Genomic DNA, 461,373 nt, shown 5'->3' with positions numbered 1-461,373 from the left:
CAGCGCACCCAGCTGATCAGCGTGCTCGGCGAGGTCAATTCGCCGGCGCGTTATCCGGCGAGCGCGGCGGGTGCGAAGGATCGCGTACTCGATGCGATCACCCGCGCCGGCGGCATCAAGGGCCAGGGCTTCGAGACCTGGGTCATGCTGGAGCGTGGCGGACGGCGGGCCACCGTGCCGTTCGAGAATCTCGTGATGGCGCCCGAGAACAACGTCTATGTGCGCCCCGACGACAGCATCTACGTCTATCGCGAGCAGCAGAAGTTCATGGCGTTCGGCGCCAGCGGCCAGAGCGGCGAGTTCAACTTCGACGCCTGGCGCATCAACCTCGGCGAAGCCGTCGGCAAGGCCGGCGGTCTCCTGGACGGCCAGGCCGATCCGGCTGCCGTGTATCTCTATCGCCGCGAGCCGCGCGAGGTTGCGGCCCAGCTCGGCATCGACGTGAGCAAGTACACCTCGGAGACGATCCCGGTCATCTTCAACGTGAACTTCCGCGATCCGGGCGGCTTCTTCCTGGCCACCAAGGTCATGATGAAGAACGGCGACATCATCTACGTCTCGAACTCGCGCAACGTCGAAGTTGCCAAGTTCCTGCAGTACATGCGCGTGATCATGGCGACCGGCAGCGATGCCATCAATCTTGGCAACGACGCGCTGATCTTCCGCAACAACATCAAGCTGGCGCCGTAAGACGCCGACTTGACCGACCAAAGACGATGGCACCGGGGCTTTGTCCCGGTGCCATTTTCGTTTAGCGATCCAATCGGTATTGTCGCCGGGCCGGCGGGCAGGTTCGGATGAAGGCGTCACCGAGTAGGACGCGCCCGCCACTGGTCTCCGCGCTGCTGCAAGGGGCTTCATGCGCTTTCGAGGATTTTGCAGTGTTCTGGCTCTCGTCCCGCTCGCCTTCGCCCTCGCACCGGTCGGGCCGGTGCTCGGCGCTGCCGCCGAGATGGGCGTCCGCCATCGCATCGACGTGATGGTTTCCGCCGAGCCTGACGCTCCCGTCCTGTCGCGCCTCAAGGGCGCCAGGGGCGAGCTGTCCTTCACCGTCCGCCTCTCGGCGAACTCCAAGGAGAGCAAGTTCTTCGGCATGCTGCGCCCGTCCTTCCCCGACATCGTCGTGCCCGATGGCGCTGGCAAGCCGCTGGTGCAGCAGACCAAGCTCTGGGAGGAGGACGTCTGCCATCAGCGCCGCGGCCTGCCGAAGGTCACCGTGACCCAGCTCGGCGGGCATTTTGTGCAAGGGGAGGGGCGGATCGAGATTTCCGCCATCAACCGGCACATCGGCGTTCTGGTCCCGCCCGACGAATTAACCCCCGGAATAAAACTCGATCAGGGGAGTGATAGCTTTGGACTATTCTATGCGTTCCGGGCGCAGACCCGGAACAGCCGCCTCAACGTGGATCTGAAGATCTATCCGATCGATTGCTTCCTCTAGGCCCAGCAGCAAAGCTCGCAAGACATAATGATGCGCCTTTGGCTTCCCAAGATTCGCTGGTCATGGAGCTTGCCCGCGGCCTTGATCCTGTTCTTCGTGGCCGCCGCCGCGCCATTTCCGTTCGGCTCGACCAATGATCTGTCGATCGCGTTCTGGTGCCTGTGCCTCGGCATCGCGGTGATCTTCGCGCCGACGCGTGATCTGCGCCGGCCACATCTCTGGCTGCTCGCCGGCATCGGCGTGATCGTGGCCGCCTATGCCTTCGTGCTGCACGAGCAGCTCTCCGACCATCCCTGGATCGCGCCGTTCCAGCCAATTTGGCAGCAGGCCTCGGATCTGCTCGGCGTGCCGATCGCCCCGTCCGCGTCCATCGTCAAGAACGAGGCGTTCTTCGCGCTCGGCGCGCCGCTTGCCAACATCCTCGCCATCGTGCTCGGCATCACCGTCGGCGCCGATCGGATGCGCGCGCGCCGCCTGCTGTGGGTGATCGCGATCTCCGGCGCGGCCTACGCGCTCTATGGCGTAGCCTCGTTCCTGATCGAGCCCACCATGATCCTGTGGCGGGACAAGACGGCCTATCTCGGCAGCGTCACCGGCACCTTCATCAACCGCAACACGGCGGCGGCCTATTTCGGCTCGGCTGCGGTGATCTGGATGCTTTTGATCCTGGAGGACGTCCGCCGCCGCTTGCCGGAGCGGCACATCGAATGGCGGCGTCTGTCGCTCGACCTGCGCGCGATCCGGCCAAAAGAGATCCTGCCGCAGCTCGCATGCCTCTTGATCTGCCTGATGGCGATGTTCATGACGACCTCGCGCGCCGGCGTGGCCCTGTCGCTGCTCGCGATGATCGTCGCGTTCACGCTGTTCCTGCGCAAAGACCTCCCGCCGCGCACCGGCATCTGGATCTCGCTCGGCTCGGGCCTAGCCGTCGCGCTCGGCCTGTTGCAACTGCTCGGCGGACGCGTCTCCAGCCGCTTCGACAGCCAGGGCCTGGTTGACGAGGGCCGCATCGAGGCCTGGAAATCGACGCTTCGGATCATCGCCGACAATCCCTGGTTCGGCACCGGCATGGGCACCTTCCAATGGGCCTTCCCGCCCTACCGCAGCCCCAACATCTCGATTCGCGGTGTCTGGGATGCCGCGCATTCGACGCCGCTGGAGCTTGCCTCCGAGGTAGGCATGCCGATGGCGCTGCTGGTGGCGCTCGGCTGGGCCATCATGTTAGTGGTGCTGGCGCGGGGCGTGTTCGGACGCCGGCGCGACGTCATCATCCCGCTGGCGGCGGCGGCGACCGCAACGCTCTCGCTGCTGCATTCGTGCCTCGACTTCACGCTGCAGGTGCCCGGCTACAGCATTCCGTTCGTTGCGCTTTTCGGCGCGGGCCTGTCGCAGTCCTTCTCAAACCGGGAGGGCCGCCTCGCGCGGGCGCAGCCCAAGCTTCACAAAAGTGTCTAGATTTGAAGCAGTTGCGCGGTTTACGAAGTCTTTAGAATAAATGGACAGTCCTTTTCTCTTCGGTTAGGTTCCTGCACTGCACAGCCATTTGCCCGGGCCGAGCAAGCAATCGGGCTAGCTGATTTTTTTGGAGGTTGATTTATGAGCGTTATCAGAATTGCGCTTCGCATGGCCGCTGCTGCGGCCCTCGCGGCGACGATCAATTCGGCCGCCAGCGCTGCCATTTATCCGCCGCAGCGCCAGCTGCCGGCCACGGTCATTTCCGAGTTCAAGGCCGCTCCCAACAGCCTGTTGCAGCAATATCCGACCGGCGGTCCGCAGTTGATCTCGCGCGTGCGCGACCTCGGCGCCTCCGATCCGACCACGCTGCCGGGCCTGATCGCCTTGTTGAAGGATCCCGCCACCACCAAGGACCAGATGCGCGCGATCGTCGCGGGCCTCGCCCAGGTTGCCCGCATGGCCGCGCAGCAGGACCAAGCCTATGGCAATGAGATCCAGACCGCGATCGCCGGCACCGGCAATCCCGACGCGATTGCCGCCTACCAGGCCGCGACCGGCGATGTCGCGATCGCCGCGACCGGCGGCGCGGGCGGCGGCGGCACCGGCGCCGGCGGGCCGACGGGTAATAGCGGCCTTGCCAACGGAGGCGGTGGCGGGGGGGCCGTCAGGTTTGGCAACAACACCACGAGCAACAACGCGCCCAACGGCGGCAACGCCGGCGTCGGCAGCGCCGGCAACAGCGTCAGCGCGCGCTGACCGAAATCGGCCCTCCGGCCGGGACCATGAGACCTCGCGGCAGCGGCGCCACCAGGCGCCGCTTTGCGTTTGCGCCGTTAAGCTTTCTGCAAAAAGTCGCGCAAGGCGCGCTGTGCACTGCATTCACTGCGTTCAATTGCAGGCGGGTTTGTGTTAGTTTTCAGGACAGCGCGGGTTTTGGCATCGGGTTTGCTCCGGATGCCATTAGGCTTTTGGCCAGCATTGATCCCAAGAACACACAGCGATCCATTTTCAGGAATCTATAGATGTTACAGGTGAACAAGCCGGCCGCGGAGATCAATCGCGAATTCGTTGAGATGCAAGGCTCACAGTCCGAATCGCTCGCCTCGTACCTCAGCATTATCCGCCGGCAGTTCCCGACGATGATCGCAATCCTGTCGGCCTGCATCATCGTTGCGCTGCTATATCTCTTTACCGCCGTTCCACAATACACCTCGACCGCGTCAATGGTGATTGACACGCGGAAGGTGCAGCTTTTTCAGCAACAGTCCATGCTCGGGGACGTTGCGATCGATTCCTCAACCGTGGAGACGCAAGTCGAAATCCTGAAATCCGAAAACATCAGCCTTGCGGTCATCCGCGACCTTCACATGATCGACGATCCCGAATTCACCGGTACTGGTGGCGCCCTGCTTGGGGCCGTTGCTAGGCTGGTTTCCTCGAGCAGCCCAGCTTCCGAATTCGAATTGACCCGAAAGGCGCTGGAGGAGTTCGCTAGGAATCGAGTCATCAAGCGTCTTGGCACCACCTACGTGATGGAGATTGGCTTCACCTCGCGCGATCCCGCGAAAGCGGCGAAGATCGCCAATGCGATCGCGGACGCCTATATCGTGGACCAGCTCGAGGCGAAGTACCAAGCGACCCGCCGCGCCAGTGTCTGGCTGCAAGATCGCATAAAGGAGCTGCGCGCCCAGGCGACCGGTGCGCAGAAGGCGGTGGTCGATTTCAAGATTGCGAACCACATCGTCAATACCGGCGGACGACTGATGAACGAGCAGCAGCTCGCCGAGGTGAACAGTCAACTCGTGCTGGCGCATGCGGCGACCGCAGAAACTAAGGCGCGGCTTGACCGCATGAACAGCATCCTCAAGCAGGAGATCCCGGATGCCTCTGTTGCCGATGCGCTGAAGAACGAGACCATCGTAAAGTTGCGCGCTCAATATGTCGACATGGCCTCCAAAGAGGCCATTTGGGCGTCGAAGTATGGCCACGACCATCTAGCCGCTGTAAACCTTCGGCGGCAGATGGACGAGATCAGAAAGAACATCACCGAGGAGCTCAAGCGCATCCAGGAATCGTACAAGAGCGACTATGATATCGCAGCCACCCGCGAGGAGAGCATCAAGACGAGCCTGAATGCGGCTGTCTCTGAATCGCAGCTCACCAACCAGGCGCAGATCCAGTTACGCGAGCTCGAGAGCACCGCCCAATCCTACCAAGCGATGTACGACAATTTTCTGCAGCGCTATATGGAAAGCGTGCAGCAGCAGTCCTTTCCGATCACTGAAGCGCGTGTTATCAGCGCGGCGACGATGCCGCTGAAGAAGAGCTCTCCGAAGTCTCTGATCGTTTTGGCGGTAGGGCTCTTCAGTGGCCTCATGCTGAGCTTTGGTGTCGCCATGGCTCGCGAGCTCACCGATCGCGTCTTCCGTACGACCCAGCAAGTCGAAGAAATCCTGGGCACTAGCTGCCTCGCGATCCTCCCCGCGGTGGGCAGCTCCGCCGCACGGCCGCTGCCGCTGCTTCCTGGCTCGCTTTCGGACAGGTTTACCGACAAGTCCGGCAACCCCAATCCGGATCTCTTGCGCTATGTCGTCGAAAATCCTCTGTCCCGCTACTCCGAGGCCGTGCGAACCCTGAAGGTGGCCATGGATCTCAATTCAATGGTGCGAGAGAATCGTGTGCTGGCGGTCACTTCTACTCTTCCGAACGAGGGAAAGAGCACGCTTTGCGCCAACCTCGCTCAGCTCATGGCACACGGTGGCGCCCGGGTGATTCTGATCGATGCTGACCTGCGCAACCCCTCACTGTCGCGCGCGCTGGTACCGGACGCGCGCGCCGGCTTGGTCGAGGTTGTCGCGCAGAGTGCGCGGCTGGAGGATACGTTAGTACTCGATCCAGAGACCAAGCTCTCGATACTGCCGGCGACTACGTCCTCGAAACTCCTACACACGAACGAGATCCTTGCGTCTAAAGCGATGCACAATCTTGTGACGTTGTTGCGCTCGAAATTCGAGTACGTTGTGCTGGACATGCCGCCAATGGCGCCTGTGGTCGACGCGCGCGTCACCGTGCCCTTCGTCGATTCTTACTTATTTGTGGTAGAGTGGGGAAAGACAAACACGGACGTGGCGCGCCACAATCTGCGCGGGGCGCCGGAAATCCAAGGCAAGCTGTTGGGAGCCGTCCTGAACAAGGCTGAGACAAGGCTAATTGCACGCTACGAAGCCTATTATGGTCGCCAATACTACGAGAAATATTACGCAAGGTATGGATACGTGGACTAGCTCGCGCAATGCCGAAGGCATTTGTGCGTGTGATGCTGCTGTTTGTGGCGCTATTTGGCACGCTATGGCCGATGGCTGCCGTTCCCTCCTTCTGGTTGACGGCACCTATCCGCGAGGCGTCGCTACGGATCATGGCCGATGGCCTGTTCAGGCCTGGTGTTTTGGCAGACATGCTGATCCGCTTGAATGCGAATTCCCCACGGGGTGTAGTGCAACCTGAATTTCGATTTGCACTGGCAGTGGTAACGCTGCGAACCGCAGAAGAAGCGATGCATCGTAAGAACTCCGACGAGGGCGATCGCGCAATGGAAGCGAGCGAGGGCGAATTGCGGTCGGCGCTCCAGGTCATCCCAACTGACTCATTTCTTTGGCTGATGCTCTATTCGGTTGTGACGAGGCGCAGCGGATTCGACTTTGACAATATCGGCTATCTGGAACGGTCCTATGCCTTAGGACCGAACGAAGGCTGGGTGGTGCTCCGACGCAATCAATTGGCGCTTGCGGTCTTCTCGCTGCTAAGCAAATCTCGTCAAGACGAAGTCGTCGCTGAATTTGCAGCTCTCATCAATAGCGGCTTCATTGAGGAAGCCGCGATCAGTTTGACCGGCGCAGGTTGGGTTGAGCGCGAGCGTTTGTTGGAGAACCTGAAGAAATTGGATGTTGCGTCGCGCGAAATCTTCGCCAAGAGATTGGCGCGCGACGGAGTGAGGGTGAGTATACCTGGGATTGAACAGGACGAGAGATACTGGCGCTAAGGATCAGTACGTTTCGACATTCATTCACGCGCACTTACCGAATGGTCAGTCTGGTCCAGTGCGCCGGCATTAATGATTAAACGAATGCACCTAGGTCGACCTATGGACAACTACCGGCGAGGCGGGATAGGCAACGCCACGAATACTGGAAGCTCAATTGATATCACATGTTTCGTGATCAGAGGGAAGTTCGGGTATTCTCGTCACCCTGAGCGCGCGCTCGACGGTCGGGTAGTGCTTGTAAAATCGTAATTGACCAGCAGATGATTTGCCTAGCGGGTCCTCACGCCTACAGTTTACCGATTTTAACGGGATCAAATGAATAAGCTCCATCCTGAACTCGTTCGGCAAGATCGAAGAGACATCCCGGACGATAGAAGTGAAATCCGCCTCTTCGCGGTGCTGCGCGATGAAATGTTACGCCTGCCCTACTTTCTAAACTATTACCGCCAACTCGGCGTATCCCGTTTCTTTGTAATCGACAATGAATCCAACGATGGGTCGGGGCAGTTTTTGCTCGATCAATCAGATTGTCACGTGTTTTTCACGGAAGGATCGTACGGAAAGAGTCGCGCCGGTGTCAATTGGCTGAACTCGCTGCTGGATGCTTATGGCACATCACACTGGATTCTTCTCGCTGATGCCGACGAATTGTTTGTCTTTCCCGGTTGTGAAAATGTAGAACTGCCGAAATTTTGCAAGTGGCTGGAACAGCTCGGTTATGAGGCGGTGTACGCTCTTCTGCTCGACATGTACAGCTCGCTTCCTATCCGAGAGGTCAACTATCGGCAAGGCGAAGATTTTAGAGCGACATGTCCTTACCATGACAGCAGCTATGTTGTCGTGCGGCGATACGGCCTCCCGTCTGCTTTCCCGCCCTTCGAGCACATTGGTGGGCCGCGTCTGCGGCTTTGTTTTGAAGATCAGAATACGCCTGCGATCTGGCCTCGTCTGAAGCCAAAATTGGCAAGGCGAGCCTTAGCGATCGCGCACAAGGCTGGATTTTTCCGTCAAAAACGAGCTCAGGTCGTCGCAACGCAGGCATATAAGGTTCCGCTGGTCAAATGGCGAAGCGGAAACGCGTTCGTCAACAGCCATCGGCTCAATGCGGTTAGACTGTCGCCGGTCACGGGCGCTCTGCTGCATTTCAAATATTTCCAGGATTTCGGCAAACGCATCGAGGACGCCGTCGCACACGGAGAACACTACGGCGGCTCAATAGAATACCGCCGGTACGGTGAACTCCTTGCAGCAAATCCTAATTTATCGCTCCTAGGCACGGAAAGTGTCCGTTACACCTCAAGTCGCGAGTTGGTCGACAGTGGCTTGATCCGCACAGACAGTCGTTGGATATCGATCGTTTGAGGTTGTTAGCATTCGTGGTTAGCCGAGCGTCCGATAGTGGTCGAAACTCCTTACAAGAGCCGCTTCAGCCCACGCGCGAGAGGTGGTTGCGCAGGAGCAGATGGCTGCTGCAGCTTTTCCTGATGCTCTTTGAGTTAGCGGCGCCGAATCGGGGTGTGATGGCCAACGGCCTCCCCTCGGGGTTGGGTGTTCACGTGCAGGCATGGCAGATTGACACTGCTGACCTGGAACGTATCCGAAACATTGGCTTCAGCTTTGTACGATGGGGTATGTCGTGGGAAGCAATCGAGAAAAATCCAGGAGAATTCGACTGGGCAACGACAGACGCGTTTTTCGAGAAGGTCAGACATTCGGGTCTTTCCTCCATTGTGATTCTGGCGACTGGAAACCATCTTTATAGCCGCTGGCTAGAACTGCCAGCAGATCCGGGCGTGCGAGAGCGGAAAGTTGCGGCACCACCAGAGAGTGAGGCTGCGATGGCGGCCTTCAGTCGCTTCGCTGCCGCAGCCGCGAAGCGGTACGCTGACGAGTCAGTTACCTGGGAGGTCTGGAATGAGCCGGACTTGCCCATATTCTGGCCGCCCAAACCAAAGCCAGATGCCTACGCGCAACTCGCCGCGATGACTTGCAGCGCAATCAAGATGGTTGCTCCAAAGGCAATGGTGCTTGCGCCGGCAACTGCCAGCCTGCCGATCCGGGCGCCCGCACTCTATGGGGCTCTGGCGAAGACCGAGGCAGCAGGATGTCTCGATGGCTTGAGTATGCATAGTTATCGCATAAGCGGCGGGCGACGGCCGGATCCGGAGAGCGTGGAAGCTGAGAACCTGGCCAGTCGCGCACTACTTGAGCGCCTGTCCGGTCGATGGCGTGACGTGCCCATGCTGTGCACTGAATGGGGATATCCCTCTTCGGCCGTTGGCCGTGCAACCCAGCGAGCATATTTGGCTCGCGCCTATCTTGCGAACGTCGCCAGTGGCGTTCAGGCAACCGTATGGTACGAATGGAAGGACTCAAGGGACGAGCCTGCCAATCCCGAGTCTCATTTTGGACTTCAGACGGCGCAGGGTATTTTCAAGGTTGAGCCGGATGACGGATTAGTTCGGCGATTAACGAATATGAGGTTCGTTCGCCGACTGGAAGCCGTGGACCCTCAGGTGCAGCTCCTTTTGTTCGAGGAAGGGAAAACAAGTCAGATCGTTGCCTGGCTAAGGTCCGACTCTGCTCGAACCGCCGTTGCCTACATAGCCGGAAAGGCGGTCGTCCTAAGCAACTACCCTATGATTGTCCCTAGCGACCGGGCTGAAGATGACGGACATGGCCATGCGCGTTAAACTGACTGACTCGATATTCGCGTTGGCCGTGATCGCGATTCCCTTCGACGCGATCGCAGGACTTAAATCCTTCGGAGAACTCGGCAACGAGAGTTCTTTCTATTTCTTTGCGTTGGCCATGGGGCTATATGGGATCAACGCTGCCGGCGCTAGCGTAGCTGGTGAGCTTGTCGAGCGGCCAGGCGGGACCCTTGTCTGGCGAACCGGTGCCGCCATCGTAATCGTTATAGCGATTTCGGCCCTCTGGAATGCGACTGAAATCAGCGCGGCGAGGTTTCATGGTCGCGATGGGCTTGCGAAATTGGTCACCTCCGCGACCGTGGTAATCTACGGCTTAGCGCTCGCATTGTTGACTCGTGCAGTGGTTTTGGGGCGATGGTATGCGCGCCTGATACTGCCCGTTTGTATCAGCGCGGCACTGTGCGTCGGCTTCGGCTTGCTCGAGGCTCTCGATCGAGCTGGGATGAGTCTTCCACTCTATCAGACTGTGAACTCCTTGCTGCACGCGGGCTCGGATCATACTGTTCAATCGTGGGACGGCACCTTGAATTTGAGGCTTATCGAGGGATGGGATAAACGCCTTCGTACCGTTTCGTTCGAGCCTCCATCGTTCGGGAACTTTGCCGGACTTGCATGGCCTTGGCTCTTCGCTGCCATATTCATAACTCGGGGCATTAGGAAGGCCCTCCATATTTTCTTGCTCTTGGCTTTCACGGCCGTGATTGTTGGTTCTCAGGCCCGGACGGGATGGTTGCTCTTGGCAACCAACGTTGTCGCTTTCGGTCTGCTGAAATTTCTGTTCCTGCCCCCGGATGGACGCGTACCGAAGTCGGCGACCTTCATTGGGGCACTACTGCTATTTGTAGTGGTTGCAGTGATCATATTTTCCGCGGCGAGCTTCGACGAGGTCATTCGCGAGGCCGTTGTGGGGACTTCTGTTTCCGATCTGTCGCGTTTGGCCTATCAAGTTACATCGATTAGAATGTTTTCTGAGTACCCAATATTGGGGGTTGGGTTGGGTCAGTTCGCCTTCAAGGCTATCTCATATATGCCGGACTGGGGGTTCTTAAGTTCGGAGGTCAAGGCGTCCCTTCGATTTACCGACGCACCCTGGCCTAACACGTACTCGCTTTACGCCAGGCTTGCCGCTGAACTCGGCTTGATCGGCCTTTTCGGATGGATCTCAATCTGGATCGCGCTTATCGTTTCGGTGCGCAGGGCTGGGTTGATCTACGCGAATTTGGGTCGGAATGTGCCGGTGGTTGCATACCCGATTATCATGAACTGTGCCGATGTTATCGTAACCGGGCTGACCACGGATACCTTTCGAATCCCGATGATCTGGATCACCCTGGGGGCAGGCGCAGCCTTTAGTGCACGGGTGGGACAACTTGCTGGCGGCGCCCTCCAACCATTTACACGTCCAATTCCGAGCCAGACCTATCTCATGTCCTCGCGCAGCTGATCGGGAAAATGGGATGGCACTAGCCTATCACAGTAACCGATTCCGTAGAGGATCTGAGATACATTGGCCGACGCATGGTCTGAACCTGATGCGGATAAGCTGGCTCAGGGCGGTAATCGGATTATGGCCTTGTATTCGGTTGCAGCTCCCGTGAATGAGCGCGCGGAAGTTTGGAGCAGATTGCGATCGAATCCATTGTTTGGCGCCGCGGCTGGGTTGGCAGCGCGCGTCATTCAAATCGGATCCACGCTGGCTCTCGTGCCGATCCTGCTGAGTCATCTGGGCTCCGAGCAATTCGCCGTATGGCTCGCCGCGAGTTCCTTGATGGGCGCTTTTTCCTTCATCGATTTGGGAATTGGATCGGGTCTAGTCAATCACATCGCAGTCTCGAAGGGAGCCTACAATACCGCGCGAACATACCTTTCAAATGCGCTTGTGGCTCTTACGTTGTTCTCAGTCGTCAGTACGACGGTGGTATGTCTGACGTTCTTTTCGAATCGGACGGGTAGTAGCTTCGTTCATTTTCAAGGTACTGGAGCTTGGGAAGCATTCTTTGTGACGTGTCTGACACTTTGTATCGTGTCGCCGCTGAGCCTCGTTTGGAAAATCAGACTTGGCCTAGGTGAAACCGCAATTCAAAGCACTTGGGACGCATTTGCCTCCCTTGCCACGTTTTGCGCGATCGTTGTCAGCCTCCAGTTCAATGCAGGTATCGTCGCCGTAGTGGCTTCTTTCTGCGTGGTGCCTCTAGCCGTTCATTGCCTCAATGGCACTCTATTGCTTCGGCGTCGCCCCGACCTGAAGCCGAGTCTTTCGCTGACCAGTGCGGGGAAGCTGGCAACAGTGCTGAAATCCGGCGCTCCGTTCCTGCTCGTAAACGCGATCAACGCCATCAGCTTTTCCTTCGATTCTGTCTTGGCACTACATCTCTTGGATGCCGAACAGGCGGCGCAATTCGGGGTTGCGCAGAAAATGGCGATCGCGGTCCAGACGTTGCTTTCGATTGGCCTGACTCCGTTTTGGCCTCAGTTCCGAGCTGCAACCGCGGAGCAAAATGCGCGCGGCGCGTGTGGGCTTTTGGTCTCCGCTTTTTCATTGGCCTTGCTTATAGCGGGTTCTGTCTCAACGGTGACTCTCCTGTTTGGAGATGATGTCACGCGTTTTTGGACGCGTGGCAGGATATCGCTTCCAAATGACCTGATCATTGGTGTTGCGATCTGGATTCCGGTTTTCGCCGTTAACGCGGTACTCACGTCACTCATGAGCGTGCCATCGCTGCTGCCTATGCACCTGAAACTGGCGAGTTTGTCTGGAATATGCTGTTTTGTAGCTAAGGTCGCTTTGGCAAAAACGTTGGGGGGAGTTGGGCTGTTCTGGGGAAATAGCTTCGGCCTGTGTGCCTTCTTTATAGTTCCTGCTTCTTTTGTTATCGCGCGCGACCTTCTCAGGATGCAACGGCGTAAAGGCGGTTAAAGTGTCAAAATCAGACAATCTTAACTTGAAGGTCGCGCACTTCACGGAAGCGCCGTTGGGAGGGGTTCTTGCGCATTTGCAGGAATTGATTGCGGAGCAAATCAAAGATTCTGCAATCTCTCAAGTTGTGGTCTTCGGTCCCGATATAAATGACGAGGCTCTATCAAAGCTGGCTCATCCAAAGCTTGTCATCAAGTCGTATCCATACGTTGGGCGATCGATACGGTCCCTGATCAGAGTCCCCTTTGCCGCCGGGGCGCTGATCCAACGCTTTAAGCCCGATGTCGTTCATGTCCACTCTACGTTTGCTGGACTTCTTGTGCGTCCAGTTGCTTTCCTGCCGAAGCGACGTCCAATCATTGTGTATTGTCCTCATGGTTGGGCGTTCCTGCGGGACACAAAGGCGAACCGGCTATATGCGTGGCTTGAGGCGGCATTGTCGCGCTTGTGCGACGGTGTCGTATGCGTATCTTCTTCCGAGCGCGAAGCGGCTGCTTCAGCCGGCATTCCTGTTTCAAAATGTGTTGTGATTCTAAATGGCATCGCGGACGAGGCGATGCCGTCAGCGAACTCGGCGTCAGGCCTTGAGAGGCCGGTCAAAATTCTTTTCGTGGGTCGTTTCGATCGACAAAAGGGATTTGACGTGTTTCTCGACGTCATGTCCGAGCTTGGCGACTTGGCTCAGGGCTTTGCGATCGGTGACTTTGTTACCGATGCCACTACCGCTCTAGAAATTCCCGAGAATGTCGAACTCCTCGGTTGGAGAACTCGGTCACAGGTCGAGGAGAGTTTGGCAACGGCTGACCTGCTCCTGATGCCTTCTCGCTGGGAGGGATTGCCCATGATCGCGATCGAAGCGATGCGAGCGGGCCTTCCGATATTCTCCTCCTCAGTAGGAGGGCTTCCGGAGCTTGTTGAGGATGGAGCGACCGGACGGCTCCTGAAGAGCTTGCGACCGCTGGATATTGCGAATGCGATACGTGCCACTAGCACTGAGGAATTGCGAAGCTTCGCTCAAAACGCTCATCATCGGTTTAGGATGCACTACACGGCCAGATCAATGGCTAGCCGGACAAAGCAACTCTATTTGGATCTCCTGGGAACTCGTGATTTTTACTCGCAAGAAGCCGTCACTACATCTCGAAGTAAGGAAGGCTCGGGAAGCATCCTGCATCGCTCCCTCGATGGGACGGACCGCAACCCGTAGAAAGCTCAAGCTCGCGCGCGCCCAGCTCCGCGCTACTCGTCCGACGCAGACCGAACCTCAAACTGGATTAAGCCCAGAGCAAGGTTAACGAAAAATCCGGGTCCTTACGAGCGCGCAATGCCTTCTGATTTCATTAAGGAGCGAGCCGGCGCGCGCGAGCAGAGCAAATCGAGAAGCCGCGGGCGAATGACTGCGAAACGTCCATTAAGCACATCAGTTAAAGAGCGCTCGGTTTCCTTAAGCTGAAATGCGCATCGGCCATCTACGGTGGGCGCGTCCAGTTTGAGGAGCGCCAGAGATGTCCAGTTCAGCTTCCACTGCGGATTATGCAGTCAATTCCGCAACGAGCGTGACAAGCTTTATCGATTCGATCGGCATCGCCACTCACCTTGCGTCGTACGATCCGACTCACATCCTGAGCGAGTTATCCTATCTTGGCATTTCGAATGTCCGTGACGGCATCCCGCCCGCCACCGCGCTTTCGACGTATATCGCGCTGGCCGAGACCGGAGTCCGTTTTGTTCTTCTCGAGTCAAATTCCTTCTACGCGGATCAGGCGAGCCAGGTGAATGCGGCAGCCGACCTTGTACGCGCAGATGCTCTCGAAATGGCCGTGCCCGGCAGCATCATTGCGCTGGAAGGATCGAATGAATACACGACCAACACTTACTATCTCAACGGAATTTCCTCTCACGGGAATCTGAGCTGGGGCGCGGCCGACGACGCAGCGTTGCAGGCGGCGATGCGAGCAGATCCGCTGATGGCCGGCGTCAGCCTGATCGCCGCCTCCGAGTGCAGCACACTCGCGATCCCTTCCTTTGGGACATTTGCAGACGCCTCCAACGTCCATGTCTATGGAGGCATCGGCCAGCAGTTGCAGGACGGTATCAATGCCTGGGTCGCAGCCGCTCAGGCGTCCAATCCCGGCAAACCCGTCTACATCACTGAAACCGGCGTCTCCAGTTCGGGCTTCAACACATCGACCTGGGGCGGAGGCGTGGCTGATGCCTACACCCAGGGCATCATCGACACCAACGCGCTGCTGGACGGTTACAAGGCGGGAGCCGCCATCACCTTCCTGTATGAGCTAATGGATGAGCCTAGCGCGTCGAGTGACCAAGAGCAGCACTTCGGCCTCTTCAACGCTGACGGGACTCCGAAACCGGCCGCCGTAGACATTAGCAACCTGACGCATATTCTCGAAGACAAAGGTCCGCCGCTCACATCGCCCGGAACTCTCGCCTATAACATCACCGGTTTGCCGAGCACTGCGTCGTCGATGCTGCTGGAAAAGTCGAGCGGTGCTTTCGACATCGTTCTCTGGAATGGCAATGCTACACTTTACAACGGCACCAGCGTCGTGACGCCGCCAACATCGGAAGTAACGATCAGCTTGCCTAGCGCGGTCTCAAGTATCAAGATTTTCGACCCCATTAAAGGGACTACCGCCATTCAGACCGTTTCCAACGTGAGCAGCATAACCGTTGGCTTATCGGCCGATCCGATCATCATCGAGATCGAGCAATCTACCACGGTAGCGCCCGCTCCGCCGGCTGCGCCCGAGGCCCTGAGTGATGCCAGCATCGTTGACGGATACGTCAATGCGGTGCACAACACGGCGCAACAGGCTATTAGCGGGATCGCCGAAGCTGGCGCCGTGGTGACAGTTTACGACAATTCGCTCGCCTTGGGTTCTATCGCTGCGGATGCCAATGGTGCCTGGAGCTTTGTCTTGGGCGCATTGCCGGACGGTTCTCACCAAATGACGGCCGTCGCCTCGAATGGATCTGGCCAAATGAGCGAGGCCAGCGCCGCTCTCAACTTCATAGTTGACACCATTGCACCGGTCCCGGGTATCGTCAACGTTGTGCCGACCGGGTCGAACTCGGTCACGATCAACGGCACCAGCACAACCGACTCGACCATTTCGCTGTACGACAACGGGAAGCTGATAGGGACGACCGTCTCCTCGAACGGCTCATGGAGCTTGACAAGCCAGCTGGCCAAGTCGGCTGTACACAGCTTGACAGAGACCGCGACAGACGCAGCCGGAAACACAGGGATCGCTCTTGGCGTTACTCTTTACTCTAATCAGGCCAACCAGACTCTAACTGGCGGAGCGGGCGCCGACGTGCTAATCGGCCGTGGCGGCGACAAACTGACCGGCGGCGCCGGGGCAGACACTTTCGTCTTCAACCCGGGTTTTGGTAAGCAGGTTATCAACGACTTCACCCCAAGCACCGCCACAATGCAGGGTGACCACATCGACATCAGCCGCGCGATGGTTCCGGATTTCGCCCACTTGTTGGCCGACGCCCAACAGGTGGGAAGCAGCGTGGTCATTACCATCGACAAGTCGGACGTCCTGACCTTGAATCATGTCGCGCTGTCGAACCTTCATGCGTCCGACTTCAGCTTCATCTGACGCTTTCGGTGATCGGCGGTGCGCCAACGGCTAGATCCGGTGGGGCGAACGGAGGCCAAGCCAAGGCAATCTACTCTTCAGAGCTAACGTTTTTGGCTGAGGGACTGCTAAGCTCGTTCAAAGGCGTTTGTTGCTGGGATAAAGGGGCGATCGCCTGATCGGTGCAAGAACCGCAAGTAGAAGCGAAGCAATCGGGCCCGGAAAGCTGCGGGCTATCGATCCTTCGATCCACTCAGATACAACTGTGTTATTCTTGCTTGTGAGGGCCAAGGGCAACTGGTCGAGTCGAAGGCGAGGAGCGATTTCCGAAAACTCACGATGAAACTGGCTGGGTGCGTGGGGGAATGAGCCCATCGCCTCAGCTTCTTTCCGAGTCGGGTGGCTAATGAAGGCACGAAGAACGAGAAAGGAGGCTTCTGTCAGGTCTGAGCCCAATCCCAAGATGTTCTGACCCGCTATGCCCAAATGAGCCAATACTTCGTCTGTGAATGCCTTAATGATATCGTGCTGTAGTCCAACTCCCCAGACGCTCGCCGGATCATTCTCCGCGTACGGAGCACGGACTGGCCGGGCGGTGCCATTTGCTTCTCTCTCATGGGAAATGGTCGTCCCGTGCTGCGCGGCGCAGATCGCTTCGAACAGTGAGGCGCGTATAAAGGGAGCCAGCGATGCTGCGCGCCCCTCTTTGACGTAGGACTCAAGAGTGCCCACGCCGGCGGGGCGGCTGAGCAGCCGGTAATAAAACCCGTGAACGCGGTTGACGAAAGTTGGATCGTGCGACTGTACTGCAGCGTATAGAGACCGCTGTAGACCGCCTTTCCAGCCCAAATCGACGATGCCGATCTTTTCCTCGGTGAAGAATCCTTCTTGCCTTAGATAATCGACGAGCACCGCTCGTTGACGTGTTGCGTTCCTGATCACATGTTCCAGATGGCGGGATCTCAATGTGGATGCAAGATCGGAGATTTGTTGAGCCGTTAGCTTGGCCAACGGGGAGTTGAAACCAGCATCGGCCAGCAGCTTCAGAACAGTAGGATCACCGCTCAGACCAAGCCTCGATAAAATTTCGCCGACGGTTTGATCGGTGTGAAACCCCAGTGACTTGATGTCGTCCTCGGAAAGGTCCTGGATTCCGGGAAGGTGCAAGCTTTGACGAGAAACAAACAAATATCTTGCGTCTAGGTCCAATCCAGAGTGTCTTATGATCTTACGAGCCATCTTCAGTAAGATCTGGCCGTCACGCGCAAGAAAATACAGTTTTTTGACGCCGCTCGCTTGTGCACGCGCTATTATCCAAACCACGTATGCGAGAAGCATCACGGCGCTAACACCCGCGGATACTTCGGCAATAGTACGTTGTTGCGAAGTGACAGGGGCGCTCCTTAATCTGGCTGCGCGCGCACTCTCGGCCAAGGCAGATCGCACGATCTTCGGTTTGATAGAATCTGCCTGGGCAAGCAGACTTTCGAAACGAGTGAGATGCTCGTCGTGGCAACAAACAGATGAGCAGTCCCACCCGCCGGCCTGGACAACGTCCGCAAAAAAACTGTCGTCGATTTGCAAATGCTTACTCGAGTTTTTCGTTCTACAGCAGCCGGAGGAGGCCATCGCTGCGGCTCGCCTCAAACAAGTTGGACCGTGATGAATTCGCTCGTCTGAAAAAAGCTCGTTACTTATGCTTCGTTACTCATGCGAGAAGAGAGGATGCAGTAACCTTCGGTCGATATCAGAGGCGCAACTCACCGTATAATCGGGTTTCGCAGGCTAAGTGTCTTTGCTCTTTGTGTTGCGATGTTCCAAGCATGTGAAGTAGCAGGATGAATGTTTTTGTCCTCGTGAAGCATGGCCTTTCGGCCTATGGATAAGTGAATTCCGGTTCGACCGACCGCATTCATCCATGAATAGCTTGCTCCCGCGCCGCCTTCAAAGTGCCGCTGCGCGTAACGACGAGAGTGCGTCAGCAAGGCTCAAACACCTGCCTCTGTCAAATTACTAGTCGCAAACGTAAACACCGAACGTGCTAAACACAAAAGATGCGCCCCCATCAACCGACCTCTCGATGATCAAAATCTTGACCGGCCTGTTCACCTGTCCGAACAATTCACACAGACCCATGTCGCGGCACTAGGTGAAGCATCCAGACGAATCGTTTCGCCAACGCAACAGGGCTGATTGGAGTTGCCCGAGTGGCGCTTGACCCTTGGATTGCAGCCAACCAGGAACGACATTGGTAGACTTGACGAGCTTCATCACGCGATCAGGATGAATGCCAACGCCGACCGCCGAGAACGGCTTGAGAATCGCCGCTGCAGCTTTCACCGCAGCTTCGGGAAGCAGAAGCTCTCGCGCATTCGGAAAGTGAGTAGTCCGGAATGCCGTAACGATGTCCTCAATCGTATAGCGATCTGGGTAACACGCATTGAACAAGACGAAACGCTCCGGGCACGAACGAGCAAATTCGATCGCATTGATCAGGTCTTCGACATAGAAACAGCCCTTGATCGTGTCGCGTCGCCCTGGATAAACAAAAAAACCCTTTTGCAGCAGAGTAGCGAGTCGAGTAAAATTCCCGTTTTCTCCTACTCCGAAAACGACTGCTGGTCGAGTAATGACTAACTTTCGATCATCGCGTTCTGTCATCCATCCTTGAAACACCTGTTCCGCTAGGAGTTTTGACCTGCCGTAACTGGAGCTCGGTGCAGGGGGGGTGTCTTCCAGCTTGGTATCTTCACCAGGGCCGTACACGGAGATCGAACTTGTGAAGACGATCTGCGGCACGTGATTGCGTCTGGCCAGTGCAGCGATCTCTACAGCTCCGCCGACGTTGGTCTCATAATATTCGTGGTCGGGGTGCCCAGGCGTGCGGTGTATTGCGGCCAGGTTGTAGATGGTTGTTATCTCGCCGGACGCGCCAAAGTTGCTGAGGTCGCGTACATCGCCGATCTTGTACTCGACGCCAGAGACAGGCATCGCAGGCGCTCGCAAGTCGACGCTCACAATTTTGGCTGTAGAGGTCTGTCGTAATCGACGCAGCAGATGGGTTCCGACGAAACCGGAGCCGCCAAAGATCAAAATGCTTTTTTCCATTACTCCCTCAGCCTCGAAATCTCTTGCCTTCAATATGCATTCGGATCGCGCAAACTTGTGGCTACAGTCAGAAGCAGAATCTTAAGATCAAGTCTGACGGTCCAGTTATTGATATACCAGATGTCGAGCTCGACTCTCTTCTGCATAAGCTCGATCGCGCGGATTTCTCCGCGGTAACCATTAACTTGCGCCCAACCGGTGATGCCGGGCTTGACGTGGTGGCGGAAGGCGTAGTTGCCGATGATCTGCTCATATTCGGTGTTGTGGGCGGCGGCGTGCGGGCGGGGACCGACCAGCGACATGTCGCCCTTGAGCACGTTGAAGAGCTGCGGCAGCTCATCGATCGAGGTCTTGCGTAGCCATTTGCCAATCAGCGTGACACGAGGGTCGTTCTTCTGCGCCTGCGTGATCGTTGGGCCGTCCTCGAGCACGCGCATGGTGCGGAATTTGAATATCCTGAACGCGCGCCCACCGAAGCCGTGGCGGGATTGGCGGAAGAACACGGGGCCCTTCGAGGTCAGCTTGATCAAGATCGCGGTCACCAGCATCACCGGCGCGAACACCAGCAACCCAAGGCTCGCGCCGATGACGTCGAGCGTGCGCTTGAGCGCGCGCTCGCTAGGGGCCAGCGGGGCGCGACGCAGTTCAGCGGTGAAGGTGTTGCCGGTGCCGAAAAGCGGGTAGCGCAAAAAGCGCGCCGTGGTCGCGTCCGGCACCAGATGCACCGGGAGCGGCAGGATCTTCAGCGCGTCCAGAATGCTGTCGATCGCATGCTGCCGGCTCCAGTTCATCAGCAGGAAGATGTGCTCGATCCGGTTCTCACGCGCATAGACGATGAGCTCTTCGAAGCGCGGTACGAGCGAGGAGAGCAATAGCGGCGACGCCAGCTGCCTTGCAGGAATTTCCATGATTCGCATCAAGCGATAGCCGTGCTGGCCGAGGTCGTCGATCGCGTTGGACGAGGTGGCAAGGCCGAACTCGGCGATCATAATCGCCCTCCCGTTGGCGAAGGCGCCGGTGCGCAAGGAATTCGCAGTCCACCGCGCCGCCACGGTCTTCCAGGCGACCAGGGTGGCAAGGCCGACCAGGTAGAACGAGATCGTGCTTCCTCGGGAGAACTCTTCGCTGACCTTCATTGTGAAGGCGATCGCTAGCAGCGCACCGAACAGAGCGGTCCACGTCGCGGTTGTCATTCGCAATGTGCGTGGCAGGTCCGTGATGGTTCGGAGTCGATAGCCCTGCTGCACTACGTTCAGAAGAACAAAATTGACTGCAACCAAGACACTAGCCGCCGCATACACGTCTGCTTTGCCGACGAAACCCGCGGTCGACAAGAGATAGCCGACCGCGCAGCCAATCCCACTGACCACGATTAACGCTGCATCAACTACGGCCATTGAGTATTCAACAACCTCAGGGCGTAGCCAGCTTGGCGAAAAGCTTGTAGATGGTGAAGCAGTTTGCTCGGCCACGGGAATTTCCGTCGCAGAATCAGGAACGGGCAGTGGTCGAGTAGTAATAATTGTCATGCTGCGAAATCCATTGACGCGGAATTTATTACCCGAATAAGCCGTGCTATCGGTCAAAAGCGCTGTTAAAACCAGGTAAAGGAAAAATTAACCTTACCCCCAAGGCGGATTGTAGCTCATCTCGCCTCAAGTGATATGTCAAATTTACAGACCGTTAGGAGTTCTTGTTGCCAACCCAGGACCGGAAGCGGACCCGACGGAAAGGGAGGCGGTACCTTGCTATTGGTCTTGGGGCCATCGCTTTGGTGGGTATCCTGCTTCTCCTTCTTCGTCCTGAAGCGACCCCCATACGAACGCCGACAGCTTCTAAAGCTGTGCCAGTCAAGCTCCTCCTTGACGGGCGATATAGTGCTCGATTTGCCGGCGAACTCGCTGCATCGAGGGGGGGCTATTTTTCCTCCCGCGTTGAGGTCTTGGCTCAGCCCGAAGACCCTGACTTCGTCCAAACCATTGCACGCCAAAGTGCCATTGGCGTGACGAGCAGCCAAAACTTCCTGCTGGCAAGCTGGCGCGGCGTGCCCGTAACTGCCTTCGCTGCAAGCTTGCTTGATACCTCGGCCGCGATCTTCACGCTCGAAAGCTCAGGCTTGCGGCGGCCGGGGGATCTGATCGGAAAAAGAATTGGATACCGTAGAGCGAGCGAGGGGGGCGTCGTTTTCGACGCCATGATGGCGCAGCTCGGGCTTTCCCGAAGCCATATAACCGAGGTCCGAGACCGCGATAGCTTCGAAGCACTGCGGGCGGGGGAGGTGGACGCGATAGTTGCTGCTATTGACGAGCAGCCCGATCCCTCGACCTCTGTGAAGCTGAACATCATCAAACCGCAGGACTACGGCATCCATGTCCCCGGCCAAGTCTATTTTGCGAGCAATGATCTCATCCTCGACCAGCCGTCCGTGATTGCCGATGTCCTCCAAGGCCTCATTCGAGGTTGGCAATTCGTTTATGCTGACTATGCAAAGAGCGTGCCCGTTCTCGCTGGCACCGGCCCGGCCGGCCTGAACCCCGAGCGGCTGAGATACGACCTACAGCTGCAGCGCGAGCTGGTGTTGCCGACGGGCGGCCGCATTGGCGATTACGACGAAAGTCGCTGGCGGACGCTGCGGGATATCCTCATTTTTGCGAAGCTCGGCGAGGAAGATGTGCCTATGGCTCAGACGGTCAACTACCGGTTCTTGCGGGATGCGTACCGCCGTTCACCTGACCTAGCCGCCCCCGGCGTCTTGGGCGTTGAGAAATAGGACCGAGAAGCCACACTCCTGCGCCATATTGACTAAGAATGGGCTCCCCCCCCCCGGCATCGGTTGCTTTTCGCCCCGTGGCCTTGGTACATCTGGTTCACTCTTTGGGCCAGTCGCGGGGTGGCTCCGTGACGTTGGCGCTGTAGGATTTGACGACGGCTGAAATCCGCCGAGGCGAGGAGCTTTGGGATGCTTAAGACATCGATGCGAGCTGGACTATTGGCCGCGACCGTTTCTCTATGCGCAATCAGCGGAGCCAGCGCTGCGATGCAAATGCCAGTGCCGGCCGCCCTGCTGACGGGCGAGAGCCTAGCGACGCCTGCTACGTTCTGGGCGCAACCATACCCGTATCGCTACGTGCCCTCGCGCCGTTGCCCGTTGGTGCGGGTCGAGACGCCCTATGGCTGGTACATGGACCGGGTCTGCGCGTCAGTCGGTCCGGTGTTGCGTCGGGCGTATTAGCAACCCGGCCTCCTTACGCGCACACGCTCTTACTTTACCGCCCGCATGATTTGGCCTAGAGAAGTTCCTTTCTCTAGTCGTCAAGCGCAAAGGCTAGTGCGAGAGAGAATTTGTTGAGGGTTGCAGATCTCTGCAGCCTTGGCAGACCAAGGAAGATGTGCGACTGCACAATATCGAAGCGTTCTTCTCCCAATGCCAGAGCACCGCGGCTTGAGGGTGAACTGCTAAGGCTCGATAAGCGAAGCAACGCTTTCGAAGAAAACATCGATTGGTGATTGCGTGCGTGTGCGCGATTCGGCACATTCTGATGACCTCGGACAGCCTATGAGCAAGCCGGTCGCTCTTATCACCGGTGTGACTGGCCAAGATGGTGCCTATCTGGCCGAATATTTGCTGTCGCTCGGCTATGTCGTGCACGGCATCAAGCGACGCTCGTCCTCGTTCAACACGGCCCGCGTTGACCATCTGTACCAGGACCCGCACGTCGGCGAGGTTCCGTTCCTGATGCACTATGGTGATATGACGGACTCGACCAACCTGATCCGTCTGGTACAGAACATCAGGCCGACCGAGATCTACAATCTCGCCGCGCAGAGCCATGTTGCGGTCAGCTTCGAGAGTCCTGAATATACCGCGAACGCGGATGCGATTGGCGTGCTGCGGCTTCTGGAGGCGATCCGTATCCTCGGCATGGAGAAGGAGACGCGGTTCTACCAGGCCTCCACTTCCGAACTCTATGGCTTGGTGCAGGAAATCCCGCAAAAGGAAACTACGCCGTTCTATCCGCGCTCGCCCTACGGCGTAGCCAAGCTCTACGGCTACTGGATCACGGTGAACTACCGCGAAGCCTACGGCATGTTCGCGTCCAACGGCATCCTGTTCAACCACGAGAGCCCGATCCGCGGCGAGACGTTCGTGACCCGCAAGATCACCCGCGGCGTCGCCCGCATCGAGGTCGGTCTCGAGGATACGCTCTATCTCGGTAACCTCTCGGCCAAGCGCGACTGGGGGCACGCGCGCGACTATGTCGAGGGCATGCATATGATCCTTCAAGCCGACAAGCCTGACGATTTCGTGCTCGCCACCGGCGAGACGCGCTCGGTGCGGGAGATGGTCGAACTGGCGTTCGCGCAGGTCGGCCGCCGCATCCAATGGCGGGGCGAGGGAGTCGAGGAGACAGGCGTCGATGCGGCGAGCGGCAAGACCGTCGTCAGGATCGATTCGACCTACTTTCGACCGACCGAGGTCGATCTTCTCATCGGCGACGCCAGTAAGGCGCGTCAGGTGCTCGGCTGGAAGCCGAAGCGGAGCTTCGCTCAACTCGTCGAGGAGATGGTGGCGAGCGACCTTGCCGAGGCGAAACGGGACGCAGCCCCATGGCAAGCGCGCCATTTGAGCTGAAGGGCAGAAGCGTTTACGTCGCCGGCCATCGCGGCATGGTCGGCAGCGCGCTCGTGCGCCGGCTTCAACGGGAGGACGTGAGGCTCGTCACGCTGGACCGGCGCGAGGTCGATCTCCGCAACCAGGCGGCCGTGTTCGGCTGGTTCGCGCAGATGCGGCCGCAGGTGATCTTTATGGCGGCAGCAAAAGTCGGCGGCATCGTCGCCAACAGCACGCTGCGCGCCGAGTTCATCTACGACAATATCGCGATCACGGCGAACGTGATCCAGGCCGCGCACATCAATGGTGCCGAGAAGCTGATGTTCCTCGGCTCGTCCTGCATCTATCCAAAACTGGCGCAGCAGCCCTTGCGCGAGGACTCGATGCTCACCGGTCCGCTGGAGCCGACCAACGAGCCCTATGCGATCGCCAAGATCGCCGGCATCAAGATGGCGGAGGCCTATCGCAGCCAGTATGGATGCGACTTCATCAGCGTGATGCCGACCAATCTCTACGGCCCGGGCGACAATTATCACCCCGAATTGAGCCACGTCGTCGCCGCGCTCATTCGTCGCTTCCACGAGGCGAAACTATCAGGTGCGAAGAACGTCGTGGTCTGGGGCACGGGCACGCCGCGGCGCGAGTTCCTCTATGTCGACGACATGGCGGATGCCTGCGTGCACCTGATGAAGACCTATTCCGGCGCCGAGCTGGTCAACATCGGTACCGGAAAGGACATTGCCATTGCTGAGTTCGCCCAACTCGTCGCAGACATCGTAGGTTACAACGGTGAGATCGCGTTTGACACCTCGAGGCCAGACGGCACGCCGCGCAAGCTACTCGATGTCAGCCGTCTCGAAGAGCTCGGTTGGCGCGCGAAGACCTCCCTCGCGGACGGTCTGAAGCAGGCGTACGCGGCATATCTGTCGCTTGGATGATAGCGCGGTTACTCCTGCTTAAAGCAAGCTGTCCTATTGCACCTTGAAGGCGTGTCACGTCGAAGGCGATCGAGCCTTCGATAGTCGTATTTTCTCGACGGCGTTTGCCGCGTCGGCGCGAGCACGGGCGCCGGCCGCGCTCCCTGCTTCTCTCCCTTCGCGTGAAGATCATAAAGTTGAGTAGCTTCCCAGCTCATCGTCGCCAATTAGTCATAAGCAAAGTTTTCTCTGAATGCGTCTAAAGCGCAAAATGAAAAACACGTGAGATTTAATCGTCCCATGTGCGGTCGCCGCACTCGCATTCAAATGAGCGCAGGGTCTTTTCCCGATCTGGGAAATGCACGACCTTTAGCAGGCGGAGCGTTCTTCCGCAGAATCTACACGTTCTATTTGGCCGGCTTTCGATTTCGCCAACCTTTTCGGCTCTAAACAGCTCCATCCCCTCCCCCAACCCGGCTCTCCTGAGCAAGAATTAGGCAAATACCCTAGATTGTCATCAAGAATCAACTTAGCCCCACTTGCGCAAACTGCGCTGGGCCGAACCGACTCCGATAAGATTGTCGCATCACCCGACAAGGCGGCAACTTCGGAATACGGTTTCTCGAGCACCAGTTAGAATGAGGAGTCTACGTAATGCTTCCTGAAAGCTCGATTATTGCCCTTGTTCGTACATGTTGACGACGCGGCAGCGTAGGCTGGCGCCGTCGCCAAAGAGGTAGGTGGCCACCTTCCAACTTTCGACGCGTTATCAGTCATTATGGCCAGGATTACGTATCATGTTGCCACAGCGCCGATCCAGATCGAGCGATCCGCCTTAAGAGACACCTTGAGAAATTCTTGACCGGAAAATGGGAGGATTTGCCCCCCGTTCAGTCGCTTGACCACGGGCCGTGTCACAGCTGGGCGCGGGCGTCATCCCATCAAGGATGCTCAATTGACCCCCAAACGGCTCCGACATCCGTACCAGCCGGTGCTCGGCATGGCTTCGTTCGTCACTTCAGTACTTAGGCTTGGGCTAAGGCGTCGGCCTGGTGCGCGGCCTCTCAGAGCACCGTCACCATGAGGCAAATTCGTTCAAATATTACTTCGCAAGTGCTTGATCCTCTGCATCACGAGCCTTCAAGCGGTTTCCGTTATAGGTGAGGCGTGTCGCCGATTACACCGAGATTACGCCTGATTGCCGATTTCGAGAACAGCGTCGATGGCGGCCGAAAGCGACCCACAAGCTAACTGTTCACTTTCCGCACGTTCCTCTCAGGGTACCGAACTGGTGACGTCGTGACGTACTACACAGCCTTTGCAAATTGCCAGCTTCGAGTTCAGTCGCCGATCATTGGCTGCGTCAATCTCATCACGCACCGCCCACCATGCTTCAGAGTAAGGTCGCAACGTTGCTAGCACCTTCTCACGTTGGTAGGTTGGGTCTTCAGGGTGCTTGTCTTCGACATGCGTCGGCGCTCGCCTCTGTGTGGTGGGCAGGTTGGGGTCGCGGCCAAGTCCATCCCAGGCAACGGTATGTGTGAGTTGAGTGGGCGCGCTCGCACAGGATGCAGTGACCAACGACAGCGCGATCACTGAAAGGGTGGGATTAAAATGCATGTTCTCGTCTCAATAAGCGGTGACGAGATACATGTTCCGCTTCCGGGAACCTACATCCAGCACGGTTAGCAGATAGTTAATGTCCACTCCCTCAGGGCGGCGGTCCACTCTCGTCAAGGCACCCGGTGTCTCTCTCATAGGTGAGGACGCAGCCCATTTGCTCGGCAGCAGACGGGCCCAGGCGCCCGAAGTAGTACGTGTGGACTGAAGTGCAGGCTCACATTCGGCGCGGCGCTCCGCTTTCGCGACTTGGCCTAGAAGTCTTCAAGTAAACGAGGGCCGTTGGTCTTGGCGCACGTGCGTGGCGCATTTATCGGTGAGTGCGCCGGTTTCGCTGGCTCCGACACCAGTTGCAATTCGGCGAGGACGGTGACTGTGGACGTTACTCATGAAACCCTCCGGCTCGCTTCGCCGTATTATCCTGGCCCGACTGAGGCGAAGCGGTTAGCTGCACCGTTCAAAAGTGATCACGAGCGAGCGAGACCAACGAGAATGCATGCCTACCAGTTGAAAAACGGGGCTGCATGAGGCAATTGCAGCGGTGCAAGCAGCGAAAGAGGTGTCATCGCTGTCGACGAGCAGCGTGGCGCTGTACTGGCAGGGCGAGCCGGGCGACCGACCTGAGCCGGAGGAAGTGCGGGAAGCCGCGCATCGGCTGGAAATGCTGGCAGATGCCCCGGAAACTGCGCAAGCAACAGCCTCATTGATCAGGCGGAGCCGAAGATTGCGGGTGCGATGCTACTGCTGTTGCTTCGCACCTCGCTTCGGACCTCAGCGGTCGCGATGAAGCTATCATTGAGCACATGGCCACATTGAGGGCTCGGCGATCGGATCTTTCACCGCGGCCGGCGTATCGGTCCACTTCCGAGGTGTTGGTTTCTGATCTCGCGGAGGAGCAACATCCGTTTGGTTTGTGCGGCGTTGAGCAAGCCGTCGAACAGGACCAGGACCTCGCGCGCCTGGACGTAGACTTCCGTTGTGACGGCGTCTTGATCGAAGCCATAGGCGGCAAGCCGCGCCTCGATCTCGGTCGCAGCAATCGGGTCAATGCGCCAGCTCAGGGCATTTTGCTGCGTGTAGTATTCCGCCCGGGGTTCGAAGTCGGGATCGATCCCGACCATGTCGATGTGCCGCAGCGCCGCTGCGATCGCCTTTTGGCGATAGGTCTCGAGCAATTTGTGCCGCAGCATGCGGTAGCGCTGGATCTCCCAGGACAGCTCGGCCACATCGATGGCGAGCAGCCACTCGATGGCGGAGCGGGGCGCAAGGTCGGCAAAGACGGCCTGGCGCAGCGCGTGGTAATGGTCGAGATGTTCGCCGGGCAGCAGCAGGGGCGGCGGCGCCAAGGCCGCAAACTCGGCCGGGAGTGCCGTGGCGGTCAGTTCGCATGCGGTTTGGAACGGGCCGTTCATCGGGATGCGGCCTCCGCGCCCAGGTTGGCGAGGACGGCGGCGGCGCCGGCCGCGCTGTCGGCCCCACCGTGCGCCGGGCTCGCCGCCCACAGCTCCTGCGCGAGCGGCAGTGGGGCGATCTGCAGGTTGGCCCACCACGCCCGCTCGTTGCCATGCCGATGCAGCTCCTCGTGATGGACGCGGCACAGCGGCACCGTGAACTCATCGCTGACCTTGCGCCCGAGCGCCCGCGGCTGGGCGAATGTCAGATGATGGGCATCGCATGGCGTTTGCCGGCACACCAGGCAGGGTTGCTCCCGGACAAACAGCAGGTGTGCCTTGCTGCGCTTGCGCGGCGGCTCCTTGGGATGAGCGAGCCCAGCCTCGGCGCGCGCGGGCTGCAGCGCGGCCTCGGTGTCCGCAGCAGACGCCGCCGGCAGGGGTGGGGCGCCATCCAGGACGGCGGGTTGCTCGGCCTGAGTCCGGGCCGCGTCCTCAAGCTTGGCCTGATAGGCTGCCTCGACGCGCCGGGCATCCGGCTCCTGCAGGCTGTTCTTGAGCGGCAGGCTCGCCCTGGCCCAGCCGAGCAGATCGGTGCTGGCGGGCAGCGCCTCGAGCTGGCGCAACAGCTGCTCCCGGAGTGCGGCGGACTCGCCCGGCCGCAGCACCGGCGCACGGTTGAGCGCGCCCTTGCCGGGCGCGGCCCTGAGGTTGGGAGGTGCCGGGGGACCCGCGGCCGTATCCGGGGCGTCCAGATCATCCTCGCCGGCAATCCCAACCAGCGCGAACAGGGCGTAGCGTCGGGCGTAGGTCAACGCCGCCCCCATGCGCTGCGGCGCCTCGATGTCCCGGGCGGCGCAGACCGGCCAGTCCGAGGAGATCCACTCGCCGGAGGAATGGGCGAGCAGGGTGGTGAGGTGGATGTGGCCGCTGGTTTCTTCGACCCGGGTGGTCTGGATGGTGGCGATCTCCTGCTGGCTCAAGGTCTTGCGCACGATGTCGAGGCCGCTCGCCAGCGAGGCGTAGCGAAAGGTGCGGTCGTCATCGCGCAGGAACGGCGAGCGGATTTGAGCGGTCAGGGTCTTTTCCGGGTTGGTCAGCTCGGCTTGGGCGCGGGCCAGCGCCGCCGCGATCGCGCCGATATGCTCACTGGCCTGGTGCATGGACGGCCTCCATCTCAACCGGATCAAAACTGATCGCGCCGGCTTTGGAGCGCTTGGCGCGAACGCCATGGCCAAACGCCTCCTTGGCATCCTCCGGCAGCAGCTTCTTGAGCTCGGCCTTGGCCAGCTCGTGCTCGGCATGGGCCTCGCGGGTGCGCAGGTAGATCGCCGCACATTCGGCCCAGACATTGGACGCGCTCATGTCGACGACCTTGACGGCGGGGAGCCGCGGCCGTGGGGTCTCGATGCCAAACAGCCGCGGCGGCTCGCCGCTCTGCACGCAGCGCCAAAACTTCTTCTCCGCAGTCAGCAACAGGTGCTGGTAGAGCGGGTCGGCATGCACGGTGATTTCGATCCATTTGCCGCCGCCGGTGATGATCGAGAGCACGGCCGCGCGCGCCGCGACCACCCACATGTTGTGCTGCAGCTGCGCCATGTGCTTCTCGGCCGCGGCCTCTTCGGTAAAGCCCCAGGGCAGCATGAACTTGGCCTCGAATACCGCGCCGGTCTGCTCGACGATGCCGTCCAGCGTGGCCGCCATCCAGCCGTGGACGGAATGCCGCACCCGCTTCTGGATGTCGGTGATCGCGTGCCCAGTGGCGGCCTGGTACCAGGCGCGGTTGAGCGCTTCGGTGGCGAGGCCGAGCTGAACCACCAGGTTGCGGGTCAAATCTTGCGGCGCGATCTCGCCGCGCTTTTCCCGCCACAGGCGAAGGAGCGCGTCCTGGTCGTGGCCCATGATGATGCGCGCGTCCGAGCCGCCAATGAAGGCGCGGCGGTCGTGGCGGTTCAACGTGATGACGGAGCGGGGCGCCTCGGCGCCGTCGGTTGCAATCGTGGTCACCGGTCTCTCCTTGGCTGACGCGGCTTGCCGCCGCACCACCAAAACCCCCGCCACTGCGAGGGAGAGACCGGGGCCAAGGGCCGAAAGGCCGGTCCGATGATTAACGCTCCTTTTGCGCGGGAATGCCAGTCCTTTCTGCAGCGAATTTGCTGTTCTTTTGGCCGGAAAAACCTTGATGTGTCAGGAGGTTGGAGCGAGCTTTCGAGGGCCGTAAACCGCCCCGACCAAGGCGCTCGGAGATGACGTCAGTTCGACAAATCGAAGCCAATCGCAGCAACGCCAAGCGCAGCACGGGGCCAAAAACGGCGGGTGGCAAGACGAGGTCCAGCCGCAATGCGCTGCGTCATGGGCTGGCGCGCAGCGCCATCAGCGATCCTGCCGAGGCGGCGAATCTTGCCGTCGCGATTGCTGTGGGGTTCGGGCATCAGGCCGCGCCCGACGCGGTGATGGCGCTGGCGCGGTCCAAGCTCGCGCGGCTGCAAATCCGCAGCTTGCGGCAGGCGATGTTGGCCGCGCTTCTGACCGGCCCACTGCCGGCAGATCTGAAAGGGCTTCAAGGGCTGGAGCGCTACGATCGGGCTGCTTTGGTGCAGCAGAAGCGGACGCTTCGCGTGCTGGGTTCGGCACGCGAGTAAGGCAAGGTCAGTGGCTTCGTTCTGGAAATTGGCCGCACCGCCCGATGGCTGCGGCTCCTCGACCGTGCACCGAAGGTGATGGGCTCAGCGCCTGGGCTACTTCGGTGCCGAGCCCCGGGTCGACAGAAAGTCCCGAAACAGCTTTACGGGATCAACGCCCAGTGCACGGGCGATGGCGACAAATTCCACGACGTCGATCCGCCGTTCACCGCCCTCGTATTTCGCGATGAAGGATTGCGGCCGGCCGAGCTTCTTGGCCAAAGCATGCTGCGAATGCCGGCTTTCCGTCGCGCTGCGACAAGAAGGTCGATCAGGCGGATGGATGCCACCGAGCAGTTCGACCGGTTCTTCTTCATTTGTCATTCGCCGAAGGGGGCGCTGAGCGCCCCCGACGATCTCTGCGACCTTCACGTCGGAACCGGCCGCGAGCTCGGTTCGACTATCACGCGGCTCGGGCTGCACGATTGGGTGATGGAGAGGCTCACTTAGCGGCAACCATCAGAGCCAACTGAATGTGTGGTCGTAGCCATTGGTGTTATCGTAAGCAAGCGCCTGGCTGATGCTGTCGACCTGATCGTCGTGACGGCCTTGCGGGAAGGTCAATAGCTCCATCTCGAGATCGGGCAGGAACGACGCATTCCTGGGAAACCGCACCCGTCCGGCGGCAAACTTGGCCTGCTGCACATAAAGGCGACCGATCTTGTCGTGCTCGACCTTGATCGGGTTGACGAAGCAATCCGTTCGCTCGCCGAGCTCCTGGGCCAAGGCAATTCCAGTGGAGGCCTCCTCGATCAGGATTTCGTGCGGCTTGAAGCGCCTGGCGAGCTCGATCGCGGTGTCGCGCAGCGCCGGATACTCGAACCGGCCGCGCACAAGGTCCAGCAGGTAATAGGTCCCATCTACGACCAGCCAGGTCGTACACACCGACCAGTCATTTTGGGCGCCGTTTTTCGCAGCCGTATCCCAGCTCTGGATGATGCAGCAGCCCAGCCCATCCTGTGATGGGGGCTCGTCGTAATATCGCAGCCAATTGCGCTTGATCAGGGCGCCACCGGCCGGCACCGGCGCTTGCTGGTATTGCGCAGCGAACACATCGGGCCCGAGCGTCTGCTGCAGCTTACGCAACATCTCAATCGATTCATGAGCCGGATGCAGCGCCTCACCGGCCTTCCTGTGATGGAATTGGTTGGGCCCGATCGGGATCACGGCGTCGGTCTCGGCGATCGCGGGCAGACTCAGCACCTCCCACTCATCGGATGAACTGGCCAGAAACCCGGACAGATCGTCGAGATGAACGCGCTGCATCACCAGGACCACCGCGCTAGTCCGCTTGTTGTCGAGTCGCGACATCATCGTATTGGTCACCCACTGGTTTACGGCAATTCGGCGCGACTCCGATTGCGCATCGGCCGGCTTTTGCGGATCATCAATCAGGATCAGGTCACCACCCAGTCCCGTCAGCGTTCCCGAAACCGATGTCGTCCGGCGTGAACCGCGCCGGGTCGTGACCAGCTCGGACTCGGTGCTGCGCGCGATGCGCATCTCGGGAAACGCGCGCCGGTACCAGTCGGCATGCACGATGGACCGGAAGTCGCTGCCATGTTTGGCCGAGAGGTCATCGCCATAGCTGAGGGAAATGATGCGGCGGCCTGGCGCGTGCCCGAGCAAGAACGCCGAAAATGCCACCGATACCGTGATCGATTTGAGGTAGCGCGGTGGCATGTTGATAATCAGACGCGTCAGCTCGCCGCGACGTACGCGCTCGAGCTGAAAAGCAATCGCCTGGATGTGCCAGTTGGGCAGGAATTTAGCGCCGGGGTTGAGGTGAAGAAAGCAGCGATAGACAAAGCCGACGAGGTCAGCGCGCAAGATGGCGTTTAACAATGCGAAGTCGTGGGCAGTCATTTGGGATCTCCTTGCTTTTTGAATTTCTCGTAGAGCTGTGCGTTATAAAAATCCAAGACCTTGCGATCGTCGATGTCGAGCTGCGGCGCTGCCGGCTGTTCGCTTGACTCGACATGCTGCTTGCGGTTGAGAAGGAAGGCGGCCGCTTTGTCCTTGCCCTTCAGCGCATCTTCGGCGGCTTTGGTCAGGATGCCTTCGAGCACGGTGATCTTCCGCGCCTTGCCGTTGTCACGGATGGGGATTTTTCGGTTGAGGATCTCGTTGATGATGGTCGCCTCGTTCTTCGAGCCTTTCGGCCGGCCGTGCTTGTTGCCGGATTGACCCGGCTTGAATTGGTGCTCGGGCGGCGGGCGGCCGTAACCGACGTCGGTTCGTTTTCCGCGCCCCCCGCCCGGTCCGGTTTGCTTGCGGCGACTCATGTGCAGCGCTCCGCTGACGCGGTCGCTCGCTCGGCCGCCACCTCATCGAAGGTCTGGCCGGTCTCGACCAGGATGGCATCGCGCTTGGTGATGTCCTGCCAGCGGCGGATGGCGGCATCGACATACAATGGGTCGATCTCCAACCCGTAAGCCCTGCGGCCGACGCGGTCGGCCGCCAGCAGGGTGGTGCCAGAGCCCAGGAAGGGATCAAGCACGAGATCGCCGCGCCGGGTGCAGTCCTTGATCGCATCCGCGATCAGGGCGACCGGCTTCACTGTGGGATGCACCGTGAGATCATCGAGGCGATCTTTGCGGAAGGTGTTGACGCCGGCATAGGTCCAGACGTTGGATCGGTTGCGGCCGTGGCGGCCCAGCTCGATGTTGTTGAGGTGCGGCGCATCGCCGTTCTTGTAGAGGAAGATCAGCTCGTGCTGAGAGCGGTAGAAGCTGCCTTGGCCGGCATTGGTTTTGTTCCAGACCACCAGGTTCTGCAGCGGACCGTAGACGGCGCAGCCCGCGGCATGCATTTCGCCAAGGTGACGCCAGTCGATGAAGATGTAGTGCAGTGACCCGTCGTGCGAGAATTTGACGGCCAATCGTGTCCAGCTGGTGAGAAAATCGGTAAACTCGGGCGACGACATTTCCCCGGACCCCACCGCAAATTCGCGGTGCTTGATCTTGCCGCGGCCGAGCGTCTTGGAAATTTGTACGTTATAAGGACAATCGGCGATCAGCATGCTACCCCGATCGGATCCCATCAACTTCGCCCAGTCGTTGTGATCGCAGGCATCGCCACACAGCGCGCGATGGTGGCCGAGCTGCCACAGCTCGCCCCGCCGAGTGATGGGCCGCTCGGCGATGACGCACGGGGCGTCGGCCGAATCCTGGTCCAAATTGCCGAAATCGAGCATCAAGCCGTCGATTTCGGCCGGCGCAAACCCGGTGATGTCGAGGCTGAGATTGCATTCCGGCAGCAAGGACGCGAGCTCACCAAGTTCTTCGGCGAGCACTTTGCGATCCCAGCCCGCATTCGCTGGAATCTTGTTGTCGGCGAGAGCCAGTGCGCGTTTTTCTACGTCGCTGAGGCCGTGCATCACCAAGACCGGGACCTCCTTCAGGCCAAGCTGCTTGGCCGCCGCCCAGCGGGCATGGCCGCAGATGATCCGCCGATCTGCGTCCGCCAAAATCGGATAGGTCCAGCTGAACTGCAGGATGGAGTTGGCGACTTGACTGATTTGCTTCTTGGAGTGAGTACGCGCATTCCTTTTCGCGGGCTTCAGCGATAAGATCGGCAGTAGCCGTGTTTCGCCCCAATCGAGCTGATTGGGAAGGTGGCGAGTGTCGGATGGTAACGCTTGATTGGAGGGGCGAGATGTGCGCTTGCCCCGGCGGAGTTTGTGGACGGCCTCCATCGTGGCGCGGTCCAGGGTCATCGGGAGCTCCATCTTTGTTGAATGAAGCCCGTATATTCAGCATTTACATAACGCGCGCATCAACCACGACGCCAATCGAATTGTGGCAACAAAGCGCCTCAAACTGCCGCAGCTGATCCGAGGCGCAGCGCTTGACGCGATGTCTGGCTACAAGATACCGAACTTGTGCAATGTGTCGTCGATCTTTTGCCTGGACGGGGGTTTAAGCGCTGGGTCTTGCTTGGCAATGTACCGCAGTATCTCCTTCCGCGGCGGGACCTTCCCTCTGAGGGCCGGCAGTTTGCTGCAATCGAGCGCATCGCTCGGCTGGGCAAAGTGGATCGAGTACGTGCAGCCCTCCTGCATCGGGTACGTGTAGCACTCCTGCTCAGCCTTCATCATCGCAATGGTATGATGCAGAATACGCCAGTCGAGATCCGTCACGTTATAGGGCAGCAACACGGGGACGACCTCGACGGCGCGAAGCCGCCTGCCATCGACAAGCTCGACGATGCCGCTGCCACAGACGGTCGCCCCGTCGAGTTGAAAGATGTCGAACTCTTCGAGGTCATCGCGGCCGTGACGTCGGGCCCGAACTTTCTTGCAGGCCGGCAGGCTGACAATGAAAGTTGTCTCCCCCACCGCGCTCTCGGCAACGACGGCTGGCAAGCCAACGATATCTTGTGAGGGAAGTCGCAAGCTACCGATCCGGAGTTTTACGGTGTGTCCTCCGTCGAAAGTGGCGGACCGGTGCAGAACGTCCAGGGCATCAGCAATCGAGCGTCGCTTCTCCGGTTCTAGTTCGAGATGGGGCATGTTGTCCTCTGGATGCTAATCGGCCCCCAGATCAACGTGGGGCTCAGCGCTGAACGTTCAATCCGTAGCGCTACGGTGCTCGTTACAATCACTCGCGCCGGTGCTGAGCCAACAGGAAGGACGCGACATTCAATCACCGCCTGTTAATACCGTGCGCGCCGGGTCACCGTAGATTCTCTAGGACTACCCGGTTAGGCCGGGGCGGCAGAGGGTGTGGAGTTCTTGTGCGGCAGTCCGGGCAATTTCGGGTGCCGACTTTGGCGGAAGTGGCGAAGTCGATCCTCTCAACTTCCCATCGAGAGCAGGAACAGATCGTGGCACGAACCGTGAGAGCAGTGCGAGGAAGCGAAGCTTAAGTCCCGTAAACGCACGCTCAAATCCTCATGCCGCCAAGCCTCTGCTTTGGCGCGTTCGGAGATTACGAAATCAAAAAGGCGGCGGCCCCGGGGCGCAATGGGGCGTGAAGCCGTGACCGGACTATATCGTGCGTGGGTCTATCGGGAAAATTTGGAACAGGACCCCCGAACGCTGGTTTGAAGCTTCGGGTGCTTCGGCGTGCTCGAAGGGACATCCGCAAATGGCGCTCCAGACCGAGCCCGAGAATCGGCTTTTGGCGGCATTGCCGCCAGCGGATCTCAACCTGCTTGAGCCTCACGTTCAGAAGATAGCGTTCGAGTCTGACGCTGTACTGGTGCGAACCGGAGATGAGCTCAAACAAGTCTATTTTCCCCTCAGCGGGGTCTTGGCGTTCCTGGTCGAGATGTCGGACGGACACATTGTCGCTTCCACTCTCATGGGCTCGGAAGGAGCGGTCGGGGCTCTCTCCATTCTAAGTCCTTCCCACTCGCCAGTCACAGCAACGGCCTATGTGGCGGGAGCTGCGCTCCAGATTCCTGTTCCACGATTGCAACAAGCCTATGAGCAGAGCGGTGCCATCAAGCGTGTTCTGCGCCTCCATCTCCGCACCCAATTGCTGCAGCTTCAGAACGTGGCTGCCTGCAACGCGGTGCACCCGGTGGAATGTCGCATGGCCCGATGGTTGCTTGAGATTCACGACCGTGTTGCCAACGGCGAGATCAGATTGACCCAAGAGGCGCTCGCACAACTTCTTGGGGTGCGGCGAACGACCGTGTCTCTAACGATGCGCAAACTTCGGGCAATCGGATGCATCATCTCGGAGCGGCGAGGCGCGTTGGAGGTCCACCGAGCGCAACTCGAAAGCGTCGCTTGCGAGTGTTATGACGTGATGCGCCAGCGGATCAAACGAATGGACGAGGAGGAGCTGGGCTCGCCGAATGCTTCGCATCTCCACTATTCCCCGTTCCGATGAATCGAATGTTTGGCACAGAACAGCAGCGTTTGGCGGCTCGTCGAGCGGGGGACTGTTGCGGAAGTCATCCATTGGCTTTTCATGTCCCGCTTCGCGATGTTGCGACGGTCAGCTTAGGGTCACTCAGCCGCAGAGGACTTACCCTCACCCCCTATTACTGCCTGCTCCTGACCTGAGTGGATTGGCGGCTCGCCGTCGCCACCAAACGGCGGTGCAGCGCAATTATTTCAGCGTAAACAGAAAAGCCGCGATGTCGCGCGCGTCCTTCTGCGGGATTCCCATTCGGGGCATGGCGTTCCCCGGCAGCGCCTTCTGCGGATCTTCGATCCAGGCGGCCATGTTGTCCGGCGAGTTCTGGATGTAGCCGGCGATGTAGGTGCGTGTGCCGATCCGATGCAGCGGTGGGCCGACATTACCATTAGCGCCCGCAACGCCGGGAATGTCGTGGCAGGTGCCGCAACGGTAGTTCTTGACGAGATCGGCGCCGCGACGTGCGTCGCCGTTGAAATTGTCTGGGCCTGCAGCCCCCGCGTTGGCAATCATTGCCAGCCCCAGCAGTGACGCCATGATCAATCGTGAGGCAGGATTGTCGCCCATTGGCCATTCCGATCACGGCTTCTGGCCGAAATTGAATTTCTTAGTCGCCGACCAGGGATCGGATGTCGAGACTTGCTCGGTCGGCACCTGTTCGACTTCGGGCGAAAGCGGATTGGCAGCGAAGGTGCGGCCCCATTGGCGGTTCGGCTCGTTGCTGATCCTGCCGATATAGGTGACCAGATCCCAAATCACATTGTCAGGCAGCAGCGCGCCCCAGGCCGGCATTCCGTTCGGCCGTCCCTGGTAGATCGAGAGAAAGATGTTTTCGGGCTGCGATCCGTAGGTAAAGGTGTTGTTGCTCAGCGCCGGCCCCATGCCGCCGCCCCCGTTAGGCGCGTGGCAACCGACGCAGTTGAAGTTGACATAGTAGGTCATCCCGCGTTGCTCCGCATTGGGATCGCCCTGCATGGGGTTCTTGATCTGGGGCGGATCAGGCTGCGCGCCGGGGTGGAGATGACTGACCGGAACCTGCATGAATACACCGGGCCGGCCGTTGCCGACGCTGCCGCCGAAGTTCGGCCGGGGCGCCAGCGTGGGCATTTGTGCCTCCTGCGATTGCGGCAGAGTCTGCTGGGCCAGTACAGAGCTATGCGGTGCCGCCAGCAGCAGTGATATGGCGCTTGCGCGCATCGCTTGAGCTGACATCACTCGTGTCCTCCGGATGCAGTGAGCGGCTGTTCGACCAGAGGCACGCTGTAGCTCCGCAGCAGCGCGGCAATCTCGGATCGGTGCGCGTCGATGAACGCGTTCAGCCGGTCGCGCAAAGCGTGATCGCCCTTGCGCACGCCTATTGCGATGGCGAACTGAAATTGCTGGGGGGCGAAGCCCTCGTAGTCCTGGATCGGCGTCACTGTGAGCGGCACGGGCGAGCCTTGCGCGAAATAGCCGCCCAGTGGACCCCAAACGGCGGCAACGTCGATCTCGCCGTTCTCGACCGCCTCGATCAGGCGCGCCGGCGGATTGGCCTCCCGGTAATCACCGTAAATCGAATAGCCCCGGACGTTGTCGACGATACCCTGTTGGCCGAGCGCCTGTGCCGGCGGCGGATTGTTGCCGTCGTCGCCGATCAAGTTCACGCCGATTGCCAGGTCATGCAACCGCGGGTCGAGCAGCGAGGAGAGGTCGAGCTGCCGGTCTTGCCGGGTGACGAAGACGTAGGTCGAGCGGTAATAGGGCTTCGTGGTCTCCGCCATGCCATACCCTTCAGGCACGCCCATCACCACGTCGCATTGGCCCGCTTTCAGCGTGTTGCGGATGAATCCGCGACGCTGCGCCCACCAGGTGTAGGCGACGTTCCGGCCGAGATGCTGGGCGACCATGACGGCGAGCCTGTTCTCGAATCCCGCCCCGGCACTGTTCGAGAACGGCAGATTGTTCGGATCGGCACAGACCCGAAGCTCGCCGTCCGATGCGGCCCCCGGCGCGGGCGTGAGAGCAACCAGGACGGCGAGGGTGATCGCGCTATTTCGCAGGCGCATGGCTTGGATCCTCGCCGCTTGCGCCGCCGAGCTTGAACACCAGCAACTCGCTTCCGCCGGCAGTATAGAAGGGCAGATCCTGCGTCGCGCCGGTGAAGCCGAGTGCGGCGTTGCGCACACGCTGATCGACCTCGGCATTGGCCACCACGCCGGGCCAGCCACCGACGCCCGACAGGATCGCGATATATTGCTGTCCATCGGAGCCGCGATAGGAAACAGGCTGGCCGATGAAGCCGGAGCCGGCGCGGAATTGCCAGAGCACGCGTCCGTCCTTGGCATCCACCGCCTTGAACAGGCGGTCCATGGTGCCATAGAACGCGACGTCGCCGGCGGTCACCAGCGCGCCGCTCCAGACCGGCAGGTTTTCCTTGATCTCCCAGACCTTCTTGCGCGCGATCGGGTCCCACGCCATGAACTCGCCACGGTGGCCACCGGGCCCGGCATACATGTCGACATCTGCGCCGACATAGGGCGTGCCTGCGATGTAGCCGACCTGCGAGGCCTTGAAGTTCATGCAGAGATGCTGATGCGGCACATAGAGCAATTTCGTGCGCGGCGACCACGCGCTTGGCTGCCAATCTTTCGCACCGGGCGCTGCAGGGCAGATGTTCTCGACGGTCTTGCCGACGAGCGGCGTCTTCTCCTCATTTGGGACGATCTTGCCGGTCTTGAGATCGACTCCGTTATAGGCGTTGACGAACTCATAAGCGTCAGCCGAGATGACTTCGCCGGTGGCGCGATCCATGACGTACATATAGCCGTTGCGTCCGGGATGGATCAGCACCTTGCGTAGCTGGCCGTTGAGCTCGAGATCGACCAGCACGTTCTCGTTGATCTCGTCATGGTCGAACAGATCGTGCGGACTGAATTGATAGGCCCATTTCGCACGACCTGTGTCGGGGTCGCGGGCGAAAATCGACGCGCTCCAGAGATTGTCGCCGCTGCGTTGGTTGGCATTCCAGGGACTCGGATTGGCGGTGCCGTAATAGATCAGGTTCAGATCGGGGTCGTAGGAAATCCATCCCCAGACCGTGCCGCCACCAACCTGCCAGCGATCCGCAGGCCAGCTCTTCACGCCGAGATCGGCACCCCTCAGATTGTCATAGAATGGCTTGAAGTCGTCCCCGATCAGCACATCCTTGTCGGGACCGGTCGAATAGGCGCGCCAGGCGATGGCGCCGGTGTTCTCATCGAGGGCCGTGATCCAGCCGCGCACGCCCAGTTCGCCGCCGCTGTTGCCGACGAGGATCTTGCTCTTCACCACGAGGGGCGCCATCGTGATCGTCTCGCCCTTGTTGATCTCGCCGAGCTTGGTGTGCCAAAGCTCCTTACCAGTCTTGGCGTCGATCGCGACGGTGTGGTTATCGAGCGTATTGAGGAAGACCTTTCCGTCGTCGAAGGCGAGCCCTCGATTGACGACATCGCAGCAGGCGACGCCTGCCGCCGCGGGCTCCGGCTTCGGTGCGTAGGACCATTTCAGCTCGCCCGTCGTCGCATCCAGCGCAAAAACGCGGTTGGGATAGGGGCCCGCATACGGACCGACCACATACATCGTGCCGTCGACCACGAGCGGCGCCGCCTCCTGGCCGCGGTCGGCGCCAAGCGAAAAGGTCCATGCCAGCTGCAGACGCGACGCATTGGTCGTGTTGATCTGGTCGAGCTCGCTGTATCGGGTGTTGGCATAGTCGCGGGCCGCCATCGGCCATTGACCGGGGTCCTTCATGCGGCTCGCCAGATCACTCTGAGCCGCAGCAGACGACAGCAACGCGACGGCCGCGCAAAGCGCGCTCAACAACCGCGCGGAAACACACACCAACATATGTTAAGATCTCCACGGCGACGACGAGGCCGTGCGGCTTTGCAGGCCGGTTTGCGAAGGTACAAACCTTGCGCTTCTGCTTGGTTCCAAAGTGTGATTGCCGGGCTATCTCACCACGTTTCCGGAGACGCCTGCGCCGAGATCGACCGCGATCTGGTCCTCCTTGCCATTGCACTTGGGGTGACCGAAGCCTGAGGCGCTTTTGCCATCCGGCCCAATGTCGTAGATGATTGCGTCCCTCATGTTCGGACTGACGCCGGCGGGCACGTGGTCGAGCCCGAGCAGGTGGCGCACGCGCCAGGCGACGTTGTGATCGGCGCAAGAGCTGTCTCCGCTGACGCCGAGCGCACCGGCGATGCCGTTGCCGTCATAGAGCGCCAAGCCGCCGCCGAAGACGATGACGCCCCCAACGGGCTTGCCCACCATCGGATCATGCGTCGTCCCAAACTCGTCCGGGTTGCCGGCGTACAGGACCTCCGGAGACGGCGGGTTGCTCAGAACAGCACCGAACAGGAATCCGCCCGGCTGCGCCCCAGCGTACAGATTGGCTGTCGCCATCGCCTTGTCCTTGAGGCTGAACGCATTCGCCGTGTTGGCCTTCTCCGCTGCGATCGCCCGGCTGCCCGGCCATTGATCATCAACCTTGCTGCCGCTGTAGGTGACGGCGCAGACAATGCCCTGCCGATTGACGACCGCAGCCCACTCGTTGTTGTCCAGACCACCATTGCTCGGGCCGCCGCCCGGCTTGACGCTCTTCTTGAGGATATCCGCGAGCTGATCATGGTCGACCGGACACGACATTGCAGGCCTGGGCTGGTCCTGCGCTTTCATACTTACGGGCAGCGAGAATACCGCCACCAGGATGGCAGCTGTCGCCGTGACGCATCGTGGGCCCATGTGATCTCCGTTCGGCATCGTATCAGCAGGCGAACGTTCGAACGGAAGTTGCAGTTCCTATGCAGGGGGCTCACCCCGGACTTTGAATGGAAGCGAGCGGCGCGTCGTTGTCATTGACGGTCAGCCACCGATGCGCAAAGAACAGCGCCGCGCCGGTATAGAGGATGCTCGTGGGCACCCACATCAAGATGCCGGCGAGCTGCTGGTCTTCGAGCGGCGAAAGGCCGAATTCGCCGGCGAGGGCGCCTTGGCCGGGGATCCAGACTCGCGGCGAGATGGTGAGCAGAGCGCCGAGCACGCCTGAGTGCACGATCGTGATGAACAGGCAGCCGACGGCGATGCCGTCGCGCATGCGGGTGCTGCGTCCCGCGCCGCGGCCGTGCAGCAGGACCCACCAGAACAACAGGGAAGTTGCGAAGAAACTGATGTGCTGAAAGCGATGGGCCGCAGGGTTCGTGAGCGCCCATGTATAGAGCGGCGGGGCGTGCCAGGCCCAGAGCGCCAGGCCATGCAGCGCCGTTGCGCTCACGGGATGACCAACAAAACCCCACGCGCGCGCCACGGGCAGGGCATTCAGCATGCGCCCGGCTGCGGGGCGGAACGATGCCGGCAGGCTCCACAGCAAGGGACCGTTGAGGCGCGCGTAGGCCATCAGCGGCGCGGCAATCACCATGAGGAGTTCGTGCTCGGCCATATGCGCAGTGAACAGGCGTTCGCCGAGCCAGTGTAGGGGCGATGTCACGGCGAGCGCTGCGATCATCCAGCCGATCCAGAAACCGCCGACCTGGCGGAAACTGACGCCGCGGCCGCCTCCCGCATGTGCCCACAGCCGCTGCGTCCCGACATAAAAGCCGATGCCGACCGCATAGAGCGGGGCCATGAGCCAGGGATCGTAGCTCCAGAGCGATCCCGCATCGACGTCTGAGAGCCCGTGCGCGGCTGCCGGCTGCGCGAGCAGCACTAGCAGCAGTGCTGCAAGTCTCAGCGCAGGCATGGGCTGATCAGGAGCGAGGCGGCCAATTGGTTCGCAATCACGAGCGCAAACAGCGCGCCCATGCCGACGCCAAGCCAGGCCATGAATGATTTCGGGCCGCCGCCTTGTGCATCGACCCATTCTGCGCCAGCGCTGCGGCGAACCGCACGGGCCGATATCGCAGTTCCAGCCAGTGCGACGATGGCCAGCACCACGCTGACGATCGTGCCGCTCACGCGCGTCGTCGCGCACGAGAAATGTGCGAGCACGTAGATGCCTTGCAGGTTCAGTCCCCATGCGATGGGTCCGAGCGCCACACCGGCCCAGTAGAGCAGCTTTGCATTTGCCTCGGTTTCGGTCATAGGCGCGGCATCCAATCGAGCAGGACATAGAGCGGCAGCCAGGCGAGCACGACGAAGTTCCAGTAGAACACGTTGTCGGTCACGTCGCTGAATCGGCGCGGCTTGGCGTGGCGGGTGAACATCAGCACGGCCAAGACGACGGTGTCGCCGACGTCGGTGGCGAGATGAACCGTATGCAATCCGAGAACTAGCCAGACGATGGAGCCATAGGCGGAATTGTCCCAACGGGTGTCGAGATGCGCGAACTCGAAGCCGCGCAGCACCAGAAGCGCGATACCGATCAAAGCCATCCCGATCAGGCAGATGCGGGTCTTTGCGAGATCCTGCCGGTGCGCGACGCGATTGGTGTATTCATTCGGGATAATGCTGAGCAGATAGAGCACGGTCGCGGTCGTACCGGGCCAGAGATCCGGCGGCGGAGCGCCGATCGGCCAGCTCGAGTTGACTGCGTAGAGGTAGAGATAGGCGCCGATGGCGACGGCGAAGCCCATGCCTTCGAGCGCCATAAAGCCCATGGCGCCCCACCAGGGGCCGCTGCGCGGACCGAAGCCGTAGGTCGGCAGCTCCGAGACGTTGCGCACGATTGTCTGTCTCACGCCTCGTCCTCCTTGCTGCCTTTGGGCCAGAACCAGCCGATCAGAGCAATGGCCATTGGCGGCGTGCCCCAGAGCACCGCCCAGGGCGTGAAGATCGAGCCGATGAAGAAGATCGTCGTCCCGATCGCCGTGAGCAACGGCCAGATGCTGGGCTCGGGCGAGGCCTCCCGGACTTGCGGCTCCGCTTCCGCGAGTGACGTCAGCAGAACTTCACGCCTGTCCGTGCTGAGGCCAGCGACCACGGGCAGGCTTTCGCCGTCGGCCCACAGGGGGTCGCGGTGCTTGACGACGGGAATGCGATCGAAATTCTGCGGCGGCGGCGGCGAGGACGTCGCCCATTCCAGCGTCGAGGCACCCCACGGATTGTCGCCCGCGAGCTCGCCCTTGCGCAGGCTGTAGATCACGTTGACGAGAAGCAGAGCGAAGCTGACCGCAAACACAAGCGCGCCGGCACTGGACACCAAGTTCAGGTGAGCCCAATCCATGTCGGCGGTGTAGGTGTAGACCCGCCGCGGCATGCCGATCAGGCCGAGAATGTGCATCGGGAAGAACGCGATATTGAAGCCGATGAAGGCGAGCCAGAAGTTCCAGCGTCCCAGCCGCTCGCTAAGCACGCGGCCCGCGATCTTGGGAAACCAATAATAGACGGCACCGATCAATGGGAAAACGGCGCCACCGATCAGCACGTAATGGAAGTGGGCGACGACAAAGTAGGTGTCATGCACCTGGGTGTCGATCGGTACCGAGGCGACCATGACGCCCGAGAGTCCGCCGAGCACGAAGATCAGGATGAAGCCGATCACGAACAGCAGCGGGGTCCGGTAGACCAGCCGCCCGTCCCACAGCGTCGCCAGCCAGCAGAAGATCTGAAGCCCGCTGGGCACCGCGATCAGCATGCTGGAAGCCGTGAACAGTCCGGCACCCAGCTGCGGCAGGCCGGTGACGAACATGTGGTGGACCCAGAGACCGAACGACAGCAATCCGGTGGCGATCAGCGACAGGATGACGATCGGATAGCCGATCACTGGGCGTCGCGCGAAGGTCGCGAGGATCGCCGAGACCATGCCGGTCCCGGGGATGAAGATGATGTAGACCTCGGGATGTCCGAAGAACCAGAACAGATGCTGCCAGAGCAGGGGGTGTCCGCCGGACGAAGAATCATAGAATCGGGTGTTGACCAGCCGATCCAAGATCAGCGACGTCGATGCGACCATGACCGACGGCATCGCGAACATTACGAGGAATGCAGTGACCAGCATCGCCCACACAAACAGCGGAATGCGGTCGAGCGTCATGCCTGGCGCGCGCAGCTTGAACACCGTGACAATGATCTCGACGGCTACTGCGAGAGCTGCGACTTCGGTGAAGGTGATCATCTGCGCCCAGACGTCGGCGCGCTTGCTCGGCGTGAATTGCAGATTGGAGAGCGGAACGTAGGAAAACCAGCCGACGTCGGGGCCGACATTGAACAGGAACGAGATCCAGAGAAAACCACCGCCGAACAAGAACATCCAGTAGCTGAAGGCATTCAGACGTGGAAATGCGATGTTTCGCGTGCCGACCATCAGCGGCACAAGATAGACGGCGAACGCCTCCATGACCGGCACGGCGAACAGGAACATCATGGTCGAGCCGTGCATCGTGAAGATCTGGTTGTATTTGTCCGCCGAGAGGAAGGTTTTCTCTGGCCCGGCCAGTTGAATGCGCATCAGAACCGCAAGGAGCCCGCCGAGACCCAGAAACGCAAATGCGGTCACGATGTAGCGGCGACCCACGACCTTGTGGTCCACCGACATGAGCGCACCGAGAAGCCCCGGGGGCGTGCGCCAGACCCGCTCTAGCTGTGTGGAGAGCCGAAGGCCGTTCAGGGCGTCGTCCCGCAAGTCCTTCGGTTCAGCGGCCATGCTCACTTGAGCTGCTCCAGATAATGAAGGATCGCGATGAGTTCGTCCGATTGCAGCGGCATCTTCGGCATGAGATTGCCGGGCTTGATGTGCTGGGGATCGGCGATCCAGCCGGCAAGCGTCGCCGGAGTGTTCGGCAGCGTTCCTGCGGCAATTGTGGTGCGGCTGGCGAGATGGGTGAGATCCGGGCCTAGCTGCCCACCGGCCATCGTGCCGCTGATATTGTGGCACAAAGCGCAGCCGCGGCCGCGGAACAGCGCCTCGCCCTGCATGCCGAGTTGATCCGAGGGACTCGCCGCGCTTTGGTTCTCATGATCGCGCCAGCGGCCGAACTCGTCCGGCGGCAGGGCGATCACTGCGAACGCCATGTGAGCATGTTGCAGTCCGCAGAACTCGGCGCACTGGCCGCGATAAACACCAGCGTTCCTCGCCGTGAATTGCAACTCGTTTTTCTGTCCGGTGATCAGGTCCATCTTCCCGGTCAGGCTCGGAACCCAGAAGCTGTGGATCACATCTGCGGACTCCAGCTCGACTTTGACGGGCTGCCCGGTCGGAATGCGGATCTCGTTGGCCGTCACGAAGCTTTGGTGCGGACGATCGGCTTCATAACGAACCTCCCACCACCATTGGTGGCCAATGATCTTGATCGTAAGGACGTGTTCGTCCTTCGCGAAGACGGTGCGCTGCCCCGCATAGCTGACAAAGGAAAGGCCGAGCACGATCGCCGTCGTCGCGATTCCAAGCGCGAGGACCACGCGTCCGGAGCGTTCTTCGAACGCCTGATCAAGGTCCAACGGCTGATCCGTCATGGGCTTTCGACGCAACATACCCACGCCGAGCACGATGACGACGGCGATCCAGACGATCGCCGCGATGACGAGAAAAATGAACAGCGTATGCTGGATCTGCTCTGACTGAAGGCCCTGCGGGTCGAGCGCCGACTGCTGACCGGCGCACGCGGCCAGCGGCCATATCGTGCATAGCACCAGGACCCCTCGTACCCAGACCGACATGGAATCTCTATACTCCGCCTCACAGGCGGAACCGTGCGATCCTACAAAGGTTCCTATTCGTCGTCCGAGCGATTGGCAGAATGGGAGCCGCCCAGCCGTGATAAACGGCGAGTGCGCTGGCACTGGGCCCGAGCGTCCTGGTGACGCTGAAAGTGCCGTCGGCCTCGGGCACGACAGCATCCACATCTTCAACGCGGCCAATACCTTGATGCCGGATCGCCGCGCGGACGTCCGCCTCGGCGACGCGCTGGCGGCGCATCGCATCCTGAAGAAACTTCCCGCGATGGAGCAGCAGTTCCGGTTGCGGATTGGCCACGATCCGCAGTTCGCTCCAATGCGCTACCGGAAAGCGCCATTACGGATCGCAGCGCGATCGGGATGGCGAAGCCTAACAAAGACTACGCCACGCTGATGTTGCCGGACAGAACGCTGTTGGTGAAGGTCGACCCGAGTGCGACGGGTGACGATTAGGTCGAAGGCGTACCACTTTGCAAGGGTTCGCGGACCTGCGAGGCGGAGCAGGACAATCACGGCGATATAGGTGATCGTGGTGCCGATCGCGGTTCGCAGAAGGGGCGCCCAGCCCAGAAAATGATTTGGCTGACGTCGACCATGGCCGGCCAACTAAAATGGCCAGCCCTTGATGGCAATCAGAATGAAAACGTCACCCCCGGCCATCAGCAGCAGGACCATCAGAACAGCGACGATCGCTCCGGGCTGGGCAAGCACGCGCAGGTCTTCGTGCATGGTCGGCTCCGTATCCCGATGTTCTGTGTGCAATATCTTGATGCGCGGGAGGTTCCTAGAAGGATCTGGTGGCGTGAACCCTGCTTCAGGAAGGGCACATCAATCGGCTTTATGAAGATGCGTCGAAGCGTTGCATATTTGCAACCCGCCCTGCCGTGCAGGCTAGTAAGCTCGTCGACCGGAATGACGAAAACATATTTCGCTTTGATATAATCGCGGGGACGAAAAATGTTTGATGTTTATCGCAATGGCAAGCGTGACGTGCTCGTACTAAGCGCAGGCTCCTCAATCCCAGGCGCTTGTTCTACAAATAGGTGGCGCAAGAGCAGAACAAGAATTCTCAAAGTAAGCGAGGAGATTAGGTCAACGGTTCAGCGACAAGGGTATTACGTCCGTAGCTTGCGGGTCACGAAAAAAGCACTGATCTAATTCGGGCGCGGACCCCGGCATCACTACCACCTAGCCGCTATGCTTTCGCTTTTCCGGGTGTCAACCGCTACTTGCCTAAATCCGGCGCCCCGGCCATTTCCGAGCCAACGTTTGCCGACAGCGTTCTCGACGCAACCTGCATACCGCATCGGCTGCTCGCAACCTCCTAACTGCTTGCCAATCGCTTTGGCGTAAAGTTCGGAGTACGGACATTCTACGGGAGGTGCGAGCACGGGCGTGATGGCCAAGCTCGCCCGAGCTGGCCTGTCCAGATTAGGGCGTCGAGATCAATCCGTTGGCTGTGGCAACTATCCAGCGATTCCCCCAGCGCACGATAGAGTCAATTCGCCCTATGCCAGGGACCACGTCACCGCGTGCGGCCATCCGAATTCCGTCGGGCCCTTCGAGCACCGCCGTTCCCCCGCGAACGTCCAGCACGGCCCAACCTGCAATGGTCGTTGGTCTTGTCTCGGCGGCCGACAGGAGCGGCCCCGCAGGCGTGAGCGAGCCAGTCACAGACGCGTCCGCGCCGACAGCCGAAGAAGCTGGGTTCGAAGTTTCCGCGGATTGCGCCCCAGTCGAGGTTGCGGCCAGAGGCTTCGCAGCAACGTTCGCGATGACTGTGGAGGGTTGCGCTAAAGCAGGCGCTGTTCGCGAGGCCGATGCTGCCGCAATCTTTCTGGCGCTTTCGGCCTTACCGCTTGACTTCGGGTCCGGCATGCGGCGCGAAGCTGTTTCTCCCGGGCTGAGAGCGGAGAGAGCTGCAGGACCATACCAAGCACCAACCCAGCCCAATCCGAAGCCCCCAGCCAAAGCGACCACGACGAGCCAAATGGTGGGTTTTGAGGGACCGCTTGGTGCCAATAACGCCAGGACCTCATCTCGCGTAGAGGTCGAGAAATCCGATTGGTCGAAAGTGACGGGCCGTGCCGCGACCGCGCCATTGCCGTGATTGGCGACGGTCACGATCCTGTCCACGGTATTCGCATGGTGCAATTGCATGCTCGGGTCCCTTGCGGTCGCCATGATCGCGCCGGCAGCTAAACCAACCCTTAACAGCCGGCGCACTCAGCACTAGTACGAGAGCCGTGGATCGAAGGGCTACCCAAGCGATACGAGCGTCACCCCTGCTAGCAGCCGTCGCGCGAGTAAAGGGCAGAATGGGACCACCAGCCTGAGAGTGGCGCGCGTGAATGCTGCGGTACCAAGCCTGTAGCTTTGCCGAACAGGCCGAACTTGCAGAACGAAAACGACCCGAAAGACAAGCGAAAGGAATGCGCTGTGACAACGGTGTAGGGACCTTTTCATGGCCCCATTTTAATACGGTCGTCATTTAAGGGTTAATACCGTCGTCATTTATGGGTTGTATGTTCCTACCCTGGATTGCATATTTTCCCGTTATCGACCGCCTATTTCTTTCAACGATCATGGTTTGGGCAGTAATGAGTAATCGAGGTCGGGTTTACAATTGTTCGACTATTCTGGGCGAGCGGGTCGAGGGACTGCTCGCACTGTTTCTAGAACTGCAGACTCTCCGGCGTCGCCTACGAGCCGCTCAGGCGAGAACGATTGCGAGCACCAGCCGTATCCCCAAAGCCCGTCGTAGAAGGCGAGTGCTTCGGCGGAGATAGCTATTGCGAGCTCGTAGAGCCGTTCAGTGCGATGATCGAACTTGCCACTTCCGCTTTCTGGGAGCTCGCGCCAGATCGCTCGACTGCCACCTCACTACCCGGTACGTGCGCAGCACCGAAGCATTGGAGCAACAGTCGCGCAGCTCTTTGGATCGGTGCACGATTGTTAATTTGCGTCGCGTGCGCGATTCAGGCCTGCTCTCTGCTAACCAACCAGACAAATAGATGGGGGCGGGGAGAATGATCGTACGGGCCGGGGCTATTGTTGCTTTGTTGCTGATCCCGCTGGGGTCCGAAGCCTTCGCTTCGCGTCACCACAGGCCGACGGGGCGCATCTCGTGCAGCGAGGTCAGGTACTACGTTGCGAAATATTCGGCACCAGTGGCCGAAATGTACGCGCGCAATCATGGCGCTACTGACGCACAGATCGAACGGGCGCGACGTTGCTTGGCTTCAAACGAGACTGCAGAAACCGAGCGACCACGCGCTTATACCGATTAAGGTCGTAGATCGGCCCCCATGGAAGTGCTCTTGTGTATCGTTTGCGACACAAGGATGTAGAGCTGAGTGCTAGCATTGCCGAATGGATCATGCTGCGCATGCTCAACGGCTCAGAGATCGGCCGAAGAGTGCCGGGTACTCGCCGAGATCATGAAGGGCTAGGTGGCCCGCGACAGCTACTTAAAGCTCGCTGAGGCTTACGAAGTTCTGGCGCAATAAAGCAGGTCGGCACCCCTTTCGCTACTTCCCGCCGGGAAAAGTGGCTCTAATTCTTGTTTCGCGCTAGCCTTGGCGACATGTGAGTCGGGGGATTCATGGAACGGAAGCCTTTCGAGAGCATGGCTCTTGAAGAGCTCTGGCAACTTCACACCGTCGTCAATGATATTCTGGCCAAGAGGCTTTTGGCGAAGAAGGAAGAGCTAGAGCGACGACTGGAGCTTCTCAGGCGAGAAGACAAATCCCGCCATTAAGCTCGCAATCCGCTCGCCGGTTCACGCTGGTGGACTAGCTGCTTAAGGGAACCTTCATTGCCGGCGCGAATCGTTCGGAGAACGTTGCCGCTTTTGCATCCCGTGCCGCGGACAGGGCAGCCGAAATAAACGTGGAACACCCGATAGTTGCCAGTGCCAGGAGGGCCGCACCGAAAATCAGGCTACGCATTGACCCTCCCTCCACAGGCGTTACGATCACAGTATCGGACTGCATTGTTTCAACTTCACTTCGTTGGACGCCTCAAATGGCTTCGTGCACGCGGCCCTGAATGCACCCACGCGCACGCTAAAGCTCCCGATCGATCGCCGGGCGGCCTGATTGTTCATTGATCTATCGCAAGTACCGCACGTGATCCGGTTGCAGCCTGCTTCCAGTGAGGCAACGATGTAGCTTGGATCTTGGATGCGCTGGGGTGGGGGTTCTCCGCCCTAGGCGGGTATCATATGTTCAGTAGGCCGCCCCAACTAATGAATTGCGGAGGCTTGCCTCCAATCCGGGCTGATCTCGGCCCCGCAACTTCCAGATCCGGCGCAGACGAACCGATGTCGGACAAGCGAAATTCGTTCGGCCATTGATCAGCGTCCAAGGGACACACTCAGGCCGCCGGACCTACAGCTGTGCATCCACGAATAACCTCTCAGGCGATCTGGGCGCTCGCCCTTCATCGTCCCGCGGGTTGCCCCTGGCGCGCTCCTGCTGCTCCACAGTCGCGAGAAGGTCGAGCAGGCGGAAAGCAGGTGCCGGCCTTGGATGAACTTCACGCCATTCTGGCTTTCTGCCGGCGCTCGTACACCTTACGCAGCTATCGAGAATACGCGGTTGGCAGGATGCTGCAGTGTTCCCTCGGGGAACAACTCGGCCTGGCTAGGACGCGGTAGTCGTTGTTTAAATTTGTTAACGACTAGGTTCGGGTGCCAACGGCGGCCCCAAAGAAGAACAAGTTGGGGGCGTCCATGAGCACCCGCGGTCGAGCGGTGATTCCTGCTGCTGCAATTCGCGAACGTCTTCAGAGTATCGTTTCTGCACTGGTTGAATTAGAGGAAATCCGAGCTCGAGTTCTCGCGGCTGAACAGAGCAAAAAACGAACAAGGTCTAAGCCGAAGAAGCGCCGCCGCCGAGGCAAGCCCACTGGCAGGAAGCGCTAGCCGCCCCTTGCCCATGGCTTGCGACCGCGCCCGGGCGGCTAGAAGCCATCGTGCCTGCTCTCAGTTCGACTGTCGGTCTTGCGTGACGTCCTTCGCACGACCTGTTGCCAGCTCGTTCCCCCACGGGCTGGAGTATTCCATGGAGTCGGATTCACAAAGTTGAATCCCAAGTGGACGATTTCTTGGGATGAAGCTGTGTTTGCCGACTAGACAGCGGCAGACCTCTCGGTCCCAGCTCCGTTTTTCGATCCGGAAAAACCTCCAAGCTGGGGCCGATGTGGTCTACTCCGGAAGCGAGCCTTTTCCTTCTAGCAGCCCCACACAAGTGCAGCTCGAGCCAACGTCCGGCCCATACAACCCGGCCGATGACGAGGCCTGCTCATTGATCTATCGCAACGGTCTCCTCGGACCGCGAGGGATGGTCGGTTGGGAGCTGGCGGCGGGCATGGATTACATGGTGGAAGCCGCCCGGCATCGGCACGTAGCCGAGGAGTACCGAACCATAGCGTTATGTACGTCAGATGAGGGGCTGCGTGGGATCTACCTTAGACTTGCAGACGATTGCGATCTGCTCGCTGCAGAGAAGATAGGATTGCCAGCAATCGCAAGCTCGTAAACTAGAGGTCGCTCGATTGCGACTTCATGCCGACGTCGGCATTTGACAATCTCGGATTTCTAGGCCCTTATGCTTCGACCAGTGCTCGCGCTCGGGAGATGCCCACACGTCGACTGCTGTTGGAGCTTGAGCGGGACATCAGCCGGCAAGTCGATCGTGAGCAGGCAGGCCCAGTTTTGGGCTATGCGGCGCCTCTGTCTGAGGTCGCGATGATGCACTCAACGCCGGGGCGGGACGCAACCATGGCGCGCCGCCGCCCGCAGCTCACAGGACGCATCCGCACCTAGCCGATTGGGCATAGGCCGACAGGCGCGGGTCGATCCCGGCATGCGCCTCGCAGAAGCGGTCTATGATTTGGGTGACTTTGTCGCTGTAGTCGCGGTGCCAGTGTCCAAGGCCGTGGAGAGCACTTTCCTGACAGGCGATCGATTTAAGCTGAAGGATGCGGTCCATGGTTTGCAGCGCGCAATCGTGCAGCGTTGGCAGGTCGGGATCGCCGGCAAGAGCCAAGCTCGGAAACGTATCCCACCACATATAGCAAACACCGTTGAGTGCTTTTGCTCGCGGCTTGGCTGAGGTGAGACAGGCGACGCTAGCAACGAGGCCCGAATAACTTGGCAAATAGAGCAGCGACAGACGTGACGCAGCGAACACGGTCTTCGACCGGAACATCAGTTGAACAAAGCCATCCGCTATCGCCGCCGGCATTGGTATTGACAAGGTAGGTTAGGCCCTGCGCGATTTGGCTGTCGGCAAATCCCCGCAACGCTGGCTCCGGGTCTTCAAACAGTCGAGTAAGATAAGATACGGCTTCAAGCGCCGGCGGATCCCACCAATCATGCTCGGGATCGAAGTACCACGGTGCTTGCTGAAAGCGAACCTCGCGTCCAAAGGCGTGCTCCAGCCAAGCATCGAAGCTGAGGTGTTGAAGGCGCATCGCAAGTGCCGCGGCTCGAAAAAGCAAGTGGATCGGCCGAACGACGTCGCGGCCGGATAAGCCCTATCGCTATGAAGGGCGCCGGCCGAGGCGTTTCGCCTTGAAACGAACCTAGGCGAGATGCGGGATGAAGCCAAGCCGCAAGACGTTCGGATCGCGACCGCGTGCCGCCTGCAAGGTCATCGCCCGCCTCATCTGCAAAGCGACAGCGAGAACGGATCGTGTTTGCGAACCACAGGAAAAGTGCGGGAGCAATGGACGCTTGCGACCGTTCCCTGTTCGGACGCCGCCCGCTCCCTGATCTTCAGCAAAAATTCCCTGTTCGGTGTTGGCCCGCGACCACCGTGACACGCTTGGATTCGAAGGCGTTTCTGTCGTTTCTTACGTTGCGGCGGCGGCGATTGCGCTGCGGTTTCCCTGTAATATTCCCTGTTACCAGGGAATTGAACGTCGGCGGGCCTTTCCGCGCCCGAACAATGACCCGGTGCTCGTGAGAAGATCGAGTTGAGGTGATCTGCGGAGCCGTTTAGGCACCGAAGTGCCCCATCGGACTGTTGCAAGCAGTGCGCCAGTAGCCGTCGGGACTAGATGGCGCCGCCCCAAATAAAAACCGCCGCGACCGTTTGCTCGGCGCGGCGGTTGATGATTGAGGGCGGTTGGGTTGCTAGCCTGTTGCTCCGGCTGCCTTACCGCACGTACCAATATCCCCACCAGCGCTGCGACACCGGCCGCGCCTGCGCCTTCATGGCCGCGACTTCCTCCACGGGGCGCAGCTGCGGGCCGTAGATTGCCGGCGGGTAGACGTCGTCCCAGAACACAAGTCCGCCTTGGACGGCGGCAGCCCGGTGTGACCGGGCAAGCGCGAGCTCGGCGGCTGAGGTGACGGATGTCGGCAGGGTGAGGCCGAGAGCCGACAGGGCAATGGACGAAACAACGGCGCGGAAGTTCATTGGATTGAATCCCTCATGAAATGCGATGTGCGATAATGCGACGGGTTCCGGATGGTTGCAAGGGTATGGGCTCACCGGCTGACGCCGAATTTCCAGTTGCAGGGGCGCATGGTCTCGCCGGCGCGCGTCGGCTCGACCGCGACGGGCCTGGATGCATCGGCTGCGAGAACGTCTCTTAGGATTGTGGTCGCCATATATAGAGTGTTCGATGATCACCACCGGCCGAGACGAGATCGGGCAGAGGTCGGCCGCTTTGGCACGCGCGCGGCATGCATGCAAAGCAGGCCGAACCTTGAACATTTTTTCGGCGCCCGTGAATCCTCTTGAACCATGATGTCGACACACTGCTCACTCTTCATAGGAGGCGCACGATCCAGGACGCTCCCATGACTTCTACGTTTGTCTCCGCTTTCATTTTCGGCGCTGGCCTCATTTTCGGATACGCGCTGCGCGCGTGGCGCGTCGAACGAAGAGCTGTGAACTCATCCAGCGGCGCCTCGCGCCGGGCGTCGCGGCCCGCTCCGACCTCTACGTTCGGCCATGCCCGGCGAGCCTTCTAGGCATCGTCCCATGCCACGGCTGCATCCAGCGTCACACCGAACCGATGGGACATGAAGACATGAGTGAGCCCAAGAACGATGCGCCGCGACGCTATATCGTTGACGGCGCCGGACAGCGCGTGCTCGTTGGTCTCACGATATCGGAAACGATCGAGTTCGAGGCGCTGGACAAGCCGGACACCCGTCCTGCCGCCGAGCTGCTCGGCGAGGCGGCGCGCGTCCGCGAGGCCAGGCATGGCGAACGTTGGGTGGAGCTTTACGTCAAGCACGAACGCGCTTGGAATGACTGGATGGCCCAGACGCGTGTGCGGCCGGCGCAGTCGCCGCTGCTCAACTAGAAACCGCGGAGCGACCATTCCATCCTTGAGATCGTCTCGCGCGTGGGGGGCAGGAGGCTGAAACTCATCACACCGCGAGCATGCGGCTTCCCTGGATGCTCATCAGGGTGAGGTTGCCGGTCGCATAGGCGCCGGTGTCGATATTGGCGCGGTTGGCCAGCAATTCGGCGCTGCGGACCGGCGTATGACCGTGGACGATATATTTCCCGAACTGCTCCTCGCTGCGCAGGAATTCCTCGCGAATCCAGAGCAGATCGCGCTCGGTCTGCTCGGCCAACGGGACGCCCGGACGTACGCCGGCGTGGACGAAAAAGAAGTCTCCGCAACTGAAGCTCAACCGCAGATTGTCCAGAAATTCCAGATGCTCGGTCGGCATCGCGCGAATCAAGTCACGCAGGATCGATGCCGGCTCGTCGCGCTTGAGATCGGGCGGAGCAAGCCCGTAGGACATCAATGTCTGGGTGCCGCCGAAGGCAATCCAGTCCTCGAACAGTGAAGGGTCTTCGAACACCCTCACCAGAAAGGCCTCGTGGTTGCCCTTGAGGAAGACCGCATTTCCCCGGCGGCTCCGCTCGACCAGGATGTCGAGGGTGGAACGCGTATCCGGGCCGCGATCGATGTAATCGCCCATGAAGACTTCGATAGCATAGCGCGGCCGGCTGCGCGCAACGTCGGCGTCGATCACCCGCAGCATGGGCTCGAGCAAATGCGCGCAGCCGTGAATATCCGAGATCGCATAGATGCGGACGCCGTCAGGCAATTGCGGTTTGGGAAGCGACGGCTGGGATCGCGCGAAAGATTTCATGGCGCTCATCGATCGGGTGGTCGGAAAAACATCCCCAAGTCGCCGGCACCGGAGAGCGTCCATCCAACGCGAACAAGGCGAGTTCCATGGGGGCGCAACCTGTTGTCAGTCCCGATCACGCCAAAAGAAGGGCACGGCATTTTTTGCCGAGTTGTTTTTGATGGTGACAGGAACGAGAGAGGTCCGTAGGAATTGCATCGCTGCCTCGAAGCGTGCGGCAAGTCTGCATGACTCGTGGCAGATTCTCGCATACACCCGCAGATAGAAATCCCTGGAAATTCTCGCAAGTGATCCGATGCTGCGTTCGGCGGCAGCAAAGCAGCGCCTCAAAGTTGAGCGAAGAGCGGTTCGTGCAACGATTGCGTCGCGTCCGATGCGGAACTTGATTCAAAATAGGGCACTCCGTTCGCTCATATGTCAGCACTGTGACGACATTTTCAGCGCGTCGAATTTCGCGACGCATCTCAATGCGACGCATTGTTCGTGCGCCGCAAAAGTTTCGCGTGCAGCGCCACAATGTCGCTGCGATCGAACAACACTTTCGGTGCGGGGGATTGACGAGTCTTCAGCATCACGATGAGCGTCAGGCACTCTCTCGATACGCAGAGGTTCGAATGGCTGTTGCAACTTATGGTTCTGAAAGCGCGCATGCGCTGTCATCTGCGCGCGGCAGTGCGCTTCAGAGGCCCTTTCAGATCGTCGTCATCGCTGCTGACTTTCTGTTGATTCTGCTGAGTTACGTGGCGGGGGCTTCGCTGTATGGTGTGGCGGTCGCATCGCCGACCGACGGTGCATCGGTGGGAGCCGGATTGTTCGTCGGCGTGGTGTTCGTCGGAATCGCCTATTTCCGGGACGTCTATTCCACGCACCGCCTGCTCAATCTGCTTTGGCAGCTTCGAATGGCGGCGTTTATCTGGCTGACGTCGCTCACGATCCTTGCCGTTGCGGCCTTCCTGCTGAAATCGACCGACAATCTGTCGCGCGGCACGGTCATCGTCTTCGCCGTGATCGGCGGACTTGGCTTGATCAGCCTGCGCTTCGTCTGGCAGGCCGTGTTCGGCACGAGCTTTGCGAGAAGCCGCCTGGTCGATCGCAAGGTGATCCTGCTCAGCCTGAAGCCGCTCGACTTCACCTCGAGCCGCTTCAAGGATCTGCGCAGGAACGGCTTCGACGTCATGCGCCATTTCGTGCTCGGAGATGACCGGGATGATGGCCAATGGGAGCGGCAGATTCGCGACGTCATCCGTCAGTCGCGCGCGGCCGATGTCGACGAATATCTGCTCGCGATCGACTGGAACGAATTGCCGATGCTGCGCAAGCTCGGGCCATATTTGCGCGCCGTCCCGCAGCCCATTCGCCTGCTGCCGGACGATTCGGTTGCCGACCTGGTGACCCGTCCCTTTTTGCCGGTCAGCGGCACCGTCGCGGTCGAGATCCAGCGGCCGCCGCTCACCATTCTCGAACGGCTGCAAAAGCGCTGTCTCGATGTCGGCGTCGCTCTGTTCGCGCTCGTGCTGCTGACGCCGCTGCTGCTGACCGTGGCCGTGCTGATCAAGCTGGATTCGCCGGGAACCGTCATATTCCGGCAGTCGCGCCGCGGCTTCAACGGCAAGCCATTCGAGATCTGGAAGTTCCGCACCATGACGGTCTCCGAGAATGGCGAGACGGTAACCCAGGCGACCAAGAAGGATGCTCGCGTCACCAAGATCGGCCGCTTCCTGCGCATGACCAGCATTGACGAGCTGCCGCAGCTCTGGAACGTGCTGCGGGGGGACATGTCGCTGGTGGGACCGCGCCCGCACGCGCTCGCCCATGACAATTACTACGACGAGCTGATCAGCAAGTATGTCTACCGCCATCACATGAAGCCGGGCCTGACCGGCTGGGCTCAGGTGAACGGATTCAGGGGCGAAACGCCCACGATCGATCTGATGGAAAAGCGGGTCGAGTACGACGTCTGGTACGTCAGCAACTGGAGCATCTGGCTCGACCTGAAGATCATGGCCCGCACAGCGTCCGCAGTGATGTTCCAGGAAGCCTATTAGGCGCTCAATCTCTCAATCGCCTGCCTCCGGCCCCCGGGGGCCTCAGGTTTTATTCTGCGGGGGCTTGCCGAGGAGCCGCATGATCGCATCGCGCAGGGCGAGCAGCGGCGGCACGAGCACGAAGAAGGCGCCCATCGCGACGGAGACGATGACGTGGCGGATCGAGAAAGGCTCGTCCTGCTCGATCTGGCGCCGGCTCGGGTCGATGGGCGCGGGTGAGAGCGTCGTCGCCATGGGTTGGCGGAGCGGCTTGCGTGGAGGGACCACGATCAACACGAATAGAATGTTGAGCAGAACCCAAATAGTCAAAATCGTCAGGACGATCAGCATCCGAGCCTACCGGAAAAGAACTGCGAGTATGAGCCGAGATTAGCCTCGGGGAACCGAGAAAGAAAGATGCCTAAAGTTTCGGCATTTTCAGGCATCAAGCTCGGATTGTCTCGTCTTATCGACGGATGATTGTCCCTCGGCGCATTGTTCCGGCGACCACCGTACCCGTCAATCCTTGCTTTTGGCTAGAGCAATAACTGCAAGTTGTGGATTCCGGACGAATACGGACTCGCGCGCAGGTCCGGCGCGCTTGCCGCATCTCCGGTCCGTGCGCGAGGGCGCACGCGATGCCATTCAAGCGACCGCCAAGCACGAATAAGGCCCGCTGCCAGATGGCTGCGGGCCTCAAGATCGCTCAGTTCGGCTGGACCTCGCTCTAGGCGTGCTCGACGTAATAACTGTTGTGGTGCTTGCCCTTGTAGGCCTCGATGCGCTTGAGCATCTTCGGATTGGCGCGGTTGAGCACGGCGCCGAGCAGCTTCTTCTGCAGGACCTCCGACCCGGAAACCGACTCCTGTAGCGCGCTTCGCGTCGTCTGCCCCCATTCGATGACGTAGACCATGGCGTCGATCAGGAGGCTGACGGCCTTGGAGTCCGCCACCGGCATCACCGGGGCGAGATCGATCACGATGTACTCGTAGTGCTCCCTCAGCACCTTGAGCAGCTCGGCCATCGCCTTCGAGCCGATGACGTCGGCGGAATTCACCATGCGGGACGCCACGACGGAGGGGAGGAAATCCAGTCCCGTCTCCTTGCTCCGCTGCACGTGGTAGCCGAGGCTCGCGGGGTCGTTGAGTGCCTCCACGAGCCCGCTCTTGGCGTTGGGCGCGAGCTCCCGCGTCAGCGAGCGCGTGTGCAGGTCGCCGTCGATCAGAACCGTGCGATGGCCCGTGAGCGCGATCAATTGCGCGAAATTCGCGGCGACGGTCGTCTTTCCTTCCTTGGGAAGGGAAGAGACGATGCCGATCACCTTGATCTCGCGGGTCAGGCGCGCGACATCGATCGACACCTTGATATTGCGCAGTGTCTCGGCGAACCGCGAGAACGGATGGTCGACGACGTAGCGAGACACATCGGATGCGCCGGTCTTGGTGGCCGGACCGATATCGGGCAGGACGCCGAGGCACTTCACGCCGAGCTCGTCCTCGACCTCGCCGGGGGTTCGCAGCACGTCGCTCAGCAGCTCGCGTGCAAAGGCGACGCCGAAGCCGAGACAGAGGCCGCCGACGAGGCCCCCCACCAGCGCCAGGACCGTGCGCGGCGAGCTCTTGCGATCGGGCTTGGTGGCGGTGCTGATGAGGCGCGATTCGCTCAGCGGGAAGCTCTGATTCTGCGTCGCGCTCTGCAGCTTCTCGAGGAAATTGTTGTAGAGATTGCGATAAGTGTCGGCGGCGCTTTCGAGATCGCGCAGCTTGACTGCGGCCTGGCCGGTATCGCCGGCCTGGGCGACGAGCTCCTTCACGTTCTTCTCGAGCGAGGCCTCGCGGCTCTTTGCGATCTCATAGTCGCTGCGATAGGCGTCGCCGATCCGATGCAGCTCATCGGCGATGTTCTTGCGCAGCTCCTCCATCTTGTTGGCCAGGTTCACCGCCGCAAGATGGCCCTTGCCGTAGCGCCTGGACCAGTCGGCATATTGGGCCTGGAGGTCGAGATATTGGGCGCGCAGGCGGGTAATGACCGAATTGTTGAGAGCATCGGTCACCGTCGATTGTGCGACGTCCTGGTCCGAAATCGCGGTGATCCGGTCGAGCCGGGCCTTGGCTTCGGCCGTCGACGCCCGCGCTTGAACCAGCTGGGTGTTGAGGTCCGACAATTGTTGTTCGGACATCAGGCCGCGGCTGGTTCCGACGATGTTGTGCTCGGCCTTGAAGGTCTGCACGGCGCGATCGCTGGCCGACGCCTGCTCGCTCAGCTCGATGCTGCGCTGCTGAAGCCACTCGGTGGCCCGCTTGGTGGATTGATATTTGGCCTCGAGAGCGCCGACCAGGTAGGCATTGGCGATGGCGTTGGCGATCTTGGCGGCCTTGTCCGGGCTCCGCGCGCGATAGTTCAGCGACAGAACATAGGTCGTCAGCACGCGCTCCGTCCGCAGGTTCTTCTGAACCTGCTCGACCACGGCATGTTCGATTCGCTCCTGTGACGCCGGCTCGCCGGAGCCGAACAGCGAGGTGATCTTGCCCATGATCAGGGAGAGAAGGCCCGGATTGGAGCCGTTGAACTCCGGATCCTCCGTCAGCTTCAGGCGACGGACGACGGACAGGATCAGATCGTCCGAGTTGATGACTTCGACCTGGCTGTCGACATAACCGGTGTCGATCAGGGCGCTGCTGGCGTTGCTGTCCTTGTCCAGCACCTGCGCCTGGCGCGTGTCCATCATGATGCGGGCGTTCGCCGTATACATGGGTTGCGCCGTGACCAGATACAGCATTACCAGGGCCAGCGAAGCTCCGACACACGCCGCGATGATCGGCCACTGGCGGCGGAGCACATCGGCCACACGCTCGAAGCTGAGGACTGCCCCGCCGAATTCGATGCCGAATCGGTGTCCCGACTGGAAATGTTCTCTAGGCTGGTACATGTGCTAATTCGCTGCCTTTGGTGATCATCGATCAATTCGGAAGGGGGACGGGCTTGAATGGATTGGCCAGCTTGGTCTTCCACTCGCCGTCGAGCAGGCCGCCGCCTCGGGGCGGTTGGGCCGGGCCTTTGATCTGCGATTGCGCCTGGACGCCGGAATTGTCTTCGCCCGCGGCGGCATAACCAGACTGCACGTTGAGATCGCCGATCCGCTGCGCGAAATCCCTGATCTTGCGCGCGGCATCCGGCTTAGTCGTCGTGCACCGCCCTTCGGCGATCCGCAACGCGGCGCCGATGGCCGAACGATCGCTCGAAGCCGATGCCGAAATAAGCGTCTGCACCGACGGCAGCAATGACGGATTGGTGGCAATCAGCGTCGCGAGCCGGTACCGCAACTTTTCCTTGTCATTGCGCAGTCGCTCCAGAAGCGAGGAGGGCGACTTCACGAAGGTGTCGAGTTCCAGTTGCGAGGCGCGGTCCGAAAATTCGACGCACTGAGCGCGGCAAGCATCGGCGCTCGAGACGATCAGCGCAGAACCTATCAAGACAGTCGGTAGCCATCGCGGTTGTGAATGACGACGTGTTAGTCCGCGGCCCATCCGTGTTCCTTGCTTCTGTTGCAATTGGAGAACAGGCGAAACTTGGCAGGTAACTGTGTCATCTTTTTGTGCGGCGCAAAAGCTGGAGCGCGAACGTCCATGCGCACAACGTTGCTCGAATTTGCGCCGGTTGCAAAAGCACGATTTACAATGCCTGCGAGATTGGCATATCGCGCTCACGAATGTTGCAACTTGAAAACATATCAGGCACTCGCAGGCCGCCACGTCGCAAAACCGACACAAGTCGCAGCGCACGACTATTGTTCCCTCGCATAAAAAATTTTTCGTCGCCGCATCCATGCGCAGACGGATCAATCTCATACGCGCCGCTCTTCATCGCATCAGCGCCGAATTTCGCGCACACTTTCCACGCAAATACTCGCAATCATCACGGCTGATGAAATTTGCGCCCGAAGCACGCGGCGTCTCAAACAAAAAGTGGCGTGAAGTTGGCGCTCGCATGTCCGAATGATCTGCGAGCATTGAAAGTATCGTCGGTCGTCATGCATCGCGTGCGAGTCGTGGGATCGCGGCGATTGAACATGCGCGAGACCTGATACACACTGCTGCGGTGCAATAGCTATGGAATGTTGATGTGACGGAGTTGGTTCATCGTGAGAAGGCACATGTCCTGCCGCTCGACAGCATTCGGGGGATCGCCGCGACTTCGGTGGTGATTCACCACCTTCTGCTGATGCCGACATTCCTCGCGGCGTTTCCGCACAATGCGTGGATCAATTGCTCGTTCTTCCGAAGCGCTTGGCTGCTGGTCGACTTGTTCTTCGTTCTCAGCGGGATCGTCATGTCGCTCAGCTACGTCGAGAGCGACTTCGGGCGCTTCTCGCTGCGCGAATTCATGGTGCGGCGCCTGGCGCGGGTCTATCCGCTGCATATCGTCATGCTGGTCGCCAATCTGTTGTTTCGCCTCCTGCGCATCAGCCTGGTCATGGCAGGCGTCGTCGTGGCCGCGCCGGCGGCGTTCGAGGTGAACAACGCCTATTCGTTCGTTCTCAACGTCTTTCTGCTGCACTCGATGGGCTTCATCGACTATCTCAGCTGGAATGCGCCGAGCTGGAGCATCAGCGTCGAGTTCTACACATATCTGGTGTTTGGCCTGATCGTCCTGTTTGCCCAGCGCATGCGCTCCCTGCTGTGGTTCTACGTTCTCTGCGGCCTGGTCGCGGTGGCTAGCCTCGTCGTCATCATCTTCGTGCTCGACAAGAGAAGCCTCGGGCTTCAGACCGATTTCGGCATCCTGCGCTGCTTCGTGAGCTTCTTTCTGGGCGTGTTGACGGTGCGGATCGTCGATCGCCTGCCGGCCAAGCCGGGCCCGGCCGTCCAGGGCCTGGTGCAGCTCGCCGCCATGATCGCCAGCGTTGTCCTGGTGAGCTTGGCGGAGACCAATCCCGCCGCGACCTTCCTCGCGCCGGTGACGTTCGCGATCTTCCTCGGCAGCCTGCTCGCCTTTCCCGATGCGATTCTCGTTCCGCGGATGCTGGTGGCGGGGCCGCTGGTCTGGCTCGGACGTCGCTCCTACTCGATCTACATGGTGCACGCGCTCGTGGTGCTGCTGTCCGAGTATTTCGTGCGGGCGCTCGGGGCTGGGCGGATCGCCGCTCTCGATTCGGTCTGGGTGGGCCTGCCGGCCACGCTGAATCTCGTTGTCTCGCTTGCCGCCGTGCTCGTGGTTTCGCACTTCACCTATCGCTACGTCGAGATTCCCGGCGGCAGGTGGATGCGGAACGCTCTGGGCAGCCGGACCGATTTCTCCGCCTCTCCGGCGCCATCGGCGCGGCCGACCAACTGAGCCGGACATGACCCTCCTCGCGCTGAACCGGCCGAAAATGACGCTGATCAGCCTCAACATCGAGGCGATCGCGCTCGGCGTCTATCTGATCCGCGACGCCTTCGGCGGCGTCATCCGCTACTACACCAGCATCTACCACTTGAATCCGCTGTGGTATCTGCCCGACGCCGTTGCGCTTCTGTGTCTGGCCCAGTTCTTCATCCATTGCATCCTGCGTAATCGTAGCACCCTGGCCCTGCTGGTGCTCGTGCAGATCATGCTGTCGCTCGTGCTCGGCTATTTCATGCTGGGGACGACGAACGCAGCGATCTCGTCCTTCAAGATGATGTTGCCGGTCTTCGTCGGATTTTGTTTCTGCGATTCGAGCCTCGGCTCATACCGCAAGCTGCTTTCGGTGATCGCCGTGACGTTCTACCTGTCCGTGATCGGCGTCTTCCTGACGAAATTCTACCTGATGCCTTGGGTCGGCTACAAATACGAATCCTTCGGCGCCGTCCGCGAAGCCGGCCGGCTGTGGTGGGCCTATGGCGGCGACGACCAGCGCCTGATGGGCTTTGCGGCCGACAATACCATGGCCGCCTTCTTTATCCTGGTGTCGTTCGCGATCACCTCCATTCGCAAGAGCACGACGTGGTGCCTCCTGTTCGGCTCCATCGCGATCTATGCCATCAAGCTGACCACGAGCAAGACGACCATGATCGTCCTGGTGCTCTATTTGCTCTTGCTGGTGTTCGTGCGGATGCTGCCGGAAAAGTCACGCTTCCCCGCCATCCGGTCCATCGCGCAATGGTCTTTCGCCTCGATCTTCGTGCCGTTCTTCATGATCGTGGTCGCGTCCGGCACCGCCGCCGTGCCGCATTCGACCTTGTTCAGCATCCTCGATCGCATCAACAACAGTTGGCAGAAGCCGTTCATCTACCTGAGCCAGCTCATGCCGGTCGGCCTGGTGACCGGCTGCGGCGCGGGCTGCTTCAACTATCCGCAGCAGCTGTTCTCGCCGCTCGCGCCGTTTTGGGTGCCGGTCGACAATTTCTACATCGGGACGTACCTGATGTTCGGTCTTCCCTTCGTCGCATTCATGGTGATGGTGTTCCGGGCAACATTCGGTGCGACTGACGTGTACAAGCTGACGCTGCTCTTCATCGTCAACCTGTTCACGATCACGGTCTTGAACTACGGCCCGGCCTCCGGCCTTCTGATCATCGCGCTGAGCTTCAGCGAAGTGTTCTCGCGGCGTGCGACCTCTGCACGTGGGGCCGACGCCGTGCCAATCGTCATGCGGCCACCGGTGGTGCCGCCACTGGATGGCTTCCGCCCGGATCTACCGGCGGCGAGCGGAAGCAGGTGAGAACGAACGATGCATAGACGGCTCGCATTCATCGACACGCTGCGCGGTATTGCCGTGTTGTCGGTCCTGGTCCAGCACGTATTCGAGGTGATCGTCGAGAAGCACCCGACGGGCGCCTATTACTGGCCCATCCACGACGTGTTCGGCTATTACATGAACTTCGGCCGGTTCGGCGTCGTCTTGTTCTTCTTCGTCAGCGGCTTCGTCATTCCGTTCAGCTTCCCGGACAGCGCCACGCCCGTGCGGGATTTTACCATCAGCCGCTTCTTCCGGCTCTATCCGGCCTACTGGACATCGCTCGTCGTCGGGCTCGTGACGATGCAGCTCTTCGACTCGAAAGTCTATCCGCTGGGGCAGATTGCCGCCAACGTGACGATGTTGCAGACGTTCGTGAACGTCCCGAACCTCTGGGTGTTCTACTGGACGCTGGCGATCGAGCTCTTGTTCTACGTCGGATGCACGATCCTCTTTGCGATGGGGCTGCTGAACCAGCGCTTCACGGCGGTGACGATCGTCATCGCAGCCGCGCTGGTCGGAACCACCGCTGCGCTCCTGGTCGAGAACAGGGCCGTCTCGTCGGTGATGGAGGTCGGGTTGAACCTGTCGGCGATGTTCCTCGGCAAGATCATCCGTGACACCGTCATTGGTGGCAAGCTGCGATGGACCCATGTGGCCGTCTGCACGCTGCTGTATGCGGTCTTCGCCGCCACCCTGTCCGACCGGCGTTTCGGAGGCGTGTACCACGAGAATTTCTTCTACAGCTATTCGATCGGATCGGCCTATGTCTGCGCGGCGCTGGTCTTCATCGCCTTTGCCGTGTTCGGCGAGCGAATGGCGTGGCGTCCGATGGCGTTCGTCGGCGTCATCAGCTATTCGGTCTACCTGATGTCGCCGTTCGTGATCGTCGCCGTCCATCGCCTCGTTTGGTTCGGCGACGGGCCGCTCGGATGGTCGATCTTCATGGGCGTGATCCTGGCGTTGTCGATCCTGGTCAGCTGGATGACCTACGCCTTCGTCGAAAAGCCCTGCATTTCCTTCGGGCAGAGGTTCCGCTCGGCGCGGCGGAAGCCGGTCGTTCTCGAGCCCGCCCTCAGCACCCAGGGTGCCGCGGAGTGATCAAGACACCGCACCAGCCGGGCGCCGCCTATGACGGGTCGTTCGTTCCGTCGGTCCAGGGCCTGCGCGGCATCGCCGCGCTGAGTGTGCTGATGGACCATTTCTACGACATGCCGAAGGGCGGCATGTACGACATCCCCGATCCCGGCTTCCTGCCGCCGCTCTGGGCTTGGCTGCAATCGGTGATCAATGTCGGCGGGCACGGCGTCGAGCTGTTCTTCATGATCAGCGGCTTCCTGATCCCGGCGAGCCTGGTGCGGCACGGGTCGTTGTCGCGGTTCTTCTTCGATCGCGTCCTGCGCATCATGCCGGTGTTCGTCGTGCTGCATCTTGCGCTGTTCGCGATCGGTCCGATCGTGGCCTACAAGTTCTTCCGCGGCATCGACCTGAGCAACTATCTCGCGATCTTCGCGGCCAATCTCTTCTTCGTGCAGGACGCGCTCGGCCTGCCGATCGCCCAGCAGAACGCCTGGACATTGACCTATGAGTGGGCGTTCTACATCTGGTTTGCGCTGACGTTCTCGGTCTGGCGCACCGGCGGCAGATTGCTGGCGGCGCCTCTGCTGCTGCTTGGCATCGCCTGCCTGATGCATTGGCCGATCACCGCCTTCTTCTGCATCGGCATGCTGTTCAGCGCCACTGGATTTCGCATCTCGATTCCGGGGCGGGCCGGCTTGGTCGCCGGCCTTGCTTGCGGAGCTGCGCTATATGCGAGCCTGGTGTTGTTTCACCCCTTCGTCGGGCTCATTCCCGGATTTCTGCTGTTCGGCATGGTGCTTGCTCCGGACTCCGGCCTCGGCAAAGCTCTGAGCGCACCGGCGCTGCAATATGTCGGCAAGATCAGCTACAGCCTCTATCTCGTGCACCCCTTCGTGCTCTTCCCCCTGCAGGTGATCGGCCTGAAGCTGGTCGCCGTCGGCGTCGACCGCTGGCTGCTGTGGGCCGGCTTCATCGGGCTTGGGCTGGTGATGTCGCTGGTGGCAAGCGCGATCAGTTATGAACTGATCGAGGTCAGGCTGAGGCGATTGCTGGATGGCGCGATCCGCGGCATGTTCTTCCGGCCGCAGATCGAGCAATCGGTTTGAGGGCGCCGATCGCGCTCAGCTCACGGTGCGACCGGCGAGCCGGTGATACGATCCAAGGAGCTGCTCGGCGATGCGATCCCAATTGAGAAGGCCGGCCGCGGTCTGCCGTGCGCCTTCGGTTAACGTCGCGGCCAGCGGCTTGGAGGTCAGCACGCGTTCGAGTGCGTCGGCCAAAGCCGTGGCATCGCCGGGCGGAACCAGCAGCCCGTTGACGCCATCCGTCACGACGTCGGGAATGCCGCCGGTGGCGCTGGCAACGACTGGCCGGGAATTGCCATAGGCCGATGCAAGCACGCCGCTCTGCGATGCGTCCTTATAGGGCAGGGCAACCACGGTGGCGGATTGAAACAGTCGGCCGGTATCCGCGGGCGAGATATAGGCGTTGATGGTCTTGACCGTCGGCATCGCCTCCATTCGCGCGCCGAGCCGTGTCATCTCAGGGCCGCGGCCGGCGACGATCGCTTCATGAGCCACACCGCGCTTGGCCAACATGTCGATCGCATCGATGAAGACGTCGAGACCTTTGTAGGCCCACATCCGCCCAAAAAACAGGATGCGTGCAGCCTCAGGCGCGGTGACCGCACCTCCGGCTGGCGGAACCATGAGCACGCCGTGCATGCTGGAGACGGTTTCGCCCTTGAAGTCGGGCGAGGCGCGGCGAAAATCGGCGATGCAGCTCTCGCCATGCGTGGTGACGACCGATGCTGCCGCGCGCATGCGACCCCGCCATGCATCTTCGCGCGGCGACGTACCGGAGCCGCCTTCCGAATGCGGGATCGCATCGTGAACGGTCAACACCAAGGGAATGCCGAGCGGACGGAGAAACTGGATCAGCTTGGACGTGTAGATCTCCGGAACTTCGTGACAATGAATCACGTCGGGGCGAAACGAAATTATGTCCAGGAACGAGGCCGGGATGCCGATCGCGCCGCCGCGCCGAAGGCTCAAGTCACGAATTCTCGTCTCGAACGGAGCCGTCATGGCGATATCGGCCAGTTCCCATTGCTGATTGGCGTCTTTGCGGTTGAGCACCAGCCGGACGTCGCAATGGCGGGCCAATCCCGACGCGAGACGGTAGGAATATTCCGCAAAATGCGGTGCGTAGATGGCCACACGCAAGCGCCTGGAGCTGCGGAGAGAACGCTGGGCGGGCGGGTTCATCAAGGCATCCATTTTGCATCACTCGCAAAGTTGATCGGAGTGTAGTCCACGATTTGAACTCACTTCCACTCTAAATCGGAATCGTGACGGCACTCATCTGATTGCCATCACTCCGTCGTATTGTCGCGAGCATTCAGTGCTCCGCCGTGATCGGAGATGGTGACGTCGCGGCAGCATCGCGTGCCACGCGTCTAGCTTACGATTGTGGTTGGATCTGTCGGAATTGGGTCGAATTGTTGATGAACGTCACGGGCAAACAGCATCAGGTCGTGATTGCCTTGTTCTGGTCGCTTGCCCAGAATTGGGGCGGCCGGGCGCTGTCCTTCGTGCTGTTCCTGGTGCTGGCCCGGCTGCTCAATCCCGCGGATTTCGGCCTTGCCGCGCTCGTCGCCTTCATCCTGCTCCTCTTGAGCTCGGTCGCCGAATTCGGCTTCGGTGATGCGTTGATCCAGCGGCGAACGCTCGAACCTGCCGATGTGACGCTGCCTTTCTTCTGCTCATTTGCAGCGTCGACGATCCTTGCGGTTCTGATTGCTGTCCTGGCGACGGATATCGAGCGCTGGTTCGACGTGAAGGGGCTCGCGCCGCTGCTCACCGCCGCGAGTCTCTCGCTTCCGATCGGCACCGCGACCCTGTTCCAGGAGGCGCTCTACAAGCGCCAGATGGATTTTCGCGTGCTCGCGGTCAGGACCATGGTGGCGACCGCCATCTCCGGCGTCGTGGGAATTGCCTGCGCCTATGCCGGGTTCGGTGCGCTCAGCCTGGTGATCCAGGTGGTGGTTCAGAGCGCGGTCAGCGGCCTGTGGCTCTGGAGCCAGCCGCGTTGGCTGCCGATGCGCGGCTACGATGCCAGAAGCTTCCGCGAGCTCTCCGGCTATAGCGTCCATGTCGTGCTGAACCGGCTGCTGGATTTCGCCATCGTTCGCACCATCGACATGATCATCCTGTCGCTCTATGGCGTCGCCGCCCTCGGCATCTACACGGTCGGTGCGCGGGTCTACATCATCCTGATGCAGCTGCTCACCCAGGCGGTCATGGACGTCGCGCTCAGCGCGCTGTCCAAGATCGCGCATGAGCGCGACCGGATTGCCGGGGCCTACCTGCGCAGCGTCAGTCTCGGCGCGCTGGTCGGATCGCCCATCTTCGTGCTGCTTGCGGCGATCGCGCCGGAAGTGTCCCTGCTGCTGTTCGGCGCGAAGTGGAGCGGCAGTGAAGCGGTGATGCGGCCGCTGATGCTGGTCGGCGCGATCCAGACGGTGCAGTTCGTCAACAGCGCCTATTTCGGCGCGCTGGGCAAGCCGAACTACGTCTTTGCGCTGAACATCATCAAGTTCTGCACGGTCGTGCCTGCGATGTTCCTGCTGCCCTCGCGCGACATCGGCCAGCTGGCGACGATCTTCGCCTTCGCGCAGCTCGTGGTGACCCCCGTGACTTTCGCGCTGTCGCTCCGGCTCTTGGGCCTGAGCTGGAGCCAGTTCCTGCGTCCGATTGCGGGTTGCCTGTGCGCCATTGTCCTCGCCTATGGCGCGGTCGTGTTGTGCCGCGCGGCGACGCCGGACATCAACCCGTATTTGCGGATGGGGTTGCTGTCGTCATGTTTCGGCGCGACCTATCTGATGAGCATTCTGCTGTTCTGGCGGAAGCAGCTCTTCTCCCTGATCGATTTCGTCGTGAAGCGCGGTGCGACCGCCTGAGGAAGACGAGGAGGACCACGTGAAGCAATTGATCCCCGTACCCGTGCGCAGGCAGCTTCGAGGCTGGCTCAACAGCGCGAAGAACACGCCCTTCGCGGTCGATCTCCTCGAATTGCGCAGATGGCAGATCGCCCGGAAGGATGTCGGCGTCAACGCCGCACCGCGCAACAATCCGCGCCGTCTCCTGGTGCTGCCCTCCGATCCCTGGAGCATTCATCAGTCGCGCGGCGACGAGGCCATGATCGAGGCGGCCGCCGGAGAGATGAAGCGGGCCTATCCGGATCTCGAGATCTACATCGTCACCGCCACCGCGGCGGCCAGCGCCGACGTCCGCGTCATGGGCTTCAAGCCGCTCGAGCTCTGGAAGCAGCCGTTTTCCTATGAGACGGTCGCGCAGGAGCTCTCGATCATCCGTCCCGATTTCGGCGTCATCCTGGGCGCCGACGTGCTCGACGGCTATTATTCTCCGGTGGATGCCGCGCGCATGCTGCTCGTCGCCGACCTGATGGCGGCGTTCGGCGCCAAGGTCAGCGTGCTCGGCTTCAGCTTCAATTCCCGTCCCGCGAAGGCGCTGCGCGAGGTGTTCCGGCTGATCGATCCGGGTGTGGTCCTCAATCTGCGCGATGCGATTTCGCTCCGGCGTTTCGACGACTTCGCCCGGAAGCGCGCCCGGCTCGTGGCGGACGCGGCGTTCATGCTGACGCCGCGAGCGGACACCGCCGCAGTCAAGGCAATCGCGGCCACGATCGCGCGACAGCGCGCGCAGGGTCGCAAGGTCTTCGTCTTCAACATCCACCCGATGCTGTTCAAGAAGCCGGAGCCGGCCAAGCTGCGGAAGATGATTGAGCTCGCGGCGAGCGCCATGGAGCGGCTGTCGCGGCAGCACAATGTAAGCTGGGTGCTGCTTGCACATGACTACCGCCCCGAGATCGCCGACGACAATTGCCTGCGGCCGCTGGCCGACCGGCTCAAGCCCACGCTCGGCGAGCACGTGCACCATGTCGAACAGACGCTGTCGGCGGGCGAGATCAAGGCCGTCGTCGGGCTGGTCGACGGCGTGATCACCGGCCGCATGCACCTCGCCATTGCGGCGCTCGGACAGGGAACGCCTGTCGCCGCGATCACCTACCAGGACAAGTTCCAGGGCCTGTTCGCGCATTTCGGCATCAGCGAGCAGCTGCTGCTCTCGCCGGCCCAGTTCCTCAACGGCGACAGCTTCGAGCAGTTTGTGGGGCACTTCCTCGGTGCCTTTGAGGCCGCCGGCGACCAGGTCCGCCAGGCGCTGCCTGATGTCATGGAGCTGTCGCGTGCCAATATCGCACCGTTACTCGGCGATAGCGCGATCCGGATGGCAGCGAAGGCCGACGGCAAGGTGGCCTGAACGCCTCCTAAGCGCGATGCGATTAGGATCAATCGTCATCGCGCTTTAGGCGTCAGTTGACCGCCCGCTCGGTATTGTCGAAGCGCAGGGCCGGTTCGGCTGCCTGAGCCTTGCGCGGCGACGCGACGCCGATATCGGCCCAACGATTGATCAGGCGCCGCGCCGGATTTTCGAAATAGGCGTAGGTACGGTCCGCGATGACGGTGAGGACTACGCAGCATGCCAGGGCGAACAGGCCGAACTGGTCCGGGCGCAGCTCGAGCCAGGTCCATAGCGGCTTGAACACGGCAATGAGGATGGCGTCGTGCAGCATGTAGATCGCGTATGAGGTGTTGCCGAGCCGTCCGAGCAGCCGCGCGCCGGGAAATTCCCTAAAGGCGCTTTCGCCAACCGCGGTGAGCAGGATGGCACAGGAGAACAGCAGGATGGCCAGATCCGGCTTGGCGAAGACGTTGAGCACGAGCACGGAGAGCCCGAACACGGCGATGCCGGCGAACACGACCGGCTTGTGCCGGTAGGGCCCTGACATTCGGAACAGGATGGCGAGCAGGATGCCGTTGAGGAAGCTCGGTAAGGCGCGCAGCATGCCGTAGTCGAAATTGGCGCCGTACATCTGCGACCGCTCCTGCCAGATCGGCAGATGGCCGTGGGCAAGGACCAGATAGAGCGCCGCCACGATGACGCCGAGCACGACCGGCTGGACCTTGCGCGCCAGCAGCATCAGGAGCGGAAAGATCAGATAGCAGAAGAATTCCGCGCTGATCGACCATGACGGCGAGTTGAAGCTGAGATGGTTGGTGACGCCCCAGGCCTGGAGCAGCAGCAGGTTGTAGAGGAAGTCCAGCGGGGTTGATCGCGCCGTGCGCTCGAGGCCGACGCCGATCAGCACCACGAAGACGAGCAGGCTCAACAGGTGCAGCGGATAGATCCGCGCGATGCGTCGGATCATGAACCGGGAATAGGCCCTGACACCACGCGCGTCGGACGGGTAGGAGTAGGAGATCACGAAGCCGGACAGGATGAAGAACATGTCCACGAACAGGCCGAAGGACCCGTTCCAGGCCGGCGAGATGCCCGGGTCGATCATCTTGAGATGAAAGATGAAGACGCCGAGGGCGGCAACGAAGCGATAAAAGTCGAGGACGACGAAACGTCTTGCTTCACTGGCTTCCATCGGGCCTCGGAGTCCTTGCGCGGGTCGTCTGTCTTCTAGAGACGAATTGTGACGCAAGTTCGCAGGACGCGGCGCCGTCGCGGCCATCCGTCCGAATTCATGCGGCCCATCCAATAGCGGATGGCTGCCAGCTCTCTGCTCATCAATGAGGCAGGCGCCCGGCAAACGAACAGGGGGCCGGGACATGGTCCCGGCCCCTTCGATGTCGATGCCCGCTTGGGCAAATGGCGCCCAGCTCAGACGAACAGGAAATCGTGGCTCGTCAGGTTCGAGACATAGACGTTCTTCAGCAGGATCGTGTCGTTGGCCGAGAACGTGATGAGCGCGTTCGTGCCGGACTGCGTCATCTGCAGGTGGCTGTAGTCTGCGGCCAGGAGCTTCGAGATCTGGATCACGTCGTGGCTCGTGCCGTCGCCGGCCTGGAAGTTCAGAACCTGGTCCTGGCCGTGATCGTAGGCGATCGTGGTCGAGCTCGGCGCGGCCGAGAACACGTCGTTGCCGGACCCGCCCTGGATCGTCACGCCGGCAGCGACCGCCGTGACGTTGTGGGTGCCGTCGGTCTTGGTCTGATCGAAGAACTGCAATGCGCTGGCGCTGTTGTAGTTCTCGTGCTGCGTCGTGCCGGTCTGTCCGTTGAAGTTGAACAGGAACACGTCCTTCGTGCCGTCGGCATTGTTGGCGATCTCCTGGGTCTTGACGCCGGCACTGTTGTAGATGTCCGTCAGCTTGCTGCCGTCGTTGTGGATGACCTGGGTATAGTCCAGCGTGCCGTCGGCGTGGGTCCGGGTGAGCTCGACCAGCTTGCCCGAGGCGTCGAGGTGCTGATGCTGGGTGGTGTAGGACTGCCCGGTGACGTTGTAGTTCCAGTTGTCCGACGTGCCGTCGGCATTCTTGATGTAGGCCGCGGTCTTCACGCCGGCGGTGTAGACCGTCGTGGAATTGTAACCGTCGCTCTTGGTCGTCACCTCGCTGGTGATGACGCCGTTGGCATCGTACCAGTCCGAGGTCTTGGTGCCGTCCGCGCTCTGCACCAGCTTAAAGGCCAGGCTGTTGTCGGCGTGGGTGCGCACGATGTTGGTGAGGAAGCCGGTCGTATCGTAGGTGTCGTGCTCGTTGGTGTAGTTCTGGCCGACGACGTTGAACTGGAACACGTCCTTGGATCCGTCGGCGTGATAGTCGGTCTCGGTCTTCTTGACGCCTGATGCATCGTAGTTGGTGACGACGCTGCTGCCGTCGCTGTTCACCACCTGGGTGTAATCGAGCGAGTTGTCGGCATGCCAGCGGATCACCTCCGTCGTCCGGCCGGCCGGATCGAGGTGCTGATACTGCGTCGTATAGGTCTGGCCGGTGATGTTGTAGCTGTAATTGTCGTGGCTCATGTCGGCGTTGGTGATGTAGGCCGCAGTCTTCACGCCGTTGGTGTACACCGTGGTCGAGCTGTAGCCGCTCGGCTTCTCCAGCACCTCGCTGGTGAGCACCCCGTTAGCGTCGTACCAGTCCGTCGTCTTGGTCCCGTCGCTGCTCTGCACCAGCTTGAACGCCATGCTGCCGTCGGCGTGCTTGCGGATCAGCGTGGTGAGGAAACCGCTCGCATCGTAGATGTCGTGCTCGGTCGTGTAGCTCTGGCCTTTGATGTTGAAGAGGAAGACGTCCTTGCTGCCGTCGGCGTGGAGATCGGCTTCCTTGATACGCGTTCCCGCCGCATCGTAATTGGTGACGACGCTGCTGCCGTCGGCGTTGATGACCTGCGTATAGTCGAGCGTGCCGTCGGCATGCTTGCGGGTCACCGCCGTGATCTTGCCCGTGGGATCGACGTGCTGGATCAGCGTGGTGTAGCTCTGGCCGGTGATGCCGAAGGCGTAGTTGTCCTGGCTGCCGTCGGCGTTCTTGACGTAGGTGTTGGTCTTGACGCCGTTGCTGTAGACCGTGGTCGACATGGTGCCGTCGGCTTTCTGCACCACCTCGCTGGTGAGGGTGCCGGCGGCATTGTACCAGTCGGTCGTCTTGGTGCCGTCGGGCGTCTGAACCAGCTTGAAGGCGAGGCTGCCGTCGCTGTGCAGGCGCGTCAAATTGGTGAGGAAGCCGGTCGAGCTATAGACGTCGTGCTCGGTCGTGTAGTTCTGGCCCTTGATGTTGTAGGTCCAGACGTCCTTGCTGTGATCGGCATGATAGGTGGTCTGCACCAACTTGACGCCGGTGGCGCTGTAGGTGGTGATCACGCTGCTGCCGTCGCTGTTGTAGACCTGGGTCGAGTCCAGCGTGCCGTCGGCGTGGCTGCGGGTCACCGAGGTGACCTTTCCGGAGGCATCGAGGTGCTGCACCTGCGTGGTGAAGCTCTTGCCGGTGATGCCGTAGGTGTAGTTGTCCTGCGAGCCGTCGGCATTCTTGACGTAGGCGGCGGTCTTCACACCGTTCGTGTAGAGCGTGGTGGAGTAATAGCCGCCGGACTTCTGCACGACTTCGCTCAGCAGCGTGCCGGCCGTGTTGTAGGTGTCGGTGGTCCGGGTCCCGTCGGTGGCGATGTGGACGAATTTCGTCTGCACGCCCGAGGTGTAGCTGATCAGGTCCTTGGAGCCGTCGGTGTAGGCGACGGTGGTCGAGGTCGGCTGCCCGTTCGAATTCAGGCCGGTGTCCGCCTTCGACACAAGCGTTCCGCTGGCGTTGTAGGTCTTCGTGCTGCTCCAGGTCGCGGCCGAATTCGTCACCGAGAACGAGTAACCGCCCTGGATCTTGGAGAGGGCGCTGCCGTAATGGGAGATGATGTAGTCCATGGTCGCCTTCGAGGCGACCGGCAGGACGTGTGAGTCGGTCAGTGTGATGGTCTGCAGCGCCGTCGACTTGCTGAGGTCGGACAGTTGCGGCACGATCTCGGCCGCGGTGCCGGTGACGCTGGTCCGCGTGTCCGGCGGCGTCGGCGTGGTCGCAGGCGCGTCGATCTCGATGATCAGCGGGTGATCGCTGACCGGGATCGTGATAGAGCTGACGTCGGTATAGCTGGCGATCGCGGTGGTTCCCGTCAGCGTGTCGTACACCTTCACGGTATGATGGACGGCGCCGAGGTTCACCGTGACCGTCTGGGCTGCATTGGGCAGCTCGGTATCGGTGGCGTCGTTCCAGAGCTTGGGCTCGGCCCAGACGACCAGCTCGTAGGCGCCGTTGCTCTTGCCGAGCACCATGCTGTTGCCGGTGGCCGGCATGTTGCTCAGGGTGTAGTTCAGTGGGTCAGTCGGCTGCAGGCCGCCCTTGCCGTCGTCGGCCAGAATGGTCGTCAGATTGTGAATCGCCGTCGCGGCGAGCTTGGGCGTGCCGTCGGAATTGAACAGTCCGAAGTTCGCTTCCGGGTTGGTGTTGGCGGCCGAGGAGTCGCGGTCGAACAGCTCGTAGAGATAAGTCGCGCTGACGCCGGCCTTGTAGGCATCGACCAGCGTGTTCAGGATCGATTTGGCCTGCACCGTCTCGTTGACGCCGAGATATTGGGTGTTGGCCTGCGTGGTATAGCCGGTCTCGGTGATGACGACGGGTTTTCCCGGTGCCGCGGTCATGACGGCGCTGAGCGTTGCCGCGATGGAGCTGTCGGTGGTCAGGCTGGTGCTGACATAGGCGTGGGCGTTGGCATAGTCGACCGAGCCCGACATGTCGCCGAGCTGCTTGTAGCCCTGTGGATCGTTGTAGGCCAATGACAGATTGTAGACGGGGATGCTGGCGAGCGTGGCGTTGGAATTGACGGCCTGATAGAGCGCGCTCTGGAACTGGGCTGCGGCCGAAAGGCTGGAGCTGCCATTGTAGCTGAAGGGCTGGTGATTGGCCTCGTTGAGCCCCTCGATGGCGCTGATGCTGCCCGCATGGCTCGATGCGAATTTCTGCAGCGAGGCGATGTAGTTCTGCAGCCCGACCGTGCCCGTCTGCGGCAAAGCGGACGAAACCAGGAAATCGAACTTGTAACCGGCGGCAGCGAGGCCCTCGACCACCGGTTGCGCAGCCGGGCTGGTTCCCATCGCGTCGCGAAGATGGGTGACGCCGAGATATTTGAGGTCATCGACCATCACCGCGAGATTGTTGTAGCCGGTCCACCCGAACCCGGCATGCGTGTTGACGCCGATGGAGTTGATGAAGCCGCTGGCAGACAGGATTGTTTGATCGGACATTGCCCACTCGAATTTCAGCGCGAACGAAATTGCTCGCAGGGATTTGCGTTCAACCTTCTCTGTCGAGTGTGAATTTCAGATAAAAATGGAAGCTACAAATCGCGAGTGAAACGCGGTTCCTTGCGTAGGAACAGATCGACTCGAGTCGCAGCAGAATGCTTGATGCGATGCCCGTGCAGCGTGGCGTCACGAAGGCGCTTTCAAGATTTTCATGATCTGCGTTGCTGAATATATGCGCATAAGATCCGAGATCGTAGGATTGCACAGCGAGCCGGCAGCCATGCCGCCTTCATGGGCGGGTAAGTTGATGCTTTTTAACGCACTGGTTGTGTCCGTATTTTCCCGGGTATTGGTGCCTCGGCTTCTGGGGAAAGGCTGACGGTCTCGCGAGGGAACTGGATCGGCTCGGCTCAAGCATCGGCTTGACCATCCGCAAGGTCCGGCAAGAAGCGATGCGTGCCGCCGATTAGCCGCGGCGGGCCAGCATCAGAAAGTCTCCGCGCCATCCGACGATCGCCGTTGCGATCGCGGCGATCATGATCTTGCCCGCGAGCCAGGCCGCCGGCTCGGTCGGCATCGCGCCGAGCGATCCGATCAGCGCCGCTGCCGCCAGCGCCTGCACGACCAGGGACCAGCGCGGGAATGCCTCGAACCGCAGCGTCGGGCCGAGCGCGACCAGGATCGTCGCGAGCGTGGCGAGGCAAGCGCAGCCCACTGCCTGTCGCGGCGACAGGCCGGCCCATGTCGCGGCCAGCGCGAGGGCGGCGACGATCGCGAGCTGGCCGGCCGCAACGACCACGAGCCTCGTCGCGCGCTTCTCCAGGTGCGGAACGACCGCGACGGTCGCCTGGAGATGCGTGTGCAGGAAATAGAAGACGGCGACAACAGGTGCCGTCGTCAGGAAGCCATCAAGGCTCTCCCGCGGCACCAGGATACGGGCTGCATCCGGAATGAAGCCGATCAGGCCGCCGAGCAGCACGAGAGTCGTGCAGACCATGAATTCGAACATCCGCCGCGCCGATTGAACCGACTTCATGACGGTTCCGCGTTCGAAGTCCTTCACCACATCGGGATAGCTCACGGTGTGGATCGCTGCATTGAGGACCCAGAACGGGCGTTGCAGCAGGTCGAGCGCGATCGAAAATCCGGCGCCGGCTCCCGTCGCGCCCAGCCGGCCGATGATGATGAAGCGGAGCAGCACCGGCACCGACAGATGGATGACGGACGCACCCGCCGCCAGCATGCCGTAGCGGGAGAAATCCTTCCAGTCGGCCAGCACCCTCCGCAGCGGAACGCGCTCCAGGGGTGTGCGATAGGCCAGCAGCCCGGTGAGCAGGCCGAGCGCGTGGCCCGCGCCGACGCCGAGCAGCGCCGCTTCGGCCGTTCCCCAAATCGCGGCTCCCGCGGCGGCCCCGGTCAGGAGAGTGGTGGCGCGAAACGCCAGAAGAGAGGAGGCGATGCCCAGCCGGTCGGACAGACGGACCGACAGGAAATAGAGGTCGGTCAGGCCCTGAAGCACGGAGATGCCGAGGCCCAGCGCGATGATCCCGGCCGGGAGCACGCTGGCCAGCGATGCGCAGCTGCCGACCACGACGAGCGCGGCCGCGCTCGACAGGCCTGCGGCGAAGAGCGACCACCTCAGCCGCGCCGCCTCGTCCTCCCCGGCTGCTGCCAGAAAACGCAATCCGGCGAGCTGCAGCCACTCGAACATCAGGACGCAGAGCAATTGGCTCGAGGCCAGTGCCAGCGAGAAATTGGTGTAGTCGGCGGCGGGCAACAAGTGACTGATCGCGAAGATCAGGATGATCGCCGCGGCACTCTGATAGAGGTAGCCCGCCATCGCGAAGAGGCGTGTCATCTCGGAATGAGGCGTTCCTTGCCGACGGCCCGCGGCGCTTTGGTTGCCGAGCGCATGCGCGACATCCGCTGCTCGCGCAATTGCTCATACAGAGTCTTGTAGGATGACAGCACGTCGGCAAATATCCATTTGTTGGTATCCGCGATCAGGCGCCGGCTGATCTCGTCGATCTTGTGCGGATCAGACGCGACTGCCAGCATGCTGTCGGCCAGGGATTGCGGATCGGCATCGGTCAGCCAGCCCGTCACGCCGTGCTCGATGACCTCGGGCATGCCGCCAAAGCGCGTTCCGAGCAGCGGCCTGCCGGCCGCCTTGGCATCTGCCACGACGAGTGGACCGGGGTCGTGCCAAATGGATGGCGCGACCACCACGTCGACCTGCTGGTAGAAATCGTCCGGCGCCACGAAGCCCATGAACTCGATACGCGCATGCGGCGCGAGCGCCCTGAGGCGGCGTTGCTCCTCCTCGCTGACCCGGCCGGCGATCATCATCCGGATGCGGTCGGGCGGCAGCATGGCAAGGGCATGCATCAGGTTGTCGATGCCCTTCTCCTCGGTGAGGCGGCCGATGAACCCGAACGTCACTTCCGAGCTGCAGACCGGGCGAGGATAGGGCTCGCGCGGCGGCTCGGTCGAGGCGTTGCGGATCACGGTGCGGATCGGCGTCTCCGCGAACATGCCCATATCGGTATGGATCGACAGCACGCGCTCGCTCACGCCGACCACGGCGCTCAGCCAATGCGTCGCCCGCTTGCGATGAAAGGTCAGGATCCCGCAGCTCGTGCAGGTGTGCTCGCAGGAGCGTCCCTTGTCGAAGCGAGAGCAGCGCGGGCAGGTCAGATAATAGTCGTGAAGCGTATGCAGCACCGGCACGCCGAGCTGGGCGGCGACGCGCCAGATCGCGGTGGTGAGACCCGACAAATTGTTGGAGTGCAGCACGTCCGGCTTGAAGGCCCGGATGCGTTCCGCGATCACCGGCGCCTCAATCTGCCAGTCGTCGACCGCATGCCAGATGCTGCGCAAGACGGTGTTCTTCTGCTCGGTGAAGGGGCGATAGATGTTCTGGACCGGCGCGGAATAGACGTTGATGCCGTTGCAGCTTTCGCGCTCCTGCCCATGGGAGGACGCGGCCCGGATCACCTCGACCTCGTCTCCGCGCTGCGCCAGGCCCTCGGCGAAGCGCCGCGCGAAGATCTCTGCACCGCCGACGATCTTCGGGGCCTGAGGCGTCGGATAAAGCGTGGACGTCAAAAGAACTTTCATGGCGTAACCTCATGTCTTGCAAAATCGCGCTTACCGCGCCGGTCTTATCTCCAGGGAGGGCATGGCACCGTTGCTTGCTGCAATGAGAACCGGCGTGCTCGAAACCGGAATCCAGGCTCCGGACGCAGGTCTTGCGGCCGAGTCGCACGGCAGCGCAAACGTTGCGCCTTCCTGATCGCCCTTGAGCCGGACCTCGTAACGCCGGTCGGGAGCCTCGGACCAGACCGCAACTCTGGCGCCGGACGTCGTCGTTGCGTTGATCGACACGACGCCGCTGGCGAGCTCGCGCTTCTCGGCGCTCAGGCTGGAGCGGATGAAGGCCCAGGCGCCCTGGACCGCGCAGGCGACGGGTTTCGGCGAATTGTCGAAACGGTAGAGCCCGAAATTGTGCTCCAGCTCCGATGGATTCTGTCCGCTGTCCTTGAGCTCGTAGAGCCAGATGCCTTTGAGCCAGCGCGCCGCGGTCGACGCCCACAGGATGAGCTGCGCACTATTGTCGGCCTGGGCCTGCTCGCTGACGCCGCATTTGTTGCTGGCCGTGGTCCAGCCGGTCTCGGTGACATAGACCGGGAAGTCGGGGTTTCCACTCGCCTGGCCGACGAGCCGGTGAAACGCCGTGAGTCGCTCGATGATCTCGGCCGAGGTCCGTTTGCTCGGGCCCATGCAGAAATTATAGAGATGGATCGAAGCGCCGTCGGCATACTGCAGAATGCCGGTTCGCAGCATCTTCTCCGTCCACGCCCAGCCCAGATCGTCACCGAGGGCGCCGACCAGGAATGGCGCATTCGGCGCCGCGCGCTTGACCGCAGGTCGCGCGACTTGCGCCAGCGCCAGATAATTTTCCGGCGAGAATGCGGCATCTTTCTTTGCCGCCAGATTCCACTCGTTCCAGAGCTCGAACAGGGGATGCTGCGCCACGACGGATTGCGCCGCCGCTGCCGCATAGTCGGCGAACCGCTGCCGCGCCTCATCGGTCGTCGGCGGCGAGGAATTCGGAACGAGATGATGGCCGAAGGCGAGAATCAGCAGCGGACGCGCAATGCCGGATCTGACCTGCGCCTCGAGCCGGCCCAGCCTGGGCGTGAAGCCCATCCGGCGTCCCGCCGTTTCGAAATCGGACCAGGGGAAATCGTCGCGGAAGGCGTTGAGGCCGAGTTGCTTGATCTGGGCGATGTTCTCCGCAGGCACGTATCCCCGCGCGCTCACCGGCCCGCCCAACCCCTGATGGGTGCCGACGCCGAGCAGGAATCGGGCGTCGAGCGGTTGAGCGCAGGCGGGGACCGACAGAACAATGACCGAGATGAGGCCCGCGAGGCGAAGGACATTGTCGCGAAGCAACGTGCGTGGGCGTGTCATGGTCTAGATCATGCTCACGCGCGATGCAGGGGCAGTGACATTATTCGAGAGCATCGCCATCGCGATCTCCCGCATCTGCTAGGGCAAGCGTGCATGTTGATCATCAGAAATTCTTGGAGAGGTCCGACTGCAGCCCCGCCTTCGCTTCGACGGGCGTCTGGTCGTCCCGAAGCAGCTCGGCATAGACCTGCTGCAATTGTGCATGCGTCTTCTCGACGTCATAGAGCTGCTTGAAGCGGTCGTAGCCGCGCTGTCCCAGCACCTTGAGGTCGAGATCGAGTGCTCGCCGGAAGCCGTCGACGAGCGGCTGCACCGCGACGGGCTCGCAAAGCACGCCGGTGACGCCGTCGACGACGATTTCGGGCAAGGCGCCGCTGCGGAATGCCAGGATCGGCTTGGCCGCGCGCATCGCTTCCAGGGCGACGAGGCCGAAGGCTTCCCATCGTGACGGAATCACGACGAGATCGGCTGCCTCGAGCTGGGTCTCGATGGTCGGCCGGTCCAGCCAGCCCAGCAGGGACACGTTGGGCGGCACCGCCGGGCCTTCATACTTGTTGACGACGGAGGCGCCGATCATGCGGATGTCGAGGACGTCCTCGAGCGCGCGCGCCGCTTCGATAAGGAGATCGAAGCCCTTCTGCCGATCCAGGCGTCCGATGAACAGCACCTTGACCTTCTTGGAGGTCCAGTCCGCCGAGACGGGCTGCGGCGTGCGGCTCTTCGAGATGCCGTTGTGGACCAGGGTGAGGCGGTCGGCAGGAATTCCCGCGCGCAACGCCTCGCTATGCTCGTCGCCGGAGATGCAGATGATTCGGTCCGACGTGCGCGCAAGCAGGTTCTCCGCCGCCTTGGTCAGCACGTGACTGAAGCGGCCGGTCTCGCGCGAAAATGCCCAGCCGTGCGGACAATAGACGACGCGCGGTCCGCCCGAGCGGGCTGCCAGCGCGGGCCGGAGCACGAGCCCCGCAAAGGAAGAATGCAGGTGCACCACGTCAGGTCTGAAGGCGTCCAGCGCTTGCATGCTTGCACGCAACATCTGGAATAGGCCGGCGACGCTGCGGCCGGATCGCTCGAATGTCGTAATCTGGTTGTCATCGACCGCGCCGAGGTCGTCCCGATGATCCGACGGCACGACATAATGCACGTTCTCGGCCCCGAAGCTGGCCTGCTGCTGAGGATGCAACTCGTTCAGATAGCTCGCGATCCCGCCACGGATCGTTTCGGCGATGTGCAGCACTTTCATCGTTTGCCTTGCATAGGGCCGCGTTGGAGAGCCGGACATCTGTATTCCTGTTCTGTGTTCGCTAGTGCGAAACACAGTTCCTCGAATACGTAGCGATATTGGGGCAGGGATGTGGTCATGTTGCGCCAAGCCGCTCGTGCTTGCGATCGCCGCAAGAACGAAGAAGAAGTTTCATGGAACCGTGCTGAGAGACGCGAGTTGCAAATCGTTTGTGCAAAAACCATTGCGCGCGATAGGCGAACCGCGCCGCGTTTCACGCAGCGCTGGCGACGTTCGCCGGCGCCGCGAGGTGATCGAGCAACGCCTTCGCCGATTTCTTCCACGAATAGAATGCAAGACGATCCTGTTGTCGCCTGCGTTCCTGCTCAGAGATCGCGCCGATTGCCAGTCTTTCGAGCATGAGCTGCTTCAGTGCTTCGGCATCCGTGGCGCCAAAATACGCAGCCGCGTCGCCGCACGTCTCCACGACGGCGTCGGCCGTCGAGGCGATCACCGGGCAGCCGAAGATCATGGCTTCGAGTGGCGGGACACCGAATCCCTCGTAGAGCGACGGAAACACGAAGGCCGATGCGTGCGCATAAAGTGCGGCAATCTCGCTGTCGGTCAGGCGGCCGGCCAGCAGCAGGCCGGAAACCCCTTCGCCGGAATGATCCTGAAAGACCTTGCTGTTGTCGCCGCCGACGATGACCAGGGGAACGTCAGCCCGGTCGAGCAGCTGGATGGCACGGATCGCGACGGACAGATTCTTGTTCTTGGTTTTCGAGCCCACGAACAGGAAGAACTTCTGCGGCCGGACGCCAAGTCGGGCCAGAATGCCGGGATCGGGCTTCGTGGCCGCAAAGTGTTCGGCACTGTTGGGGAAGATCGGAATGCGCGATGCCGAGAGATTCAGCACATCCGCAAGCTCCTTGCGTGAAAATCCCGATACCGTTGCGATGCTTGCGTGCCGGGCGAGCATCCGACCCATCGTGCGATGGACGGTCAGATAGCGCCAATTGAAGAAGTCGGGCCTGCGAAAGACCTGGGCGTCGTGAATCACGACAATGTGGTCGCGATGGAAGACGGGCCCGGAATTGGCCAGGCTGATCAAGCGGCCTCCGGCGGCGGCGCGGGCGAGATCGACTTGATCCCACGCGTGCCCATGCAACCGGCCGACGGCGCGAATCTTGATCCGGTCGAGATGAAGTTCCTCGCTTGCATCCGCAGGCTTCAACAATTGCCAGTCTGCGTTGCGCAGCACGGCCGGAATCTGCTCCGACGCGAGCAGCCCGTCGATCGCCTTGACCATTTCGGCGGCATAGCGCTGCACGCCCGTGAGCTTTTGCGACAGAAAGCGGCCGTTGATGAAGAATTTCAATTGACTACCACGATGGTTCATGGAGTCCCGGCCGGGTTCGCGGGGAGCTCGCGGTGGAGAAGCCGCACGTGAGCAATCGTTAGGTACAGAAATATGACGCAGCCCGGCATGGCTCGGAGGCGCCGCCTGCATGGCCGGCGTCGCCTTGCTGCGTGCCAGGGCGGGGTGTAGAGGTCGGCAATGACCGACGACACCCACTCCTTTCGCAGCGGCTCGCTCACCGCGACCGTCAAGGCGCACGGCGCCGAGCTCTGCTCGCTGAAGGGCGGTGGCACCGAATTCCTTTGGCAGGCGGGGCCGGAATGGCCGCGTCACGCGCCGCTGCTGTTTCCGATCGTCGGGCGCCTTGCCAACGACGAATTGCGGCACCAGGGCAAGACGTATCGGATGACGCAGCACGGCTTTGCCCGCGACAGCCGCTTCGTGTGGGCGGAACGCGGCGAGAGCCGCTGTACTCTTGTGCTCGAGGACAACGAGACGACGCGCGCGCTCTATCCATTCCCGTTCCGGTTCACGGCGGCCTATGCGATCGATGAGTCCGGCCTCGATCTGACGCTCACGATCGCAAATACCGGCAAGGAGACGTTGCCGGCGTCGATCGGCGGTCATCCCGCCTTCAATTGGCCGCTGCAGCCCGGCGCGGCCAAGGAGAGCTATGCACTGACCTTCGCGAGCGCCGAATCGTCTCCGATCCGCCGTCTGGAAGCTGGATTGCTGCGCCCCGTGGCGGAGCCGAGCCCGGTCAAGGGCACGTCGCTTCCCTTGTCGGATTCCCTGTTCGTCGACGACGCCGTCATCTTCGACCGCATCGAGAGCCATTCGGTCCGCTATGCCGCGACGGGCGGTGCATCAACCGGACCTTGGCTGAAAATGTCTTGGCGCGGATTTCGCGAGCTCGGCGTCTGGTCGAAACCGTCAGGTGCGCCGTTCCTCTGCATCGAGCCCTGGCGCGGCTATGCAAGTCCCGCCGGCTTCCAGGGCGACTTCACCGACAAGCCGGGACTGATGCACATCGCGGCCGGCGCGGAAGAGCAATTATCGTTCCGCATCGAGGTCGGATCGTCCTGAGGCCGGCGAGCTGATCGACGATGCCTAGACCTCGATGCGCGTGAGATCCTCGCCGAGCACGACCGGTCCTGCATAGTCCCGCCTGACGTCATCGAGCAATGCGGTCAGCATGGCGTCGTCGGTGCGCGGACGGTGATGGGTCAGCGCGAGCTTCTTGACGCCGGCCTTGGCCGCGATCTTCCCGACGGTGTCGCCGCAGGCGAGCGTGTGTTTCGCAAGCCGGCGGAAGTGCTCGTTGTTGATCTCGGGCGTTGCGAGAAAGCAGACCTGGACCAGCAGGTCGGCGCCTTCGGCCAGGCGCTCCAGCCCCGGGCAAGGGACCGTGTCGCCGGAAATCGCAATGACCTTGCCCTCGGCCTCGAAGCGATAGCCGAGACACATCCAGCGCTCCAGGAAGGCCGGCGACATGTCGAGACCGTCGCCATGCGAGACCAGTTCGGCGCTGATCTTCCAGCGACCGGTATCGAGAACGGGACCCGGCACGATGTCCGTTGCGGCGACAGGCTTCCAGCCGCCGAAGGTCGGCTCGCCCTGGTCGCGCCAGGCGATGTCCTTGTCGTAGACCTGCGTGACCAGCGTGTTGACGAGCCGCTCGGTGTCCGGCGGTCCATAGACGCGCAGCTCGTCCTTGCGCCCGTGCATCCACGAATTCAACATCACGTCGTAGAGATCGCCGATGTGGTCGAAATGGTGATGGGTGAGGAAGACCGTGTTGATGGCGCCGAGCGGCACGCCCGCCTTGTGAAGCTGCACCATGACGCCACGGCCGGCGTCGAACAGGATGTTCTCCTCGCCAAGCCTGATCAGCGTGGTCGTCGCCATGCGACGCGGGTCTGGACGTGGGCCGCCGGTGCCGAGCAGTATGACCTCCATGGGCCACCTCCGAGTGCAGGCTTTTGGACGCACAGTAGATGTGAGCTCACGGGCGGAGCAATCCGCAGCGGGCTACCCGAAGTGTAATCTGATTTTCAGAGAACGGGAGGCTGCCGGCGCGATGGTGCGCGGAATGAGAATTGTGGGCCAATTCATACTAAATACGTTGAGACCATGACCAATATTGTTTGCGCGTCACAACGCGCCTAGTATTGCGGCAGGCAATTTCGGGGGCTCGAACAGGCTGTGAATGTCCGTTCACATGACAGCGCGACGCGCAGCGACTTGAATTCGCAGGTCGGATCATCCAGGACCGTGACGGTTTCCGCACGTCAGGAATCGCGTCCGGCCGGCCGCGAGCGGCTGATCGTCGTCGAGGACGATCCGGTGACACGGACCATGCTGGTCGACTATTTCAGCGACAACAATTTCGATGTGGTCGGCGCCGGCTCCTGCACGGAGTGCCGTCAGGCGCTGCGCGCGCGCACTGATCTCGTCTTCCTCGACGTGCAACTGCCCGACGGCGACGGCTTCGAGCTCGCCAAGGAGATCCAGGCCGCCGGCAACGTGGGCATCATCTTCGTGACGCGGCGCGACACCGACGTCGACCGCATTCTCGGCCTCGAGGTCGCCGGCGACCATTACGTCACCAAGCCGATCAACCTGCGCGATCTGCTCGCGCGTGCGCGCAGCGTGCTGCGGCGGCGCTCGATCGACCGAAAGGCGGCGCGCAACCACAATTCGATCGCCTTCGGCGACTGGATCATCGACCTGACCCGGCGCGAACTGCTCGGCAACGACGGCAAGCCGGTGGCGCTGACGCGCGCCGAATTCGACCTGCTGGCGGCGCTCGTCGGCGCCGACGGCAGGCCGCTCAGCCGCGACTATCTGATCGAGGTCGTCAGCAACCGCCAGGCCGACGTCGACATCCGCACGGTCGATGCGCTGGTGGCACGACTGCGCCGCAAGCTGGTCGGCAGCGGCACGCCCGTGATCGCGACCGTCACCGGCGTTGGCTACAAGCTCGCGCTCAGCGAGCGGCTCTAGAGCATAGGGCATCGCCGTCAGCGCGATGCAACGCGCTTCCAACGTGCTTCGATGCGCGCCTTGATCTGGCTGACCCTCGCCTCGTGAGCGGCCCAATAGGCGCGGCTGGCGGCTGCGGTGCCTTGACGATAGCTGGCATAGACGGCTTTGGGCTGCACCGGCATCTTCGGGCGGCTCGCCGCTTTTGCGGGCGCCGCAGCCGCAGCCGCAACGGCAACTGCAGGCGCCGGATCCGGAGCAGCCGCAGCTTCGGGGCCTGCCGGCATTGCGCTCATCGCGAGAAGCCGGTTGCGGGCCCGGTTGCAATAGACCTGCGACCGCGCGGTCATCTCCTCTTCGCCATGACCCGCCCGGTATTTCATCAGGGCGCGGCAGAGGTCCCCGCCCGAAAGACGCCAGGCCTGGCTGAGATAAAGCACCCCGTAATGGATGTTGACGTCGGGTTCGGCCAGCTCCGCGTTGCTGCCGTGGAAGCCCAGCATCGCCGCCGTCTCGGGGCGCACCTGCATCAGGCCGATTTCGCCCGCGCCGCCGATGATTGCCGGGTTGTAGCCGCTTTCGACGAAGACGATCGCCTCGGCGATGTCGGCCGGCAGATTGGTGCTTTTTATTTCCCGCTCGATGATCTTCCGGATCATCGCGCGCGATGACGGCGTTTCGCCGGCGCCGAGCTCGGTCCCCCCGTCGCCCGCAAGCGCGCCGATCGGAGCCGACACGAGCAGGACGACCGCGACATGCCTCCACGTCGCGCCGAGATTGAAGCGTGCCCGATCCCACAGCATGGGCTTGTCATAGAGCTCCGGAGTTAACAAACCGGCCTCTGGCGCGTCTGTCACTGCCGCGCGCGGGCGCTCTGCTCGGTGGGTCTGGCCTGCGATGGCTCGGCCAGCTGGTCATCGACCGCATAGAGCGTGCAACTGGGCGACCATTTCATGCAGGCCGCCAGCGAGTCGCGCCGGGCCTCTTCAGTTGTCGCACGGCCGGTGCGCCAGCCGTAGCCGCCGTTCGGCGACACCGCAAAGGCCTTGTGCGGCAGCAGGCTGGCGAGATAGCGCGCGAACTCGGCCCGCGCGGCCTCGCTGAGCTGGGGCGGTGGCGGCAGCGGATCGGGCAGGCTCAGGAGTTCACGGCCGAGCCCGCGCTCGCGCAGGAAGGCGTCGAGATACGGTGTCCATTGCGGCCGGCCCGCGACCGAATAGAGATAATGGCCGTCGTCGCCGTAAGCCGGCGCCGCCACGAACCTCGCATTGCCGCCACCGGCGCGAAACCCGTCATGGAGGCGGCGCGCGAGATCGGGACCGAAATAGGAATCGTTGCTCGCATAGACCCACAGCATCGGCACGCGCGAGCTCTTGCCGAAGGTGGCGAAGGTCTGCACCAGCCCCTCCTCGTTGCAGACATCGTCGTCGTCGCGCGAGCCGCGGCCGCCGGCGAAGTTGATCGCGGCGACGAGACCGGGCGGGGCCTGCGCGCTCAGCGCCACCGTGGCAAGGCCGCCGGCGGAATGGCCGGCCGCGATCATGCCCGAAATCGTGACGTCGCCCCGGTGCGCCATCGCATCGATCGCGGCGCGCAGATCGGCAACTGCGACGGCGGCCGCCGGCAGGTACGCCGCCTTTGCGCAACCGCCGACGCTGTCGACGCGCCCGCCGGGCGAGGTGCCATAGCCGCGCCGCATCACGATCAGCGCCGCAAAGCCGCGCCGGGCGTATTCCAGCGCAATGCCGTAATATTTATGCGCCGACATCGCCGCTCGGTCCTCGAACTTGCGCGGCGAGCCGTGGCTGAGCAGCGCCAAGGGATAGCGCTTCGTCCCCGCAGGTCGGACCAGGAAGGCCTCGAGCCCCTGCGGTCCGGCCTCCGCCATCGGGATGCGAAGGTCCTCGGTGTAGAACTCCGCGGCGCGCGCCGGTGCGCCGGCCAGGATGAGGCCGGCGATCAGCACGAGCAGCTTGCGCGAAGGGATCATGAGACGATTCGATGGGTGGTGGTGCCGAGCATAGCACGAACCCGCTGCACCACCTTCGCTACCCCCAAGGAACGCCTTCCCCCTCGCGCGTGTTGTGCCCTTGGCGGGGGCCGGGCCGATGCTATGGTGTCCCGCACTCACGACAGGACGAGGATATTTCAGTGGCAGAAGTCGATCCCGCGGCGGGCAAGCAGGCCTCGCCGGACGTGCTCACCAATATTCCGCGGCTGGTGACGGCCTATTTCGCCAACAGACCGGATGCATCGGATCCGGCGCAGCGCGTGGCGTTCGGCACGTCGGGCCATCGCGGCACCTCGTTCAAGAACACCTTCAACGAAGGCCACATCCTCGCGACCACGCAGGCGATTTGCGATTACCGGAAGGAGAAGGGCCTGACCGGCCCGCTCTTCATCGGCATCGACACCCATGCGCTGGCCGAGCCTGCGCTGGTCAGCGCCGTCGAGGTGTTCGCCGCCAACGGCGTCGAGGTCATGATCGACAAGGACGGCGGCTACACGCCGACGCCGGTCATCTCGCATGCGATCCTCACCTACAACAAGGGCCGCAGCAGCGGCCTCGCCGACGGCGTCGTCATCACACCCTCGCACAATCCGCCCGAGGACGGCGGCTACAAATACAATCCGCCCCATGGCGGGCCTGCCGATACGGACGTGACGGGCGTCGTCGAGAAGCTCGCCAACGCCTATCTTGCAGGCGACCTCGAGGACGTGAAGCGCATCGACTATGCCAAGGCGCGCAAGGCCGCGAATGTCCACGCCTACGACTTCGTCACGCCTTACGTCGCCGATCTCGGCAATGTCGTCGATCTCGACCTCGTCAAATCCGCCGGCGTCAAAATCGGCATCGATCCGCTCGGCGGCGCCGCCGTGCATTACTGGCATCCGATCATCGAGCGCTACGGCCTGAAGGCCACGATCGTGAACGAGGCGATCGACCCGACCTTCCGTTTCATGACGGTGGACTGGGACGGCAAGATCCGCATGGACTGCTCCTCGCCTTACGCGATGGCGAGCCTGATCGGCATGCGCGACCGCTTCGACGTCGCCTTTGCCAACGACACCGACGCCGACCGCCACGGCATCGTCACGCGCACCGGCGGGCTGATGAATCCGAACCATTACCTGGCGACCGCGATCTCCTACCTGTTCGCGCACCGTCCGGACTGGGGCAAGGATGCCGCGATCGGCAAGACCGTGGTGTCGAGCTCGATCATCGACCGCGTCGCCAAGAAGCTCGGCCGCAAGCTGGTGGAGACGCCGGTCGGCTTCAAATGGTTCGTCGACGGCCTCGTCACCGGCGGCTTCGGCTTCGGCGGCGAGGAGAGTGCAGGGGCCTCGTTCCTGCGCCGCGACGGCGCGGTGTGGACCACCGACAAGGACGGAATCATCCTCGGCCTGCTCGCTGCCGAGATCATGGCCAGGACCGGCCGCGATCCCAGCCAGATCTTCAATGAGCTCACCGCCGAGTTCGGCATGCCGCACTACGCGCGCATCGATGTCGCCGCCACCGGGCCGCAAAAGAACATCCTGAAATCCGTCACGCCGGAGCAGCTCGGCCTCAAGGACCTCGCCGGCGATCCCGTCCGCGCGACGCTGAGCAAGGCGCCCGGCAACGGCCAGCCCTTCGGCGGCATCAAGGTCGAAACCGATTTCGGCTGGTTCGCCGCGCGGCCGTCCGGCACCGAGGACGTCTACAAGATCTACGCCGAAAGCTTCCGCAGCCCCGAGCACCTGAAGCGGATTCAGGAAGAAGCTCAGGCGGGGTTGGCGAAGGTGTTCGCGGCGTAGCTCCCCGGCGCAAGCGCCCCTCTTACCCCTCCCTTGGAGTCCCTTGAGGGTGGGCCGCGTGCCCCGCTTGGACCGCAGTCACCGCCGTCATTCCCCGCGAAGGCGGGGAATCCAGTACTCCGCGGCGGTCATTGGTTCAGGCAATTTCCGCTGCGGAGTACTGGATCGCCCGCCTTCGCGGGCGATGACAGCGGGATGAATGATGTATACAGAAACATGAGCAACGGTATTATGTTACGCCGCTTTTAGCCTTGAACAATTCCATCCCTCCGCTATTGTATACATAACGTATTCATAAGCCGTGGGAGCGAGACAATGACAAAACCCTTCCCCATGAACGCCTGGTACGCTGCTGCGTGGGACGCCGACGTCAAGGCGGCGCTGTTGCCGCGGACGATCTGCGGCAAGCATGTCGTGATGTATCGCAAGGCCGACGGCTCGGTGGCCGCGCTGGAGGACGCCTGCTGGCATCGCTTGGTGCCGCTGTCCAAGGGCCGGCTCGAGGGCGACACCGTCGTCTGCGGCTATCATGGCCTGAAGTACAACGCGCAGGGGCGCTGCACCTTCATGCCCTCGCAGGAGACCATCAACCCGTCGGCCTGCGTGCGCGCCTATCCCGTGGTCGAGCGTCACCGCTACATCTGGCTCTGGATGGGCGATCCTGCGCTGGCCGATCCCGCGCTGGTGCCGGATATGCACTGGAATCACGATCCCGCCTGGGCCGGCGACGGCAAGACCATCCACGTCAATTGCGACTACCGCCTCGTGCTCGACAATCTCATGGACCTCACCCACGAGACCTTCGTGCACGGCTCCTCCATCGGCAATGATGCGGTGGCCGAGGCGCCGTTCGACGTCACCCATGGCGAGAAGACGGTCACGGTGACGCGCTGGATGCGCGGCATCGAGCCGCCGCCGTTCTGGGCCAAGCAGCTCGGCAAGCCCGGCCTGGTCGACCGCTGGCAGATCATCCGCTTCGAGGCGCCGTGCACCATCGCGATCGACGTCGGCGTCGCGCCGACAGGGACCGGCGCGCCGGAAGGCGACCGCTCGCAAGGCGTCAACGGCTTCGTGCTCAACACCATCACGCCGGAGACCGAGAAGACCTGCCATTATTTCTGGTCCTTCGTCCGCAATTACCGCCTCGGTGAGCAGCGCCTCACCACCGAGATCCGCGAGGGCGTCTCCGGCATCTTCCGCGAGGACGAGCTGATCCTGGAAGCGCAGCAGCGCGCGATGGACGAGAACCCCGATCGCATCTTCTACAACCTCAACATCGATGCCGGCGCGATGTGGTCGCGCAAGCTGATCGACAAGATGGTGGCGAAGGAAAACGCCCCAAAGCACCTTCAGGCCGCGGAGTAGAACATGGCCGAGCGTGAGGTCGACCGCTCCATCTCGCAGACCGTGAAGGCGCAGCTCGCGCTGCGCGACCAGATCCTGTCGGGCGCCCTGCGTCCCGGCGAGCGCATCTCCGAGCTTCAGGCGGTGGAGACGACCGGCGCCTCGCGCACGCCGGTGCGCATGGCGCTGGTGCGGCTGGAGGAGGAGGGTCTGCTCGAGGCCATCCCCTCCGGCGGCTTCATGGTGAAGGCGTTTTCCGAGCGCGACATCTCCGATTCGATCGAGCTGCGCGGCACGCTGGAAGGTCTGGCGGCGCGCTTTGCCGCCGAGCGCGGCGTCGCCGCGCGCGAGCTCGAGCCGCTGAAGGAGTGCCTCGCTGCAATCGACGAGCTGCTGCGGCAGGTGCCGATCTCGGTCGATGCGTTCTCGTCCTACGTCACGCTGAATGCGCGCTTCCATGCCCAGCTCACGGAACTGTCGCGCAGCCCGCCGCTGATCCGGCAGATCGACCGTGCCTCGGCGCTGCCGTTTGCCTCGCCGAGCGGCTTCGTGATGGCGCAATCGGCACTGCCGGAGGCGCAGCAGATCCTGATCATCGCCCAGGAGCATCATCGCGTCGTGATCGACGCCATCGAGAACCGCGAAGGCGCGCGCGCCGAGGCCGTCATGCGCGAGCATGCGCGGCTCGCGGTGCGAAACCTGCGGCTCGCGCTGCGCAACCGGACCCATCTCGACCTCTTGCCTGCGCTCGCGCTGATCAAGACCGCAACCGATTGAGGGCAGTGACCATGCGCTTCATCGAAACCTGGACCCCCGCAACGCTCGTCGCCACCCGCGATCTCACCCCGAACGTCCGCGAATTCCTGATCAGGCCGGATCAGTTCGAGGCCACGGCCTATCCGGTCGGCAGCCACATCAATGTCAGCGTCACCATCGACGGCCTGCCGGAGACGCGGTCCTATTCGCTGGTCGGCGAGGCCTCGTCGCAGGGCTTGAAGATCGCAGTGCGCCGTGCTGAGGATTCCCGCGGCGGCTCGCGCTACATGTGGTCCTTGCAACCGGGCGCGCGGCTCGACATCACGCAACCCGCCTCGCTGCTCGCGGTCGATTGGAGCCGCAACACTTATTGCCTGATTGCCGGCGGCATCGGCATCACCCCGATCCTCGGCGCCGCGCAGGCGCTGGCCCGGCGCGGAGCGGACGTGACCCTGCATTATGCCGTGCGCTCGCGTGGCGAGGCCGCCTATCTCGACGATCTCGCCGCGATGCTCGGCGATCGTCTCGTGGTTCATGCCAGCGACGAAGGGCACCGGCTCGATCTCGACGCGCTGTTTGCCTCTTTGCCGCAAGGCGCGCTGGCCCTGTTCTGCGGCCCGATGCGCATGCTGGACGCCGCGCGCCATGCCTGGATCGGCGCCGGCCATCCGCTCCCCGATCTCCGCTACGAGACCTTCGGCTCCAGCGGCACGCTGCCGACCGAAACGTTCCGCGTGCGCCTGAAGGACTCCGGTGTCGAGCTCGAAATCCCACGCGAGCGCTCGATGCTCGACGTGCTCAATGCCAGCGGCCACGACGTGATGTACGATTGCAAGCGCGGCGAATGCGGCCTCTGCGCCATCGACGTGGTCGAGGTCGACGGCGAGATCGACCATCGCGACGTCTTCTTCAGCGACCACCAGAAGCAAACCAACCAGAAGATCTGCGCCTGCGTCTCCCGCGCGCGCGGCACCATCACGGTCGACACGCTGCTCCGGGCGGATGCGGTTTGAGCTAGGCCGGAGCGGGACTCTCTTAGGAGGAAGCGGACGGCGCCGCGGGCTCACCTCTCCCGCTTGCGGGAGAGGTCGCGCCGAAGGCGCGGGTGAGGGCTCTCTCCTCTGGGGGAGTCCCGCCGCGGAGACAGCCCTCTCCCCAGCCTCCCCCGCAAGCGGGGGGGAGCGTACCTCCCGAGTCGCCGGACCGAGGCACAATTTTTCTACGCCGCGTAAATCGCCCGGTACTTCTTCGTCTCCAGCAGCGCCATCACCCCGTCCGCGGCCACCGGCCGGCTGATCAGATAGCCCTGCACCTCGTCGCAATTGATCTGCCTGAGATATTCGAGCTGGTCGGCGGTCTCGACGCCCTCCGCCACCACGCCGATCTGCAAATCGCGCGCGAGCGAAATCACCGACTTCACGATCGCCGCGCAGTCCGGCTGCACCAGCATGTCGCGGATGAAGGACTGGTCGATCTTGATGCGGCTGAATGGCAGCTTGCGCAGGTAGGTCAGCGAAGAGAATCCGGTGCCGAAATCGTCGAGCGCCACGGTGACGCCGAGCTCCAGCAGCGCGTTCAGGACCGTCGCGGCCGAGCCGTATTTCGACAGCAGCATCGATTCCGTGATCTCGATCTCGAGCCGATGCGGGGCGATCCTGGCCTCGGCGAGCGCCTCCACGATGGTCTGGAGGATGGCCGTGTTGTGAAACTGCGCGGCCGAGAAATTCACGGCGACCCTGATCTCTTCGGGCCACTCCGCAACCGTCGCGCAGGCGCGGCGGATGACCCATTCGCCGATCTCGTGGATCAGCCCCGTCTCCTCCGCGATGGCGATGAACTCGCTCGGCGGCACCAGCCCGCGCGTGGGATGCTGCCAGCGCAGCAGTGCCTCGAAGCCGGTGATGCGGTTGCTGCCGAGATCCAGGAACGGCTGGAACACCAGGAACAGCTCGTCGCGCGCGATCGCGCCTGTGAGGTCCGATTGCAGCGCCTTGCGTTCGCGGGACGACCTGTCATCGGCTTGCTCGAAGAAGCAGACCGTGCCCGGCCCGGCCTTCTTGGCGCGGTAGAGCGCGGCATCGGCATTCTTCATGAGATCGAGCGGCGTGTTGCCGTCGCGCGGCGCCAGCACGATGCCGACGCTGGTTGCGCCGACGATCTGACGGCCCTCGATCTGGAACGGTTCGGCGAAGGCCGCGACGAAGCGTTCGGCGATCTCGAGCGCATCCTCCGGCCGCGTCAGGTTGGCCATCACCAGCGCGAACTCGTCGCCGCCGATGCGCGCGACGTGCTCGGCGGCGCGCGTGCAGCGTTGCAGGCGGTTTGCCACCTGGACCAGGAATTCGTCGCCGGCAGGATGGCCGAACTGGTCGTTGACCTCCTTGAAGCGGTCGAGATCGAGCAGGAGCACCGCGAATTCCTCACCCGATAGCGCCAGCCGCTTGAGCGCGGCGTCGAGCGTTTCATTGAAGGCGACGCGGTTGGGCAGATGGGTCAGGGGATCCAGCCGCACCGTGCGCTCGGCCTCGATCTCTCGCATCACGCGCCGGGCGAACGAGAACGAATTGACGAACACGCTGCGCAGCAGGACGCTGCCGTAGACCACGACGAGAAAGGCGATCAGGAGAAAGGCGAGATCGCCGTTCCGGCCGAGGCAGATGGCGATACCGAGGAAGATCGGCGCCGTGAAGGCGATCGCCGCGATCGGGATGGTGGCGAAGGCGAGTGCCCCGCCGGCCAACATGCCCGCGCACAGGCAGGTGATGACGAGCTGGCCGCCGGTCGAAGCGCCGGCGAAGAAGGCGACCGGGACGATGCCCCAGGCGGCGCCGAGGATGAAGGCGTTGCGCACCAGCCGGTGCATCGCGCGACGCGAGACGAATTGCGGCTTGGTGATGCGGCGCGCCGCGTGCGATTGCAGGCCGAACGCGATCGCGGCGCCGGCGACGGAAGCCGCCCAGATCAGCGCAGGGATCCTGTCCGGCGATGGCCACAGCGCGATCGCGAGCACAATGGCGTTGCAGGCATTGGCCAGCATGATACCGACCGAATAGCCGAGCACCAGCGACATCTGCTCGGCGCGGATTTGCCCGGCGACGGCCTCGTCGGCTGCGGGACCGCCAAAGGCCGACAGATCGCCGGCGAACAGCCGAGCGACATAGTTGGTCGTTTGAGTCCGCATCCCAGAGCCTAGCAGCAGGGCCTTTCGTCCAGCCGGTTCGGAGACTTTGCCGCAAACCTTTGACGAACTATGAATTATCCACGGCTGCGGGAGGCGCCGTAACCACTTCTGCGTGTTCGTCACGGAATATCGATAACAAATCGATACAAATGCGGCGCTATGCGTCACGCCAATGACAACAAAGACGTGTTTGGTGGCGCCGACGAAGCTGTCTGCCTTCTGGCGTCAAGGCCTGAGCGGCTCCCGGAGAGCGGCTCTTCGATCGGCCTTTTGCCGCACCCGGCCAGATCGAGACGCCCCCCTCGATCGCGTGATAGGTTTCGCGGACCGACAGGCACCGTGCGCCGCGTCGGCACCCGATGCATTCGAAATCCCGAGGGCCTGTCGATGAGCGAGCCTTCAGCTGACGTGTCGGCAACGGTCGAATACACGATGGACAAATGGCGGATGGACCGCCTCCCCTGGGCCATGTGGGCTTGCGTCGCCGGCCTTGCGATCGGGCTTCACGCCGAGAGCCGCGGCCAGAATGGAGCGGTTTTGGCCACGATCTATTTGGCTCTGCTAGGTCTGGCGTTCGCAGGCTATGCACTGACGACCCTGATCGGGCGGTCCGGCCTGCCATTGCTTCTTGAATTGTTGATCGGCGTCCTTGTCCTGATCATCGTCGCCGGCGTGATCGGTGTGATCAGCGTGTTGGTCGGCGGGCCAAGCGGCCGCTCCAGCTATGTCGGGACCGTGCGCAGTCTCTATTGGAGCCATCTCGTGAATCCATCGCTGAATGTTTTCGGCTGGATGATGCTTTACCTGGGATTGGGATGGATCGCGTTCTCGTCCTACCGGCACTTCTATGCGGACCGGGCCGTCGTCTCCATGTCTTCCGCGGGCATCCACTTTCACAGGCCGTGGCTCAAGGGTCTCTTCATTCCCTGGCAGGAGGTGCGTGGGGTGGGCCATCTCGTCGTTCCCGGCATCTCGGGGGTGCCGTACGTCAGTCCATACGCTGCGGCCGTCACGGTCGGTCAGGATTTCTATGAGCAGCATATCGCCGCGAAGCGCAGCTTCTTCTCGCCACCGGGGGCGGAGGCCATGTTCCAGCCGAAAGGCGAGACGATGCAGGTGGTGCTGAGCAGCGCCGACATGGCGGTCAAGCCGGAAGATTTTCTCGGGCCTGCCGAGGCGCGGTGGAAGGCATTTCGGGATCAACCGGCGTCGCCTGCCCAACGCGGTGGCACCGTCTTCTACGGACGCTGGTCGATCGATGGCTCGCGGTGGCAGGCCGTTCAGTTTCTTGCGCCTCTCGTCGGTCTGGCTGTGGTGGTGCTGTACCGATAGGGCATTCCTGCTCAGCGTCCGAGTTGCTTCGGATCGTAGAAGAAGCGCTCCTCGATGATCTCATTGCCTCGCCAGGTCTGCCACGCGATCTCCTCCAGCGTCCGTGTCACGCCCTCGGCGTTGGTGAAGGAGAATTTCCAGCGACTGGCGACAATGTCGCCATCGATCAGGCTCGGGCCGAGGCGCACGGCAGTGACCTCCTTGAACGCCGCCAGCACGCCGCGCTCCTTGTCCGCGAGCTTGTCGCGTCCGACCACGGGCGCGGCGAGGTTCTCATAGGTTGATGCGTCGGGGGTGTAGTAGTCGAGGATCGCGCCGACGAAGTCGCCATCCTCCAGCCGCTTTGCAAAGGCTTCGACGATCTCTCGGCTCGGCATGGGGACCTCACAGGTTAAAACCGACTTGTAGTCGGTAATTACCGACCGATGGTCGAAAAGTCAACTGGCCGCCTGAACTGAATTCGACTAGACGGGAAGGAAGATTGAGTCGATGCGAGCCAAGAACTCGAAACACCTCTCCCGTAGGGAGGGGTCGGATCGCATCGCAAGATGCGATCCGGGTGAGGGGTTGCAGTCTTACCCGACGCTGCAGCAGCCCCTCACCCGGATTGCTGCGCAATCCGACCTCTCCCCGGTGGGGAGAGGTGGAGACAAGACCCATGGCCAAACAGGCGGAACGGCGGGCGGCGACATCGGAGGCGATCCTGACGGCGGCGCGGCGCCTGTTCGGGACGCACGGCTTTGCCGCCACCACCATGGACGACATTGCCGAAGGCGCTTCGGTCGCCAAGGGCGCGGTCTATCATCACTTCAAGACCAAGGAATCGGTGTTCGAGGCCGTGTTCGATCAGGTCTCGCGCGACCTCGTTGCCGAGATCGACCGCACGGCACGCGCCGAGAAGGACGTGCTCGCCGCCATGGTCGCCGGCACCCAGCACTACTTCGCAGCGACCGCCAAGGGGCCGACCGGCCAGATCATCCTGCGCGATGGCCCGGCGGTGCTTGGCTGGGAACGCTGGCGCGAGATCGACGCGCAGCACTTCGGCGGCAAGATCCCGCGCGCGCTCTCCGCCGCGATGGAGGCCGGCCTGATCGCACGGCAGCCTGTCGAGCCGCTCGCGCGGCTGCTGCTCGGGGCGGTCACGGAGGCCGCGGTCGCCTGCGCCGGACGCGCCGATATCGCCAAGGCGGGCGCGGAATATGCCCGTGCGTTCAAGTCGCTGGTGGAAGCGCTGCGCGTCAAGGCATGATCGCCTTAACGCGGAGCCAGCTATGTGGGTGGTGTCGACTCCGAGTTCGCTTCACCTCTCCCGTAGGGAGAGGTCGGATCGCATCGAAGATGCGATCCGGGTGAGGGGTTGCGGTCTCACTTTCCGTTGCGGCCCCTCACCCGGATTGCTACGGACGATGCTGCGCATCGCCGCGCGCAATCCGACCTCTCCCCGCCGGGGAGAGGTGAAGTCGGAAACGCCCACGCCAACAAGAAGAACAGTAGCGCATGAACGCAACTTCCGCCCTCGCACCCACCGATCCCGAATTCGACTACATCATCGTCGGCGCCGGCTCCGCCGGCTGCGTGCTCGCTAACAGGCTCACCGCGAACGGCAAGCACAGCGTGCTGCTGCTCGAGGCCGGTCCGAAGGATTCCAACATCTGGATCCACGTCCCGCTCGGCTACGGCAAGCTGTTCAAGGAGAAGAGCGTCAACTGGATGTACCAGACCGAGCCGGAGCCCGAGCTGAAGGGTCGTCAGGTATTCCAGCCGCGCGGAAAAACGCTGGGCGGATCGAGCTCGATCAATGGCCTGCTCTATGTCCGCGGCCAGCACGAGGATTACGACCGCTGGCGCCAGCTCGGCAACACCGGCTGGGGCTATGACGACGTGCTGCCCTATTTCAAGAAGGCCGAGAACCAGTCGCGGGGCGCCGATCATTATCACGGCACGGGCGGGCCGCTGCCGGTGTCCAACATGATCGTGACCGATCCGTTGTCAAAAGCCTTCATCGATGCCGCAGTCGAGACCGGTCTGCCCTACAATCCTGATTTCAACGGTGCGACGCAGGAAGGCGTCGGCCTGTTCCAGACCACGACGCGCAACGGTCGCCGCGCCTCGACTTCGGTCGCCTATCTCGGTCCCGCGAGGGCGCGCAGCAACCTCAAAATCGAGACCTCCGCACACGCTCAGCGCATCCTGTTCGAAGGGCGCCGGGCGGTCGGCGTCGAATACCGGCAAGGCGCCTCCTTGCGCCGCGCCCGCGCGCGCAAGGAGGTGGTGCTGTCGAGCGGCGCCTACAATTCGCCGCAGCTGCTCCAGCTCTCCGGCGTCGGCCCCGGCGATCTCCTGCGCCGGCACGGCATCGATGTGGTGCTGGACGCACCGGGCGTCGGTCACGATCTGCAGGATCACATGCAGGTCCGCATCGTGATGCGCTGCTCGCAGAAGATCACGCTCAACGACACCATCAATCATCCGCTTCGCCGCACCATGGCCGGCGCGCGTTATGCGCTGTTTCGGAAGGGCTGGCTGACGATCGCAGCCGGCACGGCGGGCGCATTCTTCAAGACCAGTCCGCGCCTCGCCTCGCCCGACATCCAGGTGCACTTCCTGCCGTTCTCGACCGACAAGATGGGCGAGAAGCTGCACGCCTTCTCCGGATTCACGGCGTCGGTGTGCCAGCTCCGGCCCGAGAGCCGCGGCACCTTGCGCATCAAGAGCGCAGACCCGGCCGTGCCGCCGGAGATCCGCATCAACTACATGTCCACCGAGACCGACCGCACCACCAATGTCGAGGGCATCAAGATCCTGCGCAAGATGTTGAACGCACCGGCGCTGAAGCCGTTCGTGGTGGACGAGTACGATCCCGGGGCGAAGGTATCCACGGACGCCGAGATCCTGGACTATTGCCGCGACCGGGGCAGCACCATCTATCATCCGACCTCGACCTGTCGTATGGGCAACGACGCGCTCGCGGTGGTCGATCAGCGGCTGAAGGTGAGGGGACTCGAAGCCTTGCGTGTCGTCGACGGCTCGATCATGCCGGATCTGGTGTCGGGGAACACCAATGCGCCGATCATCATGATCGCCGAAAAGGCCTCCGACATGATATTGGAGGATGCGCGATAAACTTCGCTGCTTGAGAGGGTTTGGACTTGGCTACGCGATTCAAGATCGGCACACGTAAGAGCGCCATGGCGCTGGCACAGACGGAAGAGATTGCGCGCCGCCTGACCGCCGCCGTGCCCGGTCTCGACGTCGAGATCGTCAAGTTCGACACCACGGGCGATCTCGACCAGACCAGCAAGCTGTTGCCGCATGGCGGCAAAGGCGGGGCCTTCGTGGCTCAGATCCGCGCCGCGGTGCTGTCGGGTGAGCTCCAGGCAGCGATGCATTCGCTGAAGGACATGCCGGGCAACGAGGACACGCCCGGCCTTGTCATCGGTGCCACGCTGTCGCGCGATCCGCCCAGCGACGCGCTGGTGCTGCGCCACGGCGTGACGTTGGAAGCGCTACGCCAGTCCCGCGGCAAAGGCTTCAAGATTGGCACCAACGCCGTCCGTCGCGCCGCCTATGCGCGGCGGTTGTTCCCGGAGGTGGAGGTGATCCATTTCCGTGGGGCCGCCGACACAAGGGTGCGGAAACTCGACAATGGCGAGAAGCAGCGCCTTCCGGATGGCGGGGCAGTCGGGCCGGCCGATGCGCTGATCATGGCGCGCTCGGGCCTGGATCGCGTCGGGCTGGCGCATCGCATCGCCTACGAATTCACCGCGGTGGAGATGCTGCCGGCGGCAGGGCAGGGCATCGTCGCGGTCGAATGTGCCGCGCAGGACTGGCAGACGCGACAGATCCTGTCGTCGATCGACGACGCCTCTGCGCACGCTTCCGCCGACGCCGAGCGCGAGGTGCTCTGGGTGCTCAACGGCCACTGCAATTCGCCGGTGGCGGGCTTCTCGACCATCACAGGCGATCAGATGTCGCTCACCGCCTCGGTGCTCGATCTCTCCGGCAACACCATCATCGAAGCCTCGCGCAAAGGGCCGGCCAACCGTCCGCGCGAGCTCGGCCGTGCGGTGGGACTGGACCTGCTGGCGAAGGGTGCGGCGGAGATCATCGAGCGCAGCCGGCCGCGCTAAAACCGTCAGGTCCCGCGCGCGCCGCTCAAATTGATGACAGCCTCCTATCGATGGCCGTCGCGCCGGTGTTTCACGCCGCCGACTTGAAGCGCAAATTGGCGCGCGAGAGTTGGCCGATCGAGGTGCATCCCATCAGCTTCATGTCGCGCTCGAGCTCGGCCCGCAACAGGCCGAGGGCCCGCTCGACGCCGGGCTGGCCGGCCGCCGCCAGCGGATAGAGATAGGAGCGCCCAAGGCCGACGGCCTTGGCACCGAGCGAGAGCGCCTTCAGGATGTGGGTCCCGCGCTGGATGCCGCCATCCATCATCACGTCGATGCGATCGCCGACGGCGTCGACGATTTCGGCGAGTTGGTCGAAGGCGGAGCGAGAACCATCGAGCTGCCGACCACCATGGTTCGACAGGATGATCCCGGCGCAGCCGATCTCGACCGCGCGGCGCGCATCGGCCGGCGACATGATCCCCTTTAGACAGAACGGCCCGTTCCAGCTTCGCACCATCTCGGCGACATCGTCCCAATTCATCGACGGATCCAGCATCTCGGTGAAATACCGGCCGATCGACACCGCGCCACCGCTCATGTCGACATGCTCCTCCAGTTGCGGCAGCCTGAATCTCTCGTGGGTGACATACTGGATGCCCCATTGCGGCTTGATCACGAACTGGAGCATGCCAGCGAGCGTCAGACGGAAGGGGATGCTGAATCCCGTCCTTAAGTCGCGCTCGCGATTTCCACCGGTGATGCTGTCGACCGTCAGCATCATCACCTCGACGCCGGCGTCCTTGGCGCGCTGCATCATCGCACGGTTGAGCCCGCGATCCCTGTGGAAGTAGAACTGATAGACCTGCGGCGTATCATGGGCCTTGCGCAGGTCCTCGAGGCTGACCGTGCCGAGCGAGGAGACGCCGAACATGGTGCCGTAGCGCGCCGCGGCCGCAGCGACGGCACGCTCGCCCCGATGGTGAAACAGACGCTGCAAGGCCGTCGGCGAGCAATAGAACGGCAGCGCAAGCTTCTGTCCCATGACGGTGACCGAGAGGTCGACCTCTTGCACGCCGCGCAGCACATTGGGCACGAGGTCGCATTGCTCGAAGCTCGCCGTATTGCGGCGGTGGGTGACCTCATCGTCCGCCCCACCGTCGATGTAGTCGAAGATCGGCCCGGGCAGCCGGCGATGCGCCAGCCGCCGGAAGTCGTGAAAATTGTGACACTGTGACAATCGCATCGCCAGCCCCCGATCAGGGCACGAGCAGCTTGAGCGGCCAGACATAGGCCTGGCCCAGCACCAGGATGCCGACAAGAACGACGAGCGCGAAGCTGTGGAAGAAGACGAAGCGCAGGATCGTGCCCTCGTGGCCGTACCATTTGGTGGCCGTGGACGCGACCACGATGCTCTGCGCGTCGATCATCTTGCCCATGACGCCACCGGAGCTGTTGGCGGCTGCCATAAGCACCGGACTGACGCCGATCTGTTCGGCGCTGATGCGCTGAAGTCCCCCGAACAGCACGTTCGAGGACGTATCCGACCCCGTCAGCGCGACGCCGAGCCAGCCGATCAGCGCACCGAAGAACGGATAGAGCGCCCCGGTCTTGGCGAAGGCCAGTCCGAGCGTGGCATCCGTGCCGGAGTAGCGGGTGACGAAACCGAGCGCCAGCATGCAGGCGATGGTCGCGAGCGAGTAGCGCGTCAAATAGAGCGTGCGCGCATAAATTCGGATCAGACCGAGCGGCCCGTAGCCGACCAGCAGGCCCGAAATGATCGCCGACAGGAGAATGCCGGTGCCGGCCGCCGAGAGCAGATTGAGCGCATAGACCGCGCCCTCTGCGACAGGCTTGGCCACGACCGGCGGCGCCTTCTGAACGAGGTTGTGCAGCCCGAGCACGGGAAACTTGGCGACCCAGATGCCGTCGAGCCAGCTCTTCACCTGCGGCGTGCCCCAGGCGAAGACGAAGGCCGAGAAGATGAGCCAGGGCGTCCATGCCTTGGCGACAGCCGCCTTGGTGGCCTTGCCGACGGGAGTTTCGTCCGATAGCGGGGCGCCATAGCGCGCCGGCATCTCCTTCATCGCATGCCTGGGCCGCCAGACGCGCAGGAACAGCGCGAGGCTTGCCATGGAGACCACCGCGGCTATCACGTCGACCAGCCACGGGCCATGGAAGTTCGAGACCAGATATTGCGGAACGGCGAACGAGACGCCGGCCACCAGAATGGCGGGCCAGATCTCGAGCGTTCGGCGGAAGCCGACGAAGGCCCAGATCAGCCAGAACGGCACCAGCAGCGAGAAGAACGGCAGCTGCCGCCCGATCATCCCGCTCAGCTCCTGGAGATCCAGTCCGGTCACCGCGCTGAGCGCGATCACGGGCGTTCCGAGCGCGCCATAGGCGACCGGCGCGGTATTGGCGATCAGCGATAGGCCGGAGGCGGCGAGCGGCGAAAAGCCAAGCCCTATCAGCATCGCGGCGGTGACCGCAACCGGCGTGCCGAACCCGGCGGCGCCCTCGAAGAACGCACCCAGCGAAAACGCGATGAAGAGCAGCTGGAGGCGGCGATCGTCACTGATCGAGGAGACCGAGCGTTGCAGCACCGCGAACTCGCCCTTCTCGTTCAGAAGCTGATAGAGGAAGATGATGTTGATGATGATCCAGCCGATCGGCAGGAGCCCGAAGCCCGCGCCGTAGACCGCGGCCATTCCGGCCATGCCCGCCGGCATGCCGAACGCGAACACGGCTACGCCGAGGGCGGTGACGAGGCCAATGGCCGCCGCCCAATGCGCCTTGATCTCGAAGACCGCAATTGCACTCAGCAGCACGATGACCGGCAGCGCCGCCGCGGCGGTCGAGAGCCATGGATTGTTGAAGGGGTCGTAAGCCTGGATCCACGCCACGAAAATCTCCTCGGGTTGTCCTCATCCGCCGCCGCGCTGGTCCACGGTCTTGGGCATCGAAATTTGTCGGATATCTACTTTGGTAAAATCAATTTACCACAACTGTCAATTGGGAAATATTATTCATCGTGTATCGATGGTGGGGATGAGGCTTGACCGACGGCGCGGAAGCGCCATACTCGCAAAGCGAATCTGCACACTGCACCAAAGGGATAGGTGCCATCTTGAGCAACGTCGTCCGGACCCCGAAAATTGCGGAAGCGATGGCCGATCACATCGAGAAGCTGATCCTCGAGGGCGTATTGCGGCCTGGAGAAAAGCTCGCCGCTGAGCGGGATCTCGCCGAGAAGCTGGAGATTTCGCGACCCTCACTGCGCGAGGCGCTGCAGATCCTCGAAAAGCGTGGGCTGCTCGCCACCACCCGCTCGGGGACGTTCGTCGCCCAGTTCCTGTCGCCGCTGCTGCGGCCCCTCGCAACGCTGCTGCAGGACAAGCCGCGTGTCACGGCCGACTATTTCGAATTTCGCAGGATTCAGGAGGCGCACGCCGCCCGCTTCGCCGCGCTACGCGCCACCGAGCTCGACCGTCAGGCGATCCGGGATTGCGCCGATCGGATGCGAAAGGCCCACAAGCTCGAAGATCCGAGCCAGGAGGGTGATGCCGACGTGGAGCTTCATCTCCTGATCTACGAGGCGAGCCACAACGTGGTGTTGCTCCACGTCATGCGCGCGCTTGCCGACCTCTTGCGCAACAACATCTTCTACAGCCGCGCGCAACTCTATTTGCGCGAGGGCGTCCGCGACCAGCTGCTGGAGCAACATCTGGCGCTCGCGGAGGCGGTGATCGCAGGCAAGACCAAGGAGGCTGAAGCGGCTGCGGCCGAGCATATCCGTTTCACCTTCGAGACGGTCGAAGAGATCAGGCGCGACGATCTCCGGCTAGAAACGTCGCTCAGCCGAGTGAATCGCAGCGATTTCCTCGCTTGACGTGGCCTCTCTCCGAGCGCAGCCCGCCTCGGTAAGCCCTGCCGAAATCACGATCTGCGATGATGCCATTCTGCGCCTGTTTTGCCCGACAAGTCAAAACGCACAGGCGAGTCATGCCAGTCCAAGGTTTTCAATGACTTGGCTACTGTGCATGGGGTTGTTTTCGCACTTTTGTTTTGCCGCGCCCAAAAGGGCGAAACAAATCAGCCGCGCACGCGCCGGATCATCTGCTCGACATGGGCGATCGGCGTTTCCGGCTGGATGCCGTGGCCGAGATTGAAGATCAGCCGCCCGGCAGCAAAATTGGCCAGCACGTTGTCAACCGCGCGGTCGAGCGCGGCGCCGCCCGTGATCAGCACCAGCGGATCGAGATTGCCCTGCACCGCGACCTTGCTCTGCACCCGTTCGCGGATGAAGGCCGGCTCCGCGGTCCAGTCGATGCTGACCGCGTTGACCCCGGTGGCCTCGACATAGGCCGGCAGCAGCGCGCCGGCGCCGCGCGGGAAGCCGATGATCTTCGCGTCCGGCACTTTCGCGCGCACGCCCTCCACGATGCGCCGCGTCGGCTCGACCGACCAGCGCGCGAACTCGGTCGGCGGCAGCACGCCGGCCCAGGTGTCGAAGATCTGCAACGCGTCGGCGCCGGCGGCGAGCTGTGCCAGCAGATATTGAATCGAGTTGTCGACCAGCACGTCGATGATCTCAGAGAAAGCTTCGGGATGCCGGTAGGCCATCATCCGGGCCGGCGCCTGGTCCGGCGTGCCGTGGCCCGCGACCATGTAGGTCGCCACCGTCCACGGCGCGCCGCAGAAGCCGATCAGCGCAACCTTGGGATCGAGCGCGCCGCGCACGATCTTCAGCGCCGCGAACACCGGCTCGAGCTTGCCGAAATCGGCGCGCCGCGCCAGCGTCGCCACCTTGGCCGGATCGTCCAGCGGCTCGAGCCGCGGGCCCTCGCCGACCTCGAAGCGCACCTCACGTCCGAGCGCATAGGGGATCACCAGAATGTCGGAGAAGATGATCGCCGCGTCGAAGCCGAACTTTCGGATCGGCTGCAGCGTCACCTCGGCGGCAAGCTCCGGGTTGAAGCAGAGATCGAGGAAGCCGCCCGCCTTGGCGCGCACCTCGCGATATTCCGCCAGGTAGCGTCCGGCCTGGCGCATCATCCACATGGGCGGGACGCTCTGGCGCTGGCCGGAGAGGACGTCGATGAAAGGTTTCGTCGAAGACTGGGGCACGAATGGTCCTGAACAGGGTTGTGCCTCCTGATACACCGCCGCGGCCCTCAGCGGAACAGGGGAACCTGGACGATCGGGCCGCGTTGACCAGCCAATGGAGGAGATCATGGCTGAGACATTCAACCCCGCGCCGCACGACAAGCACGCCGAAGACCTGCGCGAGGCGCTCGCTGCCGATCGGCAGTCCAAGCTCGACAACGGGCTGAGGGACACGTTCCCAGCTTCCGATCCCGTGAGCGCCGCACAGCCGACGCCCTCGAAGGCCGATGCCGACGCCGAGCATCCCTCGCTCTGGGCCAAGGTTAAGGCCATCTTCAGCTAGCGGCGTCGGACGCGCAGGATTCCGCTAGGCCCGCTAATGTCCTGTTAGCGATGCGCCGATCGGCGCGTCCGTAAGACTACTGGAAACGGCGGAAACCGCCGCGTATTCCGGTAGGGATTTCAGGATTAAATAACAGAAGCAGCAGAGGTTTCCGAACGATCGGAGGACCCTGCCGCATGAGTGCTACCCAACGAGCCGGATGGAGCCGCCTGCCGCTGCGCGCGGCGGCTTTCGTCGCGCTGACCTGCGCGACCATCCTCGGCGTCAGCGGTTGGCGTGAATGGGCGGCACGCGATGCGGTGCTCAAGGGCGCCGAGACGGAGATGGCGAACGTTGCGCGTTCGCTGACCCAGCATGCCGAGGACAGCCTCGATCTCTTGGATTCCGGCGTCGTCGGCGTGGTCAGCCGGTTGGAGATGGACGGCACAGCGCCGGCCACGATCGCGAAGCTGCGCACCTTGCTGGACGCGCGCAAGAAGGCGATCGCGCGCATTCACAGCCTCGCCATCATCGACGATCAGGGCAACTGGCTGACCTCGCCCGGTACGACCGGCGCCACCTTCAGCGACGATGCTTTCTTCCGATATCACCAGCTTTCGCCGAAGCGCGAGGCCCATGTCGGCCGTCCCGTGAAGAGCCTGCTGGACGGCGAATGGGTCGTCACCCTGTCACGCCGCTTCAACAAGCAGGACGGCAGCTTCGGCGGCGTGGTGCTCGCGACCATCAGCTCGAAATATCTGTCGCATTTCTACGAGCAGTTCGAGATCGGCCGCAACAGCTCCGTGTCACTGGCGCATGGCGACGGCCTGATCGTCGCGCGCAATCCCAGCAACGGGACATTCGTCGGGCGTAGCGTCGCCGACAAGCCGCTGTTCCGCGAGCCGAGCCTGCAACGGCCGAGCGGCGCCTATCATTTCAAGTCGCCGCTGGACGGCGCCGAACGCGTCAGCTTCTTCAATCGCAGCAGCCGCTTCCCGCTCCTCCTGCTCGCCACCGTCGACAAGGACGAGTTGCTCGCGCCCTGGCGCGCGGCGGCAATCTCCCGCATGCTCTACGTGCTCGCTCTGGTGATGCTGATCGCGGTGATCGGCGGCGTGCTGGTGCGGCAGTTGCAGCGCGGCCAGCGCATGGCCGTCGCGCTGGCCGAGACGGAGGCGCATTTCCGCCTGCTGGCCGAAGGCTCCAGCGACATGGTGACCCGCATCGGCCTCGATGAGCGGCTGCGCTATGTCTCGCCCTCGTCCGTCCGCGTCGTCGGCTGGCGTCCAAATCAGCTGATCGGTTCGCCGGCCCTCGCGGGTGTCAATCCGGAGGATCTGCCGGAGGTCAAGGCGATCGTCGACGCCATGAAGCGCGGCGAGAAGGAGGAGGCGCGTCTCACCTACCGCAACTCGCACCGGCAGAACGGCGAGATCTGGCTGGAATCGACCATGCGGGTGACGCGCAAGGACGATGGCCGCGTCGACGGTGTGGTCGCGATCTCCCGCGACATCACCGAGCACAAGAAGCTGGAAACCAGACTCGAGACGCTGGCGATCGAGGACAGCCTCACCGGCCTTGCCAATCGCCGCCGCTTCGACGAGCGTCTGAAGGAGGAATGGGCGCGTGCCTATCGCGAGCGATCTAGCCTTGCCTTGCTGATGATCGACGTGGACCACTTCAAGGCCTACAACGACGAATACGGCCATCCCGCGGGCGATGCGTGCCTGCGCCAGATTGCAAAGATCATCGCGGCCGAAGCGCAGCGCGCCGGCGATCTGGCCGCGCGTTATGGCGGTGAGGAATTCGCCATGCTGCTGCCGAACATCGACGCCGCCGGCTGCGCCGCGGTCGGCGAACGGATCCGCGGCGCCATTCACGAGGCCGGCCTCGCTCATGGCAGCAACCTGGCCGCCGGATGCGTCACTGCCTCGCTCGGCGGCGCAGCCTGCCGGCCGGCGTTCGAACGAACCGCGGGAGTCGCTGCGCTGGTCGAAGCTGCCGACCGGGCGCTCTATGCCGCCAAGGCCGCAGGCCGCAACCGCCTGGTGACGTCCGGCGAGGTCATGGACCTGCTGCCCAAGGCGTCCGGACAGTAACACCGCTCAATAATGCGGCGGAGGCTCGTTGGCAGGCCCTGGCGCATTTGCCTCGGCCTCCTGCAGCCGAGCATTGAGCTCCGCGATCTGCCGCGTCAGCCTGTCGATCTGCTTCCACTGCGCGGTGATGGTCTGGTTCAACGTCTCGATCGTGTCGTCCTGATAGGCGAGACGCGTCTCCAGCGTGTCGATGCGCTCGCTCAGCGTCTTGATCTCATTCGTCACGCGTTACGTCCTTGTTTCGCTCGCGCAAGCCGTGGCCGAGCGCCACGCGCTCGTCGAAGACGAAGCATTCGCCGCGCCAGCGGCTCTGCGCCTCCGGCACTTCTTCCAGATATTTCAGGATGCCACCCTTGAGGTGATAGACCTCGGCAAAGCCGCGTGCGAGCAGATGCGCGCTCGCCTTCTCGCAGCGAATGCCGCCGGTGCAGAACATCGCGATCCTGCGGTGCCGTGCCGGATCGAGCTGCTCGGCGGCAAAGTCCTTGAACTGCCCAAAGCTCGTGATGCCGGGATCGACCGCGCCCTCGAACGTCCCCATCGCGACCTCGAAGGCGTTGCGGGTGTCGAGCACGAGCGTGTCGGGTGCCGCGATCAGCGCGTTCCAATCGCGCGCATCGACATAGGTGCCGACCTGGCGGGTCGGATCGGCGGCCGCATCGCCCAGCGTGACGATCTCCTTCTTCAGCCGCACCTTCAGCCGTCCGAACGGCATCGCCTCCGCAGCGGAGAATTTCAATTCGAGATTGTTCAGCCTGCCGCCGAACATGTCGCCCTGTGCGAGCTCACGAGCGAAGGCGTCGATCGCCTCCGCTGCGCCGGCGATCGTGCCGTTGATGCCCTCCTGCGCCAGCAGCACGCTGCCTTTCAGCCCAAGTCCGGCGCAGCAAGCGCGCAGCGGCTCGCGCAGCTCGCGGTAATCCGGGAGGGCGACGAATTGATAGAAGGCGCAGACCGTGTAAGCCGTTTTCATGGCCGCTCGTTTAGCAGGCGGCCGGCGCCCGGAAAACCCGCATCGCGAAAGCCGGAAAAAGGTCTATACGCCCAGCGGATGGCTGCCATTTTCCTGGTATGCCAGCATTGCCCCGCCGGGCGGGAATGTGTCATGTAGACGCGGTTTTCGAGATGGCGCGCCCATCGCGCCGACGGCCAAGAGAGCAAGACATTCGATGAGAAACTTCCATTTCCCCGGCAGGTCCACGGTCCACGCCACCAACGCGATGGTGGCGACCTCGCATCCGCAGGCCTCGCTCGCCGCGATCGAGGTGCTGCGCGAGGGCGGCACCGCGGTGGACGCGGCGGTCGCCGGCTCGGCCCTGCTCGGCGTGATCGAGCCGCAATCGACCGGCATCGGCGGGGATTGCTTTGCGCTGATCCAGCCGCGGGGCGAGGGCAAGATCGTCGCCTATAACGGCTCCGGCCGCGCGCCGAATGCGGCGAATGCCGACTGGTATCTCGAGCGCAAGATCAACTCCGTGCCGCTGACCTCGGCGCATGCGGTCTCGATCCCCGGCGTGATCGACGCCTTTGCCACAGTGCTGCGCGATCACGGCAAGTTCGGTTTCGACCGTTTGCTCCAGCCCGCGATCAAGGCGGCCGAGGAAGGCTATGTCGTCGCGCCCCGCATCGCCTTCGACTGGAAGAACCAGTTCGAGAAGCTGAAGAATGGCACCAACACCGTGCGCTATTTGTTGCCGGGCGGCCAGCCGCCGGTCGCAGGCGACGTCATCCGCCAGGCCGAGCTCGGCAAGACGCTGCGCGCGATCGCCAAGAACGGACGCGACGCCTTCTACAAGGGCGAGATCGCGGAGGACATGGTCGAGACCCTCAGGGGCATCGGTGGCCTGCACACGCTCGACGATTTCGCCGTGCACACGACCGAAGTGACCACGCCGATCGGCACCATGTACAAGGGCTACGACGTCTGGCAGTGCCCGCCGAACGGCCCGGGCGTCACCGCGCTCTTGATGCTCAACATCCTGTTGCGCTTCGATCTGACCAAGTATGCGCCAGTGAGCGTCGAGCGCTTCCATCTCGAGGCGGAAGCGGCACGCATCGCCTACATGAACCGCGAGATGCATGTTGCCTCGCCTGCGCACATGAAGATCAACGTCGCCGAGATGCTCGAGAAGGGCTTTGCCGACGAGTACATCAGCAAGATCCGCATGGACGGCATGCTCGACCTGCCGAACGTCGCGCCGCCGATGAATCCCTCGACCATCTACATCACGGTCGTGGACAAGGACCGCAACGTCTGCTCGTTCATCAACTCGGTTGCGCATTCCTTCGGCTCGGCGATCGTCTCGAACAAGACCGGTGTCTTGTTCCAGAATCGCGCCGGCGGCTTCCGCATCCAGCCGGGCCATCCCAACTGCATCGAAGGCGGCAAGCGCCCGCTGCACACGATCATGCCGGGCCTGCTCACCAAGGGCGGCCGTTCCACGATGTCGTTCGCGGTCATGGGCGGCCAGTACCAGCCGACCGGCCAGACTCACCTCCTGACCAACATCCTCGACTACGGCTGCGACGTGCAGGAGGCGATCGACATGCCGCGCGGTCTGCACTACGAGGGCCAGTACCAGCTCGAGGACAGCGTGCCGGCCGCCATCGTCGAGGGCCTGAAGAAGCTCGGCCACAAGACTACCAGCGTGGTCGGCCCGCTCGGCGGCGCCCAGGCGATCTGGATCGATTGGGACAAGGGCACGCTCACCGGCGGCTCCGATCCCCGCAAGGACGGTTGCGCGCTGGGTTATTGATCGGCCGCGCAGTTCCCCACGCGAGATCAGGAAAAGTTGACGAAGGGCGGCGCGGCATTTGCTGTGCCGCCCTTCTCTCATTCGGAACTGCACTCATTGCTTCCGGTTAAGGGGCGATGAGCGGTGCAGGCGTGCGCTGCTTTAGCAGATCAGCGGCGGAGGCCTGCCATGCCCGACAAACCAGGTTCCAGATCATCCGGATTCGACCGACGCGCCTTCATGGCCGGCGCGGCTGGCAGCGCGCTGATTCCGATGACGGCGCGCGCGGCGCCCGACGACGCGCGGGCGACAGCGGCGCAGGATCCGTCGCTTCCCGTCGAGGTCACGCTGCGCGTCAACGGCACGGACAAGCGCCTGAGCATCGATGCGCGCGCCACGGTGCTCGATGCCTTACGCGAACATCTCAAGCTCACCGGCAGCAAGAAGGGCTGCGACCACGGCCAGTGCGGCGCCTGCACGGTGCTGATCGACGATCGCCGCGTGGTGTCGTGCCTGACGCTGGCCCTCGCCGCCGAAGGGCAGGAGATCACGACCATCGAAGGCCTCGCCACCGACGACCGCTTGCACCCGATGCAGCAGGCCTTCATCGACCATGATGCGTTCCAGTGCGGCTATTGCACGCCCGGTCAGATCATGTCGGCGATCGCGTGCGTGAAGGAGGGCCATGCCGGCAGCGAGGCCGACATCCGCGAATACATGAGCGGCAACATCTGCCGCTGCGCCGCCTATCCCAACATCGTCGCCGCCGTGAAGCAGGCCGCGCCCGAGATCATGAAAGGCTAGGCGCATGCGACCGTTTTCGTACCAGAGAGCATCAGACCCCGACATGGCCGTGCGAGCGCTCGGCGCCGCCGCGGCTGCCAACGATCCGCTGACGAAGGCGTCGGCGCAGCCGCTTGCCGGCGGCACCACGCTGATCGATCTGATGAAGCTCGACGTGATGCGGCCCACTGCGATCGTCGACATCAATCCGCTGGCCAACGCCTGGTCGGCGATCGCGCCAGGCGGCGATGGCTTGCGCCTCGGCGCGCTGGCAAGGATGTCCGACGTCGCCGCGCATGCCGAGATCCAGCGCAGCTATCCGGTGATCGCGGATTCGCTGAAGCTCGCCGCCAGCGCCCAGCTGCGCAACATGGCAACGCTCGGCGGCAACGTGATGCAGCGGACGCGCTGCAACTACTTTCGCGATGTCTCTTATGAGAACTGCAACAAGCGCAATCCCGGCTCCGGCTGTGCCGCAATGGATGGTATCAACCGCATGCATGCGGTGCTCGGCGTCTCCGAACATTGCGTCGCGACCTATCCCGGCGATTTCGCGCAGGCGCTGATCGCGCTCGATGCGATGGTCGAGATCACCGGCAAGGCCGGTACGCGCAGCATGCCGTTCGCGCAGCTTCACAAGGCGCCGGGCAGCACGCCTGATCTCGAGACTGCGCTTCAGCCCGGCGAGCTGATCTCGGCATTCTCGATTTCCGGCCGCTGGCCGCGCTCGGTGTATCTCAAGACGCGCGACCGGCAATCCTTCGAATTCGCACTGTCATCAGCTGCGATAGCGCTCGACGTCCGGGATGGCACGATTCGGGACGCACGCGTCGCGCTCGGCGGCGTCGCCACCGTGCCCTGGCGCGCGCGTGAGGCGGAGGCGCTGTTGAAGGGACAGAAGTTCGACGAAGCGCTGGCACAGCGCGTCGCCGAGGCCGCCTTTGCTGACGCCCGCGGCCGCCGGCACAACAGCTTCAAGATCGCGCTCGGCAAGCGTGTGGTGGCACGCGCGCTCCAGCAGGCCGTAACGATGGAGATCTGATCATGACCGCTGCAGCTCCCGGGCCCAAGACGAATATGGGGCAGCCCGTGCCGCGCTATGATGCGGCCGCAAAGGTCACGGGGCGGGCGACCTATGCCTCCGATATGCCGCTGGACAATCCGGCCTACGCGTTCCTGGTCACCAGTGCCATCGCCAAGGGCCGGATCGACCGCTTCGAGTTTGACGATGCCAAGCGCGTCCGCGGCGTGATCGACATCGTCACGCACGAGAACGCCCCGAAGCTGAAGGACTCGAAGCTGTTCAGCAATGGCGGCTATGCCGGCACCACGATCCAGCCGCTGAAATCGGCCGAGATCGCCCATGACGGCCAGATCATAGCCGTGGTGGTCGCGGAGAGTTACGAGGCCGCGCGCGAGGCGGCCAACCGCGTCAAGGTCAGCTACACGGCTGCTGCACCCAGTGCGACCTTCGATTCGCCGGGGACGACGACAGCCGCCGCGAAAGGACAAAACTCGCAGTTCAAGGAAGACCCGAAGATCGGTGATTTCGCCAAGGCGTTCGATGCGGCCGAGGTCAAGCTCATCGCTTCCTACGAGACGCCGACGCAGCATCACAATCCGATGGAGCTGTTCACGACAAGCTGCGCCTGGATGGGCGACCATCTCGTCATCTACGAGGGCAGCCAGTATGTCTATGGCCTGAAGAACGGCGTGGCCGAGCAGCTCGGCATCGACGCCGACAAGGTGCGCGTGGTCAATCCCTATGTCGGCGGCGGATTTGGTTCGCGGGGCTCGATGACACCGCGGACCGCCATCATCGCCGCCATTGCCAAGCGCCTGAACCGCCCCATCAAGCTGGTCCCGACCCGCGACCAGGGCTTTACCATCGCGACCTACCGCGCCGAGACGCGGCATGCGATCAAGCTTGGTGCCAGCCGGGACGGCAAGCTGGTCGCTTTGAGGCATGAGGGGGCTGAAGTCTCCTCGCGCCCCGATGCCTATTGCGTCGGCGGCACCAAGACCACGACACGGCTCTATGCCTGTCCGAACGTGGACAGCCTGGTCTCGATCGTGCGCGCCGATCGCAACACGCCCGGCTTCATGCGGTCGCCCCCGGAGGTACCGTATCTGTTCGCGCTGGAGAGCGCGCTGGACGAGCTCGCCGTCAAACTGAACATGGATCCGGTCGAGCTTCGCCGTATCAACGACGCCACCAGGGATCCCATTGACGGCAAGCCCTACACGTTGCGATCGCTTATGGCGTGCTTCGACGAAGCCGCCAGGGCGTTCGGCTGGTCGCAGCGATCGCCACAACCGAAATCGATGTCCGATGGCGACTGGTTGATCGGCTACGGCTGCGCTGCCACCTGCTATCCGACGGCGATGGCGCCGTCCGCCGCACGCGTGCGACTGCAGCGCGACGGCCGCACTCGCGTCGAGATCGCCGGCCACGAGATCGGCACCGGCGCCTACACCGTCATCGCCCAGACTGCGGCCGAGCGGCTCGGCGTGCCCCTGGAGAAGGTCGCGGTCTTCATGGGCGACAGCGACTTGCCGCCCGCGCCGGTTGCCGGCGGCTCCAACTCGACCGCCAGCACCTGCTCGGCCGTGATGATGGTGTGCGATCAGATCCGACAGCGCCTGCTCAAGGCGGTGATGCCGAGCGACAGCCTCGCCGACAAGGCCAAGGAGACCGTCGGCATCAGCGCGGCACCGTCGACCCAGGCGGCCAAGGGCGATCGTCCGCTCGATATCGAGAAGGCGTTCGATGCGCTCGGCGTCGGCGTGGTCGAAGAATATGGCGAGTGGAAGCCGGAAGGCGCGCCGATGGACTCTTTCCGCGCCATGCACAATGGGCAGGTACGGCTGGTCGGCGGCCACCAAATGAAGGACAAGATCGCCTACGCCTTCGGTGCCGAGTTCGTCGAGGTCCGCGTCAATCGCTTCACGCACGAGATCCGCTGCCCCCGCCTGGTCGGCGCGTTCGCGGCAGGCAGGATCATGAATCCGCGCACCGCACGCAGCCAGCTCATGGGTGGCCTGATCTGGGGCATGTCCTCGGCGTTGCTGGAAGCCACCGAGATCGATGACCGCTATGCGCGCTACGTCAACGACAATCTTGCCGATTACCTCGTGCCCGTGAATGCCGATGTGCCCGGCGTCGAGGTGATCATGCTGTCCGAGCAGGACGATCATATCAATCCGGTGGGCGCAAAGGGCCTCGGCGAGCTCGCCAATGTCGGCACCAATGCGGCGATCTGCAACGCGATCTATCACGCCACCGGCCAGCGCATCCGCAAGCTGCCGGTGCGGCTGGAAAATATCGAGGTCTAAAGGGGTGGAAACGGCGACCGCCTTGGGTTAGACACCTCTCGCCTCAAACGGAAGGTGTTTAATGCAGCGTTTCCAGCGCGCGCTCCTCGCCCTGATGTCGGCACTCGCGATCACCGTGATCGCCAGCGTGTCGCATTTCGTTTCCACCACGGCCTCGGCCCAGACCGCAGGAAAGACCATGACCACAGCTTCAGGCTTGCAGATCATCGACTCCACCGTCGGCACCGGTGCCTCGCCGCAGCCCGGCCAGATCTGCGTGATGCACTACACCGGCTGGCTCTATGAGAACGGCCAGAAGGGCAAGAAATTCGACTCGTCGGTCGACCGCAAGGAGCCGTTCGAGTTTCCGATCGGTAAGGGCCGCGTCATCGCCGGCTGGGACGAGGGCGTCGCCTCGATGAAGGTCGGCGGCAAGCGCACGCTGATCATCCCGCCGCAGCTCGGCTATGGTGCCCGCGGTGCCGGCGGCGTGATCCCGCCGAACGCGACGCTGATGTTCGACGTGGAATTGCTCGCGGTGAAGTGACGGCACAACAAAAAGACCGGCCTTGCGGCCGGTCTTTTCATTTTCAATCTTACGCGCGTCACTCCGCGGCGCGGCGAGCCGCAGCGGCGGCGCGATCGATCGCATCCTTTGCGGCGTCCTTGGCATCGCCCATGGCCTGCTGGCCCTTGCCCTTCACTTCCTGCACGACGCCCTCGCCCTTCATGCGATCGGATCCGGTGGCTTCACCGACGCCCTGCTTGGCCTTGCCGATCGCCTCGTTGGCGGCGCCCTTGATCTTGTCGGTGGTGCTGCCCATGAAAATCTCCTTTCGAGTTGCTTGGAATGACAACGCTGGGCGGCTACGAGGGTTCCGATTTTGGTATGGCTTGCGGCTGCGGCTTTGGGTTAGTTTGCCGCGCACGGAACCAACAGAAAGCAAGTCCCATGACCGGCCATGACCATTCGCATTCCCACCATGACCATGGTCATCATCATGATGACCGCTGGAAACATGACGGCGTTCGCGTCATTCCCGGCAATCAGCTCGATACCAATGTGCCGTCGACAGCGGGCATGGACCGTGCAGCCGCGATCAATTTCGCCCGCGTCGGCGCCCAGAAATTGTGGGCGGGCACCGTCAGCATCAAGCCGGACGCCAAGACCGGCGCGCATCACCACGGCCATCTCGAAAGCGTCATCTACGTCGTGAAGGGCAAGGCGCGCATGCGTTGGGGCGAGAGCCTGCAGTTCACCGCGGAGGCCGGCCCCGGCGATTTCATCTTCGTCCCGCCTTACGTGCCGCATCAGGAGATCAATGCCAGCCCGGACGAGGTGCTGGAATGCGTGCTGGTGCGCAGCGACGGCGAGGCGGTGGCGATCAACCTCGACATCGAGCCGGTCGAGAAGCCCGAGACCGTGCTATGGATCGACCCGGTGCACCGCGATCCCAACGAGAAGAAGTAAGACCCTTCAGGGGGCGGGGGCGGTGCGACAGACCCCGCGGATCGGGGTCAAAAAAATTGTCGGAAGCGGTGTCGGATAGCGGCCTGGCCGTCCGTCCTTGGGCAGAACCCCGCCAAGGAGCTTCCGATGCCCAAGATGATCTTCGTCAACCTGCCGGTGACCGACCTCAAGCGCGCGACCGCCTTCTACGAGGCCGTCGGCGCGGTCAAGAACCCGCAATTCAGCGACGACACTGCGAGCTGCATGGTCTTTTCCGAGACCATCTTCGCCATGCTGCTGACCCACGACAAATTCCGCCAGTTCACGCCGAAGCCGATCGCGGACGCCAGGACCTCGAACCAGGTGCTGTTTTGCCTGTCCGCGGACAGCCGCGGCGATGTCGACGATATCGTCGCCAGGGCCGCAGCGGCGGGCGGGGTGGCCGATCCCGGCCCGAAGGACGAATACAGCTTCATGTACGGCCGCAGCTTCGAGGATCCGGACGGGCACATGTGGGGCGTGAACTGGATGGATCTTGCGGCCGCCCCTCTGCAGCCCGACTTGGCGAACGCCTGAGCAGACACCCATAGACCCCACGAGGAGCATTCATCATGTCCAAGCTCGTGCCCTGCATGTGGTTCAACGGCGATGCCGAGGACGCTGCAAAATTCTACGTCTCGCTGGTCCCGAATTCGGCGATCACGCACGTTCAGCGCAACGTTGCGGATGGCCCGTCCGGCAAGGAAGGCTCCGTGCTCGTCGTCGAGTTCACGGTGGCCGGGCAGCCGCTGGTCGCGCTCAATGGCGGCATGAAGATGGAATACACCCATGCGATCTCGCTGATGATCCATTGCGACGACCAGGCCCAGGTCGACAGCGTCTGGAACGCGTTCCTCGCCCATGGCGGCAAGGCGGAGCAGTGCGGCTGGCTGAGGGATCGCTGGGGCGTGGCCTGGCAGGTCGTGCCGAAGGTGATGTTCGAGTTCCTGTCGAGCCCGGACAAGGCCGCAGCCGCGCGCGCAATGCAGGCGATGATGAAGATGGTGAAGCTGGACGTCGAGGTGTTGCGGCGCGCGTTCGAAGGCAAGTCGGCGGCGTGAGCCTGATTCTCTCGCCATTCGATCGGTGTCATCGCCCGGCTTGACCGGGCGATCCAGTACTCCGAGACGGAGAGGCCGCGGCGTACTGGATGCCCCGGTCAAGCCGGGGCATGACAGCCGGTGTGAGGTGAGACCTCGCCGCTAATAATTGATCCTCAGCCCCACGCCGCCATGGATGGTGTTGCCGACCGGCTGCGGGCCGAGCGTACCGTTGGCGAAGAGGTCCACGATCCAGCCCTTCTGCACGCGGAAGCCGAGCCGGCCGCCATATTCGAACCAGCCCTGGTTGCCCATGGTCGGCACCACAATGCCCTGGCCGGTCACGGTGGCGACGATGCCGCTGTGGCTCGCAAAGGACTGCACCCAGCCGCCATTGATGTTGGTCTCGATGTTGCTGCCGAACAGATGCGTCCACTGGCCGCCGATCTTGACGAGGCTGGTGCGGTCGGTGCCATCAGCGATGCGGGCGCCGAACGGATTGAATGCCACCGCGCCGTCGCTATAGCCGGAAACGCGTTGCCAGAGCTGCCAGACCTCGATCGATGCCGCGACCTCGTCGCGCGGCGAGAGACGGCTCATCCAGCCGGCGCGGCCGTAGACGGCGTAGTTGGACGCGTTGGTCGAGCTCGTCACGCTCACCGGGCCGAGACTGGTGTCGTAGCTGCGCGTGTAGCGCGCCTTCTCCCACGGCGTCAGGACCGCGCCGACGTCGAAGAACGGGCGCGACGAGCCCCAGTCGGTGAAGTCATAGCGCAGCGCGAAGGCGCCGATCGGTGCGCTCGTGATCTTGTAGCCGCCCTCGTTGTAATGCGTGTAGGCGATGCCGGCGAGCAGCGACAGATTGTTGGTCAGCTCCTTGCGGCCGTGGATGCCGGCCGAGAACGAGCCGGCGGAGCCGAACGCGCTGATGCAGTCGCTGCAATTGACCTGCTCGTTGACACCGAGCAGCACCGTGCCGAGCACCCGGTTGGTGATCATCTGGTTGAAGCGCTGATTGGCGAGACCGCCGATCGAATTGCCGCTGGAATCCGCGCCGGTCGGTGTCGGGCTCGGCGACGGATACGGGCTGGGCGTGGGCGACGGATAGGGGCTCGGTGACGGGGAGGGCGAAGGTGAGGGAGAATATGTAGGCGTTGGCGTCGGCTGGGTACACTCGGACTGGCACGACGCTTGGGCTGTAGCCGGACGCGCGTTGAGCGTCGCGAAGGCAAGAACGGCCCCCGTGATCAATGCGCCCGAGAGGATGATTCGTCTGAAGCCGGGGGGCGCCATCGTCACCGCCCGCACAGCATGCCGTCGTCCTGGACGGCGGGCGTGATGGTCGGCGAGGCGCCGGCGTACTGGTTGACCGCGCATAACCCGGCGCTCGCGGCGCAGTTGGCGGCGAAGGTCCAGGGCGGCGTGTTGGTCTTGGTGATGCTCACCTTGCCGCCGGTCGAGGTGATGATGGCAGTGTCGCCGGGCTGCGTGAGTTGCACGCACTGGCCGCTCTTCGTGCAGACGCTGGCCGCGCCGTCCTGAAGCACGACGACGGAGCGCCCGCGCTGCGAGAGAATGTCGAGCGTGGTGCCGCGCACGCCGATGGTAGCGAGCGGCGTCGTGATCTTGTAGGCGGCCTTGTCGGAGCGTCCGGTGACGAAGCGGAAGGCGCCGGTGGTCATGCGGATCGCGACGTCACGATAGCTGTGCTCGTCGTTGAAGACGGTGCGGTCGAGCTTCAGCGTTGCGCTCGGGCCGAGCGACAGGTTGGTGCTGTCGGCCATCACGAAACGCGCCGCGCTGTCGGCGCCGGTCCGCACGGTCTCGTCGCGCAGCATGCTGTCGCCGACATTGATCGGCGTCGTGGTCGCGGCGACGCGCACCACTTCGTTCTGAATCACGACGGCCTCGCCGACGCGCGTCTGCGCCTTTGCGCCGGACGTCGCGCAGATTGCGGCCGTGAGCAGTGCGGGTAATAGCCAAAAACGCAAATTCATTTCGCAACCGATCGATGTGTCCCTGATCGTACCGGATCGCGCGCGCTTCTGATGTGGCGGAATTATCACAAGCGGCGCAGGACGTGCGTCATGCTTAGTGACAGTAGCGGCAGAATGCGTTCAATGACGTGGAGCAGTTTCTTTTTCTCCGCGGTGCAGCCAATTTGCCACGCAAGACAGCCCCACAAAAGACGCGCGAATTGCCTGCGGTTCCGGCGGTGTCGCGGAGCGCAGTGATCGCTGTCGCGATCTTCCTGATCGCGCATCTGGCGCTGCTGATCGGCGTCACCACGCCGGAAAAATTCGTCTTCGACGAGGTGCATTACGTGCCGGCGGCGCGCCAGATGCTGGCGCCTGCGATGTCGCAGCCGATGCTCAATCCGATGCATCCGCCGTTGGCCAAGGAGCTGATCGCGGCATCGATCGCAACCTTCGGCGACAGCGCGCTCGGCTGGCGTTATCCCGCGACCTTGTTCGGTGCGCTCGCGATCGTCGCGATCTATCTGTGCGGACTCGCGCTGTTCGCAGGGCAGTCGCCGGCGATCGCCGCCGCGCTGATCGCGGCCTTCAACCAGATGCTCTACGTGCAAGCGCGCATCGCGATGCTGGACGTCTTCGCGCTCGGCTTCGGTCTGCTCGCGACCGCCGCCTTCATGCATGGGTTTCGCAGGGAGCGGCCGCAAGCGCTGTTCGCGGTGGCAGGCAGCCTGTTCGGCCTTGCGGCCGCGTGTAAATGGAGCGGCCTGTTCCCGCTCGGCGTCTGCATCGTCGTCGTTGCGGTGATCCGCCTGATGCAGGGCTGGCACACGCTGTTCGCCGATGCGAAGCTGGACGACTGGTATCGGCCGGAGCTTTGGCCCGGCCTGAAGCTGCATCATGTCGCGCTCTGCTTCGCCGTCCTGCCGGGCATGACTTATCTTGCCGCCTTCGTTCCGCTCTACGGATTGTCACTGCCGGACTTGATCGAGGCGCAGCGGCGGATCTTTGCCGACAACACCACGACGGCCATCGCCGGCCACACCTATATGAGCGCATGGCCGTCCTGGCCGCTGCTCGCGCGCCCGGTCTGGTTCCTGTTCGACAAGACGGCGGAGGACCACGTCGCTGCGATCGTCTTCCTCGGCAATCCCCTCGTGCTGTGGCCGGCACTGCTCGCACTCGCCATCGTGCTGCGCGACTTCATCCTGGCGCGGCGCTGGGACGCATTCCTGATCGCGGCATTCTACTTCGGCCCCTGGCTCGCCTGGGCGTTGCTGCCGCGCACGCTGGGCTTCATCTACTACTATCTGCCGGCCGCGGCAGCGGCGTCGCTGGCGCTGGTCTATGCAATGCGCCGCGATGGGCTGCCGCGCTGGCTGCTGTGGGTCTATGTCGGCATCGCCGCGGCCGGCTTTGCGGTGATGCTGCCGATTTCCGCAGCCTTCGTCGGCACCTCGATGGGGAGCTTCAACCGGCTGATGCTGTTCCAAAGCTGGATATGATTTCGCCGCCTGCCGGGCTGCGGCAGGCGGCGTGTTTCACCCAGGGGCGGAGAGTTACTTCGCCGCGGTCTTGGTGTCCATGTTCACGACCTGGACCCGGCGGTTGATCGGGTCGGCGCCGTTGGCTGCATCCTTCAGCTTGGTCTCGCCGTAGCCGACGGTGACGAGATCGTTGCCGTTGAGGCCGTAATTCTGCATCAGGTACTTCTTGATGGTGTCGGCGCGCCGTTCGGAGAGACCTTGATTGTATGCTTCGCCACCCGTCGCGTCGGTGTGGCCGGCGACGACGAAGGTCGAGCCCTTCAGCGCCGGATCGGACAGCGCCTTGCCGAGCGCCTGGACCGAGGCCACCGACGTCTTGGCGATGTCGGCCGAGTTGTAGTCGAACTGGATCTCCAGATCGATCTTCGGCTTGGTCGCAGCGAGCTCGGCAATCTGTTCGCGCTCGCCCGTCGAGAGCGACCGGGTCGAGCGGTTCCGCACGGTGTTCAGGAAGGTCGCTTCCTTGGCCTGCACGGTCGTGTCGGCCTGGGGGCCAACGGACAGGCCGCGCGTCGCCGGCTTCGGCTTCAGTGCATCGACGATCTGGTCGGCGGAGAAGTTGTTGTCGCCGGCCAGCGCAAGGCCCGCCGTCATCGACAGGGCTGCGGAGAGGGTTATCGCCTTCAGTCCAAAGAATTTATCAAAACGGGTCATTGTCGTATCCTCGCTGTTACGCCTGATGGCGATTTGATGCTGCGAGCCTAGGGCAGGTTCAACGGCGTCGATGTGATCTTGGTCACATTCGAAACGACGAGCCGAGGGCACTCTGGTCCGGTTCGATCGTTCGCAGTCTGCTTTCGGGCCGGCAGTCGCGGGTTCCGGGAAACCCGAACGTCGCAAAGGCGTCGCCGCACCGCCCGCCCGCGAACAAGAATTCGACCAGATGCCCGCCTAGCACGCTTCAATCATTCGACAATTTGACGCGAAGGGAGGCGAGTTCCGTCCTGTGCCGAGGCCAAGTGACTATCAGCGCGACTATCAGTTCCATCGCAGCGGCCCGCCGGACCGGACAGTGACCCCGAGCACAATGCCCATCTATATCGGCGCGGCGATGATCGCGGTGGCGATCCTGCTGTCGACACTGATCACGGGGCTGACCTCCCGCTATGTCGGCCTGGAAGGGCCGACCGAGGAGAACATCTGGCTGGTCGATCGTCTCACCGGCAGTGTCTATCGGTGCCAGTCGGAGGGGCGCGGCAAGGCGTCGTGTGAACCCGATGTGGCGACCGGCAGCGTCGGGGAGCGCCCAAAAGCCGCACGTTAGGCGCAACGAAAATATCTTCTCTGCGAGCTGTTTGTCCGGGAAAGATGGATGCTGCGTTGGCCGGCATGTAGCCGGCTTCGTTTCCGGAGGAGAAATTGATGAAGACCCTGTTGCTCGCGGCAACGTTCGTTGCACTTGCTCTGTCTCCCGCATCCGCCGCCAAGATGGCATGCACCAGTGCGAACATGGCAAAGCTCGTTGGCGGGCTGGGCGGCGAAGACACGCCGGGCAAGATGGCAGCGAGGAAGTCGATGGCCTCGGCCAATTCCGAGATGAGCAAAGGCAACATGAGCGCCGCCTGCAAGCACTACATGAGCGCCGAAAAATCGATGGCGATGAAGTAAGGTTTCCTGCCGAACTTGCACGTTCTGGCCGCGCTGGCAGCAGATGGCAGCGCGGCTTTTTCTTTTTCGATTCTGCTCAGGTTCTTTCTCCCGGCGAATCTCGCTACATTCCTCCTCGCAATGTCTCGCGCGCCCAAACCACTCCCGCTCACCACGACACAGGCCCGGCAGATCTGGCTGCATGCCCAGCGGCTGGATCAGCGCGCCCCGTTCGGCGAAGGCGCACAGGCCGCCGCGGCCGCTGTCGCCCATCTCGGCTATGTGCAGATCGACACCATCAACGTCATCGAGCGCTGCCATCACCACATCCTGTTCAGCCGGATCCCCTCCTACCACCGCGCCGATCTGCGCCATGCCCAGAGCATCGACAAGACCGTGTTCGAGTACTGGACGCACGCGCTCTCCTACGTGCCGGCGAACGACTTCCGCTTCTTCCTGCCGGCGATGCGCGAGCACCGCCGCGAGGGGCACAAATGGTTCGCCGCGGTGAAGCCGGCCGACACGCGCAAGGTGATGCGGCTGCTGCGCACCGGGCCGCTGACGATCCGTGACATCGACGACGACGTGCTCGTCGAGAAGGAGCATCTGTGGCAGAGCCGCAAGCCGTCGAAGCGGGCGCTGCAGCTCGCCTTCTATACCGGCGCCGTCACCATCAGCGAGCGCCAGGGCATGCTCAAGACCTATGAGCTGACGACGCGTCATTTCGGCTGGGACAGGCTGCCGAAGCCGGCGCCGGCAAGCGAGATCACGGCCTATCTGCTCGATCGCGCGCTGCGCTCGCAGGGCGTGGTCAGCCTCGATTCGGTCTGCCATCTCGATGCGCCGAGCAAGAAGCCGGTCGCGCGCCTGATCGCCTCGCGCGTCCGCCGCGGCGAGCTCGTGCCTGTCGCGATCGAGGGCGCCGGCAAGCAGGAGCACTGGGCCTCGCCCGCAGCGCTCGAGCCGCATGAGGTATCGCCCGATCTCGTCCACATCCTTTCGCCGTTCGATCCCCTGATCATCCAGCGCAAGCGTACCAACCTCATCTTCGGCTACAACCATCTGTTCGAGGCCTATGTGCCGAAGGCCAAGCGCAAGCTCGGCTATTTCGCGCTGCCCGTGCTGGTCGGCGACGAGATCGTCGCCGCGCTCGATCTCAAGACCGACCGGCAGAACAAGAAGCTCTTGATGCAGAAATGGACCTGGGTCGGGCAGGGCAGGAAGACGGCGGGCCGCAAGGAGCTGAAGCGCGTGATCGAGGACGAGCTCGATCGCTTCGAGCGGTTTCAACTGGCGGAGTGAGACCAGGCACCGGTCCCGTAGGGTGGGCAAAGGCGCGTTAGCGCCGTGCCCACCATCTGCTTGTGGTGGGCACGCTGCGCTTTGCCCGCCCTACGAGGGTGTGCATCTTGGCAACTCGATCGATCCAAACGCCGAGCGCAATCCCGGTCACGTAGGCCACGAGATTCCACAGCGAAAAGATGCGCCCCAATAACAGCGCGCCGGCCGTGGTCAGCCGGAACGCATCGAGCCATGGCGTGTGCACCAGCCGGGAGAATTCGACGACGACGGCGATCACAGCCGCGATCGCCGCAATCTGCGTCTGCGTGAGTCTCGGCAGCACGGCTCCGACCAGCAGAAACACCATCGTGGCCCATAACAGCGAGCCGCCATATTTGACCACGAAGGCTGGAAACCCGAGCGGGAATCCATACCAGCGCAAGGACAGCCCGCAGACGATCACCGCGAGTGCGAGGCCGGCGCGGATCAGCGAGATCCGCATCGGCGCCACGGGTTGATCCGGCTGCGCTCCGCGCATTGCTCGCTCCATTGACTCTTTGCCCGCGATGCTCAAAACCGCCTGTTCAGCCCTAGAAAAGCAACAACCCGGGGGAAGCCATGAGCCAGACCACCTATGCCGGTTCTGTCGGCGGTGCCAAGAGCGCCAAGAGCGACATCGAAACCGCGACCATCCGCGCCATTTCCTGGCGCCTGATTCCCTTCCTGGTGCTGGCCTACTTCTTCTCCTATCTCGACCGCGTCAATCTCGGCTTTGCCGCGCTGGCCATGAATGCGGACCTGAAGTTCACGCCGCTGATCTTCTCCTGGGGCGCCGGCATCTTCTTCATCGGCTATTTCATCTTCGAGGTGCCGAGCAATCTGGCGCTGGAGAAATTCGGCGCCAGCCGCTGGATCGCCCGGATCATGGTGACCTGGGGCATCATCTCGGCGCTGATGGCGATGGTCAGCGGCGTCACCAGCTTCTATGTGCTGCGCTTCCTGCTCGGCGTGGCCGAAGCCGGCTTCTTCCCGGGCATCATCCTCTATCTCACCTATTGGTATCCGGCCGAATATCGCGCCCGCTTTCTTGCGGCCTTCGCCATTGCGGTGCCGGTCTCGACCGTGATCGGCGCACCGATCTCGGGCCTGTTGCTCGGGCTCGACGGCATGATGGGGCTGAAAGGCTGGCAATGGCTGTTCATCATCGAGGGCATCCCGTCGGTGCTGCTCGGCATCGTCACCTGGTTCTACCTCACCGACAAGCCGGGGAAGGCGGACTGGCTCTCGGCCGAGCAGAAGGCGTGGCTCAAGGCGAAGCTCGATTCGGAGATTGCGGCCAAGCAGGCGGTGAAGCATTTCTCGCTCGGGGAGGCGCTGTCTTCACCGAAGGTAATCGCGCTCAGCCTGATCTATTTCGGCTTCGTCGGCGCGCTCTACGGCATGCAGTTCTGGCTGCCGCAGATCGTCAAGGCGTTCGGCCTCACCAACGCCCAGACCGGATTCGTCACCGCGATCCCGTATCTGTTCGGCACCATCGCCATGATCCTGTGGGCGCGGCATTCGGATGCGAGCCGCGAGCGCGTCATGCATGTCGGCGCGCCGCTGCTGCTCACGGCGATTGCGCTCGGCACTTCCTCCTATCTCACTGATCCCACGCTGACCATGGTGGTGCTGACGGTCGCCGCGATCGGCGTGTTCTGCTGCTTCGGCGTGTTCTGGACGCTGCCGACCGCCTGGCTCTCCGGCACGGCGGCCGCCGGCGCCATCGCGCTAATCAACTCGATCGGGAACCTCGCCGGATTCGGCGGGCCGTACCTGATTGGCTGGGTCAAGGAAGCGACGGGGCAGACCTCGACCGGTCTGCTTGTGCTCGCCGTGCTGCCGCTGCTCGCGGGCATCCTGGTGTTCGTCGGCGGCCACGACAGCAAGCACGAATTCGGCGAGCGGGGCCAGTGAGAGATCTTCGTAACGGCAAAGGCGCTCTTCGCGCCGGGCCCACCATCTTCCCCGACCGAGCGGTCTGGTGGGCACGCTACGCTTTGCCCACCCTACAATAGCACCTCGCGGCTAGGCTTATTCTTCTCCTTACCACCCCTTAACGATCACGCATTCCTGATGAATGACGATTATTGACTTTTATCAGTGAACAGTCGACATTCCTCTCAATCGAGATGCAGGAGTGTCCTTCGATGTTCGTCCGGTCGGTTTTGTCGAGCTATTCCAAGCTTTTGGTAGGAGCCTCGCTCGCCCTGATGGCCGTTTCGCTGGCGGGGTGCAACGATACCGTCGCCGAGAAGGCCGAGCCGCCGCGGCCGGTTCTGGTGGCAACCGCCCATTACGATGCCGAGACGCCGGAGCGCAGCTTCGTCGGCACCATCCGCCCCAGGATCGAGAGCGATCTCGGCTTCCGGGTCGCCGGCAAAGTCGCCAAGCGCCTCGTCGAAGTCGGCCAGACGGTCGAAGTCGGCCAGCCGCTCGCCACCCTCGACGAGGTTGATTTGAAGCTCCAGGCCGAGCAGGCCGTTGCCGAGCAGGGCGCCGCAACCGGCGTGCTGGCCCAAGCCGCCGCCGCCGAGCAGCGCGCCAAGGACCTCAAGGCCAAGGGCTGGACCACCGACGCGCAGCTCGACCAGAGCCGCGCCGCCGCCGATGAAGCCCGTGCGCGCTTGAACCGGGCCGAGCGCTCGGTCGAGTTGACCAAGAATTCCCTTTCCTACGCGACGCTCAACGCCGACGCCCGCGGCGTCGTCACCGCAACGCTGATCGAGCCCGGCCAGGTGGTCGCCGCGGGCCAAGCCTCGATCCGTGTCGCCCGCTTTGCCGAGAAGGAAGCGGTCGTCGCGATCCCTGAGACGCTGGTTGGACGTGCCAAGTCGGGCGTCGCCAGCGTCACTCTTTGGTCCGAGCCGAACAAGAAATACACGGCCAAGCTGCGCGAGATCGCGCCGGCGGCGGATCCCGCCACGCGCACCTATCTGGCAAAGTTCTCGCTGCCCGAGGCCGACGACAAGGTCGCGCTCGGCATGACCGCGACGCTGACGCTGTCGGATGCCGCCACCGAGCGGGTCGCGCGGCTGCCGTTGTCGGCGCTGTTCAACGAAGGCGGCAAGCCGTCGTTCTACGTCGTCGACGACAACGGTGGCGTCACGCTCAAGCCGGTCACCGTGAAGTCCTACGAGAGCAAGGACGTCGTCATCACCGGCGGGGTGGAGGAGGGCGCCAAGATCGTCGCCCTCGGCGTGCAGAAGCTCGATCCCGGCCAGCGGGTGCGGATCGTGTCGTCGCTGTCTTTCTAAGAAATTCTTACGAGTTGCGTCGTGTGAGGTGAGTTTCGGCCTTTGTCCCTAAGCAAAGGCTGAAGCGGCGAAGCGATCCAGAACCTGCCCAGCCCCCTGGATTGCTTCGCTGCCTCGCGACGACGGTTTGAGCAAAGCGGCTGTCGTTGTTTGCAACTGGATCGTCTTTCGGAGAGTGCGATGAAGCGCTTCAACCTTTCGGCCTGGGCCGTCAGCCATCCGACGCTGGTGCTCTTCCTGATGCTCGTGCTCGGCGTCGCCGGCTTCTTCTCCTACGAGAAGCTCGGCCGCGCCGAGGATCCGTTCTTCACGGTGAAGGTGGTCAACGTCTCGGTGATCTGGCCCGGCGCGACCGCGCAGGAAATGCAGACCCAGGTCGCCGATCCCATCGAGAAGAAGATCCAGGAGCTGCCCTATTTCGAGAAGGTGCAGACCTATTCCAAGCCCGCCTTCACCGCGCTCCAGGTCACCTTCCGCGATTCGACGCCGCCGAAGGACGTGCCGTACCTCTTCTATCTGCTGCGCAAGAAGCTGGTCGACGTGCAGGGCCAGCTGCCCTCCGGCATCCTCGGGCCCGTCGTCAACGACGAGTTCTCCGACGTCGATTCCATCCTCTACATGATGACCGGCGACGGCGCCGACTATGCCCAGCTCAAGAAGGTCTCCGAAGGCTTTCGCCAGCGCCTGCTCAAGGTGCCCGGCGTGACCAAGGTCGACGTCTACGGCAACCAGGATGAGCGCATCTTCGTCGAGTTCAGCCATGCCAAGCTCGCCACGCTCGGCATCACGCCGCAGGCCCTGTTCGATTCGCTCGCCAAGCAGAACAACGTGACCCCGGCCGGCACGGTCGAGACCTCCTCGCAGCGCGTGCCGCTGCGCGTCACCGGCGCGCTCGACGGTGCCAAGGCCGTCGCCGAAACGCCGGTCGAGAGCAACGGCCGCGTGTTCCGTCTCGGCGATATCGCCACCGTCACCCACGGCTATGTCGATCCGCCGAGCTTCGTCGTGCGCCAGGAAGGCAAGCCCGCCATCGGCATCGGCGTCGTCACCGCCAAGGGCGCCAACATCCTCGAGCTCGGCAAGCAGGTCGAGAAGGCGACGGCCGACTTCATGAAGGCGGTGCCGCAGGGCGTCGACGTCAGGCTGATCGCCGACCAGCCCAAGGTGGTCGAGCACGCCGTCGGCGAGTTCGTGCATTCCTTCATGGAAGCGCTCGTCATCGTCCTGTTCGTCTCGTTCCTGGCGCTCGGCTGGCGTACCGGCATCGTGGTCGCGCTGTCGGTGCCTTTGGTGCTCGGCATCGTCTTCGTCGTCATGAACACGATGTCGCTCGACCTGCACCGCATCACGCTCGGCGCGCTGATCATCGCGCTCGGCCTGCTCGTCGACGACGCCATCATCGCGGTCGAGATGATGGTGGTGAAGATGGAGCAGGGCTGGGACCGCATGCGCGCGGCGTCCTTTGCCTGGGAATCTACTGCGTTTCCGATGCTCACGGGAACGCTGGTCACGGCCGCTGGCTTCCTCCCCATCGGCTTTGCCAATTCCGCGGTCGGCGAATATGCCGGCAGCATCTTCTGGATCGTGGCGATCGCGCTGGTCGCCTCCTGGTTCGTGGCGGTGATCTTCACGCCCTATATCGGCGTCAAGCTGCTGCCCGAAATGAAGGCCCACCACAACCATGATCCGCATGCGGTCTACGAGACCCGCATGTATCGGGGCCTGCGCGCCATCGTGCAATGGTGCGTCAACCACCGCATCACCGTGGTGGTCGCGACCGTCGGCGTCTTCGTCGCCTCGATCGTGGGCTTTGGCCATGTCCAGCAGCAGTTCTTCCCGCTGTCGGAGCGGCCCGAGCTGTTCCTGCAGCTGCGCCTGCCCGAGGGCACCGCCTTCAACGTCACCGAGAAGGCGGTGAAGAAGGCCGAGACGCTGCTCAAGGACGACAAGGACATCGAGACCTATACCGCCTATGTCGGCCAGGGCTCGCCGCGCTTCTGGCTCGGCCTCAACCCGCAGCTTCCGAACGAGGCCTTTGCCGAGATCGTCATCGTCGCCAAGGGCGTCGAGGCGCGCGAGCGCATCAAGGCCAAGATCGAGACCGCGGCTGCCGAGGGCTTCCTGACCGAGGCGCGCGTGCGCGTCGACCGCTTCAATTTCGGCCCGCCGGTCGGCTTCCCCGTCCAGTTCCGCGTGATCGGCCCGGATGCCAACAAGGTCCGTGAGATCGCCTACCAGGTCCGCGACGTCATGCGGGAGAACAAGAGCGTCAAGGACGTCCAGCTCGACTGGAACGAGCAGTCGCCTTACCTGAAGCTCGTCGTCGACCAGGACCGCGCCCGCGCCATGGGCCTGACCCCGCAGGACGTCTCGCAGGCGCTGGCGATGCTGATCTCGGGCTCGCAGGTCACCACCGTGCGCGACGGCATCGAGAAGGTCGGCGTGGTCGCCCGTGCGATCCCGTCCGAGCGTCTCGATCTCGGCGGCGTCGGCGATCTCACCATCACCTCGCGCAACGGCGTCGCCGTGCCGCTGCAGCAGATCGCTCGAATCGAATATGCCCACGAGGAGCCGATCATGTGGCGGCGCAACCGCGACATGGCGATCACCGTGCGCTCCGACGTCGTCGACGGCGTGCAGGCGCCCGACGTCACCAACCAGATCACGCCGAAGCTGAAGGCGATCAAGGACCACCTCGAGCCGGCCTACCGGATCGAGCCGGGCGGCGCGTTCGAGGAATCCGCCAAGGGCAACGCCTCGATCTTCATCCTCTTCCCGGTGATGGTCATGGTGATGCTGACGCTGCTGATGATCCAGCTGCAGAGCTTCTCACGCCTGATCCTGGTGTTCCTGACCGCGCCGCTCGGCATCGTCGGTGCCTCGCTCGGCCTCAACGTCGCCAACGCCCCGTTCGGCTTCGTGGCGCTGCTCGGCCTGATCGCGCTCGCCGGCATGATCATGCGCAACGCGGTCATCCTGGTCGACCAGATCGAGACCGACGTCAGCCACGGCCTGACCCGGCGCGAGGCGATCGTTGAGGCGACCGTCCGTCGTGCCCGACCGGTGGTGCTGACGGCGCTCGCCGCCATTCTCGCCATGATACCGCTGTCGCGCTCGGCCTTCTGGGGCCCGATGGCGATCACCATCATGGGCGGCCTGTTCGTCGCGACCTTCCTGACGCTCCTGTACCTGCCGGGCCTCTACGCCCTGTGGTTCCGCAAGAGCCTGGATGAGGCCGGAACGCCCGAGCAGCCTGCCGCGCCGCAGCATGGGAGCGATGACCCGCACGCAATTCCGCTTGCCGAAGCGGCTGAATAGATGAGAAGACTGCTGACCAACGAGTCCTGACTGATGGCCCTTGTTTCGGAACATATCGAAGTCGACACCCGGGATCGCATCCTCGAGGTGGCCGAGCGGCTGTTCCGCCAGATCGGCTACCAGAAGACGACGGTCGGCGACATCGCCAAAGAGCTCAGGATGAGCCCCGCCAACGTGTATCGCTTCTTCGAATCGAAGAAGGCGATCCATCAGGCGGTGGCGCGGGGCCTGATGGGCGAGGTCGAGCTGGAGGCGCAGCGGATCGTGGCAAAGCCCGGTCCGGTCAAGGAGCGCTTCCGCGAGCTGCTCACCACCATCAATCGCATGAACACCGAGCGCTATGTCGGCGACAACAAGCTGCACGAGATGGTCGCGATCGCGATGGAGGAGGACTGGGACGTCTGCGTCGCCCATATGGAGTGCATCGCCGGCGTCATCGGCCAGATGATCGCGCAAGGCGTCGCCTCCGGCGAGTTCGAGGCGCCCGACCTGCAACTGGCCTCGCTGTGCGCCTGCACCGCGATGATTCGCTTCTTCCATCCCCAGATGATCGCCCAGTGCGCCACCAAGCCGGGCCCGACCATCGACCAGATGATCGATTTCGTCATCGCGGGTCTGTCGCCGCGCCACTGACGGGCGGGGGCGTTTGCTCCTATAAGCAGACTGATCGCCCCGGCATGACCGCCGGAGGCGGGCCGGGACGGACCCACAAACTCCGTCATTGCAAGCCATCGGGTCCGCGCGAAGCGCGGCCCGATGACAGGCTCCACGAAGCAATCCAGACTAGTCTCCGCGGAGGGATTCTGGATTGCTTCGCTGCGCTCGCAATGACGGGAAGGAAACAGCGCGTGACCGACAAAGACCTGTACTTCTACGAGCCCTCCAAGGGCCACGGCCTCAAGCACGATCCCTTCAACGCCATCATCGCGCCGCGGCCGATCGGCTGGATCTCCTCGCGCGACGCCAGGGGCCACGTCAACCTCGCGCCCTACAGCTTCTTCAACGCGTTCTGCTACGTGCCGCCGATCATCGGCTTCTCCTCCACCAACTGGAAGGACACGGTGGCGAACATGGAGCAGACCCGCGAGTTCGTCTGGAATCTCACCACGATGGATCTCGCCAAGCACATGAACGCGACCGCGGCGCATCTGGCGCCGGAGGTCGACGAGTTCGAGGTCGCGGGGCTCACGGCCGTGCCCGGCAAGGTCGTCAATGTCCCGCGCGTGGCTGAGAGCCCCGTCGCCTTCGAGTGCAAGGTCTCCGACATCGTCCGCCTCAAGGGCGCCGACGGCAAGGAGGCCGACGCCTGGCTGACGCTCGGCGAAGTCGTCGCCGTCCACATCGACAAGGCCTTGATCAAGGACGGCGTCTACCAGACCGCCGCCGCCCGCCCCATCGTCCGCGCCGGCCGCCGCGGCGATTACTTCGAGATCAAGCCGGAAAACATGTTCGAGATGGTCCGGCCGGATTAGGTCACTCCGTCGTTCCGGGCCCGCGCCAAGAGGCGCGCCCCGGAATGACGCTGAGAGACATTGCTCCCCATTCCCTACCGGAACTGTCCCCACGCCCCGGCCGTTATCGCCTGGACGGCCGCCCGGCCGCGTCAATTCGCTTGTTTTTGCCCGCGAAGTGTTCACGCACCCCGGCCACTTTCCGCTAAAATGCCCGACACCCGCGCCGATGCATGAGGTCCGCCATGAGCTTCCGCCGCGACACCATCACAAAGCCGATCTTCTCCTGGGCGCGCGGCGTGCTGCCGGCGATGTCCGACACCGAGCGGGAGGCGCTGGAGGCGGGCGACGTCTGGTGGGATGCCGATCTCTTCACCGGCAACCCTGATTGGTCGAAGCTGCTGAAGGTCCCGCAGGCGAGGCTGACGGACGAGGAGCTGGCGTTCCTGAGTGGCCCCGTCGACGAGCTCTGCGCCATGCTCGACGAGTGGAAGATTTTCTGGGAAACGCGCGACCTGCCGCAGGACGTCTGGCACTTCGTCAAGCGCGAAAAGTTCTTCGGCATGATCATTCCCAAGGAGTTCGGCGGCCTCGGCTTCTCGCCCTACGCGCATTCGGAAGTCGTACGCAAGATCTCGACCCGCTCGATCGCGGCCGCGGTCACCGTGATGGTGCCGAACTCGCTCGGCCCCGGCGAGCTCCTGATGCGCTTCGGCACGCACGAGCAGCAGCAGCGCTGGCTGCCGCGGCTCGCCGACGGACGCGAGATTCCCTGCTTCGGACTCACCAGCCCGGAAGCCGGCTCCGATGCCGCCTCGATGGTCGACAGCGGCATCATCTGCAAGGGCGAATTCGAGGGGCGCGAGGTCGTCGGCCTCCGCCTCAACTGGCACAAGCGCTACATCACGCTCGGTCCGGTCGCGACGCTGCTCGGCCTTGCCTTCAAGGCCTATGATCCCGATCGTCTCGTCGGGAGCCAGGAAGAGCTCGGCATCACCGTGGCGCTGATCCCCACGAACTTGCCCGGCGTCGAGATCGGGCAGCGCCACCTGCCCTCGATGCAGGTCTTTCAGAACGGCCCGAACTGGGGCCGCGACGTCTTCATTCCGCTCGACTATGTCATCGGCGGAAAGGAGCGCCTGGGGCAGGGCTGGAAGATGCTGATGACCGCGCTCGCCGCCGGCCGCGGCATCTCGATGCCGTCACTGTCGGCGGCCGGCGCCGCCTATGCGGCGCGCACCACCGGCGCCTATGCCCGCATCCGCGAGCAGTTCGGCATCTCGATCTCCAAGTTCGAAGGCGTCGAGGAGCCGCTGGCGCGCATCGTCGCCACCGCCTATCAGCTCGATGCGGCGCGCCGGCTGACCTGCGCGGCGCTGAATGCCGGCGTCCATCCCGCCGTCATCTCCGGCATCATGAAGCTGCACGCGACCGAGCGGATGCGCACCGCGATCGACGACGCCATGGACATCCATGGCGGCAAGGCCGTGATCGACGGTCCGCAAAACTATCTCGGCAATCTCCACCGCGCCGTGCCGGTCGGCATCACCGTGGAGGGAGCCAATATCCTGACCCGCAATCTCATCGTGTTCGGGCAAGGAGCGATCCGTGCCCATCCTTACCTGCTCGACGAGATGAATGCGCTCGCCGATACCGATCGCGAGCGCGGCCTCAGCGCGTTCGACAAGACGTTCTGGAAGCATGTCGCCCACAGCTTCCGGACCCTGTTCCGCGCCTTCGGCCGGAGCTGGACCTTTGGCGCCTTCGCGCCGGCGCCGGATGCGGGCGACGCCACGCCTTTCTACCGCCAGCTCTCGCGCTACTCCGCGGCGTTTGCGTTCTGCGCCGACATGGCGCTGCTGACGCTCGGCGGCGCGCTCAAGCGCAAGGAGATGCTGTCGGCCCGCTTCGGCGACATCCTGTCCGAGCTCTACCTGCTCTCGGCCGCGCTGAAGCGCTGGCAGGACGAGGGGCGGCAGAAGGAGGATTTCGCGGCGCTGGAATGGTGCATGGCGACCGGGCTCAAAACCATCGAGAACCGGCTTGCCGAAATCCTGGCCAATTTGCCGAACCGCTTCGTCGCCGGCCTCCTCAAGCTCGTGGTCCAGCCGTTCGGCGCCCGCGTGCTCGGCCCGTCCGATCGCGTCGTGCACCAATGCGCTGCCATCGTGCTGGACCCGTCGGCGGCACGTGAGCGCCTCACCCCGGATCTCGCTCATGTCGATGACGACGGCGGCTTTGCCCGGCTGGAGCGCGCGTTCAAGCTGGTCGCGGCGACAGATGCGATCGCCAGGCGCATGCGTGCTGCGCATATCCGCGACTGGAAGGAGGCCGTCAGCAAGGGCGTGGTCACCCAGGCTGAGGGCGAGCAGCTTGCTGCAGCTCATGAAGCCGTCACAAAAGTGATAGAGGTCGACGATTTTGCGCCGGAGGCGCTGTCGCCGATTTACAAGAAAACCGTCAATGTGCATCAGTTCTTCCAGGAACTCGGTGAGCAGAGGGCGGCGAGCTGATGGCACGACCGGTATTTATCGTCGACGGCAGCCGGACGCCGTTCCTGAAGGCGCGTTCTGGGCCCGGGCCGTTCACGCCGGTCGATCTCGCCGTGCAGTGCGGGCGGCCGCTGCTGGCGCGCCAGCCGTTCTCGCCCGATAGCTTCGACCAGGTCATCCTCGGCTGCGTCAACGTGATCGCTGACGAGATGAACCCGGCCCGCGTCGCCGCGCTTCGGCTCGGCATGGGTGAGGACATGGTCGCCTTCACCGTGCAGATCAATTGCGGCTCGGGCATGCAGTCGATCGACACCGCCTATCGCTATATCCGCGAAGGCCATGCCGACATGATTTTGGCTGGAGGCACCGAGGCCTTGAGCCACGCGCCGCTGGTCTGGCCGAATTCCGGCGTGCGCTGGTTCGCCGGTCTTGCCACTGCCAAGGGCGTTGCCGCGAAGATCGCCTCAGCGTTCAAGCTGAGGCCGCGCGATCTCAAGCCGATCATCGGCCTCGAGCGAGGCCTGACCGATCCAGTCACCGAGCTGAACATGGGCCAGACCGCCGAGGTCGTCGGCCATCTCTTCGGCATTACGCGCGCGCAGTCGGATGCCTATGCCGCCGAAAGCCATCGCCGGCTCGCGCATGCGCAAAGCGCGGATTATCTGAAGGGTGAGGTCGAGACCGCATTCTCCCGCGACGGCAAGTTCTTCGACCACGACGACGGCGTGCGCCCGGACTCGACGGCCGAGACGCTCGCCAAGCTCCGGCCGGTGTTCGAGCGGCCGTGGGGCCAGGTCACGGCCGGCAATTCCTCCCAGATCACCGACGGTGCGTCTTGGGTGATCCTCGCCTCCGACGCCGCCGTGGCAAAGCACAAGCTGACGCCGAAAGCCGTCATCGTCGACAGCCATTGGGCCGCGCTCGATCCCAGCATCATGGGGCTCGGCCCGGTGATGTCGGTGACGCCGCTGCTCCAGCGCAACGACCTCACCATCAAGGACGTCGAGACCTGGGAGCTGAACGAGGCCTTCGCAACGCAAGTGCTCGGCTGTCTCGCCGCCTGGAACGATGACAAGTTCTGCCGCGAAATATTGCGGCTCGATGGTGCCGCCGGCGAGATCGACCGCGAGAGGCTGAACGTCGACGGCGGCGCGATTTCGCTCGGCCATCCCGTCGGCACCTCCGGCAATCGCATCGTGCTGCATCTCGTCAATGCGATGAAGCGGCTCGGCACGCGGCGCGGAATTGCCACCGAATGCATCGGCGGCGGGCTCGGTGGCGCCATGCTGATCGAGGCGGTGTGACCATGGATTCCAAGATCATGACCGCGCTCGGCGGCCGCGTGCTGGAGATCGGGCCGCGGCCCGCACCGGATGGTCCCTACAAGCACTTCAAGCTGACGCGCCATTCGGATGGTGTCGCCTGGCTGCTGTTCGACCGCGCTGACGCCAGCGCCAACACGCTCTCGTCCGACGTGATGGAGGAGTTCGACGCCGTGCTCGCGGCGATCGAGACCGAGCGCCCCGCCGGTCTCGTCATTCGCTCGGCAAAGCCGTCGGGCTTCATTGCCGGCGCGGATGTCAACGAATTCCGCGGCGCGTCCGATCCTGACATGGTGGAGACGCGCATCCGCGCCGCGCATGCCGTGGTCGATCATCTGGAAGCGCTAAAGCTGCCGACGGTCGCGGTCATTCACGGCTTCTGCCTCGGCGGCGGGCTCGAGGTGGCGCTGGCCTGCCAGGCGCGCATCGCCATCGAGGGGGCGCGTTTCGGCTTCCCGGAGGTGATGCTCGGCCTGCATCCTGGTCTCGGCGGCACCGCCCGGTTCACCGCGCTGGTCAATCCGACCCAGTCGATGGCGCTGATGCTGACCGGCCGCACCATCGACGCGCGCCGCGCCAAGGCGCTCGGCCTCGTCGACACCGTGACGCAGGAGCGCCACGTCCAGGGCGCGGTGAAGGATGCGCTGTTCGGCCGTCTGAAGCGGGCCAAGCCCGGTCTGCTGACGCGCGCCGCCAATCTCGGGCCGGTGCGCGGCCTGCTGGCCAAGCGCATGCGCGCGGAGGCTGCGAAGGCTGCATCGCGCGAGCATTATCCCGCGCCCTATGCGCTGATCGATCTCTGGGAGACCCACGGCGGCAGCAAGTCCGCGATGCTGAAGGCCGAGCAGGCCTCGTTCGCCAAGCTGATGGTGACGCCTACCGCGCAGAACCTGGTCCGCGTCTTCTTCCTGCGCGAGCAGATGAAGAAGACGGCAGGCTCCGCTAGCACGGTGAAGCAGGTCCACGTCATCGGCGCCGGCGCCATGGGCGGCGACATCGCGGCTTGGTGTGCGGGGCAGGGCTTTCGCGTCTCGCTCGCCGACATGAAGCCGGAGCCGATCGCGGGCGCAGTCAAACGCGCGGCCGACCTCTACGGCAAGATCATCCGCAAGCCCACCGACGTGCGCGACGCGCTCGATCGCCTGATCCCCGACATGGACGGCGAGGGCGTCCGCAACGCCGATCTCATCATCGAGGCGGTGCCGGAGAAGCTGGGGCTGAAGCAGAAGGTCTATGCCGGGCTCGAGCCGCGGATGAAGCCCGGCGCGATCCTCGCGACCAACACTTCGAGCATTCCGCTCCAGGACCTGCGCACGACGCTGGCGCGGCCGGAGCGGCTGGTCGGCCTGCATTTCTTCAACCCGGTGTCGCGGCTGCAGCTGGTCGAGGTCGTCAGCCATGACGGCAACGATACACAAGTACTTAAAGAGGCGCTCGCCTTCGTCGGCGCCATCGACCGCCTGCCGCTCGCCGTGAAGAGCTCGCCCGGCTTCCTCGTCAACCGCGCGTTGACGCCCTACATGCTGGAAGCGATGGTGATGCTGGACGAGAAGACGGACCAACGCCTGATCGACGCTGCGGCCGAGCAGTTCGGCATGCCGATGGGACCGATCGAGCTGGCCGATCAGGTCGGGCTCGATATCTGCCTCGACGTCGGCGACATGCTGCGCACCAAGTTCGGCGATCTCCTGCCGCCGACGCCGGCCTGGCTGCGCGAGAAGGTCACCAAGGGCGAGCTCGGCCGCAAGACCGGCAAGGGTTTTTACACCTGGAAGGACGGCAAGGCGGAGAAGACGCCGTTGCCGCAGACCGGTCCGCGCGTCACTGACCAGATGATCGACCGCCTGGTGCTGCCGATGTCCAACGTCTGCGTCGCGGCCCTTCGCGAAGGCATCGTCGACGATGCCGATGCAGTCGACGGCGCCATGATCTTCGGCACCGGTTATGCACCGTTCCGCGGCGGTCCGCTGAACTATGCGCGCACGCGTGGCGTCGAAAACATTGTATCCACTCTTCGCGCGCTGGCTGAACGATTCGGCGCGCGTTTCGCGCCCGATCCGGGCTGGGACAATTTCAAGTGAGCAATCTCGCGTGAGAGGGGCATGAACGAGCAAGCCACGACCGGGCCGAGCGGCGATCTCTGCATCCGCACGCTGGCGATGCCGGCCGACACCAATGCCAACGGCGACATCTTCGGCGGCTGGCTGCTCAGTCAGATGGACGTCGGCGGCGGCGTGTTCGCCTCGAAGGTTGCGCGGTCGCGCACCGTGACGGTCGCGATCGAGGCGATGAATTTTCGCAAAGCGGTCTATGTCGGCGATCTCGTCTCGGTCTATGCCAATCTCGTGCGCGTTGGGCGCACCTCGCTGACCGTGCATCTTGAGGCCTGGGCATTGCGGCGCAAGGAGCTGCATCCGTTCCTCGTCACCGACGGTCATTTCACCTACGTCTCGATCGACGACCACGGCCGTCCGCAGGCGATCCAGCGAAACGATCCGCCGATCGCGACGTAATCGCGCGCGGCGCTCTGCCTCATCTTGCGAGCTTTGCAGCGCCGCAAAACGCGGCACGAGCAAGTCACCTCGTCGCGGCTTCGCCAAGAACCAGTCATAAAACGGATGAGGTCCCGGCGTACTCAATTGCGTGTCGATTCGGGGTGGAAACGGCCGCAAATGCCTAGGGAACCTTTGGGCAGGAGCACCGTTGTTTGCCCGCACTGAGGAATCCACGGACTATGCCGGACAGCTACATCATCGAAGTCGATTCGCAGACCGCAGGTATCGTCGTTCGTTCTTCTGGAGGCTACTGCTTCTTCGCCTCGTCGCACCGCTTCAACCGTCTCGAAGGCCAGCTCTTCCGCAACGCCCGCGAAGCCGAGCGCGCCGCGCGCAGGCTGGTGAACGGCGATGTGAAGGAGGCGGCGTAAGCACCTACCGCCGGTGATTTCGACGCGCGAGGCGTGGTCGGAATTTTTTGCCGAGCGCACCGCTGCCCCTTCTCCCCTTGTGGGAGAAGGTGGCGCAAAGCGCCGGATGAGGGGTTGCTTCAGCAAGCTCACATGTGAAGGGTGGCTCGCGGAGAGAGACCCCTCACCCGTCTCGCCGCTGCGCGGCGAGCCACCCTCTCCCACAAGGGGAGAGGGTAATAAGTCATCACAACTTCGTCGCCGCCCGCGACAACAGCTTCCACTCGTCGCCCTGCTTCTGCCAGTTCATCAGGATGTGAAGGTTGGTCGATACTTTTTTCCCATCGGCCGCCATCTCCTGCTCGCCCAGCCAGTGGAAACGCACGATCGCTGCGGGGCCGACCACCTTGATGGTGGGATCCTTGTATTCGATTGACAGAAACTTGGACTTGCCGTCGGTCGCGTTGGCGATGAATGTCGCCTTGTCCTCGACCTTGCCGCTGGAATGGCTGTAGCTCAGCTCCTCCGCGCACAGCGCGCCGAGCGCCTTGGGATCGGCCGCGATCTGGGCGAGGCGGAAGGCATCGACCCTCTTCGCCACGGCTTCCTCGTCTGCCGAAGCGGCGAGCGCCGGCGTCGCGAACGCAAGCGCGGAGACGGCGAGAGTCGAGAGAGCCAGATCGCGTCGGTTGATCGTCATCGTTTCCTCCTTTTTGATCTTGTGGCCAGTGTTGCAGTCGCGCGCGGCTTTGTCGAGCGTCACCTGCTGGTCATGTGGATGCGTCATTGCGCGATCGAGGCCGTATTGATACGCCTTCCGCATCGATGCGTCGCGCATTTGGGAAAGTACGGAAATGATCGAGACCAAACACGATGGAACGGGCCGGGCGTTGTTGTTCGACATCGACGGCACGCTCGCCGACACCGACCCGTTGCACTTGAAGGCTTTCAACCAGGTGCTCGGCCCGCACGGACACGTCTTCGATCACGCACGTTTCTCCCGCGAGCTGCAGGGCTTCGCCAATGTCGCGATCGGCGATCGCTTTCTGCCCCACGAGGCGCCGGAGCGGCGCGCCCTGATCCTCGAACAGAAGGAGGAGGTCTTCCGCACCCTGGTGGCCGGGCAGATCGCACCGCTGCCGGGCCTGATGGCGCTGCTCGACCGCGCCGATGACGCCGGCATTCCCATGGTCGCCGTGACCAACGCGCCGCGTCTCAACGCCGAGCTGCTGCTCTCCGGCCTTGGCATCACGCATCGTTTCAGGGCACTCGTGATCGGCGCCGAGCTGCCGCATGGCAAGCCGCATCCGCTACCGTACCAGGAAGGGCTGCGTTTCGTCGGCGCGAGGCCGGAAAGCTCGATCGCATTCGAGGACTCCCGCACCGGCGTGCAGTCGGCAACCGCCGCCGGCATTCCGACCGTCGGCATCCGCACCAGCCTCAGCCATGCTGACCTGATTGGAGCAGGCGCGGTCGCCTCCGCCAGCGCGTTCGACGATCCGGACCTGATCGCACGTCTTGCAAGCGTCATGGCGTGGTAAGAAATGGCGTCGTGAGAACCTCCATCCGTTAACCGTGATCGGCGTGTGCATTGACCGCAGGCGCGAACCGCCGCACCATGCATCATCCTGATGTGAGGCCTTTGCCGTGACCGGACTGACCCATCGCCAAGCCGAAATCCTCAACATCGCGCGCGCCTCCGGCCGCGTCATGGTCGAGGAGCTCGCGCGCCGCTTCGAGGTGTCGGCGCAGACCATCCGCAAGGATCTCAACGATCTCTGTGAGCGGCGTTCGCTGACCCGCATCCATGGCGGCGCCATCATCGCCTCGGGCGTGGAAAACCTCGCCTATGAGGCGCGCCGCTTCGTCGCCGCCGACGAGAAGAAGGCGATCGGGGCGGCCGCCGCCTCGCTGATCCCGAACGGCTGCTCGCTGTTCATTAACATCGGCACCACGACGGAGGAGGTCGCGAGCGCGCTGACCTCGCATGAGGACCTGCTCGTCATCACCAACAACCTCAACGTCGCCATGCTGCTCTACCGCCATCCGCGCATCGAGGTGGTGGTCGCCGGCGGCACGGTGCGGCGCGCCGACGGCGCCGTGGTCGGCTCGACCGCGACGCAGCTGATCGGCCAGTTCAAGGTCGACTACGCCATCATCGGCGCGTCCGCGATTGACGAAGAGGGCGCGCTACTCGACTTCGACTATCGCGAGGTGCAGGTGGCGCAGGCCATCATCGCCAATGCCCGCAGCGTCATGTTGGTCGCCGATTCCACAAAACTTCGCCGCAGCGCGCCGGTGCGCATCGCTCACATCACCCAGATCCAGACCTTCGTCACCGACCAGGAGCTGCCCGAGCGCCTCGCCACCATCTGCCACAGCAAGGGCATCGAAGTGGTCGAGGCGATGCCGAAGGGCGCGGATATCGACGATGCGCCGACCGACGGCCAGGACGCCGCACCGGAAGCCGCGCCAGTGGTGCGGCTGAGATAGCGGCTAAGCGTCGTCCCACGGGTTGAGCAGCGCAACGCCCGTCGGTTTGAAATCCTCTACATTGCGCGTAACAACCGTCAAACCATGAACTAGCGCGGTTGCAGCAATGAGCGCGTCGCGTTCGGCGCACGGGTCGGGAACGTGAAGTTGTGCGCAACGCTGCACGACAGCCGTATCGATAGGCAGGATCCGACCCTCGAAGCGAGCCAGAATCTGGCTGTTGATCCAGCTGCGCAAGATGGCACCTTGCGCTGCGTCCCTGCGTTCGATCAGGCGTGCGCCAAGTTCGATCTCGAGAAGCGAAATGACTGAGATGAAGAAGTTTGCTGCCGGAATTGCGCCTGCCCAGGCAACGACGTGCCGATCGGCCTTGTCCGGTCGCCTCAATTCGGAAATGACATTGGTGTCCAGCAGGAACATCAGTCGAGATCAGCAGCCCTGAAGATGCCCTCGTCCACGCGAGGCGGATCGAAATCAAAATCCGCGTTCGTCTGCGCCAGAGCTTCCGCAAGGCTCATGTGTCCGCCGGTCAGGCGCAAGTAGTCCTCGATGGTCAGCAGGACATGGGCTGGACGGCCGCGGTCTGTAATGAAAACGGGTCCTTGCGATGCCGCTTTCTTGGCGCCGCTGGTGTCTTGATTGAATTCTCGGCTGGTCAGGGTGGTTACCATCCTCTGAGCCTCCAAGCCGTGGCCATGCTCCGCTTGGGAAGCTATGTAGGAATGTTGCTACATACAAGTGCAAAGGCGTGCCGGCCCACTGGCCCGTGCCTGGATGCCGTTCGGTCGAGCTACTTGCCCCAAAATCTGTCCGTCCACCTGCCGATTTCGCTGCCTCATTGCCCACCAAAAAGTTCCGCTTTCGCTTCCTTTCGCCTCTCTTTCATCTTGCTTTCGTTTTCCGGTGTGATCTAATCAAAAGCGAAAGTAGCCGCTCGACGAACGGGCGGTCGCCGGGGGATGCGTCTGTTGGAGCGTATTTTCGATCTCGCCATCATTGGAGGCGGTGTTAACGGCTGCGGCATCGCGCGCGACGCGGTGGGCCGCGGTAACACGGTTTTCCTGTGCGAAATGAACGATCTGGCGAGCGGGACATCGTCCTGGTCGACCAAGCTCGTGCATGGCGGCCTGCGCTATCTCGAATATTACGAGTTCCGGCTGGTCCGCGAGGCGCTGATCGAGCGCGAGATCCTCTGGGGCATCGCGCCCCACATCATCCGACCCCTGCGTTTCGTTTTGCCGCATCATGCCGGCCTGCGCCCGGCCTGGCTGCTGCGCCTTGGCCTCTTTCTCTATGATCACATCGGCGGCCGTCACCTGCTGCCGGCGACCCGCTCGGTCGATCTCAAGCGCGATGAGGTCGGTAAGCCACTGATCCCGAATCGCTACAGCCGCGCCTTCGAATATTCGGACTGCTTCGTCGACGACGCCCGCCTCGTCGTGCTCAATGCGCGCGATGCTGCCGACAAGGGGGCCGAGATCCGCACCCGCACCCGCGCTACCGAGATTCGCCAGTCGGACGGCCTCTGGACCGTCAGCATGGTCGACACGCTGACTGGCGCGCGCTCGCAGATCCGGGCCAAGGCGCTGATCAATGCCGGCGGCCCCTGGGTCGAGGACGTGCTCGGCCGCGGCGCCGGCGTGAATGCGAAGGCCAAGGTGCGCCTGGTGCAGGGCTCGCACATCGTCGTGAAGAAGCTCTACGACCACGACCGCGCCTACATGTTCCAGAACGCCGACGGCCGCATCATCTTCGTGATCCCGTACCAGGACGACTTCACGTTGATCGGCACCACCGACCGCGACTATGACGGCGATCCCGCCAAGGTGAAGGCGACGACTGAGGAGATCGAATATCTCTGCAAGGCGGCGAGCGAATATCTGGCCAAGCCGGTCGCGCCCGCCGACGTGGTCTGGACCTATTCCGGCGTGCGCCCGCTCTATGACGACGGCGCCAGCGAGGCCAAGGCCGCCACGCGCGACTACGTGTTCGAGCTCGACACGCCCGGCGGCGTGCCGCTGCTGTCGATCTATGGCGGCAAGATCACGACCTATCGCAGGCTCGCCGAGGAGGCGCTGGAGCGCCTTGCGCCCTATCTGCGCAGCGCGAAGGCGCGCGAGGGCTGGACCGGCAAATGGCCGCTGCCGGGCGGCGACATGAATGTATCCGACATCGACGGCCTGATCGCCGAGCTGCAGCGCGGCTATCCCTTCCTCAGCCATGCGCATGCGCGGCGCCTGGCGCGCGCCTATGGTACCCGCGCCATCAAGCTGCTCGGCGATGCGAAATCGGCAGCGGATCTCGGCCAGGCCTTTGGCGCCACGCTGACCGAGCGCGAGGTCCGCTATCTCATGGCCAACGAATGGGCCGTCTCCGCCGAGGACGTGGTCTGGCGCCGTTCCAAGCTCGGCCTGCGACTATCTGCCGACGAGATCGCGGCCCTCGACGACTGGATCAGGAGCCACGCGGTGGCGCAAAGTCCCCTGCTGGAAGCGGGAGGACGCTCATGACCGTGACACTCGATCACGTGACCCGGACCGTCGAGGGCGTGCCGCACATTCGCGACGTCTCGCTGACGCTCGAGAGCGGCACGCTCAACGTGCTGCTCGGGCCGACGCTGTCGGGCAAGACCTCGATCATGCGGTTGCTCGCCGGCCTCGACAAGCCGACCACGGGCAAGGTGTTCGTCAACGGCAAGGACGTCACCGGCGCCGATGTGCGCCAGCGCTCGGTCGCCATGGTCTATCAGCAGTTCATCAACTACCCCTCGCTGACGGTCTACGAGAACATCGCCTCGCCCCTGCGCGTGCAGGGCAAGCCGCGCGACGAGATCGAGGCGCGCGTGGCGGAGGCGGCAAAGCTGCTGCGGCTCGAGCCGTTCCTGAAGCGCACGCCGCTCCAGCTCTCCGGCGGTCAGCAGCAGCGCACCGCGATCGCGCGCGCGCTGGTCAAGGGCGCCGATCTCGTGCTGCTCGACGAGCCGCTCGCCAATCTCGACTACAAGCTGCGCGAGGAGCTGCGGGCCGAGCTGCCGCGCATCTTCGAGGCCTCGGGCGCGATCTTCGTCTATGCCACCACCGAGCCGACCGAGGCGCTGCTGCTCGGCGGCAACACGGTGTGCATGTGGGAGGGCCAGGCACTGCAGATGGGCGAGACGTCGAACGTCTATCGCCGCCCGCGGACTCTGCGTGTCGCCCAGGTGTTCTCCGATCCGCCGCTCAACCTGGTGGGCCTCGAGAAGGGGGATGGCATGGTTCAATATGCCGGCGGCAGCGCTGCACCGGCGTCCGGACTTTATGCGGGACTTCCCGACGGCTTCTATCGCGTCGGCTTCCGCGCCCATCAGCTCGGGCTTGCCAATGGCGAAGCCGACCGTCACGCCTTCCACGCCACTGTCACGGTGACCGAGATCACCGGTTCGGAGAGCTTCGTGCATTTGACCCGCGACGGATCGAACTGGGTTGCGGTGCTGCACGGCGTGCATGAGTTCGAGCCCGGCCAGATGCTCGATGCCGTGCTCGATCCCAATGATGTCTTCGTCTTCGATGCCGCCGACCGCCTGGTCGCGGCACCGGGCTCTTAACGGGGAGATGCGCCATGGCCCGCATTGACCTCGTCGATCTCGCCCATTCCTACGGCGGCAACGATGCACCGCAGGAAAGCTTTGCGCTCAAGCCTGTCACCATGACCTGGCGGCAGGGCGGCGCCTATGCGCTGCTGGGCCCTTCCGGCTGCGGCAAGACCACGCTGCTCAACGTCATCTCCGGCATCATCACGCCGTCGCGGGGGAAAATCCTGTTCGACGGCAAGGACATCACACCGCTGTCAACCCAGAAGCGCAACATCGCCCAGGTATTCCAGTTTCCGGTGATCTACGACACCATGACGGTCGGACAGAACCTGGCGTTCCCGCTGAAGAACCGCGGCGTGCCGAAGGCCGACATTGACAGGCGCGTCGCCGAGATCGGCCGCCTGCTCGACCTCGAGCCCTATTTGAACCGCAAGGCCACGCGCCTGACCGCCGACGCCAAGCAGAAGATCTCGCTCGGCCGCGGTCTCGTGCGCAACGACGTTGCCGCCGTGCTGTTCGACGAACCGCTGACGGTGATCGATCCCGAGCTGAAATGGCAGCTCCGCTCCAAGCTGAAGGCGCTGCATCGCGAGCTCGATCTCACGATGATCTACGTCACCCACGACCAGACCGAGGCGCTGACCTTCGCCGACACCGTCGTCGTGATGCATGACGGCCGCGTGGTGCAGAGCGGCACGCCGGCCGAGCTGTTCGACAAGCCGGCGCACACCTTCGTCGGCTATTTCATCGGCTCGCCCGGCATGAACATCCTGCCGGCGGAGGTGAGGGGGCGCGAGGCGCGCATTGGCGGTCACGTCATCGCGCTGAACCGCAGCTACGACAACCTGCCTGCGGGAGCGAAGATCGAGATCGGCGTCCGTCCCGAATTTGTCGAGGTGGTCGCGCCCGCGCCCGGCCTGCTCACCGCCAGGATCGAGCGCATCGACGATCTCGGCCGCATCCGCTTCGCGCGCGTGCGCGTCGGCGACGCCAAGCTCGCGGCGCGTGCCCCCGGCAGCTTCACCAGCGCGGACGGCACCGCCGGGCTGAGATTCGATCCGTCGCACGTCCACGTCTATGCCGACAGCCTTCTGGTGGAGGGAGCCGCCTGATGGACAAGACCGTCAACCAAAAAGCCTGGTTCCTGGTGCTGCCGGTGTTCCTGGTCGTCGCCTTCTCGGCGGTGCTGCCGCTGATGACGGTGGTGAACTATTCGATGCAGGACACCTTCGGCAACAACCAGTTCTTCTGGAACGGCGTCGGCTGGTTCAAGGAGCTGCTCGATCCCTCCACCGATCTCGGCGGCCGCTTCCTCGCCTCGCTCGGCCGCAACCTGTTCTTCTCGCTCGTCATCCTCGCCATCGAGGTGCCGCTCGGCATCGTCGTCGCGTTGTCGATGCCGCGCGAGGGCTGGACCGTCGCGGCCTGCCTCGTCATCCTCGCGCTGCCGCTGCTGATCCCCTGGAACGTGGTCGGCACCATCTGGCAGATCTTCGGGCGTCCCGACATCGGCCTGCTCGGCTACGTTCTCAACGCCATGGGCTTCGACTACAATTACGTCTCCAACGACGTCGATGCCTGGGTCACCGTCATCGTGATGGACGTCTGGCACTGGACCAGCCTAGTCGCGCTGCTCTGCTACGCCGGCCTGAAGTCGATCCCCGAAGCCTATTACCAGGCCGCGCAGATCGACGGCGCCTCGCGCTGGGCCGTGTTCAAGGCGATCCAGCTGCCGAAGATGAACCGCGTGCTGTTGATCGCGGTGCTGCTGCGCTTCATGGACAGCTTCATGATTTACACCGAGCCGTTCGTCGTTACCGGCGGCGGGCCCGGCAATTCCACCACCTTCGTCTCGATCGAGCTGGTCAAAATCGCACTCGGCCAGTTCGATCTCGGCAAGGCCGCCGCGCTGTCGCTGGTCTACAACCTCATCATCCTGATCGTCTGCTGGATCTTCTACACCGTCATGACCAACGCCGGTGTGGAACGCAAAGTCCAGGCGGAAAGCGAGCCGGCGGTGGAGCCGAAACCTTCGGCCGCGCTCAAGCCCGTGCCCGCACTCAAGCCTAGGGAAGGAGTGGCCTGATGCATTCGATCCCCGGCCGCCGCCTCATCATGGGGCTGTTCCTGGTCTTCCTGCTGCTGCCGATCTACTGGCTCGTCAACATGAGCTTCAAGACCAACAGCGAGATCGTCTCGACGATGACGCTGTGGCCGCACACCCCGACGCTGCAGCATTACAAGCGCATCTTCACCGACGAGAGCTGGTATTCGGGCTACATCAATTCGCTCGAATACGTCGTCCTCAACACCGTCATCTCGATCGCCGTGGCGCTGCCGGCGGCTTACGCCTTCTCGCGCTACCGTTTCCTCGGCGACAAGCACCTGTTCTTCTGGCTGCTGTCGAACCGCATGGCGCCGGCCGCGGTCTATGCGCTGCCGTTCTTCAATCTCTATTCGGCGATCGGGCTGTTCGACACCCCCTGGGCGGTCGCGCTCGCGCACTGCATCTTCAACGTTCCGCTGGCGGTGTGGATCCTCGAAGGCTTCGTCTCCGGCGTGCCGCGCGAGATCGACGAGACCGCCTTCCTCGACGGCTATTCCTTCCCGCGCTTCTTCATCAAGATCCTGGTGCCGCTGATTGCGAGCGGCATCGGCGTCGCCGCCTTCTTCTGCTTCATGTTCTCCTGGGTCGAGCTGCTGCTGGCGCGCACGCTGACCTCGGTGCACGCGAAGCCCATTGCCGCGATCATGACGCGCACGGTCTCGGCCGCCGGCATGGACTGGGGCCTGCTCGCCGCCGCCGGCGTGCTCACCATCATTCCGGGCGCGCTGGTGATCTGGTTCGTCCGCAACTACATCGCGCGCGGCTTCGCGCTCGGCCGCGTGTAGGAGGCATCAATGGAATCCATCGCATGGATGGCCTGGACGCTGCCGACCGCGATCTTCTTTGCCGCGCTCGCGTGCACGCTGGCGGTGATGACCTGGCTCGCCGCGGTCTATCCCGAGGCCGAGCGTGTCGGCGTGCTGCGCATCCCGACCACGCGCGGCGACCGCCTGTTCATCTCGCTGATCGCGGCCGCCGTCATCCACCTCGCGTGGATCGGCCTCGTCGGCACCGACGCGATCGCCACGCTGCCGGTCGGCGAGGAGGGGTTTGAGATCTCGAGCCTGTGGCTCGCATCAGGAATTTCGCTGGTCACGGCCGCGCTCATTTTCCGCACGGTCTGAAGCTTGCGAAAGGGACGGCCAGATCCGGGACCAACCCGGGCCTGTATAAAAGTTTGTCGCTGCAACGGAGGAAAACATGCGACAGTTTAGGAGAAGGAAAGGTCCATTGACCAAGAATAGCTTTCTGACCATGTCCAGCGCCGCTGCGATCATCGCAGTGTCGCTCGCCGTCTCGGCGCCGGTTCGCGCCGCCGACGACGCCGTGATCCAGAAGTGGATCGCGGAATTCACGCCTTCGACGCTGTCGAAGGAGGACCAGAAGAAGGAGCTGGAGTGGTTCGCCAAGGCGGCCGAACCGTTCAAGGGCATGGAGATCAACGTCGTCTCCGAGACGATCACGACTCATGAATACGAGGCGCAGACGCTCGCCAAGGCATTCTCCGAGCTCACCGGTATCAAGCTCAAGCACGATCTCATCCAGGAAGGTGACGTCGTCGAGAAGCTGCAGACCCAGATGCAGTCGGGCAAGAACGTCTATGACGGCTGGATCAACGACTCCGACCTGATCGGCACGCATTTCCGCTACGGCCAGACCATTGCGCTGTCGGACTACATGACCGGCGAGGGCAAGGACGTCACCAACCCCATGCTCGACGTCAACGACTTCATCGGCAAGTCGTTCGGCACCGGGCCGGACGGCAAGCTCTACCAGCTGCCCGACCAGCAGTTCGCGAACCTCTACTGGTTCCGCTACGACTGGTTCACCAATGCCGACTACAAGGCCAAGTTCAAGGCCAAGTATGGCTACGAGCTCGGCGTGCCCGTGAACTGGTCGGCCTATGAGGACATCGCCGAGTTCTTCACCAACGACATCAAGGAGATCAACGGCGTCAAGGTCTACGGCCATATGGACTATGGCAAGAAGGACCCCTCGCTCGGATGGCGCTTCACCGACGCCTGGCTGTCGATGGCCGGCAACGGTGACAAGGGCATTCCGAACGGTCTGCCGGTCGACGAATGGGGCATCCGCATGGAGGGCTGCCGCCCGGTCGGCTCTTCGGTGGAGCGTGGCGGCGACACCAATGGTCCGGCCGCAGTCTACTCGATCACGAAGTATCTCGAGTGGATGAAGAAGTATGCGCCGCCGCAGGCGCAGGGCATGACCTTCTCCGAGTCCGGCCCCGTGCCGTCGCAGGGTAACATCGCCCAGCAGATGTTCTGGTACACCGCCTTCACCGCCGACATGGTGAAGCCGGGTCTGCCGGTGGTGAATGCGGACGGTACGCCGAAATGGCGTATGGCTCCGTCGCCGCACGGCTCCTACTGGAAGGAAGGCATGAAGCTCGGCTACCAGGACGCCGGCTCCGCCACGCTGCTGAAGTCGACCCCGCCGGATCGCCGCAAGGCAGCCTGGCTCTATCTCCAGTTCATCGTCTCCAAGTCGGTGAGCTTGAAGAAGAGCCATGTCGGTCTCACCTTCATCCGTGAATCCGACATCTGGGACAAGTCGTTCACCGAGCGTGCGCCGAAGCTCGGCGGCCTGATCGAGTTCTACCGCTCGCCCGCGCGCGTGCAGTGGACCCCGACCGGCAACAACGTGCCCGACTATCCGAAGCTCGCGCAGCTGTGGTGGCAGAACATCGGCGATGCGTCGTCCGGTGCGAAGACGCCGCAGCAGGCGATGGATGCTCTCGCGGCGGCCCAGGACTCCGTGTTGGAGCGCTTGGAGAAGTCCGGTGTGCAGGGCGCCTGCGGTCCGAAGCTGCACAAGAAGGAGTCGGCCGAATTCTGGTTCGCCAAGGCCCAGAAGGACGGCACCATCGCGCCGCAGCGCAAGCTCGCCAACGAGAAGCCGAAGGGCGAGACGGTGGACTACGACACCCTGATCAAGTCGTGGCCCGCCACTCCGCCCAAGCGCGCATCGCTGCAGTAAGCGACGTCTCATAACCACGAAAGGCCGGGAGCAATCCCGGCCTTTTTGTTTTGGTGGTGTGTTGCTTCCACACCCGTCACTGCAAGCGCAGTTCCCAACGACGCGTCTGTTGAGGAAGGCGCCCACCACAACCACGGTGTGGTCCTGGCGAAGGCCACGACCCATAACCACCGAACTTTGTTGTGGCGAACAATGCTGGCCTCGTCGCGCCCAGACAACGCCCACCGGGGAAATGGGTCCTGGCTTTCGCCAGGACGACGCGGGGAGACGGCGTAGTCGACCGCGCCTCCGCTTGACTCCCCATCACATCGAATTCATGATCAGCATAATGCGATTGAAGTAATCGTATATCGATTACTCGCGAAAGCCGTTTGGGCCAGCATTGGCCCGTTCCGGAGGCGGGTGGATGGCATTGATCGAGGCGTTCAGGCAGTTGCTGGGCGACACGGCCGTGCTGACGCGCGAGGAGGATCTCGCGGGTCTGACCGAAGATTGGCGCGGCCGGTTTCACGCGCCGGCGCTCTGTGCGGTCCTGCCCTCGACGACGGAGCAGGTCGCGGCGATCGTCCGTCTCTGTGTCGCCCATGACACGCCGGTGCTGCCGCAGGGCGGCAACACCAGCCTGTGCGGCGGCGCGACGCCGTCGGGGCAGGGCAAGCCGCCTGTGATCGTTGCCCTGACGCGCATGCGCCGGATCCGCTCGCTCGATCCCGTCAACAATACCATGGTGGTCGATGCCGGCTGCGTGCTTGCGACCATCCAGGAGAGCGCGGTTGCCGCCGGCCGGCTTTATCCGGTCAGCCTCGGCGCTGAAGGCTCGTGCCAGATTGGCGGTAATATCGGCACCAATGCCGGCGGCACCGGCGTGCTCCGCTATGGCAATACGCGCGACAATGTGCTCGGGCTCGAAGTCGTGCTGCCGGACGGCTCGATCTGGGACGGCCTCTACGCGCTGCGCAAGAACAACACCGGCTACGACCTCAAGCATCTGTTTATCGGTTCGGAAGGCACGCTCGGCATCATCACCGGTGCGGTGCTGAAGCTACATCCGCTGCCGACGGCGGAAGCCGTCGCCTGGCTCACTGTCGACAGTCCGCATCAGGCGCTCGACGTGCTCGGGCTGTTCCAGGCGGCCTGCAACTCGCGGCTCTCCGCCTTCGAGCTGATGAATGCCAAACAGATCCAGCTCGTGCTGGAGCAGGTACCGGGCCGGCGCTGCCCGGTCGCAGAGATCGACACCTGGCACGTGCTCGTTGAACTCTCCGACACCGGCGATGCAGCCGCGCTCGCGGCGACGATGCAGGCGGTGCTCGAGCAGGCGCTTGAAGCGGGCCTCGTCAGCGACGGCGTCGTCGCGTCGAGCGAGGCGCAGCGCAAGGCGATGTGGCTGGTGCGTCACAGCGTGTCGGAAGCCAACAAGAAGGCCGGCGTCGGCCTGACCTCGGATACCGCCGTGCCGGTCTCCACCGTGCCTGCCTTCATCGACCAGGCCATGGCGGCTGTGCGCGCGATCGTACCGGACCTGCCGTTCATCATCGTCGGCCACATGGGCGATGGCAACATCCATCTCATCCCCTTCTTCAGCTTCGCCGAATGGGACGCGCTGCCGGACCGCGACGTGACTGCGCAGAAGATTCGCCGCGCCATGAACGATGTCGCCAGCTCCTTGCGCGGCACCTTCAGCGCCGAGCACGGCGTCGGGCGCACGCTGACCGGCGAGATGAGCCGCTACAAGCCGCCGGTCGAGCTCGCTCTTATGCGGGCGGTGAAACAGGCGTTCGACCCGTCGGGTCTGTTCAATCCCGGCCGCGTTCTGCCGCCGTCATCGGCGCCTGAAGTGGCCCCAATTTCGCCGACCACCGCAACATCGTAGAGAGGGATTGACATGACCAACGCATCGAAGCTCATTACTTCCCGCCGTCGTCTGCTGCTTGGCGCGGGAGCCGGCGCTGTCGCGCTGGCCGCGCCGTCCGTCTGGTCGCCGTCCCGCGCCGCAGGCAAGCGCATCGTCGTGCGCGACGACGGCGGCATCTACACCAAGGCCTATGGCGCGGTGTTCTATCGTCCGTTCACCGCAGCGACCGGCATCGAGGTCGTCGGCGTGCAGGCCAATGCCGAGCCGGTCGCGCAGATCAAGACCATGGTCGACACCAAGAACTACACCTGGGACATGGCCAAGATCTCCTGGCCTGCGATCGAGATACTGACCACCGGCGGCAAGCAATATCTGGAGAAGCACGGTCTCGAATCCGAGCCGGTCGTCAAGTCGATCCCGGCCGAATTTGCTTCGCCCTACGGTGTTGCCACCAACGTCTACACCACCGTGCTGGCCTACCGCACGGACGCCTTCAAAGGACGCAAGGCACCGCAGTCCTGGGCTGATTTCTGGAACGTGGCGGAGTTTCCGGGCCGCCGCGCCGTGCGCAAGCATCCGTTCGACACGATCGAGCAGGCGCTGATGGGTGCGGGCGTGCCGACCGCGCAGGTCTACCCCTGCGATCTCGACAAGGCCTTTGCCTCGCTCGACAAGATCAAGTCGCAGGTCGCCGTGTGGTGGACCAGCGGCGCGCAGGTCGAGCAGATGCTGACCTCGGGCGAGATCGATCTGCTGCCGACCTGGGTGTCGCGTCCCCAGGCAGCCCAAGCAGCCGGCGCGCCGGTCGAGATCGTCTGGAATCAGGGCATCTGGGGCGGCGACAATTGGTCGATCCTATCAGGCACGCCGAACGCCGATGCCTGCCGCGAGTTCATCAAGTTCGCTTCTGATCCGAAGCGCCAGGCGGCGCTCGTCGAATATTTCCCGGCCGGTCTCACGCAGCCGGAGGCCTTCAACTACGTCAAGCCCGAAGTCGCGAAGAACTGCCCGACCTACCCCGACAACATCAAGGCCGGGCTGAAGATCAACGCCAAATACTGGCTCGACAACCAGGCCGCCGTCATCGAGCGCTTCAACAGCTGGATCCTGGCTTGATCGGCAAGGGAGGCGCCAGCGGATCGGAGCGGCTCATGGTCTCCTCGAGCCTGCGCATTCACGCGCTGTGCAAGCGCTATGGCGACTTCGTTGCGCTGGCGCCGACCAGCCTCGACGTCGCAAAGGGCGAATTCCTCACCCTGCTCGGCCCCTCGGGATCGGGTAAGACCACGCTGCTCAGCCTGATCGCCGGACTCGCCCATCCCGACGAAGGGCAGATCCTGATCGACGACACCGACGTCACGCGCAGCCCGGCCTATGCGCGCGACATCGGCGTCGTGTTCCAGAACTACGCGCTGTTTCCTCACATGACGATCGAGGACAACATCGCCTTTCCCCTCAAGATGCGGAAAGTCTCTGATGCGGAGGCGCGCCGGCGTACCGCCGAAGCGCTGGAGACGGTGCGCCTGCCGCACGTCGCAAAGCGCTATCCGCGCGAATTGTCCGGCGGTCAGCAGCAGCGCATCGCGCTGGCGCGCTGCATCGTCTATCGCCCCGCCATCATTCTGATGGACGAGCCGCTGGGGGCGCTCGACAAGAAGCTGCGCGACCAGATGCAGCTCGAGATCAAGCGCATCCATCGCGAGCTCGGCACCACGATCGTCTATGTTACTCACGACCAGGAAGAGGCGATGACCATGTCGGATCGCATCTGCCTGATGAACGCAGGCGCGATCGAGCAGCTCGGCACGCCGCAGGATCTCTACTTCCGGCCGCGCTCGGTATTCGTCGCCGACTTCCTCGGCGAGTCCAACCTGCTCAGCGCCACCGTGCGCGGCGTCGACGGCGAGGGACTCGACATCGTCCTCACCGCGCAGCTTGCGGCCTCGCGCGCGGTCGGCAATGGCTCCCGGTTCGTCGCCGGCGAGCCGGTCAAGGTCATGGTGCGCCCGCAGAACCTCGTGGTCGGCGAGGGCGGCCAGCTGTCCGGCCGGCTTACGGACGTGATGATCAGCGGCAGCCTGACGCGGCTCTACATCGCACCGGAGACCGCGGACCTGCCCCAGCTCGTTGCTGCCCATCCGACCCGCAGCGGAGCGGCGCCTTACGAGATCGGCCAGCGCCTGTCGCTCGGATGGCATGCGGCGGATGCCGTCGCCATCCATGACGGGAAGGGGGGCTGAGCTTGGCTGGCATGCGCGCGAGATCGCAGAGGCTGGCCTGGACGCGGGCCGCAATGGGCGCGCCGCTGGTGCTGCTGCTCGTGCTCTTTCTGGTCTATCCCGTCGGCCAGCTGCTGCTGCTCAGCGTCTACGGCGACAATGGCTTCACGCTTGCGCAATATCGCCAGCTCTTTGCTTCGTCCGTCTATCTCGACGTTCTCCTGATCACGCTCAAGATATCGCTGGCGACCACGCTGGTCTGCGTCGTCACCGGCTATCCGATCGCCTATCTGATCTCGGTCGTCGGCAAGGAGCGTAAGGCGACGCTGCTGTTCTGGGTGCTGCTGTCGTTCTGGACCAGCTTTCTCGTTCGCGCCTTCGCCTGGATCGTGCTGCTCGGCCGCAACGGCGTCATCAACAAGCTCCTGCTCTCGCTCGGCATCATCTCGAGCCCCGCGAGCCTGCTCTACAATTTCGGCAGCGTCCTGGTCGGTATGGTCAATGCGCTGCTGCCGCTCGCCGTGCTGACCATGCTCTCGGTGATGGAGAACATCGACCGCACCCTGCCGCGCGCTGCCGCCACGCTCGGAGCGCGACCGGGCATGGCGTTCTGGAAGATCTATTTTCCGCTGTCGTTGCCCGGCGTTGCCGCTGCCGGAATCATGGTGTTCGTCACGGCGATCGGCTTCTTCATCGTGCCGGCGCTGCTCGGCGGACGCCGCGAGACCATGATCACCCAGCTCATCATCGACCAGGTCCAGCAGACCATGAACTGGGGCTTCGCCGGTGCGATCTCGGTGCTGCTGCTGGTCGTCGTCCTCATCGTCTTTGCCGCCTATGACCGGCTGCTCGGCCTGTCGACCATGACGGGCGCATCGGCACCGAGCAATGCGAAGCCGTCGCGTCTGTCGGGCCCGGTCGTGCGGACAGGCGATGCGCTGCTGACGCTGCTCGGCGCGATTTCCGACCGTATCGTTCTGCTATGGCCGTCACGCCGTCGCGACCGCAATCCCGATCAGGCCGGCATGGGCTTGCAGGCTTTCGTCTGGACCATGCTGCTCATCATCAGCGCCCCGACGATACTGATGATCCCGCTGTCATTCGGCACCGGCGGCCTGAATTGGCCGCCGCAGGGCTTTACCCTGCATTGGTACGAGACGGTGCTGAATTCGCCGGTCTGGACCCAGGCCATGCTGCGCTCGCTGCTGGTTGGCATCGGCACCGGTCTGCTCGCCATGCTGATCGGCACGCCGGCCGCGTTCCTGCTGGTGCGCAGCGATATCCGCGGCAAGGCGGCGTGGCTCGCCTTCATCCTGTCGCCGATCGTGGTGCCGCGCATGATCATCGCGGTCGGCCTGTTCTACGTGTTCGCGCGCATGGGTCTCGTCGGCAGCGCCGTCGGCCTCATTCTCGGCCACACCGTCGTCGCCGTGCCTTACGTGGTCATGACCATGATGGCGGTGCTGCGCAATTACGACACGCGCCTCGATCAGGCTGCGCAGAGCCTCGGGGCGCGCCCGGTCGCGACGCTGCGTTTCGTCACCTTCCCGATCCTCGGCGCCGGGATGATGTCGTCTTTCCTGTTTGCGTTTGCGACCTCGTTCGACGAGCTCACCATCGCGCTGTTTGCCACCGGCGGCCTCAATGCGACGTTGCCCAAGCAGTTCTGGGACGAGGTGACGCTTCAGGTCTCGCCCTCGATCGCCGCCGTCTCGACCTGTCTGTTCGTTTTCATGGGGCTTCTCATCTTCGTGGCCGAACGCCTGCGCCGGCGCGCCGCCGCGAGATAGAAGCGCCACCGTCCAACCAGAGGTTCTCAATTATGCTCACTGCCAATCGTCTCCGCGGCTTGTTCCCGGCCGTTCCGACCCCGGTCAAGGCCGACGACACCATCGATGCCGGCGCGGTCTCTTCCATGTTCACCTGGCTCAACAAGCAGGGTATCGACGGCGTGGTGCCGCTCGGCGGCACAGGCGAATACGGTGCGCTGGCTAGATCCGAGCGGATCAAGATGGCCGGTCTGTCGGCGAAGGCGATGGCCGGCAAGGGACCCGTCATCGCAGGCGTGCTCGACACCGGCTTCCACGATGCCTTGCAGGCGGGCCGTGAATTCGCAGCCGAGGGCGTGGACGGCCTGCTGGTTCTTACGCCATATTATACCAACCCGACTCAGGCGGGCGTTCGCGACTATTTCCTGCGCTATGCCGATGCCTCGCCGGTGCCGATCCTGATCTACGAGATTCCCTATCGCACCCGGATCGCGATCGAGCCCAAGATCCTGCATGAGCTCTCCAGGCATCCCAACATCATCGGCATGAAGGCCTGCAATCTCGACATGTACCATTTCCTTCAGGTCGTGGCCGGCGTCGACGAGAGCTTTGCGGTGCTGAGCGGCGAAGACAGCCTCTTTCCGCTGCATCTCGCCGCGGGCGCCAGGGGCGGCATCATCGTGACCGCGTGCCTGTTGCCGCGCGCCTGGCGTCAGATCTTCGAGACGGCGACCGCAGGCAAGACGGCGGAGGCCCTGAGACTGCATCGCCGCCTGATTCCACTGATGAACATGGCGTTCGCCGAGACCAATCCGGGACCGATGAAGGCCGTGATGGACATGGTCGGCGTCGAAGCACCGCGGATGCTGGCGCCGCTGGTGCAGCCGGCGCCGGCCCTGGTCGCCGCCTTGCGTGCCGAGCTCGGCCGGCAGCTGGCGATCTCGGAGGGCATCGCATGAGAGGATGGCAGCATGGGGCGTAGCAGCCGCGTGAGCGGCGGCCGGCCTGCGAAGGCAAAGGCCGCCAAGGTAGGCGACAAGACAAGCGCGAAGTCCGCGGCGAAGGCGACTGACAAGGCGGACGAGCCGCGCTCGTCTCTGTTCGTCGGCTCGACCGAGAAGGCGTTCCAGGTTCTGCATGCCTTCGACGGGCCACGACGCTTCATGACACTTGCCGATATCGCGCGGGCCGCCAATCTCGATCGCAGCGCCACGCAGCGCCTGGTCTACACGCTGGAATCGCTCGGCTATCTCAAGCGGGTTGAGGGCACGCGCAACTACGGGCTGACGTCGAAGGTGCTGCAGTTCTCCCACAGCTATCTCAAGGCCAACGAGCTCATCGACAAGGCCTCGCCCTATCTTCTCGAGATCAGCCGCAATCTTGGCGAGACCTGTAACCTGCATGAACTGGACGGCCACGAGGTCGTGTTCGTGGCGCGCTTTCCCGGCCAGCACCTGATCCATATCGACTTCGTGATCGGAAGCCGGCTGCCTGCGTACTTCACGGCTTCCGGCATAGCCATCCTGGCGGCTCTTCCTGAGGCAGAGCAACAGGAGCTCTTGAAGCGTACGCGGCTTGAGCCACTCACGCCTTACACGATTACGGATCCGGATAAGCTCATGAAGCAGGTGCACCTCGCCGCCAAGCGCGGCTATTCGATCCAGATCAACCAAAGCGTCATGGGCGATATTTCCGTTGCGGCGCCGATCATCGACGAGCACGGACGGGCCATCGCCGCGGTCAACATCTCCGTCCCCACGACGCGTTGGACCACGGAGCGTGTCGAAGCCGAACTCGTTCAGCATGTTCACGTTGCCGCAACCTCGATCTCGAAGTCCAAGTTCAAGCGCTACGCGGCCTGAACGCCGATGCCGATGCTCCTCAATGCCAGCGACTATCGCCGCCGAGCGCGACGGTTCCTCCCGCGCGGCTTGTTCGAGTACATTGATCGCGGCTCGGAGGACGAAACGGCATTGACGCGCCTGCGGGCCTCGCTTGACGCCATTACCCTGCTGCCCGCGGTACTGACGGGGCGCGACCGGCGCGATCTCGACACGGTGTTGTTCGGCCAAAGGCTCGCCGCGCCCCTCGTTGTCGCGCCAACGGCGCTCGCCGGGCTTGTTTCGCATGATGGGGAGACGAAGCTCGCCCGCGCGGCCTCGCGCGTCGGCATTCCCGTCTGCATCTCGACGCAATCGGTGACAACCGTGGAGACGATCCGGCGCGGGGCGCCGGATGCCTTGCTCTGGTTCCAGCTCTATGTCTGGCGCGATCGCGCCCTGACCGCGCGCCTCGTGGAGCGGGCGAGCGCCTGCGGCTGCGACAACCTGCTCGTCACGGTCGATACGCCGGTCTCGCCGAAGCGGGAGTATAATGAACGCAACGGTTTCGGTATTCCTTTCAAACCGCATCTGCGCAGCATGCTCGACGTGTCACTGCATCCGAGTTGGCTGTTCGGGGTTCTGGCGCGCTATTTGGTGAGCGAGGGCATGCCGACCTACGGCCATTATCCGGAAGCGTTCCGCACCGCCATCACCCGCGCTGACATTGCCGAGTCGGTCCGGATCGAGCCGCGGCTGAGCTGGGACGACATGTGCTGGCTGCGCGAGATCTGGCCGGGCAAGCTCACCATCAAGGGCGTGCTTGCGGTGGAGGACGCCGAAAGGGCAGTCGCGATCGGCGCCGACGGCGTCGTGGTCTCGGCCCATGGCGGCCGCAATCTCGACTGTCTGCCGGCTCCTGCGGATTGCATTCCGGCGATTGTCGGCGCCGTGAAGGGGCGTCTGACGATTCTGGCCGACAGCGGCGTCCGGCGCGGCACCGACGTCCTGAAGTATCTGGCGCTGGGCGCGGAAGCCGTGCTTCTCGGCCGCTTGCCGCTGTGGGGGCTTGCATCCGGGGGAGAGGCGGGCGCCGAAGCGGTCCTGCGCATGGTCCTGCGCGAGATGGATACCGCCATGGCTTTCCTGGGAGCGCATTGCGTTCCGGCCTTGCGGAATGGGCGCGCGAGTGAGCTACGGAACTAAGTTCAACGGCAACATTTGGAAAACCGCCATGTCCGTCAAATCAGCACCGCAGACGCATACCGCCAATGCCGATCTTGCCGGCGAAGTCGACAGGCTTCTCGCCGAGCTCGGCGTCAAGCGCTCCGACTATACGGAGGGCGCCCTCATGGTTCGTACGCCGATTACTGGCGGGATCATTGGCCGTGTCGCGGAGGTCGGCGCAACTGAAGCCGCCGGCGTGATCGATCAGGCCCACGCGGCGTACCTTCGCTGGCGACTGGTGCCGGCACCCAAGCGAGGGGAGCTCGTGCGGCTGTTCGGCGAGGAGCTTCGCGCCCGCAAGGCGGCTTTGGGCCGACTGGTGTCGATCGAGGTCGGCAAGATCGTCTCCGAAGGCCTTGGCGAGGTTCAGGAGATGATCGACATCTGCGATTTCGCGGTCGGCCTGTCGCGGCAGCTCTACGGCCTGACGATCGCAACCGAGCGCGGCGAGCATCGCATGATGGAAAGCTGGCATCCGCTTGGTGTCACCGGCATCATCTCTGCGTTCAATTTTCCGGTCGCTGTGTGGGCCTGGAACGCAGCCCTGGCGCTGGTGTGCGGCAACAGCCTCGTCTGGAAGCCGTCCGAGAAAACACCGCTGACTGCGCTTGCGACCCACGCCCTTTTTGAGCGTGCGGTCAAACGCTTCAACGAGGCTGGCGGGGATGCGCCGCAGGGGCTCGCGGCGGTGCTGTTCGGCGGCCGTGAGATCGGCGAGGTGCTCGTCGACCATGCGAAGGTGCCTCTGGTCTCGGCAACCGGGTCTACAGCAATGGGACGCGCGGTCGGTCCGCGGCTCGCCAGCCGGTTCGCCCGGGCGTTGCTCGAGCTCGGCGGCAACAACGCGGCGATCGTCGCGCCGACGGCCGACCTCGACCTCACGCTGCGTGGCGTTGCCTTTGCCGCGATGGGAACGGCGGGACAGCGCTGCACGACGTTGCGCCGCCTGTTCGTCCACGAGAGCATCTACGACAGCTTTGTGCCGCGCCTGAAGCAGGCCTATGCGTCCGTCACCGTCGGCTCTCCGCTCGAAGGCGGTAACCTGGTTGGTCCGCTGATCGACGGCGCGGCCTATCACGCGATGCAGCGTGCGCTCGAGGCTGCGAGCGCTGCCGGAGGTCAAGTCCAAGGTGGCGAACGCATTGCCGTCGAAGGGGCCGCCGACGCTTACTATGTCCGCCCGGCGCTGGTCGAGATCTCGGCGCAGACCGGACCGGTTGAGCACGAGACCTTCGCGCCGATCCTCTACGTGATGAAATATCGCGATTTCGACGCCGTGCTCGAGTTGCACAACGCCGTTCCGCAGGGGCTGTCGTCATCCATCTTCACCAATGATCTGCGCGAAGCGGAAACATTCTTGTCGGCGCGTGGCTCTGATTGCGGCATCGCCAACGTCAATATCGGCCCATCTGGCGCGGAGATCGGAGGCGCCTTCGGCGGCGAGAAGGAGACCGGCGGCGGCCGCGAGTCCGGATCCGACGCGTGGAAAACCTATATGCGGCGAGCGACCAACACCATCAATTACGGCCGCACGCTCCCGCTGGCTCAAGGCGTCAAGTTCGACGTGGTATGACCGGTCCAAAAGTGCATCTGGCGCGCATACGCATCGCCCTGCGGCTATGCGAGGCCGGCGCGTACTGTCATGCCCCGCGTTCGCGGGGCATGACAGTGATTGCGTGGGCCTACTCCGCCGGCTCGGCCGCCAGCGTCGGGTAATCCGTATACCCCTTGGCGCCGCCGCCGTAGAAAGTATTCTTGTCCCAGTCGTTCAGCGTCGCCCCCTGCTTCAGCCGCTCGACCAGGTCGGGGTTGGAGATGAACGGCTTGCCGAAGGCGATGAGGTCGGCGGCGTTGGCGGCCAGCACCTTGGTCGCGAGGTCGAAATCGTAGCCATTGTTGGCGACGTAGGCGCCACTGAAGCGCTTGCGCAACGACGCATAGTCGAACGGCGCGACGTCGCGCGGCCCACCGGTGGCGCCTTCGACCACATGAAGATAAACCAGCTTCAGCGCGCTGAGGCCGTCGACGATGTGATCGTACAGGGCCTGCGGGTTGGAATCCGAGATGTCGTTGGCCGGCGTCACCGGCGAGATGCGGATGCCGGTGCGCTCGGCGCCGGCCTCGGCGACGACCGCCTTGGAGACCTCCAGCATCAGCTTCGCGCGGTTCTCGATCGAGCCGCCATAGGCATCTAGGCGCTTGTTGGTGCCGTCCTTGGCGAACTGCTCGAGCAGATAGCCGTTGGCGCCGTGGATCTCGACCCCGTCGAAGCCGGCTTCCAGCGCATTCTTCGTGGCGCGCTTGAAGTCGTCGATGATTGCAGGGATTTCGGAGAGCTCGAGCGCGCGCGGTTCGGAGACGTCGGCGAAGCCGCCATTGACGAAGGTCTTGCCCTTGGCGCGGATCGCGCTCGGCGCCACCGGGGCTGCGCCATTCGCCTGCAGGTCGATATGCGAGATGCGGCCGACATGCCAGAGCTGGATGAAGATCTTGCCGCCGCGTTCATGCACTTTGTCGGTGACCTTGCGCCAGCCGGCGACCTGCTCCTTGCTATAGATGCCGGGTGTGTCCTGGTAGCCCTGACCTTGTTGCGAGACCTGGCTCGCCTCGGTGATGAGGAGGCCCGCGGACGCGCGCTGGGCGTAATAATCGGCGGCGAGCGGACCGGGCACGAAGCTGCCGGGTACGGCGCGATTACGCGTCAGCGGCGCCATGACGAGGCGGTTGGCCAGCGTGATCGGGCCGAGCTTGTAGGTCTCAAACAATTTGGTCGAACGGCTCATGGGAATGCTTCCAGGCGGTGAGAGGTCTCGAACACTTGTGCATCGCGACATCAGGCGCAAGGGATGAGCCATACGGAAAGTGCAGGCGAGCTACGCGGCAGCGCCCGCGTAGCATAATTCATGTGCAATTTCGGCGGCGACAGCGGATTTCCGCTGTCGCGGCCGTGCGATTTCACAAATCAGTTCGCGCCCATGAAATCGCGCTTGCCGATCTCGACGCCGTTGTGACGCAAGATGCCGTGGGCGATCGCTGCGTGGAAATAGAGGTTCGGCAGCGAGAACGAGGTCAGGAATTGCTGTCCCGTCATGGTGATGGTCTTGCCGGGGCCGACCGGAAAGGTGACGTCCCTGGCTGCGGCGCCCTCAAACTGCTCAGGCTTGAAGGATTTGACGTAGTCGATCGTCTTCGCCAGCCGCTGCTTCAACTCCGCAAAGCTCGTTTCGGTGTCGGGCGTCGAGGGGACCTCGCTTTGCGTCAGCCGCGCGCAGCCTCTGGTCGGATAGTCGCTGACCAGCTGGATCTGCCGCGACAGCGGCAGCATGTCCGGGAAGAGGCGCGAGCCGAGCAGGACGCTCGGCTCGATCTTCCTGGCCGCGCAATGCGCCTCGGCCTTGGTAAGCAGGCCGATCATGCTGTTCAGCATTTGCAAATAGGCGGGAACGACGGCGTCGTAGAAGGACATGTGATGCTCTCTTCAATGAGGGAAAACTCAGGAGGAAACCTGAGCCACTCACATGGGAGCCTCATGGAATAATACAATCGTGGAAACGGCTTGTGCGGTGCGAAAATTCTACCGCACCGTCGCCTGTGGCTGGGCCTGCACCGTGCCGCCGCGCATGCGCGCGAGCAGCTCGGCGGTCGGCCAGGAATCCGCTGGCAGGCCGTATTTGACCTGCATCGCTTTCACCGCGGCGCGGCTCTGCTGTCCCAGCACACCGTCGACCTTGCCGACGTTGAAGCCGGCGCGCACCAGCAGCTGCTGCAATTCCTTGAGCTCGTTGAATGGCAGTTGCGCGACCGGCGCCGCCGGCTTGCGCATCGGCGCCGCTCCGGCGATGCGCGAGGCGAGATAGCCCGCGGTGGTCGAATAGATCAGCGAGTTGTTCCACTCGGTGTAGGCGGCGAAATTCGGATAGGCCATGAAGGCCGGCCCGAAGCGTCCCATCGGCAGCAGCACGGACGCTGCCAGATTGTCGTTCGGCAAGGGGCGGCCGTCGGGATAAGTGACGCCCAGTTGCGTCCATGTCGAGCGCGGCTCGCGCACGGTGAGATCGGTCTTCTCCCACGGCAGGTTCGGCGGCACCTTGATCTCCTCCAGCCACGGCTCGCCGCGCCGCCATTTCAGTCCGTTTGCGATGTAGTTCGCGGTCGAGCCGATCACGTCGGCTGGCGAGCGCAACAGGTCGCGGCGTCCGTCGCCATCATAGTCGACGGCGTAGTTGACGTAGTGCACGGGCAGGAATTGAGTCTGGCCGAGCTCGCCGGCCCAGGAGCCGATCATCTCCTCGGGATGCAGATCGCCGCGGTCGATGATCTTCAGCGCCGCGATGGTCTCGTTCACGAACATCTCCGAGCGGCGGCAATCATAGGCCAGCGACACCAGCGATTTCAGCGTCGGCAGGTTGCCCATGTTGGCGCCGAAATCGCTCTCGAGGCCCCAGAACGCGGCGATCACGGCGGGCGGCACGCCATATTCCTTCTCCGCGCGTGCGAACGCCGCGGCGTATTGCTTGATGTGCTGCTGCCCGTTCTGCATGCGATAGGGCGCGGCCATCCGGCCGGCGAATTCGGTGAAGAGCTGGCCGAACACGCGCTGGCCGCGGTCGCGGTTGACGATGCCCTGGTCGTAGACGAGATAGGGCGATGTGTCCGCGATCGTCCGCTGCGACACGCCGGCGGCGATGGCCTGCTGCTTCACGTCGGCGAGGAAGCGATCGAAGCTCGCGCCGTTATGGCAGGAGGCCGCGCGCGGCGACGGCGCACTGGCCTTGGGCGCCGCGGGTCTTGCGGGCGGCGGAGCGAACTGGGCAGAGGCGGTGGCGGAGCATGCGAGGAGCGCGACGGCCGCGATCGCGAATCGGGTCTGGAGCATGGGGGTTCCGGCGGGGAGGGCAGGCGTGGATTCGCCCGAAGTCTAAAGCATGATCCGGAAAAGTGCGAAGCGGTTTTCCGAGAAGATCATGCCTATCCAAACAGCCGCATCAGCAGCGCCTTGCCGACCGGGAGCGCTTTGACGCCCTGATAGGCGCGCACATATTCGCCGGCATAAAACGCCCTGATCGCGTGCACGCGCGTGTCCAGGCCCTCCTCGAACCGCACCGCGAATCCGTCCGTCGTCCGCCGCACTACCATCGCCGCGATCGAGCGGCCATAGATCCGGCATTCGATCGTGCTGCCGGGCCTCGGCGGATCGGGATCGATCAGGCGGGCCCCGGTGATGGAGATGTCGGCGAGCCGCGCGAGATGGGACCTGCCATCCTGGCGCAAAAGGACCGGTTCATTGCGATTGAACCGCTCCGCCTTGCGCTTGCGCGGCTGCTCGATGCAGACGAAGCAGACCACGGTGAGAATGAGCGCGTTGTAGAGGCTCCAGGCCAGCGCCAATCCGCCATAGGCGATGTTCTCGCCGCGCAGGTGCAGGATGAAGGCGTAAGCGATGGCCGCAAGCGTGATGAGGAGGGCGGTGCCATAGAGACGCAGCAGCGGCCATTCGACGAAGCGCCTGTCGCGGTCGCCGCCTTTCGCGGTGACCTTGAACTTGTGTCCTTTCGGCTTCAACAGGCCGGTCGCAACCGCCTTGAGCACGGCGGGCGCCGCGATGAGCTGCGAGACATCCGTCATCATGGCGAGCGAACGGCCATGCGACAGCCAGGCCATGGTGAGACTGTTCCAGACATAGAACGGCAGAAAGATGCGCAATAGCTCGGTCAGGTCGGCCCGGACAGCCTTGATGCCGAACAGCAGGAACAGCCAGGGCACCACAAGGCCGGCCACCTTCGAGGTGTAGACCGCGGCCCAGCTCAAGAACGCGTCGACCAGCGAGAGCCGGTCGATGAAGGCAAGCTTCGACTTCCGCGAGAGCGGTCCGCTGCGGCCGCGTACGATCTGCATCAAGCCGAGGCACCAGCGCGCGCGCTGGGTGATGTATTCCTTCAGGCCTTCGGGCGCGAGCCCGATCGTCAGGCGCTCGTTGAGATAGATCGTGTTGAGGCCGCATTCCTTCAGGCGCAGGGTGACGAGGTAGTCTTCGGTCACCGAGTCGGTCGGAAATCCGCCGATCTGCACCAGCCCGGCGTAGCGAATGAGGGATGAGGTGCCGCAGCAAAACGCGACGCTCCACGCATCCTTCGCCGGCATGAGGATGTCAAAGAAGAATCGTTGCTCGTCGGGCCAGACGTCAGTCGCGGCAAGATTGGTCTGGATCGGGTCGGGATTGATGAAGTGCTGCGGCGTCTGCACCACCCCGACCGACGCATCGTCCATGAGCGAGATGGTGCGCGCCAGGAAGTCCGGCCGCGGCACGAAGTCCGCATCGAGAATGGCGACGAACTCCGGCCGCTCCGGCAGCGCGCCGACATGCTTGAGTGCGTGGTTGATATTGCCGGCCTTGGCGTGCCGGTTGTCCGGCCGCGTCAGATAATGGCAGCAGAGCTCGCCCGACAGGCGCCGCAGCCAGGGCCGTCTTCCGTCGTCGAGCACCCAGACGCGATAGTTGCCGTAGTCCATACCGGTCGCGCCGATGATCGTGCGCTCGAGGATCGATCGTTCCTCGTTGTAGGTGCAGATGAAGACATCGATCAATGGTGCGCGCGGGTCGGTGGCGCGGTCGTCGATCCTCGCCGCGCCGGTGCGGTCGCGCGTCCGGCTCAGGAACAACAGCGATAGCGCGACCGCGACCAGCGAGGCCGCCTCCAGCAGCATGAAAGGGTAACCGATCACGGCGTCGATAGTCAGATGCGGTGGCGGGAGCGTCGACGTGGCACGCCAATGAAGATAGCGCAGCAGCAACGCCACCGATACGACGGCCAGGAACGAGCGCGCCATCGTGCTATCGCGCCTGAGCAGCGGCACGATCGCCATGAACGCGCCGAGCGCAATCATGCCGGGCGTCAGCGCCGTCGTCACGGCGTGGTCTCGTGCCGGGCGAACACGACGCGGCCAGTGCGTCCGACGGTGCAGGCGCGGGCGGCGGCATCGCGTGATGCCACGGTCACGCGATAGGGCTCCTTGCTCAGCGCATCCGGATTGATCGCGAGATTGGCGGGCGCGCCGGCGGCGCCGGTCAGATTGACCACGCTGCCGGAGATCGGCTCGCCGCCATCATTCGGCTCGAAGGTGGCGCGATCGCCGAGCTGCAAGCGGTTGTAGACGTTCTCGGTGACATTGGCGGTGATGACGGCGCCGCTGCAGTCGAGCACTTTGAGCAGGGGCTGACCGGCCTGCACGTCCTCGCCCGGCGAGGTCATCATCTCCCAGACCGGTCCTGCGACGGGTGTCGTGATGTTGGCTTCGGACAGATCGGCGAAGCGGACCTCTTCCACGATGATCTCGTTGGCGAGCCAGGCGATCTCAGTGTCGGTGCGTGCAAGATCGGCCTCGAGGTCGCCGGCGCGCTGGCGCATCTCTTCCTCGCGCTGCACCGAGCTTGGCCGGTCGTTGTAGCTGTCGCCGAGGAAGGAGCCGTTCTGTGCCGCGGCAAGCTCGACCTTGGCCGCGTCCAGCCGCTTGCGCGCGCCGAGCTCGGTCTGTTGCGAGACCGAAAGCTCGCGCGTCAGGCGCGCCAGCTCGACCGTCGAGACATTGCCGGATTTCGCCAGCGAGGAGGCGCGCTCGACAGCGGCGCTGGCCTCGTCCCGCCGCGCGGCCGCCGCCTCGATCGAGGTCTGGATCTCCGCAATGCGCGCCTCGAGCTGGAGCACGCGCCCCTCGCGGAATTGGGTGGCCTGCCGCGCAAGATCCTTTTGTGCGGCCTTCGCCGAGGCAAGCTTGGCGGCAAGGCTCGGCCGTTCGTTTTCAAGGCGCGCTTTCTGCCGCCGGAGATCGTCGAGCCGGGTCCGATCGCTGCGCGAGTTCACGACGCGCAGAACCACGGTTCCGGCTTCGAGCTTGGCCTGGTCGCTGAAGCGCTGAGCAGCCGCCACACGGCCGCCGATCGGCGTGCGCAAGGTGACGAGGCGGGAATTCAGCACCGCCTCGACGCTCGAATGCTCCCAGATCGCGCGCAGCGGCAGCCAGCCGAACACGGCGATGATGGCGAGCCCGATGGCAATCTTGGCCCCGCGCCGCAGATACAGCCGGCGGCGTTCTGGTTCCGGCGCAGTCTGCCCATCGGATTGGTGGCCGGCTTCGTCGTGGGCGAACAGCTGCTCGTGCAGTGCCTCCTGCAAGCCCTTCGCGTCAGACTTGCTCTCGTTAGGGGAGGGAGTGGATGTAGGGTCGACGGAAGCGGCGCGTGAGCGGTCCATCATGACGGTCACCTTGCTGACGAGATGCCAACGGAACCGGTCAATGCACAAAACCGTGCGACGTGCCCGGTTACCGCGGATTAAGCCAACCCCGCGCTTTCTAGGTTGCTAAGTCTCCACGTGTGTTTTTGCACAAATCCCCGTCAAGGTTTAGCGGGAGTGGAAAGGCTGGCCGCACCTGCGATGGATCTGCGGCCCGGCGACGCACGAACCTTGCGGTCGTCGGCGGCATTCATACTTCGGGGGAGCCGGCCAGAGGCTCGCGCCCGCGGCCGCTCCAGGAGAGACGGCCATGAACTATCTTCGTACCGCAATGCTGCTCGCAGGCCTGACCGCCCTGTTCATGGGCGTCGGCTATCTGATCGGCGGCGCCTCGGGCGCCATGATCGCGCTCGTCATTGCCGCCGCAACCAATCTCTTCACCTACTGGAACTCCGACCGCATGGTGCTGTCGATGTACGGCGCCCATGAGGTCGATCGTTCGACCGCGCCGGAGCTGGTCGGCCTCGTCGCCGAGCTTGCCGGCCGCGCGGGTCTGCCGATGCCGCGCGTGTTCGTAATGGATGAGGTCCAGCCCAACGCGTTCGCAACCGGCCGTAATCCGGAAAACGCCGCGGTCGCCGTCACCACCGGTCTGATCAACCAGCTCAGCCGCGAGGAGCTCGCCGGCGTCATCGCGCACGAGCTCGCGCACATCAAGCATCACGACACGCTGCTGATGACTATTACCGCGACCATTGCCGGCGCGATCTCGATGCTCGCCCAGTTCGGCATGTTTTTCGGCGGCCACCGCGACAACAACAACGGTCCGGGCATCATCGGCTCGATCCTGTTGATGATCCTCGCTCCGCTCGGCGCCATGCTGGTGCAGATGGCGATCAGCCGTACCCGCGAATATGCCGCCGACAATCTCGGCGCGCGCATCGTCGGACAGCCGATGTGGCTGGCCTCCGCGCTGGTGAAGATCGAGGGTGCCGCGCACCAGGTGCCGAACGTCGAGGCTGAGCGAAACCCTGCGACCGCGCACATGTTCATCATCAATCCGCTGTCGGGTCATGGCGTGGACAATCTGTTCGCCACCCACCCCTCGACGCAGAACCGCGTCGCCGCGCTCCAGCAACTCGCGGCCGAGCTCGGCGCGCGTGCGGCGCCGTCGGTCGGCGCCAACGAGAACTATCCGCCGCGCGGTCCCTGGGGCCGCTCCTCTTCACGCGGATCTTCACGTGGTCCTTGGGGCTGACGGAACCGGCAAGGATTTGCGGCCGGCTTTGTGATCTGGCGCACACAGGGGCGTCCCGACCGGTGTTAACACCTCGGCGTGACCATTTCTTCGAAAGGGGATGCGTGGCCGGCCCGCCGCCTGCCACCGTCGAAGATGACCAGATTTGCCGTACCATTGCTGATCGTCCTTTGCGTGCTCGTCGGCTTGTCCACGCACATGGTCGTCAATTGCGGCGACGAGGACGATCCCGACATCTGCTCGGCCGTGATCGGCTTCTCGCCGTTGCGCGGCTCGCTGATCGCTTTCGCCTATGCGGGGCGCGGGCGGATCGCGCTGCGTCACGGCGACTTCAGGCGGGCGATCGCCGATTTCGACCAGGCCATCCACCTCAATCCCAACCGCGCTTCGCTCTATCGCGACCGGGCGCTGGCGCGCCGGCAGAACGGCGACCTCGAGCTTGCCATTGCCGATTACGACGAGGCGATCGCGCATGATCCCAAGCTCGCCGCACCCTATCACCAGCGCGGTCTCGCGCTTGCCGCCACCGGCGATCTCGACCGCGCCATCCTGAGCTACAGCACGGGCGTCCGCCTCGATCCCTCCGATGCGCAGGCCCGTCTCGATCGCGGCCTTGCGTTCCTCGCCCGCGGCCAGGCCGACGACGCTCGCGCCGATTTCGAGGCCGCGCTGGCGCTGCCCGCCGGCAAGGACGCTCACGCGCGAGAGGCCGCGCGCGCCAAGCTCGCGGAACTCGCCAGCGCCGAGCCGACACAGGTTGCAGCGCCGCGAAGGTGAGGGGAGTCTCTCCGCGACCCCGGAATCGTAGTAGGGTGGGCGAAGGCGCACTTCGCGCCGTGCCCACGATTGTTTCAATACGACAACAGACGCGTGGGCACGCTTCGCTTTGCCCACCCTACGATGCGTCTGTAGGACAGGTGGCTTGCCGTATAGCGGCGCGACAGGTGAGAGATGCGAGAGCACGACTGTCGGCTGCCTGCTGCGCGCATGAACCAACTAGGCTAATATGAGTTGGATCTCTACTGTCCGGGGCCAGAGTGCATCCGTGTCGTACGCGCTTGGAGGAGCTTCCAATGTGCAAATGGGCTTTGACGATTTTGACCGTGGGTATCGCCCTGACAGCGGGAGACGCTCGGGCTCAAAGATATGACCCGGCTTTTCCCGTTTGCTTGAACGTGGTTTCTCGCGGAATGACCCCTTACTACCGATGCAGCTTCACGACGATGGACCAATGCAGGGCATCGGCAAACGGTCAGATGTGCGTCCTCAATCCGTATTACGCCGGTGCGGCAGCCAGAGGGAACTCTCGGCGTCATCATCGCCAGACCTACGCGCCACCGAGGCCGCCGATCCAGTACCGGGCTGCACCATATAATCAGTTCAATGAACCCTATTATGGAGCGTCCCAAGGCTACGCGCCTGGCGAGAAACAGCGATTTCTCGACAGCTTGAGGCGATACATGTGAGGATGTCGCTCGACTGTGTTCGAGCAGCACATGCTAAAGCATGATCCGGAAAAGTGTGCAGCGGTTTTCCGAAAAGATCATGCTCAATCAATAGCCTAAAGCGCGATGACGATTCATCCTAATCGCATCGCGCTTTAGGGCGGGAGGAATCGTTGAGGTCGCGGCCGGCCCGATTGCAGCGGGCACGCGGGAGCGTGTCGCAAACGCGCAACGCGGCGATCCGATCAAGCCAGAGATGATAAGGTAGACAGGCCGGCGAGCCTCCAGATCGCCAATCCCGCGGCGGCGATCGGGGAGGCGCAACGACAACGACTACGTCTTCTTTTTCGCTTTCGCTTTCTTTGCGGCCTTCTTCGCCGGCTTCTCGTCCTTTGCTTTCTTCTCCGCCTTCACAGTAACAGGCGTGCTGGCGGCCAGGCGCATCGATCGCGCGTAGCTGTCGGCGACGTTGTCGGCGGACATCTGCAGGCGCTTGGCGGCCGCATTGGCCTGCTCCATGGTGGCCTTGGCCATCATCTTGAAGCGCTCGCCGGTCTCCTTGCCCTTGGCCTTGGCCGCAAGGCTGTTGAAGCGATCCCGCCGCTCCTTGGCACGGGTCATCAGGCCCGTATGCAGCTGTCTGGCCAGTTGCCGGATCACGACATCCAGGTCGGCGTCCGCCATGTTCTCTCATCCCCTTCGAAAAACGCTATCGATGCGGGCGGGACTATGCAGATCGGACCCCGCCTTGGCAATTCCCGGCGGTGCGTCATCCGCAGCTTCCGGCGTGCGAAACAAAAAAGCCGCGCTGTTCGCGCGGCTCTTTGGCTTGGCTTGGCGCCTTCCGCTCACTTGAGCGAGGCGACCGGGCCGTTCGAGGCTGCCGGCTCGGGGTCGAAACCGAACACGCCGACCAGGTATTTGTAATAGTCCGGCATCTTCTCCTTGAGCGCCTCGCGCGACTTCGGATCGTGGAATTCGCTTTTGCCGGCCAGGAAGATGCTGGCGGTCACCGCAAAGAATTCCATGGGATTCTTCATCGCATAGGATTCCTTGGGCAAGAGATCCTTGGACTTGGCCAGGGCGTAATAGGCGATCACGCCCTTGTTGGCGTAGCCGTCGGGTAGCAGCCGCGCGTGATAGGCATGCAGCAGCTCGTGCAGCAGCACGGCCTCCTTCTCGTAGCGCATCATGTCGGGCCGCAGCATGATCACGCCGAGCCCGGAATCGACCGCGAGGTCGACGGCATTCGGATTGGTCCAGCGCTGCTTGGCAGGATCCCACACCGTCAGCGTCCGCGGCACGCGGCGCTCGACGTTGGGGGCGACGCGGCCGTAGCAGGCGGTTGCGGCGCCCTCATCGAGGCAGGCGAGCTCGCTCGCGATGATCGGCACGGTGCGGAAGAAGCGCAGCACGCGGGGCGACAGGCCGGCCGCTTCGACGGCGTCGATCTGCTGCTTCAGATTGTCGGTGAGCTTGTCGACGTCCTTGCGGTCGGAATTCTCCGACAGGTCGAACATGTAGCCGCGATAGCTCTGGAAGCCCGGCGGCAGCGACTGCGCCGCGTCGGCATCGAGCGACCCGGCACGGGACGGATTGGCGAACAGCGCGCCGACGATGGTTGCGGTCAGCAGCAACGCAATGCGCATGATGAACCCCCTGATGTCACTTCGCCCGGCAGATTAGGCCGCCCTTGTTTGCGAAAAGTGAGTGCGGCGAGACTAAGGCGCTGATGTTGAGGCGTGCTTAACCGTTGGTTGCAGATCGCGGAGATGGATTAGGAGAGGATTAACCAAGCGTGGATCGGCGGCACGGTTCGGCGTAACATCCGCCTCCGGGCAACAGGCCCGGAAGTCCAGACAGCCGGAAGGGGAGGATGCCATGTATGCCGCCATCCGTCAGGCCAAGGCGAAAAGCGGGAGCGCGGAAGAGCTGACGCGCCGCATCAAGGACGGTGCCGTTCCCATCATCAGCGACGTCGAGGGTTTCCGCGCCTATTACGTCGTCTATGCCGGCGACGACACGGTCACCGCGATCTCGATCTTCGACAAGTTCGAGCAGGCCGAGGAGGCGAACAAGCGCGCCATCGCCTGGATCGAGAAGGATCTCGGCCCGCTGCTCGCCGGCGACGCGCGCGCCGTGGCGGGGCCGGTGATCGTGCATACGCTGGCGTGACTTCGCGTCATTGCGAGGAGCCCGCGACAAAATTGCGAAGCAATTTTGCGCAGGCGACGAAGCAATCCAGGCTGTCACGGCGGAGACAGTCTGGATTGCTTCGCTTCGCTCGCAATGACGAGGAGGCATCTGCGTCCCCTCACAACTCCCGCGCATTCGAGAACGCAAAGCTCGACACCCGCCGCGTCGTCTCGTCCAGGATCAACGTGCGCGTGATCGGCGGCTCGGCGCGCTGGGCGCAGTTCTCGCGCTCGCAGAGGCGGCAGTTGACGCCGATCGGGGTGCCCTCGGCCTTCTCCAGGTCCATGCCGGTGGCGTAGGTCAGGCGCGCGGCGTGGCGGATCTCGCAGCCGAGGCCGATGGCGAAGCGCGGCTGCGGCAGCGGATGCGGCGCGACGGGGCGGCGCACCATCTGCGCGATCGAGAAATAGCGCGTGCCGTCGGGCAGCTCGATCACCTGCTTGAGCAGGCGATCCGGCGTGTCGAAGGTCGAGTGCACGTTCCAGAGCGGACATGTGCCGCCGAATTTCGAGAACGGGAACGTGCCGGAGGAGAAACGCTTGGAGACGTTGCCGGCATTGTCGACGCGCAAGAGGAAGAACGGAATGCCGCGCGCGTTCGGCCGCTGCAGCGTGGTGAGGCGGTGGCAGACCTGCTCGAAGCCGGAATTGAAGCGCTGTGCCAGCACGTGGATGTCGTAGTTCAGCGCTTCGGCGGCCGCGAGGAACGCCGGGTAGGGCATCATCACGGCGGCCGCGAAATAATTGCCGAGGGTGATCCGGAACAGCCGGCGCGGCGCGTCGTCCAGCGGGCCGGCACGGCCGATGATTGTCTCCAGGGCCTGCGCGCATTCCCCCAAGCCAAGCTGGAAGGCGAGCTGGAATGCGCGGCCGGGCGGATCGACCAGCTCCGAGATCAGCAGCTGACGGCGGTGACGGTCGAAGCGGCGGAGCGTCTCGCGCATCACGTCGACCGGCATGATGCGGGTCTGGATCGAGTGCTTCTCACGCAAGCGCGCGACCAGCGCGGCGTACAGCCCTTCGGCGGGCACGTTCAGCTCGTCGCGCAGGTTTTCCGCGGCCTGCTCCAGCTCCGGAAAATAGTTGCGGTTGGCCTCGATCAGCTCGCGCACGCGCTCGACCGGATTGGCTTCAAAGCGCGTGCCGACGTCGCGGTCGGCCATCTGCGCCGCCGCCAGCGTCTCGCCCTGGCGCGCCTCGGTATAGGCGGCGTAGAGCCGCTGCAGCGCATGGGTGACGCCCGGGCAGAGCTCGGCGAGGTCGCGCAGCTCCTGCTTGGGCACGTCGATCTGCCGGAACAAGGGATCGGAGAAGATCTCGTTCAGCTCGGCGAAGAAGCGGTCTTCGTCGGCGGTGGCGAGATCGCGCAAGTCGAGGTCGTAGGTCTCGGCCAGCCGCAGCAGGATCTGCGCCGTGACCGGGCGCTGGTTCCGCTCAATCAGGTTGACATAGCTCGGCGAGATCCCGAGCCCCTCGGCGATCTGGGTCTGCGACAGCCCCAATTGCTGCCGGATCCGCCGGAAGCGCGGGCCGACGAAGAGTTTCTTGCCGGACTCGGCGGGCATGTCTCAGATCTCCAGGCTCATCAAGGTCAGAACCGCTGACCTATGTTTTTACAAGATTTACAAAATAACATCTATTACACGTTCAGATGTTACATGACATCACCAATAAAAAACAAGCCATCTATACGAACTTTGTCTTTTCGCGTTTACCTCCTGACACGCATCTCGCAATGCATTGTCAAGAATGTCGATGGCCGTCCTGCCATCGTCAGCGAAAGGATCAGGCACATGAACTACCAGCCCCGCGGCATCAGCACCCTCCAGGGTCCGTCCTCGTATCAGGACGAGGTCAAGGCGGCTCAGGCGCTCCTCGAGACCCAGCCGACCTGGAATGGCGTGTCGGCCGAGGCCGTCGCGCGCATGCGCCTGCAGAACCGTTTCAAGACCGGCCTCGACATCGCCCGCTACACCGCGGCCGTGATGCGTGCCGACATGGCCGCCTATGACAAGGATCCGACCAAGTACACGCAGTCGCTGGGCTGCTGGCACGGCTTCATCGCCCAGCAGAAGCTGATCTCGGTCAAGAAGCACTTCGGCGGCAAGACCGACCGCACCTATCTGTATCTCTCGGGCTGGATGATCGCGGCGCTGCGCTCCGAGTTCGGTCCGCTGCCCGACCAGTCGATGCACGAGAAGACCTCGGTGCCGGCGCTGATCGAGGAGCTCTACACCTTCCTGCGGCAGGCCGATTCGCGCGAGCTCAACGACATCTTCCGTCTGCTCGACAAGGCGCGCAAGGAAGGGGACAAGGCCCGCGAGAAGGAGCTGATCGAGAAGATCGACAACTTCCAGACCCACGTCGTCCCCGTCATCGCCGACATCGATGCCGGCTTCGGCAACGCCGAGGCGACCTATCTGCTTGCCAAGAAGATGATCGAGGCGGGTGCCTGCGCGCTGCAGATCGAGAACCAGGTCTCCGACGAGAAGCAGTGCGGTCACCAGGACGGCAAGGTCACCGTGCCGCATGACGTCTTCCTGGCGAAGATCCGCGCCTGCCGCCACGCCTTCCTCGAGCTCGGCGTCGAAGACGGCATCGTCGTGACCCGCACCGACTCGCTCGGCGCCGGCCTGACGCAGCAGATCGCGGTCAGCCACAAGCCCGGCGACATCGGCGACCAGTACAACAGCTTCCTCGATTGCGAGGAAATCACCGCGGAGAACGCCAAGAACGGCGACGTCATCATCAACCGCAACGGCAAGTTGATGCGCCCGAAGCGGCTGCCCTCCAACCTCTACCAGTTCCGCCCCGGCACCGGTGCAGACCGCTGCGTGCTCGATTGCATCACCTCGCTGCAGAACGGCGCCGACCTGCTCTGGATCGAGACCGAGAAGCCGCATATCGAGCAGATCGCGAGCATGGTCGACCGCATCCGCAAGGTCGTGCCGAATGCCAAGCTCGCCTATAACAACTCGCCGTCGTTCAACTGGACGCTCAACTTCCGTTGGCAGGTCTACGACGCGATGAAGGAAGCGGGCCAGGACGTCAGCAAGTACAACCGTGCCGAGCTGATGAAGGCGGAGTACGACGACACGCCGCTGGCGAAGGAAGCCGACGAGCGCATCCGCACCTTCCAGGCGGATTCGGCCAAGCGCGCCGGCATCTTCCACCACCTGATCACGCTGCCGACCTATCACACGGCGGCGCTCTCGACCGACAATCTCGCCCGCGAGTATTTCGGCGAGCAGGGCATGCTCGGCTACGTCAAGAACGTCCAGCGCGCCGAGATCCGTCAGGGCATCGCCTGCGTGAAGCACCAGAACATGGCTGGCTCCGACATCGGTGACGACCACAAGGAGTACTTCGCGGGCGAAGCTGCCCTGAAGGCGGGCGGCGCCCACAACACGATGAACCAGTTCGGCTAACGGCGGATCGGACCGGTCTGGAAGCCAGCTTGGAGTCCAGGCCGGTCACGCACCTCAACAGGAGACTGACAATGACCAAAGGCAGCAATTTCTGGGTGATCGGCGGCGAGTTCGGCTCGATGAACTTCCACAAGCTCGTCGAAGGCTCGGCCCAGGTCAAAGGTCCGTTCAAGACCCGCAAGGAAGCCGAGGACTGCTGGCGCGAGGTATCGGAAGAGAGCCGCCACAAGGCCGGCGTCCGCTTCTCGATCGTTGAAGAGCCGCAGCGCGCCCCGGCAGCCTGATCGGCAGCTGCCGAGCTGAAACAATCTGAAACAAGAAGACGTCCAAGGACGGATGGTCCCATCCAGGCCTCAAGCCTGGGTGGGATCGTCTGCTTTTGGCACAGGCGAAACGGCTGTGGGCGCCGTAAGTCTCTGGAATTGTGGGCCTTTGCGGAGGGTTTGGTTGCTGATAGGTTAATCGGGATAAAGTCGAGGACGAGGCCGACAATGTCAGAGCCCGAGACCAGCGGGACCCATCCCGGCCAGCCGCGCCCGGTGCGGCTGCGCGATGCGCTGCTGCGCGCGCGGATCGAGGCGGCCGACCGGACCGGCGTCGTCGTCGATCTGCGCGACGCCGAGGTGGCGCGGCTCGAGATCCTCAACGACGCGCTCGATCCCCTGTTCGCGCAGGTGCCCGATCAGATCGACCTGTTCGACCGCGGCATCAGCCAGGGCGATACGCCGCGGCTCTGGATCGACGTCGTCGCCCACATCGTGATGGGCCGCGACAAGCGGATGTACCGATTCGTCCAGGACACCCGCTTCGGCCGCATCGTGCTCGCCGAATCGCACGACACCGCAATGATCGTCGAGGCCGTCACCGACTATGTCGCGCGCCGCATGATCGAGCGCGAGCGTGCGATGGTGATCGCGCCCGAACCGCAGGCCCCGGCCGCCGCGCCGCCGCGCCGCTCGCGCCTCTGGCCGTTCGTGTTCGGCTTCGTGCTCGGCGCTGCCGCGTTGTTCGGGCTCGCAGTGCTCGCGGTCTTGCGGAACTGGTGAGGCTCTCTCCGCCGTCATTCCGGGGCATGCGCAGCATGAGCCCGGAATCCATCGGGCAGCAGCGCATGGCGATGAATGGATTCTGGGCTCGCGCTTCGCGCGCCCCGGAGTGACGGAGACCTCAAATCAACCGCACATGCTTGATCTGCCCGATCTGAAATCCAGCCCCGAGGCTTCGCACCGTCTGCTCGCAGCGCCAGCCGGCATTGTCCTTCTCGATGGTGAACAGATTGTACGCCGCCGCGGGATAGCGTCCGTGCGCGAGCGCGGAGGCCGAGGGCACGCCGAGCGCGGGAATGTTGCCGTTCGGACCCTCGAACCACATCGTCGAATGAATGTGATCGTGCCCGTGCAGGACCAGCTCGACGCCGTGGCGCTTCAACAGCGCCAGCAGCTCCGGCGCGTCGGTCATCCGCTTCGCCCGCGCGCTGGATTTCAGCGGATGATGCACCAGCAGCACGCGGAAGACGTCTTCCGCCGCGAGCCGCTTGAGCACCTCCGCAAGCGCAGCGAGCTGATCGCGCCCGAGCGTGCCGGTCGCCATCAGCGGCAGGGTCGGCACCGCCGTGGACAGGCTGATCAACGCCAGCGGCCCGCGCCGGCGCACCGCGGGGAAGGCTGCACCGCCGGGTGTGTCCGCGGCGATGTAGTGCAGGAACGTCTCGCCGAAGCGATGCCGCGTCGCGCTGACATAGGCGTCGTGATTGCCGGGAATCGCGGTCACGCGGTCGGGCGGGCCGACGCTTTCGAGCCAGGCCAGCGCCGGCGCGAACTCCGCCTCCAGCGCCAGGTTGACGAGATCGCCCGTCACTGCGATGTGGTCGGGCGCCTGCGCCTTCATGTCGGCAACGAGCGCATCGAGCACCTCGCGGCGCTGGTACTTGTGGCGGTTGCGGGTCCAGTTGACATAGCCGAGCGCGCGCTTGCCCGCGAGCTCGATCAGCCGCGGCTTCGGCATAGGCGCCAGATGCGGATCGGACAGATGGGCCAGCGTGAAGGGAGTCATGGCGCGCGAATGCCTCGCTATTGCTCCGCTGTAATGGCAAGGTCGCGCGCGTCGCGCAAGCAGGGCCCGAGCAGGGGCGTCGAGGAAGCCTGATGGGAGAACGTCTGAACCGAGCCCGACGGAAAGCCGAGCCGCTGCTGCGGCGGGTCTTCCACGTCTATTTCCTGCTCGTCCGCGGCATGACGCTGGGCGTGCGCGCCGTGGTGCTGGATGCCGACAATCGCGTCTTCCTGGTCAGGCACAGCTACGTCAGCGGCTGGTATTTGCCTGGCGGCGGCGTCGATTTCGGCGAGACCATGGAAGAGGCGCTGCGGCGCGAGCTCAAGGAGGAGGGCGACATCGACCTGACCGGCGAGGCGATCCTGCACGGCGTCTTCCTCAACAGCCACGTCTCCCGCCGCGACCACGTCGCGGTCTACGTGGTCAGGCAGTTCAGGCAGGATCGCGTCCCTGAGCCCAACCGCGAGATCGTCGAATGCGGGTTCTTCGACAATGCCGCGTTGCCCGAGGGCACCACGCCCGGCACGCGGCTGCGGATCGCCGAGGTGCTCGGTGGCAAGCCGTTGATTGCGACGTGGCGCTGAGGGCGGCCTGTGCTAGTAACCCGCTTGACGCGCGCCACGGAAGACCGGATGAAAATTGCCAAGCTCGCCTTCGGCCTGATCTGTATTGCGATCCTCGCCAGCAACATCGTCACGATGTCACGCTGGAGCGAGGCACGCGGGGTCTATGACGACATCTGCTATCTCCGCCAGGCGCATCTGTTCCAGCGCCTCGGCATCGGTGGGCTCAACACCAATGCCCACCTGGACTACGACCAGTATTTCGAAGGCAAGCTGAAGCAGATCGCGTTCGCCGAATGGCAGGACCCGCTGCGCTGGCCGTGCCACAACCCGATGCCGAGCGGCAAGGTCGTGATGCAATATCCGCCGGGCACCGGCTTCCTGCTGGCGCTGTTTCCCGAAGGCAACCAGGTGGTGCCGCTGTACATCGCCGCGAGCCTGATTGTCTGCGGCCTCGCGCTGACGGGCATTGCCATGGCACGCACGCTGCCTGCCATCGTCGGCGCCGGCCTGTTCGGCGCGCTTGCCGTCTATCTCATGATCAACCCGGCCAAGGCGAGCTATTCGATCGCGCCGACCATGGCGCTCTGCGCGGTCGCGGGATTCCTGACCGCGTTGTGGCTGACCAGGGAGAAACGCAGCGTGCTGCTGATTGCGCTGGTCGGCCTCCTGCTCGGTGCCTCCGTCAATTTCAGATTGCCGAATGCGCTGCTCGCGGCCGGCTATGCCATCTATCTGGCCCTTGCGTTCCTGCGAACACGGACGCTGTCAGGCTTCGCGCAGGGGCTCGGCTTCGGCGTCGCTGTCCTCGCCGGCATGGCCCCGACCCTGGTTGCGCAGGCCATCAATGCCGGCAGCCCGCTGGCCACGACCTATGGCAGCGCCGACGTGGTCGCGCCGGCCTTCGACCTTGCCGTGCTCGGCCATTATCTGCGCGACATGCAATTCGTGCTGATCGTGCTGGCGATCGGCACCACGGCCTTTCTGTTGCGGGTAGGCGAGGGCAGCGTGCGGCAGGTGGCGCTCGTCGCCGCCGCCAATCTCGTCGTCAACCTCGGCTTCTTCCTGAGCCATCCGATCTTCACGCCCTACTACATCGTGCCGATTGCGATGCTCTCGCTGTGGAGTGTCGCGTTCGCATGGCTGATGCAGCCGGAGCAGGCACGGCAGGCCACGCCGCTCGGGCGCGAGCCGACAAGCCTCGGAGTGCCGTCGCGATGACCTCAGCGCAGTTTCGCATCGCCGTGCTGGTGCCCTGCTACAACGAGGAGGCCGCGGTCGCGACCGTCGTGGCCGATTTCCGCAAAGCGCTGCCCTCGGCGCAGATCTACGTCTACGACAACAATTCGCGCGACCGGACCGCCGAGGTCGCGCGCGAAGCCGGCGCGATCGTGCGCAGCGAGCGCCGGCAGGGCAAGGGCCACGTCGTGCGCCGCATGTTCGCGGACGTCGAGGCCGACGTCTATGTGCTGGTCGACGGCGATGCGACCTACGATGCGCCGAGCGCGCCGCGCATGATCGACAGGCTGCTCGACGATCATCTCGACATGGTGGTCGGCCTGCGTGTCGATCAGGTCCAGGCCGCCTATCGGCTCGGCCATCGCACCGGCAACCGCATGCTGACCGGCTTTTTGTCCTCGACCTTCGGCCACGCTTTCAAGGACATCCTGTCCGGCTACCGGGTGTTCTCGCGCCGCTTCGTCAAATCCTTCCCCGTCCTCTCCGACGGTTTCGAGATCGAGACCGAGCTTGCGGTCTATGCGCTGGAATTGTCGCTGCCGGTCGCCGAGGTCGAGACGCCCTATTACGCGCGCCCCGAAGGCTCGTTCTCCAAGCTCAACACCTGGCGCGACGGCTTTCGCATCCTCGGCACCATGCTGAAGCTCTACCGTTCCGAACGGCCGTTGCGCTTCTTCACGGTGATCGGAATCCTGCTGGCGCTGGCCTCGATCATCCTCGCGATCCCGATCGTGATCACTTTCATCGAAACCGGGCTCGTGCCGCGCCTGCCTACCGCGGTGCTGTCGATGGGCCTGATGATCATGGCCCTGCTGTCGGTGTCATCAGGGCTCGTGCTCGACACGGTGACGCGAGGGCGGCGGGAGATGAAGATGCTGACCTATTTGTCCCAGCCGGCGTCGAACCGGGACGCAGGCTGAGGCAGGCCTGCAGCTCGCTCCGCTGGGGAGAGGCCAGGCCCGGCACCGATGGCGCCCATGGACCTCCGCAGGCGCAAGTGCTACTCCGCGAATTGACATGAACGATCTCTCACTGACCATCCTTCCCGAAGCCGCCGGCGACGCCCAGGCCATCGAGCGGCTGCACGAACGCACCTTCGGCCCCGGCCGCTTCGTGCTGAGCGCCTACCGGATCCGCGAGCACGTCGACCATCTGCTCGATCTGTCCTTTACCGCCCGCATCGGCACGCTCCTGGTCGGCTCCGTCCGGCAATTGCCGATCCTGATCGGCGACACGCCGGCGCTGCTGCTCGGGCCGCTCACCGTCGAGCCGCCGTTCCGCGACCGCGGCATCGGCCGTCAGTTGATGGAGCGCGCGGTGAAGGACGCCAAGGCGAAAGGTCACCGCCTGGTGCTGCTGGTCGGCGACGAGGCCTATTACAGCCGCGTCGGCTTCAAGCCGGTGCCGAAGGGCCGCGTCACCATGCCAGGTCCCGTCGATGCCGCCCGCATCCTGGTGTTCGAGCTCGTCGACGGCGCCTTCGAGGGCGTGTCGGGCGCGGTCGGCCCCGACTGGAGCAAGGCGCGGAAGTAGGAGTGGCGCGTAGCCCGGATAAAGCGCAGCGCAATCCGGGAAGGTCTCCCCGCGACGCGAGACCCCGGATTACACAGGCTCAGCGAAGCAATCCAGAATCTTTCTGCGGTGGCAGTCTGGATTGCTTCGTCGCAAGGGCTCCTCGCAATGACGGTGTTTGTCGTCACCTAGAACTTGAAATTCGCGAACGCCCGCACGCCGATGCCGGGCATCAAGACCTCGTCCTTGGTGTAGGACACATGGTTGCGAATGTTCTCGTTGAGGAGATTGTTGCCGACGATGCCGGCCATCATCTCGCGCGCGCCGAACCAGTTGCGGTCGAGCTTGGTCTTGTAGCTGACCTCGGCCTTCAAGAGATTGTAGCCCGCCGTAGGCGTCTCCGCGATCACGGCGACGTTGTTCTGCGCGAAGGCGTGCAACAGGTTGACGCGCATCAGCCAATTGTCGTCGCGCCAGAACACGCCGCCGCCCATGCGCACCGGCGGAATCCGCGGCACGTTGGTGCCGTCGGAGAAGGTGGCGCGGACCACGTCGAGCTGGTTCTCGATGCCCCAGATGCCGCCCTGGAACGCGCCGATGTCCAGCTGCGACTGGAATTCGCCGCCACGGAAGTTCGCATTGCGTTGCGAGTAGACCGCCTGGTTCAGCTCGGCCCCCGGCGTGCCGCAGGACGCAAAATCGTCGTCGCAGCTCACGCCGGTGAGGCGGCGATAGATGAAATTGTCGAAATGCGTGTAGTAGACCGTCGCCTCGAACCGGAACGGCCCCGTCGCCCTGCGGACGCCGAGCTCGATCGATTTCGCGGTCTCGATCGTGAGGTTCGGATTGCCGATGTCGAAAGTCGCGGTCGCATCATGGCCACCGCGGGAGAACAGCTCGGCTGCCTTCGGCGCGCGCTCGACATATTGCGCGGTGATGCTGCCGACCATTCCGCCCGGCAAATCCTGCAGCAGCCCGATGCTGCCGCTCTTCGGCGTGAAGGACGGGTTGCGCGCGATCGCCGCCTGCGGCGTGCCGTCGGGCAGGTAATCCGCCGGGAAGTTCGGCGTCGTGCCGTGCAGCTCGACATGCTCGATCCGGCCGGCGATCTGCGCCCGCGTCGCTTCCGAGAACTTGAACTCGTTGAAGGCGTAAGCCGCGACGCGCGTGTTGGTGTTGGGATCCCACAGCCCGTTGAACAGCGTGCCGGGATTGTCGGGGCTCGGCGCGCTCAATTCCTGGTGCCCGACCTGGAAGCCCAGCGCCGTCGTCACTTCGGCGAAGCGCGCGTTGAACGGCATCAGCTGCACCTCGGTGCGGATCTCCTGCTCCTTGTTGGTGAAGGTTTGCCGGATGCCGTCGCTGTTGAGGTCGGCGGGATCGGCAAGGCCAATCTCGTTGTGCCGGTAGTCGGTCGCGCCGGCCCAGAACCGGATCGTATCGATCGCAGCCGCGTCGGGGCGGTACTCGCCCTTGACGTTGATCTTGGTCTGGTGAGCGTCAATCCGCGTCTTGTGGTCGGCGCCGTCGATGCCGGGGATGTGGTAGAGCGAATCGTTCTGCGTGATCGATGCGCCGATATAGCCGCCCTGGAAGAAGTACGAGCCGCCGATCGATGCGCCGTCCGAGCGCGTCGCCGAGTTCGGCTGGCGGCCGTTCACGGGGCGCGACTGGTCGGTCAGATAGGGATAGCTCGGGATGTAATAGTCCGAGGTGGCGCGGCCATAGGCGTCGGCATGGAAGGCAAAATTGCCGCCGCCGGCGTCGAGCAGCACGCCGCTCTCGATGCCGCGGTCGACCGAAGAGAACGCGGTGCGCGTCTCCGCGGTGACGCAGGGCGACGTCGCAGCGTTCGCGAGCGGGGCCTTAGTCGGCAGGCCGTAGGCCTGGAACGACGGCGCGCAGGAGGGCAGCGCGTCCGGAATCCGGTTGTTGGTGGCGCTGACCACGCCGCCGATCGAGGTCGAGCCGTAGCGCAGCGCCGCCGGCCCGCGCACCACCTCGACCTGGTTGGTCGCGAGCGGATCGATCGGGACGAAATGATCCTCGCCGAGGTCGGAGGCGCCGCCGCCATTGGTGCCGTTCTCGACGATGCCGACGCGGTTGACGTCGAGACCCCTGATGATCGGCCGGCTGGAGGCGCCGGGCGCGAAGCTCGATCCGGTGATCCCGGGCTTGGAGAACAGGAGATCGCCGAGCTGGCCGCCGCCCTCGCGGCGGATCTCCTCGTTCGGCACCACGGTGACGGTGGCGAACTGGTTGGTCACGACAGGTAAAACGCCCTGCTGGGGCGCGGCGGGCACGGGCGCTGCCGGCGCCGCTTCCGCCGTCTGCTCGCGGCTGCGCACCCGCGCGGTCCGCGTGCCGCGGCCTGCGCTGCGCGACGGCACCGCTCGACGCACGATCGGGCTCGGCGCCGTCACGGTGACGGCGGGGATCTCGGTCGACGATTTGTCCTGTGCCGGCTGTTGCGCCGAGTCTTGGGCGAACGCAGCTGTAGCGGCGGCGCCGAGCAGGAGCAGGCTTGCTCCGCCAAGGCGCTGCGCGCGTCGCAATTGAAATGACATGGTCCTGATTCCACCCAGGCGCCGTCCGGATGATGCTCTGCTGATCGGAGGCGGCCTGCCGTCGCTATGCGACGGAATTCGACTTCAACTTCTCCCAGGCACTTGCCGATGCACGGCGAGGCTGGGCGTGATCAAGCGTTGGAGATCAGGAAACAGGAGGGGCGCGCGGCTGGAACGCCGTGCCGGCCGATGTCAGATGAGCGAACTCGGCGTCGAGGGTGCGCTGGAGCAGCTCGATCGCCTGCGGCAGCAACAGCACGGGCGGCGTCGCCGACACGATTGTGCCCGCCATCGCGATGATGGCGCAGATGGCACAATTATCTTCGCCCGAATGCTCGCGGTCAGGGCCGGCCGGCGACTGCTTCTGCACCGCGGCGCGGTCGATCGCAGCAACGCCCTTGGTGCTGTCGGTCTGCTCGGCTGAGGATTGAGCAAGCGGCGCGGCCTGCGCAAACCAATGGCTGTGGCCGAATGTCAGCGCGAGCTGCACCAGCATCGCGAACAACGCGAGCCGGGCGCCGTGCCTGCTATTCGACCGGAACCACTTCATCTGGAAACGCCACCCCCACACCGGAGCGTCAATCCCAGGACGCCGCGATGTTATAGTATAACATCGCCCGATCGGTTCACCGATGTCAACGGCAGCCGGGATCGGCGCATGCAGGCCGCCCAGCCGATGTGTCGTTCGGGCAACTAGCGTCCCTCGCGGACCCACGTCGCCGCAAACGCGCCGAGCAGCAGCAGAAGACCGATCAGGCCGGAGAAGATCGGCAGCACGCCGACGCCCTTGACCACGCTGGCGTCGCGCATCCGCACGCCCATCCAGCCGTCGCCGTGGAACATGCCGACCGAGCGAACCGGCAGGATGCGCGGCAGCTCGACGCTCGAGCCAGCGGCCACACGCACGGCATCGCCGCCCGTCGCCTGTGTCAGCGGCTTCAACGTATCGACCGTGGAGGTGACTTCCGAAAACTCCTTCGGATTGGTCGGGCCGACATTGATCAGCGCCTTCAGCGTGCCGTCGGTGGCCTGCCACAGGCCGAGCTCGTTGGCCGGCAGGCTGGCGCGCCACTCGCCGGGATCGCCGGGCGAGAGCGTCAGATCCTGCGACACGCCCGACGGCGAGGTCACGCTGACAGGCTGGACGCTGTCCGCCATGGTCTGGCGCACCACGACGAGGTCCTTGCCCTGCACCTGGAGGCGCAGCGCTTCTTCGTCGAGATCAGGCTGCTTCATCAGCCAGTGCGACATCCGCCGGAGCAGGTCGAGATGCGGGCCGCCGCCCTCATAGCCGCGCGCCCACAGCCAGATGTGGTCGGACAGCAGGAGCGCGACGCGGCCCTCGCCGAAGCGCGACAGGAACAGCAGCGGCTTGCCGTCGACGCCGGTCATGACGGGCGGGTTGACCGCGTTGCGGGTGTCGACGGTGCGGAAGAACCGGCTCCAGCGCGGCGGCTCGCTGGCGGAGCCTTCCAGCCCGCGCGTGACGGGATGACGTTTGCCGATGTCGGACAGATGCGCATAGAACGGCTTCTCGGTGACGCCGACGGGCTCGGCCGGCAGCACCGAATCCAGCGGCGTGCGCCAGATGCTGCTGTTCGAGGCATAGTCGGGGCCGGCCGAGACCAGCACAGCGCCGCCTGCGCGCACATAACGCGCCATGTTCTCGAAATAAGGGATCGGCAGCACGCCCTGGCGGGCGTAGCGGTCGAAGATGATCAGCTGGAATTCGTTGATCTTCTGCTGGAACAGCTCGCGGGTCGGAAATGCGATCAACGACAATTCGTTGATCGGCGTGCCGTCCTGCTTCTCCGGCGGGCGCAGAATGGTGAAATGGACGAGGTCGACGCTGGCGTCGGACTTGAGCAGATTGCGCCAGGTGCGCTCGCCCGAATGCGGCTCGCCCGAGACTAGGAGCACGCGCAGCTTGTCGCGCACGCCGTCGATGGCCACCACGGCGCGGTTGTTCACCGGCGTCAATTCGCGCTCGAGCGGCGAAGCCTCGATCTCGACGATGTTCGGCCCGGCATGCTTGATGTCGACGTCGACGCTCGCGGCCTGACCGCTCGACAGCGTGCGCTCGTTGATGACCTCGCCGTCGCGGCGGACCGTGACCCTGGCACGCTCGCCGGAAACGCCCTGGTCGTCGAGGCGGTAGGAGATGGTCTGGGTCTGCCCGACGATGCCGAAGCGCGGTGCGGCGGTGATCGCGATGCGGCGGTCGCGCTCGTCCTTCTGGCCGGTGACCAGCGCGTGCACCGGCGCCTGGAAGCCGAGCGCGGCTGTGTTCGCCGGAATATCGTGGACGCGGCCGTCGGTGATCAGGAACGCGCCGGCGACGCGGTCGACCGGGACGTCCGCCAAGGCCGAGGCCAGTGCCCCGAACAGTTTCGTGCCGTCGGTCTCGCCGTCGGCCTGTCCGGCGTCGACGACGCGGACCTCGAGGCCCTTGATCTTCTTCAGGCTGTCGACCAGCGCCTCCTGCGCTTGCGCAGCTTCGCGAGTGCGGTTGCCGAAGTTCTGGCTCGGGCTCTTGTCGACGACGATGGCGGCGACCGAGGTGAGCGGATCACGGTCCTCGCGCGTGAAGGAGGGATTCGCGAGCGCCAGCAGGAACAGCGCCAGCGCGGCCACGCGCACCGCAGCGCCGCGCGCGCGCGCCAGCAGCAGCACAAGCGCAATGACGACGATCGCGGCGAGCGCGAGCCACAGCACGATCGAGGGAACAAGCGGTGTGAACGCGATGCCGTAATTCATGTCGATCCTATTGCCCCAGCCGTTCGATCAGCGCCGGCGCGTGCACCTGGTCGGCCTTGTAGTTGCCGGTCAGCGTGTACATCACGATGTTGGCGCCGGCGCGGTAGGCGAATTCGCGCTGGCGGGGGTCGCCGCCGGTCACCGGCAGCATGGCCTGTCCGTCGGGCCGCACCGCCCAGGCGCCGGCCAGGTCGTTCGAGGTGATGATGATCGGCGAGACGCCGTCGCCGCCGCGCGCCGGCCGCTGCGCGCTCTCATCGTCCTCTTCGCGCGGCAACGTCTCGACCCAGGTCTGGCCGGCCGTGAAGCGGCCCGGGAAGTCGCGCAGCAGGTAGAAGGTCTTGGTCAGCACGTGCTCGCGCGGCACCGGCTCGAGCTCGGGCACATCGAGCGAGGACAGGATCTCGCGCAGCGTCTGCATGGCCGGGGTCTGCGCCGCGCCGTTCGCGCCGGGCGGTGCCTCGATCGCGTCGCGGGTGTCGAACAGCACGGTGCCGCCCTGCTTCATGTAGGCGTCGATCCTGTTGATGGCGTCCTGTGGCGGCTTCGGCGCGCCCGGCACGATCGGCCAGTAGATCAGCGGGAAGAAGGCGAGCTCGTCGCGCGCGGGATCGACGCCGACGGGATCGCCGGCCTCGAGCGCAGTGCGCTGGGCCAGGAACAGCGTCAGCCCGTTCATCCCGGCCTTAACGATGGAATCGACGTCGGCATTGCCTGTCACGACATAGGCGAGGCGAGTCTGCGATACCGACTTCATCGCGAACTCGTCCGTGACGCCGTCGGCGCGCGACGGCGCCGGCGAGAGCGCCGCGAATCCCGCGAGCAGGGCGAGCACGATCGTCGCGGGCGCGGCGCGACGGCGCAGCAGCGCGGCAATCCCGCCGCCGAGCACCGCGACGATGATGGCGTCGATCAGGAACAGCGCGAGCGCCGTCGACAGCAGCCAGCCGCGCAGGTCGCGCGGCTCGGCATTGGTGTAGGTGGCGTGCCGGGCGCGCAGGCTCGCGGTGTTCAGTGCGGCGATGCGGTCGGCGCTGGCAAGCGTGTTCACGGCGAGCGGTCCTTCTGCCGGACCGTAGAAGCCGGGCGGATGATCTGATGTGGCGCGGTCGCGATAGTCCGCGGGCAGCGGCTTGGCAGTCGCGGGCGGCGGACCGAACGCGCCAAATCCGTCGAGGATGTGCAGCGGCGCCACCGTCTCAGTGGTCGCTTCGCTGGCAACGCCGGCGCCGGGCTTCGCCGTATAGCCGGACATGTCGACGACCCGCCGCAGCATTTCGACGAAGGTGCCCGACATCGGCAGATCCGACCAGCGCATGTCGGCGCTGACGTGGAACAGGCTGACGAGGCCCTTGCCGCGATGCTCGCCGGTGACGAGCGGCGTGCCGTCTTCCAGCGAGGCCCAGCTCTTGGTGGCGAGCACGGCGTCGGGCTCGGCCAGCACCTGGCGGCTCACGGTGACGTCCTTGGGGACCGCGACGCCGGCAAACGGGCCGTCGCCCGCGAAAGAGGCGAGATGCTGCGGCTTCTCCCAGGTCAGGCTGCCGCCGAGCGTGCGGCCGCCCTTGCGCAGCTTGACCGGCACGAGGTCGTCCTCCGCCTGTGCCAGCCGGGGCCCAGCGAACCGCACCAGCACGCCGCCCTGGTCGACCCAGGCATTGAGGCGTTCGCGCAGCTCGGGGGCGATGGTGCCGACATCGGCGAGGATGATCATCGGCAGCTTCTGGTCCAGAAACTGCGTGATGCCCTGCTGCGGCGAGCCCTTGTCGGCGAGCCTGACGTCGGCGAACGGGGCCAGCGCGCGGGTGAGATAGAAGGTCGGCGCCAGCAGCGGCTGCGCGGTCTCGCTGGTCGCGCCCGAGACGATGCCGATGGCGCGGCGGCGCCAGCGCTTGTCGAGCAGCTGCACCGCGCCGGCCGAGCGTTCGCCGGAGATCTCGAGCCGCGTGATGTCGTTGCGCAGCTCGACCGGCAGGTCGAACGCCGCTTCGGTTTCCTTGTCCTGCGGACCGAACGAATAACGCGCTTCGCCGATCGGGGATGCCTTCTGGTCCAGCGCGCGCACCGTGCCGACCGCAATCCCGCCATCGGTGCGCAGCACCTTCACCGTCATCTTCGCCGCGGCGTTCTCCGCGGCGACCAGGGCCAGCGGCGAGGAGGCGCCGCCTTCGAACACGGTCAGGCTGCGGTCGCCGATGGTCTTGCCGAGGCCGGCCACGAAGTCCTCGCCGCGGCCGGTGTCGACGCCGTCGGAGAGCCAGGCGATCTCGCAGTCGCCGGTGACCTTGAGGAAACGGTCGACCGCGGCCAGCGTCTCGACGCGGTCGATCGAATAGGGCTTTGGCGCGAGTTGCCGCAGCGCGACGCGCGCCGCCCCTGCCGGCATCAGGGTGATGTCGCGGTTCGGCTCCGAGAGCGGCACCAGCGCGATGCCACGGCCGTCATTGTCGGCATTGGCGATCAGCTCGTCCGCGGTCCTGATCCTGACGTCCCAGTGCGATGCGGCGCTCCAGCCGTCGTCGAACATGATCATCAGCGGCGCCTTGCTGCCGGCGAGGCCCGTTTGCGGATTCCAGATCGGGCCGGCGGCGGCGAAGATCACCAGCGCGGCGGCGAGCAGGCGGAGGGCGGTCAGCCACCACGGCGTCCGCGAGGGCGTCTCTTCCCGCGGCGTGATGTCGAACAACAGCCGCGTCGGTGGAAACTCGATGCGGCGCGGCCGCGGCGGCATCACGCGCAGCAGCCACCACAGCACGGGCAGGCTGATCAGGCCGATCAGGAGCAGCGGTTGCGTGAAGGCGAGCGGCAATCCCATCATGCGGCCGGCCCCGCCTTGATCGTCGTGGTGCGTGCGCCCGACTTGCTCACCTGCATGCCGGCATGCAGGAACAGCAAGAGCTCGGCGGCGGAGCGGTCGGTGGCGTGCGTCGTGAACAGCCAGTCGAGCTTGCCCGTCTCGGCGCGGATCTGGTCGCGGTGCAGCGCGAGGCGCGCGGTGTAGTCCTGCGCCCAGCTCTCGGCGCGGCCGGCGGTGATCACGCCAAAGCCTTCCGGCTCGACGAACTCGACGCGGCCGGAATAGGGAAACGATTCCTCGGCGGGATCGACCACCTGCACCATCGTGCCGTGGGCGCCCGAGCCGGAGAGGCCGGCGAGCGTCGTGCTGATCTCGGAGATCGGCGACCAGAAATCCGACAGCACGATGATCTCGGCCAGCGCGGCCGGAACGAAGGACGGCGGCAGGCTGAGGCGGTCGGCATCGTCATGCAGCATCGCCTGCGCCATCTTGTCGATGACGCTGCGGCTTGCGGTCGGTGGCATCAGTCCGGGAATGCCGACGCGCTCGCCGCCGGCGACGAGCAGCTCGGCCAGCGCGAAGGCAACGATCAGCGTCCGCTCCAGCTTGGACTCGCGCGCGGTCTTGGAGGCGAACGCCATCGAGGGCGAGCGGTCCGGCCAGATCCAGACCGTGTGCGAGGCTTCCCATTCCAGCTCGCGCACATAGAGATGGTCGTCGCGCGCCGAGCGGCGCCAGTCGACGTTCTGTGCCGGTTCACCCGAGACGAAGCGGCGGTACTGCCAGAAATTTTCGCCGGAGCCGGCGCGGCGCCGTCCATGCAGGCCGTGGATGACGTTGGCGGCGATGCGGCGGGCCTCGAGCACCAGGCGCGGCAACGAAGCGGCGAGCGTGCGGCTTTCGCCATCGGCACGTCGGATCGCCAGTATCTCCTTCGCTGCCCGCCCGTTCTCTGCTGCCATCAACCGATCCGTGTCTTCAATTGCCGGATCACGTCCGGAATCGTGCGGCCTTCGGCGCGCGCCTGGAACGTCAGCGCCATGCGGTGCTTCAGCACGGGCTCGGCAAGGTCGAGCACGTCGTCGATCGAGGGCGCGAGGCGCCCGTCGATCAGCGCCCGCGCGCGCACCGCCAGCATCAGCGATTGGCTGGCGCGCGGGCCGGGGCCCCAGGCAATGAACTTGCCGGCTTCGCCGGCGTCCGGACCCGGGCGGGCCGAGCGCACCAGCGACAGGATCGCCTCCACCACGGAATCGCCGACCGGCAGGCGCCGGATCAGGCGCTGCGCGGTGATCAGCGCATCGGGCGTCATCGCGCCCTTGGCCAGCGTCTCCTCCGCGCCCGTGGTTTCGAACAGGATGCGGCGCTCGGCATCGCGGTCGGGATAGTCGACGTCGATCTCCATCAGGAAGCGGTCGAGCTGCGCTTCGGGCAACGGATAGGTGCCTTCCTGTTCCAGCGGGTTTTGCGTCGCGAGCACGTGGAAAGGTTTCGGCAGATCATGGCGCGCACCGGCAACGGTGATGTGCTGCTCCTGCATCGCCTGCAGCAGCGCCGATTGCGTGCGCGGGCTCGCGCGGTTGATCTCGTCGGCCATCAGGAGCTGCGCGAACACGGGACCGGCAATGAAGCGGAAGGCGCGCCTTCCCGCGGTGCTCTCGTCCAGCACTTCGGCGCCGAGAATGTCCGAGGGCATCAGATCGGGCGTGAACTGGATGCGCTTGGCGTCGAGACCGAGCGTGACGCCGAGCGTCTCCACCAGCTTGGTCTTGGCAAGGCCCGGCACGCCGATCAGGAGCGCATGGCCACCGGAGAGGATGGTGACCAGCGTGTTCTCGATCACGCGATCCTGACCGAAGATGACGGAGGCGATCGCGTCCTTGGCCGCGCGAACCTGGCTCGACACCTGCTCGGCCGAACGGACGATCCCGTCCTCGAGTTTCTCGACACTCTCCGCCATTCGCTTGCTCCTTCAGCCTGCCACGCGGCTTGCTTGCATCGTGAGCCTGTCGCGTCAGGTCATCACGCCAGATCATGGGCCCATGCTAGACTTGCAGGAAGGCCATGTATTCGTTGAATTAACCTATCCCCACCTTATCGGCTTCGGGGTATGTACGGCATCACGAAGTGGCGACCTCCACACCGGACTAATCCGGGTGGAACCGAGCGCCAATCGACAACGTAGACCTGCACCAATCGTGCCAAATGACAAAGTCAGGGCAAACCATGGCGAACCAAGGGCAGAGCGCCGATCGCGGTCTTGAAGGGCTGACTGCCGCCGCCAAAAGCGCTGCCAATGCCGAAGGCGCCAAAAAGGGCCTCCCTCCGGTGCATCTGTGGAATCCGCCGTTTTGCGGCGATCTCGACATCCGAATCGCCTCCGATGGTACTTGGTTCTATCTGGGGACGCCAATCGGGCGTCTTGCCTTGGTGCGGCTGTTCTCGACCATTCTCAAGCGCGAGGGCGACAAGCATTTCCTGGTCACGCCAGTGGAGAAGGTCGGCATCCGCGTCGATGATGCGCCATTCATGGCGGTCGAGATGCAGAAGGACGGCGAGGACAGCCATCGCGTGCTGCGCTTCCGCACCAATGTCGACGACTGGGTCACCTGCGATGCCGCGCACAGGCTGCGCTTCGAGCAGGCGGCGGACGGCGGACTGACGCCGTACTTGCATGTTCGCGCCGACCTCTGGGCCAAAGTCACGCGCGCGCTCTATTACGATCTGGTTGACATGGGCGAGGAGCGGATGGTCGATGGCCTGCCGATGTTCGGTGTCGAGTCGGCCGGCGAATTCTTCGCCATGGCCGACGCAGAGCAGGTGAGGGCGGCGCTTTGAACTTGAACAACCTTATCCTGACGAACGAGCCCGTCGCGCTTGGCGCTGCGGATTTCTTCGCCCGCTCCCGGGCGAGGCTCGGCTTCGACGTGCCGCCCGGCCTCTACGATCCCAACATCATCCCCGCCTCGGGCGATCCCGGCACCGACAAGATGCTCGAGATCATCGCGCGCGAGCAGCCGGTGCGCCCGGCAGCGGTCCTGATCGCGGTGGTCGACCATCCCGAGCCGACCATCCTGCTGACGCAGCGCTCGGCGCATCTCAACGACCATGCCGGCCAGATCGCGTTTCCCGGCGGCAAGATCGACGCCACCGATGCCTCGCCGCTGGATGCGGCGCTGCGCGAGGCCGAAGAGGAGGTCGGGCTGTCACGCGACTTCGTCGAGCCGCTCGGCTATCTCGATCTCTACGGCACCGCCTTCGGCTTCCGCATCCTGCCGACGGTCGCGAAGGTCAGGCCGGGCTTTTCGCTCAGCATCAACCATTCCGAGGTTGATGATGCGTTCGAGGTGCCGCTATCCTTCCTGATGAATCCGGTGAACCACCAGGTGCACAGCAAGGAATTCCGCGGCACGCCGCGATCCTATTACGCGATGCCGTTTGCGGAACGCTACATCTGGGGTGCGACGGCCGGAATGCTGCGTGTGCTGTATGAGCGGATCTATTCATCATGATCCGGACGGTTCTGACCGAGATCGGAATCTTCCTCATCCCGTTTGCCGTCTATGCGCTGTTCCTCGCCGCCACGCGCTCCGGCCTGTTCGCGCGCTCGTCCTGGCCGGTCGCGATCGTCGCGCGCCTTGCGCTGGCGGCGATCGTGCTGGTCATCGCCGGCCTGATCGGGCTTGCGCATTTCTCCGGCGCGCCGCCGGATTCGACCTACGTCCCCGCCCATATCGAGAACGGCAAGCTCGTGCCGGGCGTGGAAAAATAGGGGCCGGCCCATGAGCGCGGAGCCTTTACTCGCCGATGCGCCCTGGCTGACCGCAGGCGGGACCGCGCGCGTCCTGGCGCTGCTCGGCACCGATGGCGAGGAGGCGCGGGTGGTCGGCGGCGCCGTGCGCAACGCGCTGCTCGGTCTTGCGCCTGGCGACATCGACATCGCGACCACGGCGCTGCCGGACGAAGTGCTACGGCGTGCCAAGGCTGCCGGCATCAAGAGCGTGCCGACCGGCATCGACCACGGCACCGTCACGCTGGTGATCGACGCCCACCCCTATGAAGTCACGACGCTGCGCGAGGACACCGAGACCTTCGGCCGCAAGGCCAAGGTCGCGTTCGGCCGCGACTGGGTGAAGGATGCCGAGCGGCGCGACTTCACCATGAACGGCCTGTCGGTCGATGCGCGCGGCGTCGTCTACGATTATGTCGGCGGCATCAACGACGCCAAAGCGCGGCGCGTGCGCTTCATCGGCGATCCCGACCAGCGCATCGCCGAGGATTATCTGCGCATTCTGCGCTTCTTCCGCATCCACGCCGCCTTCGGCGCCGGCGAGCCCGACCGCGACGGCTATCTCGCCTGCATCCGGGGACGCGCGGGCCTGGCGAACCTGTCGGCCGAGCGGGTGCGCATGGAGATGCTCAAGCTGCTGCTGGCCGGCGGCGCCTCCGCGGCGGCGCTCGCCATGGCCGAGGGCGGATTGCTGCAAACGCTGATCGGCGGCGTCGTCTATACGGGCCCCCTGGAGGCGATGATCGCGATCGAGCGCGAGCTCGGCCTCAGCCCCAGCAGCACGCGGCGCCTCGCCGCGCTCTCGGTCGCCGTCACCGAAGACGCCAAGCGCCTCGCCTTGCGCCTGCGGCTCTCCAATGCCGAGGCCAAGGCGCTGGATTCGATGGGGCACCGCTGGTGGCGCTTCGCCACCAAGGACGAAGCCAAGGCACGGCGCTTGCTGTACCGGCTCGGGCCCGAGCGCTATCACGATCGCGTATTGCTGGGCTGGGCCCGCGCCGCCGCTGACGTGCAGTCGCCGCGCTGGCGCGCGCTCGCCGAGTTGCCGCAGCGCTGGACTGCGCCGAAATTTCCGCTGAAGGCCGCCGACTTCATTGCGCGCGGTCTCGCCGAAGGACCCGCGCTCGGACATGTGTTGACGCTCGCCGAGGACGCTTGGCTCGCGGCGGATTTCCCATTAGAGCAAGCCGCACTCGCTGCCATCGCCGATCAAGCTGTCGCCCGCGTCACGCGCGACCAGAAAGATTGACCATCGTCTCAGGCTTCGCCGATATCTCGCTTCTGCAGCTTCTGCTGGTCGCAGCAATGGCGTTGTTTGCTTCGATCATCGGCGGTCTCGCCGGCTACGGCACCGGCGCGCTGATGCCCTTGGTGCTGGTGCCGATGGTCGGTGCCGAGCCCGTCGTGCCGATCATCGCGATCTCCGCGATGCTGACCAATGCGAGCCGCGCGCTTGCCTATGTCCGCTATGCCGACCGCCGCCGCGTGCTGATCGTGCTGGCCTGCGCCGCGCTGACCACCGCACTCGGCGCCTATGGCTACACCCGCCTCACCAATGCCGGCGCCGCGCTCGTGATCGGCACCATGCTGATCCTGAGCGTGCCGCTGCGCCGCGTGCTCCGCCGCCGCGCAGTGAAGATCGGCGACGCCGGCCTTGCCGCCGGCTCGGTCGGTTACGGCGTCCTGGTCGGCGGCACCTCGGGCTCCGGCGTGATCCTGCTCTCGCTGTTGATGGCCGCAGGGCTCGAAGGCGCCGCCGTGATCGCGACCGATGCGATGATCTCGCTCGGCACAGGCCTCATCAAGATCTCGGTGTTCGGCCTCGCCGGCGCCGTCACCGCGCAGGTGCTCGCCTTGGCGCTGCTGATCGGCGGCATGGCCGTGCCCGGCGCGTTCCTCGCAAAGGCCTTCGTCGAACGGATGCCGGTGCAGATTCACACGGCGATCCTCGATGCCGCCGTGATCACCGGCGGGCTGGTGATGATCTCGGCAGCGGCGAGGCAGCTCTTGGCGTAGACGACGCCGGCTGAAATGGCGTTCTTGGCGTCTTAGGAGCAATTGACGTCGCGACAATCTGAGCTGCGTCGCGTCAGGCGAACTTCGCGCGCTACGCTGTGTTCCCGATGCTACAGCCGCAATGCAAGATCACCTCTATAACTCGGCTCAAGCGGACGGCCGGTCATCGGCGGTTTGACGAGTGCTCACGCGGCAAGGCGCCGCCTTGTCACGCGCACAACGTTGAGGGAAGTTATGAAGTCCATCGTCTCTGCTGTCCTTCTGGTCTCGGCTCTGTGTCTGTCCCAGGGCGCCGTCGCGGCCGACCTCGGCAGGGCTTACACCAAGGCGCCGCCCGCGCCGGTCGCATTCAGCTGGACCGGTTTTTATGCCGGCGTGCATGGCGGTTATGGCTGGAGCGATCCGACCGCGACCTTCGATCCGGGCGCGCTCGCAACCGGGACGGTCCCCGGCTATGTCGTCACGGGTGGCACGGGGCCGTTCTCCCTGGATGTGAGTCCCAAGGGTGGCTTCGGCGGCGGCCAAATCGGCTATAACTGGCAGTCCGGCACGTTTGTGTACGGTCTGGAGGCGGATGTCAGCGGCGCAGCCATCAAGGAGACGGCGAGCCGCCCCTTCAGCGTCACTGGAACGATCGGCGGCGACAATGGCGCCTTCACCGGCGTATTCAATCTCAAGCAGGAAATCGATGTCTTCGGCACGGTCCGCGGACGTCTCGGATACGCGGCGAACAATCTCTTGATCTACGGTACCGGTGGCTTCGCCTGGGGCCACGTCAAGAACAGCATCTTCACCTCCAATCTCGCCACGCCGAATATTGCCAATTTCAACGGCTTCTTCCCGGCCCTGACGCGAAGCGCGTCCTCGTCGGAAGTCCAGGTGGGTTTCTCCGCGGGTGGCGGCCTTGAATGGGCTTTCGACCCGCGCTGGACGTTCAAGGCCGAGTACATCTACATCAATCTCGGAAAGTCGAACGGCAATGCTCTTGCATTCCCCGGAGCGTCCTTCACGGACACCGAGGTTCAGCTTCATACCGCCAAGGGCGGCATCAACTATCGGTTCTGATCCGGCCGACATCAGCTCGGAGGATGGGTTTCGCCCTTGCGAAACCCATCGCCTCCATCCTGGTCATCATTCACGCACCGCCGGTGCGGCGAGCAGCATCCCTGATGAGTTTCGTAAGGGCTCTCCCATTCTACGCGCGGGTCGCGTAGAACCACATTCCGCCACGTCGCAGTCTCGTGTTCCCAAACAGGGTCGTGCTATCCCTTCCAGGAGGGTAGCCGGTCACCATATTCGGGCTGGAAGTCGTCACCTGAGGAAACGCGATGAAAGCCCCCGCAAATCTCGCCGAGAAGCTCGCAACGTTCACCGATCGCTTCTCCCCGCGAACCGTCGCGACCTATAACGACAACGACATCATGGTGGCCAAGCTCGAGGGGCCATTTCATTGGCACAAGCACGAGGACACGGACGACTTCTTTCTCGTGCTCAGCGGGACGCTCGACATCGAGCTGCGGGATCGCACGGTCACCCTCAACCCCGGCGAGGTCTTTGTCGTGCCGAAGGGCGTCGAGCACCGGCCGGTGGCGCATGGGGAAGTGCACATACTCTTGATCGAACCGACGGGGACACCGAATTCGGGAGACAAAGCCACGGCGGCGCCTCGTATCCTCGTCTGATCAACCCGCGCCCGTCATCAGGGGAAGAGCGCGGCTCTCACGAGAATGCGGTCCGAGAAGTGCCTACTCCTCGTCATCATCTTCGTCTTCGTCGTCCTCGTCGTCCTCTTCCACCTGCACGAGCACGGCGAGCGGCAGCGTCTCGCGGAACAGGTCGCCTTCCATGCCCATCCACAGGCACAGCACCTCGTTGTCCTTCACCTCCGCGACGGTCAGCGGCTGACCGCCGGATTTCAGCATCACGACATCGCCGGCCTTCAGATCCATGGATTGTCCTTTCGGGTTGATCGACAGGGCCGACGCTAACAGGCCGTCATGACAGGCCGATCACGCCGGCTGCCGGTGCCGAAAAGTATCCGCCGGTGTCCTCGCGGTACGCCTCAGCTGCGCTCGCTCGTAGCCGGCTGGTTCGGCAGGCACTGGTTGCTGAAATAGCCGATGGCATCGCGCGCGAAAGGAACATGGCAGAAGAAGCCGGTGGGACGGTATCGCACCCTGATGCGGTCCAGCTGCGCCATGGTCAGCGTCATGAACGCGTCCAGCCGGCGGGCCTGAAGCTGCAGCCTGTGCTCGTTGCTGTCGCGCGGCTTATCGAGCTTGCGATCATTGGGGCCGTCGTTGCCGGAGGCCGGAGCTTGCAACGCATTAGGCCCGCCGCGGAGCACCTCGAAGCAATGGTGCATCACCAGGACGTGGTGCTTGGCGCTCCACCAGTTGATGGTCACGACCTTCTGCAACGCATCGATCTCGCCATCCGCCCGCCTGGCACAGAGGTTGACGTAGGACTTCAGCCCATTGGCCGTCGGGTCGTTGCACAATTCGTCGCTGGGGCGTCCGGGATCGGCGCCATTGTAGATCGCGCCTCTGAACTGGGGGAGATTGGCTTCTGACTCGCAATCGAAATTATACTTGGTGAGCAGCGTTGCCGTCAGGGGATCCTGGTCCAGCGTGTGCTCTGCGGCCGGATCGCGCCCGAGGTCGCTGGGCCAGTCGATGTAGATCTCCGCCTTGCGCGCGAAGATGGCGCCGTTCCGCCGCAGCGACGTGCGCGCCTTCCAATAGTCCGACAGCGAGTCGAATGTTTTGGAGTCCACCGGGATGAAAGCGGGGGTTGCCTGCGCCTTCAGCGAGCCGAACTGCTCGCGCAGCATGGTCTCCTGCTGGATCTGCACGTCGGCGAAGGCATTGGAGATCTCGAGGAAGGTGTCTGTCGCCTTCTGCATGTCCGCCTTGGCCTGCTCGCCGACCTTCTGCTCATAGGAATTCAGATACTGGAAATATCCGCCCAGAAAGCCGGTCAGCAGGGTCACGGCCGTCAGTCCCTTGGTGACCGAGAGGCGGCTGTCCCAGGATTGAATTCTCTGCCAAAAGCCCGGCTCGCTTGCGGCCTGCGTGCGCGCTGCTTGGTCCGGAAGGTCCTGCTTCATTGTCGCCTCCAACTCACCACGCCCCGTGGCACGAGGCTACCGCAATCCCGGATTGCGGCTTGTGAAGCATTTCACTTCAAGTGAGGCAGGCGGGCTGCCGGATGTCGGGCGTCGGCAGCTCGTGGAGCGAGCGAGGAGGGTGTCTGGACCACCTCCCACGCGATGCGTCCGCGCGGAACGTCGCCTTGAATTCGCGGTCGGCATGACCTAGTTTTTCGACGTGCTGCACGGCGTCCTCCACCATCTTCGTCAACTCGCCAGAACGGCCATGTTCGTGGCGATATCTGCGTTCGTGCTTCAGGTCTCCCTGATTTCGGTCTCGCAGGTGAAGGCGGCTGTCGGCGACATGCCGATGCCGTCCGTCATGCTCAGCGGTTCCCTGCATTTCCACGATCAACTGGCAGGCCACGTGCATTCCCACGCCGGTGACGACGCCGAAGGCCACGTCCATGACGGGCCGGATCACGACGACGACGGCGCTCCAGGCGTGGCCTGGGACATGTTTGGCACCTCGATCGCCTCAGCGCAGGTCGTTCACCTGCCCAGCGCCTTCGAAGTGCTCGGCGCCATGGACCTGCCGCTCGCGCGGGCCATTGTCGGGGTGCGCCCCGAGGGACTCGTCCGGCCACCAAGTACCTTCAGCATCGCGTAGTCCCGGCGGCGTTTCGGCCGCCGCCTTTTCGCATGTCTGAAGGATCTTTCGATGTTCATGAATCAGCGCTGCCCGAAAGGGCGGCTCACAAGTCTTGGGCTGGCCGGCGCTGTCTGGTTGGCAAGCCTGTTCTTGGGTGTCTCGGGGGCCTTTGCCCATGAAGGGCACGATCACGGCGACGCCGAGAAGACGCCGGTCGTGTCCTCGGCATATCCAAGAATTGCCGCGCGCTCCGAGCTCTACGAAGTCGTCGGCATCCTGAAGGACGGCAAGCTGTCGATCTTCGTTGATGATGCAGTGACGAACGAGCCGGTTTCGGACGCCGCCTTGCAAGTCACGATCGGCGATTCCGACCCGATCGACGCATCAAGCCGGGAGGATGGCGTTTACACCGCCCCGATTCCGAACGGCATACCGCCCGGATCGGTCGAGGTGATCTTCTCGATCAGCGCCGGCAGGGGAAATGATCTGCTGGTCGACTCGTTCACGCCGCGTGCAGAGGTTCGGCCCGCGGCGCAGAAGCACGAGCACGGCTGGCTGCTCTCGAACCGAGCGGCCATCGCGGCCTCCATGCTCGCCGCCTTGGGGTTCGGCCTTCTCTTCGCCTATTGGAAGCGGCGTGGCCGCGGCATGGCCGCCTCCATGTCCGCCGTGATGGCAGGGGCCTTCGTCATTCTCGCGGCCATCATGTTCGGCGAGGGCCGGACGAATGCAACGCAACCAAATCCGCCGGATGCTCCCGCATTGAGCGACTCCCCGCGGCGCCTGCAAGACGGCACCGTCTTCGCGGCCAAGCCGACGCAGCGTCTGCTCGAGGTACGGACCGCTGCAGCCGAGCCGCAGACGATTCATCCCGCCGTCACCCTGATCGGCCGTGTCATGGCCGACCCCAACCGCAGCAGCATCGTGCAGAGCATCTACGGGGGCCGCGTGGTTCCGGGCGATGACGGCATCCCTCGCATCGGGCAAACCGTCCGCAAGGGCGATCTGCTCATTCGGATCGAGCCGCATCTGCCAATCGCCGATCGCACGACGATCCTCGAGAAGGTCGGCGAAATCGAGCAGCTGATGGCAATCACGGAGAACAAGCTGCGGCGTCTCCGGCCGCTGGCCGAACGCGGCGCGGTGCCGCAAGGCCAGGTGAATGACCTCGAAAGCGAATTAGAGGGCCTGCGGGCGCGCCGCGAAGCCGTTCGCAATTCCCGCACCGGGTTCGAGGAGCTGCGGGCATCGACCGACGGCATCATCACGTCATCCAGGGTCGCGCCGGGCCAGGTCATACAGCCGCAAGACGTCCTGTTTCAGATCGCAGACCCTCGCAGCCTTTGGGTCGAGGCACTCGCCTATGACGAAATAGGCTTGAAGCAGCCCGAAGCCGCAACGGCAATGGCCGCAAACGGGCAGCAGATCGCGCTGAGCTTCGTCGGAACGAGCCGGGCGCTGCGCCAGCATGCGTCCGTGGTTCAGTTCGCCATTCCGGAGCCACCAGCAGGTCTCAACATCGGTCAGCCGTTGAATGTGATGGTCCAGACCGGAGCGCCCGCGTCCGGCCTGATCGTGCCGCGCAATGCCGTCGTTCGAAGCGGCAACGGCGAGAATATCGTCTGGCTGCACACCGGGCCCGAGCGCTTCGAGCCCCGGCCGGTTCGCGTGGTGCCGGTGGACGCAGCCCGCGTCATCGTGGCCGCCGGTGTCAACGAAGGCGAACACATCGTCGTTCGCGGCACCGACCTCGTCAACCAGATCCGGTAGCCGACCATGTTCAAGCTCATCGTCCAGACAAGCTTGCGCAATCGCCTGTTCGTGCTGGCGGTCGCCGCCGCGCTGGTCGGCTACGGCCTGGTCGTCCTGCCGAGCGTTTCGGTCGACGTCCTGCCGGACATCAACCGTCCGACCGTCAACATCTTGACCGAGGCAGAGGGATTGGCGCCCCAGGAGGTCGAGCAGCTGGTGACGTTCCCGATCGAGACGTCGATGAACGGCATGCCCGGCGTCATCCGCGTGCGCTCGGTCTCGGGCGTTGGTCTGTCGGTCGTCTATGTCGAGTTCGACTGGGGCGTCGAAATCTACCGCGCCCGGCAATTCGTCTCGGAGCGGCTGGCGCTGATCCGCGAGCAATTGCCGGCTCCGGCCAATCCCCAGATGGGCCCGGTGACCTCGATCATGGGCGAGATCATGCTGATCGCGCTGACGAGCGATGGCACGGCTTCACCCATGGATGTGCGCGAGATCGCTGACTTCGTCGTCCGGCCGCAACTCCTCGCCATTCCCGGCGTCGCCCAGGTGATACCCATCGGCGGCGAGGTCCGCCAATACCGCGTGACGCCGAACGTCGCCACCATGCAGGCGCTCGGGGTCACCCACGATCAGATCGAGCAGGCGGTCGCAAGGTTCGGCACCAATAGCGGCGGCGGCTTCGTCGACCAGCATGGCCGCGAATATCTGATCCGCAATGTCGGTCTCACCAGGCGTATCGAGGACCTCCGCAACACCGTCGTCGTCACCCGCGGAGAGCAGCCGATCCTGCTGAAGCAGGTTGCCTCGGTTGATTTTGCCGCGCGGACCAAGCGCGGTGACGCCGGATATGACGGCAAGCCCGCCGTCATCGTCAGCGTCATGAAGCAGCCGGCTGCGGATACTGTGGCCTTGACGCGCAATGTCGAGTCCACGCTGAAGGACCTGCAACGCACAATGCGCGGCGGGATCAACGTCGCCAACGTGCAGTTCCGGCAGGCCACCTTCATCGAAACGTCGATCGGCAATGTCGAGCGCGCCCTGGCCGAGGCCGCAATCGTCGTAGCAATGGTCCTGTTCGTCTTCCTGATGAACGGTCGCGCCGCGTTCGTCTCGCTGACCGCCATTCCAATATCGATCCTGGTGACGGTCCTGGTGTTTCGCGCCTTCGGCCTCACGATCAACACCATGACGCTGGGCGGCCTCGCCATCGCGATCGGCGAGCTGGTCGACGATGCCGTGGTGGACGTCGAAAACATCCTGCGGCGCTTGCGCGAGAACGCTGCGTCGGGCACGCCGCGTCCTGTCCTCGACGTGATCTCCGGCGCGAGCCAGGAGGTTCGTTCCAGTATCGTCTATGCAACGATGATCATCGTTCTCGTCTTCGTGCCGCTGTTCGCCCTTCCGGGAATCGAAGGGCGGCTGTTCACGCCGCTTGGCGTGGCCTATGTGGTCTCGATCCTCGCTTCGCTCTTGACCTCGATCACGGTGACGCCGGTGCTGTCCTACTATCTGCTTTCGGGACGAGCTGATTCAGGTGACCGCGAGAGCTTTGTCGTCACGAAGCTGAAGCAGGCCAATCGGCGGGTGCTCGGCTGGGCCTTCGAGCGGCAGGGCCTGGTGCTGGTCTTCGTTGCCGCTGCGGTCGCGGTGGCGGGCTATGCCGCGAGCCAGATGCCGCGCAGCTTTCTTCCTCCCTTCAACGAGGGGACGCTGGTCCTGTCGCTGCAGTACAATCCAGGCATTTCGCTCGCGGAATCGAACCGTCTTGGCCTATTGGCGGAACAGTTGCTCGCAAAGGTGCCCGAGGTGAAATCGGTCGGGCGCCGCACCGGCCGCGCCGAGCTCGATGAGCACGCCGAAGGCGTGCACTACAGCGAGATCGATGTCGATCTCACACCGTCCAAGCGCCTGAAGGCGGACATCTATGCGAGCATCCGGGAAGTGCTGTCCGCGCTGCCGGCGTCGGTGGCCATCGGACAGCCGATCAGCCATCGCCTCGATCATCTCCAGTCGGGTATTCGTGCCCAGATCGTGCTCAAGATCTTCGGGCAGGACATCGAGATGTTGCGGCGGCTGTCCGAAACGGTGCGCCAGCGTCTGTCGACGATCCCGGGTCTGGTCGATCTCCAGGTCGAGAAGCAGGTGCTGATTCCGCAAGTGCGGGTCCAAATCGATCATGCCCGCGCCGCTCTTCACGGCCTGACGCCGGCTGCGGTCACACAGGCACTCGACGCGCTGTCCAATGGCCGGAAGGTCTCCCAGATCGTCGACGGCAATCGCCGTTTCGATGTCGTGATGCGCCTGTCGGAGCAAGACCGTTCGACAACGGGACTGCACAATTTGCTCATCCCGACCGGCTCGGAGTTCGTCCCGCTGAGCGCTTTGGCCGACATCGTCGAGACAGACGGGCCGAACCAGATTCAGCGTGAGGGGACCCAGCGCAGGATCGTCGTCTACGGCAACGGGGACGGACGCCGCGACATCGCCGATATCGCTGCCGACATTCAGAGGTCGGTTCGCGAACTCGATTTCCCGCAAGGCTACACGACCAGCCTCGAAGGCGCGTTCCAGGCCCAGCAGGAGGCGTCCTGGCGCATCGGCATTCTGTCGCTGGCGTCGATGGCGATGATCTTCGTCGTCCTCTACAGCCGCTACCGGTCGATCGCACTGGCGCTGATCATCATGGGCGGTATTCCGCTCGCCCTGATCGGCAGCGTCGCCGCGCTAGAGATCTCCGGGCAGCCCTTGTCGGTGGCCTCGATGATCGGCTTCATCACCCTGGCCGGCATCTCGGCGCGCAACGGCATCTTGAAGATCTCGCACTACATCAATCTCGCCATCCACGAAGGCGAGCGTTTCGGGGCCGGGCTGGTCATTCGAGGCAGCATGGAGCGCCTCAGTCCGGTTCTGATGACGGCGCTTTGCGCCGGATTGGCGCTCACGCCGCTCTTGATCGGCGCGGACGAGCCGGGCCGGGAAATCCTGCACCCCGTGGCCGTGACGATCTTCGGCGGCCTGCTCAGCGCCACGGTTCTCGACACAATCGTGACCCCGATTCTGTTTCTGATGTTCGGCCAGCAGCCGCTGCAGCGGCTGGTGGCCGGACACGCCGCAACGTTCACCCCCGCGGAAGCCTATTGATACGCGCGGAAAACCAAAGAGGAGCCCGCAATGAGAACGTATATCGGCCTCGCCATGACCGCTGTGATGATCGCGACGCTGGATGTTGCCGCGGCGCAGACCAAGGGCAGCAACGGCGGCCCCGTGGTCAAATCGCAAGGGCATCCGATCGAATTCGTCAGCAAGGGGACGGACATCGTCTTTTACGTTGGCGACGACGATGGATCGCCGCTTTCGACGAAGGATATGCGCGGACGCGCAACGATTCAGGATGGCGGCAAGACGGTCACCGTTGCGCTTGCGCCGGCCAATCCCAACATGATGACGGGAAAGCTGCAGGCCGAGTTGTCGCCGAAGGCGATCGTGGTGTTCTCCGGCAGCTTGCACGGTCATTCGCTGACCGCGAGATACGCTGCGCAATGATTGTTGCGCGAATGGCGTGCCACCCGCAAGCGCACCGCCGCGGAGGTCGCGACCATGACATAATACCCCTGTTTTGCCCGACGGATCAAACAGATTTCGTAAAATCCGTAAGACCTTGATTTTGCAGCAGCCGGCTACTGTGCATGGGGTTGTTTTCGCAGTTCTTGTTTTGGGTCCGGATCATGCCCGGTCGGGCAGCAGCTCACCGAGCGAGCGGATGATGCGGTCGGGCTTGACCGTCGAGCCCTCCGGCAGGCCCTCGCCATGCACGTCCATCCAGATCGCATAGATGCCGAGACGCTGCGGCGTGACGACCTCCCATTCCAGATTGTCGCCGATCATCCAGGTATCTCCGGCGGTGACGCCGAGCGCCTGCATCGCGTGCAGATAGGCGCGCTCCTCGGGCTTGCCGAAGCCGTGCTCGCCTTCGATCTGGATGTGGTCGAAGCGATGCGTCAGCTCGAAGCGCTCGACCTTGGCGCGCTGCATGTCGGCGGCGCCGTTGGTGACCAGCGCGAGCTTGATGCCGAGCGCCTTGAAGTGGTCGATCGCCTCATGCGCGCCGGGAAAGACGAACATCTCCTCCTCGCGGTAGGCGGTGAAGCGGTCGGCGAGGCGAATGGCGAGGTCGTCGGGCAAAGCGCGGTGGCCTGCGGCCGCGAGCGCGGCGAAGCCGCCCTTCACCGTCAGGTGCCGCGCCTCGGCGAGCTTCATCCGCCACGCTGCTTCCGCATTGGCCCAGAAGTTTCGCGCGAAGGCCAGCACCGCGGTTGCGACCATCGGCGGCGGCAGCGGGGCGAGTTCTTCGGCGAATTCGGCCGTGATCGTGTTCCAGGCGATCTCGGGCCGGCCATAGGCCGACAGGATGGTGTCGTCCATGTCGATCAGCATCGCGCGCGGAAGCGGCGGCAGCACGGCGTTCATGGCCACTTCACCTCCGGCGGCAGCGACGACAGGATCGAGTCCACATTGCCGCCGGTCTTCAGTCCGAAGATGGTGCCGCGGTCGTAGAGCAGGTTGAACTCGACATAGCGGCCGCGGCGGATCAGTTGCTCCTCGCGGTCCGCAGCCGTCCAGGCGCTCGCGAAATTGCGCCGCACGATCTCGGGATAGATCTTCAGGAAGGCGCGGCCGACATCCTGGGTGAAGGCGAGGTCGGCGTCCCAGTCGCCGCTGTCGTGCCAGTCGTAGAAGATGCCGCCGATGCCGCGCGCCTCTTTCCGATGCGGCAGGTAGAAATACTCGTCGCACCACGTCTTGTACTTGTCGTGATCGGCAACGCCGCTCGGCTGCGCGCAGGCCAGTTTCATCGCGGCGTGGAAGGCGATGCTGTCGGGATCGTCCTGCGTCCGCCTTCGCTCCAGCACCGGCGTCAGGTCGGCGCCGCCGCCGAACCAGGCCTTCGTGGTGACGACGAAGCGCGTGTTCATGTGCACGGCGGGGACGTTCGGATTGCGCATGTGCGCGATCAGCGAGATGCCGGAAGCCCAGAATTTGGGATCCTCCGCAGCGCCGGGGATCTGGGCCCGGAATTCGGGTGCGAACTCGCCGTGCACCGTCGAGCAATGCACGCCGACCTTCTCGAACAGCCGGCCGTGCATCATCGACATCACGCCGCCGCCGCCGGCCGCGCCAGAGTGGTCGGTGCGCTGCCAGGGCGTGCGCTTGAAGCGGCCGGCTTCGCCCGGATGGAGGCTTTGCGGCGCGTCGTCCTCGAGCCGCTCGAAGCTCGCGCAGATGTCGTCGCGCAGGGCTTCGAACCAGGCGCGGGCGCGGGCCTTGCGGTCTTCGATCGTCGTGTCGTCCATCTGCATTCCCGGTCGCTTACCACGTGGAGTGTGCCGTAGGGTGGGCAAAGGCGCCCTTGCGCCGTGCCCACGTCTCTTACCGTCATCTTGAATCGTGGGCACGCTCCGCTTTGCCCACCCTACCAAATCATTTCCTATCTGATGCCGAGCGATTTGTGCGTCTGCACGCTGAGCCGCCATTGCGGATGGTGCAGGCAATAGTCGATCGCGCGCGCGGTGTTCTCGATGACTTCGGGCCCGTCCATCGGCTGCAGCGAGAAGCGTTCGAAGGCGAGATCCTCGAATGCTTCGGGCATCGCCAGCGCCTGCGGATAGACCAGCTTCAGCTCGTGGCCGCGCCGCAGCACCAGCTCGCTGCCGCCCTTGGGGCTGACACAGATCCAGTCGAGCCCATCAGGGGCTGCGATCGTGCCGTTGGTCTCGACGCCGATCTCGAAGCCTCTTGCGTGCAGCGCGTCGATCAGCGCAGCGTCGACCTGGAGCAGCGGCTCGCCGCCGGTCAGCACCACGTAGCGGTTGGCGGCCGCCGCTGTCCATTGCGCGGCGATGGTATCGGCGAGTTCCGCGGCCGAGCCGTAGCGCCCGCCGAGCGTGCCGTCGGTGCCGACGAAATCGGTGTCGCAGAACTTGCAAGTTGCCTCGCTGCGGTCGGCCTCGCGGCCGCTCCAGAGGTTGCAGCCGGCAAAGCGGCAGAACACCGACGCGCGTCCGGCATGGGCGCCTTCGCCTTGCAGGGTCAGGAAGATTTCCTTGACCGCGTAACTCAAGCCTCTCTCCTCAATCTCTCAAACTTGCGGGTTCCGGGTTTGCCGCAGCGCCTCGCCGGCGGCCATGGCCACGCTCATGGCCACATTGAGCGACCGCAGCCCCGCGTTGATCGGGATCACCAGGCGCGCATCGGCGGCCTCGACGACCGCGTCGGTGACGCCGGCGCTCTCGCGCCCGAATAGCAGGATGTCCGAGCTCTGGTAATGAAAATCGCGGTAATCGGTGGCAGCCTTGGTGGTGAACAGCAGCAGCCGCTGGCCCTGGCCTGCGCGCCAGTCCTCGAATGTCGCCCAGGAGACGTGGCGGGTCAGCCTGACATGGTCGAGGTAGTCCATTCCCGCCCGGCGGAACAGACGGTCGGACACGGGGAAGCCCGCGGGTTCGATGATATGGGCATCGAGCCCCAAGCAGGCACAGAGGCGAAGAATCGTGCCGGTGTTCTGGGGGATGTCAGGCTGGAAAAGCGCGATCTGCATGGGCGGCGGCGAGTTGGCTTGCGGGCGCAAAATGTCTCAATAAAACATCGCCCGCCCGGGAATTCGTGCATTGCACGCTCCCACGCCGTTAGCGGGCTTGCGCTCGCCCGGCAAGGGTGCCAATAGAACGATTCTGGACTGCTGTTTCACCCGTTTAGAGGTGAACAAGCCAAGTTCTGCCGCCGCGGGGGGCCGCGGGCGCCGGCAGCCTTTCCGGGGACCTCTTGGGCGCCCCTCGGAGCGGTTCCACCGGTAGCACAAGAAGAAAGGGTTGGAATCGTGACGACAGCGTCTTCGGCGGACCATCCGACACGCCGTGATTTCTTATTCGTTGCAACGGGGGCAGCTGCAGCAGTAGGGGGCGCGGCCGCGCTCTGGCCCTTCATCTCCCAAATGAATCCGGATGCCTCGACCATCGCCGCCGGTGCGCCGATCGAGGTCGATCTCAGCCCGATCGCGGAAGGTCAGGACATCAAGGTGTTCTGGCGCGGCAAGCCGATCTACATCAGCCACCGTACCAAGAAGCAGATCGACGAAGCGCGCGCCGTCAACGTGGCGAGCCTGCCCGATCCGCAGTCAGACGAGGCCCGCGTCAAGTCTGGTCACGAGCAGTGGCTGGTCGTGATCGGCATCTGCACCCACCTCGGCTGTATCCCGATCGCTCATGAAGGCAGCTACGACGGGTTCTTCTGCCCCTGCCATGGTTCGCAGTACGACTCGTCCGGCCGCATCCGCCAGGGGCCTGCGCCCTCGAACCTGCCGGTGCCGCCGTACCAGTTCGTTTCCGACACCAAAATCCAGATCGGCTGAGCTTCGGATCTTCGTCCGAAGCTTCGCGCCGTCTCGTCGTACTATTTCCTCAGGATCGCATCATGAGCGGACCATCCGACTACCAGCCGAGCAATCCGGCCCTGCAATGGATCGAGCGGCGTCTGCCGATCTTTGGTCTCATCCACTCCTCCTTCGTCGCCTATCCCACCCCGCGCAACCTGAACTATTGGTGGACCTTCGGCGCCATCCTCTCCTTCATGCTCGGGATGCAGATCCTGACCGGCGTGATCCTGGCGATGCACTACACGCCGAACGCCGATCTCGCCTTCAAGTCGGTCGAGCTGATCGTCCGTGACGTGAACTACGGCTGGCTGCTGCGCAACATGCACGCGGTCGGCGCCTCGATGTTCTTCGTCGCCGTCTACGTCCACATGTTCCGCGGCCTGTACTACGGGTCGTACAAGGAGCCGCGCGAGGTGCTGTGGATCCTCGGCGTCATCATCTACCTCCTGATGATGGCGACCGGTTTCATGGGCTACGTGCTGCCGTGGGGCCAGATGAGCTTCTGGGGCGCCACCGTCATCACCAACCTGTTCTCCGCCATTCCCTATGTCGGCGAGAGCATCGTGACGCTGCTGTGGGGCGGCTATGCGGTCGGCAACCCGACGCTGAACCGCTTCTTCTCGCTGCACTATCTCTTGCCGTTCGTGATCGCGGGCGTCGTCGTGCTGCACGTCTGGGCGCTGCACGTGGCCGGCCAGAACAACCCTGATGGCGTCGAGCCGAAGACGGAAAAGGACACGGTGCCGTTCACGCCGCATGCCACCATCAAGGACATGTTCGGCGTCACCTGCTTCATGCTGCTGTACGCCTGGTTCATCTTCTACATGCCGAACTATCTCGGCGACGCCGACAACTACATTCCGGCGAACCCGGGCGTGACGCCGCCGCACATCGTGCCGGAATGGTATTACCTGCCGTTCTACGCGATCCTGCGCTCGATTCCGAACAAGCTCGCGGGCGTCATCGCGATGTTCGGAGCGATCATCATCCTGTGCTTCCTGCCCTGGCTCGATGCCGCCAAGACGAAGTCGTCGAAGTACCGTCCGCTCGCCAAGCAGTTCTTCTGGATCTTCGTCGTGGTCTGCATTCTGCTCGGCTATCTCGGTGCGCAGCCGCCGGAGGGCATCTACGTGGTCGCCGGCCGCGTCCTGACGGTCTGCTACTTCGCCTACTTCCTGATCGTGCTGCCGCTGCTCTCGCGCATCGAGAAGCCGCGGCCGGTGCCGAACTCGATCTCGGATGCCGTGCTGGCCAAGACCGGCAGCCGGTCGACGCCGATGGTCTCGACCGCGATCGTGCTGGCGCTCGCCGGTTCGCTGTTCGCGGGCTCGATCGACAGCGCGAAGGCGTCCGAAGGCAGCGACACGCCCCCCGGCAACAAATGGTCGTTCTCGGGCCCTTTCGGTAAGTTCGATCGCGGCGCGCTGCAGCGCGGCCTGAAGGTCTACAAGGAGGTCTGCGCCAGCTGCCACGGCCTGTCCTACATCGCCTTCCGCAACCTCGCCGAGCCCGGCGGGCCCAGCTATTCCGTGGCGCAGGCGGCGGCCTTCGCCTCCGAGTATAAGGTCAAGGACGGTCCGAACGATGCCGGCGACATGTTCGAGCGGCCGGGCCGGCCGGCGGACTATTTCCCCTCGCCGTTCCCGAACGAGCAGGCCGCGCGAGCGGCGAACGGCGGCGCGGCGCCGCCCGACCTGTCCCTGATTACCAAGGCGCGCTCCTATAAGCGCGGCTTCCCCTGGTTCATCTTCGACGTCTTCACCCAGTACCAGGAGCAGGGGCCCGACTATGTCGCCGCGGTGCTCCAGGGCTATGAGGAGAAGGTGCCGGAGGGCGTCACCATCCCGGAGGGCTCGTACTACAACAAGTACTTCCCCGGCCACGCCATCAAGATGCCGAAGCCGCTCAGCGACGGCCAGGTGACCTTTGACGACGGCGCGCCGGCCACGGTCGCGCAGTACGCCAAGGACGTCACCACCTTCCTGATGTGGACCGCCGAGCCGCACATGGAAGCGCGCAAGCGCCTCGGCTTCCAGGTGTTCGTGTTCCTGATCATCTTCGCGGGCCTGATGTACTTCACCAAGAAGAAGGTCTGGGCCGACTCGCACTGAGCGGCTTGGCGCGAAACGAGAATGAAGAAGCCCCCGCAAGGGGGCTTTTTGTTGAGCCGTCATTCCGGGGCGATGCGTAGCATCGAACCCGGAATCCATTCATCCACCAGCTCCGCGGCCCAATGGATTCCGGGCTCGCGCTATCGCGCGCCCCGGAATGACGAGAGTGTGGATTGCGTCACACCCCCGCACCCGCCAAAATACCGCCAACCGATCCCCCAGAAACTTACCGGAGGACACCATGGGAACCAGCATCACCTTCAAGCGCCCGGACGGCAAGGACGCCTCGGGCTATCTCGCCAACGCCGCGCGCGGCAATGCGCCGGGCGTGGTCGTGATCCAGGAATGGTGGGGCCTGTCCGACCAGATCAAGGGGCTGTGCGACCGCTTCGCGCTGGCCGGTTTCGACGCGCTGGCGCCCGATCTCTACAAGGGCAAGGTGGTGCCGTATCACGATACGGACAGCGCCAACAAGGAGATGAACTCGCTCGACTTCATGGACGCCACTACGCAGACCGTCCGCGGTGCCGCGCAATATCTGTCGCGCAACGGCGCCAAGGTCGGGCTGACCGGCTTCTGCCTCGGCGGCGCCGTCACCATCATCGGCGCGACCAAGATCCCGGAGCTCGCGGCCGGCGTCGTGTTCTACGGCATCCCGCCCGAGCAGGCCGCCAAGCCCGCCGACGTCAAGATCCCGCTCCAGGCCCATTTCGCCAACAAGGACGATTGGTGCACGCCGGAGCTGGTCAACGGCTTCGAGAAGGCCATGAAGGCGGCCGGCAAGTCGCTGGAGCTGTTCCGCTATGACGCCGAGCACGCCTTCGTCAACGAGCAGCGCCAGGCCGTGCACGACCGCGAAGCCGCCGAGCTCGCCTGGGGCCGGGCGACGGAGTTTTTCCGGAAGCATCTGGGGTAGCAGCAGCAGTGGTGCGGGTCGATCTGCGCACGTGTTGCATCGCTATTGATAACAGCTCGCTGCAATCATAGGCTGCAGCCGTGTAGCCCTTCGCTACGCGACTGTGGAGGGGGTGATGATTGTGGATGGTCGGTTGACGACGGTTGTTTTGCCTCGCGAGCGGCTGGAGGCGCCCGAGGACCCTGAGAAGGCCGAATATCTAACCCACGCGGTGGTCGACTACGTCAACCAAATGCAACGCATCGGCGTGTACTCCGGACGTGAACTGCCCGCTGTGGCCATGCAGGCCTATCACGCAGACTACTATCTCGCTCAGGTCAACAACGGCGGTCACAGCCAGTTCATCGGTAACACGGGCGTTTCGATGCTTCCCACGACGTCTGGCGATGCGCTCGCCGGACTCGAGGCGATGGGAGCGAGCGCGCAACATCGTATATTGCAGGAAATGATCGCCTGGGTAGGGGATAATCCCCAAGTGAGCGCGCAGCAGAACGGCTTCGAGAACCGGGCCTCGGCGCTCGATGCGCTTGATCGTCGCTTCTATGAAGCAGAACGACAGCAACCAATGACACAACTTGCAGCCCGATGGATCGCAAGCTGGCCCGAATTGCATGCTGTCGCGCAGGAACAGTATGCCTCCGAAATCGAACGGCTTGCGCAACTTAACCCACATCTGTCGCAACGTCGGATCTGGCTGAGCGTTCGCCACATCAGCTCTCAGATCACCGACCGCCTGCAGCTCACGATCGCCGCCGCGTGCGGGGCGGTGAGGCCTGACCCGGAGCTCAAGGTTCAGGCGTTCGCGGGAAGCAATATGGATGCTGAAGGGGTGCAGGGCATTGCCATTGGCGTCAAGACTGACAAGGGTTCGCGCCTGTGCGTTTACGAGGAGGCGGGTGGAGAACTTTACGAATTCGGCCCAGGCAGCCAGAGCCCGAAGCCGTCGGACATGCATGAAGTATTGAAGAGCTTTCCGCCCACACTGGTGGGCGCGCGGTTGTCGACGGTAGGCGCTGACACGATCCGGAATTTCTTGAGAGTTGCCGAGCAAAATCTGGCGGCCGAGGCCATCGACCTGCTGTTGCGAAAGTTGGATCTGGATCCGGCCGCGATGATCACGGCGCTACGCGTGAGCGACGATCATGCCACATGGTGTGCGGTCACAGGAAAGACAGGTGTTATGGTTGAAACCTTGGCTGACCGTAGCAATGTCGTCGAACCCGACGGTGAACTTCTGCTCACGGTAACGCGAGCCGAGATCGAGCGTCATGCTTCGGACGCGGCCATAGGGCGCGACAGCCTGCAGATGCGGGCTTGAAGCGGCTGAGACCTGGCCGTCGCCATTTTGGCGATTGAAGCCGCCCCAGCCACCCTTGACGCCGCCCTCGCGCCATGGTGAGTATCCGCCCATGAGCACCGCCGTCCGCCCAGCCCGTCTTTGGTGGCGCACCTCCTAAAGAGGTGGCCGGTGCGATTTCATTTCTCAAAATCGCTAGAGGTCGCCACGCAGTGCGGCGGCCCGATCGTTTGTCCTGTGTGGCGTTCCCTCGGCAAGTTTCGTAAGAGGACGACATGAACAGGACAGTCTTTGCCCTCCCGGCCAGAAGTGAGTACGCGACCCGCGCGGGGCTTGCGATCACGCGCGTGGCGGAGCAATTTACCGGCGGCGCCAGCAGGCTCGACGACCTCATCAGCTTGCTCGACCGCCGCCGCGGCGTGGTGCTGTCCTCGGGCACGACCGTGCCCGGCCGCTACGAGAGCTTCGACCTCGGCTTCTCCGATCCGCCGCTCAAGCTCGAGACAGTCGGCGTCAATTTCAAGCTGGAAGCGCTGAACGCGCGCGGCCAGGTGCTCATCGCCTTCCTCGGCGACGTGCTGCGCGAGCCCTGCGTGGTGATCTCCGAGAAGACGGCGACGCGCCTTGCCGGCCACATCATCCGCGGCGATGCCCCGGTCGAGGAAGACCAGCGCACGCGGCGGGCCAGCGTGATGTCGCTGGTGCGCGACCTCGTCGCCGCCTTCTCCGCCAATGATGATGGCCTGCTCGGCCTGTTCGGCGCCTTCGCCTACGACCTCGTCTTCCAGATCGAGGACCTCGTGCAGAAGCGTCCGCGCGAGCAAGACCAGCGCGACATCGTGCTGTACGTGCCCGATCGCCTGCTGGCCTATGACCGCGCCACCGGCCGCGGCGTGGTGCTCACTTACGATTTCGCCTGGAAGGGCAAATCCACCGAGGGCCTGCCGCGCGAGACCGCCGACAGCCCGTACCTAAAGACGCCGCGCCAGGGCTTTGCCGATCACGCGCCCGGTGAATATCAAGCCACCGTCGAGACGGCGCGCGCCGCCTTCGCCCGCGGCGATCTGTTCGAGGCCGTGCCCGGCCAGCTTTTCGCCGAGCCCTGCGACCGCTCGCCGGCCGAAGTGTTCCAGCGGCTCTGCGTCATCAACCCGTCGCCCTATGGCGCGCTGATGAATCTCGGCGAGGGCGAATTCCTCGTCTCCGCGTCGCCCGAAATGTTCGTGCGCTCGGACGGCCGCCGCGTCGAGACCTGCCCGATCTCGGGCACGATTGCGCGCGGCCTTGATGCGATCGGCGACGCCGAGCAGATCCGCCAGCTCTTGAACTCGGAGAAGGACGAGTTCGAGCTCAACATGTGCACCGACGTCGACCGCAACGACAAGGCGCGCGTCTGTGTGCCCGGCACCATCAAGGTTCTGGCGCGCCGGCAGATCGAGACGTACTCAAAACTGTTCCACACCGTCGACCACGTCGAGGGCATGCTGCGCCCCGGCTTCGACGCGCTCGATGCCTTCCTCACCCATGCCTGGGCGGTCACCGTCACGGGTGCGCCAAAGCTGTGGGCGATGCAGTTCGTCGAGGACCACGAGCGCTCGCCGCGGCGCTGGTATGCCGGTGCGATCGGCGCGGTGAATTTCGACGGCAGCATCAACACCGGCCTCACCATCCGCACCATCCGCATGAAGGATGGCATCGCCGAAGTGCGCGTCGGTGCCACCTGCCTGTTCGATTCCGATCCCGCCGCGGAAGATCGCGAATGCCAGGTCAAGGCCGCCGCGCTGTTCCAGGCGCTGCGCGGCGATCCGCCGAAGCCGCTCTCGACCTTTGCGCCCGATGCCACCGGCTCGGGCAAGCAGGTGCTGCTGATCGACCACGACGACAGCTTCGTGCATATGCTCGCCGATTATTTCCGCCAGGTCGGCGCCAGCGTCACCGTGGTCCGCTATGTGCATGCGCTCGACATGCTCAAGCAGAAGAGGTGGGATTTGCTGGTGTTGTCACCCGGCCCCGGGCGCCCTGAGGATTTCGGGATCAAGACAACAATCGACGCGGCGCTGGAGAAGAAGCTGCCGGTGTTCGGCGTCTGCCTCGGCGTGCAGGCGATCGGCGAATATTTCGGCGGCGAGCTCGGCCAGCTCACCCATCCCGCCCACGGCCGGCCCTCACGGGTGCAGGTGCGCGGCGGGCGGCTGATGCGCAACCTGCCGAACGAGATCGTCATCGGCCGCTATCATTCGCTCTTCGTCGAGCGCGACAGCATGCCGGAGGTCCTGAGCGTCACCGCCAGCACCGAGGACGGCGTCGCCATGGCGCTGGAGCACAAGACCCTGCCGGTCGCCGGCGTGCAATTCCACCCGGAATCGCTGATGTCGCTCGGCGGCGAGGTGGGACTGCGTATCGTCGAAAACGCGTTCCGGCTGGATGCTGGAGCGAATTGAGTATGGACCGTCATTGCGAGGAGCCCGCGACAACATTGCGAAGCAATTTGCGCTGGCGACGAAGCAATCCAAGCTCTTGCCGCGGAGAAGATCTGGATTGCTTCGCTTCGCTCGCAATGACGGTGGAAAAGCCAGAGTGAGATAACCATGACCTTTGACCACGATCTGAAGGCGAGCGTCCGCACCATCCCGGACTATCCCAAGCCCGGGATCATGTTCCGCGACATCACCACCTTGCTCGCGGACGCGCGCGCGTTCCGCCGCGCCGTGGACGAGCTCGTCAATCCCTGGGCCGGCAACAAGATCGACAAGGTCGCCGGCATGGAGGCGCGCGGCTTCATCATCGGCGGCGCGGTGGCGCACCAGCTCTCGGCCGGCTTCGTGCCGATCCGCAAGAAGGGCAAGCTGCCGCATACCACGGTGCGCATCGCCTACTCCCTCGAATATGGCATCGACGAGATGGAGATGCATGTCGACGCGATTCAGCCCGGCGAGCGCGTCATCCTGGTCGACGACCTCATCGCCACCGGCGGCACCGCGGAAGGCGCGGTGAAGCTGCTGCGCCAGATCGGCGCCAACGTCGTCGCCGCCTGCTTCATCATCGACCTGCCCGAGCTAGGCGGCGCCGCCAAGCTGCGTGCGATGGACGTCCCGGTGCGCACGCTGATGACGTTCGAGGGGCATTGAGCGTGCTCGCCGCTACGGCGAGAGCCTGCGGCAAGCGCAGACCTGGCTAGGGCGGCGGCAAGCCGAAGGCCGGAAACAGCTCGGGCCCGAGCGGCCCCAGATAGACCGTCAGCGAGGCGATCCCGCCGTCCGCAGGCTCAATGACATGCAGCGAATGGGCGCGCCATGCCGGATCTTGATGGGTGCGCGCGTAGACACCGACAGCCGGCTGGCCGTTGGCGCCGATGGTGACCGCTCGGAAGCCGGCAAACCTGGTCCAGATGGTCTCGAAGAAAGCCCGAATGGCCGCGCGCCCCTGATACCACTCCCGCCATGGCGGCATGCTAAAGGTGGCGTCCTCCCGCAAGAGTTCTATGAAGCCGTCGAGATTGGCGGCCTGCCAGGTCTGCATGTAGCGCTCGAGCAGCAGTCCCTCCTCTCGGCTGGTCTGCGATCGACGGCGGGGACGTCCCTCGGGATATCGCGCTGCAAGCGTTGCGCGAGCCCGCTGCAATGCGCTGTTGATCGAGGCCGTCGAGCCGCCCAACAATCGCGCCGTTTCGACAGCCGACCATCCCAGGACGTCGGAAAGCAGCAGCGCGGCCCGCTGCCTGGGCGGCAGATCCTGGATGGCCGCGACGAAGGCGAGCTGCACGGCTTCGCGGGTCTCGTACCGTGCTTCCGGACCGGGCGTGTCGTCGGCGACGGCGGGAAGCTCCGCATCCGGGTAAGGGTCCAGCCAGGCAAGCTCGGCTGCGGGCCCGCCCGTGGCCGGCCCCTGCGAGGGAGGCCGTCCGGGCTGCTGGAGAAAGCGATGCGCCCTGGTCCTCGCCTTGAGAGCGTTGAGGCAGCTGTTGGTGGCAATCGTGTAGAGCCAGCCGCGGACCGAGCCTCGCCCGTCGAACTCCGACCGCGCGCGCCACGCCCGCAGAAAGGTCTCCTGTACGAGGTCGTCCGCCTCGTGCAGCGAGCCCATCATGCGGTAGCAGTGGAGCTTGATCTCGCGACGGTGGGCCGCCGTGAAATGCTCGAAGGCCAGCCGATCGAGGAACGGCTGGCCTGGCTCGCCCAATGGCTCGAAAGGGCCAGGAGGGCCTGTCATGTCGGGCCTGCAGTGCTGAATTCGATCTGCATTCTGTGTGCCTCAGGCCGCCGGCGCAAGTCCGCTCCCGCTCACCATGAAGGAACTGCCCTCCGATGTCCCGGTGGCCAGGGCAACCACCGCCCTTCCCACATCGGCCGGCGTTTGCATGTCGGTCATGCCCGCGAGAACGTCCGCGGGCTGGATGCCCAGATAGCCGGCATAGCCGTCGACGCCGCCCTGGCCCACGCGGGTGCCGGGCATGATGCGCATGGGGGCCAGGTCCATGAAGCGTAGGCCCAGTCCGAGCCGATCCGACTCCTTCTGGCAATGACCGGCCAGGAAGATCTGCGCGCGCTTTGCACCCGCATAACCGCCGGCAAACGGCGGTCCCCCGCTGAAGGCCGCGCCACTGGAGATCTGGACGATCCGTGTTCCCGGCTTGAGCGGACCTCGCAGCGCCGCCCTGCAAAACAGGAACGACGCCTTGACGTCCGTTTCCCAGTTGGCGGAGAAGGCCTCCCAGGTCAGGTCCTGTATCGGCGCGCTGGGGGCAAGTGAGCCCGCGCAGATCACCAGGACGTCCGGCGCCAGCGCGGCGAAAACCTGACCCGGCGCTGTATCCTGCGTCGCGTCGGCCGCAAGGGTTCTCAACCTCGGTGTATCGTTCGCCAATTGGGTCAGGGCTGCTGCTTCGCGGGCGACGGCGAGGACGGTCGCTCCCTCGCCGAGGGCGGCTTCCGCGATTGCGCGGCCGACGCCGCGGCTGCCTCCGACGACGACGACATTTTTACCTTGCAACGATCCCATGGATTACCTCCCTGTCCGGGCCACCGGGATCATCCCGGCGCGCCTATGGATCAGGACAGCGCAGGCGGGCCAAAATCATCGGTGCGCCAAAGAAAATGTCAGGCGATCGACACGGCCCGCGAAAAGCGCCGATAGGGTGCGCGGCTGGTAGTGAACGTGGCCGACTAGATCGCTTCGGCGTTGAGGTCCGACCGCCAATGCAGCATGCGGTCCTTCAGGAGCGCATCGCGGATGTAGCTCGTTTCCTCCTCGTCCAGCCGCTCGCACTCGGCGAATGTCAGGCCAGTGGCGCCATGCGCGTTCCACGCCGCTTGAAGGGCGCGGCAGGGATGCCCGCCCTGGCGCAGCGTGAACCAGATCCGGTTGGCGACCTTCTCGAGATCAAACGCCTGCCCGACCCAGGCTTCGCCTGTCGCCACGCAGCGGACGACGTAGATGCCGACGGCGGTCTTGCGCTCCTTGTAGGCGGCAATCGCGGCCTTTCGGTCGATGCTCATGGGCTTGGTCTCGCGAGGAAGGGTGTCACGCGAGGTCATACAAGCCGCCGGGCGGTCGGTCAATATTGCCCGGGTAAAATAAATCAGGACCGTTGCAGGATCAGGCTGAGCTCAAGCTCGCGGAAGGCGAGGTAGTTGCGCCGGATCCACTGATGCAGCTCGGTGGAAGAGTCCTTCTCCTGCCGCAGATAGCCGGTGAAGGAGAAATTCAGCCGGTCGATATACGTCTTCAGGAAACCCGGCAGCGCCGGCAGGCGGAACAGCCGGCCACCTCCCATCGCCGGCGGCAGTTCGCCGCGAACGACATATTCATTGTCCACCGTGACCAGGTTCATCCGCGGAATCTGCCCGCGCAACGTCTCGTGGGCGCGGGCCGAGACACGGTCGGTGTCGGCGACGAACAGGATCTGTGGTGCCACATGCCGGCGCGCCGCCTCCTTCAACAGGCCGATCTCGTCGGTCATCTTGAAGAACTCGTCGAAGGCGTGGAAGCCGAGGTCGATGACCTTGGCAACACCGTCATCGACGATGACGCGGTCCATCAGCTGCATCTTGCCGTAAGTGTCGATCACGTCGGCGGTCTCGGTCACCTTCGGCAGGTAATCGAGCAGCGACGGCTCCTTCAGATTGACGTCGAAGGCCGCGACGTTGCCGTTCTTGAGCAGCAGGAATTCTGTCAGCAGCCGCGCCAGCAAGGTCTTGCCGACCTGCGGGCGAGGCGAGCAGATGATGTAGACGGGCGTTGCGGGCATCGACAGCCATTATCTGGGCCAACTCACTGCCCAATCCAGCCGTATCCGCCCGGGGTCCGCAACTATTTTTCGCTGTTGCGGGTAACGGATTTCGAACCAACGATGTCGGTCAGGCGGATGCGGTCGAACTCGCTCCAGACGTTGGCCAGCCAGTGCCGGACATAGCCGCGCAGCACGAACGAATAGTTCGCGGCCTCGTCGTTGATGCCCTTGTTGGCGACGAATTTCAGGAACGGCACGGAAGACACCTCGACCTGCTCATAGGCCATTTCGTTGAGCTTGGGGATGGTCAGCTCGGTCGCGTCCTTGATGCGGTGGAAGTAGGAATTGTAGGTCGCTTGGTCCCATTGGAAGAACTGGGTGTCGTTGATGAAGTTCTTCACCAGGAAATATTTCGCGCCGGACATGAAGCCCGCGGTCTCCGCGATTTCCTCCAGCGAGGCGATCGAGGGTCCGAGGATGTGGAACACCGCGAAGGTGATCTGGCCGGCCTTGGCGGCGTCGAGGAAGCCGATGTCGCGCAACGAAGCCAGCGCCGGCGAGAGCAGGCCGGCGCGGACGTCGATGACGGTGACCGAAGGGCTGACAGCGTTGAGCGTGTCGAAGATCTTCATCTGGTCGGCCGTCGTCGTCATGTCGACGATCTCGGTGATGTCGGGGTGGAAGCGCCTCAGGGTTCCGCGCGGCGACTCCGTGTCGAACGCCCGCGTCGGCACGTTGTTGGCCGAGAAATAATCGAGCAGGGTGCGCGATACCGTGGTCTTGCCGACCCCGCCCTTGTCTGCGCCCACCACAACCACTGCCGGCTTTGCCATTGCTGTCCCCTAACGCGCGCCCCCGATCGCGAGGTCGCAATCGGCCGGGCCCCAAATCGATGTCCGAAAAGACGTCCCGAGTCTGCTGTTGGGCGCGAACATGGCAGAAACAAGGGAGAATTCAATTCCTTGCGCTCCAGTCACGGCAATTCCCGAGGATATTCCCGATTGCCGGGAAACCTGCCGCATGAAGCGGCAAATCACGTCATCAGTGACGGCCCCACGGTCCCATCGGATTGGCTGCCGGGGCTCCAGAGGGGCTGGGCGCGGGAACGGGCGGCGGATTGGCGGGAGCGGCGCCATCGCCCCACGGCCCGTGCGAGAGCGGCGGCGGACCGTCCTGCGCCTCGGCCTGTTCGGTCTCGGGCTGTTCCGTCTCTTCGGTGGGGTCCGGCAGCGGACCGGGGTCATGGCCGCCGGCGAACTTGACCAGGGCGTCGACCCGGGACTGCACGGACGGGTGGGTCGCGAACAGATCGGCAAAGCCCTCGCGCGGATTGTCGACGCAGAGCTCCATCACCGCCGAGGTCGCGCCCGGCAGCTCGCCGCGATTCTCGATCTTGCGCAGCGCCGAGATCATGGCATCCGGATCTTTGGTCAGCTCGACCGAGCCGGCGTCGGCGAGATATTCGCGTGACCGCGACAGCGCGAGCTTCACCACCTGCGACAGCAGCCAGGCCAGCACGATCAGCACGATGGCGATGATGATGACGATGATCGCACCGCCCCCGGAGCTCTTGCTGTCGCTCGAGGACGAGGACGACCGCGAGGACGAGGAGGAGCCCGAGGACCAGGAGCCGCCGGAACCGGAGCTCCAGTTCAGATTCGTGAACAGACGGAAGAACAATTCGCCGAAGAAGCCGACCACGCCGGCGATGATGACGGCGACCACCATGAGCTGCACGTCGCCGTTCTTGATGTGGGTCAGCTCGTGGCCCAGCACCGCTTCGATCTCCTTGTCGTTGAGCGCATCGAGGAGACCCGTGGTGACCGTGATGGAATATTGCCGCGGATTGAGACCGGTGGCGAACGCGTTCAGCGCCGGGCTCTCCATGATCTTCAGCTTCGGCATGGTGATGCCGCGCGAGATGCAGAGGTTTTCCAGCAGATTGTAGAGCCGCGGTTCCTCCTGCCGGGTGACGGCGTGGCCGCCGGTCACGGCGTCGATCATCGACTGGTGGAAGAAATAGGCGATCGCGACCCAGCCGATCGCCGCAACGGTCGCGAAGGGCGCGGCCTTCAGCAGGTCGGCGAAGGCCCGGGTCAGATAATAGGCGACCGTGCCGTTGCCGTTGATGACGACCTCGGCCACCAGCGCGCCGGCATAGACCAGCACGTAGACCAGCGCGAAGAGACCGGCGAGCAGCAGCATCGAACGAAACTTGTTCGAGGCGATGTGCGTGTAGAGACCATACGCGGCCATGACGCGATGCCCTGCTGGCCTATCGGCTCAAATCAGAACTTCACCTGCGGCGCCGCCTCGACCTCGGTGCGGCTGGCGCCGAGATCGAAGAAGTCCTTCCTGGTGAAGCCGAACATGCCGGCGAACAGAGCTGCGGGCATCTGCTGGATGCCGGTGTTGTATTCCTGGACTGCGTTGTTGAAGAAGCGGCGGCTGGCTGCGATCTTGTTCTCGAGGTCGGAGAGCTCGGATGCGAGCTGCTGGAAATTGGCGTTGGCCTTGAGGTCCGGATAGGCTTCCGACAGCGCGATCAGCCGGCCGAGCGCGCCGGAGAGCTGGGTCTCGGCCGCGGACACCTGCGCCGGGCCCTGCGCCGACATCGCCGAGTTGCGCGCCTTGATGACGTCGTCGAGCGTGCCGCGCTCATGCGAGGCATAGCCCTTCACGGTCTCGACCAGGTTTGGGACCAGGTCGTGGCGCTGCTTGAGCTGCACGTCGATGTCGGCAAAGGCCTGGCCGACGCGCTGGCTCAGCGCCACCAGGCGGTTGTAGGCGCTGAAGGCGAACAGCACGAGGACGACGATGACGCCGAGAACGATCCAGCCGGTCGACATGAAGAACTCCTGAAGAGGGAAGAAGGCGGGCGCTAGGGTAGACCAAATTGACGCAGGATGAGAGCCCGGCGCGGAGGGAAGGTAAGACTTGGTCGGATCAGGAACGGCCCGAGTTCAAGGCAGGCCCGGCCGGCGAAATTAACTTTCGGACATGACGGCATCGCCCCAGCGCCAGCGCCGCGCGTCGGCATAGGCCGCCTTGTCGCGCCGCGGGACTTTTGCCGGCGCAACCCCAGCCTCCGTGCAGAGCTTGGCCGTGATCTCCGCCTTGCCGATGTCCGGCGGCGCTAGCACGCGCGCGGCGCGCATGGCCGGAGGCGTGCGGGTCAGTGCGACGTAGATGAAGCGCTCGTCCTCGAACGGCACCTCGGCGCCCTTGATCTGGCGGTGCGCCTGCGACCGCGGCAGGCGCTGGCTGAAATGGCACCAGTCGGGGGCGATGAGCGGGCAGGGCCTTTCGTGCGGGCATGGCGCGGCGACGAAGGCGCCAGCCGCGATCAACTGCTGGCGCAGCGCGAGGATGCGGGCATAGCCGGCGGGCGTGCCGGGCTCGATCACCACCAGCGCGTGGCGCGCTTTGGCCCACATCGCTTCCGCGAGCTTGCGCTGATCATCCTCGCCGAGCTCATTGATGACGTAGCTGGCGATGACGAGATCGGCTTGCGAGACTTCAGCAAGATTGCCGTTGGCATCGCCGGGCAGATAGCGGCAGTCCGCGAGGCGGGTGCTGTCGCGTGCGAGTTCGAGCGCGAGCCGGCTGAGCGTCGCATTGGCGTCGAGCAGCGTGAAGTCCTGCAGCGATGGAAACGCCTCTGCGGCAGCCCAGCTGGCCGTTCCCGGGCCGGCGCCGACGTCGAGCAATGTCTCGGGGGCGAGATCAGGCGCGATCTCAGTGAGCGCATTGAGGCTGGCCGCCACCGCCGCGTAGGTCGCGGGCATGCGCGCCAGCGCATAAGCGAGCGCATCGGCTTCGGACTTGATCGTACCGGAGCCGCCGCCGGCGCGATAGGCGGTCGAGATCTTCTGCGAGCGCTGTGCCGCGTCGCTGCGGGAGAAGCCCTGGAGCTTGCCGTCGAGCGCGGCCTTCAGTTCAGCGGGGAGGGTGGGGGCGATCATCATCCGCGGTCATGCCCAGCGCAGGCGGGGCATCCAGTACTCCGAGACAGTGCCGTCAACCGAGAAGGCGTACTGGATCAGTCCGCTCCAGTGCGCAATTTGCGCACAAGGCGGATGATGACGCAATGGGTGTGGCGCGACTGCGGACTCACGCCACGTTCTGGTCGAGAATGTCCACCGCCTCGGCGAGGCTCACCGACACCAGTTGCGAGACGCCGCGCTCGGCCATGGTGACGCCGAACAGCCGGTTCATCCGCGCCATCGTGATCGGGTTGTGCGTGATGATGATGAAGCGCGTGTCGGTCGAGCCGGTCATCTCGTGCAGCAGGTTGCAGTAGCGTTCGACGTTGTGGTCGTCGAGCGGCGCGTCGACTTCGTCCAGCACGCAGATCGGCGAAGGGTTGGTCAAGAACACCGCGAAGATCAGCGCCATCGCGGTCAGCGCCTGCTCGCCGCCCGACAGCAGCGACAGCGTCTGCGGCTTCTTGCCCGGCGGCTTGGCGATGATTTCGAGGCCGGCTTCCAGCGGGTCGTCGCTCTCGATCAGGTGCAGCGCGGCCTCGCCGCCGCCGAACAGCTCGACGAACAGGCGCTTGAAGTGGTTGTTGACGACGTCGAACGAGGTCAGGAGCCGCTCGCGGGCTTCCTTGTTGAGGCTCTGGATGCCCTGGCGCAGCCGCTTGATGGCTTCGACCAGGTCGTCGCGCTCGGTGACGAGGCCGGTGTGCTGGGTCTCGACCTCGCGCAGCTCTTCCTCGGCGCGCAGGTTGACGGCACCGAGCCGCTCGCGGTCGCGGCGCATCTTTTCGAGGTCTTCCTCGATCTCGTGCAGCGGCGGCAGCTCGGCGCCGGGCTCGATCTCGGCAAGGCCGGCGACGGCCTGCGGCTCGACCTCAAGCATGTCGCGGATCTCGCGCTCGATGTCCTCCAGCCGGCGGCGGGCGCCTTCCATGCGCTCCTCGGCGCGGGCGGTGGCCTCGCGGGCACTCGACAAGGCCTCCAGCGTCAGCTTGGCGACACGGTCGGTCTCGGCCATTGCGGTTTCAGCGGTGGCGAGCGCGTCGGCGGCCATGCGGCGGTCGTTCTCGGCGTATTCGATCTCGGTGATCAGCGCGCTGCGCTTCTCGGCGAACACGGCGGGGGCGTTCTCGAGCTCGCTGCGCTCGATGGTGAGCTCGGCGATACGGGCCTGGATGGTGTCGATGTGGGAGGCCGCGCTCTCCTTGCGGTTCTGCCACTCGGTGCGTTCGGCGAGGATCGCCTGCACGCGGCGGTCGGCGAGCTCGGCTTCGCGTGCCAGCGCCTGCGCCTCGGCGCGGACCTGGGCGGCCATGCGGCGGCGGCCTTCGATGTCGCTGCGGACCGCGGCGAGCTGGGTCTCGGTGTCCTCGCTCGACGGCAGCTCGCCGATGCCGGCCTCGGCATATTCGTAGGCGGCCTCGGCTTCGGCGCGGTCGGCGGCGAGACGGCTGTGCGCTTCCGACAGCGTCGCCTTGCGCGCGGCATGGCGGCTGATCTCGCGCTCGGCATTGGCGTGACGCTCGCGCGCGACGTTCAGCTCGCGCTGCGCGGCGCGCCAGGCTTCGCGGCTGGCGCCTTCGGTGCTCGCCGCCATCTGCAGCTCGGACTCGGCGTTCTCAAGCGCCTGACGCTTGATCTGCGCGTCGATGCGAGCCTGCTCCAGCTCGTTCTCGATGTCGACGAGACGGGCACGCTCGGCAAGGCGTCGTGCAGCGCCGGTCGGCGCATGCGCGGCGGCGACGAAGCCGTCCCAGCGCCAGACGTCGCCCTCAGCCGAGACCAGCCGCTGGCCGGTCTTGAGCTGCGACACCAGCTCGGCACCGCGCTCGCGCGGGACGACGCCGATCTGCGCCAGGCGGCGCGCCAGCTCGGCCGGCGCCTGCACATGGTTGGAGAGCGGAACGGCGCCTTCGGGCAGCTCCGGATCGCCCTCGGTGTGTCCGACATTGGTCCAGCGCATCGGCGCCGACGGGTCGATCGGCGCATCGAGATCGTCGCCGAGCGCAGCGCCGATCGCTTTTTCAAAGCCCTTGTCGACGGTGATGCCGTCGATGATCGGCGGCCACAGATTCTTGGTCTCGCCGTTGACGATCTTGGAGATCGTGCGCGCCTCGGTCTCGAGCCGCTGCACGCGTTTGTCCGCTTCGACCAGCGGCGAGCGCGATGATTCCAGCGTCTGGCGTGCCGCGACATGCGCAGCTTCGCTCGCCTGCGCCGCAGCTTCGGACGCGGCCAGCGTCTGCTCCGCGGTCTCGACCGTCGCGGTCAGCTCGTCGAGATCGCCGAAGCCGCCGGTCTCGGCGGCAAGCTTCTGCTCTTCCGCGGTGACGTTGGCGATCTCCTGGTCGAGACGGGCGAGCTTGTCGCGGTGGGTGCGGACGTTGGCTTCGAGCTGGTTGCGCTTGGCAGTGAGGTCGGCGAGCGCGGTGGTGAGCTCGGCGAAGCGCTGCTCGGTCTCGGTCAGCACCGCCTCGGCTTCGGCGACGCGCTCGTCGACGCCGGAGCGCTTCTCGACGCGCGACTTGATCTCTTCCTTCAGCTCCGCGTCTTCCGCATCGAGCCGCTGCAGCGCGACGTCGGCATCCATGGTCTGCTGCTGGGCGCGCGAGATGTCGCCCTCGAACTGGGCGAGGCGGCGCTCGAGCTCGGCGACGCGCTCCTTGGCGCGCTCTTCCTCACGGTCGAGCTGCTCGCGGGCATTGGTCAGGCGCTGCAGGCCGGCGGCGGCGCGCGCTTCGGCCTCGCGCAGCGCCGGCATTTCGGCGGCGCGGATCGCCTGGATGCGGGCGGCCTCGGCCTGGTGCTGGGTGCGCTCGGCCATCTCGCGCACGGCGAGGTCGTGGGTCTGGCCGGATTCGTTGACGTCCGCATGGGCGCCGATCCAGCGCAGATGGAACAGCGTGGCCTCGGCCTTGCGGACCTTGGCCGCGACCTCGCGATAGCGCACGGCCTGGCGGGCCTGCTTCTTCAGGCCTTCCATCTGGCCGGAGAGCTGGCCGATCACGTCCTCGACGCGAGTGAGGTTGGTTTCGGCGGCCTTCAGACGCAGCTCGGCCTCGTGACGGCGGGCATGCAGGCCGGCGACGCCGGCGGCGTCTTCCAGCACACGGCGGCGCTGCTCGGGCTTGGCCTGGATGATCTCGCCGATCTTGCCCTGGTGGACGAGTGCGGGCGAGCGCGCGCCGGTGGCGGCATCGGCGAACAGGATCTGCACGTCGCGGGCGCGCACGTCGCGGCCGTTGATGCGGTAGACCGAGCCGGCCTCGCGTTCGATGCGGCGGGAGATTTCCAGAAGCTGGCTGTCGTTCATCGCCGCCGGCGCGGTGCGATCGGCATTGTCGATCGTCATCGTCACTTCGGCATGGTTGCGCGCCGGACGGTTGCCGGAGCCGGCGAAGATCACCGCGTCCATGTCGGCGGCGCGCAGCGACTTGTAGGAGGTCTCGCCCATCGCCCAGCGCAGCGCTTCGACGAGATTGGACTTGCCGCAGCCGTTGGGGCCGACCACGCCGGTCAGGCCGGGCTCGATGACGAAGTCCGTGGGCTCAACGAAGGACTTGAAGCCGTGAAGTCGCAGGCGGGTGATTTTCATAAGCACGCATCTCTGTTGGCAGGCGCGAATCCCCCTGCCGGGACAATACCATGGAAGGCAATGTCGCTATCCGGGCGAGTCGCGCGAGGCGCCTCATGCGGCTGGACAATGGCCGCGGTGCGCCGCGAGGGCAACCGGCGAAAGCCGCTTTTCCCAAGGGATTTATGCCGGGAAAGATACGGCTTTCGAGATGCGAATCAGGATCTTGACGAGCGAATCAGCTCTTCAGAAGCGGGTTGATCTTCTTGGCGAACTCCTCGAACGAGGCTTCGCCCTTGATCTTCTCGCCGTTGATGAAGAAGGTCGGCGTCGAGTCCACCTTGAGCACGTCGCTGGCGTATTTCTGGTCGGCGGCGATCTTGTCGAGCAGCGCCTGATCCTTCAGACAGGCTTCGACCTGCTGCTGGGTAAGGCCGGCCTGCTTGCCGATCCGCGTCAAGGTCTCGGTGGTGTTCTTCGTCACCCAGTCGTTCTGCTGGCGAAACAGCATGTCGGTGACCGCGAAGTATTTCGGCGCGTCGTCCTTGGCGATGCAGCGCGACAGCATCGAGCCGGCGGCGGCTTTGATGTCGAGCGGGAACTCGCGGAAGATGTAACGCACCTTGCCGGTGTCGATGTATTCCTTCTTGATCTTCGGGAACACCTGCTCGTTGAAGGCGGCGCAATGCGGGCAGGTCATCGAGGCGTATTCGGTGATGGTGACGGCGGCGTCCTTCGGGCCGAGCGCCATGTCGGGCAGCGACACCGGCTTGGCCACATCGGCGGCTGACTGCGCCATCGCGTCCGAGATGAACCGCAGCGGCGAGAGCCCGGCGAACGCGGCAAGCCCGGTCAGCGACAGCATCGTGGTGAAGGCGCGGCGGGTGATGATCAAGGTCGGCTCCCGGGATTGGCAAGGTTCGCCCGAGGTTCCGGCTCGGACGGCCTGTCGCTAGCTTGAAACGTCGTTCGAGGCAATGGCGGGCGCTGCGGACAGGTCCAGTTTGGCCGCGGAATGAGGCTCAATTTCGCTTGATGGCGGCCCCGAGACGCGCCAGCGCCGTCTTCAGTTCTTCATCATCGATGTCGGTCAGGGTCTCCGCCACCTTGGCGACGGCCTTGGGGTCCGGCGGGCCGGGCCGCTTCCGGGCCTGCGGCCGCGACAGCGGCGCCTGGCGGAAGGCGAGCTTGCCGACCGCGCTCCAGCCGAAGAAGCGGTTGACCCGCTCCAGGATCACGTCGGCCGAGTGCTGGATTTCCAGCGCCATCGGCCCCTCGACCCGCAGCACCAGCGTTGCCGGCTCCTGCGGCTGCCCCTCGACCGGCCGCGGCCATTGCATCTTGAGCGGCTCGGCATGGGCCGCGATCTCGGGACCTGCAATCTGCGCCCACCGCGTCACCAGCTCGCGCGCCGCAAAGCCCTGCTTGGCATAGGCCTCGGCGAAGACGTCGTCGAGCAGGATCCCGAGCGGTTTTGCGCTGATGGGGCCGGGCTTGAAGATGGGACCGGATTTGGACATGGGGCCTTATAGCACTTTGGACGTCGGGCCACAGACCCCCGAGGCCCGTCATGGCCGGGCTTGTCCTGGCTTGTCCCGGCCATCCACGTTCTTGCTGCGAAGAAAGACGTGGATGCCCGCGACCAGCGCGGGCATGACGTGGAGAGGCCAGTGCATTGCCGTTACAGTGAGGAATGAGCCCCAGATCCGTACGCAAGCCGAAGTCGGAACCTTCTCAGCCGGAGACCTCATCGCGCCCGGTCGCGCTCCTGCAATGGTACGACCGTCACCGGCGCCGACTGCCCTGGCGCGCCGCGCCGGGCGAGGCGTCCGATCCCTACCGCGTGTGGCTGTCCGAGATCATGCTCCAGCAGACCACGGTGAAGGCGGTCGGCCCCTATTTCGAAAAGTTCGTCGCGCGCTGGCCAGACGTCACCGCGCTGGGACGCGCCTCGCAGGACGACGTGCTGCGGATGTGGGCCGGGCTCGGCTATTATTCGCGCGCACGCAACCTCCATGCCTGCGCGATCGCCGTGACGCGCGAGCATGGCGGCGTGTTTCCGGATACCGAGGAGGGGCTGCGCGCGCTGCCGGGGATCGGGCCCTATACGGCGGCGGCAATCGCGGCAATCGCGTTCGACCGCCGCACCATGCCGGTCGACGGCAATATCGAGCGCGTGGTGTCGCGTCTGTTCGCCGTCGAGGAGGAGCTGCCGCAAGCCAAGCCGCTCATCCAGCAACTCGCCGCGACGCTGCTGGCGGATTCTCGCGCCGGCGACAGTGCGCAGGCGCTGATGGATCTCGGCGCCTCGATCTGCACGCCGAAGAAGCCGGCCTGCTCGCTGTGTCCGTTGAACGAGGACTGCACGGCGCGCGCGCAAGGCACCCAGGAGACGTTCCCACGCAAGGCGCCGAAGAAGAGCGGGACGCTCAGGCGCGGCGCCGCTTTCGTGGTCACGCGCGGCGACGAGCTGCTCGTCCGCTCGCGGCCCGAAAAGGGCCTGCTCGGCGGCATGACGGAGGTGCCGGGCTCGGACTGGCTTGCCGGCCAGGACGATGCGACGGCGAAGCAGCAGGCGCCGGAGCTGAAGGGGTTGTCGCGCTGGCAGCGCAAGGTGGGCGTCGTCACCCATGTCTTCACGCATTTCCCGCTGGAGCTGGTGGTCTATACGGCGAAGGTGGACGGCCGCACCCGCGCGCCAGAGGGCATGCGCTGGGTGCCGATCGCAACGTTAGCGGGCGAAGCGCTGCCGAACGTGATGCGCAAGGTCATCGCGCATGGTTTGGGTCTCTAGGATCCATCCTGCTGACAGCAGGCTGTCAGCAGCCTTGCGCTAACAGGGGGCAAAGGAGATATCGCATGGTCAAGACCGCGCTCGATAACTTCCGTAGGCCCCCATGTGCCGAGCTGCTCGGCTGGCGCCTGCTCGATGCGCGTCCCGAGGAGGGCTGGATCAAGCTCGCCTTCGAGGGCAAGCCGGAATTCTGCAACCCCGCGGGCTTCATCCAGGGCGGCATGCTCTCGGCCATGCTCGACGACACCATGGGTCCGGCGGTGCTGGTGATGAGCGAGGGCCGGCTCTACACCACCACCATCAGCATGACCGTGAATTTTCTCAGCCCCGCAAAGCCCGGCCCGATCATCGGCGAAGCCAGGGTGACGCAGCTCGGCAAGACCATCGCCTTCGTGGAAGCCAAGCTGATGGCAGAGGACGGCACCGTGCTGGCGACGGCCAGCGCCAGCGAGCGCCTGCTGGAGGCGGCGAGGGTGGTCGGTAAATAGATTCTCCGCGGGAGCCTCTTCCCTTCTCCCCTTGCGGGAGAAGGTGGCGCGAAGCGCCGGATGAGGGGTATCTCTCAGCGAATTCAAATGCGAGTTGGACTCGCGGAAACAACCCCTCACCCGAGTGAGTCTGCGTTGACCAGCGCCGCGGCCCTCTCCCGCAAGGGGAGAGGGCGCATCAACGTGCATCTCGCTCTTTGGAGTATCATGCCTTCAGGCGTGCGTCCTTGCTCACGATCGGCGGCTTCGCATTCAGCGCCTCGACCTGGAAGCCTGCGACGCGCTTGTAGTTGGCGGCGATGTCCTCCAGCTCCTGCTGCGACAAGACGTCGGTGACCACGTTGTAGCCATCAGGCGCGCGCTCCTCGACCAGCTGCATCACCTGCTCGGGGCCGTTCTTGCGGTTGAGCAGGACGAGGTCGGTCGTCGCGGGACGCCGCTCGGCTTCATAGGCGAGCAGTGCCGCCTGCGTCGGGCCGTGCGCCAGGATCTCGCGGGTGATGACGCGCGCGTCGAGGATCGCTTGCGAGGCGCCGTTCGAGCCGATCGGGTACATCGGATGCGCGGCATCGCCCATCAGCGTGACCTTGCCGAAGGTCCATTGCGACACCGGATCGCGGTCCACCAGCGGATATTCATAGGCGTGCGGGCAGTTCCTGATCAGGGCGGGCACGTCGAGCCAGTCGAACGTCCAGCTTTCGAACCAGGGCAGGAACTCTTCCAGCCGCGCGGTGCGGTTGTAGTCCTCGCGCCGCCACTGATAGGTCGGCGGCATGTGCCGCTCGGCGACCCAGTTGATGAGGTGGTTGCTCGCCGTATCCGGTTCTTTCGAGATCGGATAGCAGACGAATTTCAGGATCTCGTGGCCGGCCATGATCATGGTGCGGCCGCTGAGGAAGGCCTTTGCCGGCGTGACGCCGCGCCAGAGGATGCGGCCGTTCCAGATCGGTGGGCCTTCGTTCGGATAGAGCTTTTCGCGCGCGGCGGAATGGATGCCGTCGGCGGCGATCAGGATTGCGCCCTCGTACGTGCCGGCGGCCTTGCCGGTCGCCCTGTCGACGAAGTCGGCGCGCACGCCGCCCGCCGTCTCGCTCCAGCCGGTCAGATGATGGCTGGTGAGGATGTTGTCACGGCCGAGCCGATCGACCGCGGTGTCGAGCAGGATCTGCTGGAGCGTGCCGCGATGGATCGAGAATTGCGGCCATTTGTATCCGGCCTCGAGGCCGCGCGGCTCGCTCCAGATCGGCTTGCCGTGCTTGGAGAAATAGGCGAGCTCGCGCGTCCGCACGCCGCTGGCGTCCAGTCTGTCCAGCAGGCCGAGCTCGATCAGCTCGCGCACCGCATGCGGCAGCACATTGATGCCGACGCCGAGCGGCTTCAGTTCCGCGACGCTCTCGAACACTTTCACGGGAACGCCGATTTGATGCAGACTGAGCGCAAGCGTGAGCCCGCCGATGCCGCCACCGGCGATGAGTACGGTCATGACAAATCCCCCTCCGATTGACGGCGTCTTCGCACAGCCGGGCGGCCGTGGGCAACTGCGAACAGGCCGCCTATGGACGGCGCGGCGGTGGACCGTTAACCTCCGGTTTTCCCCATGAGGTCCGACATGCTCAAGCTCTACTACGCCACCGGCACCTGCGCGCTCGCCACCTACATCACCCTGGAAGAGGCCGGCGCCGACTACACCGCCGAACGGCTGAGCTTCAAGGACAACCAGCAGAACAGCCCGGACTATCTCGCCATCAACCCGAAGGGCCGGGTGCCGGCGCTGGTCACCGACCGCGGCGTGCTGACCGAGACGCCGGCGATGCTGGCCTATCTCGCGCAAACCTTCCCCAAGGCGAAGCTCGCGCCGCTCGACGATCCCTTCGACTTCGCGCAGGTGCAGTCGTTCAACTCCTATCTCTGCTCGACCGTTCACATCAACCACGCCCACAAGATGCGCGGCGCGCGCTGGGCGACGGAGGAGAGCTCGTTCGCCGACATGAAGGCGATGGTACCGAAGACCATGGCCGCCTGCTTCAAGCTGATCGAGCAGAAGATGTTTCGGGGCCCCTGGGTGATGGGCGATCAATACACGGTCTGCGATCCCTATCTCTACACGCTCTCGACCTGGCTCGAAGGCGACAGCGTCGACATCAATGCGACGCCGAAGATCGCCGATCACTTCAAGCGCATGACCGATCGTCCCGCGGTGAGCAAGGTGATGGCGGCGCAGAAGGCGTAGGAACGCGCGGCTGTCGTAGCTCTTGTAGGGTGGGCAAAGGCGCAGAGCGCCGTGCCCACCATCTTTCCAAGATTGCAACAGAAGTGGTGGGCACGCTCCGCTTTGCCCACCCTACGGGAGCTTCCGCCTGGCTTGCTCCAGCTCCCGCCCGGTCTCCAGCATCAGCCGCCGCAGCCAGATCGAGCCGGGATCCATCTGCGCGCGCGTCGGATGGAACATGAACTGCTCGTCGATCCCAGGATCGAGCGGCGGCGTCACCGCGACGACGCCGAGCTGCTGCGACAGCGCGGCGATCAGCCGGCGCGGCACGAAGGCGACGAGATCGGTGCGCGCGGCGACGTGCAGCGCTTCGAGATAGCCTGACACCACCAGCGAAACGTGCCGCTCGATGCCCTTGGCTCGCAGCCAAGTGTCGATCAAGTCCTCCGGCTGCCCGCGGATGATGACGCCGACATGGCGCGCGGCGAGGAAGGTCTCGCGCCGCTTCAGCTTCGCGGCCAGGGGGTGGCCGCGCCGGACCGCAAGCGCATCGCTGTCGGTATAGAGCAATTGCCGGTGAAAGCCCTTGAAGGCATTGCCGATCGAGATCACGAGGTCGATGGTGCGGGCGAACTCGGCGTGGAAGATTGCCGGTCCCCGCCACGGCACCACGTCGATGCGGACGTTGGGGGCAAGGCGCGTGACGTTCGCCATCAACGGCGGCATCAACAGCTCGACCGCGAGATCCGGCATCATCAGGCGGAATTGCCGCTCGCTGCGCGCGGCGTCGAAGTCATCAGGCACGAACAGCCCGCGCACCTGGTCGAGCGCCTGCGCCAGCGGTGCGCGCAGGGCCTGGGCCCGGAGCGTCAGCTCCATTCGTGCGCCCGTGCGCACCAGCAGCGGATCACCGAAGATGTCGCGCAGGCGCTGCAATGCGTGGCTCGTCGCCGGCTGGGACAGGCCGATCCTCATGGCCGCGCGGCTGACATTGGCCTCGCGCAGCAATGCGTCGAGCGCGGTCAAGAGGTTGAGGTCGAGCGAATGCAAATTCATGAGGTGAATAGATATCATATTTCATATCGATTTGAAGAATGCCGTCGGCCCGGCGATGATCTCCGCGTTGTCACCACGAGGAGAATGCCGCCATGAACGCGAGCGCCAACAAGAAACTGCTGCAGGATATCTTTGCCGCGGCCGCCAATCCCGATCCCGCCGCGCGCGACCGCGCCCTGTTCACCGCAAGTCTCGCCGACGACGCCAAATGGGTCGTGACCGGGCAATATTCCTGGTCGCGCACCTTTGCCGGCAAGGAGGCGATCCTCAAAGATCTGCACGGCTATGTCCGCACGCGCCTGCGCGACCGCACGCGCACCGTCGCCCATCGCTTCATCGCCGATGGCGACATCGTCGTCGTGGAAGCCAAGGGCGACAACGTCACGCCCGAGGGCGCACGCTACGACAACGACTATTGCCTGGTGTTTCGCCTGGAGGACGGCAAGATCAAGGAGATCCGCGAGTACTGCGACTCGGTGCTGACCGAGAAGGCGCTCGGCCCGTTTCCGCAAGCTCCCGCGAGGGCGGCGAGCTGAACGGCTTTGAGCACGATCTGGTTGGCCGGCTGGCCATGCATCGGTCTGCATGGCCCGGCGCATTCGCATGCGGCTTTGCATAGCTGCCGACAAAATCAGCAGATTTGCTGCGGGCCGAGACCGCGCGCGCGAGGAATTTGAAGGTTCAATTAAGAAGTGTCCCCCATTGTGTCGCGGTGCAGCGTAGGCCGCCAGGGCGCGGCGTGCGGCTGCCGGAGTGGCCGTGACGATCGCCGGAGTCGTTCGGTCCCTCGAATTCACATGCATCTGGGTGGACAGTGGGAATGCCGAAATTTCGTTTGCGGATCAGGGGACGCCTGTACGCAGGCTTCATGGCCCTGGTGGCGGTCGGTCTCGTGATGGCGGTGGTTGCCGTCTGGAATTTGCGGGACGTGCAGGATCAGGTCGCAAGACAATCCGCCCTCTCGGACAGCACGGCGCGGGTGCTGGAAATATCGGCCCATCTGCAGGCGATTCAGCGCGCCAATTTGCGCTACGTCTACGACGCCAACGAGTCCGCGATGAAGGAGGCGCAGGAGCGGGAGACCGCGGCGACCGAGCTGCTGCGGGTCGGCGCGCAGGGGACGCTGTCCGAGGAGCGGCGCGCGCTCTACAACGGCCTGATCGACGACATCGCCAAAATGCGACGCCTGCGTGACAATCTCGGCGACGCCGTCAACGAGACGAGAACGGGCAAGGCGACGCTGCTGCCGAGCGGCGAGGAGCTGGCCACGAAGACGGGCAAGCTCGTCGACGTGGCGCGCGCCGCCGTCGATGAGGATACCGCTTCCCTCGTCGCCGATCTCGAATCCCGAATCCTGCTCGTGAGGATCGCAAACTGGCGTTTTCTGGCGCTGCGCGATACCCAGGGACCTGCGACCTTCAGGGCGAGCGTCGACAGGGCCGCGCAACGGCTCGCGGCGCTCGAGAAGAGCCCGCAGGCGGCGGAGCTGCGAGCTGCGCTCGCGCCGGTGAAGACTTCGCTCGCCCTCTACAAGTCGGCGTTCGAGGCGACGTCGGCCGCGATGCTTCAGGCCGACGAGATCTACCACAAGAACCTCGCGCCCCTCATCGTCGACAGCATCGGCAAGCTCAAGAGCGCGGAAACGACCTTGAAGAAGGACTATCAGGACTCGCGCAACAATGCCGAAGCCGTGCTTGCGGGAACGACGACGGTTCAGGAGATCGCAGGCATCCTCGCCATCCTGTTCGGCGGCATCGTCGCCGTCCTGATCGCACGCAGCATCGTCGGTCCGCTGACCTCGATGACGCAGGCGATGGGGCGGCTTGCCGGCGGCAATCTCGAGGTCGAGATTCCCGGCCGCGGCAAGGCCGACGAGATCGGCGACATGGCCAAGGCGATCCAGGTGTTCAAGGACAACATGATCGAGACCGAGCGCATGCGCGCCGAGCAGGCTGCGCTCGAGGCGCGGCAGGCCGAGAGCCGCAAGGAAGACATGGCCAGGCTCGCCGATCAGTTCGAGCAGGCGGTCGGCGAGATCGTCAACACGGTGTCGTCGGCATCGAGCGAGCTCGAAGCCTCCGCAGGCACGTTGACCACGACCGCCGCGCGGGCCCAGGACCTCTCGACGGAGGTCGCCAGCGCCTCGCAGGAGGCCTCGGCCAATGTGCAGGCGGTCGCCTCGGCGACCGAGGAGCTTTCCTCCTCGGTCTCCGAGATCGCCCGCCAGGTGCAGGAATCCGCCCGCATCGCCACCGAGGCTGTCGGTCAGGCGAGCCGGACCAACGAGCGCGTCGGCGCCCTCTCCAAGGCCGCCGCGCGGATCGGTGACGTCGTCGAGCTGATCAGCACCATCGCCGGCCAGACCAATCTCTTGGCGCTGAACGCCACGATCGAGGCGGCGCGTGCGGGCGAGGCCGGCCGCGGCTTTGCTGTGGTCGCGACCGAGGTCAAGGCGCTCGCCGAGCAGACGGCCAGGGCCACCGGCGAGATCGCCCAGCAGGTCTCCGGCATCCAGGCCGCGACCGAGGAATCGGTCGGCTCGATCCGGGAAATCAGCGGCACCATCGAGCGGCTGTCGGAGATCTCGTCGACGGTCGCCGCGGCCGTGGAGCAGCAGGGCGCGGCGACGCAGGAGATCTCCCGCAATGTCCAGCAGGCGGCCCAGGGCACGCAGCTGGTCTCGTCCAACATCGGCGACGTGCAGCGCGGCGCCTCCGAGACCGGGTCGGCCTCCTCGCAGGTGCTGTCGGCGGCGCGCTCGCTCTCGGCCGACAGCAACCGGTTGAAGCAGGAAGTCGCCAAGTTCCTGAGCTCGGTCCACGCCGCCTGAAGTCTCGAACGCAAAAGGCCACGCGCATGCGCGTGGCCTTGAAGCGGCGCGATCAGGCCACCTTGGTCGTCATGTGCCTGAACATGTTGGCGCGCGCTTCGTCGTCCATTTCGGCCTTGAAGGTGAACTTGTCCTTCAGGGCGATGGCGCGCGCCGCCGCCGGGCGCGCCGAGATCTCGTCGAACAGCCGCTTCACGTTCGGGTATCGCGCAAAGGCGTCGTCGCCGAGCTTGAACGGCACCATCCGCGCCCAGCCCCACAGCGCCATGTCGACGATCGAATAGCTGTCGCCGACAATGTAGCGGCGGCCTTCCAGGTGGCTGTCGAGAACCTTGTAGTGGCGGTCGGTCTCGTACTGATAGCGGTTGTGGGCGTAGTCGTGGTTCTGGTCCTTCGGTGCAAAATGCTTGAAGTGCACGGCCTGACCGGAAAAGGGCCCGACGCCGCTCGCGATGAACATCAGCCACGACAGCAATTCGGCGCGGTTGGAGGGGAGGAATTTGCCGGTCTTCTCGGCGAGATAGAGCAGGATGGCGTTCGAGTCGAACACGATGGTGCCGCCATCGTCGATCGCCGGCACCTTGCCGTTCGGATTGATCTTGAGGAATTCCGGCGTGAACTGCTCGCCCTTGCGGGTGTCGATCTTCACCGGCTCGAAAGGCAGGCCGGATTCTTCGAGATAGAGCGCGATCTTGGTCGGGTTAGGTGATCCATTGAAATAGAACTTGAGCATCAAGCATCTCCCCGGTGTCTATGGGCGCGCGCGAAGGCGGCATCGTTGGGCGAGCCTGTCTTGCCTGAACCTCGTCGGAGAGAGCAACCGGCGAGTTTGCCGGGCGGTGTCTGCACGGTACGCAGATCAGGCGGCGTAACAGAGGCCGATTGCCGCCGCGATGACCATGGCCGCGCCCACGGCCTCTAGCCGCAGGCCGAGCCGGGCGGCGAGATGCATGTCGGAGGCCCGCGCCGCGCGCTCCGAACCGCGCGCATAGCCGTGAACGATGACGTCCTGGTTGAAGTTGTCGTGCGCCTCGTTGCTGCTGGCGAGCCCGACGCAGATCACGAGCACGCCGAACAGCGCCAGGCCGAAAAATCCGAGCAGCGCGATCAGGAACATCGGAAACATGCCGATCAGGAAGATCGGCAGCAGCGGCACCAGCAGCAATGTCTCGGACTGTCGTCGCATGGCGAGCCGGCCCGTCAGAACGTTTGGACAGGGTGATCCTAGTCCCGAATGAGCACGTCGTTGATCAACACTCCGTCATTCCCGGGCGGGCGACGGCGGAAAACTACTCCGCCGCCATGCCGGCGCGGATCTCGGCGCGGAGCTCGTCGATCAGCTTGAGGCCCTTCTTGGTCTCGACGTGCCAGAAGGTCCAGCCGTTGCAGGCCTGCGCGCCTTGCGCCACCGCGCCGATGCGGTGGATCGAGCCGACCTTGTCGCCGAGCATGATGGCGCCGTCGGCGCGCACCAGCGCCCCTAGCTTCTTCTTGGCGTCGAACAATTTGGTGCCGGGCATGATCATGCCGCGCTCGATCAGCTCGGAGAACGCAACGCGCGGTGCCTCGCGCGCGGTCATGAATGGGGCAAGGCTCTCTTCCGGCAGCGGCTCGACCTTGGCGATCCGCGCCTCGGCGGCCTTGGCGTAGGTCTTGTCGCGCTCGAAGCCGATATAGGAGCGGCCGAGGCGCTTGGCGACCGCACCGGTGGTGCCGGTGCCGTTGAAGGGATCGATCACGAGATCGCCGGGCTTGGACGAGGACAGCAGCACGCGCGCCAGCAGGCCTTCCGGCTTCTGCGTCGGATGCACTTTCTTGCCGTCGGCGCCCTTGAGGCGCTCGTCGCCGGTGCAGAGCGGGATCAGCCAGTCGGACCGCGCCTGCACGTCCTCGTTGGCGGCCTTCAGCGCCTCGTAGTTGAACGTGTAGCCCTTGGCTTTTTCGTCACGCGCGGCCCAGATCATGGTCTCGTGCGCGTTGGTGAAGCGGCGGCCGCGGAAATTCGGCATCGGGTTGGTCTTGCGCCAGACGATGTCGTTCAGCAGCCAGAAGCCGAGGTCCTGCATGATGGCGCCGACGCGGAAGATGTTGTGATAGGAGCCGATCACCCAGATGGTTGCCGACGGCTTCATGGCGCGGCGTGCGGCGAGCAGCCAGGCGCGGGTGAAATCGTCATAGGCGGCAAACGAATCGAACTTGTCCCAGTCGTCGTTGACGGCATCGACATGGGATTCGTCGGGGCGCTTGAGATCGCCCTTGAGCTGCAGATTGTAGGGGGGGTCGGCAAACACCAGGTCGACACTGGCTGCCTGGAGCTTCGACATCTCGGCGACGCAATCGCCGAGGATGATGCGATGCGAAGGGGACTCAAAATTTGTGCGGGGCGCCCTTGCAGACGCCCCGCGACGCGACTCTACCATGACTCAAGAACTCTGACTCAGGCGACGCTGTCGGCGACGCGGGACCAAACAACCGACTGACCGTTACATTGAAGGGGCAAAGTAAAAATCGACTTAACCCGCCGCTTTCGTGAGCAGTCCTCGCATCATCCTTCGTGCATGAGTTGTCGTGTGCGTTCGCCTTGTTTTACAGTGTATTTCGCGCTCGCGCGGCTCGCGGGATCGATCGTGGCGGCAAAAAGGCCGTAAATTTCTCTCGGAAAAAACTGCTCGGCCCTCGGAAAAATTTGCTGGCGTCGACAGGCTGTCGCACTAGGCAATTTTTGCCGGCCACGATATTGATAAAAGCAACGGAAATTTTACGTATGTGGCGCGTTGAGCTTTCGCGTTTCCGTGCGCCGTCGAAACTTAAATCAGGGACCCCAGAGGAAAGGCCGCCATGCGCTACGATGACTTCCGCCGCAGCGACGACATCGAGGATCGTCGCGACGAAGGTGGCGGCTTTGGCGGCGGGGGAGGCGGGTTCGGCCTGCCGATGGGCGGCGGCGGGCTCGGCATCGGCACCATCATCATCCTCGGCCTGGTCGGCTACGCCTTCGGCATCGATCCCCGCATCCTGATCGGCGGCGCCGAGATCCTCACCGGCGGCGGCCATGCGCCGAGCTACCAGACCGATCGCCAGGCCTCCTCCGGCAAGCGCGGCGCGCCGACCGACGAGATGGGCAGCATGATCTCCGGCATCCTCGGCGAGATCGACGATCGCTGGACCGAGATCTTCCAGGCCAGCGGCCAGACCTATACCGGTCCGAAGATCGTGCTGTTCCGCAACGCCACCAATGGCGGGCGCTGTGGCATGGCGCAATCGGCGATGGGGCCGTTCTATTGTCCGCCCGACCGGACCATCTTCCTCGACACCGGCTTTTTCCGCGAGGTCGAGACGCGCTTCCGCGGCTGCTCCGGCAAGTCAGCGTGCAATTTCACCACCGCCTACATCATCGCGCATGAAGCCGGCCATCACATCCAGAACCTGCTCGGCATCATTCCGCGCGTGACGCGGCTGCAGCAGCAGGTCGGCTCGAAGGCCGAGGCCAATGCGCTCCAGGTCAAGGTCGAGTTGCAGGCCGACTGCCTGTCCGGCGTCTGGGTCAACCGCGAGGCGAAGAAGCGTCCGAACTTCCTCGAGCCCGGCGACATCGAGGCCGCGCTGAGCACGGCGAGCGCGATCGGCGACGACACGCTGCAGCGCCAGGCCACCGGCCGCGTCGTGCCCGACTCCTTCACCCACGGCTCGGCGGCGCAACGCAAGCAATGGTTCATGACCGGCTACCAGCAGGGCACGGTCCAGGCCTGCAACACGTTCGGCGCCGGAGCGTTGTAGGCGAGGACTTGCCCCGGACGCTGCGCAGCACGAAGTGATGCGCTGCAGAGCCGGGGCCCACATTGCCGGTCTCCCAAGCCTCCGAAATGGGTCCCGGCTCTGCGACGCACCGCTGACGCGCTGCATCGCGTCCGGGACACGAGAGAAGCGCAAATGGCCTCCATCGACGAATCCAAACAATTCATCCCGCTCAACATCGCGGTGCTCACGGTGTCCGACACGCGCGCGCTGGCGGATGACAAGTCCGGCCAGACCCTCGCCGACCGTCTCACCGCCGCGGGCCATCATCTCGCCGCGCGCGAGATCGTTACCGACGATGTCGAGGCGATCCGCGCCGTGATCCGCCGCTGGATTGCCGATAGCGGCGTCGACGTCGTCATCACCACCGGCGGCACCGGCTTTACCGGACGCGACGTCACGCCGGAGGCGATCGAGCCGCTGTTCGAGAAGCGCATGGACGGCTTCTCCATCGCCTTCCATCTGCTGAGCCACGCCAAGATCGGGACATCGACGATCCAGAGCCGCGCCACGGCGGGCGTCGCCGGCGCGACCTACATCTTCTGCCTGCCCGGCTCGCCCGGCGCCTGCCGCGACGGATGGGACGGCATCCTGGCGGCCCAGCTCGACTACCGCACGCGCCCCTGCAACTTCGTCGAGATCATGCCGCGGCTGGACGAGCATCTGCGCAGGCCGAAGGCGCAGGGCGCGACGGTGTGATTGCGGACGATGATGCTTTCTTCCCTTCTCCCCTTGCGGGAGAAGGTGGCGCGAAGCGCCGGATGAGGGGTGTCTATCCGCTTGCACTGATGCTCGCGGAGACATACCCCTCACCCAAGCGAGTGTGTGTCCGCCACCGGAGATGCCCTCTCCCGCAAGGGGAGAGGGCGCAGCAATGCGCATCGCGCCCGCACCGAGATCAGAGATCCAGCTCCCACGTCTCTCCGACCAGGTCGGCACCAAAGCTGCGATGCGGCTCGGTCGCGACCAGCTTGAATCCCGTACTCTTGTAGATCCCGCGTGCGGCAACGAGGATGCTCTGCGTCCACAGCGTCATCTTGCTGTAGCCGCGCTCGCGAGCGCCCTGGATGCATTGCTCGACCAGTGCGCGGCCGACACCGAGGCCCCGTGCTTTCTTCTCCACCTGCAACAGGCGGAGCTTGGCGATCTCGTCCGTGGCCTTGACCAGGAACACCGAGCCGACCGGCTCGCCGCCGACCTCCGCGATCCAGCAGTGCTCGCGCGCGGCGTCGTAATTCCTGATGAACTGCGCGCAGATCTCGGCGACCAGCGCCTCGTAGCTGATGTCCCAGTTGTAGTCCGCGGCGTAGGCGGCAGCCTGGCGGGAGACGACCCAGCCCATGTCGCCGACGCGATGGCTGCGCAGCATGAAGGACGCGGGCTGGCTTCGGCGTTGCTCCAGCACGGCCTCGATGGTCGCCATGGCCTGTGTGAGCCGCGTGGCATCGCCGGGCGAGAGCTGAGCCAGCATCGCGGCGACCTCGTTTTGCGAGCTCAGGTTCAGCTTGGCGAAGGCCTGCCGGCCCTTGGCGGTGAGGCTGAGCTGGTATTGCCTGCGGTCCGCGGGCAGGGGCTTTCGCGTGATCAGCCCCTTTTCGTCGAAGCTCTGGACGATGCGGCTGAGATAGCCGGGATCGAGACCGAGCTCGCTGCCGATCTCTTTTGCCGCAAGGTCGTCGCGATGGGCGAGTTCGTAGAGCACCCGCGCCTCGCTGAGCGAGAACGGGCTCTTGCCGAGGTGCTGGTCGAGCACACCGAGCTTGCGGGTGTAGAAGCGGTTGAAGGCGCGGACCGCCGCGACATGGTCGCCCGTGACCTGTTCGGCCACGGCGCTTGACGGCGAAGCTTTCGATAGCATGGGATCACCTCGATATTTGCCATTGTCAATTAATTATTTGACGTTGGCAAGTATCTCGGCGCTTCAGCCGACCATGACGATCCGGCTGCGCAGCATGGTCCTGGACGACCGGCCGAGCCGCCGGAGCAGCCGCGCCTCGGAATGGCGGGCGTGGGGCGGGTAGCCGCCGATCCGGTCGTAATGATCACGCGCAATCAAAAGTCCCTGATCGCCCAGCGGACCGACGAGCTTTCGCGCCACGGCCCAGAGGACGTCGCGCAACGCGGTATTTCCGTAAGGCGAGCGCGCATAGCGGAACACCGCCGCACGATCCCGGCCACTGGTGGCGACGGCCTGGATGAACTGGGTGGTCTCCTCGATCCAGCCGGTTTCCAGCACGGCACCGGCAGGCAGGAACATCAGCCATGGCGACCGGGCCTGGAGCGCGCCGGCGGCAAGCGCGGCGCCTTGCGAATGACCCTCGAAGCCGATGAAACGGCAGCCTGCGACGTCGGCAACGCGCTCGATGACCCCGTTGCGCGTGCCGTCGACCAGAAGCACTTCCCGGATCACGCCGGCGGCCGCGCCGGGGACCAGCGCGGCGAGGGTTGCGACCGCCGTCTGCTCGACGCCTTCGGTCGGGATGATGACGCTCAGCATGATTGAGGCTTCGTGTCTGCACTTCGGGAGAAGCGTAGTGTTGCAATGATGTTGTCATAGACCCGTCGCGCTGCCGAGTGCAACTTTCGGACGGCTCTTCGGCGTGCGATGGTAAACTGCGGCCAGTTCATAGCAGCCAAATGTGTCCGGCGCGGGTTGGCAATATTGCCGAATGTTTCGGCACAAGCCGATCCTGACGGTATTAACCCGGAGCTTCATGGCGGCATTCGCCGTGCGGGCCGTCGGTTTCCTCGGACGAGGCGGCAGCTTGGGGAAGGTCGAACGAAATGCGTGATCTCGGTGCCGGGAGAGACCTTGTATGAACGCCGATCAACTCGCCGTTGGCACGGCGCCGACGTCGCCGAAGCATGAGGCCGCGCCGACCTTGCGGATCCGGGCGCTGATGCTGGGCGAGCGCATCAATGCATCTGGCCTCGAGATCGGCACGCTGGTGTCCTCGACGCCGGCCGCCTTCCGCGTCCATGCCGGCCTTGCCGTGATCTTTCGCTACGGCGTCGTCGTCTTGATCGGGCTGTTGCCGTCCGAGGAGAAGGTCCTCGTCGATAACCTGAAATCGCGCGTGACGGGAGAGCTCAGCCCGTACGAGGAGGAGATCGCGCAGGCGCAGCTCTGCAACGAGGAAGCCGCCGAGACGATCCAGCCGGGCGGGCCGATCTGCCTCGCCAAATTCTCCGACGACCGGCTGCTGCTGGTCGCGGATGCGCTTGCCAAGAGCACGTCGCTGGCGCGCGACGAGCGCCGCGTCGCCGCGGTGTTCGACGTCATCGAACCGTTTGCACGGGAGCTCGCCGAGCACGGCCGAACGCCGCGCCGGCGCAAGGGCATTCTGCAATTGATCGGCAACGCGCTGCTGGTGCAGCAGCGCGTCGCCGGCCGCGTCGCGGTGGCGGAGAAGCCCGACGTGCTCTGGGAGAAACCCGAGCTCGACCGGCTCTATTCCCGTCTCGAGGACGAGTACGAGCTGAAGGAGCGCCTCGACACGCTCGAGCACAAGCTCGCCGCGGTGTCGGAGACCGCCAACGCACTGACCGACATCATCGACACCCAGCGCTCGCTGCGCCTCGAGATCGCGATCGTGGTGCTGATCGTGATCGAGATCGCGATGGGGTGCTTTCAGATATGGTCGGGGACGCACTGAGAGCGGGAATCTATTGCCGGCATGATAGGACAGTACGATTGATCTGCGCGGCCGCCGCATTCTTCGTCATTGCGAGCGCAGCGAAGCAATCCAGAATCCCGCCGCGGAACCAGTCTGGATTGCTTCGCTTCGCTCGCAATGACGGCTTGGCTGATACCACCCGCTGGTCGGATGAGCGATCATCGTCTGCAGAATCGTAGGGTGGGCAAAGGCGCACTTGCGCCGTGCCCACCGGCCATCGGTGGGCACGCTTCGCTTTGCCCACCCTCCGACACTCCCTTTTCGGCTGGAGCTCACATCGCCCGCAGCACCGCTGCGCAATGCCGAGCGATCATCAGTTCCTCGTTCGTCGGAATGACGAATACGTCGACAGTACTATCGGCGCCGCTGATCTGCTCGCGTGCTGTTTCGTTCGCCGCTGCGTCGATTCGTATGCCGAACCACCCAAGCCGCTCGCCGATCGCGCTGCGGATCTCCTTTGCATGCTCGCCGATGCCGCCGGTGAAGATCAGGCAGTCCAGGCCGCCGAGCGTGGTCGCCATCATCGCGACCTGCTGCGCGGCACGGAAGGTGAAGAGATCGACGGCCTCATGCGCCGCAGCCTCGTGGCTTGCCAGCAGCGTGCGCATGTCCGCAGAGATGCCGGAGACGCCGATGAGCCCGGACTCGTGATAGAGCAGGTGCTGGACCTCTGCGACCGGCATGTTCTCGTGCTGTTGCAGATAGAGCAGCACGCCCGGATCGATCGCACCGCAACGCGTGCCCATCACGAGGCCGTCGAGCGGCGTGAGCCCCATCGTGGTGTCGATGCTGCGGCCATCGCGCAAGGCGCAGAGGCTGGCGCCATTGCCAAGATGTGCGATGATTGTGCGCTTTGCGACGAGCTCCGGCGCGATCTCGGCCAGGCGTCCCGCGACATATTCGAACGAGAGGCCGTGAAAGCCGTAGCGCCTGACGCCACGCGCCTGGAATCGCCGGGGAATGGCGAAGCGGTTCGCCGGCGGTGCGAGGCCGTGGTGGAAGGCGGTGTCGAAACACGCGATCTGCGTCAGCCCGGGCCGGATCGCCGCGAGCGTGCGCACCGGCGCGAGGCAGCGCGGCTGGTGCAGCGGCGCGAGCGGCGTCAAGGCCTCCAGCTTCGCTATGATGTCGTCGGTCAGGACCACCGGGCCTGAATGATCCGGCCCGCCGTGAACGATGCGGTGGCCGACGGCCCGCAGGCTGCGTCCACCGAACCGGTCCTCGATGAAGGCGAGCACGTCGGCGAACAGATGGCCGCCGGCTGCCTCCGGCGTCTCCTTCCTCGTCTCGAACAGGTCTTCGCCCGTGGGGCCCTTCACCACCAACCGGGGTTTGGCTTCGTGCTCGTCCAGCAGGCCCTTGCAGAGCAGGGCAGGCTCGGCCACCGCGACATCGAACAGGCCGAACTTGATGCTCGACGATCCCGAGTTGAGAACGAGGACCGCGTCCGTCATCGCTAGTCGCCGGCCTCGGTCGGCGTGTTGCCGCCGGCTCTGTTTTGCCAGACCCAGTCGCGGATCTCAGGCATGTCCTCGCCATGCTCGCGGACATAACGGGAATGTTCGATCAGTCTGTCGCGGAATTGCTGCTTCACCTGCGCGGCCTTCGTCGCCAGTCCCGGCACGCGTTCGATGGCCTCGATCGCGAGATGGTAGCGGTCGAGCTCGTTGAGCACGACCATGTCGAAGGGCGTCGTCGTGGTGCCCTCCTCGGCAAAGCCGCGCACATGCATGCCGGCATGGTTGGTGCGGTTATAGGTCAGCCGGTGGATGAGATAGGGATAGCCGTGATAGGCAAAGATCACAGGCTTGTCGCGCGTGAACAGGCTGTCGAAGTCGCGGTCGGACAGACCGTGCGGATGCTGCTCGCGCGGCTGCAGCGTCATGAGGTCGACGACGTTGACGACGCGGATTTTCAAATCCGGCATCGCCTTGCGCAACAGGTCGACGGCGGCGAGCGTCTCCAGCGTCGGCACGTCGCCGGCGCAGGCCATCACCACGTCGGGCTCGCCCTTGCCGTCCTCCGTTCCCGCCCAGGTCCAGATGCCGATGCCGGCAGCGCAATGCGTCGCGGCGTCCTGCATCGAGAGCCATTGCGGCGCCGGCTGCTTGCCGGCGACGATCACGTTGACGCGGTTGTAGGTGCGCAAGGCATGATCGGCGATCCACAACAGCGTATTGGCGTCCGGCGGAAAGTAGATGCGGACGATGTCCGCCTTCTTGTTGGCGACGAGATCGACGAAACCGGGGTCCTGATGGCTGAAGCCGTTATGGTCCTGGCGCCAGACATGCGAGGTCAGGAGATAATTGAGCGAGGCGATCGGACGCCGCCACGGCAGCTCGCGCGTCACCTTCAGCCATTTGGCATGCTGGTTGAACATGGAATCCACGATGTGGATGAAGGCCTCGTAGCAGGAGAAGAAGCCGTGCCGTCCCGTGAGCAGGTAGCCCTCCAGCCAGCCCTGGCAGAGATGCTCGCTCAGCACCTCCATTACGCGGCCGTCCTGCGCGAGGTGCACGTCGTAAGGCTCGGTCGGCTCCATCCAGACGCGTTCGGTGGCTTCGAACACGGCGTCGAGCCGGTTCGATGCCGTCTCGTCCGGGCCCATGATGCGGAAGTTTCGATGCTGGGCGTTGAGGCGAACGACGTCGCGCAGGAATTTGCCGAGCTCGCGCGTCGCTTCCGCCACGACCTCGCCGGGTTGCGGCACCTCGATCGCGAAGCTGCGGAAGTCCGGCAGCTTCAGCTCCTTCTTCAACACGCCGCCATTGGCATGTGGATTGGCGCCCATCCGCCTCGTCCCTTCCGGCGCGAGCGCCTGAAGCTCGGCAATGAGCGCGCCGCCTTCGTCGAACAGTTTTTCCGGCTCGTAGCTGCGCATCCAGTCTTCGAGCACCTTGAGATGCGCCGGGTTCTCGCGGCAGCCTGCGACTGGCACCTGATGGGCACGCCAAAAACCCTCGACCTTCTTGCCGTCGACCTCCTTCGGGCCGGTCCAGCCCTTCGGGCTGCGCAGCACGATCATCGGCCAGCGCGGCCGCTCGACGCGCGTGCGGCCGTCGCGGGCATGTTGCTGGATCGAGCGGATGCTGGCGAACGCGACGTCCAGCGCATCGGCCATGGCCCGGTGCATCAATTTGGGATCGTCGCCGCTGACGAACAGCGGCTCGTGGCCGAGCCCGCGGAAGAGGTCGCGGATCTCCGCGTCTTGCATGCGTCCGAGCACGGTGGGGTTGGCGATCTTGTAGCCGTTGAGATGCAGGATCGGCAGCACTGCGCCGTCATGGGCGGGGTTCAGGAACTTGTTGGAGTGCCAGGACGCAGCGAGCGGCCCGGTTTCGGCCTCGCCGTCGCCGACCACGCAGGCGACGATCAAGTCCGGGTTGTCGAATGCCGCGCCATAGGCGTGCACAAGCGCATAGCCGAGCTCGCCGCCTTCGTGGATGGAGCCCGGCGTTTCCGGCGCGGCGTGGCTCGGGATGCCGCCGGGGAAGGAGAACTGTCTGAACAGCTTGCGCAATCCGTCCGCATCGCGCGCGATGCTAGGATAGATCTCGCTGTAGCTGCCTTCGAGATAGGTGTTGGCGACCATGCCGGGGCCGCCATGGCCGGGACCACAGACATAGATCACGCTGACGTCGAGCGCGCGGATGACGCGGTTGAGATGGGCATAGATGAAATTCAGGCCCGGCGTGGTGCCCCAATGTCCGAGCAGACGCGGCTTGATGTGCTCGGGCCGCAGCGGCTCGCGCAGCAGCGGATTGTCGAGCAGGTAGATTTGCCCGACCGAGAGATAGTTGGCGGCGCGCCAATAGCGATCGAGCAGATCGAGGTCGCTGCTCGCTTCGGCCGTTTTTTGTTGGATTGTCATGTTCCTGCCGACCTTCACTTCGCGATCGTCACCAACCCGGTTCCGCGGTGATCGATCCGTCGGGCATGAAACGGGATGGGCGTGACGGCCGTGTTGCGTGAGGTCAAAGGCGGACGCGCGAAGTTTGGGCAGCTCTACTGTGCATGGGGTTGTTTTCACGATTTTTGTTTGTGTTCTTGATTTGTTCCTATGTCGTGCTATCTTGGCTGCATGAGTCCAGCATCCTCTCATGCTCTCAAGCACCCGCCGGTCACGGCGCCCTCCGAGCCGGCGGGTGCGCCTTCAGATTTCCCCGAGCTTGGCGTCGCCATCGACCGCGCGCGCAGGCGAGGGCGGGGCGCTCAATCCAACGCCAGCGGCCGCTTTGAGGCCGAGGCGCGCGTCGCTTTCGATGACGGCTGGCAGAGCCTGGACGAGCTGCCGCCGTTCAAGACCACGGTCGCCATCGACACCTCGCGCAAGGTGATCACCCGTAACGATTCCCCCGACATCGGCTTCGACCGATCGATCAATCCGTATCGCGGCTGCGAGCACGGCTGCGTCTATTGCTTCGCGCGGCCGACCCACGCCTATCTCGGCCTGTCGCCCGGGCTCGACTTCGAGTCGAAGCTGTTCGCCAAGCCCGATGCTCCTTTGCTGCTCGAGAAAGAGCTTGCGGCCCCCGGCTACGAGCCGCGGATGATCGCGATCGGCACCAACACCGATCCCTACCAGCCGATCGAGCGCGAGCGCAAAATCATGCGCGGCATTTTGGAAGTGCTGGAGGGCGCCGGGCATCCCGTCGGCATCGTCACCAAGTCGGCGCTGGTGCTCCGCGACATCGACATTCTCCAGCGGATGGCCAAGCGCAACCTCGCCAAGGTCGCGATCTCGGTCACCTCGCTCGATCCGAAGCTGGCGCGCACCATGGAGCCGCGGGCCTCGACGCCGCCGAAGCGGCTGGAGGCGCTCAAGCAGCTCTCGGAGGCCGGCATCCCCACCACGGTGATGGTCGCGCCCGTGATCCCTGCACTGAACGATTCCGAGATCGAGCGCATCCTCGATGCCGCGGTCCATGCCGGCGTCAAGGAAGCCGCCTATGTGCTGCTGCGGCTGCCGCTGGAGGTGCGCGATCTCTTCCGCGAATGGCTGATGGCGAACTATCCGGACCGCTATCGCCACGTCTTCACCCTGATCCGCGACATGCGGGGCGGGCGCGACTACGACGCCAAATGGGGCGAACGGATGAAGGGCACGGGACCGATGGCCTGGACCATCGGCCGCCGCTTCGAGATCGCCTGCGACAGGCTCGGCCTCAACAAGCGGCGCTCCAAGCTGACGACGGACCACTTTGCGCGGCCGAAGCGGAACGGCGATCAGCTCAGCCTGTTCTGATTGGCGGTGGGCGTAGGGCGGCCGGCCTGAATAACGGGAATATCCTGGGTTCCCGGTTGCGCTGGCGAAGCCCCCTGGCGCACGATCCCGGCCATGATTCGGGACAAGGTCGCCAAAACCCCAGCCAAAGACGCGCCCAAGAAGCAGGCCGCGAACAAGGCTGCGCCTGACAAGGCGGCGAAAGCGCCTGTGGCCAAGACGGCTGCAGCCAAGACGCCTGCAGCCAATGCTGCGAAGGTTGCTGCCCCCGGCAAGAAAGGCATCATCGCCGTCGCTCCCCCCAGCTTCCGCCGCGAGCGCGCGCTGATCAAGCGCGGCGTCTGGCCGGTCGCGGGCTGCGACGAGGCCGGCCGCGGCCCGCTGGCAGGTCCGGTGGTGGCCGCCGCGGTGATTCTCGACCCCGACCGCATTCCGCGCGGCATCGACGATTCCAAGCGCCTGACCGCCGAGGAGCGCGAAAAGCTGTTCGACAAGATCTGCGCCACCGCGCAGGTCTCGGTCGCCGTCGCGTCGCCGGCGCGAATCGACCGCGACAACATCCTGCGCGCCTCGCTGTGGGCGCTGAAGCGGGCCGTGGTGGCCCTGCCCGAGGCGCCCAGGCACGTCTTCGTCGACGGCCGCGACCGGCTCGATACCGCATGCGATTGCGAGGCGGTGATCGGCGGCGACGGTATCGTGCTGTCGATCGCCGCGGCCTCCATCGTCGCCAAGGTCACCCGTGACCGGCTGATGTGCGCGCTGGCGCAGGACTGCCCCGGCTACGGCTTCGAGCAGCACAAGGGCTACGCCGTTCCCGAGCATCTCGACGCGCTCGATCGCCTCGGCCCCTCCATCCACCACCGCAGCTTCTTCGCCCCCGTTGCCGCCGCCCGCGCCAAGCACATGCCCTGGACCGTCGAGCCGGTGCAGGACCTGTTCTCGGTGACCGAGGTCGAGGTGCACGTCGAGGCGAGCGTCGAGATCGACGCCTCCGTAAATCTCTAGCTGATCCTCCGACGGCATCCGCGCGTCATGGCCGCGCAGGCGGGACAAGCCCGGGCATGACGATCCGCGGCGGTTGCCACAACCCGTGACGCCCTTTATCAAAACAGAGGTGAGCGAATAGGGCCGGCTGGACGGGTTGGCTGCACCTTCGGACGTTGCATGCGGTTTACCTCCCTGGTCATCGAGCTCATTCGCGCCCGGCCGCGGCTGATCGTGTGGATCGCCGTGCTGCTGCAGGCCGCTATGTGGCTGTTCGTGGCGCTGGTGTTCTACCGCAGCCCGCCCGGCACCCTCGCGGCCCTCTTGGCCTTCGGCAGGGAATACCAGGTCGGCACTGATCTCGGCCCGCCGCTGCCGGTCTGGCTCGCCGACATCGCCTATCGCGCCGCCGGCGGCCACATGTTCGGTGTTTACGTACTCGCCGAACTCTGCGAGATCGCGACATTCATCGCGCTCTATCATCTCTCCCGCGCCGTGGTCGGCTCGCAGCAGGCGGTGCTCGCCGTGCTCCTGACCATGACGGTGCTGGCGTTCTCCTCCTCGGCGCTGGACTTCGGCCCGCTGATCCTGGCGCGGCCGCTCTGGGCGCTCTTGCTGCTGCACTCCTGGCAGATCATCGGCCAGCGCCGCGGCAATGCCTGGTTCGCCTGGTCGATCGAAGCCGGCCTCCTGCTGCTGACGACGCCCGCCGCGATCTTCCTGCTGCTGCTGATCGTCGTCTTCGCGGTCTCGACCGCCGGCGGTCGCCGGACGCTGCGCGGGCTCGATCCGCTGTTCGCGCTGATCGTGGTCGCCGTGCTGGCGCTGCCCTATGCGGTCTGGCTGATGCGTGCGGAGACGCTGACGCTGCCGGCCTTGCCGCAACTCGCCGAGCTCAACGTCCGCGCGCTGCATGCGGCCTGGCTGTTCGGCGGGCTGGTGATCGGGGCGGCAGCGATTCCGGCGCTGACCTTTCTCAACACCGGGGTGGTCGCCGGCAAGGGCGAGGAGCCGCCGATCATCTACCGCCCGCCGGTCGAGCCGCTCGCGCGCAACTTCGTCTATTTCTTCGCGTTCGCTCTGCCGCTCGGCGCGGTGCTGATCTCCGGCGTGCTGGGGCTCGATTCCGTGGTCGGCGGCCCCGGCGTCGTGCTGATCATGTCGGGGCTCGCCGTGGTCGTCGCGGCCGGCGATCTCATCGCGATGCGTCGCGCGCGGATGCTGCGTATGGTCTGGGCCGCCGCCGTCGCCGCGCCCGCCGCCGGCGTCGTGCTCGCCATCCTGTTCCTGCCCTGGACGGGCGCCAACGAAATTGCGACCTCGATGCCGGCGCGCGCGATCTCTGATTTCTTCGACGAGAGCTTCGCCCGCCGCACCAACCATCGCCTGCGGGCCGTCGCCGGCGAAACCCAGCTCGCCAGCCTGATCGCGCTGCATTCCGGCCGGCCGCATCTGTTCATCGACGCCGACCCCGCGCGTACGCCGTGGATGAACCCGACCAAGTTCAGCGAGACCGGCGGCGTCGTGGTCTGGCGCGCCTCCGACACCGCCGGCACCCCGCCGCCGGAGATCCTCAAGCGCTTCCCCGGCATCGTGCCGGAAGTGCCGCGCGCCTTCGAATGGCTGGTGACCGGCCGCCAGCAGCTCCTGCGCATCGGCTGGGCCATCGTGCGGCCGAAGGGGACGTGACGCCCGCGTATGCTCTCTCCGTCGTCATTGCGAGCGTAGCGAAGCAATCCAGAATCTTTCCGCAGAGGGATTCTGGATTGCTTCGTCGCTTCGCTCCTCGCAATGACGGAAGGGACCGGCCCCTCACGCCCCCGCCAGTGCCTTCGCGATCGATCGCAGGTCCTGCCAGGCCAGCCGCTTGTAGGCCGGCGAGCGCAAGAGATAGGCCGGGTGGAACGTCGGCAGCGCGCGGATCACCCGCTGGCCGGTGTCGTAGTCGAACCAGCGCCCGCGCGTCCGCATGATGCCTTCGCGCGTTCCCAGCAACGTCTGCGTCGAGGGATTGCCGAGCGTCACCAGCACGTCGGGGTTCACCAACTCGATCTGGCGCTGGATGAAGGGCAGGCAGATTTGCGTCTCCTGCGGCGTCGGCGTGCGGTTGCCGGGCGGCCGCCAGGGAATGACGTTGGCGATGTAGGCGGTGGTGCGGTTGAGGCCGATGGCTCCGATCATCAGATCGAGCAGCTTGCCGCTGCGCCCGACGAAGGGCAGTCCCTCGATGTCCTCGTCGCGGCCGGGCGCCTCGCCGACGAACATGATGCGCGCCTGCGGGTTGCCGTCGGCGAACACCAGCCGCGTCGCCGTGTGCTTCAACGCGCAGCCCTCGAAACTCTGCATCAGCTCGCGCAGCGCCTCCAGGGTCGGCGCGGTGCGGGCGGCCTCGCGTGCCGAGGCGATGGCGACCTCCGGTGCAGGCGCAGCTTCCCCGCGCATGACCGCGGGCGCAGCGACCGGGCGCGGCGCCTCGGCTTGCGGGGCCGCGCGCGGACTGGGTGGCGGCGTATCGATTTCCGCCAGGCGGTCTATCGGCTCCTCCGCAAGCGCGCAGTCGACACCGGCCTCCAGATAGAAGGCGAGCAGCTCTCGGACGGTGGGGGCGGGTTCGGGGATCATGGGAAAGTCTGACTTTTATATCACCTTGAGCGGCCTTGCATCCCGGCGGAACGCGATTCCGAGGTTGTCCTACCCGGAAAAATCGGAAACAAGGGGGCGCAAACGACCGAGGACCGTCTCAAGGGCTGAGATCAGATGAGCACCGAAGAACTTCCCCCGCGCGAATCCATGGAATTCGACGTCGTCATCGTCGGCGCCGGCCCGTCGGGTCTGGCGGCCGCGATCCGGCTGAAGCAGCTCAATGCTGATGTCAATGTGGTCGTGGTGGAGAAGGGCTCCGAGGTTGGTGCGCACATCCTCTCGGGCGCCGTCATTGATCCCGCGGGCCTCGACAAGCTGATCCCGGACTGGCGCGAGGATGCCGACTGCCCGCTGAAGACGCAGGTCAAGGACGATCGCTTCTACTGGATGACCGGCGGCGGCGCGATCAAGCTGCCGAATTTCATGATGCCGCCGCTGATGGACAATCATCACTGCTACATCGGCTCGCTCGGCAATGTCTGCCGCTGGCTGGCGCGCAAGGCCGAAGCGCTCGGCGTCGAGATCTATCCGGGCTTTGCGGCGGCCGAGGTGCTCTATGACGAGGAGGGCAAGGTCAAGGGCATCGCCACCGGCGACATGGGCATCGGCCGCGATGGCAAGCCGAAGGATTCCTACACCCGCGGCATGGAATTGCTCGGCAAGTACACGCTGTTCGCCGAAGGCGCCCGAGGCAGCCTGACCAAGCAGCTCATCAACAAATTCGCCCTCGACGCCAAGAGCGAGCCGCCGAAGTTCGGCATCGGACTCAAGGAGGTCTGGCAGATCGATCCCGCCAAGCACCAGAAGGGCTTGATCCAGCATTCATTCGGCTGGCCGCTTGACCTCAAGACCGGTGGCGGCTCCTTCCTTTATCACTACGACGACAATCTCGTCGCGGTCGGCTTCGTCGTGCATCTAAACTACGACGATCCCTATCTATCCCCGTTCGACGAATTCCAACGCTTCAAGACCCATCCCACGATCCGCGCCACCTTCGAAGGCGGCAAGCGCCTGGCTTACGGCGCGCGCGCGATCACCGAGGGCGGCTATCAGTCGGTGCCGAAGCTGAGCTTCCCCGGCGGCGCGCTGATCGGCTGCGCGGCCGGGTTCGTCAACGTGCCGCGCATCAAGGGCGTGCACAATGCGATGGGCACCGGCATGCTGGCTGCCGAACATGTTGCGGCCGCGCTCGCCGCCGACCGCGCCAATGACGAGCTCGTCGAATACGAGAACGCCTGGCGCTCCTCATCGGTCGGCAAGGACCTGTTCGTGGTCCGCAACGTCAAGCCATTGTGGTCGAAATTCGGCACCGTGCTCGGCGTCGCGCTGGGCGGCTTCGACATGTGGTGCAATACGCTGTTCGGCGCCTCGCTGTTTGGCACGCAGTCGCACGTCAAGCCCGACCGCGCCACGCTCGATCCGGCCAAGAGCTACGCGCCCAGGACCTACCCGAAGCCCGACGGCAAGATCACGTTCGACAAGCTGTCCTCGGTGTTCCTGTCCAACACCAATCACGAGGAGGATCAGCCGATCCATCTGAAGGTCACCGACATGAACCTTCAGAAGACCTCCGAGCACGACGTCTACGCCGGTCCCTCGAATCGCTATTGCCCGGCTGGCGTCTATGAATGGATCGAGGAGGGCTCCGGTCCGCGCTTCCAGATCAACGCCCAGAATTGCGTCCATTGCAAAACCTGCGATGTGAAGGACCCCAACGGCAACATCACCTGGGTTCCCCCGGAAGGTGGTGGCGGCCCGAACTACGAGGCGATGTGAGGGCGCATCGCAAGGGTGACCTGGCGCACGTTACCGTGAGGACGAGGCTGCGGCGAGCCGCCGCGGCCACGATAAGGCCATAGTGGCGGCGTCTTGGGGCTGCTCCTGATCGAACTTGGCCGATTTGGGGGCGTGCGGAGGGGAGCGGCCGGTCCGAATCCTTGCGGCGAAGCGCCAAAAGCGGCATTGTCGGCCTGACGGTTCCGGGCCCGGATGTCACCGGCTGCGTTCGCTTGCGATACAGCCGTCTGCTGCAAACCCAGGCACCACCAACTTAAGGCGAGCCCTGATGTTTTCAAATCGTTTCAACCGCTGGACTGCTGCCGCCATCGCCCTCATGGGCACTGCGATCGCGACGGTCCCCGGCGCGGTCCTGGCGCAGACGCCGGATCATCCGGAGAACACGGCGGCGCAATTCCCGACGCGAAACGATCTGAAGTCGCTCACTGGCGCCGGCAGCTATCTCGCCGCCCGCCACGCCAGCGTCGAGCGCGACGCGGCATCGGCCGCAGCATTCTACCGTTCGGCGCTCCGCACCGATCCCAAGAACAACGAGCTGCTCGATCGTGCCTTCATCTCGTCGGTCGCCGACGGCGACATCGACGAGGCGGTCAAGCTCGCCGAGCGCATCCTCACCATCGACAAGACCAACCGCGTCGCGCGCCTCGTCGTCGGCGTGCATGATCTCAAGGTGAAGAAGTACGCGGCCGCGCAGACCAACATCAACCAGTCGATCCGCGGTCCCATCACCGATCTCGTCGCCACGCTGCTGTCGGGCTGGGCCGCCTATGGTGCGGGCGATGCCAAGGGCGGTGTCGCCACCATCGACAAGCTGGCAGGTCCGGAATGGTACCCGCTGTTCAAGGACCTTCACACCGGCATGATCCTGGAGCTCTCCGGCAAGGAGAAGGACGCCGGCACCCGCTTCGAGCGCGCCTACAAGCTCGACGATTCCATGCTGCGCGTCACCGAGGCCTATGCGCGCTGGCTGTCGCGCAACAAGGATTCCGCCGCGGCCACCAATGTCTATCAGGCTTTCGACAAGAAGCTCGCACGCCATCCGCTGATCCAGGAAGGCCTGCGCGACACCAAGGCCGGCAAGAAGATGCCGCCGCTGGTCGATTCCGCGCAGGCTGGCGCTGCCGAAGCCCTCTACGGCATCGGCGCGACGCTGACCCGCCGCGGCGGCGAGGATCTGGCGCTGGTCTATCTCCAGCTCTCGCTCTACCTGCAGCCGAGCCATCCGCTGGCGCTGCTCTCGCTCGCCGATCTCTATGAATCGGTGAAGCGGCCGCAGATGGCCATCAAGGTCTATGAGCGCGTGCCCGCGAACTCGCCGCTCAAGCGCAACGCGCAGATCCAGCTCGCCATCGATCTCGATTCCGCCGACCGCACCGACGACGCGATCAAGATCCTCAAGGGCGTCACGACGGAGGATGCCAAGGACCTCGAAGCCATCATGGCGCTCGGCAACATCGAGCGCGGCCGCAAGCGCTTTGGCGAGTGCGGCGCGACCTATTCGAAAGGCATCGACGTGCTGCCGGCCGGCAACGACAAGGCCAACAGCGTCTGGTACTATTATCGCGGCATCTGCGAGGAGCGCTCCAAGCAATGGGCCAAGGCCGAGGCCGACATGAAGAAGGCGCTGGAGCTGCAGCCCGACCAGCCGCACGTCCTCAACTATCTCGGTTATTCCTGGATCGACCAGGGCGTGAATCTCGACGAAGGCATGAAGATGATCAAGCGTGCCGTCGAGCAACGTCCCGACGACGGCTACATCGTCGACTCCCTCGGCTGGGCCTATTACCGCATCGGCAATTACGAGGAGGCGGTGAAGAACCTCGAGCGCGCGATCGATCTCAAGCCCGAGGATCCCACCATCAACGACCACCTCGGCGACGCCTATTGGCGCGTCGGCCGCACGCTGGAGGCAAAATTCCAGTGGTCGCACGCGCGCGATCTCAAGCCCGAGCCGGAAGAGCTGCCGAAGATCGAGGCCAAGATCGCTGGTGGCCTTCCCGACGACAATTCGAACTCTTCTGCGGCGCAGGCCGAGAAGAAGAAGGACGACGGCAAGGGCGGCTAAGCTACGCGCATGATCCGGAAAAGTGTGTAGCGGTTTTCCGATAAGATCATGCGCAGACAAGTGAGTCTTTGGGGGCTGATCGCCAATGTCGGCGTTGATTGAAGAGGGGCGGGCGAAGGTCAATTTGAGCCTTCGCGTCGTCGGCCGTCGGGCCGATGGCTATCATGATCTCGAAAGCGTGGTCGCGTTCGCCGATTGCGCCGACCGGCTGATGCTGGAGCCGGGCGACGAGCTGAAGCTGACCACGACGGGGCCGCTGGCTGCCGCCTGCGGCGATACCGCCGACAATTTGGTGCTCAAGGCGGCCAAGCTGCTGGCCGAAGCCGTCCCTGGGCTGAAGCTGGGCGCCTTCGCGCTCGACAAGGTGCTCCCCGTTGCGGCCGGCATCGGCGGCGGCTCGGCGGATGCCGCGGCCGCGCTGCGGCTCCTGGCGCGTCTCAACGATCTGTCGCTCGACGATCCCCGCATTCAGAAGGTCGCGCTCGCGACCGGCGCCGACGTGCCGGTGTGCCTGCTCTCGCGCGCCTGCGACATGACCGGCGTCGGCGAGCAGCTGCTGCCGCTCGCGCTGCCGAGCATGCCCTGCGTCATGGTCAATCCGCGCGTGCCGGTTGCCACCAAGGACGTGTTCCAGGCGCTGGGCCTGCGCAACGGCGAACTCCGCGTTGGCGTCACCGACGTCATCCGCGCGCCGGCCTGGCCGGAGGAGGGCGGCTCGATTTCCGATTGGGTCGAGGTTCTCGACACCGTCGGCAACGACCTCGAGGCGCCTGCGCTGCGCATCGAGCCTGTGATCGGCGAGGTGCTGGAAGCCTTGCGCTCCTCCGCCAGCGTCAAGCTCGCCCGCATGTCCGGCTCCGGGGCGACGTGCTTTGCGATCTACGGCGCGCCTGCCGAGGCGCATGCCGCCGCTGAAAAGATCCGCCGCGATCACCCCGGCTGGTGGGTGCATGCGGGCACGTTGAGCTAGCTCTATCCGTCATTGCGAGCGTAGCGAAGCAATCCAGAATCCCTCCGCGGTGGCAGCCTGGATTGCTTCGCTACGTTCGCAATGACGTGGATGTAGCTGCGTGATGCGTGCACACTGCCGTAGGGTGGGCAAAGCGCAGCGTGCCCACCAATCCATTCGCGCAATCTGGATGCATGGTGGGCACGGCGCCGTTGCGCCTTTGGCTACCCTACGGCAGCGAGCTAGTCGCCGCTTTCCTCAGCCAATCCCAGAAACCGCCGGATCTCACCCAACACCTCTTGCGGCTTGTCGTGCTGCAGCCAGTGTCCCGCCCCGGCGATGGTCTTAACGCGCGCGTTCTGGAAATAGTGCTCCAGGCCCGCCGCTCTGGCGCCCGCCAGAAAGCTTTCGCCGGCATTGAGCAGCAATGTCGGGCACGTAATGCGCGACCATAGCTCGATGTGATCGTCGGGCCAGAGCCGGTGCGGCGCAGCGGCGCGCTGGTAGGGATCGAACTTCCAGCTATAGCTGCCGTCCTCGTTCCGCCGCGCGCCATGCGTGGCGAGATCCAGCGCGAGGTCGCGGGCGAGGCGCCTGTTATGGAGCATCATCTGCGCGGCGGCGTCTTCGAGCGTCGCATAGCGGCGCGGGGTGCGGTCGTGCAGCCTGTCGAGCTGGCCGACCCATTTGCCGATGCGCTCATGCGCCGGCGGCTTTGCTGTATCCGGCAGCATGGTCACGCCGTCGAGGACGACGAGCTTGGTGACCCGTTCGGGGAATGCGCCCGAAAAGATCAGGCTCACCATGCCGCCCATCGAATGGCCGATCAGAGTGACCTGAGGCGCTGCGATGCTGCGAACCAGCTGCGCGAGATCGTAGACATATTCTGTCAGCGCGTAGCTGCCGCCTTTCGTCCAGTCGGAATCGCCATGACCACGCAGATCGGGCGCGACGACACGAAAATGCGGTTGCAGCGAGCGCGCGATGTGATCCCAGCTGCGGCAATGATCGCGACCGCCGTGGACCAGGATGGCGACGGGTGCGCCCTCGTTGCCCCAGTCGGCGTAATGCAGCCGCAGGCCGTGCGATTCATAGAAGCAGTCTTGCGGGGCGCTAGCCATTTGCCGGCCGCCGCGCCAGGGCGAGCGAGAGGCCGAGGCTCGCGATGAAAACGCCGGAGCCTTGCGTGAGGCGCCGCATCAGAAGCGGCCGTCCGATCAGCTGCGCGCGCGTCGCCGAGGCCATCAGCACCACCACGACATCGGCGAGCGTGTTCAACGCCACCGAGATCGCACCCAGCAGGATGAATTGCAGCGTCGGGTTCGATCCAGCGGGGTCGAGAAACTGCGGAATGAAGGCGAGGAAGAACGCGGCAGTCTTCGGATTGAGCGCCTCGACCAGCACGCCGTCGCGGAACGCGCGCTTGTCATCGATGGGCTCGCTCCCAAGCGACAGGTTGCTGCCGGCGCTGCGAAACGTCTTGATGCCGAGCCAGACCAGATAGAGCGCGCCGACGAATTTCACGGCAGCAAACAGCTCCGCGCTGGCCAGGAGGATGGCGGAGATGCCGAGGCTGCCCGCGACCACATGGACCAATCCGCCCAGCGCCGTGCCCGCGGTCGAGGCAAAGCCGCTGGCACGCCCCTCCGACAAGGTTCGTGCCGCGACGTAAAAAATGCCGGGGCCTGGAATTGCGGCAATGAGGAGAGCTGCGGCCAGGAACAGCCCAAAATTCGTTTCGATCATCCCGTTTTCGTAGCGGAGCGGGCGGCGATTGCAATACCTCTCGTTTAGCCCATCCGGCGGAAGATCACGCTGGCATTCACCCCGCCGAAGCCGAAGCCGTTGGAGATGGCATGCCGCATCGGCATCGGCCGCGCGTGACCTGCGACGATGTCGATGCCTTCAGCGCCCGCATCGGGGTTTTCGAGATTGAGCGTGGGCGGCGCGATCTGGTCGCGCAACGCAAGCACGGTGAAGATCGCTTCCAGTCCGCCGGCGGCGCCGAGCAGGTGACCCGTGGCCGATTTGGTCGCGCTGACGGCAATGCCGCGGTTACGGCCGAACAGCGCGCCGATCGCGCCAAGCTCGCTCTCGTCGCCGGCCGGTGTCGAAGTCGCATGCGCGTTGAGGTGCTGCACATCGGCAGGCGCAAGCTTGGCCTGCCGGAGCGCGATCTCCATGGCGCGGCGCGCACCGTCGCCATCCGGCGGCCCCGACGTCATGTGATAGGCGTCCGCGGTCGTGCCGTAGCCGACGATCTCGGCGATCGGGGTGGCGCCGCGGGCTTGCGCATGCTCCAGCGCCTCGATCACCAGGATGCCGGCGCCTTCGCCCATGACGAAACCGTCGCGGTTGCGATCGAACGGACGCGCGGCGCGCGCGGGCTCGTCGTTGAAACCGCTCGACAGTGCACGCGCCGCCGCAAAGCCGCCGAGGCTGACGATGTCGATGCAGGCCTCCGCGCCGCCGCAGATCGCAACGTCTGCTTCGCCTGATCGGATCATGCGCGCGGCATCGCCGATCGCCTGCACGCCGGCCGCGCACGCCGTGACGGGCGTGCCCAGCGCGCCCTTATAGCCATATTTGATCGAGACGTGGCCGGCGGCGAGATTGGCGAGGAACGAGGGGATCGTGAACGGCGACAGCCGGCGCGCGCCGCGCTGCTCGGTGATGCGCACCGCCTCCGCCATGGCCGGAAAGCCGCCGACGCCGGATGCGATGATCGTCGCGGTGCGTTCCAGCGCGCCTGCATCCTGCGGCGTCCATTTGGCCTGCGCGACGGCTTCCGCCGTGGCGAGCAGCGCAAACAGGATGAAGCGGTCCATCTTGCGCTGATCCTTGGGCGCGGCGGCGTGCGCCGGATCAAAACCGCCTTCGGCATCATCGGCCTTGTCGGGCACGAGACCTGCGATGCGCGCCGGCAGCGCCTCCGCCCATTCCGGCAACGGGCGCAGCCCGCTTTGCCCCGCGAGCAGCCGCCGCCACGTCAGTTCGACGCCGCAGCCAAGCGGCGACACCGCGCCCATTCCCGTCACGACGATACGACGCATGTCAGTCTCCGGCCGGCGCGACGGCCGGGTTCATGGCTTTGAGCGAAGCGAGCCGCGCGCGCATGCCGCGACTGGCGCGGGGACCCGCGACGACGACCGCATTGGCGAGCGTGATCGGGCGCTTGTCGACGGCATCGACCACGACCGGCTCGAACGGGCGGACGTCGCCCCGGTTCGCCAGCAGGATGGAAGCGCCCTTCGGCGCGAGATGCTTGTTGCCCCAGGCCAGCAGCGTAGCGATCACGGGGAAGAAATCCCGCGCCTTGTCCGTCAGCACATATTCGTAGCGCGGCGGGCGCTCCTGATAGCGGCGACGCACGAACATGCCGCTTTCGGTCAGATGCGCAAGCCGCCGCGACAGGATGTTCGGCGCAATGCCGAGGCTTTGCGAGAACTCGTCGAACTTCGTCGCACCCTGAAACGCATCGCGCAGAATCAGGATGCTCCACCATTCGCCGACCGTCTCCACCGCGCGGCCGACCGGGCATTCCAGGATGGAAGGGGATTTGGGCTGCATGGCGGGGAAGGTAGGGCAGTCACTTGCAAAATGCAAGTAACTGGTGGGCGACGCATGTGGAGCGAATGAGAATAAAGCGCAGTTGCTGAACAGACGCTCTCGTGCCCCGGACGCAGCGCAGCGCCCCTTGGCGGTGTGCGCTGCAGAGCCGGGGCCCATCGTGCTCATCGCTGGACGTCGCATGGGTCCCGGCTCTGCGCAGCAGCGTTTCACGCTGCAGCGCGTCCGGGACATGAGAGCGAGCGATGCCGGTGGCGCCAGACTCCGTCATTGCGAGCGAAGCGAAGCAATCCAGGTCGTCTCCGCGGCGGGATTCTGGATTGCTTCCGCCTTCGCCAAGGCTTCGGCGGACAAGTCGCTGCGCTCGCAATGACGCTGTGGAAGCAGCGCGCACTCATCCGTCACCGTCACCCTGAGGTGCCGGAGCGTAGCTGAGGCCACGAAGGGCGTCAGGCCTAATGAGACCGTGCCAAGCAAAACGCCACGACCTGCTCCAGCGCGCTCTTCATCGGCGAGGGCGGGAACAGCGCCAGCGCATCCACGGCCATGGCGCCGTAGTGCTGGGCGCGGCTCAGCGTATCCTCGAGCGCGCGGTGCTTGTTCATCAGGCCGAGGGCGTGATCGAGATCGGAATCGCCGATCTCGCCGCGCTCCAGCGCCCGGATCCAGAAGGCGCGCTCGGTGTCGTTGCCGCGGCGGAAGGCGAGCACCACGGGCAGCGTGATCTTGCCTTCGCGGAAATCGTCGCCGGTGTTCTTGCCGAGCTTGGCGCTCTTGCCGCCGTAGTCGAGCACGTCATCGACGAGCTGGAAGGCGATGCCGAGATTCATGCCGACCGAGCGGCACGCGGTCTGCTCCGCCTTCGGGCGGTTGGCGATGACCGGGCCGACCTCGCAGGCGGCCGCGAACAATTCGGCCGTCTTGCCGCGGATCACCGCGAGATATTCGTCCTCGGTGGTCGCGGTGTTCTTGGCAGCCGCGAGCTGCATCACCTCGCCCTCGGCGATGGTGGCGGCGGCCGCGGAGAGGATGTCGAGCGCGCGCAGCGAGCCGACCTCGACCATCATGCGGAAGGCCTGGCCCAGCAGGAAGTCGCCGACCAGCACGCTCGCCTCATTGCCCCAAAGCATGCGCGCCGACAGCTTGCCGCGGCGCATCTCGCTCTCGTCGACGACGTCGTCGTGCAGGAGCGTCGCGGTATGCATGAACTCGACGGAGGCAGCTAACTTGATATGGCCATCACCGTTGTAGCCGGCGAGGTTGGCCATGGCGAGCGTCAGCATCGGCCGCAGGCGTTTTCCCCCGGAGGAGATCAGGTGGTTGGCCACTTCCGGGATCATGGTCACGTCCGACCCGGTCCGCGACAGGATCGTGGCATTGACGCGCTCCATATCGGGGGCGACAAGGGCAACCAGCTCTTCGATCGACGCGCCGGGAGTTTCGAAAGGTACGATGACGGCCACGCCGGTCTCCAATATTTGCCCCGGAAGGGCTATTCTGATGGAAATACAATAGAAACTGGCGGCGAATGCGGCAAGGCCCGCGGAACCATTGACATTTGCCGCGTTAGCCACTTTCAGGCAGGAGATCTGCGTTTTGCGTGAACTGGTTCGGACCAACGATATGGTGCTGGTGTCGGCGATCGGCGCGCTGCTCGACGGTGCCAACATCCACCATCTGGTGCTCGACCAGAACATGAGCATCATCGAAGGCTCCCTCGGCATATTGCCGCGGCGGATCCTGGTTCATGAGGACGACGCCGAGGAGGCCAGGGCGCTCCTCACCGAGGCCGGCCTCAGCCACGAATTGCGCGGCGATGATTGAGGCCGCGGATATTACCGAGGACGCCTTTCTCGGCGGGCAGTTGCGCTTGATGCAGAAGCGGTCGGGCCATCGCGCCGGGCACGACGCCGTCCTGCTCGCAGCGGCGATTGACGCTAAGGCGGGGGACCGCGTGGTCGACTTTGGCGCCGGCATTGGCACGGCGGGCCTTGCGCTTGCGCGGCGCGTCGCGGGGATCAGGCTCAGCCTGGTCGAGATCGATCCGGAACTGGCGGAGCTCGCGCGGGCCAACGCCGCGGCGAACGCGATCGCCGCCGAGGTCATCGTGCTCGACGTCACCGCCGATGCGCAGGCGTTTGCAGCGAACGGACTTCTGCCCGACAGCGCCGACGCCGTGCTGATGAACCCGCCCTTCAACGATCCCGCACGCCATCGCGGCTCACCGGATCAGGCGCCCACATCGCGCATGTGGCGACAGAGGAGACGCTGCATGCGTGGGTGCATGCAGCCCGGCGTATTCTCCGATCGAGCGGCGTGCTGACTCTGATCTGGCGCGCGGACGGACTCGGCGACGTCATGGCAGCGCTGTCACGCGGCTTCGGCAGCCTTGCGATTCTACCGGTTCATGGCGAAGCGGGAAAGCCCGCGATCCGCGTGCTGGTGCGCGCAGTCAAAGGCGGCCGGGCACCGACGCGATTGCTGCCCGGGCTCATGCTTAACGAGGAGTCAAACGTGCCTAAAAAAGAGGTGCGGGATATTCTGGAGGGGAGGGCGGCGTTGCCGCTGGCGGAGCCGTGACGGCTTACTGCGGCAGCGATTCCGTCTGCTGCTCTTGCGGGGACGTAAAGCGAATCGCCGTGAAAAGCGCACCGATCAGCAGCAACAGCAGATAGATCTTCATGGCGTTTCCTCCGCTGCCTATTGCAGCTTCCCAACGGGGATTCTGCAAAACACGTTCCAGGCACTTTCAATGACACTCGCGTGATAAGAAATGGTTAATCAGAGGTAAGGCCATGGACGAACAATTGAACGATCGTGAGAGTTCCGGCCTGGCCGACAAGCTCATGCAATATCTGCCGGCGCGCTTTCGTCCCGGCACGGCGGTCGTGCCGGTGGTGCGGCTGTCCGGTGTGATCGGTGCGGTGACGCCGCTGCGTCCGGGCCTGACGCTTGCCGGCGTGGCGCGGGTGCTCGAGCGCGCGTTTTCCTATCGTCACGCCAAGGCGGTGGCGCTGGTGATCAACTCGCCCGGCGGCTCGCCGGTGCAGTCGCGCCAGATCTTCTTGCGCATCAAGCAGCTTGCCGCGGAGAAGAAGCTGCCGGTGCTCGTGTTCGTCGAGGACGTCGCGGCCTCCGGCGGCTACATGATCGCCTGCGCCGGCGACGAGATCATCTGCGATCCCTCTTCGATCCTCGGCTCGATCGGCGTGGTCGGCGGCAGTTTCGGTTTCCAGGAGGCGATCAGGCGGCTCGGCATCGAGCGGCGCCTCTACACGTCAGGCGAGCACAAGGCGATGCTCGACCCGTTCCTTCCGGAAAACCCCGATGACGTCATGCGACTGAAGGCGATCCAGCGCGAGATCCACCAGATCTTCATCTCGCTGGTCAAGGAGAGCCGCGGCGCCCGGCTGAAGGGAGCCGACGACACGCTGTTCACGGGCGAATACTGGGCGGGCGAAAGCGCGATCGCGCTAGGGCTCGCCGACAGCATCGGCGATCTCCGCTCAACTCTTCGTGCCCGCTTCGGCGAGAAGGTTCTCACCCCCGTGATCGCGCAGCCGACCGGGCTGCTCTCCGGCTTTTTGGGGCGGAAATCGCCCGGCGCGGGGCAGCTTTCGGCCCTGGAATCAATGGCCGGCCTGCCGGACGAGCTGATCTCGGCGGTCGAAACGCGGGCGATTTGGGCGAAATTCGGGTTCTAGGGCTCGCGCTCCCGCGCCATTTCGCCCGGACGGCACCAATTGCGGCGCAGGTCCATCTGCGCAACAATGCAAGTGGGGGCTGAGCATGAGACGAGGATCGATCGATGCCGCCGTTCGTCGCTTTCGCGGGCGTCCTGGGCGGGCTTGCCGTGGTCCGCTGGGCCTACAAGACCGCTGTCCGGATCAACCAGGAACTGGAGGAGATGCGCCTGTCGCGCGTCGCTGAAGCCGCCCGCATGGGGGATATCCAGACGCTGAAGCGTGACCCCGTAACCGGAGCTTACCGGCCGGGATAGGCGCTGCCAACCCGGCGCCGTAGGGTGGGCAAAGGCGCTCTTGCGCCGTGCCCACCAACTTCCCGGCGGAGAAATAGACGTGGGCACGCTTCGCTTTGCCCACCCTACCGCACCGTCCGGGATCGGCCCGAATCCACCCCCTTCGCCTTGATTCCCATCCCCGCCGTCGATACGGTCCCGCGCGATTCAAAACCCCCCGCGAGAGCCCGATCTGACGATGGACGCCTCATTGCCCGCCCATATGCGCCCGGAACGCTCGTTCCAGGGCTTCATCCTCGCGCTCCAGCGGTTCTGGGCCGAGCAGGGCTGCGTGATCCTGCAGCCCTACGACATGGAAATGGGTGCGGGCACCTTCCATCCGGCGACCACGCTGCGCGCGCTCGGGCCAAAACCCTGGAACGCCGCCTATGTGCAGCCCTCGCGCCGGCCCAAGGACGGCCGCTATGGCGAGAACCCGAACCGGATGCAGCACTACTACCAGTTCCAGGTGATCATGAAGCCGTCGCCGCCGAACCTTCAGGAGCTGTACCTGAAGTCGCTCGCCGCGATCGGCATCGATTCCGCCGTGCACGACATCCGTTTCGTCGAGGACGATTGGGAGAGCCCGACCTTGGGCGCCTGGGGCCTCGGTTGGGAGTGCTGGTGCGACGGCATGGAAGTCAGCCAGTTTACTTACTTTCAGCAGGTCGCGGGCTTCGAATGCGCGCCGGTCGCGGGCGAGCTCACCTACGGGCTCGAGCGCCTCGCGATGTATGTGCAGGGCGTCGACCGCGTCTACGACCTCAACTTCAACGGCCGCGAGGGCGATGCCAAGGTCACCTATGGCGACGTGTTCCTGCAGGCCGAGCAGGAATATTCCCGGCACAACTTTGAATACGCCGACACCGCGATGCTGTTCGAGCAGTTCAAGATGGCCGAGGCGGCCTGCCGGAAATATCTCGATGCCGGCTGGCGCGACGGCGGCAACAAGAAGCAGCATCTGATGGCGCTGCCGGCCTACGACCAGTGCATCAAGGCGAGCCACGTCTTCAACCTGCTCGACGCGCGTGGCGTGATCTCCGTGACCGAGCGGCAGAGCTACATTCTGCGCGTGCGCGAGCTGGCCAAGGCCTGCGGCGAGGCCTGGATCCACACTGAAGCGGGCGGAGCGGCCTGATGCCCGAACTTTTGCTTGAGCTGTTCTCGGAAGAAATCCCCGCGCGCATGCAAGGAAAGGCGGCCGACGATCTCCGCCGCCTGGTCACCGACAAGCTGGTTGCCGAAGGCCTGGTCTACGAGGGCGCGAAGGCGTTTGCGACGCCGCGGCGCCTTGCGCTCACCGTGCACGGCATCCCTGCGCGCCAGCCTGACCTGAAGACCGAGCGCCGCGGCCCCAAAGTCGGCGCGCCCGAGGCGGCCGTGCAGGGCTTCCTCAAAGCGACGGGATTGAAGTCGCTGGAGGAAGCAAAAATCCAGCGCGACCCCAAGGGTGATTTCTACATCGGCTTGATCGAGAAGCCCGGCCGCGACGCGATCGACGTGCTCGCGGAAATCCTGCCCGTCATCATCCGCACCTTCCCCTGGCCGAAATCGATGCGCTGGGGCGCGCGCTCCGGCAAGCCCGGCTCGCTGAACTGGGTGCGTCCGCTGCACGCGATTACCGCAACCTTCGGCCTCGAGACCGAAGAGCCCGATGTCGTGAAGTTCGAGGTCGACGGCATCGAAAGCGGCCAGACCACTTACGGCCACCGCTTCCTCGCGCCGGCGCCAATTCAGGTGCGCCGTTTCGAGGATTATGAAGCAAAGCTGCTTGCCGCCAAAGTCGTGCTCGATCCCGAGCGCCGCAAGGATGCCATCCTCACCGACGCCAAGCAGCTCGCCTTCGCGCAAGGTTTTGAGCTGGTCGAGGACCAGAACCTGCTCGACGAGGTCGCCGGCCTCGTCGAATGGCCGGTCGTGCTGATGGGCTCGTTCGAACCGGAATTCTTGAAGACCCCCGACGAAGTCATCCGCGCCACCATCCGCAACAACCAGAAGTGCTTCGTGGTGCGCGACCCCAAGACGGGCAAGCTCGCGAGCAAGTTCATCCTGGTCGCCAATATCGAGGCGACCGACGGTGGCAATACCATCATCGCCGGCAACGAGCGCGTGATCCGCGCGCGGCTGTCGGATGCGAAGTTCTTCTACGAGACGGATCTGAAGACCAAGCTCGAGGACCGGCTGCCGAAGTTCGAGCAGATCGTGTTCCACGAGAAGCTCGGCACACAGGCTGCGCGCATCAAGCGCATCGAGCGCCTGACCGCGGAGATCGCGCCGCTCGTCGGCGCTGATGTCGGCAAGGCAACGCGCGCTGCGCATCTGGCGAAGGCGGATCTGCTGACGGAAGTCGTCGGCGAATTCCCTGAAGTGCAGGGGCTGATGGGCAAGTATTACGCGCTCGCACAGGGCGAGGATGCCTCCGTCGCTTCGGCTAGCGAGGAACACTACAAGCCGCAAGGTCCTGCGGATCGCGTTCCGACCGATCCGGTCAGCGTTGCCGTGGCGCTCGCCGACAAGATCGATACCTTGGTTGGGTTCTGGGCGATCGACGAAAAGCCGACTGGCAGCAAGGACCCCTATGCGTTGCGTCGCGCGGCGCTGGGTGTGATCCGACTGATTGCCGAGAACGCGTTGCGTCTGTCGCTCATGAAGGTGGCGGGATCCGCGCTCGCCGGCTTGTCGGTGAAGCCAGCCGATGCCTCGAAGCTTCCGAGCGACCTGCTCGCCTTCTTCGCCGACCGCCTGAAAGTCCAGCTCCGCGAGCAGGGCGCACGTCACGATCTCGTCGACGCCGTGTTCGCGCTCGGCGGCCAGGACGATCTCCTGATGATCGTCCGCCGCGTCGAGGCGCTCGGAAAATTCCTCGACTCTGACGACGGCAAGAACCTGCTCGCTGGCACCAAGCGCGCCAGCAACATCCTCTCGATCGAGGAGAAGAAGGACAAGCGCAGCTTCGACGGTGCGCCCGATGCCGCGCTCTACAGCCTTGCTGAGGAGAAGGCGCTGGCCAAGGCGATCGGTGAGGTCAAGGCGGAAGCCAGCGCTGCGGTGGCCAAGGAAGACTTCGCCGCCGCGATGAGCGCGATGGCAAAGCTGCGTCCGCCGGTGGATGCCTTCTTCGACAAGGTGCGCGTCAACGATGACGATCCGAAGGTGCGCGAGAACCGCCTGAAGCTCCTCAACGAGATCCGCAGCGCCACGCGTGCGGTGGCGGATTTCTCGAAGATCCAGGATTGAGACGCGGCCGCGCCGCAAACACCGCTGTCATTCCGGGGCGCGCGGAGCGCGAGCCCGGAATCCACCGTGCCGCGCATTATGCTGACAAATGGATTCCGGGCTCGCGCCAAGTGGCGCGCCCCGGAATGACAGAACAAAAAAGCCCCGCCCGGCGGGGGGAGGACCGGGCGGGGCCTGATGTCCGATCTAACACTGCTCGCGCCAGCCTGATGTGACGCGCCGGACATCGAACGGAGCGGCAGCGTTATTAGTCCAGCACCTCGACGATGCGGCGCGAGCGCGGCTCGACCAGCACGGTTTCGCCGTTCACGACGGTGTAGCGATAGGTCGTGGCGCCGAAACGTTGCGGCACGTCATAATAAGTGACGCCTGCTTCGGGTAAGGTGGTGCCGACCACCACGCGATCCGGAATGCGAAAGGCCGGCACACGTTGCTCGACGACATATTCGCGGAAGGCCGGCCGCTGTTCGACCGCAATCGTCGGCGCGCTGTCGACCACGGCGGGCGCGCGTCCGATCGTGACATCGCTTTGCGCCTGCGCGGCAAGGGGCGCACTTGTCGCGGCCGCGAGCGCTGCGAGAGCAAGAATCCTGTTCCGCATGGACAACTCCTTCGACGTGATTCTTCGGACGCGCCAGCGGCGCGACCGGTTGCCAATGCGTTGCCCGACGCCAATGTTCCGGGAAAAGGCCTGCCGCATTCGCGGCAATTTCGGGCAGTTTTCGTGAGGCCGGAACTCGCAGCAGCCCTTGCGCATCTCTACTCCCGGAACCCAGCCGGTTATGATCCGCGCGATTCGCCTCACCTCACAGAAAGATAGTTCATGCACATCACCGTCGCCCACATTTCGCCGATCCTGTCGTTGATTGCGGGCGTGCTCATCCTGATCATGCCGCGGCTTCTCAACCTCATCGTCGCGATCTTCCTCATCGTCAACGGCGCGATCGGGCTCGGGCTCCTGAAGTGGCTCCGCTTCTAGGCGTTCACTTTTCGGAACTGTCCGTCTTGCGCGGGCCCGCCCAAAGTGGTGTAAGGCCCGCGATTTCCCATTCCTCTCGCAGGTTGTGTGCAAGCTATGGCCAAAGCCGCCTCGAAGCCCAAGAAAATCCCAGCGAAATCAAAGCCCTCCGCCGCCGCGAAGGCAGCGCCGCCAGCCCGCAAGGCGCTGGCCAAGAGCGCGCCGAAGCCGGTCGCCAAAGCCGCTGCCAAGCCCACCGCAAAGCCTGCGGTGAAGGCGGTCACCAAGGCCGCTCCGCCGAAGGTCGCCGCGAAGCCCGCGCCGAAGAAGGCTGCGCCTCCCAAGGCGGCGCCGGCAGCGGCCAAGGCCGGCAAATGGGTGTTCACGTTTGGTGACGGCAAGGCCGAGGGCCGCTCGGAGATGCGCGACCTGCTCGGCGGCAAGGGCGCCAACCTCGCCGAGATGGCCAATCTCGGCCTGCCGGTGCCTCCCGGCTTCACCATCCCGACCTCGGTCTGCACCTATTTCTACGATCACGACAAGACCTACCCGAAGGAGCTGAAGCCGCAGGTTGAGAAGGCGCTGGAGTATGTCGGCAAGTTGACCGGCAAGGTGTTCGGCGACACCAAGAACCCGCTGCTCGTCTCGGTGCGCTCCGGCGCGCGCGCCTCGATGCCGGGCATGATGGACACCGTGCTCAATCTCGGCCTCAACGACCAGACCGTGGAAGCGCTGGCCGAGCTGTCGGGCGACCGCCGCTTCGCCTATGACAGCTATCGCCGCTTCATCACGATGTATTCCGACGTGGTGCTCGGCTTCGAGCATCATCACTTCGAGGAAATCCTCGACACCTTCAAGGACAGCCAGGGTTACACGCTCGACACCGATCTCTCCGCCGAGGACTGGGTCGAGCTGGTCGGCAAGTACAAGGATGCGGTCGCACGCGAGACCGGCAAGGAATTCCCACAGGATCCGCACGACCAGCTCTGGGGCGCGATCGGCGCGGTGTTCTCATCCTGGATGAACGCGCGCGCGGTGACCTACCGCAAGCTGCACGACATTCCGGAATCCTGGGGCACCGCGGTCAACGTGCAGGCCATGGTGTTCGGCAACATGGGCGAAACCTCGGCCACCGGCGTTGCCTTCACCCGCAACCCCTCGACCGGCGAGAGCAAGCTCTACGGCGAGTTCCTGATCAACGCGCAGGGCGAGGACGTGGTGGCGGGCATCCGCACACCGCAGGACATCACCGAGGAGGCGCGCAAGGAGTCCGGCTCCGACAAGGCGTCGATGGAAGCGGCGATGCCGGAAGCGTTCAAGGAGCTGACGCGGATCTACACGCTGCTCGAGAAGCACTACCGCGACATGCAGGACATGGAGTTCACGGTCGAGCAGGGCAAGCTCTGGATGCTCCAGACCCGCGGCGGCAAGCGCACCGCCAAGGCGGCGCTGCGCATCGCGGTCGAGCTCGCCAATGAGGGCCTGATCTCGAAGAAGGAAGCGGTGACGCGGATCGATCCGGCCTCGCTCGATCAGCTGCTGCATCCGACCATCGATCCCAACGCCAAGCGCGACGTGATCGCTACCGGCCTGCCGGCTTCGCCGGGCGCGGCCTCCGGCGAGATCGTGTTCTCCTCGGACGAGGCGGCCAAGCTCCAGGGTGACGGACGCAAGGTGATCCTGGTCCGCATCGAGACCAGCCCGGAAGACATCCACGGCATGCACGCCGCCGAAGGCATTTTGACCACCCGCGGCGGCATGACCTCGCACGCGGCGGTGGTCGCGCGCGGCATGGGCAAGCCCTGCGTCTCCGGCTGCGGCACCATCCGCGTCGATTATGGCCGCGGCACCATGAGCATCGGCTCGCGCACCTTCAAGACCGGCGACGTCATCACCATCGACGGCTCGCTCGGCCAGGTGCTCGCCGGCCGCATGCCGATGATCGAGCCGGAGCTCTCCGGCGAGTTCGGCACGCTGATGAACTGGGCCGACCAGGTCCGCAAGATCGGCGTCCGCGTCAACGGCGACACGCCCGACGACGCGCGCACCGCGATCAAGTTCGGCGCCGAAGGCATCGGCCTCTGCCGCACCGAGCACATGTTCTTCGAGGAGACGCGCATCCGCACGGTACGCGAGATGATCCTCTCCGAGGACGAGCAGTCGCGCCGCGCCGCGCTCGCAAAACTGCTGCCGATGCAGCGCGCCGACTTCGTCGAGCTGTTCGAGATCATGAAGGGCCTGCCCGTCACGATCCGTCTGCTCGACCCGCCGCTGCACGAGTTCCTGCCGCACACCCATGCCGAGGTCGAGGAAGTGGCGCGCGCCATGAACACCGACCCGCGGCGCCTCGCCGACCGTGCCCGCGAGCTCTCGGAGTTCAACCCGATGCTCGGCTTCCGCGGCTGCCGCATCGCGATCGCCTATCCCGAGATCGCCGAGATGCAGGCCCGCGCGATCTTCGAGGCGGCGGTCGAGGCGCAGAAGCGCACCGGCAAGGCGGTCGGCTTGGAGGTGATGGTACCGCTGATCGCGACCAAGACCGAGCTCGATCTGGTCAAGGCGCGGATCGATGCCACTGCACAGGCCGTGATGCGCGAGACCAACACCAAGCTGGTCTATCAGGTCGGCACCATGATCGAGCTGCCGCGCGCCTGCCTGCTCGCGGGCGAGATCGCGCAGTCGGCCGAGTTCTTCTCGTTCGGCACCAACGACCTGACGCAGACGACCTACGGCATCAGCCGCGACGACGCGGCGAGCTTCCTCGGTCCGTACGTCGCGAAGGGCATCCTCTCGGTCGATCCCTTCATCTCGCTGGATCAGGAAGGCGTCGGCGAGCTGGTCAAGATCGGTGTCGCCCGCGGCCGCAAGACCCGCGCCTCGCTCAAGGTCGGCATCTGCGGCGAGCACGGCGGCGATCCCGCCTCCGTCGCCTTCTGCCACCATATCGGTCTCGACTACGTCTCCTGCTCGCCCTACCGCGTGCCGATCGCGCGGCTTGCAGCGGCGCAGGCCGCGCTCGGCAAGGCGATCGCGAGCCAGGCGTAAGCCAAAGCGCAGATATGAGTTTGAGAGAGGCGGGGCCCAGCCCCGCCTCTCATTTTTCACACGGCTCTCTCCGCGTCGTCACTGCGAGCGCAGCGACTTGTCCGCCGAAGCCTCGGCGAAGGCGGAAGCAATCCAGAATCCTTCCGCAGAGGCACTCTACACGGCGCCCCTCACATCATCCCCGTCTCGTCCTCCTCGGCCTGCCCGATCAGCGCTTCGCTCGGCACCATCTCGCGGCGGGGCACGACGAACATCATCACGCAGGCGCAGAGCAGGGAGATCGCGAGAACCGCTGATGTCAGCGGCAGCGTCGTCGCGGAATGGCCGCCGAGATAGGCGCCGAATTGCGACATCAGCGCGCCAATGCCTTGCTGCAGGAAGCCCATCGCGCCCGAGGCGGTGCCGGCTGCTTCGGGACGGATGCTGATGGCGCCGGCGGCGGAATTCGCCATGACGAAGGCGTTGCCGGCCATCACGATCATCTGGGTGCCGAACAGCCAGGCGGGCGCCTCGTTCCAGCCGGCGAAGCTCCAGAGCAGGTTCGAAAAGCTGCCGCAGAGCTGCAGGGCGAGCCCGAACCAGATCAGCCTTTCCAGCGAGTGCCGCGGCGCAAAGCGCACGCAGAGCAGATTGCCGACCAGAAACGCAAAGCCCGTCGTCGCGAACCAGGCGCCGTATTCGGCGCTGCTGCGGCCCATCTGCGTCACCACGATGTAGGGCCCGCCGCCGGCGAAGGTGAAGATAATCTGGGACGCAAGCACCTGGCACATCACATAGCCGACGAAGGCGCGGCTCCGGATCAGCGTGCCGATATCGCCGCGGAAGCCGCTGCCGGCGCTGCGGCTGCGGCGGGTCTCGGGCAGCGCGAAGGCGATACCGACGGCAACGACGATGGCGGCGATGGTGATGGCGTAGAAGATCGCGCGCCAGCCGAACGCGGTCTCGATCAGGCCGCCGGTGAGCGGCGAGACCATCTGCCCGATCATCAACGCCGCGACCACGAGGCTGATCATCGAGGCGACGCGGTCGCGCTCGTAGATGTCGCGGATGATGGCCCGGCTGATCACCATGCCGGATGCGCCGCCGAGCGCCTGGAAGAAGCGTGCGGCGATCAATTGCGGCAGGGTCTCGGCAAAAATACAGCCGATGCTGGCAACCACCATCAGCGCCAGCCCTCCCAGCAGCACCGGCCGCCGCCCGAACCGGTCCGACAGCGGCCCCATGATCAGCTGCGACAGCGCGATGCCGACCATGTAGAGCGACACCGTCATCTGCGCGATCGAGATGTCGCTGCCGAAATTCGTCGCCAGCACCGGCAGTGCCGGAACCAGGATGTAGAGCGAGATCGGCGCGACCCCGGTCATCACGACCAGCAGCAGCAGCACCAGGCGCGAGGTCGCGATGTTTTTCGTCGCCGCGTCCGGCGGCCTGCTGATCATGCCGTGCATATGTCGTCCGTCGTCCGAATTCGAATCAACTGTAGCGTGCCCACGCAAGACCGATATCGGCGATTCGGAATGCGGCTATTCGGATTTCGGGACGGTTATGATGAGGGCACGATGGCGATCGTTTGGGCGCTTCGCTCGTGCTGAAAGTTCGGTGTCATTCCCCGCGAAGGCGGGGAATCCAGTATTCCAGAGACGGTAATGATTGATCGAGGGGCTGCGGCGTACTGGATGCCCGCCTTCGCGGGCATGACACCTATCGTGTCGTAACAGCCTTGCACAATCCGCGTGGCGCTATGCGCACTACGCCTTCAGCTCCGCCGTGGCCTGATCGAGCCAGGCCTTCGTCGCCTCGTCCAGCGCCGGCCGCACGTCATCCCTCACGCGGGCATGATAGGCGTTCAGCCAATCGAGCTCGTCGCGGCTCAGCATCGCGACATCGATCAGGCGGCGGTCGATCGGCGCCAGGGTCAGCGTCTCGAACGCGTTCATCGGCTTCTCGGCGCCCTTGACCTCGGCGGCGACGACCAGCTCGAGGTTTTCGATACGGATGCCGAAGCCGTCGGTCTTGTAGTAGCCGGGCTCGTTGGACAGGATCATGCCGCGCTTCAGCGGCGTGGTGCCGAGCTTCGAAATTCGCGCCGGTCCTTCGTGCACCGAGAGATAGCTGCCGACGCCGTGGCCGGTGCCGTGCTCGAAATCGAGCCCGGCGGCCCAGAGATATTGCCGCGCCAGCGTGTCGAGTTGCGCGCCCGTGGTGCCGTCCGGAAAGACGGCGCGCGCGATCGCGATGTGACCGCGCAGCACGCGGGTGAAGCGGTCGCGCATCTCATCCGTCGGCTCGCCCACCGCCATGGTGCGCGTGACGTCGGTGGTGCCGTCTTCATATTGTGCGCCGGAATCGATCAGCAGGAGATCGCCGGGCGCGATCCGCCGGTTGCTCTTGCGGGTGACGCGGTAATGCACGATGGCGCCGTTCGGGCCGGTGCCGGAGATGGTGGGAAACGAGACGTCCTTGAGCGCGCCGGTGTCGCGGCGGAAGGTTTCCAGCGCCTCGACCGCGTCGATCTCGGTGAGCTTGCCGCTTGGCGCCTCGCGATCGATCCATGCGAGGAAGCGCGCCAGCGCCACAGCGTCGCGCAAATGAGCCGTCTTGGTGCCCTTGATCTCGGTCGCGTTCTTGACCGCCTTGAGCAGTGCAACCGGATCGCTGCCGCGCACCGGCTTGCCGCCGGCGCCCGTGATCAGCCGGCCGAGTGCGTCGGCGGCGGTGGCGTTGTCGAGCGCGATCGATCCACCACTCTTGGCCAGCGCCATCAGTGTCGGCGCCATGGCGTCCGGTTCGCGCACGTCGGCGGACTGCTCGAGATGGTCGCGTGTGAGGTTGGAGAGCTTGCGGTGGTCGATGAAGATGGTGGGACGGCCGTCTTTCGGCACCAAGGCGTAGGACAGCGGCAGCGGGGTATGGGCGACGTCGGCGCCGCGGATGTTGAAGGTCCAGGCCACTGCGTGGCTGTCCGACAGCACCAGCGCATCGGTGCCGAGCTTGGCGATCTCGGCCCTGATCTGCGTCAGCTTCTCCGCTTCAGTGACACCGGCATGCTGGAGGCTGTGCACCGCGACGGGGGCAAGCGGCGGCTGCGGCCGGTCCTGCCAGACTGCGTCGATCGGATTGCTGTCGACGGCGACCAGCTCGGCGCCGGCCTTGGCGCAGGCCGCGGACAGTCGTTCGGCTGCCGAAAAAGTGTGCAGCCACGGATCAAATCCGAGGCGGTCGCCGGCTTTCAGATGCGCCGCCACCCAGCTCTCCGGCGGCGGGTCGATCAGCGATTCCACCACCCACGCCTTGGCGTCGACCTGCTTGGCGGCCTGCAGCGTGTAGCGGCCGTCGACGAACAGTGCTGCCTCATGCGGCAGAACCACGGCTAGCCCCGCCGAGCCCGTGAAGCCGGTCAGCCAGGCAAGCCGCTCTTCCGATGGCGGCACATATTCATTCTGCTGCTGATCGGCACGTGGCACGACGAAGCCGGTCAGCTTGCGACGGGCAAGCTCTTCGCGAAGTGCGGCCAGCCGTGCCGCCAACGCGATGCCGGCCTCCGGCTCCTCGAATGTCTGGAAGTGCGCTTCGAACATGGTGGATCACTTTAGGATCATGGGGATCAGTCCGCAATGTAGACGCATTTGCGGCGCATCTGGCATGGACTGTGCTTGAATAGTTCCATTCGAGTTGAGTGGAGTAAAGGATGCGGCAGTTGCGCTTCGTCCGGATGACAGGGAAATTCGAGCAGGTGGTTCATCTCAACGGCGAGGGGACACACGATGCCAGCGTTCACCTTTGAGAAAATTTCGCCGCCGGCGCGCCGCGCCCCGACAACTCCGACACCGAAGAAGCCGCGCGGCCTCATCAGCCAGATGATCGACCGTTTCGCAGAGCGCCGCGCGCGGCGTGCCTTGCAGGGGCAGCGCGCGTCACGCCGCGACGAGAAGCCGGCGGAGTAGCGCGAGATTTTGTAAGGTGGGCAAAGGCGCAGAGCGCCGTGCCCACCGTCATTCCGCGATTGTAAAATGACGCGATTGTAGAAAGAATGGTGGGCACGCTTCCGCCTTCGCTCTTCGAGCTACGGCGGGCAAGTCGCATTGCCCGCCCTACGAGAGCTTCCGCAACAACAGACTGCTCCATCCCTCGATCCTGAGATGTCGCACCGGCACGAGGCCGCGCGCGCGGTAGGCGGCGATCACGGCGGGCGCCTGGTGCGTCAAGAGGCCGGAGAGGATGACGCGGGCGCCAGGCGCAAGGTGCCGCACCATCGGGCTCGCCAATTGCCGCAACGGATTGGCAAGGATATTGGCGAGCACCAGGTCGAACGGCCCCGCACGCGCAAAATCCGGCGCGGCAAAGCCGGTGGCGCGGATCATGCGCACATGGTTGCCAACTTCGTTCAGCGTGGCGTTCTCAGCCGCCACCCGCACCGATGGCGGATCGATGTCGGAGGCCAGCACCGCGCGATGCAGCGCCTTTGCGGCTGCGATCGCCAGCACGCCTGTGCCGGTGCCGAGGTCGAGCAGGTTCCTCGGGCGGGAACTCTTCAGGACATGGTCAAGCAGAAGTAAACAGCCGCGCGTCGTGCCATGGTGACCGGTGCCGAAGGCGAGCGCCGCCTCGATCTCGATGGCGAGCTTGTTCGGCGCCACACGATCGCGATCGTGGCTGCCGTGCACCACGAAGCGCCCGGCCGGCACCGGGACGAGATCTTCAAGGCTGGCCTTGACCCAGTCCTTGGCTTCGACCGTGTCGAAAGCGAGCGTCGCCGCAATCTCATTTCCTGCTGAAGTTGCAACGAGTTCGGCTAGCCATGCCTGATCCGGCGCATCGGCGAAATGCAGCGTCACGTCCCATTGTCCGTCGGGCCGTTCGAAGGCGGCGACCGCCGCATCGCCGTCGAAAAACACCTCGGTGAGCACATCGACGACGCGCTTGGCGTCGGCTTCGCTGCCGATCGAAAAACTGGCGCGATGGGTGGGGGACGGCTGCATTCAGGGTTCCGTTGAGTTCAATTTTTGGAACTTTTGCGGGTGAGTTTCCGGACAAGTTGCGGTTCGCAGGTTAACCCGCCTGAAGTGGGTTCCCCGTACATTCCCGGATGTGGAATCGAATCAACACAGCTTGTAATTGAAACGGAGGCGAGTCTTGAAGCGCATGATTCAAAAGTTCTGGTCGGACGAGTCCGGTGCAACCGCGATCGAATACGGCCTGATCGCCGCGGGCATCGCCCTGGCGATCATTACCGTGGTGAACGGGCTGGGCACCACCATGAACGAGAAGTTCACTTCGATTAGCACCTCCTTGAAGTAATTTCCGCCGCCATTTCAAAGCGGGGGCTATTTTCTTCAAAGGCTATTCCTGATCACCGCCCGCTAGGGGTTTCCCCTGGTGGGCGAGGTCTTTTGGGGCTCGCGGTCTTCGAAGGGCTGCACAGCTTATCCGCGTGCTTGTCAGGGCCCTGTCGACCACTTTTCCCGCGATTGACCCGCCGATTTTCCACCGTCTTTCCCCAGGATCGCTCCCGACCGTCTCGCCCAGACATCCTCTGGCCGGTCACAGACCTTTCGACAGCCTGTCCACAACCCATCCACAGGCCTATCCACGGCTTCCGAACAGCGAGCGGTGATCCCGCAGGATCGCCTGCGCCGCGTTATGGCCGGGGGCGCCGGTGACGCCGCCGCCGGGGTGGGCGCCGGAGCCGCAATGGTAGAGGCCTCTCAGCGGCCCGCGATAATCGGCGTGGCCCAGCATCGGCCGCGCCGAGAACAGCTGGTTCAGCGTCAGCGCACCGTGGAAGATGTCGCCGCCGAGCAGCCCGAATTGCCGCTCGAGATCGAGCGGAGACAGGATCTGGCGGCCGAGCACGCTCGCCGCAAAACCCGGGGCATATTTGTCCACCGTCGCGATCATCAGATCGGCGACCTCTTCGCGATGGTCGTCCCAGGACCTGCCATCGGGAAGGCTTGGTGCGACATGCTGGCAGAACAGGCTCGCGACATGCTTGCCGGCCGGAGCCAGCGTGTCGTCGAGCGTTGAGGGGATCAGCATTTCCACCACCGGCTCGCGGCTCCAGCCGTGGGCGCGCGCGTCGAGCCAGGCGCGATCCATATAGCCGAGACTCGGCGCCAGGATGATGCCGGAGGTGAGGTGATCGCCCTCGCCCGATAGCGCCGTGAAGGAGGGCAGGCGATCCAGCGCCACATTCATGCGGAACGTGCCGGAGCCGTTCTTCCAGTGCCGGATGCGGGCGAGGAAGTCCGCCGGAAGAGCCTCGGCCGCGATCAGGCGCGTGTAGAGCAGCTTTGGATTGACATTGGCCGCGACATATTTCGCGCGGATCGCAGAGCCGTTCTCCAGCACGACGCCGACGGCGCGGTCGCGCTCGACGATGACCTCGCGGACGCCGGCATCCGTGTCGATCACGACGCCACGGTCGCGTGCCGCGCGTGCCATGGCCTGCGCGATCGCGCCCATGCCGCCGATGGCGTGGCCCCAGACGCCCTTCTTGCCGTTCACCTCGCCGAACGCGTGATGCAGCATCACATAGGCCGAGCCGGCGGCGTAGGGGCTGGCATAGTTGCCGACGATGGCGTCGAAGCCGAACAGCGCCTTGACCAGATCGTGCTCGAAACGTTCGTCCAGCATCTCGCCGGCCGAGCGCGTGAACAGATCGAGCAGGCTGCGGCTTTGTTCCAGCGTCAGGCCGCGCAGAATGTTGGCGCTCTGCAAAGCGTTCACGGCCTCGCGGATCGCATTTGTGCCGAAGCCGTCGAGCAGGTTCGGCGGCGCGCGCAGCACGAACCGCCTGAGCACGTCGGCGATGTCTTCCAGCTCGCGCGTGAAGCCGTCGAGAGCTTCCGCATCATGCGCGCTGAGCCGCGCCACCGAAGCTTTCGTCCGCCCCTCGCCGGTGAGGAGATAGCTGCCATCCGGCGCGGGCAGAAGATTCTGCGCACGCCGCTCGACGATGCGCAGGCCTTGCTCGGCGAGCCTGAGATCACGGATCACCTGCGGGTTGAGCAGGCTCACGGTGTAGGCCGCGACCGAATTGCGAAAGCCGGGGTGAAACTCCTCCGTCACCGCCGCACCGCCGACCACTTTGCGCCGCTCGACCACGCGCACGCGCAGACCCGCCATCGCGAGATAGGCCGCGCAGGTGAGGCCGTTATGGCCTGCGCCGATGATGACGACGTCGGTTTCCGTCATGAGGGATTCAAGTTGTTCCACTGTCATTCCGGGATGGTCCGAAGGACCAGACCCGGAATCTCGAGATCCCGGTTCGCCTCTCCGAGGCGCCCCGGAATGACATCTCTATATCAAGCATTCCTTGCTGCAACATCACGCCACACTTTATTGCCCGTTCAGGCGCCTTGTGCTCCATTGCGCGCGGTCCGGCGCCCGCCGGGTTTGAGCCGGAGCATTCATGGATTCGATCGTGCAACCCGCCGCCACGGAGCAGCCGTCGTCGTCGCGCAACCGGCTGCTGCTGACGGTCTACACCGCTGCGATCTTCGTCAGCGCGCTGCTGCTGTTCTCGGTGCAGCCGCTGTTCACCAAGATGGTGCTGCCGCGGCTCGGCGGCTCGCCGGCGGTGTGGTCGGTCGCCATGGTATTCTTTCAGTCGCTGCTGCTGGCCGGTTATGCCTATGCGCATCTGTTGATGCAGGCACGGAACCGGATCGTCCCCGTGGCGGTGCATCTGCTGCTGCTGCTCGCCGCCTTCGCCACGCTGCCGCTCGGCATCGCCTCCGCCTATGGCGAGCCGCCGGCTTCGGGCTACGCGATCTGGCTGCTCGGCCTGTTCGCGGTCTCGATCGGGCTGCCGTTCTTCGCGCTCGCCGCCAACAATCCGCTGCTGCAGGCCTGGTTCGTCCGCACCGGCCATCCGGCCGGCCATGATCCCTATTTCCTCTACGCCTCCTCCAATATCGGCAGCTTCCTTGCACTGTTGTCCTATCCGTTCCTGCTGGAGCCGATGTTCACGCTGCAGATGCAAAACCGGTTCTGGACCGGTGGCTATGGCCTGCTGATCCTCCTCATCGGCGCCTGCGGCGTGCTGTTGTTGCGTTCGCCGAAGCTGGCCGTGGCCGACGCGCGGGCCGAGGACGTGAATGCACCCGCGCCAGGCCTCTTGACGCGGCTGCGCTGGATCTTCCTCGCCGCCGTGCCCTCGGGCCTGCTCATCGCCGTCACCGCCCACATCTCGACCGACGTGGCGGCGGCGCCGCTTTTGTGGGTGCTGCCGCTCTCGCTGTACCTGCTGACCTGGGTCGTCGTGTTCCAGTCGCGGCCGCTGCTGCCGCACAAATGGATGCTGATGCTCCAGCCCGTCGCGATCGCTGGCGTCGTCGTCCTGTTGGCTTTCGGCGGCGAGCAGAACCTGCTGCTGACGCTCGGCGGGCATCAACTCTGCTTCTTCGTCATTGCCATGGCCTGCCACGGCGAGCTGGCGCGGACGCGGCCTGCCGCCAGATATCTCACAGGCTTCTATGTTGCGCTGTCGTTCGGCGGCATGGTCGGTGGCTTGTTCGCGGGGCTCGTTGCGCCCTTCACCTTCTCGTGGATCGCCGAATATCCGATCCTGATCGCGCTTGCCGCGCTGTGCCGTCCGTCCGCGAACGAGCGGCTGGCCGGCGTCGTCAGATGGTACTGGCTGGCGCTCGCCGCGCTCGCACTGGCGCTCATCGTGCCGTCATACACGACGGGCGGCCTCTCGACCTGGTTCGAGGATCATCGCGTCTGGGTCGCCGGCGCCGTCGGCGTGCTCGCCGCGCTGCTCGCGTTGATCCTCAATGCCGGGCGCTGGAAGATCTTTGCCACCGTCGCGCTGGCGCTGGCGTTGATCCGCGTTTATCCCGCAGACGAGGGCCGCGTCACGACCGTGCGCAGCTTCTTCGGCGTGCACAAGATCGTGGTGACGCCGGGCGGCTATTTCCACGTGCTGATGCACGGCACCACCATTCATGGCGCCGAGCGCTTCCGCAACAACGACGGCACGCCGGTCGCAGGCAAGCCCGAGCCGATCACCTATTATCACAAGGACGGCGGCATCGGTCAGGCCGTCAGCGCGATCCGCGAGCGCAAGGGCGCGCCGCTGAAGGTCGCCGCGATCGGCGTCGGCTCCGGCACGCTCGCCTGCGCCGCCGAGCCAGGGGAGAACTGGACCTTTTTCGAGATCGACCAGTCCATGGTCGACGCGGCGCGTGACCCCAGGAATTTCCGCTACATATCGAGCTGCATGCCGGACATGAAGCCCGTCATCGGCGATGCGCGCCTCACCTTCGCCAAGGAGCCCGATGGCGCCTATGATCTCATCATCGTCGATGCCTATTCGTCCGATGCGATCCCGATCCATCTTGCGACCGAAGAGGCGATGAAGATCTACAAGGACAAGCTCGCGCCGCACGGTGCCGTGGTGATGCACGTCTCCAACCGGCATCTGGATCTCGAGACCGTCGTGGTCGGCATTGCGGACGCCAACGATCTCAAGAGCTGGGTCTTCAACGAGGATTCAGGCCGCGATGGTGACTACATCTTCTCCACCGACGTCGTCATCTCCGCGCGCGAGGAGGCCGATGTCGGCAGGCTCGCGTCCTCCAAGCAATGGGAGCTGACCGAGGCCGACGACAGGGCGCGGGTCTGGACCGACGATTATTCCAACATCCTGGGCGCGCTATATCGGCGTTGGAAGGACGGGGAGTAGGGGGCGCGCCACGAATGGTCTGGTGCCCCGGACGCAGCGCAGCGCTTCCCCGGCGATGCGAAGCAGCGTCCGGTGCGGTGCGCTGCAGAGCCGGGGCCCACAATTCTGGGTCCGGGCTCTGCGTCGCATCATTTCATGCCGCGCCGCGTCCGGGACACGAGATTGATTACGGCGCCACCCGCGTCCCCGCCGGCAGCGCGATCCCCTTCTCGCCGGCGACTTGCCGCAGCAGGTCCGGCCTGTCCGAGATGATGCCGTCGACGCCGATCTCGATCATCCGCGCCATGTCTTCACGCTTGTTCACTGTCCAGACCACGACGCGAAGTCCCTGGGCATGGGCCTCGGAAACCAGCGCCGCGGTCACGTCGCCGAAATTGGGCGACCAGATCGCGCCGCCGGCGGCCTTGATCGTCCGCGGCAGCGAGCCGCCGTGATCGGCCGGGCTGAACCCCGCCGTCCAGCTCGTCGCCTTGTCGAGGGCCACCGTCGGGGCCGAGCCGCGCTGGAGCGTCAGGTACACGGTCGGGATCTTCGGCGCTTGCTGCTGGACGAGAAGCAGGGTGCGCCAGTCGAACGACTGGATCATGCCGCGGTCGGAGAATCCTTCGGTCTCGATTACCCCGAGCAGCTTCGCGACGAAGGCCTGCGGATCCAGCGTTTCATCCGGATGATTCGGATCGATCTTGGTCTCGATGTTGAAGCGCACTCGCGTGTTGCCGGACTTGCGCACCAGCGCGAACAGCTCGCGCAAGCTGGGAATGCGCGTCCCCGGCAGCGCACGCTGGTCGGGGAATTGTCGTGAGTAGGCACTCTCGGGGCGGATCTGGCCGACGTCATAGGTCCTGACCTCGTCGAGCCGCAGCTTGACGAAAGGGGTGCCGGGCGGAGCGATGTAGGTCCCGTCGGGCCGCCGTGCGAGATCGGGATTGAGCCCGCGCTCATGCGAGACGATCACTTCGCCGTCCGCGGTGACGCCGACGTCGAGCTCCAGCGTGTCCACGCCCATCGTCAGCGAATGGGCGAAGGCGGGCAGGGTGTTTTCCGGCAACAGCGCCCGCCCGCCGCGATGCGCCTCGAGGTCGAAGGCCAGATCGGATCCCATGGCCTGTCCCGCCATCACAATCGAGATCACAGTCAGAATGGTTGCAACAGGTGACGGCATGGGGCCTCGAGGGGCAAGCGGAAAGGACCGGATTTGAACGCATTTTGCGTCGCTCGCCTATTCTATGGGCTTTCGCGGCTGTTGAAACCCTGGGTGCCGCGGCTTGGGTTGCGCCCGCCAGGCTTGTATGTAGTCATATGAGCCGACCTGGAAGCCCGACCGTGCAACAGAAACGCGATCACCGCATCATCCGCAGCCGGCACTTCCAAAGGATGCAGCGGCGGCATTTCATCATTTTCGACGTGCTGCCGTTCATCGGCACGCTGGTTGCGCTGGGCCTGTTGATTGTCCGCCCGATCGGCGCGATGGAGCTCGGACTGTTGTTCGGCTTCTGGCTGATCACGGGTCTCGGCCTCACCGTCGGCTATCACCGCCTGTTCACGCACCGCGCCTTCGCGACCTCCACGACGATGAGCGCGATCCTGATTGTCATGGGCTCGATGGCCGGCCGCGGCCCCATGCTGTCCTGGGCCGCGATGCACCGGCGGCATCACGAGCTGTCCGATCATGATGGCGACCTGCACTCGCCGCGACTGCATGGCGAGGGTCTGCTCGGCCGCCTGCGCGGCTTCCTGCACGCGCACCTGACCTGGATGATCGCGCATGATTATCCCAACGTCGCCCACTACGTGCCGGACCTGATGGCGGACCGCAGGCTGGTTGCGGTCAACAGCCATTACTACATCTGGGTCGGCCTTGGCCTGCTGCTGCCCGCGTTGATCGGCGGCTTGGCGACGATGAGCCTGTGGGGTGTGCTGACCGGCTTTCTCTGGGGCGGCGTGGTGCGGATGTTCGTGGTCGAGCAGACCATGTCTGCCATCAACTCGGTCATGCACAGCTTCGGCGCACAGCCCTTCGTCACCCGCGACGACAACAGCCGCAATCTCGGCGTGATGGCCTGGCTCGCCTGGGGCGAGGGCTGGCACAACAACCATCACGCCTTCCCGTATTCGGCGGCCTTCGGCCTGCGCTGGTTCGAGTTCGATCCCGGCTTCATCTTCATCCGCGCGCTGGAAGCGCTCGGGCTCGCCTGGGAAGTCAAGGTGCCGAGCGAGGAGAAGATCGCTCGGCGCATGCTGCGGCAGCCGGGCGATGCCGCCCCCGATCTGGAGGCGGGCTGAGCATCACCGGCCGGCGCGAGGGCCGGTGATGGCGCAGCTTTGATCCGATGCTCTTCAACGACTATCCCTTTCTCCTGGTCTTCCTGCCTGCGGCCTTGCTGATCTACCGCCTGGCAGACCCTTATCCGCATCTGCGGATCGGCGCGCAGGTCGCGCTGTCGCTCGCCTTCTATGCCTGGGGCAGCCCATCGTTCATCCTGCTCCTGATCGCCTCCATCACGATCAACTGGCTCGCTTCGGTGGCCTACGGACGGGTGAAATGGCCGGCGGTGCTGACGCTGGTGATGGTGCTCGATCTCGCGGTTCTGGCGCTGTTCAAATACGCCAATTTCCTGCTCGCCAATCTTGCACTCGTGCTGGATACGAAGTTTCCGGCGCTCGACATCGGGCTGCCGCTCGGCATCTCCTTCTTCACTTTTCACCACATCATGTATCTGGTCGATCTGAAGCGCGGCAAGGCGCCGCTCTATGCGCTGGACCGTTACGCGCTCTACATCGCCTTCCTTCCGCAGGCGATCGCGGGCCCGCTGGCGCGATGGTCTGAGGTGATGCATCAGTACGGCCGGCAGGTCTACGTGCCGGGCTGGCAGCGGCAATTCTGCATCGCCATGTGCTTCATCGCGTTCGGCTTGTTCGAGAAGGTCGTCATCGCCGACGGCCTCGCGCATCTGCTCGATCCAATCTATGCGCAGGCGGCAAGCGGACCGTTGCGGAGCGGCGATGCCTGGCTCGCCTTCTGCTTTTCGTTCCAGATCCTGTTCGATTTCTCCGGCTATTCGGACATCGCGATCGGCCTCGGCCTCTTGTTCGGCGTGCAGCTGCCCTACAATTTCAATGCGCCGTTGCGCTCGACCAATATCCAGGACTTCTGGCAGCGCTGGCACATCACGCTGATGTTGTTCCTGCGCGACTATGTCTTCTATCCCCTGGTCAATCTGCGCCTGTTGCCGCGCCGCTTCTTGCCGGTGCAGTTCTTCGGCGCGATGATGATCACGATGGCGCTGTGCGGCCTCTGGCACGGCGCGAGCTGGACCTTCGTGCTGTGGGGCGTGCTGCATGGCTTCGCGCTGGTGGCTTGCGCGCTGTGGCGCCGCTATGGGCCGGAGTTTCCGTCGTGGCTCGGCTGGGCGCTCACCGTCTTGTTCGTGCTGGCGACCGGCGTGATCTTTCGCGCCGGATCGTTGGAGGCGGCCTGGCATGTCTTTTCGGGACTGATCTCACCGCTGCCGCTCGAGCGCGGCAAGCATCTATGGCCGCTGATCGCAGCGCCGCTGTTCGCTTTCCTGCTGCCGGCGAGCCAGGACATCGTCGCGATGCTCACGCGCCGTCCCAAACCGTGGCTCGCCGGTCTGCTCGGCATCGGATTGTTCGCATTGCTGCTCCACATGGGTGGCCGGGATCTGCATGAATTCGTCTACTTCAAGTTCTGAGACCGATCCCGGCTGGGGACGGAGCCTGCTGGCGTGCCTCGGCACGCTCTCGGGCGCCGCCTTGTTGGTGCTCGCACTGATGGTCGTGGTCGATCCCTATGACAGCGGCAAGCTCGGCCTGCTGGGCATCGAGGGGGTCGACAATCGTCTGACGCAAATCACGGCAGCGAGCCGCGCACGCGATGCGAGCTTCGACTCCGTCATCCTCGGCAATTCGACCGGGCAATTGATCCAGCCGGCGGAATTGTCCCGCGCGAGCGGGTTCCGTTTCGTCCAGCTCTACATGACCGGTGCGAGCCCACGCGAGCAGCTCGCCGTGCTCGATTTCTTCCTGCGCAAACACCGGAAGGTCGGCGCGCTGGTCATCGCCGCGGATCCCGGCTGGTGCGTGCATGCCCGGCCGAAGGAGGAGGGCGTTCCGTTCCCCTACTGGCTCTATGACGCAAGCGTGGTCACCTATGCGGTGCGGCTGATTTCCTGGCAGGCGATCGAGCAGGTCTTCCAACGCATCGGCATCGGGCTCGGCCTGCGACCGCGCATGAACCGTGACGGCTTTGTCAGCTACGAGGACATCTGGCCGCCCGGCCAATTCAAGGAGACCAATGCTCCGAGAGACCCCGCGCCCGTGGACTCTGCGGAGGCGCGAGCGGTGTTCCCCGAGATCGCGGCCCTCAAGGACGTCGTCCGCAAATTGCCGGTCGACGTGCCCGTCGTCATCATCGTGCCGCCGACCTTCGCTGCCACCGTGGCAAAGCCCGGCACGCAAGCTGAGCTGGAGCGCAACGCCTGCGATGCCGCGCTCGCACAGGTCGTGGCCGGGCGGCCGCGCAGCAACTTCGTCAGCTATCGCGTCGACAACGAGCTCACGCGCGATCGCGCCAGTTTCGTGGACTATATCCACTACCGCCCGGTGCTGGCGCGCAAGATCGAGCAGGGGATTGTCGCGAGCCTGCGCGACGGCGAGAAAGCGAGAATCGATTTCTGAGCAGGTCAGCCGATTTCGTCGAAGGCCGCACCGAGCCAGAGCCTGCGCGCCAGCCTGCGCTGGATCTTTCCGCTGGTGGTTTTCGGCAGGGCACCGGGCCGGATCAGCGCAATGTGGCGCGCGGATAATTCGTGACAGTCGGCAATGGCCTCTCGGATCCGGTCCTTGATCTCGTCACTGTCGATCTTGTGACGTGCCGTGCGCTCCACCTCCTGCACGATGACGAGCGTTTCTTCACCGCCCGCGTCCGGCACCGAGAATGCTGCGCCGCAGTTTGCGCGCAAGCCCTCGTCCAGCGACTGCACCGTGCGCTCGATGTCCTGCGGATAATGGTTGATGCCGCGGATGATGATGAGGTCCTTGATCCGGCCGCTGACGAACAGCTCGCCGCTTGCATCGAGGAAGCCGAGATCGCCGGTGCGCAGCCATGCGCCGTGCTCGCCGGCGATCTCCGCGTTGAGCAGCTCGTTCGTCGCGTCATCGTTGCGCCAATAGGCGCGGGCGATGTTGGCGCCGCTGACCCAGATCTCTCCGACGCAGTCGGGGGGCAGGCGTGTGCATTTACCGGGATCGACGATGGCGATCCGCTCACCCTCGAGCGCGCGCCCGCAACCGACCACGATCTGCGCATCGTCAGCTTCCGAGGCCGTCTCTGCTCTATGCGCCTGAAGCGCCGCGCGACTGACGCGACGCGTCAGATGACCGCCGCCGCGCGTTCCCCCTGAAATGAGCAGCGTCGCTTCCGCCATGCCGTAGGCCGGATACATCGCGCGCGGATCGAAGCCGTGCGGCGCGAAGGTCGCGGCGAACCGCTCGATGGTTTCTGCGCGCACCGGCTCGGCGCCGTTCAGGGCGATCCTCAGCGGGGACAGGTCGATGCCGTCCATCTGGTCGGCGCGGTGGCGGCTGACGCAGAGGTCGAAGCCGAAATTGGGGCTGCACGCCACTTCCGCGCGATAGTGCGAGATCGCGCGCAGCCATCCGAGCGGCCGCTGCATGAACGCGTTCGGCGCCATCAGCACGCAGGTCGCCCCGACATAGAGCGTCTGCAGCGCGTTCAGGATCAGCCCCATATCGTGGTAGAGCGGCACCCAATTGACGTAGGTCGATCGCCTGGTGTTGCCGAGCGCGATCCGGATCATCTCGAGATTTGCGAGCAGATTGGCGTGGCTGACCATCACCCCCTTCGGCTCGGAGGTCGAGCCGGAGGTGTATTGCAGGAAGGCGATGTCATCCGCCGCCGGACCCGCCAGCGCGACCGGTGCCAGGGTCGCCGGACCGAGATCGACCTCGATCCATCGGATGTTCTCGTGTGCGAAGCGCGTTTGCAGATCGCCGCGAAGCGAGAGGGCTGAACTGGTCAGCGCCACCGCTGGCGTGCAGTTGGCGAGAATTGCGGCGCTGGCATCGCGCGCACCGTTTCGCCGCGGCATCATCATCGGCACGGCGATGATGCCGGCCATCAGGCAGCCGAAGAACGCCACCAGAAATTCGAGACCGGGTGGAAATACCAGGATGGCGCGGTCGCCAGGGCGCGCGACCGCGGTCAGGCGCGCCGCGAGCGCACTTGCGCAATCGCGCAACTGGCGGAAGGTAAGGGCAGCTTCTTCAGTCCCGCGGTCAGAGACGAAGACATAGGCGCGGTCATTGGCCTGCTCCGCCGCGCGCCGGGCCAGGAGCGCCACGAGCGAGCGGGGAGTGTCCATCGGATTGCGCCGGTTCAGGCCGTGTCAGGCGGCCGGTCGGATCGCGCGCTTGTCGGCAAGAAACCGGGACAAGGCCTCAACGGTCGGATGGTCGTAAAAGTCGTCGGTCGACAGTTCGATGTCGAGCTTCTCCTCGAGCTCCATCATCAGGTAGACCAGCATCGCCGAATCGAGACCGAGGCGGTTGAATTTGGTGCCGGTGTCGACCCGATCCCTGGAGATGCGCAGGATATTGGCCAGCGCGGTAACGCAGAAATCCGAAATCTGCTCGCGTGTCATGTCATTTCCCAGAAACAATGGGAACGACAATACGGTCGACCCCAAGCTTGTCAATTTGGCCGGGGCGCCGCTGCGTTGAAGGTTGGGGACTGTTGCCTTCCTGCGTCGGTGAGTTGCTCGATTCCTGCCGGCCTGGAGTTGTCCGGTCCACCGCGGCGCCGGCGCGTCAGCACGATTTGATTCGCTGCAGCGCCCGGCGTCGCGTTCAGGCTGCGTCAGTTCTGATAATAATAGCTGCGCGGCTGATAATATTGCCGGGCCTGCGGCTGATGATAGTAGCCCTGCTGGCCGTAGCCCTGGTCGTATGTTGGTTGCGGCAGCTGTTGATAGGCCTGCGTGCCATAGGGGCGGGTGATCGGGCGCGGCGCCGGATAGCGCGCGCCGGTGTCGCTGCCGTCGGCCGGGTAGATGTAGTTGTCGTCCTGCGGCATGTAGCGCCGTTCGGGCTGCGCCGGCGGCATCAGGTTCACCGGGGCGCCTGTGGTGGCGTATTGCTCTTCAGCAGGCTGCGGGGCGCGGGCCACCGCATTGGCATTGCGGCCGCGCGGATTGCGCGCCAGCGCCACCTGTGCCGAGCCCGTCAGCGTCACCGTGGTGTTGAGCACGCCCTGCTGCTGCACCAGCGCATAGAGCGTCGAGGCGTTCTGGCGCGACAGGCGCACGCAGCCATGGGATGCCGGCGAGCCGAGCCGGCCGACCGAGTCCGTGCCGTGGATGGCGTGCCCGACCTTGGTGAAGAAGATCGCGTGCGGCATCGGCGCGTCGTCGAATTCCTTGGAATAGTGGTCCTCTTCCATCCGGAAGGCGCGGAAGGCGCCATTCGGCGTCTCGCGCGAGGGGATGCCGGTCGACACCGGCCAGCGGTAGCGCGCGACCCCGTCGACGGCGACGGTCAACTGCTGATTGTCCTTGTCGACGGTGATCTCGACCTTGGCCTGCGCGGTGCTTACGCTCAAAAGCATCAGGGATGCAAAAGCAACTAAAAACGAACGCATCTGACTTCTGGCCTCCGGCCTGTTCATGCTCGCGCCGCGGCTCTCCGTCCCCCGGCGTGCATTATGCCTGCGGCCCTGCGTTGGTTCCAGCGGCCTGCCTGTCCATCGTTAACGTGATGCCGGGCGTAAGCAAGGCCGCTTTGTGCCGCGCCGGCCAGCGGCGCTGACATTTTCGCGAGCGCCGCGCGGTCAGTTCTTGAGCCGGTATCCAGTTCGGAAAATCCACCAGATCACGACCAGGCAGATCACCAGGAAGGCCAGCGTCATGCCGATGCTGAGGAGTACGCTGACGTCGGCGATCTCGTAGAAGCTCCAGCGGAAGCCCGAGATCAGGTAGACGACCGGGTTGAGCAACGCCACCGTGCGCCAGGTGGGCGGCAGCATGTCGATGGAATAGAAGCTGCCGCCGAGGAAGGTCAGCGGCGTCACCACCAGCATCGGGATCATCTGCAGCTTCTCGAAGCCGTCGGCCCAGATGCCGATGATGAAGCCGAACAGGCTGAACGTCACCGCCGTCAGCACCAGGAAGGCCAGCATCCAGATCGGATGATGGATGTGCAGCGGCACGAACAGGCCGGCGGTCGCCAGGATGATCAGGCCGAGGATGATCGACTTGGTCGCGGCGGCGCCGACATAGCCGAGCACGATCTCGAAATAGGAGATCGGCGCCGACAGGATCTCGTAGATCGTGCCGGTGAATTTCGGGAAGTAGATGCCGAACGAGGCGTTGGCGATGCTCTGCGTCAGCACCGAGAGCATGATCAGGCCCGGGACGATGAAGGTGCCGTAGCTGACGCCCTCGACCTGGCTGATGCGCGAGCCGATCGCGGCGCCGAACACCACGAAATAGAGCGAGGTCGAGACCACCGGCGAGACGATGCTTTGCAGCAGCGTTCGCCAGGTGCGCGCCATTTCGAACAGATAGATGGCGCGGATGGCGCGGTGGTTCATGACGTCCTCACGAGGTCGACGAAGATGTCCTCGAGCGACGATTGCGTCGTGTCGAGGTCGTTGAAGCGGATGCCGGCGGTGCGGAGGTCGCCGAGCAGGCTGGTGATGCCGGTGCGCTCGCCCTTTGTGTCGTAATCGTAGACCAGCGTCGCGCCTTCATCACAGAGCTCGAGCTCGTAATGCGCGAGACTATCCGGCAACGACGTCACCTTGTTCTGCAAATGCAGCGTCAGCCGCTTCTTGCCGAGCTTCTGCATCAAGGTCGTCTTGTCCTCGACCAGCACGATCTCGCCCTTGTTGATGACGCCGATGCGGTCGGCCATCTCCTCGGCTTCCTCGATGTAATGCGTGGTGAGGATGATGGTGACGCCGGACTGCTGAAGTCCGCGCACCACCTCCCACATGCCCTTGCGCAGCTCGACGTCGACGCCGGCGGTCGGCTCGTCCAGGAACAGGATCTGCGGCTCGTGCGACAAGGCCTTGGCGATCATCACGCGGCGCTTCATGCCGCCCGAGAGCGTGATGATCTTGTTGTCCTTCTTGTCCCAGAGCGAGAGGGCCTTCAGCACCTTCTCGATGTGGTCGGGGTTCTTCGGCTTGCCGAACAGGCCGCGGGAGAAGCTCACGGTCGCCCACACGCTCTCGAAGGCGTCGGTGTGCAATTCCTGCGGCACGAGGCCGATCAGCGAGCGGGCCTTGCGGTAGGAGGTCTGGATGTCTCGCCGCCGACGAGGACACGGCCCTCGCTCGGATTGGCGATGCCGCAGATGATCGAGATCAGCGTGGTCTTGCCGGCGCCGTTGGGGCCGAGCAGCGCAAAAATCTCGCCGCGCGTGATGTCGAGATTGACGTTCTTGAGCGCCTTGAAGCCGGACCCATAGGTCTTCGACAGATTGGCGACGGATATGATGGAAGACATGATGGCCGCAAGGCTGAGGAGCAAAGGTGGGGGAAGGGGCCGCACCATCCAGGAGGGCAGGTCGGCGGAGCCCTGAAATAGGAACGCTGTTGTCCCTCCGCAATTCCCCGGAGAAAAATGGTCTCAAAACAGGCGCTTCAGTGGCATGTTCCCGGCAAGTGTTGCGCGATGGTCACGGCTTGCTGCTAAGATTGGCGCTCACGCGGCTCTTTGTTGCGTCTGCGAGCGCGCCGTGGCTACGATTCCGGCCAATCGCGAAGCGTATTGTCTCCGGGGAAAAGATCGATGAGACCGAACGGCCGTCACACCGCCGGCGCCAGCCAGCTGTCCGCCCTCCGTGCCTGGGCGATGGGCCTGCTCATGCTGTCAGCTGTTGCCATCAGCCCGACCACCGCCAAGGCCGCACCGAGCCAGGCCGCGGCGGCGACCACGCATGTCTATCTGCTCCGCGGCGTGCTCAACATCTTTTCGCTCGGCCTCGACACGATCGGTGCCCGCCTCCAGGCGCAGGGCGTCCCGGTGACCGTCGCCAATTTCGTGTCTTGGTCCTCGCTCGCCGATGAAGCGGCGGCTGCCTACAAGGCCGGGCGGCTCAAGACCATCATCCTGGTCGGCCATTCCTCCGGTGCGACCGCGCTGCCCGACATGATTGCCAAGCTCAACCAGCTCGGCGTGCCTGTGAAACTCGCGATCGGCCTCGATTCCGTGTTCAAGACCAAGCTCTCGACCGGCGCGGAGCGCTACATCAACATCTATATCGGTGACGGCCCCGGCGAGCCGGTGCGGGCCGCGGCCGGCCTTCGCGGCAAGCTCGACAATGTCGATGTCCGCGGCACCGGAGTCGGCCACATCTCGATCGACAAGAACGAGGCGATCCAGCGCCGCGTCATCGCCGAGATCGACGCCGCGATCATGCGCTCGCGCGCCCCGGCTGCCCCCGTTGCGGAGCCCGGCGCACCGCGGCCCGCGCGGGCGGCGGCGGCGGCTCCGGCGAGGAACTAGTCCGGAACGCTACGCTTCGGCGCCGCAAAATCTGCCAATTCCGCGGTCAAGAAGTACCGCAAGGGGAGGCGCCGCCTCCGGTGGTAGGACTTCTGAACGGATGGTTGATCCAAGGCGCCTGATCGTGCTGGCAGCAATTGTGCTGCTCGCCCTCGGCACGGGCACGGCCGCGGCTTCTCCGCCCAAGTCCAAGACCATTGCGGCGGTCCCCGCCGCGCCGCCGCCCCCGCCGTTCGAGCCATTGCCGCCGCCGAAGGTCTATCTGTTTCGCGGCGCCATGGGCCCGATCTTCTCGACCGGCATGGATCGGCTCGGCGAGAAGCTGACGCAGGCCGGCTTCTCGGCCGACGTCTACGAATTCACGCTGTGCCGGCTGATCGGCAACCGCGCCATCGCCAGCTACAGGGAGAAGGCGGCGCCGATCGTGCTGATCGGCCATTCCATGGGCGGGCTGTGCTCGATCGTCATTTCCGAGATGGCGGCCAAGGAGAACATCCCGATCAGCCTCGTCATCGCCATCGATCCCGCGCACGCGACCGGCGATGTCCCCCTCAACGTCGAGCGCTTCATCAACATCTTCCTGTCCGACAGCGTGCTCGGCGGCGGCGACGTCGTGGCTGTCCCCGGCTTTCGCGGCCATTACGCCAGCTATGACCTCAAGGAAAACGCGCGCGTCAGCCACATCAACATCGAGAAGTCCGACGACATCCATCGTCAGATCGTCGGGATGGTGACGCAGCTGCCGCGCATTCCGCCGCAGACGCAGGCCGATGCCGTGCCGCTGCGCTATCTGGTGCCGGCGGATACGCTGGTCGAATTGTGGGACAGCGGCGTGCGGGTGCCGGTGCGCCGCGGCGACACCATGGAGAGCATCGCCGCAGCCAACCGCGTGCCGCTGTGGACGCTGGCGCAGAGCAACTCGTTGCCGGAGAACGCGCAGCTGACGCCGGGCCAGACCATCATCGTCCCCCGCCATCTGACACCGCCAGAGCCGGCCGCCGCGATGGCCACGCCGCCGGCGGCACCGGCGGGGCGGAGATAGCACGTTCTTCGCCTCTGCCCGGAAGCGGAGAGAGGACGAAGACTATACATTCGATCCGTGGATCGCTTCGATCACGGCGTCCGTGACCTCCTTCGTCGTCGCCTTGCCCCCGACATCCGGCGTCAGCACGCCCGCGGCGCAGACGCGCTCGACGGCGGCCATCAGCCTCGAGGCGGCCTCCTTCTCGCCGAGATGCTCGAGCATCTGCGCGCCGGTCCAGAACGTCGCGACCGGGTTGGCGATGCCCTTGCCGGTGATATCGAAGGCCGAGCCGTGGATCGGCTCGAACATCGAGGGGAAGCGGCGCTGCGGATCGATGTTGCCGGTCGGCGCGACGCCGAGGCTTCCCGCCAGCGCGCCGGCGAGGTCGGAGAGGATGTCGGCGTGGAGGTTGGTCGCGACGATGGTGTCGAGGCTCTTCGGATGCAGCGTCATCCGCACCGTCATGGCGTCGACCAGCATCTTGTCCCAGGTCACATCAGGGAATTCGCCGGCGACCTCGGCCGCGATCTCGTCCCACATCACCATGCCGTGCCGCTGCGCGTTCGACTTGGTCACGACGGTCAGGAATTTGCGCGGGCGCGACTGCGCGAGCTGGAACGCATAGCGCATGATGCGGGTGACGCCGACGCGGGTGAACACCGCGACCTCGGTGCCAACCTCTTCCGGCAGGCCCTTGTGGGCGCGCCCGCCCATGCCGGCATATTCGCCTTCCGAGTTCTCGCGCACGATCACCCAGTCGAGATCGCCGACGCCGACATTGCGCAGCGGCGAGGCGACGCCCGGCAGGATCTTGGTCGGCCGCACATTGGCGTATTGATCAAACCCCTGGCAGATCGGCAGGCGCAGGCCCCATAGCGTGATGTGGTCGGGCACGTCGGGGGCGCCGACCGCGCCGAAATAGATCGCGTCGAACTTCTTCAGCTCGCCGAGACCGTCCGCCGGCATCATCACGCCGTGCTTCTTGTAATAATCCGAGCCCCAGTCGAACGTCTTGACGTTGAAGGAGAGGTCGCCGCTGCGCTTGGCCAGGGCCTCCAGCACGCGGACACCGGCCGAGATCACCTCGGGGCCGATGCCGTCGGCGGGAATGGCTGCGATCGAATGGGTGCGCATGGAAAGCTCCGCGGGAGAGATCGTGCCGACATATTCGGCGGTCGGCGTCGCCGGCGAATCTAGACGGGAGTGCAGGGCAAACTCAATCGGTGCTGGTTTATACAAAAAAATGATACAATCCTCGCTGAGACGAGAGGACCGGCAAATGGAATTGCATCAGCTCCGATGCTTCGTGGCGACGGCCGAGCAGCTGCATTTCGGCCGCGCGGCACAGCAGCTTCAGATGCTGCCTTCTGCGCTCGGCCGGCAGATCAGGCTGCTGGAGGAGGATCTGGGAACGCGGCTGTTTGCGCGGACGACGCGCGCTGTGTCGCTCACCGAGGACGGCACGACGCTGCTGCGCGATGCCCGCGCCATCCTCGCCAAGGTCGAGGCGGTCGAGAGCAGCCTCCGCAATCGCTCGCGCGCGGGGACCGCGCGGCGGCTGCGGGTCGGTGCCATCGACAGCGCCGCGGCCGGATTGCTGCCGCCGCTTCTGCGCGATTTCCGCGCCAGGCATCCTGACATCGCGGTGCAGCTCCTCGAAGACAAGACTGTCCGGCTGCTGCCGAAGATCTTGACCGGCGCGCTCGATCTCGCCTTCGTGCGTCCGCCTGACCGGCCGGACAAGCGGCTTGAATTCCGCGACCTGCTCCAGGAGAGCGCGATCGTTGCGTTCCCGCGCCGGCACGCGCTGGCCGGGCGCAAAGCGATCACGCTGACGGATATCGCCGAGGAGGCGATGCTGGTGCCGGACCGCCGCTCGCGGCCGCACAGCCACGATCTCACGGTCAAGCTGTTCGAGCAGGCCGGCCTGACGCCGCGCATCGTGCAGGTCGCCGACGAGAAGCAGACCATCATCAACCTCGTGGCAACGAAGCTCGGGGTCGCAATCGTGCCGCGCTGGACCGCTCGGATGGCGGTGACCGGTGTGCGCTTCGTGCCGCTTCGACCGAGGCAGAGCGGGCCGGTCGGCCGCCTGCCGCTTGCCGCAGCCTGGCTGCGCGGCTCGCGCGATCCGGCCCGCGATGCCTTGCTGGCGGTTCTGGAAGCCCGCCTGCGCAGCTATGCGCGGGAGGCGTGAGCGGCTATGACATCGGCCAAAACAGAGGCCAAGACAGAGGGATGGTGATGACGGATCAGAAGGCTTCGAGCGAATTGCGGGTGACCATTGCCGGGCTGGGCTCGATCGGCGCCAAGATTGCAACCGCGCTCGATCAGGGCATCGAGGGCCTGTCGCTCACGGCCGTGGCAGTGCGAGACCCCGCCAAGCATCAAGCCTTCATCGACAGCTTGCGTCGCCCACCGACAATCCTGCCGCTCGACCAGCTCGGCGAAGCCGCCGACATCGTGGTCGAATGCGCGCCGACAAGCCAGCTGCGTGCGATCGTCGAGCCGGCAGTGAAGCGCGGCAGGGCCGCTGTCGTGGTCAGCGTCGGCGGCTTGCTCGACAATTTCGATCTCGTCGATCTTGCCCGCGCCAATGGCGGCCGCATCCTGGTGCCGACCGGCGCGCTGATGGGCCTCGATGCCGTCAACGCCGCCGCAATCGGCACTATCCATTCGGTGAAGATGGTGACGCGCAAGCCGATCGACGGCTTGAAGGGTGCGCCGTTCATCGTTCAGAACAACATCGACATCGACAATCTGCGCGAACCGCTGAATTGTTCGAGGGCAGCGCGCGCGAAGCCGCAAAGGGCTTTCCGGCGAATGTCAACGTCGCCGTTGCGTTGTCGCTGGCGGGCATCGGGCCCGATCGCACCCAGATGCAAGTTTGGGCCGATCCGACCGTGACACGCAACGTTCACCGCATCGAGGTCGAGGCGGATTCGGCGCGGTTCTCGATGGGCATCGAGAACATCCCGTCCGAGAATCCCAAGACCGGCCTGATCACGGCGCTGTCGGTGATCGCATTGCTCCGCAAGCAGCGCGCCACGCTCTGCGTCGGGACGTAAGCTGCTACGCTCCCGTGACGCGCCAGATCACGTTGCCGACGTCGTCGGCCATCAGCAGCGACTTCTGGTCAGGACCGATCGCGACGCCGACCGGGCGGCCGTAGGATTCCTTCTCGTCCGGCGACAGGAAGCCCGACAGGATGTCGCGCGAGGGGCCGGACGGCTTGCCGTTCGCGAACGGGATGAACACCAGCTTGTAGCCGGACAGCTTGCTGCGATTCCACGAGCCGTGCTGGCCGATCACCATGCCGTCGCCGAAGCCGGGCAGGGTGCCTGCGGGCATCCAGCACAGGCCGAGCGAGGCGGTGTGGCCGCCCAGCGCGTAGTCCGGCTGAATCGCCTTGGCGACCATCGCCGGATCCTGCGGCACGCGGTCGTCCACCGTCTTGCCCCAGTAGCAATAGGGCCAGCCGTAGAAGCCGCCGTCGTGAACTGAAGTGAGATAGTCCGGCGGCGTCTCGTCGCCGAGACCGTCGCGCTCGTTGACGACGGTCCACAGCACGCCGGTCGTCGGCTCCCAGGCAAGGCCTACGGGATTGCGCAAGCCCGCGCCGAAAATGCGATGCGTGCCGGCAACGAGATCGAGCTCGTAGACGGCGGCGCGGCCTTGCTCGACCTCCATGCCCATCTCCGCGATGTTGCTGAGCGACCCGACGCCGGCATAGAGCTTCTTGCCGTCGGGACTGGCGAGCAAGCTGCGCGTCCAATGGCCGGCAGGCTTGAACGTCGTGAGCCGCTTGCCCGGCGCGGTGATGCGATCGGCATCGGCAACGTAGGGGAAGGCCATCACGCCGTCGGTGTTGCCGACGTAGAAAGTGTCCCCGACCAGCGCCATGCCGAACGGCTGGTTGAGGTTCTCCATGAACGCGCCGCGAACCTCCGCAACGCCATCGCCGTCCTTGTCGCGCAACAACGTGATGCGGTTGGCGGAGACGCCGAGTGCCGCGGCGCGGCGCATCGTCGCCTGCATCGCATAGTGGAACACGCTGCGCGGAGCGCCTGCGATCTGCGTCGCCTCCGCGATCAGCACGTCGCCATTGGGCAGCACCTCGATCCAGCGCGGATGGTCGAGGCCGGTCGCGAACGCATTGACCTTGAGCCCGGGCGCAGCGATCGGCTTTTCCCCATCGCGCCAGCCGCGTGCGGTCGGCATCTTCAAGGTCGGGATCGCGCCTTGCGGCTTCGCTTCGGGAATTGCGGGCTTCTCGCCCCAGGCCGGCGCGGGCTCGGTGCCCGTCATCTTGCGCCATTGCAGCGCGATGCCGCCGATGAACGCGACGAACTGCGCGAAGATGCTGGAAAACGTCATGACAGGCCCCCGGTTGCGCGCGCATCCAACTGGCTGACGGGGCAGACGTCAACCTGTGTGGCGCGCCGCAGAGGCCTATTCCCGTGGAATGGCAGCCGATCGAATTTGCATGGGACAGTCGCGGCGTCGGCCCGGAGATCAACGACCGATCTGCCGCTCCAACCGCCGTGCCGCGCGAAAATCGTCCAGGTGACGGATGTTCGGCGCCAGCGCGGCTTCCCTGGACAGCAGATGATAGACCCGCGCCACCGTGCGCTGCTTCTGCTTCGTCCGCCCGGGCGGCAGCGCCCGCGCCTTGCGGACGGCGGCGATCGCGTGCGCGCGAAAATAATCGTAGGCGTCCGACATGGCTCGATGCTCTGCGGTCGCTGGCAGATGTCGAGGGGCAACGAGCGAGCGGAGGGCTGGTTCCTTGGGGACCAAGATCGTGTGCTCGTGCCCCGGACGCAGCGCAGCGCCCCGGCGATGCGAAGCATCGTCCGGTGCGATGCGCTGCAGAGCCGGGGCCCATCTCGCCCCATGCACGAATAGCCGTCTGGGGTCCCGGCTCTGCGCAGCAGCGTTGCACGCTGCAGCGCGTCGGGGACACGAAAGTGACGCCTTTACCGTGGCGACGTGAACGGAATGATCATTGGAACGCGGCGGCAATAGGCGCCATAGGCGTCTTCGCCGAGCTCCTTCGAGAGGAACACTTCTTCCATCCGGCCCTTCTGCCACATGCCGAGCGAGATCAGGATCGCGCCGAGGATCGTCGTCACCAGGCCGATCGCAACGCCGGTCACCAGCATTCCGAAGATCAGGCCGGTGTAGATCGGGTGACGGACGATGCCGTAGGGGCCGGTGTCGATGACGCGGTGGTCTTCCTTGTGGGTGATGGTGTTGGACCAGAACTTGCCGAGATGCAGCCGCCCCCACCATGCGAAAGCAATTCCGGCGACCGAGAGGACCGCTGCGATGGTGATGCCGGCGTTGCCGAGCACCCAAAGCGGCTTCCAGCCCATGACCTCCGCAATGAATGGCGTGTACAGGATGCCGCCGACGAGGATCGGCAGGCTATAGCGCTGCGACTCCAGCGTCATGACCTGCTTCTTGGTCCGCCCCTGCCAGAACGACGCGCCCACCCAGCTCGCGAGAAAGGCGAGCCAGATCAGGGCAAGGAGTTCGGTCGGCCAGGTCGTGGTCCAGCCACCCCAGGCGACAGAAAGAAGCTTGCTGAAATCGAAAGACATGAAGGTTCTTTGCGTTTGGGCGGCGGCTTCAGCTCGCGCGCGAGGAGAGCGCGTGATGCTTGAGGGCGCCGGAGGGCTGCTGGCCGTTGCGGGCGAGCAGATGGGTGATGGTTTCGCGCAAGACCGGCTCGATCGGACGCGGCGAATAGCCGAGCTCGTTACGGGCCTTGCCGATCGAAAGATCGCTCGCGGCGAGTGCGATCCGCACGCCCTCGGCGGTGCCGTTCGGCGGCCGGCGCGTGATGTGGTCGGCGATGGATTCGAGCATGATCGCAGAGAGCTCGGCGATCTTGCCGGGTACGACGATCGGAAACTGCCGGCGGCCGCTCATCGCCGACATCATGCGCAGGATGTCGCCGAGCGGGACGCAGTCGCCGCCGAGGATGTAGCGCTGCCCGAGGCGGCCGCGTTCCATGGTCAGCACGAGGCCCATGGCGACGTCGCGGACGTCGACCAGGTTGACCAGGAAGTTGAGATGCGGCTGCACCTTCTTCTGCAGGAAGTACCAGAGCATCGCGGTCGGCGGTGTCAGATTATGGTCGGCAGCGCCGATCGGCATGGTCGGCGTGCCGATCACCAGCGGAAAGCCCGCTTCTGCCGCCTTGGCGGCATGATGCTCGGCGAGCGATTTTGAGCGCGTGTAGGCGCCGGGCATCGCCTCGGCCGGCTGCAGCGCCTCTTCGGCGGGAACGCCTTTGAGGTCGGAATAGGGGAACAGGATCGATTCCGTCGAGCAGTGCAGGAAGCGCGAGACGCCCCGCTTCATTGCCGCTGCGAGCACGATTTCGGTACCGCGGCAATTGACGTCGTGGAAGTCCTGCTTGTTGGCGACCCACATGCCGGGCAGGCCGGCGAGGTGATAGACCTGATCGACACCGGCGATCGCCGCATCGACCGCGGCGCAATCCAGCACCGAGCCGAGGACGTGATCGACGTCCGCGTTCGCCGCGGTCGGCGCACGGACATCGAGAACGCGGACCCGCTGCCCACGGGCGCGGAGCGCTTCTACGAGGTGATGTCCGATGAAGCCGCTGCCACCGGTAACCAGGACGAGAGCCATGCAGAAGGTTGCTGTTTTGCTTCGAGCGTTATCGGGTTGAAAGGGAATTGGCCGGAAGAGGCGCCAGAATCGCGGCAAGGTCGCGACGGAAGCCCAATGCAATGAATAATTTTGCCATGACGAACATCGGTCCAAGCAAAAGATGCGAGGGAAAAGTGAACAACGAGGCCTCGCGCCCCTCAAAAACCTTATGGCCGATGGCCTGCGCGGCGAGGCCGAGCGCCACCAGAGTCGCGAAAATCGCCCACATCGTCGCGGTGCCGACCTGCGCCGCAATGGTCGTCGCAACCGAAAACAGCACGACCGAGACGGCCAGAATGCCGAGCCCGAGCGCCGCGTCGAGCAGCAGCCAGTAAATCAAGACCGGCACGGCCAGGACCACCGCCAGGCTCACGTTGAATCCGAACAGCGGAAGCTTGACCAGCGTCAGCGGCAGCACGGCGCCGGTGAACAGCAGCAGGATGCCGACCACATGCATCGCCGTGTTCCGGGGATCGCGATGGTACTCGACATACACGGCAAGTTGGCGCTGGAAAAAGCCACCCATTTCGGTCTCATGCAGCACGGGGTCGGGAAGGGCGAACAGAGGCTATAGCACTGGACCGGGCGGTGCACAAACCGGCACTTTTGTCGCGCGAAACCGTGTGCGCGCGCCCGGGACAGGCTGCAAAATAGCCCGCGCTTCAAGGGGTTCCGTCAACCGCGGAGCCGCCTTTGCTCAGCGCTTCTTGGCGGGCTTTTTAGCCGCAGGCGCGGGGGCCGCAGCCGGATGCGGCGCCTCCTCCGGCAGCTTGGCATAGGTCAGGATCTGCAACTGGCCGTTGACGGCGGAGGTCGGCTTGGTCCGGTCGAGGAATTGCTCCTCGCCGAGGCCGATCGGATGCAGCCGCTTGGTCGAGATCTTGAAGGTGTTCACCAGCACGTCGCGGATCGCATCGGCCCGGCGCTGGCTCAGGATCGCATTGGCCTCGCGCGTCTTCGAATTGGATTCGACGTGGCCGACGATCAGGAAGGTGTAGGGCAGCAGCGAGGAGTGAACCAGCGCGTCCGCAATGCGGCCGACGGTCTGGTAGGACGCCGGCTGGATGATCGGCGTGTCTGCGTCGAACTGGATCTGCGCATTGAACGCGGGCAGCTTGGCAAGCTCCGGCGCGATCAACGGCCGGTTCACCGGACCCGGATCGTTCTTGATCCTGGTCTTGGCGCGCTCCATCACCTGCTGCTTCAGCGCGGGCAGGTCGACCTCGGCGGCTTCCTCGAAATGGTTCAGCTTGCCGACGATGTCGTCGCGGGTCGGTGCCGCCGTCTGCGCGCCGGCGGTGCCCGCGAGCAAAGCGAGGCCCAGCGCCAAGCCCAGCCCTGCGGTGGCGAGCCCGTTCGCGCGCATCAGCGATACCCCGCGTCGTCGACGGCCTTCAGGCAGTTGTTGCTGATGCCCTTGGGGGTCGAGACCAGGCAGGGGACCGACTTGCTGGTCTCCTTGGTCGAGCCGCCGCAGACCTTGACGATCTCGCGCTGGCAGGCGTTCGCCACCGTGACGCGCGCGGCGACGCGCTTCTGGATGGCGTCGAACACGCCGAGATAGTCGCTCGCGCATTGCGGCGTGAGCACGTCGCGGTTGCGCGACAGGCACTCCTTCAGGCGGGTCGAGTCCGGGTTGACGCCGCGGCAATTGGCGACGATTTCCGCACCGCAGCTCGCCGCCAGCTTCCCGATCGAATCGCCAAAGCTCATGGTCTCCGCCGCCGCAAGCGACGGCATCCCCAATGCAAGCACGATCAATGTGATGGAGCCCCGGACCATGGGTTTATCTGATACGGGGAAGTTCGCGGTGGTCAAGGGGCGTTCGGGCGAGAACTGTCGAGAGTCCGCTTGGTGCGGCGAACAGTCCTCACTCCGCGTCCGCGGCGGGTGGCCATTCGATCAGGACGGCCGTGTGTTTCCCCAGGTCCTCGGCAAACTCCGGATCGGCCTTGAGCTCGTCCAGCGTTCGAGGCGGGGGCAGCTGGCGACCGTCCGCGATCAGTTCCTGCGCATAGAATGCGAGCGCCTCGGGCGCATTCTCGAGGGCCTCGTCGACATCGTCGCCGCCGGAGAAGCAGCCGGGCAGGTCCGGAAACCACACGCCGACGGCCTCGTCCGGGTCGGCGTTCTCAATGATGGCAACGTACCGAGCCATCTCGGGCCTCACACCCGCTGCACGAAACTGTCCACGACCTTCTTCTCGCCGGCCTTGTCGAAGGCGATGGTGAGCTTGTTGCCGTCGATCTTGGTGACGCGGCCATAGCCGAATTTCTGGTGGAAGACGCGGTCTTCCAGCGAGAATTCGGACGTCGTGCCGGTGGATTTGGCGACCAGCTCGCCCTCGATGGTCAGGGGTCCGCGGCGGCGCGCGGAGAAGCTGCCGAAATCGGGGCCCGATGACGAGGAGGACGAGAACGTTGCGGCGTCTTCCTCGAAGCCGCCGGTGCGGCCGCCGCCGCGATTCCGGTTCGCCTGCGCGCGCTGCCAGCCCGGCGTCGAATAGCTGGACCCGAACGCCTCCATGTCGTCGAAGCGAGAGGCGCCGTAGCCGCCGCTGCCGCCCCATCCAGAGCCGCCCTTGGATTCCGTGATCTCGACATTGGCCGCCGGTAATTCGTCGAGGAAGCGCGACGGGATCGTGGTCGACCAGGTGCCGTGGATCCGGCGATTGGTCGCGAAATAGATCTTTGCGCGGCGGCGGGCGCGGGTCAGGCCGACATGGCCGAGCCGGCGCTCTTCTTCCAGGCCGGCGCGGCCCTGTTCGTCCAGGGTGCGCTGGCTCGGGAACAGGCCTTCCTCCCAGCCCGGCAGGAACACGTTGTCGAATTCGAGGCCCTTGGCCGAATGCAGCGTCATCAGCGACACCGCGTCGTCCTCGGCACCGCCCTCGCGGTCCATCACCAGCGAGATGTGCTCCAGGAACCCTTGCAGGTTCTCGAACTCCTCCATCGAGCGCACGAGCTCTTTCAGGTTCTCCAGCCGGCCTGCGGCGTCGGCCGAGCGGTCCTTCTGCCACATCTCGGTATAGCCGCTCTCGTCGAGCACGATCTGGGCGAGATCGGTGTGCGCGGTGACCTCGCGCTGGGCGCGCCAGCGGTCGAACTGCGCGATGAGATCGCGCAGCGAGCCGCGCGCCTTCGGCTTCAGCTCGTCGGTCTCGACCACGGCGCGCGCCGCCTCGAACAGGGGAATGCGGCGCTTGCGGGCGTGGTCGTGCAGCATCTGCACGGTGGCGTCGCCAAGCCCGCGCTTCGGCGTATTGACGATACGCTCGAAGGCGAGATCGTCGGCCGGCGAATTGATGACGCGCAAGTACGCCAGCGCGTCGCGGATCTCCGCGCGCTCATAGAAGCGCGGGCCGCCGATGACGCGATAGGGCAGGCCGAGCGTGACGAAGCGGTCTTCGAATTCGCGCATCTGGTAGGAGGCGCGCACGAGAATGGCGATCTCGTTGAGCTTCTCGCCCTGGCGCTGCAGCTGCTCGATCTCCTCGCCGATGCCGCGGGCTTCCTCTTCCGAGTCCCAGGAGCCCGTCACGGTGACCTTCTCGCCGTCCTGATCCTCGGTGCGCAGCGTCTTGCCGAGCCGGCCTTCATTGTGTGCGATCAGATGCGAGGCGGCGGCGAGGATGTGACCCGTCGAGCGATAGTTGCGCTCGAGGCGGATCACCTTGGCGCCCGGGAAATCGTGCTCGAAGCGCAGGATGTTGTCGACCTCGGCGCCGCGCCAGCCATAGATCGACTGGTCGTCGTCACCGACGCAGCAGATGTTTTTGGTCTTCTCCCTCTCCCCGCTTGCGGGGAGAGGGTCGGGGTGAGGGGGAGTCTCCACGCGCGCGGTGCTTGGAGAGTCCCCCTCACCCGCCGCACTTCGTGCGTCGGCCTCTCCCCGCAAGCGGGGAGAGGCGAGGGAAGAAGGCGCCTGCGACAGCAGCCGCAGCCACAGATATTGCGCGACGTTCGTATCCTGGTACTCGTCGACCAGGATGAACTTGAAGCGTTGCTGGTACTGCCTGAGAATATCCGGGTGCTCGCGGAAGATGCGGATGTTCTCCAGCAGGAGATCGCCGAAATCGGCCGCGTTCAGGATCTTCAGCCGCTCCTGGTAGCTCGCATAGAGCTTGCCGCCCTTGCCGTTGGCGAACATCGCGGCCTCGCCCGACGGGACCTGCGAGGGCATCAGGCCGCGGTTCTTCCAGCCGTCGATCAGGCCGGCCAGCATCCGTGCCGGCCAGCGTTTCTCGTCGATGTTGTCGGCCTGGAGCAACTGCTTGAGCAGCCGGACCTGGTCGTCGACGTCGAGCACGGTGAAGTTCGACTTGAGCTGCGCCAGCTCGGCATGGACGCGCAGGATGCGGCCGCCGATGGAGTGGAAGGTGCCGAGCCACGGCATGCCCTCCACGGCGTGGCCGAGCATCTGGCCGAGCCGGTGCTTCATCTCGCGCGCGGCCTTGTTGGTGAAGGTCACCGACAGGATCTCGGCCGGGCGGGCGCGGCCCTGGCTCAGGATGTGGGCGATGCGCGTGGTCAGGACGCGCGTCTTGCCGGTGCCGGCGCCGGCCAGCACCAGGACCGGGCCGTCCAGCGTCTCCACCGCCTCGCGCTGCTCCGGATTGAGCCCGGCGAGGTATTTCGGGCCCACCGAGGCGCGCGCACGCGCGGCGATGCCGCCGGCTGCGGGCTGGTGGTCGGGTACGGCTGTGATCTTGCTCGGCTCGGTCATGCGAATCATCGGCCCCACGATGGCACCGCGGGGTGGTGGAAGGGAGCCTTCTTAACAGGGATTGGTGCCTATATGGGGGCGCCGGGCAGGGTTTTCCACGTGCGCGGCGCGCCGATTTGTTCCAGCCCGGGCCGCGAATTTCGCTCCCGCCGGGGCCGGAACTATCGTTCCCGCGTCGAGATTGTCAGGGCAGGTGGCGCGGCCAGCCGCGTCGATCGCAGACAACATCAAGACGAGGGTTTGACCATGCTAGGCTGGGTTGTGACGTTTCTGGTTATCGCACTGATCGCCGGCATCCTGGGCTTCGGCGGCGTCGCCGGCGCTTCGATCGAGATCGCCAAGATCATCTTCTTCATCGCAGTCGTTCTGTTCCTGGTCTCGGCCGTCGTCGGCCTGGCCCGCGGCCGCAACAGGATATAGCGCGGCGGATCATGCACTAGCGCTTCGAGGGCATCGCCACATTCCGGCCGATGCCCTCGGGTCGCGTCAAGGCGCTGTGGGACTTGGCGACCCCGGCAATGCGCTGCTGGATGTCGGGCGGAAACGGCGCAACGCGCCGCGCCTTCATGTCCATGTGCAGCGACATGTTCTCGGACGTTGCCGACAGCCAGCCCTCGGTGCCGTGCCGCAGCTCTTCGAATGTGTGCAGCCGCTTGTCGTCGGCCTCCAGCAGCCACACCAGGATTTGCACGGGATCGCCGAGATGGATCTCGCGCAAATAGCGCACGTGGCACTCGGCGGTGAAGGTCGAGCCGTGGCGCTCTTTCTTGTAGACCGGGCCAATCCCCAGCTCGAGCCAGAACTCGTCGATCGCCCGGTCGAACATCACGTTGTAATAGGCCATGTTGAGATGGCCGTTATAGTCGATCCATTGCGGCTCGATCTGCATGATCGAGGAGCGAAACGGCTCTGCGTTCGGCGCTGTGGCGGCGGTCTCTGGCATGTGTCCTTCCCAAGCTATGCGTCCGGTCCCTTGACTTGACCGGTTATATGTCCTTTGCCACGGTCTCTTCTCGTCGGGAGGAATTCCGTGGGTACGACCATCACCAATAATCCGCCGCGGCCGGAGCCGAAAGCCCTCGCAAGCGCGCTGGAGCAGCTTGCCGCACGCTTCGGCAACCGCCTCATCACCTCGCAGGCCGTGCGCGAGCAGCACGGCCATACCACCACGTGGATCGTCAATCAGCCGCCGGACGGCGTGGTGATGGCGCAGGAGACCGCCGACATCCAGGACGTGGTGCGGATCTGCGCGAAACATCGCGTGCCCGTCATTGCCTTCGGCACCGGCACCTCGCTGGAGGGCCAGGTCAACGCGCCTGCCGGCGGCATCTCGATCGACCTGCGCGACATGAACAAGGTGCTCGCGGTGCATGCCGAGGACCTCGATTGCGTGATCCAGCCTGGCGTCACCCGCAAGGCGCTGAACGAGCATCTGCGCGACCAGGGCCTGTTCTTCCCGATCGATCCGGGCGCGGATGCTTCGCTCGGCGGCATGGCCTCGACCCGCGCCTCCGGCACCAATGCGGTGCGCTACGGCACCATGCGCGACAGCGTGCTGGCGCTGAAAGTGGTGCGCGGCGACGGCGAGATCATCACCACGGGCACGCGCGCCAAGAAATCCTCCGCGGGCTATGACCTGACGCATCTGTTCGTCGGCGCCGAAGGCACGCTCGGCATCATCTCGGAATTGACCATCCGCCTGCGCGGCATCCCCGAGACGATCGCGGCCGGCGCGGTGTCGTTCGAGACCGTGCACGGCGCCTGCCAGGCCGTGATCCTGGCAATCCAGACCGGCATTCCCGTGGCGCGCATCGAGCTGCTCAACGCCGCGCAGGTGAAGGCCTGCAACGCCTATTCCAAGCTGACTCTGCCCGAGACGCCGCTGCTGCTGATGGAATTCCACGGCAGCGAGGTCGAGGTCGCCGAGCAGTCGAAGGCCTTCGGCGAGATCGCAAAGGACTGCGGCGGCGGCGATTTCTCCTGGACCACCAAGCCGGAGGATCGCACCAAGCTGTGGCAGGCGCGGCACGACGCCTATTGGTCGGTGAAGGCGCTGCGGCCCGGCGACGGCATCGGCGTGGTCGCAACCGACGTCTGCGTACCGATCTCGCGGCTCGCCGACTGCGTCAGCGAGACCGAGGAAGACCTCAAGCGCCTCAATTTGCTGTCGCCGATCGTCGGCCATGTCGGTGACGGCAATTTCCACTGCTCGCTGGTCTGCGACACCAACGATGCCGACGAGATGGCGCGCGGCGAGGAGTTCATGCACCGCCTGGTCGAGCGTGCGCAGGCGATGGACGGCACCTGTACCGGCGAGCACGGCATCGGCCAGGGCAAGCAGAAATATCTCAAGGCCGAACTCGGCCCCGAAGCGCTCGATGCGATGCGGGCCCTGAAGAAGGCGCTCGATCCGCTCAATATCTTCAACCCCGGCAAGATTGTGCCGGAGGCGTAAGGCCCGCGCCGCAGTCCGGGAACTTTCGGCAATGTTGCCGGTTCCAATTCCCGCCAAGTTCCGATGCCTCAATGGCAGGGCTGTGCGCGGGAGGGTGCGATGGTGCGACCGGTCGTTGGAATTGCCGCAATGGCCTTCGCCTGCCTGCTGGCGGGTGCGGCGCTGGCGAAGGGCGGACATGGCGGTGGCCATGGAGGCGGGCACGGCCACGGAGGCGGGCATGGCCATCACGGCGGTGGTCATCATGGCCATGGCCATCATGGCGGCGGCCATTTCCGTGGGCACGGCGGCGGGCACGCGCATGGCGGCGGGCATCATCGCGGGATGCGGTTCACAACCGGTGCCCGACGCGGCGGCCCGAACTTCGGTCAGATCCGCAATGCCGCGATACGGCCGGCGAACTTCCGCAACGCCTGGAACGCCAGCGCATTCCGCAACGGCCGGCTGATCAGCAATCCGGCGGCCCGCGCACAGATCGCCGCGGCGGCGGCACTCGCCGGCTGGGGCGGCGCAAGCAGCGGGTGGTGGCAACATCCGGGTGGCGGCTATGGCTGGGTGGGGCCGCTGTTCTGGCCGTTCGCCTATAACGACCTCTACGATTACGCGATCTGGGGCGACGGGCTCGGCTTCTGGGGCTACGGCTATCCGGACATCTATGCCGGCATTTTCGGCCCCTACGGTTATGATCGGCTGTCGGCCTATCTGCCGCAGCAGCCGCAGGGCCGGCGGCGGGCGCGCAGCGCGCCGCTGGATGAGCTCTGCGGCAGCGACCGCCGCGCCATCGTCGGCCTGCCGATCGATCAGATCGCGGCCACGGTGCAGCCGACCGATGCGCAGGGCGCGGCTCTCGATGCGCTCGGCAACGCCTCGGTCGACGCGGCGGCATTGATCCGCACATCCTGTCCGACGCAGGCCGCAGCGACGGCGCCCGGCCGGCTCGCCGCCATGCAGCAGCGTGTCGAGGCGATGCAGAAGGCCGTCGAGCTGGTCCAGCCCGCGCTCGACACATTCTATGGTTCACTCAACGACGAGCAGAAGGCGCGCTTCAACGCGCTCGCCGACGATCAGCGTCGTGCCGCGGCATCGAACAATGCGGGCGGATCCTCGGTGCAGACTTGCAGCGCGTCCGCCGCGTTCGATTGGCCCGGCGCCACGATCGAGGACAGACTTCGTCCCAACGACACCCAGCGCGCGGCGCTCCAGGTGCTCCAGGACACCAGCGCCAAAGTCAGCGCATCGCTCAAGGCGGCCTGCGAGCCCAATGAGGTGATGACGCCGCCGGCCCGCATGGCCGCGATTCGCAAGCGCCTCGACGTGATGCTGGACGGGATCAAGTCGGTGCGGGCGGCGCTCGATGATTTCTACGCCACGCTCAACGACGAGCAGAAGGCGCAGTTCGAGGCGATCGGCCCGCGCCGCATGTCCTGAACGCCGCGAGCAATTGAAGACCACGGGTGGGGCAATGAAGTGGTTCGCGAGGCGAGAGCCGGCAGACGTCTGGGACGAGCCAGTCGGGAGGCCGATCGGCGATATCGAGGCCGCCGACCGGATCCGCAACATCTGCCAGGCGGCGCGAACGATCGCCGAGGCCGCCGGAGCTTCAGCGCCGGCCAGCACGCGCGAGCGCTATGAACGCGCGGCCCGCACCGCGATGGAGATCGCGATGAAGATCTCCGACGATCTGATGCGCGACGATGCGGTGCGCCGCATCGTGGATCTCTGCATGAAGGCTGAGGACATCAAGACGGCGCAGATCCTGTCGCGCGCGATCCAGGCAGGCTGGATTCGGGAAGCCGTGCTCCGGGACTACCCGACGCTGTCGCAATAAGTTCGGCTCGCGCGATTGGCGCGAGCCGAATGCTGCTTGTGCCGGACCGGCTCAGTATCTGCGGTACCCGCCATTGTGGTCTCCGCCGCGGCCGCCCATTCCCATGCCGAGACCGATCCCTACGCCGATGCCGATGCCTTGCATCACAGCCTCCGGCGGCGGACCGCGATCCGGCGGCGGCGCGCGCTCGTAGACCACTTGCTCGGACGGCCGTCGCTTGGGCGGCGTCTCGACCACCTTGCGCTTCGGCGGGGTCTCGTCGACGCGCTTCTTGATCACGGGCGGAACCGAGGGGTTGACCGGCGTTGCCGGGGTCGCGGGCGTCGAGCACGGGCAGGTCGGCGCCATCGCGACCGCGACGGGCGTCACCGCGGAGGCGACGGGCACGGCGTAATTGCGGTTCTGTACGCGCAGCAGCAGCCGGCGCGCGGTTGCCGCGAGATCGCTGTTGTCCCAGTTCGCCAGATAAGCTTCGAACGAGGCGCGGGTGTTGATGGCGGTGGCACGCTCCCACGCCAGCATCTGGCGACGCCGCTCCAGCACCGTACGCAGGCGCGGCGTGCGGGTGTCCTGGGCATACAGCTCGATATAGGCCTGATACGCCTCCGCGGTGTCCTCGGTGATCACGAGCTCATAGGCCACCGTGGCCGGCTTGCCCTGCAACGTCTTGCGCCAATCTTCGACGCTGCGCGTGCCGCTGGCGAGCGCCATCGCGTTCGCGCCGGGAAGCGCGGGCGTGCTGCCGCTGCTCTCACCGAAGAACTTGAAGTCGGTAGTCAGCGAGGAGCTTTCCCATGGGATCTGCCGCCCGTCGGTCGATTGCGCCACGGCGACGCGGATGCGCTTGAACACTTCCTCGATCGGCAGGTTCGGCTGCTTGGCAATGGTCAGCGCGGCCGTGGTGTAGGGGCTGTCGATGCCGTTGCCGTCCTCGGCCTCGGCGCCGGGCGAGGTCGAGTAGGAGATGAAGGAGCCGGGCGCGCCGGCCTTGGTGTCGACGATCGCAAGGCCGTGGCCGTCGCCGCTGAGCGCGGGGAACGGGTTGTTGCGGCAGGCGTCGAGCATGAAGATGCGGGCCCGCGTCGGCAGCGCGCCGAGCGTGTTGAGCAGGTCGTTCAGCCGCACGCCCTGCAGCGGGATGTCGGCCTCGCGCTTGGGGTCGAGATCGACGGGCACCAGATAGTTCTCGCCGTCGATCTGCAGGCCGTGGCCGGCATAGAACACCAGCGCGACGGTGTCGGCGCCGCTGGCACTGACCTTGCCGGCGAAGTCCGAGATCGCCGCGCGCATCTCGGTCTGCGCCAGATTGGCCGCCGTGGTGACGGTGAAGCCGGCACTCCCGAGCAGCTCCGTCATGCCCTTGGCGTCGTTGGCGGCGTTGGGCAGCTCCGGCACGGTGCGATAGGCCGATTGGCCGATCACCAGCGCGAGCCGCGCTTCGGCGGCCGCTTCCGTCGGCGTCATCAACTGACTGAGTGCGAGAAGACCGGACGCAAGAAGCAAATTCGAAAACACTGGACGGCGCATGATGTCACCTCCAACGGCAATGCGCACGATGATGTCACTTTTTCTAAGCCCGCGCCACGCGGCCGTCTGTGCGCTGGATCACGCATGGGCCGCGGCAAAATGGGGCAGTCCGTCTGCCGGGGCTCGGGGCATTGGTCAGGCATCATCCATGTCAACTGCGCATTGATCCATGCTCCAATTGGATTGATCCGGTGCAATGGGCGACGGCGTTCCTTGCGCAGATCGGGCGGCAGGCCGATCCTCGCGGCAAATCTCCGGGAAATGGCGGTGATTTCGCTTGGCTGGCGACGGGCGGTATGCGCGCCGCGACGCTCCGTGACCGCAGCCGGCTACCTTGCCTGTGTCGTCGCTTTGGCCATACAGTCCGCGCAACGGCTGCGGCAACGACCGTGGCGAAGAAAAAGACCAGGGAGAAGCCGCACCATGACTATCGTGCCCGTGAACCGTCGCGCGTTCATCAAGTCATCGGCGGCGGTCACCGCCGGCATTGTGCTCTCTCCCGCCATCATCGGCCGCGCCGAAGCTGCGACGCTGAAGCTGAAATGCTCCTCCTCGCTGCCGAACGATCCCAAATACGCCAATGGCCGCGTCTACTACGACAACCTGGTCAAGAACCTGAAAGGCAACGGCCTCGGCGAGCAGATCGAGGTCGCTTTCTTTCCCGACAACCAGCTCGGTCAGGAGATCGACGTCATCAATTCGGTGAAGCTCGGCGTCATCGACCTCATGGTGTCGGGCTCGTCGATCTCGGCCAATCTGGTGCCGCTGGTCGGCACCTTCGACCTCGGCTTCCTGTTCTCGAGCTTCCCGCAGCAGACCAAAGCGTTTGAGGCCGGCGCCGCCAAGCCGATCGAGGACGCGCTGCTCAAGGGCGGCAACATCCGCATCATCGCCTGGGCCTATAATTTCGGCTCGCGCAGCGTGCTGGCGAAGAAGGCTGTGAAGACGCCGGAGGATCTCGCCGGCCTCAAGATCAGGACGCTGCCCAATCCCGTCATCACCGAATGCCTGCGCCTGATGGGCGCCGCCGCAACGCCGCTGGCCTTCGGCGAAATCTACACGGCCTTGCAGGCTGGCGTGCTGGATGGCCTGGAGCATGACCCGCCGACGATCCTCGCCAGCAAGTTCTTCGAAACGTCGAAATTCTACGCGCTGACGCAGCACAACTTCTCGCCGCTCGCGATCTATTTCAGCGACATGACGTACAACCGCATGGATCCGAAGCTGCGCGAGGGTTTCCTCGATGCCGCCAAGAAGGCCGCGGCCGACACCCGGGCCCATGGGCTCGCGGTCGAGAAGGAGGCGCTGGCCGCCTTGACCGAGAAGGGCGTGACCGTGGCCGAATGCGACCGCGAGGCGTTCAAGAAGCGCGTCGCGCCGCAACACGAGAACTTCATCAAGGCGCGGCCGGAGTCCAAGGCCGTCATCGACGTCATCCGCGCGACCCAAGCTTGATATGACCAAATCTGACGTGGCCATGTCAGCCGCCGTGCCCCTCTCGGGCGGCCGCCATGGCAGCATCACCTTGCTGCTTCGCGTCAGCGACGCGATCGCGGCCGTCCTGCTCGCCGCCGATCTCGTGGTGGTCTGCGCCTCCGTGCTGCTGCGCTTCTTCTTCAACGCGCCGGTCGAATGGTCCGACGACGTCGCGCGCGGCCTGATGGTCGGCTCGGCCTTCTTCGGCGCGGCGAGCGCGCTCGCGCGCGGCGAGAATGTCGGCGTTTCCTTCTTCCGCGATCTCTTGCCGGTGCGGCTGCGTTCGCTGGTCGATGCCGCCAGCGCGCTGCTGATCGTGCTGATTTCCGGCTACGTCGCCTACAACGCGATCAAGCTGGGCTCGCTCACTGCCGGCCAGACCACCGGCTCCGGTCTGCCGCTGGAGCTGACCTTCTATCCCATGGGGATCGGCGCGCTGTTCATGACGGTGTTCGCAATCGATCATCTCTGCGCGAGGCCGCTGCCCGATATCGCGAGGGGACTCATCGCGATCCTCGTCGTGACGGGCCTCTACCTCGCCTGGGATTATCTGTCGCCGGCCTCGGTGCCGTCGGCGGGCACCCTGATGATGATCGGCTTCTTCGCCACCCTGTTCGGCGGATTGCCGATCGGCTTTGCGCTGGCTCTGGCCGCGCTGATCTTCATCTGGGTCGAGGGCGCACTGCCCGGCGTGATCTTTGCCCAGCAGATGGCGCGCGGCATCGACAATTTCGTCCTGCTTGCGATCCCCTTCTTCATCCTTGTCGGCTATCTGATGGAAGCCAACGGCATGTCGGTGCGGCTGATCGAGCTGTTGCAGCGTGCCGTGGGCCGCATGCGCGGCGGCCTCAATGTCGTGATGGTGGCCTCGATGGTGCTGTTCTCGGGTATCTCCGGCTCGAAGATGGCCGACGTCGCCGCGGTCGGCTCGGTGCTGATCCCGGCTGCGCGGCGCTCCAAGCAGAACCCGGGCGGCGCGGTGGCGCTGCTGGCGGCCTCGGCGGTGATGGCGGAGACGATCCCGCCCTGCATCAACCTGATCATTCTCGGCTTCGTTGCCAACCTGTCGATCGGCGGCCTGTTCGTCGCAGGGCTGCTGCCGTCGGCGCTGATGGCGCTGGTGCTGATCGCGGTGTCCATCATCTTCGGCAAAAGGCCGGACAAGGTCGAGGATGTCGAGCCGCAGATGCCGGTGTCGGGGCTGTGGAGCGGCGCGATCGCATCCTTCGGCCTGATCTTCATGATCTTCTTCGGCTTCAAGAGCGGCTTTGCCACGGCGACGGAGATCTCGGCCTTCGCGGTGGCCTACGCGCTGGTCGTCGGCAGCGTGGTCTTCCGCGAGCTCGGCTTCAAAACCGCCGCGCACAGTTTCGTGCAGGCGGCGACGCGTGCGGGGTTGGTGCTGTTCATCGTCGCCGCCGCGCAGTCATTGGCGTTCACCCTGACTTTGCAGCAGGTGCCGCATGCGGTCGGCGACTTCATGCTGGGCCTCTCCAAGACCTCCGGCGTCTGGCTGTTCATCCTCTTGGCGATCGCCGTCCTGATCGTGATGGGCTCGGTGCTGGAGGGCGCGGCCGCGCTGATCATCTTCGGGCCGCTGCTGCTGCCGGTCGCGGTGCAGCTCGGCGTCGATCCCCTGCATTTCGGCGTCGTGCTCGTCATCGCAATGGGTATCGGCCTGTTTGCGCCGCCGCTCGGGCTCGGCCTCTACGGCGCCTGCCTGATCGGCAACGTGCCGATCGAGCAGACGGTGAAGCCGATCATGGGCTATCTTGGTCTCTTGTTCCTCTGCCTGCTCGTCATCGCCTTCGTGCCATGGCTCTCGACCGCGCTGCCGCGGGCATTCGGCTATTGAAGGAGTCCTGTCGTGAAGGTCCTGCTCGCGCATACCCCGGAGATGCGGCGCAATTATTACGGCGATCGCAGCCTGAACGGCCTTTGCGCGGCCGCCGAGGTGATCCTGCACCAGGGGGATGAGCCGCTGGACGCAGCCAGCCTGGTGCGCGCCGCGAAGGACGCCGACATCATCGTTGCCGATCGCATGACGGAAGGGCGCGGCGAGATCTTTGCGCAATTGCCGCGCCTGCGAGCGTTCGTCCGCTGCGCCGTCGACATCCGCAACGTCAATGTGGACGCGGCCTCGCAAGCCGGCGTGCTGGTGACCCGCGCCGGGCCCGGCTTCGTACAGGCCGTGGCCGAGCTCGCGCTCGGCTTCATGGTCGACCTCTCCCGCGGCGTATCGCGGACCACGGCGGATTATCAGGCCGGCCGCAAGGCTGAGGCACGGATGGGCCGCCAGCTCGCCGGCAGTCGGATCGGCATCATCGGCTACGGCAGCATCGGGCGCTACCTCGCCGAGATCGCAAAAGTGCTGCGCATGGAGGTGCTGGTCTCCGATCCCTTTGCGACAGTCAGCGATGCCGCGATCCGCCAGGTCGGTCTCGACGAGCTCCTCGCCGCCTCGGACTATGTCATCTGCCTCGCCATCGCCAACGAGCAGACCGAGAACCTGATCGGGGAGGCGGCGCTGGCGCGCATGCAGAAGCACGCCGTCTTCATCAATCTCTCGCGCGGCAATCTCGTCGACGAGGCCGCCCTGGCACGCGCGCTGCGTGAGGGCCGCATCGCCGGCGCCGCCATGGATGTCGGCCGCGCGCCCGATCAGATGCCGACGCCCGATGTTGCCAAGCTGCCGAACGTCGTCGCCACGCCGCATGTCGGCGGCTTGACGCCGCAGGCCATCGAATACCAGTCGCTGGAGACCGTGCGGCAGGTCGAGGCCATCGTGAGGGGAGAAATCCCGCAAGGCGCGGTCAACGCCGATCGCTGGACGCGGCGGCCGTGAAGAGCCCTAAAGCCGGTCCACGGCCTTGAACGTCCCGTCCTTCTGGATCACCGTCAGGAACACCTTCGGCGGCGTGTCGAGCATGCGTGTGCCGACGGTGAAGAGGCTGCCGCTGATGTCGAAGCGGCCGGTATCGTTGATGGCGCGCAGCAGGCTTGCGCGCGTCGGATTGGGGCCGGCCTTTTCCAGCGCCGCGGCCGCGAGGCGGCCGGACAGATAGCCTTCCAGCGACACGAAGTCCGGCGTCAGCGTCGGATCGAACGCCTTCTGCGCCGCCTGATAGTCGGCGACCAGCTTGAGCGAGCGGTCCCATGGAAACGGCACGACCTGCGAGACGATGACGCCTTCGCCCTCAGGGCCGAGTTCCGCCGCGAGCGCAACGGCGCCGACGAAGGAGATGTTGACGAAGGTTGGACGGGCGCCGCTGCGGTGGGCGAGCTTGATGAACTCCGCGCACGGTCCATAGGTCCCGACCATGACGATGGCTTCCGGGTCGGCGCGCTTGATCATGCGCCAGGCCTGGACGACCGCGCGGGTGTTGCGCTCGAACGTGCCTTCGGCGGCGAGCTCGAGGCCGCGCTTGGCGAGCGCACGCTTGACGCCGACAAGCCCGTCGCGGCCGAAGGAATCGTCCTGGTAGAAGATGCCGATGCGCGTGAACTTGCGATCCTCGGTGAGGTGCTTGATCCAGGCCTCCGCCTCCGCGCCGTAGCTCGCGCGGATGTTGACGACGTTCGGAAGCTCGAGGTCGCGCAGGAACTCGGCGCCGGTGAACGGGCCGATGAAGGGAACGTTCCTGGCGCTGGTGATCGGGATCGTCGCCATCGCTGTCGGCGTGCCAACCGCGCCGATCAGCGCGAACACCTTGTCGTCATCGATCAGGTGCAGCGTCTGCGCCACCGAACGGTCGGGGTCGTAGCCGTCGTCGCGGCTGATGAGCTGAAGCTTGCGGCCGTGGACGCCGCCCTTGGCGTTGATCTCGGTGAACGCGGCGACGATGCCTTGCCGCATGCGCTGTCCGAGCGCAGAGGAGGGGCCCTCAAGCGCCGCGGCCTGGCCGAACAGGATCGCATCCTCGCTGATGCCGGCCTCGTTGCCCCTTGCCGCCAGCGTGGTCGCGGCCAGAAGCGCGATGGTCAGGACGACGGAGCTCGCTGATCGAAATCGATGCATCGGAGGCTTTGCCGGATCGTTGGAAGAAATCTTGCGCAACGTAACGCGCGAGCCTGAATAGCTCGCTAAGCGGCACGACGCAGAAAGGCCGTAGTACACCGGGTAAAACCGGTAACTTATGTCGATAACGCCGGGATCGCTCGCGCACTTCGTTAACTAGTTTCCGCATTGCGGAACGACCAATTTCCAAAATTGTGCAGTTCTTAACCGCGATCTTGTTCCGATAGCGGCGCCGGCACCTCAACCAGAGGTTCGGTTCGTCGCGGAGAGGGACGGCGGCTTAAAGATGGGCGGTCGCGATCAGAACGATCAGGATCGGAGACGGAGAGGCGGATGGTGGCGAGCCGCGCCGCTGCTCGGGCTCTATCGCCCTGCGCTCGTCGCGGTCGGCGTCGGCCTGCTGTTCTCGATCGTGGGCGCCGCCGCCGTCGCGCGGTGGGAAGATCGCGTCAACAGGATCGAGTTCGAGAACGCGGCCGAGACCCAGGCGATCGTCATGCAGAACGGCATGAACGAGTACATATCGAGGCTTCTCGCGCTGCGCACCCTGTTCGAATCGACCAACGAAGAGGTCACCCGCAGCGAATTCGAGACCTTCAGCGCCCGTCTGTTCGAGCGTCATCCCGGCGCGCTGCGCATCTCTTGGTTGCCGCGCGTCAACCGCAAGGAGCGCACGGAGTACGAGACAGCGGCGATCCGGGACGGCGTGTCGGGCTATCAAATCAAGTCGCTGCAGGGCGAGACCTTCTTCACCGCGCCGCAGAGCGACGAATATATTCCGGTGTTCTACTCGACCGAGCCGAAGACCTCGCTGGTCTACGGCATGGATTACATGACCGTTCCGGAGCGCCGGTCGATGCTGGAGCGTGCGCGTGACAACGACCGCGTGGTCGCCGTGCGCACGCCCCTGTTCGGGCCGAGAGACGGCGACCGGCTGTCTTATGTTCTCGTCGCCATTCCCGTCTATGCCAAGGGCACCTCGCGCGAGGAGATCGCGGACCGGCGCCGCAATCTCGCCGGCTTCGTGGTCGGCATCTTCGATCTGCCGCTGCTGATCCAGTCCATTCGTGTGACCACCGGAGCCAGCCCCGCGGTCAGCATGACGGTCTTCCCGCCCTTCGCGGCGCAGATCGTCAGCCTGGAGCAGATGCTGCCGGACTATTCGTCGTCCGCCGTGGCGTTGCGGTCGATGCGGGACATCGCGCGGACCCTGCACTGGTCGGGCAGTCTCAAGATCGGCGATACCGATTGGCAGGTGCGGGCGGTTCCGACCGCCGGCGGTCCGCTGGCGACGACTTACGACCGCGCGGTCGCGGTCCTCGTCGTTGGCATGCTGCTGACGCTGTCGCTGTCGACCTATCTGATGCTCGCCAGCCGCAATTCGCGGCGGCTGTCGCTGGCGAACCGGCGGGTGCTCGAGCTTGCCCAGACCGACATCCTCACCGGATTGCCGAACCGCGCCTTCTTCCTCACCCGGCTCGACGAGATGAACGGACAGTTGAGCGTGAGGGGCCTGCCCTTCGCGATCCTGATGCTCGACCTCGACCGCTTCAAGAACGTCAACGATTCTCTCGGTCACGCGGCCGGCGATGCGCTGCTGCGCCAGGTGGCGCAGCGGCTGAAATCCGCGTTGCGCGCCGACGACGTGCTGGCGCGGCTCGGCGGTGACGAATTCGCCATCATCCAGGAGGCGGGCGAGGACCAGCGCGCCTGCTCGACCGAGCTGGCGGCACGGATCGCCAAGCTCGTGAGCGAGCCGTTCCTGCTGCCCGGCCACCGCGTCGAGATCGGCACCAGCATCGGCATCGCGATCGCGCCGGATCATGGCAGCGATCAGGAGCAGCTCCTGAAGAAAGCGGATCTGGCGCTCTATCGTTCGAAATCGGCCGGCCGCAACTGCTTCACGATTTATGATGAAGCGATGTCGGCCGAGCTGGAGGCGCGCAACACGCTGGAAGGAGATCTGCGCGACGCCATCGCGCGCTGCCAGCTGGAGGTACACTACCAGCCGTTCGTCGATGCCCTCAGCGGCGAACGACGCGGCTTCGAGGCGCTGGTGCGCTGGCGGCATCCGACGCGCGGCCTGATCCCGCCGGACCAGTTCATTGCGCTTGCGGAGGAGACCGGGCTGATCGTGCCGCTCGGCGAATTCGTGCTGCGGCGCGCCTGCGCGGACGCGGCCGGCTGGCCAGCCGATCTCACGGTCGCCGTCAACCTGTCGCCGATCCAGTTCAAGGAAGCCGAGCTGTTCGAAATGATCTGCGCGGCGCTCGCCGATTCCGGCCTGCCGCCGCAGCGGCTGGAGATCGAGATCACGGAATCCGTGCTGCTGGAGCGCGGCAGCGAGAACCACGCCTTCATGGAGCGGCTGAAGCAGCTCGGCGTCGAGCTCGCGCTCGACGATTTCGGCACCGGCTATTCCTCGCTCAGCTACCTGACCGCGTTCCCGTTCGACAAGATCAAGATCGACAAGTCGTTCATTCGCAACCTGACCCAGCAGCCGCGCTCATCCGCCATCATCTCCTCGATCGTGACGCTGGCGCGCGGACTGGACATGTCGGTCACCGCCGAAGGCGTCGAGACGCGCGAGGAGTTCGACCGGCTGAAGGCGCTCGGCGTCAATTTTGCGCAAGGCTATCTGTTCGGCCGGCCGCATCCGATCGAGCGGATCCTGTTCGACGCGCCGGTCAAATCCTCACGGCTCGACGCCGCCTGAGCGCGCGCGAGGCATGCGCGAAAAGCGCTTGACCCAGGCATCCCCGGATGGTCCGAAGAACCGTCCAGGGATGAAACAAGCACACAACATGCGGCTTCCGTTCTTCTACGGCTGGGTCGTGGTCGCCGTGACCTTCGTCACCATGGCGATCGGCGTCAACGCGCGCACCGCCTTTTCGCTGTTCTTTCCGCCCATCATCGCCGAGTTCGGCTGGGAGCGCGGCGTCACCGCGGGCGCCTTCTCGTTCGGCTTCGTGGTGTCGGGCGTGGTCAGCCCGCTGATCGGCCGCCTGATGGATCGCGCCGGCCCGCGCGCGGTGATGGAGCTCGGGGTCGTGCTGATGGGCGGCGGCCTGCTGCTGGCGCCGCTGACCAGCGCGCCCTGGCATCTCTACGTCACCATCGGCGTCATGGTCGGCGCCGGCAGCGTCTGTCTCGGCTATTCCGGCCAATCGCTGTTCCTGCCGAACTGGTTCATCCGCAAGCGCGGCTTCGCCATCGGTATCGCCTTCGCCGGCGTCGGCATCGGCTCGGTGACGCTGCTGCCATGGGTGCAGCACATGATCGAGCAGACCGGCTGGCGCACCGCCTGCACCGCGATGGGCCTGCTCGTCCTGATCGCGCTGGCGCCGGTCAATCTGCTGCTGCACAAGCGCCCCGAGGACATCGGCCTCCAGCCTGACGGCGATGCCGCCCCGGCCGCGGGCGCGGCAAGGCCGGCCTCCAACGTGGTCGATCCCGTCTGGGCCAACACCGACTGGACGCTGCAGCGCGCCGTCGCGACCGCGCGGTTCTGGTGGATCGCGCTCGGCTATTTCTGCGGCCTGTACATCTGGTACGCAGTGCAGGTGCACCAGACCAAATTCCTGCTCGACGTCGGCTTCAGCTCCAGCGTTGCGGTGTGGGCACTCGGCATGGTCAGCCTGCTCGGCATTCCAGGCCAGATCGTGCTAGGGCACGTCTCCGACCGCATCGGCCGGGAGTGGGTGTGGGCGATCAGCTGTGCTGGTTTCGTCGTCTGCTTCGCCGCGCTGATCGCGCTGAGATATCAAGCTTCGCTCTGGCTGGTTTATCTGATGGTGTTCACGCAAGGCGCGCTGGGCTACGGCCTCACCTCGATCATGGGCGCGGTCGTGTTCGAGATCTTCCAGGGCAGGCATCAGGGCAGCATCTTCGGCACGATCATGCTCGCGGCGCTGGCGGGCGGTGCGGCCGGACCGTGGGTGACCGGCTTGCTCTACGATCGCGCCGGCGACTACACGCTGGCTTTCGCCGTCGCGATGGTCGTGAGCGGAATGTCGGCTCTCGCGATCTGGCGGGCGGCGCCTGGGAAGGTGCGGGCGGTCGCCGGCCGGCTGCACAAGCTCAAAACGGGATCCGAATAGGTCCAGTACGCTTCAAGATACCTGCAGCGTTTTCGCCGAGCGTTCAGGGCTTCCTCTACGCTCCCCGCTGCCGCCGGTCGCCTTCGAGCGCTGGCTGATCGAGCATTGCGCCGAGCAGGCGAGGGCGATGCTGGGGCGGCTGGACCTGGCGGCGGAGCCGGCGGCAATGCAGCGGTCGGCGTAAGACCTACAAGCAGCTCACGTTCAGGTGAACCGGGCGCGCGATGCTCACGCGCAGGTCTGGACCGTCGCTTGCCGATGTCGGATAATTGGGCGTGATCTGGCGGCGGCGCTCAGCTCCCAGTCTCCTCACATCCGAGATTGATCCCATGGCACACGGCGCCCTCGCGCAGAAGCTCGAACGATTCCTGCATTTGAAGGATGCGCCGCCGACGCTGGTCACGCGTTCGCTGCGCAGCGCCGAGCTCGCGGTCACCGAAACCCGGGACGACCATCCCGTGACGCGGCTTTCCGAATCGTTGCCTGCGGAAGACGCCTATCTCGTCAGCGTCAAGCTCCGCGATTTCGTCGATTGCGAGTGCTGGGAGCGCGGCCGATGCGTGATCAAGAACGATATCCGCGCCGGCGCCACTTATCTGTACGACCTGAAGCGCGACCCGCGTTACGTGATCGACAAGCCCTTCCATTCCCTGTTCTTCCATCTGCCCCGTTCGGTGTTGGACGACATGGCGAGGCAGAGCGGCGCGGGGCCGATCGGTGAGCTCGCCTATCAGCCCGGCATCGGCCACGACGATCCGACCATCCGCCATCTCGGCGCGTCGCTCCTGGCGGCGTTGCGGCGGCCTGACGAGGCCAACCAGCTCTTCGTCGACCACATGATGCTCGCGCTCACCGCACATGTCGTTACGACCTATGGCGGGTTGCGGCGCGCCGAGCCGGTGCGCGGCGGCCTTGCTCCGTGGCAGGTGAAGCGGGCTTGCGAAAGGCTGGAGTCAGATCTCCACGGCAAGCTCTCGCTGGAGAAGATTGCCGCCGAGTTCGATCTCTCCGTCAGCCATTTTTCGCGCGCCTTTCGCGTCTCCACCGGCCTGCCGCCGCACCAATGGCTGCTGCGCCAGCGCGTGGACACGGCCAAGCAGTTGATGACGGTACGCGACCTGTCGCTGGCGGAGATCGCGGTATCGGCCGGCTTCGCCAATCAGAGCCACTTCACCCGCGTGTTCTCTTCGCTCGTCGGCATCAGCCCGGGAACGTGGCGCCGTGAACGAGCGGCAGCCGCTCTCGATGCCAGAGACAGCGGCGCGGCTGCGCCGCCCGCTGCAGGCATCCGCTAGACCGAGGCCAATCCCGTCCTGCTCCTGAGATCCGTGAGCGCGCGCAGGAAACTGTCGGCCGGTGTCGTCTCGGGATCGATCAGGCGGTGCAGGCGAAATCCGTCCTCCAGCGCGAGCACGATCGCGGCCATCCAGGGCGGTTCCAGATTGTGGTTGCGTCCGTTGCTCTTCAGCGTCGCTTCGATGATGTCGGCGACCAGCTTGCGCCGCCCGCGCAGGCGTTTGGCAAGTTCCGGCCGGCGTTTCTCGGCGCGCGCGACGAACAGGATCATCTCCATGTGGAGCAGGGGCGAGCGGCCGAGCGGATCCTGCCGGCTGCGGTCCATCGTCTTCAGCGCCGCGATGAAATCGTCGAGATTGTCGTGCTGCGCCAGGATGTCCATGTTGCGCCGGATCGACTGCGCGACATGGTCCTCGAGCATGGCGATGATCAATTCGTCCTTGCTCGCAAAGTTCGAATAGAACGCGCCGCGGGTGAAGCCCGCCGCCGCCGCGATCGCCTCGATGCTGGCGCCGCCGATGCCGTCCTCCTCGAACGCGCGCGCCGCCGCCTCGAACAGCCTGTCGCGCGTGTCGTCTCTGGTTGGCCTGGTTCTCACCCTTGACATCGGCGCAGCTTAGGGCAGAATGCAACTCGATACAACAATGTATCGAGTTGATAATTTACAGGGATGGTTACGCCGGGCGATGGGGCAGCCTTGCGTATGCGTGTCATGCGGCAACCGATCCGAGGTCACCATGAACGAGCAAGTGCAACCCGCTGGCGGACCGCTGTTCAACCCGCTCTCGCCGGATTTCATCCGCGATCCCTATCCGCATTATGAACGGCTGCGCGCGGTCGATCCGATCCACGTGACGCCGTTCGGCCAGTACGTCGCCAGCCGTCACGCCGAGGTCAGTCTCGTGCTGCGTGACAAGCGCTTCGGCAAGGATTTCGCCGAGCGCTCCAGGCGCCGCTACAGCGACAGGATCATGGACGAGCCGGTCTTTCGGAATTTGGGCCACACGATGCTGCAGGCCGACCCGCCGGATCACACCCGTTTGCGCGGGCTCGTGGTCAAGGCCTTCACCGCGCGACGCGTGGAGGACATGCGGCCGCGAATCCAGGAGATCGTTGATCATGCCATCGATGCCGTGATCGAGCGCGGTCAGATGGACCTGATCGGGGATTTCGCGTTCCGTCTGCCGGTCACGATCATCTGCGATATGCTTGGAATCCCGGAAGAGCACCGCGAGGCGTTCCACAAGGGGTCGAGCGATGGCGTGCGCATCTTGGATCCTGTCCCCATGACGCCGGACGAGATCAAGCAGGGCAACGCACGCAACCTGATGGCGCAGATGTATTTCCAGCAGTTGTTCGAACTGCGTCGCCGCAATCCGGGAGACGACCTCACGACCCAGCTCGTGCTGGCCGAGGAGGACGGCAACAAGCTCACAAACGAGGAATTGACTGCGAATATCATGTTGCTGTTCGTGGCCGGCCACGAGACCACGGTCAACCTGATCGGCAACGGCCTGCTCGCGCTCCACCGCAACCCGGATCAGCTTGCGCTCCTGAAAGCGCGGCCGGAGCTGATGACGAACGCGATCGAGGAGTTCCTGCGCTATGATTCCTCGGTGCAGATGACCGGGCGCGTCACGCTGGAGGAGGTCGAGGACCTCGGCGGCGTGAAGATCCCCAAGGGTGAGACCGTGCTCTGCCTGCTCGGCTCGGCCAACCGCGATCCCGCGATCTACCCGGATCGGCCGGACCGGCTGGACGTCACCCGGGCAAACGTCAAGCCGCTGTCGTTCGGCGGCGGCATCCATTTCTGCCTGGGGGCCCAATTGGCGCGCATCGAGGCCGAGATCGCCATTGCCACGCTGCTCCGGCGGCTGCCCGATTTGCGCATCGACGATGTCGAGACCCCGGAATGGCGGCCGACCTTCGTGCTGCGCGGGCTGAAGCGGCTGCCGGCGAGCTGGTGAGGGGGCACGCGCGTTAACCTCCGCGCGCAACAGTCGCTGTGACTTCGCCATACTTCCCCCTATATAAGGGGCTGTTCCGGCGCGCCTGAGGCCCTCAGCTTCGGCCCGGGCCGGTTTGGCCGAGGGGAGACCCGTGCAGACGACGCTGCTCGGATTGGCGATTGCCTTCATCATTGCGCTGCTGGCCGCGCTGATCGGGCCTTACTACATCGACTGGAACCAGTTCAGGCCCCAGTTCGAGGCGGAGGCCGGCAAGATCATCGGCGTACCGGTGCGGGTGGCGGGCGAGCTCGACGCACGGCTGCTGCCGGCGCCGACGCTGCGGCTGCGCGCCGTCACCTTCGGCGGCAACAACGATCTCGGCCGCCTGCGCGCCGACAAGCTCGACGTCGAGTTCAGCCTCGGCTCCCTGATGCGCGGCGAATGGCGCGCCACCGAGCTCACGGTCGGCGGCATGGCAGTCGATCTCGGCCTGGACGCACGCGGGCGGGTCGATCTGCCGTCGACCGCGAGCGGCACCTTCAACCTGGCGTCCCTCGCCATCGAGCGGCTGAACCTCACCGGCCGCATCGCTCTTCACGACGCCGCCAGCCGCTCGACGCTGGAATTGAACGACATCGCCTTCTCCGGCGACGTGCGCTCGCTCGCAGGGTCGGTGCGGGGCGACGGCAGCTTCAGCGAGCGCGGCGTGCGCTACCCGTTCCGCGTCTCCTCCGGCCCCAGCGCCGACGGCAGCGCGACCCGTCTCCACCTCAACATCGATCCCGGCGAGCGCGCCATCCTCGCCGATCTCGAAGGCGTGCTCGCCTTCGACAATCGCCAGCCGAAATTCGAGGGCGCGCTGACGCTCGCCGTGCCCGCGGTTAAGAAGGCGGGCGAGGCGGGGCCGACACCCTGGAAGCTCGCGACCAGGCTCAAGGCCGATCCGGCCGGCGCGAAATTCGAGCAGATCGATGCGAGCTTCGGCGCGGAGGACACCGCGCTGAAGCTCGGCGGCGTCGGCGATATCAGGTTTGGCGCCTCGCCCTTGCTGCGCGCGGTGCTGTCGGCGCGGCAGGTCGATGCCGACAGGCTGACCGCCAGGGACGATGCCGATCCGCAGCGCGTCCTGCCGGCACTGCGCGCAGGGCTGGCGGCGATCCCGCAGGTGCCGATCCCGGCGCAGATCGAGTTCAATGCCGATCAGATCATGCTCGGTGGCCGTCCGCTCCAGAACATCGCGGCCGAGCTTGCGACCGACGGCCGGTCCTGGACCTTTCGGCGGCTCGAGCTGCGCGCGCCCGGCATGACGCAGCTCTCGCTCAATGGCGCGGCTCCCGGCGCCGACAGTTTCAGCGGCCGGCTCAGCGTCGAGTCCTCGGATCCCGACACGCTGGTAGGCTGGCTGCAGGGCCGCAGCGAGATCAACCGCCGCAGCACGCGGCCGCTGCGCCTTTCCGGCGACGTCACCATCGCCGCCAATCATCTCGCCATCGACAGGCTGAAGGCCGACATCGACGGCGGCGCCGTCGAAGGCCGCATCGCCTTCGTGCAAACAGGCCCAAGCAAGGGCTCGCGGATCGATGCGGACCTCAGGGCCGATCGGCTCGACCTCGATGCCGCCGCGAGCTTCGTGCGCGCGCTGGCGGGGCCGCAAGGCGAATGGCCGGAGGAGGCAAAGCTCGCGCTCGATATCGGCCGCGCCATCTCGGCCGGCCAGGAGCTGCGGCCGTTCGCAGCCAGGCTCGCCTACAGCCCGGCGTCGCTGTCGCTGGAGCAGCTGCGTTTCGGCCAGGCCGGCGGCGTGACCACGGAGGCCAGCGGCAGCTTCGACCGCGCCAAGGCCACCGGCAAGCTCGCGCTGAAATCCTCGGCCAATTCGCTGCGCGAGCTCACCGGGCTGATCGAGCCGTTCGCGCCCGCGATGCGCGCGCGCCTCGATGCGCTTCCGTCTTTGCCCGGCGCGACCCGTCTCAAGCTCGATCTCAGCCTCGACAAGAACGCCGAGCAGGCCGATCGCAGCAATGCCCGCGTCGTGCTCGACCTCGACGCACCGCAGCTCAAGACCACGGCGACCCTGGCCGCGCAGACGCCGGCGGCTGCCATCGGCGGCATCGACCTCGAACGCCTGCGCAACAGCGACTTCACGCTGGAGGCGAAAGTAGCGGCGCCGCAGGCCGGCACCCTATTGGCACTGTTCGGGCTCGACCGCATTGTGGCCCCGGGCGAGGGCGCCACGCAATTCGAAGGCCGCTTGAGCGGGGCCTGGCGCCGTCCCTTGCAATTGAACGCAAAGCTCAGCGGCGGCGGGCTCGATGCGGACGCGCAAGGCAGCATCGAATTGTCGGAGCCCAAACCGTCCGAGCCCAAATCGTTCGAGCCCAAATTGTTCGATCCCAAGGCGAGCGTGAACCTGCGCGTGCGCAACGCCAATCTGGCGCCGCTGCTCGGGACCAGCCCGGCCGACAAGTCGGCGCAGAATGTCAGCCTGTCCTCCCGCCTCACGCTCTCCGGCAATCGCCTGACCTTCGGCGATCTCGACGGCAATGCCGCGGGCTCGCATCTGCGCGGCCATGTTGCGGTGACGCTCGATCAGGACAAGACCGTCGACGGCGAGGTCGGGCTCGACGCGCTCGATCTGGTTCCGGCGCTCGCCGTCGCGGTCGGCGCGGCCGGTCATGAGTCCGGCGACCCGCTCAGCGCCGGACTGGTCAGCGGCTGGCGCGGCCGCATCGCCTTCCAGGCCTTGCGCGGAACGTTGCCCGGCGGCATCGAGCTGCGCCCCTTCGGCGGCGTGATCCGGAGCGACGGCCAGTCGTTCGCACTCGATGCGCTCAAGGGCGGCGTCGGCGGCGGCGAAATGTCAGCAAGCCTCGACGCGCGCAATGGCGCGGCTGGTCTTGCGCTGAACGCGCGCATCGAGCTCAGCAATGTCGATGCGTCGGCGCTGCGCTATCGCGACCTCGCGCTGCCCAAGGGGCGCGCCTCGGTGCAGATGGCGCTGACCAGCCAGGGCCGCAGCGTCGTGGCCCTCACCGGTGCGCTCGCCGGCAACGGCACGGTGACGCTCGAATCCGCCGAGATCGCCGGCCTCAATCCGCGTGCGTTCGAGATCGCCATCCGCGCCAGCGACGGCGGTCAGGTCAACGACGACAACCGGTTGCGGCAGCTCGTCGAGCCCGCGCTGTCGGCGGGGCGCATTGCGGTGCCCTCGGCGCAGATTCCGTTCACGATCCGCGACGGCCGCCTCCGGGTCGGCGCAACGCCGCTGGAAGCGAAGAATGCCCGCGCCATCGTCTCCGGCGGCTACGACATTCCCGCTGACCAGGCCGACATTCGCGCCAGCCTGACGCCGATCATGACCGGGCTCTCCGGCGCCCCGCCGGAGATCCAGCTGTTCGCGGCAGGCCCGCCCGACAGGCTGAGCCGCACCATCGACCTCGCGCCGCTGTCGTCGTGGCTTGCTGTGCGCACGATCGATCGTGAGACGCGGCGGCTCGACGCCATCGAGCGCGGCGAGCCGCCGCCGGCCACCGCTGCGCTGCCGACACTGGTGTCTCCGGAGATAGCGCCCGAGCAGGCGCCGGCCAATGTGCCGTTGCCGGGCCAGGATCCGCGCCGCGCGCCGGCAAAGCCCAAGGTGGCGCCGACCCCGAAGGCTCCGCAGGCGGCGCCCGCCGCGCCGAGCCCGCCGCTTGCCAGCCAGCAACTCGCACCGCTCCCACCGCCGATCGACGTAAAGCCGGCCCCGGGCCCGCCGCCCGCCAAGCCCAGGCCGAAGCCGCCGCTGGTGCTAACCCCGCAAAATCCTTGAGCAGATTGGTTTGCGCGAATTGGGCCGCGGGCTCGCTCACCTCTCCCGCTTGCGGGAGACGTCGCGCCGAAGGCGCGGGTGAGGGCTTTCTCCTCTAGGGGAAAGTCCCAACACCCTCTCCCCAACCCTCTCCCGCAAGCGGGAGAGGGAGCGCACCTCCTGCACAGCATCTTCCCCGCCTCTTAACCCATTCCCTCGCATTTGAACGAATTCTCGTCGGCAAAACTGATTTGCTGGTTTTACTGAATTCTCGCGTTTCATCTCTAGCGTTGGTTCCGAGGAATTCGGCGTCGCGCCGCGAGCGGCGGGACGGCTCGCCAAAGGGCTGCCAAGAACTGGGGTTATCGAGATGAACGGGGCGAAATCGCTTCTGCAGGATCTGGACGACGCGATCGCGCGCGGCACCGACGAAAGCCGGGCGCGCGCATTGTGGCATGCGACCGACATCCTGATCACCGGCCGCTACAGCGACGACGAGATCAGCATGTTCGGCGAGGTGATCGGCCGGCTCGCCGACGAGATCGAGGTGGCTGCGCGCGCGCAGCTCTCCGAAGTGATGTCGGCCTGCGATCACGCCCCGCTCAACGTCATCGAAAAGCTCGCCCTCGACGACGAGATCGCGGTCGCCGGTCCCGTGCTGCGCGATTCCAATCGCATCGACGAGAAGATGCTGGTCGAGAGCGCCATGACCAAGGGCCAGGCGCATCTGCTGGCGATCTCCCAGCGCCAGTCGATCGGCGAAGCCGTGACCGACGTGCTGGTCAAGCGCGGCAACCAGGAGGTCGTGACCTCGGTCGCCAAGAACGAGGGCGCGCGTTTCTCCGGCTCGGGCCTGCTGCACATGGTCCGCCGCGCCGAGGGCGATTCGATCCTTGCCGAGCAGCTCGGCCTGCGCAAGGACGTCCCCCGCCACATCTTCCAGCAGCTGATCGCGAAGGCCTCCGAAGACGTCCGCCGCCGCCTCGAGGTCGAGCGGCCCGAGATGATGTCGCAGATCCAGAGCTCGGTGACCGAGGTCACCGGCGATCTCCAGTCCAAGTTCGGCCCGTCCTCGCGCAGCTATTTCGTCGCCAAGCGCGTGGTCACGACGCAGTATCGTCAGGGCAATCTCAACCAGGATTCGATCTCGAACTATGCCCGCCAGCACCGCTTCGACGAGGTGCAGATCGGCCTGTCGCTGCTGTCGGCGCTGCCGGTCGACGTGATCGAGCGCGCCTTGATGGACCGCAACCGCGAGATGATCCTGGTGCTGTGCAAGGCCCTCGACTTCTCCTGGGACACGACGATGTCGCTGCTGTTCCTCGGCGCCAAGGATCATCTGATCACGGCGCGCGAGCTCCAGGACAACGAGCGCGAGTACGGCCGGCTCAAGATCGAGACCTCGCGCAGCATTCTGAAGTTCTATCAGTCGCGCAAGACCGGCGCGGGTGCCGATGCGGGCCGTCAGCCCGAGCTTCAGGTTCACTGACAGGTCCACTGAGGACAGGGGAGTATCTGCAATGTTGCCTCAATTCGGCACCGCCGTTCGCAAGAAGAATCCGGCCAATGCCGCCAGCGCCGATCTCGGCGGCGCGGCTCCGGACAAGGCCTCGGTGGACGCCGCCTGGCTCGTGCTCGAAGCCGCCAACGATCTCGGCGACCACGCCGCGGTCGACGCCTGCCGCCGCGTCATCGACGCCGAGCTGAACGGCACCGTGGCCCGCAGCGCGGACGTCGATCTGGTGCTTGGGTATTTCCGGTAAGGCTCCTGAGATCACCGAGTGGCCTGGAAAGAGCGCAGCGAAATCCAGGATCACTCTCAGCAGGAGTTCGAGCGTTTGGCGCCTGCATCGCGCCGAAGACTTGACTTCGCCGCGGACAAGGCTGCCGCGAGCTCGTCGATGTGATAGGGTTTGGCTAATATTGCAATGCCCGCGGTCTCCGCTTCATGGACCGAGGCTTCGGCGTATCCGCTGGTCAGCAATACCGGTATGTCGCTTCGTCTCTTCCTGATCTCGCGCGCAAGCTCGACCCCGTTCATGCCGCCCGGCATCATGATGTCGGAGAAGATCAGATCGATGGGACGGCCGTCCGCCAGGGCACCAAGCGCTGCCGCGGCGCTGGAGGCGCGGGTGACGTCGTAACCGAGCTGGCCGAGCATCTCGCTGACCAGCGCGGCAACCTCGTTATCGTCCTCCACCAGCAGGATCTGCCCCTGATTGCTCTTCTTCGGGCGCACCCGGGTGAGGTCGATGAGGTGTCGCTCGCCGGAAGGAGTCTCGAAGGATCGCGGCAAATACAGCTCGATGCTCGTGCCGCGGCCGACCTCCGATCGAATTCGCACCGTGCCCCGCGACTGCGTTGCAAATCCATGGACCTGTGCGAGTCCAAGTCCCGACCCCTTGCCGATGTCCTTGGTCGTGAAGAACGGCTCGAACACCCGCGACATGATTTCCGCGGGCATGCCGACACCGGTGTCGACGACCGACAAGCGAACGTAGTCGCCGGAAATCTCCCCATCGTTCAGGTCGGGTAGATTTTCGCCGTGCACGATGATTGTGCCGCCATTGGGCATGGCGTCGCGGGCGTTGACGGCCAGGTTGAGAATGACGAGTTCGAGCTCGCCGGGATCGACCTCCACCGGCCATAGCTGCTCCGGAAAGTCGAATTCGACATGGACGTCACCCCTCAGGCTGCGATCGAGCAGTTCTCGCATGCCGCCGATCTGCGCGGCGACGTCGACGGGCTCCGGCCGGAGCTTCTGCCGCCGTGAGAATGCCAGAAGTTGCTTGGTCAGGCTTGCCCCGCGCTGTGCCGCCTGGATCATCCCGTCCATCAGGCGGCGACGGCGGGCCGGATCAGTCTGGCGTTCGAGCATGTCGAGGCCGCCGGAAATCACCATCAAGAGATTGTTGAAGTCGTGCGCCACGCCGCCGGTGAGCTGGCCGATGGCTTCGATCTTCTGAGCTTGGCGAAGCGTTTCCTCCACGCGCGCGCGCTCTTCAATTTCGAGGCGAAGCTGCTTGTTGGCCTCCTCCAGCGCTTTGGTCCGCTCGATCACCAGCTTTTCGAGCTCCTGCGCGGTCTGCTCGCGCGCCTCGAGCAGCGCCCGGATCTCGTATTGACGTCCGCGTGCCCGCAGTGCGGATTGGATGGTGCTGGTCAGAGTGATCGGCTGAACCGGGCGTTCGAGCAGCGAAACGTTGCGGAGAAGCTCGACAATGCTGCGCCGCCAGGCGACGACCGCAGGCTGCTCCCGGTGGCTGGTGAGAACGACAAAAGGGAGGTCGGACCATGGCCGTTGGCCTGCGATCCACTTCGCCAGCGACGCCGTGTCCTTCCCGAACAGACCTTCCTCGGCAACGAAAACGGCACCCACCCCGGCACTCATCTCGGTGACGAGCTCTTCCAGATCGCGGCAGTTGACGGCTTCAAGGCCGGAGCTGCGGAAGAGCTCCGCGGCGGCTGGGCCGTCGCGGCCGATCGGCGCGAAGACGAGAACGTGGTGATCTCGCCCGACGGTCATTCAGCAGTGCCTTCCGCCATCGCCGGGCCGGTATAATGCGGGGTGCCGGAAAAAATGCCGCTGAAATCCCTCAGCGGCGGACCGAGCTTGATGCCGGCGCCGGTGAGCCGAAATTCGCGGATCGTATGCTCGTGGTTGCCGCTGCGCTTCTTCACGACGGATAAGGCGCGCCGCACCGTTCCGCCGAGCTCGAAATAGCGCAACATGAGGACGGCATCGCTCAGATAGCTGATGTCGAGGTTGGTGTCCGTTGGCCCGACCAGCCCATGCTGAGCCAGGATCAGGATGGTGAGAACTCCTTGCTGCGCCAGGTAGCTCAGCAGTTCGTGCATTTGCAGAATGAGAAACCGCTCGTCGGGCATTGCGTTGAGATAGCCGTTCAAGCTGTCGATGACGATGACGCGGGCGTTGTCGCGTTCGACGCTCCTGCGCACGTTGGCCGCGAATTCACCGGGTGAGAGCTCGGCTGGATCGATCTGCTGGAAGCGGATAAGGCCCGCATCGAGATGCTCCTCGAGAGCGAGGCCGAGGGTTCGGGCGCGTGCCTCCACCGTGCCGCGGCCTTCATCGAAGGCGAAGAACACCGCGTGCTCGCCGCGTGTCGCCGCCGCAATCGCAAAGGTCAGCGCAACGGACGACTTGCCGACGCCGGCGGCTCCGATCAGAAGCGCGTTGGTGCCGCGCTCGAGGCCGCCTCCCAGCAACTGGTCCAATTCGGCGTTGCCGCTGCGCGTGAACTCCCCGAGAAACGCCTTGTGGTGTTCGGCCGCGACCAGACGTGGGAATATCCGCAAGCCCCCTGTTTCGATCGTGAAATCGTGGTAGCCGCCGCGAAAGCGGATGCCGCGCATCTTGATCACGCGAAGCCGCCGCCGCTCGGCACCGTAGTCGATGGCCAGCTGCTCGAGCATCACCACGCCGTGCGCGATCGAATGCAGCTGCAGATCGTCCTGGGACGATGAAAGATCGTCGAGCAGCACGACGGTACAGTTGCGATTGGTGAAGAAATGCTTCAGCGCGAGAACCTGGCGCCTGTAGCGGAGCGGGTTCTGCGCCAGCAGCCGCAATTCCGACAGGCTGTCGAGCACCACGCGGGTGGGATTGATCCGTTCGACCTCCTTGAAGATCAGACCCGTGGTCTCGCTCAGCTCCATCTCGGCGGGATGAAAAACCGTCAGCTCGCGCTCGGGATCGAGCGTCGTTTCCGGCGGCACCAGCTCGAAGATGTCGACGCCGTCCAGTGACCAGCCGTGCCGCTGCGCCACCACAGTGAGCTCGCGTTTGGTCTCGGAGAGAGAAATGTAGAGAACACGTTCGCCGTCGCGCACGCCGCGGAGAAGGAATTGGAGCGCAATCGTGGTCTTGCCGGTGCCCGGCCGGCCTTCATAAAGGTACATCCGGTTGGCATCGAGCCCGCCGCCGAGGATGTCGTCCAGACCGTCGCTGCCGGTCGAAATTCTCGGCAAATCCTTCGGGTCGCTGCCTGGAGCCGCGGATTGAACTGTCATGAACCCCCCTTACGTGTGTTCCGAAAGCTCTCCATGCGCTCCGGGCGTGCGCAAGGAGCCGGGTCTGGCTAAAAAGGTCCGTCTTAGGAACTCTCAGGCAAGGATTGAGTTCCCGCGCCGAAACTCCCCCGGACGATAGGGCGGCCGCTTCGTTGCCGCTCAGATGCATCAAGTGAATTGGCGTATTCGCCGCTTCGACAGCGGGAGACTGGGCCGACCACCGGATCGTGTCGGCTCAAAAATGAACACAAGCGATCCACCTGCACCCGGTCTCGTTCTGGAATTCACCGTCGGATGCGGTAGATCACGACGTCGTTGCCGTGACGGTTCGTGCTTCGCTCGAGCAGATAGTTCGATTTCTCCAACACACGGCGGGATGCAGCGTTGCCGATATAGACGATGCCGATGAGGGAGGGCAGCGCAAGCTGTAATAGTCCGATGTCCGTCAGCGCGGTCGCGATCTCGCTGGCAAATCCCTGGCCCCAGAATTCGCGCTTGAATGCGTAGGCGATCTCGATCTCGTCGACATCGTCCACGAGAATGTGCCGAATGCCCGCCCGTCCGGCGAAGGCCCCGTCTTTCGCTCGCACCGTCCAGAGCCCGAAGCCGTGCTGGTCCCAATGGGCCATGTTGGTGGCGAGATAGGCCTTCGTGACCTCGGGCGTCCGGACCCCGCCGAGATAACGGGAGACCTCGGCATCGTGATGCAGCGCGACGAGGTCGGCGAGGTGATCCTCGCGCAACCGCTCGGCGGTCAGGCGGTCGGTGCTGAAATGGTCCACGGAGACAGATCGCCGATTGGGTGGCGTGTCGCTCATGCTGCTATCGCTACGGGCTGATCATGACATCATGCCCCTGTTTTGCCCGACGGGTCAACGGACGAGGGCGGGTGGTTTGTTGCCTTGCGCGTAACCCATTGATTTCACGACCCCCGTCTACTGTGCATGGGGTTGTTTTCGTACTTTTGTTTTGGAAGCGGCTAGCCCGCGCCCAGCGCGACCGCGACGTTGTACGTCACGAGGCTCGCCGCGTAGGCCAGCACCAGCATGTAGGCGAAGGTGACCCCCATCCAGGCCCAGCTTCCGGTCTCGCGCCGGATCACGGCGAGCGTGGAGGCGCATTGCGGGGCGAAGATGTACCAGGCCAGCATCGACAGCGCGGTCGCGAGCGACCATTTCGTCGCCAGCACCTGGCCGATCTGCTCGGCCGCTTCCTTGCCGCCCTCGATCGCATAGACGGTGCCGAGCGCCGCGACCGCGACCTCGCGCGCCGCCATGCCCGGGATCAGCGCCACCGCGATCTGCCAGTTGAAGCCGACGGGGGCGAGCAGGGGCGCGAGCGCCTTGCCGATCATCGCAGCGAGGCTGAAGTCGATGGCCGGCCCGGTCGCGCCCGCGGGCGGCTGCGGGAACGAGGCCAGGAACCAGATCAGCACCATCATCGAGAAGATCGTGGTGCCGGCGCGCTGCAAGAACATCTTGGCGCGGGTGTAGATGCCGATCACGATCGATTTCAGCCGCGGCATCTTGTAGTCCGGCAGCTCCAACATGAAGGGCGCCGGCGCAAAGTCGCGCAGCATGAAGAACTTGATCAGGAACGAGACGACGAGCGCGCTGATGATGCCGGCGGCATAGAGGCCGAACATCACGAGGCCCTGCAGGTTGATGAAGCCCCAGATGTCCTTGGCCGGAATGAAGGCGGAGATGATCAGCGTGTAGACCGGAATGCGCGCCGAGCAGGTCATCAGCGGCGCGATCAGGATCGTGGTCAGCCGGTCGCGCTTGTTGTCGATGACGCGCGTCGCCATGATGCCGGGAATGGCGCAGGCAAAGCTCGACAGGAGCGGAATGAAGGCGCGGCCGTGCAGCCCGGCGCCGCCCATGATGCGGTCCATCAGGAACGCCGCGCGCGCCATGTAGCCGAAATCTTCCAGGAGCAGGATGAACAGGAAGATGAGGATGATCTGCGGCAGGAACACGATGACGCTGCCGACGCCGGAGATCACGCCGTTCTGCAGGAAGCTTTGCAGCAAGCCGTCGGGCAGCGTGGCCTGCACCAGCTCCCCGAGCGAGTCGAAGCCGGACTTCAGCAGCTCCATCGCCGGCTGCGCCCAGGCGAACACCGCCTGGAACATCACGAACAGGATCAGCGCGAGCACGATCAGCCCGCCGACCGGATGCAGCACGACGGCGTCGATCCGTGCGGTCCAGGTGTCGGGGCGAGCAGGCAGGCTGACGCAGTCGGCGATGATGCGGTCGGCCTCGCGCTGGGTCGCGCGCAATTCGCTGACGCTGAGCGCGCGCCAGATGTTGTCCTGCGGCTCGGCGGCAAGCTTGGCCGAAATCTCGTCGGTCAGCTTGAGCAGGTCGGCCGTGCCGCCCTTGCGCACCGCGATCGAGGTGACCACGGGCACGCCGAGCTCCTTAACGAGCCGCTCGACGTCGACATTGATGCCGCGGCGGCTTGCGATGTCGAACATGTTGAGCACGAGGATCATCGGCCGCCCGGTGCGCTTCAGCTCCAGCAGCAGGCGGATGGTCAGGCGCAGATTGGTGGAATCGGCCACGCACAGCACGAGATCGGGCAGGGTCTCGCCGGAGGCCTTGCCGAGCACGAAGTCGCGGGTGATCTCCTCGTCCGGGCTGCGGCCGCGCAGCGAATAGGTGCCGGGCAGGTCGACCACGGAGACCTGGCGGCCGAGCGGGGTGACGAAGAAGCCTTCCTTGCGCTCGACCGTGACGCCGGGATAGTTCGCGACCTTCTGCCGGCTGCCGGTCAGCGCGTTGAACAGCGAGGTCTTGCCGCTGTTGGGCGTGCCGACCAGGGCGAGATGCAGCAGGGGTGCTTCCATGGGATCAAGGGCCTGGGGGCAAAATTCCGGTCGCGCGTCAGGCGACGATGATGGCCATGGCTTCGCGACGGCGGACTGCGATCGTGATGCTGTCGACGCGTACCGCGATCGGGTCGCGCCCGACCAGCCCCTCATGCAGGATCTCGACCCGGGCGCCCTCGACGAAGCCGAGCTCGATCAGGCGGCTCTCGAGCTCGACGTCCGAAAGCGCCGAGTCCGCCTGCTTGGCGGCGAGGTGCTGGATGACGCCGGTATAGCCGCGCTGGGCCAGACCCAGCGGCATGTGCGAACGCGTATCAGTGGTGTCGGTCATGCCCTGTATTTTCAACGCCGGGCATTGAGGTCAAGCGCGGTCGCCCGCTGAAGCTGCACCTTAGAGCGATTTTAAAGTGCGGCGGCCGGGGCGCCGTCGCGGGCGCCCCCCGACGGCTACTGGGCCGGGACCTTGTCCGGCTGGGCGGCCATGGCGCGGCTCTTGAAGTAGTCCAGGACGAACAGACGGATCGCCGACGACAGATTGCCCTGCTGGCGGTTGTTGTCGATCTCGCCGACCAGCTCGGACAACGTCATGTTGCGCAGGCCGGAGATCTCTTTCATGCCGTTCCAGAACGCCTCTTCCAGGCTGACGCTGGTCTTGTGGCCGGCGACGACGATCGACCGTTTCACGACCGGCGACTTCATGGCTGCTCCTCGCGATCGATCCGGTGCTGGTCCAGGTGCTCCTTGGCCTGGTCCGCCCGTTTCGCTTCGGACGACCGTTCCGCCTTCGTGCGCCCGAATTTCGCCCGGTTGGCGTCCGCCTGCTTCGCCGAGGCTTCCCGCTCGACGCGCTTCCTGAAACGATTCAGGTTGATGACGTTCCCCATGCCGCGTCTCCATCATCCGATCCTCTCCAGGTAGGATGAAACATTCAGAAACAGGGCGCCGCATTGCGCCCCAGAAGACTTGATCGCCATTAGCTCGTCCTCGTCAATCGGCCCTTGGGGCCATCAAAGGATGAATTCGCCCCGTCGAGGGCAGTAGGGCTGCGTAACACGCCGCCCCGCCGCAACATTGACGGTAATCAAATCCCGCCCCCAAAGCCGCATATTTTTGGGCGCCGAGCGTCCGTATCATTACGGATGGCTATCGGAATTCGGAATTATCCCGGGCTGGTCATCTTCTCGGGGCGCACCAGGCGGTCGAACTCGTCGGCCGAGACCAAGCCGAGCCGCAGCGCCTCCTCCTTCAGCGTGGTGCCGTTGGCATGCGCGGTCTTGGCCACCTTCGCGGCGTTGTCGTAGCCGATCTTCGGCGCCAGCGCCGTCACCAGCATCAGCGAGCGCTCCATCAATTCCTTGATGCGCTTCTCGTCGGCGCGGATGCCGCTGACGCAATGCTCGGTGAAGGAGCGCGCGGCATCCGCCATCAGGCGGATCGAGTGCAGCATGTTGTAGGCCAGCACCGGCTTGTAGACGTTGAGCTCGAAATGGCCCTGGCTGCCGGCGACCGTGATCGCGGTGTGATTGCCGAACACCTGGCAGCACACCATGGTCATCGCCTCGCACTGGGTTGGGTTGACCTTGCCCGGCATGATCGAGGAGCCGGGCTCGTTCTCCGGCAGGATCAATTCGCCGAGGCCCGAGCGCGGGCCGGAGCCGAGCAGGCGGATGTCGTTGGCGATCTTGAACAGGCCGGTCGCGACGGAATTGATGGCGCCGTGCACCAGCACATAGGCATCGTTCGAGGCCAGCGCCTCGAATTTGTTGGCGGCGCTGGTGAAGGGCAGCTTGGTGATTCCGGCGACGTGCTTTGCGAACAGTTTTGCAAAGCGCGGCTTCGAGTTGAGGCCGGTGCCGACGGCGGTGCCGCCCTGCGCCAGCGGATAGAGGTCCTTCACCGCGACCTTGAGCCGGGCGATGCCGCTTTCGACCTGCGCGGCATAGCCGGAGAATTCCTGACCCAGCGTCAACGGCGTCGCATCCTGGGTATGGGTGCGGCCGATCTTCACGATCTTCGAAAACTCCCTCTCCTTCTCGCGCAGCGCGCGCAGCAACTCGGCGAGGGCAGGGACGAGATCGGCATTGATGCGGCTTGCCGCCGCGATGTGCATCGCGGTCGGGAAGGAATCGTTCGACGACTGGCTCATGTTGACGTGATCGTTGGGATGCACCGGCTTCTTGGCGCCGAGCTCGCCGCCGAGCAGCTCGTTGGCGCGGTTGGCGATCACCTCGTTGAGGTTCATGTTGCTCTGCGTGCCCGAGCCGGTCTGCCACACGACAAGCGGGAAATGATCGTCCAGCTTGCCCTCGATCACCTCGCGCGCGGCGCGGACGATGGCATTGGCGCGGCGCTGATCGAGCAGTCCGAGTTCGAGATTGGACTGCGCGGCGGCGAGCTTGACCATGCCGAGGGCATGCACGAGCGAGATCGGCATGCGGTCGGTGCCGATGCGGAAATTCTGGCGCGACCGCTCGGTCTGCGCCCCCCAATAGCGATCGGCGGGCACCTCGATGGGACCGAAACTATCGGTCTCGGTGCGGGTCGCCGGGCGGGCGGTGTTCGAGCGGGAAGCTTTGGCCATGAGCACATCCATTCTGCCGCGCGAAACGCCGCACGGCCTCTTCATGTGCTTCTCTATATAGGCAGTTGGGGCGGGCGCGATGGCGTCGCGGCCAACCTAGATCATTTCTTGCGGAAACGATCGAGCCGCACGACCTCGGCGCCGCCCTGGCTCGGCGGGGTTGGCTCGTCGGCAGCTTCCGCCTTCTCCGCGGCAGGTGCCGGGACCGATACGGCCGATGGCGCAGGCGCTGCCGGCAGATTGTCCGGCGCGACCTCGGCGACGTCGGAGGTGTCGAATTGGAGGCCGAACTTCACGGACGGATCAAGGAAGCTCTTGATCGCACTGAACGGCACCACCAGCCGCTCCGGAATGCCGCCAAAGGACAGGCCGACCTCGAAGCGGTCCTCGAGCACGGTCAGGTCCCAGAACTGGTGCTGGAGGATGATCGTCATCTCCTCCGGATATTGCGCGAGCAGCCGCGGCGACAGCTTCACGCCCTCGGCCTTGGACACGAAGGTGATGAAGAAATGGTGCTCGCCCGGCAGGCCATGGGCCGCGGCATCGGTCAGCACCTTCCGCAGCACGCCGCGCAGCGCGTCGCGGGCCAGCACATCGTATCGGATATGATCGGTCGCCATGGTGGTCCTGTTGCATCCCCGAAGAAGGACCCTGCCGATCCGACTCGCCAAGCCGCAATAGTACCGCGCCTGACGGGTGAGCAGGAGTCCCCGCCGGGGAAGAAATCAAAGAGTAAAGTGGAGGCTTCTGTTGCCAGGTGCCTCCGAACCCCGCCTAGCGGAGCTTAACCCACTAGGACTTTAGAGTGGTCTTTCAAACTGCGTTACGCAGCCTGAGCAACCGGAGCAAAGTTGTCGTTGGCAACTATTGCAGTAGCCCGATAACGGCGGAACAATACCGGGAAAAAGCACGCCCTTTACGCCCTCGTCGATCCTATTTCGCCCCCGCCAAAGCCCAGCTTCAGGCTCGCCCGATGGTGGGCTTTGGTGGAGGCGCCGGGTACCGCCCCCGGGTCCGAATGGTTTATTACGACGACCGTTTATTTCCATAGCCGGCGAACCGGCACTCCCAATATAGGGGGCAAAGCTCCCGAAAAACAGAGGGTTGGAGGAGCTATCCTGCGGTTCCCTTTGGATAGGTTTCAGGCCGCCTTGGGCAGCTCACCCGCGCGGCGGTCTGACTCTTGATGGCGGCTGCTGGTCGCGATCCCCGTCAGTGTCGGCGTCACTTATTTCCTGCGGCGGAAAGTAGCAGCATGACCGGCCGAAGCCCGATCTGGTCCTTGATCTTCGCCTTCTGTCCGATGTCGCTGCTCGCCGAGGGCGGGACCGCGGCGACGGCACCTGATGCACTGGGGCGCACAGTGGGTGCATGACTGGATGACCGACAGGCAGCGAGCGCCCTCATCCTGCCATCGCACAATTGCTGCACTGCTCCTGAGCGCGATGGTTGCGGTGGTCGCGTCCATCTCGCGCATCAATCCACTCTGGCATCGCCTTGCCGGTGGCGTGTTGGGTTTTGCTGGCATTGTCTGATGAAAATCGCTAGGCAGTGATCCGGGCGGGTAACCAGTTCCAGCCGATTTAGAACAACAGTGCTCGTGACTTACGGGTCGCGGAGGAGACAGGCATGGCCGACACGATGGGCCACTCAGCGACAGCCACCCGAAACACCCGGTTGGCGCTCGGCTTTTGTCTGCTGGCGATTGCGCCGCAGATTTTCGAATTGATCTGGTCGATCGGGACGATCTTCGGCTGGGGGACCGGCCGCGGTCCGGCGGCGGTCGTCACCAGCCACGCGACAGCGCTGCTGGCCGGCGCGCCCAGTGCCATCTTCGGATCGTTCGGCGGCGGCGCCAAGAAGATGTCGTCCGAGGTGCTGCTGGCGCTGATCTATTCCTATCCGCTGTTTGCGGTGGCGATCCTCACGGTGTTCATGACCATCCGTTCGGCGCAAGACTATGTCGGCGGCGTCGTGCTGATGGCCCTTGCCCTGTTCGCGCTGTGGGCGTCGAGTGATTTGCAGGGCATGCGTGGCTTCTCCTTCGGTGCAGGCACTGCGCCACGTATGTTCGGCGGGCTGCTGGTTGCCCTGTCTGCCGGCGTCGCGTTGACCGGCCTGATCACGGAGGGACCGGCGCTTGCCCATTATTCCTGGCGCGGGCCGCTGTTCGTGATGGCGGCGATCCTGTTCTTCGCGCTGGCGATCCGGCCGCTCGGCCTCGTGGTCACGGCTTTTGCCAGCTTCATGATCGCGGCGACAGGTTCGCACGAGACGCGCTGGCTGGAAGCGGCCATCGTCGGCGCCTGCCTGACGCTCGGCTGCGCAATCCTGTTCCCCTACGTGCTCGGGCTGCCGATGCCTATGTTTCCGCGTTTCCTGATCCAGTGAGGGCGTGATGGATATCTTTGCCAACCTCGCTCACGGCTTCGCCGTCGCGTTCTCCCCGATCAACCTCCTGATGTGCCTGATCGGCGCCCTCGTCGGCACGCTGGTCGGCGTTCTACCTGGCATCGGAACCATCGCGACCGTTGCCATGCTGCTGCCGATCACCTTCGGACTGCCGCCGGTGGGCGCGCTGATCATGCTCGCCGGCATCTATTACGGCGCGCAATATGGCGGCTCGACCACGTCGATCCTGGTCAACATACCCGGTGAGGCGACATCGGTCGTGACCGCCATCGACGGTCACCAGATGGCCAAGCAAGGCCGTGCCGGCCCGGCGTTGGCGATCGCCGCGATCGGCTCGTTCTTCGCCGGCTGCGTCGCGACCGTCTTGATCGCACTGCTTGGCGCACCGCTGACGAAACTCGCGCTGGCGTTCGGCCCGGCCGAATATTTCTCGCTGATGGTGCTCGGTCTGATCTTCGCGGTCGTGCTGGCCAAGGGCTCGGTGCTGAAGGCGATTGCGATGATCGTGTTCGGCCTCTTGCTGTCGATGGTCGGCTCGGACATCGAGACCGGCGCCTCGCGCATGGCCTTCAACATTCCGGAGCTCGCCGACGGACTCGGCTTTGCGACGGTGGCGATGGGTGTGTTCGGCTTCGCCGAGATCATCCGCAATCTCGACCACGGCGCCGAGATGAACCGCGACCTCGTGCAGCAGAAGATCACCGGCCTGATGCCCACCAGGAAGGACCTGGCCGATGCGACGCCGCCGATCCTGCGCGGCACCGTGCTCGGCTCGATCCTCGGTATCCTGCCCGGCGGCGGCGCGGTGATCGCGTCCTTCGCGGCCTATACGCTCGAGAAGAAGCTCTCAAAGACCCCGTCCCGGTTCGGCCGCGGCGCGATCGAGGGCGTGGCGGGACCGGAGAGTGCCAACAACGCCGCGGCACAGACCTCGTTCATTCCGCTGCTCACGCTCGGCATCCCGCCGAACGCGGTGATGGCGCTGATGGTGGGCGCCATGACCATCCATGGTATCGTGCCCGGTCCGCAGGTGATGCAGAAGCAGCCGGATCTCGTCTGGGGCATGATCGCCTCGATGTGGATCGGCAATCTGATGCTGATCATCATCAACCTGCCGCTGGTCGGAATCTGGGTGCGGCTCTTGCGCGTGCCGTACCGGCTGATGTTCCCCTCGATCGTGATCTTCTGCGCGATCGGCATCTATTCGGTGAACAACGCGCCGGTCGACGTCATCCTCGCCGGCGTGTTCGGTCTCGTCGGCTATTGGCTGATCAAGCACGATTTCGAGCCGGCGCCGTTGCTGCTCGGCATGGTGCTCGGACCGCTGATGGAGGAGAACCTGCGCCGGGCGCTGCTGATCTCGCGTGGCGACTGGAGCGTGTTCCTGACGCGTCCGTTGTCGGCGGTGCTGCTTGCGGTCGCGGCGAGCCTGCTTGTCCTGACAGTGCTCCCCGTGTTGCGCGCCAAGCGCGACGAGGTGTTCACCGAGTCCGAGAACTGAGGTCGCTCGCGCCCTGCGCCCGCGCCGCGCCCTGCGTCGGCACGCCGCATTCGGAAGTCGAATCGACTTGTGTTACGGCTTTGTGAAATGGAAATGCCGGCCTTTGGGCCGGCATTTTATTGTGTCCAAAGGGGGATCGCCATGACGTTCATTCGCGCGCTCGCAGGCGCATGTGCAGCAGCGATAGCATCGCTGGGCGCCTTTATCGCAACGGCTGAGGCGCAGACCTATCCGACGCGCAGCATTACCATGATCGTGCCTTTCGCGGCCGGCGGGCCGACTGACGTGATCTCACGGATCGTCACCGGGCACATGGCGCAGACGCTGGGGCAGAGCATCATCATCGAGAACGTCGTGGGTGCCGGCGGCACCACTGCCACGACGCGTGCAGCGCGTGCGGCCAATGATGGCTATACGCTGATCACCGGGCATATGGGCACGCATGCCGCCTCTGTGCCGCTCTATCCGAAGCTGGCCTATCAGCCCGAGAAAGACTTCGAGCCGATCGCCCTGCTGGCGGGCACGCCGATCCTGATCCTGGCGCGCAAGGACTTTCCGCCGAAGGACCTCAAGGAGTTCGTCACCTATGTGAAGGCGAATGCCGAGAAGGTGAACGCCGCGCATGCCGGCGTCGGCTCGGTTTCGCACGTCTCGTGCGAGCTTCTGCACTCGATCCTCGACATCAAGCCGGTCGGCGTGCCCTTCAACGGGACGGGACCTGCGATGAATGCGCTGGTGGCGGGTCAGGTCGACTACATGTGCGACCAGATCGTCAACGCCGTCCCGCAGATCAATGCCGGCACCATCAAGGCCTATGCGATCGCCACGGCCGAGCGCAACCCGTCGCTGCCGAACGTGCCCACCACGGCGGAAGCCGGCCTGCCGGCATTCCAGGCTCAGGCCTGGAACGCGATGTTCGCGCCCAAGGGAACCTCGCCTGCGATCGTGGCAAGCGTGAACGCCGCCGCCGTCAAGGCGCTCGACGACGAGACTGTGAAGAAGCGCCTGCTCGAACTCGGCAGCGTCATCCCCGCGCCGAAGGACCGAACCCCGGAGGCGCTGGCGACCCTGGTCAAGAACGAGATCGCGAAGTGGAGCCCGGTGCTCAAGCCGGCAAATTAAGCGAAGGCGATCAAGGCGCTAGGCGAGGGGCGGAACGCTGAGTTTCGCCCCCTTGTCGTTTGTGCCGGGCACACTCACTTTTCCGGGTATAATCGACGGGGACAGCGAATCGCCGCTGTTGCAGCGCGGGGGCGGCCGCTAAGTTCGCCGCCTCCCCAAAGGCTCAGTCGCAACATGCACCAGTATCAGGACCTGCTCGAGCGGATTCTTTCAGACGGCGTCGAGAAGACCGACCGGACCGGCACCGGCACGCTCTCGGTGTTCGGCCATCAGATGCGCTTCAATTTGTCGGCCGGCTTCCCGATGCTGACAACCAAGCGGCTGCCGCTGAAGGCGATCGTGCATGAGCTGCTCTGGTTCCTGAAGGGCGACACCAACATCAAATATCTGCGCGACAACGGCGTCACGATCTGGGACGAGTGGGCGGACGCCAATGGCGATCTCGGTCCGGTCTACGGCCATCAGTGGCGCTCCTGGCCGACACCCGACGGAGGCAGCATTGACCAGATCGCCAAGGTCATCGACATGATCAAGCGCACCCCGGATTCGCGTCGGCTGATCGTGACCGCCTGGAATCCGGCGGACGTCGACAAGATGGCGCTGCCGCCTTGCCACCTGCTATTCCAGTTCTATGTCGCGAACGGCAAGCTGTCGTGCCAGCTCTATCAGCGTTCGGCGGACGTCTTCCTCGGCGTGCCCTTCAACATCGCATCCTACGCGCTGCTCACCATGATGGTCGCGCAAGTTACCGGCCTCAAGCCCGGCGACTTCGTGCACTCGCTCGGCGACACCCATCTCTATTCCAACCACCTGGAGCAGGCGCGGCTCCAGCTCAGCCGCGCACCTCGCGCGCTGCCGGTGATGCGGATCAACCCCGATGTGAAGGACATCTTCTCCTTCCGCTACGAAGACTTCGAGCTCGTCGGCTACGATCCGCATCCGCACATCAAGGCGGAAGTCGCGGTCTGACACCGATGTCGTCGACCATCCGCCGTGCGCAGCTCGGGGAGGCCGGGCTCGTCCTGTCCTTCATCCGCGAGCTCGCTGAGTACGAAAAGCTCACGCACGAGGTCGAGGCGACCGAGGCCGACATCGCCGACGCGCTGTTCGGCGAGCGGCCGCAGCTCTATTGCGCGATCGCGGAGTGGAACGGCGAGCCGGTCGGCTTCGCGGTGTGGTTTCTCAATTTCTCCACCTTCAGCGGCCGCCACGGCATTTATCTCGAAGATCTCTATGTGCGGCCGTCGCATCGGGGCAAGGGTCTCGGCAAGGCGCTGCTGGCCTATCTCGCCAGGGAATGCGTCGACAACGGCTGGTCGCGCCTGCAATGGGCGGTGCTCGACTGGAACGCACCCTCGATCGCGTTCTACAAATCGCTCGGCGCGGTCATGATGGACGACTGGACGCTGTGCCGCGTCACCGGGCCTGCGCTGACACAGCTTGCCGGGAGCTCTGCCTGATGGAGATCGTCTTCGTCGTCGCGATCGCGGAGAACGGCGTTATCGGCACGGGCAATGCCATGCCGTGGCGGTTGAAGTCCGATATGGCGCGCTTCAAGGCGCTGACCATCGGCAAGCCCGTGATCATGGGGCGCAAGACCTTCGAGACCCTGCGCCGGCCGCTGCCGGGCCGCACCAACATCGTGGTCACGCGCGATGCGGCCTATCGCGCCAATGGCGCCATCGTCACGACGTCGCCAGCGGATGCCGGTGCGGTCGCGCTTGGCGATGCCCTGCGGCGTTCGGTCACTGAAATCGCGGTAATCGGCGGCGCCGAGATCTTCCGGCAATGGCTGGATCGCGCCGATCGTCTCGAAATTACCGAAGTGCACGCGCGCCCCGAAGGCGACACGTATTTCGACATCGACAAGGCGGAATGGGACGAGGTTGAACGCATCCGCCACCCTGCCGGCCCCGACGACAGCGCCGACGTCTCCTATGTGACATATCGTCGGCGGCGCGGCCATTAACCGCTTTCGTCAATGTTTACATTGACTTTTTCGTGCCCGAGCATAGCTCGGAAGACGGTCAGGGCTGCGTTGTAAGGGACTTGCCTGTCCCCTATAAAGCCGGACCGGACAAAGCGGGCGGGGGCAATTCCACCCTGCCGAGGAGAGCGTCGAATGCCGTGGAAGAATCAGGGCGGTGGCCCGTGGGGCTCGGGTCCAAAGGGACCATGGGGCTCGGGCCCGCAACCGGTCGGGCCGAGGCCGCCGGATCTGGAAGACCTTCTGCGGCGCGGCCAGGACCGCCTCCAGCAGATCATGCCGGGCGGCTATTTCTCCGGCATCGGCATCACGCTGATCATCCTGCTGATCGTCGCATTCTGGCTGCTGTCGGGCTTCTTCCGCGTGCAGTCCGAAGAGCTCGGCGTCGTGCTGCGCTTCGGCAAGCATGTCCGCACCGTGCAGCCCGGCCTGAACTATCATCTGCCCTATCCAATCGAGACAGTGCTGCTGCCCAAGGCGCTGCGCGTCAACACCATCTCCGTCGGCATGACGCTGATCGACGATCCGGCGCGGCGCGGCCGCTCCATTCGCGACGTGCCTGAAGAGAGCCTGATGCTGACCGGCGACGAGAACATCGTCGACGTCGACTTCACCGTGCTCTGGCGCATCAAGCCGGACGGCATCGGCGAATTCCTCTTCAACATCCAGAATCCCGAAGGTACCGTGAAGGCGGTCTCCGAGAGCGCGATGCGTGAGGTGATCGGCCGTTCGCAGATCCAGCCGATCCTGACCGGCGCCCGCAACACGATCGAGCAGCGTGTGCAGGAGCTGATCCAGAAGACCCTCGACAGCTACGGCGCAGGCATTCTCATCACCCAGGTGCAGATGCAGAAGGTCGATCCGCCGGCGCAGGTGATCGACGCCTTCCGCGACGTGCAGGCGGCCCGTGCCAATCTCGAGCAGCTGCAAAACGAGGCGCACACCTACGCCAACCAGGTCGTGCCGCAGGCGCATGGACGGGCAGCCAAGATCCTCCAGGACGCCGAGGGCTACAAGGAGCAGGCGGTTGCCGAGGCCAAGGGCCAGAGCGCGCGCTTCCTGAAGGTTTACGAGGAATACAAGAAGGCGCCCGACGTGACGCGAGAACGGATTTATCTGGAGACGATGGAGCGCGTGCTCGGCGGCGCCGACAAGCTCGTCTATGACGGCGGCCCCTCAGGCCAAGGCGTCGTGCCCTATCTGCCGCTTCCCGAACTGGCGCCCAAACGGACACCCGGTCCGCAGTCGAGCGGAGCAAGCCGATGAGGTCTCCGGTTACAGGTTTCGTCACGCTGATCGGGCTGCTCCTGGTCCTGATCGTGGCCTACATGTCGCTGTTCACGGTGCAGCAGACCGAGCAGACGATCGTGCTCCAGTTCGGCAGGCCGGTCGACGTCGTCACCGCGCCCGGCCTGCATTTCAAGGCGCCGTGGAATTCGGTGATCAACATCGACAAGCGGATCCTCGACCTGGAGAACCCGTCGCAGGAGGCGATCGCCTCCGACCAGAAGCGGCTCGTGGTCGACGCCTTTGCGCGCTACCGCATCAAGGATGCGCTGCGCTTCTATCAGAGCGTCGGCTCGATCCAGGCCGCCAACATCCAGCTCACCACGCTCCTGAACGCGGCGCTGCGCCGCGTGCTCGGCGAGGTCACGTTCATCAACGTGGTGCGCGACGACCGCGAGAAGCTGATGCTGCGCATCCGCGACCAGCTCGACCGCGAGGCCGACGGCTACGGCATTCAGGTCGTCGACGTCCGGATCCGCCGCGCAGATCTGCCGGAACAGAACAGCCAGGCGGTCTATCTGCGCATGAAGACGGAGCGTGAGCGCGAGGCCGCCGAGTTCCGGGCACAGGGTGGCCAGAAGGCCCAGGAGATCAAGTCCAAGGCCGACCGCGAGGCGACCGTCATCGTCGCGGAGGCCAATTCGCAGGCCGAGCAGACCCGCGGTGCGGGCGATGCCGAGCGCAACCGCCTGTTTGCGGAGGCCTACGGCAAGGACGCCGACTTCTTCGCCTTCTACCGGTCGATGACGGCCTATGAGAACGGGCTGCGTGCCAACGACACCCGCTTCCTGCTGCGGCCGGATTCGGATTTCTTCCGGTACTTCGGTAACCCGTCCGGCAAGACGGCAACCGAGACGCCGGCGAAGCCGTAAGCTAGACAAGGGCGGCGGATTTCGCCGCCCTTTGTCCAGACAAGAACAGCATAACGGGAGGTTCCATTCCGATGAGGTCCATTGCGTTCGCCGACTTCCTCATCGGCCTAGGCATCCTGTTCGTGCTCGAAGGCTTGATGTTCGCAGCCAGTCCGAACTGGATGCGCAAAGCCATGAAAAGCGCCATCGCCACTCCGGACAACATCCTGCGGGCGGTCGGGATTGCCTCGGCCGTGGCCGGACTGGTCCTGATCTGGGTTATGCGTCGGCCGATTTAGGGCTTCGGCCAACGCCAAAGTGAAGGCGCCAGACTGGTTTTCGCCTTATTATCGGGCTCTTGAGGCCCGTGAAGCTCCGCGCTTGCGCCGTGCCCCCGTTCGAGCGCAGTCTGGCGCCGAATCCCTTTGTCTGGAGATCACAATGACCGCTGCCACCATTGCCCCGTCCCGCTCGCGCCGCCGCGTGCGACTTGGTGTGCGAATTGGGCTGGCCGCGCTCGCCGTCGGTGCTTTCAGCGCGTTCGGCACGCCGGCCCATGCGCGCGGACCGGATGGCATCGCTGACGTCGCCGAGAAGGTGATCGACGCGGTCGTCAACATCTCGACCTCGCAGACGGTCGAGGCCAAGGGGGGCGGCAGCAACACCATGCCGCAACTGCCGCCAGGCTCGCCGTTCGAGGAGTTCTTTGACGACTTCTTCAAGAACCGCCGGGGTCCCGGCGGCGGCAGCAAGGGCGGCGAGCGCGGCGACAACAACCCGCCGCGCAAGACCAACTCGCTCGGAAGCGGCTTCATCATCGACACGGCGGGCGTCGTCGTCACCAACAACCACGTCATTGCGGATGCCGACGAGATCCACGTCATCCTCAACGACGGCACCAAGATCAAGGCCGAGCTGGTCGGCGTCGACAAGAAGACCGATCTCGCCGTGCTCAAGATCAAGCCGCCGAAGCCGCTGGTCGCGGTGAAGTTCGGCGATAGCGACAAGCTGCGCCTCGGCGACTGGGTGGTCGCGATCGGCAATCCCTTCAGTCTCGGTGGTACGGTGACGGCCGGCATCGTCTCGGCCAAGAACCGCGACATCTCCTCCGGGCCGTACGACAGCTACATCCAGACCGACGCCTCCATCAACCGCGGCAATTCCGGTGGTCCGCTGTTCAACCTCGACGGCGACGTCATCGGCGTCAACACGCTGATCATCTCGCCGTCCGGCGGCTCCATCGGCATCGGCTTCGCCGTGCCGTCGAAGACGGTGGTGGGCGTCGTCGACCAGCTCCGCCAGTTCGGCGAGCTGCGCCGCGGCTGGCTGGGCGTGCGCATCCAGAGCGTCACCGACGAGATCGCCGAAAGCCTCAACATCAAGCCCGCGCGCGGTGCGCTGGTCGCCGGCGTCGACGACAAGGGCCCGGCCAAGCCCGCCGGGATCGAGCCCGGCGACGTCGTCGTCAAGTTCGACGGCAAGGACGTCAAGGACCCGAAGGACCTGTCCCGCGTCGTCGCCGACACCGCGGTCGGCAAGGAGGTCGACGTCGTCATCATCCGCAAGGGCCAGGAAGAGATCAAGAAGGTCACGCTCGGCCGCCTCCAGGATCCCGACAAGGTGCAGGCGGCGGTGAAGACCGACGAGCCGGCGCCGGAGAAGCCGGTGACGCAGAAGGCGCTCGGCCTCGATCTCGCAGCGCTGAGCAAGGATCTGCGTACGCGCTACAAGATCAAGGAGAGCGTCAAGGGCGTGGTCGTCACCAATGTCGACGCCAATTCGGACGCCGCCGAGAAGCGTCTGTCCGCCGGCGACGTCATCGTCGAGGTGGCGCAGGAGGCGGTGTCGAGCGGCGCCGACATCCAGAAGCGGGTCGACCAGCTCAAGAAGGACGGCAAGAAATCGGTGCTGCTGCTGGTCTCGAACGGCGACGGCGAGCTGCGGTTTGTCGCGCTGAGCGTGCAGTAGGAAAGGCACGGTCCTGTAGGGTGGGCAAAGCGAAGCGTGCCCACCATCTTTCTACCCTCGCGGCAACAAGGGTGGGCACGGCGCAAGGGCGCGTTTGCCCACCTACGGCTGCTGAGCGTGCAGCAAGGGCGGCTAGCCCTCCACGAACTCGTCGCGCCGATACCCCTGCGCATAAAGCAGCGCAGTGAGATCGCCGTGATCGATCCGCGCCGCCGCAGCCGCCGCCACGGCGGGCTTGGCGTGATAGGCCACACCCAGCCCCGCGGCCTGGATCATCGCGAGATCGTTGGCGCCGTCGCCGACCACGACCGAGTCGATGTCGTCGAGATCGAACGATTCCATCAGGTCCACCAGCGTCGCGAGCTTCGCGGCGCGGCCCAGGATCGGTTCCTTCACTTCGCCGGTGAACTTGCCGTCGCGCACGACGAGCTCGTTGGCGCGGTTCTCCTGGAAGCCGATCTTGGCGGCGACCGCGCGCGTGAACAAAGTAAAGCCGCCGGAGACGAGGCAGGTATAGGCGCCGTTCGCGCGCATGGTCGCGACCAGCTCGCGGCCGCCCGGCGTCAGCGTGATGCGCTTGGCCAGCACCTCGTCGACCGCGGTGGCCGGCAGGTCCTTGAGCAGCGCGACGCGCTCGCGCAGCGCCGGCTCGAACTCGATCTCGCCGCGCATCGCACGCTCGGTGATGCCTGCGACATGCGCCTTGACCCCGACGAAATCGGCGAGCTCGTCGATGCATTCCTGGCCGATCATGGTGGAATCCATGTCGGCGAGAAAAAGCTTCTTGCGCCTGGAGCCAACAGGCTGCACGACGATGTCGATGGGCAGGTCGCCGCGGAGCTCGCGCAACCGCTGCTCGATGGCGTGGCGGTCGCCTGCGAGGTTACTGTCGGCGCCGAAGGGGATGTCGACCGCAACCCCGTCGAACAGCCAGTGCGCGGGCGCCGCCTGCGGCAGCACGGCGCGGGCGCCGTCGACGATGGTCGAGTCGAGCGCGGGATTGTCAGGATTGCAGATCAGCGTGGCGACGAGGGACATTTGAGGTTTTCGTGAGCGAGGGGCATTCGAGCAAGGCCGTGCTTATCGCAGGCCCGACCGCCAGCGGCAAGTCGGCGCTGGCGCTCGAGCTTGCGCTCGCCGCCGGCGGCGTCGTCATCAATGCCGATTCCATGCAGGTCTATCGTGACCTCCGCATCATCACGGCGCGGCCGACCGCGGCGGACGAGGCGCTCGTGCCGCATCGGCTCTATGGCCACGTCGATGCCGCCGTGAATTTCTCGGCCGGTGCCTGGGTAAGCGATGCCGCGAAGGCGCTCCATGAGGCGAGGGCGCAGCGACGTCTGCCGATCTTCATCGGCGGCACCGGGCTCTATTTCAAGGCACTGACCACAGGTCTCTCCGTGGTGCCGCCGATCCCCGCCGAGCTGCGCGAGGACGTGCGCGCGCGGCTGGAGCGGAACGGCGTCGAGGCGCTGCACGCGGAACTCGCAGCCCGCGATCCGCGCGCGGCCGAGCGATTGAGCCTGCGCGACCGCACCCGCATCGCCCGCGCGCTCGAGGTGATCGAGGCAACCGGCCGTTCGCTGCTCGATTGGCACCGCGAGGGACAGCCACCGCTGCTGCCCAAGGACAGTTTTCGTGCGATCTTCCTCGCGCCCGGGCGTGACGAGCTCTATGCCCGCATCGATGCTCGTTTCGATGCCATGTTGGGCGCCGGCGCGCTCAAGGAGGTCGAGCGGCTCGCCGCCAGGCAACTCGATCCGCTGCTGCCGGCCATGAAGGCCCATGGCGTGCCGTCCTTGATCCGGCATCTGCGCGGCGAGCTCAGCCTGGAGGAGGCCGCCAGCATCGGCCGCGGCGATACCCGCCACTACGCTAAGCGGCAATTCACCTGGTTCCGGCACCAGCTGCCCGACTTCGAATGGGTCAGGCCGGAGGAGGCGAGGGGATGGCTCGCGGCCATCGTGACCGCGGAGCGGGACCTCGATTGACGCGCTTTTTTGCCGGGTTCCCGAATTTACCTCTCGCCGAACCCGGGGAACACCGCTACACTGCCAAAATCGCGCGGGAACGGCCGCATTGCCTTGACATCCAGGCTTTGGCCGCTATGTTTCGCGCAACCTTTGGGAAGCCGAGCGCCCGCCATGCGTAACATTATTACCAAACTCCTTATCGCCGTCGTACCCAGGCACACCGCCGGGGGTGGCTAGCTGCCATCCACATGACAGGCGGTGTGCATGGGCCCTCTTCGGGGCCTTTTTTATTTCCCGAACCCGACACGAACGAAGCCGCTGACAACAGCGCATCCGGAGCAAGCCAATGAGCGACAAGAGCCACGATCCGAACCAGATGACCGGCGCAGCGATGATCGTCCGCGCACTCATCGATCACGGCGTGACCGACATTTTCGGCTATCCCGGCGGCGCGGTGCTTCCGATCTACGACGAGATCTTCCAGCAGAGCGAGGTCCAGCACATCCTGGTCCGCCACGAGCAGGGCGCGGGCCATGCCGCCGAAGGCTATGCGCGCTCGACCGGCAAGCCGGGCGTTGCGCTGGTGACCTCCGGCCCCGGCGCCACCAACATGGTGACGCCGCTGACGGACGCGCTGATGGACTCGATCCCGCTGGTCTGCATCTCCGGCCAGGTGCCGACGCATCTGATCGGCAACGATGCGTTCCAGGAATGTGACACCGTCGGCATCACGCGCCCCTGCACCAAGCACAACTGGCTGGTGCGCGACGTCAACGATCTCGCCAAGGTGCTGCATGAGGCCTTCTACGTCGCAACCTCGGGCCGTCCGGGCCCGGTGCTGGTCGACGTCCCCAAGGACGTGCAGTTCGCCACCGGCACCTATCATCCGCCGCGCAAATCGGACGTGCACCGCTCCTACGCGCCGCGCCTGAAGGGCGATGCGACGCAGATCCGTAAAGCGGTCTCGCTGCTCGCGAATGCCAAGCGTCCCGTGATCTACAGCGGCGGCGGCGTGATCAATTCCGGCCCCGAGGCGACCAAGCTGTTGCGCGAACTGGTCGAGGTCACCGGTATTCCGATCACCTCGACGCTGATGGGCCTCGGCGCCTATCCGGCGTCGGGCAAGAACTGGCTCGGCATGCTCGGCATGCACGGCACCTACGAGGCGAACATGACCATGCATGATTGCGACGTCATGCTGTGCGTCGGCGCGCGCTTCGACGATCGCATCACCGGCCGCGTCGATGCGTTCTCGCCGGGCTCGAAGAAGATCCACATCGACATCGATCCGTCCTCGATCAACAAGAACATCCGGGTCGACGTGCCGATCATCGGCGATTGCGGCAACGTCCTCGGCGACATCCTCCAGGTGTTCAAGGCGGAGGCGAAGAAGCCCGACATCAGGTCGTGGTGGCAGCAGATCGCGCAATGGCGCGCCCGTAACTCGCTCTATTACAAGAAGAGCAACGACGTCATCCTGCCGCAGCACGCGATCCAGAGCCTGTTCGAAGCGACGCGCGGCAAGGATACCTACATCACGACCGAGGTCGGCCAGCATCAGATGTGGGCGGCGCAGTTCTACGGCTTCGAGGAGCCACATCGCTGGATGACCTCGGGCGGTCTCGGCACGATGGGCTACGGCCTGCCGGCCGCGGTCGGCGTTCAGGTGGCGCATCCGGACAGTCTCGTCATCGACATTGCGGGCGATGCCTCGGTGCAGATGACGATGCAGGAGATGTCGACGGCGGTTCAGTACGAGCTGCCGATCAAGATCTTCATCCTGAACAACCAGTACATGGGCATGGTGCGCCAGTGGCAGCAGCTGCTGCACGGCAACCGGCTGTCGCATTCCTATTCGGAGGCGCTGCCGGACTTCGTCAAGCTCGCGGAGGCCTACGGCGCCGTCGGCCTCCAGGTGCACAAACCGGCCGATCTCGATGGCGCCATCAAGGAGATGATCTCGGTCAAGCGCCCGGTGCTGTTCGACTGCCGTGTCGCGGCACTCGAAAACTGCTTCCCGATGATCCCCTCCGGCAAGGCACATAACGAGATGCTGCTGCCGGAGCAGGCCAACGACGAGGCCACCGCGAAGGCATTCGCCGGCGGCAAGGCGCTGGTCTGAGGCCATGTTCGACCTGAGGGAGCTCGAGCGCGCACATGCGATCGTGGGGCAGGCGGTGCCGGCAACGCCGGCGCATGCCTGGCCGTTGCTCGCAGGTCGGCTCGGCACCGAGGTCGTGGTGAAGCACGAGAACCACACGCCGATCGGCGCCTTCAAGGTGCGCGGCGGCCTCGTCTATCTCGAACGGCTGAAGCGCGAGCGGCCGAACACGCCGGGTATCATCTCGGCGACGCGCGGCAATCACGGCCAGAGCCTCGCCTTTGCCGCGAGCCGGCACGGCGTGCCCGCGGTGATCTATGTGCCGCGCGGCAACTCGGTCGAGAAGAACCGCGCGATGAAGGCCTTCGGTGCCGAACTCGTCGAACACGGCGAGGACTTTCAGGCGGCACGCGAGGAAGCCGAGCGTCGCGCGCAGTTCGCCGGGCTCCACATGGTGCCCTCGTTCCACCCGGATCTCGTTCTTGGCGTTGCGACCTACGCTCTCGAACTATTCCGCGCAGTGCCCGACCTCGACGTCCTCTATGTGCCGATCGGGCAGGGCTCCGGCATCTGCGGCTGCATCATGGCGCGCGACCTGCTCGGCCTGAAGACCGAGATCGTCGGCGTACAGTCGACGGAAGCGCCGTCCTATGCGCTGTCGTTCGCGGCCGGAAAAATCGTGACGACCGAGACCAGCAACACGCGCGCCGACGGCATGGCAACGCGCATCCCCGACGAGGATGCGTTCGCGCTGATCCGCAAGGGCGCCTCGCGCATCGTAGAGGTCACCGACGACGAGGTCGCCGCCGCGATCCGCGCCTACTGGACCGATACGCATAATCTCGCCGAAGGCGCCGGCGCAGCCGCGCTGGCCGCGGCGCTGCAGGAAAAGAGCAAGCTGAAGGGCAAGCGCGTCGGTCTCGTGCTGTCCGGCGGCAATATCGATTTCGATCTGTTCCGCCGTTGGGTCGGGACGGACGCGCCAGCGATGGCGTGACGGAGAGACAAGAGGGGACGACAATGAACCAGCCCGCATCCGCCTATTTCATCGAGGACCGTCACGATCCCAACGAGACGCATACGCTTGCGGTGCTCGTGCAGAACGAGCCGGGCGTGCTCGCGCGCGTCATCGGCCTGTTCTCGGGGCGCGGCTACAACATCGAGAGCCTCACGGTCTCGGAGACCGAGGCTCAGAAGCACCTCTCTCGGATCACCATCGTCACCACGGGCACGCCGATGGTGATCGCGCAGATCAAGAACCAGCTCGACCGCATGATCCCGGTGTATCAGGTCGTCGACATGACCCAGACCAAGCGCTCGATCGAGCGCGAGCTGGCGATGGTGAAAGTGCGCGGACAGGGCGATCATCGGGTCGAGGCGCTCCGGCTGGCGGATGCGTTCCGCGCCCGGGTGATCGACGCCACCACCGAGAGCTTTGTGTTCGAGATCACAGGCAATACGGACAAGATCAATCAATTTATCGACCTGATGCGCCCGCTCGGCCTCGTCGAGGTGTCGCGCACCGGCGTTGCCGCGATCGGCCGCGGGCCTGAAGGGATGTGAGCCATGCTGGCGCGCGACTGGTACTACAACGAGCGGAACCGGATGGGGATCGAGCCCGCTGTGGCCTCGATCTACGACAACCATGACGATGCCGATCTGCGGGCGCGCGCCGCGCTGAAGATGCTCGGGGTCCAGCGCGGCTGGCGCATCGCCGATATCGGCTGCGGCAACGGCGTGCTCGCCACCGAAGCGGCGTTGATGGGGGCCGACGTCGACGCCATCGATATTTCGCCGGCAATGCTGGCGCTGGCCGAGATCTATGCCCGCGACCGCAAGGCACCGGTGCGCACCCAATCCGCCGGCCTGCTCAGCTTCGCCTACCGGCCCGAATCCTACGATCTCATCGTCAGCGAGTTCACGCTGCACCATCTGCCGGATTTCTGGAAGGCGGTGGCGATGTCGCGGATTTTTCGCGCGCTCAAGCCCGGAGCGACGTTTTATCTCCGTGACATTGTTTACTCATCGATGCCTGACGCGATCGAGCGTGACGTCGAGCAATGGGCCGACTTCCAGATCAAGAACCACGATTTCTCCCGCGAGGGCGTGGTGACCCACATGCGCGACGAATATTCCACCTTCGGCTGGGTGATGGAGCGGATGCTGACCGACGTCGGCTTCACCCTGGTCGCGGCCGACTATCACGCGCCGATGCACGGCACCTATCTGCTGCGGAAACCGAAAGCCGGCGAGCAAGGCTAGACCAGAACAATAAACAGGGCTGCACGACAAGGCAGAACCGGAAACAACAATGAAGCCGGCCGACATCCTCATCGCCGTCATGGTGGCGATCATCTGGGGGCTTGCCTTCGTGGCGAGCCGGATCGCGCTCGACGAGCTTTCGCCGGAGCTGATGACGGCGTTGCGATTTACGATCGCTGCGGCACCGTGCCTGTTCATTCCGAAGCCGAAGGTCGCCTGGTCACTGCTGATCGCGATCAGCTTCACGTTGTTCCTCGGTCAGTTCCTGTCGCAGGCCTACGGCATCGCCCATGGCGTCCCGGTGGGCCTCACCTCCGTCGTCGTGCAGAGCCAGGCGCTGTTCACGATCGGCCTTGCCGCGATCCTATTCGGCGAACGTCCGACGCCGGTGCAGACGCTCGGCGTCGCCATCGCCGCGGCGGGCTTGCTGATGATCTGCGGCACCGTCGGCTATGATTTCAGCGTTGCCGCCTTCGCGGTGCTGATGATCTCGCCGCTCAGCTTCGCAATCGGCAATCTGCTGCTTCGTGGCGCGCGCGGCGTGCCGATGTTCGACCTGTTTGCCTGGCTCTGCCTCGCCTCGGCCGTGCCGCTGTTCGTGCTGGCGCTGCTCACCAACGGGCCGGCGTCGACCTGGACGTCGCTGACGCACATGTCGCTGGCATCGGCGGTTTGCATGCTGATGCTCGGCGGCATCTCGACCAGCATCGCCTATTGGCTGTGGGGCCGCCTCTTGCGCGACTACCCGGCTGCGCAAGTCGTGCCGTTCGCGCTGCTGGTGCCGTTCGTGGGCTCGGCGGCCTCCAGCATCGTGTTTGGCGAACGGTTCGGGCCGCTTCGCCTCGCCGGCATGCTGACCGTGATCGGCGGCATCGCCGTGATGGTGCTGGCGAAGCGCCCGCAAGTTCTGCCGAAGACTGCGTGAGGTGATGATGACCTACTCGCTGTTCTATGCCTTCCTCGTCTTCATGGTCGTGATGTACTTCACGCCCGGGCCGAACAACATCATGCTGCTGTCCTCCGGCCTGACCTACGGCTTCCGGCGCACCATCCCGCACATCGTCGGCATCGTGCTCGGCTTCGCCTTCATGGTCGCCGCGGTCGGCCTCGGGCTCGGCTCGGTGTTCCTGGCCTATCCGATCCTCCAGACCATCCTGAAATATGCAGGCGCCGCCTACCTGATTTACCTGGCTGCCGCGATCGCCATGGCCGGTCCGGCAAAGCCGGGCGAGGAGAATGGCCGCGGCCCCATGACCTTCTGGGGCGCGGCGATGTTCCAATGGATCAACGCCAAGGGCTGGGTGATCGTGATCGGCACCATCACCGCCTATGCGGCGATCGCCCAATTCCCGATCAACATCGCCATTCAGACTGTGATCAGCCTGATCGTCGGCACAGTCTCGACCGTAGTCTGGGCCCTGTTCGGCTCCGCATTGCGGCCGGTCCTGACCTCCGAGCGGCTGGTCCGCGCCTTCAACATCCTGATGGCGATCCTGCTGCTGGCCTCCCTCTACCCCGTTTTCATGGATGCATGATGTCGCGGATTTCCATGCAGAAACGGGTTTCCCTCAGGGCTGAAAATGCTCTAGACAGCCCCCGAAATCCGCAAATTTCACCCTTCGGACACTGACCATTGGCCGATTTCGGCCCTGAACGAGGAAACGACCTATGCGTGTTTATTACGATCGCGACGCCGACCTGAACCTGATCAAGGGCAAGAAGGTCGCCATCGTCGGCTATGGCAGCCAGGGCCATGCCCATGCGCTCAATCTGAAGGATTCCGGCGTCAAGGAAGTCGCTATTGCGCTGCGCAAGGGTTCGGCCTCGGCCAAGAAGGCGGAAGCTGCCGGCTTCAAGGTGCTCGAGGTTGCGGACGCCGCCAAATGGGCCGACCTCGTCATGATGCTGACCCCGGACGAGCTCCAGGGCGACATCTATCGCGAGCACCTGCACGACAACATGAAGAAGGGCGCCGCCCTCGTGTTCGCCCACGGCCTCAACGTCCATTTCAACCTGCTCGATCCGCGTGCCGACCTCGACGTGCTGATGATCGCGCCGAAGGGCCCCGGCCACACCGTGCGCTCGGAATATCAGCGCGGCGGCGGCGTGCCCTGCCTGATCGCGATCGCCAAGGACGTCTCGGGCAACGCCCATGACCTCGGCCTGTCCTATGCTTCCGCCATCGGCGGCGGCCGTGCCGGCATCATCGAGACCACCTTCAAGGAAGAGTGCGAGACCGACCTGTTCGGCGAGCAGGTGGTGCTCTGCGGCGGCTTGGTCGAGCTGATCAAGGGCGGCTACGAGACCCTGGTCGAAGCCGGCTACGCGCCGGAGATGGCCTATTTCGAGTGCCTGCACGAAGTGAAGCTGATCGTCGACCTGATCTATGAAGGCGGCATCGCCAACATGAACTACTCGATCTCCAACACCGCCGAGTACGGCGAGTACGTCACCGGCCCGCGCATCATCACCGACGAGACCAAGAAGGAGATGCGCAAGGTTCTGGCCGACATCCAGGGCGGCAAGTTCGCCCGCGACTGGATGCTCGAGAACAAGGTCAACCAGACCTCGTTCAAGGCGACCCGCGCCAAGCTCGCGGCGCACCCGATCGAGGAAGTCGGCGCGAAGCTGCGCGACATGATGCCCTGGATCAAGAAGGGTGCGCTGGTCGACAAGAGCAAGAACTAAGCCGTTGTGCTCCGGACGCGCTCAGCACCTTGGTGATGCGCTGCTGATCCGGGGCCCGGCGCGGCTCCTGCGTCCCGGCTCTGCGCTGCGCTTGTCCGGGACGCGAGCGCAAGAGCTTCGCTCGCCAAGCCAAATCGTGAACCTTTGCCGTTCTAATTCGAGCGAGATCGCAAACAGCGATCTCGCTCTTTTCGTCTTGCGCGAGGCATTGCTGGGTCGTTCGAGCTCCAAGCCGCACGCCCGCCGTCCTGCGGCCCACGCCGGCGGTATCACCACGGCGAACGTCGCCCTGGCCTGATCGATGCTGCGCTGCAACTGAAAGCACGGAGCGGAGATCTCCGTCCGCGATGCTGGGCGCCGGTCCGCGGTGTCGTCCGCACTTGCCGAGCCGCGACGTCCCGAGCGTCGAGGATGGCGCAGGCGAAGCGGTGCTAGACCTGTTCATCGCCGGAATAGCGAAGCGCTGGGGCATGCGTCGCAGCCCACTAACAATAAGCGAAGGTCGGACCCCGCCGCGCGTTGCCTGTCCTTGACCGTTCCGTTACAGTTTTATGACACGGTGCAGGCTTCCGGCTGCTCCGGAGGCCTTGGCCGCTATTAGGCCGGCCAGGCTTGGCATCACCCCGCCGGACCAGAAGTTGCGTGTCGTCGATGGCGTCCGCGCCCAATCCAGGCCCTTCTGCCACCACCGCCGTGCTGGCGAGTGTCGCCGCACTCGGCATCTGGCGGCTGCTCGCGGTTGCGGCGCCGCATCTGGCCGCGCTCGCACTGATGTACGAGACCGAGACCGATTTCGGCTCGCGCCTGTCCTTCGCGCTGGCCTGGGGCATCCTCAACTTCTTCTGGATCGTGCTGCTGCGGCGGCCGGCGCTGTCGGGCGCGCTGTCGCTGACCATGGTCGTCGTGCTGGTGCTGCTGTCGCGGCTCAAGCACGACGTTGTGCAGATGACGGTCAACTTCATCGACCTGATGATGATCGACCGCGACACTGTCGCGTTCCTGTTCACGATCTTTCCGAATTTGCGCTGGTCGGTGATCCTGGCCGGTCTCGTCACGCTGCCGCTGATGTACGCGCTGTGGTGGCTCGATCCGTTCCGCATCCGCCGCCTGCCGGCGCTCGCCTGCAAGCTCGCCTGCCTTGCCGCCCTGGTCGGCTATTCGCTCTATCACCCGGACGAGGCCTGGCGCGGCTATTACGACGACGGTTATCTCTCGAAATTCTTCCGCTCGGGCGTCACGGCCGTCTCCGACTTTGCGCGGTACGGCTTCATGGAGGCGGCTGCCTCGACCAACGAGCGGCTCAACATGCCGCTGGTCGATGCCTGCCACCCCGCGGGCCGCCGGCCCAACATCATCATGATCCATGATGAATCGAGTTTCGATATCCGCGCCGCCCAGGGCATCAAGGTGCCGCCGCGCTATGGCGACCATTTCAAATCGTGGGACGGCAAGCAGCGCACGTTCCTCGCCGAGAGCAATGGCGGCCCGAGCTGGTTCACCGAATACAACGTGCTCGCAGGGCTCTCCTCGCGCTCGTTCGGCCGCTTCGCCTATTTCGTCACGCGCATCGCCTCGAGCCGGGTCGAGCGCGGCCTGCCGCTGGCACTGCGCCGCTGCGGCTATGACACGCTGTCGCTCTATCCCGCCCATGGCGGCTTCATGGCCGCGCGCAGCTTCCAGATGACGACGGGAATCGAGCGCTTCCTCGATTCCAAGGATCTCGGCGCCAAGGATGTCGAGCCCGACAGCTTCTTCTACGACAAGGCGCTTCAGCTGATCGGCCAGCAGCCGCCGAACAAGCCGCTGTTCACCTTCATCTATCTCGGTGCCAACCACTTCCCCTGGGAGACCCGCTTCCGTCCCGATCTGCTGCCGAACTGGCGCGCGCCGGGCAACGTGCCGTCCATCGACGAATATCTGCGCCGGCAGGCCATGAGCGCCGAGCAGTACAAGGCGTTCGTTGCCGGTTTGAAGAAGACCTTTCCCGGCGAGCCCTTCCTGATCGTGCGCTATGGCGATCATCAGCCGGAATTTGCGCCTGCCATCCTCGAGCCCGGGCTCGACGAGGGCGCGATCGGCAAGAAGCTCGACGCCTACGATCCGCGCCTCTACGCGACCTATTACGCGATCGACGCCGTCAATTTCGAGCCGGTTGGAAGCCAGGCCGTGATGGACACGATCGACGGCCCCTATCTGCCGCTGGTCATTCAGGAAGCCGCCGGCATCCCGCTCGACCCCTCCTTTGCCGAGCAGAAAGAGATCATGCTGCGCTGCAAGGGCATCTTCTACGGCTGCAAGGATGGCGCCGAGGCGCGGCGGCTGAACCGGCTGCTGATCGATGCCGGAATGATCCGGGGATTGTAGCCGGCCTATCGCTTGCCGACTTTTTCCCACAACCACTTCGCCACAGCATCGGGCGATGAATTCGCATCATTGCCGCTGGCGCGCAGGTTCGCTTCGCGCATGGTGGCGATGTCGATCTTGCCGAGCAATGGCTTGAGCGCCGCCTGCAGTCGCTCGTCGCCGGCGCGCTTCGGCGCGAGCAGCAGGATCGCATCATAGGGTGGGATCGCGTGCTTGGGATCGTCGAGCGTTGTGAGCTCGTATTTGGCGATCAAGCCGTCGCTGGTGTAGCCGGCGATGACGTCGACCTCGCCGCTGGCGACGGCCGCATACATGAAGTCCGGTTGCATCTGGCGCTGGGCGCGGAACTGCAGCCCATAGGCCTTCTGCAGGGCGGCCCATTCGGGGCGCGAGAAGAATTCGTAGTCGCCCGCAATCGACAGCGTCGCCGTATGTGCGGCGAGGTCGGCGATGGTTCGGATGCCGAGCGCCTCGGCGCGCCGTCTTGGCATCACCAGCGCATACGCATTCTCGAAGCCGAGCTCGCCGAGCAGGGTGATGTTGTCCTTGGCGAGCGCCGTCTTCAATTCCGCCACCAGCTCGGCGCGCGGCCTCATGTCGGTGCGATGCAGCTGGTTGGCCCAGAGCGTGCCGGAATAATCGACATAGAGATCGATGTCGCCGGCCTTCAGCGCCCCGAAGATCACGCTGGAGCCGAGCCCGGAGCGCGCCGTCCCGGACAGACCGGCGGCCTGGAGGCGGTCCCTCATCAACGCCGACAGCACATATTGCTCCGCGAAGGTTTTGGCGCCGACCACATAGCCCGACGCCGAGCGTCCCATCGTCGGCACCAGCGTTGCTGCGACCAGCGCCGCGATTCCGACCGCGCCGAGGCTGCTGCGCACACGGCTGCGGCGGCGCAGACCGCTCTCGATCAGTCCAAGCAGCTGGTCGACCGCAAGCGCGAGCAGGGCGGAAGCCACGCAGCCGAACAGCACGAACACCCAGTTCTGGGTCTGGAGGCCGGCGAAAATATAATTGCCGAGGCTGGTCTGCCCGATCGGCGTCGACAGCGTCGCGGTGCCGATCACCCACACCGCCGCGGTGCGGATGCCGGCCATGATCACCGGCAGCGCGAGCGGCAGCTCGACGATGACAAGCGATTGTCGCGCGGTCATGCCGACGCCCTTCGCTGCCTCGATCAGCGCGGGATCGATGCCGTTGAGGCCGGTGATGCCGTTGCGCAGCACCGGCAGCATCGAATAGAGCGCCAGCGCCAGCATCGCCGGCAGGAAGCCGAACGCGGAGAAGGATACGCCGAACCAGGCAAGCGTGACGGAAGCCGCCAGCAGCAGCAGCGGATAGAACAGTGCGAGCAGCGCCAGCCCGGGTACGGTCTGCACGATGCTGGCGAACGCGAGCAGGATGCCGCGCGGCGCCGGGCGGTTGCGCGTCAGGATCGCCAACGGCAGGCTCACGGCGAGGCCAAGCGCGAGCGCGGCGAGGCTCACCCGCACGTGGTTGCCGAGGTAGTCAGGCAGATGCGACAGCGCCTCGCCCCAACGTGGATCGGCGAAGAGGCTCATGCCGCACCGCCCATCGGGAGCAACGCATTCAGTCGCTCGACCTGGCGCCGCGGGGTGCGCAACAGCTCGAGCACGTAATCGTCGCTGCTGCTCGCGAGTTCGGCGGCCGTACCCTGTGCGAGCAATCGTCCGCCGCGCATTACCGCGATGCGGTCGGCGAGCAGGATCGCCTCGGTCATGTCATGGGTGATCATCACAGTGGTCAGGCCGAGCTTGCGGTGCAGCGCGCGATAGTCCTCTCCGAGCGCATCGCGGGTGAGGGGATCGAGCGCGCCGAACGGCTCGTCCATCAGCACGATGCGGGGTCTTGCGGCGAGCGCCCGCGCCACGCCGACGCGCTGGCGCTCGCCGCCGGAAAGGGCCTCCGGAAGACGGTTGCGGTGAGCAGCCCGGTCGAGCTGCACGAGCTCCAGCAGCTCGTCGACGCGCCCTGCGATTGCCGGAGCCGGCTCGCCGAGCAGCTTCGGCGTGATGCCGATATTGTCGGCGACGCTCAGATGCGGAAACAGCCCGCCGCTCTGGAAGACATAGCCGATCCGGCGCCGCAGCGCGACCGGATCGACACTCCGCACGTCCTCGCCTTCGACCGTGATGGTGCCGCTATCGGTCTCGATCAGCCGGTTGGCCAGCCGCAGCAGCGTGGTCTTGCCCGAGCCCGAGCCGCCGACGATCGCCACAAGCTCGCCCTCGGCGACGTCGAGCGACACATCGTCCACGGCTGCGAGGGACCCGAAGCGCTTGGTGACGTGCTGGTAGCTGATCGCCGGCTTGGCAGACATCGCAGGTGTGCTCTCTCTTCTCTTACCCTCCCCTGGAGGGGGAGGGTCGATCGCGCGAAGCGCGAGCGGGGTGGGGTGATCTATCCACGTTGGCAGTGCATCTGTGGAAAGACCGTCACCCCACCCCGTCTCACATTTCGCTGCGCTCATGTGAGCCGACCCTCCCCCTCCAGGGGAGGGTAAGAGCGCGGCAGTACGGTATGCGTAGCACGCCCGGCGCCTCGATTGAACTTGGCCGCGTGAGCGGCTAAGGCATCGGCCTGAGTTCGGAGGAAGCACATGACGACGCCCACAGCAGTGGCGCTGGAAGATACCAAGGTTGCGTTCCGCCTGGGAGACGGGCGCCTCTACACGGCAGTGGAGAAGGCTCATCTCGCGGTGGCACAGGGCGAGTTCGTCGCCATTGTCGGACCCACAGGGTGCGGAAAATCGACGCTGCTGAACGTCGCCGCCGGCCTGCTCAAGCCAGCCGGCGGCCGTGTCAGGATTTTCGATCAGCCGCTGGCGGGGCTGAATCGGGATGCCGGCTATTTGTTCCAGGCTGATGCGCTGTTCCCCTGGAAGACCGCGCTCGACAATGTCGCGATCGGGCTCGAGATCAAAGGCACGCCGCGCGCTGAAGCCTTGCCGCAGGCGCAGAAATGGCTGACCTCCGTCGGCCTCGGCGCCTTCGCGAACCGCTATCCGCACATGCTCTCCGGCGGGCAGCGCAAGCGTGTGGCTCTGGCGCAGGTGCTGATTCGCGATCCGAAGATCCTCTTGATGGACGAGCCGTTCGGACCGCTCGATGCGCAGACGCGCCAGGTCATGGGCAATCTGCTGCTCGACCTGTGGAATGCCGACCGCAAGGCGGTGCTGTTCGTCACCCATGATCTGGAAGAGGCGATCGCGCTCGCCGACCGCGTCGTGATCATGTCGGCAGGGCCGTCCTCGCGCATCATCGGCGACTGGCGCGTCAGCTTGGCCCGTCCGCGCGACATCTTCGAGGTGCGCCTCGACAAGGAATTCCATGCGCTCCACCGCGAGATCTGGGGCGTGCTGAAGGACGAGGTGATGAAGGGTTACGCGCAGTCCACCCAGGCGGCGGAGGCGGTCTGATGTCGCGCCCCACGCTGTTTGCGCTGCAGATCCTGGTCGCGGTCGTCGGCGTCGTGCTGTGGCAGGTGCTGTCGACCGTGCCCGTGTTCGGCAAGATCCTGCTGCCGCCGTTCTTCTTCTCCAACCCGTTCGACGTGTTCAGCCAGATCGTGAAATGGTTCGCCTCCGGCGTGATCTGGAAGCATCTCGGCATCACGCTTACGGAATCGATCCTCGCCTTCGTGATCGGATCGCTCGGCGGGGTCCTGGTCGGCTTCTGGTTCGCGCGCCAGCCGCTGGTCGCCGCGGTGTTCGACCCCTATGTGAAGATGGTCAACGCACTGCCGCGCGTGGTGCTGGCGCCGATCTTCGCGCTGTGGCTTGGGCTCGGCATCTGGTCCAAGGTCGCGCTCGGCGTCACCTTGGTGTTCTTCATCGTGTTCTTCAACGTCTATCAGGGCGTCAAGGAGGTCAGCCGGACCGTGCTCGACAACGGACGCATGCTCGGGATGAGTGAGCGGCAGCTGATGCAGCATGTCTATTGGCCGTCGGCCCTGTCGTGGATGTTCTCCTCGCTGCACACCTCGGTCGGCTTCGCCGTGGTCGGTGCGGTGGTCGGCGAATATCTGGGGTCGGCGGCCGGGCTCGGATACCTGATCCAGCAGGCCGAGGGCGTGTTCGACGTCGCCGGCGTGTTCGCCGGCATGTTCGTGCTGTCCGCCTTCGTCATCCTGATCGACTTCGGCGTCACGCTGGTGGAGCGGCGGCTCCTGGTGTGGCGGCCGACCGCGTTGGATGGGAGGGGCTAGGCGCGAGCTCACCTCTCCCGCAAGCAAGCGGGAGAGGTGAAAGCAAGAGTTCAATCCAGCAGCTTGGTGTCGTCAGGAGCTTGCGGCGGCGTCTTGATCGCGATCGCCTTGACCTGGCCGCTGATCGGCTTGGTGCCGCCATGCGGCGTGCCCTTGGGGATGATGACGAGGTCGCCGGGCTTCACCGTCACCTCCTTGTCGCCAAGCCAGATCGTGCCGGTGCCGTCCAGGATGTACTGGATCTCGTTGGTGTTGGGATGCAGGTGCTTGGGCACGTTGCCGACCTGGATCGAGACGGTGGCGCCATCCGCGCTCGCGAACATCTTGGAGCGGTAGCCGACCGCGTTGGCGGGCCCGAGCGCATCGCCCTCCATCTCGCCGGTGTGGATGAGCTGCGCGGTGATATTCTCGGCGGCGAGCGCCGGCCGGAGCAGGTGGGTGGCGCCGCATCCGGCGGCAAAGGCGGCGGCGATCGACAGGCTGGCTGCAAGGCGATTCATGGATGATCTCCCCATCAGGAATTGTTCTTGTTTGGGCATGCTATTGCGCCGAAGGGCTGATGGCCAGCCCGCTCAGGCAGTGCTTCTCAAGCCAGCCTCGCTGCTCTATGGTGCCGCCGGCCGAACGGAGGAAACCAATGAAGAACACGATTGCTAGGCTCGCGGGCGCGCTGCTCGCGCTGACGCTCACCACCTCGTTTGCCGCGGCGCAAAGCAAAGTCACCATCGCGGTCGGCGGCGGCTCCTGCCTATGTTATCTGCCGACGGTGCTGGCCAGGCAGCTCGGCGAATACGACAAGGCCGGCGTCAATGTCGAGCTGGTCGACCTCAAGGGCGGTTCGGACGCGCTGAAAGCCGTTCTCGGCGGCAGCGCCGACGTGGTCTCCGGCTATTTCGACCATTGTGTCAACCTCGCCGCCAAGAAGCAGGAGCTGCAGTCCTTCGTGGTCTATGACCGCTATCCCGGCCTCGTGCTGGTGGTCGCGCCCTCGCGCACCAACGACATCAAGTCGGTCAAGGATCTCGCCGGCAAGAAGGTCGGCGTCAGTGCGCCCGGCTCCTCCACCGACTTCTTCCTGAAATACATGCTCAAGAAAAACGGGCTCGATCCCACCAGCGCCGCCGTGATCGGCGTTGGCCTCGGCGCCACTGCGGTGGCCGCGATGGAGCAGGGCCAGATCGACGCGGCGGTGATGCTCGATCCGTCCGTGACCGTGCTGCAGGGCAGCCACAAGGATCTGCGCATTCTCTCGGACACCCGCACCCAGAAGGATACGCTGGAGACCTTCGGCGGCGAATATCCGGGCGGCGCGCTGTATTCGACCGCGGCCTGGGTCAACAGTCACGAGAAGGAGGCACAGGCGCTCACCAATGCGATCGTCGCTACGCTCGCCTGGATCCATTCGCATACGCCCGAGGAGATCATGGCGAAAATGCCGGAGGAGACCGTCGGCAAGAACAAGGATCTCTATCTTGCCGCACTGAAGAACACGATCCCGATGTATTCCGAGACCGGCAAGATGGACCCGAAGGGCGCCGACGCCGTGCTTGCGGTGTTCAGTGTCGGCTCGCCCGAGGTGGCGAACGCCAAGATCGACGTCAGCAAGACCTTCACCAACAAATTCGTCGAGCAGGCCAAGAAGTCCACCGGGAGCGCCAAATAGCCGCCGCGAAGGCGTGGTATCAGGCGTCATGACGTCACCAATCATTCATCGCGTCACGACGCTTGATCTTGCGGTGCGGCCGATCGTGTGGCCGTTCGCCGAGGAACGGCGCGCCGAGATCGCGGCGCATTTCGCCGAAAAGCAGCGCGAGCGGCCGAAAATCTGGAACGGCCGCGTCCTGCTCGGGCGCGACGCCGTGTTCAACGACGGCCATCTGACGGCGACCTATTTCGAGACCGATTTCGCAAGCTTCCTCGCCTGGCGCGACTGGGGATTTCCCGACAAGGCCGTGTTCAACGGCTTTGGCATGGGGGCGTTGCGCGCCTCCGACGGCGCCTTCATCATGGGCGAGATGGCGCCCCACACCGCCAATGCGGGCCGCATCTATTTCCCCTCGGGAACGCCTGATCTCGACGACGTCAGGAACGGCGCGCTCGACATTCCCGGCAGCGTCGTCCGCGAGCTCGGGGAGGAGACCGGCCTGACCGCGGCCGACTATCGGATCGAGCCGGGCTGGCATTGCGTGGTCACCGGCCCCACGATCGCGATGCTGCAGGTCATCAACCTGGATATGCCGGGCGATGTGGCCCGCGCCCGGATCGAAGCCAACCTTGCGCGCGAGACTGAGCCGGAGCTGTCGGCCATTCATCTCGTGCGCGGGACCAGCGATCTCAGGCCGTCCATGCCGCGATTTGTCACGGCCTTCATCGAGCAGCAGTGCGCAGCGCGCTAACGCGCGAGGCTTGACATCGCCGCGCGCAGCCCATGTGATGGGCCGAAGAAATTGCACCAAGAATGCAATGCACAATGGTCCAGGGAGGTTTTGATGCGCCTGCGCATGGCTGCCCGCTTGGTACGTGGGCTGTTGGTCGCGATATCAGCGACGGGCTTGGCGGTGTCTGCCGAGGCCCAAGACAAGGCTCAAGAGAAGAAGCTCAAGATCGGCGTCATCTATGATCTGACGGGTCCGCTCGCCGGCGGCGGTTCGGAGCTGCAATATACCGGCGCAAGGATCATGCTGGATCAGTACAGCGCGAAGGACGTCGAAGGCTACAAGATCGAGGCGATCTATGCCGATGCTCAGAGCAAGCCGGACGTCGCCATCAACGAAGCGATCCGTTTGATCGAGCAGGAAAAGGTCGACATGCTGCTCGGCTTCTTCTCCTCGGCGCAATGCGTGCCGGTGGCAGCGCGCGTCGAGCAGCTGAAGAAGTTCATGTGGATCACGACCTGCATTTCGTCGGCGGTGCTGGAGAACAAGAGCTACAAATACGTGTTTCGCCCGCAGGCCTCCGGCGATCAGTTCGGCATGATGACGATGGACTTCATCGCGCAGAACGCGAAGGAAAAGTTGGGCAAGGACCCGAAGGACCTGCGGGTCGCCATCATCCACGAGGACGGCGCCTACGGCGTCGACGTTGCCAAAGGCAATGAGGCCGGTGCCAAGAAGGCTGGTTTCAACATCGTGCTCAGAGAGGGCTATTCGGCGACGGCACCGGATTTGTCTGCGCTCGTCACCAAGCTGAAGCGGGCCAAGCCGGATGTGGTCTTCCATACCGGCTACAATCCCGACATCACCCTGTTGCTCCGGCAAGCCCGCGAGCAGGGGCTGAAGTTCGGCGCACTGGTAGGACATGGCGCCGGCTACGGGGTCTATGAGAAGCTGAAGGAAGGCCTGGGCGCCGATGCCAACTACGTCTTCAACACCGATCCGATCTCGATCTGGCTCGCCAACCAGAAGACAATGGATCCGAAGCTGCCGCCGGTCATCAAGGCGGTTGGCGAGGAGTTCGACAAGCGCAAGCCGGGCGTCGCCATCCGTTCGGCCCATGTCGGCATGGCTGCGTCCAATACCTACTTGTTCCTCACCGACGTGCTGCCGCGCGCAATCAAGAAATATGGCGGCGTCGATCCCGACTCGCTGCGCAAGGCAGCACTGGACACCGACATACCCGAAGGCGGCACCATGCTCGGCTTCGGCGTCAAATTCCACGGCGAGGGCTCGCCAATGGCCGGCCAGAACGAGCGCTCGTTCCCGGTCGTGATCCAATACGTCGACGACAAGTCCTATGTGGTGTGGCCCAAGAGCCAGGCGCAGCGCGAGGCTGTGCTGCCGCTACCGAAGGGCACCACCTACAGCAACCAGTAGCGGAGTGCTCCGGTGTTGGAAGTCAGCGGACTGGTGAAGCGGTTTGGCGGCTTCACCGCCGTGAACAACGTGTCGTTCCGGGTCGACCAGGGCGAGATCCTCGGCCTGATCGGCCCCAACGGCTCGGGCAAGAGCACGATCTTCAACATGCTCTCCGGCACGCTGGCGCCGACCTCCGGATCGATCCTGTTCGCCGGGCACGAGATCGCGGGCCTTGCACCGCACCGGATCATCAACAGCGGCATCGGGCGGACCTTCCAGATCCCGCGGCCGTTCCGTCGCCTTAGCATTTTCGAGAACGTCGCGCTTGCCGGCTTCTACGGCCAGGGCCGCCACAGCCGCGCCAAGGCGGAGGAGGCGGCCGAGCGCTCGCTGGCGATGGTCGGCCTGCCGACCGATCGCCATGCCAGCGTCGATGGGCTCGGCGCAGCGGGGTTGAAGAAGCTCGAGCTGGCGAAGGCGCTCGCCACCGCGCCAAAGCTATTGCTCGCCGACGAGAGCCTCGGTGGGCTCGACGAGGCCGAGATGGATCAGGCCGCGGACATGCTGCGCAACATCCGCGACGAGCTCGGCATCACCATCATCTGGGTCGAGCACATCATGGGCGTGTTGATGCGCGTCGTCGACCGCGTCATGGTGCTCGATCACGGCGAGAAGATCTCGGAAGGCTTGCCGAGCGCGGTCGCCGGCGATCCGCGCGTCATCGAGGTCTATCTCGGCACGGACGCCGAGACCACGCAGGCCGCGGCCGCCGAAGCGCGCCGCCGCGCAGGGGGCTAGGCGATGCTGGAGCTTCGCGGCGTCAATGCCGGCTATGGCACCTTCCAGGCGCTGTTCGACGTCGATCTCGACGTGAAGGCCGGCGAAGCCGTGGGCGTCATCGGCCCCAACGGCGCCGGCAAGACCACCTTGATGCGCGTCATCTCCGGCCTGATCCGTCCCTCCCGCGGATCGATCAAGATGGAAGGCGTCGACGTCGTCGCGACCCCGCCGCACAAGATCGTCAGCCTCGGCATTGCGCATGTGCCGGAGAACCGGCGGCTGTTTCCACAGCTGACGGTCGACGACAATCTCAAGATGGGTGCCTTCATGAAAGAGGCGCGGGACCACTACGCCGAGCGGCTGGAGGTGGTGTTCGACCTGTTTCCGCGCCTGAAGGAACGCCGTCACCAGATGGCCGGCACCATGTCCGGCGGCGAGCAGCAGATGTGCGCCATCGGCCGTGCGATGATGTCCAATCCAAAACTGTTGCTGCTCGACGAACCCTCGGCGGGGCTGGCGCCGGTGGTGGTGCAGCAGGTGTTCGAGCTGGTGAAGCGGATCCGCGCCAGCGGGCTGACGGTGCTGATCGTCGAGCAGAACGTGCAGCAGGTGCTGAAGGTGGTCGACCGCGCCTATCTGATCGAGGCGGGCACGATCCGCGCGTCCGGCACCTCGGCCGAGATGCTGGCGAGCGACACGGTCAAGGAAGCTTATCTCGGGGTGTGATGGGCATGCAGGCGTTCCTGGACGTATTCGACATCTACCTGCTGGAGGCCGTCATCAACGGCATCCTGCTCGGCGGCGTGCTGGCGCTGCTTGCGCTCGGGCTCAACCTGATCTTCGGCGTCATCGACGTGACCTGGATCTGCTACGCCGAACTCGTCATGATCGGCATGTACGGCATGTATTTCATGGTGCAGTATTACGGCGTCAGCTATTTCGTTGCTGCCCCGCTCACCATCCTGCTGGTCGCTGTGCTCGGCGCGGCGCTGCACTACCTCGTGATCGCGCCGCTGCTGACCGCACCACCGATCAACCAGCTGCTCGCGACCGGCGGGGTGCTGTTCGTGCTGCAGAGCTTTGCCACCGTCGCCTTCGGCATTGACTTCCGCAATCTCGGCATCCGCCTGCCGGTGCTCGCCTTCGGCGACATGAATTTCAGCTACGCGCGACTGCTCTCGTTCGTCGCCGCGCTGGTCGGCATGGTCGCGGTCTATCTGTTCATGACCCGCACCTTCACCGGCACTGCGATCCGCGCCATCTCGCAGGACCGGCAGATCATGGCGCTGATGGGTGTCGACACCAAGCGGATCTACCTGATCACGTCGGCGCTCGGCGGCGCGCTCGCCGGCCTCGCCGCTTGCCTCCTGGTGCTGCAATATGACGTGCATCCCTTCGTCGGCCTGTCCTTCGGGCCGATCACCTTCCTGATCTGCGTGCTCGGCGGCCTCGGCAATTTCATCGGCGGCTTCATCGCCGCCTTCGTGTTCGCCGAGATCATCTCGCTCGGCGGCCTGTTCTCCGACCTCGAATGGGGCTATGTGCTCGCCTTCGCGTTCTTCATCGTCATGATGTTCATCCGGCCCGCGGGCCTGCTTGCGAGGCGCCGATGATGGGGCAGGGACGGCTTGCGGCGTGGGGGATCGGACTGGCGGCGCTGGTCGCGCTGCCCTTCGTCTATCGCGATCCCTATCATCTGCACATCCTGGTGCTGATCCTGATCTGGTCGTTCGCCTATACGTCCTGGTCGATGATGGGGCGGTTCGGCCTCGTCTCGCTCGGCCATGGCGGCTTCATGGGGATCGGCGCTTACGTCACCGCGCTGTTGTGGAATCACGCAGGTTTGTCGCCCTGGATCGGCATTCCCATCAGCATGGCGGCGGCCGGCGCGCTGGCGATGATCGTCGGCTATCCCTGCTTCCGCTTTCGAATCACCGGGCACTATTTCGTGCTGGTGACGCTGGCGCTGTCAGGCATCGTGCTCCAGGTCATCACCGCGACGCGCGACTATACCGGCGGCTCGCTCGGCTACACCCCGAACCGCGCGTCCGGCAACAAGCTGCTGGCGCTGCAATTCGACGACAAGACCACCTGGTACCTGATCGCGCTGGCAGTCTGGCTGTTTGGCATCGTGGTCTGGCACTGGGTCGACCGCAGCATGGCGCGCTATGCGCTGGAGGCGATCTCGGAGGACGAGGACGCCGCGGCCGCGGCCGGCGTCGACGTCACCGCCGAGAAGCTGAAGATCACGCTGCTCAGCGCGCTGATGACGGCGCTGGCGGGCGCGATTTACTGCCAATACCAGATGTTCATCACCCCCGACACGGTCAGCGGCATCGCGGTCTCGCTGCAGATGGTGTTCGCCGCGATCGTCGGCGGGCTGTTCGTCTCGCTCGGCCCGACCGTCGGGGCCATCATCACCATTCTGCTGGCGGAAACGCTGCGCATCGGTTTCGGCACCAAGGCGGTCGGCTGGGACAACCTGGTCTACGGCGTGCTGCTCGTGCTGTTCATCATATTCCTTCCCAAGGGCATCCTTGGTAGCTTGCTCGACCGACTGAAGTTGCAACGCAAGGTGCCCCGCGCTCATGAGCAAAAAGCCGTCCAAGTCGCTCGCCCAGGAGCTTGACCGCTACATCAAGCCGTTCCGCTATGATGGCTCGGGCAAGTTTCACCTCAAGGATCACAAGACCGACGAGAAGGGTGATCTCGACAAGGAGAAGGCGCTCGCGATTCTCGACGCCAACAAGAAACGGCTGATCGCGTTTCAGGAGAAGCTTTACGCGCAGGACCGCTGGTCGCTCCTGATCGTGTTCCAGGCGATGGACGCCGGCGGCAAGGACTCTGCGATCAAGGCGATCTTCGAGGGCATCAATCCGCAGGGCTGCGAAGTCACGGCCTTCAAGGCGCCGAGCAGCAAGGAGCTCGACCACGACTTCCTCTGGCGTCATGCGGTCGCGCTGCCCGAGCGCGGCCATATCGGCATCTTCAACCGCTCGCATTACGAGGAATGCCTGGTGACGCGTGTGCATCCAGAGATTCTCGCGAAGGAAAAGCTGCCGCCCAGGCTCGTCACCAAGAACATCTGGAAGGAGCGGTTCGAGGACATCTCCGCCTTCGAGCGCTATCTCTGCCGCAACGGCACCGTGGTGCTGAAGTTCTTCCTCAACGTGTCCAAGGAAGAGCAGCGCGAGCGCTTCCTCGAGCGGCTGGAGGATCCGGCCAAGCAGTGGAAGTTCTCCATGGACGACATCAAGGAGCGCGCGCTGTGGCCGCGCTACCAGGCGGTCTACCAGGACATCGTCCGGCACACGGCGACGTCGCATGCGCCCTGGTACGTCGTGCCCGCCGACCACAAATGGTTCGCCCGCGTCGTGATTGGCTCGGTGATCAATGCCGAGCTCGAAAAGCTCGACCTGCGTTTCCCCCGTGCCGACAAGGCCTCGCTGGAGGAGTTCAAGCAGGTGCGCAAGGCGCTGGAGAAGGAGGGGACGGGAGGCAAGAAGCGAGCAAAGTGACAGCCAGCGGGACCACCAATTGCAAGAACGTCAACTTCGCGCTCCAGGGCGGCGGCGCGCACGGCGCCTTCGTCTGGGGCGTGCTCGACCAGGTGCTCGAGGACGGCAGGCTCGCGATCGAGGCGATCAGCGCGACCAGTGCCGGCGCGATGAATGCGGTGGCGATGGCCTCCGGCATGGCGCATGGAGGCGCCGAGGCCGCGCGGGAGAGCCTGCACGCGTTCTGGTACGAAGTGTCGCGCATGGACATGGCGTACGACCTGATGTCGCCGCTGAACCAGTGGATCCAGGCCCTGAAGCTGCCGCCGGAATATCATCCGGTCCACGCATTCATCCACACGCTGACGCACACGCTGCCGCCGAACCTGCTCAATCCCTTTCATTTCAATCCGCTCCGCGCGCTGCTGCAGCGCGTGGTCGATTTCGACCGGCTCAATTCCTCGCCCGAGGCGCCACAGCTGTTTCTCAACGCCACCAACGTCCGTACCGGCAAGATCAAGGTGTTCCAGAGCCCGCTTCTCACGGCGGACACCGTGCTCGCGTCGGCCTGCCTGCCACCCTATTTCCAGGCGGTCGAGATCGATGGCGAGCATTACTGGGACGGCGGCTATCTCGGCAATCCCGCGATCTATCCGTTGATCTACCGCAAGGGCAGTCACGACGTCATCATCGTGCAGGTGACGGCAATCCGCCGCGACGAGCTGCCGGCCAGTGCCGCCGACGTCCTCCACCGCATCAACGAGATCAGCTTCAATTCGTCCTTGATGCGCGAGATGCGCGCGATCGCCTTCGCCACCCGGCTGATCGACGACGGCGAGCTCGACAGCAACAAGCACAGCCGCATGTACATGCATTGGATCGGCAACGACGCGTTGATGTCGCAGCTCGGCACGGCCACGCAGTTCCACCCCGAATGGAGCCTGTTGTGCCGCCTGCGCGACGAGGGCCGCGAGGCGGCGCGAGGCTGGCTGGCACGAAACTTCGACCAGATCGGAAAGGCCTCGACGGTCGATCTGGCGGATATGTTTCTCTAGGCGACCGGCCCTCGGCAAAAAGTGCGAAAACAACCCCATGCACAGTAGCCGGCCATAGCAGAATCAACGGCTTGCAGGGGCCGCTCCTTTGTAATGCGGATTTTACGAAGCGGGTTTGACTCGTCGGGCAAAACAGGAGCATGATGCCACCATTCCCACTTGCCTTCTGAAATTCCTCAATTGGCGCGGAAGCGATTTGCACAGCGGACCTTCCAGCGGAACTCGGGTCGTCAAATGTGATCGTCAGATCATTGATCCTGCTTGACAGTTTTGTGTCCCAGGAGGAGCATCATCGCGGTCGCAAACCAGCGACGCGCAACGTCCACCTCATGAGCAAGGGGAGGTCTATGACACCACCTCCGCAAATCCAGCCGCGTTAATTGCGATGGAGCTCGTTCGGACTATCGCATAGCGGCGGAAACCGCGAACGGCACGCCGGGACAAGGTTTAGCGGGCTGCATCAGTGAGGCAAAGCCCCTACCTTCCCGGCGCTGTATTTTGGTCACGTCGATCGTGTCGGATGGCCGTGAAGGCTGCCGCAACTCTTTGATATCCCGCCTTTCCTTATCCTCCTGTTCGATCTGCACAAGGGTCTGTGCGCGCAGGCCCGATGGAGTTTCGCCGGGGCGTCAGCTCGCGATCCTGCATTGCGGCAAATGCCAAGAGAATGTCGTCTCAAAGGCCAACTTCCGACACAGGCTGGGGGCGAATAGCTGCGATCCGACATGACGGATGTGCTTCGGCGGTGACGGCCACGACACCGCGGGCGCATTCATTTTTTCCAGGGAATCTGCGTGTCGCAAAAGCTTGTCCCGGCGCTTCTCGCCGCTCTTTTCCTCGCGATCTCGTCTCTCTCCTGCGCCCGTGCCGAAGCGCCGGCCGCGGGCGGTGCCGCCGCGCTATCGCCTGACGAAGCCAGGCGTGCGTTGGACACGCTCCAGGACGACAAGAAGCGCGCGCAGATGATCGATACGCTCCGTGTGATCGCCAACGCATCGGGTTCGCAGCAGCCCGCGCCGGAGGCGAAATCGCCGATCCCGCTGGCGGCCGATGGTCTTGGCGCGCAACTCCTGCTCACGGTGTCGGAGGAGATCCAGGAGATATCGAGCGAGATCGCCGGCATGGCACGGACGCTCACGCACTTTCCGGCCTTCTACTACTGGATCATGCGCACCGCGAACGATCCCGCGGCTTACAATCTCCTGATCGAGATCGCCTGGAAGCTGGCGCTGCTGCTGGGCTGCGCTCTCTCGGCCGAATGGGTCATCTTCCGCCTGATCCGCCGGCCGGTCGCGTTCCTGGAGGGGCGCGTTCCGCAAACCGCGCGCCTGCCGGCCCAGGCGCTGCCGCTTGCCGATCCGCCATCATCGGTCGCGGACGTCACGCCCGAGCCGGAGCTGCACAAGCGACGCCACAGTCTCGCGCGCGTCTGGCAGATCATGCTGCGTCTGCCCTTCGTGCTCGGGCGTTTCGTGCTCGAGCTGCTTCCCGTGCTCGTCTTCGTCGCCGTCGCCACCGCGCTGCTCGGAACGGAGCTCGGCGAGCCCGCGATTGTCCGTCTCGTGATCCTCGCCGTCGTCAACGCCTATGCGTTCTCCCGCGGGCTGATCTGCCTGGTCCGGGCGCTGGCGGGGCCGTTCGGGCTGTTTCCGGTGCGCGCGGAGACCGCGGCCTATATCGAGATCTGGGCGCGCCGCATCGTCGGCGTCGGCGTCTCCGGCATCGCCTTTGCCAATGTGGCGCTGCTGCTCGGCCTGCACCGCGCCGGCTACGCCGCGCTGCTGCGCATGGTGATGCTGGTCGTGCACCTCTTCATCGCCGTCATCGTCCTGCAATGCCGCCGCCAGGTCGCCGATGCCATCCGCGCGCCGGCCGAGCGGAAGGGAATTGCGGCCCGTTTGCGCAACCGCATCGCCGGCGGCTGGCACTATCTTGCCATCGCGCTCGACCTCGCGCTCTGGGCGGTGTGGGCGCTCAACATCCGCAACGGCTATTCGCTGCTGCTGCAATATTTCGTCGGCACCATCGCGGTGGCGCTGATCACGCGTGTCGTCATCATGCTGACGCTGAGCCTGATCGATCGCGGCTTCCGCATCAAACCGGAGATCCTCCAGCGCTTTCCCGGCCTCGAGATCCGTGCCAACCGGTATCTGCCGCTGCTGCGCAGGATCGTATCCGGCGTGATCGCCTTCATCGGCTTCGTGGCGGTGCTCGAAGTCTGGGGCGTGGACGCGATCGTCTGGTTCTATGGCGGCCAGATCGGCAGCCGGCTGATCTCGGCCGTGGTGACCATCGGCCTCGCCGTGCTCATCGCAGCGGCCATCTGGGAAGCCAGCAACGCGCTCCTGGACCGCCAGATCAATACGCTGACGCGGGACGGGCACTATGCCCGCGCGGCGCGGCTGCGCACCTTCCAGCCGATGCTGCGCACCGCACTGCTGTGCCTGATCGCGACCGTCGTCGGCCTCACCGCGTTGAGCGAGATCGGCGTCAATGTCGCCCCGCTGCTGGCGGGCGCCGGCATCGTCGGCATCGCGATCGGCTTCGGCTCGCAGAAGCTGGTGCAGGATCTCATCACCGGCCTGTTCCTGTTGCTGGAGAATACGGTGCAGGTCGGCGACACCGTCAGCGTGTCGGGGCTGTCGGGCGTCGTCGAGAACGTCTCGATCCGCACCATCCGCCTGCGCGCGGGTGATGGCGCCGTGCACATCGTGCCGTTCAGCGCGGTCACGACCATCACCAATGCCAGCCGCGGCGCCGGCAATGCCTCGGTGAGCGTCAACGTCGCCTACAAGGAAGACACCGATCGCGCCGGCCAGATCCTCAAGGACATCGTCGACGAGATGCGCCGCGAAGCGGACTTCCGTGCGCTCATCCGCGGCGACCTCGAGCTGTGGGGCATCGACAAGGTCGACGGCGCGATGGTGTCGATCGTCGGCCAGATCCGCTGCACCGAGGCCGGCCGCTGGCCGGTGCAGCGCGAATTCAACCGTCGCATGAAGCTGCGCTTCCAGCAGAACGGCATCGAGGTCGCATCCGCGACGCAGACGATCCTGATGCATATCGCGCCGTCGGGAGATGGCGCCGCCAATCTGATGCCAAGGCGGGCAGCAGGATAAGCAGGCGATCGCATATCAGTTCTTGGCGGCGGCCTGAGCGCGCGCCTCGTCCTTCGAGACAGCGCTAGGCGCCTCCTCAGGATGAGGCTAATCGGCGTCGGTGCCCGTTGATCCTGATGTCGCGCACTCCGTCCTCATCCTTGAGGGCCCGCCAACGGCGGGCGTCTCGAAGGATGGCCGCGGGTGAGATAGGGGCCTCCATGGTTCGAGACGGCGCTGACGCGCCTCCTCACCATGAGGAGTTAGAGGCCTGCGCGTTAACCCTTTCGCGCGCAACTGCCAGTCGTTTGCGCAAGTCTCGCTGCGGTGCGAGATCACAATCGGCGCCGCGGTCTCTCCGTCCTTGATCTGAATGGAGCACTGGCCGACAATGGCTGCGGTTCAATAAGAAACTCCTTGGGGGAATTCGTGAATAGACCTGCCCGGGTCGTTGCCAAATCGACGTCGTCCAATCCGCAGCAAGGCATGACGCTGCTGCGCGATCCCCTGCTCAACAAGGGCACCGCCTTCACGGAAGCGGAGCGCGAGACGCTCGGCCTGCGCGGCCTGTTGCCGCCATGCGTGCTGACGATGGAGACGCAGGCTCAGCGCGTGCTCACCAATCTGCGCACGCTGCCGACGGATCTGGAAAAATACGTCGCCCTGAACGCGCTGCATGACCGCAACGAGGCGCTGTTCTTCCGCGTCGTCGTCGACAATATCGACGAGATCCAGCCGATCATCTACACGCCGACGGTCGGGCTTGCCTGCCAGAAATACGGCCTGATCTTCCAGCGGCCGCGCGGCATGTTCATCTCTTCGCGCGACCGCGGCCAGATCGCCGAGATCCTGAAGAACTGGCCCTACCAGGCCAGGCTGATCGTCGTCACCGACGGCGAGCGCATTTTGGGACTTGGCGATCTGGGTGCCAACGGCATGGGCATTCCGGTCGGAAAGCTCTCGCTCTACTCGGCCTGCGCCGGCGTGCATCCCGAACTGTGCCTGCCGATCGTGCTCGATGTCGGCACCAACAACGAAGAGTTGTTGAACGATCCCTATTATCTCGGCCTGCGCGAGCGGCGGCTGACGGGCGAGGCCTATGACAGCTTCGTCGACGAGTTCATGCAAGCCGCGCGCAAGACGTTTCCGGGCGTGCTGATCCAGTTCGAGGACTTCGCCAATCATTCGGCGTTCAAGCTGCTGCACAAATATCGCGACGAGGCCTGCGTCTTCAACGACGACATCCAAGGCACCGCGGCGGTGGCGCTCGCCGGCCTGTTCTCGGCCTTGCGCGTCTCCGGCGGCAAGCTGAAGGACCAGAAGATCCTGTTCCTCGGCGCGGGCGAGGCGGCGACCGGCATCGCCGATCTCGTGGTCTCGGCCATGATGGCGGAGGGGGCTTCCGAGGCGGAGGCGCTTCGCCGCAACTGGCTGGTGGATTCCCGCGGTCTCGTCGTTGCGGGGCGCGAGGGTCTGCATGGCCACAAGCTGCGCTATGCGCACACTGACCAGGCGCCGATCGCCGACTTCCTCACCGCGATCAAGACGCTGAAACCGACGGCGATCATCGGCGTCGCCGCGGTCGGCGGCGCCTTCACGCCCGATGTGCTCAAGGCGATGGCCGAGCTCAACGAGCAGCCGATCGTGTTCGCGCTCTCCAACCCGACCTCGAAGGCCGAGTGCTCGGCGGAGGACGCCTATCGCTACACCGAAGGGCGCGCGCTGTTCGCCTGCGGCAGCCCGTACGATCCGGTCAAGCTCAATGGCCGCAGCTTCGTGCCGCGCCAGGGCAACAATTCCTACATCTTCCCCGGCGTCGGCCTCGGCGTCATCGCCAGCGGCTCGCGCCTCGTGACCGACGAGATGTTCATGGCGGCCGCCCATGCGCTCGCCGATTGCGTCGGCAAGGAGGACCTCGCCCAGGGCAGCCTCTATCCGGCACTGCCGCGCATCCGCGAGGTCTCCGTCCGCATCGCGGCGGCGGTTGCGGACGTGGCCTACCAGCGCGGGCTCGCGGACGGACCTGCGCCCAATGACGTGAAGGCCCTCGTTCAGTCGCAGATGTACGAGCCGACGTACTGAGGGCTGATGACTTTTGATTGAGTCGATCTGGCGAACTGGCTCGGTCACCTCTCCCGCTTGCGGGAGAGGTCGGCGCACTTGCGCCGGGTGAGGGCTCTATCCTCTTGGGGAGTCCCACTGCGGAGACACCCTCACCCCGACCCTCTCCCGCAAGCGGGAGAGGGAGCGCACCGTCCCTCCGACTCCCGACGCCCAGTTAGGTCGACCCATCACCACCATCTCAGGTGGAATCGCCATTGTGCTCCGCGGCTGCATATGCGACAGTCTGTAGCGTTACAAGAATACTCAATCCGCAAGGTCAAATGCCATGGACGATCGCCTGCCTGAACTCGGCGACCTCGAGCGTGAGGTCATGCAACTGGTTTGGGCCGATGGTCCGGTCACGGCCGAGATCGTGCGTGAGCGGTTGTCGCGGCGTCTGAAGGAATCCACGGTGCGCACGGTGCTGCGCCGGCTGGAGGAAAAGGGCTATGTCAACCACACGGTGGACGGCCGAACTTACGTGTACCACGCCGCCGAACCCCGCGCGCGCGTTGCGGCCAAGGCGGTGCAGCGCATCGTCGACTGGTTCTGCAACGGCTCGATCGAGGAGGTCCTCGTCGGCATGGTGGACAACAAGATGCTCGACCAGCAGCAATTGCGCTCGCTGGCCGACCAGGTGGCCAAGGCGAAGAAAGCGAGGGGAGTGAAGAAAGAATGATCGCAACTCTGGCGGAGGCGGCGCTGCGCTCCTTTGTGCTGGGAGGCGTCGTCTGGTTCGGTCTCACCCTATTCCGTGTGCGCAATCCGCACGTCCACATGACGGCGTGGGTCGTCGTGCTGATGGCCTCGCTCGCGATGCCATTCGTGATGCATTGGCCGACGCTCACCATCGACCGGCTACCAGCATCGGTGCCGGTGCCGGGCGAATCGTGGCCGGCCGACATCGCGATGCTGGAGATGTCGCAGCCGACCCTGCCGATCGCCCCGGGCGCCGTCGCGGCGCCGCCGGTTGCAAACGGCGTTCTGGTCGACTGGTGGCTGGTGGCGACGATCGTCTATGCCGGCATCGCCGGCCTGTTGCTGCTGCGGCTGGCCATCGGCCTCGGCCTGACCTGGCGCCTGATGCGTGCGGCGAAGCCGGTGAAAGCTGCGCAGCTGATCGATGCCGACATCCGTGTCAGCCGCGACGTCGGCGGTCCCGTCACCTTCGGCTCGACCATTCTGGTGCCGCCGCAATTTGCAGGCTGGGATGCGAAGAAGCGCCTCGCGGTGCTCGCCCATGAAAGCGCGCATGTCGCCAACCGCGATTTCTACGTCCTGTTGCTCGCCTCGCTCAATCGTGCGGTGTTCTGGTTCAGCCCGTTCTCCTGGTGGCAGCTCGCGCGCCTTGCCGAGCTCGCCGAGATCATCAGCGACGCGCAGGCGATCGAGGTGATCGACGACCGGCTGTCCTATGCGGAGATTCTGCTCGATTTTGCCAGCAGCGTGAAGCCACGCCCGGTGGAGCTTGCGATGGCGCGGGCTTCGACCGTGCGCGCCCGCGTCGAGCGGATCATCGCGGCCGCCGCGATACCCGTCGCGGTCGGCTGGCGCAAGCGGTTGTGGATCGCGGCCGCGATCGTGCCGGCGGTGATCGTGTCGACCGGCATGATCGCCTATCGCACGCCCGACCCCGCGCCCGCTATCGCCGATAGCGGCGAGGTGCCGGCCCAGCATTACCGCCCCTTCGTCAATTTCTACGCCATGGGCCCGGCCTCGGTGTTCGCCATCTTCCGCGAGGGAGACGAGCTCTACGGCCAGGTGACCGGACAGCGGAAATTGCGCCTCTCGGTCGGCGGCGACGGCACGGCGTCCTACCCGGCCTCGTCCGGCGAAATCACGTTCCCCGTCGATGCCGAGCGTCGCTCGGCCGAGCTGACGTTGCGCATGAATGGCCGCGACATTCGCGCGGTTCGTGTCGCGGAGATGCCGGCACCGGCTGCGGAGATCGCGTCGCTCGATCAATATGTCGGCTGGTACCGGCTGGCGCCCAACCGCGTGCTCAGCGTCCGCCGCGACGGCGACCGTCTCTGGCTGCAGGAGACCGGGCAGGGCGCAACGCAGGTGCTCGCCGAGGGCACCGACGCCTTCTCGTTCCGCGGCGACCATCTCGTCGTCTTCCTGCGCGACGAGCAGGCGAAGGTGTCGCGCGTGCTGGTGCAGAACGCGGTTTTCGGTGCCCGCCTCGCGACCCGCGTCGATGCGGCGGTGGCGCAGGCCGTCGAGGCCGACTTCGCGCGCCGCCTCGCCAAGGTCTCCGACCGATTCAGGGAGCAGGTGCCGGTGGCCGGTAGCAAGGAGATGGTCTTGGCCGGCATCGAAGGCTTGCGCCGTGGTACGCCGGACTATGATCGCATGAGCGCGCCGCTCGCGGCCAAGGTCCACCGCTATCTCGCCGAAATGCAAACGACGTTCGTGGCGCTCGGCGCGGTGGAGTCGATCTTCTTCCGCGGCGTGGGCCCGGGCGGCTACGATATCTAAGGCGCCAAGTTCGAGAACGGCACGGCTGAATTCCGCCTGCTGCTCGAGCCCGACGGCAAGGCCGGCGACGTCATCTTCCGGGCCGACGGCAATGACGAGCTCGGCGGCATCCTGCCTTGCTCGGAAGAGGCGAACGTGCGCGGCCGCGCCGGCACCTCGCCGATCCGGATCATGGTCTACAATGAGCTCGGCGAGGACATCCGGGTCTTCAATCTCGATGCCGACGGCAATCGCAAGAACCAGAGCGTCGTCAGGTCCAACATGAGCTGGGCGGCCACGACCACCGTAAACAATCCCTGGATGATCGCCGACAAGTCGGGACGGTGCCTGGAAATCCTGATGCCGGGCCGGCAGACGCGCTTCCACAATGTCGAGACATCGAGCCTCGGCGCGAAGCCGGGGCGTGCCGCGCGCCGCGCTGTTCCAATCGCCAATGGCGAAGAGATGCTGCGCCGTTACATCGAAGATCTCGGCAGGGGACAGCCCGACTACGACCGTATGACGTCGGAAGTAGCCGACATCACGCGTCAGCAATTGCCGTTCGACCAGGCGATCCTGGCGCGACTCGGCGCCTTGCGTGCGGTCTCGTTCCGCGGCGTCACCGCGCTCGACAGCGACATCTATATCGCCCAGTTCGCCAATGGTTCGGCGGAATGGCGGATCGGCGTCAGGAACGGCGTGATCACCAAGATCGCGCTCGGGCCCAACTTTTAGGATCGCGACGCCGTCCGTCGCATCCGACGGGCGGTTCACGATAGCCGGACGGAGATGCCGCAATCTTCGCTTGTCCGGGCGCATCGCGAATGCTACGATGTGTAGCATTACCGTTCGTAGCCTCGCGCCGCGTGTCCGCAGGCTCGAGAAAAATGGGCGTCCGCCATGAGCAATCCTGCAAGGGCCGAGACCGTGCTTGCGCTGCAGCGCTTCGGCATGGGGCCGCGGCCGGGATCGATCGCCGCAATGGGCTCGGACCCGCGCGGCGCGTTGATCGCCGAGCTCGACCGGCCGCTCACGCTGACCGCCGCCGCTGGGCTTCCCACCAGCGCCAAGGCCTTTCGCACCGTGGCCGACGCCAACGCCCGCCGGACGGCGCGGGTCAAGCAGGCGCAGCAGCAGGCCAAGAAGCAGCAGATGGCGGCGGCCGCGCCGGCGATGTCGGAAGACCAGGCGCAAGGTCAAGTGCAGGACAAGGACGCCGCCGAGATGGCGGCCAAGCAGGCGGCCGACGCCGTTCCCGATCCCGGACGTCCGATGTACTTGCAGGAAGCCAAGCTGCGCACCGAAGCCGCGCTCGCCGCCGAGATCGGTTTTGCCGAGCGGCTGGTGTGGTTCTGGTCCAACCATTTCTGCGTCTCGGCCAACAAGATCCAGAGCATGTCCGGCGCCTATGAGCGCGAGGCGGTTCGCGCCAATGCGCTCGGCCGTTTCGTCGATCTGCTGCTCGCCGTCGAAGGCCATCCGGCGATGCTGTTCTATCTCGACAATCTGGAATCGATGGGCGCGAACTCGATCGCCGGCATCAATCGCAGCCGCGGCCTCAACGAGAACATCGCGCGCGAGATCATGGAGCTGCACACGCTCGGTGTGCGCACCGGATACACCCAGGACGACGTGATCAGCTTCGCCAACGTCATGACCGGCTGGACGCTGGTGCCGCCGGGCGCCGATCCCCAGCACGGCGGCGAGTTCACCTTCAATCCGCGGCTGCACGAGCCAGGCGGCCAGACCGTGCTCGGCAAGCGCTACGAGCAGGAGGATGCCGAGCAGGGCCGCGCCGTGTTGCGCGACCTCGCCGCGCATCCGGCGACCTCAACCCACGTCGCGACCAAGCTGGCGCGGCACTTCGTCGCCGACGAGCCGCCGCCGGCTCTGGTCGAGCAGATGGCGAAGACCTTTCGCGACACCGAGGGCGACCTCAAGCAGGTCGCAATCGCGATGGTGTCGTCGGACGAGGCGTGGCGTGGACCGCCGTCGAAGCTCAAGCGTCCCGGCGAATGGGTCGTCGGCATGGTGCGCGCGACCGGCATCACGGTCGTCGATCCCGTCCTCTACACCGGTGGCCAGCAGCTGCTCGGCGAGCCGCTATGGCGTCCATCATCGCCCAAGGGCTATCCGGACGACGAGGCGAGCTGGATCGACGGTGTCGGCCGGCGGCTCGACGTCGCCAACAATTTTGCCGAGCGCATCACCGGCATGGCCGATCCGCAAGTCATCATCGAGGACGTCTTTGCATCCGAGATCGCACCCGAGGTGAAGCAGGCGATCGGCCGCGCCGAGAGCCGCCAGCAGGCGCTCGCGCTGCTGTTCATGTCGGCGGATTTTCAGAGGAGGTGAGCATGGGCCTTGATCGTCATCTGCCCACGCGGCGCGAGCTTCTGGCCGGCTCCGGGGCGCTGTTCGCATGGAGTCAGATGCCGCGGATCGCGCGCGCGGAAGGGCGCGATCCGCGCCTGCTCGTCGTCATCCTGCGCGGCGCGCTCGATGGCCTCGGCGCGGTGGCGCCGGTCGGCGATCCCGACTGGGTCGCCCTGCGCGGCGATCGCGCGCTGCTGCTCGACGGCAAGCCGGCGGCGCTGCCGCTCGATTCCTTCTTCGCGCTCAATCCGGCGATGCCGAACCTGCATCGGCTCTACAAGAGCGGCAAGGCCGCGATCGTCCACGCCACCGCGACGCCCTATCGCGAGCGCTCGCATTTCGACGGCCAGGACGTGCTGGAGAGCGGCTTCACCAGGCCCGGTGCGACCGCTTCGGGATGGCTCAACCGTGCGCTGCTGGCGATGGAGTCCGGCGGTCGGGTCGATCCGCGCGGCAGCCGTGCGCTCGGCATCGGCTCGGTGACGCCGCTGGTGGTGCGCGGCTCCGCGCCAGTGATGACCTGGGTGCCGCAAAAACTCCTGCCGGCGAGCCAGGATACGCAGAACCGCCTGCTCGATCTTTACCAGCACACCGATCCGAAGCTCGCGACCGTGCTGCAGGCGCGCATGAAGCTCGCCTCGCTCGACGGTGCGAGGGGTACGGGCGATCCGATGTCGGACGATCCGACGCTGGCGCCGCCAGGCATTGCGCGCGTGCGCGCCTATTTCACTGAAGCCGCCGGCACCGCCGCGCGCTATCTCGCCAAGCCCGACGGCCCGCGTGTCGGCGCAATGGGTTTCGTCGGCTGGGACACGCACATCGCCGAAGGCGCGGCGTCGGGCCAGCTCTACAATCTGCTCGGCGCGCTCGACGGCGCGTTCGCGGCGATCGAAAGCAACATGGGCGAGGTGTGGCACGAAACCGTGGTCGCCGTCGTCACCGAGTTCGGCCGCACCGCGCGCATCAACGGCACGCAGGGGACGGACCATGGCACGGGCACGGTTGCCTTCCTCATCGGCGGCGGGCTCGCCGGCGGCCGCGTGATCGCGGATTGGCCGGGCCTGAAGGCGGCGCAACTGCTCGACGATCGCGATCTCAAGCCGACCACGGATCTGCGTGCCGTGCTGAAGGGCCTGCTCAGGGATCATCTGCGTGTCGAGGAGAAGGTGCTCGCCGAGACGGTCTTCCCCGATAGCGCCGAAATCAAACCGATGGGAGGCCTCGTGGCCTAAAGAGCGATGTGCACATTGACGCAACGCGAACTTGATTTTCTTGCCAGTCTGAAGACCAGCTGGCGACAGCTCTATTGGCGTGAATTCGCGCGCATCCTTCGAGAGAGCGCGCAGTCGGGCTACGCCAGCGCCGAAATTTGCTCGGCGCCGCGACAGGGGTGACGGGAGACTTCGAATGCGGCGGCGTCAATTCATTTCACTCCTCGGCGGAGCCGCACTCGCGCCGTTCTCTGCGTTGCCGGTCTACGCGAACCCGCCGGAAGGCTGCGGTGGTCCGCTCGAGCGGGGCGACGGCTGGCCGGTCGGCTCCGTCAACGACAACAGTCTCGTCAATCGCGAGGCGCTGTGCGGGATGGCGGATCGCCTCGTCTCCAGCGATGCCAACATCCATGCCGTGCTGGTCGCCCGCAATGGCAAGCTGGCGTTCGAGAGCTACTTCAAGGGAGCCGACGAAATTCCCGACCCGATCTACGGCCGCCGTGTGGAAACTCTCGCCTTCGATGCCGACACGCTGCACAACGTGAAGTCGGTCTCGAAGAGCGTTGCGTCACTCGCCGTCGGGATCGCGATCGATCGCGGGCTGATCCGCAGCGTCGACGAACCGATCTTCAGCTTCTTCCCCGAACTGTCCGACCTGCGGTCTCCCGAAAAGGATCGTATCCGGTTGGTGCACGCGCTGACCATGTCGATGGGCCTGAAGTGGATCGAGGCGACTCCTGCAACGGGCGACTACGACAACGACGAGTCGCGCATGCATATGGCATGGGATCCGTGTCGTTACGTTCTCGGTCTTCCCGTGACCGCCGCGCCGGGGCAGGAATTCTTCTATAACACCGGCGCACTCACTCTGGTGTCGGCCATCATCCGCAAGGCGACCGGACGTCCTCTCGATGAATTCGCGCGTGAGGCGTTGTTCGAGCCTTTGGGGATCACCAGCACGACGTGGGCTCGGTACCGTGGAGACACCGATGCGGGAGGAGGGTTGCGACTGCGGCCGCGCGACATGGCAAAGATCGGCCAGCTGGTCCTTGCGGGCGGCCGCTGGAACGGCCGCGGGATCGTTTCCAAGGCCTGGATCGACGCCTCGACTGCTGAGAAGATCAAGGGGACGGACAATCAATCCTACGGATATCTGTGGTGGCTCGGCCAAGCGCGCGTCAACGACCGGAAGATCAACTGGATCGGTGCACTGGGGCGCGGCGGGCAGTCGATCCGCATCGTGCCGGAGCTCGATCTCGTCGTCGCCGTGACGGCGGGCTACTACCAGGACTACAGCCCGCAAGCGTTTCGATTGCAGTTCGGCGTTTTCAGGGACGTCTTGCGCGCGATCCCCCCTCCGGCCTGAGCCGCAGCTGCCGACTCCGGCGGCGGGTTCTGTCCCGATTCAGGACAGTCACTGTGGTGGAATCGTCACAGCTGGCGCGAAACGGCCGCGGCCCCAGAGCCGCTTTTGTTCCGACAAGGTTCTGCCCTCATTCCCCACGGAAACTTGGGGTTGTTCGGAGGGCGCATCATGTCTCGCATTGCAAGTGCCGAAACTGCCCGGATGTCGCTGGCTAGCTCGAGCCGGCTATTGCTCGCGGTCCTGGGGGCCGCATCGCTCGCCGCCTGCGCGCAATCGCCGGTCGGCCGTCAGAAAGCCGATCTCGCCGGAACGACCCGGCAAGCCGCGGTGGAGCGCCCGCACAGGGTGGCGGCGCTGCATCCACGCCCAATCAGCCGGGCGCGCAGCTCCGAGGGTAAGCAGACGGCTTCGCACGGCGTCGCGAGCTTCTATTCGGATACGGAGACCGCGAGCGGCGAGAAGTTCGACAAGAACGAATTGACCGCGGCGCATCCCACCCTGCCGTTCGGCACCAAGCTGCGCGTCACCGAGACCTCCTCCGGCCGCTTCGTCACGGTCAGGGTCAACGACCGCGGGCCCTTCGTGCGCGGACGCGTGGTCGACATCTCGCCTTCCGCCGCCGAGGCGCTCGGCATGGTCGACAAGGGCATCACCAATGTCAGGCTCGAGGTCGTGCGATAGGGCACGCGTTGCGAACGATGCGGCGCGCTTAACCGGCTGTTAGCGGCTTTTCGAGCACCATGGCTGCCCGCACAATTCGGGGCTTTGGGGGAGGCGGCGCTTGAACACGATCCAGCATCTCGAAGATCAGGCTGCGCGCGCCGAGCGGCTCGCCAAACGGATCACCGATACGCTGACGATCGAAAAGCTGCTGACCTTCGCCGGCGAACGCCGCCGCGAGATCGAGGTCATCGCCGGTAAGCACCGCCGCAACTAAGTCCCGCGTTCCATGCTCCGATCGCATCCGCCCTCGCTGCGAGGCGCGGAACTTCTCCTTTTTCCCGGCGTCATCCCGGTGATCAAGAAGGAGGAGGACATCATGGGTTTTGGACGAGGTGCTTTGCTTTGGTTGCTTGGCGTGCCGCTGCCGATCGTTCTGCTGCTGGCATTGTTCTGGCACCACTGAGGTGACGACACGAAAAGCGCCGCGGAAGCGGCGCTTTTTTGTTGGGCGCGATGTGCAACGTTTGAGGTGCGATGCGCCCTCAGCTATGGCTCTCGACGAATTCGCTGAGATAGTCGGGCAGCTCTATGCCATAGATGTCGCAGCGTGCCTTTATCGCGCCGGCGACCTCGGTCGAGATGTCCTTGATCCAGTGTTCGAGCGTGTTGAACGAGATCACCTTGACGGGATCGTTGAAGCAGCCAGCGACGAACTCGCCGATGGTGGCTTCGAGATCGCTGCGCTCGATGCGGATTTCAGTCGCAATGTCGAGACGGTCGACGACGACGAAGAGGGTTTGGTCCGCGCCATAGGGCACGACGGGAGATGCAACGCCAGCTTCAAGCATGTGAGGCGCTCACGAGTTGACTTCCGATCTCCGACAACGGGAAAAACCGGAAGAAGGTTCCTACGCACGTGCTTGTGAAGGCCGTCAGAGAAATTCCCGCCAGCGTGATAGCTCGATGACGTGTTCGGGGGAGAGAACGGCGGTAACCAGCGGCGGCTGCGGCGCCGTGCGGATCTCATAGAGATGCCGGGTCGCCGCCGGCTTTTGCATGAAGGCCGAGATGCATTGGTCGAGCGTCCCCTCGCTCACCTGGTAGGGCTCGCGGTCCGGTCGGCGCTGGTTGCCGAGTGACGGCCATTTATGCAGCGCCGCAAGCGCGCCGAAATCGACTTTTGACTCCGCAACAACGTCCCCCATCGTCCTGCCTCACGCAAAAGACGACCCCAGCACACGTGCTCGCGTGCCGGGGCCCATACACCTGTCGCTGCATCTCAATGCCACCAGCCCCAACGCGGCATCCGGGAAAAGGTTCCCGGCTCATCGGCTACGGCGCAGGGCTCAAGCGCTCGGGATCTTCGGAATTTGCAATATCCAGCCGACAAACGCCATTACGCGGGGATCTTTGGCCATTGCCGCGGGCCAGCGCACGATCTGAGCCTTGCTCGACGGCAAGTCCCACGATTGCGGAAGCACCCGTACCAGCCTGCCGTCCTTGAGTGCGTCCTGGACCAGCAGCGAACGCGCGAGCACGATCCCGTTGCCGGCGAGGGCCGCGGCTATGGCGGTGGCTATCGTTGCAAAGCGTATCTCGGCGGGTGGCGGGCGGCCGAGACCCAATCGTTCGAACCAGGAGGTCCATGACCATTCGACCCCGCGGTCTTCGCCGATCCGGCCCTTGTGCAGGAGCGGCAACGATTTGAGGCGCGTCACGTCGGTCAGCGGTTGCTGGCCAGGCAGCAGGCGTGGGTGGCAGACGGGGTAAACATGCTCGCGAACCAGCAAACGCTGCGTCGACGTTGGCCTCAAGCCCGCTGCTGGTTGCCACACCACCGCGACGTCAAGATCGGTCGACCTCGCATGTGCGTCGGGTTCACGTACGGCCAGCTCGACCGGTATGCCGGGATGTGCTTGCGCAAAATCGGGCAAGCGGCGCACGAGCCAATAGTCGGCAAGCGCTGCACCGACGCCCACTTTCAAGGCCGGAGGCGGAGCGGCGGCGCGACAAAGCGCACGAAAATCCGCCATCCTGTCGAGCAAACCGGCCAACTCGTTCGAGAGGGCAATGCCGGCGGGCGTGGCGCACAAGCCGCTCGGCTGCCGAACGAGGAGGGGCGTCCCGACGAAGTCCTCGAGCTTGCGGAGCCGATGGCTGACCGCGCTCTGCGTGAGCCCGAGCTCCGCGGAGGCGCGCGTGACGCTCGCATGTCTCAAGGCTGCCTCGAACGCAATCAGACCGTCGAAGGGAGGAAATGAACGCATTGCATCATCATGAAACATTTTCATGCCGATGTGAATGCATTGCATTGGCGCAGGCTTCGCCCCGGTATGCATATCGGTACCAGACGCTTTCACGATGGGGCAACGATGATCACGCCTGAACCCGACATGCAGTCCCCACGTCGTTGGCACGACCTGCTGCCAGCGATGGTGCTCGGCATGGCGGCCTTTCTGACGCAATTCGACGTAACCGCGGTTGTTGTCGCGATGCCGGCCATGGCCGCCGAACTCGGTTTCGGCGGCGCTGCCTATGCCTGGGTGATGGATGCCTACAGCCTGGCATTTACCGGCGGGCTGCTCGCCGCGGGCGCGCTGGCCGACAAGTATGGACGCCGACGCGCTCTGCTTGGCGGCAACGTCGTGTTCCTGGTCGGATCGATAATTTGCGGCTTCGCGGCGGGTGGTCCGATGCTGTGGGGCGCGCGTGCAGTTCAAGGCCTCGGCGCGGCGTTCGTTATCACGGGAGGCATTGCGCTGCTTGCGAATGCCTATGCCCGGCCTGACGAGCGCGCCCGCGCCTTTGCATTCATGGGCGTGCTCTCGGGCACCGCCATGGCGCTCGGACCAGCGCTCGGAGGACTTGTCTCGGCCTGGTTCGGATGGCGCTGGATCTTCCTGGCCAATATCCCGCTTTGTCTGCTCACGCTTCTGGCGGTTCCGCGGCTGGTCGCAGAATCGCGTGATCCTGCCGGCCGCCCGCTGGACTGGAGCGGCGTCGTGCTTCTCACGTTTGCGCTTGGTCTTGCGATCGAGAGCCTGCTGAAGGGAGGTGCAATGCCGGCCCGGACTGCAGCGGGCCTCGGGCTGAGCGCGTGTCTGCTCGCCATCTTCGTGATGCAGCAGCGGCGCCGGCCCGTGCCGATTTTCGACCCCGCCGTGTTCATTCGGCCGGTCATGGTCGGCATTTCCTCGCTCCTGATTGCTGTTTCCGTTGGATACTGGGCGGTTCTCGTCTATCTGCCGCCGTTCCTGAACGCAGCGTTCGGCTGGTCAGGTCCGTCCGTTGGCTTCGCAATGCTCTTCGCGACGTTGCCGATGCTTCTGCTGCCGCCCTATGGCGCTCGCCTCGCAACACGCTGGGGCTGGCGCCGGCTGTTCGCGACGGCGATGCTGGCGCTGCTGGCAGGCGATCTCATTCTGGTCCTTGCCGCGAGCGGCTGGCTCCCGAACGCGCAAGTCGTTCTCGCTGCTGCGGCAACCGGAATGCTGTTGGCCGGGATTGGCGCAGTCCTCGCGCATCCGCAACTGTCGAGCGCTGTCGTTGCGTTGGTGCCTCCGGACCAAACGGGCATGGCCTCGGCGGTCACCGTGGTCATGCGGCAGGCCGGATTTGCGCTCGGCATCGCAATGCTCGGTGCGATCCTATCGGACGAAGCATCGGCTGCCGGTTACGCATGGCCCTGGCTTGTTGCGGCGATTGGATCAGCAGGCGGCCTCGTCGCCGCATCGATGTTGCTGCCTGACCATCAGCCGTAGCTGTATCTGGTGGATACAGCCGGCTGCCCGGGATCACACCAATCGCCACGCCGGCGGCCGGGAACGGTTCCCGGCCGCGCCGTTTTCCGGTTCAGCTCGCGGCCGCCGCGATCCTGTGCCCCGGGCTGTCATGCTCCTGGCTGCTCTCGCCGCGGCGGACCTCCGGCGGCAGCCCGGCAAAGCGCCGCAAGGCCTCCGCCATCTGCACCCGGCCCGACACGCCTGTGATCACCACGTCCACCATCGCAAAGGACGAGTGGAAGTGGCCGCGTGCCTTGAGCTGCTCGACCGGGACGCCGGCGGCCGCCATTGCCTCGGCATAGGCGACACCCTCGTCCCGCAGCGGATCGAACTCGCAGGTGACCACAAGGGCCGGCGGCAGCCCGGCGACCTTGCCGCGCAGCGGCGAGACCCGCGGATCGGTGCGGTCGGCCGGTGAGCAATAGAGGTCCCAGAACCAGTACATCAGCGAGCGCGTCAGGAAGTAGGCGGTCCCATTGTCCTCGTAGGAGGGGCGATCGAAGCTGCAGTCGGTGACCGGGCAGACCAGAAGCTGGCCGGCGATGGCAGGCCCGCCGCGGTCGCGCGCGAGCTGGCAGGTGACGGCAGCGATGTTGCCGCCGGCGCTCCAGCCGGCAACCAGAACCGGGCCCGGCTTGCCGCCGAGTTCGGCGGCGTGCTCGGCGATCCAGCGCGTGGCCGCATAGCCGTCTTCGGCGGCGGTCGGGAAGCGATGCTCAGGTGCGTGGCGATAGCCGACGCTGACGAACATCATGCCGGTCCGCCGCACCATGTCGCGGCAGAACGGCTCGTCCGATTGCTCGTCGCCGAGCACCCAGCCGCCGCCATGGAAATAGACCACGACCGGATGCGGTCCCGGCGTTGCGGGCTTGTAGACACGGTAGGGCAACACACCGTCGGCAATGGGCAGGGTGCCGTCGACGATCTCGCCGATTGGCCGCCCCGCGGGACGGCCCTTGTTGAACTCGTTGACGAAGGCGCGTGCGCCTTCCGCGCCCATCGACTCGATCGGCGGCAGGTTGAGAGATGCGAGCAGGTTCAGCACCAGCCGCACGTCCGGCTGCAGGCGCACCACCTCGCCGTCATTGCATTGCGCGGCCCCATTGGGGCCGGTGAGCTTGAAGCCGAGCATGCCGCGGCTGACCACCTCGTCGCAGATGCTGCGGTAGGGGCCGACGCCGCCGGTGTAGGGCATCAGCCCCTGCACCTTGCCGGGCACGTTGGCGCCCGTGTACCAAGTGTTGGCGAGCCGGTGCAGCGTCAGCATCGAGCAGTCGGCCATGTGCCTGTTCCAGCCGGCCTGCGCCGTCTCGGTCGGCTCCATCGTGGTGAAGCCGGCATCGCGCAGCGCGGCAAGGCGATCGACCACCCAGTCGGCATGCTGCTCGATCGACACCGCCATGTTCGACAGCACCGACGGGCTGCCAGGGCCGGTGATCATGAAGAAGTTCGGAAAGCCCTCGACCGTCAGGCCGAGATAGGTCTGCGGCCCCTGCGCCCAGACATCGGACAGCGACTTGCCGCCGCGCCCGGTGATCGGATGCACGGCCCGGATCGCACCGGTCATCGCATCGAAGCCGGTTGCGAAGACAATGACGTCGACGTCGAAGCTACGGCCGTTGGTGGAGATGCCGCTCGCGGTGATCGCCTTGATCGGCTCCTTGCGCAGATTGACCAGCGTGACGTTCGGCCGGTTGTAGGTTGCGTAATAGTTGGTGTCGAGGCAGGGGCGTTTCGCGCCGAACGGATGGTCGTCCGGCATCAGTGCCGCGGCGGTCTCGGGGTCCTTCACCGCGGCGCGGATCTTCTCGCGGATCAGGTCCTGGACGATCTTGTTGCCGTCGAGGTCGACGGCCTGGTCGGCCCAGAGCTGCGTCAGGATGTGGACGAGGTCGCCGGCGGCCCAGGCGCGTTCGAACCGCTCGCGACGCTCGGCATCGCTGAGCTGCCAGCTCACGACCGTCTGCTGCGGGTAGGGCACGCCGGCCATCGACTGCCGTGCCTGCTCGCGATAGGCCGCGCGGTCGCTCTGCAGCAGGCTCATGCGGTCCGCGGGCGCCGGGCCGTTATGCGCCGGCAATGCGAAATTCGGTGTGCGCTGGAAAACGGTCAGATGCGCGGCCTGCTCGGCGATCAGCGGGATCGACTGGATCGCCGAGGAGCCCGTGCCGATCACGGCGACGCGCTTTCCTGTGAGATCGACGCCGTCATGCGGCCAGCGTCCGGTGAAATAGACCTCGCCCTTGAAGTCCTTGACGCCGTCGATCTCCGGCGGCTTTGGCGCGGAGAGACAACCGGTCGCCATGATGTAATGGCGGCACGACACCGGCGCGCCATTGTCAGTGGTGATGAGCCAGCGCTCCGACGCTTCGTCCCATCTGGCTTCGGTGACCTTGGTCTTGAAACGGATATCGCGGCGCAGATCGTAGCGATCGGCGATGAAGCCGAGGTAGCGCAGGATCTCGGGCTGGGTCGCGTACTTTTCAGACCAGGTCCAGGCGGTCTCGAGCTCCGGATCGAACGTATAGCTGTAGTCGATGGTCTGGATGTCGCAGCGCGCGCCCGGATAGCGGTTCCAATACCAGGTGCCGCCGACATCGCCGGCCTCGTCGAGCCCGACCGCCGAGAACCCTGCCTTGCGCAGGCGATGGAGAAGATAGAGGCCGGCAAATCCGGCGCCGACCACGGCGACATCGACCTTTTGAGCGGTTCCGCGCTCATCGGAGGCACGTGTGGCGACCATTGCGTCAGGCATGGTGTTCCTCCCGTAGGTTTTGTTTTGGCGGCAGGCTATCGCCGCAGGCTCAGCTTGTCATCAGAGCAAGTGCAATCTTAGGGTGGTCGTTTGCGGCGGCTTCGTGACCGCGCGAATGTTGTGGCACCACACGCACCGCGATGCACAATGGCCGTGATAGCCCGGGGTAATCAGCCATCATCCTTCTGTGTATGCTTGCGCTTACAAGCCACGCGTACCGCCCGGGCGTCATGACAGAGTTGAGTGAGCGAACCAAAGCGAACATGGACGTCGTTCTCGAGCAGACGTGCCGGCAACTGCCGCATGGCGGCGATCACGACAGCCGCAGGTTCATCGCCGAGCGCCTGATCGAGGCGGCGCAATCCGGCCACTCCACGCTGGGCGAGCTCGGCATCGTCGCAAGGCGTGCGCTCGCGGAGCTGATCGGCAAAGGCGGCTAGGCGCGGGCGCGAGGCTTGCCTCGCCGACGGCTCCGGACATAACCTGCCGGAATCCTTCATCGAGATCGTTCCGAAGATGCGGGCCCTGCTTGCATTCGTTGCGGCTATCGCAGTCCTGTGTGGGGTCGGCTCGGCCGTCGCCCAGTCGGTCGGACAATTTCCATTCGCGCTGACGCGGGAAGGGCAGATGCTCGGCGCCGTGGAGGGCGAGGTGGCCTCGTTCAGGGGGCTGGCTTACGCGGCGCCGCCGGTCGGGGCGCTGCGCTGGCAACCGCCGCAACCGACGACCGAAAGCTCGGAGATGCGCACCGCCTACGACTACGGCGCGCCGTGCCGTCAGCCGGCGTTGCCCGTGGCGAGCGAAGATTGCCTGACGCTGAACGTGTTCCGTCCTTTCGGGGTCGATGGCCCATTGCCGGTCATGGTGTTCATCCATGGCGGCGCGTTCGCCACGGGGACCGCGAACGATCCGCTGTTCGATGGCGCCAAGCTGGCGCAGGCGGGCCTCATTGTCGTCACCGTGAATTATCGCCTCGGCGCGCTCGGCTGGCTCACGTATCCCGCGCTGTCGAACGCCGGCTCCGGAAATCTCGGCCTGATGGACCAGGTCGCCGCGCTGCATTGGGTGCACGACAACATCGCGGCCTTCGGCGGTGATCCGGGCAACGTCACTCTGTTTGGCAGCGATGCAGGGGCGACATCGATCGCGCTGCTGATGCTGTCCGCGCCAGCGCGCGATCTCTTCCACAAGGCCATTCTGCAATCGGTGCCAGGCCGCGCGCGGCTGCGTTCGGCAGAAGAGGCGGAGGCCATCGGCCGGCTCTTCGTGGCCGCGCTTGGGCCGAAGACGGATCTGCGCGCAGTCGAGCCGCGGCGCCTGCTGGCCGCCGAACAGCAATTGCTGGAGAAATCACCGCGCAGCTTTGCACCGATGATGGATGGACGTCTCGTGACCGAGGACCTCGCCGCAGGTTTTGCGGCCGGACGCCAAAGCCGCATTCCCTTGATCATCGGCTCGAATGAGGACGAGACCGGCTTGGAGAACGAGACCGCGATCAAGGAGGAGCTTGCGCCGCCGGGCACGAGTAGCGAGGAATTGCGCAAGCTCTATCCCGATCTCACCAGACCGTCGGATCTCGCGGCAAAAGTCTACACCGACAAGGTCTTCTCCGAGCCGGTGCGGCTGCTGGCCCGCCTGCACGCGGCAAGCGGCGCGCCGACCTTTCGTTACCGCTTCGCCTATGTGCCGGAGGCGCGCCGCGCCAATCCGGACATCGGCCACGGGCGCGAGCTGCAGTTCATCTTCGGCGCGGAAGGCGTGCCCGGTGCGGGCATCCTGTCGCGGCGCGACCGCGAGGTCGCAAGCCGCATGCGCGCCTACTGGATCAACTTCGCTCGAAGCGGCGATCCCAATGGCCCTGACCTCAATGGTCCCGACCTGCCGCGCTGGGACGCGGCGGGCGGCGATCGCCTGCTGCTGATCACGAACGACGGCATCGCGAGCGGCGACGATCCGATCGCGGAGCGTCTCGACCGGCTGGCAAATGAGGGCAGGAGATGAATCGGATTTAAGCCGCGAGCTCGACGCGCGGCGCCGGGCTGAGCCGGTCTTCCTCCAGGTAATCGATCGCGCCGTCCTTCTCGACGGCATAGAATTGCAGGCCATCCCGCGACTTGAAGGCGGCGCGGACGACACCGCGGCGGCCCTTATCACTGTTGACGACGTCCCCCAGCGCAAACTTCCTCATCGCACGTCTCACTTGTCTTCAAGCCGACTGCTTCGGCCCCGCCGGGGATTCTGGGCGGCAAATCGTTAACGACTTGCTAACCATGCTACTTTGCCTATGCTCACCGCCAATCGTGCGGACCGTAAGCACGCGCCTGTTGTCAACGAGACGAGCCCGATGACGCGATTTCCGACCCTGTTCCTGTCGCATGGCGGCGGCCCCTGGCCTTTCATGGAGGACAGGCGGGTGCAATATGCCAAGACCGCCGAGGCGTTCGCGAACTTGCCGCAGCTTCTGCCCGAGAGGCCGAAGGCCGTGCTGGTCATCACCGGTCACTGGGAGGCCGACGCCTTCACGGTGTCGACCTCGCCGCACCCGCCGATGGTCTACGACTATTACGGTTTCCCCGAGCATACCTACCACCTCAAATATCCCGCGCCGGGCAAGCCCGAGCTCGCTACGCAAGTGAAGGCGCTGCTCACGCATGCCGGCCTCGATTGCCGCGCAGATCCCGATCAGGGTTTTGATCACGGCACGTTCGTTCCGCTCGGGCTGATGTATCCGAACGCCGACATGCCGATCGTGCTGCTGTCGCTGAAGTCCAGCTATGACGCGGCCGAGCACGTCAAGGTGGGGCAGGCGATCGCATCCTTGCGTGACGAAAGCATCCTGATCGTCGGCAGCGGGCTTACCTATCACAACATGCGCGGCTTCAACCGTCCGGAGTCCAAGCCCGTCTCGTATGATTTCGAAGCCTATCTGAACGAGGCGATCAGCAACCCCGATGCCGCGCGCCGCAACGCGATGCTGGTCGATTGGGAGAATGCGCCGAGCGCACGCCTTGCGCATCCGCGCGAGGACCATCTGCTGCCGCTGATGGTGGCGGCTGGCGCCGCGGGCAGCGACGTCGGACGCCGCGTCTTCGTCGACGAGGTCGCGCATGTGGCGATGGCGTCGTACGTGTTTGGGTGATCTTCTCCCTCTCCTCGCAAGCGGGAGAGGCGAAAAAAGCCTCACCCATATCTTAGCTTCATCACCAGGATGCCGCCGGCGAGCAGCATGGTGACGGCGTTCGAGGCGATCAGGGGGCCATCGCCCGAGAGCAGGCCGTAGATCAGCCAGAGCGCGAGGCCCAGCACCATCACCAGGAACATGCCGAGCGAGATGTCGCCGGTGGAGCGGGTCTTCCATACCTTGATGGCTTGTGGCGCGTAGGCGACGGTGGTGCATGTGGCTGCGGCAAAGCCGATCAGCTTGGTCAATAGCGGGTCCATGCGCGCTCTATAGCATGGATTCGGCCATGCTGGAGCTTCGTTCCGATTTCATCGGAACGAAGCTCCCATTCTTGTTCTGACGCGTTTTCTTGACGCGAACCGATGCCCGCCTCGCTCGAAAACGCTAAACCCCGCGGGCCGCCATGAGATTTCGATACAGCGCGGCATAGTCGCCGGCGCGATTGCGCCAGGAGACGTCGGTCGCAAGGCCGCTACGTTGCAGGCGGCGCCAGGTCAGCTTGTCGTGAAAGGCGGTGTTGGCCTTGCGCAGCGTGCCGGCGAGGGCATCCGCCGTCACGGGGGCGAACTTGAAGCCGGTGGCATCGCGGCCGGCCGCGTCGGCCGCGCCGATATCGACGATGGTGTCTTCGAGGCCGCCGACGCGGGAGACGATCGGCACGGCGCCATAGCGCAGCGCACAGAGCTGGGTCAGGCCGCACGGTTCGAAGCGCGACGGCACGATCAACGCGTCCGAGCCGGCCTGGATCAGATGCGCCAGGATCTCGTCATAGCCGATCACGACGCCGATCCGGCCGGGATTGGCGCGGGCCGCGGCCTGATAGCGATCCTGCAGATCGCGCTCGCCGCTGCCGAGCAGCGCGAGCTGCATGCCTTCGCGCAGGATGGTCGGGATGGCTTCCAGCAGGAGATCGAGCCCTTTCTGCCAGGACAGCCGGCTGATGACGCCGAGCAGCGGTGCTTCGTCCGAGGAATCGAGGTTGAACTGCTGCTGCAGCACCGCCTTGTTCGCGGCCCGGAATGTCAGGTCCTCCGCGCCGAAGCGATAGGCGATGTGCGGATCGGTTTGCGGATTCCAGACCTCGATGTCGATGCCGTTGAGAATGCCGCTCAGCACGTCCGACCGTTCACGAAGCAGCCCGCCGAGCCCCATGCCGCCTTCGTCGCTCTGGATTTCCTTCGCGTAGGTCGGCGACACCGTGGTGATGCGATCAGCAAGGCGCAAGCCGGCCTTCAAGAAGCTGATGCCGCCAAAATATTCCAGTTCGTTGACGTTGAAGGCGTGCCAGGGCAGGCCGATCGATCCGATCAGTTCGGGCGCGAACTTGCCCTGATAGGCCATGTTGTGAATGGTCATCACGGTGCCGGGCCGCGGACGATTTTCGTAGTGCAGATAGGCCGGCGCGAGCCCCGCCTGCCAATCGTGGGCGTGCACGACGTCGGGCACGAACGCCCGCACGAGGCCATGGCCGATATCGGCCGCCACGCGCGACAGCGCAGCGAAGCGCACGCCGTTGTCCGCCCAGTCGACGCCATCGGTGGTAACATAGGGGTTGCCCGGCCGTGCATAGAGATGCGGCACGTCGAGGACGAACAGGTCGAGCCCGGCATGCGAGCCCGCCAGCAGCCGTCCGGGGCCGCCGAAATAATCCGGCCAGCGCCGCAGCTCCTCTGTGCCGGACAAAAGGCGCATCACGTCGGGATAGCCCGGCAGCAAGGTGCGCATCTCGACGCCATGCGTCTTCAGCGCAACCGGCAGCGCGCCGGCGACATCTGCGAGGCCGCCGGTCTTGACGAGGGGGTAGACTTCAGAGGCGACCGCGAGGACGCGAACAGGCGTCATGTATTGAGCCTGTCGATCATCGGCTGGGTGATCAGCGAGATGCCCTGCTCGGTGGTGCGGAAGCGCTTTCCGTCGACCTCGGGATCCTCGCCGACGACGAGGCCTTCCGGAATCTCGACGCCGCGGTCGATCACGACGTTCCTCAAGCGGGCGCCGCGGCCGACACTTACGTAAGGCATGATCACGGCATTCTCGACATTGGCGTAGGAGTTGATGCGCACGCCGGTGAACAGCAGCGAGCGGCGCAGCGAGGCGCCGGAGATGATGCAGCCGCCTGAGACCAGCGAGCTCACCGCCTGGCCGCGCCGGCTCTCCTCGTCATGGACGAATTTCGCCGGCGGGGTGATCTCCGCATAGGACCAGATCGGCCAGGCGCGGTCGAACAGGTCGAGCTCGGGCACCACGTCGGTGAGGTCGATATTGGCGGCCCAATAGGCGTCGACCGTGCCGACGTCGCGCCAATAGGCGCGGGTGTCGCTGCCGGAGCGGACGCAGGAGGTCGAATATTGGTGCGCCATCGCGCGGCCGTTCTTGACGAGGTAGGGAATGATGTCCTTGCCGAAATCGTGGTTCGAGTTCGGGTCCTCGGCGTCGCGCTTGAGCTGGTCGAACAGGAATTTCGCGTCGAACACGTAGATGCCCATGCTGGCGAGCGAGACGTCGGGCTTGCCCGGCATCGGCGGCGGATCTTTCGGCTTCTCCAGGAACTCCTGAATCCAGCCGTTCTCGTCGATGTGCATGATGCCGAAGCCGGAGGATTCCGACCGCGGCATTTCGAGGCAGCCGACGGTGACGTCGGCGCCGCTCTCGACGTGCTGGCGCAGCATCACCTCGTAGTCCATTTTATAGATGTGGTCCCCGGCCAGCACCACGATGAAGCGGCAGGCGTGGGATTCGATGATGTCGATGTTCTGGTACACCGCGTCCGCCGTGCCGACATACCACATGGTCTCGGAGACGCGCTGGCTGGCGGGGAGGATGTCGAAACTCTCGTTGCGTTCGGGGCGGAAGAAGTTCCAGCCCATCTGAAGGTGCCGGATCAGGCTGTGCGCCTTGTATTGGGTCGCCACCGCGATACGGCGGATGCCCGAGTTCACCGCGTTCGACAGCGCGAAATCGATGATGCGGGACTTGCCGCCGAAGTAGACCGCCGGCTTGGCGCGGCGGTCGGTCAGCTCCAGCAGACGGCTGCCGCGTCCTCCGGCCAAGACAAATGCCAGCGCTTGACGGGCAAGCGGCTCGGGTCTCGCGGCACTCATGTGATCCTCCCACAACTCTGGCGCTCGCCAGAAGCCTCCCCGGCCGCGCACCTTGGAACCGATAGTAATGGTACGAATAGTAAATCGTGAAGGTGGTTGTTGGTTGCGAATGCACGGGAAGCTTAATGCTTTGCCGGGTGATCGGGCCACCGGCACCGTCGTGCAGGTGTCACAGGCGACGAAGTGGCCCGGCACCGGGTTGATCAGAACGGAGGCAAGCGTCTTGTGCGGTGCACGCAAACTCCAGGCTTTGAAATTCTAAGCTTTGACTTGGCGCAAGGATGCCCGATCATGGCGCTGCGATCCTTTTCCAAGCGAAAGGACAGACAGGGAGTAAGACGATGAGGATCTGGAAGACGGCAATTGCCTGTTCGCTGGGCGGCGCGATCATGGCGGCCCAGATCGGGCAGGCCAATGCGGCCCCGATGCCGACCAACGTCGCGGCGATGAAGGCTGCGACCGGCGACAACGTCGCGCAGGTGCATTGGCGTGGCGGCGGATGGGGCTGGGGTCTCGGCGGTCTCGCGGCCGGCGCGATCATCGGCAGCGCCATCGCCGCGGGGTCTCCTTACGGCTATTACGGCGGCGGCCCCTATTACGGCGGCTACGGCTATGGATATCCGGGCTACGGCTATGGTTATGCCCCCGCTTATTACGGCGGGTACGGCTACGCCCCGGTCTATCCGCGATATTATCGGCCCTATCGTCCGTACTACAGCTATGGCTACTACCGGCCGTACCGCGCCTATCACCGTCACTATTACCGCAGATATTGGTGAGACCGCACGGCTAGAACGAGAGCCACACGATCAGGCTCATGCATGCGGCATGCATGAGCACGATCGCGGCGAGATGCAACGGGCCGGGCCTGAGGCGAAGCCGGTGCATCCCGCCGCCTCCGCCTAGTTCGATCCCGCGGCCGCAGCCGTGAAGCTGCGGTCGACGGCTTTGCTGACGTCGAGCTTCTTCGGCAGGATGCCGTAACGCGTCGAGCGGTCCGAGGCTTCCTGCACCTCCTTGATCACATTCTCGTCGATCACGATCGGGCTGGTGCGCTGTGCGGTGTAGGCCGACAGCAGCACGTCCTCCGGCAGTTTTGTTAGTTCGGCCGTGTTCTTCGCGTAGTCACCGAGATGGTCGAGTGACCATAGCCGCGCCTTGTTCAGCCGCTGCACCAGGTCCTGCACCGCGGCGCGCTTGGTGGCGATGGCGTTGTCGGAGGCGACGATGAAGGTGATGGTCGGCGTCAGCCTTTCGCCGTCGGCGATGACGCGGGCCTTGTCCTTCAACCTCGCGAACGAGACGTAGGGCTCCCACACCGCCCAGGCGTCGATCGAGCCGGCGAGCAGCGCGATCTTGGCATCGACCGGGCCGAGCGGCGCGAAGGTCGCGTCCTCCAGCTTGATCTCTGCCTTCTCCAGCGTTGCGTCGATCAGGAACTGGCCCCAGCCGCCGCGTGTGCCGGCGAGGCGCTTGCCCTTGAGGTCGGCCGCCGATCTGATCGGCGAGTCCTGGCGCACCAGAATGGCCTGGGTCTTCGCATCCGAGCGCGTGCCGCCGATCGCCTTGATCGGCGCGCCGGCGGCATAGACCGAGAGGAACGAGAGATCGCCGGTGTAGCCGACGTCGAGCGCGCCGGCATTGAGCGCTTCGAGGATCGGCGCGGCCGCCGGGAATTCCGACCACTCGATCTTGTAGGGCAGGTCCTTCGCATAGCCGGAGATTTCGAGCAGCGAGCGATTGCCGCCTTTCTGGTCGCCGACGCGCAGCACGACGGTGTCGGCGGCGAGCGATGCGGCAGCTGACGATAGCATGATGGCAGCGGCGAGCAGCGATGTGGCGAGCCGGCGCGTGATGGAATGGTCGTGAGAGTTGATGCTCATTGGATCCGTCTTGTTGCGTCGCTCACGATGCGTGAGCGGACGATGCAGCGACACGCTCAAGTCTATGAGCGCGCGGTACGCCGTCAATGAAATGGCCAACCGTATTGTGCGTGCTTCAGGCAATGACGTTTCAGCGGAGCGTTGCTTTCGAGAATGCGCAGCGTGCGCGGCCGAAGCTGCACAGGGCTGCGGCAGCCGATGGGGTCGCGGTTTACCTTGCGTGCCGATGCATCCGCGAAAATCCTTTCATCGCTCCCGCATCCGCGGGTGGAGAGAATGACCTTCCTTCGCGCAACATTCGAAAATCCATTTCATTGACGATGCAGCGAACGCGCCGCATGATTTGCGCATCGCATCAACGCGGCGCGGGAAGCGCCGACGGAACAATTTTCTCTCAACGCAGCTCCGCACGGAACATGCGCAACGCGACCCGTTGCGCACACGGCGGAGCCGTGCCAGCAGGAGCCAGGGGCAGATGACCAACGACAACGAGCGCAGCGGATCGACACTCGACCGGCGCCACCTGCTTCAGGCCGGGCTTGCGGCGGCTTTCGCAGCGCCGCTCGGCGCGCTGGGCGCGCAGGCCTTCGCACCGCGGGCCATCGTGCCCGGTGTCGACTTCTCCGAGTTTCCGCTGTGCCGCACGGCCTCCGACGCGCCCGCGCTCACCGGCGCGCCGCGCAAGCTGAAGCTGTCGTGGAATGCCGGTGCCGTCTGCCTCGCGCCGGTGCCTGTCGCAATCGAGCACGGCTTCTTCCAGAAGCACAATCTCGACGTCGAGCTCGTCAACTATTCCGGTTCGACCGACCAGCTGCTCGAGGCCATCGCGACGGGCAAGAGCGATGCCGGTCTCGGCATGGCGCTGCGCTGGCTGAAGCCGCTGGAGCAGGGCTTTGACGTCAAGATCGCCGCCGGCACCCATGGCGGCTGCATGCGCGTGCTGTCGCGCACGGATTCCGGCGTCTCGAAGCTTGCCGACCTCAAGGGCAAGATCGTCGCGGTCGGCGATCTCGCCGGTCCCGACAAGAATTTCTTCTCGATCCAGCTGGCCAAGCTCGGCATCGATCCGGTCAAGGACGTCGATTGGCGCGCCTATCCCGGCAACCTGCTCAATGTCGCGGTGGAGAAGGGCGAGGTGCAGGCGTTTCTATCGTCCGACCCGCTGGCCTATCTCTGGCTCAAGGACACGCAGTACAAGGAGGTCGCCTCCAATCTCGACGGCGAGTACCGCGAGAAGAGCTGCTGCATCCTCGGCCTGCGCGGCTCGCTCGTGCGCGAGGAGCCTCAAGTCGCGCGCGCCATCACCCAGGCGCTGCTCGATGCGGCGATGTTCACCGCGCAGAATGCGACGGTCGCGGCGAAATCGTTCCAGCCCTATGCGCCCAAGGCGGCGACGCTGGCCGATATCGAGGGCATGGTGCGCTACCACACCCACCATCATCATCCCGTCGGCGACATCCTGAAGCGCGAGCTCAAGGCCTATGCCGACGATCTCAAGAGCGTGCAGGTGTTCAAGCAGAGCACCGACACCGCCAAATTCGCGGAGCGCATCTATGTCGACGTATTCGCTGTCTGACGGACTCGCCTCCGGCGCGCCGCGCACCTCGCGCGCGCCGCTGCTGGCGAGCTGGATCCGGGAATCCGGCACTGGCGCGCTCGCCAGCATCGCCTGGATCGCCTTCGGGCTGTCCTGCCTGTGGTGGCAGGACGTCGGCGACTGGTCGCGCACGCATTCGCTCGGCATTGCGGCCTTCATCATCGCGGCGATCGCGCTGTTCGGCACCATCGGGGCCGACTATCTGGGAGCGGCGGGACAGGCGCTGCACAAGCGCGCGCCGTGGCTGGTCGCGCTCGGAGTGTTCCTGACGGTCTGGGAGGTCGCGACCGCAAAATTCGCCTGGCTGCCACTGCCGTTCTTCCCGCCGCCGCAGGCGATCATCGAGGTCTATACCGACGATCTGCCGAAGCTGCTCGACAGCGTGTTCGCATCCGTGAAGCTGCAGCTCGGCGGCTATCTGATCGGCGCGACGATCGGCTTTTTGACCGGCGTCTCGATCGGCTGGTCGCGCGCGGTCGGCTATTGGGTGCATCCGGTGCTGCGCTTCATCGGCCCGCTGCCGGCGACCGCCTGGCTGCCGATTGCCTTCTTCACCTTCCCGTCGAGCTGGAGCGCCTCGACCTTCCTGATCGCGCTGGCGACGGGGTTTCCCGTGACGGTGCTGACCTGGTCCGGCGTCGCGAGCGTCAGCAACGCCTATTACGACGTCGCGCGCACGCTGGGGGCAAAGCCGTCGTTCCTGGTGCTGAAGGTCGCGATCCCGGCGGCGCTGCCGCACGTCTTCGTCGGCCTGTTCATGGGTCTCGGCGCGTCCTTCGCCGTGCTCGTCGTTGCCGAGATGATCGGAGTCAAGGCCGGGCTCGGCTGGTACCTGCAATGGGCGCAGGGCTGGGCCGCCTACGCCAACATGTACGCGGCGCTGATCGTGATGTCGCTGCTCTGCTCCGGCGCGATCACGCTGCTGTTTGCGATCCGCGATCGTCTCCTGGTCTGGCAGAGGGGGACCGTCAAATGGTAGCCACAGCTCTTGCCGAAGCGGTTACGCATCCAGCCGCCGGCGCCGCGCTCGACATCGAGCAGGTCAGCCACGCCTTCGACATCGACGGGACCGAGCTGCCGGTGCTGAGCGATGTTTCAATTTCGGTCGAGCCCGGCGAGTTCGTCGCGCTGCTCGGCCCGTCCGGCTGCGGCAAGTCGACCCTGCTGCGGCTGGTCGCCGGGCTCGACAAGCCGAAGGCAGGAAGGCTGCGGGAGGACGAGGCGCGCATCAGGAGCCCGCATCCGTCGCGCGTCGTCGTGTTCCAGGATCCGACCCTGTTTCCCTGGCGGTCGGTCTGGGACAACGTCGCCCTGGGCCTCGAGGCCCAGGGCATTTTGAGGAGCCAGCGCCAGCGCGTCGATGACGCGCTCGACCTCGTCGGGCTTTCGTCGTTCCGCAACGCCTATCCGCACCAGCTCTCCGGCGGCATGGCGCAGCGCGTCGCGCTGGCACGGGCGCTGGTCAACGATCCCAAGATCCTGATCCTGGACGAGCCGCTGGGAAAACTGGACTCGCTGACCCGCATCACCATGCAGGCCGAGCTCGTCTCACTCTGGCAGCGCAAGGGGTTTACCACGCTGCTGGTGACGCATGATGCCGAGGAGGCGCTGGTGCTCGCCAACCGCGTCATCGTGTTCAGCGAGCGTCCCGCGCGGGTGAAGGCCGATATCCGCGTCGATCGTCCGTATCCGCGCCATCGCGGCGATCCGTATCTGGCTGACCTGCGCCGCCAGATCCTTGGCTTGTTGGGGCTGGACGCCACATGGTGACCTCCATAGCCAAGGGCCGCAGGGCTCACAGCGAGCCCGACTACATCGCCGGCGCAGCGACGCTTGCCACAAGCTTTGCCGCGCGCGCGGCCGAGCACGACCGCATCGGCAGCTTTCCCTTCGAGAATTTTCGCGAGCTGTCGGAGGCGGGCTTGCTGTCGCTGACCGTGCCGGCGGTCCATGGCGGCGCCGGTGCCGGCGCGCGGTATGCCGCGCGCGTGCTCGGCATCCTCGGCAAGGCCGATCCGTCGACCGCGCTGGTCCTGTCGATGCATTACATCAATCATCTCGTGATGGCGCGCAGCCCGAATTGGCCGGCGCGGCTGTCGCGCAAGCTCGCGCGCGAGAGCGTCGAGGGCCTTGCACTCATCAACGCGCTGCGCGTGGAGCCGGAGCTCGGTTCGCCCGCACGTGGCGGCCTGCCGGCGACGATCGCGCGGCGCACCGAAACTGGCTGGCGCCTTTCCGGCCACAAGATCTATTCGACGGGATCGCCGATCCTGAAATGGTACCTGGTCTGGGCGCGCACCGACGAGGCCGAGCCGCGGGTCGGCCAGTTCCTGGTGCCCGCCGGCCTGCCGGGCACGCGCATCGTCGAGACCTGGGATCATCACGGCCTGCGCGCCAGCGGCAGCCATGATGTCATCTTCGACGACGTCGTGATCCCGCTCGATGGCGAGGTCGATGTGCGCAAGCCGGCGGACTGGCGCACGCTCGACGTCACGCAAGCGACCGTCCACACCGTCTTCGTCGCCGCGATCTATGACGGCGTTGCGCGTGCCGCGCGCGACTGGCTGATCACGTTTCTGAAGCAGCGCGTGCCCGCCAGCCTCGGCGCGCCGCTGGCGACTTTGCCGCGCGCTCAGGAGATCCTCGGCGCGATTGAGGCGCGGCTTGCGGTCAACGCGCGGCTGATCGACACGTTCGCCCGCGACTTCGATGACGGCGTCGAGCTCGCCGCGAGCGAGTCCAACGTCATCAAGCTCACCGTGACCAACAATGCCGTTGCCGTGGTCGAGGATGCGCTGTCGCTCACCGGCAATCACGGCCTGTCCCGCGCCAATCCGCTGGAGCGGCATTATCGCGACGTGCTGTGCGGCCGTGTGCACACGCCGCAGGACGATTCCACGCGCATCGGCCTCGGCCGCCTCGCACTGGGCCTCTAGGACCTCAACAGGGAGACGATCATGTCGATCGAGTTCATCGGCTTCATCAGCAACAACAATTCGTCGGAAACCGTCGTTCGCGAAGGGCCGGTCCTCAATCCCACCCACATCGAGACGGTGGCGAATGCGCATGAGAATGCCGGCTTCGATCGGGCGCTGCTGGCATTCCATTCGACCTCGCCCGACGCGCTCCAGGTGGCGCAGCACGTCCTGAACACGACGTCCCGGCTCAACGTGCTGATCGCGCAGCGGCCCGGCTTCACCGCGCCAACATTGCTGGCGCGGCAGTTCGCGGTGCTCGATCAGTTTTCCCGCGGCCGTGTTGCCCTCCACGTCATCACTGGCGGCAACGCGACCGAGCTGCGGCAGGACGGCAACACGCTCGACGACAAGGACGAGCGCTATGCCCGCACCTCCGAATTCCTCGACGTGCTCAAGCTGGAATGGACCAGCGACAAGCCGTTCACCTACAGGGGCAAATATTACCAGGTCGAGAACGCGTTCTCGCAGGTGAAGCCCTATCGTCCCGAAGGCATCCGCGTCTATTTCGGCGGCGCCTCGGATGCGGCGATCGACGTCGCCGGCAAGCACGCCGATACCTTTGCGCTGTGGGGCGAATCCTACGCGCAGGTGCGCGACGTGACCTCGCGCGTCCATAACGCGGCGGTGCGGCAGGGGCGGCCGACGCCGCGCTTCAGCCTGTCGGTGCGGCCGATCATTGCGCCGACCGAGAAGCAGGCCTGGGAGAAAGCCGAGGAGATTCTGGCGCGGGCCACTGCGCTGCAGGACAAGACCGGCTATCGCAAGCCCGCCGACGGCCATGCCACGGCCGGCGCCCGGCGACTGCTCGCGCTCGCCGACCAGGGCAGCCGGATCGACAAGCGGCTCTGGACCGAGATCGCAAAGCTCACCGGCGCCAACAGCAACACCACGGCGCTGGTCGGTACGCCCGAGCAGGTCGCGGAGGTCTTCGGCGATTATTACGATCTCGGCATCAGCCATTTCCTGATCCGCGGCTTCGATCCGCTGATCGATGCCATCGACTACGGCCGCGAGCTGATCCCGCTGACGCGCGAGCTGGTTGCCAAGCGCCAGGCCATTCGCGGCGAGGCCGCGGAATGATCCGCCTCATGTTGGCCGGCGCGCTGCTGTTCGCTTCGCTTGAAGTTGCAGCCGCGCAAACCACCTTGCGCGTCGGGGACCAGAAGGGCAATGCGCAGGCCGTGATGGAAGCGGCCGGCGTGCTCAAGGACGTCCCATACAAGATCGAGTGGAAAGAGTTTCCCGCGGCCGCGCCACTCCTGGAAGCGCTCAGCGCCGGCGCGATCGAGACCGGCCTCGTTGGCGATGCGCCCTTCACCTTTGCCGCCGCCTCCGGCGCGCCGGTGAAGGCGATCGCCGCCATCAGGCAGACGCGCGAGGGGCTTGCGATCCTCGTGCCCGAGACTTCGCCGATCAAGAGTTTTGCCGATTTGCGCGGCAAGAAGATCGCGACGGGCCGCGGCTCGATCGGTCATCAGCTGATCCTCGCCGCGCTCGAGAAGAATGGCTGGGCTGCGAGCGACGTGCAGATCGCATTCCTGGCGCCGTCGGACGCCAAGATCGCCTACACGCAAGGCTCTGTCGATGCGTGGTCGACCTGGGAGCCTTATGTGAGCCAGGAGGAGGTGCTGTTCAGGTCGCGCCGCATCATCACGTCGGAAGGGCTTACGCCAGGGCTGAGCTTCCAGGTGGCGCGGCCCGAGGCCATCCGCGACAAGCGCGCGGAGCTGACCGACTTCATCCGCCGCCTCACCGCGGCGCGGGCGTGGTCGCTGAACAACATCGACAGCTACGCCGCGACCTGGGGCAGGCTGATGAACATCCCGACCGCCGTGCCGCAGAACTGGCTGTCGCGCGCAAAGATCCGCATCGCGCCGATCGACGACGGCGTGATCGCGGACGAGCAGAGCACGATCGACCTGTATTTCCGCTGGGGACTGATCAAGCAGAAGCTCGATGCCGCGGGGATCGTCGATCGCTCGTTCACGGACGCGATTGCGAAGGCGGGGTTGTAGCCCTTTTTCTCGGTGGCAACGCCGCTTCTTCCCCTCTCCCCTTGTGGGAGAGGGTGGCTCGCCGCGTAGCGGCGAGACGGGTGAGGGGTCTCCCTCCGCGTGCTCACCTCTCACAGTCGAGTTCACGGGTAGATACCCCTCATCCGGCGCTTCGCGCCACCTTCTCCCACAAGGGGAGAAGGAGAAACGCTCTCACGAGCACCTCAAGGACTCGTGAGGAGAGGCGATGGTTTCCAGCGCAATCGCCTTCTTCGAAATATTCCTTCTGCATTCTCTCCGCCCGACAACACTCTCATTGCTATTTGCACCGCCTCCCTTGCGCCACGTCGCGCCCCGTCAAAAATCAATCCGACGACCACATCGGGAGACCGGCCATGGGCCTGCAAGAAACAAAAATCGAATCGCTTCCCTTCGTCACTGCCGAACTCAACTATCTCGCACCAATCGACGGCAAGCCGCGCACCTACGCCTTCGATCCGCCGCCGGGTGAGCCGAAAAGCACCTCGCTGCCGGAGCCGCACCAGGTCCCGATCTTCGATGCGCGGCTGATCGCGCAGAATTTCTCGCTGGACCGCGAGGGCTTTGCGCTGGTGCGTCACCCGACGCAGGTGAAGGATTTTTACAACGACGACGAAATCCGCAGCGTTTACTATCCAGCGGTCGAAGCGTTCCTGCGCGCGACGCTGAAGGCCGACCGCGTCTTCATCTTCGACCACACCGTGCGCAAGCGTGTCGAAGGCGCGCCTGATATCCGTGACGGCGGGCCGCGCCAGCCGGCCACGCGCGTCCATGTCGACCAGACCGCAATCTCCGGTGCCAACCGCGTGCGCGAGCATCTGCCCGACGAGGCCGAGGAGCTGCTGAAAGGCCGCGTGCAGGTGATCAATCTGTGGCGGCCGATCCGCGGCCCCTTGCGCGATTCACCGCTCGCCATGGCCGACGGCACGACGGTGGCGCCGGAAGACCTCGTCGCTTCCGACCTGATCTATCCCAACCGCCGCGGCGAGACCTATTCGGTGAAATACAATCCGAACCACCGCTGGTTCTATTTCCCTGAGATGACGCCGGACGAGGCGCTGCTGCTGAAGTGCTACGATTCCGCAACCGACGGCCGCACCCGCTTCGGGCCGCACACCGCGTTCCTCGATCCGACCACGCCGGCCGATGCGGCGCCCCGCGAAAGCATCGAGGTCCGCACGCTGGTGTTCCACCGGCAGTAACAAAGTGTGATGGCATTGCCGGGCATCGCCCGGCAATGCTCCTGGAACTTTGAGGAACAAAGCGACGTTTGCAGGGCCGGGCAGGGAACCGGGAGGGTGCCGTGCAAGCGCAGACGACGCTATTGGTAGCTCTGGCCAGCTTTTTGCTTTTTGCCTTTTCTGTTGCCCACGCTGAAAGCGGGCTTGCTTCTTACTACGGATACGCAAAAGCCGGCAAAGTCGGCGAGCTGACCTGCGCCCACCGCACGCGCCCGTTCGGCACCGTGCTCAGGGTGTCCTACAGCGGACGCACGATCCAGTGCCGCGTCAATGATCGTGGCCCGTTCATCCGCGGCCGCATCGTCGATCTCTCGGTGCCCGCCGCCCGCGCGCTCGGCATGATGAGCGCCGGCGTGGTGCGCGTCTCGGTGGATTAGGCCTCCAGGCGCGCTATAGTGCCGCCCATTGCAAAGGGGGCGCTATGGACAGGATCAGGGTGGGACTCGTCGGCTGCGGCTTCGTGTCGGAGCTGCACATGTATGCGTTCCGGCGCGTCTATGGCGTTGACGTCGAGGTCGCGGCGGTCGCTGCCCGCGGCGACAGGGTTGTCGCGTTCGCCCGCCATCACAATATCCCGCGTGTTTACCGCAGCTTCGCCGAGCTGATCGCAGACCGCGATCTCGATGTCGTCGACATCTGCACCCCGCCCAATCTTCATGCCGAGATGATCGTCGCCGCCATGCAGGCCGGCAAGCATGTCATCTGCGAAAAGCCGTTCGCCGGCTATTTCGGCCGCGAAGGCGATCAGCAGCCGATCGGCAAGCACGTGCCGAAGGCGCTGATGTATGAGCGCGTGATCGAGGAGATGGACAGGACGCGAGCCGCGATCGAGCGCACGGACAAGCTCTTCATGTATGCCGAGGACTGGATCTACGCGCCGGCCGTGACCAAGACCGTCGAGATCATCAAGGCGACCAAGGACAAGATCCTGTTCATGAAGGGCGAGGAGAGCCATTCCGGCTCGCACGCCGCGCATGCTGCGCAATGGGCGATGACGGGCGGCGGCTCGCTGATCCGCATGGGCTGCCATCCGCTCTCGGCCGTGCTGTATCTGAAGCAGGTCGAAGCCAAGGCGCGCGGCGAGCGCATCCGCGTCGCCAGTGTCACCGGCGATGTCGGCAACGTCACCGCCGGCTTGAAGCCGGAGGAACGCAGCTACATCAAGGCCAATCCCGTCGACGTCGAGGATTGGGGTACGCTCACCGCAACCTTCTCCGACGGCACCAAGGCCACCGTGTTCTCCGGCGACATGATCATGGGCGGCGTGCGCAATCTGATCGAGACCTATACGAGCGGCGGCTCCCTGTTCGCCAACATCACGCCGAACAATCATCTGATGAGCTACCAGACCAGCGAGGAGAAGCTCGCGAGCGTCTACATCACCGAGAAGGTCGACCGCAAAACCGGCTGGCAATATGTCTGCCTCGAGGAGGAATGGACGCGCGGCTATTTGCAGGAGATCCAGGACTTCATGGAGTGCGCCGCGACCGGACGCCAGCCGCTGTCGGATCTCGCGCTGGCCTATGAGACGATCAAGGTGAACTACGCCGGGTATTGGGCGGCGGAGGAGGGGAGACGGGTGGTGTTGTAAATCACCACGCACGCCGCGAACCCTTCTCCCCTTGTGGGAGAAGGTGGCGCGAAGCGCCGGATGAGGGGTTGCTTCAGCGAATGCGAAAGCGAGAGGGTTCACGCGCGGAGACAACCCCTCACCCGTCTCGCCGCTACGCGGCGAGCCACCCTCTCCCGCAAGGGGAGAGGGTGTACCCCGCCCGTGCCTCCCTCACGCCCCGTAGGTCGAGCCCTTCGGCAGCGGGAAGACCGGGTCCTGCGTACGAATGTTCGTCGGCCACACCACGGAAATGTGCTCGCCGGCGTTCTGCATCACGACTGGCGTCGAGCGTTCGTTCTGGCCGGAGAGCGGCGTGCCCGGCGGGAAGAATTTCACGCCATAGCCCTGGATCGTGCCGCCGGCGGGGATGTCGACGTCGAGCGCCGCTTTCCGGATCGCCTCGGGCTCGAAGCTGCCGTACTTCTCCTTGGCGACCGGCAGCACGTGGTTGAGCAGCACCCAGGTCTGGTTGAAGCCCATCGAGCAGTGCGGCGGTACGTCGGTGGCGCCGGTCTTGGCCTGGTAGCGACTGACCATGGTCTTGATCAGATCGCCCATTCCGGGCGCGAGCTTGGCGGGATCGAGCAGCTGCGCCGGCACCGGGTCGATGTTGCAGAAATTGTCGATGTCGGCGCCGAAAGTGGCACGCAGCTTGTCGAGCTGGCTGTAGCCGGCGCCGGCTCCGAACAGCATCTTGAAGCGCAATCCGCTCTCACGCGCCTGGCGCAGGAACAGGGTGATGTCGGGGTTGTAGCCCGCATGCGAGATCACGTCGGCCTTGGCACGCTTGATCTTCGTCACCAGCACCGACAGGTCGGGCGCGGAGGCCGAATAGCCCTCGCGCAGCACGACCTGGATGCCGGCCTCCTTGGCGTAAGTCTCGTCGGCAGAAGCAACGCCGACGCCATAGGGGCCGTCCTCGTGGATCAACGCGACCTTGACCTCCTTCGGGTCCATGCCGAGCTTGGCTTTGGCATGCTCGGTGAGGAAGCTTGCAAAGGCTTGGCCGTATTGATCCGAATGGATCTGCGCGCGAAACACGTATTGCAGGTTCTTGTCCTTGAACACGGCGGTCGAGACCGCTGTCGTGATCCAGAGGATCTTCTTCTGCTGCTCGACCTTGGCCGCGAGCGGCACCGCATGCGAGCTCGCATAGACGCCGTTGAGGATGTCGATCTTCTCCTGGCTGATCAGGCGTTCGGCCTCGTTGATCGCAACGTCGGGCTTGCTCTGCGAATCCGCGGCGACCGGAGCAACCTTGTATTTGCCGCCGACACCGCCCTTCTCGTTGACGAGATCGATGGCGATCTGCGCCCCGATCGACGAGGCGACCGAGCCGCCGGCGGCGAAGGGGCCGGTGAGGTCGTAGACCAGGCCGATACGTAAATTCTCGGCTTGTGCCTGGGCGCGTGTCCAATCGAGGCTGAGTGCGGCGGCGGCAGCCGCCGAGGTCTTCAGCAGCTGCCTGCGTGAAGTCGGCATCCTATCCTCCCTCAAAACCGTCGTTCGATCTTGTTGTTGTCGCGAAGTATGGGGAGCGGGACGGAGGAAAGTCAACATCGCGAAAGTCGAGGTCCGCCGCTCGCGGCATAGAACGCAATTGCGAGATGACCGCGAGGCGACCGTGCCGACGATCGCTGCGCGCGCTATTGCGCCAGGCGCCGCGCCAGATAAGGCGCGGTCTTTCCGCCGGCCTTGGCGACCTGCTCGGGCGTCCCCGATGCGACGACACGGCCGCCTTCGTCACCGGCGCCAGGCCCAAGATCGATGATCCAGTCGCTGTGCGCCACGACGTCCATGTCATGCTCGACCACGATCACGCTGTTGCCGCCGTCCACGATGCGTTCGAGCTGCGCGATCAGGCGCTCGACGTCGCGCGGGTGAAGGCCGGTGGTCGGCTCGTCCAGGACATAGAGCGTGTGGCCGCGTTGCGGACGCATCAGCTCGGTCGCGAGCTTGATGCGTTGGGCTTCGCCGCCCGACAGCTCGGTCGCGGACTGGCCGAGGCGGATATAGCCGAGCCCGACCTCGCGCACGACCGACAGCGACCGGTTCAGTGCGGAATCGCGCTCGAAGAACTCGAAGGCCTCGTCGACGCGCATCGCCAGCACGTCCGCGATGGATTTGCCGCTGATCTTCACCTCCAGCGTCTTGTCGTTGTAGCGCGCACCCTTGCAGGTCGGGCAGGGCGCGTAGACGCTGGGCAGGAACAACAACTCGACGCAGACGAAGCCCTCGCCCTCGCAGGTCGCACAGCGGCCCTTGGCGACGTTGAAGGAGAAGCGGCCGGCGTCGTAGCGGCGCGACTTTGCCTGCGGCGTCGCCGCGAACAGTTTTCGCACGTGATCGAACAGGCCGGTATAGGTCGCAAGGTTGGAGCGCGGCGTGCGGCCGATCGGCTTCTGGTCGACGACGACGAGGCGGTTGACGTGGTCGAGGCCGGCTACGATCTTGCCGCCCAGCGTCTCGACGGTCGGCGCCAAGCTGTCGTCGTCGGTGTCGGTGGCAAGCGAATGGCCGAGATGCGCGGCCACGGTATCGACGAGGAATTGGCTGATCAGGCTGGATTTGCCGGAGCCCGACACACCGGTGATGCTGGCGATGATTCCGAGCGGAATGTCGACGTCGAGGCCGCGCAGATTGTTGCGGGTCACGCCCCTGAGCTTCAGATGTCCTTCCGGCTCGCGGCGGACCGTCGGCAGCTTCTTGCGGGGATGCGCGAGATAATGCGCGGTCCGCGATTGCGCGATCGCGCCGAGCCCCGCCGGGGGCCCGCTGTAGAGAATGAGCCCGCCGCCGTCGCCGGCGTCCGGGCCGACATCCACCAGCCAGTCCGCGTGCCTGATCACTTCTATCTCATGCTCGACCACGAAGATGGAGTTGCCGGCACCTTTCAGCCGGTCCAGTGCGCGCCGCAGCGCCTCAGTGTCGGCGGGATGCAGGCCGGCCGACGGCTCGTCGAGCACATAGACGACGCCGAACAGGTTGGAGCGGACTTGGGTCGCCAGACGCAGCCGCTGCAATTCGCCCGGTGACAGCGTCGGCGTGCTGCGTTCGCAGGCGAGATAGCCGAGGCCGAGATCGAGCAGGACGGCGAGGCGCGCCGACAGATCCTCGCAGATGCGCCTGGCAACAACGGTCTTCTCCGATTTGTCCGACGAAGCTCTCGCAAATGGCTTGATCACCTCGTGCAACTGCTTGAGCGGCAGGTGCGACATCTCGGCGATGTTGAATCCTGCGAACCTCACCTTGAGCGCCTCGGGCTTCAGCCTTGTGCCGTGGCAGGTCGGGCAGTCCCGCGTGATCATGAATTGCGCGACGCGGCGCTTCATCATCGCGCTCTCGGACTTGGCGTAGGTCTGCATCACGTAGCGCTTGGCGCCGGTGAAGGTGCCCTGATAGCTCGGTTCCTCCTTGCGGCGTAGCGCCCGCTTGACCTCGGCGGCATCGTAGCCGGCATAGACAGGAACGGTCGGCTGCTCCTCGGTGAACAGGATCCAGTCGCGGTCCTTCTTGGGCAATTCGCGCCAGGGCTTGTCCACGTCGTAGCCCAGCGTCGTCAGGATGTCCCGGAGGTTCTGGCCCTGCCAGGCACTCGGCCAGGCCGCGACAGCGCGCTCGCGGATCGTCTTGGTGTCGTCGGGTACCATGGACTTCTCGGTGACGTCGAGCATCCGGCCGATGCCGTGGCAGGTCGGGCAGGCGCCCTCCGGCGTGTTGGGCGAGAACGCCTCCGCATAGAGCATCGCTTGGCCGCGCGGATAGTCGCCGGCGCGGGAATAGAGCATCCGGAGCAGGTTCGAGATGGTGCTGACGCTGCCGACCGAGGACCGCGTCGTCGGCGCCCCGCGCTGCTGCTGCAGCGCCACCGCCGGCGGCAGGCCTTCGATGTCGTCGACCTCGGGGATCTGCATCTGGTGGAACAGGCGCCGCGCATAGGGCGACACCGATTCCAGGTAGCGCCGCTGCGCCTCGGCATAGATCGTGCCGAAGGCGAGCGAGGATTTCCCGGAGCCCGACACGCCCGTGAACACGACGAGGACGTTGCGCGGAATGCGGACGTCGACATTCCTAAGGTTGTGCTCGCGCGCACCCCGGACCCGGACGAACCCGTCATCCTGCGTCAGGCTCTTGGTCTGCTTTGGTCGATCGTCCATCTCGCGCCTCTCACCCAAACAAGGGTAACGGCAAGATCGCAGGATAGGTCCTCCCATGCCAGCGTGGCGCTAGCGGTCTGGACGAAGAGAAAGGCCCGCCGCGAGGATCGCGGCGGGAGCGATGCGAGGCCGGCGGTCTCACCGCGCGTCAGATGATGAAATCCGTGGCCTTGAGATCGGCGGCGTGGATTCCGGTCAGCGTGATCGTGTCATCGCTCGTCAGGTGAATCACGGCGTTGCCGGAGCCGTCGTTGCCGATCAGGCCCTTCAACGCGCTCCATCCTGCCAAGCCGTAATCTTGCAGGTCGATGACGTCGTGCTCCGCTGCGGTGCTGCCCGCAGCCGCGTTGCCCTGATCGAAATCGTTGATCACGTCCTCGCCCGAAACCGTGTTGAAGACGAACAGGTCGTTGTTCGGTCCGCCCCAGATCTGATCGTTGCCGCCCCCGCCGTTGAGGACGTCCCGGCCGCCTGCGATCGAGCCGCCCACGGCGGGGGCGTAGGTGCGCGCATCGCCATAGAGCCAATCGCCGCGATGGCTCCCGTAGAGGATGTCGTTGCCACCCTGTGCGTTGCCGGACATCTGCGAGGCATCGCCGACCAGCGCGATGGAGATCGAATCGGGATTGCCGTCGACGGTTGCGATCAGGACGTCGTCTCCGCCGCGGGTATTGTCGCTCATGTAACCGCCATCGCCGAGAAGCGATGCGCCGCCGGACCGCGCGTCGACAGCGGCCGTATAGATCAGCGTGTCATTACCGCCGCGCGCATTGCCGATCATGGATATCAAGGCATCACCGGACATCGACACGTTGCCAGAGAGGCCGGCCTGGACCACGCTGATGACGTCGTTGCCGCCTTGGGCGTTGTCGCTCATGAGCGATCCGGAATCGCCGCTGAACGCACCATACGATCGGTCGCCCATCTCTGCCGTGATGAGGTCATTGCCGCCCTTGGCTTCACCGGTCATGGCGATTTCGGCGTCCCCCGAGAGGTAGACGTTCGCAAAGGTCGCGCGCGCGGCCTCGACATGCAGCACGTCGTTGCCGCCGTGGGCCTGGCCGGACATGATCTGCGCGTCCCCGTCAAGGTATGTATAGGTCAGGCGGCCCTGGACGGTCGCGACGAGAAGGTCGTTGCCGCCATGCGATCGGCCCTCCAGCATCGCCTCGTCACCGACGAACAGCAGGCTGCTGGGCCCGTCATCGACCGTTGCGATCATGATGTCGTTGCCGCCGTGGCCGTCGATTGGTAGCCCGGGGTCTCCGAACTCGATCACGAGTTCCTGGCTTCCAACGCTGACGATGATCGTGTCGTTTGGCATGCGGCGCATTGCGCAACTCCCACTTCATGCCCGAGGCCGGCTGGAGATAGCGTCATGCTTTCACGCCGCGCCACGGTTCTGCTGCGCGACCTATCTTCGTTGCTATGATGGCGGAGATTTGCTCGACGGTCGGAAAGCGACGGTCGGCGTGTCGCGGTATCGTCACAAAACGCAAAGACTCCGCGCCGGCGCTTCACGCCGGCGCGCTCGCTCGTGGAGGGGTGCCGCTCAGCCCGGCCCGGCGCCTTGCGTCGCCGTGTACACGGCGTAGAGCGATTGGCTCGCGGCCATGAACAGGCGGTTGCGCTTGGGGCCACCGAAGCAGACGTTACCGCACACTTCCGGCAGGCGGATGCGGCCAAGCAGCTTGCCCTCCGGCGACCACACCGTGACGCCGCTATAACCCACGGCGCGTCCGGCATTGCTGGAGGCCCAGAGATTGCCGTTGACGTCGCAGCGCAGACCGTCCGGTCCGCATTTCACGCCGTCGATCACGCAATCGCTGAACTTCTTCAGGTTCGACAACTTGTTGTCGCTGCCGACGTCGAACACGAAGATCTCACCCTTGCCGCCGGCGCCGGTGTCGCCCGGCCCCTTGCCGGTCGAGGCGATGTAGAGCTTCTTGTAGTCGGGCGAGAAGCAGAGTCCGTTCGGGTCGGGCACCTGGTCCTCGGTGACGACGAGGTCGATGCGGCCGGAGGGATCGATGCGGTAGCAATTGGTCGGCAGCTCGCGCTTGCCCGGCACGAAGCCGGCCGGCTGACCGATCCGCGGATTGAGCTTGCCGCCCGTATTGCTCGGACCACCGGCGACGTCGGGCTCGCCTTCGTAGAGCTGGCCGCCGTAGGGCGGATCGGTGAACCAATAGCTGCCGTCGGGATGTGCGGCGATGTCGTTCGGCGAGTTCAGCTTCTTGCCCTGGTAGGAGTCGGCGAGCACGGTGGCGGTGCCGTCGTGCTCGTAGCGCGTCACCCGCCGCGTCAGGTGTTCGCAAGAGAGCTGGCGGCCCTGGAAGTCGAAGGAGTTGCCGTTGGAGTTGTTGGAGGGCGTGCGGAACACGGTGACGCGGCCGTCATCCTCGATCCAGCGCATTTGCCGGTTGTTGGGAATGTCGCTCCACAGCAGATAGCGGCCCTGCGCACTCCACGCCGGGCCTTCGGCCCACAACAGGCCCGTATAGAGACGCTTGATCGCGGTGTTGGGTTGGGCAAGATCGTTGAAGGACGGATCGACCGCGATGATGTCAGGGTCCCAGAAATAGGTCGTCGGCGCACCGTTGGGTCCGAAATCGCGCGGCGGCGTCGTGATCGTCGTCGGCGGTGCGGCAGGCCCGGTCTGGGCCAGCGCGGGGCCCGCCAGCGTGGCCGCGGCGCCGAGCGCCAGTCCCCCGACAAGCGTTCGTCGTGAAAGCGCAGCATTCTGCGCACGCTGCTCCTGCTCAGGAGCCTCCTGGCGTGTCATCGTATCCTCCCGGTTATGTTCGGCCGGCCGGTTGATCCGGCCAAGCGAGGCGGAGGTTAGTCCGGTCCGCGTCCAGTTGCGAGAGGTAGACTTGAAGCTGCTGCGCGATCGCAGGTCGCAATTTCGTCACCTTCGAGTGCGTTTGGAGTGCGGGGCGCTAGGGGGATAAAGCTGGAGCTCATTGTGCAAGCCGTCGTCTTGGTCGTCCTTGTCTCGTTCGCATTTGCGGCTGGCTATTTCACGCGGGACCACGTCTCGCGAAAAAGGCGGGCGGAGGCACGCCGCTGGCGCGAGTACACGGAGCCGGACTGGCTCGCAGCCCACGCGCCGGCCAACACCAACGAGATCGTGAAGGCCGGCACTGCTGCTCCCGTGGCGACCGGCGAGCTCGGCCAGATGCTGAACCGCTGGGAGAGTAGGGCGCGCGCCCGCCGCACTGGCACCGCGTAGGCGTCTCCCTCGCAAATCTTGCAGCCTGTCGTGCAGCCTGGATGGAGCGGAAGCGAAATCCAGGACCGTGTTCCCGCATTGCGCGTCGCTCCATGCGGGCTGCGCCCTCGTGCAGCGAGCTATTAGGTCACGTATGTTGACCATCTTTTGGCGTTGCAGTTGCGGCCATTTCTCGTCTAGAAACGGGCGCATCGAGCCTCCCGGCAACCAACCGTCAACGGTTTTGACCGAGGATTTGAGGCTCAAACGGGTCCGGCAATGCTGATTCGCGGCCAAATCGAGGGGATTTCGGGGGAGGTGGCTCAGGCCGCCGCCACGATCCCGGCCGCGTCGCTGCCCACCCTCCTCATTGGCGGCCTTCTTCTTACTTGCCCCTGAGGGCCGGCTGGGCGCCATGCGCCTGGGCGCTCAGGGGTTGGTCGAGATCACCGGACACCTCAAGCGCCAAGGAATGAACGGCGCAAACGCTCAAAAGGAAATCTAGGAATGGCCACCGTGAACAAGTCCGAGAAGGACCGCGTCATCATTTTCGACACCACGCTGCGCGACGGCGAGCAGTGCCCCGGCGCCACCATGACCTTCGAGGAGAAGCTCGAGGTCGCCGAGCTGCTGGATGATATGGGCGTCGACGTCATCGAGGCCGGCTTCCCCATCACCTCGGAAGGCGACTTCCAGGCCGTCAGCGAGATCGCCCGCCGCTCCAAGGATTCGGTCATCGCCGGCCTGTCGCGCGCCCATCCCGCCGACATCGACCGCTGCGCCGAGGCGGTGAAATTTGCAAAACGCGGCCGCGTTCATACCGTGATCGCGACCTCACCGCTGCACATGCGGGTGAAGCTGAACAAGACCCCGGAGCAGGTGATCGAGACCTCGGTCGCCATGGTCGCGCGCGCCCGCAACCAGATCGACGACGTCGAATGGTCGGCCGAGGACGGCACCCGCAGCGAGATGGATTTTCTCTGCCGCATCGTCGAAGCCGTGATCAAGGCCGGCGCCACCACGGTGAACATCCCCGACACCGTCGGCTATACGGTGCCGGAGGAATACACCCACTTCATGAGGACGCTGATCGAGCGCGTGCCGAACTCGGACAAGGCGGTGTTCTCCGTGCACTGCCATAACGATCTCGGCATGGCGGTGGCCAATTCGCTGGCCGGCATCACCGGCGGCGCGCGCCAGGTCGAGTGCACCATCAACGGCATCGGCGAGCGCGCCGGCAACGCCGCGCTCGAAGAGATCGTGATGGCGATCAACGTGCGCAACGACAAATTCCCTTACTGGAACAAGATCGACACGACGCAGCTGACCCGCGCCTCGAAGCTGGTGTCGGCGGCGACCTCGTTTCCCGTCCAGTACAACAAGGCGATCGTCGGCCGGAACGCCTTCGCGCATGAGAGCGGCATTCACCAGGACGGCGTGCTGAAGGACGCTTCGACGTACGAGATCATGCGCCCCGAGATGGTCGGCCTGAAGCAGTCATCGCTGGTGCTCGGCAAGCATTCCGGCCGCCACGCCTTCGTGCACAAGCTGGAGGAGATGGGCTACAAGCTCGGTCCGAACCAGCTGGAGGATGCGTTCACGCGAATGAAGGCGCTCGCCGACCGCAAGAAGGACATCTACGACGAGGACATCGAGGCGCTGGTCGATGAGGAGATGGCGGCCTCGCACGACCGCATCAAGCTGACCTCGCTGACCGTGATCGCCGGCACCCATGGCCCGCAGCGCGCGACCATGAAGCTCGACGTCGACGGCCAGATCAAGATCGAGGAGGCCGAGGGCAACGGTCCGGTCGATGCCGTGTTCAACTGCATCAAGCGCCTGGTGCCGCACGAGGCCAAGCTCGAGCTGTACCAGGTCCACGCCGTCACCGAAGGCACCGACGCGCAGGCGGAAGTGTCGGTGCGGCTGGCGCAGGACGGCCGCTCGATGACGGCGCGCGCGGCGGATCCGGATACGCTGGTGGCTTCGGCCAAGGCCTATCTCGGCGCGCTCAACAAGATCGTCATGAAGCGCCAGCGCGACACGGTGACGACGGCCGCGGCGAGCTGACGAACGAAGCTGCGAGTTGTTGCACCTCTCCCGCAAGCGGGAGAGGGGGCGCAGCGGTGCTCGCGGCGTGCACCATGAATGGCTGCCCTGCTAAGGGCCAATAGCGAGCGTGCAGGCGAGCCGCTATTGATGCAGCCGGCATAAGATTGGCTACCCGGCACCGCCGGGCGGCCCAAACAAACAACAGGGAGAAACTATGCGCACCTTGGCAATCGCTGCGTCCATCGCGGCTCTGGCACTTGGCTTGAGCGGGCCGGCACTGGCCCAATCACCGATCATCATCAAATTCAGCCACGTCGTCGCCACCGACACGCCGAAGGGCAAGGGCGCGGAGAAGTTCAAGGAGCTCGCCGAGAAGTACACCGGCGGCAAGGTCAAGGTCGAGGTCTATCCGAACTCGACGCTCTACAAGGACAAGGAAGAGCTCGAGGCGCTGCAGCTCGGCAGCGTGCAGATGCTGGCGCCGTCCAACTCCAAGTTCGGGCCGCTCGGCATCCGCGAGTTCGAGGTGTTCGATCTGCCCTACATCCTTCCGGACCTGAAGACGCTGCGAAAGGTGACGGAAGGGCCGCTCGGCACCAAGCTGCTCAAGCTGCTGGATGCCAAGGGCATCACCGGCCTTGCCTATTGGGACAACGGCTTCAAGCAGATGAGCGCGAACAAGAAGCTGATCACGCCCGCGGACTACCAGGGCGTCAAATTCCGCATCCAATCCTCGCGCGTGATCCAGGCCCAGTTCAAGGCGCTCGGCTCGCTGCCGCAGGTGATGGCATTCTCGGAAGTGTACCAGGCGCTGCAGACCGGCGTGGTCGACGGCCAGGAGAACACCTGGTCGAACATCTATACCCAGAAGATGCACGAGGTGCAGAAATACATCACCGAGACCAATCACGGCTACATCGGCTACGTCGTGATCGTGAACAAGAAGTTCTGGGACGATCTCCCGGCCGACATCCGTGGCCAGCTGTCGAAGGCGATGAAGGAAGCGACCGATTTCAGCAACGCGCAGTCGCAGAAGGAGAACGACGACGCGCTGGCCGAGATCAAGAAGAGCGGCAAGAGCGAGATCATCAAGCTCACGGCCGAGCAGGACGAGGCGATGCGCAAGGCGATGGAGCCGGTCTACAAGGATGCCGCCGGCCGCGTCGGCCAGGCGCTGATCGACGAGTTCGTGAAGGAAGCCAAAAGCACGACGAACTGACCGCCACCGGCGGCCAGGGAGGGCTTCCGCGCACCGCACGGAAGCCCTTTTTTGTTGCAAATCGTTTCAGTTTGCATCTGAACGGGCATTCACGGCGGTACATTTCTACAAGAGCGCGCTTCCTGTCCAAGTTGTAAGTTGCGCGACAGCCTGCTCGCGCTCATCCTCGCGGGCATCCTTCCGGAGGAGGCCAAGATGAAGAAATTCACCATTGCCGCCATCGCCGTGCTCAGCATCGCCGGCTCGGGCGCGGTCTATGCCCAATTTCATCGCCCGTGGATGGAGCACGTCCGCCACATCCGCATGAACCCCGAGGACCGCGCCGCCTTCGTCGATGCGCGGATTGCCGCCGTCCATGCCGGCTTGAGGCTCAACCCCGAACAGGAGAAGCTGTGGCCGCCGGTCGAGGCGGCCGTGCGGGAGTTCGCCAAGCTGCGCATCGACCGTGCCAATGCGCGGATGAATACCGCACCCGGCGACGCGTCGAGGGATGCCGATAGACCGGAGGATCCGATCGCCCGCCTGCGCCAGCGCGCCGAGGACATGGGGGCCAGCTCCGCCGCCTTGAAGAAGATCGCCGATGCCGCCGATCCGCTCTACAAGACCCTCGACGAGGGCCAGAAACGGCGCCTCGCCGTGCTGACCCGGCACCGCGGCCCGTTCGGCGGCGGCGAGGACGGCCCGCGCCACCACCACTTCATGGACCGCATGGACCGCATGATGGAACGGGGCGTGGACCATTTCCATCATGACCGCTTCGACCGTGACCGCGGTCCCGACCGGGACCGGGAGGGCCGGCTCTGAACGGACCGGCTCTCGCGCCGTGAACCCTGGCGAAGCCGCTGGAATTTAGCGGCTTTTCGCATTTCCGGTCCTCTGGACGAGACCTTGGAAAACTTGCGTCCGATCGCTTGCCAGACCCGGATCGCTTTGCTAAACGACCGGCCTCGCAAGGCTTTGACCGCCTTTCGGGCGCATAGCTCAGTTGGTAGAGCAGCTGACTCTTAATCAGCGGGTCCCAGGTTCGAGCCCTGGTGCGCCCACCAAGTTCTTCAAGGACTTACCCTCGCGAACCGTTTGAGACGACCGAACTAAAACGGTTTTTCAAACGGTGATTTTGACGGCCGATCGGCGGGTCCACTCTCGGCATTGTGATCTACTTTGCTGGACGAGGCGGAGGCGAAGCCGACTCGAAGGCCGCCAGACAGGACCGTTTTCAATGTTCAATCTGGGTCAGAGCCGCCCGACATAGCCGGCATTTTCCCACTTCTGTTCTATGTCGTCAGCGACGCATTGGGGCGGCTGCGCCGCGCTGCCATCGAAATAATGCTTAAAGTCGATGTGAACCCTCATGTTGTCCGGTCGATAAGCCGCGATGCGGTCGTAGAGGAGAACCGATCCCGCCTCGAAGCGCCGATAGACCGATTTGTGCATGGGTGATCTTGAATCCTCAGTCTTCGGATCGATCGGAAGGTCTCGAACCCCGGCCTTGAGGAAGCCGCCCGCCTGCTCATTGTGTTGGGGGCCGGCGGGATCGGGTGACAGCCGTAGGACACTGCCGTCGTGTTTCAGGCCGCCCGGGATGAGCGAGGCTCCGGCGAGCAGCCAGTTCAGCGCAACATCCGACAAGCGGGCCTCATTTTCCAGATAGCCGCCGCCGACATCAGCATGCACGCCCGGAAACCAGACCTGCTCGAAGCAGAGGTTGCCGTGCGCGTCGCGTACGTCCTGCTTCTCGGCCGTGGGCGACCAGCCGACGCGCTTGAAGTCGGCGCGGTTCTCGTCGATCGAGATCGCATGCTTGGCATAGCCGACATTTGGATTCAGCGTCGTGTCGTAGAACTTATGCTTCGGCGGGGCGAAATGCACGGTCCGGAGGCGCTTCAAGAACCCGTAGCCGGGCAAGGATGGCGCGATCTTGAGATAGTTCATGAGAAAAGCGATCAGGGCTGCGGCGACGCCGAGGTAACTCAGAATCCAAGCTCCCCACCCCGCCCATGGAAAGACCGGCTGAAGGAAGCCACCGAGCCAGTGCACCCCGATCAGCAGCGCAATGCCGGAGGTCACGAGCGCCGTGCCGAGATATTTGTGGCCGAGGGCGGCGACCGTATCGAACACGCCGATGAAGTATGGAAAGACGTTCGCCCGCTCGGCGCCGTTGATGGTGGTTGTGCTACCGTACTGCTGTCTGAATTGTGCGGCGATCGCGTCTCGGGTCTCCAACAGAAACTGCCGGTATCCAAGAGTCTTGCGCGAGTAGGATGGGCAGAATTGATAGACATCCTTGACGGCGTGCTCGGCCAGCTTGTGGATGCTCTTTGGATCGCGGCGCAGGGGCGAGCCATCGGGCAGAGGGCGCGGGACGCCGCAATAGGTCATGACGCCGGCAACCGATCGCACGGTGTAGGCCCCGCGGCTGAAACCGATCAGAAAGACGCGGTCGCCTTCTTCATAAAGGGCAATGATCGCGGCGTAGCAATCGACGATGTTCCGAGTGATCCCGAGGCCCGTCGCCATGCTGGCGAGGTTGTAGAGCCAGTGCATCCAGCCGATCTTGAAATGACCGCCATCCGAGGCCGAACCGAGACCGGCATCGTAGAAGGCGACCTGTTTGGATGGTTCGACCTTCGTGTCCGGGCCGACGCGGGAGGCGCGGTAGAGCTTGTAAACGTTCGTCCGCGCTTCGTCGAAACTGATTCCGCCGGCTTGGCCTGTGCCGTCGGAAAAGATCACAATATTCTTCGGCATCGCACACCATTCCTCGAAAGTGCGCCAAAGGGCCAATCTGTACCACAGATTGCAGGAAGCGAAATGTGAGCTGGCCCACTTGCGCACAGCCCGCGCGTGGTCAGGCCGTCGCATTTTGAGTCATCTAAGCTTCAACTCGCCGCAGTCGCGTAAACGGCTCGATTGGTTTTGTGGCCTATCTTGAGTTCGGGTTGTCTGACTCGTGGCGAGGTGCGGTGGTGTCCTACGAGATACCGATTGCGTCCGGTCGTTCCATGCCGCCGACCCGAGCGGCACAGTATGTCCGCATGTCCCGGGACAGTCAGCGCTACTCGACGGCAAACCAGGCTGAGGTGATCGCGGCCTATGCCAGAGATCGCAACATTACCATCGTTCGTACCTATGCCGACGAAGGTCTCAGTGGCCTTGCCATTCACTGGCGCGACGGCCTCAAGGCCCTGATTGCCGATGTCGAGTCGGGGCACGCCGAGTTTGACTGCGTCCTCGTCTACGACGTTACGCGCTGGGGCCGTTTTCAGAACCTCGACGAAAGCGCCTATTACGAATTCATGTGCCAGCGGGCCGGCATCACCGTGCATTACTGCGCCGATGAATTCGAGAATGATGGCAGCCTCGCTTCGTTCATGCTCAAGAACAATAAGCGGTTCAATGCCGCCGATTTCAGCCGGCAGCTTTCCAAGAAGGTATTCCTCGGCCAATCGCGCGTCACCCGCTTGGGCTTCTGGCGCGGCGGCATGCCCGGTTACGGGCTAAGACGCCAGTTGCTTGATGAGGCCGGGGTCGTAAGAACGACGCTCGAATACGGCCAGAAGAAATATCTCCAGACTGACCGCATCAAGATCATTCATGGCCCGGACCGGGAGGTCGAAACCGTCAGGCGCATCTTCACGTCCTTCGTGTCGGAAGGGAAATACCTTGGGGAGATCGCCTCCGAGTTGAATGCCGAGCAGATCAGGACGACGCGTGGCCTACGTTGGAACGGTGAGACCGTGGGCAAGATCCTAGGGAACGAGGCCTACATCGGCAGCCTCATCTATAACCGGTCATCCTACAAGCTGAAACAGCGTCGCGTCGTCAACCCGCGCGACATGTGGATCAGGCATGACAAGGCTTTTCCGCCCGTGATCGCGCCCGAGCTCTTTACCAAGGCACAGGAGATGATGCGCACGCGCCGGCAGCATCGGACCGATCTGGAGGCCATTGATCGCCTTGCCGCCCTTGGGCGCGAGAAAGGACACCTGACGACCGCCATCATCGCCGCCGCCGACGATATCCTCTCGGCGGAGAGCTACCGGCGGCGCTTTGGCTCCCTAGTGGCTGCCTACGAACTCGCCGGCTATCAGCCCGAGCCACGCCAGCGCCTCGCCGAAACGGCAGATAAGTACCGGACATTTCTTGCCCGGCTTGCTGAAAAGATTGTCGAGCAGGTCAACCGGCTGGGCGGGCGAGCAATGATCGACCCGGACGGCCTTCTTTGCCTGAACGATGATTGCCGCATCTCGTTCGGTTCGGCGCGCGCCGTGAATTACATCTCGGATCGGGTTCGCTGGCGAGTCCACGCAGATCGCAAGGCGAATTCGGACATGTCATTGATCGCCCGAATGGATGCGTCCAACACGGAGATCGTTGCTTATTACCTGCTTCCGACCAGCGACCTTGCTGAGACGAACGTCAGGGTGCTCCGACTGTCGAATCCGGTGTTTGCGCAGGCCTGCCGCTATGATGACCTCAAGGCGCTGTGCCGCGTCTGTGCTGGATGGGATGAGAGGAGCCCAGCGTGAAACGCAGCCGCAAGGTCGTCTCGGTCCCGATCTCCGCCATCAAGGTGCTGAATTCGCGCGACCGCAATCGTGCGCGGTTCAAAGAGCTTGTGCGAAGCATTGGCGCGCTCGGCCTCAAGCGCCCCATCACGGTGAGCAAACGGGGAGGCGCCTACGACCTCGCATGCGGAGAGGGCCGGTTGGAGGCCTTCACGACGCTGAAGCAAACCGACATTCCGAGTATCCTGACTGAGGCCTCGGTCGAGGACTGTATCCTGATGAGCTTGATTGAGAATATTGCCCGGCGCCGGCATTCACCTGTTGAGCTCGTCGATGAAATCGGCCGGCTGGCAAAGCAGTATACGGCGGCTGATATCGCGGAAAAACTCGACCTCAGTCAGGACTATGTCCGAGGCATTACATACCTGCTCAAGCATGGTGAAGAACGTCTCGTCAGCGCCGTCGAACGGGGCATCATCCCGCCTACACTCGCCGTCGAGATAGCCAAGGCCAAGACTCCGAAGCTGCAGGGCGCACTTCTCGAGGCCTACGTCAGCGAACACCACACCAGCCATCAAATTGCAAAAATGCGTAAGCTGGTCGAGCAGCGTCATCGAGGCGCCATGAAAGCGCAATATGCCGACGAGCAGATCAACTCGGCAGCCCTCGTTCGCGCCTACAGGCAGGAAGTCGGCCGCCAGCAGCTCGTCTCTCGGAGGGCCGACCTCGCACAGGGACGGCTTACATTCATCGTCAATGCACTGAAGAAGCTTCTAAGTGAGGGCATGTTCGCGTCGCTTCTGCGTCAGGAGTCATTGGACAAGCTTCCCTTGCCGGTCTTGCGGCGTATTTCTTCGGCGGTGAAGTGATGAGCGAGAAAAGGGTCCGCTCAGCCTTCGAGGACGACCTGCTGATCCTTCCGCTTGCGTCCCTACTGCCGACCAAACAGGTAACGGATGTCATCCGCAATTCACCGAAATATAAGGCAATCGCTTGTTCCATCGAAGAAGTCGGCGTCATTGAGCCGCTCGTCGTCTATCGCAATCCCGATCAGCGCGCCCGGTACCGGCTGCTCGACGGTAGCCTGAAGCGGGATATTCTTCTCGCCAAGGGAGAGACGGAGGCTGAGTGCCTGCTCGCGACCGATGATGAGGCCTTTACCTACAACAAGCGCGTCTCCAGGCTCGCGATTGTACAGGAGCATTTCATGATCCTGCGGGCCATCGAGCGCGGTGTTTCGGAGCAAAGGATTGCTAAAGTGTTGAACGTCGATATCGCACATATCAAACGCCGCCGAGTTATGTTGAGGGGTATCTGCCCGCAAGCCGTCGATCTGTTACGCGACAAGTCGGTCAACCCAGTCACCTTCGATGTGTTACGCAAGATGAAGCCTATCCGCCAAGCCGAGGCCTGCCAGTTGATGGTTTCCGCATCGAACTATTCGTCCGCTTACGCCAAGGCTCTGCTCGCTGCGACCAAGGATGCCGAGCGCGTCAGACCGACGCGTCCCGCACAACCAACCGTGGTCACTTCGGCGGATCTTGCGCTGATGGAGCGCGAGTTGAGGGATGTTCAGAAGTCCATGATGGCGGTGGAAGCATCTTATGGCCGGGACATGCTCGATCTGGTGATTGCGGCGCGATACGTGGCGCGGCTGCTCGCGAATCGAAAGATTGCCAAGTATCTCGACGATAACCATCCCGAAATCGCCAGGGAATTTGAGGCGGTCACGTCGGCGGTCCTGTGGCATCATCAACCGCCCTCGCGGACAGAGGGGTCCCCTCACGAGGAAACGGTCGCGGGCTAGAGGGGACGGGCCCGCCGTCTGTGCGTCGTCAAACAGGTCGCCGCTTCTAGCTAGTGCGGTGATCGGGGGCAGCTCAATAGCTATTCCTTGTATCTTTGACTTCGAACCTACAATCAGACCAGTATGAGCGCACAGACGCTCGGAAAAGTCTAATTTCTTCAACGACTTTCATCGTGGGTCGTGTGCTGCCGTGCTCATTCGTGCGCGGGATTTCCGGTGGATTTCCGGCGGAAGGGCCGATGACAACGAGCGCCTAACCGGCTCTAATTTGGCTCTTCTTTGGCGCGAGGTGTCCAGTGGCGTTTCGAGTTATCGATGGCGAGGGTGAGCGACCGCCCAGCGATTTTGATGTCAGAATAGCCGCGCAGGCTCTCCAGTACCTGACGATCGAGCTGATGCGCTCCCTGGCCCGCGGGGACGATTCAAAGCGACGGGTCACCGAACAGCTCGTTGAGCTGTACAGGCACCTCGGTAAGCCCGGCATCACGGTCGACACCGTAGTGAACGCCTTTCTTCATGAGGCTCACCCGGAGCTCACGAAAGCCGAGATGAGCGACAATGAGCGCGATGATGCCGATCGCGAGATCGAGCACATCGTGTTGGCAAGCTTGCAGGTCGCCGCGGAGAAGCTGTGCTGGGACGATGCCGCCCAGGGGCGAACCTCTCAGCGGCTGAACCGGTTGGAAAGCTGCCTTGAACTCCGGCAGAACGGAATAAGCCGTCGTTCGAGACCGCGACGCTGAGAGGGCGGGCGGACACGCAACAAAGCGGACGATCAGTTCGAGCCCGCCTTGGAGAGGCTAAGAATGCGATGCATAGGCTGCGATGGCACAGGAATTCATCCGGAGCTCATGCCGGACGTTCGGAGCCCATGCGCAAGATGTAACGGAACGGGCAAAACTTCCGACGACGATTTTGAGGAGAAGCTACGAGACGCGACAGCCAAAATCGGTATGGTCTATTTTGTGAGAGACGACATCAATCAAAGGATCAAGATCGGAACCGCGCTAAACCCGTTGGAGCGGCTGCGGGCGCTCCAAACCGGCAGTAGTGTGCGTCTGCGCCTCATGGCGATGTGTGGAGGCGGGCGCAAGACTGAACGCCAGTTTCACGAAACTTGGACCGCGCGGAGGCTTCAGGGCGAATGGTTCGACGACCGAGATCGCGAGATCACTCGCATCTTGCTCTGGACGTTTCGTGGCGACGGAATTGTATGGCCAGAAAGATGATCCTACCGTCTTGGGCTATAAGGCGTATCGTTTCATGAGCGTGCGCTCACCAAGATCCGCAAGCCAGAGAAATCTTCCGCTTGGATCGAACCACTGCCTTTTACAACGCCGGAATACTTCTAACGTGGCAGTTGTAAGGACAGGTGCGCTTGGTCGGACTACTTAGATGTGAAAATCTGTCGAACTGACGTGTGCGGACGATCCGCGCAGGAGAAGCAAGGAAGATGCAGTGGCTGAACTGAAGATACCTTTCGGCTTTGACAGCGCTGCGATGTCCAAGATCAATTGGAAGTTAGCCCTCGCGAGGATCAGCCACGATCTCCGATCCGATTTCATATACGCCCCTCACATCGGCTTCATTTACGCCAAAGCTGGAGAGGAGCTGATCCAAGAGGTCCAAAGTGCCTTGGCAAGTGGAAAGTACAGTCCGGGGGTGCCGATAACCATTGAGGTTCCCAAATCCTTTCGAATCCGCGTTGCTGTGAAGCCCGAACGATTAGGTCCAAGTTTCTCTCGGCCCGGAAGCATCCTGCTCCCGTACGATCGGTTGCTCTATCAGGCCCTGGCGGATCAGGCGGCGCCTATTGTGGCTCAGAAAACCGACCACTCACGATCCTTCAGCCATCAGCTTGCAAGTCTAGACAGCGTCTCGATGTTCGTTCCTACCCGAACGTGCTGGAATGCTTTGCAAACAGCGCTGCTCGAGCATTCAAAGGCGGAGGAGGTCAAATACATCCTGAAGATCGACGTAGCAAACTATTTTGGTTCGATGAACCTGCATACATTGATCAATGTGTTGAACGACTCCGGATATGTCGGTGAGCTATCCGGCCGTCTTGAAGCGATTTTGACCAGCTATACGAGCCAGCGGAGCTCTCGGGGGATCCTTCAGGGCATGTTCCCGTCGGATCTGTTCGGGAATTTCTACATGGAGCCGATCGATCGCTTCCTCAAGGAGTACGGGGTGAGGGCTGCGCGATATGTCGACGACATCTACGTCTTCCTCGACTCCGTGGAAGGTGCCGACAGGCTGCTTGGCCATCTGATTCCCAGGCTGCGCTACTACGATCTCGTTCTGAACGAGGCGAAGTGCATGATTATACCGAAACGTCAACTTCACACCGAGGAACCCGATCTCCAGGCCTTGTTCGACGACGCTGTCGAAGAGATCAGAGATCAAATGAACGATGAAGACTTTGACGCGGACTACGGGTTTCAGTCCGAATGGGAATACGGTGACGATGAAGACGATGATGACGACACCGAGGAGGACGACGACAAAGACGACCTCGACTTGAAGGCGACAAAGCTATTGTTCAATTCGATCGGGAAGTACGTAGGTCAGGAAGAAAACATCGAGCGGTTATGCCTGCCTTTGTTTACCAAGGCGGAATCTGATTATGGCTCAGATCTATGCATCGTACGTCGCCAAGTTCTTGCGCTCCGCGAGCGTTCTGGATGCGTTACTCACATTGCTTGTCGACGTCGAGCTGTCAGATTGGCAGAAAATGTGGATCCTTGCGGCGCTGTCGCAAGCAGAGAAACACAAGGATGCGTCCGTCAAGATCGCGATGGACATTCTGCAAGACGCCAATCGGCACGAAACATTGAGAGCTGTCGCGGCGATCTTCGTTGGTCGATTTGGTGATCATTCACGCCGTCTTACGCTGCTTGGTGTCTATACCGCGTCTTCGCCATATATGCAGAGTGCAATTTACTTTTCGTCGCGAAAATGGCCCCGCGCGGAACGGCTGACTGCAAAGAACAACTGGGGAAATCATGGTGACCTCAATCGGCTTCTCACGCAGGCCATGAACAAGAAGTGATGGCGAGCTCAGCGTCGTGACCGTTTCTTCGGCAGGTAGCGCCCGCACTCGTCGCGCGTTGCATCGTCACAAGTGAAGTCCGAGGGCGATCTTCCACCGAGTTCGGGGCGCGAACTGCGCATCCACAACGCCGCCAGCTCAGGATCGTAGTAACGCGAGAGCGCCAATTCTTCCAACTCCGCGACGGCTTTCTGCTTGCGCTGCCACGCCTTAGTTTCGAGCGCGAGCTTGCGCGCTTTGCGATTGAGCGCGTCGATCGCCGCATCGAGACCTGCTGGATCCGACGCCGTCTCGAATGGCGTCTTGCCATCCAGTGCCGGCTGCCCGGTATTCAGCCACGTTGCCGCGAGATCGCCAATGTCGCGCAGCGCGCGCGTTCTCAACTGCGCCAATCGAGCTTCGGTTTCTGCCTGTTCCTTTTCGCGCCTCGCGCATTCGCGCTCCTCGGCTTCCTCAGCCTTCTTCTTGAGCGTTCTGTCGAGTTCGCCGGCGCATGGCAGGCCGAAGAGTCTCAGGTTGCTCCGCGGCGAAAATCGGATGTTGGTCCGGATGTGCGAGATGTCGTGACACAAGGCCGTCCAGGCGTTCTCGTCGCCTTGAATGGCATCAGCAACCGATCCTCGACGGCCGGGCAAGGGGCTTGCGATCCAAACGTCGAGATCGAAGGAGCGTGTCTCGCATTCCGGTAGGTCCTCGATCTGGTCTCTTACGATCGCCTCGATCTCGGCTCTGCGTTTGGTAGGCCGCTCGCGAAGCTCCTTCGCCGCTCGAAGTTTGCTCCGTAGCAGGCTGGCAGGTCTCCAGCTCTCGGTCGGACCGGAATGTACCAGACCGAGCTTCTCGAGTTGACTGAGATAGAGCTCAACCGCTTTCGCGGGCAAGGCAAAGGGCAACCCGGTATCCTTGAGCGCCTGCGCCTGGTCATGTCGCAGCGACGCAAAGCGTTTGTCGACCCAGCCTCGCCGAACCAGACCGGCGAGACCATTGCGCGTCCTGAATGGCGATCGAGACTTGATCAAGTCGAGCGTAACCGCTGCCTGCCATTCGGCAACAGGAACCAGAAAGCAGCCGGCGCCGTCGATTGTCAGATTCACGGCCTCGCCGAGCCCATTCCGACGAATAGTCGTCTCGCAAGTTCCGTGTCCCGCCTCGCTCGCGGGCAGACGATGGCGATAGTTCGCTCCGAGGCGCGCAATCTCCTGCTTGAAATTCTCGGCGCGTTGCTGGGCCCGGTGTTCGAGCCGCGCTAGCGCGTCGAACTCGCGGGGATTGTGAAGCCAAACCCGCGGAGCGTTGTAGAGGATGTCGTCGCCGATCTCTTCTAGAGGCCGGTTGCGATATTGCGATAGATCGATCTCGATTGCGCCGACGTTCATCGCGCGAATGTGGGCAATCTTCGCCTCGCCACAGGGATGCGTCACCTTAAACTCGACGAGGAGCCTGCGGTCGCGCAGCTCCAGCACCACGTCGGGTACTATCTGACCGCTCCTCAACTCGAGCGTTGCTCGGTCAAACCTGAGTGCGACTGCAGGGGCAACCAATTCGCGGTCACCCCCGGCCGATACGTACTTTTCGGGGAGGGCGATTTCCAATCTCTGATCGAGTACCTTCTTCGCGAATTTGTGCAGCGCGGTTTCTCCGGCCGAGGAGCAGGAGCTGCCGTCGCGCGCAGAGTGATGAGCGAAGTGATGGGCTTGGACTTCGCCTTTCTTCGCTACCATGCGCCGTTCGCAGCCGACGCAGTAGCCGCCGCAGGCGAGACCGGATGGCACGTTATCGATATGAAGCAGGGCGCCATCAGCGGATTCGGCGACCAAGGCGCCGCCGCCCTCGGTACAATCGAAAAGTTGGCCGAGCCGCACGATGGTCATTTGCATGTCCTGTCGAGCCGCAGCTGTGGGTAGCTGCCTGAAGCTTTGCGCCTTATCGCGAACAGCTTAAGATTGTTGCCGGATTAGAGGATTCGGACGGGGCATGGCAAATCAACCGCGCATAAAGAGCCTGACGATCAGGAGATTTCGGGGCATCGAGCGACTGGATTGGCAGCCAGATGCCGGTATCAATGTTCTGCTTGGTGGCGGGGATTCTGGCAAGAGCACGGTGCTTCACGCTATCGCTCTCCTGTTCACACCGACCAACGCGGTCCAGGTGCTCGAGACCGACTATTTCAACCGATCGACCGGCGAGGGCTTCTCGATCGAAGCCGTGGTGGACATCCCGCCCGAGGTCGGGATTGCGGATTTTTCTTCGCTATGGCCGTGGGAGTGGGACGGCAGCGCCGCGGTTCTCCCTGACCCGGAGGCGGAGAAGGAACCCGGTCATCCGGTTTTTCGGTTCCGCGTCCGAGGGACTGAGGACCTCGAACTAGTGTGGGAAGTGGTGCAGCCGAACGCAGAAATCGCAGCGCTGTCCACCGGTCTGCGCCGTCGGATCGGCGTCGTACGCCTGGCGAACGATGACCGGAACGACCGTGATTTGCGGTTGGTAACGGGTTCTGCCCTCGACAGATTGCTGTCCAAGGGAAATCTCAAATCGCGGCTCAACAAGCAGGTCGCCGATACCGATCTGTCAGCCGCGCTGCTTGCGGACGAAACGGTGGCTCTCGATGCTTTGGGCACAACGTTTCAAACGGCAGGGCTGCCGCACGACCTGGAGCTCGGGCTGACGAGCAGCCAGGGACTTTCGATCGGAGCACTCATTGGGCTGCTTGCAGACAAGGGTGGTGTCAAGCTGCCTCTCGCCAGCTGGGGCGCCGGCACGCGCCGCATGTCCGCATTGGAGGTTGCCGGCGTCACGGAGGCCGCGTCTCGTTTGACGGTCATCGACGAGATCGAACGAGGACTGGAGCCGTATCGACTTCGCCAACTGCTCGCTAAACTGGTCAAGGACAGTGGTCAATGCTTCGTCACGACTCACAGCCCAGTCGCGATTAAGGCGGCGACCAAGGCAGCACTCTGGTTCATCGATGCAAAGGGGGCTATCGGCGCTCTGCCAGCGGCCGCCATCGCACAGCAGCAGCTTCGTGATCCCGAAACGTTCCTTGCGAAGCTGCCTGTGATAGCGGAGGGGGTGACGGAGGTCGGATTCCTGCGGTTCCTTCTGCGGAATGCTTTTGTTGCCGCACCTGAGGACCACGGCATTCGTATATGCGATGGCGGAGGCAACGAATCCATGCTCGGCTTGCTGATGGCGCTACGCGACGCCGGGCTCATGCTTGGAGCCTTCTGTGACAACGAGGGCAAGTCGACCGGCCGATGGAGAAGCGTCGGCGAGGCGCTTGGGCCGAGGTGCTTTCAGTGGCACTCCGGCTGTCTGGAAGCAAATGTCATCGCGCACGTGGCAGATGCTTCATTGTTTGCGCTCGCTCGCGATTCCGAAGGAGCGTCTGGCGAAAGATTGCGGACGCTGGCCGATCGCCTCAATCTGCAATCCAAGGATGAAGCCAGTATCCTCGCTGCGTGCGGAGCGGCCGAGCAGCGCTTTTCAAAACTTCGTTCGATCATCGTTGCTGCAGCGACCGGCAACAAGGAGGCGGCGCCCGACGAAGCCACGGCAAAGGATTGGGCCAAACACAGCCGGCGCTGGTTCAAATCCGAAGAGGGGGGATACGAGCTCGGAAGGAAAATGGTGGAGCTCGGCGTATGGCCGAAGCTTGAGCCAGAACTCCTCCCGTTTGTCAACGCACTGCGCGCCGCGCTCGGACAGCCTGCGCTGGCCAAAGGAAGGCTCAGGCTGTGAGCGATAAGGCCGTCGCAGACCTGCTGCGATCCGATCTGACGCTAGTGACGGTGGAAGCCGCTGCCGGATGCGGGAAAACCCATCAGGGAGCTCTATTTGCGGCGAATGCCGCTTCGCATCTCACGATCGGGCGGGTCCTGATCTTGACCCATACGCATGCCGCGCGGTCGGTCTTTGCGCAGCGGACACAAGCGGTATCCGGCCGCGTCACGATCAGAACGATCGATAGTTTTCTGACGGAGATTGCCAGCATCTACCATCAGACTCTCGACCTTCCCCCTGACGTCGGAACCTGGGCGCGCGAGAACAATCGATATGATGAGGTGGCCAGTCGCTGTTGTCACCTTTTGGAAGGGTCCTCGCTAGTCGCCGAAGCGGCAGCACAGCGTTATCCTGTCATTCTTTGCGATGAACATCAGGATGCAAGCGCTGACCAGCACCGGGCGATCATGGCTGTCCACAAAGCAGGGGCTCGTCTGCGTATCTTTGGCGATCCGATGCAGGTGATCTTTGGGGGGCACGATACCGCTATTCGCGCGACGCTGAGACGTTGGGACGACCTCAAGGGAGCTAGTGCATCAGGCGAGCTCCTCACTCCGCATCGATGGTCGAGTTCATCGGAACTTGGAGAGTGGATTGTAGCGGCTCGCAAGGCGTTGAAGGATGGCGGGGCGATCGATTTGACTGGGCGATTGCCAAGAGGGCTGTCGGTCTATTTCGCCGAGAACACCGCGCGCGTGCCACATAGATCGTTCAGCATGACGAGCGCACATAGGAAGCCCATTGATGATCTCCGGCGCCTCGGCGGCCAATTACTCGTCTTGACCGAAAGTAATGACCGGGTTGCGCATCTCAACGCGTTCTTCGATCGGTCGATGAGAATTTGGGAAGGACAAATGCGCGAAAACCTGGCTCGTCTCGTCGCGTGCATTCGACAGCGTGCTGGTGACATCAATGCGATCGTCGATGGATTTGTTGTGTTCGTTGAGGCGACAGGAAAGGGCTTTACGCCGTCCTCTCACGGAAACCGGCTTAAGACGGAGGTCATGGAGCGCTGTTCTAACGCAACACGCGGGGTAATGCCGGCTCACCTTCAGGCAGTTGCCAGGCTTCTCATTGCAGAGCCGGACCATCGCGGGATTGCCCGTGCGCTCGCCTATCTGGTTGACGTGGTGGATCGGCGGGAAACTGGCTTTCGCGAGGTCGAGTTTGATCTGAGGAGCGAGATACGTGATGCCATTCGTCTTGGCCAGTTCCAGTCCGTTGATGAAGGTTTCGCAGAAATTACCCGACGAAGAACCTTTTCTCATCCCCAACCCCCGCGCCGATGCTTGAGCACGATTCATAAGTCGAAGGGCCTCGAGTGTGACAACGCGCTGATGTTGCTTTGTGATCGCGCCGCTTTTTCGAGTACGCTGTACAAGCGGCGATTGTTCTATGTCGGCATGAGCCGCGCTAAGAAAACACTGACCCTCGTGCTTTCCAGGGATAATCAGTCGCCGCTACTGAAATTCTGAGGACCTTGTGCCTATTTGGCAGGGTTGCGGCAGCAGAACTTCGAACGCGGAAGATCCCGCTACTCGGATCAACTCTCTTATCCGGCCTTCCGATCTTGCACCGGGGAGGTCTCTAATAGGGGCATATCGAGGGTTGGGATCTCAGGCATGGCCTTACCGGCGATCGCCTGGAGGTCGCCGACCATACCAACCGTGGATTCAATCACGGACAGGATCTGGGTCTCCCGTTTGGCCCACTGCCGGCCCATGAACTTGCGTTCCCTGTCGAGATCCTCGCGCATGTCGTTGAACTTTTCGATGACGGCCTCCACCCTCTGACGGAACTTCACACCCGTCAGGTACTGGTAGACCTGCTCCATTTTTGTCTGTTGTCCTTGCTGTGCGGCGCGTGACCCGCTCACCTCGATGAGGGTCTGGCGGAGAGCAACCGCGACCGGAAGGGCGTAGCGCGGATGGGCGACCCAGACCCCGTCGACGAGGTCGAAATGCTCGACGTGCTTCGGCAAGGCTTGAGAGATGATCAAGGCGACGTCGGCACCGCAACGGCGTTGATCATCACGCAGTTTTGCCAGCCAGCCATCGCTCCAGGCCTTGGTCCGTTTGGACTCCCAGAGGATGATTCCGGCCGCCTGTCCGAACGAGCCGTTGACCTGCTGGACCACATCGGCGCCCAGCTCTCCCTTGCCGACAGGCTCGACCAAGTCCATCGGAAAACGCCCGCGCAACAAGACTTCCAGTTCTAGCTCGAGAACTTCGCCTTGCGACTGCTGCGATCCCTGCTCCGCCTTACGCTTCAGTTCCTCGATCGTACGGGCCATCGAGTCGATCGTTTGGTCCTTTTCGGCAACCCTCAGCCGAGCCGCGTCTTCCGCCTCTTGCCTGGCTTTGATATGGATTTGATCTAGCGAGGCCTGGACGCGTTTTTCGACTGTCAGATCGAGTTCACGTTTCTCATCGGCCAACGCGCGCTGTTGGCGCATCACTTCCGCTTGCTGTTGCTGCGCTTCAGCGAGCTTGGCGCTGTTGAGCTCCAAGGTTCTTCGCAGCTCGGCAGTCTCCGCCTCTTTGGCCTGAAGATCGGCAGCAGCAGCTTCGCGTGCTTTCTTGGCTTCGACGGCAATCAACTGGCCGCGCTCGGCAGCCAGGCGGCTAGAGACCTGTTCCTCGACTTGCTCTCGGTCCTTAGCAAGTTTGTCCCGTTCGAGCCGCAAAGCCTCGGCTTTGCGCGCAATCTCGGCGTCCTTGCTGGCAAGCTGCTCCTGAAAGCGCTGGCGCGTTTCGGCAAGGAGGGGCGCCGCAAGCGACTCGGTCAACCGGATCTCATGGTCGCAGTTGGGGCAATGAAGGGTGGGCTCATGCGCGGAGCCTGCGGCGGTTGCTTTGAAGTTCATGAGTTCTTCCCCGTTGATCGGGCCAGGCGGCGAGGTGAAGTCGATCCAGCCATTCACCAGACCATTGCGTGCGACAACCTGGACTTCTACGAGTTTGCCGAACGATGTCAGCAGCGGCGTCAGCTTTTCCACCGAAACCAGCTCAATGCACGAGCCTCTAGAGGCCAAAAGGAGCCAATTCGAGAGCAGGTTCTCGAATTCGGTGTGTCGGGCCGCCAAAGCCCAGGTTCAGGTTGCCAAGCTGGCTGTCGCTCGGCCTTGTAGGGCCGAAATGATCGTCCGCATGTCGTCGAAGTGGACCTGCACAAAGCGAACTGTGGTTTCTTCGCCGGCCAGGGAGACGACAATTTCAGGCGCCTCGGCAGAGAGCAGGGCGTTGGTTATTGCCTCATCTGAGTTGCCCCGGGCATGATGCCATTTGGCGCAACATGTCGGGCACAGCGCGAGATGGTTCTCGGGGTGCTCGGTCGACACCTCTCCGAGCAGTTGCGGAGCTTCGAAATAGGGCGTTCCGTCGGGACGATCGAATGGCATCGCCTCGTGGCAGGCCTGGCAGATCATCTGCTTGGACCTGTTGGTGTAGAGACCTAAGAGGTAGGGTCGCGCCAGCGCACGAGCTTCCCCATCGCTGGTGCGGACATTGCGGTTACGGATCTCGTAACTCTTCGAAGGAGCCGAAAGGGCGCGCTGAGCCATCCGAGCGGAACGGCGCTCGGGATTGACGGAGTCCTGCTCGGGGAATTCAGGTTTGCTGAATCCTCCGCTCGTGACGCGCTGCATCATCTCGGCCCCAAGGGCCCTCAAGGCTTCCGGAGAAAGGGAAGCCAACTGATCCGCCAATTCGGGTGGTAGGCCGATCGCCTGAGCCGCCTTCCGGCGTGTCGAATGCTCTTCCGAGCGGCGCCGCTGATCGGCGGCAAAACCGATGGCTTGCAACCACTCCTCATTGCCGGTTGTCGATAGTCCGGGCGCCAGTTCTGCTGCGGTAATCGCTGAGGGTTTGCGCAAGGTGCCGTCCTTGGCCGGGATCCAGGCGCTGTCACGCAATCCCAAGGCCAAGCTCGACGGGGCACGGTGAGGATCGTGGGTGCGATTGGGAACGTACGACGCACGCATCACGTGGCTTCCCTCCGCCGCCACGGCCTTCCAGATCATCTTCGAGATATCGACGTTCTTTCGCGCCAAGAGGCCGGAGAGTTCGGACATACTATAGTCAATGTCGTGTCCGCTGTCCGTCTGTCGCGCTGAGCCGAAGCTGGCTATCAATTCGTAACGATGGGGATGGCCATAGCGAATATTGGTTCGCTCGATCTTGAGGGAGTCTTCGACCCCGAGCTGCCGCAGCAAGGCCAACAGCTCATTCTTCTTCAGCCTGCCATAGCCGCTCCATAAAGGAAGACGGTCCCGGCCCTTGACCTTGCCGTCGTAGATCAGATGCAATCCGCTCGTCAGGTATGGCTGATCCAGAAAGATGGTGTCGGCCGAGTGATAGCCCTCGGTCCCCTCAGCTCGCAAGAATGCGATGCCCCGCAGGATGCTGGGGTCATTGTGCTCCGCGTACCAGCGCAAGAAGCGGCGCATGTGCTGCATGTGTCGCTCCGCGGACGGTGTCGTCGCTCCAGATGCATAATTGGACCGAATGATCGCGCGCAGGTAATCACGCTCGCCGATTTCTTTGACTCCGACACGACGCAGGAATTGCTCGACGTCCTTGCCGCGACCTCGGCCAGCTCGGAGAAGACTCGTGCGAACCAATACGATTCCGTGCGCCGCAGCCTCCTCGTCCACCGGTGCTCCGGATGGTGGCAGCAGTGCATCACTGGGCGTGACACGCGTGCCGTTTTCCAGGCGCACGAAGCTGACGTTCGGCAAAGACGCTGCACGTTTGAGCAATCGTAGTGATGCGTCGACCAGCAAGTAAAGGCGCTGCACCGCGTCATCATCGAGAGCATCGAACCAGTTGCGAGCAGCCTGCGTCGCCGCGTGATCCGAACTGTAAACGTAACTTGGCCCGAAGGCCCGATGAAACGCGTTCAGGAACTCGGTTTGCCCGAACTCGGTAAGTTCAAGGCCTGCAAGAAAGGAATCGGAGCGTCCATTTCGCAGCGTCCCCACTGCCCAACGGCGTCCATCCTGCCTGCCGAAAACACCTAGGCCCACATCTCCCAAGAGGTCGCGAATGTCACTTGGGCCGCGGACCGCATTGACAGACCGAATATGGTCGCCGGCATGTGCTGGCAACAATGCGTTCTCCCTGAAGGCCTGGTGGGTTGCGTTGCGCAGCCTATCCCAAGGAGCGGACAGGTCATCGCTTGCGTTGGGCAGGACTTCGAGAAAGCTTCTCTTCAGGTATCCTCTGTCCCGGAGTGATGCAAGGCTCTCCGCCAGCAACGTTGCCAGCTCGTTGATGACATAACTGTTCCAGGGATTGTCGCGCTTTATGTTGGCGCGGTTGTCCGTCAGCTGGAATGGTCCGTGGATATGAAAATGTAGACCCGTAACTTCTTCGGTCTCGAAAAAGACCGATAGGCGGGTTGGCGTCGGCTCTGGTACGACGTCACCACCGTCGTTCAACCGCATGGCGATCTTGACTGAGAGGGGCAATTCAACATCTTCGCGACGGATTGCCCGCGTCAACATCAGGAAGCGATCGGTCTGGGGCTTGTCGTCAATGACGGATCTCAGCGTGCGGATATCTTGACTATCGTCCTCGACCTGACAGGACGCAGATAGCTCGCCGTCACTCCATTCCAATCGCTTGAGGTGTCGGAGGTAGAGAAGGCTGCGTGCGCCCGCTTGCTCCAACGAAAGTCGCACCTTCTCGATCGTAGCTGTGGCCTTGTCGGGCGGTAGCGGAAGCACGAAACGGGTCGATCCCGAACCGTGGACGCAAGCGATCAGCTCGGGGACGACCAGATCGTGGATGGCGAATGCGATGGATTGCCCTTCGACGGTGCAGTGCACTTCCGGCCGCTCCGCCACGACATAGACCGACTTGAAGCCGATTCCGAACGAGCCAATCTTGTTGGCTTCGTCGAGCTTCGTGGTGTTGCCGATGCCGGTGATCCCCTCGATGTCCTTTCGTTCGAACGGGCGACCGTTGTGATGGAAAATGACCGCATCCTTGGTCAGCTCGAAGCGAGCCCAGCTCGCATCCGCGTCCTCAGCGTTCTGCAATAACTCGAAAATAAAATGAGTTGGATCTGCGTACTTTTCGACGGTCGCGTTCCAGATGCCGCGATCGAAGTTGTTCTCGTGACTTGCTGCCCCCCACCGCTGACGTCTGTCACGCAGTGCATCGAGCCATACGTTGAAGCTTTCGGCCATCTCAGCTCTCCACCTCGATGATTCCGGCGGCCACTCGCCGGGCAAGTATATCCGCCCGCACTTCATCCCGTTCGAGATGAGCGAGCGCCTCGTTAAAGTCGGCGAGTGCGCGACTAATCTGTGCGGAACGCATGCGTCGGATGCGTTCTTCGTTCGCGAGCGCGAACTGTTCCTCGAGAACTGCCATACGGGCTCTATGGCTGGCGCTCAGGCTATCGCGACGAAACCGCGCGATCTCGGCGGTTTCCGCGATGTGCGTCATGCGCTTGGCCTGCCAGAGCTCGTGGTGCCAACTATCGAGCGCCTCGAGCATTGAAGTCGTGGGGCGCGACGCTGATACTGCGTCTAGCGCAGTCGGAAGGAGCTCCATGATCGTGCGGGCCACGTCCGGCTCCGCGACCACTGGGACCAACAGAGCATCCTCCTTCAAGCCGACCAATTGCCATTGGTAGATAGCGAAGGGGTAAACGCCAGGGCGGACGCCACTTGCTTTGCTGGCAAGTGCGACATGGACTTCCTCATCGCTCGCTAACAGACGCGCAGCAGCTTGAACGAGGGGGTGAACCGGGGTGATGAGCGTAAGCTTTCGATCCGCGTTGGCGGCCTCACGATCGAAGGTCAACGCGAGATTTTGTTGATCGCCGCGTAACCAGGCTTCCCACTCTCGTTCGGCGAGGCTCGGTCGAATCCCGCGGCCACGCGGGGGCGCCAGCCGCCGACGAGCTTCTGCCGAAAGCCTTAGACTCTTGACAGGTCCCTGGCCGGAGAGAGGTGCTCGACCAACCTCAAGCACACGTTCCAGGTGCAGGCTGATCAGCCGCTCGAGCGCCGTTGGCTCCAGCCATGCACTGGATGCCTTTGCGATTTCGTCGTCGATCCGTCGAGAGATGCGAACACCGAAAAGCTCCGCCTCACGCTCCTCGAGCGCCTCGGTTTCAGCGATTTGCCGGATTTCGTTGTCGGCGAGCTGATGCAAGCGATCGGCACGCTCGTCGTCGGTCAGTGCGAAATCCTCTGCCACTTGTTGCAGGCGTGTTGCGATCTCACCTAGGATCGCCTCGCTTCCTCCGATTGCCCTTTCAAAGATGCCGATCCGCAAGAGGCAGCGGTCATATATGTCGAAGTCTACCGTTCCGGGCGTGACGAAATTGTAGATCGCCACAGTTTCACTCCGTTGCCCGTATCGGTCTATGCGGCCAATACGTTGCTCAATCCTCATCGGGTTCCAGGGGATGTCGTAGTTCACGAGCGCGTCGCAAAATTGGAAGTCGAGACCTTCGGAACCGACCTCAGAGGAAAGAAGAACGTCGACCGCATCCGGATCGTCGGATTCGAGAGCAAACGACCGGCGGAGCGTACGGCGATCTTCGTCAGCGATGTCGCCATGAACGAGACCAACCCGGACACCTTCCCGGCGCAAGGCCTTCTCGAGATAGGAAAGGGTGTGCCGAAACGCGCTGAATATGAGTAAGCGGCGATTGGGCATTTTTGCTTTTTCGGCGACGATCTCCAACAACCGATCCAGTTTTGGATCGTCGTCTGGCAGGAGGTTGGCTCGCTTCAAGACATTCGAGATCTCGTCTTTGATCGAGTCCAGGCCGCTCTCGAATGCGTCTATCGCATCATCATCGATTTCGACTCTTTCGATGTCGGACAGCCGTCTCGTAAGGATCGTCTGAAGGAATGGCACCAATCCATGCAGGGAACTGGCAGCCTGGCGTCGGATCGTGGTCATTAGAAAGCCGAGAGGTCCAGAACCGCTGGTCCGTTGAAAGACAGCGTGTTGTACCTCGAGGATAGAGTCGTGGACTTCCTGTTGCTCGGAAGTGAACGGGATGGCTTCCGTGCGCGGCTTTCGGGTGGTGAATGTGCCAATGTCGCGACGTCGAGTGCGACTGATCATGGAGGAGAAGCTATGGAGGGACTCCGTCCGGGCAATGAGTCGAACGCGATCTTCGTCGTCGCTGGCGTTTTCGATCGCTACTCTAAGCGTGCTATATTCAGGGGAGGGGCCCAGCATCACCTTTCCCCATTCGGTCGCAGCGGCTCGATCCAGGTGATCGAGTGCCTTGCGCTGCCAGCCAGGCTGGGATCCTCTGATCGCCGAAACGGCGGTATTGATCTCACCGTTGGGCGACGCCATGCGCTCAAAGGTGGGCGGATCGATCACGAGGTCGGGTCGAAGCAGATTGAGGAGAGAGTAAAGATCGCCCGTGCCCAATTGGACGGGGGTCGCTGTGAGGAGGACCACCGCTTCTGCGTTGTCCGCTAGAATCTTCAATCCCTGGAAGAGATTGGTGTCGGTGTTGCGTGCGTTGTGGGCTTCATCGACAATGAGAAGATCGAACCGTGGCGGAGTATCCAAGGTGAGAAGCCCCTTCGAGCGGGCCCTCCCTCGTTGGGTTGGATAACCGTGAATCAGGTTTTCGTTGATCAACGAAAAGGGAAGGATGGCGCGGGAATAGCGCTCAGGCCATTCGCCATCCAGATCGGTCTGATCAAGGCAATGACGAAGGTCCGTTCCTGATAGCGTTACGAATTCCTCGTCGAAGCGTCGCATCTCGCGATGCCACTTCTCTTCGACCACCAATGCTTTTGAACAGACGATCAGAACTGTTCGAAGCGGCCTCCTTGCTTGCAGCTCCCGCAAGAGCAGCCCCGCTTCGATTGTCTTGCCGACACCAACTTCGTCGGCGACCAGAAGACGGGGGCGATCGGCTCGAATGAATTTCAACACCGGCCGGAATTGATAAGGAATGAAATCGATCCTGCCGGCCTGTAGCGAATACAAGTTGGCCAAGCTTGGTGCGGCAATTTGCAGGGCGGTTAGTCGCGCGTTCAGCTCGTTGCTTGTGGCTTGAGTTGCCGTTGGGACGAGATCGGCGGGCTGAAGCTGGCTTGCATAAAGCATCTCCATTCGGCCTTCGGTGAAGACCGAATAGCGAGTCTCGCGGTTGCTTGGAGCGACGGCGGTTACAACGCCGATTCGCTTCGGGTCGGAGCGCAAGGCGACGGTCTCACCGACCGAGAAGCTGACCTTTTCGGAGTCTTTGGCAATCGACGTGCGCTCCGCGATCTTTTCGCGAACCTTTTTCTCGAGCGTGGCAACGTCAATTCCGCTTGCGATGGCGACACGCATGATTTCCTCTGGACTGGCGTGGAGCACGCCTTCCGCGAGAATTTCCAACACACGTTCGTCGGTCGCCTTATGGCGCATAAGCCCATCCTGAATGAAAGTCGTCGAAGAGCCGGTTCGCCATTCGCCGGCGCGCCGTGTCGTATTGGGTCGCATCTATGCCAAGCGCCCGCTGGGCTTCGTCGCGGTCGCTATCCGCCAAGATATGCTCGAAAATGGCCAAAGCGAGCGGATCCGAGGCAAGAGCGGAACGCATTCGCGAAGTTAGATCGTCCATCTCGTATGTGGCTGACGGATCATGTGCCTCGTCATCGAATATCTGTTCGGTTTCGTCTTCCCTGAGAGGTTCGCGGCGATCCTCCTGCCGCCATTGGCTCGCGATGCTGCGCATTACCTGGGACAGGAAGGCGGGGAGCGGGACTTCGCTGGGCCATAGCCGCCGCCCCGACAAGATTCGGTCGAGCGCCTCATAGAGGAGATCATCCGCATCATGGTAGCGCAGACCGGCAGCCCAGACGCGACCCAACAAAGACAGACGCACGAGGTCGGGCCCGCGCAAACGGCCGATGATGCGGCGAACCTCGCCGAGGGAAAGATGCGTCGCCTCATCGTCCATTGATTGCCGACTAGGCCTCCAATGAGTGTTGCGCGGCAGGTGGGCTTTTCGGGAAGCCTTTTCGAAAAATTCTCAAGAAATTACCGGCGGGAACCGGCCGATGCGAGTCGCACGGATGGTTTCAGAGCCTTTCTTCGGGGGCAGCTTTCTTGGCGCAATGTCTCCCGATCAGCTAAGTATCTGTTATTTCTGCGATAAAGTGGTTGCCTTGAAATGTCACCTGACAAGACTTACAGTTATTACAGTTGAGTGGAGGTGGACCATGACTGACGCGGTCACCAGGCTCAGGATTGAGGATCGTGATCGGGAGGAGGCAAGGAAGGGGGCAGGCCTGCTTAGCGAGCTTGTGGCGCGCGGGGGCCTGTTTCGTACCGATCCCTCCGGACAGCCGATCCTGGCCGAAATGCCATTGTCGCTCCTGCGGGCAGTGCACGATTTTCTCGATGCCATTGCGCAGCCGGGCGAAACCTTGGTCTTCAAGGCGGTGGATGAGGTCTCTCCCGAGATGGCAGCTGAGATGTTGGGGATCTCTCGTCCCCTCGTGTACAAGCGCATGGATGTGGGAAAACTGCCGTTTCGGCAGGTGGGCACCCATCGACGGATCCGTGTCGCGGATGTTGCGCACCTCAAGCAGCATGAGGAGCAGCGACGGAAGGCTGCGGCCGAACTAGCTGCCGATACCGAGGATCTCGAGGCGAACTATGCCAAGACCGGTAACCGCACTCCTTGATGCAAACGTTCTGTACTCGAACGCGCTTCGCAATCTCCTGCTTCAGCTTGCGCTGAATGACGCGTTCGAGGCCAGGTGGACGGACCTCATCGTGGCTTCGTAATCTGGGGGATCGGACGAGAGATCGGGTGTCGCAGCGAACGCTGCCGCTCATTGGCAAGCACTTTCCGGACGTGATCGTTCGCGATTTCGACGCAGACCAGCGCATCGGAAATACCGACCCCAAAGACCGCCACGTCGCCGGCGCGGCCGTTGCCGTCGCGCCATGTGTGCTGATCACAAACAACCTCGTCGATTTCGATGTAAAAGAGCTGGTAAAGCTCGGCGTTCGCGTGTTGTCGCCGGATGAGTTTCTCGTGGGTTTGTTCGACGAAGCGCCGGAATTTATCGAGGCGGCAACGCGAGAGGCGGCGTCCAATCTCACGAAGAGTTTGCCCTCATGGGACGAATATGTCGCCGACCTGGACAGTAGGGCAGGGTTGAAGAAATTCGCCGCGCGACTGCGGACGCTCGCCCACCATCTAAAGAGCGATCCAGGTCATGCAGCACCGAGGGAACCAGAGTGAGAGCGGAGCTTAGGCCTTCAGGAGCGTCTGCAGGTTCTTGCGAACGCTATCCGAGACTGTGCTGGTTGCCATCTTTCTGACATCGGCGATAGATGCGACCGTCAGTCGAACGTCTGCTGGCTCTGCCGGCCTTCCCTGCATTTGAGTGAACGGGCCGTCCGTTTCGGTGAGGATGCGATCCAAGGGCATCTCAGTGACCAGGATGCGACCCCGATCCGAGCGGGTCATCTCGGCGTTGACAGAAAAATAGCATCCCAGGGCGGCCGCGCGCTGCATGTCGCGTTTGCTGCCAGTGAACCAGTGAAGAACGACGGTACCGCGGTGCTGGGGCAGATGTTGCTCGATCATGTCCAGTACTGTCGGTGCGCTCCTCACGCTATGGACGGTGAGAATCTTTCCTCCCGCATCCGAGCAGCGCTCGAGGATCGTACGAAAAACACGCTTCTGGTGCTCGAAGGACTTGTAAAAACGCGGGCCTGCATCCAAGCCGACCTCGCCAACGTAGCGCGTTTCGGACAGGTGTCGTTCCCACAGCGCGAGTTCACCGGCACGCTCCGCGACGAGCTGCGGATGCAGCCCAAGTGCGGCACGAACAAACCGGGTGCTTCGAGTGAGCTCGAGATTGCGTGCCCAAGCCTTCGGCGTCGTTGTCACGGTCAGAGTGTAGATGTTCGCGGCTTCCGCCCGGGCAATCGCTGCTTCGTGGTTTGGATAAAGATCCAGATGACAGTGAAAATCCACGCCATTCGTGGGGGGGCTTTCCGTCATCCTGGTCGCGTCCTCACACCGTCGATCAATGTACCGACTTCCTCTAACCCACGCCGGTAGACAGCGGCAATGGCAGCCTGCCGTTCAGGCGTTTCATCGAAAAGGGGGCCCGGTTTATGGATAAGAATTGGCCCGAGCTGTGGCTTTGCGCGCAACCGTTCGATCGCGAGTTGGAATGAGCGAATCTGAACTCCTTCGGATTGGCGTGTATCGAGAACCCGGCTGGTCAGGTCGTCGATTGTGTAGACGGTCGGGTCAGTGTCTGACGCAAGCCCAGTTACGAGCGCAGCTCGCCTTATCAGGCAAGGCAGACAGTATCCGCAATGTTGCGTTCCCAGCCCTTGCCAACGCCCCTTTGTGGGAGACGCACAGGATAGCGACGAGGGGACCAAGCGTCGCAGCAGTACGCCATTCCCACACGAAGCCACCATCTCGCCTTTGGTCCGGTCCCAATAGGGGTTTTCGATGTATCCATCCAGACCCAATCCGCGGATCGCGTCGTTCCAGCGCGCAATGTAGAACGGATGCGTCGTCCGCGTGCTCAGGGCGCCGAGGCGCAAGGGATCGAGCGGAACGTTCACGGCAATGAGACCGTTCTCCGGCACTTTCAAGGTGAAGGGTCGATCCAGCCCGCTGCCGGCAAATACCCCAAGCGCGAAGAACAGGAAGGACCGGCCACGAGTGGTATTTTCTCCATCCGAGCCGGTGACGAAGCCGTCGGGAAAAGCCATCCAGAGGCGTAGGCGATCGAAAGCCCGATGGCGATAGTGCGATTTCAAAGCCTCGAAAATGGTCGATTGCGCATCACTCGTGGCACCTTCACCGGCATGGCTGATCAACAGGGGCGTGCGACCAGCTTCTAAGGCGTCGATCGCACCGATCAGGCTATCCAACCCACCTGAGAACAGCGCGAGGTCGTCGAAAGGAGGCGCGATCAGTGACATAGTTCGCGCGCGCGCGCTTCTGACAAAGCGTCGCGGCCGAGCTCGAAAGCTAATCGTCCAACGGTCACCCGTGAGGAAGTTGAGCATTCGGACGAAAATCTGGGCGACCGACGCCCATCGCGCAGGATCGGAGACCGGCACGACCAGCCGGATCTCTCGCGTCCATCCATCCTGAGACTCGCTTACGCGCGAGACGCGTGTATCGGCGGCGTGGACATGCGCAGCCAGTACGAGAACGTCAATTCCAATTTCCGATGGTTGCACGCCGAGGCGAGCGAGATCTGCAAGGGCGTGGCCGATGCCGTGGTCGAACGATCGTTCCCCGGCGATCAGATCGAGCCGAGTTGCGATTTCGCCGTCGCCGAGCGGAATTCGGCTTCGGTCGCCCGGCCCAAAACGGCCTATGATGACGTGACGCCTCATCGTGCCTCCGCTTCGACGTCGCCCATGATCTGCAATATTCCGAATGCCTGCTCGTAGATGCGTCCGACAAAGGCGAGCACATGATCCTGCGTCAAAGCTGTGGCGACCGTGCGCGAGGTTGCGAGCGCGTCGGCGACCGCGCGGCGGATAAAGTCATGTAGTCGTGTCTGGACCCGTTCGGCTTCGCGGCTATCGGACGGCAGGGTGATGGTTTTTGCTCCGATGTCGTTGCAGAGACGCGCCTCGATGGCATTGGTGGCGTAAAGCTCAAACACGGTCTGCATCTGATCCGCCGTCAGGCCGTCGAGATCAGTTATCCCGGCGCCCGCGAGGTCTGTGATCGTCTCAATGAATGCTTCGCGTGCTATGCCTTCGTCGATGGATCCTCCGTCTGGGCAAACATAGTCCGCCAGACCGAGGAAGATTTCCTCGATCGGTCGGCCTGCGAGAGCTCCCAGATTGAGTGCGCGAAGCGCCTCAGCCGTACCGCGGTTCACCGCATCCGAAAGAAAGCCGAGGAGGCGGCCGCCTGCGCCACGTGCCGACCCCATCCGTGTGGCCGCTGTGCGAGCCCCACCCGATGATGATCCGACATAGTGCGAAACTGCCCGCCCGAGGCTCCGGCCATCGCTCCCACCGGAGCCGGCAAAGCGAGAGAAATTATTGCGCGCTGCCGAAAATCGGGTGGGATCTGCCATTGGGGGGATCGGCGGCAACGCCGGCGGCGAGGTAACTGCGGGAGCGGCGTCCGCGTCGTTGCCGGGCGCGGTGACGTCGATGCCTGGAACTCCGTTTGGAGCGGCAGACGGGGCGCCTCCATCTTCAAGCCAGCTGGGTACGAGCGGCGTGCCGCCGCCCTGGCCGCCAAAGGCGCTGGATGTGCCCACTAGCGAGCTCCTTGACGTGCGCGGAGCACGCCCGTGGCGGCTGTCTTCAGCATCACGTCTCCCTCTTTACCCCAAGCCTGGAGAAGGCGATCGAAACGTTGCGTTGCGTCAGGATCCTTCAGCACGCCTTCCCAACCGCTACAAACCCACGGGCCAAGGCGATTGCGCGGAAAGCTTTCAAGGAGATCGAGGAGATTTCCCTGCAGAATTGGATGCCCCCTAACGAGTACGGCCAGACCCGCCACTCCAGGTGGCTCCGTGTCGAAGCTATAGCTGCCGACGATGCGACCTCGGACGGCCTCGAAAACCTGTGCGGCTTCGGGCGCTGCGAGCCGACGGAGTTCTGCCTCCAGGCCCTGAACCGCGAATTTGCCACCGAAGAGCTGCTCAACGACCGCGGTCAGATGGCCGAGAGCTGAGGCTGCTCCGAAGTAGTCCTTGCGATCCTTTGCAACAAACAGATAGGGACGCAGATCCTCGGAGCCGAGCCTGGTTGGAACCGCCGCCCAGGCCATGATGGCAGGCGAGGAAAGCCACTCGCCGAGCACTGCGCTTTCGGTCGATTTCACGGCCTCAAGCTTCGCGGGCGCTTTCGGTTCGGCACCTTTGGCGGCGGGTGCCTTTGCCTCGTCCTTCTTCGTTGCCATTGCCTCCAGGGTCGACAAATCGGAACATTTCCCGTCGGTCGCAGTCGCGGCGACTGCGGCGATCTGCTCGAAAAGACGGGGGATAAAGCGTTCCGCGAGCATGAGCTTGGCAAGCGATGGCAACTTCACGTCGTCGCCGAACCCTCGCGCCACGGCGGTACGTTGCCGCAAGACGAGCGTATTGAGAAAACGCTTGATTTGACGAGGATTGCCCTTGGTCCCGCTCGCGAGGATTGGTCCAATCTGGTCGCTGAGAGCTAAAGCATTGTTGGCGCGAGAAGCCTTTTCCCCGAGCGCACTTTTGACCGATGCTGCGTCGAGAGAGGCCGACTTCCAGGGGCGCTTCAGGCGCTCTCGTGCAACCGCGATCAAGTCGTTGAATGCTTCATCCTTCTCGCCGAGCTCGGCGCCGATCAGAAGCAGCGTCACGTAGACGCGCGTTTCGGTGTCGCCGAGCGCAGGAATGCGGAAAGGCACCTGAATGAGCTTCTCAAGATAATTCCGAGCATAGGTCTGTGGGCCGGTCGTGTCCGGTAGATCGGGAAAGTGCTTGCGGACCGCATATTCGATCATGGCCTCGTCAGCAGCGACCACGAAGGCCGTGCGCGACGTGAAGACGAACAGACGAACAGCTTCCAGTGTTTCGATAGCCGTATCAGGCAGGCAGCGGTCGAGGTCGTCGATCAGGACCACGAGCTGTTTTACACCTGCCTTTTCCAGGAGATCATCGAATGCCTTCCGGAAGGCGTTTATTTCCTCGGGAATATGGGTGGATTGGCCGTCGCCTTTCGGCTTCAGCAGATCCTTGATGCCGCCCACGGCGGCTTCAAGGTTGTCCTTGGTGGCCAGCTTTGTCGGATCGGCCAGAAGATCTTCCAGGGTGGCGAAGATCGTTTGAAGTTGATCAGGCCTTGGAATGCCGGTGAAGGCCGTGAAGGCGAGGCCGCCCGCCTTCTTGGCAACCTTGAGCCAGTCGATACGGCGAAAGACGTCCTTGACGGCTTCACCGGCCTTAGCAAGGGCCGGGCGCTTCTCGACCAGACCGGTTACGATCCCCTCGATGAGCGCGATCTTGGCATCTTCGAAACCCTGAAAACGCCAGCCGTTGAATTTCAGGCAAAGAATTTCTTTCTCGCCTTCAAACTTCGCCTCGATCATCTCGAGAACGCTCGATTTCCCGGCGCCCCAATCGCCGTGGACGCCAACGGTTACAGGCTGATCGGGACGATGGCGCAGCAGTTCGATAATCGTTGTGGCGATCGCCTCATTGTTGAGGAGATCGACCTTAGTCTCGTTGTCAGTCAGGATCATGGTTGTCCCGTTGGTGGCTGTTCCGTGCTGGCGGTCAAATTGAAGCGCTCACCCGCGAAGGCTTCCTTCTAGGATATGCCGGGCTGATAGATCGAACAAACCAGGAACATAAGATTTTTTCCGCCGGGCCACGCAGCCAGGAAGCCGCAAGAAATGCGGTGTGCCGCGGTGAGTGCCCAACGAGATCGATGTTGCAGTGATGCAACACAGAGAAACAATCAATCGAATATTCTATCTGTGCTTGTTGCACGTAAAGGTCGAGCATATTGCATGTTCGCCTTAATGGCATTTTCGAATCGACGCTAGTTATTTTCTTTGCGGGGGAAGCGATGATTGCATCGCGATTGATCGCGTCGATATTTGGCGCATGCCTGGTCGGCGCATGTGGTCTCCGTGTCCCAGATATCCAGGAGGTCCCGGGCGACACCGGTGCAGGTCAAATCCTCGTCCAGGACATTGTCCAAAGTGTTCACTGCGAGGTCGCCGACGCCGTGCAATGGGTTGTCGAGCATGATCCATTTAAGGGGCGTCCGAACAAGAAGCTGGCCTCGTCGTTTCTCGCGACATGGGGCGTTCAAATAACCCTCAGCCTCACGGTCGAGGAGAAGACAACTCTCAATCCCACCGTGGTCTTCACGCCGCCCACACCGTTGACCTCTGTGTTCACGTTGGCCGGCGCAGGCACCTTGTCGGCCGACGCGACTAGGACCAACAAGCTGAATTTCTATTACACAATACCTCAACTGCTGGATCGGCATTATTGCACCCCCGGCATTCAGCGCGGACCGGCTTCATCGCCTCTCATTCAGAATAATCTCAAGACGGTGGAGTGGCTGAACGACTACATCGGCGCTGTTGCGACGCACGAAGCTGATCCCACGCAGGTCGGCTCGTTTCAGCAGAATGTTTTGTCCCACGAGGTCAGGTTTGAGATTCTTTCAAGCGGAGGAATCAATCCAGCCTGGGTGCTCACTCGCGCAAATATCAACCAGAACGGCACACTTTTCTCGACCTCTCGCGATCGCACCCATGATCTGACGATCGTGTTTGGCCCCGGCGATTCCAAGGGACTCACGGGGCAGGCGGCGCAGGCGGCATTTGCAGCCGCGCTCATCGGGCTGGAGATTTCAAATCGATTGAGCCCCGCGCGCTAGTGACTGGGTATTTTCAAGAGGAGCGATTGAGATGGCGACGAAGGCCAAGAAAGCAAAGAAGGCTGTGGCTAAGCTCACACCTTCTGACTACCCAATCTTCATCGATGTGCCGAGCCATCCCGAGCAGGTGGAAAGGTGCGATTGGGATGAGGTGAACAACCAGCCCAACTGTCGGATCATCGAACGCACGCCACCACGCGATGCGGAGGTGCGACGTGCCGGGCAGGTAGCCGGGATTCACAGGAAACACCGCGCCGCACGCGCATAGCACTATTCGGGCGAGATGAGAGCCGCCACACTGCGTTGTTGCCAGGCATCCGGCTAGTGGCATTTCACGCGAAGGCACTATGGGAGTACACCAAGTTCGCTACATCGTGAGGCCTCCCAACGCATGTCCCGCGGAACTCATGTCGGGATCCGTGCCGGGCGCGTCATGCGAGTTCGATACCGCTTTCGTGGCGGCTTGCGCCATGCGGGAGATTACTCAAACGAGCGGAGCTTCGAGCAGGCCGCTGGCGGTCCTTTTTGACGAACTCCTCGCCCCCGGCACCAACCAACTTGTGTGGAAGGGCAAGGGGCCAGGGCTTGGCAAGGAGATGCGGCGAGCCTTCTCGGGACTGTTCGGGCGCTTCTTCGCGCGAGCCTACCTGGAGAGGTATCACCGCTTTGCCTGGTTCTCGCCCATCGACGGCAATCCCACCGCGATCTCAAGGCGAATGCGCGTTGTTCGTTTGCCGGGGAAGGGCAGCGAGCTTCCCGACTGGGTATGCGGGGGACCGAAGCGCCTCGCGGTTGCCGAGGCGAAGGGAACGAGCCAACCCGGCACCGGCACCGGAGGCGGAAAGCCTGGGCCCATCAAGACGGCAGAAGGGCAGATCCATGGTGTCGTGATCGAGAAGCTGTTAGGGAGCGGGAACAAGAAGCGATGGACAGCCCTCAGCACGAAGGGATGGGCGGTGATGTCACGCTGGGGCGCCGAACTCCCACCGCGTGACGCTTTCCTTTTCGCCTTGGACCCGGAGACGCGGGGACAGCCGCCGTCGAATCAAGATCGAGACGAGATGATCCAGGATGTCGCTCGCTCACATGTCGGTCACCTCCTCGCCGGCATGGGTTATGGCGAACTGGCTTCAACGCTGCTTGTCGGGCAAGTAAGCGATGCCGGCCGGCCTCAAGAGGGGGCTTCGCTCGACTTGGATGGAGAAGCAGAGACCACCTATCTGGGTGTGCCCGTTGGGCCAAGCGGCATCCTGCCAGTGTCCATCAGGACGGCGCGAAGGCTTGAGCAGGACATGCCCGGAGCAATCAAATTTCTGGGAATCGACACCGAAGTGATCAAGGGCATGCTCACCGGGCATCTCGCCCAGCCGCGCGTCCACCGAAGCTCGGGCGACATTCAAATCGGCGCCGATTCATCAGTCTACGCTCCTATTAAGCGTGTCACTCCGCGCGCCGTATCTATCTGACGCCTCGCCGAGGAAATGGCTCGTTGTTTTGGGCAGAATCGCTACTCCGATGAGCTCGTAACCTGCGCAGGAATAACTAAGCGGCCAACGAGGCCGAGAGGGACGACTCCGAGGAACGCTTCGACGCAACGCTAAAAGGCGTGGCCAAGGCCAGCCCCAGAAGCCGCCATCGGCGGACGTTACGGAAGCCGATGCTTCCTCACGTCAGAAGCCGAAGTCCAGTTGACCCGGTAGGGATCGATAGTGGGAGGACACATGCTCCCACCTTCCGAACCGGAACCGGTCATACTCGTTTACAAAAACTGGCTTTCGACTGCTGCCACTACGCATGACGCTCTCCTTTCCTGTTGCGCGGGACATACAGCCCGCAGGCTCACTCCCTCGGCATACGCGGGAGCGGGCTACAGCAACCTCCAGCCGTGAGGCCGGATCACAGGAAGGGTGCCGATGGCGGCAACCCCATCAAACTAACAAGAGTTCGTCAGGGGGAATGGAACGTGATTGAATCGCTTGGCTTGAGCAAGCGTTGGTATCTGAAATCCACAATCGCCATGCACGAATAGCCGCACGCATATAACCGCAGAAATGGCGGTTGCCTGCTCGACGGTGGCATCCGTTCGCTTCAGAGAGGGAGGACACGGTCCTGTTCCAGGTTGACCGTCGATGATGTATGTTCTTATTTTGTTCTCATGGAGTCAAGCCGCCGTTTCAAGCCGCCCCGGACGTTGGTCCGGGAAAATTCCGAGTGCTACGTGGTCAGGGACGCCAACGGCGTGACCCTAGCGTAGCTCTATTGCCGCGACGACGCGCAGCGCTACAGCTTTGGCGTTGGCAAGCTTTCGTCGGATGAGGCGCGCCGGATCGGCAAGGCGATCGCGCGCATCCCCGAATTCCTGATGCCGCGCCAAGGCTTCTATCCGCGTGGCGGCGGCCCGCGCTGGCGAGCCGACCGGCCGCATCACGTGGCTCTGGAGGATCGCTATATCCGCGAGCATTGGGATGAGATCTACGCGCTCTGCAAGCTCAACAGCCTGCCCTTCAACGCAACTGGTGAAGTCATAAAGAGCGACGGTGTTTGGAAGGTCTATGAGTTTACCTGGCAGATGGATGCGATCCTGTTCTGGAACCGTTTCGAGGGCAGATGGCTGCGTGGCACGGAGTTTCATTATCCCGAGCGGCCAGAGAATCTGCCGGTGCTAAAGCCGCTTGAGAACTGGCCGAAATTCAATCCCCGCAATCTGCGCTAATCGCTGGTACCCAACGCCATGATCAAACGCCGAGTCCTTGTATTGATGCTGCTGTTATCGAACGTGGCGCTTGCCGACAGCTTTGTCGGTCAGGCCAGCGTCATTGACGGCGACACGTTGGAAATTCATGGAACGCGGATCCGCCTTTGGGGGGGTGGATGCTCCGGAAAGCGCTGAGCTATGTCGCGGTGAGGACAGTTCCCAGTACCGCTGTGGTTCGAAGGCTGCGAACGACCTCGACGTTTACATTGCCCAGCGTCCCGTCAACTGTGTCCCGCTCAGCCTCGACCGGTATGGCCGCACGGTCGCGACCTGTTCGGTCGCGGGCAACGATCTTGCGGAATGGCTTGTGCGCAACGGTCTCGCGCTGGATTGGCCCCAATACTCGAAGGGCAGATATCACGAAGCTCAGCGCGAGGCTGAGCGCGCGGGCCAAGGGCTCTGGAAGGGCAGCTACGTCGAGCCGTGGCTCTATCGTGCATGCATCCGCGCCAGCGGAAACCCGACTTCCTGTTCGGACGATGCAAATGCCCATCCTTGATGCGAACCACTGCGAGACGTCAATCCACCGCGTGCGATGACCGATCACCGCACTGTGGCAGGTGGGTCTAGCGCGGTTTGGGCGACTCACGTTACCCATCATTCCCGATCACCTCACTGCACAATGGGAATGAAATGGTTGCAGCTACCCGTGAACTGCCGGCCTCTGGATACGCGCTTGAAGTGGATGGCCGATTCAAAGCCGAATTTGCAACCAGAGACGGTGCCAGGGCAGGTGGAGAAGAACTAAAGAAACGTTTTCCCCTGCTTCAAATCAGGATCTATGACGCGCAGACAAACGCGCGCGAGGAAATCTAGATCTTCGATTGGCGAGTTCTTTGGCTTGCGCGCGTGCGGCTTCCGCCGCACCGGGCTCTCGTGAACCGAGCCGCTTTGCGTCTCGGCCATCCGGCTTCGATCCCTCGCGCAAGGAGATGCGGAGCTCCTCGCCGGGGGCACTCGGGAAAGGGGCCGGCCGTCATGAAGTATGACGGCGTCGCTATCACTGCCCGTTCCCGCGTGCCCATTTAACCGTACAGAGTTGTGCCGTTCTAGCTTTTCTCTTGGCAGGCGAGACGGTTATCCTGGGCCTGCCTTGCAATCCCAGAATTTGCAATATCCGGGATCCTGGCCGCCCTCTCGTGCGGTTGGGGTGACCATAGTCGTGAATGTCACCTTATCGCTCATCGGACCGGGGTGCGTCGATGGTACGCGTCATTTGGTTATTGCCAGTCCATTTTCCCAGTGGTCCCAATGACGGCCAACGTCGTCATGAGACGAAGGCCTTGAGCGAAGACATCGGGGTGCGCATCAAACTCCATTGTATGGACTCCAGCCAGTCCGCGTCCGTCCTTGCTGACGCCGATGGAGAAGTACAGCGCGGGCATGACGTCCGTATAATATGAGAAATCTTCCGAGAACATGCCGCGCCCAGGGTGGGTCTCAAGCGCCCCCGGCCATGCCCGTGCGAGAGGCGGCATGATCTGCTCGAACAGTGCAGGGTCGTTTCGAGTCGCGGGCGCACCCGGTCGGATCGCCCAATCGTAATCTACAGTCGCCTCCGCTGCCATTCGCGAGACAAGTTGATCGAGCTTTTCCTTGAGTGAGGGCTCGCCGTTCTCGCCCTGTGCGATATTCTCGAAGCTGCGGATGGTGCCGCTGACATCGGCCTCTGCGGGAATAACATTGCCTGCATTGCCATCGGCGAGGAGTCGTGTGACCGAAATGATAACGGGCTTGTTAGCGATATCAAGGTGACGAGCCGGATACTCAGATAGCTGGATCGCCATGCGGGCCGCGACGAGCGGCGTATCGCTGCCTTGATTGGGCGCAGCCGCGTGCGAGCCCGCCCCCTTGATCTTGAGATGAAAATAGTTGCTTCCGGCCAGGGCAAATCCGGGTGCGATGGCGATGGTCCCGATCGGCATGCCGGGAGCGACATGCTCGGCGAACATTGCCTTGACGCCGAGGCGCTCGAGAATCTTTTCGTGCACGATGTCGTCGGCGCCTCCCGGCGTTTCCTCGGCCGGCTGGAATAAGAACACGATCTTTCCTGAAATGCGCTCCTTGTTGGCAATCAGAATGCCAGCCGTGCCAAGCAGGATCGACGCGTGGATATCGTGGCCACAATTATGCATCAAGCCGTCGATCCCTGAGCGCGGAGTATGAGACGTCGGCTCGATCGCGTTGAGTTCGAGGGGCCGGGCATCCATCTCGGCTCGCAATGCAATCGTTGGTCCCGGCCTGCCGCTATCAAGAATTGCGATTACGGCCGTCGGCGCTTCGGTCGAGGCGATAAACTCGGTAAAGCCAAATCCCTTCAGCGCATCCTGAAGGTACGCCTGCGCCTTGAGCTCCTTCTTCCCCAGCTCGGGATTCTCATGCAGGAACGTGTAGGCGTTTTGTACCGGCTCTGCCATCGACGCAATTGTGGTCGATAAATCTGCGGCGCCCGCCGGTGCGCAGCCAAGCAGCGCCAGCAGGCTGAGACCAATGAGGGCTGTTTTTTGCACCGATGCCTCCACCCTCGTATAGGGACGAAACTTCAAGGTCCTGTCGAACCTCGTTCCAGCCACGAGGTCGATCAATTCGGCCTAATCTCGATCACAGACCACGGTGGCCAAATAGGTTACGTTTGGCGAGGCCAGCTTGGTAAAGTTGATGTCCATTGATCCGCCACCGAGTGAGGCAATCGTCCCGGAGGCGTTGAAATTCACGCCCGGAATGGCAAGCGCGGCCGCATTGATCTGATCGATGGTGGCGAGGATATTTTTGACTGCATTGCACATTCTTGAAAATTGATCACCGGGCCTACATTCCGCTGCTCGGAAGCAATTGGCGAGCTTCTCATAGATCGCCTCGATCCTGCCCGTGACCTCGCTCAGCTTCTGATTGGCTCGTTTCAGCCGCGCCGTTCCCGCCACCTGTGCGAGCCGGTCATTAATTTGATCCGGCGACAGATGCTGGAGCTGCCACTCGGCAACAATTCGGTCGAGTTCTGCCTTCGAGAGCGGTGGTCTTACCTCGGCCTGCGCCTCCATTATCATGGTTCGGCCGTTGCCAAGTGTGTTGATCGCACTCTTGTACGGTGAGGGGGCCTCAAGTGTGGGCGAGGACGGCTGACCGAGTATTTCGTTGATGTACCCGTCCGCACGAGCCTTCTGCTCGTACACACGAATGAGAGCCATTGAGGCAACGAAAACCGCGGTGGCGCAGAAGGCAAGGAAGCCGGCGAATATGAAGAAATGAATACGCGAGCGCAGATACTGCTCGGCGGTCATTCCCTTTGGCACGACGCGGCCAGTTTCGATACGTATCGCCTCCAGGCGATCTTCCTCCTTCAGCTTCTCGATCTTGTCCATCAGGATCTGGAAGCGTTTCACCCGCCACGCAATCAGCGTCCAGGCGAGGACCGTTGCCAGATACGCGATAAGGGCGAGAGGGCTCGCCGCCGCAGCGGGTATGGCATTTAGGAAGGCGCCAATTTCTTCGATCATAGAGCTTGCAAGTAATGGTTGCGGTATGCTTTTGCAAAGTGCAAATTAGGTGCGATTTCCATGTATCAAATCATAGGTTGTGACCCGAGTTAAGATGTTTAGGAGGTTTGCTTGAAAATTCTTTGCCTCTCTCTGCTGAAGAGCTCTCTGTATTGCCTAGGTTTGGCAGGCACAATCTTCGTTTCCACTGAGCTCCCCGTCTTTGCACAGTCTGCTGACCCCGCGGCCCAGTCCCAACCTTCCAAGGTCGAGCTTGCGCAGCGGCTATCCGCGGCGCTGTCGGCTGCCCGAGAAAAGTTTATCTCGGACTTCGGGCCAAACGCATTTGACCGCGTGGGGTATCCCGGTGGCAAGACTCTCGGAGAGATGTGGACGGATTATCTGGGACGCGCCGGGTATCCGAGCTCCATAGCGGAGCGGCAAAGATATGCCGGGATCCTGCAGGCTGAGCTCGACCAGCAGGCCGCGCTTGTTCTTGTGATGGCGCCTGCTCGCGATGAGGCTATCGAGCATCTGGTCGTCTCGCTGAGGCGGATTGTCTCGGGGCGATCGGCAAGACCAGCCGTGCGTCAAGACCCCAACGGGGCTCGCTTCTCCATCGTATTCGGAGACGACACGTCCATCCAAACCACGCTACAGGCGCTGGACGGCTCGAGCTATCAGCCGCGGTCTGGCGATGAGATCGCCTGGCAATTCACCTGTGCCGGAAAATTACCTGACCTGAATGCCAGTGTCCGCGGTTGCTCCGACAAGAATTACGGGTACTTGATGGCGAATTCAGCAAAGCGGCCCCTGGAAGCGGCACAGGGACGATATGTTTTCCAGGGAACCAGATCTACCGGCGAACAGATGATGCTCGAAGCGCCGAGCGGATTCTGCCGGCCTATTTTCCTGGAGCTCAAGTCCAGCGCGTGCAAGCTCGAAGTCCAGGTTGTCAGGGCTGGAAATTAACGCGGTGTCTCCTGTTGAGTACTTGCGTCCTTTCGGATCTGCGAACTCGGCGTAAGAAGCGGCTGGCCCCTTGGCCCCGAGAAGGATGAAGTCATCGATCCTGCGGGCCAACGGCCGGAACGGGAGACACAATGGGGGGTCACGTGAGCGAGGAACCGCGCCGCTTCCGGTCTGAAGGTGCGGTGCGGCGCTCCCCGCCGATTGTCGCATTCGACGGAATTGCGACGCGGGGGGCGCCAAGAAACCTGCTCGCACGGCTGAGGAGGTCGCTCGGATTTAGCTCCGTACGAAACGTACCAAGTGCGCGCTGTCTGTGAGGTGGATAACGCGCTAGGCGTGTTGAATGTGAGGTCGAATCCGTACCATTTGCCTGCACGAGAGCGGTGGCAGAACGCTCATTTGCGTCTCGGCATTGAGGAGCACGGACGGAAGATTAGTGCCTGGGGGAGGATAGTGGCGAATACTGAAATTGCGTTCGAAATCGACGATAGCAAAACCGTTGATGAAAACATTTCGGCGCTCTCGACCGCGCTCAAGCGGATCGATGATTCGCTGGCCGAGGTCCTTTCGGGGGCCCTGTCGAAGCTCAGCCTGGAAATGGCTCTCGATCACGATGCGCTCCTGGACGCGTTGTATGTCGCAACCGGGCCAGTCGAACCCCAGCAGGCCTCCTCTGAGGAAAGCCCTGCACGATGAGCGGCTGGTATCTTCAGAAGGTCTCCATCGAAGGCTTTCGCGGCATCAACAACGAGGGTGCCCCTCTCGTCCTCAAACTCAAGACTGATTGCGTCAACTCCATTTCAGCGCCGAACGGGGTAGGAAAAACATCGATCTTTGATGCGGTGGTCTACGCGATCACCGGCCGGATCCCCAAGCTCGATGATCTGCCTGCGGCCGAAAAGGGCTCGTCCTATTATCTGAACCGCTTTCATGCCGGTGGTGTGGGAACGATCACCCTCACCCTTGTGCCTGTCGGCGGTGGCGCCGAGGTCGATGTCAGCGTCCGGCGTGATGCCGCCGGCGGGCGAACGGTTACGGCGAGTGCAGGTGCAGACGGAAATGCGATCCTGGCGGACCTCAATCGCGAGTTCGTCCTTCTCGACGGAAAGACATTTCAGGACTTTATTGACTTTGCGCCGCAGAAGCGCGGCCGGTCCTTCGCGGGGCTGCTGGGGCTGAAGCGCTACTCATCCCTGCGACAGGGGTTGGCCTCGCTGACAAACACGAGGGCTTTCAACAATCACTTTGGCCTCGCCGGCAAGGAAGCCAAGAAAAACAGTGCGGTCGTGTCCGTCCAGCGGGCCCGAGCCAATATCAAGGAAGCCTTCACAGCGCTGGTCGGTGACGAGTACGATCCGGCCGAAGCCGAAGCAACGATGCTCGCGAAGGCGCATTCCGCTCTCAGTGGCATCGAACTGCTCAAGCCCCTCTGCGATGGACGGACGTTCGAGGAGATTGATCCTTCGTGTTGCGTTGACGCAGCTAAAGCGGCCGAGGGAGGTGAGGCAAGAGCAGAACTTTCGAAAATCCTGCGCGATGAGGTGAGGTGGTCAGAGGCTCTGAAAGCCGCGCCAGGCGAAGAGCATGCCAAGCGCCTCGTGGAACTGGCCGATGCTCGTGATGCCGCCTTAAAGCTCACGCAAGGAGATCTGTTCCGCCAGCTCTACGGCCTCAGCGAAACCCTCCTTGCCGATGACAGTTGGGTGGACAAGTGCCTCTGCCCGACATGTGATCAATCCAGTCCCCATTCGATTCTCGACCATGTTCGCGACAAGATCGCCGCGTTTGAGGCCGTGGCGACGGCTTCTGCCAATCTGGCTCGTGAGTGGACGGAACACGGCTGGAATCAGCTTGACGAGCTGGAACGATTGGGCCGCCAGGAAGATGAGCAGGCCCAGCTCGCCGAGGCAAAGGACGTCGGGCTGAAGGGCGAGCTGGACGGGGCTCGCGCTCGCGCGCTGGCCGAATGGCAGAATACGCTCACCGAGCGCGCGGTCGCCAAAGCCAAAGAGCTGACCGGCAGGAAGCTCGCCCTGGAGAAGAGCCTTCCCGAAAAGCTCACCGCTGTGGTGGAGAAGGCCGAAGCTGCACGCCGCCTTCAGAGCAATTTGTCGGACTTGCGCGCCGCGCTGAGAGAGCAATCCGCCATCATTGCGGAGCTTGCGCGATTTGCCCGGGTCAAGAGCTTCCTTGACACGGCCAGCTCATGCTTCGCAAGTGCCGAGTCCGCGGCAAGCGCGCGACGCCTCGCCGCGATCGAACCGGTCAGCCGAGATATTTTCGCGGCGATCATGTACACCGATGTCGTGCCGGCCCTGAAAAAGCGCGCCGGCAGCGAGGATCTTTTCATCTCGCTGGCTCAGTTCTGGACGCTGCCGGACATCTCAGCCCAGGCCGTTCTCTCCGAGAGCTATCGCAACGCCTTCGCGATCAGTGTCTATCTGGCGGCCGCTTCGCTCTATGGCGGGGGCGCCAAGTTTCTGATTCTCGATGACGTCACATCGAGCTTTGATTCCGGGCACCAGTTTCATCTGATGAACGTGATCAAAGGACAATTCGCCCGGCCCGGAGTTCCGGATGGCCCGCAGGTCATCCTTCTCAGTCACGACACCGTCCTTGAGAAGCTGTTCAACACCAATGCCAATGACGGTGGCTGGTGGCATCAGTGCATTCAGGGCACGGCACGAACGTCAGTCCTACCGCAGTCGGGCGCAATACATAAGATCCGCGATGCGACTCACGCCTTTCTCGACACGGGAAACACCGATGATGCCGCTCCTCGGATCAGACAGTACCTCGAATTCAAGCTCGAGGAGGTCATCTCCAAGGTCGGGATTCCCGTGCCCATCGGCATTGCCTTCAATGACGACAAGCACATGGCGAAAAACCTGATAGACGCGATCAGGGCAGCAGTCGATCTCCATGATGCAGCTGGCCGCCTGGTCCTGGACGCTGCCCAACTCGCCGGGCTCAACACCTCGGTGGCAACTATCGTGAGCAATTACCTCTCGCATTGGGCGACAGGACAGACCCATGCCTTCACCGCACCGTCCCTGAAAGGGGTCATGCAAGCGATCGAGAATTTCGCGGGTTGCTTTCAGTTCGAGCATCCGGCAGGCTCGACTCAATACCGCTACTACCGGTCGCTTAGCCAAAGGATGTAAGAAGTGGATAGCGGCTCGCCGGCCGTAAATCATCGTGGTGCGACTTGTCATGATATCGGCCGCCGAGGAAGGTTAGCGTGCCCTCGGCGCCCACACTCATTGCCTTGGACGGGGCTCAGCTCTGGCGCAGGAGTTTAGTCGCGCCCGGTCACGCTTCCAGGAATTGTCTCGCAAGTTCATTCATTCCAACCGATCGTCATGCCGCTCACCCCCGAACAGCTTTCCCATCAGAGCCGATTGAAATCCGCGCTTCAGGCCGAGAAGAACGCGCACAAGCTAGAAAATCTCGCGGCCGGACTTGTGGGCCGCCTGCTCGGCATTTCGGTCGCGGTGGCCAAGTCAGGCTTTCAACACGGTGGCGATGCGGGTGCAGTCGGCCAGCAGGATCGCCGGTTCCGCCTAGAGTGCAAGAAATATGGCGACGACACTAGCCTCAGCGACCGCGAGCTCC

The 461,373-nt window shown here is 64.1% G+C and carries 390 protein-coding genes, 1 tRNA gene, 1 other RNA gene and 4 pseudogenes (2 of these 396 running past the window's edge); 230 read left to right on the top strand and 166 right to left on the bottom strand.

Going from position 1 to position 461,373, the window contains the following annotated elements:
• The 12 genes from ACNJYD_RS32730 to ACNJYD_RS32675 all read left to right on the top strand — a co-directional run.
• Positions 1-690, top strand: the 3' portion of a protein-coding gene (locus tag ACNJYD_RS32730; protein ID WP_439364456.1) for a polysaccharide biosynthesis/export family protein. Its footprint begins 513 nt before the window's first position; only the last 690 of its 1,203 coding nucleotides appear in the window; its start codon lies off the left edge, out of view; its stop codon occupies positions 688-690.
• A gap of 169 nt (positions 691-859) precedes the next feature.
• Positions 860-1,441, top strand: a complete 582-nt coding sequence (locus ACNJYD_RS32725; protein WP_439364455.1) for a hypothetical protein — start codon at positions 860-862, stop codon at positions 1,439-1,441.
• A 30-nt stretch (positions 1,442-1,471) separates the two neighbouring features.
• Positions 1,472-2,896: an O-antigen ligase family protein gene (locus ACNJYD_RS32720; RefSeq protein WP_439364454.1), complete on the top strand. Its 1,425-nt coding sequence runs from the start codon at positions 1,472-1,474 to the stop codon at positions 2,894-2,896.
• A 141-nt stretch (positions 2,897-3,037) separates the two neighbouring features.
• On the top strand, positions 3,038-3,652 hold the full coding sequence (locus tag ACNJYD_RS32715) for a hypothetical protein (RefSeq protein WP_439364453.1): 615 nt from the start codon (positions 3,038-3,040) through the stop codon (positions 3,650-3,652).
• A gap of 266 nt (positions 3,653-3,918) precedes the next feature.
• Entirely contained in the window at positions 3,919-6,180 is a 2,262-nt protein-coding gene (locus tag ACNJYD_RS32710; RefSeq protein WP_439364452.1) for a GNVR domain-containing protein, read from the top strand.
• 8 nt (positions 6,181-6,188) lie between these two features.
• Positions 6,189-6,935 carry a hypothetical protein gene (locus tag ACNJYD_RS32705; protein ID WP_439364451.1) on the top strand — a complete coding sequence of 249 codons (747 nt, stop codon included), beginning with the start codon at positions 6,189-6,191 and terminating at the stop codon, positions 6,933-6,935.
• 318 nt (positions 6,936-7,253) lie between these two features.
• The gene (locus ACNJYD_RS32700; protein WP_439364450.1) at positions 7,254-8,300 is read left to right on the top strand and encodes a glycosyltransferase family 2 protein; all 1,047 of its coding nucleotides are present in this window, start codon (positions 7,254-7,256) and stop codon (positions 8,298-8,300) included.
• An 86-nt stretch (positions 8,301-8,386) separates the two neighbouring features.
• Positions 8,387-9,631: a cellulase family glycosylhydrolase gene (locus ACNJYD_RS32695; protein WP_439364449.1), complete on the top strand. Its 1,245-nt coding sequence runs from the start codon at positions 8,387-8,389 to the stop codon at positions 9,629-9,631.
• Positions 9,615-11,096 carry an O-antigen ligase family protein gene (locus tag ACNJYD_RS32690; protein ID WP_439364448.1) on the top strand — a complete coding sequence of 494 codons (1,482 nt, stop codon included), beginning with the start codon at positions 9,615-9,617 and terminating at the stop codon, positions 11,094-11,096. The genes ACNJYD_RS32695 and ACNJYD_RS32690 overlap by 17 nt, the downstream gene beginning before the upstream one ends.
• Before the next feature lie 63 nt (positions 11,097-11,159).
• Positions 11,160-12,569, top strand: coding sequence for a lipopolysaccharide biosynthesis protein (locus ACNJYD_RS32685; RefSeq protein WP_439364447.1), 1,410 nt, complete (start codon positions 11,160-11,162; stop codon positions 12,567-12,569).
• A gap of 1 nt (position 12,570) precedes the next feature.
• Positions 12,571-13,776 carry a glycosyltransferase gene (locus ACNJYD_RS32680; protein WP_439364446.1) on the top strand — a complete coding sequence of 402 codons (1,206 nt, stop codon included), beginning with the start codon at positions 12,571-12,573 and terminating at the stop codon, positions 13,774-13,776.
• Between the two features lie 298 nt (positions 13,777-14,074).
• Positions 14,075-16,201, top strand: coding sequence for an Ig-like domain-containing protein (locus ACNJYD_RS32675; RefSeq protein ID WP_439364445.1), 2,127 nt, complete (start codon positions 14,075-14,077; stop codon positions 16,199-16,201).
• A 117-nt stretch (positions 16,202-16,318) separates the two neighbouring features.
• Here ACNJYD_RS32675 and ACNJYD_RS32670 read toward each other — a convergent pair whose 3' ends face one another.
• The 3 genes from ACNJYD_RS32670 to ACNJYD_RS32660 form a co-directional block, all read right to left on the bottom strand.
• Positions 16,319-17,764, bottom strand: coding sequence for a hypothetical protein (locus ACNJYD_RS32670; RefSeq protein WP_439364444.1), 1,446 nt, complete (start codon positions 17,762-17,764; stop codon positions 16,319-16,321).
• 561 nt (positions 17,765-18,325) lie between these two features.
• The gene (locus tag ACNJYD_RS32665) at positions 18,326-19,288 is read right to left on the bottom strand and encodes an NAD-dependent epimerase/dehydratase family protein (RefSeq protein WP_439364443.1); all 963 of its coding nucleotides are present in this window, start codon (positions 19,286-19,288) and stop codon (positions 18,326-18,328) included.
• A 29-nt stretch (positions 19,289-19,317) separates the two neighbouring features.
• A complete protein-coding gene (locus tag ACNJYD_RS32660) occupies positions 19,318-20,685 on the bottom strand; it encodes an undecaprenyl-phosphate glucose phosphotransferase (RefSeq protein ID WP_439364442.1) in 1,368 nt (455 codons plus the stop codon).
• 545 nt (positions 20,686-21,230) lie between these two features.
• On the opposite strand from ACNJYD_RS32660, the gene ACNJYD_RS32655 reads away from it, so the two are divergent.
• The 3 genes from ACNJYD_RS32655 (at position 21,231) to fcl (ending at position 24,838) form a co-directional block, all read left to right on the top strand.
• Complete coding sequence (locus ACNJYD_RS32655; protein ID WP_439364441.1) at positions 21,231-22,058, top strand: ABC transporter substrate-binding protein; 828 nt, start codon at positions 21,231-21,233, stop codon at positions 22,056-22,058.
• 786 nt (positions 22,059-22,844) lie between these two features.
• Positions 22,845-23,921 carry a GDP-mannose 4,6-dehydratase gene (gene gmd / locus ACNJYD_RS32650; protein ID WP_439364440.1) on the top strand — a complete coding sequence of 359 codons (1,077 nt, stop codon included), beginning with the start codon at positions 22,845-22,847 and terminating at the stop codon, positions 23,919-23,921.
• Positions 23,897-24,838 (top strand): GDP-L-fucose synthase, encoded by a 942-nt coding sequence (gene fcl / locus ACNJYD_RS32645; RefSeq protein ID WP_439364439.1) that lies wholly within the window; start codon positions 23,897-23,899, stop codon positions 24,836-24,838. The genes gmd and fcl overlap by 25 nt, the downstream gene beginning before the upstream one ends.
• A gap of 2,435 nt (positions 24,839-27,273) precedes the next feature.
• On the opposite strand, the gene ACNJYD_RS32640 is transcribed toward fcl, so the two are convergent.
• From ACNJYD_RS32640 to ACNJYD_RS32630, 3 genes are read right to left on the bottom strand one after another with little or no spacing between them, the layout of a single operon-like run.
• On the bottom strand, positions 27,274-27,849 hold the full coding sequence (locus ACNJYD_RS32640; RefSeq protein ID WP_439364438.1) for a hypothetical protein: 576 nt from the start codon (positions 27,847-27,849) through the stop codon (positions 27,274-27,276).
• The gene (locus ACNJYD_RS32635; protein WP_439364437.1) at positions 27,846-28,991 is read right to left on the bottom strand and encodes an ERF family protein; all 1,146 of its coding nucleotides are present in this window, start codon (positions 28,989-28,991) and stop codon (positions 27,846-27,848) included. The genes ACNJYD_RS32640 and ACNJYD_RS32635 overlap by 4 nt, the downstream gene beginning before the upstream one ends.
• On the bottom strand, positions 28,975-29,826 hold the full coding sequence (locus tag ACNJYD_RS32630; protein WP_439367541.1) for a YqaJ viral recombinase family protein: 852 nt from the start codon (positions 29,824-29,826) through the stop codon (positions 28,975-28,977). Before ACNJYD_RS32630 ends, ACNJYD_RS32635 begins: the two co-directional genes overlap by 17 nt.
• Before the next feature lie 248 nt (positions 29,827-30,074).
• Between ACNJYD_RS32630 and ACNJYD_RS32625 the strand changes: the two genes are divergently transcribed.
• Entirely contained in the window at positions 30,075-30,470 is a 396-nt protein-coding gene (locus tag ACNJYD_RS32625; protein ID WP_439364436.1) for a hypothetical protein, read from the top strand.
• Between the two features lie 96 nt (positions 30,471-30,566).
• On the opposite strand, the gene ACNJYD_RS32620 is transcribed toward ACNJYD_RS32625, so the two are convergent.
• On the bottom strand, positions 30,567-30,731 hold the full coding sequence (locus tag ACNJYD_RS32620) for a helix-turn-helix domain-containing protein (protein WP_439364435.1): 165 nt from the start codon (positions 30,729-30,731) through the stop codon (positions 30,567-30,569).
• A 57-nt stretch (positions 30,732-30,788) separates the two neighbouring features.
• Between ACNJYD_RS32620 and ACNJYD_RS32615 the strand changes: the two genes are divergently transcribed.
• The gene (locus tag ACNJYD_RS32615; RefSeq protein ID WP_439364434.1) at positions 30,789-30,959 is read left to right on the top strand and encodes a hypothetical protein; all 171 of its coding nucleotides are present in this window, start codon (positions 30,789-30,791) and stop codon (positions 30,957-30,959) included.
• Positions 30,960-30,968: 9 nt separating this feature from the next.
• Here ACNJYD_RS32615 and terL read toward each other — a convergent pair whose 3' ends face one another.
• The 4 genes from terL to ACNJYD_RS32595 form a co-directional block, all read right to left on the bottom strand.
• The gene (terL, locus tag ACNJYD_RS32610) at positions 30,969-32,375 is read right to left on the bottom strand and encodes a phage terminase large subunit (RefSeq protein ID WP_439364433.1); all 1,407 of its coding nucleotides are present in this window, start codon (positions 32,373-32,375) and stop codon (positions 30,969-30,971) included.
• Positions 32,372-32,794, bottom strand: coding sequence for a DUF5681 domain-containing protein (locus ACNJYD_RS32605; protein ID WP_439364432.1), 423 nt, complete (start codon positions 32,792-32,794; stop codon positions 32,372-32,374). Before ACNJYD_RS32605 ends, terL begins: the two co-directional genes overlap by 4 nt.
• Entirely contained in the window at positions 32,791-34,227 is a 1,437-nt protein-coding gene (locus ACNJYD_RS32600) for a site-specific DNA-methyltransferase (RefSeq protein ID WP_439364431.1), read from the bottom strand. The genes ACNJYD_RS32605 and ACNJYD_RS32600 overlap by 4 nt, the downstream gene beginning before the upstream one ends.
• Positions 34,228-34,374: 147 nt before the next feature.
• The gene (locus tag ACNJYD_RS32595; protein ID WP_439364430.1) at positions 34,375-35,022 is read right to left on the bottom strand and encodes a hypothetical protein; all 648 of its coding nucleotides are present in this window, start codon (positions 35,020-35,022) and stop codon (positions 34,375-34,377) included.
• Between the two features lie 577 nt (positions 35,023-35,599).
• Here ACNJYD_RS32595 and ACNJYD_RS32590 point away from each other — a divergent pair.
• The gene (locus tag ACNJYD_RS32590; protein ID WP_439364429.1) at positions 35,600-36,352 is read left to right on the top strand and encodes a Crp/Fnr family transcriptional regulator; all 753 of its coding nucleotides are present in this window, start codon (positions 35,600-35,602) and stop codon (positions 36,350-36,352) included.
• Positions 36,353-36,574: 222 nt separating this feature from the next.
• On the opposite strand, the gene ACNJYD_RS32585 is transcribed toward ACNJYD_RS32590, so the two are convergent.
• From ACNJYD_RS32585 to ACNJYD_RS32520, 14 genes are all read right to left on the bottom strand, one after another.
• The gene (locus ACNJYD_RS32585; RefSeq protein WP_439364428.1) at positions 36,575-36,949 is read right to left on the bottom strand and encodes a c-type cytochrome; all 375 of its coding nucleotides are present in this window, start codon (positions 36,947-36,949) and stop codon (positions 36,575-36,577) included.
• Between the two features lie 12 nt (positions 36,950-36,961).
• The gene (locus ACNJYD_RS32580) at positions 36,962-37,594 is read right to left on the bottom strand and encodes a c-type cytochrome (RefSeq protein WP_439364427.1); all 633 of its coding nucleotides are present in this window, start codon (positions 37,592-37,594) and stop codon (positions 36,962-36,964) included.
• Positions 37,594-38,427, bottom strand: coding sequence for a substrate-binding domain-containing protein (locus tag ACNJYD_RS32575; protein ID WP_439364426.1), 834 nt, complete (start codon positions 38,425-38,427; stop codon positions 37,594-37,596). The genes ACNJYD_RS32580 and ACNJYD_RS32575 overlap by 1 nt, the downstream gene beginning before the upstream one ends.
• On the bottom strand, positions 38,411-40,246 hold the full coding sequence (locus tag ACNJYD_RS32570; RefSeq protein ID WP_439364425.1) for a methanol/ethanol family PQQ-dependent dehydrogenase: 1,836 nt from the start codon (positions 40,244-40,246) through the stop codon (positions 38,411-38,413). The genes ACNJYD_RS32575 and ACNJYD_RS32570 overlap by 17 nt, the downstream gene beginning before the upstream one ends.
• A gap of 105 nt (positions 40,247-40,351) precedes the next feature.
• A complete protein-coding gene (locus ACNJYD_RS32565; protein ID WP_439364424.1) occupies positions 40,352-41,143 on the bottom strand; it encodes a heme-binding protein in 792 nt (263 codons plus the stop codon).
• Positions 41,144-41,213: 70 nt separating this feature from the next.
• Positions 41,214-42,137 (bottom strand): cytochrome c oxidase assembly protein, encoded by a 924-nt coding sequence (locus ACNJYD_RS32560; RefSeq protein WP_439364423.1) that lies wholly within the window; start codon positions 42,135-42,137, stop codon positions 41,214-41,216.
• A complete protein-coding gene (locus ACNJYD_RS32555) occupies positions 42,125-42,478 on the bottom strand; it encodes a hypothetical protein (RefSeq protein WP_439364422.1) in 354 nt (117 codons plus the stop codon). Before ACNJYD_RS32555 ends, ACNJYD_RS32560 begins: the two co-directional genes overlap by 13 nt.
• Positions 42,475-43,074 (bottom strand): cytochrome c oxidase subunit 3, encoded by a 600-nt coding sequence (locus ACNJYD_RS32550; protein WP_439364421.1) that lies wholly within the window; start codon positions 43,072-43,074, stop codon positions 42,475-42,477. The genes ACNJYD_RS32555 and ACNJYD_RS32550 overlap by 4 nt, the downstream gene beginning before the upstream one ends.
• Positions 43,071-44,978, bottom strand: a complete 1,908-nt coding sequence (gene ctaD / locus ACNJYD_RS32545) for a cytochrome c oxidase subunit I (protein ID WP_439367540.1) — start codon at positions 44,976-44,978, stop codon at positions 43,071-43,073. Before ctaD ends, ACNJYD_RS32550 begins: the two co-directional genes overlap by 4 nt.
• Positions 44,979-44,980: 2 nt before the next feature.
• Complete coding sequence (coxB, locus tag ACNJYD_RS32540; protein WP_439364420.1) at positions 44,981-45,991, bottom strand: cytochrome c oxidase subunit II; 1,011 nt, start codon at positions 45,989-45,991, stop codon at positions 44,981-44,983.
• Positions 45,992-46,010: 19 nt separating this feature from the next.
• Complete coding sequence (locus tag ACNJYD_RS32535; RefSeq protein WP_439364419.1) at positions 46,011-46,307, bottom strand: YetF domain-containing protein; 297 nt, start codon at positions 46,305-46,307, stop codon at positions 46,011-46,013.
• Between the two features lie 308 nt (positions 46,308-46,615).
• The gene (locus ACNJYD_RS32530) at positions 46,616-46,738 is read right to left on the bottom strand and encodes a hypothetical protein (protein WP_257187481.1); all 123 of its coding nucleotides are present in this window, start codon (positions 46,736-46,738) and stop codon (positions 46,616-46,618) included.
• Between the two features lie 5,078 nt (positions 46,739-51,816).
• The gene (locus tag ACNJYD_RS32525) at positions 51,817-52,260 is read right to left on the bottom strand and encodes a hypothetical protein (protein WP_439364418.1); all 444 of its coding nucleotides are present in this window, start codon (positions 52,258-52,260) and stop codon (positions 51,817-51,819) included.
• A 915-nt stretch (positions 52,261-53,175) separates the two neighbouring features.
• Positions 53,176-53,439 carry a hypothetical protein gene (locus tag ACNJYD_RS32520; protein ID WP_439364417.1) on the bottom strand — a complete coding sequence of 88 codons (264 nt, stop codon included), beginning with the start codon at positions 53,437-53,439 and terminating at the stop codon, positions 53,176-53,178.
• A 619-nt stretch (positions 53,440-54,058) separates the two neighbouring features.
• Here ACNJYD_RS32520 and ACNJYD_RS32515 point away from each other — a divergent pair.
• Complete coding sequence (locus tag ACNJYD_RS32515; RefSeq protein ID WP_439364416.1) at positions 54,059-54,337, top strand: hypothetical protein; 279 nt, start codon at positions 54,059-54,061, stop codon at positions 54,335-54,337.
• A 67-nt stretch (positions 54,338-54,404) separates the two neighbouring features.
• Here the strand turns inward: ACNJYD_RS32515 and ACNJYD_RS32510 are convergent, their stop codons facing one another.
• On the bottom strand, positions 54,405-55,142 hold the full coding sequence (locus ACNJYD_RS32510; protein ID WP_439364415.1) for a metallophosphoesterase: 738 nt from the start codon (positions 55,140-55,142) through the stop codon (positions 54,405-54,407).
• Between the two features lie 614 nt (positions 55,143-55,756).
• Here ACNJYD_RS32510 and ACNJYD_RS32505 point away from each other — a divergent pair.
• Positions 55,757-57,187 carry an undecaprenyl-phosphate glucose phosphotransferase gene (locus tag ACNJYD_RS32505; RefSeq protein WP_439364414.1) on the top strand — a complete coding sequence of 477 codons (1,431 nt, stop codon included), beginning with the start codon at positions 55,757-55,759 and terminating at the stop codon, positions 57,185-57,187.
• Positions 57,188-57,229: 42 nt separating this feature from the next.
• Here ACNJYD_RS32505 and ACNJYD_RS32500 read toward each other — a convergent pair whose 3' ends face one another.
• The 3 genes from ACNJYD_RS32500 to ACNJYD_RS32490 all read right to left on the bottom strand — a co-directional run bounded on the left by ACNJYD_RS32500 (position 57,230) and on the right by ACNJYD_RS32490 (position 60,693).
• On the bottom strand, positions 57,230-57,517 hold the full coding sequence (locus ACNJYD_RS32500; protein WP_172785799.1) for a hypothetical protein: 288 nt from the start codon (positions 57,515-57,517) through the stop codon (positions 57,230-57,232).
• 376 nt (positions 57,518-57,893) lie between these two features.
• The gene (locus ACNJYD_RS32495; protein WP_172785800.1) at positions 57,894-60,095 is read right to left on the bottom strand and encodes a Wzz/FepE/Etk N-terminal domain-containing protein; all 2,202 of its coding nucleotides are present in this window, start codon (positions 60,093-60,095) and stop codon (positions 57,894-57,896) included.
• Positions 60,096-60,126: 31 nt separating this feature from the next.
• Positions 60,127-60,693 (bottom strand): hypothetical protein, encoded by a 567-nt coding sequence (locus tag ACNJYD_RS32490; protein WP_439364413.1) that lies wholly within the window; start codon positions 60,691-60,693, stop codon positions 60,127-60,129.
• Between the two features lie 595 nt (positions 60,694-61,288).
• Between ACNJYD_RS32490 and ACNJYD_RS32485 the strand changes: the two genes are divergently transcribed.
• Genes ACNJYD_RS32485 through ACNJYD_RS32470 form a run of 4 tightly spaced genes read left to right on the top strand, consistent with a single transcriptional unit; the run spans position 61,289 to position 66,049 of the window.
• Positions 61,289-62,500 (top strand): acyltransferase family protein, encoded by a 1,212-nt coding sequence (locus tag ACNJYD_RS32485; protein WP_439364412.1) that lies wholly within the window; start codon positions 61,289-61,291, stop codon positions 62,498-62,500.
• Positions 62,501-62,507: 7 nt separating this feature from the next.
• Entirely contained in the window at positions 62,508-63,848 is a 1,341-nt protein-coding gene (locus ACNJYD_RS32480; protein WP_439364411.1) for a hypothetical protein, read from the top strand.
• Between the two features lie 9 nt (positions 63,849-63,857).
• Positions 63,858-64,964, top strand: a complete 1,107-nt coding sequence (locus ACNJYD_RS32475; protein ID WP_439364410.1) for an acyltransferase family protein — start codon at positions 63,858-63,860, stop codon at positions 64,962-64,964.
• Entirely contained in the window at positions 64,961-66,049 is a 1,089-nt protein-coding gene (locus ACNJYD_RS32470) for an acyltransferase family protein (protein WP_172785803.1), read from the top strand. Before ACNJYD_RS32475 ends, ACNJYD_RS32470 begins: the two co-directional genes overlap by 4 nt.
• 15 nt (positions 66,050-66,064) lie before the next feature.
• On the opposite strand, the gene ACNJYD_RS32465 is transcribed toward ACNJYD_RS32470, so the two are convergent.
• A complete protein-coding gene (locus ACNJYD_RS32465) occupies positions 66,065-67,162 on the bottom strand; it encodes a glycosyltransferase family 4 protein (protein ID WP_439364409.1) in 1,098 nt (365 codons plus the stop codon).
• Between the two features lie 287 nt (positions 67,163-67,449).
• On the opposite strand from ACNJYD_RS32465, the gene ACNJYD_RS32460 reads away from it, so the two are divergent.
• Positions 67,450-68,904, top strand: a complete 1,455-nt coding sequence (locus ACNJYD_RS32460) for a lipopolysaccharide biosynthesis protein (RefSeq protein WP_439364408.1) — start codon at positions 67,450-67,452, stop codon at positions 68,902-68,904.
• 19 nt (positions 68,905-68,923) lie between these two features.
• A complete protein-coding gene (locus ACNJYD_RS32455; RefSeq protein WP_439364407.1) occupies positions 68,924-70,285 on the top strand; it encodes a polysaccharide pyruvyl transferase family protein in 1,362 nt (453 codons plus the stop codon).
• Positions 70,286-70,337: 52 nt separating this feature from the next.
• On the opposite strand, the gene ACNJYD_RS32450 is transcribed toward ACNJYD_RS32455, so the two are convergent.
• From ACNJYD_RS32450 to ACNJYD_RS32420, 7 genes are all read right to left on the bottom strand, one after another.
• Positions 70,338-71,459 (bottom strand): acyltransferase family protein, encoded by a 1,122-nt coding sequence (locus ACNJYD_RS32450; RefSeq protein WP_439364406.1) that lies wholly within the window; start codon positions 71,457-71,459, stop codon positions 70,338-70,340.
• 236 nt (positions 71,460-71,695) lie between these two features.
• Positions 71,696-75,604: an RHS repeat protein gene (locus ACNJYD_RS32445; RefSeq protein ID WP_439364405.1), complete on the bottom strand. Its 3,909-nt coding sequence runs from the start codon at positions 75,602-75,604 to the stop codon at positions 71,696-71,698.
• Between the two features lie 466 nt (positions 75,605-76,070).
• Positions 76,071-77,462, bottom strand: a complete 1,392-nt coding sequence (locus tag ACNJYD_RS32440) for a hypothetical protein (RefSeq protein ID WP_439364404.1) — start codon at positions 77,460-77,462, stop codon at positions 76,071-76,073.
• The gene (locus ACNJYD_RS32435; RefSeq protein WP_439364403.1) at positions 77,459-78,724 is read right to left on the bottom strand and encodes a glycosyltransferase family 4 protein; all 1,266 of its coding nucleotides are present in this window, start codon (positions 78,722-78,724) and stop codon (positions 77,459-77,461) included. The genes ACNJYD_RS32440 and ACNJYD_RS32435 overlap by 4 nt, the downstream gene beginning before the upstream one ends.
• 30 nt (positions 78,725-78,754) lie before the next feature.
• Positions 78,755-80,080: a hypothetical protein gene (locus ACNJYD_RS32430; protein WP_439364402.1), complete on the bottom strand. Its 1,326-nt coding sequence runs from the start codon at positions 80,078-80,080 to the stop codon at positions 78,755-78,757.
• A gap of 103 nt (positions 80,081-80,183) precedes the next feature.
• Positions 80,184-81,323: a glycosyltransferase gene (locus ACNJYD_RS32425; RefSeq protein WP_172785812.1), complete on the bottom strand. Its 1,140-nt coding sequence runs from the start codon at positions 81,321-81,323 to the stop codon at positions 80,184-80,186.
• Positions 81,324-81,576: 253 nt separating this feature from the next.
• Positions 81,577-82,680 (bottom strand): glycosyltransferase family 4 protein, encoded by a 1,104-nt coding sequence (locus ACNJYD_RS32420; RefSeq protein WP_260380388.1) that lies wholly within the window; start codon positions 82,678-82,680, stop codon positions 81,577-81,579.
• Positions 82,681-82,860: 180 nt separating this feature from the next.
• Between ACNJYD_RS32420 and ACNJYD_RS32415 the strand changes: the two genes are divergently transcribed.
• Complete coding sequence (locus ACNJYD_RS32415) at positions 82,861-83,748, top strand: aldose 1-epimerase family protein (RefSeq protein WP_439364401.1); 888 nt, start codon at positions 82,861-82,863, stop codon at positions 83,746-83,748.
• Between the two features lie 24 nt (positions 83,749-83,772).
• On the opposite strand, the gene ACNJYD_RS32410 is transcribed toward ACNJYD_RS32415, so the two are convergent.
• Positions 83,773-84,621, bottom strand: a complete 849-nt coding sequence (locus tag ACNJYD_RS32410) for an MBL fold metallo-hydrolase (RefSeq protein ID WP_439364400.1) — start codon at positions 84,619-84,621, stop codon at positions 83,773-83,775.
• A 246-nt stretch (positions 84,622-84,867) separates the two neighbouring features.
• Between ACNJYD_RS32410 and ACNJYD_RS32405 the strand changes: the two genes are divergently transcribed.
• The gene (locus ACNJYD_RS32405) at positions 84,868-85,668 is read left to right on the top strand and encodes a response regulator (protein WP_212259472.1); all 801 of its coding nucleotides are present in this window, start codon (positions 84,868-84,870) and stop codon (positions 85,666-85,668) included.
• 17 nt (positions 85,669-85,685) lie between these two features.
• Here the strand turns inward: ACNJYD_RS32405 and ACNJYD_RS32400 are convergent, their stop codons facing one another.
• Together ACNJYD_RS32400 and ACNJYD_RS32395 are read right to left on the bottom strand one after the other, a co-directional pair.
• On the bottom strand, positions 85,686-86,504 hold the full coding sequence (locus ACNJYD_RS32400; RefSeq protein ID WP_439364399.1) for a lytic transglycosylase domain-containing protein: 819 nt from the start codon (positions 86,502-86,504) through the stop codon (positions 85,686-85,688).
• Positions 86,501-87,637, bottom strand: a complete 1,137-nt coding sequence (locus ACNJYD_RS32395) for an alpha/beta hydrolase family protein (protein WP_439364398.1) — start codon at positions 87,635-87,637, stop codon at positions 86,501-86,503. Before ACNJYD_RS32395 ends, ACNJYD_RS32400 begins: the two co-directional genes overlap by 4 nt.
• A 161-nt stretch (positions 87,638-87,798) precedes the next feature.
• On the opposite strand from ACNJYD_RS32395, the gene pgm reads away from it, so the two are divergent.
• From pgm to ACNJYD_RS32375, 4 genes are all read left to right on the top strand, one after another.
• The gene (gene pgm, locus ACNJYD_RS32390; protein ID WP_439364397.1) at positions 87,799-89,445 is read left to right on the top strand and encodes a phosphoglucomutase (alpha-D-glucose-1,6-bisphosphate-dependent); all 1,647 of its coding nucleotides are present in this window, start codon (positions 87,799-87,801) and stop codon (positions 89,443-89,445) included.
• A gap of 315 nt (positions 89,446-89,760) precedes the next feature.
• Positions 89,761-90,810 carry an aromatic ring-hydroxylating dioxygenase subunit alpha gene (locus ACNJYD_RS32385; protein ID WP_439364396.1) on the top strand — a complete coding sequence of 350 codons (1,050 nt, stop codon included), beginning with the start codon at positions 89,761-89,763 and terminating at the stop codon, positions 90,808-90,810.
• 3 nt (positions 90,811-90,813) lie between these two features.
• Positions 90,814-91,566, top strand: a complete 753-nt coding sequence (locus tag ACNJYD_RS32380) for a GntR family transcriptional regulator (RefSeq protein ID WP_172785821.1) — start codon at positions 90,814-90,816, stop codon at positions 91,564-91,566.
• Between the two features lie 11 nt (positions 91,567-91,577).
• Positions 91,578-92,558, top strand: a complete 981-nt coding sequence (locus tag ACNJYD_RS32375; RefSeq protein ID WP_439364395.1) for a PDR/VanB family oxidoreductase — start codon at positions 91,578-91,580, stop codon at positions 92,556-92,558.
• A 206-nt stretch (positions 92,559-92,764) separates the two neighbouring features.
• Here the strand turns inward: ACNJYD_RS32375 and ACNJYD_RS32370 are convergent, their stop codons facing one another.
• Positions 92,765-94,726, bottom strand: coding sequence for a putative bifunctional diguanylate cyclase/phosphodiesterase (locus ACNJYD_RS32370; protein ID WP_439364394.1), 1,962 nt, complete (start codon positions 94,724-94,726; stop codon positions 92,765-92,767).
• A gap of 387 nt (positions 94,727-95,113) precedes the next feature.
• Between ACNJYD_RS32370 and ACNJYD_RS32365 the strand changes: the two genes are divergently transcribed.
• Positions 95,114-96,058, top strand: a complete 945-nt coding sequence (locus ACNJYD_RS32365; protein WP_439364393.1) for a hypothetical protein — start codon at positions 95,114-95,116, stop codon at positions 96,056-96,058.
• 11 nt (positions 96,059-96,069) lie between these two features.
• On the opposite strand, the gene ACNJYD_RS32360 is transcribed toward ACNJYD_RS32365, so the two are convergent.
• Entirely contained in the window at positions 96,070-96,435 is a 366-nt protein-coding gene (locus ACNJYD_RS32360; protein ID WP_172785825.1) for a nuclear transport factor 2 family protein, read from the bottom strand.
• A gap of 281 nt (positions 96,436-96,716) precedes the next feature.
• Between ACNJYD_RS32360 and ACNJYD_RS32355 the strand changes: the two genes are divergently transcribed.
• The 3 genes from ACNJYD_RS32355 (at position 96,717) to hemC (ending at position 100,188) form a co-directional block, all read left to right on the top strand.
• Positions 96,717-97,307, top strand: a complete 591-nt coding sequence (locus tag ACNJYD_RS32355; protein ID WP_439364392.1) for a TetR/AcrR family transcriptional regulator — start codon at positions 96,717-96,719, stop codon at positions 97,305-97,307.
• A gap of 248 nt (positions 97,308-97,555) precedes the next feature.
• Entirely contained in the window at positions 97,556-99,181 is a 1,626-nt protein-coding gene (locus ACNJYD_RS32350; RefSeq protein ID WP_439364391.1) for a GMC family oxidoreductase, read from the top strand.
• Between the two features lie 26 nt (positions 99,182-99,207).
• On the top strand, positions 99,208-100,188 hold the full coding sequence (hemC, locus tag ACNJYD_RS32345) for a hydroxymethylbilane synthase (protein ID WP_439364390.1): 981 nt from the start codon (positions 99,208-99,210) through the stop codon (positions 100,186-100,188).
• A gap of 70 nt (positions 100,189-100,258) precedes the next feature.
• On the opposite strand, the gene ACNJYD_RS32340 is transcribed toward hemC, so the two are convergent.
• Positions 100,259-101,413, bottom strand: coding sequence for an alpha-hydroxy acid oxidase (locus tag ACNJYD_RS32340; RefSeq protein WP_439364389.1), 1,155 nt, complete (start codon positions 101,411-101,413; stop codon positions 100,259-100,261).
• Between the two features lie 13 nt (positions 101,414-101,426).
• The gene (locus ACNJYD_RS32335) at positions 101,427-103,073 is read right to left on the bottom strand and encodes an L-lactate permease (RefSeq protein WP_439364388.1); all 1,647 of its coding nucleotides are present in this window, start codon (positions 103,071-103,073) and stop codon (positions 101,427-101,429) included.
• Positions 103,074-103,297: 224 nt separating this feature from the next.
• Between ACNJYD_RS32335 and ACNJYD_RS32330 the strand changes: the two genes are divergently transcribed.
• On the top strand, positions 103,298-104,059 hold the full coding sequence (locus tag ACNJYD_RS32330) for an FCD domain-containing protein (RefSeq protein WP_246571916.1): 762 nt from the start codon (positions 103,298-103,300) through the stop codon (positions 104,057-104,059).
• 203 nt (positions 104,060-104,262) lie between these two features.
• On the opposite strand, the gene hemE is transcribed toward ACNJYD_RS32330, so the two are convergent.
• Positions 104,263-105,297, bottom strand: a complete 1,035-nt coding sequence (gene hemE / locus ACNJYD_RS32325; RefSeq protein ID WP_439364387.1) for a uroporphyrinogen decarboxylase — start codon at positions 105,295-105,297, stop codon at positions 104,263-104,265.
• A gap of 106 nt (positions 105,298-105,403) precedes the next feature.
• On the opposite strand from hemE, the gene ACNJYD_RS32320 reads away from it, so the two are divergent.
• Both ACNJYD_RS32320 and ACNJYD_RS32315 read left to right on the top strand, forming a co-directional pair.
• On the top strand, positions 105,404-105,619 hold the full coding sequence (locus tag ACNJYD_RS32320; protein WP_172785832.1) for a hypothetical protein: 216 nt from the start codon (positions 105,404-105,406) through the stop codon (positions 105,617-105,619).
• 176 nt (positions 105,620-105,795) lie between these two features.
• Positions 105,796-107,697: a diguanylate cyclase gene (locus ACNJYD_RS32315; protein WP_439364386.1), complete on the top strand. Its 1,902-nt coding sequence runs from the start codon at positions 105,796-105,798 to the stop codon at positions 107,695-107,697.
• A gap of 6 nt (positions 107,698-107,703) precedes the next feature.
• On the opposite strand, the gene ACNJYD_RS32310 is transcribed toward ACNJYD_RS32315, so the two are convergent.
• Together ACNJYD_RS32310 and trhO are read right to left on the bottom strand one after the other, a co-directional pair.
• Positions 107,704-107,922, bottom strand: a complete 219-nt coding sequence (locus ACNJYD_RS32310; RefSeq protein ID WP_197955420.1) for a SlyX family protein — start codon at positions 107,920-107,922, stop codon at positions 107,704-107,706.
• Complete coding sequence (trhO, locus tag ACNJYD_RS32305; protein ID WP_439364385.1) at positions 107,912-108,670, bottom strand: oxygen-dependent tRNA uridine(34) hydroxylase TrhO; 759 nt, start codon at positions 108,668-108,670, stop codon at positions 107,912-107,914. The genes ACNJYD_RS32310 and trhO overlap by 11 nt, the downstream gene beginning before the upstream one ends.
• Before the next feature lie 196 nt (positions 108,671-108,866).
• Between trhO and ggt the strand changes: the two genes are divergently transcribed.
• From ggt to ACNJYD_RS32280, 5 genes are all read left to right on the top strand, one after another.
• Positions 108,867-110,453 carry a gamma-glutamyltransferase gene (ggt, locus tag ACNJYD_RS32300; protein ID WP_439364384.1) on the top strand — a complete coding sequence of 529 codons (1,587 nt, stop codon included), beginning with the start codon at positions 108,867-108,869 and terminating at the stop codon, positions 110,451-110,453.
• Between the two features lie 168 nt (positions 110,454-110,621).
• The gene (locus ACNJYD_RS32295) at positions 110,622-111,236 is read left to right on the top strand and encodes a (2Fe-2S)-binding protein (RefSeq protein ID WP_439364383.1); all 615 of its coding nucleotides are present in this window, start codon (positions 110,622-110,624) and stop codon (positions 111,234-111,236) included.
• Positions 111,237-111,279: 43 nt separating this feature from the next.
• Positions 111,280-112,257 carry an FAD binding domain-containing protein gene (locus ACNJYD_RS32290; RefSeq protein ID WP_439364382.1) on the top strand — a complete coding sequence of 326 codons (978 nt, stop codon included), beginning with the start codon at positions 111,280-111,282 and terminating at the stop codon, positions 112,255-112,257.
• A gap of 2 nt (positions 112,258-112,259) precedes the next feature.
• Entirely contained in the window at positions 112,260-114,551 is a 2,292-nt protein-coding gene (locus ACNJYD_RS32285; RefSeq protein ID WP_439364381.1) for a xanthine dehydrogenase family protein molybdopterin-binding subunit, read from the top strand.
• Positions 114,552-114,612: 61 nt separating this feature from the next.
• Positions 114,613-115,077 carry an FKBP-type peptidyl-prolyl cis-trans isomerase gene (locus tag ACNJYD_RS32280; protein ID WP_036013901.1) on the top strand — a complete coding sequence of 155 codons (465 nt, stop codon included), beginning with the start codon at positions 114,613-114,615 and terminating at the stop codon, positions 115,075-115,077.
• Between the two features lie 58 nt (positions 115,078-115,135).
• On the opposite strand, the gene ACNJYD_RS32275 is transcribed toward ACNJYD_RS32280, so the two are convergent.
• Positions 115,136-115,354 (bottom strand): CsbD family protein, encoded by a 219-nt coding sequence (locus ACNJYD_RS32275; protein WP_439364380.1) that lies wholly within the window; start codon positions 115,352-115,354, stop codon positions 115,136-115,138.
• 128 nt (positions 115,355-115,482) lie between these two features.
• On the opposite strand from ACNJYD_RS32275, the gene ACNJYD_RS32270 reads away from it, so the two are divergent.
• The 3 genes from ACNJYD_RS32270 (at position 115,483) to ACNJYD_RS32260 (ending at position 117,080) form a co-directional block, all read left to right on the top strand.
• Positions 115,483-116,001: a cupin domain-containing protein gene (locus tag ACNJYD_RS32270; RefSeq protein WP_128262978.1), complete on the top strand. Its 519-nt coding sequence runs from the start codon at positions 115,483-115,485 to the stop codon at positions 115,999-116,001.
• Positions 116,002-116,127: 126 nt separating this feature from the next.
• Complete coding sequence (locus ACNJYD_RS32265) at positions 116,128-116,556, top strand: VOC family protein (RefSeq protein WP_439364379.1); 429 nt, start codon at positions 116,128-116,130, stop codon at positions 116,554-116,556.
• Positions 116,557-116,591: 35 nt separating this feature from the next.
• The gene (locus ACNJYD_RS32260) at positions 116,592-117,080 is read left to right on the top strand and encodes a VOC family protein (protein ID WP_212259492.1); all 489 of its coding nucleotides are present in this window, start codon (positions 116,592-116,594) and stop codon (positions 117,078-117,080) included.
• 141 nt (positions 117,081-117,221) lie between these two features.
• On the opposite strand, the gene ACNJYD_RS32255 is transcribed toward ACNJYD_RS32260, so the two are convergent.
• Both ACNJYD_RS32255 and ACNJYD_RS32250 read right to left on the bottom strand, forming a co-directional pair.
• Positions 117,222-118,352 carry a hypothetical protein gene (locus ACNJYD_RS32255; protein ID WP_439364378.1) on the bottom strand — a complete coding sequence of 377 codons (1,131 nt, stop codon included), beginning with the start codon at positions 118,350-118,352 and terminating at the stop codon, positions 117,222-117,224.
• Positions 118,353-118,354: 2 nt separating this feature from the next.
• The gene (locus ACNJYD_RS32250; protein ID WP_439364377.1) at positions 118,355-119,056 is read right to left on the bottom strand and encodes a FecR family protein; all 702 of its coding nucleotides are present in this window, start codon (positions 119,054-119,056) and stop codon (positions 118,355-118,357) included.
• Positions 119,057-119,256: 200 nt separating this feature from the next.
• On the opposite strand from ACNJYD_RS32250, the gene ACNJYD_RS32245 reads away from it, so the two are divergent.
• Complete coding sequence (locus tag ACNJYD_RS32245) at positions 119,257-120,537, top strand: phospholipid carrier-dependent glycosyltransferase (RefSeq protein ID WP_439364376.1); 1,281 nt, start codon at positions 119,257-119,259, stop codon at positions 120,535-120,537.
• 54 nt (positions 120,538-120,591) lie between these two features.
• On the opposite strand, the gene ACNJYD_RS32240 is transcribed toward ACNJYD_RS32245, so the two are convergent.
• Positions 120,592-121,233 carry an OmpA family protein gene (locus ACNJYD_RS32240; protein ID WP_172785846.1) on the bottom strand — a complete coding sequence of 214 codons (642 nt, stop codon included), beginning with the start codon at positions 121,231-121,233 and terminating at the stop codon, positions 120,592-120,594.
• Positions 121,234-121,606: 373 nt separating this feature from the next.
• On the opposite strand from ACNJYD_RS32240, the gene ACNJYD_RS32235 reads away from it, so the two are divergent.
• The 3 genes from ACNJYD_RS32235 to ACNJYD_RS32225 all read left to right on the top strand — a co-directional run bounded on the left by ACNJYD_RS32235 (position 121,607) and on the right by ACNJYD_RS32225 (position 123,468).
• Positions 121,607-121,843 (top strand): hypothetical protein, encoded by a 237-nt coding sequence (locus ACNJYD_RS32235; protein WP_172785959.1) that lies wholly within the window; start codon positions 121,607-121,609, stop codon positions 121,841-121,843.
• Positions 121,844-121,941: 98 nt separating this feature from the next.
• Positions 121,942-122,187 carry a hypothetical protein gene (locus ACNJYD_RS32230; RefSeq protein WP_260383735.1) on the top strand — a complete coding sequence of 82 codons (246 nt, stop codon included), beginning with the start codon at positions 121,942-121,944 and terminating at the stop codon, positions 122,185-122,187.
• 120 nt (positions 122,188-122,307) lie between these two features.
• Entirely contained in the window at positions 122,308-123,468 is a 1,161-nt protein-coding gene (locus tag ACNJYD_RS32225; protein WP_439364375.1) for a winged helix-turn-helix domain-containing protein, read from the top strand.
• Positions 123,469-123,505: 37 nt separating this feature from the next.
• On the opposite strand, the gene ACNJYD_RS32220 is transcribed toward ACNJYD_RS32225, so the two are convergent.
• Positions 123,506-123,985, bottom strand: a complete 480-nt coding sequence (locus ACNJYD_RS32220) for a DUF2809 domain-containing protein (RefSeq protein ID WP_439364374.1) — start codon at positions 123,983-123,985, stop codon at positions 123,506-123,508.
• An 80-nt stretch (positions 123,986-124,065) separates the two neighbouring features.
• Between ACNJYD_RS32220 and ACNJYD_RS32215 the strand changes: the two genes are divergently transcribed.
• The 10 genes from ACNJYD_RS32215 (at position 124,066) to ACNJYD_RS32170 (ending at position 138,252) form a co-directional block, all read left to right on the top strand.
• On the top strand, positions 124,066-125,403 hold the full coding sequence (locus ACNJYD_RS32215; protein WP_439364373.1) for an MFS transporter: 1,338 nt from the start codon (positions 124,066-124,068) through the stop codon (positions 125,401-125,403).
• A gap of 233 nt (positions 125,404-125,636) precedes the next feature.
• The gene (locus ACNJYD_RS32210) at positions 125,637-126,743 is read left to right on the top strand and encodes an efflux RND transporter periplasmic adaptor subunit (RefSeq protein ID WP_439364372.1); all 1,107 of its coding nucleotides are present in this window, start codon (positions 125,637-125,639) and stop codon (positions 126,741-126,743) included.
• A gap of 180 nt (positions 126,744-126,923) precedes the next feature.
• The gene (locus ACNJYD_RS32205; RefSeq protein WP_212259012.1) at positions 126,924-130,061 is read left to right on the top strand and encodes an efflux RND transporter permease subunit; all 3,138 of its coding nucleotides are present in this window, start codon (positions 126,924-126,926) and stop codon (positions 130,059-130,061) included.
• Between the two features lie 33 nt (positions 130,062-130,094).
• A complete protein-coding gene (locus ACNJYD_RS32200; RefSeq protein ID WP_212259013.1) occupies positions 130,095-130,694 on the top strand; it encodes a TetR/AcrR family transcriptional regulator in 600 nt (199 codons plus the stop codon).
• A gap of 215 nt (positions 130,695-130,909) precedes the next feature.
• The gene (locus ACNJYD_RS32195) at positions 130,910-131,533 is read left to right on the top strand and encodes a flavin reductase family protein (protein ID WP_172785854.1); all 624 of its coding nucleotides are present in this window, start codon (positions 130,910-130,912) and stop codon (positions 131,531-131,533) included.
• A 224-nt stretch (positions 131,534-131,757) separates the two neighbouring features.
• Positions 131,758-134,025 carry an acyl-CoA dehydrogenase gene (locus ACNJYD_RS32190; protein WP_439364371.1) on the top strand — a complete coding sequence of 756 codons (2,268 nt, stop codon included), beginning with the start codon at positions 131,758-131,760 and terminating at the stop codon, positions 134,023-134,025.
• A complete protein-coding gene (locus ACNJYD_RS32185) occupies positions 134,025-135,308 on the top strand; it encodes an acetyl-CoA C-acetyltransferase (protein ID WP_439364370.1) in 1,284 nt (427 codons plus the stop codon). The genes ACNJYD_RS32190 and ACNJYD_RS32185 overlap by 1 nt, the downstream gene beginning before the upstream one ends.
• A gap of 2 nt (positions 135,309-135,310) precedes the next feature.
• Positions 135,311-137,407: a 3-hydroxyacyl-CoA dehydrogenase NAD-binding domain-containing protein gene (locus ACNJYD_RS32180; RefSeq protein WP_439364369.1), complete on the top strand. Its 2,097-nt coding sequence runs from the start codon at positions 135,311-135,313 to the stop codon at positions 137,405-137,407.
• A 21-nt stretch (positions 137,408-137,428) separates the two neighbouring features.
• Positions 137,429-137,839, top strand: a complete 411-nt coding sequence (locus ACNJYD_RS32175; protein ID WP_027577195.1) for an acyl-CoA thioesterase — start codon at positions 137,429-137,431, stop codon at positions 137,837-137,839.
• 221 nt (positions 137,840-138,060) lie between these two features.
• Positions 138,061-138,252 carry a hypothetical protein gene (locus ACNJYD_RS32170; protein ID WP_036013862.1) on the top strand — a complete coding sequence of 64 codons (192 nt, stop codon included), beginning with the start codon at positions 138,061-138,063 and terminating at the stop codon, positions 138,250-138,252.
• Between the two features lie 226 nt (positions 138,253-138,478).
• On the opposite strand, the gene ACNJYD_RS32165 is transcribed toward ACNJYD_RS32170, so the two are convergent.
• Complete coding sequence (locus ACNJYD_RS32165; RefSeq protein WP_172785960.1) at positions 138,479-138,931, bottom strand: nuclear transport factor 2 family protein; 453 nt, start codon at positions 138,929-138,931, stop codon at positions 138,479-138,481.
• Positions 138,932-139,085: 154 nt separating this feature from the next.
• On the opposite strand from ACNJYD_RS32165, the gene ACNJYD_RS32160 reads away from it, so the two are divergent.
• Together ACNJYD_RS32160 and ACNJYD_RS32155 are read left to right on the top strand one after the other, a co-directional pair.
• A complete protein-coding gene (locus tag ACNJYD_RS32160; protein WP_212259017.1) occupies positions 139,086-139,772 on the top strand; it encodes an HAD family hydrolase in 687 nt (228 codons plus the stop codon).
• Between the two features lie 106 nt (positions 139,773-139,878).
• Complete coding sequence (locus tag ACNJYD_RS32155) at positions 139,879-140,724, top strand: DeoR/GlpR family DNA-binding transcription regulator (RefSeq protein WP_172785859.1); 846 nt, start codon at positions 139,879-139,881, stop codon at positions 140,722-140,724.
• A 3-nt stretch (positions 140,725-140,727) separates the two neighbouring features.
• On the opposite strand, the gene ACNJYD_RS32150 is transcribed toward ACNJYD_RS32155, so the two are convergent.
• Both ACNJYD_RS32150 and ACNJYD_RS32145 read right to left on the bottom strand, forming a co-directional pair.
• Positions 140,728-141,144 carry a type II toxin-antitoxin system VapC family toxin gene (locus ACNJYD_RS32150; protein ID WP_439364368.1) on the bottom strand — a complete coding sequence of 139 codons (417 nt, stop codon included), beginning with the start codon at positions 141,142-141,144 and terminating at the stop codon, positions 140,728-140,730.
• Positions 141,144-141,395, bottom strand: a complete 252-nt coding sequence (locus tag ACNJYD_RS32145) for a type II toxin-antitoxin system prevent-host-death family antitoxin (RefSeq protein ID WP_197949300.1) — start codon at positions 141,393-141,395, stop codon at positions 141,144-141,146. Before ACNJYD_RS32145 ends, ACNJYD_RS32150 begins: the two co-directional genes overlap by 1 nt.
• A 288-nt stretch (positions 141,396-141,683) precedes the next feature.
• Here ACNJYD_RS32145 and glpD point away from each other — a divergent pair, with 288 nt between their 5' ends.
• From glpD to amaB, 15 genes are all read left to right on the top strand, one after another.
• On the top strand, positions 141,684-143,234 hold the full coding sequence (glpD, locus tag ACNJYD_RS32140) for a glycerol-3-phosphate dehydrogenase (RefSeq protein ID WP_439364367.1): 1,551 nt from the start codon (positions 141,684-141,686) through the stop codon (positions 143,232-143,234).
• On the top strand, positions 143,231-144,307 hold the full coding sequence (locus ACNJYD_RS32135; protein WP_212259020.1) for an ABC transporter ATP-binding protein: 1,077 nt from the start codon (positions 143,231-143,233) through the stop codon (positions 144,305-144,307). Before glpD ends, ACNJYD_RS32135 begins: the two co-directional genes overlap by 4 nt.
• Positions 144,308-144,321: 14 nt before the next feature.
• Positions 144,322-145,407: an ABC transporter ATP-binding protein gene (locus ACNJYD_RS32130; RefSeq protein WP_271504476.1), complete on the top strand. Its 1,086-nt coding sequence runs from the start codon at positions 144,322-144,324 to the stop codon at positions 145,405-145,407.
• Positions 145,407-146,381 carry a carbohydrate ABC transporter permease gene (locus ACNJYD_RS32125; protein WP_212259022.1) on the top strand — a complete coding sequence of 325 codons (975 nt, stop codon included), beginning with the start codon at positions 145,407-145,409 and terminating at the stop codon, positions 146,379-146,381. Before ACNJYD_RS32130 ends, ACNJYD_RS32125 begins: the two co-directional genes overlap by 1 nt.
• Entirely contained in the window at positions 146,381-147,187 is an 807-nt protein-coding gene (locus ACNJYD_RS32120; protein WP_172785866.1) for a carbohydrate ABC transporter permease, read from the top strand. The genes ACNJYD_RS32125 and ACNJYD_RS32120 overlap by 1 nt, the downstream gene beginning before the upstream one ends.
• A 9-nt stretch (positions 147,188-147,196) precedes the next feature.
• The gene (locus ACNJYD_RS32115; RefSeq protein WP_172785867.1) at positions 147,197-147,526 is read left to right on the top strand and encodes a DUF2160 domain-containing protein; all 330 of its coding nucleotides are present in this window, start codon (positions 147,197-147,199) and stop codon (positions 147,524-147,526) included.
• Positions 147,527-147,656: 130 nt separating this feature from the next.
• Positions 147,657-149,399 (top strand): ABC transporter substrate-binding protein, encoded by a 1,743-nt coding sequence (locus ACNJYD_RS32110; RefSeq protein WP_260383734.1) that lies wholly within the window; start codon positions 147,657-147,659, stop codon positions 149,397-149,399.
• Positions 149,400-149,805: 406 nt separating this feature from the next.
• On the top strand, positions 149,806-151,272 hold the full coding sequence (locus tag ACNJYD_RS32105) for an FAD-binding oxidoreductase (protein ID WP_212259023.1): 1,467 nt from the start codon (positions 149,806-149,808) through the stop codon (positions 151,270-151,272).
• A 12-nt stretch (positions 151,273-151,284) separates the two neighbouring features.
• Entirely contained in the window at positions 151,285-152,370 is a 1,086-nt protein-coding gene (locus tag ACNJYD_RS32100) for an ABC transporter substrate-binding protein (protein WP_172785869.1), read from the top strand.
• Positions 152,367-153,494, top strand: coding sequence for an ABC transporter ATP-binding protein (locus ACNJYD_RS32095; protein ID WP_439364366.1), 1,128 nt, complete (start codon positions 152,367-152,369; stop codon positions 153,492-153,494). Before ACNJYD_RS32100 ends, ACNJYD_RS32095 begins: the two co-directional genes overlap by 4 nt.
• An 11-nt stretch (positions 153,495-153,505) precedes the next feature.
• Positions 153,506-155,263, top strand: coding sequence for an ABC transporter permease subunit (locus tag ACNJYD_RS32090; RefSeq protein WP_439364365.1), 1,758 nt, complete (start codon positions 153,506-153,508; stop codon positions 155,261-155,263).
• A gap of 32 nt (positions 155,264-155,295) precedes the next feature.
• Positions 155,296-156,201, top strand: a complete 906-nt coding sequence (gene dapA, locus ACNJYD_RS32085; RefSeq protein ID WP_439364364.1) for a 4-hydroxy-tetrahydrodipicolinate synthase — start codon at positions 155,296-155,298, stop codon at positions 156,199-156,201.
• A gap of 12 nt (positions 156,202-156,213) precedes the next feature.
• A complete protein-coding gene (locus tag ACNJYD_RS32080; RefSeq protein ID WP_439364363.1) occupies positions 156,214-157,104 on the top strand; it encodes an IclR family transcriptional regulator in 891 nt (296 codons plus the stop codon).
• A gap of 6 nt (positions 157,105-157,110) precedes the next feature.
• Entirely contained in the window at positions 157,111-158,268 is a 1,158-nt protein-coding gene (locus ACNJYD_RS32075) for an alpha-hydroxy acid oxidase (RefSeq protein ID WP_439364362.1), read from the top strand.
• A 28-nt stretch (positions 158,269-158,296) separates the two neighbouring features.
• A complete protein-coding gene (amaB, locus tag ACNJYD_RS32070) occupies positions 158,297-159,862 on the top strand; it encodes an L-piperidine-6-carboxylate dehydrogenase (RefSeq protein WP_439364361.1) in 1,566 nt (521 codons plus the stop codon).
• Positions 159,863-159,971: 109 nt separating this feature from the next.
• Here amaB and ACNJYD_RS32065 read toward each other — a convergent pair whose 3' ends face one another.
• From ACNJYD_RS32065 to ACNJYD_RS32045, 5 genes are all read right to left on the bottom strand, one after another.
• A complete protein-coding gene (locus ACNJYD_RS32065) occupies positions 159,972-161,072 on the bottom strand; it encodes an alkene reductase (protein ID WP_439364360.1) in 1,101 nt (366 codons plus the stop codon).
• Between the two features lie 179 nt (positions 161,073-161,251).
• Positions 161,252-161,755 carry a DUF1993 domain-containing protein gene (locus tag ACNJYD_RS32060; protein ID WP_172785877.1) on the bottom strand — a complete coding sequence of 168 codons (504 nt, stop codon included), beginning with the start codon at positions 161,753-161,755 and terminating at the stop codon, positions 161,252-161,254.
• 108 nt (positions 161,756-161,863) lie between these two features.
• The gene (locus ACNJYD_RS32055) at positions 161,864-163,165 is read right to left on the bottom strand and encodes a lytic murein transglycosylase (RefSeq protein WP_439364359.1); all 1,302 of its coding nucleotides are present in this window, start codon (positions 163,163-163,165) and stop codon (positions 161,864-161,866) included.
• A 92-nt stretch (positions 163,166-163,257) separates the two neighbouring features.
• The gene (locus ACNJYD_RS32050; RefSeq protein WP_439364358.1) at positions 163,258-165,198 is read right to left on the bottom strand and encodes a glycosyltransferase; all 1,941 of its coding nucleotides are present in this window, start codon (positions 165,196-165,198) and stop codon (positions 163,258-163,260) included.
• Positions 165,195-166,460: an HlyD family secretion protein gene (locus ACNJYD_RS32045; RefSeq protein ID WP_439364357.1), complete on the bottom strand. Its 1,266-nt coding sequence runs from the start codon at positions 166,458-166,460 to the stop codon at positions 165,195-165,197. The genes ACNJYD_RS32050 and ACNJYD_RS32045 overlap by 4 nt, the downstream gene beginning before the upstream one ends.
• A gap of 370 nt (positions 166,461-166,830) precedes the next feature.
• Here ACNJYD_RS32045 and htpX point away from each other — a divergent pair, with 370 nt between their 5' ends.
• The 3 genes from htpX (at position 166,831) to ACNJYD_RS32030 (ending at position 169,244) form a co-directional block, all read left to right on the top strand.
• Positions 166,831-167,778, top strand: a complete 948-nt coding sequence (gene htpX, locus ACNJYD_RS32040; RefSeq protein ID WP_212259036.1) for a zinc metalloprotease HtpX — start codon at positions 166,831-166,833, stop codon at positions 167,776-167,778.
• A 135-nt stretch (positions 167,779-167,913) separates the two neighbouring features.
• Entirely contained in the window at positions 167,914-168,555 is a 642-nt protein-coding gene (locus ACNJYD_RS32035; protein ID WP_439364356.1) for a tetratricopeptide repeat protein, read from the top strand.
• 296 nt (positions 168,556-168,851) lie between these two features.
• Positions 168,852-169,244: a DUF3551 domain-containing protein gene (locus ACNJYD_RS32030; protein ID WP_212259038.1), complete on the top strand. Its 393-nt coding sequence runs from the start codon at positions 168,852-168,854 to the stop codon at positions 169,242-169,244.
• A gap of 312 nt (positions 169,245-169,556) precedes the next feature.
• Here the strand turns inward: ACNJYD_RS32030 and ACNJYD_RS32025 are convergent, their stop codons facing one another.
• Positions 169,557-169,907, bottom strand: coding sequence for a hypothetical protein (locus ACNJYD_RS32025; protein ID WP_260380352.1), 351 nt, complete (start codon positions 169,905-169,907; stop codon positions 169,557-169,559).
• Between the two features lie 164 nt (positions 169,908-170,071).
• Positions 170,072-170,872, bottom strand: a complete 801-nt coding sequence (locus tag ACNJYD_RS32020) for a hypothetical protein (protein ID WP_260380351.1) — start codon at positions 170,870-170,872, stop codon at positions 170,072-170,074.
• A 232-nt stretch (positions 170,873-171,104) separates the two neighbouring features.
• On the opposite strand from ACNJYD_RS32020, the gene ACNJYD_RS32015 reads away from it, so the two are divergent.
• The gene (locus tag ACNJYD_RS32015) at positions 171,105-171,398 is read left to right on the top strand and encodes an antibiotic biosynthesis monooxygenase (RefSeq protein WP_018648871.1); all 294 of its coding nucleotides are present in this window, start codon (positions 171,105-171,107) and stop codon (positions 171,396-171,398) included.
• Between the two features lie 139 nt (positions 171,399-171,537).
• Here ACNJYD_RS32015 and ACNJYD_RS32010 read toward each other — a convergent pair whose 3' ends face one another.
• Positions 171,538-172,983 (bottom strand): helix-turn-helix domain-containing protein, encoded by a 1,446-nt coding sequence (locus ACNJYD_RS32010; protein ID WP_172785886.1) that lies wholly within the window; start codon positions 172,981-172,983, stop codon positions 171,538-171,540.
• 228 nt (positions 172,984-173,211) lie between these two features.
• Between ACNJYD_RS32010 and ACNJYD_RS32005 the strand changes: the two genes are divergently transcribed.
• The 3 genes from ACNJYD_RS32005 to ACNJYD_RS31995 all read left to right on the top strand — a co-directional run bounded on the left by ACNJYD_RS32005 (position 173,212) and on the right by ACNJYD_RS31995 (position 175,892).
• Entirely contained in the window at positions 173,212-174,846 is a 1,635-nt protein-coding gene (locus ACNJYD_RS32005; protein WP_172785887.1) for an isocitrate lyase, read from the top strand.
• A gap of 71 nt (positions 174,847-174,917) precedes the next feature.
• On the top strand, positions 174,918-175,130 hold the full coding sequence (locus ACNJYD_RS32000; RefSeq protein ID WP_024341447.1) for a DUF4170 domain-containing protein: 213 nt from the start codon (positions 174,918-174,920) through the stop codon (positions 175,128-175,130).
• Between the two features lie 207 nt (positions 175,131-175,337).
• Complete coding sequence (locus ACNJYD_RS31995) at positions 175,338-175,892, top strand: hypothetical protein (protein WP_212259041.1); 555 nt, start codon at positions 175,338-175,340, stop codon at positions 175,890-175,892.
• A 121-nt stretch (positions 175,893-176,013) separates the two neighbouring features.
• Here the strand turns inward: ACNJYD_RS31995 and ACNJYD_RS31990 are convergent, their stop codons facing one another.
• Positions 176,014-176,898 carry a metallophosphoesterase family protein gene (locus tag ACNJYD_RS31990; protein ID WP_439364355.1) on the bottom strand — a complete coding sequence of 295 codons (885 nt, stop codon included), beginning with the start codon at positions 176,896-176,898 and terminating at the stop codon, positions 176,014-176,016.
• A 92-nt stretch (positions 176,899-176,990) separates the two neighbouring features.
• Between ACNJYD_RS31990 and ACNJYD_RS31985 the strand changes: the two genes are divergently transcribed.
• The 4 genes from ACNJYD_RS31985 to ACNJYD_RS31970 all read left to right on the top strand — a co-directional run bounded on the left by ACNJYD_RS31985 (position 176,991) and on the right by ACNJYD_RS31970 (position 180,233).
• The gene (locus ACNJYD_RS31985) at positions 176,991-177,482 is read left to right on the top strand and encodes an NUDIX domain-containing protein (RefSeq protein WP_172785889.1); all 492 of its coding nucleotides are present in this window, start codon (positions 176,991-176,993) and stop codon (positions 177,480-177,482) included.
• Positions 177,483-177,530: 48 nt separating this feature from the next.
• Positions 177,531-178,682 carry a hypothetical protein gene (locus ACNJYD_RS31980; RefSeq protein ID WP_439364354.1) on the top strand — a complete coding sequence of 384 codons (1,152 nt, stop codon included), beginning with the start codon at positions 177,531-177,533 and terminating at the stop codon, positions 178,680-178,682.
• A complete protein-coding gene (locus ACNJYD_RS31975; protein ID WP_439364353.1) occupies positions 178,679-179,620 on the top strand; it encodes a glycosyltransferase family 2 protein in 942 nt (313 codons plus the stop codon). Before ACNJYD_RS31980 ends, ACNJYD_RS31975 begins: the two co-directional genes overlap by 4 nt.
• Positions 179,621-179,717: 97 nt before the next feature.
• Positions 179,718-180,233 carry a GNAT family N-acetyltransferase gene (locus tag ACNJYD_RS31970; RefSeq protein WP_439364352.1) on the top strand — a complete coding sequence of 172 codons (516 nt, stop codon included), beginning with the start codon at positions 179,718-179,720 and terminating at the stop codon, positions 180,231-180,233.
• A gap of 167 nt (positions 180,234-180,400) precedes the next feature.
• Here the strand turns inward: ACNJYD_RS31970 and ACNJYD_RS31965 are convergent, their stop codons facing one another.
• From ACNJYD_RS31965 to ACNJYD_RS31940, 6 genes are all read right to left on the bottom strand, one after another.
• The gene (locus ACNJYD_RS31965; protein WP_439364351.1) at positions 180,401-182,779 is read right to left on the bottom strand and encodes a TonB-dependent receptor; all 2,379 of its coding nucleotides are present in this window, start codon (positions 182,777-182,779) and stop codon (positions 180,401-180,403) included.
• Positions 182,780-182,924: 145 nt separating this feature from the next.
• A complete protein-coding gene (locus tag ACNJYD_RS31960) occupies positions 182,925-183,329 on the bottom strand; it encodes a DUF2946 family protein (RefSeq protein WP_439364350.1) in 405 nt (134 codons plus the stop codon).
• 143 nt (positions 183,330-183,472) lie between these two features.
• Positions 183,473-185,536, bottom strand: a complete 2,064-nt coding sequence (locus ACNJYD_RS31955) for a hypothetical protein (protein WP_439364349.1) — start codon at positions 185,534-185,536, stop codon at positions 183,473-183,475.
• Positions 185,537-185,543: 7 nt separating this feature from the next.
• Positions 185,544-188,354, bottom strand: coding sequence for a DUF4159 domain-containing protein (locus ACNJYD_RS31950; RefSeq protein WP_439364348.1), 2,811 nt, complete (start codon positions 188,352-188,354; stop codon positions 185,544-185,546).
• The gene (locus ACNJYD_RS31945; protein ID WP_439364347.1) at positions 188,351-189,295 is read right to left on the bottom strand and encodes a DUF58 domain-containing protein; all 945 of its coding nucleotides are present in this window, start codon (positions 189,293-189,295) and stop codon (positions 188,351-188,353) included. Before ACNJYD_RS31945 ends, ACNJYD_RS31950 begins: the two co-directional genes overlap by 4 nt.
• Positions 189,295-190,293, bottom strand: a complete 999-nt coding sequence (locus ACNJYD_RS31940) for an AAA family ATPase (protein ID WP_025038173.1) — start codon at positions 190,291-190,293, stop codon at positions 189,295-189,297. Before ACNJYD_RS31940 ends, ACNJYD_RS31945 begins: the two co-directional genes overlap by 1 nt.
• 266 nt (positions 190,294-190,559) lie before the next feature.
• Here ACNJYD_RS31940 and ACNJYD_RS31935 point away from each other — a divergent pair, with 266 nt between their 5' ends.
• The 7 genes from ACNJYD_RS31935 (at position 190,560) to ACNJYD_RS31905 (ending at position 195,821) form a co-directional block, all read left to right on the top strand.
• Positions 190,560-191,171 carry a DUF1285 domain-containing protein gene (locus ACNJYD_RS31935; RefSeq protein ID WP_439364346.1) on the top strand — a complete coding sequence of 204 codons (612 nt, stop codon included), beginning with the start codon at positions 190,560-190,562 and terminating at the stop codon, positions 191,169-191,171.
• Between the two features lie 2 nt (positions 191,172-191,173).
• Positions 191,174-191,845, top strand: coding sequence for a CoA pyrophosphatase (locus tag ACNJYD_RS31930; protein WP_212259048.1), 672 nt, complete (start codon positions 191,174-191,176; stop codon positions 191,843-191,845).
• Positions 191,842-192,105 (top strand): DUF6111 family protein, encoded by a 264-nt coding sequence (locus ACNJYD_RS31925; protein WP_172785901.1) that lies wholly within the window; start codon positions 191,842-191,844, stop codon positions 192,103-192,105. The genes ACNJYD_RS31930 and ACNJYD_RS31925 overlap by 4 nt, the downstream gene beginning before the upstream one ends.
• A gap of 10 nt (positions 192,106-192,115) precedes the next feature.
• The gene (locus ACNJYD_RS31920) at positions 192,116-193,372 is read left to right on the top strand and encodes a CCA tRNA nucleotidyltransferase (RefSeq protein ID WP_439364345.1); all 1,257 of its coding nucleotides are present in this window, start codon (positions 192,116-192,118) and stop codon (positions 193,370-193,372) included.
• A complete protein-coding gene (locus ACNJYD_RS31915; protein WP_439364344.1) occupies positions 193,369-194,139 on the top strand; it encodes a TSUP family transporter in 771 nt (256 codons plus the stop codon). Before ACNJYD_RS31920 ends, ACNJYD_RS31915 begins: the two co-directional genes overlap by 4 nt.
• A 234-nt stretch (positions 194,140-194,373) precedes the next feature.
• Complete coding sequence (locus ACNJYD_RS31910; RefSeq protein ID WP_439364343.1) at positions 194,374-195,204, top strand: outer membrane protein; 831 nt, start codon at positions 194,374-194,376, stop codon at positions 195,202-195,204.
• A 263-nt stretch (positions 195,205-195,467) separates the two neighbouring features.
• Positions 195,468-195,821, top strand: coding sequence for a cupin domain-containing protein (locus ACNJYD_RS31905; RefSeq protein ID WP_025038166.1), 354 nt, complete (start codon positions 195,468-195,470; stop codon positions 195,819-195,821).
• A 63-nt stretch (positions 195,822-195,884) separates the two neighbouring features.
• On the opposite strand, the gene ACNJYD_RS31900 is transcribed toward ACNJYD_RS31905, so the two are convergent.
• Together ACNJYD_RS31900 and ACNJYD_RS31895 are read right to left on the bottom strand one after the other, a co-directional pair.
• Positions 195,885-196,088, bottom strand: a complete 204-nt coding sequence (locus ACNJYD_RS31900) for a YodC family protein (RefSeq protein WP_172785906.1) — start codon at positions 196,086-196,088, stop codon at positions 195,885-195,887.
• Positions 196,089-196,201: 113 nt separating this feature from the next.
• On the bottom strand, positions 196,202-197,248 hold the full coding sequence (locus tag ACNJYD_RS31895) for a hypothetical protein (protein ID WP_439364342.1): 1,047 nt from the start codon (positions 197,246-197,248) through the stop codon (positions 196,202-196,204).
• A gap of 268 nt (positions 197,249-197,516) precedes the next feature.
• Here ACNJYD_RS31895 and ACNJYD_RS31890 point away from each other — a divergent pair, with 268 nt between their 5' ends.
• From ACNJYD_RS31890 to ACNJYD_RS31875, 4 genes are read left to right on the top strand one after another with little or no spacing between them, the layout of a single operon-like run.
• The gene (locus tag ACNJYD_RS31890) at positions 197,517-197,900 is read left to right on the top strand and encodes a hypothetical protein (RefSeq protein ID WP_172785908.1); all 384 of its coding nucleotides are present in this window, start codon (positions 197,517-197,519) and stop codon (positions 197,898-197,900) included.
• A 51-nt stretch (positions 197,901-197,951) separates the two neighbouring features.
• The gene (locus ACNJYD_RS31885; RefSeq protein WP_439364341.1) at positions 197,952-199,652 is read left to right on the top strand and encodes an efflux RND transporter periplasmic adaptor subunit; all 1,701 of its coding nucleotides are present in this window, start codon (positions 197,952-197,954) and stop codon (positions 199,650-199,652) included.
• Positions 199,653-199,658: 6 nt separating this feature from the next.
• Positions 199,659-202,778: an efflux RND transporter permease subunit gene (locus ACNJYD_RS31880; RefSeq protein ID WP_439364340.1), complete on the top strand. Its 3,120-nt coding sequence runs from the start codon at positions 199,659-199,661 to the stop codon at positions 202,776-202,778.
• A gap of 30 nt (positions 202,779-202,808) precedes the next feature.
• On the top strand, positions 202,809-203,180 hold the full coding sequence (locus ACNJYD_RS31875; protein WP_439364339.1) for a hypothetical protein: 372 nt from the start codon (positions 202,809-202,811) through the stop codon (positions 203,178-203,180).
• Between the two features lie 180 nt (positions 203,181-203,360).
• On the opposite strand, the gene ACNJYD_RS31870 is transcribed toward ACNJYD_RS31875, so the two are convergent.
• The 4 genes from ACNJYD_RS31870 to ACNJYD_RS31855 all read right to left on the bottom strand — a co-directional run bounded on the left by ACNJYD_RS31870 (position 203,361) and on the right by ACNJYD_RS31855 (position 206,232).
• On the bottom strand, positions 203,361-204,104 hold the full coding sequence (locus ACNJYD_RS31870; RefSeq protein WP_439364338.1) for an HAD family hydrolase: 744 nt from the start codon (positions 204,102-204,104) through the stop codon (positions 203,361-203,363).
• The gene (gene hemF / locus ACNJYD_RS31865; RefSeq protein WP_439364337.1) at positions 204,101-204,988 is read right to left on the bottom strand and encodes an oxygen-dependent coproporphyrinogen oxidase; all 888 of its coding nucleotides are present in this window, start codon (positions 204,986-204,988) and stop codon (positions 204,101-204,103) included. Before hemF ends, ACNJYD_RS31870 begins: the two co-directional genes overlap by 4 nt.
• 134 nt (positions 204,989-205,122) lie before the next feature.
• Positions 205,123-205,755 carry a 7-carboxy-7-deazaguanine synthase gene (gene queE, locus ACNJYD_RS31860; protein WP_172785911.1) on the bottom strand — a complete coding sequence of 211 codons (633 nt, stop codon included), beginning with the start codon at positions 205,753-205,755 and terminating at the stop codon, positions 205,123-205,125.
• A gap of 18 nt (positions 205,756-205,773) precedes the next feature.
• A complete protein-coding gene (locus ACNJYD_RS31855; protein ID WP_172785912.1) occupies positions 205,774-206,232 on the bottom strand; it encodes a tRNA (cytidine(34)-2'-O)-methyltransferase in 459 nt (152 codons plus the stop codon).
• Between the two features lie 279 nt (positions 206,233-206,511).
• Between ACNJYD_RS31855 and petA the strand changes: the two genes are divergently transcribed.
• From petA to ACNJYD_RS31825, 6 genes are all read left to right on the top strand, one after another.
• Complete coding sequence (gene petA, locus ACNJYD_RS31850; protein WP_172785913.1) at positions 206,512-207,042, top strand: ubiquinol-cytochrome c reductase iron-sulfur subunit; 531 nt, start codon at positions 206,512-206,514, stop codon at positions 207,040-207,042.
• A gap of 62 nt (positions 207,043-207,104) precedes the next feature.
• A complete protein-coding gene (fbcH, locus tag ACNJYD_RS31845; protein ID WP_439364336.1) occupies positions 207,105-209,177 on the top strand; it encodes a cytochrome b/c1 in 2,073 nt (690 codons plus the stop codon).
• A gap of 241 nt (positions 209,178-209,418) precedes the next feature.
• On the top strand, positions 209,419-210,093 hold the full coding sequence (locus ACNJYD_RS31840; protein ID WP_025038157.1) for a dienelactone hydrolase family protein: 675 nt from the start codon (positions 209,419-209,421) through the stop codon (positions 210,091-210,093).
• A 115-nt stretch (positions 210,094-210,208) separates the two neighbouring features.
• Positions 210,209-211,411 (top strand): DMP19 family protein, encoded by a 1,203-nt coding sequence (locus tag ACNJYD_RS31835; protein WP_439364335.1) that lies wholly within the window; start codon positions 210,209-210,211, stop codon positions 211,409-211,411.
• A gap of 254 nt (positions 211,412-211,665) precedes the next feature.
• On the top strand, positions 211,666-213,831 hold the full coding sequence (locus tag ACNJYD_RS31830) for an anthranilate synthase component I (protein ID WP_439364334.1): 2,166 nt from the start codon (positions 211,666-211,668) through the stop codon (positions 213,829-213,831).
• Between the two features lie 147 nt (positions 213,832-213,978).
• Positions 213,979-214,518: an adenine phosphoribosyltransferase gene (locus tag ACNJYD_RS31825; protein ID WP_011085277.1), complete on the top strand. Its 540-nt coding sequence runs from the start codon at positions 213,979-213,981 to the stop codon at positions 214,516-214,518.
• 46 nt (positions 214,519-214,564) lie between these two features.
• On the opposite strand, the gene ACNJYD_RS31820 is transcribed toward ACNJYD_RS31825, so the two are convergent.
• The 11 genes from ACNJYD_RS31820 to ACNJYD_RS31770 form a co-directional block, all read right to left on the bottom strand.
• Positions 214,565-215,599, bottom strand: coding sequence for an RNA polymerase subunit sigma-70 (locus tag ACNJYD_RS31820; RefSeq protein WP_439364333.1), 1,035 nt, complete (start codon positions 215,597-215,599; stop codon positions 214,565-214,567).
• A gap of 42 nt (positions 215,600-215,641) precedes the next feature.
• Complete coding sequence (locus ACNJYD_RS31815; RefSeq protein ID WP_439364332.1) at positions 215,642-216,388, bottom strand: SDR family oxidoreductase; 747 nt, start codon at positions 216,386-216,388, stop codon at positions 215,642-215,644.
• A 164-nt stretch (positions 216,389-216,552) separates the two neighbouring features.
• Positions 216,553-216,885, bottom strand: a complete 333-nt coding sequence (locus ACNJYD_RS31810; RefSeq protein WP_212259063.1) for a GIY-YIG nuclease family protein — start codon at positions 216,883-216,885, stop codon at positions 216,553-216,555.
• Positions 216,886-216,968: 83 nt separating this feature from the next.
• Positions 216,969-217,637 (bottom strand): hypothetical protein, encoded by a 669-nt coding sequence (locus ACNJYD_RS31805; RefSeq protein WP_172785966.1) that lies wholly within the window; start codon positions 217,635-217,637, stop codon positions 216,969-216,971.
• Positions 217,638-217,699: 62 nt separating this feature from the next.
• Positions 217,700-218,452 (bottom strand): hypothetical protein, encoded by a 753-nt coding sequence (locus ACNJYD_RS31800; protein WP_172785921.1) that lies wholly within the window; start codon positions 218,450-218,452, stop codon positions 217,700-217,702.
• Between the two features lie 208 nt (positions 218,453-218,660).
• Positions 218,661-219,875 carry a M48 family metallopeptidase gene (locus ACNJYD_RS31795; RefSeq protein ID WP_212259064.1) on the bottom strand — a complete coding sequence of 405 codons (1,215 nt, stop codon included), beginning with the start codon at positions 219,873-219,875 and terminating at the stop codon, positions 218,661-218,663.
• Positions 219,876-219,907: 32 nt separating this feature from the next.
• A complete protein-coding gene (locus ACNJYD_RS31790) occupies positions 219,908-220,468 on the bottom strand; it encodes a LemA family protein (RefSeq protein ID WP_212259065.1) in 561 nt (186 codons plus the stop codon).
• 138 nt (positions 220,469-220,606) lie between these two features.
• Complete coding sequence (locus tag ACNJYD_RS31785; RefSeq protein WP_212259066.1) at positions 220,607-221,587, bottom strand: small ribosomal subunit Rsm22 family protein; 981 nt, start codon at positions 221,585-221,587, stop codon at positions 220,607-220,609.
• Between the two features lie 145 nt (positions 221,588-221,732).
• Complete coding sequence (smc, locus tag ACNJYD_RS31780) at positions 221,733-225,197, bottom strand: chromosome segregation protein SMC (protein ID WP_212259067.1); 3,465 nt, start codon at positions 225,195-225,197, stop codon at positions 221,733-221,735.
• Positions 225,198-225,414: 217 nt separating this feature from the next.
• The gene (locus ACNJYD_RS31775) at positions 225,415-226,071 is read right to left on the bottom strand and encodes a DsbA family protein (protein ID WP_212259068.1); all 657 of its coding nucleotides are present in this window, start codon (positions 226,069-226,071) and stop codon (positions 225,415-225,417) included.
• A 127-nt stretch (positions 226,072-226,198) separates the two neighbouring features.
• Complete coding sequence (locus ACNJYD_RS31770) at positions 226,199-226,696, bottom strand: DUF721 domain-containing protein (protein WP_212259069.1); 498 nt, start codon at positions 226,694-226,696, stop codon at positions 226,199-226,201.
• A 173-nt stretch (positions 226,697-226,869) separates the two neighbouring features.
• Here ACNJYD_RS31770 and mutY point away from each other — a divergent pair, with 173 nt between their 5' ends.
• Both mutY and ACNJYD_RS31760 read left to right on the top strand, forming a co-directional pair.
• A complete protein-coding gene (gene mutY, locus ACNJYD_RS31765) occupies positions 226,870-227,970 on the top strand; it encodes an A/G-specific adenine glycosylase (protein ID WP_212259070.1) in 1,101 nt (366 codons plus the stop codon).
• Positions 227,971-228,035: 65 nt separating this feature from the next.
• The gene (locus ACNJYD_RS31760) at positions 228,036-228,458 is read left to right on the top strand and encodes a PaaI family thioesterase (protein ID WP_212259071.1); all 423 of its coding nucleotides are present in this window, start codon (positions 228,036-228,038) and stop codon (positions 228,456-228,458) included.
• Positions 228,459-228,663: 205 nt separating this feature from the next.
• Here the strand turns inward: ACNJYD_RS31760 and ACNJYD_RS31755 are convergent, their stop codons facing one another.
• On the bottom strand, positions 228,664-229,941 hold the full coding sequence (locus tag ACNJYD_RS31755) for a flavin-dependent oxidoreductase (RefSeq protein WP_439364331.1): 1,278 nt from the start codon (positions 229,939-229,941) through the stop codon (positions 228,664-228,666).
• A gap of 126 nt (positions 229,942-230,067) precedes the next feature.
• Here ACNJYD_RS31755 and ACNJYD_RS31750 point away from each other — a divergent pair, with 126 nt between their 5' ends.
• On the top strand, positions 230,068-230,688 hold the full coding sequence (locus ACNJYD_RS31750; protein WP_212259146.1) for a glutathione S-transferase family protein: 621 nt from the start codon (positions 230,068-230,070) through the stop codon (positions 230,686-230,688).
• Positions 230,689-230,799: 111 nt separating this feature from the next.
• Here the strand turns inward: ACNJYD_RS31750 and ACNJYD_RS31745 are convergent, their stop codons facing one another.
• On the bottom strand, positions 230,800-231,723 hold the full coding sequence (locus tag ACNJYD_RS31745; RefSeq protein WP_212259073.1) for a LysR family transcriptional regulator: 924 nt from the start codon (positions 231,721-231,723) through the stop codon (positions 230,800-230,802).
• 92 nt (positions 231,724-231,815) lie between these two features.
• On the opposite strand from ACNJYD_RS31745, the gene ACNJYD_RS31740 reads away from it, so the two are divergent.
• A complete protein-coding gene (locus tag ACNJYD_RS31740) occupies positions 231,816-232,259 on the top strand; it encodes a nuclear transport factor 2 family protein (protein WP_212259074.1) in 444 nt (147 codons plus the stop codon).
• Between the two features lie 284 nt (positions 232,260-232,543).
• A complete protein-coding gene (locus ACNJYD_RS31735) occupies positions 232,544-234,553 on the top strand; it encodes a HAMP domain-containing methyl-accepting chemotaxis protein (RefSeq protein WP_212259075.1) in 2,010 nt (669 codons plus the stop codon).
• 52 nt (positions 234,554-234,605) lie between these two features.
• Here ACNJYD_RS31735 and ACNJYD_RS31730 read toward each other — a convergent pair whose 3' ends face one another.
• From ACNJYD_RS31730 to ACNJYD_RS31720, 3 genes are all read right to left on the bottom strand, one after another.
• The gene (locus ACNJYD_RS31730; RefSeq protein ID WP_212259076.1) at positions 234,606-235,286 is read right to left on the bottom strand and encodes a glutathione S-transferase family protein; all 681 of its coding nucleotides are present in this window, start codon (positions 235,284-235,286) and stop codon (positions 234,606-234,608) included.
• 126 nt (positions 235,287-235,412) lie between these two features.
• On the bottom strand, positions 235,413-235,739 hold the full coding sequence (locus ACNJYD_RS31725; protein ID WP_212259077.1) for a hypothetical protein: 327 nt from the start codon (positions 235,737-235,739) through the stop codon (positions 235,413-235,415).
• A gap of 103 nt (positions 235,740-235,842) precedes the next feature.
• On the bottom strand, positions 235,843-236,973 hold the full coding sequence (locus tag ACNJYD_RS31720; protein WP_172785940.1) for a site-specific DNA-methyltransferase: 1,131 nt from the start codon (positions 236,971-236,973) through the stop codon (positions 235,843-235,845).
• Between the two features lie 418 nt (positions 236,974-237,391).
• Between ACNJYD_RS31720 and ypfJ the strand changes: the two genes are divergently transcribed.
• Together ypfJ and moaB are read left to right on the top strand one after the other, a co-directional pair.
• Complete coding sequence (ypfJ, locus tag ACNJYD_RS31715) at positions 237,392-238,330, top strand: KPN_02809 family neutral zinc metallopeptidase (protein WP_212259078.1); 939 nt, start codon at positions 237,392-237,394, stop codon at positions 238,328-238,330.
• A 153-nt stretch (positions 238,331-238,483) separates the two neighbouring features.
• Positions 238,484-239,047, top strand: coding sequence for a molybdenum cofactor biosynthesis protein B (gene moaB, locus ACNJYD_RS31710; RefSeq protein WP_212259079.1), 564 nt, complete (start codon positions 238,484-238,486; stop codon positions 239,045-239,047).
• A 199-nt stretch (positions 239,048-239,246) separates the two neighbouring features.
• Here moaB and ACNJYD_RS31705 read toward each other — a convergent pair whose 3' ends face one another.
• Together ACNJYD_RS31705 and ACNJYD_RS31700 are read right to left on the bottom strand one after the other, a co-directional pair.
• Complete coding sequence (locus ACNJYD_RS31705) at positions 239,247-240,206, bottom strand: bifunctional helix-turn-helix transcriptional regulator/GNAT family N-acetyltransferase (protein ID WP_212259080.1); 960 nt, start codon at positions 240,204-240,206, stop codon at positions 239,247-239,249.
• Between the two features lie 63 nt (positions 240,207-240,269).
• Complete coding sequence (locus ACNJYD_RS31700; protein WP_172787523.1) at positions 240,270-240,845, bottom strand: glycosyl transferase; 576 nt, start codon at positions 240,843-240,845, stop codon at positions 240,270-240,272.
• 319 nt (positions 240,846-241,164) lie between these two features.
• On the opposite strand from ACNJYD_RS31700, the gene ACNJYD_RS31695 reads away from it, so the two are divergent.
• On the top strand, positions 241,165-242,004 hold the full coding sequence (locus tag ACNJYD_RS31695) for an RMD1 family protein (protein ID WP_212259081.1): 840 nt from the start codon (positions 241,165-241,167) through the stop codon (positions 242,002-242,004).
• A gap of 293 nt (positions 242,005-242,297) precedes the next feature.
• Here the strand turns inward: ACNJYD_RS31695 and ACNJYD_RS31690 are convergent, their stop codons facing one another.
• Entirely contained in the window at positions 242,298-243,479 is a 1,182-nt protein-coding gene (locus ACNJYD_RS31690; protein ID WP_212259082.1) for an acetate/propionate family kinase, read from the bottom strand.
• A 2-nt stretch (positions 243,480-243,481) separates the two neighbouring features.
• Complete coding sequence (locus tag ACNJYD_RS31685) at positions 243,482-245,896, bottom strand: phosphoketolase family protein (protein WP_439364330.1); 2,415 nt, start codon at positions 245,894-245,896, stop codon at positions 243,482-243,484.
• A 210-nt stretch (positions 245,897-246,106) separates the two neighbouring features.
• Between ACNJYD_RS31685 and ACNJYD_RS31680 the strand changes: the two genes are divergently transcribed.
• The 3 genes from ACNJYD_RS31680 (at position 246,107) to ACNJYD_RS31670 (ending at position 249,922) form a co-directional block, all read left to right on the top strand.
• Positions 246,107-247,270 carry a PA0069 family radical SAM protein gene (locus ACNJYD_RS31680; protein ID WP_439364329.1) on the top strand — a complete coding sequence of 388 codons (1,164 nt, stop codon included), beginning with the start codon at positions 246,107-246,109 and terminating at the stop codon, positions 247,268-247,270.
• A gap of 93 nt (positions 247,271-247,363) precedes the next feature.
• The gene (locus ACNJYD_RS31675) at positions 247,364-248,254 is read left to right on the top strand and encodes a ribonuclease HII (RefSeq protein WP_439364328.1); all 891 of its coding nucleotides are present in this window, start codon (positions 247,364-247,366) and stop codon (positions 248,252-248,254) included.
• Between the two features lie 159 nt (positions 248,255-248,413).
• The gene (locus ACNJYD_RS31670; protein ID WP_212259086.1) at positions 248,414-249,922 is read left to right on the top strand and encodes a glycosyltransferase family 39 protein; all 1,509 of its coding nucleotides are present in this window, start codon (positions 248,414-248,416) and stop codon (positions 249,920-249,922) included.
• 123 nt (positions 249,923-250,045) lie between these two features.
• Here ACNJYD_RS31670 and ACNJYD_RS31665 read toward each other — a convergent pair whose 3' ends face one another.
• A complete protein-coding gene (locus ACNJYD_RS31665) occupies positions 250,046-250,855 on the bottom strand; it encodes a uracil-DNA glycosylase (RefSeq protein WP_260380305.1) in 810 nt (269 codons plus the stop codon).
• Between the two features lie 135 nt (positions 250,856-250,990).
• On the opposite strand from ACNJYD_RS31665, the gene ACNJYD_RS31660 reads away from it, so the two are divergent.
• The 3 genes from ACNJYD_RS31660 (at position 250,991) to ACNJYD_RS31650 (ending at position 255,708) form a co-directional block, all read left to right on the top strand.
• Complete coding sequence (locus ACNJYD_RS31660) at positions 250,991-252,652, top strand: electron transfer flavoprotein-ubiquinone oxidoreductase (RefSeq protein WP_439364327.1); 1,662 nt, start codon at positions 250,991-250,993, stop codon at positions 252,650-252,652.
• 289 nt (positions 252,653-252,941) lie between these two features.
• Entirely contained in the window at positions 252,942-254,738 is a 1,797-nt protein-coding gene (locus tag ACNJYD_RS31655; protein WP_212259089.1) for a tetratricopeptide repeat protein, read from the top strand.
• 85 nt (positions 254,739-254,823) lie between these two features.
• The gene (locus ACNJYD_RS31650) at positions 254,824-255,708 is read left to right on the top strand and encodes a 4-(cytidine 5'-diphospho)-2-C-methyl-D-erythritol kinase (RefSeq protein WP_172787513.1); all 885 of its coding nucleotides are present in this window, start codon (positions 254,824-254,826) and stop codon (positions 255,706-255,708) included.
• A 221-nt stretch (positions 255,709-255,929) separates the two neighbouring features.
• Here the strand turns inward: ACNJYD_RS31650 and ACNJYD_RS31645 are convergent, their stop codons facing one another.
• The 5 genes from ACNJYD_RS31645 to ACNJYD_RS31625 all read right to left on the bottom strand — a co-directional run bounded on the left by ACNJYD_RS31645 (position 255,930) and on the right by ACNJYD_RS31625 (position 260,720).
• Positions 255,930-256,808, bottom strand: a complete 879-nt coding sequence (locus tag ACNJYD_RS31645) for an alpha/beta fold hydrolase (RefSeq protein WP_439364326.1) — start codon at positions 256,806-256,808, stop codon at positions 255,930-255,932.
• Entirely contained in the window at positions 256,801-257,433 is a 633-nt protein-coding gene (locus ACNJYD_RS31640; RefSeq protein ID WP_439364325.1) for a LysE family translocator, read from the bottom strand. The genes ACNJYD_RS31645 and ACNJYD_RS31640 overlap by 8 nt, the downstream gene beginning before the upstream one ends.
• Before the next feature lie 44 nt (positions 257,434-257,477).
• Positions 257,478-258,740, bottom strand: a complete 1,263-nt coding sequence (gene fabF / locus ACNJYD_RS31635; RefSeq protein WP_439364324.1) for a beta-ketoacyl-ACP synthase II — start codon at positions 258,738-258,740, stop codon at positions 257,478-257,480.
• Between the two features lies 1 nt (position 258,741).
• Positions 258,742-259,257, bottom strand: coding sequence for a winged helix-turn-helix transcriptional regulator (locus ACNJYD_RS31630; protein WP_439364323.1), 516 nt, complete (start codon positions 259,255-259,257; stop codon positions 258,742-258,744).
• Between the two features lie 455 nt (positions 259,258-259,712).
• The gene (locus tag ACNJYD_RS31625; RefSeq protein ID WP_172787508.1) at positions 259,713-260,720 is read right to left on the bottom strand and encodes a polyprenyl synthetase family protein; all 1,008 of its coding nucleotides are present in this window, start codon (positions 260,718-260,720) and stop codon (positions 259,713-259,715) included.
• A 133-nt stretch (positions 260,721-260,853) separates the two neighbouring features.
• Here ACNJYD_RS31625 and ACNJYD_RS31620 point away from each other — a divergent pair, with 133 nt between their 5' ends.
• From ACNJYD_RS31620 to glyS, 6 genes and pseudogenes are all read left to right on the top strand, one after another.
• Positions 260,854-261,081, top strand: coding sequence for a putative signal transducing protein (locus tag ACNJYD_RS31620; protein WP_008562067.1), 228 nt, complete (start codon positions 260,854-260,856; stop codon positions 261,079-261,081).
• Positions 261,074-261,837: pseudogene (locus ACNJYD_RS31615) on the top strand (tRNA1(Val) (adenine(37)-N6)-methyltransferase). Before ACNJYD_RS31620 ends, ACNJYD_RS31615 begins: the two are co-directional and overlap by 8 nt.
• A gap of 215 nt (positions 261,838-262,052) precedes the next feature.
• Positions 262,053-262,961: a S49 family peptidase gene (locus ACNJYD_RS31610; protein WP_439364322.1), complete on the top strand. Its 909-nt coding sequence runs from the start codon at positions 262,053-262,055 to the stop codon at positions 262,959-262,961.
• A 104-nt stretch (positions 262,962-263,065) separates the two neighbouring features.
• A complete protein-coding gene (locus ACNJYD_RS31605; RefSeq protein ID WP_028178670.1) occupies positions 263,066-263,257 on the top strand; it encodes a hypothetical protein in 192 nt (63 codons plus the stop codon).
• Between the two features lie 217 nt (positions 263,258-263,474).
• Positions 263,475-264,413 (top strand): glycine--tRNA ligase subunit alpha, encoded by a 939-nt coding sequence (locus tag ACNJYD_RS31600; protein ID WP_172787505.1) that lies wholly within the window; start codon positions 263,475-263,477, stop codon positions 264,411-264,413.
• Positions 264,413-266,512 carry a glycine--tRNA ligase subunit beta gene (glyS, locus tag ACNJYD_RS31595; protein ID WP_439364321.1) on the top strand — a complete coding sequence of 700 codons (2,100 nt, stop codon included), beginning with the start codon at positions 264,413-264,415 and terminating at the stop codon, positions 266,510-266,512. Before ACNJYD_RS31600 ends, glyS begins: the two co-directional genes overlap by 1 nt.
• A 247-nt stretch (positions 266,513-266,759) precedes the next feature.
• On the opposite strand, the gene ACNJYD_RS31590 is transcribed toward glyS, so the two are convergent.
• Complete coding sequence (locus ACNJYD_RS31590) at positions 266,760-267,113, bottom strand: DUF1236 domain-containing protein (protein WP_172787503.1); 354 nt, start codon at positions 267,111-267,113, stop codon at positions 266,760-266,762.
• Positions 267,114-267,335: 222 nt separating this feature from the next.
• On the opposite strand from ACNJYD_RS31590, the gene ACNJYD_RS31585 reads away from it, so the two are divergent.
• A complete protein-coding gene (locus ACNJYD_RS31585; RefSeq protein WP_008562090.1) occupies positions 267,336-267,491 on the top strand; it encodes a DUF3096 domain-containing protein in 156 nt (51 codons plus the stop codon).
• 96 nt (positions 267,492-267,587) lie between these two features.
• Positions 267,588-270,515: a pyruvate, phosphate dikinase gene (gene ppdK / locus ACNJYD_RS31580; protein WP_439364320.1), complete on the top strand. Its 2,928-nt coding sequence runs from the start codon at positions 267,588-267,590 to the stop codon at positions 270,513-270,515.
• A gap of 170 nt (positions 270,516-270,685) precedes the next feature.
• Here the strand turns inward: ppdK and ACNJYD_RS31575 are convergent, their stop codons facing one another.
• Together ACNJYD_RS31575 and ACNJYD_RS31570 are read right to left on the bottom strand one after the other, a co-directional pair.
• Positions 270,686-271,963 (bottom strand): multidrug effflux MFS transporter, encoded by a 1,278-nt coding sequence (locus ACNJYD_RS31575; RefSeq protein WP_439364319.1) that lies wholly within the window; start codon positions 271,961-271,963, stop codon positions 270,686-270,688.
• 300 nt (positions 271,964-272,263) lie between these two features.
• Positions 272,264-274,093, bottom strand: coding sequence for an aminopeptidase P family protein (locus ACNJYD_RS31570; RefSeq protein ID WP_439364318.1), 1,830 nt, complete (start codon positions 274,091-274,093; stop codon positions 272,264-272,266).
• 186 nt (positions 274,094-274,279) lie between these two features.
• Here ACNJYD_RS31570 and ACNJYD_RS31565 point away from each other — a divergent pair, with 186 nt between their 5' ends.
• Positions 274,280-274,459 (top strand): hypothetical protein, encoded by a 180-nt coding sequence (locus tag ACNJYD_RS31565; RefSeq protein WP_172787499.1) that lies wholly within the window; start codon positions 274,280-274,282, stop codon positions 274,457-274,459.
• A gap of 147 nt (positions 274,460-274,606) precedes the next feature.
• Here ACNJYD_RS31565 and ACNJYD_RS31560 read toward each other — a convergent pair whose 3' ends face one another.
• Entirely contained in the window at positions 274,607-275,494 is an 888-nt protein-coding gene (locus ACNJYD_RS31560) for a 50S ribosomal protein L11 methyltransferase (RefSeq protein WP_439364317.1), read from the bottom strand.
• Between the two features lie 163 nt (positions 275,495-275,657).
• Here ACNJYD_RS31560 and ACNJYD_RS31555 point away from each other — a divergent pair, with 163 nt between their 5' ends.
• Entirely contained in the window at positions 275,658-275,813 is a 156-nt protein-coding gene (locus ACNJYD_RS31555; RefSeq protein WP_085968950.1) for a Flp family type IVb pilin, read from the top strand.
• Between the two features lie 285 nt (positions 275,814-276,098).
• Here ACNJYD_RS31555 and ACNJYD_RS31550 read toward each other — a convergent pair whose 3' ends face one another.
• Complete coding sequence (locus ACNJYD_RS31550; protein ID WP_439364316.1) at positions 276,099-277,709, bottom strand: phytoene desaturase family protein; 1,611 nt, start codon at positions 277,707-277,709, stop codon at positions 276,099-276,101.
• A 217-nt stretch (positions 277,710-277,926) separates the two neighbouring features.
• On the opposite strand from ACNJYD_RS31550, the gene ACNJYD_RS31545 reads away from it, so the two are divergent.
• Positions 277,927-280,206, top strand: coding sequence for a spermidine synthase (locus ACNJYD_RS31545; RefSeq protein ID WP_439364315.1), 2,280 nt, complete (start codon positions 277,927-277,929; stop codon positions 280,204-280,206).
• 166 nt (positions 280,207-280,372) lie between these two features.
• Here the strand turns inward: ACNJYD_RS31545 and ACNJYD_RS31540 are convergent, their stop codons facing one another.
• Positions 280,373-281,308: a glycerophosphodiester phosphodiesterase gene (locus ACNJYD_RS31540; protein WP_439364314.1), complete on the bottom strand. Its 936-nt coding sequence runs from the start codon at positions 281,306-281,308 to the stop codon at positions 280,373-280,375.
• A gap of 221 nt (positions 281,309-281,529) precedes the next feature.
• On the opposite strand from ACNJYD_RS31540, the gene ACNJYD_RS31535 reads away from it, so the two are divergent.
• From ACNJYD_RS31535 to ACNJYD_RS31525, 3 genes are read left to right on the top strand one after another with little or no spacing between them, the layout of a single operon-like run.
• Positions 281,530-282,489 (top strand): acyl-CoA desaturase, encoded by a 960-nt coding sequence (locus ACNJYD_RS31535; RefSeq protein WP_439364313.1) that lies wholly within the window; start codon positions 281,530-281,532, stop codon positions 282,487-282,489.
• Between the two features lie 47 nt (positions 282,490-282,536).
• Positions 282,537-283,919 (top strand): MBOAT family O-acyltransferase, encoded by a 1,383-nt coding sequence (locus ACNJYD_RS31530; RefSeq protein ID WP_439364312.1) that lies wholly within the window; start codon positions 282,537-282,539, stop codon positions 283,917-283,919.
• Complete coding sequence (locus ACNJYD_RS31525) at positions 283,894-284,904, top strand: hypothetical protein (RefSeq protein WP_439364311.1); 1,011 nt, start codon at positions 283,894-283,896, stop codon at positions 284,902-284,904. The genes ACNJYD_RS31530 and ACNJYD_RS31525 overlap by 26 nt, the downstream gene beginning before the upstream one ends.
• A gap of 5 nt (positions 284,905-284,909) precedes the next feature.
• On the opposite strand, the gene ACNJYD_RS31520 is transcribed toward ACNJYD_RS31525, so the two are convergent.
• The 5 genes and pseudogenes from ACNJYD_RS31520 to ACNJYD_RS31500 form a co-directional block, all read right to left on the bottom strand.
• Complete coding sequence (locus ACNJYD_RS31520; protein WP_439364310.1) at positions 284,910-286,610, bottom strand: fatty acyl-AMP ligase; 1,701 nt, start codon at positions 286,608-286,610, stop codon at positions 284,910-284,912.
• A 24-nt stretch (positions 286,611-286,634) separates the two neighbouring features.
• A complete protein-coding gene (locus tag ACNJYD_RS31515) occupies positions 286,635-286,889 on the bottom strand; it encodes an acyl carrier protein (RefSeq protein WP_172787491.1) in 255 nt (84 codons plus the stop codon).
• A gap of 215 nt (positions 286,890-287,104) precedes the next feature.
• Positions 287,105-287,911: a L,D-transpeptidase gene (locus tag ACNJYD_RS31510; protein WP_212259109.1), complete on the bottom strand. Its 807-nt coding sequence runs from the start codon at positions 287,909-287,911 to the stop codon at positions 287,105-287,107.
• Between the two features lie 162 nt (positions 287,912-288,073).
• Positions 288,074-288,835, bottom strand: a complete 762-nt coding sequence (locus ACNJYD_RS31505) for an ABC transporter permease (RefSeq protein ID WP_212259110.1) — start codon at positions 288,833-288,835, stop codon at positions 288,074-288,076.
• Positions 288,832-289,754: pseudogene (locus tag ACNJYD_RS31500) on the bottom strand (ABC transporter ATP-binding protein). The gene ACNJYD_RS31505 and the pseudogene ACNJYD_RS31500 overlap by 4 nt, the downstream one beginning before the upstream one ends.
• Positions 289,755-290,039: 285 nt before the next feature.
• Between ACNJYD_RS31500 and ACNJYD_RS31495 the strand changes: the two are divergent.
• Positions 290,040-290,756, top strand: a complete 717-nt coding sequence (locus ACNJYD_RS31495) for a hypothetical protein (RefSeq protein WP_212259112.1) — start codon at positions 290,040-290,042, stop codon at positions 290,754-290,756.
• Positions 290,757-290,856: 100 nt separating this feature from the next.
• A complete protein-coding gene (locus ACNJYD_RS31490; protein WP_439364309.1) occupies positions 290,857-291,798 on the top strand; it encodes a LysM peptidoglycan-binding domain-containing protein in 942 nt (313 codons plus the stop codon).
• Between the two features lie 42 nt (positions 291,799-291,840).
• Here the strand turns inward: ACNJYD_RS31490 and ACNJYD_RS31485 are convergent, their stop codons facing one another.
• The gene (locus tag ACNJYD_RS31485; protein WP_260380284.1) at positions 291,841-292,914 is read right to left on the bottom strand and encodes a tartrate dehydrogenase; all 1,074 of its coding nucleotides are present in this window, start codon (positions 292,912-292,914) and stop codon (positions 291,841-291,843) included.
• A 145-nt stretch (positions 292,915-293,059) separates the two neighbouring features.
• On the opposite strand from ACNJYD_RS31485, the gene ACNJYD_RS31480 reads away from it, so the two are divergent.
• A complete protein-coding gene (locus ACNJYD_RS31480) occupies positions 293,060-293,977 on the top strand; it encodes a LysR family transcriptional regulator (protein WP_439367539.1) in 918 nt (305 codons plus the stop codon).
• A 47-nt stretch (positions 293,978-294,024) separates the two neighbouring features.
• Positions 294,025-294,848 (top strand): annotated as a pseudogene (locus ACNJYD_RS31475) (aspartate dehydrogenase).
• A gap of 4 nt (positions 294,849-294,852) precedes the next feature.
• On the opposite strand, the gene ACNJYD_RS31470 reads toward ACNJYD_RS31475, so the two are convergent.
• From ACNJYD_RS31470 to ACNJYD_RS31430, 9 genes are all read right to left on the bottom strand, one after another.
• Positions 294,853-296,157 carry a PQQ-dependent sugar dehydrogenase gene (locus ACNJYD_RS31470; RefSeq protein ID WP_439364308.1) on the bottom strand — a complete coding sequence of 435 codons (1,305 nt, stop codon included), beginning with the start codon at positions 296,155-296,157 and terminating at the stop codon, positions 294,853-294,855.
• 138 nt (positions 296,158-296,295) lie between these two features.
• Positions 296,296-296,505, bottom strand: coding sequence for a hypothetical protein (locus ACNJYD_RS31465; RefSeq protein WP_025038081.1), 210 nt, complete (start codon positions 296,503-296,505; stop codon positions 296,296-296,298).
• Between the two features lie 254 nt (positions 296,506-296,759).
• On the bottom strand, positions 296,760-297,386 hold the full coding sequence (locus ACNJYD_RS31460) for a methyltransferase family protein (RefSeq protein WP_260380281.1): 627 nt from the start codon (positions 297,384-297,386) through the stop codon (positions 296,760-296,762).
• A gap of 28 nt (positions 297,387-297,414) precedes the next feature.
• Complete coding sequence (locus ACNJYD_RS31455; protein ID WP_212259118.1) at positions 297,415-298,446, bottom strand: NAD-dependent epimerase/dehydratase family protein; 1,032 nt, start codon at positions 298,444-298,446, stop codon at positions 297,415-297,417.
• A 28-nt stretch (positions 298,447-298,474) separates the two neighbouring features.
• The gene (locus ACNJYD_RS31450; RefSeq protein ID WP_172787530.1) at positions 298,475-298,993 is read right to left on the bottom strand and encodes an Mpo1 family 2-hydroxy fatty acid dioxygenase; all 519 of its coding nucleotides are present in this window, start codon (positions 298,991-298,993) and stop codon (positions 298,475-298,477) included.
• Between the two features lie 171 nt (positions 298,994-299,164).
• Positions 299,165-299,833, bottom strand: coding sequence for an OmpA family protein (locus tag ACNJYD_RS31445; protein WP_439364307.1), 669 nt, complete (start codon positions 299,831-299,833; stop codon positions 299,165-299,167).
• The gene (locus ACNJYD_RS31440; RefSeq protein WP_212259119.1) at positions 299,833-300,249 is read right to left on the bottom strand and encodes a hypothetical protein; all 417 of its coding nucleotides are present in this window, start codon (positions 300,247-300,249) and stop codon (positions 299,833-299,835) included. Before ACNJYD_RS31440 ends, ACNJYD_RS31445 begins: the two co-directional genes overlap by 1 nt.
• 88 nt (positions 300,250-300,337) lie before the next feature.
• Positions 300,338-300,625 (bottom strand): type II toxin-antitoxin system HicB family antitoxin, encoded by a 288-nt coding sequence (locus tag ACNJYD_RS31435; protein WP_172787477.1) that lies wholly within the window; start codon positions 300,623-300,625, stop codon positions 300,338-300,340.
• A gap of 8 nt (positions 300,626-300,633) precedes the next feature.
• On the bottom strand, positions 300,634-303,201 hold the full coding sequence (locus tag ACNJYD_RS31430) for an ATP-dependent helicase (RefSeq protein ID WP_439364305.1): 2,568 nt from the start codon (positions 303,199-303,201) through the stop codon (positions 300,634-300,636).
• 237 nt (positions 303,202-303,438) lie between these two features.
• Between ACNJYD_RS31430 and ACNJYD_RS31425 the strand changes: the two genes are divergently transcribed.
• Positions 303,439-303,612 (top strand): DUF1328 domain-containing protein, encoded by a 174-nt coding sequence (locus ACNJYD_RS31425; RefSeq protein ID WP_036006471.1) that lies wholly within the window; start codon positions 303,439-303,441, stop codon positions 303,610-303,612.
• 16 nt (positions 303,613-303,628) lie between these two features.
• On the opposite strand, the gene ACNJYD_RS31420 is transcribed toward ACNJYD_RS31425, so the two are convergent.
• The gene (locus ACNJYD_RS31420) at positions 303,629-304,135 is read right to left on the bottom strand and encodes a thioesterase family protein (protein WP_439364303.1); all 507 of its coding nucleotides are present in this window, start codon (positions 304,133-304,135) and stop codon (positions 303,629-303,631) included.
• Positions 304,136-304,222: 87 nt separating this feature from the next.
• On the opposite strand from ACNJYD_RS31420, the gene ACNJYD_RS31415 reads away from it, so the two are divergent.
• From ACNJYD_RS31415 to ACNJYD_RS31405, 3 genes are all read left to right on the top strand, one after another.
• A complete protein-coding gene (locus ACNJYD_RS31415; RefSeq protein WP_439364302.1) occupies positions 304,223-305,647 on the top strand; it encodes an FAD-binding oxidoreductase in 1,425 nt (474 codons plus the stop codon).
• Positions 305,648-305,746: 99 nt separating this feature from the next.
• Positions 305,747-307,075 carry a Spy/CpxP family protein refolding chaperone gene (locus ACNJYD_RS31410; protein WP_439364300.1) on the top strand — a complete coding sequence of 443 codons (1,329 nt, stop codon included), beginning with the start codon at positions 305,747-305,749 and terminating at the stop codon, positions 307,073-307,075.
• A 34-nt stretch (positions 307,076-307,109) separates the two neighbouring features.
• Positions 307,110-307,475 carry a hypothetical protein gene (locus ACNJYD_RS31405; protein WP_172787472.1) on the top strand — a complete coding sequence of 122 codons (366 nt, stop codon included), beginning with the start codon at positions 307,110-307,112 and terminating at the stop codon, positions 307,473-307,475.
• Positions 307,476-307,526: 51 nt separating this feature from the next.
• On the opposite strand, the gene ACNJYD_RS31400 is transcribed toward ACNJYD_RS31405, so the two are convergent.
• Positions 307,527-309,002: a caspase family protein gene (locus tag ACNJYD_RS31400; RefSeq protein WP_439364298.1), complete on the bottom strand. Its 1,476-nt coding sequence runs from the start codon at positions 309,000-309,002 to the stop codon at positions 307,527-307,529.
• Positions 309,003-309,425: 423 nt separating this feature from the next.
• On the opposite strand from ACNJYD_RS31400, the gene ACNJYD_RS31395 reads away from it, so the two are divergent.
• From ACNJYD_RS31395 to ACNJYD_RS31385, 3 genes are read left to right on the top strand one after another with little or no spacing between them, the layout of a single operon-like run.
• Complete coding sequence (locus ACNJYD_RS31395) at positions 309,426-310,457, top strand: TRAP transporter substrate-binding protein (protein ID WP_439364297.1); 1,032 nt, start codon at positions 309,426-309,428, stop codon at positions 310,455-310,457.
• 22 nt (positions 310,458-310,479) lie between these two features.
• Positions 310,480-312,333: a TRAP transporter large permease gene (locus tag ACNJYD_RS31390; RefSeq protein WP_439367538.1), complete on the top strand. Its 1,854-nt coding sequence runs from the start codon at positions 310,480-310,482 to the stop codon at positions 312,331-312,333.
• Positions 312,334-312,345: 12 nt separating this feature from the next.
• The gene (locus ACNJYD_RS31385; protein WP_439364296.1) at positions 312,346-313,323 is read left to right on the top strand and encodes a hydroxyacid dehydrogenase; all 978 of its coding nucleotides are present in this window, start codon (positions 312,346-312,348) and stop codon (positions 313,321-313,323) included.
• Positions 313,324-313,329: 6 nt separating this feature from the next.
• On the opposite strand, the gene ACNJYD_RS31380 is transcribed toward ACNJYD_RS31385, so the two are convergent.
• Entirely contained in the window at positions 313,330-314,496 is a 1,167-nt protein-coding gene (locus ACNJYD_RS31380; protein WP_172787467.1) for an ABC transporter substrate-binding protein, read from the bottom strand.
• 286 nt (positions 314,497-314,782) lie between these two features.
• Between ACNJYD_RS31380 and ACNJYD_RS31375 the strand changes: the two genes are divergently transcribed.
• From ACNJYD_RS31375 to ACNJYD_RS31365, 3 genes are all read left to right on the top strand, one after another.
• Positions 314,783-317,212, top strand: coding sequence for a bifunctional diguanylate cyclase/phosphodiesterase (locus ACNJYD_RS31375; RefSeq protein ID WP_260380269.1), 2,430 nt, complete (start codon positions 314,783-314,785; stop codon positions 317,210-317,212).
• Between the two features lie 88 nt (positions 317,213-317,300).
• Complete coding sequence (locus tag ACNJYD_RS31370) at positions 317,301-318,596, top strand: MFS transporter (protein ID WP_212259150.1); 1,296 nt, start codon at positions 317,301-317,303, stop codon at positions 318,594-318,596.
• Between the two features lie 329 nt (positions 318,597-318,925).
• The gene (locus ACNJYD_RS31365; RefSeq protein ID WP_439364293.1) at positions 318,926-319,891 is read left to right on the top strand and encodes a helix-turn-helix transcriptional regulator; all 966 of its coding nucleotides are present in this window, start codon (positions 318,926-318,928) and stop codon (positions 319,889-319,891) included.
• On the opposite strand, the gene ACNJYD_RS31360 is transcribed toward ACNJYD_RS31365, so the two are convergent.
• Entirely contained in the window at positions 319,888-320,499 is a 612-nt protein-coding gene (locus ACNJYD_RS31360) for a TetR/AcrR family transcriptional regulator (RefSeq protein WP_439364292.1), read from the bottom strand. The genes ACNJYD_RS31365 and ACNJYD_RS31360 overlap by 4 nt on opposite strands.
• A gap of 130 nt (positions 320,500-320,629) precedes the next feature.
• On the opposite strand from ACNJYD_RS31360, the gene ACNJYD_RS31355 reads away from it, so the two are divergent.
• The 4 genes from ACNJYD_RS31355 (at position 320,630) to ACNJYD_RS31340 (ending at position 327,394) form a co-directional block, all read left to right on the top strand.
• Positions 320,630-321,859, top strand: coding sequence for a cytochrome P450 (locus ACNJYD_RS31355; RefSeq protein ID WP_439364291.1), 1,230 nt, complete (start codon positions 320,630-320,632; stop codon positions 321,857-321,859).
• Between the two features lie 133 nt (positions 321,860-321,992).
• The gene (locus ACNJYD_RS31350) at positions 321,993-325,652 is read left to right on the top strand and encodes an AsmA family protein (protein WP_439364289.1); all 3,660 of its coding nucleotides are present in this window, start codon (positions 321,993-321,995) and stop codon (positions 325,650-325,652) included.
• A 349-nt stretch (positions 325,653-326,001) separates the two neighbouring features.
• Positions 326,002-327,120, top strand: coding sequence for a DUF2336 domain-containing protein (locus ACNJYD_RS31345; protein ID WP_172787456.1), 1,119 nt, complete (start codon positions 326,002-326,004; stop codon positions 327,118-327,120).
• 31 nt (positions 327,121-327,151) lie between these two features.
• Positions 327,152-327,394, top strand: a complete 243-nt coding sequence (locus ACNJYD_RS31340) for a hypothetical protein (protein ID WP_172787455.1) — start codon at positions 327,152-327,154, stop codon at positions 327,392-327,394.
• A gap of 56 nt (positions 327,395-327,450) precedes the next feature.
• On the opposite strand, the gene ACNJYD_RS31335 is transcribed toward ACNJYD_RS31340, so the two are convergent.
• The 10 genes from ACNJYD_RS31335 to ssrA form a co-directional block, all read right to left on the bottom strand.
• On the bottom strand, positions 327,451-329,157 hold the full coding sequence (locus ACNJYD_RS31335; RefSeq protein ID WP_439364287.1) for a response regulator: 1,707 nt from the start codon (positions 329,155-329,157) through the stop codon (positions 327,451-327,453).
• Positions 329,154-330,665, bottom strand: coding sequence for an ATPase domain-containing protein (locus tag ACNJYD_RS31330; protein WP_439364286.1), 1,512 nt, complete (start codon positions 330,663-330,665; stop codon positions 329,154-329,156). The genes ACNJYD_RS31335 and ACNJYD_RS31330 overlap by 4 nt, the downstream gene beginning before the upstream one ends.
• Before the next feature lie 284 nt (positions 330,666-330,949).
• Complete coding sequence (locus tag ACNJYD_RS31325) at positions 330,950-331,447, bottom strand: GNAT family N-acetyltransferase (RefSeq protein ID WP_212259135.1); 498 nt, start codon at positions 331,445-331,447, stop codon at positions 330,950-330,952.
• Between the two features lie 197 nt (positions 331,448-331,644).
• The gene (gene feoB / locus ACNJYD_RS31320) at positions 331,645-333,516 is read right to left on the bottom strand and encodes a ferrous iron transporter B (RefSeq protein WP_172787451.1); all 1,872 of its coding nucleotides are present in this window, start codon (positions 333,514-333,516) and stop codon (positions 331,645-331,647) included.
• Positions 333,517-333,553: 37 nt separating this feature from the next.
• Positions 333,554-333,829, bottom strand: a complete 276-nt coding sequence (locus ACNJYD_RS31315) for a FeoA family protein (protein WP_212259137.1) — start codon at positions 333,827-333,829, stop codon at positions 333,554-333,556.
• A gap of 116 nt (positions 333,830-333,945) precedes the next feature.
• The gene (locus ACNJYD_RS31310; RefSeq protein ID WP_025038043.1) at positions 333,946-334,197 is read right to left on the bottom strand and encodes a ribbon-helix-helix domain-containing protein; all 252 of its coding nucleotides are present in this window, start codon (positions 334,195-334,197) and stop codon (positions 333,946-333,948) included.
• Positions 334,194-334,382 (bottom strand): DUF4169 family protein, encoded by a 189-nt coding sequence (locus ACNJYD_RS31305; RefSeq protein ID WP_109144934.1) that lies wholly within the window; start codon positions 334,380-334,382, stop codon positions 334,194-334,196. Before ACNJYD_RS31305 ends, ACNJYD_RS31310 begins: the two co-directional genes overlap by 4 nt.
• Positions 334,383-334,657: 275 nt before the next feature.
• Positions 334,658-336,091, bottom strand: coding sequence for a class II fumarate hydratase (gene fumC / locus ACNJYD_RS31300; protein WP_439364283.1), 1,434 nt, complete (start codon positions 336,089-336,091; stop codon positions 334,658-334,660).
• 89 nt (positions 336,092-336,180) lie between these two features.
• Complete coding sequence (locus ACNJYD_RS31295; RefSeq protein ID WP_172787448.1) at positions 336,181-336,699, bottom strand: SspB family protein; 519 nt, start codon at positions 336,697-336,699, stop codon at positions 336,181-336,183.
• Positions 336,700-336,815: 116 nt separating this feature from the next.
• Positions 336,816-337,182, bottom strand: a transfer-messenger RNA (tmRNA) gene (ssrA, locus tag ACNJYD_RS31290).
• 526 nt (positions 337,183-337,708) lie between these two features.
• Here ssrA and ACNJYD_RS31285 point away from each other — a divergent pair.
• From ACNJYD_RS31285 to ACNJYD_RS31240, 10 genes are all read left to right on the top strand, one after another.
• On the top strand, positions 337,709-338,470 hold the full coding sequence (locus ACNJYD_RS31285; RefSeq protein WP_172787447.1) for a tripartite tricarboxylate transporter TctB family protein: 762 nt from the start codon (positions 337,709-337,711) through the stop codon (positions 338,468-338,470).
• Between the two features lie 7 nt (positions 338,471-338,477).
• Positions 338,478-339,992, top strand: coding sequence for a tripartite tricarboxylate transporter permease (locus ACNJYD_RS31280; protein WP_172787446.1), 1,515 nt, complete (start codon positions 338,478-338,480; stop codon positions 339,990-339,992).
• A 141-nt stretch (positions 339,993-340,133) separates the two neighbouring features.
• The gene (locus ACNJYD_RS31275) at positions 340,134-341,114 is read left to right on the top strand and encodes a tripartite tricarboxylate transporter substrate binding protein BugD (protein ID WP_172787445.1); all 981 of its coding nucleotides are present in this window, start codon (positions 340,134-340,136) and stop codon (positions 341,112-341,114) included.
• A 174-nt stretch (positions 341,115-341,288) separates the two neighbouring features.
• Positions 341,289-342,083 (top strand): thymidylate synthase, encoded by a 795-nt coding sequence (locus tag ACNJYD_RS31270; protein WP_172787444.1) that lies wholly within the window; start codon positions 341,289-341,291, stop codon positions 342,081-342,083.
• Positions 342,084-342,088: 5 nt separating this feature from the next.
• The gene (locus ACNJYD_RS31265; protein WP_212259140.1) at positions 342,089-342,574 is read left to right on the top strand and encodes a GNAT family N-acetyltransferase; all 486 of its coding nucleotides are present in this window, start codon (positions 342,089-342,091) and stop codon (positions 342,572-342,574) included.
• Complete coding sequence (locus tag ACNJYD_RS31260; protein ID WP_260380257.1) at positions 342,574-343,083, top strand: dihydrofolate reductase; 510 nt, start codon at positions 342,574-342,576, stop codon at positions 343,081-343,083. The genes ACNJYD_RS31265 and ACNJYD_RS31260 overlap by 1 nt, the downstream gene beginning before the upstream one ends.
• A gap of 153 nt (positions 343,084-343,236) precedes the next feature.
• On the top strand, positions 343,237-344,367 hold the full coding sequence (hflK, locus tag ACNJYD_RS31255) for an FtsH protease activity modulator HflK (protein ID WP_172787441.1): 1,131 nt from the start codon (positions 343,237-343,239) through the stop codon (positions 344,365-344,367).
• The gene (gene hflC, locus ACNJYD_RS31250; protein ID WP_212259142.1) at positions 344,364-345,260 is read left to right on the top strand and encodes a protease modulator HflC; all 897 of its coding nucleotides are present in this window, start codon (positions 344,364-344,366) and stop codon (positions 345,258-345,260) included. Before hflK ends, hflC begins: the two co-directional genes overlap by 4 nt.
• 71 nt (positions 345,261-345,331) lie before the next feature.
• Positions 345,332-345,538 (top strand): DUF2065 domain-containing protein, encoded by a 207-nt coding sequence (locus tag ACNJYD_RS31245; protein ID WP_172787439.1) that lies wholly within the window; start codon positions 345,332-345,334, stop codon positions 345,536-345,538.
• A 142-nt stretch (positions 345,539-345,680) separates the two neighbouring features.
• Positions 345,681-347,207 (top strand): Do family serine endopeptidase, encoded by a 1,527-nt coding sequence (locus ACNJYD_RS31240; RefSeq protein ID WP_172787438.1) that lies wholly within the window; start codon positions 345,681-345,683, stop codon positions 347,205-347,207.
• Positions 347,208-347,339: 132 nt separating this feature from the next.
• Here the strand turns inward: ACNJYD_RS31240 and serB are convergent, their stop codons facing one another.
• Positions 347,340-348,245: a phosphoserine phosphatase SerB gene (serB, locus tag ACNJYD_RS31235; protein WP_439364281.1), complete on the bottom strand. Its 906-nt coding sequence runs from the start codon at positions 348,243-348,245 to the stop codon at positions 347,340-347,342.
• A gap of 11 nt (positions 348,246-348,256) precedes the next feature.
• Between serB and miaA the strand changes: the two genes are divergently transcribed.
• From miaA to ACNJYD_RS31190, 9 genes are all read left to right on the top strand, one after another.
• Complete coding sequence (gene miaA, locus ACNJYD_RS31230) at positions 348,257-349,198, top strand: tRNA (adenosine(37)-N6)-dimethylallyltransferase MiaA (RefSeq protein WP_439364279.1); 942 nt, start codon at positions 348,257-348,259, stop codon at positions 349,196-349,198.
• 328 nt (positions 349,199-349,526) lie between these two features.
• On the top strand, positions 349,527-351,302 hold the full coding sequence (locus ACNJYD_RS31225) for an acetolactate synthase 3 large subunit (protein WP_439364278.1): 1,776 nt from the start codon (positions 349,527-349,529) through the stop codon (positions 351,300-351,302).
• 4 nt (positions 351,303-351,306) lie between these two features.
• Positions 351,307-352,278 (top strand): threonine dehydratase, encoded by a 972-nt coding sequence (locus ACNJYD_RS31220; RefSeq protein WP_439364277.1) that lies wholly within the window; start codon positions 351,307-351,309, stop codon positions 352,276-352,278.
• Positions 352,279-352,301: 23 nt separating this feature from the next.
• Positions 352,302-352,844 (top strand): acetolactate synthase small subunit, encoded by a 543-nt coding sequence (ilvN, locus tag ACNJYD_RS31215; RefSeq protein WP_439364276.1) that lies wholly within the window; start codon positions 352,302-352,304, stop codon positions 352,842-352,844.
• 3 nt (positions 352,845-352,847) lie between these two features.
• Positions 352,848-353,543 carry a class I SAM-dependent methyltransferase gene (locus ACNJYD_RS31210; RefSeq protein WP_036006616.1) on the top strand — a complete coding sequence of 232 codons (696 nt, stop codon included), beginning with the start codon at positions 352,848-352,850 and terminating at the stop codon, positions 353,541-353,543.
• A gap of 49 nt (positions 353,544-353,592) precedes the next feature.
• Positions 353,593-354,468, top strand: a complete 876-nt coding sequence (locus ACNJYD_RS31205) for an EamA family transporter (protein WP_439364275.1) — start codon at positions 353,593-353,595, stop codon at positions 354,466-354,468.
• A 7-nt stretch (positions 354,469-354,475) separates the two neighbouring features.
• The gene (locus tag ACNJYD_RS31200; protein WP_172787432.1) at positions 354,476-355,078 is read left to right on the top strand and encodes a LysE family translocator; all 603 of its coding nucleotides are present in this window, start codon (positions 354,476-354,478) and stop codon (positions 355,076-355,078) included.
• A 133-nt stretch (positions 355,079-355,211) separates the two neighbouring features.
• Complete coding sequence (gene ilvC, locus ACNJYD_RS31195) at positions 355,212-356,231, top strand: ketol-acid reductoisomerase (RefSeq protein WP_271498370.1); 1,020 nt, start codon at positions 355,212-355,214, stop codon at positions 356,229-356,231.
• A gap of 651 nt (positions 356,232-356,882) precedes the next feature.
• On the top strand, positions 356,883-358,595 hold the full coding sequence (locus ACNJYD_RS31190) for a sulfatase-like hydrolase/transferase (protein ID WP_439364274.1): 1,713 nt from the start codon (positions 356,883-356,885) through the stop codon (positions 358,593-358,595).
• A gap of 5 nt (positions 358,596-358,600) precedes the next feature.
• Here the strand turns inward: ACNJYD_RS31190 and ACNJYD_RS31185 are convergent, their stop codons facing one another.
• Positions 358,601-360,160: a glycine betaine ABC transporter substrate-binding protein gene (locus tag ACNJYD_RS31185; protein WP_439364273.1), complete on the bottom strand. Its 1,560-nt coding sequence runs from the start codon at positions 360,158-360,160 to the stop codon at positions 358,601-358,603.
• Entirely contained in the window at positions 360,157-360,939 is a 783-nt protein-coding gene (locus ACNJYD_RS31180; protein ID WP_439364272.1) for an ATP-binding cassette domain-containing protein, read from the bottom strand. Before ACNJYD_RS31180 ends, ACNJYD_RS31185 begins: the two co-directional genes overlap by 4 nt.
• 279 nt (positions 360,940-361,218) lie before the next feature.
• Here ACNJYD_RS31180 and ACNJYD_RS31175 point away from each other — a divergent pair, with 279 nt between their 5' ends.
• Positions 361,219-362,037 carry an ABC transporter ATP-binding protein gene (locus ACNJYD_RS31175; RefSeq protein ID WP_260380248.1) on the top strand — a complete coding sequence of 273 codons (819 nt, stop codon included), beginning with the start codon at positions 361,219-361,221 and terminating at the stop codon, positions 362,035-362,037.
• Positions 362,037-362,825, top strand: a complete 789-nt coding sequence (locus ACNJYD_RS31170; RefSeq protein ID WP_439364271.1) for an ABC transporter permease — start codon at positions 362,037-362,039, stop codon at positions 362,823-362,825. Before ACNJYD_RS31175 ends, ACNJYD_RS31170 begins: the two co-directional genes overlap by 1 nt.
• A 50-nt stretch (positions 362,826-362,875) precedes the next feature.
• On the opposite strand, the gene ACNJYD_RS31165 is transcribed toward ACNJYD_RS31170, so the two are convergent.
• Entirely contained in the window at positions 362,876-363,325 is a 450-nt protein-coding gene (locus ACNJYD_RS31165) for a cupin domain-containing protein (RefSeq protein ID WP_172787426.1), read from the bottom strand.
• Between the two features lie 137 nt (positions 363,326-363,462).
• Between ACNJYD_RS31165 and ACNJYD_RS31160 the strand changes: the two genes are divergently transcribed.
• From ACNJYD_RS31160 to ACNJYD_RS31075, 18 genes and pseudogenes are all read left to right on the top strand, one after another.
• A complete protein-coding gene (locus tag ACNJYD_RS31160; protein ID WP_439364270.1) occupies positions 363,463-364,488 on the top strand; it encodes an ABC transporter substrate-binding protein in 1,026 nt (341 codons plus the stop codon).
• A 28-nt stretch (positions 364,489-364,516) separates the two neighbouring features.
• Positions 364,517-365,221: an NUDIX hydrolase gene (locus ACNJYD_RS31155; RefSeq protein ID WP_439364269.1), complete on the top strand. Its 705-nt coding sequence runs from the start codon at positions 364,517-364,519 to the stop codon at positions 365,219-365,221.
• Between the two features lie 93 nt (positions 365,222-365,314).
• Complete coding sequence (locus tag ACNJYD_RS31150; RefSeq protein WP_439364268.1) at positions 365,315-366,637, top strand: ABC transporter substrate-binding protein; 1,323 nt, start codon at positions 365,315-365,317, stop codon at positions 366,635-366,637.
• A gap of 12 nt (positions 366,638-366,649) precedes the next feature.
• Entirely contained in the window at positions 366,650-367,417 is a 768-nt protein-coding gene (locus ACNJYD_RS31145) for an ABC transporter ATP-binding protein (RefSeq protein ID WP_036037489.1), read from the top strand.
• Positions 367,418-367,420: 3 nt separating this feature from the next.
• The gene (locus ACNJYD_RS31140) at positions 367,421-368,125 is read left to right on the top strand and encodes an ABC transporter ATP-binding protein (RefSeq protein WP_172787421.1); all 705 of its coding nucleotides are present in this window, start codon (positions 367,421-367,423) and stop codon (positions 368,123-368,125) included.
• Positions 368,126-368,130: 5 nt separating this feature from the next.
• Complete coding sequence (locus tag ACNJYD_RS31135) at positions 368,131-369,012, top strand: branched-chain amino acid ABC transporter permease (RefSeq protein WP_036006719.1); 882 nt, start codon at positions 368,131-368,133, stop codon at positions 369,010-369,012.
• Positions 369,009-370,028: a branched-chain amino acid ABC transporter permease gene (locus ACNJYD_RS31130; RefSeq protein ID WP_172787420.1), complete on the top strand. Its 1,020-nt coding sequence runs from the start codon at positions 369,009-369,011 to the stop codon at positions 370,026-370,028. Before ACNJYD_RS31135 ends, ACNJYD_RS31130 begins: the two co-directional genes overlap by 4 nt.
• Positions 369,988-370,917 (top strand): polyphosphate kinase 2 family protein, encoded by a 930-nt coding sequence (locus ACNJYD_RS31125; RefSeq protein WP_260380245.1) that lies wholly within the window; start codon positions 369,988-369,990, stop codon positions 370,915-370,917. The genes ACNJYD_RS31130 and ACNJYD_RS31125 overlap by 41 nt, the downstream gene beginning before the upstream one ends.
• Positions 370,914-371,951 carry a patatin-like phospholipase family protein gene (locus tag ACNJYD_RS31120; protein ID WP_439364267.1) on the top strand — a complete coding sequence of 346 codons (1,038 nt, stop codon included), beginning with the start codon at positions 370,914-370,916 and terminating at the stop codon, positions 371,949-371,951. Before ACNJYD_RS31125 ends, ACNJYD_RS31120 begins: the two co-directional genes overlap by 4 nt.
• 794 nt (positions 371,952-372,745) lie before the next feature.
• Positions 372,746-375,070: a mechanosensitive ion channel domain-containing protein gene (locus ACNJYD_RS31115; RefSeq protein WP_439364266.1), complete on the top strand. Its 2,325-nt coding sequence runs from the start codon at positions 372,746-372,748 to the stop codon at positions 375,068-375,070.
• A gap of 465 nt (positions 375,071-375,535) precedes the next feature.
• A complete protein-coding gene (locus tag ACNJYD_RS31110; RefSeq protein WP_212258418.1) occupies positions 375,536-377,131 on the top strand; it encodes an NAD-dependent malic enzyme in 1,596 nt (531 codons plus the stop codon).
• 307 nt (positions 377,132-377,438) lie between these two features.
• Positions 377,439-377,831: a BlaI/MecI/CopY family transcriptional regulator gene (locus tag ACNJYD_RS31105; RefSeq protein ID WP_212258346.1), complete on the top strand. Its 393-nt coding sequence runs from the start codon at positions 377,439-377,441 to the stop codon at positions 377,829-377,831.
• Positions 377,828-380,347: pseudogene (locus ACNJYD_RS31100) on the top strand (M56 family metallopeptidase). The gene ACNJYD_RS31105 and the pseudogene ACNJYD_RS31100 overlap by 4 nt, the downstream one beginning before the upstream one ends.
• Positions 380,348-380,512: 165 nt before the next feature.
• Entirely contained in the window at positions 380,513-381,967 is a 1,455-nt protein-coding gene (locus tag ACNJYD_RS31095) for a DUF1800 domain-containing protein (protein ID WP_439364265.1), read from the top strand.
• 2 nt (positions 381,968-381,969) lie between these two features.
• Positions 381,970-383,220, top strand: coding sequence for a DUF1501 domain-containing protein (locus ACNJYD_RS31090; RefSeq protein WP_439364264.1), 1,251 nt, complete (start codon positions 381,970-381,972; stop codon positions 383,218-383,220).
• A 175-nt stretch (positions 383,221-383,395) separates the two neighbouring features.
• Positions 383,396-384,565 carry a serine hydrolase domain-containing protein gene (locus ACNJYD_RS31085; protein WP_439364263.1) on the top strand — a complete coding sequence of 390 codons (1,170 nt, stop codon included), beginning with the start codon at positions 383,396-383,398 and terminating at the stop codon, positions 384,563-384,565.
• A 168-nt stretch (positions 384,566-384,733) separates the two neighbouring features.
• Positions 384,734-385,246, top strand: coding sequence for a septal ring lytic transglycosylase RlpA family protein (locus ACNJYD_RS31080; RefSeq protein ID WP_172787411.1), 513 nt, complete (start codon positions 384,734-384,736; stop codon positions 385,244-385,246).
• Between the two features lie 100 nt (positions 385,247-385,346).
• Positions 385,347-385,502, top strand: a complete 156-nt coding sequence (locus ACNJYD_RS31075) for a hypothetical protein (protein ID WP_172787410.1) — start codon at positions 385,347-385,349, stop codon at positions 385,500-385,502.
• Positions 385,503-385,770: 268 nt separating this feature from the next.
• Here ACNJYD_RS31075 and ACNJYD_RS31070 read toward each other — a convergent pair whose 3' ends face one another.
• From ACNJYD_RS31070 to ACNJYD_RS31060, 3 genes are all read right to left on the bottom strand, one after another.
• The gene (locus tag ACNJYD_RS31070) at positions 385,771-386,076 is read right to left on the bottom strand and encodes a hypothetical protein (RefSeq protein WP_439364262.1); all 306 of its coding nucleotides are present in this window, start codon (positions 386,074-386,076) and stop codon (positions 385,771-385,773) included.
• An 84-nt stretch (positions 386,077-386,160) separates the two neighbouring features.
• Complete coding sequence (locus tag ACNJYD_RS31065) at positions 386,161-386,433, bottom strand: hypothetical protein (RefSeq protein WP_172787408.1); 273 nt, start codon at positions 386,431-386,433, stop codon at positions 386,161-386,163.
• 141 nt (positions 386,434-386,574) lie between these two features.
• A complete protein-coding gene (locus tag ACNJYD_RS31060) occupies positions 386,575-387,495 on the bottom strand; it encodes a LysR substrate-binding domain-containing protein (protein ID WP_439364261.1) in 921 nt (306 codons plus the stop codon).
• Positions 387,496-387,600: 105 nt separating this feature from the next.
• Between ACNJYD_RS31060 and ACNJYD_RS31055 the strand changes: the two genes are divergently transcribed.
• A complete protein-coding gene (locus ACNJYD_RS31055) occupies positions 387,601-388,989 on the top strand; it encodes an MFS transporter (protein WP_439364260.1) in 1,389 nt (462 codons plus the stop codon).
• 91 nt (positions 388,990-389,080) lie between these two features.
• On the opposite strand, the gene ACNJYD_RS31050 is transcribed toward ACNJYD_RS31055, so the two are convergent.
• Positions 389,081-391,765: a flavin-containing monooxygenase gene (locus ACNJYD_RS31050; RefSeq protein WP_212258340.1), complete on the bottom strand. Its 2,685-nt coding sequence runs from the start codon at positions 391,763-391,765 to the stop codon at positions 389,081-389,083.
• A gap of 191 nt (positions 391,766-391,956) precedes the next feature.
• On the opposite strand from ACNJYD_RS31050, the gene ACNJYD_RS31045 reads away from it, so the two are divergent.
• Entirely contained in the window at positions 391,957-392,205 is a 249-nt protein-coding gene (locus tag ACNJYD_RS31045; RefSeq protein ID WP_172787404.1) for a hypothetical protein, read from the top strand.
• A gap of 76 nt (positions 392,206-392,281) precedes the next feature.
• Positions 392,282-393,766 (top strand): carboxylesterase/lipase family protein, encoded by a 1,485-nt coding sequence (locus ACNJYD_RS31040; RefSeq protein WP_439364259.1) that lies wholly within the window; start codon positions 392,282-392,284, stop codon positions 393,764-393,766.
• Between the two features lie 7 nt (positions 393,767-393,773).
• On the opposite strand, the gene ACNJYD_RS31035 is transcribed toward ACNJYD_RS31040, so the two are convergent.
• Positions 393,774-393,953 (bottom strand): hypothetical protein, encoded by a 180-nt coding sequence (locus ACNJYD_RS31035; protein WP_172787402.1) that lies wholly within the window; start codon positions 393,951-393,953, stop codon positions 393,774-393,776.
• Positions 393,954-394,109: 156 nt separating this feature from the next.
• Here ACNJYD_RS31035 and ACNJYD_RS31030 point away from each other — a divergent pair, with 156 nt between their 5' ends.
• Positions 394,110-394,904, top strand: a complete 795-nt coding sequence (locus ACNJYD_RS31030) for a DODA-type extradiol aromatic ring-opening family dioxygenase (protein ID WP_260380234.1) — start codon at positions 394,110-394,112, stop codon at positions 394,902-394,904.
• A gap of 41 nt (positions 394,905-394,945) precedes the next feature.
• On the opposite strand, the gene ACNJYD_RS31025 is transcribed toward ACNJYD_RS31030, so the two are convergent.
• The 3 genes from ACNJYD_RS31025 to glgC form a co-directional block, all read right to left on the bottom strand.
• On the bottom strand, positions 394,946-395,206 hold the full coding sequence (locus tag ACNJYD_RS31025; RefSeq protein ID WP_172787400.1) for a SemiSWEET transporter: 261 nt from the start codon (positions 395,204-395,206) through the stop codon (positions 394,946-394,948).
• A gap of 124 nt (positions 395,207-395,330) precedes the next feature.
• Positions 395,331-396,788, bottom strand: a complete 1,458-nt coding sequence (gene glgA, locus ACNJYD_RS31020; RefSeq protein WP_439364258.1) for a glycogen synthase GlgA — start codon at positions 396,786-396,788, stop codon at positions 395,331-395,333.
• Positions 396,785-398,047, bottom strand: coding sequence for a glucose-1-phosphate adenylyltransferase (gene glgC, locus ACNJYD_RS31015; protein WP_172787398.1), 1,263 nt, complete (start codon positions 398,045-398,047; stop codon positions 396,785-396,787). Before glgC ends, glgA begins: the two co-directional genes overlap by 4 nt.
• A gap of 341 nt (positions 398,048-398,388) precedes the next feature.
• On the opposite strand from glgC, the gene ACNJYD_RS31010 reads away from it, so the two are divergent.
• Positions 398,389-398,826, top strand: a complete 438-nt coding sequence (locus ACNJYD_RS31010; RefSeq protein ID WP_439364257.1) for a hypothetical protein — start codon at positions 398,389-398,391, stop codon at positions 398,824-398,826.
• 123 nt (positions 398,827-398,949) lie between these two features.
• Here the strand turns inward: ACNJYD_RS31010 and ACNJYD_RS31005 are convergent, their stop codons facing one another.
• Positions 398,950-399,930 (bottom strand): ABC transporter substrate-binding protein, encoded by a 981-nt coding sequence (locus tag ACNJYD_RS31005; protein ID WP_439364256.1) that lies wholly within the window; start codon positions 399,928-399,930, stop codon positions 398,950-398,952.
• 475 nt (positions 399,931-400,405) lie between these two features.
• On the opposite strand from ACNJYD_RS31005, the gene ACNJYD_RS31000 reads away from it, so the two are divergent.
• The 9 genes from ACNJYD_RS31000 to ACNJYD_RS30960 all read left to right on the top strand — a co-directional run bounded on the left by ACNJYD_RS31000 (position 400,406) and on the right by ACNJYD_RS30960 (position 409,370).
• Entirely contained in the window at positions 400,406-401,506 is a 1,101-nt protein-coding gene (locus ACNJYD_RS31000) for an ABC transporter substrate-binding protein (RefSeq protein WP_439364255.1), read from the top strand.
• Positions 401,484-402,506 (top strand): ABC transporter permease, encoded by a 1,023-nt coding sequence (locus tag ACNJYD_RS30995; RefSeq protein WP_439364254.1) that lies wholly within the window; start codon positions 401,484-401,486, stop codon positions 402,504-402,506. The genes ACNJYD_RS31000 and ACNJYD_RS30995 overlap by 23 nt, the downstream gene beginning before the upstream one ends.
• Positions 402,500-403,297, top strand: a complete 798-nt coding sequence (locus ACNJYD_RS30990; RefSeq protein ID WP_212258323.1) for an ABC transporter ATP-binding protein — start codon at positions 402,500-402,502, stop codon at positions 403,295-403,297. Before ACNJYD_RS30995 ends, ACNJYD_RS30990 begins: the two co-directional genes overlap by 7 nt.
• Positions 403,291-404,463: an acyl-CoA dehydrogenase family protein gene (locus ACNJYD_RS30985; RefSeq protein ID WP_212258317.1), complete on the top strand. Its 1,173-nt coding sequence runs from the start codon at positions 403,291-403,293 to the stop codon at positions 404,461-404,463. The genes ACNJYD_RS30990 and ACNJYD_RS30985 overlap by 7 nt, the downstream gene beginning before the upstream one ends.
• Before the next feature lie 21 nt (positions 404,464-404,484).
• On the top strand, positions 404,485-405,585 hold the full coding sequence (locus ACNJYD_RS30980) for an LLM class flavin-dependent oxidoreductase (RefSeq protein WP_212258315.1): 1,101 nt from the start codon (positions 404,485-404,487) through the stop codon (positions 405,583-405,585).
• Positions 405,582-406,520, top strand: coding sequence for an ABC transporter substrate-binding protein (locus ACNJYD_RS30975; RefSeq protein WP_212258313.1), 939 nt, complete (start codon positions 405,582-405,584; stop codon positions 406,518-406,520). The genes ACNJYD_RS30980 and ACNJYD_RS30975 overlap by 4 nt, the downstream gene beginning before the upstream one ends.
• Positions 406,521-406,894: 374 nt before the next feature.
• Complete coding sequence (locus ACNJYD_RS30970; RefSeq protein WP_212258312.1) at positions 406,895-407,740, top strand: CmcJ/NvfI family oxidoreductase; 846 nt, start codon at positions 406,895-406,897, stop codon at positions 407,738-407,740.
• A 101-nt stretch (positions 407,741-407,841) separates the two neighbouring features.
• Entirely contained in the window at positions 407,842-408,156 is a 315-nt protein-coding gene (locus ACNJYD_RS30965; protein ID WP_212258310.1) for a septal ring lytic transglycosylase RlpA family protein, read from the top strand.
• A gap of 44 nt (positions 408,157-408,200) precedes the next feature.
• Positions 408,201-409,370, top strand: a complete 1,170-nt coding sequence (locus ACNJYD_RS30960; protein WP_212258309.1) for a Gfo/Idh/MocA family protein — start codon at positions 408,201-408,203, stop codon at positions 409,368-409,370.
• A gap of 192 nt (positions 409,371-409,562) precedes the next feature.
• On the opposite strand, the gene ACNJYD_RS30955 is transcribed toward ACNJYD_RS30960, so the two are convergent.
• The 4 genes from ACNJYD_RS30955 to ACNJYD_RS30940 form a co-directional block, all read right to left on the bottom strand.
• Positions 409,563-410,873, bottom strand: a complete 1,311-nt coding sequence (locus tag ACNJYD_RS30955; RefSeq protein WP_212258307.1) for an ABC transporter substrate-binding protein — start codon at positions 410,871-410,873, stop codon at positions 409,563-409,565.
• Between the two features lie 164 nt (positions 410,874-411,037).
• On the bottom strand, positions 411,038-413,548 hold the full coding sequence (gene uvrA, locus ACNJYD_RS30950; protein WP_212258305.1) for an excinuclease ABC subunit UvrA: 2,511 nt from the start codon (positions 413,546-413,548) through the stop codon (positions 411,038-411,040).
• Between the two features lie 148 nt (positions 413,549-413,696).
• Positions 413,697-414,881, bottom strand: a complete 1,185-nt coding sequence (locus tag ACNJYD_RS30945) for a calcium-binding protein (RefSeq protein ID WP_439364253.1) — start codon at positions 414,879-414,881, stop codon at positions 413,697-413,699.
• Positions 414,882-415,100: 219 nt separating this feature from the next.
• Entirely contained in the window at positions 415,101-416,333 is a 1,233-nt protein-coding gene (locus ACNJYD_RS30940; RefSeq protein ID WP_439364252.1) for an SMP-30/gluconolactonase/LRE family protein, read from the bottom strand.
• A 180-nt stretch (positions 416,334-416,513) separates the two neighbouring features.
• Between ACNJYD_RS30940 and ACNJYD_RS30935 the strand changes: the two genes are divergently transcribed.
• The 5 genes from ACNJYD_RS30935 (at position 416,514) to ACNJYD_RS30915 (ending at position 421,079) form a co-directional block, all read left to right on the top strand.
• Complete coding sequence (locus tag ACNJYD_RS30935; RefSeq protein WP_172787527.1) at positions 416,514-416,783, top strand: hypothetical protein; 270 nt, start codon at positions 416,514-416,516, stop codon at positions 416,781-416,783.
• Positions 416,784-417,269: 486 nt separating this feature from the next.
• Positions 417,270-418,832, top strand: a complete 1,563-nt coding sequence (locus tag ACNJYD_RS30930) for a 2-isopropylmalate synthase (RefSeq protein WP_439364251.1) — start codon at positions 417,270-417,272, stop codon at positions 418,830-418,832.
• Positions 418,833-419,028: 196 nt separating this feature from the next.
• The gene (locus tag ACNJYD_RS30925; RefSeq protein ID WP_172787382.1) at positions 419,029-420,033 is read left to right on the top strand and encodes a TRAP transporter substrate-binding protein; all 1,005 of its coding nucleotides are present in this window, start codon (positions 419,029-419,031) and stop codon (positions 420,031-420,033) included.
• Positions 420,034-420,228: 195 nt separating this feature from the next.
• Positions 420,229-420,837: a Spy/CpxP family protein refolding chaperone gene (locus ACNJYD_RS30920; protein WP_439367537.1), complete on the top strand. Its 609-nt coding sequence runs from the start codon at positions 420,229-420,231 to the stop codon at positions 420,835-420,837.
• 166 nt (positions 420,838-421,003) lie between these two features.
• Positions 421,004-421,079, top strand: a tRNA-Lys gene (locus tag ACNJYD_RS30915).
• 187 nt (positions 421,080-421,266) lie between these two features.
• On the opposite strand, the gene ACNJYD_RS30910 is transcribed toward ACNJYD_RS30915, so the two are convergent.
• Entirely contained in the window at positions 421,267-422,766 is a 1,500-nt protein-coding gene (locus ACNJYD_RS30910) for a phospholipase effector Tle1 domain-containing protein (RefSeq protein WP_439364250.1), read from the bottom strand.
• A gap of 233 nt (positions 422,767-422,999) precedes the next feature.
• On the opposite strand from ACNJYD_RS30910, the gene ACNJYD_RS30905 reads away from it, so the two are divergent.
• From ACNJYD_RS30905 to ACNJYD_RS30880, 6 genes are all read left to right on the top strand, one after another.
• Positions 423,000-424,562 carry a recombinase family protein gene (locus tag ACNJYD_RS30905; RefSeq protein ID WP_439364249.1) on the top strand — a complete coding sequence of 521 codons (1,563 nt, stop codon included), beginning with the start codon at positions 423,000-423,002 and terminating at the stop codon, positions 424,560-424,562.
• Complete coding sequence (locus tag ACNJYD_RS30900; protein ID WP_439364248.1) at positions 424,559-425,410, top strand: ParB/RepB/Spo0J family partition protein; 852 nt, start codon at positions 424,559-424,561, stop codon at positions 425,408-425,410. Before ACNJYD_RS30905 ends, ACNJYD_RS30900 begins: the two co-directional genes overlap by 4 nt.
• Positions 425,410-426,348, top strand: coding sequence for a plasmid partitioning protein RepB C-terminal domain-containing protein (locus tag ACNJYD_RS30895; RefSeq protein ID WP_439364247.1), 939 nt, complete (start codon positions 425,410-425,412; stop codon positions 426,346-426,348). The genes ACNJYD_RS30900 and ACNJYD_RS30895 overlap by 1 nt, the downstream gene beginning before the upstream one ends.
• 296 nt (positions 426,349-426,644) lie before the next feature.
• Positions 426,645-427,091 carry a hypothetical protein gene (locus tag ACNJYD_RS30890; protein ID WP_439364246.1) on the top strand — a complete coding sequence of 149 codons (447 nt, stop codon included), beginning with the start codon at positions 426,645-426,647 and terminating at the stop codon, positions 427,089-427,091.
• A gap of 63 nt (positions 427,092-427,154) precedes the next feature.
• The gene (locus ACNJYD_RS30885) at positions 427,155-427,577 is read left to right on the top strand and encodes a GIY-YIG nuclease family protein (protein ID WP_439364245.1); all 423 of its coding nucleotides are present in this window, start codon (positions 427,155-427,157) and stop codon (positions 427,575-427,577) included.
• A gap of 229 nt (positions 427,578-427,806) precedes the next feature.
• Positions 427,807-429,225, top strand: coding sequence for a reverse transcriptase domain-containing protein (locus ACNJYD_RS30880; protein WP_439364244.1), 1,419 nt, complete (start codon positions 427,807-427,809; stop codon positions 429,223-429,225).
• 186 nt (positions 429,226-429,411) lie between these two features.
• Here ACNJYD_RS30880 and ACNJYD_RS30875 read toward each other — a convergent pair whose 3' ends face one another.
• The gene (locus ACNJYD_RS30875; RefSeq protein ID WP_439364243.1) at positions 429,412-431,274 is read right to left on the bottom strand and encodes a hypothetical protein; all 1,863 of its coding nucleotides are present in this window, start codon (positions 431,272-431,274) and stop codon (positions 429,412-429,414) included.
• A 103-nt stretch (positions 431,275-431,377) separates the two neighbouring features.
• Between ACNJYD_RS30875 and ACNJYD_RS30870 the strand changes: the two genes are divergently transcribed.
• The gene (locus ACNJYD_RS30870) at positions 431,378-433,141 is read left to right on the top strand and encodes an ATP-dependent nuclease (protein WP_439364242.1); all 1,764 of its coding nucleotides are present in this window, start codon (positions 431,378-431,380) and stop codon (positions 433,139-433,141) included.
• On the top strand, positions 433,138-434,658 hold the full coding sequence (locus tag ACNJYD_RS30865) for a UvrD-helicase domain-containing protein (protein ID WP_439364241.1): 1,521 nt from the start codon (positions 433,138-433,140) through the stop codon (positions 434,656-434,658). The genes ACNJYD_RS30870 and ACNJYD_RS30865 overlap by 4 nt, the downstream gene beginning before the upstream one ends.
• Positions 434,659-434,735: 77 nt before the next feature.
• Here ACNJYD_RS30865 and ACNJYD_RS30860 read toward each other — a convergent pair whose 3' ends face one another.
• The 4 genes from ACNJYD_RS30860 to ACNJYD_RS30845 form a co-directional block, all read right to left on the bottom strand.
• Entirely contained in the window at positions 434,736-436,049 is a 1,314-nt protein-coding gene (locus ACNJYD_RS30860; protein ID WP_439367536.1) for a DUF2130 domain-containing protein, read from the bottom strand.
• A gap of 228 nt (positions 436,050-436,277) precedes the next feature.
• A complete protein-coding gene (locus ACNJYD_RS30855) occupies positions 436,278-439,376 on the bottom strand; it encodes a sacsin N-terminal ATP-binding-like domain-containing protein (RefSeq protein WP_439364240.1) in 3,099 nt (1,032 codons plus the stop codon).
• A gap of 1 nt (position 439,377) precedes the next feature.
• Complete coding sequence (locus ACNJYD_RS30850; protein ID WP_439364239.1) at positions 439,378-442,593, bottom strand: DEAD/DEAH box helicase; 3,216 nt, start codon at positions 442,591-442,593, stop codon at positions 439,378-439,380.
• Positions 442,583-443,128, bottom strand: a complete 546-nt coding sequence (locus ACNJYD_RS30845; protein WP_439364238.1) for an RNA polymerase sigma factor — start codon at positions 443,126-443,128, stop codon at positions 442,583-442,585. Before ACNJYD_RS30845 ends, ACNJYD_RS30850 begins: the two co-directional genes overlap by 11 nt.
• A gap of 262 nt (positions 443,129-443,390) precedes the next feature.
• On the opposite strand from ACNJYD_RS30845, the gene ACNJYD_RS30840 reads away from it, so the two are divergent.
• Positions 443,391-443,858 (top strand): excisionase family DNA-binding protein, encoded by a 468-nt coding sequence (locus ACNJYD_RS30840; RefSeq protein ID WP_439364237.1) that lies wholly within the window; start codon positions 443,391-443,393, stop codon positions 443,856-443,858.
• Between the two features lie 128 nt (positions 443,859-443,986).
• Positions 443,987-444,424: a hypothetical protein gene (locus ACNJYD_RS30835; RefSeq protein WP_439364236.1), complete on the top strand. Its 438-nt coding sequence runs from the start codon at positions 443,987-443,989 to the stop codon at positions 444,422-444,424.
• A gap of 9 nt (positions 444,425-444,433) precedes the next feature.
• Here the strand turns inward: ACNJYD_RS30835 and qatD are convergent, their stop codons facing one another.
• The 4 genes from qatD to qatA are packed head-to-tail and all read right to left on the bottom strand — an operon-like array spanning position 444,434 to position 449,404.
• The gene (gene qatD, locus ACNJYD_RS30830; RefSeq protein ID WP_439364235.1) at positions 444,434-445,192 is read right to left on the bottom strand and encodes a Qat anti-phage system TatD family nuclease QatD; all 759 of its coding nucleotides are present in this window, start codon (positions 445,190-445,192) and stop codon (positions 444,434-444,436) included.
• On the bottom strand, positions 445,189-446,559 hold the full coding sequence (gene qatC / locus ACNJYD_RS30825; protein ID WP_439364234.1) for a Qat anti-phage system QueC-like protein QatC: 1,371 nt from the start codon (positions 446,557-446,559) through the stop codon (positions 445,189-445,191). The genes qatD and qatC overlap by 4 nt, the downstream gene beginning before the upstream one ends.
• Positions 446,556-447,446, bottom strand: a complete 891-nt coding sequence (gene qatB / locus ACNJYD_RS30820) for a Qat anti-phage system associated protein QatB (protein WP_439364233.1) — start codon at positions 447,444-447,446, stop codon at positions 446,556-446,558. Before qatB ends, qatC begins: the two co-directional genes overlap by 4 nt.
• Positions 447,446-449,404 (bottom strand): Qat anti-phage system ATPase QatA, encoded by a 1,959-nt coding sequence (gene qatA / locus ACNJYD_RS30815; RefSeq protein ID WP_439364232.1) that lies wholly within the window; start codon positions 449,402-449,404, stop codon positions 447,446-447,448. The genes qatB and qatA overlap by 1 nt, the downstream gene beginning before the upstream one ends.
• Positions 449,405-449,733: 329 nt before the next feature.
• Between qatA and ACNJYD_RS30810 the strand changes: the two genes are divergently transcribed.
• The 6 genes from ACNJYD_RS30810 to ACNJYD_RS30785 all read left to right on the top strand — a co-directional run bounded on the left by ACNJYD_RS30810 (position 449,734) and on the right by ACNJYD_RS30785 (position 454,129).
• The gene (locus ACNJYD_RS30810; RefSeq protein WP_439364231.1) at positions 449,734-450,558 is read left to right on the top strand and encodes a hypothetical protein; all 825 of its coding nucleotides are present in this window, start codon (positions 449,734-449,736) and stop codon (positions 450,556-450,558) included.
• A gap of 31 nt (positions 450,559-450,589) precedes the next feature.
• Positions 450,590-450,826, top strand: coding sequence for a hypothetical protein (locus ACNJYD_RS30805; RefSeq protein WP_439364230.1), 237 nt, complete (start codon positions 450,590-450,592; stop codon positions 450,824-450,826).
• A gap of 139 nt (positions 450,827-450,965) precedes the next feature.
• A complete protein-coding gene (locus ACNJYD_RS30800; RefSeq protein ID WP_439364229.1) occupies positions 450,966-452,024 on the top strand; it encodes a hypothetical protein in 1,059 nt (352 codons plus the stop codon).
• An 896-nt stretch (positions 452,025-452,920) separates the two neighbouring features.
• Positions 452,921-453,271, top strand: coding sequence for a hypothetical protein (locus ACNJYD_RS30795; RefSeq protein ID WP_439364228.1), 351 nt, complete (start codon positions 452,921-452,923; stop codon positions 453,269-453,271).
• A 127-nt stretch (positions 453,272-453,398) separates the two neighbouring features.
• Complete coding sequence (locus ACNJYD_RS30790) at positions 453,399-453,812, top strand: thermonuclease family protein (protein ID WP_439364227.1); 414 nt, start codon at positions 453,399-453,401, stop codon at positions 453,810-453,812.
• 134 nt (positions 453,813-453,946) lie between these two features.
• The gene (locus ACNJYD_RS30785) at positions 453,947-454,129 is read left to right on the top strand and encodes a hypothetical protein (RefSeq protein ID WP_439364226.1); all 183 of its coding nucleotides are present in this window, start codon (positions 453,947-453,949) and stop codon (positions 454,127-454,129) included.
• 404 nt (positions 454,130-454,533) lie between these two features.
• Here the strand turns inward: ACNJYD_RS30785 and ACNJYD_RS30780 are convergent, their stop codons facing one another.
• Positions 454,534-455,823: a M20 metallopeptidase family protein gene (locus ACNJYD_RS30780; protein WP_439364225.1), complete on the bottom strand. Its 1,290-nt coding sequence runs from the start codon at positions 455,821-455,823 to the stop codon at positions 454,534-454,536.
• 81 nt (positions 455,824-455,904) lie between these two features.
• Positions 455,905-456,807, bottom strand: a complete 903-nt coding sequence (locus ACNJYD_RS30775) for a hypothetical protein (protein WP_439364224.1) — start codon at positions 456,805-456,807, stop codon at positions 455,905-455,907.
• Between the two features lie 111 nt (positions 456,808-456,918).
• Between ACNJYD_RS30775 and ACNJYD_RS30770 the strand changes: the two genes are divergently transcribed.
• From ACNJYD_RS30770 to ACNJYD_RS30755, 4 genes are all read left to right on the top strand, one after another.
• The gene (locus tag ACNJYD_RS30770; protein ID WP_439364223.1) at positions 456,919-457,758 is read left to right on the top strand and encodes a hypothetical protein; all 840 of its coding nucleotides are present in this window, start codon (positions 456,919-456,921) and stop codon (positions 457,756-457,758) included.
• 453 nt (positions 457,759-458,211) lie between these two features.
• On the top strand, positions 458,212-458,454 hold the full coding sequence (locus ACNJYD_RS30765) for a hypothetical protein (RefSeq protein WP_439364222.1): 243 nt from the start codon (positions 458,212-458,214) through the stop codon (positions 458,452-458,454).
• Positions 458,451-460,922 carry an AAA family ATPase gene (locus tag ACNJYD_RS30760; protein ID WP_439364221.1) on the top strand — a complete coding sequence of 824 codons (2,472 nt, stop codon included), beginning with the start codon at positions 458,451-458,453 and terminating at the stop codon, positions 460,920-460,922. The genes ACNJYD_RS30765 and ACNJYD_RS30760 overlap by 4 nt, the downstream gene beginning before the upstream one ends.
• A gap of 198 nt (positions 460,923-461,120) precedes the next feature.
• Positions 461,121-461,373: the 5' end (the start) of a hypothetical protein gene (locus ACNJYD_RS30755; RefSeq protein WP_439364220.1), read on the top strand. It continues 4,427 nt past the right edge of the window; only the first 253 of its 4,680 coding nucleotides appear in the window; its start codon is at positions 461,121-461,123; its stop codon lies off the right edge, out of view.

The sequence above is a fragment of the Bradyrhizobium sp. SPXBL-02 genome (assembly GCF_051853065.1).
Lineage (GTDB): Bacteria > Pseudomonadota > Alphaproteobacteria > Rhizobiales > Xanthobacteraceae > Bradyrhizobium.
This window is presented reverse-complemented; position numbering and strand designations above follow the sequence as displayed.

Excerpts from the sequence above, each read along its gene's own strand:
- ACNJYD_RS32725 (WP_439364455.1), top strand. The coding sequence starts at position 860 with ATGCGCTTTCGAGGATTTTGCAGTGTTCTGGCTCTCGTCCCGCTCGCC.
- ACNJYD_RS32720 (WP_439364454.1), top strand. The coding sequence starts at position 1,472 with ATGCGCCTTTGGCTTCCCAAGATTCGCTGGTCATGGAGCTTGCCCGCG.
- ACNJYD_RS32715 (WP_439364453.1), top strand. The coding sequence starts at position 3,038 with ATGAGCGTTATCAGAATTGCGCTTCGCATGGCCGCTGCTGCGGCCCTC.
- ACNJYD_RS32710 (WP_439364452.1), top strand. The coding sequence starts at position 3,919 with ATGTTACAGGTGAACAAGCCGGCCGCGGAGATCAATCGCGAATTCGTT.
- ACNJYD_RS32705 (WP_439364451.1), top strand. The coding sequence starts at position 6,189 with ATGCCGAAGGCATTTGTGCGTGTGATGCTGCTGTTTGTGGCGCTATTT.
- ACNJYD_RS32700 (WP_439364450.1), top strand. The coding sequence starts at position 7,254 with ATGAATAAGCTCCATCCTGAACTCGTTCGGCAAGATCGAAGAGACATC.
- ACNJYD_RS32690 (WP_439364448.1), top strand. The coding sequence starts at position 9,615 with ATGGCCATGCGCGTTAAACTGACTGACTCGATATTCGCGTTGGCCGTG.
- ACNJYD_RS32675 (WP_439364445.1), top strand. The coding sequence starts at position 14,075 with ATGTCCAGTTCAGCTTCCACTGCGGATTATGCAGTCAATTCCGCAACG.
- ACNJYD_RS32665 (WP_439364443.1), bottom strand. The coding sequence starts at position 19,288 with ATGGAAAAAAGCATTTTGATCTTTGGCGGCTCCGGTTTCGTCGGAACC.
- ACNJYD_RS32660 (WP_439364442.1), bottom strand. The coding sequence starts at position 20,685 with ATGGCCGTAGTTGATGCAGCGTTAATCGTGGTCAGTGGGATTGGCTGC.
- gmd (WP_439364440.1), top strand. The coding sequence starts at position 22,845 with ATGAGCAAGCCGGTCGCTCTTATCACCGGTGTGACTGGCCAAGATGGT.
- fcl (WP_439364439.1), top strand. The coding sequence starts at position 23,897 with ATGGCAAGCGCGCCATTTGAGCTGAAGGGCAGAAGCGTTTACGTCGCC.
- ACNJYD_RS32640 (WP_439364438.1), bottom strand. The coding sequence starts at position 27,849 with ATGAACGGCCCGTTCCAAACCGCATGCGAACTGACCGCCACGGCACTC.
- ACNJYD_RS32635 (WP_439364437.1), bottom strand. The coding sequence starts at position 28,991 with ATGCACCAGGCCAGTGAGCATATCGGCGCGATCGCGGCGGCGCTGGCC.
- ACNJYD_RS32625 (WP_439364436.1), top strand. The coding sequence starts at position 30,075 with ATGACGTCAGTTCGACAAATCGAAGCCAATCGCAGCAACGCCAAGCGC.
- ACNJYD_RS32615 (WP_439364434.1), top strand. The coding sequence starts at position 30,789 with ATGGATGCCACCGAGCAGTTCGACCGGTTCTTCTTCATTTGTCATTCG.
- terL (WP_439364433.1), bottom strand. The coding sequence starts at position 32,375 with ATGACTGCCCACGACTTCGCATTGTTAAACGCCATCTTGCGCGCTGAC.
- ACNJYD_RS32605 (WP_439364432.1), bottom strand. The coding sequence starts at position 32,794 with ATGAGTCGCCGCAAGCAAACCGGACCGGGCGGGGGGCGCGGAAAACGA.
- ACNJYD_RS32600 (WP_439364431.1), bottom strand. The coding sequence starts at position 34,227 with ATGACCCTGGACCGCGCCACGATGGAGGCCGTCCACAAACTCCGCCGG.
- ACNJYD_RS32595 (WP_439364430.1), bottom strand. The coding sequence starts at position 35,022 with ATGCCCCATCTCGAACTAGAACCGGAGAAGCGACGCTCGATTGCTGAT.
- ACNJYD_RS32590 (WP_439364429.1), top strand. The coding sequence starts at position 35,600 with ATGGCGCTCCAGACCGAGCCCGAGAATCGGCTTTTGGCGGCATTGCCG.
- ACNJYD_RS32585 (WP_439364428.1), bottom strand. The coding sequence starts at position 36,949 with ATGGGCGACAATCCTGCCTCACGATTGATCATGGCGTCACTGCTGGGG.
- ACNJYD_RS32580 (WP_439364427.1), bottom strand. The coding sequence starts at position 37,594 with ATGTCAGCTCAAGCGATGCGCGCAAGCGCCATATCACTGCTGCTGGCG.
- ACNJYD_RS32575 (WP_439364426.1), bottom strand. The coding sequence starts at position 38,427 with ATGCGCCTGCGAAATAGCGCGATCACCCTCGCCGTCCTGGTTGCTCTC.
- ACNJYD_RS32570 (WP_439364425.1), bottom strand. The coding sequence starts at position 40,246 with ATGTTGGTGTGTGTTTCCGCGCGGTTGTTGAGCGCGCTTTGCGCGGCC.
- ACNJYD_RS32565 (WP_439364424.1), bottom strand. The coding sequence starts at position 41,143 with ATGGGCCCACGATGCGTCACGGCGACAGCTGCCATCCTGGTGGCGGTA.
- ACNJYD_RS32560 (WP_439364423.1), bottom strand. The coding sequence starts at position 42,137 with ATGCCTGCGCTGAGACTTGCAGCACTGCTGCTAGTGCTGCTCGCGCAG.
- ACNJYD_RS32555 (WP_439364422.1), bottom strand. The coding sequence starts at position 42,478 with ATGACCGAAACCGAGGCAAATGCAAAGCTGCTCTACTGGGCCGGTGTG.
- ctaD (WP_439367540.1), bottom strand. The coding sequence starts at position 44,978 with ATGGCCGCTGAACCGAAGGACTTGCGGGACGACGCCCTGAACGGCCTT.
- coxB (WP_439364420.1), bottom strand. The coding sequence starts at position 45,991 with ATGTCGGTCTGGGTACGAGGGGTCCTGGTGCTATGCACGATATGGCCG.
- ACNJYD_RS32530 (WP_257187481.1), bottom strand. The coding sequence starts at position 46,738 with ATGCACGAAGACCTGCGCGTGCTTGCCCAGCCCGGAGCGATCGTCGCT.
- ACNJYD_RS32525 (WP_439364418.1), bottom strand. The coding sequence starts at position 52,260 with ATGCCGGCGGCGATAGCGGATGGCTTTGTTCAACTGATGTTCCGGTCG.
- ACNJYD_RS32520 (WP_439364417.1), bottom strand. The coding sequence starts at position 53,439 with ATGAACTTCCGCGCCGTTGTTTCGTCCATTGCCCTGTCGGCTCTCGGC.
- ACNJYD_RS32515 (WP_439364416.1), top strand. The coding sequence starts at position 54,059 with ATGAGTGAGCCCAAGAACGATGCGCCGCGACGCTATATCGTTGACGGC.
- ACNJYD_RS32510 (WP_439364415.1), bottom strand. The coding sequence starts at position 55,142 with ATGAAATCTTTCGCGCGATCCCAGCCGTCGCTTCCCAAACCGCAATTG.
- ACNJYD_RS32505 (WP_439364414.1), top strand. The coding sequence starts at position 55,757 with ATGGCTGTTGCAACTTATGGTTCTGAAAGCGCGCATGCGCTGTCATCT.
- ACNJYD_RS32500 (WP_172785799.1), bottom strand. The coding sequence starts at position 57,517 with ATGCTGATCGTCCTGACGATTTTGACTATTTGGGTTCTGCTCAACATT.
- ACNJYD_RS32495 (WP_172785800.1), bottom strand. The coding sequence starts at position 60,095 with ATGTACCAGCCTAGAGAACATTTCCAGTCGGGACACCGATTCGGCATC.
- ACNJYD_RS32490 (WP_439364413.1), bottom strand. The coding sequence starts at position 60,693 with ATGGGCCGCGGACTAACACGTCGTCATTCACAACCGCGATGGCTACCG.
- ACNJYD_RS32480 (WP_439364411.1), top strand. The coding sequence starts at position 62,508 with ATGACCCTCCTCGCGCTGAACCGGCCGAAAATGACGCTGATCAGCCTC.
- ACNJYD_RS32475 (WP_439364410.1), top strand. The coding sequence starts at position 63,858 with ATGCATAGACGGCTCGCATTCATCGACACGCTGCGCGGTATTGCCGTG.
- ACNJYD_RS32460 (WP_439364408.1), top strand. The coding sequence starts at position 67,450 with ATGAACGTCACGGGCAAACAGCATCAGGTCGTGATTGCCTTGTTCTGG.
- ACNJYD_RS32450 (WP_439364406.1), bottom strand. The coding sequence starts at position 71,459 with ATGGAAGCCAGTGAAGCAAGACGTTTCGTCGTCCTCGACTTTTATCGC.
- ACNJYD_RS32445 (WP_439364405.1), bottom strand. The coding sequence starts at position 75,604 with ATGTCCGATCAAACAATCCTGTCTGCCAGCGGCTTCATCAACTCCATC.
- ACNJYD_RS32440 (WP_439364404.1), bottom strand. The coding sequence starts at position 77,462 with ATGACACGCCTCTTCGCGATGGCGGGCTACCTCTATCAGAGTGCCGCG.
- ACNJYD_RS32435 (WP_439364403.1), bottom strand. The coding sequence starts at position 78,724 with ATGAAAGTTCTTTTGACGTCCACGCTTTATCCGACGCCTCAGGCCCCG.
- ACNJYD_RS32430 (WP_439364402.1), bottom strand. The coding sequence starts at position 80,080 with ATGACACGCCCACGCACGTTGCTTCGCGACAATGTCCTTCGCCTCGCG.
- ACNJYD_RS32425 (WP_172785812.1), bottom strand. The coding sequence starts at position 81,323 with ATGAAAGTGCTGCACATCGCCGAAACGATCCGTGGCGGGATCGCGAGC.
- ACNJYD_RS32415 (WP_439364401.1), top strand. The coding sequence starts at position 82,861 with ATGACCGACGACACCCACTCCTTTCGCAGCGGCTCGCTCACCGCGACC.
- ACNJYD_RS32410 (WP_439364400.1), bottom strand. The coding sequence starts at position 84,621 with ATGGAGGTCATACTGCTCGGCACCGGCGGCCCACGTCCAGACCCGCGT.
- ACNJYD_RS32395 (WP_439364398.1), bottom strand. The coding sequence starts at position 87,637 with ATGATCCCTTCGCGCAAGCTGCTCGTGCTGATCGCCGGCCTCATCCTG.
- ACNJYD_RS32385 (WP_439364396.1), top strand. The coding sequence starts at position 89,761 with ATGACAAAACCCTTCCCCATGAACGCCTGGTACGCTGCTGCGTGGGAC.
- ACNJYD_RS32380 (WP_172785821.1), top strand. The coding sequence starts at position 90,814 with ATGGCCGAGCGTGAGGTCGACCGCTCCATCTCGCAGACCGTGAAGGCG.
- ACNJYD_RS32375 (WP_439364395.1), top strand. The coding sequence starts at position 91,578 with ATGCGCTTCATCGAAACCTGGACCCCCGCAACGCTCGTCGCCACCCGC.
- ACNJYD_RS32370 (WP_439364394.1), bottom strand. The coding sequence starts at position 94,726 with ATGCGGACTCAAACGACCAACTATGTCGCTCGGCTGTTCGCCGGCGAT.
- ACNJYD_RS32365 (WP_439364393.1), top strand. The coding sequence starts at position 95,114 with ATGAGCGAGCCTTCAGCTGACGTGTCGGCAACGGTCGAATACACGATG.
- ACNJYD_RS32360 (WP_172785825.1), bottom strand. The coding sequence starts at position 96,435 with ATGCCGAGCCGAGAGATCGTCGAAGCCTTTGCAAAGCGGCTGGAGGAT.
- ACNJYD_RS32355 (WP_439364392.1), top strand. The coding sequence starts at position 96,717 with ATGGCCAAACAGGCGGAACGGCGGGCGGCGACATCGGAGGCGATCCTG.
- ACNJYD_RS32350 (WP_439364391.1), top strand. The coding sequence starts at position 97,556 with ATGAACGCAACTTCCGCCCTCGCACCCACCGATCCCGAATTCGACTAC.
- ACNJYD_RS32340 (WP_439364389.1), bottom strand. The coding sequence starts at position 101,413 with ATGCGATTGTCACAGTGTCACAATTTTCACGACTTCCGGCGGCTGGCG.
- ACNJYD_RS32320 (WP_172785832.1), top strand. The coding sequence starts at position 105,404 with ATGGCTGAGACATTCAACCCCGCGCCGCACGACAAGCACGCCGAAGAC.
- ACNJYD_RS32315 (WP_439364386.1), top strand. The coding sequence starts at position 105,796 with ATGAGTGCTACCCAACGAGCCGGATGGAGCCGCCTGCCGCTGCGCGCG.
- trhO (WP_439364385.1), bottom strand. The coding sequence starts at position 108,670 with ATGAAAACGGCTTACACGGTCTGCGCCTTCTATCAATTCGTCGCCCTC.
- ggt (WP_439364384.1), top strand. The coding sequence starts at position 108,867 with ATGAGAAACTTCCATTTCCCCGGCAGGTCCACGGTCCACGCCACCAAC.
- ACNJYD_RS32295 (WP_439364383.1), top strand. The coding sequence starts at position 110,622 with ATGCCCGACAAACCAGGTTCCAGATCATCCGGATTCGACCGACGCGCC.
- ACNJYD_RS32290 (WP_439364382.1), top strand. The coding sequence starts at position 111,280 with ATGGCCGTGCGAGCGCTCGGCGCCGCCGCGGCTGCCAACGATCCGCTG.
- ACNJYD_RS32285 (WP_439364381.1), top strand. The coding sequence starts at position 112,260 with ATGACCGCTGCAGCTCCCGGGCCCAAGACGAATATGGGGCAGCCCGTG.
- ACNJYD_RS32280 (WP_036013901.1), top strand. The coding sequence starts at position 114,613 with ATGCAGCGTTTCCAGCGCGCGCTCCTCGCCCTGATGTCGGCACTCGCG.
- ACNJYD_RS32275 (WP_439364380.1), bottom strand. The coding sequence starts at position 115,354 with ATGGGCAGCACCACCGACAAGATCAAGGGCGCCGCCAACGAGGCGATC.
- ACNJYD_RS32270 (WP_128262978.1), top strand. The coding sequence starts at position 115,483 with ATGACCGGCCATGACCATTCGCATTCCCACCATGACCATGGTCATCAT.
- ACNJYD_RS32265 (WP_439364379.1), top strand. The coding sequence starts at position 116,128 with ATGCCCAAGATGATCTTCGTCAACCTGCCGGTGACCGACCTCAAGCGC.
- ACNJYD_RS32260 (WP_212259492.1), top strand. The coding sequence starts at position 116,592 with ATGTCCAAGCTCGTGCCCTGCATGTGGTTCAACGGCGATGCCGAGGAC.
- ACNJYD_RS32255 (WP_439364378.1), bottom strand. The coding sequence starts at position 118,352 with ATGGCGCCCCCCGGCTTCAGACGAATCATCCTCTCGGGCGCATTGATC.
- ACNJYD_RS32250 (WP_439364377.1), bottom strand. The coding sequence starts at position 119,056 with ATGAATTTGCGTTTTTGGCTATTACCCGCACTGCTCACGGCCGCAATC.
- ACNJYD_RS32240 (WP_172785846.1), bottom strand. The coding sequence starts at position 121,233 with ATGACCCGTTTTGATAAATTCTTTGGACTGAAGGCGATAACCCTCTCC.
- ACNJYD_RS32235 (WP_172785959.1), top strand. The coding sequence starts at position 121,607 with ATGCCCATCTATATCGGCGCGGCGATGATCGCGGTGGCGATCCTGCTG.
- ACNJYD_RS32230 (WP_260383735.1), top strand. The coding sequence starts at position 121,942 with ATGAAGACCCTGTTGCTCGCGGCAACGTTCGTTGCACTTGCTCTGTCT.
- ACNJYD_RS32225 (WP_439364375.1), top strand. The coding sequence starts at position 122,308 with ATGTCTCGCGCGCCCAAACCACTCCCGCTCACCACGACACAGGCCCGG.
- ACNJYD_RS32220 (WP_439364374.1), bottom strand. The coding sequence starts at position 123,985 with ATGCGCGGAGCGCAGCCGGATCAACCCGTGGCGCCGATGCGGATCTCG.
- ACNJYD_RS32215 (WP_439364373.1), top strand. The coding sequence starts at position 124,066 with ATGAGCCAGACCACCTATGCCGGTTCTGTCGGCGGTGCCAAGAGCGCC.
- ACNJYD_RS32210 (WP_439364372.1), top strand. The coding sequence starts at position 125,637 with ATGTTCGTCCGGTCGGTTTTGTCGAGCTATTCCAAGCTTTTGGTAGGA.
- ACNJYD_RS32205 (WP_212259012.1), top strand. The coding sequence starts at position 126,924 with ATGAAGCGCTTCAACCTTTCGGCCTGGGCCGTCAGCCATCCGACGCTG.
- ACNJYD_RS32200 (WP_212259013.1), top strand. The coding sequence starts at position 130,095 with ATGGCCCTTGTTTCGGAACATATCGAAGTCGACACCCGGGATCGCATC.
- ACNJYD_RS32190 (WP_439364371.1), top strand. The coding sequence starts at position 131,758 with ATGAGCTTCCGCCGCGACACCATCACAAAGCCGATCTTCTCCTGGGCG.
- ACNJYD_RS32185 (WP_439364370.1), top strand. The coding sequence starts at position 134,025 with ATGGCACGACCGGTATTTATCGTCGACGGCAGCCGGACGCCGTTCCTG.
- ACNJYD_RS32180 (WP_439364369.1), top strand. The coding sequence starts at position 135,311 with ATGGATTCCAAGATCATGACCGCGCTCGGCGGCCGCGTGCTGGAGATC.
- ACNJYD_RS32175 (WP_027577195.1), top strand. The coding sequence starts at position 137,429 with ATGAACGAGCAAGCCACGACCGGGCCGAGCGGCGATCTCTGCATCCGC.
- ACNJYD_RS32170 (WP_036013862.1), top strand. The coding sequence starts at position 138,061 with ATGCCGGACAGCTACATCATCGAAGTCGATTCGCAGACCGCAGGTATC.
- ACNJYD_RS32165 (WP_172785960.1), bottom strand. The coding sequence starts at position 138,931 with ATGACGATCAACCGACGCGATCTGGCTCTCTCGACTCTCGCCGTCTCC.
- ACNJYD_RS32160 (WP_212259017.1), top strand. The coding sequence starts at position 139,086 with ATGATCGAGACCAAACACGATGGAACGGGCCGGGCGTTGTTGTTCGAC.
- ACNJYD_RS32150 (WP_439364368.1), bottom strand. The coding sequence starts at position 141,144 with ATGTTCCTGCTGGACACCAATGTCATTTCCGAATTGAGGCGACCGGAC.
- ACNJYD_RS32145 (WP_197949300.1), bottom strand. The coding sequence starts at position 141,395 with ATGGTAACCACCCTGACCAGCCGAGAATTCAATCAAGACACCAGCGGC.
- glpD (WP_439364367.1), top strand. The coding sequence starts at position 141,684 with ATGCGTCTGTTGGAGCGTATTTTCGATCTCGCCATCATTGGAGGCGGT.
- ACNJYD_RS32135 (WP_212259020.1), top strand. The coding sequence starts at position 143,231 with ATGACCGTGACACTCGATCACGTGACCCGGACCGTCGAGGGCGTGCCG.
- ACNJYD_RS32130 (WP_271504476.1), top strand. The coding sequence starts at position 144,322 with ATGGCCCGCATTGACCTCGTCGATCTCGCCCATTCCTACGGCGGCAAC.
- ACNJYD_RS32125 (WP_212259022.1), top strand. The coding sequence starts at position 145,407 with ATGGACAAGACCGTCAACCAAAAAGCCTGGTTCCTGGTGCTGCCGGTG.
- ACNJYD_RS32120 (WP_172785866.1), top strand. The coding sequence starts at position 146,381 with ATGCATTCGATCCCCGGCCGCCGCCTCATCATGGGGCTGTTCCTGGTC.
- ACNJYD_RS32115 (WP_172785867.1), top strand. The coding sequence starts at position 147,197 with ATGGAATCCATCGCATGGATGGCCTGGACGCTGCCGACCGCGATCTTC.
- ACNJYD_RS32110 (WP_260383734.1), top strand. The coding sequence starts at position 147,657 with ATGTCCAGCGCCGCTGCGATCATCGCAGTGTCGCTCGCCGTCTCGGCG.
- ACNJYD_RS32105 (WP_212259023.1), top strand. The coding sequence starts at position 149,806 with ATGGCATTGATCGAGGCGTTCAGGCAGTTGCTGGGCGACACGGCCGTG.
- ACNJYD_RS32100 (WP_172785869.1), top strand. The coding sequence starts at position 151,285 with ATGACCAACGCATCGAAGCTCATTACTTCCCGCCGTCGTCTGCTGCTT.
- ACNJYD_RS32090 (WP_439364365.1), top strand. The coding sequence starts at position 153,506 with ATGCGCGCGAGATCGCAGAGGCTGGCCTGGACGCGGGCCGCAATGGGC.
- dapA (WP_439364364.1), top strand. The coding sequence starts at position 155,296 with ATGCTCACTGCCAATCGTCTCCGCGGCTTGTTCCCGGCCGTTCCGACC.
- ACNJYD_RS32080 (WP_439364363.1), top strand. The coding sequence starts at position 156,214 with ATGGGGCGTAGCAGCCGCGTGAGCGGCGGCCGGCCTGCGAAGGCAAAG.
- ACNJYD_RS32075 (WP_439364362.1), top strand. The coding sequence starts at position 157,111 with ATGCCGATGCTCCTCAATGCCAGCGACTATCGCCGCCGAGCGCGACGG.
- amaB (WP_439364361.1), top strand. The coding sequence starts at position 158,297 with ATGTCCGTCAAATCAGCACCGCAGACGCATACCGCCAATGCCGATCTT.
- ACNJYD_RS32065 (WP_439364360.1), bottom strand. The coding sequence starts at position 161,072 with ATGAGCCGTTCGACCAAATTGTTTGAGACCTACAAGCTCGGCCCGATC.
- ACNJYD_RS32060 (WP_172785877.1), bottom strand. The coding sequence starts at position 161,755 with ATGTCCTTCTACGACGCCGTCGTTCCCGCCTATTTGCAAATGCTGAAC.
- ACNJYD_RS32055 (WP_439364359.1), bottom strand. The coding sequence starts at position 163,165 with ATGCTCCAGACCCGATTCGCGATCGCGGCCGTCGCGCTCCTCGCATGC.
- htpX (WP_212259036.1), top strand. The coding sequence starts at position 166,831 with ATGAACTATCTTCGTACCGCAATGCTGCTCGCAGGCCTGACCGCCCTG.
- ACNJYD_RS32035 (WP_439364356.1), top strand. The coding sequence starts at position 167,914 with ATGACCAGATTTGCCGTACCATTGCTGATCGTCCTTTGCGTGCTCGTC.
- ACNJYD_RS32030 (WP_212259038.1), top strand. The coding sequence starts at position 168,852 with ATGTGCAAATGGGCTTTGACGATTTTGACCGTGGGTATCGCCCTGACA.
- ACNJYD_RS32025 (WP_260380352.1), bottom strand. The coding sequence starts at position 169,907 with ATGGCGGACGCCGACCTGGATGTCGTGATCCGGCAACTGGCCAGACAG.
- ACNJYD_RS32020 (WP_260380351.1), bottom strand. The coding sequence starts at position 170,872 with ATGCGCATTGCGTTGCTGCTGACCGCAACCATCGTCGGCGCGCTGTTC.
- ACNJYD_RS32015 (WP_018648871.1), top strand. The coding sequence starts at position 171,105 with ATGTATGCCGCCATCCGTCAGGCCAAGGCGAAAAGCGGGAGCGCGGAA.
- ACNJYD_RS32010 (WP_172785886.1), bottom strand. The coding sequence starts at position 172,983 with ATGCCCGCCGAGTCCGGCAAGAAACTCTTCGTCGGCCCGCGCTTCCGG.
- ACNJYD_RS32005 (WP_172785887.1), top strand. The coding sequence starts at position 173,212 with ATGAACTACCAGCCCCGCGGCATCAGCACCCTCCAGGGTCCGTCCTCG.
- ACNJYD_RS32000 (WP_024341447.1), top strand. The coding sequence starts at position 174,918 with ATGACCAAAGGCAGCAATTTCTGGGTGATCGGCGGCGAGTTCGGCTCG.
- ACNJYD_RS31995 (WP_212259041.1), top strand. The coding sequence starts at position 175,338 with ATGTCAGAGCCCGAGACCAGCGGGACCCATCCCGGCCAGCCGCGCCCG.
- ACNJYD_RS31990 (WP_439364355.1), bottom strand. The coding sequence starts at position 176,898 with ATGACTCCCTTCACGCTGGCCCATCTGTCCGATCCGCATCTGGCGCCT.
- ACNJYD_RS31985 (WP_172785889.1), top strand. The coding sequence starts at position 176,991 with ATGGGAGAACGTCTGAACCGAGCCCGACGGAAAGCCGAGCCGCTGCTG.
- ACNJYD_RS31980 (WP_439364354.1), top strand. The coding sequence starts at position 177,531 with ATGAAAATTGCCAAGCTCGCCTTCGGCCTGATCTGTATTGCGATCCTC.
- ACNJYD_RS31975 (WP_439364353.1), top strand. The coding sequence starts at position 178,679 with ATGACCTCAGCGCAGTTTCGCATCGCCGTGCTGGTGCCCTGCTACAAC.
- ACNJYD_RS31970 (WP_439364352.1), top strand. The coding sequence starts at position 179,718 with ATGAACGATCTCTCACTGACCATCCTTCCCGAAGCCGCCGGCGACGCC.
- ACNJYD_RS31965 (WP_439364351.1), bottom strand. The coding sequence starts at position 182,779 with ATGTCATTTCAATTGCGACGCGCGCAGCGCCTTGGCGGAGCAAGCCTG.
- ACNJYD_RS31960 (WP_439364350.1), bottom strand. The coding sequence starts at position 183,329 with ATGAAGTGGTTCCGGTCGAATAGCAGGCACGGCGCCCGGCTCGCGTTG.
- ACNJYD_RS31955 (WP_439364349.1), bottom strand. The coding sequence starts at position 185,536 with ATGAATTACGGCATCGCGTTCACACCGCTTGTTCCCTCGATCGTGCTG.
- ACNJYD_RS31950 (WP_439364348.1), bottom strand. The coding sequence starts at position 188,354 with ATGATGGGATTGCCGCTCGCCTTCACGCAACCGCTGCTCCTGATCGGC.
- ACNJYD_RS31945 (WP_439364347.1), bottom strand. The coding sequence starts at position 189,295 with ATGGCAGCAGAGAACGGGCGGGCAGCGAAGGAGATACTGGCGATCCGA.
- ACNJYD_RS31940 (WP_025038173.1), bottom strand. The coding sequence starts at position 190,293 with ATGGCGGAGAGTGTCGAGAAACTCGAGGACGGGATCGTCCGTTCGGCC.
- ACNJYD_RS31935 (WP_439364346.1), top strand. The coding sequence starts at position 190,560 with ATGGCGAACCAAGGGCAGAGCGCCGATCGCGGTCTTGAAGGGCTGACT.
- ACNJYD_RS31925 (WP_172785901.1), top strand. The coding sequence starts at position 191,842 with ATGATCCGGACGGTTCTGACCGAGATCGGAATCTTCCTCATCCCGTTT.
- ACNJYD_RS31920 (WP_439364345.1), top strand. The coding sequence starts at position 192,116 with ATGAGCGCGGAGCCTTTACTCGCCGATGCGCCCTGGCTGACCGCAGGC.
- ACNJYD_RS31910 (WP_439364343.1), top strand. The coding sequence starts at position 194,374 with ATGAAGTCCATCGTCTCTGCTGTCCTTCTGGTCTCGGCTCTGTGTCTG.
- ACNJYD_RS31905 (WP_025038166.1), top strand. The coding sequence starts at position 195,468 with ATGAAAGCCCCCGCAAATCTCGCCGAGAAGCTCGCAACGTTCACCGAT.
- ACNJYD_RS31900 (WP_172785906.1), bottom strand. The coding sequence starts at position 196,088 with ATGGATCTGAAGGCCGGCGATGTCGTGATGCTGAAATCCGGCGGTCAG.
- ACNJYD_RS31895 (WP_439364342.1), bottom strand. The coding sequence starts at position 197,248 with ATGAAGCAGGACCTTCCGGACCAAGCAGCGCGCACGCAGGCCGCAAGC.
- ACNJYD_RS31890 (WP_172785908.1), top strand. The coding sequence starts at position 197,517 with ATGTTCGTGGCGATATCTGCGTTCGTGCTTCAGGTCTCCCTGATTTCG.
- ACNJYD_RS31885 (WP_439364341.1), top strand. The coding sequence starts at position 197,952 with ATGTTCATGAATCAGCGCTGCCCGAAAGGGCGGCTCACAAGTCTTGGG.
- ACNJYD_RS31880 (WP_439364340.1), top strand. The coding sequence starts at position 199,659 with ATGTTCAAGCTCATCGTCCAGACAAGCTTGCGCAATCGCCTGTTCGTG.
- ACNJYD_RS31875 (WP_439364339.1), top strand. The coding sequence starts at position 202,809 with ATGAGAACGTATATCGGCCTCGCCATGACCGCTGTGATGATCGCGACG.
- ACNJYD_RS31870 (WP_439364338.1), bottom strand. The coding sequence starts at position 204,104 with ATGAACGCCGTGCTGCCGCCGCTTCCGCGCGCGATGCTGATCGACATG.
- hemF (WP_439364337.1), bottom strand. The coding sequence starts at position 204,988 with ATGGACGACACGACGATCGAAGACCGCAAGGCCCGCGCCCGCGCCTGG.
- ACNJYD_RS31855 (WP_172785912.1), bottom strand. The coding sequence starts at position 206,232 with ATGCAGATCGCGCTTTTCCAGCCTGACATCCCCCAGAACACCGGCACG.
- fbcH (WP_439364336.1), top strand. The coding sequence starts at position 207,105 with ATGAGCGGACCATCCGACTACCAGCCGAGCAATCCGGCCCTGCAATGG.
- ACNJYD_RS31840 (WP_025038157.1), top strand. The coding sequence starts at position 209,419 with ATGGGAACCAGCATCACCTTCAAGCGCCCGGACGGCAAGGACGCCTCG.
- ACNJYD_RS31835 (WP_439364335.1), top strand. The coding sequence starts at position 210,209 with ATGATTGTGGATGGTCGGTTGACGACGGTTGTTTTGCCTCGCGAGCGG.
- ACNJYD_RS31830 (WP_439364334.1), top strand. The coding sequence starts at position 211,666 with ATGAACAGGACAGTCTTTGCCCTCCCGGCCAGAAGTGAGTACGCGACC.
- ACNJYD_RS31825 (WP_011085277.1), top strand. The coding sequence starts at position 213,979 with ATGACCTTTGACCACGATCTGAAGGCGAGCGTCCGCACCATCCCGGAC.
- ACNJYD_RS31820 (WP_439364333.1), bottom strand. The coding sequence starts at position 215,599 with ATGACAGGCCCTCCTGGCCCTTTCGAGCCATTGGGCGAGCCAGGCCAG.
- ACNJYD_RS31815 (WP_439364332.1), bottom strand. The coding sequence starts at position 216,388 with ATGGGATCGTTGCAAGGTAAAAATGTCGTCGTCGTCGGAGGCAGCCGC.
- ACNJYD_RS31810 (WP_212259063.1), bottom strand. The coding sequence starts at position 216,885 with ATGAGCATCGACCGAAAGGCCGCGATTGCCGCCTACAAGGAGCGCAAG.
- ACNJYD_RS31805 (WP_172785966.1), bottom strand. The coding sequence starts at position 217,637 with ATGCCCGCAACGCCCGTCTACATCATCTGCTCGCCTCGCCCGCAGGTC.
- ACNJYD_RS31800 (WP_172785921.1), bottom strand. The coding sequence starts at position 218,452 with ATGGCAAAGCCGGCAGTGGTTGTGGTGGGCGCAGACAAGGGCGGGGTC.
- ACNJYD_RS31795 (WP_212259064.1), bottom strand. The coding sequence starts at position 219,875 with ATGGCCGCGTATGGTCTCTACACGCACATCGCCTCGAACAAGTTTCGT.
- ACNJYD_RS31790 (WP_212259065.1), bottom strand. The coding sequence starts at position 220,468 with ATGTCGACCGGCTGGATCGTTCTCGGCGTCATCGTCGTCCTCGTGCTG.
- ACNJYD_RS31785 (WP_212259066.1), bottom strand. The coding sequence starts at position 221,587 with ATGATGATCGCCCCCACCCTCCCCGCTGAACTGAAGGCCGCGCTCGAC.
- smc (WP_212259067.1), bottom strand. The coding sequence starts at position 225,197 with ATGAAAATCACCCGCCTGCGACTTCACGGCTTCAAGTCCTTCGTTGAG.
- ACNJYD_RS31770 (WP_212259069.1), bottom strand. The coding sequence starts at position 226,696 with ATGTCCAAATCCGGTCCCATCTTCAAGCCCGGCCCCATCAGCGCAAAA.
- mutY (WP_212259070.1), top strand. The coding sequence starts at position 226,870 with ATGAGCCCCAGATCCGTACGCAAGCCGAAGTCGGAACCTTCTCAGCCG.
- ACNJYD_RS31760 (WP_212259071.1), top strand. The coding sequence starts at position 228,036 with ATGGTCAAGACCGCGCTCGATAACTTCCGTAGGCCCCCATGTGCCGAG.
- ACNJYD_RS31755 (WP_439364331.1), bottom strand. The coding sequence starts at position 229,941 with ATGACCGTACTCATCGCCGGTGGCGGCATCGGCGGGCTCACGCTTGCG.
- ACNJYD_RS31750 (WP_212259146.1), top strand. The coding sequence starts at position 230,068 with ATGCTCAAGCTCTACTACGCCACCGGCACCTGCGCGCTCGCCACCTAC.
- ACNJYD_RS31745 (WP_212259073.1), bottom strand. The coding sequence starts at position 231,723 with ATGAATTTGCATTCGCTCGACCTCAACCTCTTGACCGCGCTCGACGCA.
- ACNJYD_RS31740 (WP_212259074.1), top strand. The coding sequence starts at position 231,816 with ATGAACGCGAGCGCCAACAAGAAACTGCTGCAGGATATCTTTGCCGCG.
- ACNJYD_RS31735 (WP_212259075.1), top strand. The coding sequence starts at position 232,544 with ATGCCGAAATTTCGTTTGCGGATCAGGGGACGCCTGTACGCAGGCTTC.
- ACNJYD_RS31730 (WP_212259076.1), bottom strand. The coding sequence starts at position 235,286 with ATGCTCAAGTTCTATTTCAATGGATCACCTAACCCGACCAAGATCGCG.
- ACNJYD_RS31725 (WP_212259077.1), bottom strand. The coding sequence starts at position 235,739 with ATGCGACGACAGTCCGAGACATTGCTGCTGGTGCCGCTGCTGCCGATC.
- ACNJYD_RS31720 (WP_172785940.1), bottom strand. The coding sequence starts at position 236,973 with ATGGTAGAGTCGCGTCGCGGGGCGTCTGCAAGGGCGCCCCGCACAAAT.
- ypfJ (WP_212259078.1), top strand. The coding sequence starts at position 237,392 with ATGCGCTACGATGACTTCCGCCGCAGCGACGACATCGAGGATCGTCGC.
- moaB (WP_212259079.1), top strand. The coding sequence starts at position 238,484 with ATGGCCTCCATCGACGAATCCAAACAATTCATCCCGCTCAACATCGCG.
- ACNJYD_RS31705 (WP_212259080.1), bottom strand. The coding sequence starts at position 240,206 with ATGCTATCGAAAGCTTCGCCGTCAAGCGCCGTGGCCGAACAGGTCACG.
- ACNJYD_RS31700 (WP_172787523.1), bottom strand. The coding sequence starts at position 240,845 with ATGCTGAGCGTCATCATCCCGACCGAAGGCGTCGAGCAGACGGCGGTC.
- ACNJYD_RS31695 (WP_212259081.1), top strand. The coding sequence starts at position 241,165 with ATGAACGCCGATCAACTCGCCGTTGGCACGGCGCCGACGTCGCCGAAG.
- ACNJYD_RS31690 (WP_212259082.1), bottom strand. The coding sequence starts at position 243,479 with ATGACGGACGCGGTCCTCGTTCTCAACTCGGGATCGTCGAGCATCAAG.
- ACNJYD_RS31685 (WP_439364330.1), bottom strand. The coding sequence starts at position 245,896 with ATGACAATCCAACAAAAAACGGCCGAAGCGAGCAGCGACCTCGATCTG.
- ACNJYD_RS31680 (WP_439364329.1), top strand. The coding sequence starts at position 246,107 with ATGAGTCCAGCATCCTCTCATGCTCTCAAGCACCCGCCGGTCACGGCG.
- ACNJYD_RS31675 (WP_439364328.1), top strand. The coding sequence starts at position 247,364 with ATGATTCGGGACAAGGTCGCCAAAACCCCAGCCAAAGACGCGCCCAAG.
- ACNJYD_RS31670 (WP_212259086.1), top strand. The coding sequence starts at position 248,414 with ATGCGGTTTACCTCCCTGGTCATCGAGCTCATTCGCGCCCGGCCGCGG.
- ACNJYD_RS31665 (WP_260380305.1), bottom strand. The coding sequence starts at position 250,855 with ATGATCCCCGAACCCGCCCCCACCGTCCGAGAGCTGCTCGCCTTCTAT.
- ACNJYD_RS31660 (WP_439364327.1), top strand. The coding sequence starts at position 250,991 with ATGAGCACCGAAGAACTTCCCCCGCGCGAATCCATGGAATTCGACGTC.
- ACNJYD_RS31655 (WP_212259089.1), top strand. The coding sequence starts at position 252,942 with ATGTTTTCAAATCGTTTCAACCGCTGGACTGCTGCCGCCATCGCCCTC.
- ACNJYD_RS31650 (WP_172787513.1), top strand. The coding sequence starts at position 254,824 with ATGTCGGCGTTGATTGAAGAGGGGCGGGCGAAGGTCAATTTGAGCCTT.
- ACNJYD_RS31645 (WP_439364326.1), bottom strand. The coding sequence starts at position 256,808 with ATGGCTAGCGCCCCGCAAGACTGCTTCTATGAATCGCACGGCCTGCGG.
- ACNJYD_RS31640 (WP_439364325.1), bottom strand. The coding sequence starts at position 257,433 with ATGATCGAAACGAATTTTGGGCTGTTCCTGGCCGCAGCTCTCCTCATT.
- fabF (WP_439364324.1), bottom strand. The coding sequence starts at position 258,740 with ATGCGTCGTATCGTCGTGACGGGAATGGGCGCGGTGTCGCCGCTTGGC.
- ACNJYD_RS31630 (WP_439364323.1), bottom strand. The coding sequence starts at position 259,257 with ATGCAGCCCAAATCCCCTTCCATCCTGGAATGCCCGGTCGGCCGCGCG.
- ACNJYD_RS31610 (WP_439364322.1), top strand. The coding sequence starts at position 262,053 with ATGGACGAACAATTGAACGATCGTGAGAGTTCCGGCCTGGCCGACAAG.
- ACNJYD_RS31605 (WP_028178670.1), top strand. The coding sequence starts at position 263,066 with ATGCCGCCGTTCGTCGCTTTCGCGGGCGTCCTGGGCGGGCTTGCCGTG.
- ACNJYD_RS31600 (WP_172787505.1), top strand. The coding sequence starts at position 263,475 with ATGGACGCCTCATTGCCCGCCCATATGCGCCCGGAACGCTCGTTCCAG.
- glyS (WP_439364321.1), top strand. The coding sequence starts at position 264,413 with ATGCCCGAACTTTTGCTTGAGCTGTTCTCGGAAGAAATCCCCGCGCGC.
- ACNJYD_RS31590 (WP_172787503.1), bottom strand. The coding sequence starts at position 267,113 with ATGCGGAACAGGATTCTTGCTCTCGCAGCGCTCGCGGCCGCGACAAGT.
- ACNJYD_RS31585 (WP_008562090.1), top strand. The coding sequence starts at position 267,336 with ATGCACATCACCGTCGCCCACATTTCGCCGATCCTGTCGTTGATTGCG.
- ppdK (WP_439364320.1), top strand. The coding sequence starts at position 267,588 with ATGGCCAAAGCCGCCTCGAAGCCCAAGAAAATCCCAGCGAAATCAAAG.
- ACNJYD_RS31575 (WP_439364319.1), bottom strand. The coding sequence starts at position 271,963 with ATGCACGGCATGATCAGCAGGCCGCCGGACGCGGCGACGAAAAACATC.
- ACNJYD_RS31570 (WP_439364318.1), bottom strand. The coding sequence starts at position 274,093 with ATGTTCGAAGCGCACTTCCAGACATTCGAGGAGCCGGAGGCCGGCATC.
- ACNJYD_RS31565 (WP_172787499.1), top strand. The coding sequence starts at position 274,280 with ATGCCAGCGTTCACCTTTGAGAAAATTTCGCCGCCGGCGCGCCGCGCC.
- ACNJYD_RS31560 (WP_439364317.1), bottom strand. The coding sequence starts at position 275,494 with ATGCAGCCGTCCCCCACCCATCGCGCCAGTTTTTCGATCGGCAGCGAA.
- ACNJYD_RS31555 (WP_085968950.1), top strand. The coding sequence starts at position 275,658 with ATGATTCAAAAGTTCTGGTCGGACGAGTCCGGTGCAACCGCGATCGAA.
- ACNJYD_RS31550 (WP_439364316.1), bottom strand. The coding sequence starts at position 277,709 with ATGACGGAAACCGACGTCGTCATCATCGGCGCAGGCCATAACGGCCTC.
- ACNJYD_RS31545 (WP_439364315.1), top strand. The coding sequence starts at position 277,927 with ATGGATTCGATCGTGCAACCCGCCGCCACGGAGCAGCCGTCGTCGTCG.
- ACNJYD_RS31540 (WP_439364314.1), bottom strand. The coding sequence starts at position 281,308 with ATGGGATCCGATCTGGCCTTCGACCTCGAGGCGCATCGCGGCGGGCGG.
- ACNJYD_RS31530 (WP_439364312.1), top strand. The coding sequence starts at position 282,537 with ATGCTCTTCAACGACTATCCCTTTCTCCTGGTCTTCCTGCCTGCGGCC.
- ACNJYD_RS31525 (WP_439364311.1), top strand. The coding sequence starts at position 283,894 with ATGAATTCGTCTACTTCAAGTTCTGAGACCGATCCCGGCTGGGGACGG.
- ACNJYD_RS31520 (WP_439364310.1), bottom strand. The coding sequence starts at position 286,610 with ATGGACACTCCCCGCTCGCTCGTGGCGCTCCTGGCCCGGCGCGCGGCG.
- ACNJYD_RS31515 (WP_172787491.1), bottom strand. The coding sequence starts at position 286,889 with ATGACACGCGAGCAGATTTCGGATTTCTGCGTTACCGCGCTGGCCAAT.
- ACNJYD_RS31510 (WP_212259109.1), bottom strand. The coding sequence starts at position 287,911 with ATGAACAGGCCGGAGGCCAGAAGTCAGATGCGTTCGTTTTTAGTTGCT.
- ACNJYD_RS31505 (WP_212259110.1), bottom strand. The coding sequence starts at position 288,835 with ATGAACCACCGCGCCATCCGCGCCATCTATCTGTTCGAAATGGCGCGC.
- ACNJYD_RS31495 (WP_212259112.1), top strand. The coding sequence starts at position 290,040 with ATGAGACCGAACGGCCGTCACACCGCCGGCGCCAGCCAGCTGTCCGCC.
- ACNJYD_RS31490 (WP_439364309.1), top strand. The coding sequence starts at position 290,857 with ATGGTTGATCCAAGGCGCCTGATCGTGCTGGCAGCAATTGTGCTGCTC.
- ACNJYD_RS31485 (WP_260380284.1), bottom strand. The coding sequence starts at position 292,914 with ATGCGCACCCATTCGATCGCAGCCATTCCCGCCGACGGCATCGGCCCC.
- ACNJYD_RS31480 (WP_439367539.1), top strand. The coding sequence starts at position 293,060 with ATGGAATTGCATCAGCTCCGATGCTTCGTGGCGACGGCCGAGCAGCTG.
- ACNJYD_RS31470 (WP_439364308.1), bottom strand. The coding sequence starts at position 296,157 with ATGACGTTTTCCAGCATCTTCGCGCAGTTCGTCGCGTTCATCGGCGGC.
- ACNJYD_RS31465 (WP_025038081.1), bottom strand. The coding sequence starts at position 296,505 with ATGTCGGACGCCTACGATTATTTTCGCGCGCACGCGATCGCCGCCGTC.
- ACNJYD_RS31460 (WP_260380281.1), bottom strand. The coding sequence starts at position 297,386 with ATGTCTTTCGATTTCAGCAAGCTTCTTTCTGTCGCCTGGGGTGGCTGG.
- ACNJYD_RS31455 (WP_212259118.1), bottom strand. The coding sequence starts at position 298,446 with ATGGCTCTCGTCCTGGTTACCGGTGGCAGCGGCTTCATCGGACATCAC.
- ACNJYD_RS31450 (WP_172787530.1), bottom strand. The coding sequence starts at position 298,993 with ATGGGTGGCTTTTTCCAGCGCCAACTTGCCGTGTATGTCGAGTACCAT.
- ACNJYD_RS31445 (WP_439364307.1), bottom strand. The coding sequence starts at position 299,833 with ATGCGCGCGAACGGGCTCGCCACCGCAGGGCTGGGCTTGGCGCTGGGC.
- ACNJYD_RS31440 (WP_212259119.1), bottom strand. The coding sequence starts at position 300,249 with ATGGTCCGGGGCTCCATCACATTGATCGTGCTTGCATTGGGGATGCCG.
- ACNJYD_RS31435 (WP_172787477.1), bottom strand. The coding sequence starts at position 300,625 with ATGGCTCGGTACGTTGCCATCATTGAGAACGCCGACCCGGACGAGGCC.
- ACNJYD_RS31430 (WP_439364305.1), bottom strand. The coding sequence starts at position 303,201 with ATGATTCGCATGACCGAGCCGAGCAAGATCACAGCCGTACCCGACCAC.
- ACNJYD_RS31425 (WP_036006471.1), top strand. The coding sequence starts at position 303,439 with ATGCTAGGCTGGGTTGTGACGTTTCTGGTTATCGCACTGATCGCCGGC.
- ACNJYD_RS31420 (WP_439364303.1), bottom strand. The coding sequence starts at position 304,135 with ATGCCAGAGACCGCCGCCACAGCGCCGAACGCAGAGCCGTTTCGCTCC.
- ACNJYD_RS31410 (WP_439364300.1), top strand. The coding sequence starts at position 305,747 with ATGGTGCGACCGGTCGTTGGAATTGCCGCAATGGCCTTCGCCTGCCTG.
- ACNJYD_RS31405 (WP_172787472.1), top strand. The coding sequence starts at position 307,110 with ATGAAGTGGTTCGCGAGGCGAGAGCCGGCAGACGTCTGGGACGAGCCA.
- ACNJYD_RS31400 (WP_439364298.1), bottom strand. The coding sequence starts at position 309,002 with ATGCGCCGTCCAGTGTTTTCGAATTTGCTTCTTGCGTCCGGTCTTCTC.
- ACNJYD_RS31395 (WP_439364297.1), top strand. The coding sequence starts at position 309,426 with ATGACTATCGTGCCCGTGAACCGTCGCGCGTTCATCAAGTCATCGGCG.
- ACNJYD_RS31390 (WP_439367538.1), top strand. The coding sequence starts at position 310,480 with ATGTCAGCCGCCGTGCCCCTCTCGGGCGGCCGCCATGGCAGCATCACC.
- ACNJYD_RS31380 (WP_172787467.1), bottom strand. The coding sequence starts at position 314,496 with ATGCATCGATTTCGATCAGCGAGCTCCGTCGTCCTGACCATCGCGCTT.
- ACNJYD_RS31375 (WP_260380269.1), top strand. The coding sequence starts at position 314,783 with ATGGGCGGTCGCGATCAGAACGATCAGGATCGGAGACGGAGAGGCGGA.
- ACNJYD_RS31370 (WP_212259150.1), top strand. The coding sequence starts at position 317,301 with ATGCGGCTTCCGTTCTTCTACGGCTGGGTCGTGGTCGCCGTGACCTTC.
- ACNJYD_RS31365 (WP_439364293.1), top strand. The coding sequence starts at position 318,926 with ATGGCACACGGCGCCCTCGCGCAGAAGCTCGAACGATTCCTGCATTTG.
- ACNJYD_RS31360 (WP_439364292.1), bottom strand. The coding sequence starts at position 320,499 with ATGTCAAGGGTGAGAACCAGGCCAACCAGAGACGACACGCGCGACAGG.
- ACNJYD_RS31355 (WP_439364291.1), top strand. The coding sequence starts at position 320,630 with ATGAACGAGCAAGTGCAACCCGCTGGCGGACCGCTGTTCAACCCGCTC.
- ACNJYD_RS31345 (WP_172787456.1), top strand. The coding sequence starts at position 326,002 with ATGAACGGGGCGAAATCGCTTCTGCAGGATCTGGACGACGCGATCGCG.
- ACNJYD_RS31340 (WP_172787455.1), top strand. The coding sequence starts at position 327,152 with ATGTTGCCTCAATTCGGCACCGCCGTTCGCAAGAAGAATCCGGCCAAT.
- ACNJYD_RS31335 (WP_439364287.1), bottom strand. The coding sequence starts at position 329,157 with ATGACCGTCGGGCGAGATCACCACGTTCTCGTCTTCGCGCCGATCGGC.
- ACNJYD_RS31330 (WP_439364286.1), bottom strand. The coding sequence starts at position 330,665 with ATGACAGTTCAATCCGCGGCTCCAGGCAGCGACCCGAAGGATTTGCCG.
- feoB (WP_172787451.1), bottom strand. The coding sequence starts at position 333,516 with ATGGAAGCACCCCTGCTGCATCTCGCCCTGGTCGGCACGCCCAACAGC.
- ACNJYD_RS31315 (WP_212259137.1), bottom strand. The coding sequence starts at position 333,829 with ATGACCGACACCACTGATACGCGTTCGCACATGCCGCTGGGTCTGGCC.
- ACNJYD_RS31310 (WP_025038043.1), bottom strand. The coding sequence starts at position 334,197 with ATGAAGTCGCCGGTCGTGAAACGGTCGATCGTCGTCGCCGGCCACAAG.
- ACNJYD_RS31305 (WP_109144934.1), bottom strand. The coding sequence starts at position 334,382 with ATGGGGAACGTCATCAACCTGAATCGTTTCAGGAAGCGCGTCGAGCGG.
- fumC (WP_439364283.1), bottom strand. The coding sequence starts at position 336,091 with ATGGATGTGCTCATGGCCAAAGCTTCCCGCTCGAACACCGCCCGCCCG.
- ACNJYD_RS31295 (WP_172787448.1), bottom strand. The coding sequence starts at position 336,699 with ATGGCGACCGATCATATCCGATACGATGTGCTGGCCCGCGACGCGCTG.
- ACNJYD_RS31285 (WP_172787447.1), top strand. The coding sequence starts at position 337,709 with ATGGCCGACACGATGGGCCACTCAGCGACAGCCACCCGAAACACCCGG.
- ACNJYD_RS31280 (WP_172787446.1), top strand. The coding sequence starts at position 338,478 with ATGGATATCTTTGCCAACCTCGCTCACGGCTTCGCCGTCGCGTTCTCC.
- ACNJYD_RS31275 (WP_172787445.1), top strand. The coding sequence starts at position 340,134 with ATGACGTTCATTCGCGCGCTCGCAGGCGCATGTGCAGCAGCGATAGCA.
- ACNJYD_RS31270 (WP_172787444.1), top strand. The coding sequence starts at position 341,289 with ATGCACCAGTATCAGGACCTGCTCGAGCGGATTCTTTCAGACGGCGTC.
- ACNJYD_RS31265 (WP_212259140.1), top strand. The coding sequence starts at position 342,089 with ATGTCGTCGACCATCCGCCGTGCGCAGCTCGGGGAGGCCGGGCTCGTC.
- ACNJYD_RS31260 (WP_260380257.1), top strand. The coding sequence starts at position 342,574 with ATGGAGATCGTCTTCGTCGTCGCGATCGCGGAGAACGGCGTTATCGGC.
- hflK (WP_172787441.1), top strand. The coding sequence starts at position 343,237 with ATGCCGTGGAAGAATCAGGGCGGTGGCCCGTGGGGCTCGGGTCCAAAG.
- hflC (WP_212259142.1), top strand. The coding sequence starts at position 344,364 with ATGAGGTCTCCGGTTACAGGTTTCGTCACGCTGATCGGGCTGCTCCTG.
- ACNJYD_RS31245 (WP_172787439.1), top strand. The coding sequence starts at position 345,332 with ATGAGGTCCATTGCGTTCGCCGACTTCCTCATCGGCCTAGGCATCCTG.
- ACNJYD_RS31240 (WP_172787438.1), top strand. The coding sequence starts at position 345,681 with ATGACCGCTGCCACCATTGCCCCGTCCCGCTCGCGCCGCCGCGTGCGA.
- serB (WP_439364281.1), bottom strand. The coding sequence starts at position 348,245 with ATGTCCCTCGTCGCCACGCTGATCTGCAATCCTGACAATCCCGCGCTC.
- ACNJYD_RS31225 (WP_439364278.1), top strand. The coding sequence starts at position 349,527 with ATGAGCGACAAGAGCCACGATCCGAACCAGATGACCGGCGCAGCGATG.
- ACNJYD_RS31220 (WP_439364277.1), top strand. The coding sequence starts at position 351,307 with ATGTTCGACCTGAGGGAGCTCGAGCGCGCACATGCGATCGTGGGGCAG.
- ilvN (WP_439364276.1), top strand. The coding sequence starts at position 352,302 with ATGAACCAGCCCGCATCCGCCTATTTCATCGAGGACCGTCACGATCCC.
- ACNJYD_RS31210 (WP_036006616.1), top strand. The coding sequence starts at position 352,848 with ATGCTGGCGCGCGACTGGTACTACAACGAGCGGAACCGGATGGGGATC.
- ACNJYD_RS31205 (WP_439364275.1), top strand. The coding sequence starts at position 353,593 with ATGAAGCCGGCCGACATCCTCATCGCCGTCATGGTGGCGATCATCTGG.
- ACNJYD_RS31200 (WP_172787432.1), top strand. The coding sequence starts at position 354,476 with ATGACCTACTCGCTGTTCTATGCCTTCCTCGTCTTCATGGTCGTGATG.
- ilvC (WP_271498370.1), top strand. The coding sequence starts at position 355,212 with ATGCGTGTTTATTACGATCGCGACGCCGACCTGAACCTGATCAAGGGC.
- ACNJYD_RS31190 (WP_439364274.1), top strand. The coding sequence starts at position 356,883 with ATGGCGTCCGCGCCCAATCCAGGCCCTTCTGCCACCACCGCCGTGCTG.
- ACNJYD_RS31185 (WP_439364273.1), bottom strand. The coding sequence starts at position 360,160 with ATGAGCCTCTTCGCCGATCCACGTTGGGGCGAGGCGCTGTCGCATCTG.
- ACNJYD_RS31180 (WP_439364272.1), bottom strand. The coding sequence starts at position 360,939 with ATGTCTGCCAAGCCGGCGATCAGCTACCAGCACGTCACCAAGCGCTTC.
- ACNJYD_RS31175 (WP_260380248.1), top strand. The coding sequence starts at position 361,219 with ATGACGACGCCCACAGCAGTGGCGCTGGAAGATACCAAGGTTGCGTTC.
- ACNJYD_RS31170 (WP_439364271.1), top strand. The coding sequence starts at position 362,037 with ATGTCGCGCCCCACGCTGTTTGCGCTGCAGATCCTGGTCGCGGTCGTC.
- ACNJYD_RS31165 (WP_172787426.1), bottom strand. The coding sequence starts at position 363,325 with ATGAATCGCCTTGCAGCCAGCCTGTCGATCGCCGCCGCCTTTGCCGCC.
- ACNJYD_RS31160 (WP_439364270.1), top strand. The coding sequence starts at position 363,463 with ATGAAGAACACGATTGCTAGGCTCGCGGGCGCGCTGCTCGCGCTGACG.
- ACNJYD_RS31155 (WP_439364269.1), top strand. The coding sequence starts at position 364,517 with ATGACGTCACCAATCATTCATCGCGTCACGACGCTTGATCTTGCGGTG.
- ACNJYD_RS31150 (WP_439364268.1), top strand. The coding sequence starts at position 365,315 with ATGCGCCTGCGCATGGCTGCCCGCTTGGTACGTGGGCTGTTGGTCGCG.
- ACNJYD_RS31140 (WP_172787421.1), top strand. The coding sequence starts at position 367,421 with ATGCTGGAGCTTCGCGGCGTCAATGCCGGCTATGGCACCTTCCAGGCG.
- ACNJYD_RS31135 (WP_036006719.1), top strand. The coding sequence starts at position 368,131 with ATGCAGGCGTTCCTGGACGTATTCGACATCTACCTGCTGGAGGCCGTC.
- ACNJYD_RS31130 (WP_172787420.1), top strand. The coding sequence starts at position 369,009 with ATGATGGGGCAGGGACGGCTTGCGGCGTGGGGGATCGGACTGGCGGCG.
- ACNJYD_RS31125 (WP_260380245.1), top strand. The coding sequence starts at position 369,988 with ATGAGCAAAAAGCCGTCCAAGTCGCTCGCCCAGGAGCTTGACCGCTAC.
- ACNJYD_RS31110 (WP_212258418.1), top strand. The coding sequence starts at position 375,536 with ATGACGCTGCTGCGCGATCCCCTGCTCAACAAGGGCACCGCCTTCACG.
- ACNJYD_RS31105 (WP_212258346.1), top strand. The coding sequence starts at position 377,439 with ATGGACGATCGCCTGCCTGAACTCGGCGACCTCGAGCGTGAGGTCATG.
- ACNJYD_RS31095 (WP_439364265.1), top strand. The coding sequence starts at position 380,513 with ATGAGCAATCCTGCAAGGGCCGAGACCGTGCTTGCGCTGCAGCGCTTC.
- ACNJYD_RS31090 (WP_439364264.1), top strand. The coding sequence starts at position 381,970 with ATGGGCCTTGATCGTCATCTGCCCACGCGGCGCGAGCTTCTGGCCGGC.
- ACNJYD_RS31085 (WP_439364263.1), top strand. The coding sequence starts at position 383,396 with ATGCGGCGGCGTCAATTCATTTCACTCCTCGGCGGAGCCGCACTCGCG.
- ACNJYD_RS31080 (WP_172787411.1), top strand. The coding sequence starts at position 384,734 with ATGTCTCGCATTGCAAGTGCCGAAACTGCCCGGATGTCGCTGGCTAGC.
- ACNJYD_RS31070 (WP_439364262.1), bottom strand. The coding sequence starts at position 386,076 with ATGCTTGAAGCTGGCGTTGCATCTCCCGTCGTGCCCTATGGCGCGGAC.
- ACNJYD_RS31065 (WP_172787408.1), bottom strand. The coding sequence starts at position 386,433 with ATGGGGGACGTTGTTGCGGAGTCAAAAGTCGATTTCGGCGCGCTTGCG.
- ACNJYD_RS31060 (WP_439364261.1), bottom strand. The coding sequence starts at position 387,495 with ATGCGTTCATTTCCTCCCTTCGACGGTCTGATTGCGTTCGAGGCAGCC.
- ACNJYD_RS31055 (WP_439364260.1), top strand. The coding sequence starts at position 387,601 with ATGATCACGCCTGAACCCGACATGCAGTCCCCACGTCGTTGGCACGAC.
- ACNJYD_RS31050 (WP_212258340.1), bottom strand. The coding sequence starts at position 391,765 with ATGCCTGACGCAATGGTCGCCACACGTGCCTCCGATGAGCGCGGAACC.
- ACNJYD_RS31045 (WP_172787404.1), top strand. The coding sequence starts at position 391,957 with ATGCTTGCGCTTACAAGCCACGCGTACCGCCCGGGCGTCATGACAGAG.
- ACNJYD_RS31040 (WP_439364259.1), top strand. The coding sequence starts at position 392,282 with ATGCGGGCCCTGCTTGCATTCGTTGCGGCTATCGCAGTCCTGTGTGGG.
- ACNJYD_RS31035 (WP_172787402.1), bottom strand. The coding sequence starts at position 393,953 with ATGAGGAAGTTTGCGCTGGGGGACGTCGTCAACAGTGATAAGGGCCGC.
- ACNJYD_RS31030 (WP_260380234.1), top strand. The coding sequence starts at position 394,110 with ATGACGCGATTTCCGACCCTGTTCCTGTCGCATGGCGGCGGCCCCTGG.
- ACNJYD_RS31025 (WP_172787400.1), bottom strand. The coding sequence starts at position 395,206 with ATGGACCCGCTATTGACCAAGCTGATCGGCTTTGCCGCAGCCACATGC.
- glgA (WP_439364258.1), bottom strand. The coding sequence starts at position 396,788 with ATGACGCCTGTTCGCGTCCTCGCGGTCGCCTCTGAAGTCTACCCCCTC.
- glgC (WP_172787398.1), bottom strand. The coding sequence starts at position 398,047 with ATGAGTGCCGCGAGACCCGAGCCGCTTGCCCGTCAAGCGCTGGCATTT.
- ACNJYD_RS31010 (WP_439364257.1), top strand. The coding sequence starts at position 398,389 with ATGAGGATCTGGAAGACGGCAATTGCCTGTTCGCTGGGCGGCGCGATC.
- ACNJYD_RS31005 (WP_439364256.1), bottom strand. The coding sequence starts at position 399,930 with ATGAGCATCAACTCTCACGACCATTCCATCACGCGCCGGCTCGCCACA.
- ACNJYD_RS31000 (WP_439364255.1), top strand. The coding sequence starts at position 400,406 with ATGACCAACGACAACGAGCGCAGCGGATCGACACTCGACCGGCGCCAC.
- ACNJYD_RS30995 (WP_439364254.1), top strand. The coding sequence starts at position 401,484 with ATGTCGACGTATTCGCTGTCTGACGGACTCGCCTCCGGCGCGCCGCGC.
- ACNJYD_RS30990 (WP_212258323.1), top strand. The coding sequence starts at position 402,500 with ATGGTAGCCACAGCTCTTGCCGAAGCGGTTACGCATCCAGCCGCCGGC.
- ACNJYD_RS30985 (WP_212258317.1), top strand. The coding sequence starts at position 403,291 with ATGGTGACCTCCATAGCCAAGGGCCGCAGGGCTCACAGCGAGCCCGAC.
- ACNJYD_RS30980 (WP_212258315.1), top strand. The coding sequence starts at position 404,485 with ATGTCGATCGAGTTCATCGGCTTCATCAGCAACAACAATTCGTCGGAA.
- ACNJYD_RS30975 (WP_212258313.1), top strand. The coding sequence starts at position 405,582 with ATGATCCGCCTCATGTTGGCCGGCGCGCTGCTGTTCGCTTCGCTTGAA.
- ACNJYD_RS30970 (WP_212258312.1), top strand. The coding sequence starts at position 406,895 with ATGGGCCTGCAAGAAACAAAAATCGAATCGCTTCCCTTCGTCACTGCC.
- ACNJYD_RS30960 (WP_212258309.1), top strand. The coding sequence starts at position 408,201 with ATGGACAGGATCAGGGTGGGACTCGTCGGCTGCGGCTTCGTGTCGGAG.
- ACNJYD_RS30955 (WP_212258307.1), bottom strand. The coding sequence starts at position 410,873 with ATGCCGACTTCACGCAGGCAGCTGCTGAAGACCTCGGCGGCTGCCGCC.
- uvrA (WP_212258305.1), bottom strand. The coding sequence starts at position 413,548 with ATGGACGATCGACCAAAGCAGACCAAGAGCCTGACGCAGGATGACGGG.
- ACNJYD_RS30945 (WP_439364253.1), bottom strand. The coding sequence starts at position 414,881 with ATGCGCCGCATGCCAAACGACACGATCATCGTCAGCGTTGGAAGCCAG.
- ACNJYD_RS30940 (WP_439364252.1), bottom strand. The coding sequence starts at position 416,333 with ATGACACGCCAGGAGGCTCCTGAGCAGGAGCAGCGTGCGCAGAATGCT.
- ACNJYD_RS30930 (WP_439364251.1), top strand. The coding sequence starts at position 417,270 with ATGGCCACCGTGAACAAGTCCGAGAAGGACCGCGTCATCATTTTCGAC.
- ACNJYD_RS30925 (WP_172787382.1), top strand. The coding sequence starts at position 419,029 with ATGCGCACCTTGGCAATCGCTGCGTCCATCGCGGCTCTGGCACTTGGC.
- ACNJYD_RS30920 (WP_439367537.1), top strand. The coding sequence starts at position 420,229 with ATGAAGAAATTCACCATTGCCGCCATCGCCGTGCTCAGCATCGCCGGC.
- ACNJYD_RS30895 (WP_439364247.1), top strand. The coding sequence starts at position 425,410 with ATGAGCGAGAAAAGGGTCCGCTCAGCCTTCGAGGACGACCTGCTGATC.
- ACNJYD_RS30885 (WP_439364245.1), top strand. The coding sequence starts at position 427,155 with ATGCGATGCATAGGCTGCGATGGCACAGGAATTCATCCGGAGCTCATG.
- ACNJYD_RS30875 (WP_439364243.1), bottom strand. The coding sequence starts at position 431,274 with ATGACCATCGTGCGGCTCGGCCAACTTTTCGATTGTACCGAGGGCGGC.
- ACNJYD_RS30870 (WP_439364242.1), top strand. The coding sequence starts at position 431,378 with ATGGCAAATCAACCGCGCATAAAGAGCCTGACGATCAGGAGATTTCGG.
- ACNJYD_RS30860 (WP_439367536.1), bottom strand. The coding sequence starts at position 436,049 with ATGAACTTCAAAGCAACCGCCGCAGGCTCCGCGCATGAGCCCACCCTT.
- ACNJYD_RS30855 (WP_439364240.1), bottom strand. The coding sequence starts at position 439,376 with ATGGCCGAAAGCTTCAACGTATGGCTCGATGCACTGCGTGACAGACGT.
- ACNJYD_RS30850 (WP_439364239.1), bottom strand. The coding sequence starts at position 442,593 with ATGCGCCATAAGGCGACCGACGAACGTGTGTTGGAAATTCTCGCGGAA.
- ACNJYD_RS30845 (WP_439364238.1), bottom strand. The coding sequence starts at position 443,128 with ATGGACGATGAGGCGACGCATCTTTCCCTCGGCGAGGTTCGCCGCATC.
- ACNJYD_RS30840 (WP_439364237.1), top strand. The coding sequence starts at position 443,391 with ATGACTGACGCGGTCACCAGGCTCAGGATTGAGGATCGTGATCGGGAG.
- qatD (WP_439364235.1), bottom strand. The coding sequence starts at position 445,192 with ATGACGGAAAGCCCCCCCACGAATGGCGTGGATTTTCACTGTCATCTG.
- qatC (WP_439364234.1), bottom strand. The coding sequence starts at position 446,559 with ATGAGGCGTCACGTCATCATAGGCCGTTTTGGGCCGGGCGACCGAAGC.
- qatA (WP_439364232.1), bottom strand. The coding sequence starts at position 449,404 with ATGATCCTGACTGACAACGAGACTAAGGTCGATCTCCTCAACAATGAG.
- ACNJYD_RS30810 (WP_439364231.1), top strand. The coding sequence starts at position 449,734 with ATGATTGCATCGCGATTGATCGCGTCGATATTTGGCGCATGCCTGGTC.
- ACNJYD_RS30805 (WP_439364230.1), top strand. The coding sequence starts at position 450,590 with ATGGCGACGAAGGCCAAGAAAGCAAAGAAGGCTGTGGCTAAGCTCACA.
- ACNJYD_RS30800 (WP_439364229.1), top strand. The coding sequence starts at position 450,966 with ATGTCGGGATCCGTGCCGGGCGCGTCATGCGAGTTCGATACCGCTTTC.
- ACNJYD_RS30795 (WP_439364228.1), top strand. The coding sequence starts at position 452,921 with ATGCCGCGCCAAGGCTTCTATCCGCGTGGCGGCGGCCCGCGCTGGCGA.
- ACNJYD_RS30790 (WP_439364227.1), top strand. The coding sequence starts at position 453,399 with ATGGAACGCGGATCCGCCTTTGGGGGGGTGGATGCTCCGGAAAGCGCT.
- ACNJYD_RS30785 (WP_439364226.1), top strand. The coding sequence starts at position 453,947 with ATGGTTGCAGCTACCCGTGAACTGCCGGCCTCTGGATACGCGCTTGAA.
- ACNJYD_RS30775 (WP_439364224.1), bottom strand. The coding sequence starts at position 456,807 with ATGATCGAAGAAATTGGCGCCTTCCTAAATGCCATACCCGCTGCGGCG.
- ACNJYD_RS30760 (WP_439364221.1), top strand. The coding sequence starts at position 458,451 with ATGAGCGGCTGGTATCTTCAGAAGGTCTCCATCGAAGGCTTTCGCGGC.